This is a genomic window from Citrobacter sp. Ct235 (assembly GCF_030332305.1).
Lineage (GTDB): Bacteria > Pseudomonadota > Gammaproteobacteria > Enterobacterales > Enterobacteriaceae > Citrobacter_A > Citrobacter_A telavivensis.
Genome location: NZ_JAOWIC010000041.1, coordinates 1 through 461,373, shown reverse-complemented (window position 1 = coordinate 461,373; position 461,373 = coordinate 1). Strand labels below are relative to the sequence as shown.

The 461,373-nt window shown below is 53.9% G+C and carries 418 protein-coding genes, 2 tRNA genes, 2 other RNA genes, 2 pseudogenes and 1 other annotated feature (1 of these 425 only partly in view); of the genes and pseudogenes, 237 read left to right on the top strand and 187 right to left on the bottom strand.

Annotated elements, in window-relative coordinates; all coding sequences use genetic code 11:
- The 18 genes from mnmG to phoU form a co-directional block, all read left to right on the top strand.
- Positions 1 to 401, top strand: the 3' portion of a protein-coding gene (mnmG, locus tag OGY35_RS08930) for a tRNA uridine-5-carboxymethylaminomethyl(34) synthesis enzyme MnmG (RefSeq protein WP_152400848.1). Its footprint begins 1,489 nt before the window's first position; the window shows 401 of its 1,890 coding nt (coding positions 1,490–1,890); its start codon lies beyond the left edge, outside the window; its stop codon occupies positions 399 to 401.
- Between the two features lie 64 nt (positions 402 to 465).
- Positions 466 to 1,089, top strand: coding sequence for a 16S rRNA (guanine(527)-N(7))-methyltransferase RsmG (gene rsmG / locus OGY35_RS08925; RefSeq protein ID WP_286632049.1), 624 nt, complete (start codon positions 466 to 468; stop codon positions 1,087 to 1,089).
- A 616-nt stretch (positions 1,090 to 1,705) separates the two neighbouring features.
- Positions 1,706 to 2,086, top strand: a complete 381-nt coding sequence (gene atpI, locus OGY35_RS08920; protein ID WP_152400844.1) for a F0F1 ATP synthase subunit I — start codon at positions 1,706 to 1,708, stop codon at positions 2,084 to 2,086.
- Between the two features lie 8 nt (positions 2,087 to 2,094).
- Positions 2,095 to 2,910 (top strand): F0F1 ATP synthase subunit A, encoded by an 816-nt coding sequence (gene atpB, locus OGY35_RS08915; protein WP_152400842.1) that lies wholly within the window; start codon positions 2,095 to 2,097, stop codon positions 2,908 to 2,910.
- Positions 2,911 to 2,956: 46 nt separating this feature from the next.
- Complete coding sequence (gene atpE, locus OGY35_RS08910) at positions 2,957 to 3,196, top strand: F0F1 ATP synthase subunit C (RefSeq protein ID WP_000429386.1); 240 nt, start codon at positions 2,957 to 2,959, stop codon at positions 3,194 to 3,196.
- A 59-nt stretch (positions 3,197 to 3,255) separates the two neighbouring features.
- On the top strand, positions 3,256 to 3,726 hold the full coding sequence (gene atpF / locus OGY35_RS08905; RefSeq protein ID WP_003827022.1) for a F0F1 ATP synthase subunit B: 471 nt from the start codon (positions 3,256 to 3,258) through the stop codon (positions 3,724 to 3,726).
- Positions 3,727 to 3,740: 14 nt separating this feature from the next.
- Positions 3,741 to 4,274 carry a F0F1 ATP synthase subunit delta gene (gene atpH, locus OGY35_RS08900; protein WP_152400840.1) on the top strand — a complete coding sequence of 178 codons (534 nt, stop codon included), beginning with the start codon at positions 3,741 to 3,743 and terminating at the stop codon, positions 4,272 to 4,274.
- Between the two features lie 12 nt (positions 4,275 to 4,286).
- A complete protein-coding gene (atpA, locus tag OGY35_RS08895) occupies positions 4,287 to 5,828 on the top strand; it encodes a F0F1 ATP synthase subunit alpha (protein WP_042323559.1) in 1,542 nt (513 codons plus the stop codon).
- Positions 5,829 to 5,878: 50 nt separating this feature from the next.
- Positions 5,879 to 6,742 (top strand): F0F1 ATP synthase subunit gamma, encoded by an 864-nt coding sequence (atpG, locus tag OGY35_RS08890; RefSeq protein ID WP_005121458.1) that lies wholly within the window; start codon positions 5,879 to 5,881, stop codon positions 6,740 to 6,742.
- A gap of 26 nt (positions 6,743 to 6,768) precedes the next feature.
- Positions 6,769 to 8,151: a F0F1 ATP synthase subunit beta gene (atpD, locus tag OGY35_RS08885; protein WP_003023806.1), complete on the top strand. Its 1,383-nt coding sequence runs from the start codon at positions 6,769 to 6,771 to the stop codon at positions 8,149 to 8,151.
- Between the two features lie 20 nt (positions 8,152 to 8,171).
- Positions 8,172 to 8,591: a F0F1 ATP synthase subunit epsilon gene (locus tag OGY35_RS08880; RefSeq protein WP_003023809.1), complete on the top strand. Its 420-nt coding sequence runs from the start codon at positions 8,172 to 8,174 to the stop codon at positions 8,589 to 8,591.
- A gap of 311 nt (positions 8,592 to 8,902) precedes the next feature.
- Positions 8,903 to 10,273, top strand: coding sequence for a bifunctional UDP-N-acetylglucosamine diphosphorylase/glucosamine-1-phosphate N-acetyltransferase GlmU (gene glmU, locus OGY35_RS08875; RefSeq protein WP_286632045.1), 1,371 nt, complete (start codon positions 8,903 to 8,905; stop codon positions 10,271 to 10,273).
- Between the two features lie 228 nt (positions 10,274 to 10,501).
- Entirely contained in the window at positions 10,502 to 12,331 is a 1,830-nt protein-coding gene (gene glmS / locus OGY35_RS08870; protein ID WP_286632044.1) for a glutamine--fructose-6-phosphate transaminase (isomerizing), read from the top strand.
- Between the two features lie 318 nt (positions 12,332 to 12,649).
- On the top strand, positions 12,650 to 13,690 hold the full coding sequence (gene pstS / locus OGY35_RS08865; RefSeq protein ID WP_286632042.1) for a phosphate ABC transporter substrate-binding protein PstS: 1,041 nt from the start codon (positions 12,650 to 12,652) through the stop codon (positions 13,688 to 13,690).
- A 144-nt stretch (positions 13,691 to 13,834) separates the two neighbouring features.
- Positions 13,835 to 14,794, top strand: coding sequence for a phosphate ABC transporter permease PstC (gene pstC, locus OGY35_RS08860; protein ID WP_042323550.1), 960 nt, complete (start codon positions 13,835 to 13,837; stop codon positions 14,792 to 14,794).
- Positions 14,794 to 15,684: a phosphate ABC transporter permease PstA gene (gene pstA / locus OGY35_RS08855; protein WP_152400834.1), complete on the top strand. Its 891-nt coding sequence runs from the start codon at positions 14,794 to 14,796 to the stop codon at positions 15,682 to 15,684. The genes pstC and pstA overlap by 1 nt, the downstream gene beginning before the upstream one ends.
- 47 nt (positions 15,685 to 15,731) lie before the next feature.
- On the top strand, positions 15,732 to 16,505 hold the full coding sequence (gene pstB, locus OGY35_RS08850; RefSeq protein WP_042998747.1) for a phosphate ABC transporter ATP-binding protein PstB: 774 nt from the start codon (positions 15,732 to 15,734) through the stop codon (positions 16,503 to 16,505).
- 24 nt (positions 16,506 to 16,529) lie between these two features.
- Positions 16,530 to 17,255, top strand: coding sequence for a phosphate signaling complex protein PhoU (gene phoU / locus OGY35_RS08845; protein ID WP_042998746.1), 726 nt, complete (start codon positions 16,530 to 16,532; stop codon positions 17,253 to 17,255).
- Between the two features lie 90 nt (positions 17,256 to 17,345).
- Here the strand turns inward: phoU and yieH are convergent, their stop codons facing one another.
- Complete coding sequence (yieH, locus tag OGY35_RS08840; RefSeq protein WP_178828377.1) at positions 17,346 to 18,011, bottom strand: 6-phosphogluconate phosphatase; 666 nt, start codon at positions 18,009 to 18,011, stop codon at positions 17,346 to 17,348.
- A gap of 166 nt (positions 18,012 to 18,177) precedes the next feature.
- Here yieH and adeP point away from each other — a divergent pair, with 166 nt between their 5' ends.
- The gene (gene adeP / locus OGY35_RS08835) at positions 18,178 to 19,515 is read left to right on the top strand and encodes an adenine permease AdeP (RefSeq protein WP_152400830.1); all 1,338 of its coding nucleotides are present in this window, start codon (positions 18,178 to 18,180) and stop codon (positions 19,513 to 19,515) included.
- Between the two features lie 176 nt (positions 19,516 to 19,691).
- Here adeP and OGY35_RS08830 read toward each other — a convergent pair whose 3' ends face one another.
- Both OGY35_RS08830 and OGY35_RS08825 read right to left on the bottom strand, forming a co-directional pair.
- Entirely contained in the window at positions 19,692 to 20,258 is a 567-nt protein-coding gene (locus tag OGY35_RS08830) for an NADPH-dependent FMN reductase (protein ID WP_152400829.1), read from the bottom strand.
- A 10-nt stretch (positions 20,259 to 20,268) separates the two neighbouring features.
- Positions 20,269 to 21,018, bottom strand: coding sequence for a 4'-phosphopantetheinyl transferase family protein (locus OGY35_RS08825; protein WP_178828375.1), 750 nt, complete (start codon positions 21,016 to 21,018; stop codon positions 20,269 to 20,271).
- Positions 21,019 to 21,224: 206 nt separating this feature from the next.
- Here OGY35_RS08825 and OGY35_RS08820 point away from each other — a divergent pair, with 206 nt between their 5' ends.
- On the top strand, positions 21,225 to 21,443 hold the full coding sequence (locus OGY35_RS08820) for a hypothetical protein (RefSeq protein WP_178828373.1): 219 nt from the start codon (positions 21,225 to 21,227) through the stop codon (positions 21,441 to 21,443).
- 465 nt (positions 21,444 to 21,908) lie between these two features.
- Here the strand turns inward: OGY35_RS08820 and OGY35_RS08815 are convergent, their stop codons facing one another.
- The 11 genes from OGY35_RS08815 to OGY35_RS24560 all read right to left on the bottom strand — a co-directional run bounded on the left by OGY35_RS08815 (position 21,909) and on the right by OGY35_RS24560 (position 32,808).
- Positions 21,909 to 22,541, bottom strand: a complete 633-nt coding sequence (locus tag OGY35_RS08815) for a helix-turn-helix domain-containing protein (RefSeq protein ID WP_178828371.1) — start codon at positions 22,539 to 22,541, stop codon at positions 21,909 to 21,911.
- Between the two features lie 1,859 nt (positions 22,542 to 24,400).
- Positions 24,401 to 25,651 (bottom strand): low affinity tryptophan permease TnaB, encoded by a 1,251-nt coding sequence (gene tnaB / locus OGY35_RS08810; protein ID WP_152400827.1) that lies wholly within the window; start codon positions 25,649 to 25,651, stop codon positions 24,401 to 24,403.
- Between the two features lie 113 nt (positions 25,652 to 25,764).
- Positions 25,765 to 27,180 carry a tryptophanase gene (gene tnaA / locus OGY35_RS08805; RefSeq protein WP_178828369.1) on the bottom strand — a complete coding sequence of 472 codons (1,416 nt, stop codon included), beginning with the start codon at positions 27,178 to 27,180 and terminating at the stop codon, positions 25,765 to 25,767.
- Positions 27,181 to 27,423: 243 nt separating this feature from the next.
- Positions 27,424 to 27,498 carry a tryptophanase leader peptide gene (gene tnaC, locus OGY35_RS24440; protein ID WP_152406224.1) on the bottom strand — a complete coding sequence of 25 codons (75 nt, stop codon included), beginning with the start codon at positions 27,496 to 27,498 and terminating at the stop codon, positions 27,424 to 27,426.
- A gap of 150 nt (positions 27,499 to 27,648) precedes the next feature.
- Complete coding sequence (locus OGY35_RS08800) at positions 27,649 to 28,578, bottom strand: DUF7916 family protein (protein ID WP_286632039.1); 930 nt, start codon at positions 28,576 to 28,578, stop codon at positions 27,649 to 27,651.
- A 67-nt stretch (positions 28,579 to 28,645) separates the two neighbouring features.
- A complete protein-coding gene (gene mnmE / locus OGY35_RS08795; RefSeq protein WP_286632038.1) occupies positions 28,646 to 30,010 on the bottom strand; it encodes a tRNA uridine-5-carboxymethylaminomethyl(34) synthesis GTPase MnmE in 1,365 nt (454 codons plus the stop codon).
- A gap of 102 nt (positions 30,011 to 30,112) precedes the next feature.
- Positions 30,113 to 31,759 carry a membrane protein insertase YidC gene (gene yidC, locus OGY35_RS08790; protein WP_152400817.1) on the bottom strand — a complete coding sequence of 549 codons (1,647 nt, stop codon included), beginning with the start codon at positions 31,757 to 31,759 and terminating at the stop codon, positions 30,113 to 30,115.
- A 2-nt stretch (positions 31,760 to 31,761) separates the two neighbouring features.
- The gene (gene yidD / locus OGY35_RS08785) at positions 31,762 to 32,019 is read right to left on the bottom strand and encodes a membrane protein insertion efficiency factor YidD (RefSeq protein ID WP_001307474.1); all 258 of its coding nucleotides are present in this window, start codon (positions 32,017 to 32,019) and stop codon (positions 31,762 to 31,764) included.
- A complete protein-coding gene (gene rnpA, locus OGY35_RS08780) occupies positions 31,983 to 32,342 on the bottom strand; it encodes a ribonuclease P protein component (RefSeq protein WP_042287256.1) in 360 nt (119 codons plus the stop codon). The genes yidD and rnpA overlap by 37 nt, the downstream gene beginning before the upstream one ends.
- Positions 32,343 to 32,358: 16 nt before the next feature.
- Positions 32,359 to 32,499: a 50S ribosomal protein L34 gene (rpmH, locus tag OGY35_RS08775; RefSeq protein WP_000831330.1), complete on the bottom strand. Its 141-nt coding sequence runs from the start codon at positions 32,497 to 32,499 to the stop codon at positions 32,359 to 32,361.
- A 228-nt stretch (positions 32,500 to 32,727) separates the two neighbouring features.
- Entirely contained in the window at positions 32,728 to 32,808 is an 81-nt protein-coding gene (locus tag OGY35_RS24560) for a hypothetical protein (RefSeq protein ID WP_418656719.1), read from the bottom strand.
- Between the two features lie 298 nt (positions 32,809 to 33,106).
- Here OGY35_RS24560 and dnaA point away from each other — a divergent pair, with 298 nt between their 5' ends.
- The 10 genes from dnaA (at position 33,107) to OGY35_RS08725 (ending at position 45,371) form a co-directional block, all read left to right on the top strand.
- Positions 33,107 to 34,516, top strand: coding sequence for a chromosomal replication initiator protein DnaA (gene dnaA / locus OGY35_RS08770; protein WP_152400815.1), 1,410 nt, complete (start codon positions 33,107 to 33,109; stop codon positions 34,514 to 34,516).
- A 4-nt stretch (positions 34,517 to 34,520) separates the two neighbouring features.
- Positions 34,521 to 35,621 (top strand): DNA polymerase III subunit beta, encoded by a 1,101-nt coding sequence (gene dnaN, locus OGY35_RS08765; protein ID WP_046492409.1) that lies wholly within the window; start codon positions 34,521 to 34,523, stop codon positions 35,619 to 35,621.
- 129 nt (positions 35,622 to 35,750) lie between these two features.
- Positions 35,751 to 36,824 (top strand): DNA replication/repair protein RecF, encoded by a 1,074-nt coding sequence (gene recF / locus OGY35_RS08760; protein ID WP_152400811.1) that lies wholly within the window; start codon positions 35,751 to 35,753, stop codon positions 36,822 to 36,824.
- A gap of 28 nt (positions 36,825 to 36,852) precedes the next feature.
- Positions 36,853 to 39,267: a DNA topoisomerase (ATP-hydrolyzing) subunit B gene (gene gyrB, locus OGY35_RS08755; RefSeq protein WP_178827883.1), complete on the top strand. Its 2,415-nt coding sequence runs from the start codon at positions 36,853 to 36,855 to the stop codon at positions 39,265 to 39,267.
- Positions 39,268 to 39,480: 213 nt separating this feature from the next.
- Complete coding sequence (yidA, locus tag OGY35_RS08750) at positions 39,481 to 40,293, top strand: sugar-phosphatase (RefSeq protein ID WP_286632037.1); 813 nt, start codon at positions 39,481 to 39,483, stop codon at positions 40,291 to 40,293.
- Between the two features lie 248 nt (positions 40,294 to 40,541).
- Positions 40,542 to 41,231: a D-galactonate utilization transcriptional regulator DgoR gene (gene dgoR, locus OGY35_RS08745; RefSeq protein ID WP_042323516.1), complete on the top strand. Its 690-nt coding sequence runs from the start codon at positions 40,542 to 40,544 to the stop codon at positions 41,229 to 41,231.
- Positions 41,228 to 42,106 carry a 2-dehydro-3-deoxygalactonokinase gene (locus OGY35_RS08740; RefSeq protein WP_178827881.1) on the top strand — a complete coding sequence of 293 codons (879 nt, stop codon included), beginning with the start codon at positions 41,228 to 41,230 and terminating at the stop codon, positions 42,104 to 42,106. The genes dgoR and OGY35_RS08740 overlap by 4 nt, the downstream gene beginning before the upstream one ends.
- The gene (locus tag OGY35_RS08735) at positions 42,090 to 42,707 is read left to right on the top strand and encodes a 2-dehydro-3-deoxy-6-phosphogalactonate aldolase (protein ID WP_286632035.1); all 618 of its coding nucleotides are present in this window, start codon (positions 42,090 to 42,092) and stop codon (positions 42,705 to 42,707) included. Before OGY35_RS08740 ends, OGY35_RS08735 begins: the two co-directional genes overlap by 17 nt.
- On the top strand, positions 42,704 to 43,852 hold the full coding sequence (dgoD, locus tag OGY35_RS08730; protein WP_286632033.1) for a galactonate dehydratase: 1,149 nt from the start codon (positions 42,704 to 42,706) through the stop codon (positions 43,850 to 43,852). Before OGY35_RS08735 ends, dgoD begins: the two co-directional genes overlap by 4 nt.
- Positions 43,853 to 44,033: 181 nt before the next feature.
- The gene (locus OGY35_RS08725; protein WP_152400798.1) at positions 44,034 to 45,371 is read left to right on the top strand and encodes an MFS transporter; all 1,338 of its coding nucleotides are present in this window, start codon (positions 44,034 to 44,036) and stop codon (positions 45,369 to 45,371) included.
- On the opposite strand, the gene cbrA is transcribed toward OGY35_RS08725, so the two are convergent.
- Positions 45,368 to 46,474 carry a colicin M resistance lipid reductase CbrA gene (cbrA, locus tag OGY35_RS08720; protein WP_152400796.1) on the bottom strand — a complete coding sequence of 369 codons (1,107 nt, stop codon included), beginning with the start codon at positions 46,472 to 46,474 and terminating at the stop codon, positions 45,368 to 45,370. The two genes, OGY35_RS08725 and cbrA, sit on opposite strands and share 4 nt — an antisense overlap.
- Positions 46,475 to 46,573: 99 nt before the next feature.
- Between cbrA and OGY35_RS08715 the strand changes: the two genes are divergently transcribed.
- Positions 46,574 to 47,800 carry a YidR family protein gene (locus OGY35_RS08715; protein ID WP_286632032.1) on the top strand — a complete coding sequence of 409 codons (1,227 nt, stop codon included), beginning with the start codon at positions 46,574 to 46,576 and terminating at the stop codon, positions 47,798 to 47,800.
- On the opposite strand, the gene OGY35_RS08710 is transcribed toward OGY35_RS08715, so the two are convergent.
- Entirely contained in the window at positions 47,801 to 48,133 is a 333-nt protein-coding gene (locus OGY35_RS08710) for a YceK/YidQ family lipoprotein (protein WP_152400793.1), read from the bottom strand. It abuts the gene before it with no gap.
- A gap of 241 nt (positions 48,134 to 48,374) precedes the next feature.
- Positions 48,375 to 48,449, top strand: a sequence feature (ROSE (Repression Of Heat Shock gene Expression) occurs in the 5'-region of heat shock genes and acts as an RNA thermometer to modulate expression.).
- Between OGY35_RS08710 and ibpA the strand changes: the two genes are divergently transcribed.
- From ibpA to OGY35_RS08695, 3 genes are all read left to right on the top strand, one after another.
- Positions 48,443 to 48,856, top strand: a complete 414-nt coding sequence (gene ibpA / locus OGY35_RS08705; RefSeq protein WP_006687722.1) for a small heat shock chaperone IbpA — start codon at positions 48,443 to 48,445, stop codon at positions 48,854 to 48,856. (Overlaps the previous feature by 7 nt.)
- Positions 48,857 to 48,966: 110 nt before the next feature.
- Positions 48,967 to 49,395 (top strand): small heat shock chaperone IbpB, encoded by a 429-nt coding sequence (ibpB, locus tag OGY35_RS08700; RefSeq protein ID WP_061075832.1) that lies wholly within the window; start codon positions 48,967 to 48,969, stop codon positions 49,393 to 49,395.
- Positions 49,396 to 49,657: 262 nt separating this feature from the next.
- Entirely contained in the window at positions 49,658 to 51,319 is a 1,662-nt protein-coding gene (locus OGY35_RS08695) for a putative transporter (protein WP_152400788.1), read from the top strand.
- Positions 51,320 to 51,321: 2 nt separating this feature from the next.
- Here OGY35_RS08695 and OGY35_RS08690 read toward each other — a convergent pair whose 3' ends face one another.
- Positions 51,322 to 52,038, bottom strand: a complete 717-nt coding sequence (locus OGY35_RS08690; protein WP_152406223.1) for a GntR family transcriptional regulator — start codon at positions 52,036 to 52,038, stop codon at positions 51,322 to 51,324.
- A 222-nt stretch (positions 52,039 to 52,260) separates the two neighbouring features.
- On the opposite strand from OGY35_RS08690, the gene OGY35_RS08685 reads away from it, so the two are divergent.
- The 5 genes from OGY35_RS08685 to OGY35_RS08665 all read left to right on the top strand — a co-directional run bounded on the left by OGY35_RS08685 (position 52,261) and on the right by OGY35_RS08665 (position 56,569).
- Positions 52,261 to 53,883 carry an alpha-glucoside-specific PTS transporter subunit IIBC gene (locus OGY35_RS08685; RefSeq protein WP_152400786.1) on the top strand — a complete coding sequence of 541 codons (1,623 nt, stop codon included), beginning with the start codon at positions 52,261 to 52,263 and terminating at the stop codon, positions 53,881 to 53,883.
- Positions 53,880 to 55,202 carry a 6-phospho-alpha-glucosidase gene (locus OGY35_RS08680; RefSeq protein WP_178826130.1) on the top strand — a complete coding sequence of 441 codons (1,323 nt, stop codon included), beginning with the start codon at positions 53,880 to 53,882 and terminating at the stop codon, positions 55,200 to 55,202. The genes OGY35_RS08685 and OGY35_RS08680 overlap by 4 nt, the downstream gene beginning before the upstream one ends.
- Positions 55,203 to 55,294: 92 nt before the next feature.
- The gene (locus OGY35_RS08675; RefSeq protein ID WP_286632031.1) at positions 55,295 to 55,642 is read left to right on the top strand and encodes a YidH family protein; all 348 of its coding nucleotides are present in this window, start codon (positions 55,295 to 55,297) and stop codon (positions 55,640 to 55,642) included.
- Positions 55,632 to 55,994, top strand: coding sequence for a DUF202 domain-containing protein (locus tag OGY35_RS08670; protein ID WP_286632030.1), 363 nt, complete (start codon positions 55,632 to 55,634; stop codon positions 55,992 to 55,994). The genes OGY35_RS08675 and OGY35_RS08670 overlap by 11 nt, the downstream gene beginning before the upstream one ends.
- Before the next feature lie 14 nt (positions 55,995 to 56,008).
- Positions 56,009 to 56,569 carry a radical SAM protein gene (locus OGY35_RS08665; RefSeq protein ID WP_286632021.1) on the top strand — a complete coding sequence of 187 codons (561 nt, stop codon included), beginning with the start codon at positions 56,009 to 56,011 and terminating at the stop codon, positions 56,567 to 56,569.
- Here OGY35_RS08665 and dsdA read toward each other — a convergent pair.
- Both dsdA and dsdX read right to left on the bottom strand, forming a co-directional pair.
- Positions 56,566 to 57,888: a D-serine ammonia-lyase gene (gene dsdA / locus OGY35_RS08660; RefSeq protein WP_286632019.1), complete on the bottom strand. Its 1,323-nt coding sequence runs from the start codon at positions 57,886 to 57,888 to the stop codon at positions 56,566 to 56,568. The two genes, OGY35_RS08665 and dsdA, sit on opposite strands and share 4 nt — an antisense overlap.
- A 17-nt stretch (positions 57,889 to 57,905) precedes the next feature.
- The gene (dsdX, locus tag OGY35_RS08655; protein WP_152400774.1) at positions 57,906 to 59,243 is read right to left on the bottom strand and encodes a D-serine transporter DsdX; all 1,338 of its coding nucleotides are present in this window, start codon (positions 59,241 to 59,243) and stop codon (positions 57,906 to 57,908) included.
- Positions 59,244 to 59,473: 230 nt separating this feature from the next.
- Here dsdX and dsdC point away from each other — a divergent pair, with 230 nt between their 5' ends.
- Both dsdC and OGY35_RS08645 read left to right on the top strand, forming a co-directional pair.
- Positions 59,474 to 60,430, top strand: a complete 957-nt coding sequence (gene dsdC, locus OGY35_RS08650; RefSeq protein ID WP_152400772.1) for a DNA-binding transcriptional regulator DsdC — start codon at positions 59,474 to 59,476, stop codon at positions 60,428 to 60,430.
- Between the two features lie 56 nt (positions 60,431 to 60,486).
- The gene (locus OGY35_RS08645; RefSeq protein WP_286632018.1) at positions 60,487 to 61,536 is read left to right on the top strand and encodes a cellulase family glycosylhydrolase; all 1,050 of its coding nucleotides are present in this window, start codon (positions 60,487 to 60,489) and stop codon (positions 61,534 to 61,536) included.
- Here OGY35_RS08645 and emrD read toward each other — a convergent pair.
- From emrD to tisB, 3 genes are all read right to left on the bottom strand, one after another.
- Positions 61,463 to 62,647, bottom strand: coding sequence for a multidrug efflux MFS transporter EmrD (gene emrD / locus OGY35_RS08640; protein ID WP_042323482.1), 1,185 nt, complete (start codon positions 62,645 to 62,647; stop codon positions 61,463 to 61,465). The two genes, OGY35_RS08645 and emrD, sit on opposite strands and share 74 nt — an antisense overlap.
- Positions 62,648 to 62,826: 179 nt before the next feature.
- Entirely contained in the window at positions 62,827 to 63,660 is an 834-nt protein-coding gene (locus OGY35_RS08635; RefSeq protein ID WP_286632017.1) for an EamA family transporter, read from the bottom strand.
- Between the two features lie 117 nt (positions 63,661 to 63,777).
- Positions 63,778 to 63,867 carry a type I toxin-antitoxin system toxin TisB gene (gene tisB, locus OGY35_RS08630; protein WP_152400764.1) on the bottom strand — a complete coding sequence of 30 codons (90 nt, stop codon included), beginning with the start codon at positions 63,865 to 63,867 and terminating at the stop codon, positions 63,778 to 63,780.
- Positions 63,868 to 64,391: 524 nt separating this feature from the next.
- Between tisB and ivbL the strand changes: the two genes are divergently transcribed.
- From ivbL to ilvN, 3 genes are all read left to right on the top strand, one after another.
- On the top strand, positions 64,392 to 64,490 hold the full coding sequence (ivbL, locus tag OGY35_RS08625; RefSeq protein ID WP_125369117.1) for an ilvB operon leader peptide IvbL: 99 nt from the start codon (positions 64,392 to 64,394) through the stop codon (positions 64,488 to 64,490).
- Positions 64,491 to 64,597: 107 nt separating this feature from the next.
- Positions 64,598 to 66,292 (top strand): acetolactate synthase large subunit, encoded by a 1,695-nt coding sequence (gene ilvB / locus OGY35_RS08620; RefSeq protein WP_286632015.1) that lies wholly within the window; start codon positions 64,598 to 64,600, stop codon positions 66,290 to 66,292.
- A 3-nt stretch (positions 66,293 to 66,295) separates the two neighbouring features.
- Positions 66,296 to 66,586 (top strand): acetolactate synthase small subunit, encoded by a 291-nt coding sequence (gene ilvN, locus OGY35_RS08615; RefSeq protein ID WP_152400761.1) that lies wholly within the window; start codon positions 66,296 to 66,298, stop codon positions 66,584 to 66,586.
- A gap of 1 nt (position 66,587) precedes the next feature.
- On the opposite strand, the gene OGY35_RS08610 is transcribed toward ilvN, so the two are convergent.
- Complete coding sequence (locus OGY35_RS08610; protein ID WP_152400758.1) at positions 66,588 to 67,373, bottom strand: DeoR family transcriptional regulator; 786 nt, start codon at positions 67,371 to 67,373, stop codon at positions 66,588 to 66,590.
- Positions 67,374 to 67,699: 326 nt separating this feature from the next.
- On the opposite strand from OGY35_RS08610, the gene rbsK reads away from it, so the two are divergent.
- From rbsK to uhpT, 7 genes are all read left to right on the top strand, one after another.
- Positions 67,700 to 68,620 carry a ribokinase gene (gene rbsK, locus OGY35_RS08605; protein ID WP_178825759.1) on the top strand — a complete coding sequence of 307 codons (921 nt, stop codon included), beginning with the start codon at positions 67,700 to 67,702 and terminating at the stop codon, positions 68,618 to 68,620.
- A 27-nt stretch (positions 68,621 to 68,647) separates the two neighbouring features.
- Entirely contained in the window at positions 68,648 to 69,961 is a 1,314-nt protein-coding gene (gene fucP, locus OGY35_RS08600; RefSeq protein ID WP_152400754.1) for an L-fucose:H+ symporter permease, read from the top strand.
- Positions 69,962 to 69,972: 11 nt separating this feature from the next.
- Positions 69,973 to 70,986 carry an aldose 1-epimerase family protein gene (locus tag OGY35_RS08595; protein ID WP_178825757.1) on the top strand — a complete coding sequence of 338 codons (1,014 nt, stop codon included), beginning with the start codon at positions 69,973 to 69,975 and terminating at the stop codon, positions 70,984 to 70,986.
- Positions 70,987 to 71,139: 153 nt separating this feature from the next.
- A complete protein-coding gene (gene uhpA / locus OGY35_RS08590; protein WP_152400750.1) occupies positions 71,140 to 71,730 on the top strand; it encodes a response regulator transcription factor UhpA in 591 nt (196 codons plus the stop codon).
- On the top strand, positions 71,730 to 73,232 hold the full coding sequence (gene uhpB / locus OGY35_RS08585; protein ID WP_152400748.1) for a signal transduction histidine-protein kinase/phosphatase UhpB: 1,503 nt from the start codon (positions 71,730 to 71,732) through the stop codon (positions 73,230 to 73,232). The genes uhpA and uhpB overlap by 1 nt, the downstream gene beginning before the upstream one ends.
- A gap of 9 nt (positions 73,233 to 73,241) precedes the next feature.
- A complete protein-coding gene (locus tag OGY35_RS08580) occupies positions 73,242 to 74,570 on the top strand; it encodes an MFS transporter (protein WP_178826599.1) in 1,329 nt (442 codons plus the stop codon).
- A 142-nt stretch (positions 74,571 to 74,712) separates the two neighbouring features.
- Positions 74,713 to 76,104 (top strand): hexose-6-phosphate:phosphate antiporter UhpT, encoded by a 1,392-nt coding sequence (gene uhpT / locus OGY35_RS08575; RefSeq protein WP_152400744.1) that lies wholly within the window; start codon positions 74,713 to 74,715, stop codon positions 76,102 to 76,104.
- Positions 76,105 to 76,181: 77 nt separating this feature from the next.
- Here uhpT and adeD read toward each other — a convergent pair whose 3' ends face one another.
- Positions 76,182 to 77,948 (bottom strand): adenine deaminase, encoded by a 1,767-nt coding sequence (gene adeD, locus OGY35_RS08570; RefSeq protein WP_286632014.1) that lies wholly within the window; start codon positions 77,946 to 77,948, stop codon positions 76,182 to 76,184.
- Positions 77,949 to 78,123: 175 nt separating this feature from the next.
- On the opposite strand from adeD, the gene OGY35_RS08565 reads away from it, so the two are divergent.
- Both OGY35_RS08565 and OGY35_RS08560 read left to right on the top strand, forming a co-directional pair.
- The gene (locus OGY35_RS08565; protein ID WP_286632013.1) at positions 78,124 to 79,458 is read left to right on the top strand and encodes an NCS2 family permease; all 1,335 of its coding nucleotides are present in this window, start codon (positions 78,124 to 78,126) and stop codon (positions 79,456 to 79,458) included.
- 52 nt (positions 79,459 to 79,510) lie between these two features.
- A complete protein-coding gene (locus OGY35_RS08560) occupies positions 79,511 to 79,963 on the top strand; it encodes a DUF1198 domain-containing protein (RefSeq protein ID WP_152400736.1) in 453 nt (150 codons plus the stop codon).
- Between the two features lie 67 nt (positions 79,964 to 80,030).
- On the opposite strand, the gene OGY35_RS08555 is transcribed toward OGY35_RS08560, so the two are convergent.
- Together OGY35_RS08555 and OGY35_RS08550 are read right to left on the bottom strand one after the other, a co-directional pair.
- Positions 80,031 to 80,354 (bottom strand): helix-turn-helix domain-containing protein, encoded by a 324-nt coding sequence (locus tag OGY35_RS08555; protein WP_152400734.1) that lies wholly within the window; start codon positions 80,352 to 80,354, stop codon positions 80,031 to 80,033.
- Positions 80,338 to 80,697 carry a type II toxin-antitoxin system RelE/ParE family toxin gene (locus OGY35_RS08550; protein WP_152400732.1) on the bottom strand — a complete coding sequence of 120 codons (360 nt, stop codon included), beginning with the start codon at positions 80,695 to 80,697 and terminating at the stop codon, positions 80,338 to 80,340. Before OGY35_RS08550 ends, OGY35_RS08555 begins: the two co-directional genes overlap by 17 nt.
- A gap of 212 nt (positions 80,698 to 80,909) precedes the next feature.
- Here OGY35_RS08550 and nepI point away from each other — a divergent pair, with 212 nt between their 5' ends.
- Positions 80,910 to 82,103: a purine ribonucleoside efflux pump NepI gene (gene nepI, locus OGY35_RS08545; RefSeq protein ID WP_286632012.1), complete on the top strand. Its 1,194-nt coding sequence runs from the start codon at positions 80,910 to 80,912 to the stop codon at positions 82,101 to 82,103.
- A 157-nt stretch (positions 82,104 to 82,260) separates the two neighbouring features.
- Here nepI and OGY35_RS08540 read toward each other — a convergent pair whose 3' ends face one another.
- The 5 genes from OGY35_RS08540 to OGY35_RS08520 all read right to left on the bottom strand — a co-directional run bounded on the left by OGY35_RS08540 (position 82,261) and on the right by OGY35_RS08520 (position 87,219).
- The gene (locus OGY35_RS08540; protein ID WP_152400728.1) at positions 82,261 to 83,640 is read right to left on the bottom strand and encodes a carbohydrate porin; all 1,380 of its coding nucleotides are present in this window, start codon (positions 83,638 to 83,640) and stop codon (positions 82,261 to 82,263) included.
- Between the two features lie 202 nt (positions 83,641 to 83,842).
- Positions 83,843 to 84,145, bottom strand: a complete 303-nt coding sequence (locus OGY35_RS08535; RefSeq protein WP_046492303.1) for a PTS lactose/cellobiose transporter subunit IIA — start codon at positions 84,143 to 84,145, stop codon at positions 83,843 to 83,845.
- Between the two features lie 12 nt (positions 84,146 to 84,157).
- Positions 84,158 to 85,540, bottom strand: a complete 1,383-nt coding sequence (gene gmuD, locus OGY35_RS08530) for a 6-phospho-beta-glucosidase GmuD (protein ID WP_286632011.1) — start codon at positions 85,538 to 85,540, stop codon at positions 84,158 to 84,160.
- 20 nt (positions 85,541 to 85,560) lie between these two features.
- Positions 85,561 to 86,892, bottom strand: coding sequence for a PTS sugar transporter subunit IIC (locus OGY35_RS08525; RefSeq protein ID WP_061075858.1), 1,332 nt, complete (start codon positions 86,890 to 86,892; stop codon positions 85,561 to 85,563).
- 12 nt (positions 86,893 to 86,904) lie between these two features.
- Positions 86,905 to 87,219, bottom strand: coding sequence for a PTS sugar transporter subunit IIB (locus OGY35_RS08520; RefSeq protein ID WP_042323435.1), 315 nt, complete (start codon positions 87,217 to 87,219; stop codon positions 86,905 to 86,907).
- Between the two features lie 292 nt (positions 87,220 to 87,511).
- Between OGY35_RS08520 and OGY35_RS08515 the strand changes: the two genes are divergently transcribed.
- Positions 87,512 to 88,468, top strand: a complete 957-nt coding sequence (locus OGY35_RS08515) for a LacI family DNA-binding transcriptional regulator (RefSeq protein ID WP_152406222.1) — start codon at positions 87,512 to 87,514, stop codon at positions 88,466 to 88,468.
- 35 nt (positions 88,469 to 88,503) lie between these two features.
- On the opposite strand, the gene OGY35_RS08510 is transcribed toward OGY35_RS08515, so the two are convergent.
- Complete coding sequence (locus tag OGY35_RS08510) at positions 88,504 to 88,797, bottom strand: YicS family protein (RefSeq protein WP_152400724.1); 294 nt, start codon at positions 88,795 to 88,797, stop codon at positions 88,504 to 88,506.
- A gap of 129 nt (positions 88,798 to 88,926) precedes the next feature.
- On the opposite strand from OGY35_RS08510, the gene OGY35_RS08505 reads away from it, so the two are divergent.
- From OGY35_RS08505 to OGY35_RS08435, 15 genes are all read left to right on the top strand, one after another.
- Positions 88,927 to 89,343, top strand: coding sequence for a GNAT family N-acetyltransferase (locus OGY35_RS08505; RefSeq protein WP_286632010.1), 417 nt, complete (start codon positions 88,927 to 88,929; stop codon positions 89,341 to 89,343).
- 103 nt (positions 89,344 to 89,446) lie between these two features.
- Positions 89,447 to 92,245 (top strand): transcriptional regulator DagR, encoded by a 2,799-nt coding sequence (gene dagR, locus OGY35_RS08500; protein ID WP_286632009.1) that lies wholly within the window; start codon positions 89,447 to 89,449, stop codon positions 92,243 to 92,245.
- A 212-nt stretch (positions 92,246 to 92,457) separates the two neighbouring features.
- The gene (locus tag OGY35_RS08495; protein ID WP_152400716.1) at positions 92,458 to 92,883 is read left to right on the top strand and encodes a PTS sugar transporter subunit IIA; all 426 of its coding nucleotides are present in this window, start codon (positions 92,458 to 92,460) and stop codon (positions 92,881 to 92,883) included.
- Positions 92,884 to 92,894: 11 nt separating this feature from the next.
- Positions 92,895 to 93,380: a PTS sugar transporter subunit IIB gene (locus OGY35_RS08490; protein ID WP_042323421.1), complete on the top strand. Its 486-nt coding sequence runs from the start codon at positions 92,895 to 92,897 to the stop codon at positions 93,378 to 93,380.
- A 23-nt stretch (positions 93,381 to 93,403) separates the two neighbouring features.
- On the top strand, positions 93,404 to 94,153 hold the full coding sequence (locus OGY35_RS08485; RefSeq protein WP_042323417.1) for a PTS mannose/fructose/sorbose/N-acetylgalactosamine transporter subunit IIC: 750 nt from the start codon (positions 93,404 to 93,406) through the stop codon (positions 94,151 to 94,153).
- Positions 94,150 to 95,010 carry a PTS system mannose/fructose/sorbose family transporter subunit IID gene (locus OGY35_RS08480; RefSeq protein WP_161215577.1) on the top strand — a complete coding sequence of 287 codons (861 nt, stop codon included), beginning with the start codon at positions 94,150 to 94,152 and terminating at the stop codon, positions 95,008 to 95,010. The genes OGY35_RS08485 and OGY35_RS08480 overlap by 4 nt, the downstream gene beginning before the upstream one ends.
- A 3-nt stretch (positions 95,011 to 95,013) precedes the next feature.
- A complete protein-coding gene (gene dgaE, locus OGY35_RS08475; protein ID WP_286632005.1) occupies positions 95,014 to 96,123 on the top strand; it encodes a D-glucosaminate-6-phosphate ammonia lyase in 1,110 nt (369 codons plus the stop codon).
- A complete protein-coding gene (gene dagF, locus OGY35_RS08470; protein ID WP_286632004.1) occupies positions 96,110 to 96,853 on the top strand; it encodes a 2-dehydro-3-deoxy-phosphogluconate aldolase in 744 nt (247 codons plus the stop codon). The genes dgaE and dagF overlap by 14 nt, the downstream gene beginning before the upstream one ends.
- A gap of 168 nt (positions 96,854 to 97,021) precedes the next feature.
- Positions 97,022 to 97,840 carry a lipoprotein NlpA gene (gene nlpA / locus OGY35_RS08465; protein WP_152400710.1) on the top strand — a complete coding sequence of 273 codons (819 nt, stop codon included), beginning with the start codon at positions 97,022 to 97,024 and terminating at the stop codon, positions 97,838 to 97,840.
- An 897-nt stretch (positions 97,841 to 98,737) separates the two neighbouring features.
- Positions 98,738 to 99,295: a fimbrial protein gene (locus tag OGY35_RS08460; RefSeq protein ID WP_152400709.1), complete on the top strand. Its 558-nt coding sequence runs from the start codon at positions 98,738 to 98,740 to the stop codon at positions 99,293 to 99,295.
- Positions 99,296 to 99,346: 51 nt separating this feature from the next.
- A complete protein-coding gene (locus OGY35_RS08455) occupies positions 99,347 to 100,093 on the top strand; it encodes a fimbria/pilus periplasmic chaperone (protein ID WP_286632003.1) in 747 nt (248 codons plus the stop codon).
- Positions 100,041 to 102,626 carry a fimbria/pilus outer membrane usher protein gene (locus OGY35_RS08450; RefSeq protein ID WP_353655480.1) on the top strand — a complete coding sequence of 862 codons (2,586 nt, stop codon included), beginning with the start codon at positions 100,041 to 100,043 and terminating at the stop codon, positions 102,624 to 102,626. The genes OGY35_RS08455 and OGY35_RS08450 overlap by 53 nt, the downstream gene beginning before the upstream one ends.
- Positions 102,623 to 103,708, top strand: a complete 1,086-nt coding sequence (locus tag OGY35_RS08445; RefSeq protein WP_152400704.1) for a fimbrial protein — start codon at positions 102,623 to 102,625, stop codon at positions 103,706 to 103,708. The genes OGY35_RS08450 and OGY35_RS08445 overlap by 4 nt, the downstream gene beginning before the upstream one ends.
- 10 nt (positions 103,709 to 103,718) lie before the next feature.
- Positions 103,719 to 104,450, top strand: a complete 732-nt coding sequence (locus OGY35_RS08440; protein ID WP_187696652.1) for a fimbrial biogenesis chaperone — start codon at positions 103,719 to 103,721, stop codon at positions 104,448 to 104,450.
- Positions 104,451 to 104,466: 16 nt separating this feature from the next.
- The gene (locus OGY35_RS08435; RefSeq protein ID WP_152400700.1) at positions 104,467 to 105,102 is read left to right on the top strand and encodes a hypothetical protein; all 636 of its coding nucleotides are present in this window, start codon (positions 104,467 to 104,469) and stop codon (positions 105,100 to 105,102) included.
- A gap of 47 nt (positions 105,103 to 105,149) precedes the next feature.
- On the opposite strand, the gene OGY35_RS08430 is transcribed toward OGY35_RS08435, so the two are convergent.
- The gene (locus OGY35_RS08430) at positions 105,150 to 106,052 is read right to left on the bottom strand and encodes a carboxylate/amino acid/amine transporter (protein ID WP_286632000.1); all 903 of its coding nucleotides are present in this window, start codon (positions 106,050 to 106,052) and stop codon (positions 105,150 to 105,152) included.
- 192 nt (positions 106,053 to 106,244) lie between these two features.
- On the opposite strand from OGY35_RS08430, the gene OGY35_RS08425 reads away from it, so the two are divergent.
- Positions 106,245 to 106,760 carry an anti-virulence regulator CigR family protein gene (locus OGY35_RS08425; protein WP_152400696.1) on the top strand — a complete coding sequence of 172 codons (516 nt, stop codon included), beginning with the start codon at positions 106,245 to 106,247 and terminating at the stop codon, positions 106,758 to 106,760.
- Between the two features lie 167 nt (positions 106,761 to 106,927).
- Here the strand turns inward: OGY35_RS08425 and OGY35_RS08420 are convergent, their stop codons facing one another.
- Positions 106,928 to 107,815, bottom strand: coding sequence for a LysR substrate-binding domain-containing protein (locus tag OGY35_RS08420; protein ID WP_152400695.1), 888 nt, complete (start codon positions 107,813 to 107,815; stop codon positions 106,928 to 106,930).
- A 132-nt stretch (positions 107,816 to 107,947) separates the two neighbouring features.
- On the opposite strand from OGY35_RS08420, the gene OGY35_RS08415 reads away from it, so the two are divergent.
- The 7 genes and pseudogenes from OGY35_RS08415 to OGY35_RS08385 form a co-directional block, all read left to right on the top strand.
- Positions 107,948 to 108,958 carry an aldo/keto reductase gene (locus OGY35_RS08415; protein ID WP_152400693.1) on the top strand — a complete coding sequence of 337 codons (1,011 nt, stop codon included), beginning with the start codon at positions 107,948 to 107,950 and terminating at the stop codon, positions 108,956 to 108,958.
- A 19-nt stretch (positions 108,959 to 108,977) separates the two neighbouring features.
- Complete coding sequence (locus tag OGY35_RS08410) at positions 108,978 to 109,775, top strand: SDR family NAD(P)-dependent oxidoreductase (RefSeq protein ID WP_286631996.1); 798 nt, start codon at positions 108,978 to 108,980, stop codon at positions 109,773 to 109,775.
- A 26-nt stretch (positions 109,776 to 109,801) separates the two neighbouring features.
- The gene (locus OGY35_RS08405; protein WP_152400689.1) at positions 109,802 to 110,218 is read left to right on the top strand and encodes an SRPBCC family protein; all 417 of its coding nucleotides are present in this window, start codon (positions 109,802 to 109,804) and stop codon (positions 110,216 to 110,218) included.
- Positions 110,219 to 110,375: 157 nt separating this feature from the next.
- Positions 110,376 to 110,588, top strand: coding sequence for a YdgH/BhsA/McbA family protein (locus OGY35_RS08400; protein WP_152400687.1), 213 nt, complete (start codon positions 110,376 to 110,378; stop codon positions 110,586 to 110,588).
- 18 nt (positions 110,589 to 110,606) lie between these two features.
- Positions 110,607 to 111,704 carry an alkene reductase gene (locus OGY35_RS08395; RefSeq protein ID WP_195296004.1) on the top strand — a complete coding sequence of 366 codons (1,098 nt, stop codon included), beginning with the start codon at positions 110,607 to 110,609 and terminating at the stop codon, positions 111,702 to 111,704.
- Between the two features lie 164 nt (positions 111,705 to 111,868).
- Positions 111,869 to 112,360: a GNAT family N-acetyltransferase gene (locus OGY35_RS08390; protein ID WP_286631993.1), complete on the top strand. Its 492-nt coding sequence runs from the start codon at positions 111,869 to 111,871 to the stop codon at positions 112,358 to 112,360.
- A gap of 56 nt (positions 112,361 to 112,416) precedes the next feature.
- Positions 112,417 to 112,761, top strand: a pseudogene (locus OGY35_RS08385) (IS4 family transposase); the annotation flags it as partial.
- A gap of 57 nt (positions 112,762 to 112,818) precedes the next feature.
- Here the strand turns inward: OGY35_RS08385 and OGY35_RS08380 are convergent.
- From OGY35_RS08380 to OGY35_RS08370, 3 genes and pseudogenes are all read right to left on the bottom strand, one after another.
- Entirely contained in the window at positions 112,819 to 115,428 is a 2,610-nt protein-coding gene (locus tag OGY35_RS08380) for an autotransporter outer membrane beta-barrel domain-containing protein (protein ID WP_353655479.1), read from the bottom strand.
- Positions 115,429 to 116,311: 883 nt separating this feature from the next.
- A pseudogene (locus OGY35_RS08375) lies at positions 116,312 to 116,515 on the bottom strand (Arm DNA-binding domain-containing protein); the annotation flags it as partial.
- Positions 116,516 to 116,709: 194 nt separating this feature from the next.
- A tRNA-Sec gene (locus tag OGY35_RS08370) sits at positions 116,710 to 116,804 on the bottom strand.
- A 288-nt stretch (positions 116,805 to 117,092) separates the two neighbouring features.
- Between OGY35_RS08370 and OGY35_RS08365 the strand changes: the two genes are divergently transcribed.
- Both OGY35_RS08365 and yicI read left to right on the top strand, forming a co-directional pair.
- Positions 117,093 to 118,475, top strand: coding sequence for a glycoside-pentoside-hexuronide family transporter (locus tag OGY35_RS08365; RefSeq protein WP_286631990.1), 1,383 nt, complete (start codon positions 117,093 to 117,095; stop codon positions 118,473 to 118,475).
- An 11-nt stretch (positions 118,476 to 118,486) separates the two neighbouring features.
- Positions 118,487 to 120,805 (top strand): alpha-xylosidase, encoded by a 2,319-nt coding sequence (gene yicI, locus OGY35_RS08360; RefSeq protein ID WP_286631989.1) that lies wholly within the window; start codon positions 118,487 to 118,489, stop codon positions 120,803 to 120,805.
- On the opposite strand, the gene OGY35_RS08355 is transcribed toward yicI, so the two are convergent.
- A complete protein-coding gene (locus OGY35_RS08355) occupies positions 120,802 to 121,977 on the bottom strand; it encodes an MFS transporter (protein WP_353655478.1) in 1,176 nt (391 codons plus the stop codon). The two genes, yicI and OGY35_RS08355, sit on opposite strands and share 4 nt — an antisense overlap.
- A 97-nt stretch (positions 121,978 to 122,074) precedes the next feature.
- Here OGY35_RS08355 and OGY35_RS08350 point away from each other — a divergent pair, with 97 nt between their 5' ends.
- On the top strand, positions 122,075 to 122,833 hold the full coding sequence (locus tag OGY35_RS08350; protein WP_286631988.1) for a MurR/RpiR family transcriptional regulator: 759 nt from the start codon (positions 122,075 to 122,077) through the stop codon (positions 122,831 to 122,833).
- Here the strand turns inward: OGY35_RS08350 and OGY35_RS08345 are convergent.
- From OGY35_RS08345 to xanP, 4 genes are all read right to left on the bottom strand, one after another.
- Entirely contained in the window at positions 122,817 to 124,196 is a 1,380-nt protein-coding gene (locus OGY35_RS08345) for a family 4 glycosyl hydrolase (protein ID WP_046492246.1), read from the bottom strand. The genes OGY35_RS08350 and OGY35_RS08345 overlap by 17 nt on opposite strands.
- A gap of 12 nt (positions 124,197 to 124,208) precedes the next feature.
- Positions 124,209 to 125,771: a PTS transporter subunit EIIC gene (locus tag OGY35_RS08340; protein WP_152400671.1), complete on the bottom strand. Its 1,563-nt coding sequence runs from the start codon at positions 125,769 to 125,771 to the stop codon at positions 124,209 to 124,211.
- 195 nt (positions 125,772 to 125,966) lie between these two features.
- On the bottom strand, positions 125,967 to 127,700 hold the full coding sequence (locus tag OGY35_RS08335; protein WP_286631987.1) for an AsmA family protein: 1,734 nt from the start codon (positions 127,698 to 127,700) through the stop codon (positions 125,967 to 125,969).
- Positions 127,701 to 127,821: 121 nt separating this feature from the next.
- On the bottom strand, positions 127,822 to 129,213 hold the full coding sequence (gene xanP / locus OGY35_RS08330; protein ID WP_286631986.1) for a xanthine/proton symporter XanP: 1,392 nt from the start codon (positions 129,211 to 129,213) through the stop codon (positions 127,822 to 127,824).
- A gap of 229 nt (positions 129,214 to 129,442) precedes the next feature.
- On the opposite strand from xanP, the gene gltS reads away from it, so the two are divergent.
- Positions 129,443 to 130,648, top strand: a complete 1,206-nt coding sequence (gene gltS / locus OGY35_RS08325) for a sodium/glutamate symporter (RefSeq protein WP_042323365.1) — start codon at positions 129,443 to 129,445, stop codon at positions 130,646 to 130,648.
- 45 nt (positions 130,649 to 130,693) lie between these two features.
- Here the strand turns inward: gltS and recG are convergent, their stop codons facing one another.
- The 5 genes from recG to gmk are packed head-to-tail and all read right to left on the bottom strand — an operon-like array spanning position 130,694 to position 136,556.
- Positions 130,694 to 132,775, bottom strand: a complete 2,082-nt coding sequence (recG, locus tag OGY35_RS08320) for an ATP-dependent DNA helicase RecG (RefSeq protein WP_286631985.1) — start codon at positions 132,773 to 132,775, stop codon at positions 130,694 to 130,696.
- A gap of 3 nt (positions 132,776 to 132,778) precedes the next feature.
- Positions 132,779 to 133,468, bottom strand: a complete 690-nt coding sequence (gene trmH, locus OGY35_RS08315; protein ID WP_286631984.1) for a tRNA (guanosine(18)-2'-O)-methyltransferase TrmH — start codon at positions 133,466 to 133,468, stop codon at positions 132,779 to 132,781.
- A gap of 4 nt (positions 133,469 to 133,472) precedes the next feature.
- The gene (spoT, locus tag OGY35_RS08310; protein ID WP_042323359.1) at positions 133,473 to 135,584 is read right to left on the bottom strand and encodes a bifunctional GTP diphosphokinase/guanosine-3',5'-bis pyrophosphate 3'-pyrophosphohydrolase; all 2,112 of its coding nucleotides are present in this window, start codon (positions 135,582 to 135,584) and stop codon (positions 133,473 to 133,475) included.
- 18 nt (positions 135,585 to 135,602) lie between these two features.
- Positions 135,603 to 135,878 (bottom strand): DNA-directed RNA polymerase subunit omega, encoded by a 276-nt coding sequence (rpoZ, locus tag OGY35_RS08305; protein ID WP_000135057.1) that lies wholly within the window; start codon positions 135,876 to 135,878, stop codon positions 135,603 to 135,605.
- 54 nt (positions 135,879 to 135,932) lie between these two features.
- Positions 135,933 to 136,556, bottom strand: a complete 624-nt coding sequence (gene gmk, locus OGY35_RS08300; protein WP_152406220.1) for a guanylate kinase — start codon at positions 136,554 to 136,556, stop codon at positions 135,933 to 135,935.
- 256 nt (positions 136,557 to 136,812) lie between these two features.
- Here gmk and ligB point away from each other — a divergent pair, with 256 nt between their 5' ends.
- A complete protein-coding gene (gene ligB / locus OGY35_RS08295) occupies positions 136,813 to 138,498 on the top strand; it encodes an NAD-dependent DNA ligase LigB (protein WP_286631982.1) in 1,686 nt (561 codons plus the stop codon).
- Here the strand turns inward: ligB and OGY35_RS08290 are convergent.
- A complete protein-coding gene (locus OGY35_RS08290) occupies positions 138,495 to 139,112 on the bottom strand; it encodes a trimeric intracellular cation channel family protein (RefSeq protein ID WP_152400659.1) in 618 nt (205 codons plus the stop codon). The two genes, ligB and OGY35_RS08290, sit on opposite strands and share 4 nt — an antisense overlap.
- 255 nt (positions 139,113 to 139,367) lie before the next feature.
- Positions 139,368 to 140,231 carry a YicC/YloC family endoribonuclease gene (locus tag OGY35_RS08285; protein ID WP_046492189.1) on the bottom strand — a complete coding sequence of 288 codons (864 nt, stop codon included), beginning with the start codon at positions 140,229 to 140,231 and terminating at the stop codon, positions 139,368 to 139,370.
- Between the two features lie 125 nt (positions 140,232 to 140,356).
- Between OGY35_RS08285 and rph the strand changes: the two genes are divergently transcribed.
- The gene (gene rph, locus OGY35_RS08280; protein ID WP_042323350.1) at positions 140,357 to 141,073 is read left to right on the top strand and encodes a ribonuclease PH; all 717 of its coding nucleotides are present in this window, start codon (positions 140,357 to 140,359) and stop codon (positions 141,071 to 141,073) included.
- A gap of 78 nt (positions 141,074 to 141,151) precedes the next feature.
- On the top strand, positions 141,152 to 141,793 hold the full coding sequence (pyrE, locus tag OGY35_RS08275) for an orotate phosphoribosyltransferase (RefSeq protein WP_152400656.1): 642 nt from the start codon (positions 141,152 to 141,154) through the stop codon (positions 141,791 to 141,793).
- A gap of 39 nt (positions 141,794 to 141,832) precedes the next feature.
- On the opposite strand, the gene slmA is transcribed toward pyrE, so the two are convergent.
- From slmA to coaBC, 3 genes are all read right to left on the bottom strand, one after another.
- Positions 141,833 to 142,429 (bottom strand): nucleoid occlusion factor SlmA, encoded by a 597-nt coding sequence (gene slmA, locus OGY35_RS08270; RefSeq protein WP_046492184.1) that lies wholly within the window; start codon positions 142,427 to 142,429, stop codon positions 141,833 to 141,835.
- 108 nt (positions 142,430 to 142,537) lie between these two features.
- The gene (gene dut, locus OGY35_RS08265) at positions 142,538 to 142,996 is read right to left on the bottom strand and encodes a dUTP diphosphatase (RefSeq protein ID WP_042998633.1); all 459 of its coding nucleotides are present in this window, start codon (positions 142,994 to 142,996) and stop codon (positions 142,538 to 142,540) included.
- Positions 142,974 to 144,194 carry a bifunctional phosphopantothenoylcysteine decarboxylase/phosphopantothenate--cysteine ligase CoaBC gene (gene coaBC / locus OGY35_RS08260; protein ID WP_178823844.1) on the bottom strand — a complete coding sequence of 407 codons (1,221 nt, stop codon included), beginning with the start codon at positions 144,192 to 144,194 and terminating at the stop codon, positions 142,974 to 142,976. Before coaBC ends, dut begins: the two co-directional genes overlap by 23 nt.
- Before the next feature lie 173 nt (positions 144,195 to 144,367).
- On the opposite strand from coaBC, the gene radC reads away from it, so the two are divergent.
- The 4 genes from radC (at position 144,368) to mutM (ending at position 146,582) form a co-directional block, all read left to right on the top strand.
- On the top strand, positions 144,368 to 145,033 hold the full coding sequence (gene radC / locus OGY35_RS08255) for a RadC family protein (protein WP_152400652.1): 666 nt from the start codon (positions 144,368 to 144,370) through the stop codon (positions 145,031 to 145,033).
- Positions 145,034 to 145,249: 216 nt separating this feature from the next.
- Positions 145,250 to 145,486 carry a 50S ribosomal protein L28 gene (gene rpmB / locus OGY35_RS08250; protein WP_003024071.1) on the top strand — a complete coding sequence of 79 codons (237 nt, stop codon included), beginning with the start codon at positions 145,250 to 145,252 and terminating at the stop codon, positions 145,484 to 145,486.
- 20 nt (positions 145,487 to 145,506) lie between these two features.
- On the top strand, positions 145,507 to 145,674 hold the full coding sequence (rpmG, locus tag OGY35_RS08245; RefSeq protein WP_003024094.1) for a 50S ribosomal protein L33: 168 nt from the start codon (positions 145,507 to 145,509) through the stop codon (positions 145,672 to 145,674).
- Between the two features lie 98 nt (positions 145,675 to 145,772).
- Positions 145,773 to 146,582, top strand: coding sequence for a bifunctional DNA-formamidopyrimidine glycosylase/DNA-(apurinic or apyrimidinic site) lyase (mutM, locus tag OGY35_RS08240; RefSeq protein WP_152400650.1), 810 nt, complete (start codon positions 145,773 to 145,775; stop codon positions 146,580 to 146,582).
- Between the two features lie 25 nt (positions 146,583 to 146,607).
- Here the strand turns inward: mutM and coaD are convergent, their stop codons facing one another.
- Both coaD and waaA read right to left on the bottom strand, forming a co-directional pair.
- A complete protein-coding gene (gene coaD, locus OGY35_RS08235) occupies positions 146,608 to 147,087 on the bottom strand; it encodes a pantetheine-phosphate adenylyltransferase (RefSeq protein ID WP_046492137.1) in 480 nt (159 codons plus the stop codon).
- An 8-nt stretch (positions 147,088 to 147,095) separates the two neighbouring features.
- Positions 147,096 to 148,373, bottom strand: a complete 1,278-nt coding sequence (gene waaA / locus OGY35_RS08230; RefSeq protein WP_286631980.1) for a lipid IV(A) 3-deoxy-D-manno-octulosonic acid transferase — start codon at positions 148,371 to 148,373, stop codon at positions 147,096 to 147,098.
- A gap of 410 nt (positions 148,374 to 148,783) precedes the next feature.
- Here waaA and rfaQ point away from each other — a divergent pair, with 410 nt between their 5' ends.
- The 10 genes from rfaQ to OGY35_RS08180 all read left to right on the top strand — a co-directional run bounded on the left by rfaQ (position 148,784) and on the right by OGY35_RS08180 (position 158,786).
- Positions 148,784 to 149,854 (top strand): lipopolysaccharide core heptosyltransferase RfaQ, encoded by a 1,071-nt coding sequence (gene rfaQ, locus OGY35_RS08225; RefSeq protein WP_152400645.1) that lies wholly within the window; start codon positions 148,784 to 148,786, stop codon positions 149,852 to 149,854.
- Positions 149,851 to 150,975, top strand: a complete 1,125-nt coding sequence (locus OGY35_RS08220; RefSeq protein ID WP_286631979.1) for a glycosyltransferase family 4 protein — start codon at positions 149,851 to 149,853, stop codon at positions 150,973 to 150,975. The genes rfaQ and OGY35_RS08220 overlap by 4 nt, the downstream gene beginning before the upstream one ends.
- Positions 150,968 to 151,765 carry a lipopolysaccharide core heptose(I) kinase RfaP gene (gene rfaP, locus OGY35_RS08215; protein WP_178823665.1) on the top strand — a complete coding sequence of 266 codons (798 nt, stop codon included), beginning with the start codon at positions 150,968 to 150,970 and terminating at the stop codon, positions 151,763 to 151,765. Before OGY35_RS08220 ends, rfaP begins: the two co-directional genes overlap by 8 nt.
- Positions 151,766 to 151,788: 23 nt before the next feature.
- Positions 151,789 to 152,730, top strand: coding sequence for a glycosyltransferase family 52 (locus OGY35_RS08210; RefSeq protein ID WP_286631977.1), 942 nt, complete (start codon positions 151,789 to 151,791; stop codon positions 152,728 to 152,730).
- Positions 152,731 to 152,772: 42 nt separating this feature from the next.
- Complete coding sequence (gene waaB / locus OGY35_RS08205) at positions 152,773 to 153,870, top strand: lipopolysaccharide 1,6-galactosyltransferase (protein ID WP_286632068.1); 1,098 nt, start codon at positions 152,773 to 152,775, stop codon at positions 153,868 to 153,870.
- Positions 153,871 to 153,875: 5 nt separating this feature from the next.
- Positions 153,876 to 154,889, top strand: coding sequence for a lipopolysaccharide 3-alpha-galactosyltransferase (waaO, locus tag OGY35_RS08200; RefSeq protein ID WP_286631975.1), 1,014 nt, complete (start codon positions 153,876 to 153,878; stop codon positions 154,887 to 154,889).
- Between the two features lie 20 nt (positions 154,890 to 154,909).
- On the top strand, positions 154,910 to 155,926 hold the full coding sequence (locus OGY35_RS08195; RefSeq protein WP_286631974.1) for a glycosyltransferase family 8 protein: 1,017 nt from the start codon (positions 154,910 to 154,912) through the stop codon (positions 155,924 to 155,926).
- Between the two features lie 13 nt (positions 155,927 to 155,939).
- Positions 155,940 to 156,638, top strand: a complete 699-nt coding sequence (gene rfaY, locus OGY35_RS08190) for a lipopolysaccharide core heptose(II) kinase RfaY (RefSeq protein WP_286631972.1) — start codon at positions 155,940 to 155,942, stop codon at positions 156,636 to 156,638.
- Between the two features lie 180 nt (positions 156,639 to 156,818).
- A complete protein-coding gene (gene waaZ, locus OGY35_RS08185; RefSeq protein WP_286631971.1) occupies positions 156,819 to 157,673 on the top strand; it encodes a 3-deoxy-D-manno-oct-2-ulosonate III transferase WaaZ in 855 nt (284 codons plus the stop codon).
- A 36-nt stretch (positions 157,674 to 157,709) separates the two neighbouring features.
- Positions 157,710 to 158,786, top strand: a complete 1,077-nt coding sequence (locus tag OGY35_RS08180; RefSeq protein WP_286631970.1) for a glycosyltransferase family 9 protein — start codon at positions 157,710 to 157,712, stop codon at positions 158,784 to 158,786.
- Positions 158,787 to 158,812: 26 nt separating this feature from the next.
- Here the strand turns inward: OGY35_RS08180 and OGY35_RS08175 are convergent, their stop codons facing one another.
- The 4 genes from OGY35_RS08175 to rfaD form a co-directional block, all read right to left on the bottom strand.
- Positions 158,813 to 160,084 carry an O-antigen ligase family protein gene (locus OGY35_RS08175; RefSeq protein WP_286631968.1) on the bottom strand — a complete coding sequence of 424 codons (1,272 nt, stop codon included), beginning with the start codon at positions 160,082 to 160,084 and terminating at the stop codon, positions 158,813 to 158,815.
- A gap of 11 nt (positions 160,085 to 160,095) precedes the next feature.
- Positions 160,096 to 161,058, bottom strand: coding sequence for a lipopolysaccharide heptosyltransferase RfaC (gene rfaC, locus OGY35_RS08170; RefSeq protein WP_286631966.1), 963 nt, complete (start codon positions 161,056 to 161,058; stop codon positions 160,096 to 160,098).
- Positions 161,059 to 161,061: 3 nt separating this feature from the next.
- Entirely contained in the window at positions 161,062 to 162,108 is a 1,047-nt protein-coding gene (gene rfaF / locus OGY35_RS08165; RefSeq protein WP_152400620.1) for an ADP-heptose--LPS heptosyltransferase RfaF, read from the bottom strand.
- Between the two features lie 79 nt (positions 162,109 to 162,187).
- Positions 162,188 to 163,168, bottom strand: a complete 981-nt coding sequence (gene rfaD / locus OGY35_RS08160) for an ADP-glyceromanno-heptose 6-epimerase (RefSeq protein WP_286631965.1) — start codon at positions 163,166 to 163,168, stop codon at positions 162,188 to 162,190.
- Positions 163,169 to 163,383: 215 nt separating this feature from the next.
- Here rfaD and kbl point away from each other — a divergent pair, with 215 nt between their 5' ends.
- The 3 genes from kbl to OGY35_RS08145 all read left to right on the top strand — a co-directional run bounded on the left by kbl (position 163,384) and on the right by OGY35_RS08145 (position 166,886).
- Positions 163,384 to 164,580 carry a glycine C-acetyltransferase gene (kbl, locus tag OGY35_RS08155; protein WP_152400615.1) on the top strand — a complete coding sequence of 399 codons (1,197 nt, stop codon included), beginning with the start codon at positions 163,384 to 163,386 and terminating at the stop codon, positions 164,578 to 164,580.
- A gap of 9 nt (positions 164,581 to 164,589) precedes the next feature.
- Positions 164,590 to 165,615: an L-threonine 3-dehydrogenase gene (tdh, locus tag OGY35_RS08150; protein WP_042323301.1), complete on the top strand. Its 1,026-nt coding sequence runs from the start codon at positions 164,590 to 164,592 to the stop codon at positions 165,613 to 165,615.
- Positions 165,616 to 165,851: 236 nt separating this feature from the next.
- Positions 165,852 to 166,886, top strand: coding sequence for a glycosyltransferase (locus tag OGY35_RS08145; RefSeq protein ID WP_286631964.1), 1,035 nt, complete (start codon positions 165,852 to 165,854; stop codon positions 166,884 to 166,886).
- On the opposite strand, the gene OGY35_RS08140 is transcribed toward OGY35_RS08145, so the two are convergent.
- From OGY35_RS08140 to gpmM, 3 genes are read right to left on the bottom strand one after another with little or no spacing between them, the layout of a single operon-like run.
- Positions 166,873 to 167,832 (bottom strand): divergent polysaccharide deacetylase family protein, encoded by a 960-nt coding sequence (locus OGY35_RS08140; protein ID WP_286631963.1) that lies wholly within the window; start codon positions 167,830 to 167,832, stop codon positions 166,873 to 166,875. The two genes, OGY35_RS08145 and OGY35_RS08140, sit on opposite strands and share 14 nt — an antisense overlap.
- Before the next feature lie 3 nt (positions 167,833 to 167,835).
- Entirely contained in the window at positions 167,836 to 169,119 is a 1,284-nt protein-coding gene (gene envC / locus OGY35_RS08135) for a murein hydrolase activator EnvC (RefSeq protein WP_178827657.1), read from the bottom strand.
- 9 nt (positions 169,120 to 169,128) lie between these two features.
- On the bottom strand, positions 169,129 to 170,673 hold the full coding sequence (gene gpmM, locus OGY35_RS08130) for a 2,3-bisphosphoglycerate-independent phosphoglycerate mutase (RefSeq protein ID WP_286631962.1): 1,545 nt from the start codon (positions 170,671 to 170,673) through the stop codon (positions 169,129 to 169,131).
- 246 nt (positions 170,674 to 170,919) lie between these two features.
- Between gpmM and OGY35_RS08125 the strand changes: the two genes are divergently transcribed.
- From OGY35_RS08125 to cysE, 5 genes are all read left to right on the top strand, one after another.
- Complete coding sequence (locus tag OGY35_RS08125) at positions 170,920 to 171,351, top strand: rhodanese-like domain-containing protein (RefSeq protein ID WP_046492084.1); 432 nt, start codon at positions 170,920 to 170,922, stop codon at positions 171,349 to 171,351.
- Between the two features lie 76 nt (positions 171,352 to 171,427).
- Positions 171,428 to 171,679 carry a glutaredoxin 3 gene (gene grxC, locus OGY35_RS08120; RefSeq protein ID WP_152400605.1) on the top strand — a complete coding sequence of 84 codons (252 nt, stop codon included), beginning with the start codon at positions 171,428 to 171,430 and terminating at the stop codon, positions 171,677 to 171,679.
- 62 nt (positions 171,680 to 171,741) lie between these two features.
- Complete coding sequence (secB, locus tag OGY35_RS08115) at positions 171,742 to 172,209, top strand: protein-export chaperone SecB (RefSeq protein ID WP_042323288.1); 468 nt, start codon at positions 171,742 to 171,744, stop codon at positions 172,207 to 172,209.
- Positions 172,209 to 173,228, top strand: a complete 1,020-nt coding sequence (gpsA, locus tag OGY35_RS08110) for an NAD(P)H-dependent glycerol-3-phosphate dehydrogenase (RefSeq protein WP_286631959.1) — start codon at positions 172,209 to 172,211, stop codon at positions 173,226 to 173,228. Before secB ends, gpsA begins: the two co-directional genes overlap by 1 nt.
- A gap of 78 nt (positions 173,229 to 173,306) precedes the next feature.
- Positions 173,307 to 174,128, top strand: a complete 822-nt coding sequence (cysE, locus tag OGY35_RS08105; RefSeq protein ID WP_152400600.1) for a serine O-acetyltransferase — start codon at positions 173,307 to 173,309, stop codon at positions 174,126 to 174,128.
- 78 nt (positions 174,129 to 174,206) lie between these two features.
- On the opposite strand, the gene trmL is transcribed toward cysE, so the two are convergent.
- The 6 genes from trmL to OGY35_RS08075 all read right to left on the bottom strand — a co-directional run bounded on the left by trmL (position 174,207) and on the right by OGY35_RS08075 (position 180,493).
- The gene (trmL, locus tag OGY35_RS08100) at positions 174,207 to 174,683 is read right to left on the bottom strand and encodes a tRNA (uridine(34)/cytosine(34)/5-carboxymethylaminomethyluridine(34)-2'-O)-methyltransferase TrmL (protein WP_286631958.1); all 477 of its coding nucleotides are present in this window, start codon (positions 174,681 to 174,683) and stop codon (positions 174,207 to 174,209) included.
- Positions 174,684 to 174,729: 46 nt separating this feature from the next.
- Positions 174,730 to 176,070 carry an MFS transporter gene (locus OGY35_RS08095; protein ID WP_178824876.1) on the bottom strand — a complete coding sequence of 447 codons (1,341 nt, stop codon included), beginning with the start codon at positions 176,068 to 176,070 and terminating at the stop codon, positions 174,730 to 174,732.
- A gap of 192 nt (positions 176,071 to 176,262) precedes the next feature.
- Positions 176,263 to 177,453 (bottom strand): FMN-dependent L-lactate dehydrogenase LldD, encoded by a 1,191-nt coding sequence (lldD, locus tag OGY35_RS08090; protein ID WP_286631957.1) that lies wholly within the window; start codon positions 177,451 to 177,453, stop codon positions 176,263 to 176,265.
- Entirely contained in the window at positions 177,450 to 178,226 is a 777-nt protein-coding gene (lldR, locus tag OGY35_RS08085) for a transcriptional regulator LldR (protein ID WP_152400591.1), read from the bottom strand. Before lldR ends, lldD begins: the two co-directional genes overlap by 4 nt.
- Positions 178,223 to 179,878, bottom strand: a complete 1,656-nt coding sequence (gene lldP, locus OGY35_RS08080; protein WP_178826934.1) for an L-lactate permease — start codon at positions 179,876 to 179,878, stop codon at positions 178,223 to 178,225. Before lldP ends, lldR begins: the two co-directional genes overlap by 4 nt.
- A gap of 252 nt (positions 179,879 to 180,130) precedes the next feature.
- Positions 180,131 to 180,493, bottom strand: coding sequence for a YibL family ribosome-associated protein (locus tag OGY35_RS08075; RefSeq protein WP_152400587.1), 363 nt, complete (start codon positions 180,491 to 180,493; stop codon positions 180,131 to 180,133).
- 287 nt (positions 180,494 to 180,780) lie between these two features.
- On the opposite strand from OGY35_RS08075, the gene OGY35_RS08070 reads away from it, so the two are divergent.
- Positions 180,781 to 180,987: a hypothetical protein gene (locus OGY35_RS08070; protein WP_152400585.1), complete on the top strand. Its 207-nt coding sequence runs from the start codon at positions 180,781 to 180,783 to the stop codon at positions 180,985 to 180,987.
- A gap of 15 nt (positions 180,988 to 181,002) precedes the next feature.
- Here OGY35_RS08070 and mtlR read toward each other — a convergent pair whose 3' ends face one another.
- The 3 genes from mtlR to mtlA form a co-directional block, all read right to left on the bottom strand.
- Positions 181,003 to 181,593 (bottom strand): mannitol operon repressor MtlR, encoded by a 591-nt coding sequence (mtlR, locus tag OGY35_RS08065; RefSeq protein ID WP_152400583.1) that lies wholly within the window; start codon positions 181,591 to 181,593, stop codon positions 181,003 to 181,005.
- Positions 181,593 to 182,738 (bottom strand): mannitol-1-phosphate 5-dehydrogenase, encoded by a 1,146-nt coding sequence (mtlD, locus tag OGY35_RS08060; RefSeq protein WP_152400581.1) that lies wholly within the window; start codon positions 182,736 to 182,738, stop codon positions 181,593 to 181,595. Before mtlD ends, mtlR begins: the two co-directional genes overlap by 1 nt.
- 129 nt (positions 182,739 to 182,867) lie before the next feature.
- A complete protein-coding gene (gene mtlA / locus OGY35_RS08055; RefSeq protein WP_286631956.1) occupies positions 182,868 to 184,781 on the bottom strand; it encodes a PTS mannitol transporter subunit IICBA in 1,914 nt (637 codons plus the stop codon).
- A 532-nt stretch (positions 184,782 to 185,313) separates the two neighbouring features.
- On the opposite strand from mtlA, the gene OGY35_RS08050 reads away from it, so the two are divergent.
- The 7 genes from OGY35_RS08050 to aldB all read left to right on the top strand — a co-directional run bounded on the left by OGY35_RS08050 (position 185,314) and on the right by aldB (position 193,866).
- A complete protein-coding gene (locus OGY35_RS08050; protein ID WP_152400576.1) occupies positions 185,314 to 185,676 on the top strand; it encodes a DUF3302 domain-containing protein in 363 nt (120 codons plus the stop codon).
- A gap of 2 nt (positions 185,677 to 185,678) precedes the next feature.
- Positions 185,679 to 186,815, top strand: coding sequence for an HlyD family secretion protein (locus OGY35_RS08045; protein WP_178824761.1), 1,137 nt, complete (start codon positions 185,679 to 185,681; stop codon positions 186,813 to 186,815).
- A 72-nt stretch (positions 186,816 to 186,887) separates the two neighbouring features.
- Positions 186,888 to 187,496 (top strand): glutathione S-transferase, encoded by a 609-nt coding sequence (locus OGY35_RS08040; protein WP_152400571.1) that lies wholly within the window; start codon positions 186,888 to 186,890, stop codon positions 187,494 to 187,496.
- Positions 187,497 to 187,615: 119 nt separating this feature from the next.
- Positions 187,616 to 189,007 carry an L-seryl-tRNA(Sec) selenium transferase gene (gene selA, locus OGY35_RS08035; protein ID WP_286631955.1) on the top strand — a complete coding sequence of 464 codons (1,392 nt, stop codon included), beginning with the start codon at positions 187,616 to 187,618 and terminating at the stop codon, positions 189,005 to 189,007.
- On the top strand, positions 189,004 to 190,851 hold the full coding sequence (selB, locus tag OGY35_RS08030; RefSeq protein ID WP_286631953.1) for a selenocysteine-specific translation elongation factor: 1,848 nt from the start codon (positions 189,004 to 189,006) through the stop codon (positions 190,849 to 190,851). Before selA ends, selB begins: the two co-directional genes overlap by 4 nt.
- Before the next feature lie 185 nt (positions 190,852 to 191,036).
- On the top strand, positions 191,037 to 192,188 hold the full coding sequence (gene yiaY, locus OGY35_RS08025; RefSeq protein ID WP_286631952.1) for an L-threonine dehydrogenase: 1,152 nt from the start codon (positions 191,037 to 191,039) through the stop codon (positions 192,186 to 192,188).
- Between the two features lie 145 nt (positions 192,189 to 192,333).
- Positions 192,334 to 193,866, top strand: a complete 1,533-nt coding sequence (gene aldB / locus OGY35_RS08020) for an aldehyde dehydrogenase AldB (protein ID WP_286631951.1) — start codon at positions 192,334 to 192,336, stop codon at positions 193,864 to 193,866.
- Between the two features lie 96 nt (positions 193,867 to 193,962).
- Here the strand turns inward: aldB and OGY35_RS08015 are convergent, their stop codons facing one another.
- Together OGY35_RS08015 and OGY35_RS08010 are read right to left on the bottom strand one after the other, a co-directional pair.
- Positions 193,963 to 195,036, bottom strand: a complete 1,074-nt coding sequence (locus OGY35_RS08015; protein ID WP_286631949.1) for a type I restriction endonuclease — start codon at positions 195,034 to 195,036, stop codon at positions 193,963 to 193,965.
- A gap of 320 nt (positions 195,037 to 195,356) precedes the next feature.
- Positions 195,357 to 195,671: a hypothetical protein gene (locus OGY35_RS08010; RefSeq protein WP_152400561.1), complete on the bottom strand. Its 315-nt coding sequence runs from the start codon at positions 195,669 to 195,671 to the stop codon at positions 195,357 to 195,359.
- Positions 195,672 to 195,859: 188 nt separating this feature from the next.
- Here OGY35_RS08010 and OGY35_RS08005 point away from each other — a divergent pair, with 188 nt between their 5' ends.
- Positions 195,860 to 196,186 (top strand): DUF3302 domain-containing protein, encoded by a 327-nt coding sequence (locus OGY35_RS08005; protein ID WP_152400559.1) that lies wholly within the window; start codon positions 195,860 to 195,862, stop codon positions 196,184 to 196,186.
- A 2-nt stretch (positions 196,187 to 196,188) separates the two neighbouring features.
- Positions 196,189 to 197,325 (top strand): HlyD family secretion protein, encoded by a 1,137-nt coding sequence (locus OGY35_RS08000; protein WP_286631948.1) that lies wholly within the window; start codon positions 196,189 to 196,191, stop codon positions 197,323 to 197,325.
- Here OGY35_RS08000 and OGY35_RS07995 read toward each other — a convergent pair.
- A complete protein-coding gene (locus OGY35_RS07995; protein ID WP_286631946.1) occupies positions 197,322 to 198,296 on the bottom strand; it encodes a LysR family transcriptional regulator in 975 nt (324 codons plus the stop codon). The genes OGY35_RS08000 and OGY35_RS07995 overlap by 4 nt on opposite strands.
- Positions 198,297 to 198,418: 122 nt before the next feature.
- Between OGY35_RS07995 and OGY35_RS07990 the strand changes: the two genes are divergently transcribed.
- The 3 genes from OGY35_RS07990 (at position 198,419) to OGY35_RS07980 (ending at position 200,758) form a co-directional block, all read left to right on the top strand.
- Positions 198,419 to 199,159, top strand: coding sequence for a MipA/OmpV family protein (locus OGY35_RS07990; protein WP_152400553.1), 741 nt, complete (start codon positions 198,419 to 198,421; stop codon positions 199,157 to 199,159).
- 477 nt (positions 199,160 to 199,636) lie between these two features.
- Positions 199,637 to 200,044: a winged helix-turn-helix domain-containing protein gene (locus OGY35_RS07985; protein WP_226991609.1), complete on the top strand. Its 408-nt coding sequence runs from the start codon at positions 199,637 to 199,639 to the stop codon at positions 200,042 to 200,044.
- A 240-nt stretch (positions 200,045 to 200,284) separates the two neighbouring features.
- Complete coding sequence (locus tag OGY35_RS07980; protein ID WP_152400551.1) at positions 200,285 to 200,758, top strand: 4Fe-4S dicluster domain-containing protein; 474 nt, start codon at positions 200,285 to 200,287, stop codon at positions 200,756 to 200,758.
- 34 nt (positions 200,759 to 200,792) lie between these two features.
- Here the strand turns inward: OGY35_RS07980 and avtA are convergent, their stop codons facing one another.
- Together avtA and malS are read right to left on the bottom strand one after the other, a co-directional pair.
- The gene (avtA, locus tag OGY35_RS07975) at positions 200,793 to 202,046 is read right to left on the bottom strand and encodes a valine--pyruvate transaminase (protein WP_286631944.1); all 1,254 of its coding nucleotides are present in this window, start codon (positions 202,044 to 202,046) and stop codon (positions 200,793 to 200,795) included.
- Positions 202,047 to 202,219: 173 nt separating this feature from the next.
- Positions 202,220 to 204,250, bottom strand: coding sequence for an alpha-amylase (gene malS, locus OGY35_RS07970; protein WP_286631943.1), 2,031 nt, complete (start codon positions 204,248 to 204,250; stop codon positions 202,220 to 202,222).
- Positions 204,251 to 204,566: 316 nt separating this feature from the next.
- Between malS and OGY35_RS07965 the strand changes: the two genes are divergently transcribed.
- A complete protein-coding gene (locus OGY35_RS07965; protein WP_152400545.1) occupies positions 204,567 to 205,391 on the top strand; it encodes a protein bax in 825 nt (274 codons plus the stop codon).
- A 49-nt stretch (positions 205,392 to 205,440) separates the two neighbouring features.
- Here the strand turns inward: OGY35_RS07965 and xylR are convergent, their stop codons facing one another.
- The 4 genes from xylR to xylF all read right to left on the bottom strand — a co-directional run bounded on the left by xylR (position 205,441) and on the right by xylF (position 210,474).
- The gene (xylR, locus tag OGY35_RS07960) at positions 205,441 to 206,619 is read right to left on the bottom strand and encodes a D-xylose utilization transcriptional activator XylR (RefSeq protein ID WP_152400543.1); all 1,179 of its coding nucleotides are present in this window, start codon (positions 206,617 to 206,619) and stop codon (positions 205,441 to 205,443) included.
- Between the two features lie 83 nt (positions 206,620 to 206,702).
- Positions 206,703 to 207,884, bottom strand: a complete 1,182-nt coding sequence (xylH, locus tag OGY35_RS07955; RefSeq protein ID WP_152400541.1) for a xylose ABC transporter permease XylH — start codon at positions 207,882 to 207,884, stop codon at positions 206,703 to 206,705.
- Positions 207,862 to 209,403 carry a xylose ABC transporter ATP-binding protein gene (locus OGY35_RS07950; RefSeq protein WP_152400540.1) on the bottom strand — a complete coding sequence of 514 codons (1,542 nt, stop codon included), beginning with the start codon at positions 209,401 to 209,403 and terminating at the stop codon, positions 207,862 to 207,864. Before OGY35_RS07950 ends, xylH begins: the two co-directional genes overlap by 23 nt.
- Positions 209,404 to 209,481: 78 nt before the next feature.
- Positions 209,482 to 210,474, bottom strand: coding sequence for a D-xylose ABC transporter substrate-binding protein (gene xylF, locus OGY35_RS07945; protein WP_042998578.1), 993 nt, complete (start codon positions 210,472 to 210,474; stop codon positions 209,482 to 209,484).
- A 363-nt stretch (positions 210,475 to 210,837) separates the two neighbouring features.
- On the opposite strand from xylF, the gene xylA reads away from it, so the two are divergent.
- From xylA to yiaB, 3 genes are all read left to right on the top strand, one after another.
- On the top strand, positions 210,838 to 212,160 hold the full coding sequence (xylA, locus tag OGY35_RS07940) for a xylose isomerase (RefSeq protein WP_152400538.1): 1,323 nt from the start codon (positions 210,838 to 210,840) through the stop codon (positions 212,158 to 212,160).
- Between the two features lie 101 nt (positions 212,161 to 212,261).
- Complete coding sequence (xylB, locus tag OGY35_RS07935; protein WP_286631942.1) at positions 212,262 to 213,716, top strand: xylulokinase; 1,455 nt, start codon at positions 212,262 to 212,264, stop codon at positions 213,714 to 213,716.
- Between the two features lie 167 nt (positions 213,717 to 213,883).
- Positions 213,884 to 214,225, top strand: a complete 342-nt coding sequence (gene yiaB, locus OGY35_RS07930; RefSeq protein WP_286631941.1) for an inner membrane protein YiaB — start codon at positions 213,884 to 213,886, stop codon at positions 214,223 to 214,225.
- A gap of 114 nt (positions 214,226 to 214,339) precedes the next feature.
- Here the strand turns inward: yiaB and OGY35_RS07925 are convergent, their stop codons facing one another.
- Positions 214,340 to 215,335: an acyltransferase gene (locus OGY35_RS07925; protein ID WP_286631939.1), complete on the bottom strand. Its 996-nt coding sequence runs from the start codon at positions 215,333 to 215,335 to the stop codon at positions 214,340 to 214,342.
- Positions 215,336 to 215,512: 177 nt separating this feature from the next.
- Here OGY35_RS07925 and OGY35_RS07920 point away from each other — a divergent pair, with 177 nt between their 5' ends.
- The 3 genes from OGY35_RS07920 (at position 215,513) to glyS (ending at position 218,905) form a co-directional block, all read left to right on the top strand.
- Entirely contained in the window at positions 215,513 to 215,818 is a 306-nt protein-coding gene (locus OGY35_RS07920) for a YsaB family lipoprotein (RefSeq protein WP_286631938.1), read from the top strand.
- A 96-nt stretch (positions 215,819 to 215,914) separates the two neighbouring features.
- A complete protein-coding gene (glyQ, locus tag OGY35_RS07915) occupies positions 215,915 to 216,826 on the top strand; it encodes a glycine--tRNA ligase subunit alpha (protein WP_042323214.1) in 912 nt (303 codons plus the stop codon).
- Positions 216,827 to 216,835: 9 nt separating this feature from the next.
- The gene (gene glyS, locus OGY35_RS07910) at positions 216,836 to 218,905 is read left to right on the top strand and encodes a glycine--tRNA ligase subunit beta (protein WP_286631936.1); all 2,070 of its coding nucleotides are present in this window, start codon (positions 216,836 to 216,838) and stop codon (positions 218,903 to 218,905) included.
- A gap of 77 nt (positions 218,906 to 218,982) precedes the next feature.
- On the opposite strand, the gene cueP is transcribed toward glyS, so the two are convergent.
- The 4 genes from cueP to OGY35_RS07890 form a co-directional block, all read right to left on the bottom strand.
- On the bottom strand, positions 218,983 to 219,522 hold the full coding sequence (gene cueP / locus OGY35_RS07905; RefSeq protein WP_286631935.1) for a copper-binding periplasmic metallochaperone CueP: 540 nt from the start codon (positions 219,520 to 219,522) through the stop codon (positions 218,983 to 218,985).
- Between the two features lie 179 nt (positions 219,523 to 219,701).
- The gene (gene cspE / locus OGY35_RS07900) at positions 219,702 to 219,914 is read right to left on the bottom strand and encodes a transcription antiterminator/RNA stability regulator CspE (protein ID WP_004126446.1); all 213 of its coding nucleotides are present in this window, start codon (positions 219,912 to 219,914) and stop codon (positions 219,702 to 219,704) included.
- A gap of 272 nt (positions 219,915 to 220,186) precedes the next feature.
- Complete coding sequence (locus OGY35_RS07895; RefSeq protein ID WP_152400524.1) at positions 220,187 to 220,477, bottom strand: HTH-type transcriptional regulator; 291 nt, start codon at positions 220,475 to 220,477, stop codon at positions 220,187 to 220,189.
- Positions 220,478 to 220,743: 266 nt separating this feature from the next.
- Positions 220,744 to 222,105, bottom strand: coding sequence for an MFS transporter (locus OGY35_RS07890; RefSeq protein WP_286631933.1), 1,362 nt, complete (start codon positions 222,103 to 222,105; stop codon positions 220,744 to 220,746).
- 443 nt (positions 222,106 to 222,548) lie between these two features.
- On the opposite strand from OGY35_RS07890, the gene OGY35_RS07885 reads away from it, so the two are divergent.
- Positions 222,549 to 223,259 carry a DUF3053 domain-containing protein gene (locus tag OGY35_RS07885; protein ID WP_178823093.1) on the top strand — a complete coding sequence of 237 codons (711 nt, stop codon included), beginning with the start codon at positions 222,549 to 222,551 and terminating at the stop codon, positions 223,257 to 223,259.
- 41 nt (positions 223,260 to 223,300) lie between these two features.
- Here the strand turns inward: OGY35_RS07885 and ghrB are convergent, their stop codons facing one another.
- The 6 genes from ghrB to OGY35_RS07855 form a co-directional block, all read right to left on the bottom strand.
- Positions 223,301 to 224,275 (bottom strand): glyoxylate/hydroxypyruvate reductase GhrB, encoded by a 975-nt coding sequence (ghrB, locus tag OGY35_RS07880; RefSeq protein WP_286631932.1) that lies wholly within the window; start codon positions 224,273 to 224,275, stop codon positions 223,301 to 223,303.
- A gap of 22 nt (positions 224,276 to 224,297) precedes the next feature.
- A complete protein-coding gene (locus OGY35_RS07875) occupies positions 224,298 to 225,578 on the bottom strand; it encodes an MFS transporter (protein ID WP_152400516.1) in 1,281 nt (426 codons plus the stop codon).
- Positions 225,579 to 225,647: 69 nt separating this feature from the next.
- On the bottom strand, positions 225,648 to 226,586 hold the full coding sequence (locus OGY35_RS07870; protein WP_286631931.1) for a sugar kinase: 939 nt from the start codon (positions 226,584 to 226,586) through the stop codon (positions 225,648 to 225,650).
- Positions 226,587 to 226,589: 3 nt separating this feature from the next.
- Complete coding sequence (locus OGY35_RS07865; RefSeq protein ID WP_286631930.1) at positions 226,590 to 227,339, bottom strand: sugar phosphate isomerase/epimerase family protein; 750 nt, start codon at positions 227,337 to 227,339, stop codon at positions 226,590 to 226,592.
- Between the two features lie 100 nt (positions 227,340 to 227,439).
- Complete coding sequence (locus OGY35_RS07860; RefSeq protein WP_061075967.1) at positions 227,440 to 228,456, bottom strand: LacI family DNA-binding transcriptional regulator; 1,017 nt, start codon at positions 228,454 to 228,456, stop codon at positions 227,440 to 227,442.
- Between the two features lie 124 nt (positions 228,457 to 228,580).
- On the bottom strand, positions 228,581 to 229,243 hold the full coding sequence (locus tag OGY35_RS07855) for an OmpA family lipoprotein (RefSeq protein ID WP_286631927.1): 663 nt from the start codon (positions 229,241 to 229,243) through the stop codon (positions 228,581 to 228,583).
- Between the two features lie 153 nt (positions 229,244 to 229,396).
- Between OGY35_RS07855 and OGY35_RS07850 the strand changes: the two genes are divergently transcribed.
- The gene (locus OGY35_RS07850) at positions 229,397 to 231,721 is read left to right on the top strand and encodes a molybdopterin guanine dinucleotide-containing S/N-oxide reductase (protein ID WP_286631925.1); all 2,325 of its coding nucleotides are present in this window, start codon (positions 229,397 to 229,399) and stop codon (positions 231,719 to 231,721) included.
- Here OGY35_RS07850 and OGY35_RS07845 read toward each other — a convergent pair.
- Positions 231,690 to 232,130, bottom strand: coding sequence for an N-acetyltransferase (locus tag OGY35_RS07845; RefSeq protein WP_286631924.1), 441 nt, complete (start codon positions 232,128 to 232,130; stop codon positions 231,690 to 231,692). The genes OGY35_RS07850 and OGY35_RS07845 overlap by 32 nt on opposite strands.
- Positions 232,111 to 232,689, bottom strand: a complete 579-nt coding sequence (tag, locus tag OGY35_RS07840; RefSeq protein ID WP_152406218.1) for a DNA-3-methyladenine glycosylase I — start codon at positions 232,687 to 232,689, stop codon at positions 232,111 to 232,113. The genes OGY35_RS07845 and tag overlap by 20 nt, the downstream gene beginning before the upstream one ends.
- Positions 232,690 to 232,847: 158 nt before the next feature.
- Between tag and OGY35_RS07835 the strand changes: the two genes are divergently transcribed.
- From OGY35_RS07835 to dppF, 11 genes are all read left to right on the top strand, one after another.
- The gene (locus OGY35_RS07835; RefSeq protein ID WP_152400504.1) at positions 232,848 to 233,549 is read left to right on the top strand and encodes an autotransporter outer membrane beta-barrel domain-containing protein; all 702 of its coding nucleotides are present in this window, start codon (positions 232,848 to 232,850) and stop codon (positions 233,547 to 233,549) included.
- 230 nt (positions 233,550 to 233,779) lie between these two features.
- Entirely contained in the window at positions 233,780 to 234,982 is a 1,203-nt protein-coding gene (locus OGY35_RS07830; RefSeq protein WP_152400502.1) for an L-lactate MFS transporter, read from the top strand.
- Positions 234,983 to 235,244: 262 nt separating this feature from the next.
- Entirely contained in the window at positions 235,245 to 236,936 is a 1,692-nt protein-coding gene (eptB, locus tag OGY35_RS07825; RefSeq protein WP_286631923.1) for a kdo(2)-lipid A phosphoethanolamine 7''-transferase, read from the top strand.
- A gap of 91 nt (positions 236,937 to 237,027) precedes the next feature.
- Positions 237,028 to 237,104: transfer RNA gene (locus OGY35_RS07820), tRNA-Pro, on the top strand.
- A 32-nt stretch (positions 237,105 to 237,136) separates the two neighbouring features.
- Positions 237,137 to 237,269: non-coding RNA, RtT sRNA (locus tag OGY35_RS07815), on the top strand.
- 32 nt (positions 237,270 to 237,301) lie between these two features.
- Positions 237,302 to 237,434, top strand: a non-coding RNA gene (locus tag OGY35_RS07810) — RtT sRNA.
- Between the two features lie 697 nt (positions 237,435 to 238,131).
- Positions 238,132 to 239,739, top strand: a complete 1,608-nt coding sequence (gene dppA, locus OGY35_RS07805; protein WP_152400499.1) for a dipeptide ABC transporter periplasmic-binding protein DppA — start codon at positions 238,132 to 238,134, stop codon at positions 239,737 to 239,739.
- A gap of 158 nt (positions 239,740 to 239,897) precedes the next feature.
- Complete coding sequence (dppB, locus tag OGY35_RS07800) at positions 239,898 to 240,917, top strand: dipeptide ABC transporter permease DppB (protein ID WP_152400497.1); 1,020 nt, start codon at positions 239,898 to 239,900, stop codon at positions 240,915 to 240,917.
- Between the two features lie 9 nt (positions 240,918 to 240,926).
- Complete coding sequence (dppC, locus tag OGY35_RS07795) at positions 240,927 to 241,829, top strand: dipeptide ABC transporter permease DppC (protein WP_152400495.1); 903 nt, start codon at positions 240,927 to 240,929, stop codon at positions 241,827 to 241,829.
- Between the two features lie 10 nt (positions 241,830 to 241,839).
- A complete protein-coding gene (gene dppD, locus OGY35_RS07790) occupies positions 241,840 to 242,823 on the top strand; it encodes a dipeptide ABC transporter ATP-binding protein (RefSeq protein WP_152400493.1) in 984 nt (327 codons plus the stop codon).
- Entirely contained in the window at positions 242,820 to 243,833 is a 1,014-nt protein-coding gene (dppF, locus tag OGY35_RS07785; protein WP_152400491.1) for a dipeptide ABC transporter ATP-binding subunit DppF, read from the top strand. The genes dppD and dppF overlap by 4 nt, the downstream gene beginning before the upstream one ends.
- Before the next feature lie 55 nt (positions 243,834 to 243,888).
- On the opposite strand, the gene OGY35_RS07780 is transcribed toward dppF, so the two are convergent.
- The 4 genes from OGY35_RS07780 to bcsE form a co-directional block, all read right to left on the bottom strand.
- The gene (locus OGY35_RS07780) at positions 243,889 to 245,187 is read right to left on the bottom strand and encodes an SLC5/6 family protein (RefSeq protein WP_286631922.1); all 1,299 of its coding nucleotides are present in this window, start codon (positions 245,185 to 245,187) and stop codon (positions 243,889 to 243,891) included.
- 513 nt (positions 245,188 to 245,700) lie between these two features.
- The gene (gene bcsG / locus OGY35_RS07775) at positions 245,701 to 247,380 is read right to left on the bottom strand and encodes a cellulose biosynthesis protein BcsG (protein WP_178828166.1); all 1,680 of its coding nucleotides are present in this window, start codon (positions 247,378 to 247,380) and stop codon (positions 245,701 to 245,703) included.
- Positions 247,377 to 247,568 carry a cellulose biosynthesis protein BcsF gene (gene bcsF, locus OGY35_RS07770; RefSeq protein ID WP_042323160.1) on the bottom strand — a complete coding sequence of 64 codons (192 nt, stop codon included), beginning with the start codon at positions 247,566 to 247,568 and terminating at the stop codon, positions 247,377 to 247,379. The genes bcsG and bcsF overlap by 4 nt, the downstream gene beginning before the upstream one ends.
- On the bottom strand, positions 247,565 to 249,124 hold the full coding sequence (gene bcsE / locus OGY35_RS07765) for a cellulose biosynthesis c-di-GMP-binding protein BcsE (RefSeq protein ID WP_286631920.1): 1,560 nt from the start codon (positions 249,122 to 249,124) through the stop codon (positions 247,565 to 247,567). The genes bcsF and bcsE overlap by 4 nt, the downstream gene beginning before the upstream one ends.
- Before the next feature lie 288 nt (positions 249,125 to 249,412).
- On the opposite strand from bcsE, the gene bcsR reads away from it, so the two are divergent.
- The 9 genes from bcsR to OGY35_RS07720 all read left to right on the top strand — a co-directional run bounded on the left by bcsR (position 249,413) and on the right by OGY35_RS07720 (position 265,253).
- Complete coding sequence (gene bcsR, locus OGY35_RS07760; RefSeq protein WP_042323607.1) at positions 249,413 to 249,601, top strand: cellulose biosynthesis protein BcsR; 189 nt, start codon at positions 249,413 to 249,415, stop codon at positions 249,599 to 249,601.
- Positions 249,602 to 249,612: 11 nt separating this feature from the next.
- The gene (bcsQ, locus tag OGY35_RS07755; protein WP_286631918.1) at positions 249,613 to 250,365 is read left to right on the top strand and encodes a cellulose biosynthesis protein BcsQ; all 753 of its coding nucleotides are present in this window, start codon (positions 249,613 to 249,615) and stop codon (positions 250,363 to 250,365) included.
- Entirely contained in the window at positions 250,362 to 252,983 is a 2,622-nt protein-coding gene (gene bcsA / locus OGY35_RS07750) for a UDP-forming cellulose synthase catalytic subunit (RefSeq protein WP_178828172.1), read from the top strand. Before bcsQ ends, bcsA begins: the two co-directional genes overlap by 4 nt.
- Before the next feature lie 10 nt (positions 252,984 to 252,993).
- Positions 252,994 to 255,351: a cellulose biosynthesis cyclic di-GMP-binding regulatory protein BcsB gene (bcsB, locus tag OGY35_RS07745; RefSeq protein WP_286631916.1), complete on the top strand. Its 2,358-nt coding sequence runs from the start codon at positions 252,994 to 252,996 to the stop codon at positions 255,349 to 255,351.
- Between the two features lie 6 nt (positions 255,352 to 255,357).
- Positions 255,358 to 256,464 (top strand): cellulose synthase complex periplasmic endoglucanase BcsZ, encoded by a 1,107-nt coding sequence (bcsZ, locus tag OGY35_RS07740; protein ID WP_286631914.1) that lies wholly within the window; start codon positions 255,358 to 255,360, stop codon positions 256,462 to 256,464.
- Positions 256,446 to 259,943, top strand: coding sequence for a cellulose synthase complex outer membrane protein BcsC (gene bcsC, locus OGY35_RS07735; RefSeq protein WP_286631912.1), 3,498 nt, complete (start codon positions 256,446 to 256,448; stop codon positions 259,941 to 259,943). Before bcsZ ends, bcsC begins: the two co-directional genes overlap by 19 nt.
- Before the next feature lie 143 nt (positions 259,944 to 260,086).
- The gene (gene hmsP / locus OGY35_RS07730; protein WP_152400472.1) at positions 260,087 to 262,075 is read left to right on the top strand and encodes a biofilm formation regulator HmsP; all 1,989 of its coding nucleotides are present in this window, start codon (positions 260,087 to 260,089) and stop codon (positions 262,073 to 262,075) included.
- Positions 262,076 to 262,250: 175 nt separating this feature from the next.
- A complete protein-coding gene (dctA, locus tag OGY35_RS07725) occupies positions 262,251 to 263,537 on the top strand; it encodes a C4-dicarboxylate transporter DctC (RefSeq protein ID WP_178825113.1) in 1,287 nt (428 codons plus the stop codon).
- A 222-nt stretch (positions 263,538 to 263,759) separates the two neighbouring features.
- Positions 263,760 to 265,253 carry a M16 family metallopeptidase gene (locus OGY35_RS07720; protein ID WP_286631911.1) on the top strand — a complete coding sequence of 498 codons (1,494 nt, stop codon included), beginning with the start codon at positions 263,760 to 263,762 and terminating at the stop codon, positions 265,251 to 265,253.
- A gap of 103 nt (positions 265,254 to 265,356) precedes the next feature.
- Here the strand turns inward: OGY35_RS07720 and kdgK are convergent, their stop codons facing one another.
- On the bottom strand, positions 265,357 to 266,286 hold the full coding sequence (gene kdgK / locus OGY35_RS07715; RefSeq protein WP_286631910.1) for a 2-dehydro-3-deoxygluconokinase: 930 nt from the start codon (positions 266,284 to 266,286) through the stop codon (positions 265,357 to 265,359).
- A gap of 232 nt (positions 266,287 to 266,518) precedes the next feature.
- On the opposite strand from kdgK, the gene pdeH reads away from it, so the two are divergent.
- The gene (pdeH, locus tag OGY35_RS07710; protein ID WP_152400464.1) at positions 266,519 to 267,286 is read left to right on the top strand and encodes a cyclic-guanylate-specific phosphodiesterase; all 768 of its coding nucleotides are present in this window, start codon (positions 266,519 to 266,521) and stop codon (positions 267,284 to 267,286) included.
- Positions 267,287 to 267,363: 77 nt separating this feature from the next.
- Positions 267,364 to 269,424 (top strand): AsmA family protein, encoded by a 2,061-nt coding sequence (locus tag OGY35_RS07705; RefSeq protein WP_286631908.1) that lies wholly within the window; start codon positions 267,364 to 267,366, stop codon positions 269,422 to 269,424.
- Between the two features lie 106 nt (positions 269,425 to 269,530).
- On the opposite strand, the gene OGY35_RS07700 is transcribed toward OGY35_RS07705, so the two are convergent.
- The 3 genes from OGY35_RS07700 to OGY35_RS07690 all read right to left on the bottom strand — a co-directional run bounded on the left by OGY35_RS07700 (position 269,531) and on the right by OGY35_RS07690 (position 273,181).
- Positions 269,531 to 270,853 carry an MFS transporter gene (locus OGY35_RS07700; RefSeq protein ID WP_046491892.1) on the bottom strand — a complete coding sequence of 441 codons (1,323 nt, stop codon included), beginning with the start codon at positions 270,851 to 270,853 and terminating at the stop codon, positions 269,531 to 269,533.
- A 352-nt stretch (positions 270,854 to 271,205) separates the two neighbouring features.
- Entirely contained in the window at positions 271,206 to 272,234 is a 1,029-nt protein-coding gene (yhjD, locus tag OGY35_RS07695) for an inner membrane protein YhjD (protein WP_152400459.1), read from the bottom strand.
- Between the two features lie 47 nt (positions 272,235 to 272,281).
- Positions 272,282 to 273,181 carry a LysR family transcriptional regulator gene (locus OGY35_RS07690; protein ID WP_152400458.1) on the bottom strand — a complete coding sequence of 300 codons (900 nt, stop codon included), beginning with the start codon at positions 273,179 to 273,181 and terminating at the stop codon, positions 272,282 to 272,284.
- Between the two features lie 119 nt (positions 273,182 to 273,300).
- On the opposite strand from OGY35_RS07690, the gene OGY35_RS07685 reads away from it, so the two are divergent.
- The gene (locus tag OGY35_RS07685) at positions 273,301 to 274,059 is read left to right on the top strand and encodes an SDR family NAD(P)-dependent oxidoreductase (RefSeq protein ID WP_042323126.1); all 759 of its coding nucleotides are present in this window, start codon (positions 273,301 to 273,303) and stop codon (positions 274,057 to 274,059) included.
- A 358-nt stretch (positions 274,060 to 274,417) separates the two neighbouring features.
- Positions 274,418 to 275,017, top strand: coding sequence for a helix-turn-helix transcriptional regulator (locus tag OGY35_RS07680; RefSeq protein ID WP_152400456.1), 600 nt, complete (start codon positions 274,418 to 274,420; stop codon positions 275,015 to 275,017).
- Positions 275,018 to 275,027: 10 nt separating this feature from the next.
- On the opposite strand, the gene OGY35_RS07675 is transcribed toward OGY35_RS07680, so the two are convergent.
- Complete coding sequence (locus tag OGY35_RS07675) at positions 275,028 to 275,582, bottom strand: GNAT family N-acetyltransferase (protein ID WP_286631904.1); 555 nt, start codon at positions 275,580 to 275,582, stop codon at positions 275,028 to 275,030.
- A 152-nt stretch (positions 275,583 to 275,734) separates the two neighbouring features.
- Between OGY35_RS07675 and OGY35_RS07670 the strand changes: the two genes are divergently transcribed.
- Positions 275,735 to 277,315, top strand: coding sequence for an STY4199 family HEPN domain-containing protein (locus tag OGY35_RS07670; protein WP_286631902.1), 1,581 nt, complete (start codon positions 275,735 to 275,737; stop codon positions 277,313 to 277,315).
- 3 nt (positions 277,316 to 277,318) lie between these two features.
- On the opposite strand, the gene OGY35_RS07665 is transcribed toward OGY35_RS07670, so the two are convergent.
- A complete protein-coding gene (locus OGY35_RS07665; RefSeq protein WP_152400449.1) occupies positions 277,319 to 278,968 on the bottom strand; it encodes an alpha,alpha-trehalase in 1,650 nt (549 codons plus the stop codon).
- Between the two features lie 392 nt (positions 278,969 to 279,360).
- Between OGY35_RS07665 and OGY35_RS07660 the strand changes: the two genes are divergently transcribed.
- Entirely contained in the window at positions 279,361 to 280,572 is a 1,212-nt protein-coding gene (locus tag OGY35_RS07660; RefSeq protein ID WP_286631899.1) for a hypothetical protein, read from the top strand.
- A gap of 63 nt (positions 280,573 to 280,635) precedes the next feature.
- On the opposite strand, the gene gorA is transcribed toward OGY35_RS07660, so the two are convergent.
- Positions 280,636 to 281,988: a glutathione-disulfide reductase gene (gorA, locus tag OGY35_RS07655; protein WP_286631898.1), complete on the bottom strand. Its 1,353-nt coding sequence runs from the start codon at positions 281,986 to 281,988 to the stop codon at positions 280,636 to 280,638.
- A 71-nt stretch (positions 281,989 to 282,059) separates the two neighbouring features.
- Positions 282,060 to 282,902 carry a 23S rRNA (adenine(2030)-N(6))-methyltransferase RlmJ gene (locus tag OGY35_RS07650; RefSeq protein WP_286631896.1) on the bottom strand — a complete coding sequence of 281 codons (843 nt, stop codon included), beginning with the start codon at positions 282,900 to 282,902 and terminating at the stop codon, positions 282,060 to 282,062.
- Between the two features lie 297 nt (positions 282,903 to 283,199).
- Here OGY35_RS07650 and prlC point away from each other — a divergent pair, with 297 nt between their 5' ends.
- Together prlC and rsmJ are read left to right on the top strand one after the other, a co-directional pair.
- Positions 283,200 to 285,242 carry an oligopeptidase A gene (prlC, locus tag OGY35_RS07645; RefSeq protein WP_152400441.1) on the top strand — a complete coding sequence of 681 codons (2,043 nt, stop codon included), beginning with the start codon at positions 283,200 to 283,202 and terminating at the stop codon, positions 285,240 to 285,242.
- Positions 285,243 to 285,376: 134 nt separating this feature from the next.
- Positions 285,377 to 286,135: a 16S rRNA (guanine(1516)-N(2))-methyltransferase RsmJ gene (gene rsmJ, locus OGY35_RS07640; RefSeq protein ID WP_286631895.1), complete on the top strand. Its 759-nt coding sequence runs from the start codon at positions 285,377 to 285,379 to the stop codon at positions 286,133 to 286,135.
- A 106-nt stretch (positions 286,136 to 286,241) separates the two neighbouring features.
- Here rsmJ and OGY35_RS07635 read toward each other — a convergent pair whose 3' ends face one another.
- Positions 286,242 to 287,444, bottom strand: a complete 1,203-nt coding sequence (locus OGY35_RS07635; RefSeq protein ID WP_286631893.1) for an NAD(P)/FAD-dependent oxidoreductase — start codon at positions 287,442 to 287,444, stop codon at positions 286,242 to 286,244.
- A gap of 232 nt (positions 287,445 to 287,676) precedes the next feature.
- Here OGY35_RS07635 and OGY35_RS07630 point away from each other — a divergent pair, with 232 nt between their 5' ends.
- The gene (locus OGY35_RS07630) at positions 287,677 to 288,180 is read left to right on the top strand and encodes an RrF2 family transcriptional regulator (RefSeq protein ID WP_286631892.1); all 504 of its coding nucleotides are present in this window, start codon (positions 287,677 to 287,679) and stop codon (positions 288,178 to 288,180) included.
- A gap of 88 nt (positions 288,181 to 288,268) precedes the next feature.
- On the opposite strand, the gene dtpB is transcribed toward OGY35_RS07630, so the two are convergent.
- Positions 288,269 to 289,747, bottom strand: a complete 1,479-nt coding sequence (gene dtpB / locus OGY35_RS07625) for a dipeptide/tripeptide permease DtpB (protein WP_286631891.1) — start codon at positions 289,745 to 289,747, stop codon at positions 288,269 to 288,271.
- A gap of 264 nt (positions 289,748 to 290,011) precedes the next feature.
- Positions 290,012 to 290,446, bottom strand: coding sequence for a universal stress protein UspA (uspA, locus tag OGY35_RS07620; protein ID WP_000323571.1), 435 nt, complete (start codon positions 290,444 to 290,446; stop codon positions 290,012 to 290,014).
- 398 nt (positions 290,447 to 290,844) lie between these two features.
- On the opposite strand from uspA, the gene uspB reads away from it, so the two are divergent.
- Entirely contained in the window at positions 290,845 to 291,180 is a 336-nt protein-coding gene (uspB, locus tag OGY35_RS07615; RefSeq protein ID WP_152400433.1) for a universal stress protein UspB, read from the top strand.
- A 62-nt stretch (positions 291,181 to 291,242) separates the two neighbouring features.
- On the opposite strand, the gene pitA is transcribed toward uspB, so the two are convergent.
- Positions 291,243 to 292,742: an inorganic phosphate transporter PitA gene (pitA, locus tag OGY35_RS07610; protein WP_152400431.1), complete on the bottom strand. Its 1,500-nt coding sequence runs from the start codon at positions 292,740 to 292,742 to the stop codon at positions 291,243 to 291,245.
- A gap of 230 nt (positions 292,743 to 292,972) precedes the next feature.
- Between pitA and OGY35_RS07605 the strand changes: the two genes are divergently transcribed.
- The 4 genes from OGY35_RS07605 (at position 292,973) to OGY35_RS07590 (ending at position 299,414) form a co-directional block, all read left to right on the top strand.
- Positions 292,973 to 294,166, top strand: coding sequence for a BaiN/RdsA family NAD(P)/FAD-dependent oxidoreductase (locus OGY35_RS07605; protein ID WP_152400429.1), 1,194 nt, complete (start codon positions 292,973 to 292,975; stop codon positions 294,164 to 294,166).
- A 321-nt stretch (positions 294,167 to 294,487) separates the two neighbouring features.
- The gene (locus tag OGY35_RS07600) at positions 294,488 to 295,555 is read left to right on the top strand and encodes an HlyD family secretion protein (protein ID WP_286631888.1); all 1,068 of its coding nucleotides are present in this window, start codon (positions 294,488 to 294,490) and stop codon (positions 295,553 to 295,555) included.
- Positions 295,552 to 298,290, top strand: a complete 2,739-nt coding sequence (rbbA, locus tag OGY35_RS07595; RefSeq protein ID WP_286631886.1) for a ribosome-associated ATPase/putative transporter RbbA — start codon at positions 295,552 to 295,554, stop codon at positions 298,288 to 298,290. Before OGY35_RS07600 ends, rbbA begins: the two co-directional genes overlap by 4 nt.
- Positions 298,290 to 299,414 carry an ABC transporter permease gene (locus OGY35_RS07590; protein ID WP_195296113.1) on the top strand — a complete coding sequence of 375 codons (1,125 nt, stop codon included), beginning with the start codon at positions 298,290 to 298,292 and terminating at the stop codon, positions 299,412 to 299,414. The genes rbbA and OGY35_RS07590 overlap by 1 nt, the downstream gene beginning before the upstream one ends.
- Before the next feature lie 394 nt (positions 299,415 to 299,808).
- Here OGY35_RS07590 and nikR read toward each other — a convergent pair whose 3' ends face one another.
- The 26 genes from nikR to OGY35_RS07460 all read right to left on the bottom strand — a co-directional run bounded on the left by nikR (position 299,809) and on the right by OGY35_RS07460 (position 322,406).
- Positions 299,809 to 300,210 (bottom strand): nickel-responsive transcriptional regulator NikR, encoded by a 402-nt coding sequence (nikR, locus tag OGY35_RS07585; RefSeq protein ID WP_286631885.1) that lies wholly within the window; start codon positions 300,208 to 300,210, stop codon positions 299,809 to 299,811.
- A gap of 12 nt (positions 300,211 to 300,222) precedes the next feature.
- Complete coding sequence (gene nikE / locus OGY35_RS07580; RefSeq protein ID WP_286631884.1) at positions 300,223 to 301,023, bottom strand: nickel import ATP-binding protein NikE; 801 nt, start codon at positions 301,021 to 301,023, stop codon at positions 300,223 to 300,225.
- A complete protein-coding gene (gene nikD / locus OGY35_RS07575) occupies positions 301,020 to 301,784 on the bottom strand; it encodes a nickel import ATP-binding protein NikD (RefSeq protein WP_286631883.1) in 765 nt (254 codons plus the stop codon). Before nikD ends, nikE begins: the two co-directional genes overlap by 4 nt.
- Positions 301,784 to 302,617 (bottom strand): nickel ABC transporter permease subunit NikC, encoded by an 834-nt coding sequence (nikC, locus tag OGY35_RS07570; protein ID WP_046491674.1) that lies wholly within the window; start codon positions 302,615 to 302,617, stop codon positions 301,784 to 301,786. Before nikC ends, nikD begins: the two co-directional genes overlap by 1 nt.
- Positions 302,614 to 303,558 carry a nickel ABC transporter permease subunit NikB gene (nikB, locus tag OGY35_RS07565; protein ID WP_152400416.1) on the bottom strand — a complete coding sequence of 315 codons (945 nt, stop codon included), beginning with the start codon at positions 303,556 to 303,558 and terminating at the stop codon, positions 302,614 to 302,616. Before nikB ends, nikC begins: the two co-directional genes overlap by 4 nt.
- Complete coding sequence (gene nikA / locus OGY35_RS07560; protein ID WP_286632066.1) at positions 303,558 to 305,132, bottom strand: nickel ABC transporter substrate-binding protein; 1,575 nt, start codon at positions 305,130 to 305,132, stop codon at positions 303,558 to 303,560. Before nikA ends, nikB begins: the two co-directional genes overlap by 1 nt.
- Before the next feature lie 136 nt (positions 305,133 to 305,268).
- On the bottom strand, positions 305,269 to 305,853 hold the full coding sequence (acpT, locus tag OGY35_RS07555; protein WP_152400412.1) for a 4'-phosphopantetheinyl transferase AcpT: 585 nt from the start codon (positions 305,851 to 305,853) through the stop codon (positions 305,269 to 305,271).
- A gap of 1 nt (position 305,854) precedes the next feature.
- Complete coding sequence (locus tag OGY35_RS07550; RefSeq protein WP_286631882.1) at positions 305,855 to 307,084, bottom strand: beta-ketoacyl-ACP synthase; 1,230 nt, start codon at positions 307,082 to 307,084, stop codon at positions 305,855 to 305,857.
- Positions 307,081 to 307,812: a 3-ketoacyl-ACP reductase FabG2 gene (locus OGY35_RS07545; RefSeq protein ID WP_286631881.1), complete on the bottom strand. Its 732-nt coding sequence runs from the start codon at positions 307,810 to 307,812 to the stop codon at positions 307,081 to 307,083. Before OGY35_RS07545 ends, OGY35_RS07550 begins: the two co-directional genes overlap by 4 nt.
- Positions 307,809 to 308,285 (bottom strand): hotdog family protein, encoded by a 477-nt coding sequence (locus tag OGY35_RS07540; protein ID WP_286631880.1) that lies wholly within the window; start codon positions 308,283 to 308,285, stop codon positions 307,809 to 307,811. The genes OGY35_RS07545 and OGY35_RS07540 overlap by 4 nt, the downstream gene beginning before the upstream one ends.
- Positions 308,282 to 309,451 (bottom strand): beta-ketoacyl-[acyl-carrier-protein] synthase family protein, encoded by a 1,170-nt coding sequence (locus OGY35_RS07535; RefSeq protein WP_286631879.1) that lies wholly within the window; start codon positions 309,449 to 309,451, stop codon positions 308,282 to 308,284. Before OGY35_RS07535 ends, OGY35_RS07540 begins: the two co-directional genes overlap by 4 nt.
- 1 nt (position 309,452) lies before the next feature.
- Complete coding sequence (locus OGY35_RS07530; protein ID WP_502872698.1) at positions 309,453 to 310,112, bottom strand: DUF3261 domain-containing protein; 660 nt, start codon at positions 310,110 to 310,112, stop codon at positions 309,453 to 309,455.
- A complete protein-coding gene (locus OGY35_RS07525) occupies positions 310,109 to 312,427 on the bottom strand; it encodes an MMPL family transporter (protein ID WP_286631878.1) in 2,319 nt (772 codons plus the stop codon). The genes OGY35_RS07530 and OGY35_RS07525 overlap by 4 nt, the downstream gene beginning before the upstream one ends.
- A complete protein-coding gene (locus OGY35_RS07520; protein WP_195296123.1) occupies positions 312,396 to 313,001 on the bottom strand; it encodes a LolA family protein in 606 nt (201 codons plus the stop codon). Before OGY35_RS07520 ends, OGY35_RS07525 begins: the two co-directional genes overlap by 32 nt.
- The gene (locus tag OGY35_RS07515) at positions 312,998 to 313,420 is read right to left on the bottom strand and encodes an acyl-CoA thioesterase (protein ID WP_152400398.1); all 423 of its coding nucleotides are present in this window, start codon (positions 313,418 to 313,420) and stop codon (positions 312,998 to 313,000) included. The genes OGY35_RS07520 and OGY35_RS07515 overlap by 4 nt, the downstream gene beginning before the upstream one ends.
- 3 nt (positions 313,421 to 313,423) lie before the next feature.
- Complete coding sequence (locus tag OGY35_RS07510; protein WP_286631873.1) at positions 313,424 to 315,115, bottom strand: glycosyltransferase family 2 protein; 1,692 nt, start codon at positions 315,113 to 315,115, stop codon at positions 313,424 to 313,426.
- Positions 315,106 to 315,459: an ApeI family dehydratase gene (locus tag OGY35_RS07505; RefSeq protein WP_286631871.1), complete on the bottom strand. Its 354-nt coding sequence runs from the start codon at positions 315,457 to 315,459 to the stop codon at positions 315,106 to 315,108. The genes OGY35_RS07510 and OGY35_RS07505 overlap by 10 nt, the downstream gene beginning before the upstream one ends.
- Entirely contained in the window at positions 315,446 to 316,807 is a 1,362-nt protein-coding gene (locus tag OGY35_RS07500) for an AMP-binding protein (RefSeq protein WP_286631870.1), read from the bottom strand. The genes OGY35_RS07505 and OGY35_RS07500 overlap by 14 nt, the downstream gene beginning before the upstream one ends.
- Positions 316,804 to 317,376 (bottom strand): COG4648 family protein, encoded by a 573-nt coding sequence (locus OGY35_RS07495; RefSeq protein WP_152400391.1) that lies wholly within the window; start codon positions 317,374 to 317,376, stop codon positions 316,804 to 316,806. Before OGY35_RS07495 ends, OGY35_RS07500 begins: the two co-directional genes overlap by 4 nt.
- A gap of 6 nt (positions 317,377 to 317,382) precedes the next feature.
- Positions 317,383 to 317,634 carry an acyl carrier protein gene (locus tag OGY35_RS07490; RefSeq protein ID WP_042323056.1) on the bottom strand — a complete coding sequence of 84 codons (252 nt, stop codon included), beginning with the start codon at positions 317,632 to 317,634 and terminating at the stop codon, positions 317,383 to 317,385.
- A 12-nt stretch (positions 317,635 to 317,646) separates the two neighbouring features.
- The gene (locus OGY35_RS07485; protein ID WP_042323054.1) at positions 317,647 to 317,904 is read right to left on the bottom strand and encodes a phosphopantetheine-binding protein; all 258 of its coding nucleotides are present in this window, start codon (positions 317,902 to 317,904) and stop codon (positions 317,647 to 317,649) included.
- Positions 317,885 to 318,718, bottom strand: a complete 834-nt coding sequence (locus OGY35_RS07480; protein WP_371305785.1) for a lysophospholipid acyltransferase family protein — start codon at positions 318,716 to 318,718, stop codon at positions 317,885 to 317,887. The genes OGY35_RS07485 and OGY35_RS07480 overlap by 20 nt, the downstream gene beginning before the upstream one ends.
- Positions 318,697 to 319,419 (bottom strand): beta-ketoacyl synthase chain length factor, encoded by a 723-nt coding sequence (locus OGY35_RS07475; protein ID WP_178828429.1) that lies wholly within the window; start codon positions 319,417 to 319,419, stop codon positions 318,697 to 318,699. The genes OGY35_RS07480 and OGY35_RS07475 overlap by 22 nt, the downstream gene beginning before the upstream one ends.
- Before the next feature lie 54 nt (positions 319,420 to 319,473).
- Positions 319,474 to 320,535 carry a methyltransferase gene (locus tag OGY35_RS07470; protein ID WP_286631867.1) on the bottom strand — a complete coding sequence of 354 codons (1,062 nt, stop codon included), beginning with the start codon at positions 320,533 to 320,535 and terminating at the stop codon, positions 319,474 to 319,476.
- A 68-nt stretch (positions 320,536 to 320,603) separates the two neighbouring features.
- Entirely contained in the window at positions 320,604 to 320,981 is a 378-nt protein-coding gene (locus OGY35_RS07465) for a hypothetical protein (RefSeq protein WP_125369396.1), read from the bottom strand.
- Positions 320,982 to 321,356: 375 nt separating this feature from the next.
- Complete coding sequence (locus OGY35_RS07460) at positions 321,357 to 322,406, bottom strand: AI-2E family transporter (protein ID WP_178828424.1); 1,050 nt, start codon at positions 322,404 to 322,406, stop codon at positions 321,357 to 321,359.
- 98 nt (positions 322,407 to 322,504) lie between these two features.
- On the opposite strand from OGY35_RS07460, the gene OGY35_RS07455 reads away from it, so the two are divergent.
- Positions 322,505 to 323,755, top strand: a complete 1,251-nt coding sequence (locus tag OGY35_RS07455; RefSeq protein ID WP_152406216.1) for an MFS transporter — start codon at positions 322,505 to 322,507, stop codon at positions 323,753 to 323,755.
- Positions 323,756 to 323,758: 3 nt separating this feature from the next.
- Here OGY35_RS07455 and OGY35_RS07450 read toward each other — a convergent pair whose 3' ends face one another.
- A complete protein-coding gene (locus OGY35_RS07450; protein ID WP_044327800.1) occupies positions 323,759 to 324,316 on the bottom strand; it encodes a DcrB family lipoprotein in 558 nt (185 codons plus the stop codon).
- Positions 324,317 to 324,393: 77 nt separating this feature from the next.
- The gene (locus OGY35_RS07445) at positions 324,394 to 325,059 is read right to left on the bottom strand and encodes a 7-cyano-7-deazaguanine/7-aminomethyl-7-deazaguanine transporter (RefSeq protein WP_152400376.1); all 666 of its coding nucleotides are present in this window, start codon (positions 325,057 to 325,059) and stop codon (positions 324,394 to 324,396) included.
- 305 nt (positions 325,060 to 325,364) lie between these two features.
- Between OGY35_RS07445 and tusA the strand changes: the two genes are divergently transcribed.
- Complete coding sequence (gene tusA / locus OGY35_RS07440) at positions 325,365 to 325,610, top strand: sulfurtransferase TusA (protein ID WP_152406215.1); 246 nt, start codon at positions 325,365 to 325,367, stop codon at positions 325,608 to 325,610.
- A 285-nt stretch (positions 325,611 to 325,895) separates the two neighbouring features.
- Here tusA and zntA read toward each other — a convergent pair whose 3' ends face one another.
- Together zntA and OGY35_RS07430 are read right to left on the bottom strand one after the other, a co-directional pair.
- Positions 325,896 to 328,094 carry a Zn(II)/Cd(II)/Pb(II) translocating P-type ATPase ZntA gene (gene zntA / locus OGY35_RS07435; protein ID WP_286631864.1) on the bottom strand — a complete coding sequence of 733 codons (2,199 nt, stop codon included), beginning with the start codon at positions 328,092 to 328,094 and terminating at the stop codon, positions 325,896 to 325,898.
- Positions 328,095 to 328,170: 76 nt separating this feature from the next.
- Positions 328,171 to 328,797, bottom strand: a complete 627-nt coding sequence (locus tag OGY35_RS07430) for a lysoplasmalogenase (RefSeq protein WP_286631862.1) — start codon at positions 328,795 to 328,797, stop codon at positions 328,171 to 328,173.
- A 141-nt stretch (positions 328,798 to 328,938) separates the two neighbouring features.
- Here OGY35_RS07430 and OGY35_RS07425 point away from each other — a divergent pair, with 141 nt between their 5' ends.
- Positions 328,939 to 329,298 carry a DUF2500 domain-containing protein gene (locus OGY35_RS07425; RefSeq protein ID WP_286631861.1) on the top strand — a complete coding sequence of 120 codons (360 nt, stop codon included), beginning with the start codon at positions 328,939 to 328,941 and terminating at the stop codon, positions 329,296 to 329,298.
- 2 nt (positions 329,299 to 329,300) lie between these two features.
- Here the strand turns inward: OGY35_RS07425 and OGY35_RS07420 are convergent, their stop codons facing one another.
- The gene (locus OGY35_RS07420; RefSeq protein WP_042998484.1) at positions 329,301 to 329,570 is read right to left on the bottom strand and encodes a DUF1145 family protein; all 270 of its coding nucleotides are present in this window, start codon (positions 329,568 to 329,570) and stop codon (positions 329,301 to 329,303) included.
- On the bottom strand, positions 329,560 to 330,156 hold the full coding sequence (gene rsmD, locus OGY35_RS07415) for a 16S rRNA (guanine(966)-N(2))-methyltransferase (protein ID WP_286631860.1): 597 nt from the start codon (positions 330,154 to 330,156) through the stop codon (positions 329,560 to 329,562). The genes OGY35_RS07420 and rsmD overlap by 11 nt, the downstream gene beginning before the upstream one ends.
- Positions 330,157 to 330,406: 250 nt before the next feature.
- Here rsmD and ftsY point away from each other — a divergent pair, with 250 nt between their 5' ends.
- From ftsY to livJ, 6 genes are all read left to right on the top strand, one after another.
- Entirely contained in the window at positions 330,407 to 331,888 is a 1,482-nt protein-coding gene (ftsY, locus tag OGY35_RS07410) for a signal recognition particle-docking protein FtsY (RefSeq protein ID WP_286631859.1), read from the top strand.
- A 2-nt stretch (positions 331,889 to 331,890) separates the two neighbouring features.
- A complete protein-coding gene (ftsE, locus tag OGY35_RS07405) occupies positions 331,891 to 332,559 on the top strand; it encodes a cell division ATP-binding protein FtsE (protein ID WP_042998481.1) in 669 nt (222 codons plus the stop codon).
- Positions 332,552 to 333,610 (top strand): permease-like cell division protein FtsX, encoded by a 1,059-nt coding sequence (ftsX, locus tag OGY35_RS07400; protein ID WP_042998480.1) that lies wholly within the window; start codon positions 332,552 to 332,554, stop codon positions 333,608 to 333,610. The genes ftsE and ftsX overlap by 8 nt, the downstream gene beginning before the upstream one ends.
- 250 nt (positions 333,611 to 333,860) lie before the next feature.
- Positions 333,861 to 334,715, top strand: a complete 855-nt coding sequence (gene rpoH / locus OGY35_RS07395) for an RNA polymerase sigma factor RpoH (RefSeq protein ID WP_042323016.1) — start codon at positions 333,861 to 333,863, stop codon at positions 334,713 to 334,715.
- A 130-nt stretch (positions 334,716 to 334,845) separates the two neighbouring features.
- The gene (locus OGY35_RS07390; protein ID WP_286631855.1) at positions 334,846 to 336,111 is read left to right on the top strand and encodes a 4-aminobutyrate--2-oxoglutarate transaminase; all 1,266 of its coding nucleotides are present in this window, start codon (positions 334,846 to 334,848) and stop codon (positions 336,109 to 336,111) included.
- Positions 336,112 to 336,319: 208 nt separating this feature from the next.
- Entirely contained in the window at positions 336,320 to 337,420 is a 1,101-nt protein-coding gene (gene livJ / locus OGY35_RS07385) for a branched chain amino acid ABC transporter substrate-binding protein LivJ (protein WP_152400362.1), read from the top strand.
- A 98-nt stretch (positions 337,421 to 337,518) separates the two neighbouring features.
- Here the strand turns inward: livJ and panM are convergent, their stop codons facing one another.
- Positions 337,519 to 337,902 carry an aspartate 1-decarboxylase autocleavage activator PanM gene (gene panM / locus OGY35_RS07380; RefSeq protein ID WP_152406214.1) on the bottom strand — a complete coding sequence of 128 codons (384 nt, stop codon included), beginning with the start codon at positions 337,900 to 337,902 and terminating at the stop codon, positions 337,519 to 337,521.
- Positions 337,903 to 338,322: 420 nt separating this feature from the next.
- Between panM and livK the strand changes: the two genes are divergently transcribed.
- The 10 genes from livK (at position 338,323) to ugpQ (ending at position 348,566) form a co-directional block, all read left to right on the top strand.
- Positions 338,323 to 339,432, top strand: coding sequence for a high-affinity branched-chain amino acid ABC transporter substrate-binding protein LivK (gene livK / locus OGY35_RS07375; RefSeq protein ID WP_152400361.1), 1,110 nt, complete (start codon positions 338,323 to 338,325; stop codon positions 339,430 to 339,432).
- A gap of 170 nt (positions 339,433 to 339,602) precedes the next feature.
- Positions 339,603 to 340,529, top strand: a complete 927-nt coding sequence (gene livH, locus OGY35_RS07370) for a high-affinity branched-chain amino acid ABC transporter permease LivH (protein WP_042323006.1) — start codon at positions 339,603 to 339,605, stop codon at positions 340,527 to 340,529.
- Entirely contained in the window at positions 340,526 to 341,803 is a 1,278-nt protein-coding gene (livM, locus tag OGY35_RS07365; protein WP_152400360.1) for a branched chain amino acid ABC transporter permease LivM, read from the top strand. Before livH ends, livM begins: the two co-directional genes overlap by 4 nt.
- Positions 341,800 to 342,567: a high-affinity branched-chain amino acid ABC transporter ATP-binding protein LivG gene (livG, locus tag OGY35_RS07360; protein ID WP_042323002.1), complete on the top strand. Its 768-nt coding sequence runs from the start codon at positions 341,800 to 341,802 to the stop codon at positions 342,565 to 342,567. Before livM ends, livG begins: the two co-directional genes overlap by 4 nt.
- 1 nt (position 342,568) lies before the next feature.
- Complete coding sequence (gene livF, locus OGY35_RS07355; protein ID WP_046491597.1) at positions 342,569 to 343,282, top strand: high-affinity branched-chain amino acid ABC transporter ATP-binding protein LivF; 714 nt, start codon at positions 342,569 to 342,571, stop codon at positions 343,280 to 343,282.
- Between the two features lie 302 nt (positions 343,283 to 343,584).
- Positions 343,585 to 344,901 (top strand): sn-glycerol-3-phosphate ABC transporter substrate-binding protein UgpB, encoded by a 1,317-nt coding sequence (gene ugpB, locus OGY35_RS07350; protein ID WP_152400359.1) that lies wholly within the window; start codon positions 343,585 to 343,587, stop codon positions 344,899 to 344,901.
- A 112-nt stretch (positions 344,902 to 345,013) separates the two neighbouring features.
- Positions 345,014 to 345,901 (top strand): sn-glycerol-3-phosphate ABC transporter permease UgpA, encoded by an 888-nt coding sequence (gene ugpA / locus OGY35_RS07345; protein WP_152400358.1) that lies wholly within the window; start codon positions 345,014 to 345,016, stop codon positions 345,899 to 345,901.
- Positions 345,898 to 346,743, top strand: coding sequence for a sn-glycerol-3-phosphate ABC transporter permease UgpE (ugpE, locus tag OGY35_RS07340; RefSeq protein ID WP_286631850.1), 846 nt, complete (start codon positions 345,898 to 345,900; stop codon positions 346,741 to 346,743). Before ugpA ends, ugpE begins: the two co-directional genes overlap by 4 nt.
- A gap of 9 nt (positions 346,744 to 346,752) precedes the next feature.
- Complete coding sequence (locus tag OGY35_RS07335; protein ID WP_046491587.1) at positions 346,753 to 347,823, top strand: sn-glycerol-3-phosphate import ATP-binding protein UgpC; 1,071 nt, start codon at positions 346,753 to 346,755, stop codon at positions 347,821 to 347,823.
- A complete protein-coding gene (gene ugpQ / locus OGY35_RS07330) occupies positions 347,820 to 348,566 on the top strand; it encodes a glycerophosphodiester phosphodiesterase (protein WP_286631847.1) in 747 nt (248 codons plus the stop codon). Before OGY35_RS07335 ends, ugpQ begins: the two co-directional genes overlap by 4 nt.
- On the opposite strand, the gene OGY35_RS07325 is transcribed toward ugpQ, so the two are convergent.
- Positions 348,550 to 348,927, bottom strand: coding sequence for a DUF2756 family protein (locus OGY35_RS07325; protein ID WP_286632062.1), 378 nt, complete (start codon positions 348,925 to 348,927; stop codon positions 348,550 to 348,552). The genes ugpQ and OGY35_RS07325 overlap by 17 nt on opposite strands.
- 119 nt (positions 348,928 to 349,046) lie before the next feature.
- On the opposite strand from OGY35_RS07325, the gene ggt reads away from it, so the two are divergent.
- Positions 349,047 to 350,798: a gamma-glutamyltransferase gene (gene ggt, locus OGY35_RS07320; RefSeq protein ID WP_286631846.1), complete on the top strand. Its 1,752-nt coding sequence runs from the start codon at positions 349,047 to 349,049 to the stop codon at positions 350,796 to 350,798.
- Positions 350,799 to 350,837: 39 nt separating this feature from the next.
- Here ggt and yhhY read toward each other — a convergent pair whose 3' ends face one another.
- Positions 350,838 to 351,326 carry an N-acetyltransferase gene (yhhY, locus tag OGY35_RS07315; RefSeq protein ID WP_178825009.1) on the bottom strand — a complete coding sequence of 163 codons (489 nt, stop codon included), beginning with the start codon at positions 351,324 to 351,326 and terminating at the stop codon, positions 350,838 to 350,840.
- Between the two features lie 461 nt (positions 351,327 to 351,787).
- On the opposite strand from yhhY, the gene OGY35_RS07310 reads away from it, so the two are divergent.
- From OGY35_RS07310 to gntU, 5 genes are all read left to right on the top strand, one after another.
- On the top strand, positions 351,788 to 352,825 hold the full coding sequence (locus OGY35_RS07310; RefSeq protein ID WP_286631845.1) for an oxidoreductase: 1,038 nt from the start codon (positions 351,788 to 351,790) through the stop codon (positions 352,823 to 352,825).
- A gap of 123 nt (positions 352,826 to 352,948) precedes the next feature.
- Positions 352,949 to 353,644, top strand: a complete 696-nt coding sequence (locus tag OGY35_RS07305) for a pirin family protein (protein WP_044253806.1) — start codon at positions 352,949 to 352,951, stop codon at positions 353,642 to 353,644.
- Between the two features lie 90 nt (positions 353,645 to 353,734).
- Complete coding sequence (gene gntR / locus OGY35_RS07300; RefSeq protein ID WP_152400352.1) at positions 353,735 to 354,730, top strand: gluconate operon transcriptional repressor GntR; 996 nt, start codon at positions 353,735 to 353,737, stop codon at positions 354,728 to 354,730.
- A gap of 139 nt (positions 354,731 to 354,869) precedes the next feature.
- On the top strand, positions 354,870 to 355,397 hold the full coding sequence (gene gntK, locus OGY35_RS07295; RefSeq protein WP_042322982.1) for a gluconokinase: 528 nt from the start codon (positions 354,870 to 354,872) through the stop codon (positions 355,395 to 355,397).
- A 3-nt stretch (positions 355,398 to 355,400) separates the two neighbouring features.
- On the top strand, positions 355,401 to 356,741 hold the full coding sequence (gntU, locus tag OGY35_RS07290; protein ID WP_200040915.1) for a gluconate transporter: 1,341 nt from the start codon (positions 355,401 to 355,403) through the stop codon (positions 356,739 to 356,741).
- A gap of 93 nt (positions 356,742 to 356,834) precedes the next feature.
- On the opposite strand, the gene yhgN is transcribed toward gntU, so the two are convergent.
- Positions 356,835 to 357,428, bottom strand: coding sequence for an NAAT family transporter YhgN (yhgN, locus tag OGY35_RS07285; protein ID WP_042322978.1), 594 nt, complete (start codon positions 357,426 to 357,428; stop codon positions 356,835 to 356,837).
- Positions 357,429 to 357,619: 191 nt separating this feature from the next.
- Here yhgN and asd point away from each other — a divergent pair, with 191 nt between their 5' ends.
- From asd to OGY35_RS07250, 7 genes are all read left to right on the top strand, one after another.
- Positions 357,620 to 358,726, top strand: coding sequence for an aspartate-semialdehyde dehydrogenase (gene asd / locus OGY35_RS07280; protein WP_286631841.1), 1,107 nt, complete (start codon positions 357,620 to 357,622; stop codon positions 358,724 to 358,726).
- Between the two features lie 270 nt (positions 358,727 to 358,996).
- Complete coding sequence (gene glgB, locus OGY35_RS07275; protein WP_286631840.1) at positions 358,997 to 361,183, top strand: 1,4-alpha-glucan branching enzyme; 2,187 nt, start codon at positions 358,997 to 358,999, stop codon at positions 361,181 to 361,183.
- Complete coding sequence (gene glgX, locus OGY35_RS07270) at positions 361,180 to 363,153, top strand: glycogen debranching protein GlgX (protein WP_286631839.1); 1,974 nt, start codon at positions 361,180 to 361,182, stop codon at positions 363,151 to 363,153. Before glgB ends, glgX begins: the two co-directional genes overlap by 4 nt.
- Before the next feature lie 17 nt (positions 363,154 to 363,170).
- The gene (glgC, locus tag OGY35_RS07265) at positions 363,171 to 364,463 is read left to right on the top strand and encodes a glucose-1-phosphate adenylyltransferase (RefSeq protein WP_178827513.1); all 1,293 of its coding nucleotides are present in this window, start codon (positions 363,171 to 363,173) and stop codon (positions 364,461 to 364,463) included.
- A 2-nt stretch (positions 364,464 to 364,465) separates the two neighbouring features.
- Positions 364,466 to 365,899, top strand: a complete 1,434-nt coding sequence (gene glgA / locus OGY35_RS07260; RefSeq protein ID WP_042322968.1) for a glycogen synthase GlgA — start codon at positions 364,466 to 364,468, stop codon at positions 365,897 to 365,899.
- Positions 365,900 to 365,918: 19 nt separating this feature from the next.
- A complete protein-coding gene (gene glgP, locus OGY35_RS07255) occupies positions 365,919 to 368,366 on the top strand; it encodes a glycogen phosphorylase (protein WP_286631836.1) in 2,448 nt (815 codons plus the stop codon).
- Between the two features lie 129 nt (positions 368,367 to 368,495).
- Positions 368,496 to 369,251: an IclR family transcriptional regulator gene (locus tag OGY35_RS07250; protein WP_152400337.1), complete on the top strand. Its 756-nt coding sequence runs from the start codon at positions 368,496 to 368,498 to the stop codon at positions 369,249 to 369,251.
- A gap of 54 nt (positions 369,252 to 369,305) precedes the next feature.
- Here OGY35_RS07250 and OGY35_RS07245 read toward each other — a convergent pair whose 3' ends face one another.
- Genes OGY35_RS07245 through OGY35_RS07235 form a run of 3 tightly spaced genes read right to left on the bottom strand, consistent with a single transcriptional unit; the run spans position 369,306 to position 373,308 of the window.
- Positions 369,306 to 370,211 carry a dihydrodipicolinate synthase family protein gene (locus OGY35_RS07245; protein WP_286632060.1) on the bottom strand — a complete coding sequence of 302 codons (906 nt, stop codon included), beginning with the start codon at positions 370,209 to 370,211 and terminating at the stop codon, positions 369,306 to 369,308.
- Positions 370,212 to 370,264: 53 nt separating this feature from the next.
- Positions 370,265 to 371,980 (bottom strand): dihydroxy-acid dehydratase, encoded by a 1,716-nt coding sequence (ilvD, locus tag OGY35_RS07240; RefSeq protein ID WP_286631834.1) that lies wholly within the window; start codon positions 371,978 to 371,980, stop codon positions 370,265 to 370,267.
- Complete coding sequence (locus tag OGY35_RS07235; RefSeq protein ID WP_178825718.1) at positions 371,977 to 373,308, bottom strand: MFS transporter; 1,332 nt, start codon at positions 373,306 to 373,308, stop codon at positions 371,977 to 371,979. The genes ilvD and OGY35_RS07235 overlap by 4 nt, the downstream gene beginning before the upstream one ends.
- Positions 373,309 to 373,645: 337 nt before the next feature.
- Between OGY35_RS07235 and OGY35_RS07230 the strand changes: the two genes are divergently transcribed.
- Positions 373,646 to 374,755 carry a glycerol dehydrogenase gene (locus OGY35_RS07230; RefSeq protein WP_286631831.1) on the top strand — a complete coding sequence of 370 codons (1,110 nt, stop codon included), beginning with the start codon at positions 373,646 to 373,648 and terminating at the stop codon, positions 374,753 to 374,755.
- Between the two features lie 47 nt (positions 374,756 to 374,802).
- Here the strand turns inward: OGY35_RS07230 and glpD are convergent, their stop codons facing one another.
- Entirely contained in the window at positions 374,803 to 376,311 is a 1,509-nt protein-coding gene (gene glpD / locus OGY35_RS07225; RefSeq protein WP_286631829.1) for a glycerol-3-phosphate dehydrogenase, read from the bottom strand.
- A 221-nt stretch (positions 376,312 to 376,532) separates the two neighbouring features.
- On the opposite strand from glpD, the gene glpE reads away from it, so the two are divergent.
- Genes glpE through OGY35_RS07210 form a run of 3 tightly spaced genes read left to right on the top strand, consistent with a single transcriptional unit; the run spans position 376,533 to position 378,508 of the window.
- Positions 376,533 to 376,859, top strand: a complete 327-nt coding sequence (glpE, locus tag OGY35_RS07220; RefSeq protein ID WP_152400327.1) for a thiosulfate sulfurtransferase GlpE — start codon at positions 376,533 to 376,535, stop codon at positions 376,857 to 376,859.
- A 44-nt stretch (positions 376,860 to 376,903) separates the two neighbouring features.
- Positions 376,904 to 377,734: a rhomboid family intramembrane serine protease GlpG gene (glpG, locus tag OGY35_RS07215; RefSeq protein WP_152400325.1), complete on the top strand. Its 831-nt coding sequence runs from the start codon at positions 376,904 to 376,906 to the stop codon at positions 377,732 to 377,734.
- A 15-nt stretch (positions 377,735 to 377,749) separates the two neighbouring features.
- Positions 377,750 to 378,508 (top strand): DeoR/GlpR family transcriptional regulator, encoded by a 759-nt coding sequence (locus OGY35_RS07210; protein ID WP_042322936.1) that lies wholly within the window; start codon positions 377,750 to 377,752, stop codon positions 378,506 to 378,508.
- Positions 378,509 to 378,560: 52 nt separating this feature from the next.
- Here OGY35_RS07210 and OGY35_RS07205 read toward each other — a convergent pair whose 3' ends face one another.
- From OGY35_RS07205 to OGY35_RS07180, 6 genes are all read right to left on the bottom strand, one after another.
- Complete coding sequence (locus tag OGY35_RS07205; RefSeq protein WP_152400322.1) at positions 378,561 to 379,739, bottom strand: acetyl-CoA C-acetyltransferase; 1,179 nt, start codon at positions 379,737 to 379,739, stop codon at positions 378,561 to 378,563.
- Positions 379,736 to 380,395, bottom strand: coding sequence for a 3-oxoacid CoA-transferase subunit B (locus OGY35_RS07200; RefSeq protein ID WP_286632059.1), 660 nt, complete (start codon positions 380,393 to 380,395; stop codon positions 379,736 to 379,738). The genes OGY35_RS07205 and OGY35_RS07200 overlap by 4 nt, the downstream gene beginning before the upstream one ends.
- Positions 380,395 to 381,051 carry an acetate CoA-transferase subunit alpha gene (gene atoD, locus OGY35_RS07195; protein ID WP_152400318.1) on the bottom strand — a complete coding sequence of 219 codons (657 nt, stop codon included), beginning with the start codon at positions 381,049 to 381,051 and terminating at the stop codon, positions 380,395 to 380,397. The genes OGY35_RS07200 and atoD overlap by 1 nt, the downstream gene beginning before the upstream one ends.
- Before the next feature lie 89 nt (positions 381,052 to 381,140).
- Positions 381,141 to 381,440 carry an AtuA-related protein gene (locus OGY35_RS07190; protein ID WP_046491532.1) on the bottom strand — a complete coding sequence of 100 codons (300 nt, stop codon included), beginning with the start codon at positions 381,438 to 381,440 and terminating at the stop codon, positions 381,141 to 381,143.
- Positions 381,440 to 382,780 (bottom strand): acyclic terpene utilization AtuA family protein, encoded by a 1,341-nt coding sequence (locus tag OGY35_RS07185; protein WP_286631826.1) that lies wholly within the window; start codon positions 382,778 to 382,780, stop codon positions 381,440 to 381,442. The genes OGY35_RS07190 and OGY35_RS07185 overlap by 1 nt, the downstream gene beginning before the upstream one ends.
- Before the next feature lie 34 nt (positions 382,781 to 382,814).
- On the bottom strand, positions 382,815 to 384,119 hold the full coding sequence (locus OGY35_RS07180) for a CitMHS family transporter (RefSeq protein ID WP_286631825.1): 1,305 nt from the start codon (positions 384,117 to 384,119) through the stop codon (positions 382,815 to 382,817).
- 417 nt (positions 384,120 to 384,536) lie between these two features.
- On the opposite strand from OGY35_RS07180, the gene OGY35_RS07175 reads away from it, so the two are divergent.
- Positions 384,537 to 385,445, top strand: coding sequence for a LysR family transcriptional regulator (locus OGY35_RS07175; protein ID WP_152400312.1), 909 nt, complete (start codon positions 384,537 to 384,539; stop codon positions 385,443 to 385,445).
- 28 nt (positions 385,446 to 385,473) lie between these two features.
- Here the strand turns inward: OGY35_RS07175 and malT are convergent, their stop codons facing one another.
- Positions 385,474 to 388,179, bottom strand: coding sequence for an HTH-type transcriptional regulator MalT (gene malT, locus OGY35_RS07170; RefSeq protein WP_152400310.1), 2,706 nt, complete (start codon positions 388,177 to 388,179; stop codon positions 385,474 to 385,476).
- A gap of 597 nt (positions 388,180 to 388,776) precedes the next feature.
- On the opposite strand from malT, the gene malP reads away from it, so the two are divergent.
- Together malP and malQ are read left to right on the top strand one after the other, a co-directional pair.
- Positions 388,777 to 391,170, top strand: a complete 2,394-nt coding sequence (gene malP, locus OGY35_RS07165) for a maltodextrin phosphorylase (RefSeq protein ID WP_286631824.1) — start codon at positions 388,777 to 388,779, stop codon at positions 391,168 to 391,170.
- 9 nt (positions 391,171 to 391,179) lie between these two features.
- On the top strand, positions 391,180 to 393,264 hold the full coding sequence (malQ, locus tag OGY35_RS07160; protein ID WP_286631823.1) for a 4-alpha-glucanotransferase: 2,085 nt from the start codon (positions 391,180 to 391,182) through the stop codon (positions 393,262 to 393,264).
- Between the two features lie 131 nt (positions 393,265 to 393,395).
- Here malQ and gntT read toward each other — a convergent pair whose 3' ends face one another.
- The 3 genes from gntT to gntX form a co-directional block, all read right to left on the bottom strand.
- Positions 393,396 to 394,712 (bottom strand): gluconate transporter, encoded by a 1,317-nt coding sequence (gene gntT / locus OGY35_RS07155; protein ID WP_152400304.1) that lies wholly within the window; start codon positions 394,710 to 394,712, stop codon positions 393,396 to 393,398.
- A gap of 333 nt (positions 394,713 to 395,045) precedes the next feature.
- The gene (gene nfuA, locus OGY35_RS07150; protein WP_042998432.1) at positions 395,046 to 395,621 is read right to left on the bottom strand and encodes a Fe-S biogenesis protein NfuA; all 576 of its coding nucleotides are present in this window, start codon (positions 395,619 to 395,621) and stop codon (positions 395,046 to 395,048) included.
- A gap of 58 nt (positions 395,622 to 395,679) precedes the next feature.
- Complete coding sequence (gene gntX, locus OGY35_RS07145; protein ID WP_286631821.1) at positions 395,680 to 396,363, bottom strand: DNA utilization protein GntX; 684 nt, start codon at positions 396,361 to 396,363, stop codon at positions 395,680 to 395,682.
- 37 nt (positions 396,364 to 396,400) lie between these two features.
- Between gntX and bioH the strand changes: the two genes are divergently transcribed.
- Positions 396,401 to 397,171, top strand: a complete 771-nt coding sequence (gene bioH, locus OGY35_RS07140; RefSeq protein WP_286631819.1) for a pimeloyl-ACP methyl ester esterase BioH — start codon at positions 396,401 to 396,403, stop codon at positions 397,169 to 397,171.
- A 46-nt stretch (positions 397,172 to 397,217) separates the two neighbouring features.
- Here bioH and OGY35_RS07135 read toward each other — a convergent pair whose 3' ends face one another.
- The 6 genes from OGY35_RS07135 to greB all read right to left on the bottom strand — a co-directional run bounded on the left by OGY35_RS07135 (position 397,218) and on the right by greB (position 404,436).
- A complete protein-coding gene (locus OGY35_RS07135; protein WP_286631818.1) occupies positions 397,218 to 398,168 on the bottom strand; it encodes an Rpn family recombination-promoting nuclease/putative transposase in 951 nt (316 codons plus the stop codon).
- Positions 398,169 to 398,356: 188 nt separating this feature from the next.
- The gene (gene feoC / locus OGY35_RS07130) at positions 398,357 to 398,593 is read right to left on the bottom strand and encodes a [Fe-S]-dependent transcriptional repressor FeoC (protein WP_286631817.1); all 237 of its coding nucleotides are present in this window, start codon (positions 398,591 to 398,593) and stop codon (positions 398,357 to 398,359) included.
- A gap of 9 nt (positions 398,594 to 398,602) precedes the next feature.
- Entirely contained in the window at positions 398,603 to 400,924 is a 2,322-nt protein-coding gene (gene feoB / locus OGY35_RS07125) for a Fe(2+) transporter permease subunit FeoB (RefSeq protein ID WP_286631816.1), read from the bottom strand.
- 18 nt (positions 400,925 to 400,942) lie between these two features.
- Positions 400,943 to 401,170 (bottom strand): ferrous iron transporter A, encoded by a 228-nt coding sequence (gene feoA, locus OGY35_RS07120; RefSeq protein WP_012908346.1) that lies wholly within the window; start codon positions 401,168 to 401,170, stop codon positions 400,943 to 400,945.
- Positions 401,171 to 401,545: 375 nt separating this feature from the next.
- Positions 401,546 to 403,864: a Tex family protein gene (locus OGY35_RS07115; RefSeq protein ID WP_286631815.1), complete on the bottom strand. Its 2,319-nt coding sequence runs from the start codon at positions 403,862 to 403,864 to the stop codon at positions 401,546 to 401,548.
- A 98-nt stretch (positions 403,865 to 403,962) separates the two neighbouring features.
- Positions 403,963 to 404,436: a transcription elongation factor GreB gene (gene greB / locus OGY35_RS07110; protein ID WP_152400289.1), complete on the bottom strand. Its 474-nt coding sequence runs from the start codon at positions 404,434 to 404,436 to the stop codon at positions 403,963 to 403,965.
- Positions 404,437 to 404,662: 226 nt separating this feature from the next.
- Here greB and ompR point away from each other — a divergent pair, with 226 nt between their 5' ends.
- The gene (ompR, locus tag OGY35_RS07105; RefSeq protein WP_001157751.1) at positions 404,663 to 405,382 is read left to right on the top strand and encodes an osmolarity response regulator transcription factor OmpR; all 720 of its coding nucleotides are present in this window, start codon (positions 404,663 to 404,665) and stop codon (positions 405,380 to 405,382) included.
- Positions 405,379 to 406,731, top strand: a complete 1,353-nt coding sequence (envZ, locus tag OGY35_RS07100) for a two-component system sensor histidine kinase EnvZ (RefSeq protein ID WP_152400287.1) — start codon at positions 405,379 to 405,381, stop codon at positions 406,729 to 406,731. Before ompR ends, envZ begins: the two co-directional genes overlap by 4 nt.
- Positions 406,732 to 406,845: 114 nt before the next feature.
- On the opposite strand, the gene pckA is transcribed toward envZ, so the two are convergent.
- The 5 genes from pckA to igaA all read right to left on the bottom strand — a co-directional run bounded on the left by pckA (position 406,846) and on the right by igaA (position 413,020).
- Positions 406,846 to 408,465: a phosphoenolpyruvate carboxykinase (ATP) gene (gene pckA / locus OGY35_RS07095; protein WP_286631814.1), complete on the bottom strand. Its 1,620-nt coding sequence runs from the start codon at positions 408,463 to 408,465 to the stop codon at positions 406,846 to 406,848.
- Positions 408,466 to 408,838: 373 nt separating this feature from the next.
- Positions 408,839 to 409,717, bottom strand: coding sequence for an Hsp33 family molecular chaperone HslO (gene hslO, locus OGY35_RS07090; RefSeq protein ID WP_178825590.1), 879 nt, complete (start codon positions 409,715 to 409,717; stop codon positions 408,839 to 408,841).
- Between the two features lie 24 nt (positions 409,718 to 409,741).
- A complete protein-coding gene (gene hslR, locus OGY35_RS07085; protein ID WP_152400281.1) occupies positions 409,742 to 410,143 on the bottom strand; it encodes a ribosome-associated heat shock protein Hsp15 in 402 nt (133 codons plus the stop codon).
- Between the two features lie 10 nt (positions 410,144 to 410,153).
- Positions 410,154 to 410,822 (bottom strand): GMP/IMP nucleotidase, encoded by a 669-nt coding sequence (yrfG, locus tag OGY35_RS07080; RefSeq protein ID WP_286631813.1) that lies wholly within the window; start codon positions 410,820 to 410,822, stop codon positions 410,154 to 410,156.
- A 65-nt stretch (positions 410,823 to 410,887) separates the two neighbouring features.
- A complete protein-coding gene (igaA, locus tag OGY35_RS07075) occupies positions 410,888 to 413,020 on the bottom strand; it encodes an intracellular growth attenuator protein IgaA (RefSeq protein ID WP_286631812.1) in 2,133 nt (710 codons plus the stop codon).
- A gap of 324 nt (positions 413,021 to 413,344) precedes the next feature.
- Here igaA and nudE point away from each other — a divergent pair, with 324 nt between their 5' ends.
- Positions 413,345 to 413,905: an ADP compounds hydrolase NudE gene (nudE, locus tag OGY35_RS07070; RefSeq protein ID WP_286631811.1), complete on the top strand. Its 561-nt coding sequence runs from the start codon at positions 413,345 to 413,347 to the stop codon at positions 413,903 to 413,905.
- Positions 413,906 to 413,993: 88 nt separating this feature from the next.
- On the opposite strand, the gene mrcA is transcribed toward nudE, so the two are convergent.
- A complete protein-coding gene (gene mrcA, locus OGY35_RS07065) occupies positions 413,994 to 416,546 on the bottom strand; it encodes a peptidoglycan glycosyltransferase/peptidoglycan DD-transpeptidase MrcA (RefSeq protein ID WP_286631810.1) in 2,553 nt (850 codons plus the stop codon).
- A gap of 120 nt (positions 416,547 to 416,666) precedes the next feature.
- Between mrcA and OGY35_RS07060 the strand changes: the two genes are divergently transcribed.
- From OGY35_RS07060 to trpS, 12 genes are all read left to right on the top strand, one after another.
- Positions 416,667 to 417,446, top strand: a complete 780-nt coding sequence (locus OGY35_RS07060) for a DNA utilization protein HofM (protein ID WP_286631809.1) — start codon at positions 416,667 to 416,669, stop codon at positions 417,444 to 417,446.
- Entirely contained in the window at positions 417,446 to 417,985 is a 540-nt protein-coding gene (locus OGY35_RS07055; RefSeq protein ID WP_286631808.1) for a PilN domain-containing protein, read from the top strand. The genes OGY35_RS07060 and OGY35_RS07055 overlap by 1 nt, the downstream gene beginning before the upstream one ends.
- A complete protein-coding gene (locus OGY35_RS07050; protein WP_286631806.1) occupies positions 417,969 to 418,427 on the top strand; it encodes a HofO family protein in 459 nt (152 codons plus the stop codon). Before OGY35_RS07055 ends, OGY35_RS07050 begins: the two co-directional genes overlap by 17 nt.
- Positions 418,417 to 418,821 carry a HofP DNA utilization family protein gene (locus OGY35_RS07045; protein ID WP_286631804.1) on the top strand — a complete coding sequence of 135 codons (405 nt, stop codon included), beginning with the start codon at positions 418,417 to 418,419 and terminating at the stop codon, positions 418,819 to 418,821. The genes OGY35_RS07050 and OGY35_RS07045 overlap by 11 nt, the downstream gene beginning before the upstream one ends.
- Positions 418,733 to 419,971, top strand: coding sequence for a DNA uptake porin HofQ (gene hofQ / locus OGY35_RS07040; RefSeq protein ID WP_286631803.1), 1,239 nt, complete (start codon positions 418,733 to 418,735; stop codon positions 419,969 to 419,971). The genes OGY35_RS07045 and hofQ overlap by 89 nt, the downstream gene beginning before the upstream one ends.
- 306 nt (positions 419,972 to 420,277) lie before the next feature.
- Complete coding sequence (gene aroK / locus OGY35_RS07035; RefSeq protein WP_042322869.1) at positions 420,278 to 420,799, top strand: shikimate kinase AroK; 522 nt, start codon at positions 420,278 to 420,280, stop codon at positions 420,797 to 420,799.
- A 58-nt stretch (positions 420,800 to 420,857) separates the two neighbouring features.
- A complete protein-coding gene (aroB, locus tag OGY35_RS07030; RefSeq protein ID WP_042998412.1) occupies positions 420,858 to 421,946 on the top strand; it encodes a 3-dehydroquinate synthase in 1,089 nt (362 codons plus the stop codon).
- A 97-nt stretch (positions 421,947 to 422,043) separates the two neighbouring features.
- A complete protein-coding gene (gene damX / locus OGY35_RS07025) occupies positions 422,044 to 423,312 on the top strand; it encodes a cell division protein DamX (RefSeq protein WP_286631800.1) in 1,269 nt (422 codons plus the stop codon).
- A 66-nt stretch (positions 423,313 to 423,378) separates the two neighbouring features.
- A complete protein-coding gene (dam, locus tag OGY35_RS07020) occupies positions 423,379 to 424,215 on the top strand; it encodes an adenine-specific DNA-methyltransferase (protein WP_152400255.1) in 837 nt (278 codons plus the stop codon).
- A 17-nt stretch (positions 424,216 to 424,232) separates the two neighbouring features.
- Complete coding sequence (gene rpe, locus OGY35_RS07015; protein ID WP_152400253.1) at positions 424,233 to 424,910, top strand: ribulose-phosphate 3-epimerase; 678 nt, start codon at positions 424,233 to 424,235, stop codon at positions 424,908 to 424,910.
- Positions 424,903 to 425,661, top strand: a complete 759-nt coding sequence (gene gph / locus OGY35_RS07010; protein WP_152400251.1) for a phosphoglycolate phosphatase — start codon at positions 424,903 to 424,905, stop codon at positions 425,659 to 425,661. The genes rpe and gph overlap by 8 nt, the downstream gene beginning before the upstream one ends.
- Positions 425,654 to 426,658 (top strand): tryptophan--tRNA ligase, encoded by a 1,005-nt coding sequence (gene trpS / locus OGY35_RS07005; RefSeq protein ID WP_042322857.1) that lies wholly within the window; start codon positions 425,654 to 425,656, stop codon positions 426,656 to 426,658. The genes gph and trpS overlap by 8 nt, the downstream gene beginning before the upstream one ends.
- A 49-nt stretch (positions 426,659 to 426,707) precedes the next feature.
- Here trpS and OGY35_RS07000 read toward each other — a convergent pair whose 3' ends face one another.
- The 10 genes from OGY35_RS07000 to tsgA form a co-directional block, all read right to left on the bottom strand.
- Positions 426,708 to 427,439 (bottom strand): GntR family transcriptional regulator, encoded by a 732-nt coding sequence (locus OGY35_RS07000; protein WP_178827778.1) that lies wholly within the window; start codon positions 427,437 to 427,439, stop codon positions 426,708 to 426,710.
- Positions 427,440 to 427,536: 97 nt separating this feature from the next.
- Positions 427,537 to 428,322: a fructoselysine 6-kinase gene (gene frlD / locus OGY35_RS06995; RefSeq protein WP_286631798.1), complete on the bottom strand. Its 786-nt coding sequence runs from the start codon at positions 428,320 to 428,322 to the stop codon at positions 427,537 to 427,539.
- Positions 428,322 to 429,149 carry a fructoselysine 3-epimerase gene (frlC, locus tag OGY35_RS06990; protein WP_178827783.1) on the bottom strand — a complete coding sequence of 276 codons (828 nt, stop codon included), beginning with the start codon at positions 429,147 to 429,149 and terminating at the stop codon, positions 428,322 to 428,324. The genes frlD and frlC overlap by 1 nt, the downstream gene beginning before the upstream one ends.
- A 49-nt stretch (positions 429,150 to 429,198) precedes the next feature.
- Positions 429,199 to 430,221 carry a fructoselysine 6-phosphate deglycase gene (gene frlB / locus OGY35_RS06985; RefSeq protein WP_286631797.1) on the bottom strand — a complete coding sequence of 341 codons (1,023 nt, stop codon included), beginning with the start codon at positions 430,219 to 430,221 and terminating at the stop codon, positions 429,199 to 429,201.
- 21 nt (positions 430,222 to 430,242) lie between these two features.
- On the bottom strand, positions 430,243 to 431,580 hold the full coding sequence (gene frlA / locus OGY35_RS06980; RefSeq protein WP_286631796.1) for a fructoselysine/psicoselysine transporter FrlA: 1,338 nt from the start codon (positions 431,578 to 431,580) through the stop codon (positions 430,243 to 430,245).
- Between the two features lie 240 nt (positions 431,581 to 431,820).
- A complete protein-coding gene (cysG, locus tag OGY35_RS06975; protein WP_286631795.1) occupies positions 431,821 to 433,185 on the bottom strand; it encodes a siroheme synthase CysG in 1,365 nt (454 codons plus the stop codon).
- Positions 433,186 to 433,196: 11 nt separating this feature from the next.
- Positions 433,197 to 434,006 (bottom strand): nitrite transporter NirC, encoded by an 810-nt coding sequence (gene nirC / locus OGY35_RS06970; protein WP_152400247.1) that lies wholly within the window; start codon positions 434,004 to 434,006, stop codon positions 433,197 to 433,199.
- A gap of 174 nt (positions 434,007 to 434,180) precedes the next feature.
- Positions 434,181 to 434,510: a nitrite reductase small subunit NirD gene (nirD, locus tag OGY35_RS06965; protein WP_152400245.1), complete on the bottom strand. Its 330-nt coding sequence runs from the start codon at positions 434,508 to 434,510 to the stop codon at positions 434,181 to 434,183.
- Positions 434,507 to 437,050, bottom strand: a complete 2,544-nt coding sequence (gene nirB, locus OGY35_RS06960) for an NADPH-nitrite reductase large subunit (RefSeq protein WP_286631792.1) — start codon at positions 437,048 to 437,050, stop codon at positions 434,507 to 434,509. Before nirB ends, nirD begins: the two co-directional genes overlap by 4 nt.
- Before the next feature lie 353 nt (positions 437,051 to 437,403).
- Entirely contained in the window at positions 437,404 to 438,585 is a 1,182-nt protein-coding gene (gene tsgA / locus OGY35_RS06955) for an MFS transporter TsgA (RefSeq protein ID WP_178826625.1), read from the bottom strand.
- A 266-nt stretch (positions 438,586 to 438,851) separates the two neighbouring features.
- On the opposite strand from tsgA, the gene ppiA reads away from it, so the two are divergent.
- The 5 genes from ppiA (at position 438,852) to argD (ending at position 442,190) form a co-directional block, all read left to right on the top strand.
- Entirely contained in the window at positions 438,852 to 439,424 is a 573-nt protein-coding gene (ppiA, locus tag OGY35_RS06950) for a peptidylprolyl isomerase A (protein WP_042322832.1), read from the top strand.
- A gap of 108 nt (positions 439,425 to 439,532) precedes the next feature.
- On the top strand, positions 439,533 to 439,700 hold the full coding sequence (gene ficA / locus OGY35_RS06945) for a FicA/YhfG family antitoxin (protein WP_152400238.1): 168 nt from the start codon (positions 439,533 to 439,535) through the stop codon (positions 439,698 to 439,700).
- A complete protein-coding gene (locus OGY35_RS06940) occupies positions 439,690 to 440,292 on the top strand; it encodes a putative adenosine monophosphate-protein transferase Fic (RefSeq protein ID WP_152400236.1) in 603 nt (200 codons plus the stop codon). The genes ficA and OGY35_RS06940 overlap by 11 nt, the downstream gene beginning before the upstream one ends.
- A gap of 31 nt (positions 440,293 to 440,323) precedes the next feature.
- On the top strand, positions 440,324 to 440,887 hold the full coding sequence (pabA, locus tag OGY35_RS06935) for an aminodeoxychorismate synthase component 2 (RefSeq protein WP_178826619.1): 564 nt from the start codon (positions 440,324 to 440,326) through the stop codon (positions 440,885 to 440,887).
- An 85-nt stretch (positions 440,888 to 440,972) separates the two neighbouring features.
- A complete protein-coding gene (argD, locus tag OGY35_RS06930) occupies positions 440,973 to 442,190 on the top strand; it encodes a bifunctional acetylornithine/succinyldiaminopimelate transaminase (RefSeq protein WP_286631791.1) in 1,218 nt (405 codons plus the stop codon).
- 196 nt (positions 442,191 to 442,386) lie between these two features.
- Here argD and OGY35_RS06925 read toward each other — a convergent pair whose 3' ends face one another.
- Positions 442,387 to 444,474, bottom strand: coding sequence for a YccS/YhfK family putative transporter (locus tag OGY35_RS06925; protein WP_152400230.1), 2,088 nt, complete (start codon positions 444,472 to 444,474; stop codon positions 442,387 to 442,389).
- Positions 444,475 to 444,525: 51 nt separating this feature from the next.
- Positions 444,526 to 445,158: a cAMP-activated global transcriptional regulator CRP gene (crp, locus tag OGY35_RS06920; RefSeq protein WP_000242758.1), complete on the bottom strand. Its 633-nt coding sequence runs from the start codon at positions 445,156 to 445,158 to the stop codon at positions 444,526 to 444,528.
- Between the two features lie 307 nt (positions 445,159 to 445,465).
- Here crp and OGY35_RS06915 point away from each other — a divergent pair, with 307 nt between their 5' ends.
- Positions 445,466 to 445,870 (top strand): OsmC family protein, encoded by a 405-nt coding sequence (locus OGY35_RS06915; protein WP_152400228.1) that lies wholly within the window; start codon positions 445,466 to 445,468, stop codon positions 445,868 to 445,870.
- Positions 445,871 to 445,958: 88 nt separating this feature from the next.
- On the opposite strand, the gene OGY35_RS06910 is transcribed toward OGY35_RS06915, so the two are convergent.
- The 4 genes from OGY35_RS06910 to OGY35_RS06895 are packed head-to-tail and all read right to left on the bottom strand — an operon-like array spanning position 445,959 to position 450,027.
- On the bottom strand, positions 445,959 to 446,828 hold the full coding sequence (locus OGY35_RS06910; protein ID WP_046491247.1) for a phosphoribulokinase: 870 nt from the start codon (positions 446,826 to 446,828) through the stop codon (positions 445,959 to 445,961).
- A gap of 54 nt (positions 446,829 to 446,882) precedes the next feature.
- Entirely contained in the window at positions 446,883 to 447,101 is a 219-nt protein-coding gene (locus tag OGY35_RS06905; protein ID WP_152400224.1) for a YheU family protein, read from the bottom strand.
- Between the two features lie 2 nt (positions 447,102 to 447,103).
- Positions 447,104 to 448,120 (bottom strand): hydrolase, encoded by a 1,017-nt coding sequence (locus tag OGY35_RS06900; RefSeq protein ID WP_235922448.1) that lies wholly within the window; start codon positions 448,118 to 448,120, stop codon positions 447,104 to 447,106.
- A 5-nt stretch (positions 448,121 to 448,125) separates the two neighbouring features.
- A complete protein-coding gene (locus OGY35_RS06895) occupies positions 448,126 to 450,027 on the bottom strand; it encodes an ABC transporter ATP-binding protein (protein ID WP_286631790.1) in 1,902 nt (633 codons plus the stop codon).
- 137 nt (positions 450,028 to 450,164) lie between these two features.
- Between OGY35_RS06895 and kefG the strand changes: the two genes are divergently transcribed.
- From kefG to slyD, 4 genes are all read left to right on the top strand, one after another.
- On the top strand, positions 450,165 to 450,716 hold the full coding sequence (gene kefG, locus OGY35_RS06890) for a glutathione-regulated potassium-efflux system ancillary protein KefG (protein WP_042322810.1): 552 nt from the start codon (positions 450,165 to 450,167) through the stop codon (positions 450,714 to 450,716).
- A complete protein-coding gene (kefB, locus tag OGY35_RS06885) occupies positions 450,716 to 452,521 on the top strand; it encodes a glutathione-regulated potassium-efflux system protein KefB (RefSeq protein WP_286631789.1) in 1,806 nt (601 codons plus the stop codon). The genes kefG and kefB overlap by 1 nt, the downstream gene beginning before the upstream one ends.
- A 9-nt stretch (positions 452,522 to 452,530) precedes the next feature.
- The gene (locus OGY35_RS06880; protein WP_042998388.1) at positions 452,531 to 452,731 is read left to right on the top strand and encodes a YheV family putative zinc ribbon protein; all 201 of its coding nucleotides are present in this window, start codon (positions 452,531 to 452,533) and stop codon (positions 452,729 to 452,731) included.
- Positions 452,732 to 452,825: 94 nt separating this feature from the next.
- Positions 452,826 to 453,422 carry a peptidylprolyl isomerase gene (gene slyD / locus OGY35_RS06875; RefSeq protein ID WP_178825662.1) on the top strand — a complete coding sequence of 199 codons (597 nt, stop codon included), beginning with the start codon at positions 452,826 to 452,828 and terminating at the stop codon, positions 453,420 to 453,422.
- 135 nt (positions 453,423 to 453,557) lie between these two features.
- Here slyD and OGY35_RS06870 read toward each other — a convergent pair whose 3' ends face one another.
- Positions 453,558 to 453,776, bottom strand: coding sequence for a protein SlyX (locus OGY35_RS06870; protein WP_042322802.1), 219 nt, complete (start codon positions 453,774 to 453,776; stop codon positions 453,558 to 453,560).
- 223 nt (positions 453,777 to 453,999) lie between these two features.
- On the opposite strand from OGY35_RS06870, the gene fkpA reads away from it, so the two are divergent.
- From fkpA to tuf, 9 genes are all read left to right on the top strand, one after another.
- The gene (fkpA, locus tag OGY35_RS06865; RefSeq protein WP_152400218.1) at positions 454,000 to 454,824 is read left to right on the top strand and encodes an FKBP-type peptidyl-prolyl cis-trans isomerase; all 825 of its coding nucleotides are present in this window, start codon (positions 454,000 to 454,002) and stop codon (positions 454,822 to 454,824) included.
- A gap of 290 nt (positions 454,825 to 455,114) precedes the next feature.
- The gene (locus OGY35_RS06860) at positions 455,115 to 455,837 is read left to right on the top strand and encodes a helix-turn-helix transcriptional regulator (RefSeq protein WP_042286247.1); all 723 of its coding nucleotides are present in this window, start codon (positions 455,115 to 455,117) and stop codon (positions 455,835 to 455,837) included.
- Entirely contained in the window at positions 455,837 to 456,223 is a 387-nt protein-coding gene (gene tusD / locus OGY35_RS06855; RefSeq protein WP_286631785.1) for a sulfurtransferase complex subunit TusD, read from the top strand. Before OGY35_RS06860 ends, tusD begins: the two co-directional genes overlap by 1 nt.
- Positions 456,223 to 456,582: a sulfurtransferase complex subunit TusC gene (gene tusC / locus OGY35_RS06850; RefSeq protein WP_286631784.1), complete on the top strand. Its 360-nt coding sequence runs from the start codon at positions 456,223 to 456,225 to the stop codon at positions 456,580 to 456,582. Before tusD ends, tusC begins: the two co-directional genes overlap by 1 nt.
- 7 nt (positions 456,583 to 456,589) lie before the next feature.
- Positions 456,590 to 456,877, top strand: a complete 288-nt coding sequence (tusB, locus tag OGY35_RS06845; RefSeq protein ID WP_152400216.1) for a sulfurtransferase complex subunit TusB — start codon at positions 456,590 to 456,592, stop codon at positions 456,875 to 456,877.
- A 125-nt stretch (positions 456,878 to 457,002) separates the two neighbouring features.
- A complete protein-coding gene (rpsL, locus tag OGY35_RS06840; RefSeq protein WP_000246815.1) occupies positions 457,003 to 457,377 on the top strand; it encodes a 30S ribosomal protein S12 in 375 nt (124 codons plus the stop codon).
- Between the two features lie 96 nt (positions 457,378 to 457,473).
- The gene (gene rpsG / locus OGY35_RS06835) at positions 457,474 to 457,944 is read left to right on the top strand and encodes a 30S ribosomal protein S7 (RefSeq protein ID WP_042322792.1); all 471 of its coding nucleotides are present in this window, start codon (positions 457,474 to 457,476) and stop codon (positions 457,942 to 457,944) included.
- Between the two features lie 96 nt (positions 457,945 to 458,040).
- Entirely contained in the window at positions 458,041 to 460,155 is a 2,115-nt protein-coding gene (gene fusA / locus OGY35_RS06830) for an elongation factor G (protein ID WP_046491016.1), read from the top strand.
- A 70-nt stretch (positions 460,156 to 460,225) separates the two neighbouring features.
- A partial coding sequence (gene tuf, locus OGY35_RS06825; protein ID WP_286631783.1) for an elongation factor Tu occupies positions 460,226 to 461,373 on the top strand: 1,148 nt, incomplete at its 3' end.

Sequence of the window (461,373 nt, the reverse complement as noted above, 5' to 3'; positions counted from 1 at the left end):
CTCACCTTACCGCGCCGCTGTCTCGTGAAGCCAGTGGTGAAGATCTGCTGCGACGTCCGGAAATGACCTATGCGCAGCTTACGACCCTGACCCCGTTTGCACCCGCACTGGAAGACGTGCAGGCCGCTGAGCAGGTAGAAATCCAGGTGAAGTACGAAGGTTATATCGCACGTCAACAGGATGAGATCGAAAAACAGCTGCGCAATGAAAACACGCTGCTGCCTGCGACGCTGGATTACCGTCAGGTGTCCGGCCTGTCGAACGAAGTGATTGCCAAGCTGAACGATCACAAGCCGGTTTCGATCGGTCAGGCATCGCGTATCTCCGGCGTTACGCCTGCAGCCATCTCCATTCTGCTGGTGTGGCTGAAAAAACAGGGTATGCTGCGCCGCAGCGCTTAATGTGTTGAATATTGCCCGGTAGCGTTTCGCTTACCGGGCTAATTATGTAGAACAGGTAATCACCGTGCTCAACAAACTCTCTCGCCTGCTGGCAGACGCCGGCATTTCACTTACCGATCACCAGAAAAATCAGCTGATTGCGTATGTTGAGATGCTGCACAAATGGAACAAAGCGTACAACCTGACTTCGGTGCGGGATCCCAACGAGATGCTGGTTCGTCACATCCTCGACAGCATTATCGTTGCGCCGCATTTGCAGGGGGAGCGTTTTATTGATGTCGGTACCGGACCGGGATTGCCAGGAATACCGTTGTCCATTGTGCGTCCACAAGCGCATTTCACCCTGCTCGACAGTCTCGGTAAACGCGTGCGTTTCCTGCGTCAGGTCCAGCATGAGCTGAAACTGGATAACATCACGCCGGTACAGAGCCGGGTTGAAGAATTTCCCGCCGAACCGCCGTTTGATGGTGTGATCAGCCGGGCGTTCGCGTCACTCAATGATATGGTGAGCTGGTGTCATCACCTGCCAGACGAGAAAGGCCGTTTTTATGCGCTGAAAGGTCAGTTGCCGGAAGATGAGATTGCGTCGCTGCCTGCTGCGTTTTGCGTTGAGGCTGTCATTAAACTCCAGGTACCGCATCTGGAAGGTGAACGCCATTTGGTGGTGATTAAGCCAAACAAAATTTAATATTTATCAAAAAAAATAGAAAAAAATCGGACTTTTTGTTGTTAAAACACTGAGACATTTTTGCTGATATAAGTCGTTACACTTAACGCCACGTTCACTGTCTATTATCAACAGAGCAACGTGGCGTTTTTGGCTAAAGACAAAATTAGTCAACACTGAAAATATCAGGCTGCTAAAAATCCAGGTAGAGAATCACTCCCCGGTGTTGAATTTTTATTAAAAATGTCAATGGTTGGTTTTTGAGATGTAATCAGTCGTTTTTAAAAGAGTGAGTGATTTTAGGCTTAAATATCAGAAAGTTGAAAAGGCATCATTTGCCAAGTAAATAAATACCGTCGGGGCGAATATGCTCAATGTGTGATCTGAAGCACGCTTTAACACCAGTGTTTACGCGCCATTTGCAGTTTTGCATGATCGTTCACAGTTTGGCTAAAAGTCATAAATGTGGGCCAGGGAAAAATATTTAAACATTTATTCACCTTTTAGCTACTTATTGTTTGAAATCACGAGGGCGCACCGTATAATTTGACCGCTTTTTGATGCTTGACTCTAAGCCTTAAAGAACGTTTTATACGACACGCGGCATACCTCGAAGGGAGCAGGAGTTAAAAACGTGATGTCTGTGTCGCTCTTGAGTCGAAACGTTGCTCGTAAGCTTCTGTTCATTCAGTTTCTGGCGGTAGTAGCAAGTGGATTGCTGTTCAGCCTCAAAGACCTCTTCTGGGGCACTTCCGCAATATGCGGCGGTATGGCAGTCTTTCTGCCTAACGTGTTGTTTATGATATTTGCCTGGCGTCACCAGGCGCATACACCTGCTAAAGGCCGAGTGGCCTGGACGTTCGCCTTCGGCGAAGCCTTCAAGGTGTTAGCGATGCTGATGTTGCTGGTGGTGGCGCTGGCGGTTTTCAAGGCGGTATTTTTGCCGCTAATAGTTACGTGGGTTTTGGTGCTGGTGGTTCAGATACTGGCGCCGGCTGTAATTAACAACAAAGGGTAAAAGGCATCATGGCTTCAGAAAATATGACGCCGCAGGATTACATAGGACACCACCTGAACAACCTTCAGCTGGACCTGCGTACATTCTCGCTGGTAGATCCGTATAACCCCCCAGCCACCTTCTGGACGATCAATATTGACTCCATGTTTTTCTCGGTGGTGCTGGGTCTGTTGTTCCTGCTTATGTTCCGCAGCGTGGCCAAAAAGGCGACCAGCGGCGTACCAGGTAAGTTTCAGACCGCGATTGAGCTGGTAATCGGCTTTGTGCATGGTAGCGTGAAAGACATGTACCATGGCAAAAGCAAGCTGATTGCACCGCTGGCCCTGACTATCTTCGTCTGGGTATTCCTGATGAACCTGATGGACTTACTGCCAATCGACTTGCTGCCGTACATCGGCGAGCATATCTTCGGTCTGCCTGCACTGCGTGTGGTTCCGTCTGCTGACGTGAACATTACCCTGTCCATGGCGCTCGGCGTATTTATCCTCATTCTGTTCTACAGCATCAAAATGAAAGGCATCGGTGGCTTCACGAAAGAGTTGACGCTGCAGCCGTTCAATCACTGGGCGTTCATCCCTGTCAACTTAATCCTTGAAGGGGTAAGTCTGCTATCTAAACCGGTTTCTCTCGGTCTGCGACTGTTCGGCAACATGTATGCCGGTGAGCTGATTTTCATTCTGATTGCTGGTCTGTTGCCGTGGTGGTCACAGTGGATCCTGAATGTGCCCTGGGCCATTTTCCACATCCTGATTATTACGCTGCAAGCCTTCATCTTCATGGTTCTGACGATTGTCTATCTGTCGATGGCGTCTGAAGAGCATTAATTTACCAACACTACTACGTTTTAACTGAAACAAACTGGAGACTGTCATGGAAAACCTGAATATGGATCTGCTGTACATGGCTGCCGCTGTGATGATGGGTCTGGCGGCAATCGGTGCTGCGATCGGTATCGGCATCCTCGGGGGTAAATTCCTGGAAGGCGCAGCGCGTCAACCTGATCTGATTCCTCTGCTGCGTACTCAGTTCTTTATCGTTATGGGTCTGGTGGATGCTATCCCGATGATCGCTGTAGGTCTGGGTCTGTACGTGATGTTCGCTGTCGCGTAGTAAGCGTTGCTTGAATTAAGAGCAATATCAGAACGTTAACTAAATAGAGGCATTGTGCTGTGAATCTTAACGCAACAATCCTCGGCCAGGCCATCGCGTTTGTCCTGTTTGTTCTGTTCTGCATGAAGTATGTATGGCCGCCGTTAATGGCTGCCATCGAGAAGCGTCAAAAAGAAATTGCTGACGGTCTCGCTTCTGCTGAACGCGCACACAAGGATCTTGACCTTGCAAAGGCCAGCGCGACCGACCAGCTGAAAAAAGCGAAGGCGGAAGCTCAGGTAATCATCGAGCAGGCGAACAAACGTCGCGCTCAGATCCTGGACGAAGCCAAAACGGAAGCAGAGCAGGAACGTACTAAAATCGTGGCCCAGGCGCAGGCGGAAATTGATGCCGAGCGTAAACGTGCCCGTGAAGAGCTGCGTAAGCAAGTTGCTATCCTGGCTGTTGCTGGCGCCGAGAAGATCATCGAACGTTCCGTGGATGAAGCTGCTAACAGCGACATCGTGGATAAACTTGTCGCTGAACTGTAAGGAGGGAGGGGCTGATGTCTGAATTTATTACGGTAGCTCGCCCCTACGCCAAAGCAGCTTTTGACTTTGCCGTTGAACACCAATGTGTAGAGCGCTGGCAGGACATGCTGGCGTTTGCCGCTGAGGTGACTAAGAACGAACAAATGGCAGAGCTTCTCTCTGGCGCGCTGGCGCCGGAAACGCTCGCTAAGTCGTTTATCGCAGTTTGCGGTGAGCAACTGGACGAAAACGGTCAGAACCTGATTAAGGTGATGGCTGAAAATAACCGTCTGAACGCGCTCCCGGATGTTCTTGAGCAGTTTATTCACCTGCGTGCCGCGAGTGAGTCTATCTCTGAGGTAGAAGTCACGTCCGCGAACGAACTGAGTGAAGAACAGCTTGCGAAGATTAGTGCTGCGATGGAAAAACGTCTGTCACGCAAAGTTAAGCTGAATTGCAAAATCGATAAGTCTGTAATGGCGGGCGTAATCATCCGTGCGGGTGATATGGTCATTGATGGCAGCGTACGCGGCCGTCTTGAACGCCTTGCAGACGTCTTGCAGTCTTAAGGGGACTGGAGCATGCAACTGAATTCCACCGAAATCAGCGAACTGATCAAGCAGCGCATTGCTCAGTTCAATGTTGTGAGTGAAGCTCACAACGAAGGTACTATTGTTTCTGTAAGTGACGGTGTTATCCGCATTCACGGCCTGGCCGATTGTATGCAGGGTGAGATGATTTCCCTGCCGGGTAACCGTTACGCTATCGCACTGAACCTGGAGCGCGACTCCGTGGGTGCAGTGGTGATGGGTCCATACGCTGACCTCGCCGAAGGCATGAAGGTTAAGTGTACTGGGCGTATTCTGGAAGTTCCGGTTGGCCGTGGCCTGCTGGGTCGTGTGGTGAACACGCTGGGTTCCCCGATTGACGGTAAAGGTCCGGTTGATAACGATGGCTTCTCGCCAATCGAAGTTATCGCACCGGGCGTAATCGAACGTCAGTCCGTCGATCAGCCGGTGCAGACCGGTTATAAATCCGTTGATGCCATGATCCCAATCGGTCGTGGTCAGCGTGAGTTGATCATCGGTGACCGTCAGACCGGTAAAACCGCGATGGCAATCGATGCCATCATCAACCAGCGTGACTCCGGCATCAAATGTGTGTACGTGGCTATCGGCCAGAAAGCGTCCACTATTTCTAACGTGGTTCGTAAGCTGGAAGAACACGGTGCACTTGCCAACACCATCGTTGTGGTGGCGACCGCGTCTGAATCTGCTGCACTGCAATACCTGGCGCCGTATGCCGGTTGTGCAATGGGCGAATACTTCCGTGACCGCGGTGAAGATGCTCTGATCGTTTATGATGACCTGTCTAAACAGGCTGTTGCTTACCGTCAGGTTTCCCTGCTGCTCCGTCGTCCGCCAGGACGTGAAGCCTTCCCGGGTGACGTATTCTACCTCCACTCCCGTCTGCTGGAGCGCGCATCCCGCGTTAACGCGGAATACGTTGAGAAATTCACCAATGGTGAAGTGAAAGGTAAAACCGGCTCCCTGACCGCTCTGCCGATTATCGAAACCCAGGCGGGTGACGTTTCTGCGTTCGTTCCGACCAACGTAATTTCTATTACCGATGGTCAGATCTTCCTGGAAACCAACCTGTTCAACTCCGGTATTCGTCCGGCAGTTAACCCGGGTATCTCCGTATCTCGTGTAGGTGGCGCAGCGCAGACCAAGATCATCAAGAAACTGTCTGGTGGTATTCGTACCGCGCTGGCACAGTATCGTGAACTGGCAGCGTTTTCTCAGTTCGCTTCCGACCTGGATGAAGCTACTCGTAAGCAGCTGAGCCACGGTCAGAAAGTAACTGAACTGCTGAAGCAGAAACAGTATGCCCCAATGTCTGTTGCACAACAGGGCGTGGTGCTGTTTGCGGCTGAACGCGGTTACCTCGAAGATGTGGAACTGGCGAAAATCGGTAGCTTCGAAGCCGCTCTGCTGGCTTACGTCGACCGTGATCACGCTCCGCTGATGCAAGAGATTAACCAGTCCGGTGGCTATAACGACGAAATCGAAGGCAAGCTGAAAGCTATCCTCGATTCCTTCAAAGCAACCCAGTCCTGGTAACGTCTGGCGGCTTGTCTTAGGACAGGCCGCAAGGCATTGAGGAGAAGCTCATGGCCGGCGCAAAAGAGATACGTAGTAAGATCGCAAGCGTCCAGAACACGCAGAAGATCACTAAAGCGATGGAGATGGTCGCCGCTTCCAAAATGCGTAAATCGCAGGATCGCATGGCGGCCAGCCGTCCTTATGCAGAGACCATGCGCAAAGTGATTGGTCACCTTGCGAATGGTAATCTGGAATATAAGCACCCGTACCTGGAAGAACGCGACGTTAAACGCGTGGGCTACCTGGTGGTGTCGACTGACCGTGGTCTGTGCGGTGGCTTGAACATTAACCTGTTCAAAAAGCTGCTGGCGGATATGAAAACATGGTCCGATAAAGGCGTTCAGTGCGATATCGCAATGATCGGCTCTAAGGGCGTGTCTTTCTTTAATTCCGTTGGTGGTAACGTGGTTGCTCAGGTAACCGGTATGGGGGATAACCCTTCCCTGTCCGAACTGATCGGTCCGGTTAAAGTGATGCTGCAGGCCTACGATGAAGGTCGTCTGGACAGACTGTACGTTGTCAGCAACAAATTTATCAACACCATGTCTCAGGTTCCGACTCTCACTCAACTGCTGCCATTACCGGCATCAGAAGATGAAGAGTTAAAACAAAAAGCCTGGGATTACCTGTATGAACCCGATCCGAAACCGCTGCTGGATACCCTGCTGCGTCGTTACGTTGAGTCTCAGGTTTATCAGGGCGTGGTAGAAAACCTGGCCAGCGAGCAGGCCGCACGTATGGTGGCGATGAAAGCCGCGACCGACAATGGCGGCAGCCTGATTAAAGAGCTGCAGTTGGTATACAACAAAGCTCGTCAGGCCAGCATTACTCAGGAACTCACCGAAATCGTCGGTGGTGCATCCGCGGTATAACCAGGTTAATTCGTAGAGGATTCAAGATGGCTACTGGAAAAATTGTCCAGGTAATCGGCGCCGTGGTTGACGTCGAATTCCCTCAGGATGCCGTACCGCGCGTGTACGATGCTCTTGAGGTTATGAATGGTAAAGAGAGTCTGGTGCTGGAAGTTCAGCAGCAGCTCGGCGGCGGTATCGTACGTACCATCGCGATGGGTTCTTCCGACGGTCTGCGTCGTGGTCTGGAAGTGAAAGACCTCGAGCACCCGATCGAAGTCCCGGTAGGTAAAGCAACCCTGGGTCGTATCATGAACGTCCTGGGTCACCCGATCGACATGAAAGGCGATATCGGTGAAGAAGAGCGTTGGGCTATCCACCGCGCAGCGCCGTCCTATGAAGAGCTGTCCAGCTCTCAGGAACTGCTGGAAACCGGTATCAAAGTTATCGACTTGATGTGTCCGTTTGCGAAGGGCGGTAAAGTCGGTCTGTTCGGTGGTGCGGGTGTAGGTAAAACCGTAAACATGATGGAGCTCATCCGTAACATCGCGATCGAGCACTCCGGTTACTCTGTGTTTGCGGGCGTAGGTGAACGTACTCGTGAGGGTAACGACTTCTACCACGAAATGACCGACTCCAACGTTCTGGATAAAGTATCCCTGGTATATGGCCAGATGAACGAGCCGCCGGGAAACCGTCTGCGCGTAGCGCTGACCGGCCTGACCATGGCAGAGAAATTCCGTGACGAAGGTCGTGACGTACTGCTGTTTGTCGATAACATCTATCGTTACACCCTGGCCGGTACGGAAGTTTCCGCACTGCTGGGCCGTATGCCATCAGCGGTAGGTTACCAGCCGACCCTGGCGGAAGAGATGGGTGTTCTGCAGGAACGTATCACCTCTACCAAAACCGGTTCTATTACCTCCGTTCAGGCGGTATATGTACCTGCGGATGACTTGACTGACCCGTCACCAGCCACCACCTTTGCTCACTTAGATGCAACCGTGGTACTGAGCCGTCAGATCGCGTCTCTGGGTATCTACCCGGCCGTTGACCCGCTGGATTCCACCAGCCGTCAGCTGGATCCACTGGTGGTTGGCCAGGAACACTACGACACCGCGCGTGGCGTACAGTCCCTGCTGCAACGTTATCAGGAACTGAAAGACATCATCGCCATCCTGGGTATGGATGAACTGTCTGAAGAAGACAAACTGGTGGTAGCACGTGCGCGTAAGATCCAGCGCTTCCTGTCCCAGCCGTTCTTCGTTGCGGAAGTATTCACCGGTTCTCCGGGTAAATACGTTTCCCTGAAAGACACCATCCGTGGCTTTAAAGGCATCATGGAAGGCGAGTATGACCACCTGCCAGAGCAGGCGTTCTACATGGTTGGTTCTATCGACGAAGCCGTAGAAAAAGCCAAAAAACTTTAACGCCTTAATCGGAGGGTGATATGGCAATGACTTACCACCTGGACGTCGTCAGCGCAGAGCAACAAATGTTCTCTGGTCTGGTCGAGAAAATCCAGGTAACGGGTAGTGAAGGTGAACTGGGGATTTTCCCTGGGCATGCCCCACTGCTCACCGCCATTAAGCCTGGTATGATCCGCATCGTTAAACAGTTCGGTCATGAAGAGTTTATCTACCTGTCTGGCGGCATTCTCGAAGTGCAACCTGGCAGCGTGACCGTACTGGCTGATACCGCGATTCGCGGGCAGGATCTCGATGAAGCGAGAGCCCTGGAAGCGAAACGTAAGGCTGAAGAGCATATTAAGAGCTCTCATGGTGACGTGGATTACGCTCAGGCATCTGCGGAACTGGCCAAAGCGATCGCGAAACTGCGCGTTATCGAGTTGACCAAAAAAGCGATGTAACACCGGGTTGAAAAACAAAAACCAGTCTGATTTCAGGCTGGTTTTTTTTTGCCTGCTATTTTTGTACGGTTGCGTCATCTTTCTTTATGGATCAAAAAAAGAGCAAAAACATTAGCCTGGCGTGTTAATCACGGTATCAGGTGACTTTTCAGAAGACAAAAGCCGCAGCAATGGACGAAAATGTCTCTATCTCCGTTGGGGAAATCTCGCGATTGTGCGTTTTATCCTCTGCCCATTTCACGATGAAAAAAATGTAGTATTTTCAACGTGAAACGGTATAAATTCGTTCTCAAATTACAGTCAGGACGCGTATGTTGAATAAAGCGATGAGCGTAGTGATCCTTGCCGCAGGCAAAGGCACACGTATGTATTCCGATCTTCCAAAAGTACTGCATACCCTTGCCGGGAAATCGATGGTTCAGCATGTCATTGATGTTGCTAATGAATTAGGTTCATCACAGGTGCACCTCGTTTACGGCCACGGTGGCGAACTGCTTAAAAAAAGCCTGAAAGAAGACAACCTGAACTGGGTGTTGCAGGCGGAGCAGTTGGGCACAGGCCACGCTATGCAGCAGGCAGCGCCTTTCTTTGGCGATGATGAAGACATTTTAATGCTCTACGGCGACGTCCCGCTGATCTCGATTGAAACCTTACAGCGCCTGCGCGATGCCAAACCCCTGGGGGGGATTGGTCTGCTCACGGTTAAGCTGGACGATCCGAGCGGCTATGGTCGTATCACGCGTGAAAATGGCAAAGTGACCGGTATCGTTGAGCATAAAGATGCCAGCGATGAACAGCGTCAGATCCAGGAAATCAATACCGGGATACTGATTGCAAACGGCGCTGACATGAAGCGCTGGCTGTCTAAACTGACCAATAACAATGCACAGGGTGAATACTACATCACCGATATCATTGCGCTGGCTTATCAGGAAGGTCGTGAAATCGCGGCAGTTCATCCCGATCGTCTGAGTGAAGTTGAAGGTGTAAACAACCGTCTGCAACTTTCCCGTCTGGAACGCGTTTATCAGTCCGAGCAAGCGGAAAAACTGCTGCTGGCGGGCGTGATGCTGCGCGATCCGGCGCGTTTTGACCTGCGCGGTACGCTCGCTCACGGGCGAGATGTCGAAATTGATACTAACGTTATCATCGAAGGTCACGTCACGCTTGGCCATCGTGTGAAGATTGGGACGGGTTGCGTCATTAAAAACAGCGTCATTGGCGATGACTGTGAAATCAGTCCGTACAGCGTGGTGGAAGATGCCCATCTGGACGCGGCATGCACTATTGGGCCGTTCGCTCGTTTGCGTCCTGGTGCACAGCTGATGGAAGGTGCTCACGTGGGCAACTTCGTTGAGATGAAGAAAGCGCGTCTCGGTAAAGGCTCAAAAGCCGGTCACCTGACCTATCTGGGCGATGCGGAAATTGGCGATAACGTGAATATTGGCGCAGGTACGATCACCTGCAATTACGATGGCGCGAACAAGTTTAAAACCATCATTGGCGACGATGTGTTTGTCGGATCCGATACCCAACTGGTGGCACCGGTGACCGTGGGTAATGGGGTGACCATTGCAGCGGGGACCACCGTCACCCGCAACGTTGCGGATAATGAACTGGTCATCAGCCGAGTGCCGCAGGTGCATAAGCAGGGCTGGAAGCGTCCGGTGAAGAAAAAGTAACAACCCGGCGGGTGTGCTTCGTTTACCCGCCCTACGTTTTTGTAGGCCTGATAAGGCGTAGCCGCCATCAGGCTAACTCGGCTGAGGAGGTAAACATATACCTCCCGCCTAAAAGCAGTACCTATAAAAATAACCCCATTCTCTACAAGGCTCGGGGCGCCCGAAAAAACGGGCATACAGGTCGAAAGACAACGACAGGCATAATGCCTTGATTCGGAATAAAAAAATATGTGTGGAATTGTTGGCGCTATCGCGCAACGTGATGTAGCTGAAATCCTTCTTGAAGGTTTACGTCGTCTGGAATACCGCGGTTACGACTCTGCTGGTCTGGCCGTGGTGGACGCAGAAGGTCATATGACCCGTCTGCGTCGTCTGGGTAAAGTACAGATGCTGTCTCAGGCTGCGGAAGAACATCCGCTGCACGGCGGCACCGGTATTGCTCACACCCGTTGGGCTACGCATGGCGAACCTTCGGAAGCAAACGCGCATCCGCATGTTTCTGAACACATTGTGGTGGTGCATAACGGCATCATCGAAAACCATGAACCGCTGCGTGAAGAACTGAAAGCGCGCGGCTATACCTTCGTTTCAGAAACAGACACCGAAGTGATTGCTCACTTAGTGCACTGGGAACTGGAACAGGGCGGTACGCTGCGTGATGCCGTGCTGCGCACTATCCCGCAACTGCGCGGTGCGTACGGTACGGTTATCATGGATACCCGTCATCCGGATACGTTGCTGGCTGCGCGTTCGGGTAGTCCGCTGGTTATCGGTCTGGGTATGGGCGAGAACTTTATCGCCTCCGATCAGCTGGCGCTGCTGCCGGTAACCCGTCGCTTTATCTTCCTTGAAGAAGGCGATATTGCGGAAGTGACCCGTCGTTCTGTCGCGATTTTTGATAAAACTGGCGCGGACGTGAAACGTCAGGACATCGAATCTAATCTGCAATATGACGCAGGTGATAAAGGTATCTATCGCCACTACATGCAGAAAGAGATCTACGAACAGCCGAACGCGATTAAAAATACGCTGACCGGGCGCATTAGCCACGGCGAAGTGGATTTAAGCGAACTTGGACCGAAGGCCAACGAGCTGTTGTCTCAGGTTGAGCATATCCAGATCATCGCGTGTGGGACGTCCTATAACTCCGGGATGGTTTCTCGCTACTGGTTTGAATCGCTGGCCGGTATTCCGTGCGACGTCGAAATCGCCTCAGAATTCCGTTACCGCAAATCAGCAGTACGCCGTAACAGCCTGATGATCACCCTGTCTCAGTCTGGCGAAACGGCAGATACGCTGGCAGGTCTGCGTTTGTCGAAAGAGCTGGGCTATCTGGGCTCACTCGCCATCTGTAACGTTCCGGGCTCTTCTCTGGTGCGTGAATCGGATCTGGCGATGATGACCAATGCCGGCACGGAAATCGGCGTGGCGTCGACGAAAGCGTTTACCACTCAGTTAACCGTTCTGTTGATGCTGGTGGCGAAACTGGCGCGTCTGAAAGGTCTGGATGCGTCCATTGAGCATGACATCGTTCATGGTCTGCAGGCGCTGCCGAGCCGTATCGAGCAAATGCTTTCTCAGGACAAGCGCATTGAAGCGTTGGCTGAAGATTTCTCTGACAAACATCACGCCCTGTTCCTGGGCCGTGGCGATCAGTATCCGATCGCGCTGGAAGGCGCGTTGAAGCTGAAAGAGATCTCCTACATTCACGCAGAAGCCTATGCGGCAGGTGAGCTGAAACACGGCCCACTGGCGCTGATTGATGCCGATATGCCGGTTATCGTTGTTGCCCCGAACAACGAACTGCTGGAAAAACTGAAGTCCAACATCGAAGAAGTGCGCGCCCGTGGTGGTCAGCTGTATGTCTTCGCCGATCAGGACGCCGGTTTTGCCAGCAGCGACAATATGCACATCATTGAGATGCCGCATGTGGAAGAGGTGATTGCACCGATCTTCTACACCGTGCCGCTACAGCTGCTGGCCTATCACGTGGCGCTGATTAAAGGCACCGACGTGGATCAGCCGCGTAACCTGGCTAAATCGGTTACCGTCGAGTAAAACGTTCATGCCCTGCGAAAGCGGGGCATTTTTTTCACTTCCGCTCTGTTTTTAATCAATTCTCCTGCCGTTTTAATGTGACAAATCGTCATCTTCAGCTACTTTTTTCAGTGTCACAGAAATAAAATTTTCCTGAAAAGCTATTGTCATATTGTTAGTTAACTTTATGATAAATAGTAAAAAAATGATTTACATTTAACTGAAATTTTCATTGTCATAAAACTGTCATATTTCGTACATTTAACTGTCACCTGTTTGTCCTATTTTGCTCATCGTAGCCACTTAACAATGATTTACGAAAATCTTGCAGGAGACATTATGAAAGTTATGCGTACCACTGTCGCAACTGTTGTCGCCGCGACCTTATCTATGAGCGCTTTCTCTGCGTTAGCAGCAGCAAGTCTGACAGGTGCAGGTGCAACTTTTCCTGCGCCGGTGTATGCCAAATGGGCTGATACTTATCAGAAAGAGACCGGTAGTAAAGTCAACTACCAGGGTATCGGCTCCTCCGGTGGTGTTAAACAAATTACAGCGAATACCGTTGATTTCGGTGCCTCTGATGCGCCGCTGTCTGACGAAAAACTGAATCAGGAAGGCCTGTTCCAGTTCCCGACCGTTATTGGCGGCGTGGTACTGGCGGTGAACATCCCGGGTCTGAAGTCTGGCGAACTGGTGCTGGATGGTAAAACGCTGGGTGACATCTACCTGGGTAAAATCAAGAAGTGGGATGATGAAGCCATCACCAAACTGAACCCGGGCGTGAAATTGCCTTCTCAGAACATCGCCGTCGTGCGTCGTGCTGATGGTTCCGGTACCTCCTTCGTCTTCACCAGCTATCTGGCAAAAGTCAACGAAGAGTGGAAGACCAAAGTGGGCGCAGGCTCTACCGTTAACTGGCCGACAGGCCTCGGCGGTAAAGGTAACGACGGTATCGCCGCGTTCGTACAGCGTCTGCCAGGCTCCATCGGCTACGTTGAATACGCTTACGCTAAGCAGAACAACCTGGCGTATACCAAGCTGATTTCAGCTGATGGCAAACCGGTTAGCCCAACCGAAGAGAACTTCGCCAACGCCGCGAAAGGTGCTGACTGGAGCAAATCTTTCGCGCAGGATCTGACGAACCAGAAAGGTGACGGTGCGTGGCCAATTACTTCCACCACTTTCATCCTGGTTCACAAAGAGCAGAAGAAACCTGAGCAGGGTGCTGAAGTGCTGAAATTCTTCGACTGGGCATACAAAAATGGCGGCAAACAGGCTAATGAACTGGATTACGCCAGCCTGCCGGACAGCGTGGTTGAGCAGATCCGTGCGGCATGGAAGACCAATGTGAAAGACAGCAGCGGTAAAGCGCTGTACTAACAGAATATCTTTGACGAATTGGCGGATGGCGCTACGCTTATCCGCCCTACAGTTATGAATGTAGGCCCGCTTTGTAGGCCGGATAAGCGTAGCGCCATCCGGCTGGGGCAACTTCGTAAACGCGTTTAATGGAAAGAGTGATTTATGGCTGCAACCAAGCCTGCTTTTAACCCGCCGGGTAAAAAGGGTGACAAAATCTTCAGCGCGCTGGTAAAACTGGCTGCGCTGATTGTGCTATTGATGTTGGGTGGCATTATTGTCTCTCTGATCATCTCCTCCTGGCCCAGCATTGAGAAATTTGGTTTCTCATTCCTCTGGACGAAAGACTGGGACGCGCCAAACGACATCTACGGTGCGCTGGTACCGATCTACGGTACGCTGGTCACCTCCTTTATCGCACTGCTGATCGCCGTTCCGGTGAGCTTCGGCATTGCCCTGTTTTTGACGGAACTTGCGCCTGGCTGGCTGCGTCGCCCGCTGGGCATCGCAATTGAACTGCTGGCGGCTATCCCGAGTATCGTATACGGCATGTGGGGCCTGTTTATCTTTGCGCCGTTGTTTGCGACTTATTTCCAGGAACCGGTCGGGAATATCCTTTCCAACATTCCGTTTGTTGGCGCGCTGTTCTCCGGCCCGGCGTTTGGTATCGGTATTCTGGCGGCAGGGGTGATCCTCGCCATCATGATAATTCCCTACATTGCGGCGGTAATGCGTGATGTGTTCGAACAAACGCCGGTGATGATGAAAGAGTCTGCCTACGGTATCGGCTGCACCACCTGGGAGGTTATCTGGCGCATCGTACTGCCGTTCACCAAAAATGGGGTGATTGGCGGCATCATGCTGGGGCTGGGTCGTGCTCTGGGTGAAACGATGGCGGTCACCTTTATCATCGGTAATACCTACCAGCTCGACAGCGCGTCGCTGTATATGCCTGGTAACAGCATTACCTCGGCGCTGGCGAATGAATTTGCGGAAGCGGAATCTGGTCTGCACGTTGCGGCGTTGATGGAGCTGGGGCTGATTCTGTTTGTGATTACCTTCATCGTGCTGGCAGCGTCTAAGTTTATGATTTTGCGCCTTGCGAAGAACGAGGGGGCACGCTAATGGCTACGCTTGAAATGCAAACCACCGCAGCGCTGGCGGAATCCCGCCGCAAAATGCAGGCGCGTCGCCGGATGAAAAACCGTATCGCGCTGACGCTCTCAATGGCGACGATGGCGTTTGGCCTGTTCTGGCTCGTCTGGATCCTGATGTCCACGATTACCCGCGGTATCGACGGAATGTCGCTGGCGCTGTTCACCGAAATGACGCCGCCGCCGAACACAACGGGTGGCGGTCTGGCGAATGCCCTGGCGGGCAGTGGTTTGTTGATCCTCTGGGCGACCGTGTTTGGTACGCCGTTGGGCATCATGGCCGGGATTTATCTGGCGGAATATGGTCGTAAATCGTGGCTGGCGGAAGTGATTCGTTTCATCAACGATATTCTGCTTTCCGCCCCGTCTATTGTGGTTGGTCTGTTCGTGTACACCATCGTGGTGGCGCAGATGGAGCATTTCTCCGGCTGGGCGGGCGTAATCGCGCTGGCGCTGCTGCAGGTGCCTATCGTGATTCGAACCACCGAGAACATGTTGAAACTGGTGCCGGACAGCCTGCGTGAAGCGGCTTATGCGCTGGGGACGCCGAAGTGGAAAATGATCTCCGCGATTACGTTGAAAGCGTCTGTTTCCGGGATTATGACCGGTATCCTGCTGGCGATTGCGCGTATCGCGGGTGAAACCGCCCCGCTGCTGTTTACTGCGCTCTCCAACCAGTTCTGGAGTACCGACATGATGCAGCCGATCGCCAACCTGCCGGTCACCATCTTTAAATTTGCGATGAGCCCGTTTGCTGAATGGCAGCAGTTGGCGTGGGCCGGGGTGCTGATCATTACGCTGTGCGTACTGCTGCTGAACATTCTGGCACGCGTTATTTTCGCCAAGAGTAAACACGGTTAATTATTTGCGGCGTGGCGGATGCGACGCCGAATGAGGAATAGATTGAAATGAGTATGGTTGATACTGCTCCGGGTAAGATTCAGGTTCGTGATTTGAACTTCTACTACGGCAAATTCCATGCCCTGAAGAACATCAACCTGGATATCGCGAAGAATCAGGTGACGGCGTTTATCGGGCCCTCTGGCTGCGGTAAATCGACGCTGCTGCGTACGTTCAACAAGATGTTTGAACTGTATCCGGAACAGCGTGCGGAAGGTGAAATTCTGCTGGATGGTGACAATATCCTCACCAACACCCAGGATATCGCTCTGCTGCGTGCCAAAGTGGGGATGGTATTCCAGAAGCCGACGCCGTTCCCGATGTCTATCTACGACAACATCGCTTTTGGCGTGCGTCTGTTTGAGAAGCTGTCCCGTGCGGATATGGATGAGCGCGTGCAGTGGGCGTTGACCAAGGCCGCATTGTGGAATGAAACCAAAGATAAATTGCACCAGAGCGGGTACTCTCTCTCCGGTGGTCAGCAGCAGCGTCTGTGCATCGCGCGGGGTATCGCCATTCGCCCGGAAGTCTTGCTGCTGGATGAGCCATGTTCAGCGCTGGACCCTATCTCAACGGGTCGTATCGAAGAGCTGATTACTGAGCTGAAACAGGATTACACCGTGGTGATCGTGACCCACAACATGCAGCAGGCTGCGCGTTGTTCCGACCATACGGCGTTTATGTACCTGGGCGAGTTGATTGAGTTCAGCAACACGGACGACCTGTTCACCAAGCCCGCGAAGAAACAAACCGAAGATTACATTACTGGCCGCTACGGTTGATATGCCCGGGCATCTGGAGAAATGATGGACAATTTAAACCTTAATAAACACATTTCCGGTCAGTTCAACGCCGAACTGGAAAGCATCCGCACTCAGGTAATGACGATGGGCGGCATGGTTGAGCAGCAGCTTTCTGATGCTATTACCGCGATGCACAATCAGGACAGCGAGCTGGCGAAACGCGTTGTTGATGGCGATAAGCACGTCAACATGATGGAAGTGGCGATCGATGAAGCCTGTGTTCGCATCATCGCCAAGCGTCAGCCCACGGCGAGCGACCTGCGTCTGGTGATGGCTATCATCAAAACCATCGCCGAGCTGGAGCGTATTGGCGACGTGGCGGATAAAATTTGTCGTACTGCGCTGGAGAAATTCTCCCAGCAGCACCAGCCGCTGTTGGTGAGCCTGGAGTCACTGGGTCGTCATACCATACAGATGCTGCACGATGTGCTGGATGCGTTTGCGCGTATGGATCTGGACGAAGCGGTTCGTATCTACCGTGAAGACAAGAAAGTTGACCAGGAATACGAAGGGATCGTACGTCAACTGATGACCTATATGATGGAAGATTCGCGTACGATTCCCAGCGTGCTGACCGCGTTGTTCTGCGCACGCTCTATCGAGCGTATTGGCGACCGCTGCCAGAATATCTGCGAATACATCTTTTACTTCGTGAAGGGTCAGGATTTCCGCCACGTGGGCGGCGATGAGCTGGATAAGCTGCTGGCGGGTAAAGATCCGAAAGAGTGATTTTTTTGGCGGGTGGCGCTTCGCTTACCCGCCCTACAAAACCATGGATCCTGTAGGCCGGATAAGCGCGAACGCCATCCGGCTTTTTTATTATCGCGTAATATTCCACCCGCGCGCCTTCCACAACGCTGGCAACTGTTCCAGGCTGGTAAAGGTTGTCACTTTCGGATGATCGATCGGTTTGTTATGCGGATCGGCGCAGAAGTAGAACACTTCCATTCCGGCATCAATTCCTGACTGTGCACCCGCAGAAGAGTCGTCTACCAGAATGCAGTTCTGTGCATTGACGTTCATGGCTTTTGCCGCATGGAACATCAGCGCCGGATCGGGCTTCCAGCGTTGAATATCGTAACCGCTGTACAGCTTGTCCGGGAAATGGTGCAGCATGCCCAGTTTACCCAGCGAGTGCTGCATTTTGCTGACCGGACCGTTAGAGACCACGCACATCGGCACCGTCATGCTGTCCAGCAGTGTATTCGCACCAGGGATCACTTCCAGCTCTGAGTCGAACAGGCGTGCGACCTCGGCGCGGTAGACGGGTTCTAAGTCGGCTTTTGCCAACGTCACCCCATGTTCCTCATTTATGATATCAATGATTTCGTAGAGTTTTACGCCCTTAAAGCGTTTAAAAGTGTCTTCGAGATCGAGGGTGATACCGAATTCCTGGAACATTGCGACATACGCGCGGGAACAGATCACTTCACTGTCGACCAGCGTACCGTCACAGTCGAAAAATACCGCTTCAATTCCGGACATGCCTTTCCCTTTTCACTAGTTTAACGTTTACGTACTGCCTGATTGTGCAACGCAATCGTTGCCGTATAAGCAAATGCAATGAAAAAAACATCTCACAATCACCCCCTATTGTCGCATTTTGGTATAGGATAGCGACGAATTTTCCCTCCTTGTTTGGAAATTGATAATGAGTCAACAACACACAACCCAGACGTCTGGTCAGGGGATGCTGGAACGCGTGTTTAAACTGCGCGAACATGGCACGACGGCACGGACCGAAGTGATAGCCGGTTTTACCACCTTCCTGACGATGGTTTACATCGTTTTTGTTAACCCGCAAATTCTGGGCGTGGCAGGCATGGACACCAGCGCCGTCTTTGTGACCACCTGTCTGATTGCCGCGTTTGGCAGCATTCTGATGGGTCTGTTTGCTAATCTGCCGGTGGCGCTGGCGCCCGCGATGGGGCTGAATGCGTTCTTTGCCTTCGTTGTGGTCGGCGCGATGGGTCTGTCGTGGCAGGTCGGTATGGGGGCGATTTTCTGGGGCGCCGTCGGTCTGCTGCTGCTGACTATCTTCCGCGTGCGTTACTGGATGATTGCCAATATTCCGGTCAGTCTGCGTGTGGGTATTACCAGCGGTATCGGTTTATTCATCGGCATGATGGGTCTGAAAAACGCAGGCGTGATCGTCGCGAATCCTGAAACGCTGGTGAGCATCGGTAATCTGACCTCCCACAGCGTACTGTTGGGCGTGCTCGGTTTCTTTATCATCGCTATCCTGGCGTCACGTAACATTCACGCCGCCGTGCTGGTGTCTATCATCGTCACCACGCTGTTGGGCTGGATGCTGGGTGATGTGCACTATAACGGTATTGTCTCTGCGCCGCCGAGCGTCTCGTCGGTGATTGGGCATGTCGATCTGGCAGGCTCGTTTAACATCGGTCTGGCTGGGGTGATTTTCTCCTTCATGCTGGTTAACCTGTTTGACTCCTCCGGGACACTGATCGGCGTGACTGACAAAGCCGGTCTGGCGGATGAAAAAGGGAAATTCCCGCGCATGAAACAGGCGCTGTTTGTTGATAGCGTCTCCTCCGTGACCGGGGCATTTATCGGTACCTCTTCCGTCACCGCTTATATCGAGTCCTCTTCCGGCGTTTCTGTCGGTGGGCGCACCGGCTTGACCGCTGTGATCGTGGGTCTGCTGTTCCTGTTGGTTATCTTCCTGTCGCCGCTGGCGGGGATGGTGCCGGGCTATGCAGCTGCGGGTGCGCTGATTTACGTTGGCGTGTTAATGACCTCCAGCCTGGCGCGCGTGAAGTGGGACGACCTTACTGAATCCGTGCCGGCGTTTATCACTGCCGTGATGATGCCATTCAGCTTCTCAATTACCGAAGGGATCGCGCTGGGCTTTATCTCTTACTGCGTGATGAAAATCGGTACCGGTCGTCTGCGCGATCTGAGCCCGTGCGTAGTGGTTGTGGCGCTGTTGTTTGTGCTGAAGATTGTGTTTATCGACGCACACTAACTTCTTGCCGTTGCCGGATGACGCTGCGCTTATCCGGCCTACAAATTGCGATAGTAGGTCGGATGGTTTTACGCTTTCACGCGCTGGATGTAGTTTGTGGTGTCAGGTGGCGCTTCGCTTACCTGACCTACAGGAGAGTGTCGGCCCGGTAAGCGCTAGCGCCACCGGGCTTTTTATTAGGCTTTAACCCGCTGGATATAGTCGCCAAACGCGGTGAGCTGGCCAGTCAGATGGTCCAGGGTACTCTGATCGATCACTTCACCCGTCTGCGGGTCCACTTTGTTCTGAATCACTCCACCCATAAATTCAGGCTTGTTCATCACCATCGCATCCAGGAAGACCAGAATCTGGCGCAGATGATACTGGCAGCGTGCTCCGCCAATCGCCCCCATTGAACTGGTCTGGATAAGCACCGGTTTGCCGGAAAGCGGCTGATCGGGCAGGCGCGACAGCCAGTCGATGGCATTTTTCAGGCCACCCGGCACCGAGTAGTTATATTCAGGAGTGACGATAACCACGCCATCGGCATTGCGAATTTGTTCAGCCAGTGCTTCAACGCTTGCTGGAAAACCTTCTTCCTGTTGCACGTCGGCATCGTAAAGTGGGATATCACCGATAGACGGTAACGCACTCACTTCCATCCCCGCCGGGGCTATTTTAGGCAGCGTACGGGCAACCATACCGTTAAATGAACCTTTGCGCAGGCTTCCCAGTAACGTAACAACGTTCAACGTTTCAGACATGGTAACTCCATCAGTTATGCGTATAAGACGTCGCAGCAGATAATTGCGCGAATCGCATCAGACGACCCGTTGGCGCATTCGCACGGGTCTGGATATCAGGCAGGCTTTTCCAGCCCTGCTTACCATCAAACTCCCAAAGCTGAAGTTTATCAATGCCTGGTGTAACCGCAACCGACCATACCAGCAGGTCTTCGGCATCACAGATGGCTTCAATCTGGGTAACATGTGCACATTTCAGACGCCCGGCACCCGGTAGTAGCTGCAGCTCGCGCGGATCGTCATTGCGGACGTCCCCCGTCAGTTTCAGGACGCTCTGACGCAAGGTGATCATCTGTGCACGCGCTTCGTCCGGATCGTTTTGCTTGCTGATCCACAGATTTTCAATGCTGGAAAAGGCCGGAACCTCAACAGAATGGGGGCTGATAAATCCTCGGGTAGCGCGCTGGAGTTCCATATCCAGTCCACATTCCCCTTCGGTTGTCAGCGTCACGCCGACCATATTGCCAGCATAGGCGATGGAAAAACTCGGCAAATTTTTATCGCGAAACGCCGGCTTACCTTTGGCTTTGTATACGATTTCCGGTAACTCGAGCGTGCCATACAGCATAAACATCAGCTCGGCGAGAAGGCCTCGGGATGCCAGAAAACGGGTCTGGCGATGTGTTGGCAGTCTTCGTGCTTCATGATGGCAGGATGACGGGAGACGCATAGAAATCAGGTGTCCCTCCGTCAGGATCCCTCTGGCAAAATGGGTCGCCATTTTTCTCTCCATGATTAATGGTCGTTGATAATGACGAGAGTAACATTTACTCGGTTTATAGACAGAGTAAATCGCCAAAAAGTACGACTGAATCAGCCTCCCTTACGCGCATTTACATTTCCTGGTGCATATTGGCTGTTTTTGCGTCAGGACCGGTCGTGATACAGGGCGTTGATGTTCTCTCTTAACCAGATGAATTTCGGGCTATGGCTGCTGCGGTTGTGCCAGCGTTGGGGGAAAGGTATCAACCGTTTTTCCAGCACGCGGCATTGAATGGCAGAGATCGGGCGACAAGGGGGCTGGTGGAGTTGGTTATGGTGATGACAATAGGCGCATTTGCTAATGCCTCCGATATGACTTTGACGTCCATCAGCCACCTGGAAATGATAATGATCTTGCAGCATTTTTCTCATGGTGAGATTTAAAATCCCTGACCGTATCGTATGACAAAGTGCTCTGTCTAACATGCCACAGCGAGTTAAATCGAAAGGCCATCGGTAAATATATCGAAGTCTGGCATTATCCGGATGGGTGAAAAGAATAGCGGTTTAATGGTTCAGTTCTTTCCTACGTCACTGATGAGAGTTTCTCGGAAATCGACCTTGGGTTATCGTAGACAATCAGCGTCTTGAATTCGTTCAGGACAAACGCGACATTAATCATTCACAATGAATTCTCGCGGCGATGTTCCTTCGCGGTGGCGGAGAAAACCAACAGAGAATAAATCTCAGCGTTTGCTGGGCTGTGACGATATGCGCGATGCGTTGAATATATTGCCCTTTCGCTCTGAGGCATTTTAGGTTGAATAAATCCAGTGATATTGGATACAAAAATAATGAATGGCTAATCTCATTTCTGGCTGGAAACAAAAAACCTCATTGTATGGTGAACTATTTGTGCTGAGCCTCTATGTCAATTGCAATCAGTATGCCTTTTTTAATGGATATTAAATCGCGGTCTCTGAATTTTTTTAACTCTTCCATTACGGCACTTTTGGATACTTTTGTACGTTCACAAATATAGGAGCAAACATTTATTTTACAACGTTCAGTCTCAGGGAGATTATTTATTTGAATAAGATACAGCCATACAATTTCACTCGTTTTTCTTTCTGACATTAACCGATCTCGGTAAAGTGCAACACTTAACTGAAATGCTAATATTGTTGAAACTGCAGCCCAGTGTTCAGGCTTGTCATTTAACGCTTGTAATACATTCTCTCGTGGCACAAACCAAAGTTTACTTTTGAATCTGCGATAAGTGGCTATCTTCAACCCAGTTATGACTTCACTAAGACAAAAAACATTCGGTGCCGGAACTTGCCATATTATGTAATCATCTTCTATACTGGAAAGTTGCACGATACCTTCGGTATGAAGTATAACGCCAATTTCCGGTGTGATGATCTGATGACTCCTGAGAGGCTGTGCCCAGGGCATTAGTAATGAAATCAACTCGACTATCTCTTCTTTAGGCTTAAAGATCGGCATGTTAATTGCTGGTGTAATAAGCGTTTTTTCCATTATATCCTCCAGGAAAATCATTGATATGTTATTGTAAACGCAATCATTGCATTTATAAACCCCGGTTAAACACTATTCTCGTTTTAAAAGTAATGTCGCCGCAAGGGGGTAACAAAAATACCTTTTGCATTTGTCATCCCGACGTTGATAAGAGTGTTTAGCTGGACTTGAGTTCCTTGTATTAACAATTGGATACCAAAATTTTATACAGAACCCGTAACCGTACTATCTTCCATAATCCGCTTGTTTTGTTATCAACACCATCCGTCAGGAATAAAAAATTATGCAAAAATCAAATTAAAATTGTAAGTTATTACCTTTTTCTGAAGACTACTGAGAGTACAGGCATAATATTTAACCAAAAAAAGCTTTCTTTGTCAGAAGACCGGTTGGATGTATCTATTTTAGTGGCCTGGATAGATTTTTTCTGATTATTATCAGTTTGAAATAATTGAGGGTTAAAGTAAATGGTTTATATCACCGCTTCAGATATATAAACGTCACCACCAATAATCTCAACCGGTGTGGTTAAGGATGGAAGTGTGCACAGAAACAGCCATCAAGTGAAAGAAAATATCACTGATCCTATAATATTTTTTATACAAGCCATGTTACGTGTGAAAAATCCATGGCTGGAATAAAAATCACATCATGATTGGAAAGGATAATAGCTATATGTTCTCAATAAAAGTAGTTAACCAAACCTACTTGAATTCTGTGTAAGAGTATAGGGGTACTAGATATATACAAGATCTGCAAACAGAAAATGACGACTAAGTTTAATAATTAGTTGAGGCGATAAGATAGGGCTCTGGTTATTATCTGATGTACTGGTTTTGATTATTCAGTCGTAAATAAATAATTGCCGTCAATAAAATAGTGGTTCCATTGAAAATGGAAACGGCAAATAGATATATTAGTCAAGTCTTATAGTGATTTTTGATATGTAACCCCCAATAATCAAGTAATTCTATGCTGATATACGAACTGGGGTATTCAGAATCCTTTTCACCATAATAAGGTATGCATGGATATACCTCTGGAGCTGTTTCCTTAAAAAACTCATGGATGTCACTTTCTGAAAAGCAAGAAAAATCATATGTTTCCAGAAACCATTTTTTATAATCTAAAAAGGAGTACAAGATAATAAATTTTTTCACAATGACACCATCCAGATAATGTGGGTGAATGATTAAGGTATAATATATACTGATATGAAATTGAAAACACATTAAGTTTATCCATTTTTGGAACAAAAACAGGAGAGATTTACTTTTGCAGAGAGTAATGAGGCTTGTAATTAATTGAAGAAAAAGACATGCATGATATGTGATGACTCCTTAAATACATTATGCATCTGAAATTAATGTTTTTTTTCATTTGTACATATCCACTCATATGTTGCGGATTTTCTGTTCCAACTCTGGAGTTCCATTACTCCCCGTGTTTAACATTGCACTCTTGTAACAGAAGCTGCAGCCAAAGCATCAAATTTCGCCGCTTGCAAAGCCCATCACTTCACTTAACAACACAAAGGAAGTATTTCACCAGAGTGAGGATCACCGACATTCTGAGAGCCGTTACGGCCAGTCAGCTAAGGAAAAAGCGGTTTATTGAAGAACAGGCTTTGCCACCGAAAGCGCAGCATGAGCGGATGTGAACCGGTGTCAGAACCGGAACTGATATAGGTGATGCCGTTTAGCAATAACAGTACTTTTGCTTTCAGGCGATCGTTTGGCGTGGCGCTAAGGATACGGGGAGATACAGGAGAAGGCGAATTGCTGTTTGGACAACAGCAATTTCCTGAAAGGACATGCCGCCTTGAATGAGGCGGCATGTCAGCCTGGAGATACAGCGAGTTAACTGAATCGGGGTAAGAGGTGGAAAACGTTGCCAAACCAGCAAACAATGACTGCTACGCCGAACAGGATAACGATGGTTGGAATGATGAGGCCGCCCCAGACGGTAAACATTTTATTGGGAAATTTCTTGCGGGCTTTCAGAGCCAGTACCGCAGGGATGATCACCGCCCATATCGTTGCGCACAGCCCTGCGCCGCCGATGCCATAGATAAAACCGTTCGGGAAGATTAAGTATAAAAGCGCCGGGGGCAGGAAGGTTAACAAGACTGTTTTAAAACGACCTACCGATGAGTTATCGAATTTGAACAGATCCGCAAGATAGTCAAATAGCCCCAAAGTCACGCCAAAAAAGGAGCTGGCAACGGCCAGGTTTGAAAAAACCAGCAGACAAAATTCGATGATTCCGCTTTGTCTGGTACCGAGGAATGACTTCACTAATGAGTCAACATTACCGCCTGAGGCGATGATCTCACTGAAGCTTTCCCGTGAAATGTTACCCATGGTGCAATACAACCAGAACAGATAAATCACCAACGCCAGCAAAGAACCAAAGACAATGCTTTTTATTAATTTATCTTTTCTCTTGCCATAGCAGATGATCAGGCTGGGAATGTTTCCGTGAAAGCCAAATGATGCCAGACATACCGGTAGCGCCATAAAAATATAGGGGAAATAGGAGGCGTCGTTTTGGGCCTGGCCTGCCGTATCCCGCAATATAGAAAAATCGACCTGGAAGAAAAACGATCCAAAAACGATAATAAAAGAGATGATTTTAATTCCCAGGAACAGGGAGGTGATTCGGCTGGCTGCCAGTGAACTGATCCACAGCACGCTGGCGACAAAAATGGCGGTGCAGATCCCGACAATTCTGGGGTTAACGCGATATCCCATATTCATTGAGATCGTTTCACTAATAATGGCACCATTTGCAGATATATAGGCGTAAGTGAGAATATAGAGAACAAAGGCGACTGTAAATCCACTCACAATGTTCCATTTATTGCCAATAAGATCTTTAGTGATAGTATTAAAACTGGATCCAACGGGGTAATTTAAATTTGCCTCTAATAATAAGAGTCCAGAATGCAACATTGAAAACCAGGCGATGATTAAGATAAACGCCCCCCAAAAAAACCATGCACCTGACAAATCAACGGGGAGAGCAAACATCCCCCCGCCAATCACCGTGCCGGCTATAACCATAATTCCCCAAAAGGAGGAATGTTTAGCGTTCGAATTTTCTTCCATGATGCCTCATTAATTATAGTGAGCCTATAACATTTTAATTATACAACAATGTAAAGGAAGTGGATTTATCGCTGGGGTGGTTATTATCGTATAACCACCCATAATATTTATAATTAAACTTCTTTCAGTTTAGCGGTGAAGTGACGTAATACTTTAGGTTCATAAGTGAAGGTTAGCCCTTTAATGTTCACTGCATTTTCTTTGACATGCTCAAAGGCTTCGATAATGAAGTCCATATGAGACTGGGTATATGTTGCCCTGGGGATAGTTAAACGCAGGAGCTCAGCCGGACAAGGTAGCTGCTTACCGGTTTTAGGATCTCTGCCTAATAAGAATGACCCGATTTCAACGGCCCGAATACCGGCCACTCTATAAAGTTCGCAAGCGAGAGCCTGAGCCGGGAACTGTTCTGCCGGAATGTGCGGCAATAATTTACCCGCATCCACAAATGCCGCATGTCCGCCAGCCTGTTGGCAGGTGACACCAATCGCTTCGAGGCCATCGACCAAATATTGTACCTGTGCGATACGATAGGCCAGCCAGTCCTGATTCATGCCATCAACCAGGCCCACCGCAAGGCGCTCCATTGCCCCACCTTCCAGACCACCGTAAGTCGGGAAGCCTTCCTGTACGACGCACAGGGTTCTGCACTCGGTATAAACGTCAAAATAGGTGTCGTCTTTAATGCACAGTAAGCCGCCCATTGGCACCATTGCATCTTTTTTCGCGGACATTGCCAGCATATCGGCATATTTGTAGGTTTCGCGGGTAATTTCTTCGATGCTCCAGTCCCGGTATTCTGCTTCGCGTTTCTGGATAAAATACGCATTCTCGGCAAAACGTGCGGAGTCCATTACCACCGGAATATCATATTTTTTAGCGATATTATACATGGCTTTCAGGTTGGCTAATGAAACAGGTTGCCCACCCGCAGAGTTACTTGTGATAGTCGCCACAATATACGGTACGTTGTTTGCGCCAACTTCCTGAATGCCGCGCTCTAATCCATCGAGATCAAAATTTCCCTTAAAGTCGTAACGAACGCCGGTATCAAAAGCCTCTTTGATATACACGTTGCGTACGGTGCAGCCGTTGATTTGACTGTGTCCCTGGGTGGTGTCGAAGAAGTAGTTGGAGAATGCCACCATTTTACTTCTGTCTAACCCTTTTTCCTGCTCACGCTTTTTGATTAATACTGGAATATAAATTTGTTCTGCACCGCGCCCCTGGTGCGTTGGAATAGTATATTGATAACCGAAAATGTTTTTCACTGCTTCAGACAGCGCATAATAACTGCGACTGCCGCTGTAAGCTTCATCTCCACGCAACATTGCAGCTTGCATATTCTGTGTCACTGCGCCAGTACCACTATCGGTTAGCAGGTCAATAAAGACATCTTCACTATCCAACAGAAAAGGGTTCATCCCTGATTTAATAATTGCGTTATCCCGATGATCTCTGGTTGTACGTTTTACCGGTTCAATAACGCGAATGCGGAAGGGTTCTGGTAAATGTTTAAAGTTATCCATGACATAATCCTTTAATTTATTTGACGGTATTGAATCAATACGTCCACATACGGGCATATATATGCCCGGCACAATTCATTCCACATTTATTTCAGCCATGACTGTCTTTTCGTTTTAAAAAACGAACAGGCATACGTGGCGTTGCGATATGCAACCACAATGAGGAATTGAGCTATGTTTGAAATGTGCCAAATGAACAGACTACGAATAGCCTATGCTCTGGCAAAATAAAGGCAGGGAAACTTAAGGGTGGTGATTGACAATTTTATTGTCAACATTAAACCATTTTGAAATGATGTATGAACTTAAGATAATCATGATGAGTTATCCTCTTTAGACACAAGGCTACATTATGGGAATGAAAATATTTGTCTATGAGAGAATAATTTAACTGTGATAAAAATCACAGTTAAATTAAATTTGAATTAATTAAGGAGCATTCAATAAAATCCTAATTACAATATTACGTTAACGATTCACCGAACGCGCGATACGCGTATAGGTATGCCTGACGCCGCGAATCGCTACGCTATAGGCCAGGATATTTTCTGGTAATGCCATCCCCATATAGCCGGTATCGCCAATATGGTGGAGGTCCGCTCCTGCCATTTTACTCATCAGGGCTATCTGACGAATCGTACTGACGTCTGCGCCCTCCTGAGAGGTGCCGATTGCCGTCATTGCCAGCGCACCGTGCGCGTGCGCACACGCGATCAGCGACTCTACCTTTTGCTGGCTCATGCCGGGCACGGTTCCCGGAGCCGGTATGAGCACGATATCTGCACCCTGATCGGCAAATGCGGCGACGTCACTTTCGCTGATAATCGCGCTGCCGCTCTCACGCACGATGCCTGCACCGTGCATTTTACCGGTGATGATAATAGCCTTATCGCCAACGGCTTCACGGATCGTTTTCACGGCTTTTCCCAGAGAGTGATTGCTGACGCCGTTATTGGGATTTCCCGTCAGCACCAGAATCTTCGCCCCCATCTCGACCAGTTTGCGGGCATTCTCTGCGGTTGCGGCACGGCCTGGCTTCATCTTCCAGATGTCATCATGCGCAATGGCAAACTCAGGGTCGACGGCCTCCAGGTTGACGCCAATGATGCGACCGGTCAGGCGCTGCAGTTCATGCAACGTCTGATCCGGTGCAGTACCGGCAGGCATTCCCTGGATCAACGGTGCTTCGCTATCGAACATGTTAATCAGCAGAATGTCCGCCCCCTGCGACGCGGCAAGTTCGGCATTGGTGACGTTATTGAGCAGCGGTTGGGTAATGGCGATAGTTTCACTGACCAGAATACGCCCTTCACTGGCGCGGATTGCATACAGCAGCGCGGTTTTATCCATGCACGCGAAATCTGACGCCGTGCAGTCAAGTAAACGTTTATGTTCCATAAAAAGGGATCCTCTTATAAAACGATAACGCCCCGAATTAACCGTCGATTAATTCGGGGCTACGGGATTACTTACCGATGCAGAAGCTGGAGAAAATCCGTCCCAGCAGATCGTCGGAGGTAAACTCGCCGGTTATCTCACTTAAGCTTTGCTGTGCCAGACGTAGCTCTTCAGCCAGTAGTTCACCCGCCCACGCGCCTAACAGTTGAGCTTTGCCCTGCTGGAGATGCTCAGCGGCTTCTGCCAGCGCCTGCAGGTGACGACGACGGGCCAGGAAACCGCCTTCCATATTAGTATCGAAACCCATGCTCTGCTTGAGATGGTTACGCAGCACGTCCACGCCTTCACCGGTACGTGCCGAAAGGCGAACCAGTGAGTGACCATTCACCTCGCTGATACCCAGCGGCTCGCCGGTGATATCCGCTTTGTTACGCACCACGGTAATCGGCAGTTTTGACGGCAAACGGGCGATGAAGTCCGGCCAGATATCAGTCGGGTCAACGGCATCCGTGGTGGTACCATCCACCATGAACAGCACGCGATCCGCCTGCTCAATTTCCTGCCAGGCCCGCTCAATACCGATACGTTCGACTTCGTCGCTGGCCTCTCGCAGACCGGCGGTGTCGATAATGTGCAGTGGCATGCCGTCGATATGGATGTGTTCACGCAGCACGTCGCGCGTGGTACCGGCGATGTCGGTAACAATGGCGGCTTCACGGCCCGCCAGCGCGTTCAGAAGGCTCGATTTTCCGGCGTTAGGGCGTCCGGCAATAACCACCTTCATTCCTTCACGCAGTAGGCTCCCCTGACGCGCTTCAGCGCGGACGGCATCGAGGTCGGCAATCACGCCATTCAACTGCGCTTCGATTTTGCCATCGGACAGGAAGTCTATCTCTTCATCCGGAAAGTCGATGGCCGCTTCAACATAGATGCGCAGGTGAGTGAGTGTTTCCACCAGATGGTTAACGCGGGCGGAAAACGCCCCCTGTAACGAGTTCAACGCCGAGCGCGCGGCCTGCTCAGAGCTGGCGTCAATCAGGTCGGCAATTGCCTCCGCCTGGGCTAAGTCGAGCTTATCATTGAGAAACGCGCGTTCAGAGAACTCGCCGGGTCGGGCAATACGCAGACCCGGCAGCGTCAGAATACGTTTTAACAGCAGGTCGAGAATGACCGGCCCACCGTGTCCCTGCAACTCCAGTACGTCTTCGCCGGTAAACGAGTTAGGGCCGGGAAACCACAGGGCGATCCCCTGGTCCAGCGCGGTACCGTCGGCATCTTTAAACGGCAGATAGTCGGCGTAACGAGGTTTGGGCAGCTTGCCCAGAACGGCTTCGGCTACCTCACGCGCCTTCAGGCCGGAGATACGCAGAATACCAACACCACCGCGTCCCGGTGGGGTTGCCTGGGCGACGATAGTGTCGTTATGGCTCATGATAGTTCTCTTCGTAAATGTAAAAAAGGCGGTCTGATGACCGCCCTTTTTTTACTGTTCCTTCCGCCGGGTGGCGCTTCGCTTACCCGGCCTACAACCGAATCAGGATTTTTTCTTCTCGCGGCTATGCAGACCACGTTTTTCCAGACCACGGTAAATCAGCTGCTGCTGAATAATGGTCACCAGGTTGCTGACGATGTAGTACAGCACCAGACCTGACGGGAACCACAGGAAGAACACGGTGAAGATGACCGGCATAAAGGTCATGATCTTCTGCTGCATCGGGTCGGTCACGGTGGTCGGCGACATCTTCTGGATGAAGAACATCGTTACACCCATCAGGATCGGCAGGATGTAGTACGGGTCCTGTGCAGATAAGTCATGGATCCACAAGGCAAACGGCGCATGACGCAGTTCCACGGAGCCCATCAGCATGTAGTACAACGCCAGGAAGATAGGCATCTGGATGATCAGCGGGAAGCAGCCACCCAGTGGGTTAACCTTCTCAGCTTTGTACAGTGCCATCATCTCCTGACTCTGACGCTGTTTGTCATCGCCCAGACGCTCACGCATTGCCTGAATCTTCGGCTGCAGCATACGCATCTTCGCCATGGAGGTGTACTGCGCTTTGGTCAGCGGGTACATGATGCCACGAACGATAAAGGTGATGATGATAATGGAGAAGCCCCAGTTACCGACGAAGCTATGGATCCATTTCAGCAGTTTGAACAGCGGCTGAGAGATGAACCACAACCAACCGTAATCTACGGTCAGATCCAGGTGCGGTGCAACGGCCGCCATTTTATCCTGAATTTCCGGGCCAACCCACAGGGTGCTGGTCATCGCGCCAGACTGGCCTGGCTGAACCAGTACCGGCTGAGATTTATAGCCGATAGCGGCAATGCCGTTGCCCAGGTTCGCGGTGTAGAAGTTGTTGGTACCGTCGTTACGTGGCACCCATGCCGTTGCAAAATACTGTTGCAGCATCGCGACCCAACCGTCTTTCGCATTGACGTTCAGGTTTTCGTTATCCGCGATGGTGTCAAATTTGTATTTTTCATATTTCTCATCTGGCGTGGAGTACGCTGCGCCACGGAAAGTATGCAGTGCGAAGTTACTGCTTCCGGTGTCGCGATGAGACGGCAGATTGATGGATTGCTTCAACTGACCAAAGGTGGCGATCTCCAGCGGTTTCTCGCTGGCGTTCTGCACGCTGTAGTTTACGTTAACCGCATAGTCACCACGTTTGAGGACAAACGTTTTGGTAAAGGTATTACCCGCGGCATCCGTATAGGTCATCGGGATCTGCAGCTCGTTCTGACCATCAGCCAGTACAAAGGCGTCTTTTTCGACGTTGTACAGCGGACGTGGGCCGTTAGCCGGGTTATCCGGGCCGTCACGACCTGTCAGACCGCTCTGAGCCTGATAGATAAACTGCGGCGTAGTTTCCAGCAGTTGGAACGGTTCGCTGGAACCGAGTTCTTTCGGGTAAGCTGGCAGCAGGGCCTGTTCCACATCACCACCACGGGTGTTGATGGTCAGATCAAGCACGTCAGTCTTAACCGTAATCAGTTTCCCCTGGCCACTGGCCGGTACGCCCTGGTCGGCGGCGCTACCCGCTGCGGTGGTCGTTGTCTGCGTGGTCTGTTGGGTCTGAGGTTGAGGATTTTTATCCTGCTCCCAGGCTTGCCAGATCATGAAAGACACGAACAGCAAAGCGATGACTAAAAGATTGCGTTGCGAATCCATCGTTAGTGTTCTCTGGTATCAAATGGTCCGGGCGGGACGGGATCGTCACCACCAGGGTGTAAAGGGTGGCATTTTAATACGCGTTTCACCGTCAACCAACTGCCTTTTATCACTCCAAACCTGCGCAATGCCTCAATTCCGTAGCTTGAACACGTTGGAGTGAAACGGCAATGCGGCCCAAGCAGCGGACTGATCAGGCGTTGATAGACCCGGATTAGGGCTATCAGGACCCGCGAGCCAGGCGACAGTGGCGGCGCCATAATTTTTCCAACGCTTCCGAGAGAGCACGGTTATCGAGGTCAGCAACCCCTTTTTTCGCCACCACCACGAAGTCCATTGCTGGCAACTCGTGTTGACGCAGACGAAAGCTTTCACGCGTCAGACGTTTAATCCGATTGCGTTCATGAGCGCGTCGAACGTTTTTCTTGGCGACGGTAAGACCGATACGGGGATGCCCCAGCGAATTCAGGCGGCCGAGGATGGTGATTTGCGGCGTGCCAGCCCGTTGTGGCTGCTGGAAGACGAATGTGAAATGATTGGGAGTTAACAAACGTAACTCCCTGGGAAATGCGAGCTTAACCACTCAGGGGTTAGCTTTATTACTTGGAAACGGTCAGACGAGCGCGGCCTTTAGCACGACGACGTGCCAGAACCTGACGACCATTTTTAGTAGCCATACGAGCACGGAAGCCGTGAGAACGGTTGCGCTTCAGTACAGACGGTTGAAAAGTGCGTTTCATGGCGATTTCTACCTAAACTTGAATAAATTCATGACTTTTACGGATGCCCGAATGAGTTTCGAATGACGGACGCCGAAGTCGTGGGTGATTAAAGAGGCCGGATTGTAATAATTGTACACTCCGGAGTCAATTCTCTTTGCTTAAATCCCTGCCTTTTTCCGCACCTTTTCGCGTGAAAATCAGGCAGCGTTGACACCGTGTTACGGGCATCGCGCGACGGGGGAAAGATTATACGGCCTGATGAATAAAGCGCAAGGATCGCTCGGGATCTTTATGAGATCGTTTTAGCAGTATAGCGTCTTTACTCATTAATTTTTCCAATATGCGGGCGAAATCGTGCAGCACTTCTCCAGGATCGTTTACACTTATCCGGTCCTGTGAAGGCCTGTGGATAAATCAGGAAGAATCTGTGAGAAACAGAAGATCTCTTGCTCAGTTTACGCTATGATCCGCGGTCCCGATCGTTTCAAAGGATCCTGATCGGGTTAAAATTGCAGATAGCAATTCGCACGTCACCCTTTGCATAGGGTCTAGTCGACGTGCGTCAACAATCAATGAATGTTTCAGCCTTTGTCATTTATCGACTTTTGTTCGAGTGGAGTCCGCCGTGTCACTTTCGCTTTGGCAGCAGTGTCTTGCCCGATTGCAGGATGAGTTACCAGCCACAGAATTCAGTATGTGGATACGCCCTTTGCAGGCGGAACTGAGCGATAACACGCTGGCTTTGTATGCGCCAAACCGTTTTGTGCTCGATTGGGTAAGAGACAAGTACCTTAACAATATCAATGGGCTGCTGAATAACTTCTGCGGTGCAGATGCTCCGCAGCTGCGTTTTGAGGTCGGGACGAAACCCGTCAGTCAGACGCTGAGGACGCCCGTGCACAACAATGTTTCCGCACCGGCTCAGGTGACGCATCAGGTGCAGCCACAGCGCGCAGCGCCTGTTTCGACGCGTTCGGGCTGGGACAATGTGCCCGCGCCAGCAGAACCGACCTATCGCTCTAACGTCAACGTCAAACACACGTTTGATAATTTCGTTGAAGGTAAATCTAACCAGCTGGCACGCGCTGCGGCGCGTCAGGTGGCGGACAACCCAGGCGGCGCCTATAACCCGCTGTTCCTTTACGGCGGTACCGGTCTGGGTAAAACCCACCTGTTGCACGCGGTAGGGAACGGCATTATGGCGCGCAAGCCCAATGCCAAAGTGGTGTATATGCACTCCGAGCGCTTTGTACAGGACATGGTAAAAGCCCTGCAAAACAACGCGATCGAAGAGTTTAAACGCTATTACCGTTCCGTCGATGCCCTGCTTATCGATGACATCCAGTTCTTTGCCAATAAAGAACGATCCCAGGAAGAGTTTTTCCACACCTTTAACGCCCTTCTCGAAGGCAATCAGCAGATCATTTTGACCTCGGATCGCTATCCAAAAGAGATCAACGGTGTTGAGGATCGTCTGAAATCCCGCTTCGGCTGGGGGCTGACGGTAGCGATCGAACCGCCAGAACTGGAAACCCGTGTGGCGATCCTGATGAAAAAAGCCGACGAGAATGACATTCGTCTGCCGGGGGAAGTGGCTTTCTTTATTGCCAAGCGGCTACGCTCTAACGTGCGTGAGCTGGAAGGGGCGCTGAACCGAGTGATTGCCAACGCTAACTTTACCGGTCGGGCGATTACTATCGACTTCGTTCGCGAAGCGCTGCGCGATCTGCTGGCGTTGCAGGAAAAACTGGTCACTATCGACAATATTCAGAAGACGGTGGCGGAGTATTACAAAATCAAAATTGCGGATTTGCTGTCCAAGCGTCGTTCTCGCTCGGTAGCGCGTCCGCGTCAGATGGCCATGGCACTGGCGAAAGAACTCACTAACCACAGTCTGCCGGAAATTGGCGACGCGTTTGGTGGGCGCGACCACACTACGGTGCTTCATGCCTGCCGTAAGATTGAGCAGTTGCGTGAAGAAAGCCATGATATTAAAGAAGATTTCTCAAACTTAATCAGAACATTATCTTCGTGACGCTATGAAATTTACCGTTGAACGTGAACATTTATTAAAGCCGCTTCAGCAGGTCAGCGGCCCGCTGGGTGGTCGTCCTACACTGCCTATTCTCGGCAACCTGTTGCTGCAGGTAGCTGACGGTGCGCTTTCGCTGACGGGTACCGATCTTGAAATGGAAATGGTGGCCCGCGTTGCGTTGATTCAGCCGCATGAGCCTGGCGCAACCACTGTCCCGGCGCGGAAGTTCTTTGATATCTGCCGTGGCCTGCCGGAAGGCGCAGAAATTGCTGTCCAACTGGAAGGCGATCGCATGCTGGTGCGTTCAGGTCGCAGCCGTTTTTCGCTTTCCACGCTGCCTGCCGCCGACTTCCCGAATCTGGATGACTGGCAGAGTGAGGTAGAATTTACCCTGCCGCAGGCAACGATGAAGCGCCTGATTGAAGCAACCCAGTTCTCTATGGCGCATCAGGACGTGCGTTACTACTTAAATGGCATGCTGTTTGAGACCGAAGGCGAAGAGTTGCGTACCGTGGCGACCGATGGTCACCGCCTGGCGGTCTGCTCTATGCCTGTTGGCCAATCGCTGCCCAGCCATTCGGTGATCGTGCCGCGTAAAGGCGTGATTGAACTGATGCGTATGCTCGACGGCGGCGATAACCCGCTGCGCGTGCAGATTGGCAGCAACAATATCCGCGCGCACGTTGGCGACTTTATCTTTACGTCTAAGCTGGTGGACGGTCGCTTCCCGGATTACCGTCGCGTTCTGCCGAAAAATCCGGATAAACATCTGGAAGCCGGCTGCGATATCCTCAAGCAGGCTTTTGCCCGCGCGGCGATCCTCTCGAACGAGAAATTCCGCGGCGTGCGTCTGTATGTGAGCGAAAATCAGCTCAAAATCACCGCGAATAACCCGGAGCAGGAAGAAGCCGAAGAGATTCTGGACGTCACCTATCCGGGAACCGAAATGGAGATCGGCTTTAACGTCAGCTACGTGCTGGATGTTCTGAATGCGCTGAAGTGCGAAAACGTGCGCATCATGTTGACCGACTCTGTTTCCAGCGTACAGATTGAAGATGCGGCATCACAAAGCGCGGCTTATGTTGTTATGCCAATGCGCTTGTAGTATTTGAAAGGGGCTGGTTTACTTGCCATTTCATCTCCCGGCAGTGCTCAAAATGCTCACGTACTTCGCGTACGCTCCGCTTTTTGCGCACTGACGGCAGACGCGCCCCTTGAATGATGATGAGCTGATATGTCGCTATCCCGACTTCTAATCAAAGATTTCCGCAATATCGAAAATGCGGATCTCGCGTTATCCCCCGGCTTTAATTTCCTGGTTGGCGCTAACGGCAGCGGTAAAACCAGCGTTCTGGAAGCTATCTATACGCTCGGCCACGGTCGTGCGTTTCGCAGTTTGCAGATTGGTCGCGTCATTCGCCACGAGCAGGAGTCGTTCGTGCTTCACGGGCGGTTGCAGGGCGAAGAGCGGGAAACATCGATTGGGTTAACGAAAGATAAGCTGGGTGACAGCAAAGTGCGCATTGACGGTACCGATGGTCACAAGGTGGCGGAACTGGCGCTATTGATGCCGATGCAACTGATCACCCCCGAGGGGTTTACTTTACTCAACGGCGGCCCCAAATACAGAAGAGCATTCCTCGATTGGGGATGCTTTCACAATGAAGCCGGATTTTTCACCGCCTGGAGCAACCTTAAGCGCTTGCTCAGGCAGCGCAATGCGGCGCTGCGCCAGGTGAGTCGTTACGAGCAACTGCGTCCGTGGGATAAAGAACTGATCCCACTGGCGGAACAAATCAGCACCTGGCGCGCGGAGTACAGCGCCGGTATCGCGCAGGATATGGCGGATACCTGCCAGCAGTTTCTTCCTGAATTTTCTCTCTCCTTCTCTTTCCAGCGCGGCTGGGAGAAAGAGACGGATTATGCCGAGGTGCTGGAACGCGGTTTTGAACGCGACCGCATGTTGACCTACACCGCGCATGGCCCGCATAAAGCGGATTTCCGCATACGCGCCGACGGTGCGCCGGTGGAAGATACCTTATCGCGTGGGCAGTTAAAGCTGCTAATGTGCGCTTTACGTCTGGCGCAAGGGGAGTTCCTCACCCGTGAGAGCGGGCGGCGGTGTCTCTACCTGATAGATGATTTTGCCTCTGAACTTGATGATGCGCGTCGTGGACTGCTGGCCAGTCGATTAAAAGCGACACAATCTCAGGTCTTTGTCAGCGCAATCAGCGCTGAACACGTTCTGGACATGTCGGACAAAAATTCGAAGATGTTCACCGTGGAAAAGGGTAAAATAACGGATTAACCCAAGTTTAAATGAGCGAGAAACGTTGATGTCGAATTCTTATGACTCCTCCAGTATCAAAGTCCTGAAAGGACTGGATGCGGTGCGTAAGCGCCCGGGTATGTATATCGGCGATACGGATGACGGCACCGGTTTGCACCACATGGTATTCGAGGTGGTAGATAACGCTATCGACGAAGCGCTCGCGGGTCACTGTAAAGATATTATTGTCACCATCCATGCCGACAACTCTGTCTCCGTACAGGATGATGGACGCGGTATCCCGACCGGTATTCACCCGGAAGAGGGCGTATCGGCGGCGGAAGTGATCATGACCGTTCTGCACGCAGGCGGTAAATTCGACGATAACTCCTATAAAGTGTCCGGCGGTCTGCACGGTGTGGGTGTCTCCGTAGTGAACGCCCTGTCGCAGAAACTGGAACTGGTTATCCAGCGCGATAACAAAATCCACCGTCAGATCTACGAGCACGGCGTCCCGCAGGCACCGCTGGCGGTGACCGGCGATACCGATAAAACCGGTACGATGGTGCGTTTCTGGCCGAGCTATGAAACCTTTACTAACGTCATTGAGTTCGAATACGAGATTCTGGCGAAGCGTCTGCGCGAGCTGTCGTTCCTGAACTCTGGCGTCTCCATTCGCCTGAAAGACAAGCGCGATGGTAAAGAAGACCATTTCCATTATGAAGGCGGCATCAAGGCGTTCGTTGAGTATCTGAACAAGAACAAAACGCCGATCCACCCGAATATCTTCTATTTCTCCACCGAAAAAGACGGTATCGGCGTGGAAGTCGCGCTGCAGTGGAACGACGGTTTCCAGGAAAACATCTACTGCTTTACCAACAACATTCCTCAGCGTGACGGCGGTACGCACCTTGCTGGCTTCCGTGCGGCGATGACCCGTACCCTGAACGCCTACATGGACAAAGAAGGCTACAGCAAAAAGGCGAAAGTTAGCGCCACCGGTGATGACGCCCGTGAAGGTCTGATTGCCGTGGTGTCTGTGAAGGTACCGGATCCGAAATTCTCCTCCCAGACCAAAGATAAGCTGGTCTCCTCTGAGGTGAAAACGGCGGTAGAACAGCAGATGAACGAACTGCTGAGCGAATACCTGCTGGAAAACCCTTCCGACGCCAAAATCGTGGTCGGCAAAATTATCGATGCGGCCCGTGCCCGTGAAGCGGCTCGTCGCGCGCGTGAAATGACGCGTCGTAAAGGGGCGCTGGATCTGGCGGGTCTGCCGGGCAAGCTGGCGGACTGTCAGGAACGCGACCCGGCGCTGTCTGAATTGTACCTTGTGGAAGGGGACTCCGCGGGCGGCTCTGCAAAACAGGGGCGTAACCGTAAGAACCAGGCGATTCTGCCGCTGAAGGGTAAAATCCTCAACGTAGAGAAAGCGCGCTTCGACAAGATGCTCTCTTCCCAGGAAGTGGCGACGCTTATCACCGCGCTCGGTTGTGGTATTGGTCGTGACGAGTACAACCCGGATAAATTGCGCTATCACAGCATCATCATCATGACCGATGCGGACGTCGATGGCTCGCACATCCGTACGCTGCTGTTGACATTCTTCTATCGTCAGATGCCGGAAATTGTGGAACGCGGCCACGTGTACATTGCCCAGCCACCGCTGTACAAGGTGAAAAAAGGCAAACAGGAACAGTACATTAAAGATGATGAAGCGATGGACCAGTACCAGATCTCCATCGCGCTGGATGGCGCAACGCTGCACATCAACGCCAGCGCACCGGCACTGTCTGGTGAAGCGTTAGAAAAACTGGTTTCTGAATACAACACTACGCAGAAAATGATTGGTCGTATGGAGCGTCGCTTCCCGAAAGCGCTGCTGAAAGAGCTGGTTTATCAGCCGACGCTGACCGAAGCCAACCTGGCTGACGAGCAGACAGTGACCCGTTGGGTGAACGCGCTGATTACTGAGCTGAACGAGAAAGAACAGCACGGTAGCCAGTGGAAGTTCGATATCCAGCACAATACGGAACAGAATCTGTTTGAACCGATCGTTCGCGTGCGTACCCATGGTGTGGACACCGATTACGCGCTGGATCATGAGTTTGTGACCGGTGCGGAATACCGTCGTATTTGCACACTCGGCGAGAAACTGCGTGGCCTGATCGAAGACGACGCGTTTATTGAACGTGGCGAACGTCGTCAACCGGTTACCAGCTTCGAGCAGGCGCTGGACTGGCTGGTGAAAGAGTCACGTCGCGGCCTCGCGATCCAGCGTTATAAAGGTCTGGGCGAGATGAACCCGGATCAGCTGTGGGAAACCACCATGGATCCGGAAAGCCGCCGTATGCTGCGCGTTACCGTGAAGGATGCGATTGCTGCCGACCAGCTGTTCACCACGTTGATGGGCGACGCCGTTGAACCGCGTCGTGCCTTCATCGAAGAGAACGCCCTGAAAGCGGCAAATATCGATATTTAATCCATGCCTGTAGGCCGGATAAGGCGGTTTTACGCCGCCATCCGGCAAGATTCTGCGTTATGCCTGATGGCGCGTTGCTTATCAGGCCGACAATCTATCGTCAAAAGGGGAATCCTGATTCCCCTTCCTATCCCCTTTATCCCCGACTCTTTTACTGTTTTTTGAGCGGAATCGCGTTAGCATGAGTCAGGACTCATTTAATGCGGGGAATTCATGGCTATCAAACTCATTGCTATCGATATGGATGGCACTCTTCTGCTGCCCGATCACACCATTTCACCCGCGGTTAAACGTGCGATTGCCGCCGCCCGTGAAAAAGGGGTCAACGTGGTGCTGACCACCGGTCGTCCGTATGCTGGCGTGCACAGCTATCTGAAAGAACTGCATATGGAGCAGCCCGGCGATTACTGTATCACCTACAACGGTGCGCTGGTGCAGAAGGCTGGTGATGGCAGTACCGTTGCGCAAACTGCGCTGAGCTATGACGACTACCGCTACCTGGAAAAACTCTCCCGCGAGGTGGGTTCGCACTTTCACGCGCTGGATCGTACCACGCTGTATACTGCGAACCGCGATATCAGCTACTACACCGTGCATGAATCCTATGTCGCGACCATTCCTCTGGTGTTCTGTGAAGCGGAGAAGATGGATCCGCAAACGCAGTTCCTGAAAGTGATGATGATTGATGAACCCGCGATCCTCGATCGGGCCATCGCCCGTATTCCGGCGGAAGTGAAAGAGAAGTATACCGTGCTGAAAAGTGCGCCGTACTTCCTCGAAATCCTCGACAAACGCGTCAATAAAGGCACTGGTGTGAAATCGCTGGCGGATGCGCTGGGTATCAAACCGGAGGAGATTATGGCGATTGGCGATCAGGAAAACGACATTGCGATGATCGAGTACGCTGGTCTTGGTGTGGCTATGGATAATGCCATTCCCTCGGTGAAAGAGGTTGCTAACTTTGTCACTAAATCGAATCTGGAAGATGGCGTCGCGTATGCCATTGAGCTGCACGTCCTGAAGTAATTCCTCCCGGTTGATTTGCCATAACCCGCGTTGATCGCGGGTTTTTTTATCCCCGTCGTTTACTCCTCATAACATTTTTATTACCGATTGTCGTTTTTGTGATCTAAATTGTAGTACAACATATTTGTGTTGTACTACATTGTGCGCAAGGGAATGGCGAATGACATCACGTTAGTACTACAAAATTGAGGCGAATTTCAGCGATAACGGTAAAGTAGAGGGGACCTTCCAGAGCACAAGGACTCTCCATGACTCTCAATAAAACCGATCGCATTGTCATCACGCTGGGCAAACAGATTGTCAGCGGCAAGTACGTACCGGGTGCGGCGCTCCCTGCGGAAGCGGAGCTGTGTGAGGAGTTTGAAACCTCACGCAACATCATTCGCGAAGTGTTTCGCTCGTTGATGGCGAAGCGGCTGATAGAAATGAAACGTTATCGCGGTGCCTTTGTAACACCGCGGAATCAGTGGAATTACCTTGATACCGACGTACTGCAATGGGTACTGGAAAACGACTACGACCCGCGGTTAATCAGCGCGATGAGCGAAGTCCGAAACCTGGTGGAACCCGCGATTGCTCGCTGGGCAGCGGAACGTGCGACCTCGAGTGATTTGGCTGAAATTGAATCGGCGCTCAATGACATGATCGCCAACAACCAGGACCGGGAGGCCTTTAATGAAGCGGATATCCGCTATCACGAGGCGGTATTGCAGTCGGTACATAACCCGGTTTTACAACAGCTGAGCGTGGCGATCACCTCGCTTCAGCGAGCTGTATTTGAACGGACCTGGATGGGCGATGAAGCCAACATGCCAAAAACGCTCCAGGAACATAAGGCGCTATTCGATGCGATACGGCATCAGGATAGCAATGCGGCAGAGCAGGCGGCCCTGACCATGATCGCCAGCTCAACACGAAGGTTGAAGGAAATCACATGACATCTCGCTACATCGCTATTGACTGGGGATCGACCAATTTGCGCGCCTGGCTTTACCAGGGCGACAAATGCCTGGAAAGCAGGCATTCAGAAGCGGGCGTTACGCGTCTGAACGGCAGGTCCCCCGAAGCGGTGTTAGCAGATGTCACACAGCACTGGCGCGACAGCGCCACACCGGTGGTGATGGCAGGGATGGTGGGTAGCAACGTCGGCTGGAAGATTGCCCCGTATCTGCCGGTTCCTGCTCATTTCTCTGCCATTGGTGAGCAGTTAACCGCCGTTAGCGACAATGTCTGGATCATTCCCGGCTTGTGTGTCTCACGCGATGATAACCACAATGTGATGCGCGGCGAAGAGACACAGCTTCTGGGCGCGCGCACGCTTTCTCCTTCTTCTGTCTATGTGATGCCCGGAACGCACTGTAAATGGGTGCAGGCTGATGCGCAGCAAATCCATGATTTTCGCACCGTGATGACGGGCGAACTGCACCATTTGCTGCTGAATCATTCTCTGGTCGGCGCGGGTTTGCCAGAACAGCAAACCTCCTCCGGGGCCTTTGCTTCAGGGCTTGAGCGCGGTCTTGCCTCGCCTGCCGTTCTGCCACAACTTTTTGAAGTTCGCGCTTCGCACGTGCTGGGAACTCTCCCGCGTGAGCAGGTCAGCGAATTTCTCTCCGGCCTGTTGATTGGTGCAGAAGTCGCCAGCATGAGTGAACAATTCGCCGGGTCGCAGTCCATTACTCTCGTCGCAGGTGCAGCGCTGACGTCACGCTACCAGCAGGCGTTCCACGCCATTGGGCGTAACGTCTGTGCTGTGTCCGGCGATACGGCATTTCAGGCAGGTATAAGGAGCATCGCTCATGCAGTGGCAAACTAATCTCCCTCTCATCGCGATTTTGCGCGGTATAACCCCCGAGGAGGCGCTCGCACACGTTGGCGCGGTGATCGACGCCGGATTTGACGCGGTGGAAATTCCGCTCAACTCGCCGCAGTGGGAAAAAAGCATTCCGGCGGTCGTCGACGCGTATGGCGATAAAGCGCTGATTGGCGCAGGTACGGTCTTAAAGCCAGAGCAGGTTGATAGGCTCGCCAAAATGGGCTGCAAACTGATCGTTACGCCGAACATTCAGCCGGAAGTCATTCGTCGTGCCGTGAGTAACGGCATGACCGTCTGTCCCGGCTGCGCGACGGCCTCGGAGGCCTTTACCGCGCTGGACGCCGGTGCGCAGGCGCTGAAAATTTTCCCGTCATCGGCCTTCGGCCCAGACTACATCAAAGCGCTGAAAGCGGTATTGCCCGCCAGCGTTCCGGTCTTCGCCGTGGGCGGCGTGACGCCAGAAAACCTGGCGCAGTGGATAAACGCCGGGTGTGTGGGCGCGGGACTGGGCAGCGATCTGTATCGCGCCGGGCAGTCAGTAGCGCGCACCGCACAGCAGGCGGCGGCATTTGTTAAGGCATATCGAGAGGCAGTGAAATGAAAATAACCAAACTCACCACGTACCGTTTACCTCCGCGTTGGATGTTCCTGAAAATTGAAACCGACGAAGGCGTCGTTGGCTGGGGCGAGCCGGTGATTGAAGGCCGCGCGCGTACCGTTGAAGCGGCGGTACATGAACTGGGTGATTACCTGATTGGTCAGGACCCGGCGCGTATTAACGATTTGTGGCAGGTGATGTACCGCGCAGGCTTCTATCGCGGTGGCCCGATTATGATGAGCGCCATCGCCGGTATCGACCAGGCGCTGTGGGACATCAAAGGCAAAGTGCTGAACGCCCCTGTCTGGCAGTTGATGGGTGGCCTGGTGCGCGACAAAATCAAAGCCTACAGCTGGGTTGGCGGCGATCGTCCTGCGGAAGTGATCGACGGCATTAAGCAACTGCGCAATATCGGCTTTGACACCTTTAAGCTCAACGGCTGCGAAGAGATGGGGGTGATTGATAACTCGCGGGCGGTCGATCGTGCGGTGAATACCGTGGCGCAAATCCGTGAGGCTTTTGGCAGCGAGATTGAGTTTGGTCTGGATTTCCACGGCCGCGTCAGCGCGCCAATGGCGAAAGTGCTGATTAAAGAGCTGGAGCCCCATCGCCCGCTGTTTATTGAAGAGCCGGTACTGGCGGAACAGGCGGAGTACTACCCGAAACTGGCCGAGCAGACCCATATTCCGATCGCCGCGGGTGAACGCATGTTTTCGCGCTTCGAGTTTAAACGGGTGCTGGAAGCGGGTGGGTTGGCGATTTTGCAGCCGGACCTGTCACATGCTGGCGGTATCACGGAATGCTACAAAATTGCCGCGATGGCGGAAGCCTATGACGTGGCGCTGGCTCCGCACTGCCCGCTGGGTCCTATCGCGCTGGCAGCCTGTCTGCACGTCGACTTTGTTTCGCGCAACGCGGTGTTCCAGGAACAAAGCATGGGCATTCACTATAACAAGGGCGCGGAGCTGCTCGACTTTGTCAAAAACAAAGACGATTTCAACATGGAAGGCGGGTTCTTTAAACCGTTGATGAAGCCGGGACTTGGCGTGGATATTGATGAGGCCAAAGTCATTGAGCTGAGTAAAAATGCGCCGGACTGGCGTAATCCGCTGTGGCGTCATGAAGACGGCAGTGTAGCGGAGTGGTAAATGCGCGTCATACTTCGCGCTGGTGGTGCGTTGGCTGCGTTTTCTTATCCCGGTCACATACTTTTGTATGCTCCCGGGGATGCGAAAACTTGCCGCCTTCCCCCAGCACGAATTATTTAGCGCATTAGCGTAATTTTTTTATTTTAAAAATAAAACAAACACCCTCTGTAAATGACAGGGCATGGTGAGCGGCTTCGCTATGCCCAAAATCTGGAGACAGATTGCGATGGATATTCCAGTTACTGCTGCAAAAACAGGGCGTCGCCGTTACCTGACGCTGGTTATGATCTTTATTACCGTGGTCATCTGTTATGTCGACCGCGCCAACCTTGCGGTGGCGTCGGCGCATATTCAGGAAGAGTTTGGCATTACGAAAGCAGAAATGGGCTACGTGTTCTCAGCCTTTGCCTGGTTGTATACGCTATGCCAGATCCCGGGGGGCTGGTTCCTTGACCGCGTCGGCTCCCGTCTGACCTATTTTATCGCGATCTTCGGCTGGTCGGTGGCAACCCTCTTCCAGGGGTTCGCTACCGGGTTGATGTCGTTGATTGGTCTGCGTGCGATTACCGGGATATTCGAGGCCCCGGCATTCCCAACGAACAACCGCATGGTGACGAGCTGGTTCCCGGAACAGGAACGCGCTTCCGCCGTGGGTTTTTATACTTCAGGACAGTTTGTCGGCCTGGCGTTCCTGACACCGCTGCTGATCTGGATTCAGGAGATGCTGAGCTGGCACTGGGTGTTCATTGTCACCGGAGGGATCGGCATTATCTGGTCACTTGTCTGGTTTAAGGTGTATCAGCCGCCTCGTCTGACCAAAAGTATCACCAAAGCGGAACTGGACTATATTCGTGACGGCGGCGGCCTGGTGGATGGCGATGCGCCCGTTAAGAAAGAGGCGCGTCAGCCGCTGACCAAAGCAGACTGGAAGCTGGTGTTTCACCGTAAGCTGGTGGGCGTTTATCTGGGCCAGTTTGCCGTCACCTCTACGTTATGGTTCTTCCTGACGTGGTTCCCAAACTACCTGACGCAGGAAAAAGGCATTACCGCGCTGAAGGCGGGCTTTATGACCACCGTTCCGTTCCTGGCGGCATTCTTTGGCGTGCTGCTTTCCGGATGGCTGGCGGATAAATTGGTGAAAAAAGGCCTCTCCCTTGGCGTGGCGCGTAAAACGCCGATTATCTGCGGTCTGTTAATCTCTACCTGTATTATGGGCGCAAATTACACCAACGATCCGGTGTGGATTATGACCCTGATGGCGATAGCGTTCTTCGGCAACGGGTTTGCCTCCATCACCTGGTCGCTGGTCTCTTCGCTGGCGCCAATGCGCCTCATTGGCCTGACCGGAGGCGTGTTCAACTTTGTTGGCGGACTGGGGGGGATTACCGTTCCGCTGGTGATTGGCTACCTCGCGCAAGACTACGGATTTGGCCCTGCGCTGGTCTATATCTCTGTCGTTGCTCTGATTGGCGCACTCTCTTACATCTTGTTGGTGGGGGATGTAAAACGCGTGGGTTAATATTCCTTTGCCAGCCCACCAGACGTTGCGGTGGGCTGGTCATCCTGACTGAGCGGGATATGCGCGATACCGCTTCGCATAATCGCGTTTCGCAATATGGGCGCAGTTAAACAGCGACTCTTCAGGATCTTGCCATATAGCTTGCAGCGCAGTTTGCGGGTGGCTTTCCGGTAAGCGCGGTTCATCTCCGGCGCATCTTTTATCAGTACGGACTTGAGGATCTCCGCGCTATCCAGGGCGTAGCTTATCCCTTCCAGTGAACTGGCGCTGATAAATCCGGCCGCCTCGCCAATCAGAAACGCGTTTTCTTCGCCGCAGACGAAATCCGCCCAGCGCGACGGAAAGAGCACGGTACATTTCTCGCTTTTTACCGGTGTGCCGAAGCGGAATTGAAACGCAGTCATTCTCTCTTTCAGCGCTTCGAAGCGCGCCTGGCCATCCTTCATGGGATACGCGCCGCCAAAAATGAAATAACCGTCTTTACTGATACTCCAGGAGTAACAGTCCGTCGCGGCGTTATCGAAAATGCAGGCGTAAAACGGGACCGGATGACGTTCCGCGAACCACTGCTGGATGGCGACATATTTACGAATCTGATGGTCCGGATAAAGATAGCGACGTACCAGAGAATTTGCCCCGTCGGCACCCACCAGATAACGGGCGGTAATCTGCTGCTCCCAACCGTCGGCACGAAAAATCACGTGCCACTTCCCCTCTTCTCGCCAGATTTTTCGACACAGGCTGTCGTGGTACACCTGTACCTCATCCGGGATCAGTGATTTCATCCATAAATCAAAGGCATGACGGTTGATATTGATGTAGCTGCGCTGGTAATTGCGCGTCAACGATGCGTCGGCATCCACCGTTTTAACGCTGAAAATCTGCGGGTTGGCAATGACGTCCACCGGTAGCGTGATCCCATCGCGAATAAACGAACGCTGCGCGTCCGGTGCCAGTAAACCGCCGCAGGGCTTGGTGAACCCCTCATTGCCGCACTGCCGTTTTTTATCCAGCGCAAGCACGCGCATCCTGCCGCTCAATTTACGCGCCAGCGCTGCGCCGGCCGGGCCGAGACCGATAATCGCTACGTCGAAATGTTCCATCTCTTTGTCCGCAAAAATGAAGATGGCACTACGCTAAAGCCTGAAAGTGAAGTCCTTGTGAAGTATGATTGATGAAATTGTTCTCGACCCGAGCATCTCATGAAGCAAATCACCTTTACGCCGCGTAATCATCAGCTTACCAATACCCGGACCTGGACGCCGGACAGCCACTGGCTGGTTTTTGACGTCCGTCCGTCAGGGGCTTCTTTCACCGGCGAAACCATTGAACGGGTGAATGTTCATACCGGTGAGCTGGAGGTGATTTATCGCGCGACGCTGGGGGCGCACGTCGGCGTGGTCACCGTGCATCCGCAGACCGAGAAATATGTATTTATTCATGGGCCTGAAAACCCGGACACGACGTGGCAATACGACTTTCATCATCGTCGCGGCGTGATTGCCGAACAGGGAGAAGTGACAAATCTGGACGCGATGGATATCACTTCGCCCTACACGCCGGGTGCACTGCGCGGCGGCAGTCATGTTCACGTTTTCAGCCCGAATGGCGAGTTCGTCAGCTTTACCTACAACGACCATGTGATGCATGAACGCGATCTGGCGCTGGATTTACGTAACGTTGGCGTCGCAGTGCCTTATGGACCGGTAACGGTATCGGCGCAGCACCCAAGAGAGTACAGCGGCAGTCACTGGTGCGTGCTGGTCAGCCAGACGACGCCCGAACCCACGCCGGGCAGCGATGAGATCTCTCGCGCCTATGAAGAGGGCTGGGTGGGGAATCATGCGCTGGCGTTTATCGGCGACACGCTGTCTGAAAACGGCGAGAAAGTGCCTGAACTGTTTCTGGTAGAACTCCCGCAGGATGAGGCGGGCTGGAAAACGCCCGGAGAGGCTCCCCTGGAAGGCACCGACGCAACCCTGCCCTCTCCGCCACGCGGTGTTGTCCAGCGTCGACTGACGTTTACCCATGCACGCCGCTTCCCCGGGCTGACGACTGTCCCGCGCCACTGGGTGCGCTGTAATCCGCAGGCGACGGAGATTGCGTTTCTGATGCGCGATGACGTGGGTATTGTGCAACTGTGGTTGATTTCAACTCAGGGCGGTGAACCCCGCCAGTTGACCCATCACGCTACGGGTATTCAGTCCGCGTTCAACTGGCATCCGACAGGGAAATGGCTGGGATTTGTGCTGGATAATCGCATTGCCTGCTGCGATGCGCACACTGGAGACATTACGTTTTTAACGCAGAACCACGGTACCCCGCCCTCAGCGGATGCCGTGGTTTTCTCGCCTGATGGTCGATTTGTCGCGTGGATGGAAGAGGTAGACGGTTTCCGTCAGTTGTGGATGACAGAAACCGGGCGGTAATCAGGGGGCGGGCATTTTCGCAGGAGGGATTACGGAGTTGGTTATCTGTGTTCTCTCCTCGCTTCTTTCGACACGCGATCTGACCGAATTATCTTTGCGGAACAGATCCCACGGCAACAGGAGTGTGTCCATTACTGCAGTAAAGGGCATGTCCAGTATGGCCAGCGATTTAGTACCCCAATTGGTATCGTCATCCCCTATCATAGCGGCGCTGGCGCGGGTGCCAGGATAAGTTCCCTCTTTACCACCGGTATGTGACATTACGCTGGAGCAACCACTCAGTAAAACCATCCCACTGCACATCATCAGCGTTAACAACACATTTCTTATCATGATTTATTCATCTGTTGATCATCGGTGTTTGCCTGATGAGTTATAGCGATCCCTTGCCAGAAATAACATCCTCATCACGTCGCACTGTGGCGGCTATCGCACTTTAACCTTTAGTGCTCTCCCACCCAGTCTATGCAATAGACAGCAAACTGCAAAAAAAGTCCGCCAGGGATGCTTGAAAAGTTCGCAATCAGACCCATTTTGATGGTGTAGACAAATGAAGAACACGCCTGATGGGTGTTCTGACTACCCGGCCTGTCCATGATGGAAGGTCAATGACATTCTCGCTGATTTCAGGAGCTATTGATTATGCGTAACTTTGATTTATCCCCGCTGTACCGTTCTGCTATTGGTTTCGACCGCCTGTTTAACCTGCTGGAAAACAACCAGAGCCAGAGTAATGGCGGCTACCCTCCGTATAACGTTGAGCTGGTAGACGAAAATCATTACCGCATTGCCATTGCCGTTGCCGGTTTCGCAGAAAGTGAGCTGGAAATTACCGCACAGGACAACCTGCTGGTGGTGAAAGGCGCGCATGCGGACGAGCAAAAAGAACGGACTTACCTTTACCAGGGCATCGCGGAACGCAACTTTGAGCGTAAGTTCCAGTTAGCTGAGAACATCCATGTTCGCGGCGCGAATCTGGTCAATGGTCTGCTGTACATCGATCTCGAGCGCGTAATTCCGGAAGCGAACAAACCGCGCCGTATCGAAATCAATTAATTCTGTCGGGCCGCGCTGCGCGGCCTGTTATCCCAGGCTTGCCGACAGGGAGCCGATGCGAATCTACGGATTTGCAGATACCACTCGCTTCTTAGAAGGAGATTATGATTATGCGTAACTACGATTTATCCCCACTGCTGCGTCAATGGATCGGTTTTGACAAACTGGCCAACGCGTTACAAAACACCGGTGAAAGCCAGAGCTTCCCACCCTATAACATTGAAAAAAGTGACGATAATCACTATCGCATTACGCTTGCGCTGGCTGGTTTCCGTCAGGAAGACCTGGATATTCAGTTGGAAGGCACCCGCCTGACCGTTAAGGGCGCGCCGCAGCAGCCTGAAAAAGAGACCAAATGGTTGCATCAGGGACTGGTCACCCAGTCGTTCAGCCTGAGCTTTACCCTGGCTGAAAACATGGAGGTTTCCGGCGCGACATTTACCAACGGGTTGTTGCATATCGATTTAACCCGTAATGTCCCGGAAACCGTTGCACCGCAACGTATCGCTATCAGCGAACGCCCCGCATTAAATAGCTAATTTAACTCCTTGCCTTTGCCCCGCCAGAAATGACGGGGCTTTTTTGTGCGCGAAGACAACACCGGATTCGGGTAGTGATGCCATTGCCTGAAGAAAGCATTCAGCAACTTCAGGTTTTGATGAGGAAAAAGGGGGGGAACGCCCATCAGAAGGGCGCTTTAGCGTCGTTTCAGCATCAGAATGTGCGCCAGCCTGCATATATGCCTGAACGGTTCAGTCATAATCCACTTAAATAGAAATGTTATTCACAGGGAACAAAAAAATGAGTGATATAGCATTGACGGTCAGCGTTCTGGCGTTGGTGGCGGTTGTCGGATTATGGATCGGCAATATCAAGGTGCGGGGTGTCGGCTTTGGCATCGGCGGCGTGTTATTCGGCGGTATCATCGTCGGCCACTTCGTTGATCAGGCTGGGGTGACGCTGAGCGGTGATATGCTGCACTTCATCCAGGAATTTGGCCTGATTCTTTTTGTTTACACCATTGGGATTCAGGTTGGACCTGGGTTCTTTGCCTCGTTGCGGGTTTCTGGCCTGCGTCTCAACCTGTTTGCGATTCTGATCGTCATCATGGGTGGGCTGGTCACCGCAATCCTGCATAAAGTTTTCGCCATTCCGCTGCCGGTGGTGCTGGGGATTTTCTCCGGTGCGGTCACCAATACCCCGGCACTGGGTGCCGGACAACAAATCCTGCGCGATCTGGGCACACCAATGGAACTGGTTGACCAGATGGGGATGAGCTACGCGATGGCGTATCCATTTGGGATTTGCGGTATTTTGCTGACCATGTGGCTGATGCGAATGATATTTCGTGTGAATGTGGAAGCAGAAGCGCGGGAGCATGAATCGACGCTCACTAACGGGCATTCGTTGATTCAGACTATCAATATCCGCGTTGAGAACCCCAACCTGAACAATATGGCGATTCAGGATGTGCCTATCCTCAACAGCGATAAAATTATCTGTTCACGACTGAAGCGTGAAGAGACGCTGATGGTGCCGTCGCCGGGAACCGTGATCCAGATGGGCGACCTTTTGCACCTGGTGGGGCAACCGGGCGATCTGCACAACGCGCAACTGGTGATTGGTCAGGAGGTGGATACGTCACTGTCGACTCGGGGAACTGATTTGCGCGTCGAACGCGTCGTGGTCACCAACGAAAAAGTGCTCGGCAAACGTATCCGCGATTTGCACTTTAAAGAGCGTTACGACGTGGTGATTTCTCGACTGAACCGTGCGGGCGTTGAACTGGTCGCCAGTAGCGATGCCAGTCTGCAGTTTGGTGACATCCTCAATCTGGTGGGACGACCGACCTCGATTGATGCGGTTGCCAATGTTGTGGGTAACGCCCAGCAAAAACTGCAGCAGGTGCAGATGCTGCCGGTGTTCATCGGTATCGGTCTGGGGGTGCTGCTTGGATCCATTCCGCTCTTTGTTCCCGGCTTCCCGGTGGCGTTAAAGCTGGGCCTGGCGGGCGGGCCGCTGATTATGGCATTGATTCTGGGGCGTATTGGTAGCATTGGTAAGCTGTACTGGTTTATGCCGCCGAGCGCGAACCTGGCGTTACGTGAACTGGGAATTGTGCTGTTCCTTGCCGTGGTGGGACTGAAATCGGGTGGTGACTTTATCGATACGCTGACCCGGGGGGATGGTCTGAGCTGGGTGGGCTACGGTATTTTTATTACTGCTATACCGCTTATCACCGTCGGTTTACTGGCTCGTATTTTCGCCAAAATGAACTACCTGACGCTGTGCGGGATGTTGGCCGGTTCGATGACCGATCCGCCGGCGCTGGCATTTGCTAATAACCTGCATGCCACCAGCGGCGCGGCGGCGCTGTCGTATGCGACGGTGTATCCGTTGGTGATGTTCCTGCGCATTATCACCCCGCAGTTGCTGGCGGTGATTTTCTGGGGAATGGGCTAATCTCAGGCTGAGTCCGGGTGGACGCGCCGTAAATGGTAGTCCACCTGATACTCGCTGGCGTTTCTGAACATCACCGAATAATTCAAAAACTCTCCGCTATCGCTGTATGACAGTGACGTAATCCGTAACAGCGGTGTCTGCTCCGGCACATTCATTTGGGTTGAAAGCTGTTTATCCGCAAGTACAGGTGACAGACTTTCATAATTACCGCTGATCGTGATCCCACACTCTTTCTCAATGTAATCGAATTTTGATCCCTCAAGATGGGCAAGTGAAAGATTGCGAAAGAGTTTTACCGGCATATAACTGTCTTCCAGCATTAAGGGCTTACCCTCAACATAGCGTACGCGGCGTGAAAAATAGATGCGTTCGTTTATCTGAATGCGTAGCTGGCTGGCAATCGCCGGTGGCGCAGGCATGACTTCGAAAACCAGCACCTGACTGGTCACCTCTTTCCCCTGTCGCTTCAGTACTTCCGCCAGCCCGGTCAGGTTGGAGGTTTCATGATGGACATCTTTGCGCGCCACGTAGGTTCCGCTACCGTGACGGCGCACGACTAAACCCCACTCCACCAGCACGTCAATCGCTTTACGGATCGTCATTCGCGAGACCGCAAACTCGACGGCGAGCTTTTTTTCACCCGGCAACGGACTTCCGATGTTGTAATCAGAAGAATTTAAGCGAATTCGTAGTCGTTCTGCTATCGATTTATAGATCACCACCAGACCTCTTTTTCCCTTTAAACATCGTAGTCAAAACGCTCAGATGTCTAATTTTTATTTAAAAAGTAGACCTCATTGATGAAATTAAAACCATGAAAGCGATCACGAATCGTCGCGGCATGTCATGTCCTGAGGATCGCAACTTTCTATTCTCGTGTCAGGCCAGCAATCACTACAAAAAAGGCCTCTCCCTACTGGTTGTTATATGAGGATGTGAAAATGCTCAGTCAAATACAACGCTTTGGTGGCGCGATGTTCACCCCGGTACTGCTCTTTCCTTTTGCCGGTATTGTGGTGGGTATTGCAATCATGCTCCGTAACCCACTTTTTGTGGGGGAAGCGCTCACCGATCCCAACAGTCTTTTTGCACAAATCGTCACCATTATTGAAGAAGGCGGATGGGCGGTGTTCCGCAATATGCCGTTGATTTTCGCCGTCGGTTTGCCTATTGGTCTGGCAAAACAGGCCCAGGGACGTGCCTGCCTCGCAGTACTGGTCAGCTTCCTGACATGGAATTACTTTATCAATGCGATGGGGATGACCTGGGGCCATTTTTTTGGTGTCGATTTTAGTGTAGACCCGACAGCGGGTAGCGGTTTGACCATGATGGCCGGGATTAAAACGCTTGATACCAGCATTATTGGCGCTATTGCCATTTCAGGTATTGTCACCGCGCTCCATAACCGTTTTTTTGATAAACCACTGCCTGTATTTCTGGGGATTTTCCAGGGAACCTCATTTGTCGTCATCATTGCTTTTCTGGTGATGATTCCCTGCGCCTGGCTAACTCTACTGGGGTGGCCAAAAGTACAAATGGGCATCGAATCACTGCAGGCGTTTTTACGTTCTGCCGGAGCCCTTGGTGTATGGGTCTATATTTTCCTCGAACGCATCCTTATCCCAACTGGTTTACACCACTTTGTCTATGGTCCGTTCATTTTTGGTCCGGCAGTGGTGGAAAGCGGCATTCAGGTCTACTGGGCTCAGCATTTGCAGGAATTCAGTCAGAGTACTGAACCGCTGAAAACCCTGTTCCCGGAAGGTGGCTTTGCGCTACACGGTAATTCTAAAGTCTTTGGTTCAGTAGGGATTGCGCTGGCGCTCTACTTTACCGCCACCCCAGAAAACCGTGTAAAAGTGGCCGGTTTACTTATCCCTGCGACGCTAACAGCCATGCTGGTGGGGATTACCGAACCACTGGAATTTACCTTCCTGTTTATCTCGCCGTTACTTTTTGCCGTGCACGCGGTGCTGGCAGCCTCGATGGCGACAGTCATGTACATGTGCGGCGTGGTGGGCAACTTTGGTGGTGGTCTGTTGGATCAGTTCCTGCCACAGAACTGGATACCGATGTTCCATAACCATGCGTCAATGATGTTTATCCAGATTGCCGTTGGCATCTGTTTTACGGCCCTCTACTTCGTCATCTTTCGTGCGCTGATCCTGCGTTTCAATCTGAAAACGCCGGGTCGTGAAGAGAGCGAGATCAAACTCTACAGCAAAGCGGATTACCAGGCCGCGCGCGGTAAAACCAGCGCCGCGGCCGCTTCGGATAACCCATTGGGTCAGGCTGCCGGTTTGCTACAGGCGCTCGGTGGCGCAGCCAACATTGAAAGTATTAACAACTGTGCCACCCGGTTACGTATCGCACTGATTGACATGGCAAAAACTCAAAGTGATGACGTCTTCAAAGCGCTCGGCGCACACGGTGTTGTGCGTCGCGGTAACGGTATTCAGGTGATTGTCGGCCTGCATGTTCCTCAGGTTCGTGACCAGCTCGAAACGCTAATGAAATCTTCTTTATCAAACGAACATATCCCCATGACGGAGGCAGTATCATGAAAAAATTCTCGGTGGTAATCGCGGGCGGCGGGAGTACTTTTACGCCAGGTATCGTACTGATGTTGCTGGCAAATCAGGACAGGTTTCCCCTGCGTTCGCTGAAATTCTATGACAATGACGGGGTGCGTCAGGAGGTCATTGCCGAGGCGTGCAAAATCATTCTCAAAGAGCAGGCACCGGAGATCGCGTTTAGTTACACCACCGATCCCGAAGCCGCCTTTACCGATGTGGATTTCGTGATGGCGCACATTCGCGTAGGGAAATACCCGATGCGCGAAAAAGACGAAAAAATCCCGTTGCGTCATGGCGTATTGGGTCAGGAAACGTGTGGGCCCGGAGGGATCGCCTATGGCATGCGTTCAATCGGCGGCGTGCTGGAACTGGTGGACTATATGGAAAAATACTCGCCCAATGCCTGGATGCTGAACTACTCCAACCCGGCAGCGATTGTGGCGGAAGCGACCCGTCGCTTACGACCGAATGCCAAAATTCTCAATATCTGCGATATGCCGATCGGGATTGAAGGGCGCATGGCGCAGATTGTTGGGCTTAAAGATCGTAAACAGATGCGTGTTCGTTACTATGGTCTGAACCATTTTGGCTGGTGGACGTCGATTGAAGATCTGAACGGAAACGATCTGATGCCAAAATTACGTGAATATGTGGCGAAAAATGGCTATGTGCCGCCTTCTGACGATGTACATACCGAAGCAAGCTGGAATGACACGTTTGCCAAAGCCAAAGATGTGCAGGCGCTCGATCCGCAAACGATGCCGAACACGTACCTGAAATATTATCTCTTCCCGGACTATGTGGTGGCGCATTCCAACCCGGAACGCACCCGCGCCAACGAAGTGATGGATCACCGTGAGAAGCATGTCTTCAGCGCCTGTCGGGCGATTATCAATGCCGGTGACTCTTCAGCGGGTGAGTTGGAGATTGATGAACATGCTTCCTACATTGTCGATCTGGCGGCAGCTATCGCTTTTAATACTCAGGAGCGGATGCTACTGATTGTGCCGAACAATGGGGCAATTCATAACTTTGATGAGACGGCAATGGTAGAAATTCCATGCCTGGTGGGACATAACGGCCCGGAACCGTTAACCGTAGGCGATATTCCGCACTTCCAGAAAGGGCTTATGAGTCAGCAGGTGGCGGTTGAAAAACTGGTGGTGGATGCCTGGGAACAACGTTCTTACCAGAAGCTCTGGCAGGCGATCACCTTATCTAAAACGGTACCCAGCGCGTCTGTGGCGAAAGTCATTCTCGATGATTTAATTGAGGCAAATAAAGGCTACTGGCCGGAATTACATTAAACCTCCTGACCGGCATCGGACGATGCCGGTCTCCTCGTTCTTGTCGATTTAGGCTATTCTGGAACCTGCCTGCAGCCCGACAAGGAATATTCATGAAACTTTCTCGCCTCGGAGAATCACCGGATTACCGTTTCTCGCTGGCAAACGAGCGTACCTATCTGGCGTGGATTCGTACTGCGCTGGGTTTTCTGGCCGCAGGCGTCGGGCTTGACCAACTGGCGCCGGGCTTCGCCACGCCGGTGATCCGCGAACTGTTGGCGCTGCTGCTTTGTCTGTTCGCTGGCGGCCTGGCGATTTACGGTTATCTGCGCTGGTTACGCAATGAAAAGGCGATGCGGCTGAAGGAAGATTTACCTTATACCCGCAGTCTGCTGGTTATCAGTCTAATTTTGACAATGGTGGCGATCGTCGTGATGGCGCTGGTGCTGTATGCCGGATAGCCGTAAGGCCCGTCGCATGACCGATCCGGGGCTGCAACCGGAACGCACATCGCTGGCATGGTTTCGCACACTGCTGGGCTATGGCGCGCTGATGGCGCTGGCGGTGAAACATCACTGGCATCAGGCGGGATTCCTGTTCTGGGTCTCTATTGTGGTGCTGGCCATCGTGGGCCTCATTCTCTGGCGCTATACCCGCAAGCGTAATCTGATGGATGTCTCGCTTCTTGATTTTTCCCAATCTCGCGCGGTTCGTGACAAATTTATGATCTCCCTCGCGGTGTTATCTCTCGCAATACTGTTTGCTGTAACGCACGTTCGCCAACTTATCCTCTTGATCGGAAATTTTGCATGACAGGATGTCAGGTCATGGCCAAACCGGCCAGTTCACGTTGTAACCTGGATTGTCGTCACTGCTTCTACAATGATACCGCTTACCTGTCTGTGACGGTGAATCGTCAGAACAGCCGATGGCCTGAACTGTTGTATCAGCAACTTCGCCAGAGCGGTGCTTCTCTGCTGCAGTTTATTCCACTCATGGAGCGAGATGAACACGGCATACTGACGGTAGAATCGGTGGAGCCACAGGTGTGGGGAACATTTCTCACTGCTGTATTTGATATCTGGGTGCGTGAAGATATTGGACGTGTACATGTTCGGCTTTTTGATGTCGTGCTGAATGAGTGGTGTGGGTATTCACGCCATGAGGAAAAAATGGCAGTCAGCCCTGATTGTCAGCGCTGTACTGTATTGCGCTTTTGTCATGGTGACTGTCCAAAACATCGGGATGAGAGTGGGAAAAGCGTGCTGTGCGCAGGATACCGTGCATTTATCGATTATACCGCGCCGCACATGCGCGTGATGCGCGATCTGATCAGGCAGCATCGCTCACCGACGGAGCTGATGGCGATGCTGCGCACAGGACGTTAGTGCCCTTTCGCCAGGTATTGCGCCATTTCTGCTTCTGGCACCATGCCGCCGCCCGTTGCCCAGACCAGGTGCGTGGCATTATTGAGTTGCTCAGCGCTGATGCCCTGCATCTGCTGATAGTCAGCGGATGCGCAGACGCGCTGAGGCCCGGCCATTCCCGCCAGGGCTGACGGTTCCAGACGAATGTTCTCCTCCTGCGCCAGCCAGCCCAGCATGTCGTACATAGACCGATCGCTTAAGGTATACAACCCGTCGAGCAGACGTTCCATCGCTCTGCCGACAAAACCTGATGCACGTCCGACCGCCAGACCATCTGCTGCCGTCAGGTTATCAATACCGATGTCCTGTACGGCGATCTCATCGTGCAGCCCGGTGTACACGCCCAGCAGCATGCACGGAGAATGGGTCGGTTCAGCGAAGAAGCAGTGCACGTTATCGCCAAATGCCAGTTTCAGACCAAACGCTACCCCGCCGGGGCCACCGCCCACTCCGCACGGCAGATAAACAAACAGCGGGTGATCGGCATCCACCACGCGGCCTTGCTGTTCGAATTGCGCTTTCAGACGCTGCCCGGCAACCGCATAACCTAAAAACAGCGTGCGGGAGTTTTCATCGTCGATAAAGAAGCAGTTCGGATCGGACTGCGCAGCCTTGCGGCCTTGCTCAACCGCCACGCCATAATCTTCTTCGTACTCAACAACCGTAACGCCGTGGCTGCGCAGTTTGGCTTTTTTCCACGCACGGGCATCAGCAGACATATGCACCGTGACGTTAAAGCCAATGCGGGCGCTCATAATACCGATAGACAGCCCAAGGTTGCCGGTTGAACCCACAGCGATACTGTACTGGCTAAAGAAGGCCTTGAATTTCGGAGAAAGCAGAACGCTGTAGTCCTCTTCGGGGGTCAGCATACCGGCTTCCCGCGCCAGTTTTTCGGCGTGCGTCAGGACTTCATAAATGCCGCCGCGCGCTTTAATCGAGCCGGAAATCGGCAAATGGCTGTCTTTTTTCAGCAGGATTTCCCCGCTGATTTTCTGTCCGTACTGTTTTTCCAGACGTTGTTGCATGGCCGGAATGGCGACGACCTCAGATTCAATGATCCCCCCGGTTGCTGCGGTTTCCGGGAAGGCTTTGGCCAGATACGGTGCGAAGCGCGCCAGACGGGCGTGGGCACCCTTAACGTCTTGTTCCGTCAGCCCCACATAAGGTAAACCTTCCGCCAGAGAGGTGGTTCCCGGGTTGAACCAGGTCGTTTCTCGCAGAGCCACCAGATCCTCCACCAAAGGATACTGGGCGATAAGTTTTTGTATGTTTTCCATAGGACGTCTCTTTGCGCTTAGATGATAAAGGAAAGCAGGAATGTGCAAGCCAGTGCAATAACCGAGGCGATAAATGTCGCGGTCGTATAGTATTTGAACGTCTCATTCAGGGTAGCGCCGCAGTACTGCTTAACCAGCCAGAAGAGGGAGTCGGTAACGATCGTGCAGCCAATGGCACCAGAACCGATGGCAATGGCGATGATCTCCGGACTGACGTTGGGATACATTGGCAGCATCGGCGCGACAATCGCCGTGGCGCCCATCATCGCCACCGTGGCAGAGCCGACCGCCGCGTGCAGAATCAGCGCGACCAGCCAGGCCAGCAGGATAGGGTGCATATCCATGTTGGAGAGGATCACTGCCAGCGTGTCTGCCAGACCGCTGCTCTTGAGGATGGCGTTGAACGCGCCGCCCGCCCCGATAATCAACAGAATATTGGCGATGGAACCAAAACCGTTTTCGGTATGGGTGAGCAGTGCGCTCATGCCAATATGCTGGCGCAGACCGAGAATGTAATACGCCACAAAGACGGCGATAAACATGGCAGTGATCGGGTTGCCGATAAATTCCAGCAGGGTGTACAGCGTGCTGCCTTTGGTCATGTTCAGTTCAGCCACGGTTTTCACCAGCATCAAACCAATCGGCAGCAGGACGGTAAACAGCGTTGCACCCAGCGACGGCAGTGTGCTCTCCTCGCGTACTTTGAGGTCTGCAAACTCAGCGGGAACCGGTTTGAACGGCAGGCGATTACCGAGAAATTTCAGGAACAGCGGGCCGCCTATCAGTGAGGCCATCAGGCCAACCAGCAGGCCGTAGACGATCACCGAACCAATATCCGCACCCAGTTTATTGGCAACAAACAGCGCGGCCGGGTGCGGCGGCACGACGCAGTGAACGGCCATTAGCGCGGTACACAGTGGGATAGCCAGTTTCAGCAGGGAGGTGTTGGTTTTTTTCGCGATGGAGAACGCCAGGGGAATTAACAGCACCACGCCAACTTCAACGAACAGCGTAATCCCGCAAATCAACCCCACCAGCACCATAATGACGTCAGCGGAGAGCCAGCGGCAGCGCTGTAGCGTTAAGCCGATGCGTTCCGCCGCGCCGGAAACCTCCATCATTTTACCGAGAATGGTACCCAGACCGATGACCGCGGCGAGGAAGCCGAGCGTACCGCCGATCCCGCTTTCGATGGCATTGACCATGTCCAGCGGCCCCATGCCCATCATGGTCCCGACAAAGAAACTGGCGAGCAGCAGCGCCAGGAACGGGTGGAATTTGAATTTCACGATGGTCAGTACAATTAACACAATGCTAATTAGCAGCGTGCTCACAACCCAGATTTGAGAGTGCATATCTCACCTTGCCCTGTGATTTACCTGCCCCTATTGGACAAAAATTCGGCGTGGGCTGACAAACGATATAAATCCTCGTTCACATGAATCAGATTGAATCAAAGAGGTGATTTGCATCGAACAATCGCGCAATTTTGCGATATGGTTCACTCTCATTCATCTTTGTGCTGATTTTTTCTGCGGTTTTTTTTACACTTCGCCGGACTGAAGCTGAAGTCACCGAGGTACTCATGGAACCCCTTCGCGAAGTCAGAAACCACCTCCTGAACGGCTGGCAATTATCCAAACTGTACACATTTGAAGTGGCGGCCCGGCATCAGTCGTTTGCGATGGCCGCAGACGAGTTATCGCTGAGCCCCAGTGCCATCAGCCACCGCATTAACCAACTGGAAGAGGAGTTGGGGATCCAGCTTTTCGTGCGCTCGCACCGCAAAGTGGAACTCACCCATGAAGGTAAACGGGTGTTCTGGGCGCTGAAATCGTCGCTGGATACGCTGAACCAGGAGATCCTCGATATCAAAAATCAGGAGCTTTCCGGGACGCTGACCGTCTATTCTCGCCCGTCTATCGCGCAGTGCTGGCTGGTGCCTGCGCTGGGTGACTTTACCCGCCGCTATCCGTCGATTTCGCTCACCATATTAACGGGTAACGACAATGTGAACCTGCAGCGCGCCGGGGTCGATCTGGCGCTCTACTTTGACGATGCGCCTTCCGCCCAACTGGAGCATCACTTCTTAATGGACGAGGCGATTCTTCCCGTCTGTAGTCCGGATTATGCTCAACGCTTTGATTTAATGGGTTCTCTGGTGAATCTGCCACATTGTACGCTGTTGCACGATCGTCAGGCCTGGAGCAATGATTCAGGGACCGACGAGTGGCATAGCTGGGCGCAACATTTTGCAGTGAATCTGCCGACATCGTCGGGAATTGGCTTTGATCGTTCAGATTTAGCGGTGATTGCTGCCATGAACCATATCGGCGTGGCGATGGGACGCAGACGGCTGGTACAAAAGCGACTGGAGAGCGGTGAGCTGGTCGCGCCTTTTGGTGAGATGGCGCTGACCTGTCACCAGCATTACTACATGACGACGTTACCCGGCAGGCAATGGCCGAAAATTGAGGCCTTTATCAACTGGCTGCATGAGCAGGCGAAGTCGTTTTCGAGAAGCGAAACTGCTACACGGTAAATAAAAAAGCGTGCTAAATACGTGATATTGCGCCTGCAAAATTGCTGAGGGTCATCGTGATTAAACCACTTGTCTCGCTCTTTGTGTTTGTCAGTTTCGCCCTTGGGGCAGCACAATCGCCGCTGACGGCGGCACATTATGCGCAGCAACTTGGTGTGGGAATGGACGTCGACTGGGCGCGCACTGAACAAGGTATCCGGGAGTTCGACCCGCTGGTGGTGCGGGACTTCAAGGCGAAAGGGATCGCTCATGTGCGTATTCGGGTAAGCGGAGAACCCACGGAGGCGCGGCTTATTCATCTGCGCAAGCTGGTGGAGGCCTGCGAGCAGTATGGCGTGATCCCGATTATCGCTTTTCAGGCGGACGAGTACAAAAATGACCCCAGTGCGAGCAATGAAAAAGAGGTGATCAACTGGTGGGTCGCGGTGGCGCACTATTTTGCCCACAGCGCGCCGCTGCTGGGGTTTGATCTGATTTACGAACCGGCCGGTAAGCTGAATCATAATCTGACGTCCCTGAACCGGGTGTATGACAAAACCATTCGTACTATCCACGCCATCGACCCGCAACGGATGATTTTTGTCGCGCCTCGTCTGCGTGCTGCACCGGAAGATCTGCCCAGTCTCAGGCTGCCACCGCAGAGTCAGAGCTATGTCCTGGCGCAATGGCATATCTTCCCGTGGGGGCCGGTGAAAAATAACGGCAAATACCCCTGGACGTCGGGTACGGCTGCAGAGAAAGCGGCGATTCGCGCGCGCATCAACACTGCTGTGCACTGGCAGCAAAAAAGCGGGCATGTCAGTTGGGTTGGCGGATGGGCCACGGGAGAAACCAGCAAGAATCCTCCGTCCTCTTCACAGCTCGCTTTTGCCACGTTCATGGCATGTGAGCTGAAGAAGGCGAAAATTCCCTACGCGATCAACGCCGATACGCAGTTTTACGATGGGGAGGAAGGCGCGTGGCGGCCCGCGCTCGAGCCGCTGTTAATGGCGATGATTGCGCCGGACTGCGAAACGCCCGGCCATACGGTCATTAAATCGCCTGCCCCTGGTGTGAAAAGCGCGCCGCCAGCGGCAACCAGCACAGTAAAATCAGCAGTCCCATAAGCGTCATCAGCAGGCCGAGACTGCCCTGCCCGGTCTGCGGCAGCATAGCGGAAAGCCATGCCAGTACGCCGGAACCAATATTTTGCAGACCGCCCACCAGCGCGCCCGCTGTACCGGCGAGGAACGGAAAGGGTTCCATCGCGCCGCTGGTCGCCAGCGGGAACAGCATCCCGGCGCCGAAGAAGAACAGCGCGGCGGGGATCAGCAGCGTCCAGACGTTCATCACGCCGAACCAGCCGGGGATCCACATCATCAGCCCTGCCAGCAGACAGCTCACCACTGACTGCCACATCAGCGTAGAGAAGCGTTTATTCGGGCGACCGGCAAACCATGCACCGAAAAACGCCGCCGGGATCGGCAGGATAAACAGGATACTCACCACCATGCTGCTCAGTCCTAACACCGCGCCCATCAGCACACCGGAACAGGCTTCGAATACAGCGATACCGGCCAGTCCGCCAATCAGCATCAGCAGATAACAGTTAAAGGCGCTGTGACCAAACAAGGTTTTATAGCTGGTCATCAGCCGCGTGCGCGGTGCGCCAGTGGGACGTGTTTCCGGCATCCAGCGCGCCATGCTGAAGGTGACCCCCGCACAGAGCACGAGCAGGAAAACGTAACAGGCGCGCCAGTTCCACATCGTATCCAGCAGCCCGCCAATCAGCGGTGCCAGCAGCGGACTGACCAGGATACCCATATTCAGCATGCTGTTGGCGTGGCGCAGCTGTGTGCCTTCGTACAGATCGCGCGGCAAGGTTCGCGCCATCACCCCGCCGACACCGGTCCCCATCCCCTGCAATGCGCTGGCGGCGATCAGCACCGTCAGGCTGTGAGTCGTAATGGCGACCAGCGTGGCGAGCATAAAAATCGACATCCCGACGAGGATCACCGGACGGCGTCCGACGCGGTCGGAAAGCGGGCCATAAAACAGTTGCGATACGCCATAGGTCAGCAGATAGGCTGCCATCACGCTTTGCACGGCCCCTTCGCGAACGTTTAGCTCGCGTGCCATGTCGGCAATGGCAGGGATATAAATGGTTTGCGCCATCTGACCCACAGCCACAAGTAATACCAACATCAACAACAAATTGACGTTTCTCTGCCTTTTCATTTCGCTGAATACTTTTTAAAAAGAGAAAAAATAAGAATAAGGTGCTGCGCATTCCCATAAATGCGAGTGAAATCTACCACACTAAAAAAAGAAGGCCAGATGGCAGGCGGGAATGGAAAAGGGCTGAACGGCAGGATATGTAAACAAAAAGCGGCAACAAATGTTGCCGAGAGTGTGTTCTAGGACAAACGCAGCAGTATCGCGCCTGCCGCAATCCCGCCAGCAGCCACGAGGCGCAATCCTGCGACCCGTTCTTTCAGCAGCAGCCAGGCGATAAGCGCGCCGAACAGGATTGAGGTTTCACGCAGTGCAGCGACCACCGCCAGCGGCGCGAGGGTCATCGCCCAGAGCGCCAGTCCGTAAGAGCCCATTGTGGCAATGCCGCCAAAAATTCCCTTTTTCCAGTGCTGCGTCAGATAGCGCAATGCTTCCCGGCGACGGGCCACCATCGCCCATCCCAGCAGGCAGGAGCCGTTCAAAAAGAAGGTCCAGAGCGTGTATCCCAGCGCGGTTTCCGACAGTCTGACGCCGGTGCCGTCGACCAGCGTATACCCGGCGATAAAACAGGCGTTAATCAGGGCGAGCACAATACCCTGCTGCGAACGGGCCTGACCGTTAAAAGCCATACCGAGGATGGCGGCGCAGATCACTGCAATTCCCGTCCAGGCCAGCGTGGACAGGCTATCGCCAAGAAACAGTACGCTGATGATAGCCACCAGCAGCGGCGCCGTCCCGCGCATCAGCGGATAGGTCTGACTCATATCGGAGACGGTATAGGTTCTGGCGACCAGCACGGTGTAGACCACCTGTAATGCGGTCGAGGCGGCTAAAAACGGGATGCTGGCGGTCGAGGGTTGTGGTGCAAAGGGCAGGCACAGGAGCGCCATGATGGCGGCGGAACCGCTGACGCTAATGGCAGCGTAGAGCTTGTCGTTTCCGGCTTTCACAATGGCGTTCCAGCTGGCGTGCAGCAGCGCGGCGAACAGCAAGATGCAGAAAACGGAAAGGGTCATAGCGTAAACGTCACCAGGAAATGTCATAAAAATGTAACATATCATCACCGCGCAAGCATCAGTCGATGTAAAAGGGGAGCGGTTGCCCGCTCCCCTTTGGTGCGACTTGACTCTGAATTACTTCAGGTATTTCAGAACAGCATCAAGCAGTTGCATGGCTGCAACGATGAGTTTCAGGATAAGAATAACGATATCCACGAGGCTCATACGCGTCTCCTTTTGGCAAAGGAGCACGGTGCTGACGTACCTTTCCGCCGCCTGTTACCAGCACCTTCGTTGACATAACACAGTGTGCTCACCGGGGGGGTTAAGGCGCTGACGGCACCACCCGTTTCAGCCAGGACTTTGTTGCGCCGGTTTACGATGCGGCCCCACCTAACACATTGCGTACTGAGACATTATAGATAAACACTGTATAAATGAACAGGTATTTATGGACAATGCCGAACTTCTGATCCATACTCAAAAGCGTCAAAATCCGTGCCGAAATTGCGTGTTCTTCGCAGAACGCGTATACTTTTGCTGTTGACATAACACAGTGTGCTTTGCGACTACCAACCGCATAACGCTGAAAAAACCTCGCTCCGGCGGGGTTTTTTGTTTTGGTCGCTTTTTCCTGGTGAAACGTGATCGTCGACGCATTTTTACGCAGATGAAAATTTTTCCGTTGTCAGCTTATGAAAGCTGTGCTTGTATAAATCCTGTTAATCATTAAACAGACAAGGTCCCTAATGAACTCTTCCATGCTGACGTCGACCCTACTAAAAACTGCGCCATCTTGCGCAGCGGTCGTCGTGCGTGTGGTGGTGGTCGTCGGCAATGCGCCGTAGGGTCCGGAACAACACACGATTCCAAAACCCCGCCGGCGCAAACCGGGCGGGGTTTTTCGTTTAAGAGACCTGCCCGGAGCGTCGGCCCAGAACAAAAGGACTGGAGTATGGCAAGTTCGGGCACAACATCAACATCCCAGCGTACGCGTTTTACCGGCGCTGAATTTATCGTTCATTTTCTGGAACGTCAGGGCATTAAGATTGTCACTGGCATTCCGGGTGGATCGATTCTTCCCGTCTATGATGCCTTAAGTCAGAGCACGCAAATTCGCCATATTCTGGCGCGCCACGAGCAGGGTGCGGGGTTCATTGCGCAGGGTATGGCGCGAACCGACGGTAAACCGGCGGTGTGCATGGCCTGTAGCGGGCCGGGCGCAACCAATCTGGTGACCGCCATCGCCGATGCGCGGCTGGATTCTATCCCCATGGTGTGTATCACCGGGCAGGTTCCGGCCTCAATGATCGGCACCGACGCCTTCCAGGAAGTGGACACCTACGGCATCTCTATCCCCATCACTAAACATAACTATCTGGTCAGACATATCGATGAACTCCCGCAGGTGATGAGCGACGCATTTCGTCTCGCGCAATCCGGACGTCCTGGCCCGGTGTGGATAGACATACCTAAGGATATCCAGATGGCGGTTCTCGAGATTGATGAGATGCCAGAACCGGCACAGAAAATGGCGACGCCGGAATTCAGCGCAGAGAGCATTCGTGAAGCGGCCGAGATGATTAACGCCGCACAGCGTCCGGTGCTGTACCTCGGCGGCGGGGTGATTAATGCGCCGCAGCGGGTGCGTGAGCTGGCGGAAAAGGCGCAGTTGCCTACCACCATGACGCTGATGGCGCTGGGAATGCTGCCGAAGGCGCATCCGCTGTCGTTAGGCATGTTGGGGATGCACGGTGCGCGCAGCACTAACTTCATCCTGCAAGAGGCGGATCTGCTGGTGGTGCTGGGCGCGCGTTTTGATGACCGGGCGATTGGCAAAACCGAGCAGTTCTGCCCGAATGCCAAAATTATCCATGTCGATATTGACCGTGCGGAGCTGGGCAAAATTAAGCAGTCGCACATCGCTATTCAGGCTGATGTGGATGAGGTACTGGCCCAGTTGATTCCACAAATCGACGCAAACCCGCGCGCTGAGTGGCACCAGTTGGTCAGCGATCTGCAACGTGAATTCCCGTGCGCTATCCCGCAGGAGAGCGACCCGCTGTGCCACTACGGCCTGATCAACGCGGTAGCGGCCTGCGTGGATGATAATGCGATTATCACTACCGACGTGGGCCAGCATCAGATGTGGGCAGCGCAGGCCTATCCGCTGAACCGTCCTCGCCAGTGGCTGACTTCTGGCGGTCTGGGCACCATGGGATTTGGTCTGCCGGCAGCGATTGGCGCAGCGCTGGCGAACCCGGATAAGAAAGTGCTGTGTTTCTCCGGCGACGGCAGTCTGATGATGAACATTCAGGAGATGGCGACCGCCAGCGAAAATCAGCTGGATGTGAAAATCATTCTGATGAACAACGAAGCGCTGGGGCTGGTGCATCAGCAGCAGAGCCTGTTCTATAAGCAGGGCGTTTTTGCCGCGACGTATCCGGGGACAATCAACTTTATGCAGATTGCTGCCGGATTCGGTTTGCAAACCTGCGATCTGAATAACGAAGCTGACCCGCAGGCGGCATTGCAGGCGATCATCAGCCGACCGGGGCCGGCGCTGATCCATGTCCGCATTGATGCGGAAGAAAAAGTGTATCCAATGGTACCGCCAGGCGCGGCAAATACTGAGATGGTGGGGGAATAAACCATGCAGAAACAATCACATGAGAACGTCATTCTGGAACTCACCGTCCGCAACCACCCTGGCGTGATGACCCACGTTTGCGGGCTATTCGCCCGCCGTGCATTTAACGTCGAGGGGATCCTCTGTCTGCCGATTCAGAGCAGCGACCAGAGCCGTATCTGGCTACTGGTCAACGACGATCAGCGTCTGGAGCAGATGATTAGCCAAATCGATAAGCTGGAAGATGTGGTGAGAGTGGTGCGTAATCAGTCAGACCCCACAATGTTCAACAAAATTGCCGTGTTCTTTGAGTAACTTAATCGCCGTCTGAATCAGGGGTGATCACCTTGACGGAACCGTTCCGGCAGTGGGTGGCATAATCTGCCGGTAGCGGACGATCGCATATCAGGACATCAAAGGTGGAAAGCGGACCAATGCTGGCGGGGGCGACCTCATCGAACAGGGCGTAACGCGTCAGTAAAATTTTACGCAGTCCGCGCTCCATTGCTTTGCGCTTAGTGGCGAGGTCGTCCGGGTTAAACCAACTGACGCCGAAGTGTTCGTGTACGCCGCTGGCGGAGATAAACACTTTTCGCGGATTCAGGGAATCCAGCGGTGATGGGTTATTCGCATCGTAAAATGCGTCGCTCTTCGCCCGATACGTTCCACCACAGAGGATCGGCGTGGCGTTGGGCTTTTCATTGAGCGCGATAAAAACCTGGTGCGAGTAGCAGATCCCGGTAAAGGCGATCTCGTCCGGGATCATACCGATCACCAACGGCATCTCCGGACCATTATCAAAAAAGATCAGATCGTTTTCGCTCACCAGACCGGCCGCCAGGATAGCGACGGGTAAATCGTCGCGATGATGGGTCTTGTTGGCTGGCTGGGGGACGTTAGCTGGCGCGGTGGGTTTGCTGACCATCACGATATAGCCGCCGAGCAGCGTCAGGGGCAGCGGCTCGTCATCCTGGCTGAGATCCCGGCGAATGGTCATCACGGAAACCTCCAGCATCCGTGCGGCGTCTTTCAGATGGATGCGGTCGGTCTTCTTCAATAGTTCCATCAGACGTCGAATACGTTCTTTTTGTTTGGTTTCCATTCACCTTCTCCGCGATTCATGTTGCGAATGTTCCATGAGTAACATTTTTGTGTCTCTCGGAACATCATCTTGCTGCATTACTATACGTCTGGCTGGCGGGAATTAAAAGCGCCTTTGTTCGCGTTTTTTTGATTGTAACTGTTTTAATTTCAGTTAATTGTAACAGTTTAGATGCTGTTGACAGGTAACAGTGAATCATGAGGCGGGCAATAAATAAACAAGGAAATGATCTTCCAATCGCGATCGTAGTCACAAATGATACGGAAGTAACATGATAATGTTATTTTATTATCATTGTTATGTGATTGTTTCTTAGAGGGTGTAAAATGGATATCGCGGTTATTGGCTCCAACATGGTGGATCTCATCACTTATACCAACCAGATGCCCAAAGAAGGCGAAACCCTGGAAGCGCCGGCGTTTAAAATCGGCTGCGGTGGTAAAGGCGCAAATCAGGCCGTTGCGGCGGCGAAACTCAACTCCAAAGTGCTGATGCTGACCAAAGTCGGCGACGATATCTTTGCGGATAACACCATTCGCAATCTCGAATCCTGGGGCATCAACACCACCTATGTCGAAAAAGTCCCGTGCACCAGTAGCGGCGTGGCACCGATTTTTGTGAATGCGAACTCCAGTAACAGCATTCTTATTATTAAAGGGGCGAACAAGTTTCTCTCCCCGGAAGATATCGACCGCGCAGCGGAAGATTTAAAAAAATGTCAGCTTATTGTTCTGCAACTGGAAGTTCAACTGGAGACGGTTTACCACGCCATTGAGTTCGGCAAAAAGCATGGCATCGAAGTATTATTAAATCCCGCACCGGCATTGCGTGAATTAGATATGTCCTATGCCTGTAAATGTGATTTCTTTGTACCGAACGAAACCGAACTGGAAATATTAACCGGTATGCCAGTGGAGTCGTATGATGATATTTGCACCGCCGCCCGTTCCCTGGTGGATAAAGGGTTAAACAATATTATTGTGACCATGGGTGAAAAAGGTGCGCTTTGGATGACGCGCGATCAGGAAGTGCATGTTCCGGCGTTTCGCGTTAATGCTGTTGATACCAGTGGCGCAGGCGATGCCTTTATTGGTTGCTTTGCCCATTACTACGTTCAGAGCGGAGATGTCGAAGCCGCAATGAAGAAAGCCGTCCTTTTCGCTGCGTTTAGCGTGACCGGGAAAGGCACACAATCCTCTTATCCGAGTATCGAACAATTTAATGAATTTCTTACCCTAAACGAATAATACTTCTGCACTGTAAAAGGTAGCACTATGAACGATAAAAACATCATTCAGATGCCCGATGGGTATCTGAATAAGACCCCTCTGTTCCAGTTTATTTTGTTATCCTGTTTATTCCCGTTATGGGGATGCGCAGCCGCATTAAATGATATTCTGATTACGCAATTTAAAAGTGTATTTTCACTCAGTAACTTTGCCTCAGCATTAGTTCAGAGCGCCTTTTATGGCGGTTATTTTTTAATTGCGATCCCGGCATCTCTGGTGATTAAAAAAACCAGTTATAAAGTGGCTATATTAACCGGCCTGACGCTGTACATTGTCGGCTGTACGCTCTTTTTCCCGGCCTCGCACATGGCGACCTACACCATGTTCCTTGCCGCGATCTTCGCGATTGCGATTGGTCTGAGCTTCCTGGAAACCGCAGCGAACACCTACAGTTCGATGATCGGCCCAAAAGCCTATGCCACCTTACGCCTGAATATCAGCCAGACGTTTTATCCGATTGGCGCGGCGTCCGGCATTTTGCTGGGGAAATATCTGGTCTTTTCCGAAGGCGACAGCCTGGAAAAACAGATGGCGGGAATGAATGCCGAGCAGATCCATAACTTTAAAGTGCTGATGCTGGAAAACACCCTTGAGCCGTATAAGTACATGATTATGGTTCTGGTGGTGGTGATGGTGCTGTTTTTGTTAACCCGCTTCCCGACCTGCAAAGTGGCGCAAACCGCCAACCATAAACGCCCGTCGGCGATGGACACGTTGCGCTATCTGGCCAGCAATGCCCGTTTCCGCCGCGGTATTGTGGCGCAGTTCCTGTATGTGGGGATGCAGGTGGCCGTGTGGTCATTCACCATCCGTCTGGCGCTGGAGTTGGGCGATATCAACGAGCGTGATGCCTCTAACTTCATGGTCTATAGCTTTGCCTGCTTCTTTATCGGTAAGTTTATCGCCAACATCCTGATGACCCGCTTTAACCCGGAAAAAGTGCTGATTCTTTACTCCGTCATCGGCGCGCTGTTCCTTGCCTATGTTTCGCTGGCGCCGAGCTTTAGCGCCGTGTACGTCGCAGTGCTGGTGAGCATTCTGTTTGGTCCCTGCTGGGCGACTATTTATGCCGGCACGCTGGATACGGTGGATAACGAACATACCGAAATGGCGGGCGCGGTGATTGTGATGGCCATCGTTGGCGCCGCCGTGGTCCCGGCGATTCAGGGTTATGTGGCGGATATGTTCCACTCGCTGCAACTCTCGTTCCTTGTCTCCATGCTGTGTTTCGTTTACGTGGGGATCTACTTCTGGCGCGAAAGCAAAGTGCGCAGCCTGGCTGAAGCGACCGCTTCCTGAGGAGAACGATTATGACAACACGTATCACGCTGTGGCGGACGCTCTTTAGTGAACATCCGCAAATCCTGCTGGAGAACAGTGATTTCACGGTTACCGCCTTTCGTTATGCCAGCGGTGTGGAAGGGCTGAAGGTGCAGAACAGTCGTGGTCATCTGGTGATTCTGCCCTGGATGGGGCAGATTCTCTGGGACGCGCAGTTTGACGGCCACGATCTGACCATGCGCAACATGTTCCGCCAGCCGAAACCCGCAGCGGAAGTGGTGGCGACCTATGGCTGTTTTGCTTTCCATTCAGGACTGCTGGCCAATGGCTGCCCGTCGCCGGAAGATACTCACCCGTTACACGGTGAAATGGCCTGTGCTGCGATGGACGAGGCCTGGCTGGAACTGGACGGCGACAGCCTGCGCGTGACCGGACGCTACGAGTATGTGATGGGATTCGGTCATCATTATCAGGCGCAGCCTGCGGTGGTGATGCATAAAGCGAGCGCGCTGTTTGATATTCAGATGGCCGTCACTAACCTCGCGTCTGTCGCGATGCCGCTGCAGTACATGTGCCACATGAACTATGCATATGTGCCAGAGGCGACGTTCAGCCAGAATATTCCGGATGAGGCGCTGCGGCTTCGCGAATCGGTCCCGGCGCATGTGAAACCCACCGAACAGTGGCTGGCATTTAATCAACGGATCTTACAAGGCGAAGCGTCGCTGGCGACGCTCAATGAACCCAGCTTCTACGATCCAGAAATCGTCTTCTTTGCCGACCAGTTGGACAGGTATACGGATAAACCCGAATTCCGCATGATCGCCCCGGATGGCACCACGTTTGTTACCCGTTTCGCCAGTTCGGAACTCAACTACGTAACCCGCTGGATCCTGTATAACGGCGATCAGCAGGTCGCGGCATTTGCCCTGCCTGCCACCTGCCGTCCGGAAGGATTTCTTGCCGCCCAGCGAAACGGCACGCTGCTTGAGGTTCAACCGCAGCAAACCCGGACATTTACGGTCACCACCGGCATCGCCTGAACGCTCAAGGCTTGAACAGCAACGCGCTTATCGTTAAGGTAAGCGCTTTCGCCGGATGGCGGCGTAAACGCCTTATCCGGCCTACAGCGGTATCTGCCTGTAGGCCGGATAAGCGTAGCGTCATCAGGCCGTTGCACGCGCCAGGACAGAACCATGATCACCGTTGCCCTTATAGACGACCACCTTATCGTTCGCTCCGGCTTTGCCCAACTGCTGGGGCTGGAGGCGGATTTGCAGGTTGTTGCCGAGTTTGGCTCGGGGCGTGAGGCGCTGGCAGGATTACCGGGACGCGGCGTTCAGGTGTGCATTTGCGACATCTCAATGCCGGACATCTCCGGGCTGGAGCTATTAAGCCAGTTACCGAAAGGGATGGCGACCATCATGCTTTCTGTTCACGATAGCCCGGCGCTGGTGGAACAGGCATTGAACGCCGGGGCGCGCGGTTTTCTCTCTAAACGCTGTAGTCCGGATGAACTGATCGCGGCGGTGCATACGGTGGCAACCGGAGGTTGTTATCTGACGCCAGAAATTGCCGTCAAACTGGCGGCCGGACGTCAGGATCCGCTGACCCGACGCGAGCGCCAGGTGGCGGAAAAGCTGGCGCAGGGGATGGCGGTGAAAGAGATCGCCGCCGAGCTGGGGCTCTCGCCGAAAACGGTGCACGTCCATCGCGCTAACCTGATGGAAAAACTGGGTGTCAGCAATGACGTTGAGCTGGCGCGGCGCATGTTTGACGGCTGGTAATGAAAACCCTGTTCTCTCGGTTAATCACCGTTCTCGCCTGTTTTTTTATCTTCTCTGCCGCCTGGTTTTGTCTGTGGAGCATCAGCCTGCACCTGGTTGAGCGCCCGGAACTGGCGGTACTGTTGTTCCCGTTTGGTTTGCGTCTGGGGCTGATGCTGCAATGTCCGCGCGGCTACTGGCCGGTTTTGCTGGGCGCGGAATGGCTACTCACCTTCTGGCTGGCGCAGGAAGTGGCGTTGGCGCATCTGCCTCTTTTGATGATCGGCAGTTTGCTGACGCTGCTGCCCGTGGCGCTGATCTCCCGCTATCGCCATCAGCGCGACTGGCGGACGTTGTTGCTTCAGGGGGCGGCGTTGACGGCGGCGGCGCTGTTGCAGTCGCTGCCCTGGCTGGGACAGGGGGAAGCGGCGTGGAATGCGCTGCTGCTGACCCTGACCGGCGGATTAACGCTGGCGCCTATCTGCCTGGTGTTCTGGCACTATCTGACCAGTACCACCTGGTTGCCGCTGGGCCCGGCGCTGGTGTCGCAACCGGTGAACTGGCGCGGTCGGCACCTGATCTGGTATCTGCTGCTGTTCAGCGTCAGCCTGTGGCTCCAGTTGGGATTGCCCGCCGAGCTTTCGCGGTTTACCCCCTTCTGTCTGGCACTGCCTATTATCGCGCTGGCCTGGCACTATGGCTGGCAGGGGGCACTGATCGCAACGCTGATGAACGCCATTGCGCTAATTGCCAGCCAGACCTGGCACGATCATCCCGTAGATTTACTGCTCTCTCTGCTGGCGCAAAGCCTGACCGGGCTACTGCTTGGCGCAGGCATTCAGCGTCTGCGTGAGTTGAATCAATCACTGCAAAACGAACTGGCGCGTAATCATCGGCTGGCGGAGCGCCTGCTGGAAACCGAAGAGAGTGTGCGCCGCGACGTGGCGCGTGAGTTGCACGATGATATCGGACAGACCATCACCGCCATCCGTACCCAGGCCGGGATTGTACAGCGGCTGGCGGTGGAAAACGGCGGCGTGAAGCAGAGCGGTCAACTTATCGAACAGCTGTCGCTTGGCGTTTATGATTCCGTGCGGCGCCTGTTGGGACGCCTGCGTCCGCGCCAACTGGACGATTTAACGCTGGAACACGCTATCCGTTCGCTGATGCGGGAAATGGAGCTGGAAAGCCGCGGCATCGTCAGCCATCTCGACTGGCGAATCGACGAGACGGCGCTCAGCGAAAGTCAGCGCGTCACCCTGTTTCGCGTCTGCCAGGAAGGGCTGAACAATATTGTGAAACACGCCAATGCCAGCGCGGTGACGCTGCAGGGCTGGCAGCAGGACGAGCGGCTGATGCTGGTAATTGAGGATGACGGTAGCGGTTTGCCGCCGGGCTCCGGCCAGCAGGGGTTTGGCCTGACCGGGATGCGCGAGCGCGTGACGGCGCTCGGCGGTTCACTGACGATTTCCTGCACCCACGGTACGCGAGTTAGCGTCTCGTTGCCCCTGCGTTACGTTTAAGGAGCGGCGATGCTGACCTTCTTCAAAGCACCGGCGAATGCGCCGCAGTTAACGGACAAGCGCGAGATTGACGAACGCTACCGCTACTGGCGTCGTCATATCCTGCTGACCATCTGGCTGGGCTACGCCCTGTTCTACTTCACCCGTAAAAGTTTTAACGCTGCCGTGCCGGACATTCTCGTCAGCGGTGTATTAAGCCGTAGCGATATTGGCCTGCTGGCGACGCTGTTTTACATCACCTATGGCGTGTCGAAATTCGTTTCCGGCATCGTCAGCGATCGTTCCAACGCTCGCTATTTCATGGGGATCGGGCTGATTGCCACCGGTATCGTCAACATTCTGTTTGGTTTCTCCACCTCGCTCTGGGCGTTTGCCCTGCTGTGGGCGCTGAACGCCTTCTTCCAGGGCTGGGGCGCGCCGGTGTGCGCCCGTCTGCTGACGGCGTGGTATTCCCGTAACGAGCGCGGTGGCTGGTGGGCTATCTGGAATACCGCGCACAACGTTGGCGGCGCGCTGATCCCGATCGTCATGGCCGCTGTGGCGCTGCACTATGGCTGGCGTGCCGGGATGATGATGGCCGGAACGCTGGCGATTGTCGTCGGGTTTTTTCTCTGCTGGCGGCTGCGCGACCGTCCGCAGGCCGTGGGATTACCGCCGGTAGGCGACTGGCAGCACGATGCGCTGGAAATCGCCCAGCAGCAGGAAGGCGCAGGACTGACCCGCAAAGAGATCCTCACCAAATACGTGCTGTTCAACCCTTACATTTGGCTATTGTCGCTCTGTTATGTGCTGGTATACGTGGTGCGTGCGGCCATCAACGACTGGGGCAATCTGTATATGTCCGAGACGCTGGGCGTCGATCTGGTGGCTGCCAATATGGCGGTGACGATGTTTGAACTGGGCGGATTTATCGGCGCACTGGTGGCAGGCTGGGGGTCGGACAAACTGTTCAACGGAAACCGTGGGCCGATGAACCTGATTTTTGCCGCCGGGATTTTGCTTTCGGTCGGCTCGCTGTGGCTGATGCCGTTTGCCAGTTACGTGATGCAGGCTGCCTGTTTTTTCACTACCGGATTCTTTGTCTTTGGCCCGCAGATGCTGATCGGAATGGCGGCGGCGGAGTGCTCGCACAAAGAGGCGGCGGGCGCGGCGACCGGGTTTGTGGGGCTGTTTGCCTATCTCGGCGCCTCGCTTTCCGGTTGGCCGCTGGCACAGGTGATGGAAACCTGGCACTGGACCGGTTTCTTCGTTGTTATTGCTATCGCCGCCGGCATCTCTGCCCTGTTATTACTGCCGTTCCTCAACGCCCAGGCCCCGCGCGAGGCCAGTGAAGCGTGATGTAGCTCACTTTTTTACCGCGAGTGGGGCAAAACTAAGACATTTTCCCGGTTTCGCCTGGACGCTGTCTCAGGCGTGTCTCCCGACTGATTTTTACAATGCCTGCTATTCGCAGGTATAAAAATGAACTCGGGAGTGTCCTATGCTGGCCTTTCTAAACCAGGTGCGTAAACCCACCCTGGATCTGCCGCTCGATGTGCGGCGCAAGATGTGGTTCAAACCGTTCATGCAGTCTTATCTGGTGGTCTTTATCGGCTATCTGACCATGTACTTGATCCGCAAGAATTTTAACATCGCCCAGAATGACATGATCTCCACCTACGGGTTGAGCATGACGCAACTGGGGATGATTGGCCTGGGGTTCTCCATTACCTACGGCGTGGGTAAAACGCTGGTCTCCTATTACGCTGACGGCAAAAACACCAAGCAGTTCCTGCCGCTTATGCTGATCCTCTCCGCGATTTGTATGCTCGGCTTCAGCGCCAGCATGGGCACCGGCTCGGTGAGCCTGTTCCTGATGATCGCCTTCTATGCCCTGAGCGGTTTCTTTCAGAGTACCGGCGGGTCGTGCAGCTATTCCACTATCACAAAATGGACGCCTCGCCGTAAGCGCGGCACCTTTCTCGGCTTCTGGAATATCTCTCATAACCTGGGCGGCGCGGGCGCGGCAGGCGTGGCGCTGTTCGGTGCGAACGTCCTGTTCGACGGGCACGTGATTGGGATGTTTATCTTCCCGTCGATTATCGCCCTGATTGTCGGCTTTATCGGTCTGCGATTCGGTAGCGATTCGCCGGAATCTTACGGTCTCGGCAAAGCTGAAGAGTTATTCGGCGAAGAGATCAGCGAAGAGGATAAAGAGACTGAAGAAAATGACATGACCAAATGGCAGATCTTTGTTGAATATGTGCTGAAAAACAAAGTCATCTGGCTGCTGTGTTTCTCCAACATCTTCCTGTACGTGGTGCGTATCGGTATCGACCAGTGGTCGACGGTGTACGCTTTCCAGGAGCTGAAACTGTCCAAAGCGGTGGCGATTCAGGGCTTTACTCTGTTTGAGGTGGGCGCGCTGGTGGGGACGCTGCTGTGGGGTTGGCTCTCGGATCTGGCGAACGGTCGACGGGCGCTGGTGGCCTGTGTGGCGCTGGCACTGATCATCGCGACGCTTGGCGTCTATCAACATGCCAGCAATCAGTATGTCTATCTCGCGTCACTGTTTGCGCTCGGTTTCCTGGTGTTTGGTCCGCAACTGCTGATTGGCGTAGCGGCGGTGGGCTTTGTCCCGAAAAAAGCCATTGGCGCAGCGGATGGTATCAAAGGCACCTTTGCCTATCTGATTGGCGATAGCTTTGCCAAGCTAGGCCTGGGGATGATTGCTGACGGTACGCCCGTGTTTGGTCTGACCGGTTGGGCGGGCACCTTTGCTGCTCTGGACGCTGCCGCGATTGGCTGCATCTGCCTGATGGCCATGGTCGCGGTCATGGAAGAACGCAAAATCCGTCGGGAAAGAAAAATTCAGCAGTTAAGAACCGCTTAAGTGTGTAGTGGGTAACATGTTGCCCAGCCTGTGCGCTGGGCTTTTTTATGCCTGTTTCTGGCGACGGCGTTCTGAAATCAGTCAGCAATCTCCGGAGAGATAAAGGTAAACGTTTCACCGTCAAACAGTCCCTGGCTGGTGAGTTTTAGTGCGGGGATCACCGGTAAGGAGAGAAACGCCATCTGGATAAAAGGCTCATCAGGCAGCGTGCCACACTCGCGACCCGCCGTTTTGAGCGCATCGATTTGTCCAGCCAGCGAATCGGCGGTGTCGGTACTCATTAATCCGGCAATTGGCAGCGGCAAATGGCACTGCACCTGACCGTTACGCACGACGCAGAGCCCGCCGCCATCTTCAATCACCTGATTAACCGCCAGCGCCATTTCATCAGCGCTGCAACCGATCACCACAATATTATGGCTGTCATGGCTGACCGTTGCCGCCAGCGCGCCTTCACGCAGGCCGAATCCGCCTAATAAACCGTAGGCCGGGGGCGACTGCTGACCGTAGCGTTCAAGCACGGCGATATAGCAAATATCAGGGCGATCGAAACCCCCGGCGATGCACATGCAGGCACTGGCGCCCGTCACCAGTTCGTTAGGGATAACATCAATCACCCGATAGCGTTTGCCGGGGGTGAAATGCAGCGCAAAGTCATCGGCGCAGACGGGGTGCCGCGCAATGGTATTGCCATAGGGCGGAACGGTTTGCGCCAGCCTTGCCGGTTCCCCGGCTTTCAGGCGTTCGGCATCAATGGGTTCCCCTTTGACAAACACTTGCTGTACCGCCACGTTGCGGGCATCGCTGAGCAGGACGATATCCGCCTGTTTTCCGGGGGCCAGTAAGCCTAAATGGTGCAGGCCAAAATGGCGTGCTGCTGACCAACTGGCGATGCGGTAAGCGACGTGTAGCGGGACGTTATGGTGTAAAATCAGTCGGCGAATCAGTGCATCAATATGCCCTTCATGAGCGATTTCCCAGGGATTACGGTCGTCGGTGCAGAGCAGGCACTGTGGGCTGTTGAAGGCGTTGATGAGCGGTGCCAGCGCGTCGAGGTTGCGGGCGGCGGACCCTTCGCGGATCATCAGCGCCATCCCAAGTTGCAGTTTGCGGCGCCCCTCCTCCAGGGCGTAACTCTCGTGGCAGTTCTCTATCCCGGCGGCGATGTAGGCGTTGAGCGCCTTACCGCTCAGTCCAGGACAGTGGCCGTCCAGCGTCAGATGGCGGAAGGCATCCATTTTGTCGAGCAACGTATTTTGTCCGGCAATGACGCCAGGATAATCCATCACTTCCGCCAGTCCGGCCACCAGTGGATGATCGCGCCAGGTCAGCATCTGGTCGAGGGAGAAACGCGCGCCATTCACATCACATCCCTCCAGGGCCGGAACGCAGGAACTCACCTGAAGATACTGATTCTGCTTCGCCAGTTCGGCGCAGCGGACAAACCAGGAAAACCCCTTTTCGCCCATCACATTGACGATTTCATGCGGATCGCAAACAACGGTGGTGAGCCCGCGCGGCAGCGTTGCGGTTTCAAATGTGACCGGCGTCATCATGCTGGATTCAATGTGCAGGTGTGAGTCGATAAAGCCGGGAACGGCCGTTGCGCCGTGGGCATCGATACGCCGTAATGCCGGGGCGTCACGATACTCTGCGCCGATGCCCGCGATATGTCGTCCTTTGGTCACGATGGGCCCCGTCATTTCCCCGCCATTGATAATATCGAGAAGGATGACATTATCAATAATATAATCGGCGACGGCTTCACCGCGCGCAACCGCTAATAATTTCTGCCGTTCCTGACGGCTAATATAATGAAATTTATGACTTATGCCGTTGTTCATATTTTTCTCATTTTGATTTTATCAATTTGATTATTATTTATCATAAAGAAATGCCGGGTGATTATTTAAAGCTTATCGATTAACGGGCATTGGCATTGTGATTGCAATCACTGAATTAAATATGGGAGATGTTTTAAATGAGACCTGCTTATATCTTCATTAATGGATAAAAAAGATGAATAATGATGTCAGTGATGACGCGAGAAATGATTTAAATCATCTTTCGCGATTATTTAAACTGCGCCAGCATGGCACCGACGTGCGGACAGAAACGATTGCCGGGATGACGACTTTTTTAACGATGGTGTACATTGTGTTCGTGAACCCGCAAATACTCGGGGCCGCACAGATGGATCCCAAAGTGGTGTTTGTCACCACATGCCTGATCGCCGGCATCGGCAGTATCGCGATGGGCCTGGTCGCTAACCTTCCTGTTGCATTAGCCCCGGCGATGGGATTGAACGCGTTTTTTGCCTTTGTGGTAGTGGGGGCGATGGGGGTGAGTTGGCAAACGGGAATGGGGGCCATATTCTGGGGCGCGGTCGGACTCTTTTTACTCACGCTTTTTCGCATTCGTTACTGGATGATTTCCAATATTCCGATTAATTTACGTATCGGCATTACCAGCGGTATCGGCTTATTTATTGCGTTGATGGGGTTAAAAAATGCGGGCGTTATTGTTGCGAATAAAGACACGCTGGTGACCATTGGTGACTTAAGTTCCCACAGTGTATTACTGGGTATTTTAGGTTTCTTTATTATTACCGTGCTGTCATCGCGTCAGTTTCATGCTGCGGTGCTGGTTTCCATTGTTGTCACCTCCTGTTGTGGATTGTTTTTCGGTGATGTCCATTTTAGCGGCATCTATTCTGTGCCGCCCAGTATCAGCGGGGTGCCAGGTGAGGTGGATTTACGCGGTGCATTATCGCTTAACCTGGCCGGGATTATCTTTTCATTCATGCTCATCAATTTGTTTGATTCATCAGGAACACTAATTGGTGTGACGGATAAAGCCGGGTTAATCGGTAGCGACGGTAAGTTTCCAGGCATGAGGCGGGCGCTGTATGTCGACAGTGTAAGCTCGGTTGCCGGGGCGTTTATCGGCACCTCTTCCGTGACGGCCTACATTGAGAGCACCTCGGGCGTGGCGGTTGGCGGGCGCACTGGTCTGACGGCGGTGGTGGTGGGCGTGCTTTTCCTGCTGGTGATGTTTTTTTCTCCGCTGGTGGGTATGGTTCCCGCTTATGCAACGGCAGGGGCGCTGATTTTTGTCGGCGTGCTGATGACCTCCAGCCTCTCCCGCGTTAACTGGGATGATTTTACCGAGTCGGTGCCTGCGTTTATCACCACGGTGATGATGCCTTTTAGTTTCTCCATTACCGAGGGGATTGCGCTTGGATTTATGTCCTACTGCATTATGAAAGTGTTTACCGGACGCTGGCGGGAGTTAAACCTCTGCGTCATTACGGTCGCGGTGCTTTTCGCACTGAAAATCATTCTGGTGGATTAGTATTCGCGGGCCGTTTCCAGATATCATGAGCGCGGATAAAGCAGGAGAACTCATGGTCTGGATAATGCTGGCCACACTGGCGGTGGTGTTTGTTGTCGGGTTTCGGATCCTTACTTCCGGATCCCGGCGGGCGATTCGCCGCTTGAGCGAGCGCCTGAATATTGATGTGGTGGCGGTAGAATCGATGATCGATCAGATGGGAAAAGCGCAGGGAGAGGCATTTTTGCAGTATCTCCACCGCCCCGACGAGTCGCATCTGCAAAACGCCGCTCAGGTCCTGTTGATCTGGCAAAGTGTCATTGTGGACGGCAGCGAGCAGAATCTGTTGCAGTGGCATCGCCTGCTGCAAAAGGCCCGGCTGGCCGCGCCGATCACCGACGCGCAGGTGCGTCTGGCACTCGGTTTCTTACGTGAGGCCGATCCGGATATGCAGGACATTAATGCGTTCCAGATGCGTTACAACGCCTTTTTTCAACCCGAAGACGGCGTGCACTGGCTGCACTAAGACAATATGGATGATGAATGTCGTTAACTGAGCCGACGATATTCATCATGAATTACGCCATTCGCGGTTACGCCAGAACTTTTAATCCATGCTTCTGGACAACGCTCAGCAGTTTGAGAGACATCCCACTGGGGCGTTTCGCGCCGCTCTCCCATTTTTGCACGGTGGACACGCTGGTGTTCAGGTAATGTGCGAACACGGGTTGGCTAACGTTGAATTTCTCGCGTAGTGCTTTAATTTCAAGCGGCAGGAGAGCGTTGACCTGGCTCAGGCAGGCTTTGTCGAAATTGCGCATCGTTTCCTGAGGGATCGCCTCAACGTTATATAACCCGGATGCTGCGCTGTGGATGGCTTCGAAGGCTGGGCTTTTAAAGTTATTTTTTATAGTCATCGCAGACCTCCACCAGTTCTTTACTCTTAATCAATGCCGTAATGTTGTCATCAGTCAGACGAGCGTAATGTTTTGCTAACTCACGAAAGCCCGCCAGTTCGTTGATAGTGATATTTGTCATGTCCTGTTTGGCATACAAAAACGTGTAAAACCAGTGGTTGCCACCCCTCGCGAGGATAATCGCGCGGTCACGGTTCTGGTTCAGACGCTTTTTAAAAATGCCGCCTCCCAGATCGTCTGCCTGCCCCTGCAAAGTGGCTTCAATTGCCTGGCATAACTCATCATCTTTGATGGCATGGGATTTTGCTTCCCTGGAAAACCATTTGGTTTTGAATACACGCATCGGAGACATCCTGTAACCGTAAGTATAGCACCTGGTGGCATACTATGCGTTTCAATACGATGATAAATAAATTTTGCGGTAGATATTTCACATTTGCGAACCTTCTCGAAAGCGGCAATGCAAACGAAGAAAGTAGCCAAAACGTTAAATACGTCACATTTAAAATGTTACACTGCGTAGCTTCCCCACAAGAAATCGACGCAGATAGCAAAATGAGTGAATGTATCGAAGAGAAAACCCACGCTGACGTTGTCGCTCGCCCAAACTGGTCGGCAGTATTTGCCGTGGCGTTCTGTGTGGCTTGCCTGATCACCGTCGAGTTTTTACCCGTCAGTCTGTTGACGCCGATGGCGCAGGACCTGGGCATTTCTGAAGGCGTAGCCGGACAGTCGGTGACCGTGACCGCGTTTGTCGCCATGTTTGCCAGCCTGTTTATCACGCAGATCATTCAGGCCACTGACCGTCGCTACGTAGTGATTCTGTTCTCCGTGTTGCTGACCCTCTCCTGCCTGCTGGTCTCTTTTGCCAATTCCTTCGCGTTACTGCTGGTGGGACGCGCCTGTCTGGGACTGGCGTTGGGCGGATTCTGGGCGATGTCGGCCTCGCTGACCATGCGGCTGGTTCCGCCGCGTACGGTGCCGAAAGCGCTGTCGGTGATTTTCGGATCCGTCTCTATCGCGCTGGTTATTGCCGCGCCGCTGGGCAGTTTCCTGGGGGGGATCATCGGCTGGCGTAATGTCTTTAACGCGGCGGCGGTGATGGGCGTGCTGTGTATTGTCTGGGTGGTGAAATCGTTGCCGCCGCTGCCCGGCGAGCCTTCGCATCAGAAGCAAAACATGTTCAGCCTGCTGAATCGTCCGGGCGTGATGGCGGGGATGATTGCCATCTTTATGTCCTTTGCCGGGCAGTTTGCGTTCTTCACCTACATCCGTCCGATATATATGAATCTGGCGGGCTTTGATGTCGATGGCCTGACGCTGGTGCTGTTGAGCTTTGGTATTGCCAGTTTTGTCGGCACTTCGCTGTCGTCCTTGATTCTCAAACGCTCTGTCAAACTGGCATTAGCCGGTGCGCCGCTGGTGCTGGCGCTGAGCGCACTGGTGCTGATGCTGTGGGGCAGCGACAAGATTGTTGCGGCAAGCATTGCAATTATCTGGGGGCTGGCGTTTGCGCTGGTGCCGGTGGGATGGTCGACGTGGATCACCCGATCGCTCGCCGATCAGGCAGAAAAGGCTGGATCCGTCCAGGTCGCCGTGATCCAGCTTGCCAATACCTGTGGGGCCGCGGTGGGAGGCTATGCACTCGATAACCTTGGCCTGCTGTCGCCCCTGATGCTTTCCGGCAGCCTGATGCTGCTGACGGCGCTTCTGGTGGCAGCGAAAGTTCGCATAAAGGGTATGCAATGACCTCAACCCTCATTGAGGGTTCCTTCACGTAGGCCGGATAAGGCGTTAACGCCGCCATCCGGCATTATGCCCGGTGGCGCGTTGCTTACCGGGCCTACGTGACTGTAGGCCGGATAAGGCATTTATGCCGCCATCAGGCATAACGCGATATTGCCAATCAGAACCACGCTTCCCACATCGCGCCGACGTTGAAATCGTCCAGCGTTTCGTCATCTGTACCGTTCACACGGGCGGTGCGATCGTTATCCACTTTGCCGCCGGTGACATAGAAGCGCAGCATTGGACGGAATTCCGGCCCCATCGCGATCGACATGTTCTGCGACAGCGTCAGCTTCCAGCCTTTGTTATCGCCGCCGTTGTCATAATCGACACGCTGATAGCCCGCTTCCAGCCAGGTGGAGTGCACGTCGTTCCAGAAGTACATGGGACGTACAATGGCACCGTAGTTCTTACGATTTTCACTCTGGTCAGCACTGTTATCGTAGTCATGGAATGCCAGCAGGTATTCAACCTGCGCCTGCTGCGTAAACTTGTGGCTTCCTTCGAAGCTGGCGTAAATCGCGGTCAGGTCGTCGGTTTTGTTGTAGACGCTGTTGTCGGAGTTATCAGAGTAACGGGCGATCACTTTGTTGACGCCGCTGTCATTGGTATGACTCACCACAAACGCGCCCTGCCAGGCCTTCAGGCGATCGTCGGTGTCGACGGCTTTCGAGTCAAAGCCGTAGTTGGCGTAGATTTCCAGATCCAACGGACCGAGTTTCATGCCGTGAATTTTTGAGGTAACGGCGTAGTTCCCTTTATCACCCGTGCCGGAACCGCCGGTACAGGTAATGCGTGACGGGTTGGCTTCATCTTCCATCACTTCCGGGCTGCACGATTCAACGGCAGCTACGGTGGCAACGTCAAACTGAATGCCGCCAATATCGAAGTTCTTCACCCCGGCACCCTGGCCGTCGTGGTTCATCCAGAAGTAGTCGTTGATCCCCTGTTGCGGACGCTGGTGGAAGTCGCGACCGGCCCAGATATAGGCGTTCGGGTTGGATTCCAGGACGTTGGTGACTCCCGCGTAAGCTTTTTTGAGGTTCACCTCGTCGCCCCAGTGGTCGATCATCACGTTGATATCCCAGATCGCGCCGTTGTCGCCTTTGAACGCTTTGGAGAGCTGGAATTCACCGCCGTTGCCTTCGTTACCCAGACGACCAATGGCGGATGCACCGTTATAGGAACCATCAACGCCCACGTATTTCTGATCGCCACTCTGGAACTGCGCGCCATAACGCGCATAGCCACTGAATTTCACACCGAACGGAATGGCCATGTCGGGTGACTGTGCGGCGCTTTGCGGCTCGTTAATGACATCGGTTTTTTTCGCCACAGCAGCGTCCATTTTCGCCTGACGTTCCGCAAGGGCTTTATCTACGGCTTTGGCGACGATGGCGTCGATTTGTTCCTGAGTAAATTCCTGTGCGAGTACAGAAATCGGGCAAAGCGCGGCCACGACCGCCATGGCTAATGGAAGTTTTTTTATCATGTTCATGGTTATCTCATTTACGTTTTATCCTTCAGTTTGCATTAAGTATTCTGAATAGATGTGCGCATTAATTTATTTTAAGATAATAACCATCCCGCCTCGGTGTAATTCGCTATCACCAAAACAAGTTGATCTGTTATTTATAGATAGAGGTACAGATAGTATTTATTTAATCGTAGTGACGTCTCCGTTTATTATTTAATTTACATTAGCGTTGATAGAGATGAATAATTTCTTCTGACAGTTCGCGGGCTAACAGCGACGTCATTAAGTGATCCTGCGCATGCACCATAATTAACGTCATGGGTTGCCGGGCTTCCCCGGCATCCTGTTCGATCAATTTGGTTTGCATGTGGTGAGCCTGACGAGCGTAGCCGTCAGCCTCCCGAAGCAGGCTTTTCGCCTCGTCAATGTTGCCTGCACGCGCGGCGTGCAGCGCCTCGAAGCACAGACTACGGGACTGTCCGGCATTGACGATAATGTCCATTACTGCTTCTTCTAATGCAATCATTGTCTGTATCTCTTAATCGAATCCGTTGTGTTCGGCGGTATTAGCGAACCACTCGCCGCTCTTTTTCACCGTACGTTTTTGCGTGTCTAAATCTAACTGTACAAAGCCATAGCGGTTTTTATATCCGTTGAGCCATGACCAGTTATCAATAAACGTCCACATATGGTAGCCAAGACACTGACAGCCCTCGCTGATCCCTTTATGTAGCCATTTAAGGTGTTCAGAAACAAACTCAATACGGTAGTTGTCGTTAATTTGCCCATCCTGAATAAAACGCTGTTCGTTTTCTACGCCCATTCCGTTCTCAGAAATAAAGCAGCGCGGGTTGCCGTAATTATCACGCAGGTTCGTAATAATATCGTAAATACCCGGCTCATAAATTTCCCACCCGCGATAAGGGTTCATTTTGCGGCCTGGCATTTCGTAGTAATCAAACAACCACTCCGGCATAAAGGGCGCATTCAGATTGACTGCGGTATCACGGCATTTCACCCGACGCGGCTGGTAGTAGTTAATCCCCAGCAGGTCGATTTTGCCATCGGCAATCAGCTGTGCGTCACCCGGTTGACAGGCTGGCAACTGATCGTACTCTTTCAGCAATGCCACCCGATCCGCCGGATATTCCCCTTTCAGCACCGGATCGAGGAAGCTGCGGTTAAACAGCAGATCCGCATAGTGTGCGGCTTTCACATCCGCCGGATGCGGTGAGCGCGGATAGGAAGGCGTCAGGTTAAGCACCACGCCAATTTCGCCATCGTTGTTGCCCGCGCGATAAGCGCGAACCGCTGTCGAGTGCGCCAGCACGGTGTGATACGCCACGGTCGCTGCGCGCCTGAAATCCACTACGTTCGGGTAATGGAAGTCATACAGATAGCCGCCTTCCACCGGCACAATCGGCTCGTTGAAGGTGAACCAGTGCTTAACGCGGTTGCCGAACAATTTGAAACACGTCTGCGCGTAGCGGCCAAAGGCCTCCACGACGTCACGGTTTTCCCAGCCGCCCTTCTCCTGCATCACCATCGGCATGTCGAAGTGAAACAGCGTGATAAACGGCGTGATGCCCTGCGCCAGCAGTTCGTCAATGACGTTGTTATAGAACGCCACCGCCTCAGGATTCACCTCGCCCGTACCATCAGGAATCAGACGTGACCAGCTTAACGAGGTGCGGAAGCTGTTATGTTTTAACTGCTTCAACAGCGCGATGTCCTGTTTCCAGTGCTGATAAAACGTCGAGGTGTTCGCCGGGCCAACCCCCTGATGGAAACGACCTGGCTGGCGGTCGAACCACACATCCCATGTGGTCTGGCTTTTGCCGCCGTTCAGGCTATCCCCTTCGGTTTGCAGCGCTGAGCAGGCACTGCCCCACCAGAAGTTTTCAGGAAAACGGTATCTCATTGTTCTGACTCCTTGATTCATTATGAGTTGCTACGGGCAGCGTTCGCCACGGAGACGGCGTCCTGGGCTTTTTGCTCTTCTGTTTTCATCAGAGAGCGTTCGTAAGCGCGCAGGAACGGGAGGTAAATCAGCGCCGACATCACCATGCAGATCAGGCACATCACCACCGGACTAAAGGCCCAGTTTGCCGCCCACGATGCGCCAATCGGTGCGGGCGTGGTCCACGGCGTCAGTGACACTACCTGATCCAGCCAGCCCAGACGGGTCGCAGCGTATGCCAGTACGGCGTTGATCATGGGCACGAAGACGAACGGGATAAACAGCATCGGGTTCATGATGATCGGCGCACCGAACAGAATAGGCTCATTAATGTTAAAGAAGCTAGGGACGATCCCCATTTTGCCGATCGTCCGCAGATGGGTAACGCGACTGCGCAGCAGCAGGAAGGCCAACGGTAAAGTAGAGCCCACGCCGCCGATCAGCAGGTAGTGATCCCAGAAACCTTGCAGATAAACGTGTGGCAGGGCGACACCCGCCGCGAGAGCAGCCTGGTTTGCCGACAGGTTTGCCATCCAGAACGGGTTCATAATGCCCGTGACGATCAGCGAGCCGTGAATACCGGCAAACCAGAAAATCTGGCACATCAGAACCGAAAGCAGGATCGCCGGCAGGGAGTCAGACGCTGAAACCAGCGGTGCCAGCAGATGCATAATCGCCTGCGGAATAATCATTCCGGTCTGCGCTTCAATAAACAGGTTCAGCGGATGCAGCGTCGCAATGACCACCAGAACCGGAATGAGGATCTCAAACGAACGGGCGACGCCGGTTGGAACCTCTTTCGGCAGACGGATTGTGATGTTGTGCTGCTTCAGCCAGGCATAGACGCGCGTGGAGTAGATGGCGGTGATCAGTGCGGTAAAGATCCCCTGACCGGAAAGATATTGCGTGGAGATTTTACCGTCGGCATACGGTGCGGCGACCAGTAAAAAGGCCATAAACGCCAGCAGGCCGGACATAATCGGATCGAGATTAAACTGACGGCCCAGACTGGCGCCAATGCCCACGGAGATGAAGAACGTCATAACGCCCATACTGAGGTTAAACGGCAGCATCAGTTGTTCACGATATGTGGCGGAAAAATCGAGCCAGCCACGGGCAAAGCTGTTGGTGGTTTCGGCAGAGAACGGCGGAAAAATAAACACCAGCATGAACGAGCCGATGATCATAAACGGCAGCGCCGCGGTAAAACCATCACGAATCGCAATCACGTATTTCTGCTGGCCCAGTTTACCGGCAAGAGGCGTGATGGATTGTTCTATGACAGCAACCATTGACTGATATAACGAACTCATAATGACACCTTTCTAATGTGCCGCTTCAATCAGCGACAGAGCAAAATCCAGCACCTTGTCACCGCGTTGCATTCCGTAATCCTGCATATCAATGGCTTTTACGGGGATGTTTTGGGTGGCAGCCTTCTCTGAGAGCGTGTTAAGCATGTATTTTACCTGGGGGCCAAGTAACACCACCTGGTAGTTTGGAAACTGAATGTCAAATTCGGAAACGCCATATGCATCAATTTGTACTGGCAGCTTCCGCTCTTCTGCGGCTTCGACCATTTTACGAACCAGCAGACTGGTGGACATCCCTGCAGAGCAACACAACATAATCCTGAACATTATTAACCATCCTCAAAATGTAAAAACTTATTGCGAGTCTGATTTGATATCATACGGAAACCGGTTTCCATACGAAGCAAACGGAACTGTGATAACCGTCAAGATCTTATTCTTATAAGGCTAATTATTTGGATTTGGCTCACGGTTTCGTCGCTATTTCACGCTTTTTGAGTGGAAACGGAAAATCGGTTTCCATGAAAAAAGGAAAACGCTATACTGCTGGTGGCGAATATTTAAGCCAATGTTAAATTCAGGATTGAAGGAGCCAGGCAGGCTCTGTCAGGGGAGAATGATGTCTACTATCAACGATGTATCGCGTTTGGCTGGCGTGTCTAAAGCCACGGTGTCGCGCGTGTTGAGCGGATCGCGTGGTGTGAAGGAAGCCAGTCGTCTTGCCGTGTTAAAGGCGGTGGATGAGCTGAACTATCGTCCGAATGTGATTGCCCAGTCGCTGCTCAGTCAGTCCACCGGCTGCATAGGCGTGATTTGCGCGCAGGACAACATCAACCAGACGACTGGCTACCTTTACGCGCTGGAAAAGCACCTGAGTCAGCATCAGAAACATTTGTTGCTTCGTTTCGCCAATACCAAAGCGGAGGTGATGAGCGCCCTCGATGAGTTAAGCTGCGGCTTGTGTGACGATGTGCTGATTATTGGTGCGCGTTTTCCGCTGCATATCACGCAGGAGAACGTCATTCTGGTGGACTGTCTGGAGGCAGGCGACGACGTGACCAGCATTCAGTTTGACCACACCTTTGCCACCGAAACGGCCTGTAACTATCTGATTAGCCAAAATCGTCGGCAGATAGCCCTCATCCATCCTGAAGGCATGGGGTTCTGCGAACAGGTGCTGCTCGGTTACAAACATGCGCTGGAGAAGAACTTCCTGCCGTTTAATCGCAACCTGGTCTTTATGGAAGCGACCTCTTCCTCGGTAGCGTTACAGGAGCTGTTAAATAACGCTTCCACGCTTAACTTTAACGCGCTGCTGGTGGCGGATGAGCAGCAGGCTCAGCGGGTGATCCCGCAATTGCAGGCGTTTAATAAGTCGGTTCCGGAAGACATTATGATCTTTAGCCTCGCCGGCTCGCTGCATCTGCCGGGGATCCCGACCATCCCGGCAATCGAATACTCTATGGATGCGATGGCGGCGCGGATTGTCAGTTGGCTGAACGAAAAAACGCAAAGTATGTTGGGATCGTATGTGCTGCGCGGCGACTTAATCATCCCGGATGTGCGTCAGCGGTAAAGTTTATCATCGGGCGTGAAGCGCGGGCTTCACGCTTACATGTCCGGGCATTCCACCTTGCCGAGCGCTTCCCAGTAGTTGTTCTGATTATTCCTTTCCATCGCCAACGCCGCCTCGCGGATGTGCTGCTGATTGTCTTTATTCGCCATGATCGTTTTTTCCCACGCCTCGTCAGAAGGTGAACCTTGTGGCGTACAGATTTTGCGTAGGTCCTTGAGTATCGTATTTTTTTCGTGCGCGGATTGCAGTGCGCCGTAAGGCGAGTCGGCCTGTGCCAGCGTGGGCAGCAAGAAAAGGGCGGCAATGATCGATAAAACGGCTCGTTTCATGATAATAATCCTTGTAGTCGATGCGCATCATTTCAAGAGTAAGTGTAGACGGTGTACGACTCCCTCAGCAGCCCGTGCTACTGTCGGAAAACGATTCAGCCAAAAGTTGTAGTTTTTCAGGAGGATAGAGTGCAGATACAGATTACAGATACCGTTACCGAAGACGATCAAAACGCGCTGCTTGCTGGACTGCGTGCCTACAATTTCCAGTTTCTGAAAACGAGGAATTTTGGCGATCTGGCGGTTTACTGGCGTGACGAGCAGCAGGAAATTCGCGGTGGATTGATTGGCAAAATCAAAGGGGAATGGCTGAGCATTGATTTTTTATGGATGCATGAGTCCCTGCGCAAAGGCGGTTACGGCAGTCAACTGATCCAGGCTGCAGAGCACGCCGCTCGCGAGAGAGGTTGTCTCCATGCGCTGGTCGATACCCTGAGTTTTCAGGCGCTGCCGTTCTATCAGAAGAACGGTTATCAACTGAAATTGACCCTCGATGACTTCCCGGAAAAAGGGGCCGCCCGGCATTATTTATCGAAAACATTTTGATGACCGGACGGGTTCACCATGACGTCTGGACGTCGATTCACTTTCTTGCATAGCAGAATAGTGTATGTTCTGAACAATCATTTAATTCTTAAGCGGTAAAGAGATGAGACGGATTGAGATCGTACTGGGAGAGCTTGAAAGGCTGACGCGTGGGCTGGATCGTGCCGATTTGGCGCAGGAAACGGCGTTCACGGCGGAGGCGATTGGCTTTAACCTGGGGCTGGCGCGCAACTCGGTCAGTAAAGATCTCAATCAGCTGTGGAACGATGGTCTGGCGATAAAAAGCCGGGGACGTCCGGTGTTCTTCCTGCACAGACAGACGCTGGAGACGTTGCTGGGGCGCAAGCTGGAGAGTAGCGAGCGCGAAGTGCGCTCGGTGGCCGACCTGCTTCCGCAAGCGGAAAATACGGGCGGTGACGATCCTTTCACCGGTCTGATTGGCTACGATCGCAGCCTGCGTGACGCCGTAGAAAAAGGCCGTGCCGCCGTGCTCTATCCGCAGGGCCTGCATGTGTTGCTGACCGGGCCGTCCGGCGTAGGGAAAACCTTTTTTGCCGAACTGATGCACCGCTTTGCCTGCGAGCAAGCCGCCGGTTCCCCGCCGCCGCTGGTCTATTTTAACTGCGCCGAGTACGCCCATAACCCGGAACTGCTCTCTTCGCACCTGTTTGGTCATCGTCAGGGGGCCTTCACCGGTGCGAGCGAGAATAAACCCGGTCTGGTCGAGCAGGCGGACGGCGGTTATTTGCTGCTCGATGAAGTGCATCGCCTGCCCTACGAAGGACAGGAGAAACTATTTTCTATTCTCGATAAGGGCGAGTACCGTCCGCTGGGATCCAGCGCCACGGCGCGTCCAATCTCGGTTCGTCTGATTTGCGCGACCACGGAACCGGTGAGTTCATCGCTGTTGCGCACCTTCCAACGACGAATTCAGGTGAGCATCGACTTGCCGGGGATTCGTCAGCGATCGATTGAGGAACAGGTGGAGCTGATCGTCGGTTTTTTGCAGCGTGAAAGTCGCAAAATCGAGCGTACGGTCAGCATCGACAAAACGCTGTTGCTCTGGCTGTTGAACAAACCGCTGGAGGGCAACATTGGTCAGTTGAAGAGCGATATCCAGTTCCTGTGCGCCCAGGCGTGGGCATCGGGGATGACGGAACATAACGACACGCTGCAGCTGGATAAACGGCTGGCGGAGATACCGTTCCATGCCACGCCGGAACAACGTCTGCTGGTCGATGCGCTGTTTGAAGGAAAAGAGCGGCTGAACATTGATGCGCGTACGCTGCCGGCGCTGAAAACCTCACTGGCGACCGGGGCGGAAATCGAAGAGAGCGATCTCTTTTACAGCTTCCTGACCCGTGAATATGTCAATCTGCGCAACAGTAATGTCCCGCCGGCGGAAACGCTGGCTATCCTGAAAAACAAGCTCAGTTCAATCTTCGAATATGGCCTCTACAGCCGCGATAGCGTGGCGCATCCGCCGCGCTATGGCGATCAAATTGAAGAACGCGTGACGCTACTGATCGGCTGCGTGGAGCAGGTGCTGGGCTTTACGCTGCCGGAAAATCTGGTGAATCCGCTGCGCAAGCACTTCCTGGCGCTGATTGGCTATGTCCAGCGCGGGCTGATTCCGCAGCTCTACTCTTCCAGCCTGATCCTCGACCGCTGCAAGGATGAATACGATAACGCCACGATGTTGTGCCGGAAAATCAATGAACTGCTGCATATTCAGTGCCCGGCGACGGAAGTGGTCTGGCTGTGTCTGTTCCTGAAAGAGTGCCGTCACTACCGCCAGCGCATTGATGCCAGCCCGGACTGCGGCGTGATCCTCGTCGCGCACGGCGCAACCACCGCGACCAGCATGGCGCAGTACGTCAACCGCGTACTGGAACGCGATCTGTTCAGCGCGGTCGACATGCCGTTTGAGCAGTCGGTGCATGACACGCTGGAAACGCTAACCCAGATTATTCAGACCCAACGCTATCAGCGGCTGATTCTGATGGTCGATATTGGTTCATTGGTGCATTTCGGCAGTACGATCAGCAAGTTATTTCAGATAGACGTGCTGTTAATGCCCAACATCACGCTGACCAGCCTGCTGGAGATCGGGCTGGATTTAAGCTACGAAACCAGCGACCTGCCCCAGCTTGCGGCGCTCATGCAGAGCAAAAACATCCCCTGTCAGCTGTGTACACCGCAGCAGGAAAACGGCGGCAAAGTGCTGGTTATCTCCTGCATTACCGGTATGGGTACGGCGGAAAAAATTAAAAAAGTGCTTGAGGAGAGCTTTGGCGAACTGATGTCGCAGGACACGCGAATGGTTATTCTCGATTACAACGACGTGCGCAGCCTCGAACGCGTCCAGCAGGCGCTGAACGCCAATGAGCGACTGGCGGGAATTGTCGGTACTTTCCAGCCGGGGCTGCCGGATATTCCGTTTATCTCGTTGGAAGAACTGTTCTCAGAGCAGGGGCCAGAACTGGTGTTAAGTCTGCTGACGCCGGATCTCTCCAGCGCCGAACGCCGTCTGGAGATGGAGCGCAGTGCCATGCGCTTTATCAGCGCGCTGACCATGGAGAGCATTATTAACCATATTTCGGTGCTCAATCCGCAGCGCATTCTCAAGGAGATGGAGGGCGTGCTTAACCACCTGACGACCACGCTTTCCCTGAAACCGAGTCGCCAGGTGACACTACGCTTCCTGATCCACTGCTGTTGCATGGTTGAGCGTATCGTGATCAACCGTAAACCGTTACAGATGGCGCTGGAAAACAAACCGAATCTCGATCCCCGCGCGTTTAGTGTCATTAAATCTGCGTTTCTGCCCATTGAAGAGGCCTATGCCATCCGTTTATCGGATGCGGAATATTTTTATATCTACGAACTGCTTTATAGCTGATCCCTTAACGGGCGAGGCGTTGCGCCCTGCCCGCTCTCTTTTCCCCCTCGCGTGACACAAATACTGGCACAACCCTTGCTCTTACTTTGATGAGTTTTGCCGGATGGCGGCATAAATGCCTTATCCGGCCTACAAAAGCATTATCCGTAGGCCTGATAAGCGAAGCGCCATCAGGCATTGCAAATCTCATGTAATCGCGCCAGGAGGCCATTTTGACTACCACTCAACCGTTGCCCGAAATTCTGCTGCTCACGCATGGTGGCTGGGGACAACAGCTCTGTAACAGCCTGCGTATGGTGATGGGCGAAATTAAAGGCGTGACGGAAATTGCACTGATGCCCGTCGATACGCTGGGCGAGTTTTATCAGCGTGTCGAGGACGTGGTGAAAACCATGCCGGACGGCTCGCTTATTCTGACCGATTTTGTTGGCGGTACGACGTCCAATGTGGCAGCGCGGCTGAGCGCGGATTATCCGGTGGCGGTCGTTTCCGGGTTGAACGCGTCGCTACTGCTGGAAGCGCTGGACAGACGTGAACACGGTTCGCTGACCCTCTGCGTCAGTGAACTGGTGGAAGCCGGACGCAGCAGTTGCCTGGACGTTGTCGCTCATGTCCGTCAATTACAACAATCACAATAAGGAAAATCATCATGGCAAACATCGTGTTATGTCGTATCGATAGCCGACTGATCCACGGACAGGTGGTGACGAAGTGGGTCGGACAGTCCCAGGCTAACCGCATCGCAGTGGTCAGTGACGAACTGGACGCCGATCCGTTTATGAAAAACATCTACCTGATGGCCGCGCCGCCGAACATCAAAGTGGATTGCTACAGCAACCAGAGCTTTGCGGCTTCCTGGAAAGAGAACCAACTGGGCGACGGCAATGTGCTGGTGCTGTTCCCCTCCCTGGCGGCGATTCAACAGGCCGTACAACAGGGGTTTGATGTCACGACCATTCAGGTTGGCGGCCTGGGCGGCGGGCCAAACCGTAAAGCCGTGTTCCAGAACATTACGCTCGATGAAAAAGACGTTGGCATTCTTAACGACCTGAAAAGTCGTGGGATTCAGGTGTTCTTCCAGACTATCCCGGAAGATAAACCGCAGTCGCTGGACGATATCCTGAAAAAATTCTAATTCTCTGATAATGGGATAACACTATGGATACCTTAGTTTTTGCAAGCCTCATGGGGTTGTATTACTGGTTTGCCCGCTTACGCCTTGGCTACACCTTCTCTGCCATGCTGCTTCAGCCGGTGGTGGTGGCCGTCTTTGTCGGGCTGCTGCTTGGCAACATGCAGACGGCGATGATTATCGGCGCGGGGATGCAGCTCGTTTATCTCGGCGTGACCTCAACGCCTGGCGGTAACGTGCCGTCAGATCCGGCGCTGGCAGCCTGTATCTCGATTCCTATCGCGGTGAAAGCCGGGATGGACCCAAACCTGGCGATTGCGCTGGCGATCCCCTTCGGTGTGATCGGCGTTTTCCTCGACCAGTTGCGTCGTACGCTGAACGCGGCCTGGGTACATATGGCCGATAAGCACGCGGAAACGGCGAATATGTCGGGCATCATGCGCTGTGCGTTCCTCTACCCGGCATTGCTCGGACTGGCGCTGCGTTTCCCGGTGGTGTTTGCCGCGAACTACTTCGGTCAGGACGTGGTGGAAAGTTTCCTCAAACTGATGCCGCACTGGCTGACCCACTCCTTTGAAATCATGGGCGGGATCCTGCCGGCGTTGGGCTTCGCCATCACCATTATGGTGATCGGTAAAAAGAGCCTGCTGCCGTGGTTTATCGGCGGATTCTTCGCGGTGCTGTACCTCAAGGTGGACATCATGGCGATGGCGATCTTCGGTACCTGTGTGGCCTTCCTGATTAAAGGTCTGGCGAAAAATGAAGGAGCAGCATGATGAGCAGCGACGTAATGCAGCATGAACTGGTTGAGCGCGCACGGACAACCGGGGCGTTGACCAAAGCGGATATCACCAAAGCGTGGTTTATCTACTGGCTGGGCGCGGAGGTATCCAACTCCTATGAACGTCTGCAGAGCCTGATTTTCTGCGCCTCGATGACGCCGATCATCAAAAAGCTCTACCCACAAAAAGAGGAGCAGGTGGAGGCGCTAAAACGTCACCTGAACTTCTTCAACTCTGAGCAAACTTTTGGCGCGGTGATCCAGGGGATTTCCATTGCCATGGAAGAGCAGAAAACGCGCGGCGAGCCGATCAGCGATGCCTCAATTACCGGGATTAAAACCGGTCTGATGGGCCCGCTGGCTGGGATGGGCGACTCCATTGTTTGGGCCGCCGTCATGCCGCTGCTCATTGCGATTTTCATCCCTTTCGCCGCCAATGGCAGCGCATTTGGCGGTATTGCACCGCTGATCCTCTATCCGGCAATCACGCTGGCGATAAGTTACGGCCTGATCCACAAGGGCTACACCCTGGGACGTGATTCTATCGTTGGATTACTGCAAGGGGGGCGAATCAAAGAACTGATCTACGGCGCGAACGTGCTGGGGTTAATCATGATGGGCGCGCTGTCGGCAAGCTACGTCAAGATCACTACGCCGTTGAAAATCAGCGCGCTGAAGGGTTCTGAAGTGGTGGTGCAGCAGATCCTCGACTCCATCGCGCCAGGCCTGCTGCCGCTGGCGGCGGTGTTTGCCATCTATATCTTTCTGGTGAAGAAAGGGCCGCGATACACCACCATTCTGTTGTCGATTGTGGCGCTTAGCGTGGTTTGTTCGCTGCTGGGAGTGTTGTAAGTCATGACACAGAATATCTATCAACAGCTGGGACTAAAACAGGTGATTAACGCCTGCGGCAAGATGACGATTCTTGGCGTCTCCAGCGTCGCGCCCCAGGTGATGCAGGCCACTGCGCGGGCGGCCTCCGCCTTTGTCGAAATCGATGAGCTGGTGGACCGTACCGGTGAGCTGGTTTCCCGCTTTACCGGCGCGCAGGACAGCTATGTGACCTCCTGCGCGTCGGCGGGGATCGCCATTGCCGTTGCCGCCGCTATTACCCGTGGCGACCCGCTCAGGGTGGCGCTCATGCCAGACAGCAGCGGCATGGCCAACGAAGTGGTGATGCTGCGCGGTCATAACGTGGATTATGGCGCTCCCATCACCAGCGCCATTCGTCTGGGCGGCGGGCGCGTCGTGGAGGTCGGGGCGAGCAATCTCGCCGCGCGTTGGCAACTGGAGAGTGCGATTACCGACGAGACCGCCGCGCTGTTGTATGTGAAATCGCACCACTGTGTACAGAAGGGCATGCTCAGCATTGACGACTTTGTACAGGTTGCGCAGATCCATAACCTACCGTTGATTGTCGATGCCGCCGCCGAGGAGGATTTACACGCCTGGGTGGCGAGTGGGGCGGATATGGTTGTCTACAGCGGGGCAAAAGCCTTCAATGCGCCCACCTCCGGGTTTATCACCGGCAAGAAACCGTGGATTGCCGCCTGTAAAGCGCAGCATCACGGCATCGCCAGAGCGATGAAGATCGGCAAAGAGAACATGGTCGGACTGGTGTATGCACTGGAAAATTATCATCAGGGGCAGACTGTGGTGACCGCCGAACAGTTGCAACCGACGGCAGAGGCGATTTCGGCAATCCGTGGGCTGACCGCCGATATTGAGCAAGACGAAGCCGGGCGCGCTATCTGGCGTATTCGTGTACGGGTCGACGCGCAGGCGCTCGGTCTGGACGCGCGTGAAGTCGAAGCTCAACTTCGGGGAGGCGATATCGCTATCTACGCCCGTCGCTATAACCTCCATCAGGGCGTCTTTAGCCTCGACCCACGTACGGTCGCCGAAGGGGAAATGGCACTCATTGTGGCGCGACTCAAGGAGATTGCAGAACATGCAGCAGATTAATTTTTATCGCCAACGTGTGGCGATTAACGTGCTGGCGAAAGATATCGCCAACGCCCGGGAAATCTATGACGCCGCCGAGGGACATGCGGTGATTGGCATCCTGTCCGCGCAGTTTTCGTCAGTTGACGAAGGCGTCCAGGAGGTCAAACGTTGGATGGCCGAAGTCCCCTCGGTTTCAGTGGGCCTGGGGGCAGGCGATCCGGCACAGTATTACAAAGCAGCGATGATTGCATCAAAGGTCCATCCGGCGCACGTCAACCAGACCTTCACCGGCAGTGGTTTTGCGGCGGGGGCGTTGGCGGCGACAGGCGGAGAACAAACGCACATTAACGCGCTGGTCAGCCCGACGGGGACGCCTGGTGAGGTACTGATCTCCACCGGCGTCAGTAGCGGTCAGGGAACGCCAGCGCGCGTCTCCTGCGATGCTGCAATCCGTATGATGCAAGATATGGGCGCGCACGCGGCGAAGTTCTTCCCAATGGGGGGCGAAAAGTCTCTTCCTGAGCTGTATGTGCTGGCAACCACTGCGGCACGTAACGGCATGACGCTGATCGAACCGACGGGTGGCATTGATGTGGAAAACTTTGGCGTCATACTGCAAACCTGCCTGGAGGCAGGCGTGCCGCGCGTAATGCCGCATTTATACACATCGATTATCGACCCACAAACGGGCAACACCCGACCTGAAGATATCGTCCGGTTAATGGAGATCGTGAAAGCGTTGGTCTGAACCGAATGGCGCTGCGTGTGGTTGGCGCAGCGCCATCAGGATTTTTGAATATTCCCTCTTTATGCTTTTTTCTTCTTATTGATGCCTTTTCGTTTTTTAAACCGCAGCAGCCTTCCCGCTATAGTCATTTCATTACTCATCAGGCGGTTATTTCAAAAGGATAAAAACGTGAAATTGACGATACCTCATTTACGGACAGGGGCGGCGGTACTGTTGGCGGGATTGTTGTTGGTCGGTTGCGACCAGCAGAGCAGTGATGCAAAGCACATCAAAGTCGGCGTGATTAACGGCGCCGAGCAGGATGTGGCGGAAGTCGCCAAAAAAGTGGCGAAAGAGAAGTACGGTCTCGACGTCGAACTGGTCGGTTTCAGCGGCTCACTGTTGCCGAACGATGCCACCAACCACGGCGAACTGGATGCCAACGTCTTCCAGCATCGCCCGTTCCTTGAGCAGGATAATCAGGCGCATAACTATAAGCTTGTGGCGGTGGGGAATACCTTTGTCTTCCCGATGGCCGGCTACTCGAAAAAAATAAAAACGGTCGATCAATTGGCGGACGGCGCAACGGTGGCGATTCCTAACGATCCCACCAACCTCGGACGGGCGCTGTTGCTGCTGCAAAAAGAGCAGTTGATTACCCTGAAAGAAGGAAAAGGATTGCTGCCGACGGCGCTGGACATCACCGCCAACCCGCGTCATTTACAGATTATGGAGCTGGAAGGGGCGCAACTGCCGCGCGTACTGGACGACCCGAAAGTTGACGTGGCAATTATCAGCACCACTTATATTCAGCAAACCGGGCTTTCTCCGGTTCACGACAGCGTGTTTATCGAAGATAAAAATTCGCCGTATGTGAACATCCTGGTGGCGCGAGAAGACAATAAAGATGCGGAAAATGTGAAGGAATTTCTGGCGTCTTATCAGTCACCTGAAGTCGCAAAAGCGGCAGAAACGATCTTTAACGGCGGTGCGGTTCCGGGGTGGTGATCGGTAACGCATTCAGATAACTGAATTTTATCGCCAGAAGCGCTCTTCTGGCGATACTGTACAACGCTACCTTTATCGCTGAACGAGCATTAAGATTATCCCTTCTTTTCCTTGTGTTCAGATTTTTCAATGAACAATGTACTTCCATTCTTTTTTGTACTCAAAAACCCCGCTTCTAATAGTCATTTGTCCTTTTTTGTAAGGTTATGATGAGTAATCTGTAGATTTATATTCTGAGAAAAAGTATGTGACTAAAAGAAAAGATCGTTACGGGAAAATTCCTGGAATTGGCGGGTTTTGCAACACCAGGTTAACGATGGTTACGTTTTTTATTAAAATAAGATTTTTCTTACAATAAAATAAAAGAATGTTTCATTCATAATTAATTATTAATTATTAACACATTACGTAAAGTACCCGAGTCGGTTTGTCAGGATTATTCTCTTAATCGTGAAAAATGGTTTTTCTGGCTAAAAATTCGACTGCAAATGTATCTTTTTTGTTTAAATTGTTTTTGTTTTTTGTTTTAAGTGTGATCGTGAGGCGTTTAATTTAGCTGTGTTTTGGTTTGTGTATTGATCTAGATCAATTTAATCGATTTATAAAATTTTATCTTTTTTTAACCAATGCTGTCTTATAAAAACCTAATTATCGATATATTTATAAGGGTGAATAGCGTAGATAGAAGGCAGCACTTTATTTTCCGATAAGCATTTGGATTGATTGGTTTTGGTTGAAAAATCCTAATATTGCGGATGAAAGTTTTGCGTATATCATGTCAATGGAACCGAAAGGTGTTATTCAGTGCCCGTATTCATGATGGGGCGAGAATCGTTTTATCTTAATAACACATTCAATGGGCTGTTCATTTATATCAACCACAACAGGGAATTAATTATGCGTAAATATAATTTTGCGTTGTCCGCATTAGCAATGGTTTTCACTTCTGCATTTACTGCTTCAGCATTTGCCGTTGATGGTACTATTACAATTAACGGACAAATTACTGATACCACTTGTACTATTTCTGTCGATGGCGGCAGTAATGATGCAACGGTAATACTGCCAACCGTCTCTTCGTCTACCCTCGCAACAACAGGGGCAACCGCCGGTGCGACGCCGTTTACGATCTCACTGAGCAGCTGTTCAGGTACGGCGTTGAATAATGCCAGCACCTATTTTGAACCCGGTACCTATGTTGATAGCACAACCGGCCGTCTGAATATTGATACTGGCGCCTCTGATGCCGCGACTTTCGTTCAGGTTCAATTATTAAATGCCGATCGTAATCCTATTGTGGCAGGGGCTTCAGTGGCTGCCGGTCAGAATGATATCCCGGTTGATATCTCGTCTGGCAGCGGTTCACTGAATTACTTTGCACAATATTATGCGACAGGCACAGCGACTGCGGGTTCCGTAACGACTCAGGTCGATTACACCATGGTATACGAGTAACAGAAACAGGAGTAAGGGGACATCCTTTACTCCTGATTATGAGGTAACGAGATGTTAAAGATATTATCTTCCGGCATGGTTTTATTATTTTCGATGTTCTCAATGAACGTCATGGCTGACGTTGTTATTAATGGAACACGCATTGTCTTTAATGCAAAAGACAAGGAGTCGACGGTACAGCTAAAAAACCGGGGGAGTAATCCTTATCTTTTACAAATATGGATGGACGATGGTAACCCACGGGCGAAACCGGGAGAAATCAACGTTCCATTTCTCATTACGCCTCCTGTCGTTCGTATTGACCCGACTAAAGGGCAAGCGGTGCGAATTATGGCGACAAACCCAGCATTACCGCAGGACAGGGAGTCTGTTTTTTGGTTTAACATGCTGGAGATTCCGCCAAAAGCACAGGCCGCAACGTCGGGGAATACCCGTATGCAGTTGGCATTTCGTACCCGTATAAAATTATTCTATCGTCCGGATAATCTGCAGCCAACACCATTGCAGTCATATAAAGAACTAAAACTATCCCTACAAGGGAACAATATAAAAGTTGTCAACGATTCTCCTTATTACATCACCTTTAACAAGATTGAGATTCGTAAGACAAAAGAGTCCGAAGTCCTGGCATCTGTAGAGAAATTTCCCCAAAGGATGGTAAATCCTAAAAGTGAAATAGTATTCCCCCTCGCGAATAGAAAGTCAGCAAGGTTAAGTGATGCTTCATTTTTTTACAGTGTAATAAATGATTATGGTGGAGAAACAACAAATGAGCATAAATTACAAAATAGCCCATAATGCTATTTCTTGTTCTCTGAGACTAACCCGCGTTGCTCAATTCATTATCTTTTCTTTTGTTTCTGTTCAGGTTGCCTTTGCTGACACCGATGATGTGCAGTTTAATAGTGATTTTTTGCGCTCAGCGATTGATGTGAGTAATTATTCACGGGGGAATCCGGTCCCTCAGGGGCAATATCATGTTGATCTTTATGTGAATGATAAGTGGAAAGGGCGCGGCGACGTTAAATTTGAAAATGATAAAAGTAATCCCCTTGTCGCCAGACCTTGTTTTACACTAAAGCTGGTATCCATGCTGGGTATCGATATTGATAAAATTGAACCAGAAATGCGTCAGTTGCTCAAAACTGATGACAGTTGCGTGCGTATTAATGATATTTCTCCCGATTTAACAGCCTATTACGATGTGACATCGCAGCGTATTAATGTGCAGGCGCCTCAGATATGGCAACTTCGCCAGGTTCGCGGCTATGTGAATCCTGAATTATGGGATAACGGTATCCCTGCGGCAACGCTGCAATATGATTACAACGCATGGCATGCCGATATGTCCGGATCTGATGCCATCTCTTCCCAGTATTTAGGTTTGATGGGGGGACTCAATTGGGATGCGTGGCGCTTACGCTATCGTGGCATTTTTAACTGGAACAATGATAAGGGCTGGCAATATGACTCAACCAGCACTTACCTTGAGCGCGGCATTATCCCGTTACGCAGTAAGCTGGTGATGGGCGATTCCACCACCGATGGTCAGGTTTTTGACAGCGTCGGTTTTCGCGGCGTGATGCTGACTTCTGACGATCGTATGTATGAGGATTCACAGCGTGGATATGCGCCAGTCATTACTGGCGTTGCAAACACTAACGCCCTGGTCAGCGTCAGTCAGCGAGGCGTACGCATTTATCAATCGACGGTACCGCCCGGCGCATTCCGTATTGACGATCTGTACCCCAACGGCACAGGGGGCGATCTGCTGGTCACCGTTAAAGAGGCGGACGGAAGCGAGCACAGTTTTACCGTAACCTACGCTTCCATCGCTGAATTGCTGCGTCCGGGAACCAGTCGCTATTCGCTGATGGCTGGGCGCTATCGGAATTCCTCTGTTAATGAAAAACCGCAGATTGCGATGGGGACATTTCGTCACGGTTTCACCAACCTGTTGACCACTTACACGGGGGCCATTGGCGGGGAAGATTATCAGTCTGTCGCCGGTGGCATCGCGCTCAATACCCCTGTCGGTGCCTTTTCTGCTGATATCACGCATGCCCGAACGACGTTTGCGGATGACAGCAAACGTGAAGGCCAAAGCATCCGTTTTTCATTTGCCAAGATCTTACCTGTCGTGGATACCAATATCACGCTGGCGAGCTACCGCTATTCCAGTTCGGGTTATTACGATATTGATGACGCAATGCTGATGCGTGACTTAGAGAGAACGAATAAAGGCGCCTATTCCAGCAGCATTAACCGTAAAAATCGGCTACAACTCAGCGCGACGCAAACTATTTCAGATACGCTTGGGAGTATTAACATCAGCGCCAGTACCCAGGATTACTGGAATAAAAGCGGGCGCGACACCGAATATCAATTGGGCTACACCAATGCCTTTAAGTGGTTCAATTTTAACCTTAATGCCAGTCGTACCCGCGATTTAGTCAAAGATAAATGGGACAACAAAATTGCGATTGGTATCTCTTTACCCCTCGGGAATAGTGCGCGCTCAGCTTATCTCAGCTCCACCTATGTACAAGAGAGCGGGCATCGGGGACTGCAAAACTCAATCGCCGGAACGTCCGGAGAAAACCGCCAGTATAACTGGAGCGCGTTCGCTAATCAGGATCATTACGACCATAGCAGCAGTAAAACCACTGGCGGGGCCAGTGGAAACTGGACCTCCCCCTGGACCACCCTGGGAGGCAACTTCTCTGCGGGTCAGGGTTATCAGCAATATGGTATGAACCTTTCTGGCGGCGCTATCGCCTGGCAAAACGGTATTGTGCTGACGCCTATTATGGGTGACACCATGGCTGTCATCGAAGCAGAGCATGCCGGGGGCGCGAAGGTTACGAATAACAGCAGCCTCAGCCTTAACCGTAGCGGAAATGCCGCTGTGCCTTATCTCTCCCCGTATCGCCAGAACACCATCGAACTCGATCCTAAAGGGTTATCGAATGATGTCTCCCTGGACGTCACCAGTCAGAACAGCGTACCTACCGCGGGTGCGGTGGTACTGATGAAGTACGCGACGGATAAGGGATATTCGGTTCTTTTCACCCTTCAACATGCCGGTGAGTCTCTGCCGTTTGGCGCAGATGTCGTGGATGAGCGCGGCAATACTGTCGGTTATATCGCCCAGGGAGGGCAAAGTTTTGCTCGTGTTAAGAATCTGTCGGGCACACTGCGTGTGAAATGGGGAAGTGCTGTGGGTCAGCAATGCCAGTTCAGCTATCGCTTATCAGAGCAGAAAAGTGCGAATACCGCCGACTTACGTCGCGCTGATGCGGTATGCCAGTCATTAAGGAGTGAAAAATGAAATCTATCGTAACGGGAGTGGTGCTCTCTTTTTTGACACTGGTAGCGATGTGCGGCGTGGCGCGTGCCGACGGGACATGGGTGAATTGTGATCGTACCAATGGCTACTACCAGTACTTTGACTCTACGACCATACAGGTGGGTAAAGACGCTGCCGTAGGGGATTTACTGGGAACATGGGTAACCTCTTACAACCCAACAGCCTGGACCTGCTCTCATCGAACCAGCTATCAGAGTTATGCGGTACCGATGGCCGTACAGGGATACCCTCCCTATACCATTTGGGGCACCACACAGGTTGATGGACAAAGTTACAACGTCTATAACACCGCGGTAAAAGCGGGATTGGGCTATATCGCCCGCTGGCGCTATACGGTTAAAGGGCAAACCAGTGACTGGTATCCACTCACCGTCGCCAACGGCGTTTATCAGACGCCAACGCAGTTATTCACGGTGACGGACGATGGCAGTTCATGGAAGCTTGGCGTCGATGTCCAGATTCGCTTTGTTAAAACCTCCACGTCGTTGACTGCGGGCAGCACCTCCGTTTTTGACCCGATGTATATGCGTCATTACCAGACTTATGGGGGCAGTACTTCCGTCGGAAGCGGAACCTATATGATTGCTGATTTTCTGGCGGGTGGTCTGGTGATTTCGACAACGGGGGGAACCTGTACGACATCGGATGTCACGGTTAATTTACCCCCAGTCAGTCGGACGGATTTTAGCGGAGTAGGTTATACCGCGGCACGTACAGATTTTAATCTGAATTTCACGAAGTGTCCGGCGGGATTATCGAGTATCAGTTATTTATTTACACCGACTACGGCCATTATTAATAACGCCAATGGTGTTTTTGCTTTGGCGAGTACGTCAACAGCCAGTGGCGTTGGGATTCAGTTACTGAACGATCAGGATATTCCTCTGTCATTTAACACGGCGTATCTCCTGACTGATTACGATCCGACTCAGAATAATGCAAATTATACTGTGCCGCTACGGGCGGGGTTATATCAGACGGAAGCGAACGTGTCTTCAGGCGTTGTTAAAGGTGCGGTTACCTTCACCCTGGTTTATAAATAAAGGAGAGGGCGTGAAGAAACGACTTAAGCATGTTTTGAATCACTTCCTGATATTACTTTTGCTACCATCATCGGCAATGGCGGCAACCTACATTAATTACACGCGAGTGATCGTTAATGAGAAAGACCGTGAGTCTACCTTTACGGTTTACAATGAAGGTTTGAGGCCGGTCTTATTACAGTTGTGGACGGAAAAAGAGTCGCTTTTAGAGCGTCCAGAGGACATTAAAACGCCGTTTATCATTTTACCGCCAATTTTCAGGCTTGAAGGCAACACCTCTCGCGCGGTGCGTATTCAGTTCGTCGGCGATCGGCAGACGCTGCCTGAAGACAGAGAGTCTCTATTCTGGCTGAATACGCTTGAAGTCCCGCCAGTTGCCGATAGCAAGAGCGGTTCCGGCGCGCTGCAGGTCGCTTTTCGTACCCGGGTAAAGTTATTCTGGCGACCGCTGTCACTGGCGGCAAACACGCTGGAAGAGAGTGTGAAGAAAATACAGATAACCGCCTCAGATTGTGGGGGGAATCGTTGTCTATTAGTAAAGAATAATTCGCCTTTGCATGTGACATTAATGGGTCTTACGCTCAACGACGGTACAGAAATAAAACAGTTACCTGATGATGGTCTCCTCGCACCGTTGTCGACAAAAACGGTTATTTTACCTAAAGGCGCAACGGGAAACCGTACTGTCGAAACATTTTCATGGATTGATGATTATGGTGTGGTCAATACCTATAAAAACTAATGCGAAGGATACTGCTATGCTTAATTTTAATTCCTCATCCTTACGGTATAAGTTTATTTATCTGACAAAAAACATCTATGATGGTATTGCCATTCACACGCTTTTTGCAGATGCGTTACATGAGTCTGGTTTGAAAACGGAACTCAATGAAGATATTCCATTTCACCTGATAGATAAGTACATTAACTTTATCCCTTTTTCATTGCGTTTTAATGTAACTTATAAGCAGCGCGATCGCGTACTTGAAAATGACATCACGCTGTCGGCAAAAGGAGAAGAGATAAAGCGAATGAGTTTTAATCATATCCTTTTTTTTGTGGATATGTATAAACCCGAACATACCTCTTTTCTGTCGTTCGAAGGGCTGCAAGATCTCAACGCGATCAGGGAGCGTATAGATGCTTTTATGGTGCATTGTGATGCCGTGATCAGTGGTAATAAAAAATGCCGCTCAAGAAGTTTTTTGTTCACGCTGCGCGAACAGCAAATTGTCTTTCATTTGTTGCAGGGAATGTCTGTTAAAGAAATTGCGCTTGAACTTGAGGTGAGCGACAAGCTTGTCTATCGGGAACGATGGGCGCTGACGCGTAAACTGATTGACCAAAAAAACTGCAGACTATACAAAAGGTTAATAAACATAAAAACGACATGATGAAAGTCGCAGAGTGGACGGTGCTTTCGTGCGTCCACTCTTTTTTGTTACACCGTTCTGGCGCGGCGGCGGGAATCCATCGAGATCAACACCACGGAGGACAGGATCAGCAGCGTGCCCAGCCAGTCCGGCAGGGTGAAGGTAATGCCCAACAACAGCAGCGACAGCAGGGCGCTACTCAGCGGTTCGGCACAGCTTAAAATACTCGCTTTCGGCCCACCAATCATCTGCGCACCCTTCAGATACAGGCTGAACGTCAGCGACGTGCCAATCACCACCAGGTAGAAAAACGCCAGGATCAGGCTGCCATTGACCACAAAATCTGTGCCCTCTCCGGCGTAAAACGGCAGCAGAATCATCCCACCGATTAACATACTCCAGCCGACAATCGGCAAGGTGCCGTAGCGCGCAATCAGCGCTGACGGGTAAGTCGTATAAAATGCGGCGGCAAACGCTGAGGCAATCCCCCAGAACAGCGCAGCGGGCGAAACTGACAGTGAGGTGGGGTTGCCGTGCGTCACCAGTAAAAAGGTGCCGATGAGCGAAGTGAGGATGGCGGTCAGCACCAGCGCGCCGGGACGGGCTTTACGCACCAGCGCGAACCACGCAACGATGATCGTTGGCGACAGAAATTGCAGCACCGTGGCGGTCGCGGCGTTGGATTTTTCGATGGTTAGCAGGAAGGTGAGTTGCACCGTCAACGCGCCAACGACAGAAAAAATCAACAGGCTCAGAGCGTCTTTGCGATCTTTGAAAATGGAAAATATTTTGTCGCCGTGCACCACGGAGAGCATCAGCAGAATTAAGCCGGCAAATATCAGGCGCGTCATGGTCAGAAATGGCGACGACATCTGGCTTTGCTCCATGATGTACTGCGCGCAGACCCCTGAACTTCCCCATAAAACGGCGGCAATCAGGACATTCAGCATCCCTCTTCTGGTGGACCCCATGCTTTCCTCGGCTTTGTTTTTTCGACGTTATTTGCAGGCATGATAACAGATAAGACAGAAGCGTTTCCCTCGCCATAACAGGTTGTTTATTCACGGCCTGCATGCAAATCCGAATCCAGGAGTTTTTGACATTGCGCGGTGGATGGCGGCGTTCTATTGTCAAAATGAAACTTCAGCAGGAAGGAACACATCATGGGTAAGCGTCGTGGTTTAACGGCTGTGCTGGCCACTCTGGTTTCTCTCTCCCTGTTTGCCGCGCCAGTGATGGCAAATCCGGGAAATGGTAACGGAAACGGTCATGGCGGCGGCCAGGGCAACAGCAGTGGTAATCAGGGAAATAAGGGCAACCAGGGAAATAACGGGCAAAAAGGAAATTCGGCCCAGAAAAACAACGGTTCTTCCGATCATCGTAAAAATTATGGCAAACCCGATCACGTCGAGTCCGACATTAGTTTTGCGACAGCGCGTCATCTGGCGGTGAATTATGGTCTGACGGGTTATAAATCTTTGCCGCCGGGAATAGCAAAAAACCTGGCACGAGGAAAACCGCTTCCTCCGGGGATCGCGAAAAAAACGGTTCCGGCATCGATGCTGGGAGAACTCCCTTACTATCCGGGCTATGAATGGAAAATCATAGGGGATAATCTGGTCCTGATTGCGCTGAGTACCGCGGTGGTCACCGCGATTATTAATGGGGTGTTTGATTAACCTATTAAAAAGCCGGGGATCGTTCCCCGGTTTTTACATCAGAACGCGACGTTAACGTCAACCATCACAGAGGTTTCGCTGTCGCCTTTACCTTTAACGCGTAACGTGCGCGCCGTTCGTTTCTTTATGAGAATCCGCTTTCGTCTATGGCAAAAGCGGATTCTTTTTTATTCGCCGCGTAGGATCTGGCGGAAATGGGATACCAGCGGGCGTTGATTAGCTTTATGCCAGGCGGCCCATAATTGCGTGGAATAATTCATCCACGGCAATTCGCGTAATACCACGCCTTCCGGCGCATTGTGACGCAGGCTATGTTGAATTAATGCCAGACCTAATCCTGCAGCGACCAGACCTAATGCTGTCAGCGGTTCGCCGGCTTCTAAACGAATATCAGGATTAAACCCGGCTTTTACGCAGGCGGCGACAAAATGATCGCGAGAATGCGCATCGTCGTTATGAATCACCGCAATCCACTGCTGATCGCCAAGTTGCGACGCGACAAGGTTTTCCTCCTGTGCCAGAGGATGGTTTTGCGGTAAGGCCAACAGCATACGATCGTTCAGAACCTGAATGTATTCCAGGTCCTGTTCATAGTCTGCGGGCGGCGTATCGACCAGAGAAAAATCGAGGCTGCGCTGGCGCAAGCCTTCAATCTGGGTAGCCGGTGGCTGGCTGTAAAGCGCGATATGCACATCCGGGCGCGAGACACGTAACGTACGCAACGCCGTAGAAAGCACGCCGGAATGCATAGCGTTTTCAATATAGCCAATACACAAGCCTCCATCTTCACCGCGTCCCAGACGTTTACCCAGTGATTCCAGACGATTGGCATGCGTCAGCAATGAACGCGTTTCGGCGAGGAATGTCTGCCCATCGGCAGTCAGTCGGATGCGTTGTTGATTGCGCTCAAACAGCATCAGTCCCAGGCGTTCTTCCAGTTGCGCAATCTGGCGGCTGAGCGGCGATTGCGAGATATGCAGTCGCTCAGCAGCACGTCCTACGTGCTCTTCTTCTGCGACCACTACGAAGTACTTCAGTTGGCGTAAATCAATCATATTAGACCTCAAAGGACTTAAGTTAGACGAATTATGTCCTATCAAGTCACAACATTGCAAGGTATTGTGAGCTTCGTCACAGGGCGATAGCAAAAAACGCCCGAACTAAACCCGAATACTTGAGGACATCTTATGAGCATTAAAAATTTACTTCCCGGCAAAATCGGCTTAGGCGGCGCGCCGCTCGGCAACATGTTCCGTGCCATTCCGGAAGAAGAGGCCCACGCCACCGTGAGCGAAGCCTGGAACCTGGGCGTGCGTTACTTTGATACCGCGCCGCTGTACGGCTCTGGCCTTTCTGAAATTCGTATGGGCGAAGCGCTGTCTCAGTATCCGCGCGATGAATATGTTTTGAGCAGTAAAGTCGGCCGCATCATGCTGGACGAAATGGAAGATCCCGCCAAACGTGATTTTGGTGAGAAAGGCGGTCTTTTCGAACACGGCCTGAAGAACAAAATTCTGAATGACTACTCTGCCGACGCCACCCTGCGCTCGATTGAAGACAGCCTGAAACGCCTGAAAACGGACCATCTGGATATCGTCTGGATCCACGATCCGGCGCAGGATTTCTACGGTGACAGCTGGCTGGAGCAGTTCAATATTGCCCGTACGGGTGCGTTCCGTGCGCTGACGCGTTTGCGTGATGAGGGAGTGATCAAAGCATGGGGACTGGGCGTGAACCGCGTCGAACCTTGTGAACTGACGCTGGCGCTTGATGAGCCGAAGCCGGATGCGTTCCTGCTGGCAGGTCGTTATTCCCTGTTGGATCACGAACGTGCACTGCAACGTCTGATGCCGGAAGCACTGGAACATAACGTTGATATCGTCGTCGGCGGCCCTTACAGCTCCGGCGTACTTGCCGGTGGTGAGCACTTTGAATATCAGAAAGCCTCCCCGGCCATTAAGCAGAAAGTGGCGCAAATTCACGCCATCGCCGCGCGTTTTAACGTCGATGTTAAAGCAGCAGCACTGCAGTTCGCGCTGGCAAACCCTGCCGTTGCGGCGGTTATTCCTGGCTCCAGCCGTCCTGGCCGTATGGCGGAAGATCTGGCTGCGCTGAATGCAACCGTTCCGGCTGAATTCTGGGCGGAAATGCGCCGTCAGGCTCTGGTTGCGGAAAACGCGCCGCTGCCGACCCGTTAATCAACCGAGTGAGAAAAATATGAAACTGGATCTGACAGGTAAGGTCGCTGTTGTCAGCGGCTCGACCTCCGGTATTGGGCAGGGTATTGCTGCCGGACTGGCAAAAGCAGGTGCAACGGTGGTTGTCGTCGGTCGCAAACAGCACGGCGTCGATGACGCAATGGCCGCGATTACGGCGCAACACCCTGCGGCGTCGCTGCGCGGCGTGGTGGCCGATCTCAGCACCGAACATGGCGTAAATGCGCTGATCGCCGCCGTTCCGACGGCGGATGTGCTGGTCAATAATCTGGGGATTTTCAACGATAAAGATTTCTTTAGCGTTCCGGATGACGAGTGGCTGCACTTCTACAACGTCAACGTTATCTCCGGTGTGCGCCTGGCGCGTCATTATGCGCCAGCCATGACGGAACAGGGCTGGGGGCGAATTATCTTTGTTTCGTCCGAATCGGGCGTAGCTATCCCCGGCGACATGATCAACTACGGCGTCACGAAAGCCGCGAATCTGGCGGTGTCCCATGGTCTGGCGAAGCGACTCGCCGGAACCGGTGTGACCGTTAACGCCATTCTGCCGGGGCCGACTTTTACTGATGGCCTGCAGGAGATGCTGGCGGACGCCGCCGCGCAGTCGGGACGTAGCCCGCGTGAACAAGCCGACGAGTTTGTCAGAACGGCGCGCCCGAGCTCCATCATCCAGCGTGCGGCGGATGTGGAAGAAGTGGCGAATCTTGCGGTGTATCTCGCGTCACCGCTCTCCTCGGCAACGACAGGGGCAGCCCTGCGCGTCGATGGCGGCGTCGTCGACACCCTGACAATGTAACCCTATAAATTTAAGAGAAAAATATCATGGCTAAGACAAGTGTATCGATTGAAATTCCGGCTTCTGCCGACGCCGTATGGCAACTGATGGGCGGCTTTGACGCGTTGCCGGACTGGCTGCCGTTCATCCCGAAAAGCGTGGTGACAGAAGGGGGGCGCGTGCGTTCGCTGACAACTTCCGACGGCGGTACCGTGATTGAGCGTCTGGAAGCGTTTGATAATCGTCAGCGCAGCTACACCTACTCCATTATTCAGGCGCCGTTCCCGGTGGTGAATTACCTCTCAACCATCACGGTTCATGAGACCGCCGACAGCCAGGTTTCCCGCGTGGAATGGTCCGGCGAATTCACGCCAGTGAACGTATCTGACGAAGAGGCACGGGCGCTATTTACGGGCATCTACAGTGATGGTCTCAAGGCGCTGAAGGACAACTTCGTTTCCTGATACGACCTGCAGGCGTCGGAGAATCTGACGCCTTATTATTAACTAAAACGCAATAGTCTATTGCCATTTGTATCATTTATGTCATCAGGCTATAGGCGTATTCTTCTTCTATCGCGTTAATCAACGCCAAATTATCACTTTATTCTGGGATATAAACATGAAAACTATTTTCGCTATTTTTACGGCTTCTCTGCTCTCTGCTGCGGCGTTTAACGCCTCTGCGCAAAGCGTGACGGCAACGGGCACCACGCTGGATTCCGCTGAAGCGGTCATCGCGCAAAAAGCCAAAGAGATGAACGCCTCTGAATACAAAATTACCAGTGCGCGCATGGGTAACACCGTCACCATGAGTGCAGAACTGTATAAATAATCGCGAGAGGAACCCATTATGTTATTCGATCACTATGCGCTGAATGCCTTGCCGTTAAAAAACCGGATTGTTATGCCGCCGATGACGCGTTCTCGCGCCGGGGCAGGCGACGTCGCGACTGACATGATGGCGGACTATTACGCACAGCGTGCCAGCGCAGGGCTCATCATTAGCGAAGGCACGCAAATCAGCCAACAGGGTCAGGGCTATGCCTGGACGCCGGGCATCTATTCTGAAGCGCAAATTGCCGGCTGGAAAAAAGTCACCGACGCCGTGCACAAGGCGGGCGGTAAAATCTTCGCTCAGTTGTGGCACGTCGGTCGTGTTTCACACACCGTTTTGCAGCCTGGCGGCGCGGCACCGGTCTCTTCTTCTGCCATTCAGGCGCCAGGGGTGAAAGTGTTTGTCGATGTTGAAGGGCGTGGCCCGGAAAATGGCGTCGGCGAGATGGTGCAGCATGACATGCCGCGTGCCCTGACGCGGGAAGAGATCCCGGCTATCGTCAATGACTATGCCCAGGCGGCGCGCAATGCTATCGCTGCGGGGTTCGACGGTATTGAACTGCACGGGGCGAACGGCTATCTGATCAACCAGTTCATTGACTCGCAGGCCAACCTGCGTGATGACGACTACGGCGGCTCGCTGCAAAATCGTCTGCGCTTTATGCGAGAGGTGGTGACGGCGGTCTCTGCGGCGATTGGTAAAGAGCGTGTGGGCATTCGTCTCGCACCGCTGACCACGCTGATGGGGTCAAAAGATGATACGCCGGAAGCGACCTACCTGGCGGCGGCCAGCGTGCTGAATGAGCTGGGCATTGCCTATATTCATATCGCAGAAGCGGACTGGGAAGATGCGCCGGTCATGCCTGCCGCGTTTAAAGAAGCGCTGCGCATTATCTTCCACGGCACGCTGATTTATTCCGGTAAATACACCAAAGCGCGTGCTGAAGAGGCGCTGGCGAACGGCTGGGCCGATCTGATCGGTTTTGGTCGCCCGTTTATTGCCAACCCGGATCTGCCGCATCGTCTGAAAAATGACTTGCCGCTGAATGCGCCCATTAAAGAGACGTTCTTCGGCGGCGGGAAAGAAGGGTATCTGGATTACCCGGTTCTCTGATTCCATGACGCAGCGCGTCGATCTGCTCGCGCATCCACAAAAGGCCCGGTGAATAACACAACGCCGGGCATCCCCTTCTTTCTTCATGTGAATACAATCAGCGTAAACCGTATTGTCAACAGGTATGATGAGGCTCTCCAGTTGATTCAGTAAAAGGGAAACGCATGTCCACTCCGCTATTCCGTCAGGCCACGCCCGCCGATATTGACCGCTGTTATGAGATTGAAACGCTCGCCTACGAAGGCGATGAAGCGGCAACCCGGGAAAAGATTGCCACCCGTATCCAGCGCTATCCGCAGGGATTTATGTGCATGGAACTGAACGGTGAGGTGGCTGGCTTTATCAATGCCGGATGCGCCTGGGTGGTGGTGATGTCTGATGAAGAATTTAAGGAACTGGTGGGGCACGATCCGGATGCGCCCAATGCGGTGATTATGTCGGTGGTGGTACACCCGGATTTTCAGGGGAAAGGCTACTCGTCACTGATGATGCGTGAGTTTGTAACGCGGATGAAAGCGATGCACAAAAAAACGATTCACCTGATGTGCAAAGACCGTCATGTCGATCTCTATGCCCACTTTGGCTATCGCTACGTCAAACCGTCAGAATCCGATCACGGTGGGATGGCGTGGCACGAGATGGTGATGACGTTGTAAGTGAGGCGATGAGAACCGTGCAAAACACGAATGCAGAAGGAGTTTTAGGCTTTCTGAAGCAGGGCATGATGGACAATCTCTGGACGTTACGCAGCAAGTTGCCAGAACTGGTGCGACAGGAGTTATGGGGTGTACTGCTGACTTACAACCTGGTGAGATACCAGATGGTAAGAATGGCGTTCGAACTGAAAGGTGATTATCTGCCTTACCAACTGAGCTTTAGCGGGACAATAAGTGAAATAACCTGGCTACTGATAACGTTGCCATGGGCTTCACCGGGTAAGGTGCCGGGTGAGTTAATAACGTTGTATGAGCAAGCAAAGTGGCTGGTATTACCGGGAAGAAGGGAGCGAAGTTACCCCAGGGAATTGAGAGTAAAAGCCCAGAAATATCCGGCATAAAAAAATGCTGATCACCTTAAGTGACCAGCATTAGGGAAATTCCCGGCTTTCTTAGTATCAGAATGCGACTTTGACGCCCAGCATCGCGGAGGTATCGCTGTAACCCTTATCCCCCACCTGTTGCGCCACGTTGCCCCACAGGGTGACATTCTTATTCAACTGACCTTCAACACCTGCTTTTACTTCGCCGATATTCTTCGTGCCAGCGTAGTCCACGCTTTCGCCATTCAGCGTTGCGCCAAAGTCCTTGCTGTTACGGATCCAGTTCACTTCCACAAACGGCTGGAAGTTACGGCCGGTGTTGTCATCGAGCGAGTGATGACCTTTGCCGAACAGACGGATGCCGAGGCGGGTCTGCAGGTTGCCATCCCCTTTGCCTTCGACACGCGTGCCGTTGGTTTCTTTATGGGAATCGGCTTTGACGCCCATCCAGGTTGCCTGGGCCTTCGGCTGGATATACACCGCCGACCGTTCGCTCAGATCGCTCAGTTTCCAGGTATAGCCCGCTTCTACAGAACCGGTAAAACCTTTGGATTTGTATTTCTCCGCGGCAACGTCTTCACCTGAGACGGTGTTGTCAAACCAGTTGTACAGCGCCCACGTATCCACATACGCGCCTTCCTGAGTTTCGTTGTTTTGCAGCCAGGTGCCATACATCCCGACGCTGTAACCGTCGATGGATGAATCCGCGCGATAACCCGTTTTGTTGCTGTTGCTGCGGCTTTTCTGGTTGGCGTAACCCGCCATCACGCCGACATGGTAGCGATCCTGATTGTCGGTGCTCCACTGGGCAATGTCGCTGCCCAGTTGCATGACATAGCGATTGCTCTGAATGGCGAGCTGGCCGCTGTTGTCATGAGCGCGCGTGTGACCGCCGCTGTTGCGCAACCACAAGCTGGTGACAGACTCTTCGCCCGTGATGGCGTCGGTGTAATGCGTTTCGCCCAGACGGTCCTGCAGACGATGGTTAAACATCGTATTCGCGGCGTACAGGTTAGCGCCGTACAGGCCCGCTTCCGGGCGGACCAGCGCTTCCGGTTTTGTTGCCGGGGCTTCTGGTGAGGCTGGCGCAGGCGTTGGATCGACGGGGTCAACCGGTTCTGGCGACAGGGCACTGGTCAGATACCAGTTGTTGGCATTCTGCCCGTTGCCGCGCAGCAGGTTATAGTCATACGCACCGGCAACGATACGACCGGACTGCTTAAATTCACCGTCAGAGGCGCCCTCCACGCTAATCAACTCGATACCGTTGGTGGTCAGCGCGCCGTTACCCCCCGCGTTTTTCACCTGGACGGTCGTCGAACCGCTGGTGTTGCCGTTGATGGTCAGATGGTCCGTTTCAGAAGCGTCATTACCCAGCGCGGTGTTCATCACGATATGACCGTTTTCACCGTGGTAGTCGCCATTCAGCGTTAGCGTCTTAAAGGCAGGTGTGGCACGGGTGGATCGGCTTGCGGCGCCGTCTTCATGCAGGAAGTTCAGCGTCGCGTCTTTCAGCGTCAGGTTGGTGACTTTTGAATTTCCGGTCATATCCCAGCGCGTATTGCCACCGTTCAGCGTCATGTTGATGACGCCGATGTTCGAATACGATATCGTTCGCCAGATTTCAGAATCCCCATAAAGATACGAATTATCCGTCGTGGCGATATCAATGACGGAATACGGATCGGCAGAGATTTTGCCCCACGCGACCAGCTTGACGCCATCGATCGTCGCGGAGTTATAAATCGAATACAGAGTGCCGGTGGTCGTATCGTATGCCTTCTGGCTACCCAGTGTGACGTCGCCGAGGAAGTGTGTTTTTTTGCTGACGCGGTCGAGCAAATAGACGTTTTCGCCGCCTTCTGTATCGACGGTTAATTTGCCGATGATGCTGTTATTTGCTGAATTAGAGACCCCTGAAATGCGGGATTTTTCTCCCCCTTTCAGGTAGATGTTCGCTTCATGGATCGTGGTGATCGATTTATCGTCGCTGGTATTTGTACCAAAATGAAGGCCGTAAAGGTTATTGTTGCTGGACGCATTAATATTCAGCTTATTAACTTCCGTTTCGGCGTTCGCATAAATCGTGAAAAAGCCGGAAACTGCATTATGCACCGCCGGGTTATAGGCGATGTTGCTCTGCATTTTGATGTTAACTTCATTCATGAAAACATGCTTGCGGGCGCCATTTGCGTCGTTTGTATCCGCAAGGTTTACCCCATAGAGCGCACCCTGGGTTGAGGTTTCAAGGTCAACATTTGTTGTCCCGGTAATATTAACCGAGGCTTCATTATTCCATAGCCAAAGGCCGGATGCTTCATTAATACCAATAGTGTCCGGACCATTAGAACGGTAGGTCACATTGATATTTTCGGCATCCATTGACGCATGGCCCTGAAGATAGATCCCTTCGGCGCGGGCCATAGGAAACAGCATGTTTTCTTTGGTCGTATTAAGATTAATATTCGTGGTGCCTTTCAGCACCAGATGGTTCGAGCCATGTGCGCCGATCCCGTCGAAGGCGGCGCCTGTGCTGTTGACCGTCAGATTCTTTGCCGTAAATTGACCGTCGCCATTCAGGTCAATCACATCTTCATTACCAATCGCGTGGATCTGATCAGAGGTAAAGTTCACAACGGAACCATCGCCTAAATCCAGCTTTCCAGCGTTCTGGCTGATTGCCACATCCGGTGAAATTCCGGCCTGGCCATTAACGGTTGTTTTGCCATTTACGATTACGTCAGCATTTGGAGAATAAACGCTAATGCGTGACCAGACCGAATCATTATTAATGGTGACCTTTTGTTCAGGGGATGCGGGAGTTATATAAAGCAAGTCATCCGCCGCACAGGCGGACCCGGAGGCCAGTATTGCACTCATAATAAGTGCAATTTTTCTCGGTTTTAATTCCCTGTGATAATAGAAAGACAGCATAAGCGTACCTTTTAAATCCGTATATTAGTGCGTGGTTTGTGATAAAGTTTAATAAGAGTGTTTCTATTGCTGTGTTTTATTTCAATAATGAAATGGAAAAATAGTAAAATCTTTTTAACTCATTAAGCAGTAACCACCCGTCCTGGGAATATAATCAACACGCTAAGGTTGTACTTTATTATTTGGTTTCTGTTGTGATTATTTTAGTAACCGTTCGGATCAAATCATAATGAAATAGTCTTAAATTTTTCTTGCTATTAAATTCTTTTATATAATGAATTTAAGATATAAAAATCTTAAATTATTTATTTTTTTGGATTAAAAATCTGAATATGGGTGGGGCGAGTGGCAGGAATCCGCTTTCGCCAGGCGCAAAAGCGGAATTTTTGTTTTTATTCACCACGCAGAATCTGGCGGAAATGGGATAAGGGACGAACTTCGGCGAGGTTAAAATCTAAATTATTTGAGACATTGACTGAGCGCTGCGCGACTCTCAGTAAAAGTGCCCCCCCCCCCGCGGCGGCCAGTTTATTTGTGTTGAGCCGCACATCTCGTGCGTCAGGGGCTTCGGACGAAATCAACAGCTCCGGCAGGCGCGCTTCCTGACCCAGTTCGGTAAGGATATGCCGGGCGATCTCATAGCGGCTGGCGTTATTCCGGGCGCCAGTGTGGTACAGGCCATAGACAGCATCTTTTCTTTACCGGCGAAGCGGTACTTCATACGCCAGTATTTGGAACCATTAGCGTTAATCAGCAGATACATACCGCCGCCATCAGCCAGCTTATAGGGTTTTTCTTTTGGCTTCGCGGTTTTCACTTTAACATCGATTAGCGCCATGACATCCTCCGGCTTTTGATGAATCCATCCTCTTGGGAGATTTCCGCCAGTAACCAGCCTGATACCCCCAATGCACCCCCAAAAACAACTTGATGTGGGTTGAAGTCGGGTGACCTCAGGATACAAGGACAGCCTGATATATAAGGGATTACAAAGGAGATTATTGACTTCGGGAGAGTTCAGTAGATGCAAACTGGCGGAAGATCACAGGAGTCGAACCTGCCCGGGACCGCTGGCGGCCCCAACTGGATTTGAAGTCCAGCCGCCTCACCGGAGACGACGATCTTCCGCGCCTGCATTGCTACATGGAGGCGGGGCGCATTATAGCTACTTCCTGACGTTTCCACACCCCCTCACTCACTTTTTTAACTTCCCTTTCTCCTTACCATGATCGGTTTCATATAAATCCTCATAAATTCCGCTAGTTACATTTCCTCACATCTTCTGGCGCAACCGCGATCACAGAAAACAAGAATCGTAATTTGATAACGAGATATCGGAATATTCGCAGCCAACGGGATGGTTTACAAAAACGGTAACCGGTACCAGTGCGCATGGGAGCGCCAAAGGATGTGTTATGACTATTCATGTTTTGTCTGTTAAGGAGAAGATTGGCTACGGTATGGGTGACGCGGCCAGTCATATTATTTTCGATAACGTCATGCTGTATATGATGTTTTTTTATACCGATATTTTCGGTATCCCTGCCGGTTTTGTCGGCACCATGTTTTTACTGGCGCGCGCGCTGGACGCTATTTCAGACCCGTGCATGGGACTGCTGGCGGACCGAACGCGCTCTCGTTGGGGAAAATTCCGTCCGTGGATACTGTTTGGCGCCCTGCCGTTTGGTGTGGTTTGCGTTCTGGCATACAGCACGCCGGACCTCAGCCTGAACGGTAAGATGATTTACGCCGCTGTCACCTATACGCTGTTGACGCTGCTTTATACCGTGGTGAATATCCCGTATTGCGCGTTGGGTGGGGTGATTACCAGCGACCCGACGCAGCGTATTTCCCTACAGTCCTGGCGCTTTGTGTTGGCGACGGCGGGCGGAATGCTCTCGACCGTGCTGATGATGCCACTGGTGAATCTCATTAACAGCGAGAACAAAGCGGTGGGTTTCCAGGGCGGGATCGCGGTGTTGTCCGTGGTGGCGTTTCTGATGCTGGCATTCTGCTTCTTCACGACTAAGGAGCGTGTGGAAGCGCCGCCGAGCACCACCTCGATGCGTGAAGATCTGCGCGATATCTGGCAAAACGACCAGTGGCGGATAGTGGGGCTCCTGACCATCCTCAATATCCTCGCCGTCTGCGTGCGCGGTGGTGCGATGATGTATTACGTCACCTGGATCATGGGAACGCCGGAGGTGTTTGTCGCCTTCCTTACTACCTACTGCGTCGGTAACCTGATTGGCTCCGCGCTGGCAAAACCCCTCACCGACTGGAAATGCAAGGTCAGTATCTTCTGGTGGACCAATGCGGCGCTGGCCGTGGTTAGCCTCGCGATGTTCTTCGTCCCGATGCAGGCCGACATCACCATGTTCGTCTTCATCTTCGCGATCGGCGTGTTGCACCAACTGGTGACGCCGATCCAATGGGTGATGATGTCCGATACCGTCGATTATGGCGAATGGTGCAACGGTAAACGTCTGACCGGCATCAGTTTTGCGGGCACTCTGTTCGTACTCAAGCTGGGACTGGCGCTCGGTGGCGCGCTTATTGGCTGGATGCTGGCGGGCGGCGGTTACGACGCGTCGGCGAAAACCCAGAACAGTGCCACCCTCAGCATCATTATTGCGCTGTTTACGATCGTCCCGGCCATCTGTTACCTGCTGAGCGCCGTGATTGCCAAACGCTATTACACCCTGAAAACGCCCTACCTGAGAAATATTCTTGACCAACTGGCACAAGGTGCGCGCCGCAATCAGCACGAATTTACGCATAACGAATTTCAGAACTAAAGGAACAGAGTATGAAGATTAGCGACGGGAACTGGCTGATTCAGCCGGGCCTTAATTTGACTCATCCGATCCAGGTGTTTGATGTAGAACAGCACGGTAACGAACTGGTGGTTTATGCCGCACCGCGCGACGTACGTGAACGCACCTGGCAACTGGATACCCCGCTGTTTACGTTGCGTTTCTTTTCGCCGCAGGAAGGGGTTGTGGGCGTACGCATGGAACACTTTCAGGGGGCGCTGGATAACGGTCCGCATTACCCGCTCAATGTTTTGCAGGACGTGAAGGTCGACATCCAGAACACGGCTGACGTTGCTGAATTGAAAAGCGGTAACTTAAGCGTACGCGTTACCAAAGGTGAGTTCTGGTCGCTGGATTTCCTGCGTAACGGCGTGCGCATCACTGGCAGTCAGTTGAAGAACAACGGCTATGTGCAGGACACCGACACGCAGCGAAACTACATGTTCGAGCGCCTGGATCTGGGCGTCGGCGAGACGGTTTACGGTCTGGGCGAGCGCTTTACCGCACTGGTGCGTAATGGCCAGACGATAGAAACCTGGAACCGCGACGGCGGCACCAGCACTGAGCAGTCTTACAAAAACATCCCGTTTTACATGACTAACCGTGGCTACGGCGTACTGGTCAACCATCCACAGTGCGTCTCGTTTGAAATCGGCTCGGAGAAGGTGTCGAAAGTGCAGTTCAGCGTCGAAGGCGAATATCTCGAATACTTCGTGATCGACGGCCCGACGCCGAAAGAAGTGCTGAACCGCTATACCCGCTTCACGGGGCGTCCGGCGCTGCCGCCTGCCTGGTCGTTTGGCCTGTGGCTGACCACCTCGTTCACCACCAACTACGACGAGGCGACGGTAAACAGCTTCATTGATGGCATGGCAACGCGCAATCTGCCGCTGCACGTCTTCCACTTCGATTGCTTCTGGATGAAGGCCTTCCAGTGGTGTGATTTCGAATGGGATCCGGTGACCTTCCCGGACCCGGAAGGGATGATTCGTCGGCTGAAGGAGAAAGGGCTGAAGGTCTGCGTTTGGATCAACCCGTACATTGGACAGAAATCACCGATTTTCAATGAACTCAAAGAGAAAGGCTATCTGCTGAAGCGTCCGGATGGTTCTCTGTGGCAGTGGGATAAATGGCAGCCGGGGCTGGCGATTTATGACTTCACCAATCCGCAGGCCTGTGAATGGTATGCCAGCAAACTGAAAGGTCTGGTGGATATCGGCGTTGACTGTTTCAAGACCGACTTCGGCGAGCGTATCCCGACCGATGTGCAATGGTTTGATGGTTCCGATCCGCAGAAAATGCACAACCATTATGCGTATATCTACAACGAGCTGGTATGGAACGTACTGAAAGAGACCGTGGGTGAAGAAGAGGCGGTTCTGTTTGCCCGATCCGCTTCCGTGGGTGCCCAACAATTCCCGGTGCACTGGGGCGGCGACTGTTACGCCAACTATGAGTCAATGGCGGAAAGCCTGCGCGGCGGCTTGTCTATCGGCTTGTCCGGGTTTGGCTTCTGGAGCCATGATATCGGCGGCTTCGAGAATACCGCGCCGGCACACGTCTATAAACGCTGGTGTGCGTTTGGTCTGCTCTCCAGCCACAGTCGCTTGCACGGCAGTAAATCCTATCGTGTGCCCTGGGCGTATGACGATGAATCCTGCGATGTGGTGCGCTACTTCACCGAGCAGAAGTGCCGCATGATGCCGTATCTGTACCGGGAGGCGGTTCGTGCGCACGAACGGGGCACGCCGATGATGCGCGCCATGATGCTGGAGTTCCCGGACGATCCGGCATGCGATTATCTCGACCGTCAGTATATGCTGGGTGATTCTGTGATGGTGGCACCGGTGTTCTCGCAAGCCGGTGATGTGCAGTTTTACCTGCCGGAAGGACGTTGGACGCACCTGTGGCGCAACGACGAAGTGCAGGGTAGTCGCTGGCACAAACAGCAGCATGACTTCCTGAGTCTGCCAGTGTACGTGCGTGACAACACTCTGCTGGCGCTGGGCAGCAATAATCAAAAGCCGGATTACGCGTGGAACGACGGCACCGCCTTTCAGTTGTTCTCTCTCGACGAGGGACGCGAAGCCGTTTGTGAAGTCCTTGCGGCGGACGGTTCGGTTGTCTTTACGCTGACCGCTAAGCGCAATGGCAACACCCTCACAGTGACGGGGAATGGCGATGCGCACAGCTGGACGCTGTGCCTGCGTAACATTGCGCAAATTAGCGGTATTCGCGGTGGTTCACATCGGGGCAGCGAACCGGGCGTGGTGGTAACACCGCAGAGTCATGAGATCGTCATTACGCTTTAAGCGGATGTAGCGAGGGGGCGGAGATTCAGCCGCCCCCATAGCGCCAGCAGCAGATACAGCACGACCGGTAGTAAAAAGCTGAACCGGAGATTGAGTCCGTCAATGCAGACCGCCTGCAATAAGGGAATGACCGCGCCGCCAATCCCGGCCATCACCATGGCTGCGGCAGAAATGTTGGCAATTGCCGGATTTTTGTTGATGGTATGCCCGAAGATAATCGGATACAGAATCGAGTTTCCTAAGCCGGTCAGGATAAGCAGGTAACCGCCGGTGATATCGTTCAGCCATATCGCCATGATAACCGCCGTTGCGCAGGCCAGCGTCGCCACCAGAAACGGCGTGTAATTGCCGGTTTTGTCGGCGAGCAGACCATAAAGAAAACGCCCCGCCAGCGCACCTCCCCAGTAAAAAGAAACCAGCGACATCGCGGCCGTGGTGCTCCAGCCGCCGATGGTGATGAGATATTTCACCAGGCTGGTCGCAAGGCTCACTTCGACGCCAACATAAACAAAAATCGCCGCCACGCTGAATAACAGTTCTCTGTTCTTCCAGGCATTATGCGTCCCCGACACGGCTTTTTCCGGGCGCGCCACATCCGGCAGGCGGATCCAGAAAACACCCGCAATCAGCGCCAGCGAAAAGAGGGCGAGGCAAAGCCAGAGCGCGCTGATGGGCTCTTCGCGCGCCAGGATATCAACCGGGGAAAACGCCAGCAGCAGTGCAACCAGCATGGGGGCAAGGGTAGTGCCCAGTGAATTAACGGCAGAGGCCAGGCACAGATTGCCGATCCGTTTGTGCGGCGGGCTGAGCAACGTCAGATAAGGGTTAGCGACGACCTGCATCGCCGCCACGCCAGTCGCCACCACAAACATCGCCAGCAGTGACAGGGCAAAGGAATCCAGTTGCAGTGCCAGGGCGAACATCAGACATCCCGCAACCGACAACGTTAGCGACAGCAGCAGTACCTTACGGTATCCCTGGCGTTCAATCAGCATTGAGCAGGGCAGGCAGGTCAGAAAAGGGGCAACGTAAAAAATAACGGTAATGAAAATAGACTGCGACCATGACAGATGAAAATACTGATAGAAAAATATGATCAACACGCTGTTAATTGCCGTGATATTTCCCCACAAGAAAAACATCATTGCGAGTAATGCTAGATTTTTATTCATTTCTTTTTTTAATATGAAATTGTGATGAAGTGACCTGTTGCACAGACCGATTGTTTTAAAAAGTGATAAATTTATTTTGCACTCACAGGAGCTTAAAATGGAACTGGAAAATGTATTTCGTGATGTAAAATTAAGTAAGACAGAAGTCACCGTCCTGCGCTTTATTCAGAATAATCCAGAGCAATGCATTCGTGAGGGTATTCGCACAGTCGCGGAGCACTGTTACAGCAACCCGTCCTCGCTGGTTCGACTGGCGAAAAAACTCAAGTTTAGCGGTTGGCTGGAGTTGGTGTACTTCATTAAGTTTAATATCACAATGCCAAAACTTGATGTGACAAATGATATTAACTTTATGAATATCCAGCCTGCCGAAAACCTGTCGCAGCTATTAAATCGACTGCAACACGACCGTATTCTTATTCATGGTAGCGGCTTCTCTCAACTGATTGCTCAATATATTTATAATAAATTCCTGGTGATTGGCGTGAATGCCAGTCTGGCACTTTGGCCGGACTATGAAATACTTGAACAAAAAACGGCTGCAAAATTCGACTCTATCTGGCTGGTGTCTAAATCCGGTCGCAGCAGTTCGGCATTAAACTGGGTCAACGCGCTGGAAGGAAAAAATACCGACCTGGTCTGCTTTACCGGTGACTATCAAAGCCCGCTGGCCCAGGCGGCGGACACCGCCGTCATCATCCACGATCCACAAAAGTTTGATGATGATATCTACTGGAGCAATCCTTTCTTTGGTTACTGCATCCTGGGATTCGAACATCTGCTGAAGCTCTGGTTTTTGCAAAATCCGGGCGGGGCGTCAGTCGACGCCCCGGGGACGATCATTTCCAGTCGCTAAACTGCGCTTCGTCGAGATACTCGCTAACCAGCTGTTTGGCCAGCGACCAGGAGCCAATCAGCGGGTGCGCCATTAATGCGCGGATAGCCAGACTCTTATCTTTGCGCATGATGGCGTCCACTGCCAGACGTTCGTACTCTTTAACGCAGGAGATCATGTTTTTCTGGGCGTCCGGTACGTGGATTGGCGTAACGGGTTTCAGCCCCTCTTTGCTCAGGTCACAGCTGATCTCAATAACATCATCAGGACGTAAGAAATCCAGCGTGCCGTTATTTTGTAACGAGACAACAATGCGCTTGCTGGTGGAACTGTTCACGGCTTCAAGAATATCCAGCGCCACCCCTGCGTAACCGCCACTATCCGGCTCTTCAATAAACTGTTGCAGCGTTAACGGTGTGCGAGTATTGAATTTTTCCTGATGCGACTCGTTCTGCATATAGCTATTTTCGCGGCGCAGATAGTGTTTCATCCAGATATCAAATGCGGCTTCCGGGTTTGCCTGCGCATCCACGTTCTGGAGTTCCTCGCGCATTTCCTTGTTGATCCGTGCAATGGCTTCACCGCGGGTTTCCGGCGCATCCTGAATCGCTTTCAGTGCTACTTCGCGATAGTAGTAGTAGTAGAGATATTCATTCAGCAACTGCTTGTCGCAAAGCTGAACCAGCACCGGTGAGAAGTACTGCATCGCCGTTTTACTGTACAGTTCCGGGTTGCTCACCAGTTTGTCGGTCACGTCCTCCCCTTTCACAGTGAAGTGGGTAAACCAGGAGAAGTGGTTCAGACCATAGCATTCCACTTTCAAATCCGCTTCGTCGCAGTTGAGGATGGCGGGCAGTTCGCGAATCAGCTCCGAGGGCGCATCGCAAATGCCATAAACCCGACGTTTAAACCCGGACTTAATGATGGCTTCGGTAACCAGCCCGGAAGGGTTGGTAAAGTTGAACAGAATGGCATCGGGGGCGGCATGCTCTTCAATCAGGCGGCAGTAATTGAGAATGGCGGGAATTGAGCGCATCGCCATCGCAAAACCGCCCGCTCCGGTGGTCTCCTGACCCAATGTGTTATGGTTCAGCGCAATACGTTCATCGCGCACGCGGCTTTCATCGCCGCCGACACGCAGCGTGGTGATGACATAATTGCTGTTCTTTAATGCGGATACCGGATCCGTCGTCAGGCTGAAACGAATATCAGGTCGAATCGTGGCAAAAACATAACGGGCGATTTCGCCGAAAATTTTCAGGTTCTCTTCTGCATTATCGAGGAATACCACTTCTTGTAAACCAATACGATGTGCATTATAGGCCAGAGATTTTGCCAGGAACGCGGAACGAACACCGCCTCCACCTAATACAGTTAATTTCATAACAACTCCTGATTAATTATTTGCCAGCCAGTTATCTACCCGGGATCGAACCTGTCCAACCCTCACACCGTAAATAACCTGAACTTCATTTTGATTACGCACTACGCCATTGGCGCCGGTCGTTTTTAACAGGGCTTCATCAATTTTGTCGGGATGATGGAGCGCGACGCGTAATCGGGTAAAACAGTTATCAACAGAAATAATGTTCTCTTTGCCACCTAAGCCTTTAATGATCTCATCGGTGACGGCCTGACCTGCGTTGGCCTTTTTATTGCGGTAATCTTCTTTGCTGTAGAGCTTCACTTCGCCGTCATCTTCGCGACCCGGGGTTTTCAGGTTCAGTTTGATAACCAGGGTGCGGAAAATCACGTAGTACGCAGCGAACTGCCCGATACCGATCAGGACGTATAACGGCCAGCGGGTGAGGGCTGCCGGCAGCGGCAGGTTATAAATCAGAAACTCAATGAGTCCGGACGCGCCCCACGGGCGAACCGTCAGCAGATCGCAAATCGCCTGAGAAGCGGCGGTCAGCGTGGCGTGAATCAGCCATAACAGCGGTGAAATAAACAGGAACGTAAATTCAATCGGTTCGGTAATTCCGGTCAGAATAGAGGTAATAATCGCGGGCAACAGAATTGCCTTCGCCATCATTTTCTTCTCCGGTGTGGCGGTGTGGTAGAACGCCAGCGCCGCGCCGGAAAGGCCAAAGATCGTCGTCATCCCCTGCTGGGAAAAGCGTAGCGCTTCGTTCATCACCGGGGTGAGATCCGGATGGCGCATATAGGCCAGGAAGATAGCCTGCGTCCCGGAGACGACTTGCCCGTCAACGTTCAGGGTTCCGCCAATCTGGGTTAACTGGAACGGTGACCAGACAAAGTGGTGCAGCCCTGTTGGAATCAGGAATTTTTCAAAGAAACCGTACACGAAGACGCCTGCTACCCCGGCATTTTTCATGAAACTGGTTAACGCGGCGATGCCGTGCGTTATGAATGGCCAGAACCAGGTAAACGCAATGGCGTAAAAGAGGATCACCGGCGTCATGGCGATTAAGGTCAGTTTCGCCCCGCCATACATCGAGAGTGCGCCTGGCAGTTCTATTTCAGAGACTTTATTGTGTACCCAGGCAATGGTGCAGCCGAGAATAATCCCTAAAAAGATCCCCATATCGACAACGACAAAACCTAAAATTTGCGTTTGTCCGGTGCCATAATATTCGCCATTGACCTTTTCAGCGATGCCGTGAGTATATTCCAGCCAGGAGTGGTTAGCGCCCAAAAACATAATAAAGCACATGACGGCAACCAGTGCGACTTCGGTTTTTTTATCTTTCGCCAGGCCATAGCTGATGCCGACACAGAAAAGCAGTCCCAGGTTGCCAAATAATGGCCAGAAGGTATCACCAAGGAGTTGGCCTATTTGATGTAAAAAGCTGGTTTCGGATATAAGAGTCGGGTTAGTTAATATTGAGCTTAAGGCCAGAATTAAGCCAATAACAGGTAAGAACAAGACCGCCCCGATCATTGCTCTGGAGAATCTTTGCATATCCGCCAGAATACGTTGACGTATTACAGACATGGCTATTCCTTTATTTTATATAGAGTGTTTGTAATTATTAAATAAGACTTCCAACCTCATCGTTATAACAACTCTCTGGGGGGATGAAAACCTGTTGCGGGAAATAGGCACAAATAGCCGATAAATGAGTACCTGTTTCGTTTTCATGCGAAAAACGCCCCCGGTTCGAGAACATCCGGGGGCGAGGTGGGGAGATTACGGCGTAACGGGGGCGGAGGCTGTTGGCGCGGGTTCGGTCGACGTCACTTCACCCGCAGAGACGACGCCAGCCTGCATGGTTTGCGTGACCTGCTGTTTATCCGCATTCACGGCGTGCAACTGCCCATTCACCGTGGGTTTGAGGGGCGCGTTAGCCTGCACTGTACCGTTGGCGGTCAGTTGAATATTGCCGTCACCGGCGATCGGCAGTGTCGGCCATCCCCACGGTTGCAGAACGTTCACCGGGACACCGCGTCCATTCAGGCTGACCTGCGTCTGGCGTGGTGGCAACTGCGACACGCTGGCGGTTGCTTCCAGAATCCCTCTCTCCGTAAAGGCGCTCAGTTCGCTGATGTTCACCGTGTTGGCGTTGGCGGCCAAAGACAAGGAAGGACGGCGCACGTCGACGCGGTTGAAGGTGGCGGCAGCGGCATTAAGGGTTGCATTTCCGCTCCAGACGCCCCATTGCTGGTTTTGCACCAGCCCCAGATTCACGCCATAGCCATCCAGCGCGGTCAACTGCCACGGGAACGTCGGATCGATATCAATCACCAGGTTGCGGCTGGCATTAAATTTCTTCAGCGTCAGGCTGTTCAGCCATGCCGGTAGCGGCTGCATCCAGCGCTGTTTCCAGTTTTCCGGCAGGGTGTACTCTATGCCCGCGATGGCCGCGTCATCGAGGATCAGGGCTTTACCCTCGCGCAGCCAGTTGCCGGAGGTTCTGACCATACCGCCCTCCCAGCGGGTGGTGAACTGGCGCAGTGCGATACCTTGCGGTGAAAATTCGGCATTCAGAATGGGATCGAACAGGTGCAATGAGCCAAAAATGAACTCGCTGGCATTCATCGACAGTTTGCCTTCCTGCGTTTGCCAGTCGTCTTTGCTGAAGGTCAGATTGCGCAAGCTAAGGTCAAGGTCGGTGACCGCCCAGTCCGGGCCCTGAAGACGCGCGTCGGTGACCTCAAGGCGATTAATCTGTAGCGACGGAATGGTATTAAGCGGCGCGAAAAAGTCTGCCAACGATTTATCGCTTTGCAGTCGGATATCGTTCAGACGCAGATTCTCAACCATCCAACTGCCGTCGGCATGGCGTTTCGCCACGCCGGTTAAGGCACCGCGCGCGATATCTGCACCGATATTGCTTAATGTCACCTGTTCGTTATCGATACTGCCTTCAATCAGGACGTTGGCAGCAGGCACGTCATTCAGCGTCAGAGAGCCGGCGCTGAGCTGGATTTGCGCTTTGCTGCCGAGCACTTTACCGGCTTCAGGCAGCCAGGGGATGATGCCGCCATTCACTCGTTGGGCGCTCAGATCCCACTCGCTGCCAGGGCTGTTAAACGCCATATCCTGCAACTGCAGGCGATCGGCCTGGAGGGGGAGCGGTGCCGTCTGAGGAGAAATATTCAGGGTGCCATTTTGTAGCAGGATCGTATCGACATGTCGTGGATGCGTCAGTTGGCGAGTGCTCAGGCCAATATCGACCGTTTTTGCCACAAGCGTGGCGGGTTGCCCGTCGCGGCCAAAGGTGACGTTTTTCAGCAGGATATGCGAAGGAGAAGAAAAACGATGGTCCATCGCCTCAAAGGACAGTCGATAGTCGCTGTGCTCAGATATCCAGGAACTGGTGTGTTCTGCGCCCCAGCGTGTTTGCAGCAGGAAATAGAGGCCGAGAATCACCACCAGAAGGGCGATCAGCACGTAGAGAATCAGCTTTCCAATAAATTTCATGGTCTTCCATCCTGCGAAGTGCACATAGTTGAGTTATGCACGATTTACGCGCAATCCTCAAGGCAGGAATCGTGAAAGAGTATGATAGCGACGGTGAAGTTGAATCACCGTCGCAAAGCGTTTACTGCTTTTCAGGTGGGAAAATCAGGTTCAGTACAATAGCGGTGATTCCGCCCGCAGCGATTCCGGAAGAGAGCAGATTTTTCACCCAGTCAGGTGCGAACTGCAGTATCAGCGGCTGCTGAGAGACACCAAGACCGACTGCCAGCGACAGCGCAATAATCAGGATCGCGCGGCGGTTCAGCGGTTCACGGGAAACAATACGTACGCCAGATGCCGCGATAGTACCGAACATGACAAGCGTAGCCCCGCCGAGTACCGGCTCAGGAATATGTTGCACAAAGCCGCTCACCGCCGGGAACAGGCCGAGTACGATCAGCATCAGCGCAACCACGAAGCCAACGTAGCGACTGGCCACGCCGGTCAACTGAATGACCCCGTTATTCTGTCCGAAACAGGAGTTCGGGAAGGTGTTAAAGACCGCAGAGACGAATGAGTTCAGACCGTTCGCCAAAACACCCCCCTTCAGACGTTTCATGTACAGCGGGCCAGAAACGGGCTGCTCGGAAACGTCGGACGTTGCGGTGATATCGCCGATGGTCTCCAGAGAAGTGATCATAAACACCAGCATCAGCGGCAGCAGCAGATTCCAGTCAATGCCCAGACCGTAGTACAACGGTGTCGGCACCATGATCAGTTCCTGGGAGGCTGGCGCGCTGTTTTCTGGCAGCATGCCCATAAACCACGCCAGTGCATAACCTGCGACCATGGCGATAACCAGTGAAGCCACGCGCAGGTACGGATTACGCTGACGGTTGAGCAGAATAATCAACAGTAGCACAACGCCTGCCAGCATCAGATTTTTGGGGGCCCCGAAGGTGTTGTCGCTCATCGCGGCATAGCCGCCGCCGATGGACGTCAGACCAACCTGAATCAGCGACAGGCCGATGATCATCACCACCACGCCCGAGACCAGCGGAGTGATAATACGACGCGCAAGATGCAGGATGCGGGAGAGCACCATTTCTGTGCAACTGGCCAGCATCAGGGTACCAAACAGCGCCGCCATCATGGTGGGGACATCTGCGCCACCGGTTTTCAGTGCCGTACCGCCCATAATCAGCGGTGCCACGAAGTTAAAACTGGTGCCCTGAATCGATAACAACCCTGAACCTACCGGACCCCACGCTTTAATCTGAATAATGGAGGCCACGCCGGAGGCGAACAGCGACATACTGATAATGTGTTGCGTATCCTGAGCCGGTAACCCCAGCGCCTGACAGATGAGCAGCGCCGGCGTAATCACCGCAACGAACATCGCCAGCAGATGCTGACAGGCGGCAAACAGGGTTTGTGGAAGCGGCGGGCGATCCTCAAGACGATAAATCAGTTCGCTGTTTTGAGTCTGCGCAACCGGTTGCGCATTTTCGGACTCGAGGGTGTTAACAGACATCAGTGATAATCCCGTGGTGACAAAGCGGGCATTTTATCTGAGCAGAGGGTAAAAGCAAACGTTTGCGAATGGGTATTCTTAATATTTAAAATAGATAAAATAACATTTTTATATAACTTACCGCGCTTTTCTGCTTAAAATCCATGCCGAATTGCCATTAAAAGCTAAAAATATCATCAGGAATAAGACATCGTGCGTAACTGATTCAGACGTACTCAAGGAGCTTTGTATGTTTCAACTCGATACCTTATCAACCCTCGTTGCCGCAACGCTGACGTTGCTGCTGGGGCGTAAACTGGTTCAGTCCGTCTCCTTTCTCAAGAAATACACGATTCCAGAACCCGTTGCCGGCGGGTTGCTGGTGGCGCTGGCCCTGTTGGTGCTGAAAAAGAGCATGGGTTGGGAAGTGAACTTCGATATGACCTTGCGCGATCCGCTGATGCTGGCATTTTTCGCAACCATCGGTTTAAACGCCAACATCGCCAGCCTGCGGGCAGGTGGTCGCGTAGTGGGAATTTTCCTGATCGTGGTGGTGGGGTTGCTGCTGATGCAAAACGCCATCGGCATCGGGATGGCCAGCCTGCTGGGACTTGATCCATTGATGGGGCTGATTGCCGGCTCGATCACGCTGTCTGGTGGACACGGTACCGGCGCGGCCTGGAGTAAGTTGTTTATCGAACGCTACGGCTTTGCTAACGCGACCGAAGTGGCGATGGCGTGCGCGACCTTTGGTTTGATCCTCGGGGGGCTGATTGGCGGGCCTGTTGCGCGTTACCTGGTCAAACACTCGACGACACCGGACGGCATGCCTGACGATCAGGCGGTGCCTACCGCGTTTGAAAAACCGGACGTCGGGCGCATGATCACCTCTCTGGTACTGATCGAAACCATTGCGCTTATCGCTATCTGTCTGACCGTAGGTCGGATTGTTGCGCAACTATTGGTGGGAACGGTGTTTGAGCTGCCGACGTTTGTCTGCGTGCTGTTTGTCGGCGTGATTGTCAGCAACGGTTTGGCCGCGGTGGGATTTTATCGTGTCTTTGAGCGTGCGGTGTCTGTCCTCGGGAACGTCAGTCTGTCGCTGTTTCTGGCCATGGCGCTGATGAGCCTGAAGCTGTGGGAACTGGCATCACTGGCCTTGCCGATGCTGGCGATCCTGGTCGTGCAGTCCATCTTTATGGCGCTGTATGCGATAGTGGTGACCTGGCGGATGATGGGCAAAAACTACGATGCAGCCGTGCTGGCAGCGGGACATTGCGGGTTTGGTCTGGGGGCGACACCAACGGCAATTGCCAACATGCAGGCGATTACCGAGCGGTTCGGGCCTTCACATATGGCCTTTCTGGTGGTGCCAATGGTCGGTGCGTTTTTCATCGACATCGTCAATGCGCTGGTGATCAAACTGTATCTGCTGCTGCCCATTTTTGCGCAATAGAGAGAGGGCGCGGTGGGGATAAACTGCCGCGCTTGCGCATTGCCGTCAGGCGTTAGAGTAGCGCTCTGTTTCTGGCATCCAGCGTTCGATCAGCGCCTTTGCCTCTTGCGGGTAACGTTCATGAATGTGGCGCGCAATGCGCTGAACTTCCGGAATAATGGCCTGATCGCGCAGTAAATCTGCCACCTTAAATTCCGCATTCCCCGTCTGCCGCGTACCCAGCAATTCACCCGGTCCGCGAATCTCGAGATCTTTTTGCGCAATCACAAAGCCATCGCTACTGTCGCGCAGCACCTGCAGGCGTTTCTGCGCCGTTTTCGATAGTGGCGACTTGTAGAGCAGCACGCAGTGTGAAGCCACTGCACCACGGCCGACGCGCCCACGCAGCTGGTGTAACTGCGCCAAACCGAGACGTTCCGGATTTTCGATAATCATCAGACTGGCGTTAGGGACATCCACACCCACTTCGATAACCGTCGTGGCGACCAGCAGATGCAGCTCGCCCTGCTTAAACGCCGCCATTACCGCCTGCTTCTCGGCAGGTTTCATGCGTCCGTGGACCAGGCCGACGTTCAGTTCTGGCAGTGCGAGTTTCAACTCTTCCCACGTGGCTTCTGCGGCCTGGGCTTCTAACAGATCGGATTCTTCAATCAGCGTGCAGACCCAGTAGGCCTGGCGACCTTCCTGCGTACAGGCGTTGCGCACCCGGTCAATAATATCGCTGCGGCGGGTATCCGGAATGGCCACCGTTGTGACGGGGGTACGTCCGGGCGGCAGTTCGTCAATGACGGAGGTATCGAGATCCGCGTAGGCGGTCATCGCCAGCGTCCGTGGAATAGGCGTCGCGGTCATGATCAACTGGTGCGGATGGAAACCCTGCTGCTGGCCTTTCTCCCACAGTGCGAGACGCTGATGCACGCCAAAACGGTGCTGTTCATCGATGATGACCAGCGCAAGGCCGTTGAACTGCACCTGTTCCTGGAAGATCGCGTGCGTCCCCACCACCATTTGTACCTGTCCGCTGGCGATAGCATCTTGTTGCGCCAGACGAGCTTTCCCTTTTTGTTTGCCCGCCAGCCAGCCGACTTCAACGCCAAGCGGGGCAAACCAGTTGCGGAAGTTGTGGGCATGCTGTTCCGCCAGTAGCTCGGTCGGAGCCATCAGCGCGACCTGTTTACCATGCACAATCGCCCGCAGGGCTGCAAGCGCGGCAACCAGCGTTTTACCGGAGCCGACATCGCCCTGCACCAGACGCATCATCGGGATATCGAGCGCCATATCGTGCTCGATTTCCGCCACCACGCGGGCCTGCGCACCGGTTGGCTTAAAAGGCAGCGAGGCTAACAGTTGGTTTTTCAGCTTATCGTTGGTGCTTAGCGGTTGGGCATGGAAGCGCTGCGCGCCCGCACGAAGCGCCAGCATGCTCAGGTTATGCGCCAGTAACTCTTCCAGGATCAGACGACGCTGTGCCGGATGTTGGCCGGTCTCAAGATCGCTTAACTGTAGCGTCGGCGGTGGGCGATGTAGCGTGCGAAGCGCTTCGGGCAGGCTGAGCATGCCCTGTAATAATTCCGGCGGCAGGAGTTCAGCGATGGCACAGGTATCCAGCAGATCCAGCGCCTGATCGGTGAGCTTACGCAGTGTCGCCTGCTTGATACCTTCGGTGGTGGGATAAACCGGGGTGAGTGTCTCCTGCAACTCTGGCGTACTGAGATCGCCCTGCACCCGGTATTCCGGGTGGATCATCTCCGCGCCGTACTTCCCGCGTTTCGCTTCGCCATAAGCCAGTACGCGCCGTCCGGTAGCAAGGCTGTTTTTCATCGCCGCGCTAAAGTTGAAAAAGCGCATCGTCAGAATGCCGGAACCGTCGCTGATCTGACAGGTCATCATCCGTCGACCCCCGAAGGTGATATTGCAGTTCAGCACTTCCCCTTCAACGGTGGCGTAAACACCCGGCAGCAGTTCACCAATGGGATAGAGCTGGGTACGGTCTTCATAACGCAGAGGAAGGTGTAACAGCAGGTCCTGCACGGTATGCAGACCAATTTTCGCCAGTTTGCTGCTTTGCGCTGCGCCAACGCCCGTTAGTGAACTGAGCGGGACAGCATCTAACAGGTGGCCACTCATGATTTACTTCGCCGCCTGCATGGTGGACCACCAGACGTCATCGGCTTCAATTTGGCCCTGCTGATTGACATGCGGATAGGGCAGCCCCTTGCGTTTGGCGACTTTTGCCAGCACCGGGTAGCCGCCCTCAAACAACAGGCGCTGCTGTTCGTCTTCCGGCAACATGCTGTTTTCGCGAAGGTACATTCCGGCGTTCTGCCGTTGGCGCTGTGCTTCGTAAAGAATCAACGCAGAGGCGACGGAAACGTTAAGCGACTGAACCATGCCGATCATGGGGATGATGATATCCTGATCCGCCAAATCCAGTGCTTCCTGCGTAATACCGGTTTTCTCCTGACCCATCAGAATACAGGTCGGACGCGTGTAATCTATTTCGCGGAAATCGATAGCATTATCAGAGAGGTGCGTTGCCAGAACCTGCATGCCCCGGCCTTTAAGATGGGTGACCGCGTCGCCAATCGTGCGGTGGGTTTTCACCTGCACCCAACTGTTGCTTCCTGCCGCCGCCGAGGCCATGGTACGCATACGACTACCCGGCCAGACGGCGTGAACTTCGTGGACGCCAACGGCATCTGCGGTACGAATGATCGCAGAAACGTTATGAGGTTTGTGAACCTGCTCCATGCAGACAGTCAGGTCCGGCTGGCGCCTGGCGAGCATTTCGCAAATGCGGGCATAACGCTGTGCATTCATTTGGTTAATTTCGGTTACGGGTGACTTTTATCACGTCTGGCATCACGCGGATTTTGCGCATGATGTTCGCCAGGTGCACGCGATCGCGCGCGGTTAGGCGAATAAAGGCGCTGTAGACGCGACCATCTTTCTCTTCGGTATTCAGACTCTGAATATTAGAGGTCGTGGTGTTGATCGCCGCCGTCAGGTTAGCCAGTGCACCCTGATGGTTAAACATATCCACTTTGATTTCGGTGATGAATTCCTGCTCCGTCTCTTTGTCCCATTCCACCGCCATAAACTTCTCTGGCTCTTTCTGGTAACCACGGATGTTACGGCAGGATTCATGGTGAATGACCAGACCTTTACCCGGACTGACGTGGGCAATGATCGGATCGCCCGGAATCGGACGACAGCACTTGGCAAAGGTAATCAGCACACCATCTGCGCCTTTGATGGGCAAATGACCGTGGCCCGGCGCCGCGGACTGGATTGCAGAGGCATCACCCTGTTGCAGGTTTTTCGCCACCACCACGCTCATGGCATTGCCGAGGCCAATTTCTGCCAGCAGGTCATCAAGCGTCGCGAGTTTCATCCGCTCAAGTTCACGCTGAATGCTTTCTTGTGGGATCTCGGCAAGCTTACGACTGCCACCCAACGCATGGTTGAGCAGGCGGCGTCCCAGACTGACGGAATCATCGCGTTTGAGGTTTTTCAGCAACTGGCGGATCTTGGCGCGGGCTTTTGAACTGACGACAAAGTTAAGCCACGCGGCGTTCGGGCGTGCACCCGGCGCGGTAATGATTTCGACCGTCTGACCGCTGGTCAGCGGCTGTGACAGTGGGTAGGGCTGTCTGTCGACGCGCGCGCCCACACAGGCATGGCCAATATCGGTATGCACCGCATAAGCAAAGTCGACGGGTGTTGCACCGGCAGGCAGTTCGACAATGCGCCCTTCCGGTGTGAAAACGTAAATCTCATCCGGGAAAAGATCGGATTTCACGCTCTCGATAAATTCAAACGAGCTACCGGCGCTTTGCTGCAGTTCCAACAGGCTTTGCATCCAGCGCTGGGCACGAATCTGCGCGGTAGTGCTGGTTTCACCGTGCTCTTTATAAGCCCAGTGCGCCGCGACCCCCATTTCCGCCATCTGGTCCATATCCTCTGTACGGATCTGGACTTCAACCGGGACGCCGTGCGGGCCGATCATCGACGTGTGCAAAGACTGATAGCCGTTCGCTTTTGGAATCGCGATATAGTCTTTTACCCGTCCAGGACGCGGCTTATAGAGGCTGTGCATCTGACCGAGCACGCGATAACAGGTGTCGGCGTCATGAACGATAACGCGAAACGCGTAGATATCCATGATTGAGTGAAAACGCTGCTCTTTAAGCACCATCTTGCAATAGATGGAATAGAGGTGCTTCTCACGACCACTCACACGGCACGGAATACCCGCTTCCTGCAGACGCCCTTCGATTTCAGAGAGGATTTTTTGGATCATCTCTTTACGGTTGCCACGTGCGGCTTTAACCACCTCTTTAATCACGCGATAGCGGTTCGGGTACAGCGCCTCAAAACCCAGTTCTTCGAGCTCGGTTTTAATGTGATGAATACCTAAACGATGCGCCAGCGGACTATAAATTTCGAGGGTTTCACGAGCGATGCGGCGACGTTTGTCCGGGCGTAATGAGCCCAGCGTACGCATATTGTGAGTGCGGTCGGCGAGTTTGATGAGAATGACGCGGATATCCTGCACCATCGCCATAATCATCTTGCGAAAGTTTTCGGCCTGCGCCTCTTTCTTATCGCGGAACTTAAGTTTATCAAGCTTCGATACCCCCTCTACCAGTTCAGCAACGCTTTTACCAAAAAGCTGTTCCATGTCCTGGTAGGTGGCGGGAGTATCTTCGATCACGTCATGCAGCAGTGCAGCCATCAGCGTTTCATAGTCGAGTTTCATTTCGGCCAGAATGCAGGCTACGGCAACAGGGTGCGTGATATAAGGTTCACCGCTTGAACGTGTCTGGCCCTCGTGAGCGTCACGTGCAACGAGATACGCCTGCCGAAGACGTTTGATCTGGTCTTCCGGCAGGTAGTGTTGAATCAGTTGATTCAGGCTTTCAAACAGATACAAGGGCGACCCGCTTTGTGATTAACGACGACCTTCAGCAATTGCGGTTACGGCTTGTATTTCAGCGGCTTCCTGCTCTTGCTGTTCCTGGCGCTCACGTACGTCGAGGATCTGGTTATTGATCAGACCTTCTTCGATTTCGCGCAGCGCGATTACGGTAGTTTTATCGTTTTCTTCCGGTACGAGCGGATCCTTTCCGCCTACCTGCATCTGACGAGCGCGACGCGCGGCGACCAGTACCAGGTCAAAACGGTTACCAATTTTCTCTACAGCGTCCTGAACAGTTACGCGTGCCATACTTAAAATGCTCCACAGGTGAAGAAATGACTGGGCATGATACTGAAAGTGGGTTCAGTCTGCCAACAGTTTGCTGATTAAAGCGTCATGACGCTGCTTTTGGCGGCTCATGCGCAGACGTTCGGCGCGAATAATGGTCTTCAAATCGCTCAGGGCGGTGTTGAAGTCATCATTCACAATAAGATAATCATATTCGGCGTAATGGCTCATTTCTGCAACAGCTTGCGCCATACGTTTTGCAATCACCTCTTCGCTATCTTGCCCACGACCCCGCAAGCGGCGATCCAGTTCAAGTTTAGACGGCGGCAGAATAAAGATACTGCGTGCATGCGGCATCTTCTTGCGAATTTGTTGCGCGCCCTGCCAGTCGATATCCAAAAAGACATCTACCCCGGAGGCCAGTACTTGCTCGATGGCTTCACGCGAGGTGCCGTAGTAATTGCCAAAAACTTCTGCGTGTTCCAGAAACGCGTCGTTACCAATCATGGTTCTGAATTCATCATGATTCACAAAGAAATAATGTTCGCCGTGAACCTCACCCGGGCGCGGAGCGCGCGTGGTGTGCGAAACAGAAACCTGGGTGTCATACAACGGTTGGGTTTTTAACAAAGCCTGAATCAGGCTGGATTTACCCGCGCCACTGGGGGCAGAAACAATATAAAGCGTGCCTTGAGCCATGAGTATCTTACGTATGTGATTATCGAAAATGAACCTACATACGGGCTTATTATACACGTCGCCGCTACGCGACGTAGCCTTTGTCACACTTTTTGCGCCAGATTATTGCTTTTTGCGCGCCAGTTTCCTGATTTACGCAACATTCGCTGCAAATGAGAGGAATCACTGGAAGCCTGTACGCAATCTTAACTTTTGTCACTCGGCGTAGGTCACGCAACGCGCTATATCTGCCTGGCAACGTACAACGGAGGTGGCGATGAAAACAGGGACAGCGATATTGATGGGGTTGTGGTTGTGGCACTCGCAGGTTCTGGCGATATGCCCGGTATGGTCGGCGGCCAGAGCCCACGAGGAGATCTCGCGTTTGCAACAGCAAATTACACAGTGGGATGACGCCTACTGGAAAGAGGGCGTTAGCGCGGTTGAGGATGGCGTCTACGATCAGCTGCATGCGCAACTGCTCCAGTGGCAGCATTGCTTTGCTGACGACGACCCGCCCAGCCTGACGTTGCCCTCGCCAGGCGGTACGATCCCCCATCCTGTCGCCCATACCGGAGTGCAAAAGCTGGCAGACAAGCGAGCAATGCAGCAATGGATGCGCGAGCACAACGATTTGTGGGTACAGCCGAAGGTTGATGGCGTGGCGGTTACGCTGAAATATCAGCAGGGCAAACTGACCCAGGCGATCAGCCGTGGCGATGGCCTGAAAGGCGAAGACTGGACGCAAAAAGTACAACAGATTCCTGCTGTGCCGCAAACTGTGGTGGGTGCGCTGGCAAATAGCGTGTTGCAGGGCGAGATCTTTCTGCAACAGGAAGGGCATATCCAGCAAAAAATGGGCGGAATGAATGCCCGTTCGAAGGTCGCGGGTCTGCTGATGCGCAAGGGCAACGCCAGTGACTTATCATCACTGGGGATTTTTATCTGGGCATGGCCTGATGGCCCGCAGACAATGTCCGAAAGAGTAAACCAGTTGAGTGCGGCGGGGTTTACGCTCGCGAAAAAATACACGCTGCCGGCAGACAATGTTGAGTCAGTGGAACGGGCGCGTACGCACTGGTGGACGTCCGCTTTGCCCTTTGTCACCGATGGGGTCGTTGTGCGGATGAGCAAAGAGCCGGCGTCCCGCCAGTGGTTACCGGGACAAGGGAGTTGGCTGGTCGCCTGGAAATACCCGCCCGTTGCGCAGGTGGCTGAGGTCACAGCGATTCAGTTTACGGTCGGCAAAAGCGGAAAAATCGCCGTTGTGGCGACACTCGCTCCCGTCATGCTGGACGATAAGCGGGTACAGCGGGTGAATATCGGTTCCGTAACCCGCTGGGAAGAGTGGGATATTGCTCCAGGCGATCGGATCCTGGTGAGTCTTGCCGGACAGGGGATCCCCCGTATTGACGATGTCGTCTGGCGGAGTTCGGAACGGACTAAACCGATGCCGCCTGAAAGTCGCTTCAACGCATTGACCTGTTTTTTTGCTTCCGCATCGTGTCAGGAGCAGTTTATCTCCCGCCTCGTCTGGGCGGGCTCTGGTGCTGTTTTAAAGTTAGACGGTGTGGGTGAGGCAGGCTGGCGGGCGCTTCATCAACAGCATCACTTTGAGCATATCTTTTCGTGGCTGGCTTTAACTCAGGAGCAGATTCAGCACACGCCGGGCTTTGCGAAAGCGAAGAGTGAGCAGGTGTGGCATCAGTTTAATCTGGTGAGAAAACAGCCGTTTATTCGCTGGATACTGGCGCTGGGCATCCCGTTACCCCAGACGGCGCTCAATGCCAGCGGCGATCGTTCGTGGCTGCAGTTGTCAGAGCGAACGGAATCGTACTGGCAACAACTTCCGGCAGTCGGCCCGCGTCGCGCACGTCAGGTGATGGCATGGCTGGACAACGCGGAAGTTAAGCAACTGAGCCACTGGTTGGCGGCCCAGCACATTGAGAGCTTTGTCCCTTAGTGGCTTTCGTGGCGGTAGTAAAACACGGGCAAACCCAGCTTAAGGCGCAGCGCCAGGAGTCGGGCGACAAAGCCAAACATCAGGGTTGAGATAACCACGATATCCTGATTGGAAACATAGTGTTGCAGGATGATGTAAAGCACGGCAGAGGCGAATGAGACGCCGGCGTACAACTCTTTCTGGAAAACGAGCGGAATACGCTTACAGAACATATCGCGCAACACTCCACCGAAGACGCCGGTGGTAACCGCCGCTACGACGGCAATGATCGGCCCATGCCCCATATCCAGGGCCACCTGGGCGCCAATGATGGAAAAGACGACCAGGCCTAAGGCATCCAGTACCAGGAACACCTTGCGCAGATAGGGCATGACGGGAGCCACAATAGTCGTTAAGACCGCCGCCGTGGCGACAATAATTACGTATTCGGGATGTTTAACCCAACCCAGAGGATAGTGCCCGAGCAGAATATCGCGGACAGAGCCGCCGCCGATGGCCGTCGCGGTGGCAATGATGATAACGCCGAATGTATCCATCCGACGGCGACCCGCCGCCAGCGCACCGGTCATGGCTTCGGCAGTGATTCCTATCAGGTACAAAACATGTAACAGCATGACTCCCCCCAGTATTTAGGGGACAAAGAGTAACGACTTGCACTCATCGTCACGATTGAGATTTTCTAAGGCGAGTGATTTTTAATAATGTCAGGTAATGTGAAATTACTGTTTTGATGAAGTAGTATGGGATGTGAGGATTTTTTCGTCAGTAAAATGGATAAGAAAAACTAACCTGAAAATGTGTGAGAGCCAGCGAGACTTGCGAAAAAACGTAGCACCGCCATCGACTGACGGGCTACGCGGAAAGACACTTTACTCGATATTCTGGATCTGCTCGCGCATTTGCTCGATCAGGACTTTCAGTTCAATCGCGGAATTGGTCACTTCGGCATTGATGGATTTAGACGCCAGCGTATTCGACTCGCGGTTGAATTCCTGCATCATGAAGTCCAGACGGCGACCCACCGCCTCTTTTTTCTTCAGGATGTTGTAGGTTTCTTTGACGTGGGCTTCCAGGCGATCCAGTTCTTCTGCCACATCGATGCGCTGTGCCATCAGGACCAGTTCTTGCTCCAGACGGTTATTCTCCAACTGGACCTGAGCGTCCTCGAGCTTAGCGACCAGACGTTCACGCTGCCATTGCAGAATTTCTGGCATATGGGCGCGAACTTTAATGACTTCAGCGCTGACACCTTCCAGACGTTGTTCGATCAGCGCTTTCAGAGCCTGACCTTCCGTTTCGCGGGCAACGATGAAATCGTCAAGCGTACCGTCCAGTGCGGTCAGGATTTCAGCCGCAATGGCATCAAGATCCTGTTCCTGTGCCGCCATGACGCCAGGCCAGCGAAGGATATCGACTGGATTGATTTCTCCTTCATCGCTCTGCATTTTGACCCAGTTGGCCGCGTTCACGAGTTGTTTTGCGAGCTTTTCATTCAGGATGAGCTCGCCCTGCGCGCTCGCATCGGGCTCAAAGCGCAGCATGCACTCGACTTTACCGCGCGTCAGGCGCGTACGGATGCGTTCACGAACAACAGGTTCAAGGCTACGGAACTGTTCCGGCAGACGAAAGTAAGTTTCCAGATAACGCTGGTTTACCGAGCGCATTTCCCAGGTGGCGCTACCCCATTCACCCTTGATTTCACGCCGGGCGTAGGCTGTCATACTGCGGATCATAGACGTTCCTGTTTTTAAAGGAGAGATGGGGGGATTATAGCCATCCCGGCCTTGTCAGGATAGGAATAACAGCCGGAAGTCCGTATAATGCGCAGCCACATTCGTTTCAAGCCGGAGATCTCAATATGCGTCCAGCAGGCCGTAGCGCTAATCAGGTGCGTCCCGTAACCCTGACCCGTAACTATACAAAACATGCTGAAGGCTCGGTGCTGGTCGAATTTGGCGATACCAAAGTGCTGTGCACAGCCTCGATTGAAGAAGGCGTACCGCGTTTTCTGAAAGGTCAGGGCCAGGGCTGGATCACCGCTGAATATGGCATGTTGCCGCGTGCAACGCATACCCGTAACGCGCGCGAAGCAGCAAAGGGCAAGCAGGGCGGTCGTACGATGGAGATTCAACGTCTGATCGCCCGTGCGCTGCGTGCTGCGGTCGATCTCAAAACGTTGGGTGAATTTACCATCACTTTGGACTGCGACGTGATCCAGGCCGATGGCGGTACGCGTACCGCCTCCATTACCGGAGCCTGCGTTGCGCTGGCGGATGCGCTGAACAAGCTGGTGGCAAGCGGTAAGCTGAAAACCAACCCAATGAAAGGGATGGTTGCGGCAGTATCTGTGGGGATCGTCAACGGCGAAGCGCTCTGCGATCTGGAGTATGTTGAAGACTCGGCGGCGGAAACCGACATGAACGTGGTGATGACCGAAGACGGGCGCATCATTGAAGTGCAGGGGACGGCAGAAGGCGAGCCGTTCAGCCATGAAGAACTTCTCACCTTGTTGGCACTGGCCCGAGGGGGAATCGAATCCATTGTCACGACGCAGAAGGCGGCGTTAGAAAATTGATTTTAAGGCGACCAATGAGTCGCCTTTTTTTTGTCCGTAGATTTTGTCAATGATGAAAGTGAAATGAGGAGCGAATCCATGAAACCCTATCAACGCCAGTTTATTGAGTTTGCGCTTAACAAACAGGTACTCAAGTTTGGCGAATTCACGCTGAAATCCGGGCGCAAGAGCCCCTATTTCTTCAACGCCGGGCTGTTTAATACTGGGCGCGATTTGGCACTGTTAGGTCGTTTTTACGCCGAAGCGTTGGTGGATTCTGGCATTGAGTTTGATCTGCTTTTTGGCCCGGCTTACAAAGGTATTCCGATTGCAACCACCACGGCGGTCGCGCTGGCGGAGCATCACGACAAAGACCTGCCGTACTGCTTTAACCGCAAAGAAGCTAAAGATCATGGCGAAGGTGGCAATCTGGTTGGCAGCGCACTGCAGGGCCGCGTGATGCTGGTGGATGACGTGATCACTGCCGGTACGGCAATCCGGGAATCGATGGAAATCATCCAGGCCAATGGCGCGACGCTGGCTGGCGTGCTGATCTCTTTGGATCGTCAGGAGCGGGGGCGTGGCGAGATTTCCGCCATTCAGGAAGTCGAGCGCGATTATGGCTGTAAGGTGATTTCTATCATCACCCTGAAAGACCTGATTGCCTATCTGGAAGAGAAGCCGGAAATGGCAAAACATCTGGCGGCGGTGCGGGCGTATCGGGAAGCGTTTGGCGTTTAACCAGAATGGCCGGATAACGCGCGCGCTATCCGGCAAGCATTACTGCAGTTGTGAGGCGAGCAGTGGCCAGCGGGCATCAAAATCATCCGTTGGACGGTATTTGAATTCACTACGCACGAAGCGCGACAGCATACCTTCGCAGAAGGCAAGTAACTGGCTTGCCAGCAACGTTTCATCCGTCACGTATCCTTCACCTTCGCGCATCCGCTTTTCCCGCAGCACCTGGCGCAGTTGTGCTTCAATGCGTTCGAACAGTTGATTGATACGCCCTTGCAGACGATCCTGTTCAAACATCAGCGCATGCCCGGTCAGGATACGCGTCAGGCCGGGATTGCGCTCACCGAAACCCAGGATCAATAACACGATCAGACGCAGACGCGCGTGGGTATCTTTTTCATCTTTCAGAATCAAATTGATACGGGTGATCAGGCTGTCTTCGATAAACTCAATCAGGCTATCGAACATGCGTGTCTTGCTGGGAAAGTGGCGGTACAACGCCGCTTCGGAAACGCCGACAGAAGCCGCCAGTTTTGCCGTTGTGATGCGCTGGCTTCCATCGCTGGATTCCAGCATCAGCGCCAGAGACTGAAGTATTTCTTCGCGACGATTCCTTTTCGCAGTTTGTTTTTCTGCCATGTTACAAAATACCCCTGAAAATAAGCACTTGCAGGCGAGCATCCACACTATGACCGCAAACACAGGGCTTGCGGTGATGTTATGACGTTATCGGGATGCGTAACTTTCTTACTTACGACCGGAATGGCCGAAACCGCCTTCACCACGGTGAGTGGCATCAAACTCTTCCACCAGGTTAAATTCGGCCTGCACAACCGGCACAAAGACCATCTGTGCGATGCGTTCACCCGGCTCAATGGTGAAACTGTCCTGACCGCGGTTCCAGACGGACACCATCAGTTGCCCCTGATAGTCAGAGTCAATCAACCCCACCAGGTTGCCCAGCACGATACCATGCTTATGGCCCAGACCCGAACGCGGCAGGATGACGGCAGCCAGAGACGGATCGGCGATATGAATAGCCAGCCCGGTTGGCAGCAGCGTGGTTGCGCCCGGCGCCAGTTCTACGGCGTCATCAAGACAGGCCCGCAGGTCAAGTCCGGCGGAACCGGAGGTGGCATACGTCGGCAGCGGGAATTGCTTGCCAACACGCGGATCCAGAATCTTAACGTCGATTTTTTTCATCATAAAGGGTCACGATCTCGTCGAGTAATAATTGGCCAAGGAGTGCTTTGCGCGCAAGCGGTAAGACTTTATCTCCATCCTGCCAGAAAAGGTGTAGAGCGTTGCTGTCGCTATTAAATCCTTGAGTTGAGAGTGAAACATCGTTTGCACAGATCAAATCAAGATTTTTGCGGTTACGTTTTTGCCGGGCGTATTCTTCCACATTATTCGTTTCCGCGGCAAACCCAACGACATAGGGACGATGGTCTTTACGTGCGGCAACCCCGGCGATGATATCCGGGTTTTTGACCATTTTTATTGTTAATTCATCACCCTGCGTTGCCTGTTTCTTAATTTTTTCCGGTGCGACAACGGCGGCGCGATAGTCTGCTACCGCAGCACAGCCGATAAAAATATGTTGCTGTTGTACGGCGGATTGCACTGCTGCTTCCATCTCCAGAGCGGTCATCACATCGACACGCTGTACAAAAGGCGGCGTGGGTAACGACACGGGGCCGGTGACCAGCGTAACGTTCGCCCCACGACGGGCGGCCGCAGCGGCGATGGCAAACCCCATCTTACCTGAGCTGTGGTTGGAAATGTAACGCACCGGGTCGAGCGGTTCACGCGTCGGGCCCGCGGTAATCATGATATTGAGATGTTGCAGATCGTTGACAGGGGAGAAATGCGCCGCGGCCATATCGACAATCGTTAAGGGATCCAGCATGCGACCCGGACCCACGTCACCGCATGCCTGGCTGCCGCTGTCCGGCCCCCAGATGAGCAACCCACGGGAAGTCAGAACGTCCAGATTGTGCTGAGTCGCCGCAGCCCGATACATCTGCTGGTTCATCGCCGGTAAAACGGCAATGGGCGCAGGTGTCGCCAGACAAATCGTGGACACCAGATCGTTTGCCATGCCGGCTGCGACACGCGCGATAAGGTCTGCGGTGGCAGGGGCGAGAATCACCAGGTCGGCCCATTTCCCCAACTCAATATGGCCCATCGCGGCTTCTGCCGCGGGATCCAGCAGACTGTCGGAAACGGGATACCCGGAAACCGCCTGTAAGCTGAGTGGGGTAATAAAGGCTTTAGCCGCCTCGGTCATTGCCACACGGACATCGGCACCGCGTTCGCGCAGACGACGCACCAGTTCAGGGGTTTTGTAGGCAGCAATGCCGCCGCTGACGCCGAGAACGATTTTTTTACCGGCCAGGCTCATCATGATCTTTCCTGTTGGATTACACCAGAAGGCGGATATTTTATCACAATCCGTAAACTGTCGTGCGTTCACCCATGAATCACTTTGCGAGGCGCTACGCAGGAGTGGAAATTGTACGTCGATTCCCCCTCATGGCTATGCCACCATTCGTGCTGGCATAAGGAGGTGTGGGGATGGAAACTGCTGAGTATGTATTGCCAAGGGAAAAACTGTTGGCACTTGGGGTAGATACGCTGACGGATGATGAACTGCTGGCGCTCTTTTTGCGGACTGGAACGCCCGGAAAAGATGTCTTTACGCTGGCAAAAGAGATCCTGGAACATTTTGGCTCTCTCTATAGCTTGTTGACGGCGGACTACTCGCAGTTCAGTACGGTGACAGGGATTGGCGTGGCAAAATACGCGCAGCTTAAAGGCATTGCGGAGCTGGCCCGTCGCTTTTATGAAGTACAAATAAAAGGCTCGAACCCGTTACTCAGCCCGTTGTTAACACGGGATTTTTTGCAGAGTCAATTTGCGGGGGAAGGGCGAGAAGTTTTTATGGTGGTTTTTCTCGATTCCCAACACAAGGTCATTAAACATAGCCGCCTTTTTTCTGGCACCCTCACCCATGTTGAGATTCATCCGCGTGAAATAATTCGTGAAGCGATAAAAATCAATGCATCTGCGGTGATCCTTGCACATAATCATCCGTCGGGGTGTGCAGAGCCGAGTAAAGCGGATAAACTTATCACCGAGCGTGTCGTAAAATGCTGTCAGTTCATGGATATCCGTGTGCTTGATCACCTTGTCATTGGACGCGGAGAGTACGTTTCGTTTGCGGAGCGTGGTTGGATTTGACGCACTTTGCGCGATCCATCGGGATCTTTGTCTGTTCGGGACTTGAGCACATCGCTGACTCAGCGTATACTACGCCACCTTTGAGAATCTCGGGTTTGGCATTTGGGCCTGGCAATCGAGTGTTCGCTTAGAACCGCGATGACCGGGCTGTAAAGCCTGACGAGGCGCCGATACCCCATACGAAGCTCGAGCTAATTTGATTTTTGGAGAATAGACATGTCCCGAGTCTGCCAAGTTACTGGCAAGCGTCCGGTGACCGGTAACAACCGTTCCCACGCACTGAACGCGACTAAACGCCGTTTTCTGCCTAACCTGCACTCTCACCGTTTCTGGGTTGAGAGCGAAAAGCGTTTTGTCACCCTGCGTGTATCTGCTAAAGGTATGCGTGTAATTGATAAGAAAGGCATCGAAACAGTTCTGTCTGAACTGCGTGCCCGTGGCGAAAAGTACTAAGTACTAAGAGGAAATAAATCATGGCTAAAGGTATTCGTGAGAAGATCAAGCTGGTTTCTTCTGCTGGTACTGGTCACTTCTATACCACCACGAAGAACAAACGTACTAAGCCGGAAAAACTGGAACTGAAAAAGTTCGATCCAGTTGTCCGTCAGCACGTTCTCTACAAAGAAGCGAAAATTAAGTAATTTCCGCTTTGCTGTAATGAAAAACCTCGCCTCGGCGGGGTTTTTTGTTTTCTGGCCATCCCCATATTAGTGAGACCTGATACACAGCCGGAGACGTTATGCCTGAATTACCTGAAGTCGAAACCAGCCGCCGCGGTATTGAGCCGCACCTGGTCGGGGCAACCATTCTGCATGCCAATGTGCGTAATGGACGTCTGCGTTGGCCGGTGTCAGAAGAGATCTACCGTCTGAGCGACAAACCGGTGCTCAGCGTTCAGCGTCGTGCGAAATATCTTCTGCTGGAACTGCCCGATGGCTGGATAATCATCCATCTGGGGATGTCGGGCAGTTTGCGTATCCTTCCTGAAGAACTTCCGGCAGAAAAACACGACCACGTCGATTTAGTGATGAGTAATGGTAAAGTCCTGCGCTACACCGATCCCCGTCGCTTTGGCGCCTGGCTGTGGACGAAAGCGCTGGAAGGGCACAACGTGCTGGCGCATCTCGGCCCTGAACCGTTGAGCGACGATTTCAACGGTGAATACCTGCAACAGAAGTGTGCGAAGAAGAAAACGGCGATTAAACCCTGGTTGATGGATAACAAACTGGTGGTGGGAGTTGGGAACATCTATGCCAGTGAATCCCTGTTTGCTGCCGGCATTCATCCTGACCGTCTGGCGTCGTCGCTGTCGCAGGCCGAATATGAGCTGCTGGCGCGCGTGATTAAGGCCGTTTTGCTGCGCTCAATAGAGCAGGGCGGGACGACATTGAAAGATTTTCTGCAAAGCGACGGTAAACCAGGCTATTTTGCTCAGGAGTTACAGGTCTATGGCCGCAAAGGCGAACCGTGCAGGGTGTGTGGAACGCCGATCGTGGCATCGAAACACGCACAGCGCGCGACGTACTATTGCCGTCAGTGCCAGAAGTAAGGTGAAGCGTCCCGGCCCAGGGACGCTATTTGAGCTTAGCCAGCAGCGCCTGATGAATATTCTCTGGCAGGAAGTGGGTGACGTCACCCTGATGGCGGGCCACTTCTTTCACCAGTGACGACGAGATGAAGGACCACTCTTTAGAAGGCATCAGAAAGACGCTTTCCAGTTCCGGCATCAAATGACGATTCATATGGGCCAGTTGCATTTCGTATTCAAAATCCGCAACGGCGCGCAATCCACGAATCAGGATATTGGCCTGCTGCTCACGCGCAAAATTTGCCATCAGATCGCTAAAGCCCAGGACTTCAACGCCGGGCAGATGGGCTGTAGCCTGCTGAGCCAGCGCAACGCGCTCTTCAAGGGTGAACATTGGTTTTTTACCGGGACTTGCCGCAATTGCCAGAATGACATGGTCAAACATCTGCGTAGCACGCGTGATGATATCGATATGGCCGTTCGTCAACGGATCAAAAGTGCCTGGATAAATCGCCCGTTTTTGCATAACAGCCCTCAATGCGTTTTCGGTGGCAGATAAGGTTCCAGCAGTTGCAGTAGGCGCTGTAGTGCGCCCTGGTTTTGATAGAGAACTTCAACTGCGTGACGACCATAGAAATTACGATAATCGGCATCGGTCAGTAAAGAGGAAACCTCTTTAGCGAGGCTTGTGGCGTCCGTGACCGTAATCAAACCGCTGGCCTGCTCCAGACGGGCGCAGATATCTTTGAAGTTGAACGTGTGAGGCCCCATCAGCACGGGAATTGCGTGGGCCGCGGCTTCCAGCGGATTGTGTCCGCCACGCTCAACCAGAGATCCCCCGACAAACGCCAGATCTGCAATTCCGTAAAGTAGCATCAGTTCACCCATCGTATCACCCACAACGACCTGTGTACTGGCTGAAGGAACTTCACCGGAGGAACGTGTTGTATAGCTTAGTCCGGCTTCACGTACGAGGTTAATCGCATCCGGGAAACGTTCCGGATGACGCGGGACCAGAATCAATAGCAGGTTGGGGAACTGGTGTAGCAATGCCTGATGCGCGGCGATCACAATACTCTCTTCGCCATCATGGGTACTGGTTGCGATCCATACCGGGCGATGCGGCGCCCACTGGCGACGTAACGTAACCGCCTTCGCAGCGAGCTGTGGCGTCACGGAGATATCGAACTTCAGACTGCCGGTGACGGTCACCTGGTTGTTCTTCGCGCCCAGCGTCACAAAGCGCTGACCATCCTCTTCATTTTGCGCCGCAATTAGCGTAATACGACGGAGGATTCGGCGGATAAATTTCCCCAGTTTCGCGTAACCGTCAGCGGAGCGAGCAGAAAGACGCGCATTGGCGATGACCAGCGGAATATGGCGTTTATGCAGCGCGGCAATCAGGTTCGGCCACAGCTCCGTTTCCATGATCAGTACCAGCTTAGGATCGACCTGGTTCAGGAAGCGTCCCAGCGCATCAGGTAAATCATAAGGCAGATAGACGTGCTGAACATCGCTACCGAAGGCGGACTGGACACGCTCGGAGCCGGTCGGCGTCATCGTGGTGACCGTGATCGGCAGGTCGGGATAGCGATGCCGCAGGGCGCGAACCAAAGGAATGGCTGCCAGCGTTTCGCCGACAGAGACGGAATGGAGCATAATTCCGCCCGGTTTCAGGGGGCGGCGATAAAAACCGTAGCGTTCACCCCAGCGTTTACGGTAGGCCGGGGCTTTACGTCCGCGCACCCAAAGCCGTATCCAGATCAAAGGCTGAATAAGGTAGAGAAGGGCGGTGTAAAGCAATTCGAGCATAGTAAATAGCTGGCTTATGGATGTGCTGGGGATTCTATGTATTTAGACAGGGCTTTACCATTACTTTTCCCGTTTTTGACTTAAATAGCTTTAAGTTCGACTAATTCCGGCAGCCTGGCCCAGATTTTTTGCATTTTTATGCCATTTATTGATTTTTGCCGCCTTGCCGTTGTTTGCAGAGTCAATCAGTGACGTAAAAAGCGATGATTAGTTTAATATCAATTTGATTTAAAAAAGAAAAAACTCCTATTTGTGGTTAATTTATTCGAGTCGGATCGCAGCGAAAGAAGTGATACACTAGCGCGTAAAAGTCGGTGCAATATCAGTGATCGGGTAGCTGTTGAGCCTGGGGCGGTAGCGTGCTGTTTTCTGCTTAACTTTATCGGACAATCACAACAAAAGAGTCGCGTGTGGAAAAGCCTTTTCGAAAAATTCTGGTCATCAAGATGCGTTTCCACGGGGATATGCTATTAACCACTCCCGTCATCAGTACGCTGAAGCAGAACTATCCTGACGCCAAAATCGATATGCTTCTTTACCAGGATACGATGCCTATTTTGTCGGAAAACCCCGAGATTAATGCTCTCTATGGCATCAGTAATAAGGGAACGGGGGCGGCAGAGAAAATTAAAAATACGCTTTCGCTGATTAAGACTTTACGCAACAACCAATATGATCTGGTCATCAATCTGACCGATCAGTGGATTGTGGCGCTGATTGTCCGTTTTTTACGTGCAAGAGTAAAAATATCCCAGGATTTCGCCAACCGGCAGTCTGCATTCTGGAAACAGAGTTTTACCCATCTCGTTCCCTACGCCGGTGAACACGTCGTCGAACGCACGCTGTCAGCGCTCAAACCACTGGAGCTGGAACATGTTGTTACCGAAACGACCATGAGCTATCGGCCTGAGCACTGGGAAAATATGCGTCGACAGTTGCATCAACTCGGCGTGAATCGTCAGTATGTGGTGATTCAACCCACGGCAAGGCAGTTATTTAAGTGCTGGGATAATGACAAATTTTCCCGCGTTATTGATGCTCTTGAGCGTCGCGGCTACCAGGTGGTGCTGACATCAGGTCCTTCTGCAGACGATTTAGCCTGCGTGGAAGAGATTGCGCAGGGATGTGAAACCAAACCGGTCACCGGACTGGCGGGTAAAACCCGATTCCCGGAATTAGGTGCGCTGATTGATCATGCCGCGCTTTTCATTGGCGTCGATTCAGCGCCCGGACATATTGCTGCAGCGGTCAAAACGCCGGTGATATGTCTGTTTGGTGCGACCGATCACGTCTTCTGGCGTCCCTGGACCGACAATATTATTCAGTTTTGGGCAGGGGACTATCAGGCCATGCCTAAACGATCTGAACTGGACCGTGACAAAAAATATATGTCCGTTATTCCTGCTGAGGATGTGATTGCAGCAACGGAAAAAATGTTGCCGCAGAACGCGCAAATTATCGAAATGGATGCGCCGGTATGATCGTGGCTTTTTGTTTGTATAAGTATTTTCCGTTCGGCGGATTACAACGTGACTTTATGCGCATTGCGCAGACCGTAGCCGCACGCGGTCATCAGGTCCGTATTTATACCCAATCCTGGGACGGAGAATGTCCGGATGTTTTTAAACTCATTCGCGTACCGGTTAAATCGCGAACCAACCATGGGCGCAATGCGGAATATTACGCCTGGGTGCAGGCACATTTGCGTGAACATCCTGTTGATCGGGTCGTGGGTTTTAACAAAATGCCTGGTCTGGATGTCTATTTTGCCGCTGATGTTTGTTACGCCGAAAAGGTTGCACAGGAAAAAGGCTTTTTCTACCGCCTGACCTCTCGTTATCGCCATTATGCGGCGTTTGAACGGGCAACGTTTGAGCAGGGTAAGTCAACGCAGTTATTAATGCTGACGGATACACAGATTGCTGATTTTCAGAAGCACTATCAAACCGAAGCGGAGCGTTTTCATATTCTCCCTCCGGGTATTTACCCGGACAGAAAATACAGTGCGCAAATCCCGAATGCCCGCGAAATAGTTCGCCAGAAGAACGGTATTACGGAGCAGCAAAACTTATTGTTGCAGGTCGGTTCTGATTTTACCCGCAAAGGGGTGGATCGCTCGATTGAAGCACTTGCTTCACTGCCGGCGGCGCTGCGGCATAATACGCTTCTGTATATTGTCGGCCAGGATAAACCGCGAAAATTTGAAGCGCTGGCGGAAAAACGCGGTGTGCGTAGCAATGTGCATTTTTTCTCAGGGCGCAATGATGTCGCGGAGTTGATGGCCGCAGCCGATTTATTGCTGCACCCGGCCTATCAGGAAGCGGCAGGAATTGTTCTGCTGGAGGCCATTACCGCAGGTCTGCCGGTGTTGACCTCTGCCGTCTGTGGCTATGCGCATTATATTGCGCAGGCTAACTGTGGCGACGTTATTGAAGAGCCCTGGCGGCAGGATGCGTTGAACGACATTTTACGTAAAGCGTTGACCCAGCCGTCATTGCGCGCCGCGTGGGCAGAAAACGCACGGCATTTCGCGGATACGCAAGATTTGTACAGTCTGCCGGAAAAGGCGGCGGACATTATTACAGGTGGTCTGGATGGTTGAATTGAAAGAACCGTTAGCCACATTATGGCGCGGTAAGGATGCGTTTGAGGAAGTCAAAACGCTGCAGGGTGAAGTCTTCAGGGAACTGGAAACCCGTCGTACGCTGCGATTTGAACTGGCGGGGAAAAGCTATTTCCTTAAATGGCATCGGGGGACTTCTCTCAAGGAAATCGTCAAAAATCTTCTCTCACTGCGGATGCCGGTTTTGGGTGCCGACAGAGAGTGGAACGCTATTCATCGCCTTCAGAATTTGGGGGTGGATACCATGTATGGCGTTGGGTTTGGTGAGAAGGGGCTCAATCCTCTGACCAAAACCTCGTTCATTATTACCGAAGATCTCACTCCGACCATCAGTCTGGAAGACTATTGTGCGGATTGGGCAACGAATCCACCGGACGTCAACGTGAAGTGGATGCTTATTGACCGCGTGGCCACGATGGTACGCAAGATGCACGCAGGCGGAATCAATCACCGTGATTGTTATATCTGCCACTTCCTACTGCATCTGCCTTTTTCAGGCAATAAAGAAGACTTAAAGATTTCGGTTATTGATCTACACAGGGCACAGATTCGTACGAAAGTTCCTCGTCGCTGGCGTGATAAAGATCTGATTGGTCTTTATTTTTCGTCGCTAAACATTGGGTTGACGCAGCGGGATATCTGGCGGTTTATGCGGGTTTATTTTTCGGCTCCCTTACGTGATATATTCCGTAATGAAGCAGACCTGTTAATCCAGGCTGAAGCAAAAGCAGAGCGAATAAAAGAACGAACACTGAGGAAAAAATTATAATTATTTAGGACGAAAGATGCTAAATGTTTCTCTTCATATGCATGACTAATTTGCAGTTGCTTATTGCAAAGGCTATTATTGAAAAGGAGCGGCTGGATAATGTTGAACTATTGTTTATTGGTGACGCCGGGAATATAAAGAATGTTTGCTATTTAAATAAAATCAAACCATTGTGTCAGCATGTTAGTCTCGAAGCCAATGCAAAAAAGACATCAACTTTCAAAACATTAAAAAGGACATTGTATGCAAAGAAAATCATGATGTCATATAAGAAAACATATGACGTCGTTTTTTTTGCGAATTTTCATGTTCCACTTATTCACCATATACTATCGATGGTTTCCTTTAATGAACTAAGAACATTCGATGATGGGACGAATAATATAAATAAAAAAAGCGTGATGTATCGAGACTCTTCAGTCTCTTTCACGTCAAAGCATTTTCGAAGACTTATGGGCAGGAAGTATCATAAGGAGGATATCCTTAAACTCGACAGAATACATTATACTTTATTTCCAGAAAAACCTAATATAATAGAAAAAAAAGAAGCGATTACATTAATTTGCTACAATAGTGAAAATTCTGGAACAAATACGGTTAAAAAAGTATTGTTGGGTACCGTCTATTCAGATGCGATTGATAATAAACACGGAGTGGTATCTTTAATACAAAAAGTGCAGAGTTTTATCGATTCCAGAAAAATAGATTACTACATTCCTCACCCGCGAGAATTATTATACCAATTTAACAACGTGGAAAATATTAACTCTGAATTAATAGCGGAAGATATTATATTAGGCTTTTTAATGCAGGGTTTTAGACTTGAGTTATATGGATTTAATACTACAGCGCAAATTAATTTAAGTAACATATCTTTCATTGAAAACTATAATTTGAAAAGTCCTTTATTAAAGGAATGCTTCAATCACCATCTTGGATTTAACTTTAGCGATGTAGAATTATAATAACGATGGCAAAAAGAGAGATCGTAATCATATATGAATGAAATGCCCGTTGAAACTGGGTTAAAAATCGCATTTATTGGTGAGGCTGTTTCCGGCTTTGGCGGAATGGAAACGGTTATCCGGGATGTTATCAATAACTTTCAGACCGAACCTTCTGCAATCCAGTGCGAAATGTTTTTCTTTTGTCGGAATGACAAAATGGATAAGGCATGGTTAAGCGATATTAACTATTCATGCTCGTTCTCCACTATCCGTCTGGGGTTTTTGCGTCGGGCAAAGCATATCCATACGTTTAGTCGCTGGTTAAAGAAAACAGAACCCGATGTTGTTATCTGTATTGATGTGCTGTCCTGCCTGTTTGCCAGTAAAGCGCGGAAGAAATCAGGCCACAATTTCACGATATTCTCCTGGCCGCATTTTTCGCTGGATCATAAAAAACATGCCGAATGTGTTAGCTCGGCTGATTATCATCTGGCAATCAGTAGCGGTATTAAACAACAGATGATTGCGCGGGGTATTGATCAAAAGAACATTACCGTTGTTTATAACCCCGTATCCAGAAAATCAGAGATTATTCCACAACCAGAAGAAGGCCAGCCCGCCGTCTTTCTGTATGTTGGAAGGATGAAGTTTGAGGGGCAAAAAAGAATTAAGGACCTGCTGGATGGATTATCCCATGCGGAAGGCGAATGGCGGTTGCATGTGGTTGGTGACGGCTCAGATTTTGAAAAATGTCAGGCCTATGGGCGAGAACTGGGGATTGACAATCGTATTACCTGGCATGGCTGGCAGGTCTCTCCCTGGGATGTTGTGCAAAACAAGATAAAGAACGTCACGGCACTGTTGCTGACATCGTCATTCGAAGGCTTCCCGATGACTCTGCTGGAAGCCATGTCGTATGGTATCCCGTGCATCAGTTCAGACTGTATGTCTGGTCCCCGGGATATGATCAAACCAGGAATCAATGGCGATTTGTATCCGCCGAGCGATCTCAAACAGTTTATCCGCCTACTCAACCAAATCCTCTCTGGTCAGATGAAGTATGATAGTAATCTGATCCCTGAGACGATAGATAACTTCTATAATGAAGTCTATTTCCAACATTTAAGAAGTGCGATATTTTCCAAAATCAATAAGTGATCACTATGACTCAAAAATATTTTGAAGAAAAAGTCATTCAGAAGACTTTAGATTATAACTATGCAGAACATAGTGATGTTGATAAGTTTAATATTGCCTATGGCATTGATAAGAACTTCCTTTTTGGTTGTGGTGTTTCCATCGCGTCGATACTGATTGCCAACCCCAATACGCCGTTTGCTTTTCATGTATTTACAGATTCATTTAGCAATGAAGAACAGGCTCGATTTAATGCGCTCGCAAAGCAATATGCCACCCAAATCGTGGTGTATCTCATTGACTGCGAGCAATTGAAATCGTTACCGAGTACTAAAAACTGGTCTTACGCAACGTACTTCCGATTTATTATCGCTGACCACTTCGCGGGAAAAATGGATAAGGTACTGTATCTGGATGCAGATATTGCCTGTCAGGGAAGTGTACAAGAGTTGATTGACCTCGAGTTTGCTGAGCATGAAATTGCGGCCGTGGTTGCGGAGGGTGAGTCAGAGTGGTGGACTAAGCGCTCAATCAGTCTGGCAACACCGGGACTGGTTTCTGGCTACTTTAATGCGGGTTTTTTGCTGATTAACCTCCCCGTCTGGACCGCTGAGGATATTTCTCGCAAGGCTATTGAGATGCTACGCGATCCGGATGTGGTACAGCGCATTACTCACCTGGATCAGGATGTGCTGAATATGTTGCTTGTTGGCAAGGCGCGTTTTGTCGGTAAAAAATTTAACGCCCAATTCAGCATCAATTACGAGTTAAAGCATGACGTGGTCAATCCCGTGGATGTAAACACGGTATTCATTCATTATATTGGGCCGACTAAGCCCTGGCATCAATGGGGTAACTACCCTATTGCGCAGAGCTTTTTGAATGCGAAAAAATTGTCACCCTGGTGTGATGTTGAATTGCTGAAACCTAAAAATAGTCATCAGTTACGTTATGCGGCAAAGCATATGTTTAATCAGAAGCAGTACTTTGCTGGCCTGATTGATTATGCACTTTATTTTAAAAGCAAAATTGTTAAATAAAAATAATTATAGGTGACGCAGTGGACTCTTTTCCGGAAATAGAGATAGCAGAATATAAAGTTTTTGATGAGCGCTATGATAATAATGCTAACACATTAAATATCTCTTATGGAATCGATGAGAACTATCTTGATGGTGTCGGGGTGTCTATTACCTCGGTGTTAATTCATAATGATATTAATGTTGATTTTCATATCATCTGTGACAAATATACAAAAAGTTTCGTTGATAAGATTGAGGCACTGGCGCAAGAACATAAGATTAAAATTTCATTATATCTTATCAATGTCAAATGCCTTGAGATATTGCCGAAAACGCAGGTCTGGTCAAGAGCTATGTACTTCCGGCTTTTCGCTTTTGATTATCTGTATCATAAACTGGATAAATTATTGTATCTTGATGCAGATGTCATCTGCAAAGGTCCTCTGGATCTTCTTCTGACCCTTGACCTTAATGATAATGTCGCCGCAGTAGTAAAAGACGTTGACTCTATTCAGTCCAGGGTAAATGAAAGACTCCCCTCGTTTAATCTTCAGGGACGATATTTTAATTCCGGTGTTGTTTTTATAAACCTCCGGGAATGGGCTAAAAATCGATTAACTGAAAAAGCATTATCCCTGCTAACGGGTAAAGACGGGAGTGCAACATTTTTTAAATATCCCGATCAGGATGTCCTGAATATATTGCTGCGTGATAAAGTTTATTTTTTACCTCGTGAATATAATACAATTTATACCATTAAAAGCGAGTTAAGCGATAAAACGCATGAGAAGTATTTAGATATAATCCATGCTGATACTAAGTTGATTCACTTTACAGGTGCGACGAAGCCCTGGCATGCCTGGGCAAGTTACCCTTCTGTAATTTATTATACCAATGCTTTCATTAAGTCACCGTGGAAAGATGTTCCTGCCAAAGATGCGCGAACGCTGGTTGAATATAAAAAAAGATATAAACACCTTTTGGTCCAAAAACATTATCTGCGTGGAATGATTGCGGGGGCTGCATACCTCTATCGTAAATTTTTAGCAAAATGATACCTTCATACTTATGATCACTGAAACAAAAATTAAAAACTATACTGTATTCGTAAAACAAGGTGGTGAAAAATACATTGACATTTTCAATGATTTTTTAACACATAATCTTAAGGTACTAAAAGTCTTTCGTAGTATTGAGGATACCAAGGTCGTGTTAATCGATACTGACCATGGGAAATATATTCTGAAAGTATTTCACCCTAAAGTTAAAAATACTGAGCGATTTTTTAAATCACTGGTAAAAGGGGATTACTACGAAAAGCTTTTTTATCAGACCGATCGCGTTCGACAGGAAGGTTTTGACGCGTTAAATGACTTTTATCTGCTTGCCGAAGTGAAGACCCTGCGCTATGTGCATACTTACATAATGATTATTGAGTATATCGAGGGTGTTGAACTGGTTGACCTGCCCGTCATTTCTGCTGATGTGAAAGAGAAGATAAAACAGTCCATTCAAGGGTTACATCAGCATGGTATGGTCTCAGGCGATCCACATAAAGGTAACTTCATATTACAAAATGAAGAGATAAGGATCATTGATCTGTCCGGGAAAAGACCTTCACGACAGCGAATGGCAAAAGATCGTATTGATTTAGAACGTCACTATGGTATTGAAAATAACAAAAAAGACCTCGGTTTTTATCTCCTGGTGTATAAGAAAAAGTGGCGGAACTTTCTGCGCCGTCTAAAAGGTAAAAGTGTGCGCTAAGTTTCAATGTGAATATTTAGAACGTTGCATTTGGTCGTTCTAAATGCAAGAATGGATTTGTATGTTTTGTGAGCAAATTTGTTCATTCTATTTTGTTCATCCTCGCTAAAGATAAACCATGAACACTTTCCTCAAAGATTCATCGTGATTTAAGTTGCATGACAAGCCTACAGGTTTCATATGAGTAATGTTAAGTTTATAACTCGAGCAGGTGTTCAGCAACTTATTGCCAGCAGAACATCTGATAACGCGATCATTTTCTTATCGGGACCCACCTCCCGAGGGACTCCGCTTTCTCTTTTGCAGAACAATGATGTCATTACCGTTAACGGCGCAGCGGAATACTTGCTCAGTAATAGTATTACTCCCTTCATTTATGTCTTAACAGATGCGCGTTTTTTGCTACAAAGACGCCATGATTTTTATCAATTCAGTCGGGCGAGCAAATTCACTGTCGTGAATATGGATGTTTATGAAGCCGCTACGGAAGATGATAAGAAATATATGCGTGCTCATTGTTTTATTTTACGTGCATTTTATAAGCGTGAAAAAGGCGGTTTGTTCAAGAAGCTGAAACTGGAAATGCTTTCAAAATGGAATAAAAAGTTACTGATTCGAGTGCCCGTTTCTAAACGTAAAAGACTGGTTGGATTTAGTAAGGATATCAGCTTAGGTTACTGCTCATGCCATACCGTGGCGTATACGGCGATGCAGATTGCGTATTCATTAGGTTATGACAACACGATCTGCTCCGGGTTAGATATCACCGGGAGTTGCGCGCGTTTTTATGATGAAAGCCGTAACCCGATGCCTTCTGAATTGAGCAAGGATTTAGTCAAAATTCTGCCGTTTTTCCAGTTTATGTGTGAGAATGTTGATGACTTTAGTATCTACAATCTGTCTGACGATACCGCAATTAGCTACGATATTATTCCTTATATCAAGGCAACGGACGTCGCAACCTTGTCATCCAAACTGCGCTTCATGAACAACGCGCACGATCTTCACGATCGTGCCGATTCTTATGTCAGTTAGTGTTAACCTTTTATTTATTGTAGTGTGGTAACTCGCATGGGTTTAGGTGCTTTTCATAAGAAAAAAAGATACTGCATTAATAAACTTAAGATTAATTTTTTGTCTTTTTTCCTCACCCGGAAAAAGAATAATAAAATTAATGCAGATAATATTCAGACCTGCTTGCTAATCCATGATAACAACAAGTTAGGCGATTTGATTGTTTTGAGTTCGCTGTATCGCGAACTGTCTAATCGTGGTGTCAAACTGTCAATTTTAACCACCGCAGCGGGAAAAGCATTTCTTTCCGGTAATAGCAGAATACATCAATTTTATATTAAAAAAGCAAATGCCATCAGTGATGTACTGGCATTACGTAAACAACTTTCCGGCGAGTCTTTCGACATCGTACTTGACCCTTTTGAAACCATGCCCTCCTTTGGCCATAGTGTGTTGTTGTCTGGTGTCAGACGTTCGTACATCCTGGGTTTTGATAAGTGGTATAAACGTTACTACACCGTTTATCATCCGCATGATGAGATGTTAACGGCACATATGTGTACGCGGGCAGGTGAGATACTGCGTCATTTTTATGACGATGAGCGTAATGAATTTGATGTCAGTTATGATTTACCCCTGCCGGAGTCGGTTGAAAAAGACGTTCAGAATTTTGTCGGCGACTCAAAAATAGTTATTATTAATGCGTTGGGCGCAAAAAAAATCTGTCGATTATCCGATGAGCAGATTAGTACGATTTATTCGCATCTCTGCGAACATTACCCGGAATACAGGGTTATCTTTACCGGCCTGGCCGAAGATATTCGGTCTATTCCACTACCGGGTATTGAATCACTCCCCTTTAAGGAATTCATTTATACCGTCGCCCTGACAAAATTCAGTCAGTACGTGATCTCAGTAGATACCGCACTGGTCCATATTGCATCGGCATATGAAATTCCCACGCTCGCACTTTATCCGAATGCGCGACAAGAGACCTACCCCTCACATCTTATCTGGGCACCGAATAACTGCAATGCCTTACAGGTGATCTCTCCGACGTATACGGTGAAGGATATTAGCCCGGAGGTTCTGGCTGAATCGGTAGAGAATTTGCTGTCAACGCGTCAGAAGTGAGGGAATAGCCACTTCTGACGGTCAACTTATTGTGGCGAAATATCGCCGTGCTGGCGGTTTTTCTTGAGGAAGAGCATTAAAACGATCGCGGTTATTAAGATGATGGGCACACTGCGAGACCAGAGAATAACATCACTGAGTCCAGTCCCGACGATCGCTAACGTTAGCGCAAAGAGTCCCAGCGAACGGTGGTAATAGACCGTAAAGAACAACGCGACATAGAATAACAGCGTCGACAGTACCCCAGCGATCCCTTTCAGTGAAGCGGCTTCGATAAACTCGTTGTGTAAGTGGACATTCGAAAACTCCAGCGCGCCTTGCAGATATTTATTTTCATTTGCGAGTTCGGTCATCCGCTGAGCCCGTGTATCGGCCGATCTTGCCGCAAGCGGAGCCTCTTTAAAGATGTCGAAGCCAATTTCATACATCGCCAGTCGCGCGCCCAGGGAACTCTTGCTATTGCCCTGGCTATAGCGCGTCAGATCCGAGACGCCTTCGTGGTAGCGGTTATAAATCGGCTTGCTAAACAGGGCAACCAGCACAACCAGCGCGATGAAAAAGCCAATCACTGAAAAGAAGAGTTTTTTCGGCGACTTGATATACCCGGCAACCAACGACAGCGCACATATCACCGGGAAGATCAGCAGCGCGGAGCGCGTCTGGGTGAGCGCCAGGGCGTAGAATATAGCGATGGCATTCAGTAAGAATAATATCGGGTGATTCCGTTGGGTGTAAAGAATCGATATACCGCTGACAATGCCGACAAACATAATAGAGTAGGCTGCGCCCGTGGCCGAACCAATGCCGAAATCAAGACGAATTATGCCGGTGGTGGCTTTGATATAATACGCATATCCCGCGATAAAAAATGACAGTGAATACAGGATATAAAGCGGTAATTCTTTCTTAAAGCGAATTCTGGACGTCAGTGCCAGCAGGGTAAGAAAAGCGCCAAAAAGAAAGATCTTCGCGGTGTTCAGGTAACTGTGGTACGTCGCGCGAAAGGGAGAATTATCAACCTTAAAGGCAGAATACCAGGCGACGTCCAGCGCGCCGATGATAAAAATAGCGAGCGGCAGCAACCAGTACTGTACTGAATAGCTTTCAGGTTTACCGCGCAACAGTAGCGCCAACAGACCCAGTATCGCGGTGACATTATAGAGCTTCATGCTCAGCGTATTATCAAACAGTGCAACAATCAGCGTGATGGTGCAGAGCAAATAGGTTGTTATTTCCAGCGCTGAAGATGTCTTCGTGGCGTAGTGACGCCACGGACTTATAAGACTCAAGGTTGGCATTCATTTACCTTTTATAATAATGATGTGAGCTCGTCGCGGACGGAATCAGCGCTTAGCATTGCTAATTGATTTCCTGGCGCGCGACATGCCACCTGGTTCTTCCCGTAACCACCAATGAGTCCCGGATCCGTAGGACCGTACAACGTGATATTGGGTCGATCGAGTGCAGCGGTCAGATGGCTTAACCCCGTATCGACTGAAACGACAAATTTTGCCCCAGCCAGCACTCGAGCGACACCTTCCAGCGTCATTCGCGGTAATACCTCAACGTGAGCGAATCCTTCCGATAACCTCTTCGCCCGTGCTTCTTCATGAGGCGCACCCCAGGGCAATTTAATGCTTATCCCACTGTCAGCCAACAGACTGATTAACGTTCGCCAGTTCGACTCCGGCCAGTGTTTATCATCGCGCGTAGTGGCATGCAAAAATACCGCATAGGGCTGTTCATCCGTATTTCCGAAGGTAAGGAAATGCTGCGCGATGGCGTAATCGCCCTGCGACATCGGTTTCTGATAGCCCAGGCTTTTTGCGAACAGTTCACGCGTACGCTCTACGGCATGCTGTTGTCTGGCGATGTGATGGCGGCGATTATAGAACAGACTGGCCAGCGGTTCACGCGCGGTTTGCCAGTCCATGCCGTGTTTTGTTCCATGCGCCAGACGCGTGACCAGCGCCGCGCTTTTCACCAACCCCTGAGCGTCGATGATCGCGTCATAGCGTTCGGCCTGTACGGCGTCACGAAAGGCTTTGCGCTCCGCTTTAATCGGTGCGGAAAACCAGGCTTTACGCCAGCGGCGAATCGCCACGGGAATGACGCGGTTCACCGCAGCATGCCAGGACGGTATCTGCGCAAATCCTTCTTCAACCACCCAGTCAAACTGAATATCCGGGATGGCCTGTTGTGCATCCGTGAGTGCCGGTAGCGTATGTAGCACATCACCCATTGAGGATGTTTTGACGATCAGAACCCGCATTCGTCAGGCTTCCTCTTGCAGTAACAGGCTGTTGAGTTCTTCCAGTACGCGCGCAGGCGTAATGTCGATCAGGCTCTGATGATAGCCCTCGGCGGCATCGCCTTTACGCACTTTGTGATAGCCCGTAATCAGGCGAATCACGCGTGCTTTATGTGACAGTGGAGGGGTGAAATCCGGGCTGCTTGGTCCATAGAGGGCGACCAGCGGACGGTTCAGCGCCGCGGCGACGTGCATCAGGCCGGAATCATTGGTGACAACGGCCTTACACGCGCCAATCAATATGACCGCCTGCTCCAGTTGTGTTTCACCTGCCAGATTACGGCACCAGGCCTGCTGTTCGTCACTTAACGTTGCCTGAATTTCGTTTCCGGCCTCATGATCTTTCGCCGAGCCAAACAGCACAATCTGATAGCCTTCATCAATGAGCTGTTTTGCCAGCTCTGCATAGTGGTAGTGCGGCCAGCGTTTTGCCGGACCGAACTCTGCACCGGGGCAAAAGCCGATCATTGGACGTTCGTCAGAAAGCGAAAACGCGCTGCAGGTTAACGACTTCTCGCCTTCGCTCACCTGCAGTTGCGGCCATAGCAGCGGCTGCGGCAGATCTTTTGCCGTGCGCATCACGCCTTTGTCGTAGGCCAGCGCGACATAGCGTTCGACCATTAAGGGCCATGCGTCTTTATCCAGTACGCGCGCGTCGTTAAGCAGGCCGTAGCGCATTTCGCCGCGCCAACCCGTACGATGAGGGATACCGGCAAAGAAAGGAATCAGTGCGGATTTAAACGAATTGGGCAGTACATACGCACGGTCGTAGCGTTTTTCACGCAGGCTGTGACCGAGTTTGCGACGTTCGCCCAGTTCCAGCGCCCCATGTCCAAGCGGCATTGGAATCGCCTCGTTGACTTCCGGCATCCGCGATAACAGCGGACGGCACCATGCCGGTGCCATCACGTCGATTACCGCCTGGGGATAGCGCGCCTTGAGCGTGCGATAGAGACTTTGCGACATCATCATGTCGCCCACCCATGACGGGCCTACCACCAAAATCTTCATTCACTTCATCCTTCAAGCTGTCTCTGCGTTGGCTGCCTGCGTTCACTCCGGTCACTTACTCTTGTAAGCTCCCGGAGATTTACTTAGTTGCCGCCTTGATACCGCTCGAATGATTTTGTGAATTTGTAGCGTTGTCGCGGTTCAGCCAGACCATATATTCCGTTACGCCTTCGGCAACGGTCTTGAAGGGCTTATCGTAGCCCGCAGCGCGCAGGTTGGTCAGATCGGCCTGAGTAAATGCCTGGTAACGACCTTTCAGTTTTTCCGGGAATGGAATGTACTCAAGCTCGCTTTTCTTATGGTACGCCAGTGCAGCATCGGCTACGGCCTGGAAGGATTCTGCACGGCCAGTGCCCAGGTTAAAGATGCCGGAGACGCCATTTTCCCAGAACCACAGATTAACGTCAGCTACGTCGCCGACATACACGAAGTCGCGCTTGAAGTTTTCACTACCTTCGAACAGCTTCGGCGTTTCACCCTTGTTGAGCTGCGTATTGAGATGGAAAGCCACGCTTGCCATGCTGCCTTTATGGCCTTCACGCGGTCCGTAGACGTTGAAGTAACGGAAACCCACGATCTGTGAATTGGCCTCTGGCAGGATCTGACGCACGTACTCGTCAAACAGGAACTTTGAGTAGCCGTAGACGTTCAGTGGCTTCTCATATTCGCGGGATTCAATGAAGTCAGAAGTACGACCGCCATAGGTGGCCGCAGAAGAGGCATACAGGAACGGAATTTCGCGCTCCAGGCAGTAGTGTAGCAGCTCTTTGGAGTACTGATAGTTGTTATCCATCATGTACTTACCGTCCCACTCGGTGGTGGAAGAGCAGGCACCTTCGTGGAAAATCGCTTCGATCTCGCCGAACTCTTCACCCGCCATAATCTGGATTAAGAAATCTTCTTTATCCATGTAGTCGGCAATGTTCAGATCCACCAGGTTAACAAATTTGGTGCCGTCTTTCAGGTTGTCCACCACCAGAATATCGGTGATGCCTTTATCATTCAGGGACTTAACGATGTTGCTGCCGATAAAGCCCGCGCCGCCGGTAACGATGATCATAACTGTAACCTATGAATTATGGAGTCAGAGACTATCTCAGACACGAATATCTCTTATCATATCACTACATAGCGTTGGCTTCAGCCATTCACCGAATGGTCGTGTGGGTACGCGTGATTTATCCTGCATTTTAAAGAAGTGATAATGCGTCATCTCGTATCAGCGACCAGGGTTAGGTAAGATGTGCTGAAATTTGCCCAGTCTGGAGAATCGCAATGCGTGGGGATTTTTACAAACAGTTAACTAACGATCTGCAAACCGCCCGTGCGGAAGGATTGTTTAAAGAAGAGCGCATTATCACATCTGCTCAGCAGGCAGATATCACTGTGGCGGATGGTAGCCACGTCATTAACTTCTGCGCCAACAACTACCTGGGGCTGGCGAACCATCCGGAGCTGATTGCCGCGGCGAAAGCCGGTATGGACTCTCACGGATTTGGGATGGCGTCGGTGCGCTTTATCTGTGGCACTCAGGACAGCCATAAACAGCTGGAACAAAAACTGGCTGCATTCCTCGGCATGGAAGATGCCATTCTTTACTCCTCCTGTTTCGATGCCAATGGCGGTCTGTTCGAAACGCTGCTGGGTGCTGAAGATGCGATTATCTCTGACGCGCTGAACCATGCCTCTATCATTGACGGCGTGCGACTGTGTAAAGCGAAGCGCTTGCGTTATGCCAACAACGATATGCAGGAACTGGAAGCCCGTCTGCAAGAGGCGCGCGATGCCGGGGCTCGTCATGTGCTGATTGCCACCGACGGCGTGTTCTCAATGGATGGCGTGATAGCCAACCTGAAGGGCGTGTGCGATCTGGCAGATAAATACAACGCGCTGGTGATGGTCGATGACTCCCATGCGGTAGGGTTTGTTGGTGAGAACGGCCGCGGTTCCCACGAATATTGCGATGTGATGGGTCGTGTGGACATTATCACCGGGACGCTGGGTAAAGCGCTTGGCGGGGCTTCTGGTGGCTATACTGCCGCGCGCAAAGAGGTCGTTGAGTGGCTGCGTCAGCGCTCTCGCCCCTATCTGTTCTCCAACTCGCTGGCCCCGGCGATTGTCGCTGCTTCCATCAAAGTGCTGGAGATGGTCGAGTCTGGCGGCGAATTGCGCGATCGCCTGTGGGCAAACGCGCGCCAGTTCCGCGAGCAAATGTCTGCCGCCGGGTTCACCCTGGCCGGTGCCGATCACGCGATTATCCCGGTAATGCTGGGCGACGCGGTGATTGCACAAGAATTTGCCCGCGAGCTGCAAAAAGAGGGTATTTACGTCACAGGATTCTTCTATCCGGTTGTTCCGAAAGGTCAGGCGCGCATTCGTACTCAGATGTCTGCGGCGCACACCCCGGAACAAATCACCCGCGCGGTGGAAGCCTTCACCCGCATTGGTAAACAACTGGGCGTTATTGCCTGAGGATGTGAGATGAAAGCGTTATCCAAACTGAAAGCGGAAGAGGGTATCTGGATGACCGACGTTCCGGAACCGGAAGTTGGCCACAACGATCTGCTGATTAAAATCCGTAAAACAGCCATCTGCGGCACTGACGTTCACATCTATAACTGGGATGAGTGGTCGCAAAAAACCATCCCGGTTCCTATGGTTGTCGGCCATGAGTACGTTGGCGAAGTGGTCGGTATCGGTCAGGAAGTGAAAGGCTTTAAGATCGGCGACCGCGTATCTGGCGAAGGTCACATCACCTGCGGACACTGCCGTAACTGTCGTGGCGGACGTACCCACCTGTGTCGTAATACCACGGGCGTGGGCGTGAACCGTCCGGGCTGTTTCGCAGAGTATCTGGTGATCCCGGCATTCAACGCGTTCAAAATTCCGGACAATATCTCGGATGATCTGGCCTCCATCTTTGACCCGTTTGGCAATGCGGTGCACACGGCGCTGTCGTTCGATCTGGTCGGCGAAGACGTGCTGGTGTCGGGTGCCGGTCCGATTGGCATCATGGCGGCTGCGGTTGCGAAGCATGTGGGCGCACGCAACGTGGTGATCACCGACGTTAACGAGTACCGTCTTGAACTGGCGCGTAAGATGGGTATCACCCGTGCGGTTAACGTGTCAAAAGAGAGCCTGAGCGAGGTGATGGAAGAACTGGGCATGACCGAAGGGTTTGACGTCGGCCTGGAGATGTCCGGTGCGCCGCCAGCCTTCCGCGCGATGCTGGACACCATGAACCACGGTGGCCGGATTGCCATGCTGGGCATTCCTCCCTCAGACATGTCTATCGACTGGACGAAAGTGATCTTTAAAGGGCTGTTCATTAAAGGCATTTACGGTCGCGAGATGTTCGAAACCTGGTACAAAATGGCTGCGCTGATACAGTCTGGCCTGGATCTGTCACCCATTATCACCCATCGCTTCTCGATTGATGAGTTCCAGAAAGGCTTTGATGCAATGCGCTCAGGCCAGTCCGGGAAAGTCATTCTCAGTTGGAATTAATCAGAAAAGGCCGGAATGTCCGGCCTTATTTCCTGAGGAATATCTGGAAAGCTGTAAAGAATTGTCATTGTCATAAATAATTCGTAATCATGCCGTAGTCTTATATTGCTGTTTACCTGATGACTCTACGCTGAAGTCTCCTGGAGCCTTTACAAATATTATTTTCAGCCTTAATCGTTTCTTAATACAAAGGCTGTAAAAAGGCAGGTAACTTCAAAGGTATTCGGTAATTTATTATGATGAACAGTACAAACAGACTCAGTGTTATTATCCCGTTATATAATGCGGGTAATGATTTTAAAGCCTGCATGGAATCTCTCATCGCGCAAACGTGGACTGCCCTGGAAATTATTATTGTTAATGATGGGTCAACGGATAATTCTGTTGATATAGCAAAGTATTACGCCGAAAACTATCCCCATGTACGACTGCTGCACCAGGCGAACGCCGGGGCTTCGGTTGCCCGCAACCGGGGGATGGACGTTGCCACCGGCAAGTATATCGCGTTTGTCGATGCGGATGACCTCGTCTATCCGCACATGTACGAAACGCTGATGACGATGGCGCTGGAAGACGATCTGGATGTTGCGCAGTGCAACGCCGACTGGAGCGAGCGGGATACCGGCGTGACCTGGCAATCCATTCCAACCGACCGTATTCGCTCAACCGGCGTATTAACCGGTCCGGACTGGTTGCGTATGGCGCTCTCTTCCCGCCGCTGGACTCACGTGGTGTGGATGGGCGTTTACCGTCGGGATGTGATTGAAAAGAATAACATCCGCTTTATTCCCGGATTACATCATCAGGATATTGTGTGGACCACGGAGTTTATGTTTAACGCGCTGCGTGCCCGTTATACCGAAGAATCTTTGTATAAATATTTTCTGCATAATAATTCTGTCAGCCGACTGAAACGTCAGGGTAATAAAAATCTGAACTATCAGCGGCATTACATTAAGATTACCCGCTTATTAGAGAAACTGAACCGGAATTATGCTGACCGGATTACGATCTATCCTGAATTTCATCAACAAATAACGTATGAAGCATTGCGTGTTTGTCATTCTGTGCGCAAAGAGCCGGATACGTTGACGCGTCAGCGAATGATTGCCGAGATTTTTACCTCGGGGATGTATAAACGTATGGTGATGAACGTACGTAGCGCTAAAGTCGCGTATCAGACGTTACTGTGGTCAGTACGATTGTACCAATGGCGCGACAAAACGCGTTCGCACCATCGTACCGCGCGTAAAGCGCTTAACCTGGGTTAGCGGTGTTGTCGCGGGGCGATTTTCCCCAACCCTGCCACTGATTCTGGAACCAGTTCACCAGCGTACTCTGGCTGATGCTTTCGCTTAACACGCTGAAGAATCGACTGGTGTAGACCGGTTCTAACGGTTTCTTCGGTTTACACAACTTCACGCCACGGAACGGATTTCGCGGGGCATCATTGGTTTTCGGCGGTGTCAGATTCGGCGTGGAGGTATCCACCTGCGGCTCATTGAGCAGGCTGCTCGGGCGCACAAGGGTGATGTCGGCTGGCAGGTTATACACCATTTGCTGTAACACACGCACCGTCGACGGATGAGGATGGCCTATTGCGATGGCAGAACCATTGCGGCGAGCCAGATCAATCGCGCGGGTAAACTGGCGGCGAATGTCTCCTTCGTTTTGCGTGTCATCGAGAAACACTTTCCGCTTAATCACCTTCACGCCGGTCCCGGATGCGGCACGCATCGCCTGACTGTTGCCGATGGTCATGCTGTCGAGAAAATAGAGATCGTAGCGTTCCAGCGCCTGCATCACTTTCTGCATACCAAACAGGCTGGAGGTCATTGCGCTGCCCATGTGGTTGTTGAGCCCCACCGCGTAAGGCACTTTACCAACCGCCTCGTGGATGATTCGTTCAATTTCGTCGCTGCTCATCTCCGGGCGCAGCGTGTCCTTCTCCAGCGGCTGTTTACTCAGCGGCGCCATCGGCAGATGGATCAGCACTTCATGACCGCTGTTGTGCGCTTTGGTCGCCATTTCGCGCGCATGAGGCGCATTCGGCAAAACGGCAACGGAGATCGGGGCCGGCATCGCCAGAACCTGATTTTCGTAATGCGGACGATAGCCAAAATCGTCAATGACGATGGCGAGTTTGCCAGCAAAAACAGGGGATGCGAATGCCAGCAGGCTGGCGAATGAAAGAACGGTACGGCGAAATTGAGGCAAAACTTATCTTCCCAACCACGGTTGTGGATTGACGGCCTGACCCTGGCGACGAATTTCGAAATAGAGCGACGGTCGGCCCTGACCACCGCTGCTACCCACCAGCGCAATTGGCTGACCGGCGCGAACCTGCGTACCGACGCTGACCAGCGCGCTCTGGTTGTAGCCATAAAGACTCATATCGCCCTTGCCGTGTTCAACGACGACAACCAACCCATACCCCTGCAGCCAGTCCGCCAGAATGACACGACCATCGGCAATGGCTTTCACTTCGGTGCCTTCAGACGCACCGATAACCATCCCTTTCCAACGTAGCTCACCTTGTAGCTGTTCGCCATAGCGATGCAGCGTGGGACCACGAACCGGCCAGAATGCCTGACCGCGTGGCGAACCCAGTCCGCCGGTACGCGACATCAGCGATTTCTCACTGTCAGTGGGCTTGTAAGTGGTGCCTTTGCGGGTAGCCTCTTTCTGGCGATTACGTACCGCTTCCGCCTCGCGTGCTTCGCGTTCGGCGCGTGCTTTGGCGGCCGCCTCGGCTCGGGCAATGCTATTGCGCAAACGGGATTCGTTGGCGCGCAGTTCACTGAGCTGTTGCTGACCCTGCTGAATAGAGGACTCCAGCCCGGCAAGGGTTTTCTTACGTTCGTTACGCGCCTGCTCAAGCTTCGCCTGCTGGGCGCGCTGTTCATACAGTAGGGTCTGTTGCTGACTCTGCTTCTCTTCCAGTTCAGCACGCTGGGCGGCGACCGCTTCGCGAGTCTGCTTCAGCTCGTTGATCGTCTCCTGGCGCGCCTGGTTCAGATAACCGAAGTAGGCCTGCAAACGTTGGCCGCGCTGACTCTCTTCACCGCTGAGGATAAGCTGAATGCCGGTGTGTTCACCCTGGCGAAACGCCGCGTCCAGTTGCGCGGCAAGGCTGCGCTCCTGATTGGCTTTCTGCCGTTCCAGCTTCGCGATAGACGCATTCATTTCATCGATTTGCTTGTTCAGTTGCGCGAGGGTGTTTTGCGTTTCACGTAACTGGCGTGCGGCGGCAGAGATGGCCTCTTCCTGCGCCTTCAGTTGCGCAAGCAGGCCTGAACGCTGCTGCTGTTGTTGACGTACCGCACGTTCTTTGGCGGCGATATCCGCCTGAATGGATTTAAGCTGATCGCGGTCATCCGCGTGGGCGGAAAAGGCGCACAACAATACGCCAGCGCTCACCACGCTGGCGTAAATCAGGGGCCTGACTGAAAACCGTCTTGGTTTCATGGCCCCATTTTTGCTATTTATCGTCTTTCCCCTCATGGGGACGGATTATTCCACGATGAACAGCGGCTTACCAGTCATCTCTTGCGGGATTTCCATGCCCATCAGTGTCAACATGGTTGGGGCGATATCGGAAAGTTTGCCGCCTTCCACCGCTTTCACATTTTTGTTGCCGACATAAATCAGCGGTACCGGCAGGTTAGTGTGCGCGGTGTGCGCCTGACCGGTTGCCGGATCGCGCATCTGCTCGGCGTTGCCGTGGTCAGCGGTGATCAGCAGTTGACCGCCAACGGACTCAACCGCTTTCGTCACCTGCTCAACACAGTGATCCAGCGCTTCAACCGCTTTAACCGCCGCTTCCATCACACCCGTGTGACCGACCATGTCGCCGTTCGGGTAGTTACAGATAATGGTGTCGTATTTTCCGCTCTCGATAGCCGCAACCAGTTTTTCGGTTAACTCTGCAGAGCTCATTTCCGGCTGCAGATCGTAAGTCGCCACTTTCGGTGAGTTGATCAGGATGCGGTCTTCACCGGTGAACGGTTCCTCGACGCCGCCGTTGAAGAAGAAGGTAACGTGGGCGTATTTTTCGGTTTCGGAGATACGCAACTGCGTTTTATCGTTCTTCGCCATCCACTCGCCAAACGTGTTTGCCAGCGAAGCCGGTGGATAAGCAACGGCCGTTTTGATGTCGGCTGCGTATTCGGTCAGCATGACGAAATTCAGGTTAACCACTTTCTTACGTGCGAAGCCGTCGAAGTCAGCGTTAACAAAGGCACGGGTGATTTCACGCGCGCGGTCAGCACGGAAGTTCATGAAAATCAGGGTATCACCGTCTTCCATGGCGGCGTCAGCCTGACCTTCCGCGCGGATCACGGTCGCTTTCACGAACTCATCGTTTTCATCGCGGGCGTAGGCAGCCTGCAAACCTTCAACGGCGGTATTGGCCTGGAATTCACCTTGTGCCAGCGTCATCAGGTCATACGCTTTTTCCACGCGATCCCAACGGTTGTCACGGTCCATGGCGTAGTAACGACCCACGATGGAGGCAACGCGACCTTTGCCCAGCTCGGCAAATTTCTCTTCAAATTTTCTCAGGGAGGACTCTGCGCTGCGCGGCGGCGTATCGCGACCGTCGAGGAAAGCGTGCAGATAGATTTTTTCTGCGCCACGTTCTGCTGCCAGTTCAACCATCGCCATGATGTGATCTTCGTGGCTGTGGACGCCGCCAGCAGAGAGCAGGCCCATAATGTGCACGGCTTTACCGGCATTTTTCGCCTGGTCAACAGCCGCGGTCAGCGTTGGATTAGCAAAGAAAGTACGTTCTTTAATTTCAACGTCCAGACGGGTCAGGTCCTGATACACGATGCGGCCCGCGCCCAGGTTCACGTGACCAACTTCGGAGTTACCCATCTGACGATCGGGCAGGCCGACTTCCAGGCCGGAAGCATCGATCAGGGTATGCGGGCGTTTTGCCCACAGCGCGTCCATTACCGGGGTTTTGGCATTAAAAATGGCGTTGTCCTGGCTCTCTTCACGGTAGCCATAGCCATCCAGAATCACCAGTACCATGGGTTTTTTAGAAACCGACATTGCGAAACCTCACACTCAAGAGACAAAATAATTGCGTAATTTTACTACAGCTGAATCGATAAAATAGCCTCAGAAGATCAAAGAATGGGGCAGGGCAGTTCCTGGATGGCATGGATTTGCGCTTTTTTTTCCGTAGTGCCCCGCAAAAATGCAATCCATTGCACGCGCTGGCTGTATTTGCGCCAACGCGCAGGTATACTCCTGTCCTGGTTTTTTTAATCACTGAGTCGGGAGTTGTTACCCCCCATGCAAGAAATTATGCAATTTGTTAGTCGCCATCCCATACTGAGTATCGCCTGGATTGCGTTACTGGTGGCGGTTTTGTTCACCACGTTTAAAGGCCTGACGTCGAAAGTAAAGGTTATCACTCGCGGTGAAGCCACGCGTCTTATCAACAAAGAAGACGCCGTTATCGTGGATTTACGTCAGCGTGATGATTTCCGCAAAGGCCATATCGCGGGTTCAATTAACCTGCTGCCAAGCGAAATCAAAGCGAACAACGTGGGCGAGCTGGAAAAGCACAAAGACAAACCGGTTATCGTGGTCGATGGTTCCGGCATGCAGTGCCAGGAAGCGGCAAACGCGCTGCTCAAAGCGGGCTTTGAGAAAGTGTCTGTGCTGAAAGAAGGCGTTGCGGGCTGGAGTGGCGAGAACCTGCCGCTGGTTCGCGGTAAGTAATTTACCCGTCGTCTTTCACGGGGCAGGGCTGCCTGCAATATGAAATCCCCAGGGTAAAATAAAATTGGAGATAAGTATGGCCAACATCGAGATCTACACCAAAGCAACCTGCCCGTTTTGCCATCGTGCGAAAGCGTTGTTGAGCAGCAAGGGTGTGAGCTTCCAGGAACTTCCGATCGACGGCGATGCCGTAAAGCGTGAAGAGATGATCAAGCGCAGTGGTCGTACGACGGTTCCGCAGATTTTTATTGATGCACAGCACATTGGTGGCTGTGACGACTTGTATGCGTTGGATGCGCGTGGTGGACTTGATCCCCTGCTGAGCTAACGCTGGGCCATGTTATTGGCATCAAGCGGTATTTAAGGACAACACTAAAGGGTTTTCTACACATGTCAGAACAAAACAACACCGAAATGGCTTTCCAGATCCAGCGTATTTACACCAAAGATGTCTCTTTTGAAGCGCCAAATGCGCCGCATGTTTTCCAGAAAGATTGGCAGCCAGAGGTTAAACTTGATCTGGATACGGCATCTACCCAACTGGCAGACGACGTATACGAAGTGGTGCTGCGTGTTACCGTAACGGCTTCCCTGGGTGAAGAAACGGCGTTCCTGTGCGAAGTTCAGCAAGGCGGTATCTTCTCTATCAGCGGAATCGAAGGCACCCAGATGGCGCATTGCCTGGGCGCATACTGCCCGAACATCCTGTTCCCGTATGCCCGCGAATGCATCACCAGCCTGGTTTCACGTGGTACATTCCCGCAACTGAACCTTGCGCCGGTTAACTTTGATGCGCTGTTCATGAACTATTTACAGCAGCAGTCTGGCGAAGGTACTGAAGAACATCAGGATGCCTGATGAACCAAAGTAATGCTTCAATGACTGTGATCGGTGCCGGCTCGTACGGCACCGCTCTTGCCATCACTCTGGCAAGAAATGGCCACCAGGTTGTCCTGTGGGGCCACGATCCTAAACATATCGCGACCCTTGAGCACGATCGCTGCAATGTCGCGTTCCTCCCGGATGTGCCTTTTCCCGATACGCTGCGCCTAGAAAGTGACTTAGCCACTGCGCTGGCGGCCAGTCGCGATATTCTGGTGGTAGTGCCAAGCCATGTCTTTGGCGACGTGCTACGCCAGATTAAACCACTGCTGCGTCCTGACGCGCGTCTGGTATGGGCGACCAAAGGGCTGGAAGCGGAAACGGGACGCCTGTTGCAGGACGTTGCCCGTGAAGCGCTGGGCGATCAAATCCCGCTGGCGGTAATTTCCGGCCCGACGTTCGCAAAAGAACTGGCGGCAGGAATGCCGACGGCTATCTCTCTGGCCTCTACTGACGACACCTTTGCTGACGATTTGCAGCAACTGCTGCACTGTGGCAAGAGCTTCCGTGTTTACAGCAACCCGGATTTCATCGGCGTCCAGTTGGGTGGCGCGGTGAAGAACGTGATTGCGATTGGCGCGGGAATGTCTGATGGCATTGGTTTTGGTGCTAATGCTCGTACCGCACTGATTACTCGCGGTTTGGCGGAAATGTCACGTCTGGGCACGGCGCTGGGTGCCGATCCGGCAACCTTTATGGGGATGGCCGGATTAGGCGATCTGGTGCTGACCTGTACCGACAACCAGTCGCGAAACCGTCGTTTTGGCATGATGCTCGGTCAGGGCATGGATGTACAAGGCGCGCAGGACAAGATTGGACAGGTGGTTGAAGGCTACCGCAATACGAAAGAAGTTCGCGAGTTGGCGCACCGTTTTGGTGTCGAAATGCCAATAACCGAGGAAATTTATCAAGTATTATATTGCGGAAAAAACGCGCGCGAGGCAGCATTGACGTTATTAGGTCGTGCACGCAAGGATGAGCGTAGCAGCCACTAGTCTCAAGGATCCGTTTTTAAAAACGACCCGGCCCGCGAAGAACGGGCCGGTCGTTAGCCTCATTACCTGGAGCCCGCAATGCCGTGTGAAGAACTGGATATCGTCTGGAAAAATATAAAAGCCGAAGCCCGCGCTCTGGCAGACTGTGAGCCTATGCTGGCCAGTTTTTACCACGCAACGCTACTCAAGCATGAGAATCTGGGCAGTGCGCTGAGCTACATGCTGGCGAACAAACTGGCATCGCCCATTATGCCCGCTATTGCAATTCGTGAAGTGGTCGAAGAAGCGTACGCGGCAGACCCGGAAATGATCGCCTCGGCAGCCTGTGATATTCAGGCAGTGCGCACGCGTGACCCGGCGGTCGATAAATACTCCACCCCGCTTTTGTACCTGAAAGGTTTTCATGCCTTGCAGGCCTACCGCATTGGTCACTGGTTATGGAATGAAGGCCGTCGCGCACTGGCAATCTTCCTGCAAAACCAGGTCTCCGTGACGTTCCAGGTGGATATTCACCCGGCGGCGAAAATTGGCCGTGGGATCATGCTCGACCATGCCACCGGCATCGTGGTCGGTGAGACGGCGGTGATCGAAGATGACGTGTCGATCCTGCAATCGGTCACCCTCGGCGGTACTGGTAAAACCAGCGGCGATCGCCATCCTAAAATTCGTGAAGGTGTGATGATTGGCGCGGGGGCGAAGATCCTCGGCAATATCGAAGTCGGGCGTGGGGCGAAAATTGGTGCTGGTTCTGTGGTGTTACAGCCCGTTCCGCCGCACACCACCGCCGCTGGCGTTCCGGCGCGCATCGTCGGCAAGCCAGACAGCGATAAGCCGTCAATGGATATGGATCAGCACTTCAACGGGATCCACCATACTTTCGAATACGGCGACGGTATCTGACCTCATGCCCGGTGGCGCTGTGCTTACCGGGCCTATAAAACCGTAGGTCGGATAAGGCGACAGCCGCCATCCGACAATTCAAAGTGTGCGCAATACGGCGCCAGGATATCCCAACTGGCGCCACGCCTCATACACCACCACCGACACCGCATTTGACAGGTTCATACTGCGACTGTCCGGCATCATCGGAATACGGATTTTTTGTTCAGCGGGCAAAGCATCGAGAATGCTGGCTGGCAGGCCGTGCGTTTCCGGACCAAACATCAGGTAATCGCCATCCTGATAGCTCACCGCGCTGTGCGCCGGCGTTCCTTTCGTGGTGAGGGCAAACAGGCGCTGCGGATTTTCTGCGCCGACAAAGGCGTCATAATCGTGGTGGCGCTGGACGGCAGCGAACTCGTGATAATCCAGACCGGCGCGGCGCAGGCGCTTGTCGTCCCAGGTAAAGCCCATCGGCTCAATGATATGCAGACGAAAACCGGTATTGGCGCAAAGGCGAATAATATTGCCCGTGTTCGGCGGGATTTCTGGTTCAAATAAAACGATGTTAAGCATACTGCCCCCTTAATAACGGGGGGCAGAATAGCAGAAAGGGCAGGTACTATGCGACGGTCAGACGGTGCGGTTTATAGCGTTGCAGCTTATAAATCGTCGCGGCAGCAGCGACCAGCGCCGGAAGACTGAGGAACATCAGTATGCTGTCAGCCTGCCATTGCAGGGATAGCAACTGGGCGCTCATCATGGTCCCGGCAACACCGCCAAAGCGGCCCACGCCCTGCATCCAGGCAATGCCCGTCGCGCGGCAGTGGGTAGGATAAAACGTGGCGGCCAGCGTCTGGAGTCCAGATTGCGCGCCGTTCATGGTAATTCCCATCAGGAAGATTAATGCCCCGAACAGGACGATGTGGTTGTTTTCAAACCCAAGCGCGAGGGCAAACAGCATCGTCAGGACAAAACCGAGAGAGACCACTTTGTGTGCTTCCCAACGATCCATCAGCCACCCGGCCAGCAGGATCCCCACCGTACCGCCGAACGTGAACAGCGACGTCAACCAGGCGGATTCCGCCAGTGGATAACCCATTCCCAGCATCAATGTTGGCATCCAGCTGAGCAGCACATAATAGATAACCAGCCCCATAAAGTAGGTCATCCAGAGCATCAGCGTGCCCGGTAACCACGGCATGCTGAAGAGTTGCGCCACGCTCCCTTTTTGGGTCGCGACGCGCTCTTCATCCAGATAAAACTGGGTAACCTGCTCCAGATTCCCCGACATAAAACGTTGGGCAATACGTTTGACGTGTGAAACCTCTTTACCACGGTGAACGAGATACTTCACCGATTCTGGCAGAAACAGTACCAACAGCACGGTGAGCACCAGCGGTGCGATCGCACCGGCAAGCAGTACGCTGTGCCAGCCATAGTTAGGAATGAGCCAGGAGGAGATCACGCCACCTCCTGCTGCGCCAAGAGGAAAGCCACAGTACATGGTGTTAATGGCCATTGAGCGGCAGCGCTTAGGCGCAAATTCTGAAACCAGAGTGATGGCGTTAGGCATTGCTGCACCCAGCCCGAGCCCGGTGAGAAACCGCCAGAACGTTAACATATTCAGCGTCTGGGCATACGCCGTTCCCAGACTGGCGAGACCAAAGAACAGGCAGGAAAAGACCAGTACGCGCTTACGACCCATACGATCCGAAATCGGCCCGGCCAGCAGTGCGCCAAATGAGAGCCCCAACAGTGCAGCACTTAATACCGGCCCAAGATCCTGTTTTCTGATGCCCCAGTCGGCTGAGAGCGTGGGGGCAATATAGCCCATCGCCGCCGTATCGAAGCCGTCAATGGCCAGAATGAGGAAACCCAGGACAATAATGACCCAGTGAAAGCGCGAAAAAGGACTGTCATCTATCGCCTGCTGGATATTCACTTTTCCGGTATAAACCATGTCGCCCTCGCCCGTTATGATTGTCGATGTTGTGTTGTTCTTGTATTAGCTTGTCTATACATTTGACAGCGGAATAAAAACTTGTCAAATATATTGGTCATAACTGTTAACTAATCGTTAATTTTGCATAAAAAAGGATCGGGCTGAAAAACAGACCGACCCTTTAGCGGCAGAGGTTATGCGAGGTCAGGATCAGGCGGCATCGCCACGGGAAAGCGGAGCCAGCGCGGCGGGTAGACTCTTGCCCAGCTCCTGCACCAGAGAATCACGGCTGATTTCGTTAATGGATTTCGCGCCGGTCAGCGTCATAGCAACCTTCATCTCTTTCTCGATCAGATTCAGCAGATTGGCCACACCGGCCTGACCCGCTGTCGCCAGCGCGTACAGATATGCACGGCCCAACAATACGGTATCAGCGCCCAGCGCAATCATGCGCACCACGTCAAGCCCGTTGCGGATGCCGCTGTCCGCCAGAATGGCGATGTCACCTTTCACCGCGTCGGCAATGGCGGGCAGGGCGCGCGCAGAAGAGAGTACGCCGTCCAACTGACGACCTCCGTGGTTAGAGACCACAATCCCATCGGCACCAAAACGAACCGCGTCGCGGGCGTCTTCCGGATCGAGGATCCCTTTGATCACCATCGGCCCGTCCCAGAATTCCCGGATCCACTCAAGGTCCTTCCATGAAATGGACGGATCAAAGTTGTTTGCCAGCCAGCCGATGTAATCTTCCAGCCCGGTCGGTTTGCCGAGGTAAGTGGAGATATTGCCGAGATCGTGCGGACGACCGTTCAGGCCGACGTCCCAGGCCCACTGCGGATGGGTAACCGCCTGCCAGTAGCGGCGCAGTGCGGCGTTCGGGCCGCTCATTCCGGAGTGGGCATCACGATAGCGTGCGCCCGGTGTTGGCATATCGACCGTGAAGACCAGCGTTGAGCAGCCCGCCGCTTTTGCGCGTTCCAGCGCGTTACGCATGAACCCACGGTCACGCAGAACATACAACTGGAACCACATCGGACGGTTAATGGTCGGCGCGACTTCTTCAATCGGGCACACGGAGACGGTGGAAAGGGTAAACGGGATCCCTTTCGCATCGGCTGCCGCAGCGGCCTGCACTTCGCCGCGACGGGCATACATGCCGCACAAGCCGACCGGTGCCAGCGCCACCGGCATCGACAGTTTTTCGTTAAACAGCGTGGTTTCCAGGCTTAAATCAGACATGTTCTTCAGCACGCGCTGGCGTAGCGCCACGTCCGATAAGTCTTCCACATTACGACGCAGAGTATGTTCCGCATACGCTCCGCCATCGATGTAGTGGAACAGGAACGGGGGCAGAATGCGCTGGGCTGCGGCGCGATAATCGCTGGCGGCTGAAATAATCATGCTTTGTTCTCCCTGGAATTTTCATTGTGGTCACCGGGCAGGCGGGTAATTCGCGCCTGGCGGGCCTGGTCTTCATCGAATTGTTTAATGGTGGTATGGACGAAACTGAGGTGTGCCATCATCGCCTTACGCGCGCCGTCGGCGTCGCCCGCGAGAATGGCATCTAATACGGCCTGATGTTGCTCCGTCAGCCGGGAAAAGACGGGCGGAACAAGATACATGCGCTGTCGGCTCTGCTTCACCGATGAATGCAGCACGTCGAAGAACCCGCGCATCGTCTGTAACAGCACCACGTTGTGCGAGGCTTCGGCGATAGCCAGATGAAAACGGACGTCGGCCTGTGAGGCAAGATCCGGGTCTTCGCTGAGCGTGGCGTCAAAGCAGAGTTTGATTTTCTCTTTGTCGGCGGCGGTAGCGCGCATCGCCGCATGCCAGGCCGTGCTGGCTTCGATGGCGTGCCGGGCCTCGAGGATATCGAAACTGTAATCCGGGTCGTCGGCCATCAGGGTTTTCAGCGGCTGAACGATGTTTTGTTCAGACCACTCTTCATGCTGCCAGCGGACAAACGTGCCGCCGCCGCGACGGCTGAGCAGCACGCCTTCACTGACGAGCTTCGCCAGCGCTTCGCGCAGCGAGTTGCGCGAGACGCCAAGCTGTATCGCCAGCTGGCGCTCGGCGGGCAGTTTCATGCCCGCTTCCAACTGTTGTTCTTCAATCAGCGCCCGCACACGAGAGGCAATCTCGTCCGACAGGCGTCTGGGCATCACTATCATGGAATCATCCAGGTTAAGACGTAAGCCTGAAGCGTGGTGATCACGCCCACCATGCAGGTGAAAATCAGGCTGTGTTTGACGGTAAAACGGAACAGATCCGACTCTTTGCCGACCAGTCCGACCGCCGCACAGGCGATGGCGATAGACTGCGGCGAAATCATCTTGCCGGTGACGCCACCGGTGGTATTTGCCGCCACCATCAGTACATCGGACACGCCGATTTGCTGTGCGGCGGTGGCCTGCAGGGCGGCAAACAGCGCGTTAGAAGAGGTATCTGAACCGGTCAGGAACACCCCCAGCCAGCCGAGGAACGGCGAGAAGAAGGTAAAGGCGCTGCCCGTGTGCGCCAGCGCTAACGCCAGCGTCGAGGAAAGCCCGGAATAGTTGGAGATAAACGCAAAGGCCAGCACCATCCCGATGGAGTAGATGGGCAGCGCCAGTTCCTTCAGCGTGCTGCCGAATGTCTGAATGGCGGTGGAAGGCTTCATCTTCAGCCAGACGATGGACAGCAGCGCAGCGAACAGGATTGCGGTGCCGGTCGCGGAGAACCAGTCAAATTTATACACGGCCGCGTAGGCGGTGGCTTCGTGGACCACCGGCGGCATGCGGGCAATCAGTTTGTCGAGGAACGGGACCGGTATGTTAATCACCCAGTCGTACAGCGCGCCACCGGGGGCGAACAGGGCTTTAAACGGCGGAACACTCCAGAGGGTCACGGTGGCCGTCAGGAACAGGAACGGCGACCAGGCGCGAACGACCTGTCCGGCGGTATAGTTCGTACGTGCCAGCGTCTGATCGACCTGCGATGCGCCCATGTCGCCAAAGCGGAAGATGCGAACCGGCTGCCAGCGTTTCAGGAACAAGGTCAGACAGACCAGCGATACCAGCGAGGAGATGATGTCCGGCAGTTCCGGACCGATAAAGTTTGAACTGAGGTACTGGGCGATAGCAAACGAACCGCCCGCCACCATGACGGCAGGCCACGTCTCTTTCACGCCGCGCCAGCCGTCCATAATCGCCATGATCCAGAACAGCACGATAATCGTCAGGAACGGTAACTGACGACCGACCATCTGGCCGATTTCAAAGCTGTCCAGCCCGGTAACCTGACCGGCGACCAGAATCGGGATCCCCATTGCGCCAAACGCCACGGGTGCGGTATTGACAATCAGGCACAGTCCGGCGGCATACAACGGGTTAAACCCAAGGCCCACCAGCAGTGCGGCGGTGATGGCGACCGGCGCACCAAATCCTGCCGCCCCTTCGAGGAATGCGCCAAAGCAGAACCCGACAATCAGCATCTGCAAACGTTGGTCAGGGGAGATCGACAATATCGATGAGCGGATGATGTCGAACTGCCCGGTTTTCACCGAGATTTTGTAGACAAACACGGCGGCAATGATGATCCAGGCAATGGGCCACAGACCGTAGAAGAAACCGTACACCACCGAGGCCAGCGCGCGATCGACCGGCATTTTGTAGAACAGCAACGCTACGGCCAGCGCAATAACTACCGTCCACGAGGCGGCAACATAGCCTTTCAGCTTGAGCTTAATCAGTGCGAAAAAGAAGAACAGAATCGGGAGCGATGCGACCAGACTGGAAAGCCAGATGTTACCAGCCGGATCGTAGTTTTGTTGCCAGAGATTCATTGCAGGTCTCCTGAGGGCCACACGCACAATGCAATGAGTCTGTGCTCATCTCGTCGTCACATTATGTGTAAAAGTGGTCCTGCCAATATTGTTGTGTAGGGATAATGACAACGAATGGTTAATCAAATGTTATTTATTGGCAACTGTAGTGTAGGTTCAAATTAATGAATTGTGAACCAGTGGTCGTAACAACTGGGGATTGGTAGGGCCAATTGGAGGGACCGGACAGCGGACGCGCTGCCCGGTAGAAAATCAGAACTCGGTCTTTGCGAAGCCGGTCATCTCTTTCAGGCCCATTTCGCGACCTAAAGCGGTCATCGGGTGAACCACCACCAGACCCCGCACGCTTTTCTTCAGCTTGCCCATATCGGCCTGCTCTTTTTTGGTGATCGCACGGCGGTACGGCAGGTCCATCAGTTTCTGCGCTTCTTTGCTCAGTTTCTGACTATGAACATCACGCAGGCGGGCGATTTCCGCTTCCAGCGTGGCTTTCTCTTTTTCCAGCTCAGCGTATTTATCGGCAGCGTCAACCAGTGACAGATCGGCTTGCTGGTGGCGGATGGCGTCAAGGCGATCGCTCAGACGTTTGATTTCGTTTTTTTCGACTTCTTTCATGGGATGGCTTCTGATAGAAATAAGGTGAATAGCCTATAGTATGCGCGCAGAGCGGGTTTATTCACAACTAATGGGATAAGAATAATCAAATGCCGCGAGTATTCATTTGCTAACTATTTTTCTAATGGACTGATTAATTAAGAATTTTAGACGATAACAGGATCATGTAAGAGATAATTTGCCGCCAATGGATTAAGCACGTTTTCCTTAATGTCATGACGCGGACGATCCTACACTAAAATTGACCGTTGCGTTGAAGCACAGCGGGAACGTATGGAGGATGTAACATGGCGAAAATAGGTGAGAATGTTCCGCTTCTGATTGATAAAGCTGTGGATTTTATGGCCTCAAGTCAGGCGTTTAAAGAGTATCTGAATAAAATGCCTGAGCGTGACGACGTTCCGAGCGAAGTGCCTGCAGAAAATGCGCAGATGTACCTGCAACGGCTGAAATATTACCGGCGCCTGTATCAGCCAGTGCAGGAAAAAGAGTAGCAGGCAGGAAGAGGCTTACTTCTGGAAGGCTTTTTTTAAGCTGATTTTAGAAATCAGCTCAGTCAGGGAGAGAACCATCGTCGAGCGCACCGCTTGCTGGTAGCGCTGGATTTGCATCGCATACAAGCTGGGGTCGGCGGCATCAAACTGTGGCGGCGGCGGCAACGCGACGACGCAATGGAGTTCTGCGAACGGTCCGAGAATTTCATCATCCGTAAAGGCATACTCATTGCCGTCATGATTCATCTCTTCACGCATCGCCATCAGCAGTTCTGCATCTTCATACTCAGGACGACTCAGTACGCCCAGACCGTAGATCAGTTTCAGACGCACAGACAGATCGCCCAGCGGTCCGTCGCCGTCGAGTAACGGTTCTACAGCGTACTTCACTGCGTAGTCATCTTTGCGAAACACCTGAAGCACCAGAATATTTACCGCCTCGGTAAGTAACTCCACGGCGGTGATCAGGAAGCTCCGTACGGTTTTGCCAGCATTCAGACGCTCAAGCACACGATTTTCAAAGGCCTGGGTTTGTTCCATTATTGCCTGCATATCTGACAATCTATTAATCAGGCGCAGGGGCTCCTGCGCCAGTTCCAGCAGCATTACTTTGCGTTATATGCGCTAACGGCCTCGGCAACGACATCACTGTTGATATCCAGTCCGGAAATCTGCGCAAGTGCAGCCTGTGGGCCTTTATCGGCGATCAGCGCGGCCAGTTCCTGCGCCTGCGGATCGTCTTCGCTACGGAAGTGCATCGCGGCAGCGATCCCTTTGACCAGGTTAGCGTGCGGCAGATGGTATTCCAGCGTACCCAGCAGCGGCTTGATCAAACGGTCGCCCGCGCTCAGTTTACGCAGCGGTTGGCGGCCAACGCGCTCAACGTCATCTTTCAGATACGGGTTTTCAAAACGACCGAGGATTTTCTGAATGTATGCCGCATGTTTCTCGGCATCAAAACCGTAGCGTTTGATCAGCACCGCGCCGCTCTCTTCCATCGCCCCTTTGACCACTGCGCGGATTTTCTCGTCGAGAATCGCGTCACGGATGGTCTGATGACCGGTCAATTTTCCGAGGTACGCGGTTATAGCATGCCCGGTGTTCAGCGTGAAGAGTTTACGTTCGACAAATGCCATCAGGTTATCAGTTAATTCCATTCCCGGGATGTTCGGCAACTCGCCTTTGAACTGGGTCTGGTCGACGATCCACTCGCTAAAGGTTTCGACGGTCACTTCCAGCGGATCGTGGGTGGCAGAGGCCGAAGGCGGCACGATGCGGTCAACGGCGGAATCCACGAAACCAACATGGGCGTCAACCCAGGCTTTGTCGTCTTCTGCCAGTGCGTTCATCACATGGCCTTTCAGTTGGGTGGTGCCCCGTACCATGTTTTCACAGGCGATGATATTCAGCGGGGTGGTGATCCCTTGCGCTTTGCGTTTGACCAGGCCTTTGGCGATGGCCGGGGCGATGCGCTCCAGCACGACCGGGCCCACGGCGGTGGTGACCAGGTCAACCTGCGCGATCAGCTCAACAACCTCATCGCCAATGCTGCTTACTGCGTTGACGCCGCTTACGGTATCCACCTGCTCATTTTCACCCACGACATGAACCTGATAGCTATGACGGGCATTCAGGGCGTCGAGCACGACCTGATTTACATCAGCGAATGTCAGTTGTATCCCCGCGTCCGCCAGCAGTTTGCCGATAAAGCCACGACCGATATTACCTGCGCCAAAATGTAATGCTTTCATAGTATTAACCTTCATTAATGTTTTTACCCGAGAGGGCTGGGGTGAGGGAGGAGGCCCTCACCCAAACCCTCTCCACAAGGGAGAGGATTTTGTAGGCCCGATAAGCGTAGCGCCATCGGGCTACGGGGTTTACTTACGACCCGCCAGCAGCGCCAGCACTTCATCCACGCTGGTGGTGTTCGCCAGGCGTTCGATGACAGATTCGTCATCCAGCGCGTTAGTCAGGCTGGTAATGACCTGAATGTGCTCGTTGTTACGGGCAGCGATACCAATCACCAGACGGGCGATGTCGTCTTCTTCTTCACCGAAGCGAACGCCTTGCGGGTACTGGCAGAACACGACGCCGGTTTTCAGTACGCGGTCTTTCGCTTCCACCGTGCCGTGCGGAACGGCGATAGACTCACCCAGATAGGTTGGGGTCAGTTTTTCACGTTCCAACATCGCATCGACATATTCTGGCTCAACATAGCCGCCTTTCACCAGTTGCTCACCGGCGAAGCGAATCGCTTCTTCTTTGGTCGTCGCGGTGCGACCGAGGAAGATGTTCTCTGCGCTCAGTTTGAACAGGTTGTTATCCCCTTCATCGAAGCTGTCTTTCAGGCTATCACGGACTTTTACTTCGTTGTCAGTGTGGCGCTGAGCGGCAACCAGACGCTCGGTCAGGCTGGTGTACAGGCCGCTGTCGAGGAAGTTAGTCAGCGAAATATGCTGCGCCTGCGGGACCTGACGCATCGCACGTTCGGTCAGATCGCGGTGGGTGATGACCAGGTCAACATCCGGCGGCAGGTTGTTAATTGCGCTGTTGGTGACAGAGATCTGGCTCAGACCTGCATCCTGCACTTTCTTACGCAGTACGCCGGCACCCATTGCGCTGGAACCCATACCGGCATCACAGGCTACGATGATTTTACGGACGTGGCTCAGGTCGTTGGTGACATCGCCAGCAGACAGCGGAGTACCGCCTTTGGATTCTGATTTCATGTCCTGCATACGACGAGTTGCGGCTTCAATATCGTCATCTTCTTTCACTTTGCTGGTTTTCAGCAGAATGGCAGAGATAACAAAGGAGACCGCCATTGCCGCACAGATTGCCGCGATGTTAGCGAAGTAAGCCCCTTTTGGCGTCATCGCCAGCACGGCCAGGATAGAACCAGGAGACGCCGGAGAAACCAGACCACCGTTCAGGATAGTCAGCGTGAACACGCCAGTCATACCACCGAGGATAACGGCGAGGATCAGACGCGGGTTCATCAGCACATACGGGAAGTAAATTTCGTGGATACCCCCCAGGAAGTGAATGATTGCCGCACCGCCCGCAGACTGTTTAGCACTACCGCGACCAAAGAACATGTACGCCAGCAGAACCCCCATCCCCGGACCCGGGTTGGCTTCAATCAGGAAGAAGATGGATTTACCCATCTCATGGGACTGCTGAATACCCAGCGGCGAGAAGATACCGTGGTTAATGGCGTTGTTCAGGAACAGGATTTTCGCGGGTTCAACGAAGATAGACGCCAGCGGCAGCATGTCATGGACAACCATGAAGTTAACGCCCGCTGCCAGTATTTTTGACAGAACTTCAACCGCCGGTCCAATGCCGAGGAATGCCAGAATGGCGAGGATCATACCGATGATGCCAGCGGAGAAGTTATTCACCAGCATCTCAAAACCGGATTTGATCTTACCGTCTACCCAGCTATCGAAATGTTTGATTGCCCAGCCGCCCAGCGGACCGGCGATCATCGCACCGAGGAACATCGGCATGTCTGCGCCGACGATAACGCCCATGGTGGTGATTGCACCCACCACGCCGCCACGGTCGCCGCCCACCAGTCTACCGCCGGTGAAACCTATCAGCAGCGGCAGGAGATAAGTGATCATTGGACCGACCAGCTTCGCCAGCGTTTCGTTTGGCAACCACCCTGTCGGAATAAATAGTGCGGTGATAATACCCCACGCGATAAACGCGCCGATATTTGGCATCACCATATTGCTGAGGAATCGACCAAAGCTTTGCACCTTGATCTTAATATCGGATGACATAAAAACACCCCTTCTTATGTGTTTGCTGACGCGCAGGCTGGAAGCCCGAGGTTTTGTTAATGTAGCGGCAGAGGTAGCCGGACCCTGTAGATACTGCGAAATCTGGCACTGAATCGGTAAACTGTCCAGTCAGAGACCTTTGTTGTGATTTGTGTCACACAAATATAGGGGGTGGGGAGGTAATTGATGTGATGTGCATCACAAAATATCTGTGTAGAAAAACAACAAACCTCGGTTTTAACCCATTATTGACATTAATTTGTGATGAGTTTCACGTTTTGTCTTTGGCGATTTGTTGAATGTTTGTGATCTTAATCACAAGAAATTTTCGTCCGGCTTTGTTCCGATGTGATCCTGAGCAGATTCTTCTCGCCGTCAGATCGTCGGATGTCATTAAGTAACCATTCAGCGTGAAAAATAGTCTTTGGCGTGATGGCGAAAATGCAGAACTCGAATTATGTTCAAATCATCAGCCAGTTTGCTTTCGGCTGCCTGCAATTAATATTCTGATTAGCGTGAAGCCGGGGCAGATATGTTTCTAAATTATTTCGCGTTGGGTGTGCTGATCTTTGTCTTTCTGGTGATTTTTTACGGCGTTATTGCCATCCATGATATCCCCTATTTAATTGCGAAGAAACGTAACCACCCGCATGCCGATGCTATTCATACTGCAGGTTGGGTGAGCCTGTTTACGCTCCATGTGATCTGGCCGTTTTTGTGGATTTGGGCAACTCTTTATCAGCCAGAACGCGGTTGGGGCATGCAGTCACACGCTACGCCTGCAGGGCAGGAGACCGATCCGGAGATTGCGGCGTTATCCGCACGTATTACACAACTCGAAAAAAAGCTGGCCGGGGTTAAAACGGCTGATGAGACGACGTTTCCGGAGATCTGACCATGGATCTATTGATTGTATTAACCTATGTGGCACTGGCGTGGGCGGTCTTCAAACTCTTTCGCATTCCGGTGAATCAATGGACTCTGGCAACGGCAGCATTAGGCGGCGTATTTCTGGTAAGCGGTCTGATCCTGTTAATGAACTATAACCACCCGTACACTTTTACTGCGCAAAAAGCCGTTATTTCCATTCCCATTACGCCGCAGGTTACCGGGATTGTCAGCGAGGTTACCGATAAAAATAACCAACTGATTAAAAAGGGGGAAGTGCTGTTTAAACTTGACCCCGTTCGCTATCAGGCGCGCGTGGACAGGCTACAGGCCGATCTGGTCACCGCAACGCACAATATCCAGACGCTGAAAGCTCAACTGACCGAAGCGCAGGCCAATACGACGCGCGTTTCTGCCGAGCGCGATCGATTGTATAAAGATTATCAGCGTTACCTGAAAGGCAGTCAGGCACGGGTTAACCCCTTCTCGGAAAGCGATATTGATACGGCGCGGCAAAACTTTCTGGCGCAGGATGCGCTGGTAAAAGGTTCCGTTGCTGAGCAGGCGCAAATCCAAAGCCAACTGGACAGCATGGTCAACGGTGAACAGTCGCAAATTGTCAGCCTGCGGGCGCAGTTGGCAGAGGCTAAATACAACCTTGATCAGACCATTATTCGTGCTCCCAGCAACGGTTACGTTACCCAGGTGCTGATCCGACCCGGTACTTACGCCGCTGCGCTGCCATTGCGTCCGGTGATGGTCTTTATCCCTGAACAAAAACGGCAAATTGTCGCTCAGTTCCGGCAAAATTCACTGCTTCGCCTTGAACCGGGCGATGACGCGGAGGTGGTGTTTAACGCGCTGCCCGGGCAGGTTTTTCACGGTAAGTTGACCAGCATATTGCCCGTGGTGCCGGGCGGTTCGTATCAGGCTCAGGGCGCACTACAGTCCCTGACGGTGGTACCCGGGACCGATGGCGTCCTGGCGACGATTGAACTGGATCCAAATACCGATGTGGATGCGTTGCCCGACGGTATCTACGCACAGGTGGCGGTCTATTCCGACCATTTCGCCCATGTTTCGGTGATGCGTAAAGTGTTGCTGCGTATGACCAGTTGGATGCACTACCTTTATTTGGATCATTGAGAACTCTGTCACCTGCCTTTTCCCGCTGCGTGAGCCATACTCATTGTTTTGTGTTGGCGAAAAGGACCGAGCATGAAACTCATTGGTAGCTACACCAGCCCGTTTGTACGTAAGATTTCGATCCTGCTGCTGGAAAAAGGCATCACTTTCGAATTTGTTAATGAACTGCCCTACAATGCGGAAAACGGTGTAGCGCAGTACAACCCGCTAGGAAAAGTCCCGGCGCTGGTGACTGACGATGGAGAGTACTGGTTCGATTCGCCGATTATCGCGGAATACATTGAACTGCTGAATATTGCGCCAGCGATGCTGCCTCGCGAACCGCTGGCCTCGCTGAAAGTCCGACAACTTGAGTCGCTGGCCGATGGGATAATGGACGCCGGTCTGGTGTCGGTACGAGAACAGGCGCGTCCTGCCGCGCAGCAATCGGAAACCGAACTGTTGCGCCAGCGCGAGAAAATCAACCGCAGTCTGGATGCGCTGGAAGGGTACCTGGTGGACGGGACGATTAAACCTGACACGGTCAATCTGGCGACTATCGCGATTGCCTGCGCGGTGGGCTATCTCAATTTCCGCCGCGTCTCGCCGGGCTGGTGTGTGAGCAGGCCCCATCTGGTTAAGCTGGTGGAGACGCTGTTCCAGCGTGAAAGTTTTGCCCGAACTGAACCGCCAAAGGCTTAAGCCTATTCGCCAAAGGCTTGATACGTATTATGTCCGTCTGAGCAATCTCACGTTACAATCCCCTCTATGTCGATATCCCTCTCCGTTGTGGAGAGGGCCACCAACAGCCAGGCCTATTCATGACGATCGAAACGCGTTCGCTCTACAGTCAACTCCCCGCCATTGATCGCTTATTGCGTGAAAGTGAATTTCTTACCCTCCGAGAGACTCACGGGCATACCCGTGTCGTTGATCTGCTCCGCCAACTGCTTGATGAAGCGAGAGAGGTGATTCGCGATACGCAAGCGTTGCCTGCATGGTGCGAAGACTGGGCGCAGGAAGTGAACGTCCGGCTGGAAAAAGAGGCCGAGAGTGCGCTGCGTCCGGTTATCAACCTGACGGGCACGGTGTTGCATACTAATCTGGGGCGCGCCTTACAGGCCGAAGAGGCCGTCGCGGCTGTCGCGCAGGCCATGCGCTCGGCGGTAACGCTGGAGTATGACCTGGACGGCGCGGGACGCGGGCACCGCGACCGCGCGCTGGCAGAATTGCTGTGCCGCATCACCGGTGCGGAAGATGCCTGTATTGTGAATAACAACGCGGCGGCGGTGCTGCTGATGCTGGCCGCCTCCGCTGCCGGTAAAGAGGTGGTGGTCTCACGCGGTGAGCTGGTGGAGATTGGCGGCGCGTTTCGTATCCCGGATGTGATGCGTCAGGCGGGTTGCACACTGCATGAAGTCGGTACCACCAACCGGACGCATGCTGACGACTATCGTCAGGCGGTGAATGAAAACACCGCGCTGCTGATGAAGGTGCATACCAGTAATTACAGCATTGAAGGCTTCACCCACACTGTTGATGAATCGGAACTGGCGCAAATCGGCCAGACGCTGGATATTCCGGTCGTGGCCGATCTCGGCAGCGGTTCATTGGTCGATTTGAGCCAGTACGGTCTGCCGAAAGAGCCGATGCCGCAGCAGCTGATCGCCGCAGGCGTCAGCCTGGTGAGTTTCTCGGGCGATAAGCTGTTGGGCGGTCCACAGGCTGGGATCATCGTCGGTAAGAAAGAGATGATTGCACGATTGCAGAGCCATCCGCTTAAACGCGCGCTGCGGGCGGATAAAATGACCCTTGCGGCACTGGAAGCGACGTTGCGTCTGTATCTGCACCCGGAAGCGCTGGCCGAGAAGCTGCCGACGCTGCGCCTGTTAACCCGAAGCAAAGACGCGATTCTGGCTCAGGCGGAGCGGCTTCTGGCCCCGTTAACCGCGCACTACGACGCCGAGTTTGCGGTGAAGGTACTGCCCTGCCTGTCGCAAATCGGCAGTGGCTCTTTGCCGGTTGATAGACTCCCCAGCGCGGCATTAACTTTTACACCACATGACGGTCGCGGAAGCCGTCTTGAAGCCCTGGCGACCCGCTGGCGTGAGCTGCCGGTTCCGGTCATCGGCCGGATTTACGAAGGTCGCCTGTGGCTGGATTTACGCTGTCTTGAAGATGAGACCCGGTTTATGGAGATGTTGTTGAAATGATTATTGCGACCGCCGGACATGTTGACCATGGGAAAACGACGCTGCTGCTGGCCATTACCGGCGTGAATGCCGACCGCCTGCCGGAAGAGAAAAAGCGCGGAATGACTATCGATCTGGGCTATGCCTACTGGCCGCAGCCGGACGGGCGCGTGCTGGGGTTTATCGATGTCCCCGGTCACGAGAAATTTCTCTCAAACATGCTGGCGGGCGTGGGCGGTATCGATCATGCGTTGCTGGTCGTCGCCTGCGACGATGGCGTGATGGCGCAAACGCGTGAACACCTGGCGATTCTACAACTGACCGGGAGTCCAACGCTGACGGTGGCGTTGACCAAAGCCGATCGTGTGGATGACGCGCGGGTGCAGGAGGTTCAGCAGCAGGTGCAGGATGTCCTGCGCGAGTATGGCTTTGCACAGGCGATGTTATTTGTGACGGCCGCCAATGAAGGCCGCGGGATTGACGCGTTGCGCGAACATTTGCTGCAACTGCCCGCCCGTGAACACGCCAGGGATCAGACGTTCCGACTGGCTATCGACCGCGCCTTTACCGTAAAAGGCGCCGGGTTGGTGGTGACCGGTACCGCGTTGAGCGGCGAAGTGAACGTCGGGGATACGTTGTGGCTGACCGGCGTGAATACGTCTATGCGTGTGCGCGGACTTCACGCGCAAAACCAGGCGAGCGAGCATGCCCATGCCGGGCAGCGCATCGCGTTGAATATCGCTGGCGATGCCGAAAAAGAACAGCTTAACCGGGGTGACTGGTTGCTTTCAGACGCCCCACCTGAACCGTTTACGCGGGTGATTGTGGCGCTGGAAAGTCACGTTCCACTCACGCAGTGGCAGCCGCTACACATTCACCATGCGGCCAGCCATGTGACCGGGCGCGTATCGCTGCTGGAAGATAAGCTGGCGGAGCTGGTATTTGATACACCGCTGCTGCTGGCTGATAACGACCGCCTGGTGCTGCGCGATATCTCCGCGCGCGCGACGCTTGCCGGGGCGCGGGTGGTCACACTCAATCCGCCACGTCGCGGTAAACGTAAACCGGAATATCTGCAATGGCTGGCAACGCTGGCGGCGGCGAAAGATGACGGTGCCGCACTGGCTGTGCATCTGCAACGCGGGGCGGTAAATTTGCCCGACTTTGCGTGGGCACGCCAGTTGAATGGCGACGGCATGCGCTCACTCATTCACCAGCATGGTTTTATTCAGGCGGGTTACAGCCTGCTGAATGCGGAGATCGCCGCGCGCTGGCAGCGCAAAATTCTCGACACGCTGGCGACTTATCATGAACAGCATCGCGATGAGCCAGGTCCGGGGCGTGAACGCCTGCGCCGCATGGCGCTGCCGATGGAAGATGAAGCGCTGGTGCTGTTGCTGATTGAGCAAATGCGCGACAGCGGTGATATTCACAGCCACCACGGCTGGCTGCATCTGCCGGATCACAAGACTGGCTTTACTGACGAACAGCAGGCTACCTGGCTTAAGACCGCGCCGTTATTTGGCGACGAACCCTGGTGGGTCCGCGATCTCGCCCGCGAAACCGCCACCGATGAGCAAACAATGCGTCTGGTGTTGCGTCAGGCAGCACAGCAGGGGATGATTACGGCGATCGTAAAAGATCGTTACTACCGTAACGATCGCATTGTGGCTTTCGCCAGCATGATCCGCGAACTGGATCTGGAGAAAGGCTCAACCTGCGCAGCCGATTTTCGCGATCGGTTGGGCGTAGGGCGAAAACTGGCGATTCAAATTCTGGAATACTTCGACCGGATTGGCTTTACTCGTCGCCGTGGAAACGATCATCTATTACGTGATGCGTTATTATTTCCGGAAAAGGGATAATACAATTTATTTAAAATAAGAATGAATTGATACAATAAATAGTTTGAAACGAAAAGAGCACATTAATTTGTAGCCTAATGTGCTCTTTTATTTTTTCATTAAATAAATGACTGCTGCGATCATATTTTATCCCGAGATTCGTTCGTATGCTGCAATTCCTTCTGAAACTATTAAGGATTGAGCATATGGCCGCTTCAACATTTTATATTCCTTCCGTGAATATAATAGGGGCTGATTCATTAAAAGATGCAATGAATACAATGACGGAATATGGCTTTCGTCGGACGTTAATTGTCACGGACAGCGTGCTGATGCAGCTAGGCATGGCGGGTCATATTCAAAAGGCATTGCAGGAACATGATATTTTCAGCGTCATTTTTGATGGCACACATCCTAATCCGACGACAATAAACGTCGCCGACGGCCTGAGGATCCTGAAAGAAAATGACTGCGATAGCGTTATTTCGTTGGGTGGCGGTTCCCCACATGATTGTGCCAAAGGAATTGCGCTGGTGGCCGCGAATGGGGGAGATATCCGCGATTATGAAGGTGTTGATCGCTCGGCAAAACCGCAGTTGCCGATGATTGCGATTAACACCACGGCAGGAACTGCGTCTGAAATGACGCGGTTCTGCATTATCACTGACGTCGATCGTCACATCAAAATGGCGATAGTGGATAAACACGTCACGCCGTTGCTGTCGGTGAATGACTCTTTGCTGATGGTCGGCATGCCGAAATCGTTGACGGCGGCGACCGGCATGGATGCACTGACCCATGCGATCGAAGCGTATGTCTCTGTGGCCGCCACGCCGATCACCGATGCCTGTGCGCTGAAAGCGGTGACCATGATTTCTGACAATCTGAGCATCGCGGTGGAATCGGGTGGCAATGTACATGCGCGCGAAGCGATGGCTTATGCGCAGTTCCTGGCGGGAATGGCTTTCAATAATGCGTCATTAGGCTATGTCCACGCGATGGCGCACCAGTTAGGCGGTTTCTATGACCTGCCGCACGGCGTGTGTAATGCCGTTTTGCTGCCACACGTTCAGGTGTTCAACAGTCAGGTAGTCGCCGCGCGTCTGCGTGACTGTGCGGCAGCAATGGGCGTGCATGTCGCGGGGATGACCGACGCCGAAGGCGCTCAAGCCTGTATCGATGCGATCCGCGCGCTGGCGCGGCAGGTCAATATCCCGGCAGGCCTGCGTGACCTGGGGGTGAAAGAAGAGGATATTCCGGTGCTGGCGACCAATGCGCTGAAAGATGCCTGCGGTCTGACCAACCCAATCCAGGCTACACACGACGAGATCATGGCTATCTATCGTGCGGCGATGTAATTCGTTTATCTGATTATCTGGCTTGCCGATCGGACTGGATTTGCAGGCCGGATAACGTGACCACAGTCGTAAAGCTATCACGACCTGGCGAGAAAATCGCCAGCGCCGACTACCCTTGTTATACCCCTGTAGCAAGGAGACGATCATGACCAATAATCCCCCCCGTATTCAACCCGGCGAGTATGGTTTTCCCCTGAAGTTAAAGGCCCGTTACGACAACTTTATCGGTGGCGGCTGGGTTGCCCCGAGTGATGGCGAGTATTACCAGAACCTGACGCCCGTTACCGGGCAACTGCTATGCGAAGTGGCTTCTTCCGGTAAAAGGGACATTGACCTGGCGCTTGACGCGGCTCACAAGGTGAAAGACAAGTGGGCGCATACTTCTGTTCAGGATCGGGCGGCGATTCTGTTCAAAATTGCTGACCGCATGGAGCAGAATCTCGAACTGCTGGCGACGGCGGAGACCTGGGATAACGGTAAACCGATCCGTGAAACCAGCGCAGCGGATGTCCCGCTGGCGATCGACCACTTCCGCTATTTCGCCTCCTGTATTCGTGCCCAGGAGGGTGGGATCAGCGAAGTGGATAGCGATACGGTGGCTTATCACTTCCACGAACCGCTCGGTGTGGTTGGGCAAATTATCCCGTGGAACTTCCCCTTATTGATGGCGAGCTGGAAGATGGCGCCCGCGCTGGCGGCAGGTAACTGCGTGGTGCTCAAGCCCGCGCGCCTGACGCCGCTGTCCGTTTTACTGTTGATGGAAGTGATTGGCGATCTCCTTCCCCCCGGCGTGGTGAACGTGGTGAACGGCGCTGGCGGTGAGATTGGTGAGTATCTGGCGACCTCGAAACGCATTGCCAAAGTGGCATTCACCGGCTCAACGGAAGTCGGGCAACAGATCATGCAGTATGCCACGCAGAATATCATCCCGGTCACCCTGGAGTTGGGCGGGAAATCGCCAAACATCTTCTTCGCCGACGTGATGGACGAAGAAGATGCCTTCTTCGATAAAGCGCTGGAAGGCTTTGCGCTCTTTGCCTTTAACCAGGGCGAGGTCTGCACCTGCCCGAGTCGCGCACTGGTACAGGAATCCATCTATGAACGCTTTATGGAGCGCGCCATTCGCCGCGTAGAAAGCATCCGCAGCGGTAACCCGCTGGATAGCGTGACGCAAATGGGGGCGCAGGTCTCTCATGGACAGATGGAAACCATCCTGAATTACATTGATATCGGCAAGAAAGAGGGGGCGGATGTCCTGACTGGCGGACGACGTAAGCAGCTTGAAGGTGAGCTGAAGGACGGCTATTACCTCGAACCGACGATCCTGTTTGGTAAGAACAATATGCGCGTGTTCCAGGAGGAGATCTTTGGCCCGGTACTGGCGGTCACAACGTTCAAAACAATGGACGAGGCGCTGGAGTTAGCCAACGATACCCAGTACGGTCTTGGCGCGGGCGTCTGGAGCCGTAATGGTAATCTGGCGTATAAAATGGGACGCGGCATTCAGGCAGGACGCGTGTGGACCAACTGCTACCATGCTTATCCGGCCCACGCGGCCTTTGGCGGCTATAAGCAGTCTGGGATCGGACGCGAAACCCACAAAATGATGCTGGAACACTATCAGCAGACGAAATGCTTGCTGGTGAGTTATTCCGATAAACCGCTGGGACTTTTTTAACTGACGGCGTTATGCCCGATGACGCTTTGCTTGTCGGGCCTACGATAATATCGTGACTCGTAGGCCTGATAAGTTACTTTTCGGAGAATTTCCGGGCTAATTATATAATGCAGCGGTTGCCTTAAGTTCATCACTAAACGTGTAAATATCATCCAGCGTTTCGATTGGATGGCGTGTTTCGTTCTTTTCTAAATCGAACAATCCAATATATTTCTGATTTCGATTGAAGTGTAACCGGCAAATGGGTTTTCGGTTATTGTCGTCAATCAATATGCCAAAGTAGCTTTTTGTATCTCGGTGCACAATTCTTGGAGCATCGATAACTGCTCTGGTTATTGCTTTAACTATATGAAACCCCTCAAGTTCATCTGCTGTTGTTTGAATGTCGACTTCATCTTTAGTGATGATTTCCATCTCAGGTTCTGGCGATTCTACTACTGGAGGAACATTACCACCCATTGCTGATTTTAGCCGCTCATTGATTTGAGAGTTTATATACTGGCTGGCGGCTTTTTGTGTTAGTACTGTAAAGGTATCTTTAACTTTTTGCGTCAAAATGCCGTCATGAATTCTTGATGCAAAAAATTTAACAAAATCTTCTTCAGGATTGTTAAGCTGTGTATGAAGAATTTTTTTAATCATGCTGACATATTTTAATTCACCGGCAGAGTTAATGATAGATTCCAGGTCAAAGGCTGATTTTGTTAGTTTCTTTATTTCCGGAATAACAAGTTCATCTAAATCAAGAAGATTGACTTCTAAAAATGGTTTTTCATCCATTTTATTAGGTGCATCTAAATCAGTAAAAAATTTATACTCTTGTCCGTTAGTTAAAATAGATATTCTGGCATTAGTTACATGAAAATAACGGAAAAGTTGGGAGGCATGATTTATATTGAGAGGCTCACCTATTTTTTTACACTCAATCAATATTTGAACTTCGCCATTTTTCAGTATGGCATAGTCTATTTTTTCACCTTTTTTTGTACCAATGTCGCAAACGAATTCAGGAATAACTTCCGTAGGATCAAAGACATCGTAGCCTAGCACATTATTGATGAAGGGCATGACGAAAGCATTTTTCGTGGCTTCCTCCGTCTCAATAGCACCTGATTGTTGCTTTATTTTTGAGGCTAATGAGTTTAACTTTTCCATAAATTCTATAGTCATAATATCCTCATGGTACATTGCTATTATATTGGTAACGAATCACTACGTTGATACCTGACAACCGTAAATTTATTCACACTAAACTCATGATAACGGTTGATAAACAAGTAAAAACACTAAAGCTATAATGCACAAAGTAGCAATTTTCCGTACATGAGATTCGTCACGTAATCGAAAAATAGCGCTACTTTTAATGTAGGATTAGTTTTGATGAGACTCTCAAGGATTAAGTTTGCCTAAAAGTCGACTTCATACAGTGTTGGGTGATAGGAAATTGAACGGGTAGCAGCAGGCTGGAGTGTTGCTACCCTACATGACGATTAATCCATCACCTTCACCTGTAACGGACGGAAACGGCTGTAAACCCACAGTCCCAGGCACGCAATCGACCCGATGAAAACGGTAAACAGTACCGTGATAAACACGCCGCTGAACAGCGCGGCAGGAATAGCCAGCAAACCGTGTACGGGTTGATCGTTCCATTTCACCAGGTCGAAGCCAAAGAGACTCAGAACACCGCAAACAAAACTGAAAGATATCATTGGGATACCAAGACCAATGAGTAATAACCGGTAGATGATGGCAGCGTTGATGCGCTTGAGGCTAACGGTGGATGAAGCTTCCGCGTTGTTCATTTTTGTTCCTGTCGTATTAGTGTTAAAACATAATAAACTGCGACTTGCCTAAAAAACAATACACTAAAAAATATACAGTATATAAAAAACCATATGTCGATATATAAATATGAGAATTGCATGGCATCTGGTCATTCCACTATCATTCTTAAACCCTTTTATTTTTGACTATATCCTCTGGGGGGAATATGTTTCTTGATTATTTTGCACTTGGGGTGCTTATTTTTGTATTTCTGGTTGTTTTCTACGGAATTATTATTTTGCATGATATTCCTTATTTAATTGCAAAAAAACGCAATCATCCTCATGCCGATGCCATTCATGTCGCAGGGTGGGTGAGTTTGTTTACATTACACGTTATCTGGCCTTTCTTGTGGATTTGGGCCACGCTATATCGTCCGGAGCGCGGGTGGGGAATGCAAAGCACTGAGCCTGGCGTTGTGCAACTCCAGGAACGTATTGCCGGACTGGAAAAACAACTGGCTGACCTGAAATCCTCCACTGCCGGGTATTAATTATGGATTTACTGATTATCCTGACCTATGTGGCTTTCGCATGGGCGATTTTTAAGATCTTCAAAATTCCCGCCAATAAATGGACGATCCCGACAGCGGCGCTGGGTGGGATATTTATTGTCAGCGGCTTAATCTTATTAATGAATTATAACCACCCCTATACGTTTAACGCGCAAAAAGCGGTGGTGTCTATTCCTGTTGTTCCGCAGGTCACCGGCATGGTGATTGAAGTGACGGACAAGAAAAATACGCTGATTAAAAAAGGTGAGGTGTTGTTCAGGCTTGATCCCACGCGCTATCAGGCCCGGGTGGATCGTCTGTTGGCGGATATTGTGACGGCGCAGCATAAGCAGCATGCGTTGGGTGCTGAACTGGATGAAATGGCCGCTAATACGCAGCAGGCAAAAGCCACGCGGGACAAGTTTGCGAAAGAGTATCAACGCTATGCACAGGGGAGTCAGGCGAAGGTGAATCCGTTTTCTGAGAGAGATATTGATGTTGCGCGGCAGAACTATCTGGCGCAAGAAGCCTCGGTGAAATCGTCAGCGGCGGAGCAACAGCAGATTCAAAGCCAGTTAGACAGCCAGGTGTTGGGTGAGCATTCGCAAATTGCCAGTCTGAAAGCGCAGCTGGCCGAGGCGGAATATAACCTTGCACAGACCATCGTCCGCGCGCCGAGTGATGGCTATGTGACTCAGGTGCTGATTCGCCCGGGAACCTATGCAGCCTCGTTGCCCCTGCGCCCGGTGATGGTATTTATTCCTGCTCAGAAGCGGCAAATTGTCGCGCAATTCCGCCAGAACTCGCTGTTGCGACTGGCGCCAGGCGATGAAGCGGAAGTGGTGTTTAATGCCTTACCGGGCAAAGTATTCAGCGGTAAGTTGGCTGCGATAAGCCCCGTGGTGCCGGGCGGGACGTACCAGGCTGGCGGGACGTTGCAGTCGCTGAATACGGTGCCGGGATCGGAAGGCGTCATTGCGACGATTGAGTTGAACGAACATGCTGATTTAAGCACATTACCGGATGGGATCTATGCGCAGGTAGCAGTCTACTCCGACCATTTCAGCCATGTCTCTGTCATGCGTAAAGTACTGTTACGTATGACCAGTTGGGTACATTACCTCTATCTCGACCATTAATTGTCGTTGACGGATGCTTGCTCGGGCCGCAACAAGTGTGCTTGAGCAAGTTGGTTGCGTATTTCACGCAGCATTTCATCAAGCACATACTGCACTCGCCAGGGCTGGTACTCCCGCTTTCGGAAGATTGCAACCAGGTCCAGCCACCACTCATTTTGTGCAGGAAAGCAAGGTACCAGCGTACCGGCCTGGAGATCGCCTTGTACGCTTTTATCAGGGGCAAAGACAATGCCCAGATGATTACGCGCCAGTTCCAGCGCCGACTGGGTGTTGTCACAAACGTAATTTCCCGTGACGCGATAATCACGAATCTCTTTACTCCCGGTGACGTTAAACCGCCAGATATTAGCGTCATCAATCATCATAGAATCAATCAGAATACAGGAATGATGCTCAAGATCGTCAGGTTGATGAATAGGATGCATCTCAAGATAAGTGGGGCTGGCGAAAGCGGTTACTGCATATTTGGTGATAAAGCTGGCAACCAGCGATTCGTCCTTGGGATGGGCATAGGTAATTAACACATCACAGTCATCAGGGAATTCAACGCCTTCAAAAAAGGCTTTCCGCTCAAGATTACACGTTTTCAGCGACAAAGTGATGTCGCCAATATCGTTGATTTGCGCAATGACGTGTTTAGACAAGTAAGCGATGATGCCTGTCGGCGCGTACACTGTTACCCGTCCCCGCTTTTCGTGCTTATAATCAGCAATGAAATGGTTAAGCTGCTCGTTTCTGTCGAGCATGTCATTAATGTAGGGCAGGAGCGCCACGCCAAAAGGCGTCAAGGTGAGTTGCCGGGTCGTCCTGTCAAAGACCTTAAGACCGATTTTTGATTCAAAATCAGCAAGATACTTGCTGACATTGGCCTGTGCGATGCCAAGCACGGTAGCAGCATGGCTGATGTTTTCACTGGCAGCTATTACCGAAATGATCTTTAACTCCCGGTGCTTGAGTTGTAATTTATTCATCGCAGCAGCTCAATATATATAAGTTTTTATATATTACTATATAAATATGGGCCTTGCACCGAAGAATTTGTAAGCATTATTATTTCCGACGATTTGTGGCTTATTTTAAATGGAATGTCGGCATGTTAATTAAACGCAATATAGTAGCACTATTTGCTTTCTCCTTTATCGCCAGTGCATCAGCTTCAGAATTATCCATCGGTGCGGGTGCGGTATATAATGAATCTCCTTATCGTGGGTATAATGAAAATACCCATGCCATTCCCCTCATTAGCTATGAAGGTGAATCATTCTATGTCCGGCAGACCGCTCTGGGCTACATTTTGTCTAAGAGTGAACAAAATGAATTTAGCGTGACCGCCTCCTGGATGCCGTTGGAATTTGATCCTTCTGATAACGACGACCACGCCATGAAAAAGCTCGACAAGCGCGACAGCACAATAATGGCGGGCGCGGCATGGTATCACCATGAAAGTTGGGGCAGCGTGAAGGTCTCTGCCGCCGCCGATGTCCTGGATAACAGCAACGGCTGGATGGGGGAATTATCGCTGTTCCGCAAAATTCCTGTCGGCCAACTTTCTCTGATCCCATCCGTCGGCGTTTTCTACTACGATGAAAATTTTAACAATTACTATTATGGTGTTTCAGGTAGCGAATCCCGCCACAGCGGCTTAGACCGTTATTCCGCGCAGGACAGTTGGGTTCCTTACGTCAGTCTGACCGCGAAATACCCCGTCACCGACAATATTGTTCTGATGGCGAGCGCGGCTTACAGCGTGCTGCCGGATGAAATTAAAGACAGCCCGATGATCGATCGTGACGATAGCTTCACCTTCCTGTCAGGTGTGAGCTGGCGCTTCTAAAGACGTGAGAAGACTTGCCGGATGGTGGCCATTACCCCGGCCTGGGATTGTGTAAATTCGAGGTCCGCTGCCATTCGGCATATTTCTACCGCTATTCTGATAAGAGAACTACACTGTAATGGTAATTGTCCCGGAACTGCCTGTTGCCGGGAGTCACTCCCCTCTCCATGAAGCATAGTTGACCCATACAGCATATTAAACTGTAGTTTGTGATAAATATGCCCGTTTAACTTGCGCCGTCGAATATTCACACTGAAATAGAGTGATGCTCTGATAATTTGTTTTTAGATATTATTTAACAGTGTCTGGATTTATCCTTCAGCTATTCATTCTGCACTTTACCAATAGCGAGATTAAAATGATCGCTTCAGGTATCTATTGAAATTAACTCTATTTTTTTTAAACTTGCGTAAGACAATATCTACAAGGACTTACACATGTTTAGCTATCGATAGTTCAGTAAAACGTGAGTATGTAATGATGGAATACCAGTTACATGGATTTATGATAGGTCGGGAAATATTTTTTGACATCAATGAGTCGAGAATTTTCAGGCTTCCGGTAAATAAAATGGACAGTGTAATTGCATTTGGTGGCGTATTTTTTAACCACACGATGTTACGCTTGTTTGTTTATCTTTTACTGAACGCCCGGACCCATTATGTTTCAAAAGATGAGTTACTCGTCAACGTCTGGGAAAAAAATGAATTAAGTGCTTCGACACAGCGTTTGTCTACGATGGTAAAAAATCTCAACAACAAATTATATTTGCTGGGATTACCCCAGCATTCCATCGTCAGCGTAAAAGGAAGCGGATACATACTGGCACTGGATAATATTCAACCGCTCTACAGTGTGGTAGATGAGGCAGATTATCAAATATAGGTATCACTCAATCGAGTGCCAGCTTATTCCGTAGCGTGATGTCGCCTGCGGATTATTACCCCTGGACGTCAACGCCCAGGGTTTTTTTTATATGTCAGGCAGAAAACGAGTCGCAAACATAAGGCGAATCCCCTGAACGTTTCAGGCATCTGACAAAATTCGACCATTTCCCTTGTTTGATCAAGGCAGCCGCGTCATTCTCTCTGGCACTCTGTGGTTTTACGGCGGAGGGAGGGAGCAATGAACCGGTTTATCATGGCGGATGCGGCAAAGTGTATTGGCTGTCGTACCTGCGAAGTCGCATGCGTGGTCTCGCATCAGGAGAATCAGGACTGTGCCGCGGTGTCAGCAGGACATTTTGTCTCACGCATCCGGGTTATTAAGGAAAATACGTTCACCACCGCCGTTGCCTGCCACCAGTGTGAAGATGCGCCGTGTGCCAATGTCTGCCCGACCCAGGCCATTCGTCGCGATCGTGGACATATTTTTGTTGAACAGGCGCACTGTATTGGCTGCAAAAGTTGCATGCTGGCTTGCCCGTTCGGCGCAATGAACGTCGTCGCGCAAACCTCGCGCGTACAGGCAGTGAAATGCGATCTCTGTTGGCATCGTGATACGGGACCTGCCTGCGTGGAGGCTTGCCCGACGGGGGCATTGAATTGTCTGGATGCGGCGAGCGTGCAACGTCAGCGTTTACACGCTCAGCCTTTATAAGCGCGTCACCCGGCCTGGTTGGGCCGGGACAGCGTTACTGATTTTCCGCCCAGGCGCGTTCTACCTCTTCAGCCAGAATTTTTACCCCAGCTTCAATTTTCTCCGGATCGGGAACATAGTTCATACGCATACACTGGTGCGTGTGCGGCCAGGGCTTATCGAGCCCCGGGAAGAAGTAATGTCCCGGTACCATCAGCACACCACGTGCTTTCAGGCGCTGGTAGAGCAGTTCGGTGGTGATGGGCAGGTCCTGGAACCACAACCAGAGGAAAATCGCCCCTTCAGGTTTGTGAATTAAGCACCGATTTTCAGGTAAATAGCGGCGGATGATCGCAATAGTCTGCTGAACGCGCTGTAAGTAAAACGGCTTGATAACCGTTTCTGACAGTCTCATCAGGTCGTTGCGCTTAATCATCTCGCACATCATCGCCGGTCCAATCCCGCCGGGCGCGAGGCTGATGATGCCGTTCATATTGGCGATAGCCGTGATGATTTTTTCATTGGCGATGATGATGCCGCAGCGTGAGCCAGGCAGGCCTAGCTTGGAGAGGCTCATGCACAGCACAATGTTGGGATTCCACAGCGGACGCGCTTCGCTAAAAATAATACTCGGGAACGGTACGCCATAGGCATTATCAATCACCAACGGAATACCGTGCTGGTTGGCAAGCGTGTCGAGTTTTATCAGCTCTTCATCTGTGATGACGTTACCCGTCGGATTGGTTGGTCGGGAGACGCAGATCATCCCGCTCTCTTCGCCAATGCGCAGATGTTCAAAGTCAACGTGATACTTGAACTGGCCCTCTGGCAGCAGTTCAATATTCGGTCGCGCCGAAACGAACAGATCCTCCTCCAGCCCGGAATCCGCATAGCCGATGTATTCCGGCGCAAGAGGGAATAGTACCTTTTTGGTGGTCCCATCGGCGCGACGGCCAGCAAAAAGATTAAACAAGTAGAAAAATGCACTCTGACTGCCGTTTGTTAGTGCAATATTCTGCGGTTCGATATCCCAACCCAGATTCTCACGGAGTAGCGAAGCGAGCGCGGTCAGCAGCTCGGTTTTCCCCTGCGGACCGTCATAATTGCAAAGCGCATCAGTGAGTTTGCCGTTTTCCAGCATCTCAGTCAGGAGCGTATGGAAGTAATCCTGCATCGCCGGGATTTGTGCCGGATTTCCGCCGCCCAGCATGATTGCGCCAGGGGTGCGTAAACCGTCATTGAGGTCCTCCATCAGGCGGGTAATGCCTGAATGGCGGGTGAATTTGTCGCCAAAAAGTGAAAATGTCATAACGGATGGTCTGTCAAACGCTGAGTCGAAGTGGGTTACCTTAACGCTAGCACTGGCAGGGTGCAAATCGAGCTGAAATGCGTGTTTTGGCGTTTTGCGCTTATAATTTTCATAAAGGTGGCGTTTTGTTCTGTGGCGTCTGAGGGGTTTCAACCCTCAGACGCCGGTTCACGTTAGCGCTGACCCGCCCAGATGACCATTACGGTGTCGTCGCCGTGCTGGCGCACGAAACCGTACCCTTGTTTGAGTGAGAGCGTGGTTTGTCGGCCTGCGCCGATGGCCGGATGTCGGGCTCTGAACTGACCGAGGCGCTGCCAGTGGGTGACATTGTCGGCTAATTTACCGCTGACATCCTGCCAGTTCATATCTGAACGCGTGCCCTGTAACGGATCGGAACCCGTAGGACCGAAAGGCCGTAAGGATTCATCACCATAGAATATTTGAACGGCACCGGGGGCTAACAACAGCAACTCAGCCGCTTTATCACCACCTTCGCGGAACAGGCGAGTATCGTGCGAAGAGAGGTAGCTCAGCACATTAAAACCCTGTAATTTTTCCGCCATCTGTTGCCAGGTGAGATCCATACCAGACAGGCAATCGACTGTTTTTGCAGCCTGCTCCTGATAGTCAAAGTTGATCATGGCGTCAAAGCCGTGGCGATAGTAATCGCTTTGCATCACGCCGTGGCCCCAGGCCTCGCCGGTCATCCAGAACGGCTTATCATCGAGCGCTTTGTCCGGGTTGGCTTTTTTCCACTCCACCAGCGCCGCGCTGGCCTGCGTTTTTAGCTGTTGCCAGGCCGGAAGTTCGACGTGTTTCGCGGTGTCGACGCGAAATCCATCGACACCGTAATCGCGCACCCATTGGCTCAGCCAGTGGGTCAGATAATCCCGGGGCGTGTAGCCTTCAATGGCTTTTGCGCGTGTATCGGTTTTGTGTTGATAAAACACCGGCAGGCCGGAGGGGATCGTCGACTCGGTCTTCAGATCCGGCAGAAAAGCCAGCGACATCGTGAGATCGTCAAAGCCAGGGTTGTCGTAATCGCCAATATCAGTACGGATCCACGCTTTCCCCCACCATTTTTCCCAGGCGGCCTTATCGCTAAAGTTGATGTAATCATTGAAGCTGTGCCAGCTTTGTCCGGCAGCGGGTTTCCAGTCTGTCCAGCGATCGCCGAGCGTTTTTTTCAGCTCATCGCCAGAAAGATAGAGCGCGCCGAACTGATATTCCTGCATATCTGCAAGCGTCGCGTAGCCGGTATGGTTCATCACCACATCAAAGAGAATGCGGATCCCACGCTGATGTGCGCCGTCAATCAACGCGCGCAGATCGTCCTCACTGCCCATGTTGGCATCAAGGGTGGTCCAGTCCTGGGTGTAATAACCGTGATAGGCATAGTGCGGGAAATCGCCTTTTGTGCCGCCGCCCACCCAGCCATGGATTTGTTCGAACGGCGCGCTTATCCACAACGCATTCACGCCCAACTGTTGCAGATAATCCAGTTTGCGGGTCAGACCGCGCAAATCGCCGCCGTGAAACGTGCCGATTTCCTCCATGCCGTCTTTATGGCGACCGTAACTCTGGTCATTCGAGGGATCGCCGTTCTCGAAACGGTCGGTCAGCACAAAATAGACCGTGGCGTTGTGCCAGTCGAACGGAGCAGACGCATCGGTCTCAGCCCGTTCCAGCAGTAACAGACCGTTACTGGCCGGAGCGGGTTGCAGGGTTATTCGTCCGTTTTTAACCATGGCGGTCTGTCCGCTGTAAAAATCGCGCACCACGCTGCCTTCCGGGAAGGTCTGTGCGACCTCTAACGTCAGTGGCGAACCCTCCCACGTCGGACACTGGCGCACCACATCTGCTGTCGGTTCGGCCTCGCGCGGCACCGTAATCATCAATGTTGGCGTGCCAGAGCGGGTATCGATTTCCAGCGTGTAACTGCCGTCTTTGAACAGGCGCCACTGCGGCGGGGCGCCTTCGCACGGGATCAGCGAAAGCATCTGATTGAGTTTTATCGCGTTAGCCGGCTGCCAGCACTGTTGGTCAAAATTTAGCGTTAATGAGCGTGTACCCTTTGTCAGCTCAGCGTGGCTGGCAAACTTACCGGTTCCCTCGGCGGTAAAGGCGGGGAAGCCCTGAGACGTCCATGTTGCGGCGCTCGCGATACCTGGCAGCAGCGCGAGGGCAATGGCGGCAAGTTTCATGATGCGGTCCTTTTTGCGGCGATTTTAATCAGTTTGCCTGAGAACCCGCTGACGAAACTCATCCTTCAACCGCATTCAATCAGGATGAGGGGTACGGATGAGTGATTTAGGGCAAAAAATAGCCTTGATTTGCGATAACCACCACAAATCTTTCGAATTAGTCCCTCGCGGGATAGTTTATGCGTGACACGGTTTCGGAATTGGCCTATTCATTAGGGTGCTCTTGATCGCTATTTTTGATATGATTTGAGATTCGAATCTCAAAATTGTGAAAAATAAAAGGTGTTGGAATGATTCAATCCGACCAGGAGACCTAATGATATTGACTCCCATGCGACGATATGGGGCAATGATTCTTATGTTACTCACCATGGTATTTTCGGGTGAGGTGCTGGCAAAGACGCACACAACAACATCGAGTCAGAAGTCCCACGTAACCAAGACAAGTCATAAACAGGTAAGCAGTAAACAAGAGTATTCTCGCAATAGTGCAAAGAGCAGTTCACTTCCTGATTTGCGAAAATACCCTTCCGGAACACCAAGAAAAAAAGCGTTTCTCCGGACCGTTATGCCTTATATTACCAGTCAAAATGCTGCGATCACGGCCGATCGTAACTGGCTGATCTCAAAGCAGTATCAGAACCGTTGGTCACCGACCGAGCGTGCGCGTATGAAAGACATCGCGAAGCGCTACAAGGTGAAATGGTCTGGCAATACGCGGAGCATTCCGTGGAATACGTTGCTGGAACGCGTAGACATTATCCCGACCAGTATGGTGGCGACGATGGCTGCGGCAGAAAGCGGTTGGGGTACCTCTAAGCTTGCGCGTAGCAATAACAACCTGTTCGGCATGAAGTGTGCGAAAGGGAGTTGTAACAATGCGCCAGGTAAAGTGAAAGGTTACTCTCAGTTCGATTCCGTCAAAGAGTCGGTCAACGCCTATGTGATCAACCTGAACACGCATCCGGCTTACGCCTCTTTCCGTAAATCGCGCGCACAGCTGCGTAAAGCGGATCAGGAAGTGACGGCGACGGCGATGATTCATAAGCTGAAGGGTTATTCAACGAAGGGACAGAGTTACAACAACTATCTGTTCGCGATGTACCAGGATAACCAGCGATTAATCGCAGCTCATATGTAATCCCGAACGCCTTCTGCAAAGAAGGCGTTTTTGTTTCTACCTTACCGCATCACACCAACACTTCACTGTTCAGATCGCGATACTCTTTCGGCGTAGTGTCGTACTCTTTCTTAAAGACAGAATAGAAATATTGCAGTGAAGGATAGCCGCACATCTGCGAGATTTCGTTGATCGACAGCGTCGTGGAAATCAACAGGCTGCGCGCTTTCTCCAGCTTTTCCGCGTGAATCACCGCGTGAATGGTCTCCCCCACTTCTTCTTTAAACCGCTTCTCCAGATTAGAACGTGAAATTCCGACCGCATCCAGAACCTGATCCACTTTAATGCCTTTGCAGGCGTGGTTACGGATATAGTGCATCGCCTGAATGACGGCGGGATCGGAGAGGGAACGATAGTCTGTCGAACGGCGCTCAACAACGCGTACCGGAGGGACCAGAATGCGCTGAAGCGGCAGTTCCTCATTTGCCAGCAGGCGATGCAGCAGCTTTGCCGCCTGATAGCCCATTTGCCTCGCGCCCTGAGCCACCGACGACAGCGCAACCCGTGACAGATAGCGGGTTAGTTCTTCATTATCAATGCCAATGACGCACAGCTTTTCGGGTACCGGAATATGCAGGTGTTCGCAGACCTGAAGCACATGACGAGCGCGGGCGTCGGTGACCGCTATAATGCCCGTCTGCGGCGGCAGGGTTTGCAGCCAGTCTGCCAGCCGATTCTGTGCGTGTTGCCAGAGTTCCGGCGCGGTTTCCAGTCCCTGATACACCACGCCACGATACTTTTCCTCCGCCACCAACTGGCGGAAGGCATGCTCGCGTTCAGCAGCCCAACGCTTTCCGCTGGAGGCGGGCAGGCCGTAAAAGGCAAAACGGTTGACGCCTTTTTCTTTCAGGTGCAGAAAGGCGCTTTCAACGAGGGCATGGTTATCGGTGGCAATGTAGTGGACGGGGGGATAATTTTCCGCCAGATGATAGGAGCCTCCGACACCGATGATGGGCACATGGACATCAACTAACAATCGCGCGATCTCGTCGTCGTCATAGTCAGCAATAACGCCGTCACCTAACCACTCTTTGATGTTATCAATACGGGCGCGGAAGTCCTCCTCTATGAAGATGTCCCATTCGGATTGCGAGGCTTGTAGATATTCACCGACCCCTTCCACAACCTGACGGTCGTAGGCTTTGTTGGCATTAAATAACAGGGTAATACGGTGACGTTTATCAAACATGTTTCTGTCTCTGCTCAATCTTTCATAAACGACAATGCCGGACAGGTGTGACCGGCATGAAAATAGCCCTATTTTTCTGCAGTTCAGGCGCGGCGTTTTGTCGCCGAATCCATCCACACTGCCAGCAACAGAATTGCGCCCTTCACGATGTACTGCCAGAACGTTGGGACATCCATCATACTCATTCCGTTGTCCAGAGAAGCCATAATAAATGCGCCCATGACTGCGCCTGCGACGCTGCCGACACCGCCAGCCAGGCTTGTTCCGCCAATGACGCAGGCGGCAATGGCATCCAGTTCAGCGATATTTCCCGCTGATGGCGACCCGGCACCGAGACGCGAACTGAGGATAAGCCCGGCAATCGCCACCATCAGACCGTTGATGGCAAATACCGCCAGCTTGGTCCGCGCGACGTTAATGCCGGAAAGCCGGGCGGCCTCCAGATTGCCACCGATGGCATAAATACGTCGGCCAAATGCGGTTCGCGTGGCCATAAACATCCCGGCGAGCAGCAAAAACACCAGCAGCAGAACAGGCGTCGGCACGCCGCGATAATCATTCAGTAGCCAGATGGCACCTAACACAATGATGGCGGTCAACGCCTGGCGACCCACGACGCTGGTTGATGCCGGGGCGCCGAGCCCCAGGGACTGCCGACGCATGCGTCCACGCCACTGCCAGCCGATAAACGCCATCAAACCGATCGCGCCGAGGGTGAAGCCCAACCCATTGGATAAGTAGCTTTGCCCAATTTGCGACATAGCAGAACTGGTCGGCGATACGGTTGTACCATTGGTGATGCCGATCAGGATACCGCGAAACGCCAGCATCCCGGCCAGAGTCACAATAAACGACGGGACTTTGCGGTAGGCGACCCACCAGCCATTCCAGGCGCCGAGCAGTAACCCCAGCGCCAGCGTTACAATAATGGTAAACGGCAGCGGCCAGCCCAGCCAGACGTCACAGATAGCCGCGACGCCCCCCAGCAGCCCCATCATGGAACCGACAGAGAGATCGATTTCCGCTGAGATGATGACGAACACCATGCCGACCGCCAGGATCCCCGTAATCGCGGTCTGGCGGAGCAGGTTGGAGACGTTACGTGCGCTGAGATACGCACCGTCCGTTGTCCAGGTAAAGAACAGCATGATCACAATGATGGCCGCGATCATCACGAACACCTGGAGATTTAGCGATTTAACCCCGGGAAAAACGCCCGTCAGTGGGGCGGTGAGTTTGACTTCAGACGGATTGTTTTTCGACATGATGTTCGCTCCTCAAAGCGGCTTCCATCACCTGCTCTTGCGTCAGGTTATGATTGACCAGGTTGGCTTTCAGTTTTCCTTCGTGCATCACCAGAATGCGGTCGCTGAGCCCCAGAACTTCGGGCAGTTCCGACGAGATGACGATAACGGCGATGCCCTGCTGAACGAGCTGGTTAATGAGCTTGTAGATTTCATATTTCGCGCCGATGTCGATACCCCGGGTGGGCTCATCAAGGATGAGAATTTGCGGGTTGAGCAACAGGCAGCGCGCCAGAATCGCTTTTTGTTGATTCCCGCCGCTCAGACGTCCGATCGCCAGCTCAGGAGAGGAGGTTTTGACTTTCAGACGTTGCAGGGATTCGAGGATGCATTTGTGTTCGGCTGCATCGTCTAGCTGGCTCACCTTGCCGGTAAACTGATCGAGCGCGGCGAGAGTAATGTTTTTCCCCACCGCCATGACCGGCACAATGCCATCGCGCTTACGGTCCTCCGGGACCATGGCGATCCCGTGGGCGATGGCTTGCTGACAGTTGCGGATATTGACGGACTGGCCGTCAATCACGACTTCACCTTCCCAGCGTCCGGGCCATACGCCAAACAGACACTGAACAAGTTCTGTGCGTCCTGCGCCCACCAGACCGGCGATCCCCAGAATTTCACCGCGCTTAAGCGAGAAGGAGACGTCATTCACGCGGCGAATATGGCGATTGACGGGATGCCAGGCAGTGAGATGATCAACGCGTAAAATCTCTTCACCCATGGTGTGAGGTTCGCTGGGGTAGAGTGCGGTGAGCTCGCGACCAACCATCATGGTGATGATATCGTCTTCGCTCATGCCAGCCGCGTCGCGGGTGCCAATATGCTTGCCATCACGGATCACGCAGATCGTGTCGGAAATGGCCTTCACTTCGTTCAGCTTGTGTGAAATGTAGATGCAGGCGATATCGTGCTGTTGCAGATCGCGGATGATCTCCAGCAGCACGGTCGTTTCCTGCTCGGTGAGTGACGCTGTCGGCTCGTCCAGAATCAGCAGGCGCACCTGTTTATTCAGCGCTTTCGCAATTTCAACCAACTGTTGCTGACCAAGTCCCAGATCGCCTACCCGGGTATCGGGAGAAATAGCCAGGCTGACCTGATTGAGCAATTTTTGGCAGCGCAGGGTCATCATGTCGTAATCAAGCACGCCATGACGGCTTATTTCGCTGCCGAGGAAAATATTCTCCAGCACGGTTAAGTGTTTAACCAGTGCTAACTCCTGATGGATGATGGCAATCCCTTTGCGTTCGGTATCACGAATATGGTTGGCCTGTAGCGTTTCTCCGGCAAATGTAATTTCACCTTCGTAACTACCATGGGGATAAATACCGCACAGCACCTTCATCAGCGTCGATTTACCCGAGCCATTCTCGCCGCATAATGAAATAATTTCACCGGCATTCAGTCTGAGGCTGACGTTATCAATCGCCTTGACGACACCGAAGGTTTTGGTGATGTTCTTCATTTCAAGTAGACAGGACATAGCGACTCCGCAGTAGCCAATGAGAGATCCCGGCGTGATGGGAAATGCGCGCCCTCAGCGGTTGCCGGGGCGCTGCGCTTACAGTTCGCTCTGCTTATGGAATCCGTCTTTAATCACGGTCTCATTGATGTTGTTTTTGTTAACGTCAATCGGCGTCAGTAAGCGGGAAGGGACATCTTTCAGACCGTTATTTAACGTAGCGTCGGCTTTAGGTTGCTGTCCGTTGCCCAGTTCTACGGCGATTTCGGCGGCGGTATTGGCCAGCAGCGTAATCGGCTTATAGACGGTCATGGTTTGTGTTCCTGCGACAATGCGTTTGATACCCGCAAGGTCGGCGTCTTGACCTGAAATCGCCACTTTCCCTGAAAGCCCCTGCGCACTGAGCGCCTGAACCGCCCCGCCTGCCGTTGCGTCATTGGAGGCGACAACCGCGTCAATGTTGTTATTGTTCGCGGTTAAGGCGTTTTCCATTATTTTCAGCGCATTTTCCGGCAGCCAACCGTCAACCCACTGATCGCCCACCACCTTTATTTTTCCGGAATCGATATACGGTTTTAAGACTTTCATCTGCCCGGCACGGAAGAGTTTGGCATTATTATCGACCGGCGAACCGCCCATCAGAAAATAATTTCCCTGAGGGACGCGCTCAACTAATGCCTGAGCCTGTAACTCACCCACTTTTTCGTTATCAAATGAAATATAGAAATCAATGTCAGCGTCATTGATCATGCGGTCATAAGCTAAAACTTTAATACCTTCCTGTTTCGCCTCTTTAACCACGTTACTTAATACTTGTCCGTTATAAGGAATAATAACGAGGACATCCACCCCTCGGTTGATCATATTTTCAATCTGCGACATCTGGGTTTCTTCATTCCCGTTCGCGGATTGCACAAAGACTTTAGCGCCAAGCGATTCGGCTTTGCTGACGAAAATATCGCGATCTTTCTGCCAGCGCTCGAGGCGCAGGTCATCAATCGCCATGCCGATTTTAATTTCTTTGGCATGTCCCGCCACGCTGGTAAGCAAAAGGGAGGTGCAGACAGTGAGTAAGAGATTCTTCATCTTCATAATCGTGATGCCTTTTGTTAGAGGGAGCAACAATAAAAGTAACAATCACAGCATAAGACGTTGCAGAATTTAGCAATTCATACGGGGAAGACAATTACAGATTTTTATCTTGCGGTTACGAAATTTGGTTTATTTCCTGAATTATGACCAGGATCTTACTTTTTACCGTGGGGACTGGATGTTGCATTTATGCCAGCAGAGTACCCATTTTTTGCAAATGGATATTTTTATTTTGCGAGGTGGCGCACACTTGTGAATTCTCTCAATAGCAGTGTGAAATAACATAATTGAGCAACGGGAATAGAGTGACCAATATTACGGCATGACCTATCACCGCCGTATTTCCTGATTATGGAGTTCATTATGCAGGCATATTTTGACCAACTCGATCGCGTTCGTTATGAAGGTTCCCAATCCACTAATCCGTTAGCATTCCGTCATTACAATCCTGATGAGATCGTTCTGGGCAAACGGATGGAAGATCATCTGCGTTTTGCGGCCTGCTATTGGCACACCTTCTGCTGGAACGGGGCTGATATGTTTGGTGTTGGGGCGTTTAATCGTCCGTGGCAGCAACCGGGCGATGCGCTGGCGCTGGCGAAGCGTAAAGCTGATGTCGCGTTTGAGTTCTTCCACAAGCTGCATGTTCCGTTCTACTGCTTCCACGATGTTGATGTTTCGCCGGAAGGCGCGTCGCTAAAAGAGTACAAAAATAACTTTGCTCAAATGGTGGATGTGCTGGCTGAGAAGCAAGAACAGAGCGGCGTGAAGCTGCTATGGGGCACGGCAAACTGTTTCACCAACCCACGTTATGGCGCCGGGGCGGCCACGAACCCGGATCCGGAAGTCTTCAGTTGGGCGGCCACTCAGGTGGTGACAGCGATGGATGCCACGCACAAACTGGGCGGTGAAAACTACGTGCTGTGGGGGGGACGTGAAGGATACGAAACCTTGCTCAATACCGACCTGCGTCAGGAGCGTGAGCAAATTGGCCGTTTCATGCAGATGGTGGTTGAGCACAAACACAAAACGGGATTCCAGGGCACGCTGTTGATCGAGCCGAAACCACAGGAACCGACCAAGCATCAGTATGACTACGATGCGTCGACCGTTTACGGCTTCCTCAAGCAGTTCGGTCTGGAAAAAGAGATCAAACTGAATATCGAGGCTAACCACGCGACGCTGGCGGGCCACTCATTCCACCACGAAATCGCGACGGCAATTGCGCTGGGTCTGTTCGGCTCTGTGGATGCTAACCGGGGGGACGCACAGCTGGGCTGGGATACTGACCAGTTCCCGAACAGCGTAGAAGAGAACGCGCTGGTGATGTATGAAATTCTCAAAGCTGGCGGTTTCACCACCGGTGGTCTGAATTTTGACGCCAAAGTGCGCCGTCAGAGTACAGATAAGTACGATCTGTTTTATGGCCACATCGGCGCGATGGACACGATGGCACTGTCGCTGAAAATCGCGGCACGCATGATTGAGGGTGGCGAACTGGATAAGCGCGTCGCGAAGCGTTATGCCGGCTGGAGTAGCGAACTGGGTCAGCAGATCCTGAAAGGACAGATGTCGCTAAGCGAACTGGCGCATTATGCTGAACAGCACAACCTGGCACCGGTACATCAGAGCGGCCATCAGGAGCAGTTGGAAAACCTGGTGAATCATTACCTGTTCGATAAGTAATCGACGTCACCGGGTGACGCAGTGCTTTCCCGGTCGGTTGTTTTTTACAGGCCCGGTGAGCATTGTGTCACCGGGCATTTTCAGTTTAAGGAACCCACTTTATGTATATCGGGATCGATCTTGGCACCTCGGGCGTGAAAGCGATTTTGCTCAATGAGCAAGGCGAGGTGGTCGCATCGCAAACGGAAAAACTCACTGTCTCCCGTCCTCATCCGCTCTGGTCGGAACAAGATCCCGAACAGTGGTGGCTGGCGACGGACCGCGCCCTGAAGGCGCTGGGCAAACAGCATTCATTAAGCAAAGTAAAAGCGCTGGGGATTGCCGGGCAGATGCACGGCGCGACGTTGCTCGACAGCCAGCAGCAGGTACTGCGACCGGCCATTCTGTGGAATGACGGACGCTGTGGCGAGGAGTGCGCGTTGCTGGAGTCAATGGTGCCGCAGTCGCGGGCTATCACCGGTAACCTGATGATGCCTGGATTCACAGCACCGAAGCTGCTGTGGGTACAGCGTCACGAGCCTGCGGTTTTCCGCCAGGTAGCGAAAGTGCTGCTGCCAAAAGACTATCTGCGTTTACGCATGACGGGTGAGTTTGCCAGCGACATGTCTGATGCCGCGGGAACGATGTGGCTGGATGTGGAAAAACGTGACTGGAGTGACGTGATGTTGAATGCCTGTGGCCTGACTCGTGACCATATGCCTGCGCTATTCGAAGGGAGTGAGATTACCGGCAGGTTGCTGCCTGATGTCGCAATGGCGTGGGATATGCCTGCGGTTTCTGTTGTTGCGGGTGGTGGCGACAATGCCGCAGGTGCGGTGGGCGTGGGAATGTTCAACGCCGATCAGGCCATGCTGTCTCTGGGGACGTCCGGCGTCTATTTTGCCGTTAGCGACGGTTTCCTGAGCAAGCCCGAAAGCGCGGTACACAGTTTTTGCCATGCGTTGCCTGAGCGCTGGCATCTGATGTCGGTGATGTTAAGTGCGGCCTCCTGTCTGGACTGGGCGGCGACGTTAACCGGTCTGGTGACGGTGCCGGCGCTGATTGATGCGGCGCAGCAGGCTGATGATGCCGCAGACCCCATCTGGTTTCTGCCGTACCTTTCAGGTGAGCGCACGCCGCATAACAATCCTCAGGCGAAAGGCGTTTTCTTTGGTCTGACCCATCAGCATGGGCCTGCTGAACTGGCGCGCGCGGTGCTGGAAGGGGTCGGCTATGCGTTGGCTGACGGGATGGACGTGGTACATGCCTGTGGCGTTAAGCCGCGTAGCATCACGCTGATCGGCGGTGGTGCACGCAGCGCGTACTGGCGGCAGATGCTGGCGGATATCAGCGGTCTGCAACTGGATTATCGCACCGGTGGCGATGTGGGGCCGGCGCTGGGAGCCGCCCGTCTGGCGCAAATAGCGATGAGCCCGGAGAGATCGTTAGTGGAACTGCTGCCACAACTCTCGCTTGAGCAGACGCACATGCCCGATGCGCAACGTCATAGCGTTTATCAACAGCGCCGCGCAATCTTCCGTCGTCTTTATCAGCAATTACTTCCACTCATGTCCTGAGCCTGAATCCCTCCTGGTCGCAGGAGGGATTTATCTAATCGATAAGAAAATCAAAATAATAGATTAATCGCATGAATGAATTCTGAATTCTCCTGCTGACAATATTTTTCGTTGTTGTCTTTACGGGGTTGTCCCTACTCTGATTCCCTATTGGATAAGGGGATTCAGTGAACAGCTCAACGTTGATTTCATGGTTGTTGCTCATTTCAGGCACATCGACTTACGTTATCGGCTTATGGATGGCATGTCCGTCACTGAGCGGAAAGGGCTATTTTCTCAGTATCCTGGTGACCGCAATGTTTGTTACGTACGTTTATCTGCGTGAGGCAATGCGCGAGCAACTCGACGACCGCTTAGTCTCCACATGTCAAATGGTGGCGCTGATTACGCTTGGCTTATTTCTGGTTGGGATCATCAATGCGCCGCTTTCGCTGAGTGAACGGGCCGTCTATCTCGTGGCGCTGTGCGTGGGTTTGCAGGGATTCGTACGCGTGGTTCGGGTTAAATAAAAGGAGATCACATTGCTGTGGTGCTGTCTGGTCTGCTATCTGCTTCGCCGCCTGAAACGGCGTTCGGCCTAATTTCCCCCCAATGCCCGGTTCAAAAGACCGGGCATTTCAACGTCAACTGACCAGTCTGCGCGTATCGAATCGTTGTAACAGCATTGAAAGCAGTAAACTGCCTGCGAGGGTGGCGCTAAAGATCCACAGTATATCCAGCGGTGGCCAGCGTTTGATGTCCAGTCCGCCAGTGCGTAACGCATGAATAATGAGCGCATGAAAACCATAAATGCCGAGCGAATGGCGGGAGATCAATCCCAGGCCAGGGACGGTTTGCGTGTTCAGCGTGTTTTTGACCAGAGTAAGCAGTGCGACGGCGCAGATAAAAACCATCGGCCCGCAATAGAGATACCAGGTATCGGCAAAATTACCGCGCCACTGCAATTCATGCAGCGTCCCACGAGATATGACCCACACCGCAACCACGAAAAGCCCCGCGCTTAGCCAGGAAAGCGCACTTTTTTGCGTCTCCATCATGCCAATGGCGCGCCCCAGCATTCCGTACAGAATGTAGTAAAAGGTATCGCCGTTGATATACAAATTAATGGGGAGCCACTCGAACCCGCCCACTTTTTGCGACACGGTGTTTGGGTTGGCGAGGATGCCAATGACCACCATCAGCACCAGCAGCATTTTGCCGCTGACGTTTTTTACCTGAATCAGCGGTGAGACCAGGTAGATTACGGCAATCGCGAAGAAAAACCACAGGTGATAAAACACCGGCTTTTGCAGCAGGTTTTTTAAGGCGAGTCCGGCGTTAATCGAGGTAAATAGCGTGATGTAGAGCAGGGCGACGGCGCTGTAGAACAGCAGGCACAGCGCGATGCGTAAAAAATGGCGCGATTGCGCGCTGCGCTCGCCAAAAAAGAGATAGCCCGAAATCATAAAAAACAGCGGTACGCTGACGCGGGATGCCGAATTCAGTATGTTGGCAAGATCCCAGTTAACGGAACTGACGCTCTGTGCATTTGTAATGTACCAGGTTGTGGTGTGAATCATCACCACCATCAGACAGGCGATCCCTCGCAGGTTATCAATCCAGAAAATTTTGGGCTGCATCAGTTCCTCTGTTTTCGTTTCAAAAATGCTCTGACTCACATTTTGTCAGCCTGTCTCGCTGGATTAATCTGAGTTTTTACACTAAAGCTTGTGATGGTCCGATGAGATTCGCAAAATGCGTCTGCCACACCGAACGTAATAATAATAAGACTGATCAGTAAATTAGGCGGTAATAAAATGATGATGAAATCTTTCTTTCCAGCAATGGTGATGCTTCTGCTGGTAGGATGTACAACCTCTCAACAACCGCCGATGCAAAAGGCGCAGAAAGCGAAAGTCAGCCCCACGCGCACGCTGGATATGGAAGCGTTGTGCAAGGATCAGGCTGCGCGGCGCTATAACACCGGCACGCAGAAAATTGATGTCACGGGCTTTGAACAATTTCAGGGGAGTTATGAGATGCGCGGTGCTACCTTCCGTAAAGAGAGTTTTGTCTGCTCTTTTGACGCGGATGGGCAGTTTTTACATCTTTCCATGCGCTGAGCCCTGCCTTTTTCCCGTTTCGTACTGTATATCTTGCAGTCAGCGGGTATACTGATCCCTTCCTTTTAAAACCACACGTATCCAGCACGAAATACTATGCAAAAGTTTGATACCAAGACCTTCCAGGGCCTGATCCTGACATTACAGGATTACTGGGCTCGTCAGGGCTGCACCATTGTTCAACCTTTGGACATGGAAGTGGGCGCAGGTACCTCGCACCCGATGACCAGCCTGCGCGCGTTGGGGCCAGAACCGATGGCAACCGCGTATGTGCAACCTTCTCGTCGTCCCACTGATGGACGCTACGGCGAAAACCCAAACCGTTTACAGCACTACTATCAGTTCCAGGTGGTGATTAAGCCCTCTCCGGACAACATCCAGGAGCTGTATCTCGGGTCGCTGAAAGAGCTGGGCATGGACCCCACCATTCACGACATTCGGTTCGTGGAAGATAACTGGGAAAACCCAACGCTGGGTGCCTGGGGTCTGGGCTGGGAAGTGTGGCTGAACGGGATGGAAGTGACGCAGTTCACTTACTTCCAGCAGGTTGGCGGACTGGAATGTAAGCCGATCACCGGTGAAATCACCTATGGTCTGGAACGTCTGGCGATGTACATTCAGGGCGTAGACAGCGTTTACGACCTGGTCTGGAGCGACGGCCCGTTGGGTAAAACCACTTACGGCGACGTGTTCCATCAGAACGAAGTGGAGCAATCCACCTACAACTTTGAATACGCGGATGTGGACTTCCTGTTCACCTGCTTTGAGCAGTACGAGAAAGAAGCGCAGCAACTGCTGGCGCTGGAAACCCCACTGCCGCTGCCTGCCTACGAGCGTATTCTGAAGGCCGCCCATAGCTTCAACCTGCTGGATGCGCGTAAGGCCATCTCCGTCACTGAACGTCAGCGCTACATTCTGCGCATTCGTACCCTGACCAAAGCGGTGGCAGAAGCTTACTACGCGTCCCGTGAAGCCCTCGGCTTCCCGATGTGCAATAAAGACAAATAAGAGGCGGCCATGTCTGAGAAAACTTTCCTGGTGGAAATCGGCACTGAAGAGCTGCCACCAAAAGCCCTGCGCAGCCTGGCGGAATCTTTTGCTGCGAATGTGACTGCGGAGCTGGACAACGCCGGCATCGCGCACGGTCAAGTCGAATGGTTTGCGGCGCCGCGTCGTCTGGCGCTGAAAATCGCTAATCTGGCAGAATCCCAGCCCGATCGCGAAGTTGAAAAACGCGGTCCGGCGATTGCCCAGGCATTTGATGCCGAAGGCAAACCGAGCAAAGCAGCAGAAGGCTGGGCTCGGGGGTGTGGCATTACCGTTGATCAGGCCGAGCGCCTGACGACTGATAAAGGCGAATGGCTGCTGTATCGTGCGCTCGTGAAAGGCGAAAGCGCCGAAGCACTGCTGCCGAACATGGTAGCCACGTCGCTGGCGAAACTGCCGATCCCGAAACTGATGCGCTGGGGAGCGAGCGACGTGCACTTCGTGCGTCCGGTACACACCGTCACCCTGCTGCTGGGCGACAAAGTCATTCCGGCAACCATTTTGGGTATCCAGTCCGATCGCGTCATTCGCGGCCATCGCTTTATGGGCGAGCCGGAATTTACCATCGACAATGCCGACCAGTATCCGCAGATCCTGCTGGAGCGCGGTAAGGTCATTGCCGACTACGAACAGCGTAAAGCCAAAATCAAAGCGGATGCGGAAGACGCGGCGCGCACCATTGGCGGGAATGCCGATCTGAGCGAAAGTCTGCTGGAAGAAGTGACTTCGCTGGTGGAATGGCCCGTCGTACTGACGGCGAAATTCGAAGAGAAATTCCTCGCGGTACCTTCTGAAGCGCTGGTGTACACCATGAAAGGTGACCAGAAGTACTTCCCGGTCTACGCCAACGACGGCAAACTGCTGCCGAACTTTATCTTCGTTGCGAATATCGAATCGAAAGATCCACAGCAAATCATCTTCGGTAACGAGAAGGTGGTGCGCCCGCGTCTGGCGGATGCCGAGTTCTTCTTTAATACCGACCGTAAAAAACGTCTGGAAGACAATCTGCCGCGTCTGCAAACCGTGCTGTTCCAACAGCAACTGGGTACGTTGCGCGACAAGACCGATCGTATTCAGGCGCTGGCGGGCTGGATTGCTGGTCAGATTGGCGCAGACGTTAACCATGCTACCCGTGCGGGCCTGCTGTCGAAGTGTGACCTGATGACCAACATGGTCTTCGAGTTCACCGACACCCAGGGCGTGATGGGCATGCACTACGCCCGTCACGATGGTGAAGCGGAAGATGTCGCTGTTGCTCTGAATGAACAGTATCAGCCGCGCTTTGCCGGTGATGACCTGCCGTCTAACCCGGTTGCCTGCGCACTGGCGATTGCGGACAAGATGGATACCCTGGCGGGTATTTTCGGTATCGGTCAGCACCCGAAAGGGGATAAAGATCCGTTCGCCCTGCGTCGTGCTGCACTGGGTGTGCTGCGCATTATCGTTGAGAAGAACCTGAACCTCGACCTGCAGACGCTGACCGAAGAAGCGGTGCGTCTGTACGGTGACAAGCTGACCAACGCTAACGTCGTTGATGACGTCATCGACTTCATGCTCGGCCGCTTCCGCGCCTGGTATCAGGATGAAGGCTACACGGTGGATACCATCCAGGCGGTACTGGCGCGTCGTCCGACTCGCCCGGCAGATTTCGATGCGCGTATGAAGGCGGTCTCCCACTTCCGCACTCTGGAAGCGGCCTCTGCGCTGGCGGCTGCCAACAAGCGTGTTTCCAACATTCTGGCGAAGTCTGATGAGACGCTGAACGAGCGTGTTAACGCCGCGACGCTGAAAGAGCCGGAAGAGATCGCGCTGGCGATGCAGGTTGTCGTGCTGCGTGACAAGCTTGAACCGTACTTTACCGAAGGCCGTTACCAGGACGCGCTGGTGGAACTGGCTGAACTGCGTGAGCCGGTTGATTTATTCTTCGAAAAAGTGATGGTGAACGTCGAGGATAAAGAGCTGCGCGTTAACCGTCTCTCGATGCTTGAAAAACTGCGCGAGCTGTTCCTGCGCGTAGCGGATATTTCGCTGCTGCAATAAGCGTGGCGCCAGCAATAAAAACCTGCCTCCGGGCAGGTTTTTTTATGGGTACAGTTTGGACAGGGCCGTCAGCGCACTTACTGCAGCCGCAGTTCTGTCAGACAGGTCTGGCTGTCATCCTTCGTGGCAATCGCGTGTGACGCCGTTTTGCCGTTGTAGCTCACTTCTATTGTCCCTTCGATGTGGCGCGGCAACCAGACGCCGATAAACCCGTTCTGATAGCTTTTGATGGGTTTCTGAATCAACACATCGCCTTTCTTATCCGTCACTTTAACGTTGAACGTGGTATCCGGCATTTCACCCTGACAGCCGGAAAGGCTGTGGTTAAAGCACGGGTGCGTCTGTTGTTGGTAAGGCGCAAAGGAGAGATAAAACTTTTCGCCCAGCGGCAGGGTATACATCTGCCCATCAGAGGCGAGTTTTAACTCGGTACTGGTGATGGAAGCCGAATACGGTAGCGGACGGGACTGCGGCGTTTGATCGATGGTATCCACGATCTGTTCGACTGACTTACCGGCAAGACCATGTTCGGCAAGGAACGCGGCTTCTGGTGATGCAGCAAATGCGGTGCTGCTGGCGAGTAAACCTAACGTAAGGAACAAAGGGAGTCTGGACATAGTGTCAATTCCATGTGTAAAACAAGGTTTTTACTATAAAGCTTACCCTTAGGGAAAGGTCAAAGCCTGGACAGGTAAAGTAATGCAAAGAAGGGGAATGGGGATGGCAAAAGGTGAAAGAGAGATAAAAAAAATCCCCGCCGTCTGGCAGGGATCTTGAATTCTGAGCTTATGTAAGCTTACAGGCTGGTTACGTTACCAGCTGCCGGGCCTTTAGCGCCGCTTTCGATGGTGAAGGAAACTTTCTGACCTTCATCCAGAGATTTGTAGCCTTCGTTCTGGATAGCAGAGAAGTGTACGAACACGTCTTTAGAGCCATCGTCAGGAGTGATGAAGCCGAAACCTTTGTCAGCGTTGAACCATTTTACGATACCAGTCATTTTACCGGACATAGTGTATTACCTTTTAAAAAATAAGTGTGCCTTTCGGCGATATGGCGTGCTCTACAGATTTTTTAAGCGTTAAGGAAATGCGCACTACGAGGGGTATCAACGATAACTCTTGAAGGGGACTACCTTACTAAACTGCTTTAATGGTCTGTACGTCAAACCGTGGGACGCATTAACTCATGTAACGCCAGTTGATGCAACTGTTATTTTGCTCCTGGTGGGTTAAGTGGTCAGAAAACGGCCCTGTATCAGGACCGTTCATTAATCATTGTCGACTACTCCATCAACTGCTTACTCAATGCCGGGTTAGCCTGTATCAGGCGCATCAGCTTCAATTCCGTACTGGAGGGTTTAACGCGTTTTGATTCCCACTCCTGTACCAGTGCAACCGTTACGCCTAACGCTCTGGCGAAATCATCTGTTTTAAGTCCACTCCCTCGTCGTAGCTGTTCAACTTCGCTAAAGGGGCTTGGCTTATTTGTCAGGGTGATTCTTGATGATTCTTCTTTAAAAACAATTTGTTCCAGGCTGCTCAGCAGCTCAAACATAGGATCTTTAGATTCCATTGAGAACTCCTCTAAATCACACTGCGGGATCGTGAATTTCATCGAAGCCAGTTAAGAATAGTCGCAAAAGAGAAAGTATGGAGGGCGTCACATTTTCAGGGGAGAGAAAGACTCGTTTCAGCGACGAGGGGAAGGCGGATGAGTAGCCTGCTAAAGATCTGATAACGGGCGCTATATCACGCGTGACAGAGAGAATTGTAAAGATTACGAAAATCTGACTATTTCCTGGCAGGTTGTTACCTGCCAGGAAGGGGACATCAGGCTTTTTACGCGGCGTGAGTCGGCGATTCTGCCAGTGTTGAGGAAGTAGAGAGCTGGCGTTTACCTGCCCAGTATTTCACCATCAAGGCAAATGCGGAAACCAGTGCCGGAATCGCAAGGAATGTGAAGATGGTTTCAAACGCGAGCTGTGCCTGCATCAGGAAGGCACCGCTAAACGCACCGAGAATGCCACCAAAACGGCCCAGACCTAACATCCATGCCACGCCGGTCGCACGGCCCTGCGTGGGGTAAAAACCTGCCGCCAGCGCGGGCATGGACGATTGTGCGCCATTCATGATCGTCCCGGCGATAAAGACCATCACTCCCATGAGCACCAGGCTGCTGGTGGAGAACCCTACCAGGCAGACGAACACCCCGGTCAGCAACCAACCGACCGCGACCACTTTGTTCGGGTTGAATTTGTCCATCAGCGCACCCAGCACCAGGACGCCAATCCCGCCGCCCAGCGGGAACAGGGCGGTTATGATGGACGCCTGACTCAGCGTGGCCCCCGTTTCACGGATCAGCAGCGGCAGCCAACTGGTCAGCAGATAGAAGATCAGCAATCCCATAAAGTAGGTCAGACACAGCATCACCGTGCCCAGCGCGTAACGCGGCGAGAAGATGACGCCCAGTGCCGATTTCTCTTTAATCTGGCCGGTTTCACGCAGGACAAAGTGCGTTGCTTCCGGCAGCGGGGCGATACGGCGCAGAATAGTGCCTATCTGCTGTTGTGATTTGTTCTTTACGACCAGATAACGGGCGGATTCTGGCAGCAGGAAGATCAGCACCACCGCCAGCGCCAACGGCATTACGCCGCCGAGGATCAGCACGCTTTGCCAGCCGTAATGCGGAATCAGCCAGGCGGAGATAAACCCGCCCATCGACGACCCAATCGGGAATCCGACGAACATCAGATTCACCAGCAGCGCACGGCGGCGTTCAGGCGCATATTCACTCATCAGGGTTGCGGCATTGGGCATCGCCGCCCCCAGGCCCAGACCGGTTAAAAAGCGCAGTGCCGTCAGTTGGTTCAGCGTGCCGGCAAAGGCGGTGAGCAGGCTGAAGCCGCCAAACACCAGAATCGACATGATCAGGACTTTTTTGCGACCGATACGATCGGCCAGTGGACCCGCAGTGAGCGCCCCCACGGCGAGACCGACCAGCGCCGCGCTCATGACCGGGCCGAGTGCGGATTTTTCAACCCCCCACTCCTGAACGAGATCGGAGGCGATGAACCCAATAATCGCGGTATCGAACCCGTCCATCGCGACGGTCACAAAACACAGCACGAGGATCATCCACTGGTATTTTGAAAAGGGATGCTCGTTAATAAACGCTTGAATATCAGTTGTTCTGTTTGTCATGCGGTCATTCCTGCGAAAGCCACGCGGGGGACAGAGGGCGTTTTTATTTTCTCCACCGCTAGCGTTTGGATTAATTGTGCGATTATCGAACGTTTATTCGGTAATCGTTCAACTAATCAAAACATCGAAGTCCTTGTTCGGCAATCATCCTGCCGTGGTAAACGTGCGATAATCGTACGAATTGCCCCTGCTCTGGCTTTGCTAACGATGAAACTCTATTAAAATCATAGGACTACTTCATGGCAATACCCCCACGGCAGAGACGGTAAATGTGATGCAATTAACAATAAAGCAACAAATCAACGATCGGCGTTCCGCCATGCGAATTTCCGCCACAAGATTACGCGTAAGGGGTATCCTGCGAGCCTGACCTGGACTATCCTTGTAAGCCGTAAGGCACGCGTGTTGCGTTGTGCGCATTTTTGGGTGAAAGGAGTATTAAAATGGCGACAGGTAAGTCCTGCTCTCGCTGGTTTGCGCCTCTTGCGGCGTTATTAATGGTAGTTAGCCTGAGTGGGTGTTTTGATAAAGAAGGCGATCAGCGTAAGGCATTTGTCGATTTTCTACAGAATACGGTGATGCGTAGCGGCGAGCGTCTACCCACCCTGACTGCCGATCAGAAAAAACAGTTCGGCCCGTTTGTTTCTGATTACGCCATTCTGTATGGCTACTCGCAGCAGGTGAATCAGGCGATGGATTCCGCGTTGCGTCCGGTCGTTGATAGCGTTAACGCCATCCGTGTGCCACAGGATTATGTGACACAACGTGGGCCGCTACGTGACCTGAACGGTTCTCTCGGCGTACTGGGCCAGCAACTGCAAAATGCGAAACTACAGGCGGATGCGGCGCATGGCGCACTGAAACAGACCGATGACCTGAAGCCGGTGTTTGACCAGGTGTATAAGAAAGTGGTGACGACGCCAGCAGACGCGTTACAGCCGCTGATCCCGGCCGCGCAGATCTTCACTCAGCAGTTGGTCCAGGTGGGTGACTTTATCGCGCAGCAGGATACGCAGGTTAGCTTTGTGGCGAATGGTATTCAGTTCCCGACGTCGCAACAGGCAAGTCAGTACAACACATTGATTGGGCCGTTGGCCTCGCAGCATCAGGCATTTAATCAGGCCTGGACTGCGGCGGTAAACGCCATCCAGTGATGAAGTTGCCGGGCAGGCGATAGCGCCTCCCGGCCGTTTTGTTATCCTGCTACCTGCGGGTTCACGCAGTTCTTCTCGACCTTCCCTTGCAGTGCATCAATCAGGTTATCTACCGCGCAGGCCGCCATGTTATAGCGCGTTTCATGCGTAGCCGAACCAATGTGCGGCACCGCCACGACGTTGTTCAGCGACAGCAGCGGCGAGTCAACCGGCAGTGGCTCCTGTTCAAACACATCCAGTCCAGCAGCATGGATCTCGCCCTTTTGCAGCGCGGCAATCAGCGCATTTTCATCGACGACCGGACTGCGCCCGGCGTTGATGAAGATGGCAGAGGACTTCATTTTGGCGAACTGTTCTGCCCCAAACAGATGATGGGTCTCGTCGGTCAGCGGCAGGATCAGGCAGACAAAGTCCGATTCCTGCAGCAGCGTATCGAGGTCGCAGTAGCGGGCGTTGAAGCGTTCTTCCGCTTCCTGATGGTGACGGCGGGCGTTGTAGAGAATCGGCATGTTGAAGCCGAAGTGGGCGCGCTGCGCCAGCGCAAGGCCAATGCGTCCCATACCGACAATACCCAGCGTTTTGTGGTGCACATCGATACCAAACCAGTCGGGACCAATGCTGGAGGTCCATTCGCCGACCTTCACACGCTCGGCCACTTCCACGACACGGCGAGCGGTCGACAGCACCAGCGCCATGATTGTATCGGCGACGGTCTCCGTCAGCACGGTGGGCGTGTGCATCAGCAGCACCTTGCGTGCGTTCAGCGCATCCACATCGAAGTTGTCATACCCCACGGAGATCGTTGAGGTCGCGCGGAGCTTAGGCATTTTCTCCAGCAGCGCGGTATCGACGGTTTGGCTGGAGCCCAGCAGACCTTCGGCACTGGCAAAGGCTTGCGCGTGTTGTTCAACCGTCTGCGGACTCAGGTTCGGCACCTGCGTGACGGTGAAATGTTCTTCCAGGCGATGCAGTAAATCGTCGGGTAACGCTTTGTAGAGAATAATGGACGGCTTCATACGACTCTCCATGAGGTAAAGTTTACGCGTGGCGTGCGCCAACCGGTACTTGCTGATTATTCGCGGGTTTGACGACTAAAGTTAGCCATACTGAGGCGAAAAGCGCCACCCCCATAAAAATGTACGAGGCGGATGGACTGCCGGTCGCGCCGTTGAGGTAACCAACAAACCAGGAGCCGAGGAACGATCCGAGCGCGCCCATACTGTTGATTAGCGCCATCGCGCCGCCGGCAACGTTGCGTGGCAACATCTCCGGAATAATGGCGAAAAACGGGCCATATGGGGCGTACATCGCCGCGCCGGCAATCACCAGCAGGGTATAAGAAGCCCAGAAGTTATTCGTGCCAACGGCCCAGGAACCGATAAAGGCGAACGCAGCAATCAGCAGCAGGGGCCAGACGAACAGCTTACGATTCTGTAGTTTATCCGAGGCCCAGGAGGCAACAATCATCGCCACGGTGGCCGCCAGATACGGTACGGAAGAGAGCCAGCCCACTTCGACCATCCCCAGATTCGCGCCGCCTTCGCGGATGATTGACGGCAACCACAGCACGAAGCCGTAGACGCCAATACTCCAGGTGAAGTACTGCATGCAAAGCAGGATAACGTTGCGGGAGCGGAATGCTTCGCTGTAGTTGCGTACCGCCTTAATGCCCTGCTGCTCTTGTTCGAGTTGCGTTTGCAGCGCCGTTTTTTCTGACTCGGTCAGCCAGCCGACCTGCGCCGGTTTATCTTTCACCAGCACCCACCAGCAAAAGGCCCACAGGATGGCGGGAACCCCTTCGATGATGAACATTTCGCGCCAGCCGAGCGCCTGGATCAGGTAACCGGACACCACCGACATCCACAGGACCGTTACCGGGTTACCGAGGATCAGGAAGGTATTCGCCCGCGAACGCTCCGATTTTGTAAACCAGTTACTGATGTAAATCAGCATCGCTGGCATAACGGCGGCTTCTACCACCCCGAGAATAAAGCGAATAGCGGCGAGTGCCGGGATATTGCTGACCATCCCGGTTAGCGATGCGCAACCCCCCCATAAAATCAGGCAGACAAAGATCAGTTTGCGCACGCTCCGGCGTTCGGCATACACCGCGCCGGGGATCTGAAAGAAGAAATAGCCAAGAAAGAACAGGGCACCGAGCAGGGATGAGATCCCTTTGGTGATGCCGAGATCTTCGTTAATGCCCGCAGCGGAGGCGAAGCTGAAGTTTGCACGGTCAAGATACGCCAGGCTATACGTGATAAACACGATAGGCATGATGTACCACCAGCGTTTTGCTGCATTTGTTGAGTTTGCCATAATCAACCTCTGTTGTTTCTGCCGCCGCTGTCTGTAGGGTACAGGGGGCCGTTATCATTACGTAACGCGTTATTCGCCTAACGTTTCACGTGTGGGTAAGCCTTCGCTGTCGCCCTGTACCTGAATGGCCAGCGCGCCAATTTTGTTGCCGCGTGTGACGGCCTGATGCAGCGTCCGGCCTTCCAGCAGGGCGCTGATGACGCCGACCGCAAAGCCATCGCCGGCACCGACCGTATCGACCACGTTGTTTACTTTTACCGGAGCGACACTGCCTTTTTCGCCGTCGGCGGTTTTATACCAGGCACCGTCTGCGCCCGTTTTCAGCACCACGGCTTTCACGCCGTGGCGGAGATAGAAATCCGCAATCCCTTCCGGCGTCTGTTGTCCGGTTAAAATCATCCCTTCTTTAAGACCGGGTAACACCCAGTCGGCCTGGAAGGCGAGACGGTTCAGTTTCTCAATCATCTCCGCTTCACTTTTCCACAGCACCGGACGCAGGTTGGGGTCAAAAGAGAGCGTCTTACCCTGCGCTTTCATGGTGCGCGCCGTGTGTGCCAGCAGTTCATAAGCGCTGGCGGAAAGTGCTGCTGCGACACCGCTCAGATGCAGATGGCGGGCCGCGGAGAAGTACGCGTCGTTGTAATCCGCCACGGAAAGGTGGCTGGCTGCGGAGCCTTTGCGGAAATACTCCACAATGGGATCGGTTCCATTTTCAACTTTAGATTTCAGCTGAAAGCCTGTCGCGTAGCGCTCATCCAGCGTCACGCCTTGCGCATCAATACCCTCTTTTTTCAGCGAGTTGAGAACAAAACGACCAAAGCTGTCATTACCTACGCGGCTCACCCAGCCCACCTTCATACCCAGTCGCGCCAGGCCTGTGGCAACGTTCAGTTCGGCACCGGCGACGCGCTTGATAAACGGCTCGACCTCGGCCAGATCGCCGGTCTGTGTCGCAACAAACATCGCCATCGCTTCGCCGATGGTGATGACATCCAGTGAATGCTTCATGCCTTACTCCTTACGTAACAAATCGACGTAGCGGCGAGTGACCGCAGTCAGGTCGGCCCCTTCCAGTGGAAATTCAATGCCGCGTGGAACGTCGGTGGGCAATTGGTTGAGCAGCCCGAGCCAGCGAGGCTCGGCGTCGTCCGGGGGAATCGCGCGATAGCTGTCATGGTGCGCGGTGGCGGCTTTGACGTGAACATAACCGACTGACGCGGCCAGTTGACGAGCGGCCTCTTCCGGCGAATCGCCCACCCACAGCCAGTTGCCCATATCAAACGTCAGTTGTACCGGCAGCGCATGTTGCTGACAGGCGGCGTTAAAACGTTGCATCGGAGCCAGTCGTCCGCAGGCGGTCTGGTCATTTTCGACCACCAGAGCCATACCGCTGCTTTCCAGCCAGTCGCGCAGGGTGTCAAACTGATCTGCGTGGACGAAATGGCCCAGAGAAACCTTCAGCCACAGCGCGCGCAGCGTTTGCGCTTCCTGAAGCAGAGACGGCAGTTGCGAATTAAGGCGGCCATCTTCCATGAACAGCGGTTGTGGTGCGGAATAGCAGGCCAGCAGATCGACGCGTTCGATGGCTGCAGCCAGTGTGGTCAGGGCGCTGAGTTCAGCGTCAGTAAACAGTTCGCGGCGAATCTCGACGCCGTCTGCGCCTGCACCGGCAATGACCGGCAGCATCGCGGTTTGTCCGCCGGCAGCGCGGACGGTGTCGTAGCCATAGGCGGCGGTGACCACCATAATTTTTCTCTGCATGGGAACTCCAGAACTAACGCTATTGTGATTACGCTAGATGGAACCGGTTCCAAAGAAAAGCATCCTGTGTCGAAATTATGATCACCATCACGAAGGAATATTAGCGGGCGGTGGAACCGCGAACGATCAGTTCGCCGGAAAAAACCTGTTCATGGATGGCATCGCTACCGCCTTCGATCCGGCGTACCACCTGTTCGACGGCGGCATAACCAATCTGCCATGTGGGCTGTTTCATGGTCGTAATCCCGACGCCTGCCAGTTCGGCCCATTCCAGCTCATCAAACCCCAGCAGGCCAATATCGCTGCCCCAGTTGAGGCCAATGCGTTTCAGCGAGCGGGCGACCTGAAGGGTGAGCGCGCCGTTAGCGGAGATCACCGCCTTACGCATCCCGCGATGCTGCTGGTGGAACTGACGTAAGGTGTTATCGAGCTGCGTATTCTCGCTGAGTGGGACTTCGGCGTTTTCGGCGACAACGCCCGGATAGCGCGCCAGCGTTGCCCGAAAAGCGCTCAGTCGTTCACGGCGGGTATTGACCATGCCCAGCGGTTCGCTGAGAAACAGCAGGGCCTCAAAGCCTTGTTCAATCAGGTGCTCGGTGGCCGTGGTGGCGGCCTGGGTGTTGTCCAGTCCGACGACGTCGCAGGCGAAGTCAGGGATTTTGCGATCGATAAGTACCATCGGCAACGCAGACTGTTGCAGGCGATTCAGCCCCTCTTCGCGCATCCCCACGGCGTTGACCACGATGCCTTCTACCTGATAACTGCGCAGCAGATCGAGATAGTGCAGTTCCTGGTTCACCTCGTTATTGGTGTTACAGACCAGCGGCGTAAAGCCTTTCTCGCGACAGGCGGCTTCGATACCGCTTAAGACGTGGACGGAATAGGGGTTGGTGATATCGGCAATGATCAGGCCAATCAGGCGGGTACGACCTCGTTTCAGGCCGCGAGCCATCAGGCTGGGGCGATAGTCGAGATCGGCAATGGCTTTTTCAATACGCGCCAACAGAGCATCAGAGAGCAGGTGTTTTTCGCCGTTGAGATAACGTGAAATACTGGTTTTACCGGTTTTTGCCGCTTTCGCGACATCGCTGATGGTAGGGCGTGTTGATTTGCTCATCGCTGATTTCCTTGCCTTGGGTGAGCATACCTTAGCGCGAAAATGCCCGGTGGCGCTACGCTTACCGGGCACACTGTTGGGTTTTGTCGGCCGGGTAAGGCAACGTCGCTACCCGGCAGGAAACTTATTGCACAGGACTTAAGGTAATTTCGACACGACGGTTCTGGGCTTTCCCTTCCGCCGTGCTGTTGCTGGCGATCGGATTTGCCGGGCCCAGGCCGCGGGTGCGGATGCGGTTGGCGGCAACACCCTGAGCGATGAGCGAGCTGGCCACGCTGTCCGCACGCTGTTGCGACAGACGCATATTCAGGTCCTGGCCGCCGGTGCTATCGGTATAGCCGATCACATTGACGGCCGTTTTTTCGTACTCTTTCAGCACCATCGCCACGCCGGTCAGCGTGTTCGCGCCCGCCGGTTTCAGGGTCGCGCTGCTGCTGTCGAAGGTGACGTTATTTGGCATGTTCAGGATGATGTTATCGCCACTTCGCGTCACGCTCACGCCGGTTCCCTGCATTTTATCGCGCAGTTTTGCTTCCTGTACGTCCATGTAATAACCGACGCCGCCACCGAGCGCTGCACCCGCCGCTGCGCCAATCAGTGCGCCTTTACCGCGATCTTTCTTCGAGGAGGAGAGGGCGCCGATACCCGCGCCGACCAACGAACCAATGCCCGCGCCAATACCGGATTTACCCGCTTCGCGTTCACCGGTGTAAGGGTTGGTTGTGCAGCCAGAAACCGCCAGGGCGCCACTCACAATAGCGGCAATGACTAAAACACGTTTCTTCATCTTAATTCCTTAATGACATTCTTATTTTTACCACAGCGACCGTGGCGGTTGATTATGACGTGTGAAGATGAAGAAAATTCCAGGGATCTCTCTGAAATTTGTAAGTAACATTGAACGCCGTAATACATCAGCCCATCTGCAGGAGTGCCTGACTTGACGACGCACAATCCGGTGTTAACCGCCGCCCACTGGGGACCCATTCTTGTCGAAACGGACGGAGAAAGGGTGCTCTCCTCCCGGGGCGCGCTGTCCACCTCGCATCCGAATTCACTGCAAAGCGCGGTCCGCGATCAGGTGCACAGTAAAACCCGGGTGCGTTATCCGATGGTGCGTAAAGGGTTTCTTGCATCGCCTGCACAGCCGCAGGGCGTGCGCGGACAGGATGAGTTTGTGCGCGTGAGTTGGGACGATGCGCTGGCGCTGATTCATGCGCAGCATATGCGGATCCGCGACACCTGGGGCCCCTCGTCTATTTTTGCCGGTTCTTACGGCTGGCGTTCCAACGGCGTCCTGCACAAATCGGCGACGCTGTTACAACGCTATATGGCGCTGGCGGGCGGCTACACCGGGCATCTGGGCGACTATTCTACTGGCGCGGCACAGGCCATCATGCCTTACGTGGTAGGCGGCAGCGAGGTGTACCAGCAGCAGACCAGCTGGCCGGTGATTCTGGAACACAGCGATGTGGTGGTATTGTGGAGTGCCAACCCCCTGAATACACTTAAGATTGCCTGGAACGCGTCGGATGAACAGGGGATACCTTACTTTGACGCGCTGCGCGAAAGCGGAAAACGACTGATCTGTATTGATCCCATGCGATCGGAAAGTGTCGATTTCTTCGGCGACAAGATGGAATGGATTGCGCCGCACATGGGTACCGACGTGGCGCTGATGCTCGGCATCGCGCATACGCTGGTGGAAAATGGCTGGCATGACGAGGCGTTTCTTGCCCGCTGCACCACGGGTTATACGGTCTTCTCAGACTATCTGCTGGGCGTAAGCGACGGGATCGCTAAAACGGCCGAGTGGGCGGCCGCGATTTGCGGCGTTCCGGCAGCCAAAATCCGTGAACTGGCGGAATTGTTCCATAAAAATACCACTATGCTGATGGCTGGTTGGGGCATGCAGCGTCAGCAGTTTGGCGAACAAAAGCACTGGATGATTGTCACCCTGGCCGCCATGCTGGGACATATAGGTACGCCCGGCGGCGGTTTTGGCTTTTCTTATCACTTTGCCAACGGCGGTAACCCGACTCGCCGTTCTGCTGTGCTGGCGTCAATGCAGGGCAGTCTGCAAGGGGGTACCGATGCGGTGGAGAAAATCCCGGTGGCGCGCATTGTTGAAGCGCTGGAAAACCCCGGTGCGCCGTATCAGCACAACGGTATGAACCGTCACTTCCCGGATATCCGCTTCATCTGGTGGGCGGGCGGGGCGAATTTTACCCATCATCAGGACACGAACCGACTGATCCGCGCCTGGCAAAAACCGGAGCTGGTGGTCATCTCGGAATGCTTCTGGACCGCTGCCGCAAAGCATGCCGATATCGTGCTGCCGGCGACAACCTCCTTTGAACGTAATGATCTCACCATGACCGGGGATTACAGCAACCAGCATCTGGTGCCGATGAAGCAGGTTGTACCGCCGCAGGGAGAAGCGCGTAATGATTTTGACGTCTTTGCCGAACTGAGCGAGCGCTGGGAAGCGGGCGGTTATCAACGCTTTACCGAAGGGAAGAGCGAGCTGGAATGGCTGGAAACGTTCTACACCATTGCCGGACAGCGTGGTGCCAGCCAGCAGGTGACGCTGCCGCCGTTTGCCGAATTCTGGGCCGCTAACCAACTGATTGAAATGCCGGATAATCCGGCCAACGCACAGTTCATCCGTTTTGCTGATTTTCGTCGTGACCCGGACACGCATCCGCTGAAAACTGACAGCGGCAAGATCGAGATATACTCGCAGCGGATTGCCGGTTATGGCTATGCGGACTGTCCCGGACATCCGATGTGGCTGGAGCCGGATGAGTGGCACGGCAATGCCGAACCTGAGCAGTTACAGATCGTGTCGGCGCACCCGGCGCATCGGCTGCACAGCCAGCTTAACTACAGTCACCTGCGCGAACGGTACGCCGTCGCGAACCGCGAGCCAGTGACGATTCACCCGCAGGATGCGCAGGCGCGCGGCATTCGCGAGGGCGATACGGTGCGTATCTGGAATCACCGTGGTCAGATCCTTGCGGGTGCAGTGGTCACCGACGGTATCAAACCCGGCGTGATCTGCATTCATGAAGGGGCATGGCCGGATCTCGACCCTGCGGCCGGAGGCATCTGTAAAAATGGCGCGGTGAATGTGCTGACCAAAGACCTGCCCAGTTCGCGTCTGGGGAACGGCTGTGCAGGCAATACCGCGCTGGCGTGGATGGAGAAATACAGCGGACCCTCGCTCGCGCTTACTGCGTTTGATCCGCCCGCCAGCCCATAATCCAGGTGGGATGCTGGGTATCCTCCTGCCATGCGCTGTCTTCAATACGAAAACCCAGCGCATGGTAGAAATTTACCGCGTTCTGGTTTTTCTGATATACCTCGAGGCTCAGCACGCTATAACGCTGCTGAACATGCTGCACCAGCGCTTTACCAATCCCACTGCGTAACCTATCCGGGGCGACAAACAGCGCCCCTAAAAAGCGTTGTTCCATCACGCTGACAAACCCTTTCAACGCCCCTTCTTCCTCCCAGACCCAGGTTCTGGCGGCGGGCAGGTAGACATCACGCACAACCTCTTCACTCTCGTGCCAGTAACGTTCAGGGATAAAAGGATGCGCATAGATGGTGCTTTCCAGCCATAGCGCCAGCAGCGGCGTCATGTCATCACTATGAAACTCGCGAATCATTTTTATCTCCTGGATGACAGAAACAGCCAGTGATGTGGTCGTTGACCAGTCCGCAGGCCTGCATGAAGGAGTAGCAAATGGTCGTACCGACGAATTTAAATCCCCGTTTTTTTAACGCTTTTGACAAGGCGTCCGAGGCGGGAGTGGAGGTTGGGATCTCACCCAACGTCGCGGCGCGGGTGATTTGCGGCTGATTTTCCACGAATGACCAGACGAAATCGGCAAACGGTTCGCCGTTTTGCGCCATCGCCAGGTACGCCCGGGCATTACCGATGATGGCCTGAATTTTCCCCCGATGGCGGATAATCCCGGCATCAAGCAGCAATCTTTCCACATCGTCTTCCTGCATGGCTGCCACGCGTTCGGGATCGAACTGGTGGAAATTAGTGCGATAATTTTCGCGTTTCTTGAGGACGGTAATCCACGAAAGACCGGCCTGCTGACCTTCCAGGCAGATCATTTCGAACAGTTTTTTACCGTCGTGCTCGGGTACACCCCACTCGTTATCATGGTAGGCAATGTAAAGCGGGTCCTGACTGACCCAACCGCAACGTTCCATACTTTCCCTCGCTCTTTGACTTGCCATAAAAATATCGTTCCGGACGCCTTGACGCGCCAGCGAAAAAGACAATATTTAATACAGGGCTTTCGCCTGTCATCCTTAAATTACAATGACAATAATATCGCCGATTTCGGCTCTCTTCTGGAGTCGCATTGATGATGATAAAAAAATGCAGTGGTCGCCGGGAAATTATTCTCCTGGCGAGCGTCGTGGTCTGTTCGCTTTACATCAACACAGCCCGCGCCTGGCAGCAAGAATATATCGTTGATAACACGCCTGGATATACGACTGAACGCTATACATGGGACAGCGATCACCAACCGCGCTATGACGACATTCTGGCTGAACGTATCCGGACGACACAAAGTGTGCCGGGGCTGGCCGTTAATCTTGAGCAGGCTTCGCCGGTGGAGGCAACCAGCGGCATGAGCATGGGCTGGAATTTTCCTGTCTCTGGCGACGTAACCACCGGGCCAGTCGCGGCGTTGCATTACGATGGCACCACTTCCTCTATTTATAACGAATTTGGCGACAGTGTGACCAGCCAATCATTCGATCCGCTATGGCATGCCAGCGTCAGTACGCTGGGCTGGCGGGTTAATTCGCAATTTGGCGATCTGCGGCCGTGGGCGCAAATCAGCTACAACCAGCAGTTTGGCGACAATGTCTGGAAGGCGCAGTCGGGACTCAGTCGAATGACGGCGACCACTCAGGACAGTAACTGGCTGGACGTGACCGTTGGTGCCGATATGCTACTTAATCAGCATATGGCGGCCTATGCCGCACTCTCGCAGGCGGAAAACACCACCAACAGTACCGACTACCTCTACACGATGGGGGTGAGTGCCAGATTTTAACCTGTCATTTACAATTTAAACCCAGTGATAACAGTGTCTGTGTCGATAGTACGCACTAACTGACGGGGAAAAAATTCATTCAATAAATATTTGTCTCGTCATTCATTCCGCATTCCAGGCATTTCATTCCGTTCTGATGGCACTTCATGCCGTTTTCTCCCTGCATAAAATGCATTTCGTTATGGTTGACGGCAGAGAATTTTCCCTTTTGCTTATGCAGGAAGACTGCCATGAAAACCGCATCGTATCAGCGCACCCGTTGGTTGACCCTTATCGGTACCATCATTACGCAATTTGCCTTAGGTTCTGTGTATACCTGGAGCCTGTTTAATGGCGTGCTTTCCGAAAAGTTGGGTGAGCCCGTTAGCCAGGTGGCCTTTTCTTTCGGCCTGTTGAGCTTAGGCCTGGCAATATCCTCTTCTGTCGCCGGGAAGTTGCAGGAACGATTTGGCGTGAAACGCGTCACCATGGCGTCCGGTATACTGCTCGGGCTGGGCTTCTTCCTGACTGCACACTCCAGTAACCTGACGATGCTGTGGCTGAGCGCGGGCGTGCTGGTGGGTCTGGCGGATGGCGCGGGCTATCTGTTAACGCTGTCTAACTGCGTGAAGTGGTTTCCGGAGCGTAAAGGACTGATCTCCGCCTTTGCCATTGGTTCTTATGGTCTCGGAAGCCTGGGTTTCAAATTCATCGACAGCCAACTTCTGGCGACCGTCGGTCTGGAAAATACCTTTGTGATTTGGGGGGCGATTGTGCTGGTGATGATCGTCTTCGGCTCGACGCTGATGAAAGATGCACCCAATCAGGAAGTCAAAACACAAAATGGCGTGGTGGAAAATGACTACACCCTGGCGCAGTCCATGCGTAAACCGCAGTACTGGATGCTGGCGGTGATGTTCCTGACGGCGTGCATGAGCGGGCTATATGTGATTGGCGTGGCGAAAGATATCGCTCAGGGGCTGGCGCATATGGACGTGGCTTCGGCGGCCAATGCGGTGACAGTGATTTCTATTGCTAACCTGTCTGGTCGTCTGGTGCTGGGTATCCTGTCCGACAAAATTGCCCGTATCCGTGTGATCACCATTGGTCAGGTGGTCTCTCTGGTGGGAATGGCCGCTCTGCTGTTTGCGCCGCTGAATGCGCTGACCTTTTTTACCGCCATTGCCTGTATCGCCTTTAACTTTGGTGGGACTATCACCGTCTTCCCGTCACTGGTCAGCGAATTTTTCGGTCTGAACAACCTGGCGAAAAACTACGGGGTGATTTACCTCGGCTTCGGGATTGGCAGCATCTGCGGTTCGATTATCGCGTCACTGTTCGGTGGATTCTACGTGACCTTCTGCGTCATTTTCGCTCTGCTGATTCTCTCGCTGGCGCTCTCCACCACCATTCGTCAGCCAACGCGCGAGGTGCTGGAAATAGCGCACGCCTGATAGCCGAAAAGAGTTTTTCCAGGCCAGCCGACGTGCTGGCCTTTTTTGTTATGTTTGCCGTGAATGGTTCGCTTTCAAACTTGATTTTTTGTAAATATCTCTTTCGATCACATTCTCTGTTGCCACTTTCTTTGCTGCATGTGGTCTACTTAGCCGCGTGTGTCGATTTTGATATTTGACTACCTTCGCAATTTCACCTGCCCGGCGGATGTCGCCGTTGCGCAGGCGGTGTTAATCCCCTCGATTTCCAGGGCTTGCTTGCATGAGATACATTACGTCGATGTCGCAGCAAAAGCTGAGTTTTTTGCTCGCGATCTATATCGGTCTGTTTATGAATGGCGCGGTTTACCTCCGTCGGTTTGACGGTTACGCGCAAGACTTTACCTTCTGGAATGGAATCTCCGCGGTTGTCGAACTGGCTGGCACAGTGCTGGCAACATTCTTCTTTTTAAGACTCCTGTCACTGTCTGGCAGGGCAGTATGGCGTGTTCTGGCTTCGCTGCTGGTGCTGATTTCAGCCGGCGCAAGTTATTACATGACCTTTATGAACGTGATGATCGGTTACGGTATCGTGGCCTCAGTCATGACCACGGATATCGACCTCTCTAAAGAAGTGGTCGGCTGGACGTTCGTCCTCTGGCTGGTGGCGGTGAGTATTATCCCGCTGATACTTATCTGGTTTAACCGCTCGACGGATACCCTCTGGCGTCAACTCTGTACGCCAAAAGTGCGCTGGCGCAGCGCGCTGATCGTGCTGATGGCGGGGCTGCTGGTCTGGGTGCCGATTCGTCTTCTGGAGATGCATCAGAAGCGCGCCGATCGTATTGCTGGCGTGGATATGCCGAGCTACGGCGGCGTTCTGGCGAACTCCTATCTGCCGTCAAACTGGCTGTCTGCTCTGGGGCTGTATGCCTGGGCGCAGGTGGATGAATCGTCTGATAACAAATCGCTCATCAACCCGGCGAAGAAATTCACTTATGCTCCGACGCAGAACCTGGATGACACCTACGTGATTTTCATTATTGGTGAAACCACGCGCTGGGATCATATGGGGATGTTGGGTTATGAACGCGACACCACGCCGAAGCTCGCTAAAGAGAAGAACCTGGTGATGTATCGGGGCTATTCCTGTGATACCGCGACGAAACTGTCGCTGCGCTGCATGTTCGTTCGTCAGGGTGGGGCCGAGGACAACCCCCAGCGTACGCTGAAAGAACAGAACGTCTTTGCGGTGCTCAAGCAGTTAGGCTTCAGCTCCGATCTCTACGCGATGCAGAGTGAGATGTGGTTCTACAGCAACACGATGGCTGACAACATTGCCTATCGCGAACAGATTGCCGCTGAGCCGCGTAACCGGGGGAAAGCCGTGGATGATATGCTGCTGGTCAATGAGATTGATCGTTCGCTGCAGGAACACCCGCAGGGTAAGCATCTGATTGTGCTGCATACCAAGGGCTCTCACTATAACTACACCCAGCGTTATCCCCGCGAGTTCGCCCAATGGAAGCCGGAATGCTACGCTATCGATCGTAAGTGTCCGAAAGAGCTGATGATTAATTCGTACGATAACTCGATTGCCTACGTCGATCATTTTATCGATACGGTGATTGATCAGGTACGCGATAAGAAAGCGATTGTGTTCTACGCTGCCGATCACGGTGAGTCGATCAACGAGCGGGAGCACCTGCACGGTACGCCGCGCAAGATGGCACCACCGGAGCAGTTCCGCGTGCCGATGATGGTCTGGATGTCTGATAAATATCTGGAGAACCCGTCCAACGCACAGGCGTTCGAGCATCTGAAGAAGGAAGCGGAAATGAAGGTGCCGCGCCGTCATGTGGAGCTGTACGACACCATCATGGGCTGTCTCGGCTATACCTCGCCGAATGGCGGTATTAATGAGAACAACAACTGGTGTCATATCCCTGACGGGCAGAAAAGCGTCGCTCAGTAAAAGGGCTGACGACTTTCTCGCCGATCAAATGGCATTTTGCGACGAAGGGATTGACGAGGGCGCACCTGCGCAGTAAGATGCGCCCCGCATTCGGTGATTGGCGCAGCCTGGTAGCGCACTTCGTTCGGGACGAAGGGGTCGGAGGTTCGAATCCTCTATCACCGACCAAATTCAAAACCCTGCTCAGCGAGCAGGGTTTTTTGCATTCAGAGCCCGAGAGGATGAGAATCTCCGGGGGCAGAGGTTCGACTCGAGCGGAGCGAGAGAACGTTGCGTCAGCAACGGCCCGCAGGGCGAGCCACGACGTGGCGAGTCATCCTCTATCACCGACCAAATTCAAAACCCTGCTCAGCGAGCAGGGTTTTTTGCATTCAGAGCCCGAGAGGATGAGAACCTCCGGGGGCAGAGGTTCGACTCGAGCGGAGCGAGAGAACGTTGCGCCAGCAACGGCCCGCAGGGCGAGCCACGACGTGGCGAGTCATCCTCTATCACCGACCAAATTCAAAACCCTGCTCAGCGAGCAGGGTTTTTTGCATTTGTAGGCCTGATAAGCGAAGCGCCATCAGGCAATTCGTTGCATCATTTCTGGTAGTGTCGGATGGTGAGGCCGGCACCTTACCCAGACTACGGGCGACCTTCATTTCTGCTACAAAAAATGAGCACCACTTCTCACTATTCATTAACGATTTTGTGACATATTCCATTGTCTTTTTTTATCTATGCATGGATCTTTTTTTGCGTTACTTATGGCTGGCGCTAGCATTTTCCGCTGTGCGTTTTAACGTTCGTGGGATTTATCGCTCAGATATGCACCATTTTGTCAGAAATTTTTTTTATTCTGCACAATTGTTAATCACCAAATGTTGAGAAATATTAAGGTATTTATTCTGGCATTCAGGGCGTAGCATAAATTTCTCTGCTGAAAATACCCACCTGAAGTTTTTTTAATCTTTGTTTGCTAATTCTCACCGTTGTTGTAAATCATGGTTACCTGTATTGACGTTTTCACATTCTGTTGACAGATTGTAGGGCATGAGGGGCATTTCATGGAGAATCCGCGCTGCTACTCAGTCGTTTATGTGAACGGAATCCCCACCTCTTAACGCCGACCCAGCCGGTTAAAAAACAAAAAAGGCCAGGCGGTGCAAACCCATTGCAAAGGGTAAAACAACAACATCACATTTGGAGCAGAAGAATGAGTATTTCCTTGAAGAAGTCAGGGATGCTGAAGCTTGGTCTGAGCCTTGTAGCTATGACTGTCGCAGCAAGTGTACAGGCTAAAACTCTGGTTTATTGTTCAGAAGGTTCTCCTGAAGGGTTCAACCCGCAGCTGTTTACCTCTGGCACAACCTATGACGCCAGCTCAGTACCTATCTATAACCGTCTGGTCGAATTCAAAACCGGGACGACGGAAGTGATTCCGGGCCTCGCTGAGAAGTGGGAAATCAGTGAAGACGGTAAAACCTATACCTTCCACCTGCGCCAGGGCGTGAAGTGGCAGGACAATAAAGAGTTCAAACCGACGCGTGATTTCAACGCCGATGACGTGGTGTTCTCTTTTGATCGTCAGAAAAACGCGCAAAACCCGTACCACAAAGTATCCGGTGGCAGCTATGAATACTTTGAAGGCATGGGCCTGCAGGACCTGATCAGTGAAGTGAAGAAAGTGGACGACAAAACCGTTCAGTTCGTGCTGACGCGTCCGGAAGCCCCGTTCCTCGCCGATCTGGCGATGGACTTCGCCTCTATTCTTTCTAAAGAATATGCCGATAACATGATGAAAGCCGGCTCGCCGGAAAAAGTAGACCTGAACCCAATCGGTACCGGTCCGTTCCAGTTGCAGCAGTACCAGAAAGACTCCCGTATTCTCTACAAAGCGTTCGAAGGTTACTGGGGCACCAAGCCGCAGATCGACCGTCTGGTCTTCTCCATCACGCCTGACGCTTCCGTGCGTTACGCCAAACTGCAGAAGAACGAGTGCCAGGTGATGCCGTACCCGAACCCGGCTGACATCGCCCGCATGAAGCAGGACAAAAACATCAACCTGATGGAACAAGCGGGTCTGAACGTTGGTTACCTCTCTTTCAATACCGAGAAAAAACCGTTCGATGACGTAAAAGTGCGTCAGGCGTTGACCTACGCGGTGAACAAAGACGCGATCATCAAAGCCGTTTATCAGGGTGCTGGCGTGGCCGCGAAGAACCTGATCCCGCCAACCATGTGGGGCTATAACGACGACATTAAAGACTACTCCTACGATCCTGAGAAAGCGAAAGCTCTGCTGAAAGAAGCCGGTCAGGATAAAGGCTTTACCGTTGAGCTGTGGGCAATGCCAGTACAGCGTCCGTACAACCCGAACGCTCGCCGTATGGCCGAGATGGTTCAGGCCGACTGGGCGAAGATTGGCGTTCAGGCCAAGATTGTGACCTACGAGTGGGGCGAGTATCTGAAACGCGCCAAAGCGGGTGAGCATCAGGCGGTCATGATGGGCTGGACCGGCGACAATGGGGATCCGGATAACTTCTTCGCGACCCTGTTCAGCTGCGCTGCGGCGAAAGACGGTTCCAACTACTCTCGCTGGTGCTACAAGCCGTTTGAAGACTTGATTCAACCGGCGCGTGCGACCGACGACCACAACAAACGTATTGAGCTCTACAAACAGGCTCAGGTGGTGATGCATGACCAGGCTCCGGCGCTGATCGTGGCTCACTCCACCGTGTACGAGCCAGTGCGTAAAGAAGTCAAAGGCTATGTGGTTGATCCATTAGGCAAACACCACTTCGAAAACGTCTCAGTCGAATAATAAAAGCAACGCCGGCGAGCGCTACGCACCGTTAAGTCGGTTCGCGGTGCGCTCCCGGCAGTAATGCTTTATCCCCTTCTCACTGAGGAGGGGATAAGATTTGTGAGCAATACAGACTCACGGTTCCAGGCCGTGTGTCATGAGAGAGAATCCGGGTTATGTTGCAGTTCATTCTCCGACGTTTGGGACTCGTCATCCCCACGTTTATCGGTATCACCCTTCTCACCTTTGCTTTTGTCCATATGATCCCCGGCGATCCGGTGATGATCATGGCAGGTGAGCGTGGTATCTCCCCTGAGCGTCATGCTCAACTGTTGGCTGAACTCGGTCTCGATAAGCCGATGTGGCAGCAGTACCTCCATTACATCTGGGGGGTTATGCATGGTGATTTAGGTATTTCACTGAAAAGCCGTTTACCGGTGTGGGACGAGTTCGTGCCTCGTTTTAAAGCGACGCTGGAACTGGGTGTCTGCGCCATGATTTTTGCCACCGCCGTGGGGATTCCCGTGGGCGTCCTGGCTGCCGTTAAGCGCGGTTCCATTTTCGATCATACCGCTGTTGGCCTGGCGCTGACCGGTTACTCCATGCCTATCTTCTGGTGGGGCATGATGCTTATCATGCTGGTCTCTGTACAGCTCAACCTGACCCCCGTCTCTGGACGCGTCAGCGATATGGTGTTCCTTGATGATTCTAACCCGCTGACCGGCTTTATGCTGATAGATACGGCGATCTGGGGTGAAGAGGGCAACTTCGTTGATGCCGTGGCGCATATGATCCTGCCGGCAATGGTGCTCGGCACCATCCCTCTGGCGGTGATCGTGCGTATGACCCGTTCGTCGATGCTGGAAGTGCTGGGCGAAGATTACATCCGTACCGCGCGCGCCAAAGGGTTGACGCGTATGCGCGTCATCATCATTCACGCGCTGCGTAACGCAATGCTGCCGGTGGTGACCGTGATTGGTCTGCAGGTGGGAACGCTGCTGGCGGGTGCCATTCTGACCGAAACCATTTTCTCCTGGCCTGGCCTTGGGCGCTGGCTGATTGATGCGCTGCAACGTCGCGATTATCCGGTTGTACAGGGTGGGGTGTTACTGGTGGCGACGATGATTATTCTCGTCAACCTGCTGGTCGACCTGTTGTACGGCGTGGTGAACCCGCGTATTCGTCATAAGAAGTAAGGGGCCATCATGTCACAGGTTACTGAAAATAAAGTTGTTGCTGCACCGGTGCCGATGACGCCGATGCAGGAGTTCTGGCACTATTTTAAACGCAACAAGGGCGCGGTAGTGGGACTGGTGTACGTCGCGATCATGATCCTGATTGCGGTATTCGCCAACTTCCTGGCACCGTATAACCCGGCTGACCAGTTCCGTGATGTCCTGCTGGCACCGCCTGCCTGGCAGGAAGGCGGCAGCCTGGCGCATCTGTTGGGAACCGACGACGTGGGTCGCGACGTCCTGTCGCGCCTGATGTACGGCGCGCGCCTGTCGCTGCTGGTGGGCTGCCTGGTGGTCGTGCTGTCGCTGGTGATGGGCGTGGTGTTGGGTCTGGTTGCCGGGTACTTTGGCGGCATCGTTGATAACATCATTATGCGTATCGTCGACATCATGCTGGCGCTGCCGAGCCTGCTGCTCGCGCTGGTGCTGGTGGCGGTATTCGGTCCTTCAATTGGTAACGCCGCGCTGGCGCTGACGTTCGTCGCGTTGCCGCACTATGTGCGACTGACGCGCGCCGCCGTGCTGGTGGAGGTCAACCGCGACTACGTGACCGCTTCCCGCGTGGCGGGTGCCGGTGCGATGCGCCAGATGTTTATCAACATCTTCCCGAACTGCCTTGCGCCGTTGATCGTTCAGGCGTCGCTCGGCTTCTCTAACGCCATTCTCGATATGGCCGCGCTTGGCTTCCTGGGCATGGGTGCGCAACCGCCAACACCGGAGTGGGGCACTATGCTCGCGGATGTGTTGCAGTTTGCGCAAAGCGCCTGGTGGGTCGTGACCTTCCCGGGTCTGGCGATCCTGCTGACGGTGCTGGCATTTAACCTGATGGGTGACGGTCTGCGTGACGCGCTCGATCCCAAACTGAAGCAGTAAGAGGTTCGAGATGGCGTTATTAAATGTAGATAAATTATCGGTGCATTTCGGTGATGTTGGCTCCGAATTCCGCGCCGTAGACCGCATCAGCTACAGTGTGAATCAGGGTGAAGTGGTCGGTATTGTCGGTGAGTCAGGCTCAGGGAAATCGGTCAGTTCACTGGCGATTATGGGGCTGATTGATTATCCGGGCCGCGTGATGGCGGAGAACCTGCTGTTCAACGGTCAGGACCTCAAGCGTATCTCTGAGAAAGAGCGACGTAACCTGGTGGGTGCCGAAGTGGCGATGATTTTCCAGGACCCGATGACCAGCCTGAACCCGTGCTACACCGTCGGTTTCCAGATTATGGAAGCGATCAAGGTGCATCAGGGCGGCAACAAGAAAACCCGTCGTCAGCGGGCAATTGACTTGCTGAACCAGGTGGGGATCCCCGATCCGGCCTCGCGCCTGGACGTGTATCCGCATCAGCTTTCCGGTGGGATGAGCCAGCGCGTGATGATCGCGATGGCGATTGCCTGTCGGCCGAAACTGTTGATTGCCGATGAGCCGACGACGGCGCTGGACGTGACCATCCAGGCGCAAATCATCGAACTGCTGCTGGAACTGCAGCAGAAAGAGAACATGGCGCTGGTGCTCATTACCCATGACCTGGCGCTGGTGGCGGAAGCCGCGCATAAAATCATTGTGATGTACGCCGGTCAGGTGGTGGAAACGGGGGCGGCGCACGATATTTTCCGCGCACCGCGTCACCCTTATACCCAGGCACTGTTGCGTGCACTGCCGGAGTTCGCTCAGGATAAAGCGCGACTTGCCTCGCTGCCAGGCGTGGTGCCGGGGAAATATGACCGCCCGATGGGCTGTCTGCTGAACCCACGTTGCCCCTATGCGACGGACAAATGCCGCAGTGAAGAACCTGAACTGGCCCAGTTGGATGGCGGTCGCCAGTCGAAATGTCATTACCCACTCGATGATGCCGGGAGGCCCACACTATGAGTACGCATGAGGCCACCTCGCAACAGCTGTTGTTGCAGGCAATCGACCTGAAAAAATACTACCCGGTGAAGAAGGGGATTTTCTCCCCGGAACGCCTGGTGAAAGCGCTCGACGGCGTATCCTTTACCCTTGAACGCGGCAAAACGCTGGCGGTGGTGGGCGAGTCCGGCTGTGGGAAATCCACGCTTGGCCGTCTGCTGACGATGATTGAAACGCCGACGGGCGGTGAACTGTATTACCAGGGGCAGGATCTGCTTAAGCACGATCCGCATGCGCAGAAACTGCGTCGGCAGAAAATCCAGATTGTGTTCCAGAACCCGTACGGTTCGCTGAACCCGCGTAAGAAAGTGGGACAGATTCTGGAAGAACCCCTACTGATCAACACCTCACTCAGCAAAGAGCAGCGTCGTGAAAAAGCGCTGGCGATGATGGCGAAAGTGGGGCTGAAAACCGAGCACTACGACCGCTATCCGCATATGTTCTCCGGCGGTCAGCGCCAGCGTATTGCCATCGCCCGTGGGCTGATGCTGGATCCGGATGTGGTGATTGCCGATGAACCGGTCTCCGCGCTCGATGTTTCTGTCCGTGCGCAGGTGCTGAACCTGATGATGGATTTGCAGCAGGAACTGGGGCTGTCCTACGTCTTCATCTCTCACGACCTGTCGGTTGTTGAGCACATTGCTGATGAGGTGATGGTGATGTACTTAGGTCGTTGCGTGGAGAAAGGGACGAAGGACCAGATCTTCAACAACCCGCGCCATCCGTACACCCAGGCGCTGCTCTCCGCCACGCCGCGTTTGAATCCAGACGAGCGCCGCGAGCGCATCAAGCTGACCGGTGAGCTACCCAGCCCGCTGAATCCGCCGCCGGGCTGTGCCTTCAACGCCCGCTGCCGTCGCCGCTTCGGACCCTGCACCCAGTTGCAGCCGCAGTTAAAAGACTACAGCGGTCAACTGGTCGCCTGTTTCGCGGTTGATCAGGATGAAAATGCGCAGAAACCCGTAGCGTAAATTCGTCACTTCTCCAGGCCCGAGGATGCGGTTACGCCCTCGGGCTTTTTTAATTCTATTCAATCAGTTTCAGCAGTGGCGACAGGCACAACAGGATCCCGTAGAGCAAAATCAGCCAGGTTTTCAGACCGCGCAGCTTTTCCAGTGGAGCGACCTTATAAATCAGGAAGAACGGGATGAGGCAGGAGACGATGCCGTACAGCGGGCTGCCCAACTGGAAGAACACCAGCACTGAGACGCGAAACGAAACCCAGACAACCAGCGTAGTGACGATAAACACGCAGATCCCCAGCGTAATCACGCGCGAAGGAATTTTCCCGACGTTAACGACGCGACCCAGCACATTCAAAATAATGCCCTTCATTGCCTCGTGGAATCCCAGGTAGATCCCAAAGAACGCGGTCAGGACGGCAAAGATATTCAGCACCGTCGAGGTGATGTGAATAATCGGGCCAGGTATGACCTGCGCGGCTAACGCCAGTGCGGAAATGTTTTGCTCAAAGGCGGAGACCGCCTCCTCGTGAGTGATAGAGAAGGTGAACGAGAAGGAGAAAAACAGGATCACCGCAATGAGCGTGATGTAGCTGATACGGTGAGTGCGAATCGCCATGCGGGTTGCCAGTACTCTGTCCGCTTCACGCTTGCGATAGGCAATATTCATCGGGTTGAGAACCTGAATGAAGACCGCCGAAAAGAAGCAGAAGGGGATCGTGAGCAACACGTCGCGAAAGAACACCGTCGCCTGCGGGAAAGCGGTGATATTGCTCAGGTTCCAGTGGGGTATCATCGCCAGCCCAAACACCACGATGATACCGACTTTCACCACCACCATCGGGCCGGAGATTTTGAAAAGCAACTTCTCACCGCCGGAGGCGATCGCCACCAGAGCCGCAAAAATCGCCACTTTATAGACCAACGACTGTGAAAGGTCGGCGTCAGTCAGGCCAAAGGTGCGGATATACGATGCGCTGTCGAACACCACGGAAAGCGAGTAGATAAATATGCCGTGGATGATCATCAGGAAGTAAATCACGCCAAGGAAGACACCCCAGTTTTTCCCCAGGTAATGGCTGATGACATCGGTATAGTCATGACAGGTTTCGCTCTCGGAGAGCGTTTTCAGATAGATATCCTGTACGATCCAGGTGGCAGGATAGGCAATCAGAGAGGCGGTAATAAAAACCCAGATGCCTTTCAGCCCAATCTGCACCGGCATTAATACCGTTCCTGCGCCAATCGCCATGCCAATGCACAGCAGCACCCAGCCAAAATCGTAGCGGGTAAACGGTAAAGTCTGCGATGCCGGTTTGCCGGATGCGCGGTGATCGCAAAGTGGTGATGTGTCGTGCTGCATGGAGTCCCCTGCCAAAAATAGCCGTCACGGCTTGATGACCGCGAGGGGACGCAATTCTACAGAAGAGTGTGGGTCTCTGCCAGTTGACTGATTGCGAGGCGTCACGCAAAGCGAAAGCGTGTCGGATGTCGGGCAAGGCGGGTTATCGTAGAATCTGCTCCAAGCCGGGTGACCCGGTGAGGCGCAACGTTGCGGGGGCTTGATCCCTGGCGGCAATGACGCTAGATGTAGAAAACCCCCGCACATTGCTCGGTAAACCAGGCAACACAACGGGGGCATCCCTATCTCTAGACAAGTTAAGGATAGCCGCGAACGGTTGCCATTGCAAATAGCGGCGATATGACGCTAAGCACCTGACTCATTAGGCTATTTTATTTGTCATTTTGGCCCCGGGCAGTGCTCAGAATCCTCACGTACTACGTGTACGCTCCGGTTCTTGCGCGCTGGCCGTGACCAAACTGCCTGCATCAATTACGCCTACTGAGCCAGGCGTATGTGATGCCTTCCCGTTCGTTACTGCGGATACGGCACCCAATCGCCACCGTTCAGACGGACGTACGGTTTGTCCTGATACTGGATAACGATCGCGTTGGCGTTTTCCGAGACCGCCGCCGTCTGCGGCAGGTTGCTGGTGAGTTTCGTCCAGTCCACGCTGTCTTCGGTGAAGATCTTACCGTCAAGCACGCGCACCACCAGGTCAGAAATCGCCAGGTAGCTGCTTGGCTGGTTAATGACAATCGGCGCACCCTGATGTGGCGCTTTCATGCCGAAGAATTTCACTCCTGCCGGGACGTTCGTAATCGACGGGCTTGGGATATCACGCAGACCAGAGACCTGCATCCTGTCGCCTTTTAAGGCTCCGCCGTGTTCTGGGACGACCACAACCATCACCTTACGCCCTGATTTCTCCAGCTCAGTGAAGAACGCGTCCAGTTCATCAAAGAATTTCTGTGCGCGGGCTTTGTAATCCGCCGTTTTGCTTACGCCCGGATAGTGGTTACCGTCGTGGAGCGGCAGGGTGTTGTAGAAGGTGGCGCTGCGAGAATCCTTATCTTTCTCCGTGGTCTCCATCCAGCGTTGCAGCACGGCGGTGTCGTCATAAACCGGAGAACCATCAAAGCCCAACAGCGGCGCGGGTAAGCCCTTCTGATCCATCAGCTCAGCCTGCATCCCGCCGTTTTCACGGACCTCTTTCAGGAAGCCGCCGAACTCGCCGTTATGCCCCATCATCAGATGCTGCGTGAAACCCAGTTTTGACAGGTTATCAAACAGATAACATTCGTTGCCTGCTGGCTGATACAGATTGGTGTGCGAGGGCTGTCCACAACTGGCGCGTAACAGACGAATCGCCGCCGGGCCGCTATACGAGGTGGCAGAATTGAAGTGCTTAAACTGAATATCAAAATGCGACCACAGCGGGTGCGACATCAACCCTGCGGCTTCAATATCGGACCAGGAGAGCGAGCAGATGTTGATGACCAGCAGTTCAAACGGCTGCGCATCCGCAGGAAGCGCTGACGGGAAAGGCGTTTTGCGCTTGGCTTCCGCATTGTAGAATGTGTTCAACCATGCGTTGAGATTCGCTGAGGTCGGCGGCGCGGTCTGTGCCGGGATATCACCGACGACCGGCGTTCCTCCGGCGGTCGCGACCGTTTCTGCCGCCGTACCGCCCGTGGTGGTCACCGTGGTCGTCGGTTGACCTGCCGGCCACAGAGAGAAACTGGGGCCTGCCAGCGTCAGGACGTTCAGCCAGACCAGAATCGCCACCACAAAAACGGTAACCCGAATCCATTGTGACAAAAACAGCCACGCGACCAGCAGGACAAACACGGCGCCTATCATCTGCCAGTTGATAAAGCGGGTGGCAAGATCCAGTAAATAGTCCGCGCTAAAACCGGCCACCTGCGAGCCCTGGCTCATAATACTTTCCGGACCAGGCAGCCAGGTGTCGTGCCAGAACAGACCAAAGCCGATCGGAATGGCTATCCAGTGACGAATGCGATGCAGGCTGTAACGCGGAATAGGTATCAGCAGGAAGGCCATAAAGACCAGGTTCAGCAGCGGGTGAAAATTAAGATAGCCCGCCCAGAGCAGGCCGAATTTCACCAGGAAATAGAAGTTCCAGCCAGAAAGGCCGCGCCAGTATTGCCAGAGTGGTGAAGGCAGTGATGCGTTTTGCGTTTGTTGAGTCATTTTTTCGTTGCCCTGGAAATCACCGTGCGGCGCAATGTTCCGGCCGGTTTAACATAACGAGGTTTCGCAAATAACAGCCGGGTCGTATTACTGATCCGCCGAAGTGAATGGCGTGCCAGATACCCCAGCGGGAAGAAAATCAGCGCACAAACAACAATGATCTGCAGGATATCGCTGATGGTCATCATGATGAGCGCTCCGTTTCATCGTCCAGTAAGCGTAGCGGGTGTGGAATGCGGCGCCACGTCTTGCCGTCATGCTCGGCATTGAGGACCGGCTTCACGTTCTGGGTCAGCGGCAGCGGTTGTCCCCACTGCTCTGGCGCCAGTAAACGCATCTGCACCAGTTCAGCGCTGATGAGATTATCTTCAAACCAGACCATGCGGTTAGAAAAGAGATCGCCGGTCGGGAGCGGAAAGATATGATTGAGCGCGGTATCGAGATCGTTCACGCGACAAAACGACAAGAACAGCACCAGGCGGTTGCCGCCAATGGTGACAATATCGCCGGTACGGTGCGGGCGGCACATCGTTAAGGCTTGCTCAACGCGGATACCCGGAACGGGCCGCAACGCTACCATCACCCCTTTCCCGTCGGCAGGCAGCAGGGTGTTGCTCATCATGTTGTTCACCGCTTCACAGAACACATCCCACTTCTGAAAACCGCGCAGTTTCATCGGCTGGGTCATCGACAGTAGCGTCGTGATGTCTTCCGGCACGTAGCGGCTAAATTGCTGGCCCTGAACGCTTTCAATCAGCGTCAGACAACGTGAGAGCGGGGCATTCCACGGAATCACCATATTGGCACCGCAGCCTAACAGCAGGCGTTCATCGGTGGCGCGAAGGCTGGCGATGTTTTCCCGCACGAGGATTTTCAGCGCGCTTCCCCGCTGGCGACGCAGGGTATGAATGCTACGCGCCATGGGTTCAATCTGGCTGTTTTGCTGAAGCGAGAAGATCAGCGTTGCCGCCTGGGCCGTACGCGCCTCATTGAATAAAGCTTCATTATTATCGAATAATTTCCAGTGTTCGGAGAGCGGCGGTGCCCCCTCCAGCACGGCGACATTACTCAGGATCTGTTTTTCATCGCTACGGGGTTGGATTTCAGCCTCTTCTTTCTGTGCCAGTTCCCACTGACCGTCATGATGGCGGATGGTGAGTTGCTGACGAGCGCTGACGCCTTTTTCGTTGCACCAGAAGGCAATATCAAACAAATGCTGATCGCCCTGATAACGCATGCTGGCGAGACCGTAAAGCGATCGGTATTCCCCCATTAAAAGAGAGAATTGTTTATCGTTATTATTCCCGGGGTTAAGCACCACTACAGAACAGTGATGGAGACGCGTCCATTTATTCATTTTGTCCAGCCACAGACGCAAACGTTCAACTGGAATATTTTGCCAGCCGTTATTTGCGCAAATAAGAATGAATAAGTAATGCGTCGGATCCAGAGAACAGAGTAAATCTCGGGTCATAAAGTATAGACCCTTCTCAGAATTTGGCATAGAAAATAACTGAATTTTTTCCGGGCCGTGAGATTCATCTAATTTGAATATTTTTCCAGGATCGCTGCCCATAGAAATGGCCGCGACTTTTGCAGTCCCGGTCTGAAAAGCAATCGTTTGATTCGCCAGACTGATAGCATCTTCAACGCGATCAGTGTTAATCCACCAGACTCCACCGGCTGGCATATGGCGTAGTTCATCCCATAATGATGAGATGCCAATTGAAAATACAGGGTCCACAGCGTTCCTCGGGTCGCTATTTTATCTGTTTATCAGTTTACTAGCGAAAGCCCAGAAATAAACCTAACATTGAAATTAAAACGTATCAGATTTAGCATGTGAATCAATTTGGCGAGCAAGAAGCCTTGTAACATCGGCCTTTCCGATTCCATGACGCGTATTTTCACGAAAAAACAACTCAGAAAATGAGCAACTTTTAGCCTTATCGAATTTCGATGGGGACAAAGCGGAATGCAAACAGAAAAAATGTTTGAAGCATGGCGAGTCTATTCAAAGGGATAAAACAAAATGTCTGACAACGAACCCGGCACGCAAACTGATTCAACATTGGGCTATACCTTTCAAAACGATTTCCTGGCATTAAGCCAGGCTTTTTCATTGCCAGAATTTGATTACACCGATATTTCCCAGCGTGAACAGCTTGCCGCCGCGATTAAACGTTGGCCGCTGTTGGCTGAATTTGCGCAACAACAATAAGGGAGCCGTGAATGGCCATTCTGGGACTCCAGGGCATACGAGGCGGGGTAGGCACGACGTCGATCGCTGCTGCGCTGGCCTGGTCATTGCAATTATTAGGGGAAAACGTACTGGTTATTGATACCAGCCCCGATAATTTGTTGCGCCTGTCATTCAACGTTGATTTCAGTCATCGCGACGGCTGGGCCAGAGCAATGCTCGATGGTCGTGACTGGCAGGACGGTGGGATGCGCTACACCTCGCAACTTGATTTGCTGCCGTTTGGTCAACTGACGGCTCAGGAACGTGAATATCCCGACCGCTGGCTGGAACAGCTGGGCGGTATCGCGGCCGGTATTCGTGCTCTGAAAGAGAGTGGACGATACTCGTGGATTTTACTGGATCTGCCTCCGGGGTGCGCGCCGTTGACCCGGCAACTGGTCAATGAGTGCGACCACACGCTGACGATTGTCAAAGCTGACACCAACTGCCATGTTCGTTTGCATCAGCAGTCGCTGCCGGCGGGCGCGCATATTCTGATCAATGACTTACGCGTTGGCAGTCAGTTGCAGGACGATCTCTACCAGGTCTGGCTACAGAGTCAGCGTCGTCTACTGCCAATGGTGATTCACCGCGATGAAGCCGTGGCGGAGTGCATGGCGACAAAACAGCCGCTGGGTGAATACCGCAGCGACTCGCTGGCTGCAGAAGAAGTGTTGACGCTGGCAAACTGGTGTTTATTACATTACTCAGGCCATAAAACCCCTGTCGGGAGCGCATCATGAGTGTCCTGTCCCGGTGGTTGCTTATCCCGCCGGTCAGCGCCCGTTTAAGCGAGCGCTATCAGGGTTATCGTCGTCATGGCGCGTCGCCTTTTAGCGCGGCGCTGGGCTGTCTGTGGGTGATTCTCGCGTGGGTCTTTATCCCGCTGGAGCATCCACGCTGGCAGCGGATCCGTGCCGAACGTAAGGCGCTCTATCCCCATATTAACGCCGCGCGCCCGCGCCCTTTAGATCCTGCTCGTTACGCCATTCAGACCTTCTGGCTGATGGCGGCCTCGCCACGTCAGGAGACGACACCACCCCGCTGGCAGACCTTTTCCCGCCTGCAAGGTTTCGTCGGGCGTTACCACCAGTGGATGGACGCGCTACCGGGACGCGTGACGCAGAACACCACGCATCTGGATAAACAAAAAGAACTCGGCCATCTGAGCCCTGGCGCGCGTCGCTTTATCATCGGGATTATCGTCACCTTCTCGCTGATTCTGGCGCTGATTTGTGTGACTCAACCGTTTAACCCGCTGGCGCAATTTATCTTCCTGATGCTGTTGTGGGGCGTTGCGCTGATCGTGCGCCGCATGCCGGGGCGCTTCTCCGCGCTGATGCTGATTGTGCTGTCGCTGACGGTATCGTGCCGTTATATCTGGTGGCGCTATACCTCTACGCTGAACTGGGATGACCCGGTGAGTCTGGTCTGCGGGCTGATCCTGTTGTTTGCCGAAACCTATGCGTGGATTGTGCTGGTATTGGGCTACTTCCAGGTCGTCTGGCCGCTGAACCGCCAGCCGGTGCCGCTGCCAAAAGACATGTCGCTGTGGCCGACGGTCGATATCTTTGTGCCGACCTACAACGAAGACCTTCACGTGGTGAAAAACACCATTTACGCGTCGCTGGGTATCGACTGGCCGAAAGATAAGCTCAATATCTGGATCCTCGACGATGGCGGACGTGAAGAGTTCCGCCAGTTCGCCCAGACCGTAGGGGTAAAATATATTGCCCGTACCACCCATGAACACGCCAAAGCCGGGAACATTAACAACGCGTTGAAATATGCCAAAGGCGAGTTTGTCTCGATCTTTGACTGCGACCACGTGCCGACGCGTTCATTCCTGCAAATGACGATGGGCTGGTTCCTGAAAGACAAGAATCTGGCGATGATGCAGACGCCGCACCACTTCTTCTCGCCGGATCCGTTTGAACGTAACCTCGGACGTTTTCGCAAAACGCCAAACGAAGGCACGCTGTTTTACGGTCTGGTGCAGGACGGTAATGACATGTGGGATGCCACCTTCTTCTGCGGCTCCTGTGCGGTAATTCGCCGTAAACCGCTGGATGAAATTGGCGGCATTGCCGTTGAAACCGTGACTGAGGATGCGCATACGTCGCTGCGTCTGCACCGTCGCGGTTATACCTCCGCGTACATGCGTATTCCGCAGGCGGCGGGGCTGGCAACCGAAAGTTTATCTGCCCACATCGGTCAGCGTATTCGCTGGGCGCGCGGGATGGTACAAATTTTCCGTCTCGATAACCCGTTGACCGGCAAGGGGCTGAAGTTCGCCCAGCGATTATGTTACGTCAACGCCATGTTCCACTTCCTGTCAGGCGTTCCACGGCTGATCTTCCTGACCGCCCCGCTGGCGTTCCTGCTGCTGCATGCCTATATCATCTATGCGCCAGCGCTGATGATTGCGCTGTTCGTACTGCCGCACATGGTCCATGCCAGCCTGACCAACTCGAAAATTCAGGGTAAGTACCGCCACTCTTTCTGGAGTGAGATTTACGAAACGGTGTTGGCCTGGTATATCGCGCCGCCGACGCTGGTGGCGCTGATCAACCCGCACAAAGGGAAGTTTAACGTCACCGCGAAGGGCGGACTGGTGGAAGAAGAGTATGTCGACTGGGTGATTTCCCGTCCGTACATCTACCTCGTGCTGATTAACCTGTTCGGCGTGGCGGTGGGCGTCTGGCGTTACTTCTACGGGCCGGAAAATGAAATGCTGACCGTTATCGTCAGCCTGGTGTGGGTGTTCTACAACTTGATTATCCTCGGCGGCGCGGTTGCGGTGTCGGTAGAAAGTAAACAGGTTCGCCGTTCACACCGTGTCGAAATTTCCATGCCAGCGGCGATTGCCCGTGAAGACGGACACCTGTTCTCGTGCACCGTGCATGATTTCTCCGACGGCGGTCTGGGGATCAAGATCAACGGTCAGGCCCAGGTGCTGGAAGGGCAGAAGGTGAATTTACTGCTCAAACGCGGCCAGCAGGAGTATGTCTTCCCGACGCAGGTCGCGCGCGTTTGGGGTGAACAGGTGGGGCTACAGCTGATGCCGCTGACCACCAAACAGCATATCGATTTTGTGCAGTGTACGTTTGCTCGTGCCGATACATGGGCGCTCTGGCAGGACAGCTATCCGGAAGATAAACCGCTGGAAAGCCTGTTGGATATTCTGAAGCTGGGTTTCCGTGGCTATCGCCATCTTGCGGAGTTCTCCCCGTCTTCTGTCAAAATAATTTTCCGGTCTCTGACTTCTCTGGTTTCCTGGGTTGTGTCGTTCATTCCACGCCGTCCTGAGCAGGACGAGGTGGCGGTGCAACAGCCGGATCAGGTTATGGCTCAACAATGATGATAACGCGATGAAAAGAAAACTTTCCTGGATTTGTGCAGTGGCAATGGGGATGAGCGCAATCCCTTCTTTCATGACGAATGCGACGCCTGCAACGCAACCACTGATAAATGCTGAGCCAACCGTGGCCCCGGCTGCGGCCGAACCTGCACAGGCAGATGCAAATCAGCCGGTGGGGCAGGTGATGCCGGGTGTACCGGGAGCCGATGCGCCGATTGTGGCGCAGAATGGCCCTTCCCGGGACGTGAAACTAACGTTTGCGCAGATAGCGCCGCCGCCGGGCAGCATGGTGCTGCGTGGCGTGAACCCAAACGGCAGTATTGAGTTTGGCATGCGTAGCGATGAGGTCGTCTCCAGAGCCGTACTGAACCTGGAGTACACGCCGTCACCTTCACTGCTACCGGTACAGTCGCAGCTCAAGGTCTACCTGAATGATGAGCTGATGGGCGTGCTGCCGGTCACCCAGGAACAGTTGGGTAAAAAGACGCTGGCCCAAATGCCGATCAACCCGCTGTTTATCACCGATTTTAACCGCGTGCGGTTGGAGTTTGTCGGTCACTACCAGCAGGTTTGTGAAAACCCAGCCAGCAGTACGCTGTGGCTGGACGTCGGTCGCAGCAGCATGCTGGACCTCACTTACCAGACGCTGGAAGTGCAAAACGATCTCTCGCACTTCCCGGTACCGTTCTTCGATCCGCGTGACAGCCGTGCGGTGACGCTGCCGATGGTCTTTGCCGGAGCACCAGATAGTACCTTGCAACAGGCGGCGTCGATCGTGTCTTCCTGGTTTGGCTCCCGGGCGGGCTGGCGGGGTCAGCACTTCCCGGTGTTGTACAACGCGCTGCCGGATCGTAATGCCATCGTCTTTGCCACTAACGACAAACGACCTGATTTCCTGCGTGAACATCCGCCGGTGAAAGCGCCGGTTATCGAAATGATCGGCCATCCGGATAACCCGTATGTGAAACTGCTGGTGGTATTTGGTCGTGACGATAACGATCTGCTGCAGGCGGCGAAAGGCATTGCCCAGGGCAATATCCTCTTCCGTGGTAGCAGCGTGGAGGTGAACGACGTGAAGCCGCTGTTGGCGCGTAAACCATACGATGCGCCAAACTGGGTCCGTACCGATCGCCCGGTGACCTTCGGCGAACTGAAAACCTATGAAGAGCAGTTGCAGTCCACCGGGATGGAACCTGCCGCCATCAACGTCTCTCTGAACCTGCCGCCGGATCTCTATTTGCTGCGCAGTACCGGTATTGATATGAACCTCAATTACCGTTACACCACGCCGCCGACCAAAGACAGCTCGCGCATGGACATCAGCCTGAACAACCAGTTCCTGCAAGCCTTTAGTCTGACCAGCAATGAGAAGAGCAACCGTCTGCTGCTGCGTCTGCCGGTGCTGCAAGGGCTGCTGGACGGGAAAACGGATGTCGCCATCCCGGCGCTGAAGCTGGGCGCGATGAACCAGTTGCGGTTTGACTTCGAGTACATGAACCCGATGCCGGGCGGCTCGATTGAAAACTGTATTACCTTCCAGCCGGTGCCGAACCACGTGGTGATTGGCGACGACTCCACCATCGACTTCTCGAAGTACTACCACTTCATTGCGATGCCGGATCTGCGTGCGTTTGCGAACGCAGGCTTCCCGTTCAGCCGTATGGCGGACTTGTCCGAAACCATCACCGTGATGCCGAAAAACCCGAACGAAGCGCAGATGGAAACCCTGCTCGACGCGACCGGGACCATCGGCGCGCAAACCGGCTTCCCGGCGATTAACCTGACCATCACCGATGACAGCAGCAAGATTCAGGGCAAAGAGGCAGACATCCTGATTATCGGGTCGATCCCGGACAAACTGAAAGACGACAAGCGTATTGACCTGTTAGTTCAGGCGGCGGAGAGCTGGGTGAAAACCCCGATGCGCCAGACGACGTTCCCGAGCATCATGCCGGATGAAGCCGATCGCAAAGCGGATGCGCAGGCGACGGTGACGTCAAGTGGACCGATGGCTGCGGTCGTCGGCTTCCAGTCACCGTTCAGCGATCAGCGTAGCGTAGTGGCGCTGCTGGCAGACAGCCCGCGCGGCTATGAATTGCTGAATCAGGCCATCAATGACAGCGGTAAACGGGCGGCAATGTTTGGTTCCGTCTCTGTGATCCGCGAATCTGGCGTGAGCAGTTTACGCGTCGGCGATATCTACTACGTGGGTCACCTGCCGTGGTTTGAACGTCTGTGGTACGCGCTGGCCAACCATCCGGTGCTGTTAGCGGTACTGGCGGCCATCAGCGTGGTGTTACTGGCCTGGGTGCTGTGGCGTCTGCTGCGCATCATCAGTCGCCGCCGTCTCGATCCGGATCATGAGTGATAAATAATGAACGCGTTGCGTAGTGGGATAGTCATGGTGTTAATGCTGGCCGCGCTGAGTGTACAGGCGGCCTGTACCTGGCCTGCATGGGAGCAATTTAAAAAGGATTACATCAGTCAGGAAGGGCGGGTGATTGATCCCAGTGATGCACGCAAAATTACCACCTCGGAAGGGCAAAGTTATGCGATGTTCTTTGCCCTCGCCGCCAACGATCGCCGGGCCTTTGATGCGTTACTTGACTGGACGCAGAATAACCTCGCGCAAGGGTCGTTACAGGAGCATCTGCCCGCCTGGCTGTGGGGACAAAAAGATCCTTCCACCTGGGCGGTGCTGGATAGCAACTCCGCTTCTGATGGCGATATCTGGATCGCGTGGTCGCTGCTGGAGGCGGGACGCTTGTGGAAAGAGCCGCGCTACACCGATATCGGCAAAGCCCTGCTGAAGCGGATTGCCAGCGAAGAAGTGGTAACGGTGCCGGGGCTGGGCTCCATGCTGTTACCCGGCAAGATTGGTTTTGCCGAAGCCAACACCTGGCGCTTCAACCCGAGCTATCTGCCGCCGCAGCTGGCGCAGTATTTCGCCCGCTTCGGCGCGCCGTGGTCCACCCTGCGCGAAACCAACCAGCGACTGCTGTTAGAAACCGCGCCGAAAGGCTTCTCGCCGGATTGGGTCCGTTACGAGAAAAACAAAGGCTGGCAACTGAAGCCAGAGAAAACGCTGGTCAGCAGTTACGACGCGATTCGCGTCTACCTGTGGGCGGGCATGATGCATGACGGCGACCCGCAGAAAGCGCGGCTGCTGGCAAAATTCAAACCGATGGCAACCCTGACAACTAAAAACGGTCTCCCTCCGGAGAAAGTGGACGTCGCCAGCGGCAAAGCGCAGGGCAATGGCCCGGTGGGCTTTTCTGCGGCCTTACTGCCTTTCCTGCAAAACCGCGACGCACAAGCGGTGCAGCGACAGCGCGTGACGGACCATTTCCCTGGCAGCGATGCCTACTATAGCTACGTGCTAACCCTCTTCGGACAAGGGTGGGATCAGCATCGTTATCGCTTCACCGCTAAAGGTGAGCTACTACCTGACTGGGGCCAGGAATGCGCAAGTTCAAATTAAGTTTACTCGGGGTCTCACTCGGCATTGCCCTGATGCCCTTTGCCGACGCGGCGCCGTCGGCGCAACAGCAGTTGCTGGAGCAGGTGCGGTTAGGCGAAGCCACGCACCGTGAAGATCTGGTGCGTCAGTCGCTCTATCGCCTCGAACTGATTGACCCGAATAATCCGGACGTGGTCGCTGCCCGTTTTCGCTACATGCTGCGTCAGGGCGATAACGACGGCGCGCAGAAGCAGCTTGAAAGACTTTCTCAGTTAGCGCCGAGTTCTAACGCCTATCAATCTTCCCGTACGACCATGCTGTTAGCGACGCCAGAAGGGCGCCAGTCTTTGCAGCAGGCGCGTCTACAGGCGACGACCGGGCATGCTGAGGAAGCGGTTGCCGCCTACGATAAGCTGTTCAAAGGCAGCCCGCCGGAAGGCGACCTGGAAGTGGAATACTGGAGCGCGGTGGCAAAAATTCCTGCCCGCCGCAATCAGGCGATCAATCAGTTGAAGGCAATTAACGCCCGCAGTCCAGGCAATAACACGCTGCAAAATACGCTGGCGCAGTTGCTGTTTGATAACGATCGTCCAGCGGAAGGCTTTGTGATTCTGGAGCAGATGGCGAAATCCAACTCCGGGCGGAATGCCGCAGCCAATATCTGGTACACCCAGATCAAGGATATGCCGGTCAGCGACGCCAGCGTGAAGGCGCTGCAAAAATACCTCATGGTATTCAGTGAAGGGGACAGCGTGGCCGCTGCGCGCAGTAAGCTTAGCGAACAGCAAAAACAGCTCTCCGATCCTACATTCCGCGCGCGTGCGCAGGGTCTGGCGGCAGTTGAAGCCGGACAGGGCGGACGGGCGGTCTCTGAACTGCAACAGGCGGTGAAAGCGAACCAAAGCGACAGCGAGGTCGTGGGCGCGCTGGGGCAGGCCTATTCTCAGCGTGGCGATCGCGCCAGCGCCGTTGCGCAGTTTAAGAAAGCACTGGCGATGGATCCGCAAAGCGGGAGCCGCAGCAAGTGGGAAAGCCTGTTGAAAGTGAACAGCTACTGGCTGGCGATTCAGCAGGGCGACGCCGCGCTGAAAGCCGACAATGTTGACCAGGCTGAACGCCTCTATCAGCAGGCCAGAAACATCGACAATACCGACAGCTATGCGGTTCTGGGACTGGGCGATGCGGCAATGGCGCGGAAAGATTATCCGGCTGCCGAACGCTACTATCAGCAGACGCTGCGCATGGACAGCGGCAACACCAATGCCGTACGCGGTCTGGCAAACCTTTATCGCGCGCAGTCGCCGGAGAAAGCCTCCGCGTTTATCGCCACGCTCTCTGCCAGTCAGCGTCGCAGCATTGATGACATTGAACGCGGTCTGGAAAACGATCGCCTGGCGCAGCAGGCTGAAACGCTGGAGAACCAGGGCAACTGGGCGCAGGCGGCGGAACTGCAACGCCGTCGACTGGCGCTGGATCCGGGCAGCGTCTGGATAACCTATCGTCTGTCACGCGATCTGTGGCAGGCCGGGCAGCGCAGCCAGGCTGACGCACAGATGAGTGCGCTGGCGCGCCAGAAACCCAACGACCCGGAACAGGTTTACGCGTACGGACTGTACCTGTCCGGCAATAATCAGGATCGGGCGGCGCTGGCGCATATCAACAGCCTGCCGCGCAGTCAGTGGAACAGCAACATTCAGGAACTGGCAGAACGGTTGCAGAGCAACCAAGTGCTGGAAACGGCTAACCGCCTGCGCGACAGCGGCCGGGAAGCCGAGGCCGAAGCGCTGTTACGTCAACAGCCCGCGTCGACCCGTCTCGACTTAACGCTGGCCGACTGGGCGCAGCAGCGCGGGGAATACAATGCGGCGCGAGGTGCTTACGACGCCGTGCTGGCGCGCGAACCGGACAACGTCGATGCGATGCTGGGTCTGACAGAAGTGTACATCGCCCAGGGCGACAAGCCCGCCGCGCGAGCGCAACTGGCAAAACTGCCCGCAACGCAGACCCCGTCGATCAACATGCAGCGGCGGATTGCGCTGGCGCAGATGCAGCTTGGCGATACCGCTGCCGCAACGCAGACCTTCAACACTCTGATTCCGCAGGCCAAAGCGCAGCCGCCGTCAATGGAAAGCGCGATGGTGCTGCGTGACGCCGCGAATTTCCAGGCGCAGAGCGGCGAGCCGCAGCAGGCGCTTGATACCTATAAAGACGCGATGGTGGCGTCCGGCATCACGCCAACGCGTCCGCAGGATAACGACACCTTTACTCGTCTGACCCGTAACGATGAGAAAGATGACTGGCTGAAGCGCGGCGTGCGCAGCGACGCGGCGGATTTATATCGCCAGCAGGATCTGAACGTCACGCTGGAGCATGACTACTGGGGATCGAGCGGCACCGGCGGCTATTCCGATCTGAAAGCGCATACCACCATGCTGCATGTGGATGCGCCATATTCGGACGGTCGCATGTTCTTCCGTACCGATCTGGTCAATATGAATGCAGGCAGCTTCTCAACCGATGCGAATGGCCGCTACGACAATAACTGGGGCACCTGTACGCTGGAAGACTGTAGCGGCAGCCGCAGCCAGTCGGATACGGGGGCGAGCGTCGCCGTCGGCTGGAAGAATGACACCTGGAGCTGGGATATCGGCACCACGCCGATGGGCTTCAATGTCGTCGATGTTGTCGGCGGCGTCAGTTACAGCAATGACATCGGGCCGTTGGGTTATACCCTGAACGCGCATCGTCGCCCCATTTCCAGTTCTCTGCTGGCCTTTGGCGGACAAAAGGATGCGCAGAGCCACAACGGCGACAGCAACGACATTAATACGGGCAAAAAATGGGGCGGCGTTCGCGCTGACGGCGGCGGGATTAGTCTCAGCTACGACAAAGGTGAAGCCAACGGCGTCTGGGCCTCTCTTGGTGCCGATCAGTTGACCGGGAAGAACGTTGAGGATAACTGGCGCGTCCGCTGGATGACCGGTTACTACTACAAAATCATCAACGAGAACAACCGTCGCGTGACCGTGGGCCTGAACAATATGATCTGGCACTACGACAAAGATCTGAGCGGTTATTCACTGGGCCACGGCGGTTACTACAGTCCGCAGGAATACCTGTCCTTCGCCGTGCCGGTGATGTGGCGTCAGCGGACGGAAAACTGGTCCTGGGAATTGGGCGGTTCGGTGTCCTGGTCGCATTCGCGCACCAAAACGATGCCACGTTATCCGTTGCTGAATTTGATTCCATCGGATTACCGTCAGGAAGCCAGCGAACAAACCAACGGTGGCGGTAGCAGCCAGGGCTTTGGTTATACCGCGCGGGCGCTGATCGAGCGTCGGGTGACCTCTAACTGGTTTATCGGGACTGCCGTGGATATTCAACAGGCTAAAGACTACGCGCCAAGCCATTTTCTGCTGTACGTTCGCTATTCCGCCGCAGGATGGCAGGGTGATATGGATTTACCGCCGCAGCCGCTGGTGCCTTACGCGGACTGGTAAGGGTTATGATCGCAGGCCGGATAAGCGCTGTGCTATCCGGCAGTCAATAATCAGAAAAGTCCTTTTCCGACACAGCCTCTCTCAATGTCGCTGCGATCGGGTATACTCGGGCGGCAATCTGGGATATCCGGGGGGAGACAATATTGCGCGTCAGTCGCTCGTTAACAATTAAGCAGATGGCAATGGTGGCTGCCGTTGTCATGGTGTTTGTATTTTTGTTTTGCACCGTTTTGCTGTTTCATCTGGTACAGCAGAACCGCTATAACACGGCGACGCAACTGGAAAGTATTGCCCGTTCTGTACGTGAACCTCTCTCTTCCTCAATTTTAAAAGCCGATATTCCCGGAGCCGAAGCGATTCTCGCCAGTATCAAACCGGCCGGGGTGGTGCAACGGGCCGATGTGGTGCTGCCGAATCAGTTTCAGGCGCTGCGCATGAGCTTTATCCCTGAACGGCCCGTGCCGGTGATGGTGACCCGGCTCTTCGAACTGCCGGTGCAGATCTCGCTTCCCGTCTATTCGCTTGAGCGTCCTGCGAATCCACAGCCGCTGGCGTATCTGGTGCTCCAGGCCGACTCCTTCCGCATGTATAAGTTTGTGATGAGTACGCTGTCTACGTTAGTGACCATTTACTTACTTTTGTCGCTGATGCTGACGGTGGCCATTAGCTGGTGTGTGAATCGCCTGATTTTGCACCCGCTGCGCAAAATTGCCCGCGAGCTGAATAACATTCCGCAGCAGGATTTGATTGGACATCAGCTGGCGTTGCCGCGTCTGCATCATGACGATGAGATTGGCCTGTTGGTGCGCAGTTACAACCTCAATCAGCAGCTGGTCCAGCGCCACAGCGAAGAGCAGACGGACAACGCGATGCGTTTTCCGGTCTCCGAACTGCCGAACAAAGCGTTCCTGATGGGGCTGCTTGAACAGGTAGTGGCGCGTCAGCAAACCACGGCGCTGATGATTGTCACCTGTGAAACGCTGCGCGACACGGCGGGCGTGCTGAAAGAGGCGCAGCGGGAAATCCTGCTACTGACGCTGGTGGAGAAGCTAAAATCGGTGCTGTCGCCGAGAATGGTGCTCGCACAGATTAGCGGTTACGATTTTGCCATTATCGCCCACGGCGTCAAAGAGCCGTGGCACGCGATTACTCTAGGTCAGCAAGTACTCACTATCATTAATGAACGACTGCCAGTGCAGGGGATCCAACTGCGTCCGAGCTGCTGCATTGGCGTGGCGATGTATTATGGCGATCTCAGCGCCGAACAGCTCTACGGACGCGCGGTCTCGGCGGCGTTTACCGCCCGACACAAGGGCAAAAACCAGATTCAGTTCTTCGACCCTGAGCAGATGGAAGCGGCCCAGAAACGGCTAACCGAAGAGAGTGATATTCTTACCGCTCTGGACAACCACCGATTTGCCCTGTGGTTACAGCCTCAGGTGGAGATGAGCAGCGGCAAGGTGGTGAGTGCCGAAGCGTTGCTGCGCATGCAACAGCCGGACGGAAGCTGGGAATTGCCGGAAGGGATGATTGAACGTATTGAATCCTGCGGCCTGATGGTCACCGTGGGCCACTGGGTGCTGGAGGAGTCCTGCCGCCAGCTCGCGGCCTGGCAGGAGCGGGGGATCACGCTACCGCTATCGGTCAATCTGTCGGCGCTCCAGTTGATGCACCCGAATATGGTGCCAGATATGCTGGAACTGTTAAACCGTTACCGTATCCAGCCGGGCATGCTCATTCTGGAAGTGACAGAGAGTCGGCGGATCGACGACCCGAATGCCGCCGTGGCGATACTGCGTCCGTTGCGTAACGCAGGCGTGCGTATCGCGCTGGACGATTTCGGCATGGGCTACGCGGGGCTGCGCCAGCTCCAGCATATGAAATCCCTGCCAATCGATGTGCTGAAAATCGACAAAATGTTTGTCGATGGTCTGCCAGAAGATAACAGCATGATCTCGGCCATTATCCTGTTGGCGCGTAGCCTGAATCTGCAGATGGTGGCGGAAGGCGTCGAGACCGAAGCCCAGCGTGAATGGCTGGCGCAGGCGGGCGTTGAAATCGCTCAGGGCTTCCTTTATGCCCGTGCTGTACCCGCAGAAACCTTCGAAGAACGTTACCTGAAGCACAATTGACGTGATTACAATACTTTAAAAAGGTCCGGCTTGTGCGAGCCAGCTCAAGGTTTTTAACATTTTTGTTTCAATTATGATCCTTGTGCATTTCTGCCATGTTGTCTGGGTGTTATTTTAAGGCCGCAGGTTAACCAAAACCTTACAAGACCTGTGGTTTTTACTTCAAGGACACCTTATGAAAATCTCTCTGTTTAAAAGCCTCTACTTTCAGGTCCTGACAGCAATAGCCATTGGTATTCTCCTTGGCCATTACTACCCTGAAATTGGCGCACAAATGAAACCGCTTGGCGACGCGTTCGTTAAGCTGATTAAGATGATCATCGCCCCTGTCATCTTCTGTACTGTCGTGACCGGCATTGCAGGTATGGAAAGCATGAAGGCAGTGGGCCGTACAGGTGCGGTTGCGCTCCTTTACTTTGAGATTGTCAGTACGATTGCGTTGATAATTGGTCTTATCATCGTCAACGTCGTACAACCCGGTGCCGGAATGAACGTCGACCCGGCAAGCCTTGATGCGCAAGCGGTCGCGGTCTATGCCGCTCAGGCGAAAGACCAGGGCATTGTTGCCTTCCTGATGGATGTGATACCGGGCAGCGTCATTGGCGCCTTTGCCAGCGGCAACATCCTGCAGGTTCTGCTGTTTGCGGTATTGTTTGGTTTTGCCCTGCATCGTCTGGGCAGCAAAGGTCAGTTGATTTTCAACGTGATTGAAAGCTTCTCGCAGGTCATTTTCGGCATCATCAATATGATCATGCGCCTGGCGCCAATCGGGGCGTTCGGGGCGATGGCCTTTACGATTGGGAAATATGGTGTCGGTACGCTGGTGCAGTTGGGGCAGTTGATTATCTGCTTTTACATCACCTGTATCGTGTTTGTGGTGGTGGTTCTGGGTTCAATTGCCCGCGCCACAGGCTTCAGCATCTTTAAATTTATCCGTTATATCCGTGAAGAACTGCTTATTGTGCTGGGTACGTCCTCTTCCGAGTCCGCGCTGCCGCGTATGCTCGACAAGATGGAGAAACTCGGCTGTCGCAAGTCGGTCGTGGGGCTGGTTATTCCCACCGGGTATTCGTTTAACCTTGATGGGACATCGATATATCTGACGATGGCGGCGGTGTTTATCGCCCAGGCCACCAACAGTCATATGGATATCTTCCATCAGATTACGTTGCTGGTGGTTCTGCTGCTCTCCTCTAAAGGGGCGGCGGGCGTCACCGGAAGTGGCTTTATCGTGCTGGCGGCGACCATCTCTGCGGTTGGTCATCTGCCGATTGCCGGTCTGGCGCTTATCCTGGGTATCGACCGCTTTATGTCTGAAGCTCGTGCGCTGACCAACCTGGTCGGTAACGGTGTGGCAACGGTGGTTGTGGCGAAGTGGGTGAAGGAACTGGACCACAAGAAGCTTGACGATGTGCTGAATAATCGTGCACCTGAAGGCAAAACGCACGAAATATCCTCTTAATCTCGACACTTATGACCGCAGTCCCTTGTGGGGCTGCGGCCTCCTGCGCATAATTGACCCCTGGGCCCGAATCCTTCAACATGGAGGTATCGGGTTTATTTCACTTCTTCCGTGACATTTTCATGTTCTTGCGGTCTAACACGAAGTGTTTTTAACGTCATATTCAGGCAAACCCAACAGGGGTTGTCTTTTTATTACCAGGATTGTTGATCAGGGGTTCACATGCAGGGCACAAAAATTCGACTTATAGCGGGCGGTTTGCTGATGATGGCCACTGCTGGCTATGTGCAGGCAGATGCGCTCCAGCCAGACCCGGCATGGCAACAGGGGACGCTGGCAAATGGTTTACAGTGGCAAGTGTTAGCCACCCCGCAGCGCCCCAGCGACCGTATCGAGGTCCGTCTGCTGGTAAATACCGGTTCGCTCACCGAAAGTACTCAACAGAGCGGTTTCAGTCATCTTATTCCCCGTATTGCGTTAACCCAGAGTGGCGGCCTTGATGCCGCACAGGTGCGTTCACTGTGGCAGCAGGGATTTGACCCTAAGCGTCCGATGCCGCCCGTGACGGTCTCTTACGATTCCACGCAGTACAATCTTAGCCTGCCCAATAACCGTAACGATCTGCTGAAAGAGTCGCTGAACTATCTGGCGAATACAATGGGCAAACTGACTATCACCCCTGAGGTCGTGAATCACGCGCTGAGCACGGAAGACATGGTCACCACGCTGCCCGTCGATACCAAAGAGGGCTGGTGGCGCTATCGTCTGAAAGGGTCAGCGCTGCTGGGCCACGATCCTGCCGAGCCGGTGAAAATGCCGGTGGATGCGGCGAAAGTTCATGATTTCTACCAGAAATGGTACACCCCGGATGCGATGACGCTGATTATCGTCGGTAACGTCGATGCGCGTTCGGTGGCCGAGCAAATCAACAAAACGTTTGGTGAACTGAAAGGTAAACGCGAAACGCCTGCGCCAGTGCCGACGCTTTCACCGCTGCGTGCGGAAGCGGTAAGCATCATGACCGACGCAGTGCGCCAGGATCGTCTCTCCGTGATGTGGGATACGCCATGGCAGCCGATTCGTGAGTCCGCTGCGCTGCTGCGCTACTGGCGCGCGGATTTAGCGCGTGAAGCGCTGTTCTGGCACATTCAGCAGGCGTTGAGCAAAAACAACGCGAAAGACATCGGCCTCGGCTTTGACTGTCGCGTGTTGTTCCAGCGCGCCCAGTGTGCTGTCAACATTGAATCGCCAAACGACAAGGTTACCGCCAATCTGAGCACGGTGGCGCGTGAACTGGCGAAAGTGCGTGATAACGGCCTGCCGGAAGAAGAATTCAACGCGCTGGTAGCGCAAAAGAATCTGGAATTGCAGAAGCTGTTCGCGACCTACGCCCGTACCGATACCGATATTCTGATCGGTCAACGTCTGCGTTCGCTGCAAAATCAGGTCGTGGATATCGCGCCCGAGCAGTATCAGCGTTTGCGTCAGGATTTCCTGAACAGCCTGACCGTTGAAATGTTGAATCAGGATCTGCGTCAGCAGTTATCACAGGATATGGCGCTGATTCTGCTGCAGCCGAAAGGTGAGCCGGAATTCAACATGAAGGCGTTACAGGCGACGTGGGAACAGATTATGACCCCGGTTGCGGCAGCGGCGACGCCAGTTGAGACGGATGAAGTGCATCCTGAAGTGACAGATATTCCGGCGGCGCAGTAGTGAAATCACAGAATTGCTGAATGTTGCTCGTTTATCAGGCCTACGGAGACGATTTCTGTAGGCCTGATAAGGCGTTTACGCCGCCATCAGGCGCTGGTCGATTTTACTGTGGCATGGCGTCGCGTGGGATAATCGCCCCGCGATGCTGAATGACGGTGCTGGCTGTCAGGTGACCCCGTTTGGCGGCTTCGGCGGCATCGCCACCGGTTAAACGAACGGCCAGATACCCGGCGCTGAACGAGTCGCCAGCGGCAGTGGTATCGATCACTTTCTCTTTTGGCAGTTTCACCGCAGGAACGTCGATCGGTTCTTGACCGTCGACAGACACCAGGCAAGAATCTGCACCCCGTTTCACGACCACTTCCTGCACTCCCGCGGCATGCGTACGTGCGATCACCTCTTCAACCGGCTTCACGCCCCAGAGCGCATCTTCGTCGTCCAGCGTCAGGAAGGCGATATCGGTGCATTCCAGCATCTTCTGATAAACCTGCTGAGTCTCTTCTTTGCTGGCCCACAGGCGCGGACGGTAGTTGTTGTCGAAAATGACTTTCCCGCCGTTGGCGCGGCATTCGCGCAGCAGCGACAGCAGTTTGTCACGGCTCGATGGGCTCAGGATCGCGAGACTGATACCGCTCAGGTAGAGATAGTCAAAGGTCGCCAGCGCTTCGCAAATGGCCGCTGACTGCTCGCTCTCCAGCCAGAATTTCGCCGCCGCTTCGTTACGCCAGTAATAGAACGTCCGCTCGCCGGTGCTGTCGGTCTCGATGTAGTAGAGGCCCGGCAGACGGTTTTCCATGCGCTGCGTCAGTGAGGTATCCACGTTTTCACCGTGCCATGACTCCAGCATCTGCTGGCTGAAACTGTCCGTGCCCAGTGCCGTGACGTAGTGTACGGAGAGTGCCGCAGCATCAACCTGACGGGCAATGTAAACGGAGGTATTCAATGTATCGCCACCGAATCCGCGCTGAACATCTGCGCCTTTCTGTGACAGCTCAATCATGCATTCGCCAATCACGGCAATCTTTTTGGACATAGTCGTGAACCTGCTTAGAAAAAGTTAGCGTTAGTGTGCGCTGTGGGTGTTGGGTGGTCAATCATATTAAAACAACGTTCCAAAATTTTTTTTGAGCCAGTCCGTATTCTGCGTTGATTTTTACAAACGCGTTTTCAATTTTGCGCGTGACCGAACATAAAGTTCTCCGCCTGAAGGCCGATAACCTTTGACGAGTCGGGGCAGTAACACACTTAATCACGGGACATCTGAGATGATAAACCAGGTTATCCAGCAGCTAAGCAATTCCGAGGCGAGCGTTGAAAGCTTGCAGGATCGGCGCTTTTGGCTGCAGTGCGAGCGTGCTTACACTCACCAGCCGATTTACCAGACCAACGGACGCCTGTTAGCGGTTGAACTGCTGACGGTGGTGACGCATCCGGACAATCCGACCCAACGTATCGCTCCCGATCGCTATTTTGCCGGGGTGGCGGTGCGCCATCGCGTTGATATCGTCAAAGAACAACTTCAGTTGCTGGAGCAAAAGGCTGACTTTTTCCAGCGTCATGAATTACTGGCCTCCGTGAATGTCGATGGTCCAACGCTGCTCACCATGCGCCAGCAGCCCAACATTGTGCAGATGATTGAACGAATGCCGTGGCTGCGTTTTGAACTGGTAGAACATATTCATCTGCCAAAAGAATCCTCCTTCGCCAGCATGTGCGAGTTTGGCCCGCTGTGGCTGGATGATTTCGGGACCGGGATGGCTAACTTCTCTGCCCTGAACGAGGTCCGCTATGACTACATCAAAATCGCGCGCGAACTGTTCGTGATGCTTCGCCAGACGCCTGAGGGGCGCAATCTCTTTACCATGCTGCTGCAACTGATGAACCGCTATTGCCGCGGCGTGATCGTTGAAGGAGTGGAAACGCTGGAAGAGTGGCGCGATGTACAACGTTCGCCTGCCTTTGCCGCACAAGGCTATTTTCTGTCGCGCCCGGTCCCATTTTCCCATCTCGATGAGGTCATTCTGTCACTGTAAAAACCGGCGGTTTCCGCTAACTCCGTCTGGCTGGACTATCTTTAGGACAGGCAAGGGAAGACGTGAGGACGCTAACTATGACCAAAGCCGGAAAAATAACGACAGTAATAACAGGGACTTTCTTGTTGTTGATCGTTGTCGTTATCGTACTGATAGCGACATTTGACTGGAACCGTCTCAAACCGACCATCAACCAGAAAGTCTCTACCGAACTTAACCGACCGTTCGCCATTCGTGGTGATTTGGGTGTCGTCTGGGAGCGCCAAAAGCAGGAGACCGGCTGGCGCAGTTGGGTGCCGTGGCCGCACGTGCATGCTGAAGATATTATCCTCGGCAATCCCCCCGATATTCCCGAGGTGACGATGGTGCACCTTCCCCGCGTCGAAGCGACGCTCGCGCCGCTGGCGCTGTTAAGCAAAACCGTCTGGCTGCCGTGGATCAAACTGGTGAAACCCGATGCGCGGCTGATTCGCCTGTCTGAGAAGAACAATAACTGGACATTTGACCTGGCAGGCGCAGAAAACAAAGACGCCAATGCCAAACCTTCTGCCTGGTCTTTCCGGCTGGACACGATTCTCTTCGATCAGGGGCGGATCGCCATTGACGATAAGGTCAGCAAAGCGGATATCGAGATCCTGGTCGATCCGCTGGGCAAGCCGTTGCCGTTCAGTGAAGTCACGGGAAGCAAAGCAAAAGGCGATAATGTGAAGGTTGAAGATTACGTGTTTGGCCTGAAGGCACAGGGGCGATACAACGGCGAACCGCTTACTGGAACGGGAAAGATGGGCGGTATGCTGGCGCTGCGTAGTGAAGGCGCCGCGTTTCCAGTGCAGGCTGATTTACGCTCCGGCAATACCCGAGTGGCGCTGGTGGGCGTGGTTAAGGACCCAATGAAGATGGGCGGCGTCGATCTGCAACTGAAATTCTCCGGGGATTCACTGGGCGAGCTGTACGATCTGACGGGGGTGCTGCTGCCGGATACGCCGCCGTTCGAAACGGACGGTCGGCTGGTGGCGAAAATCGATACCAACGCCTCGTCGGTGTTTGACTACCGGGAGTTCAATGGGCGAATCGGCGACAGCGATATTCATGGCTCGCTGACCTATACGACGGGGAAACCGCGTCCGAAACTGGAAGGTGACGTGGAATCACGCCAGCTCAGGCTGGCGGATCTGGGGCCGCTGATCGGCGTTGATTCCGGTAAAGGCGCGGAGAAAGCGCAGCGCTCAGAACAGAAAAAGGGGGAAAAGAGCATACAGCCAGCGGACAAAGTGCTGCCCTATGACCGCTTCGAAACGGACAAATGGAACGTGATGGACGCCGACGTGCGCTTCAAAGGGCAGCGTATTGAACATGGCAGCAGTCTGCCGATCCGCGATCTCTCAACCCACATCATTCTGCAGAATGCCGACCTGCGCCTGCAACCGCTGAAGTTTGGTCTGGCGGGTGGCAGCATCAGTTCAACGATTCATCTGGAAGGCGACAAAAAGCCGATGCAGGGGCGTGCAGATATTCAGGCGCGGCGCTTAAAACTGAAAGAACTGATGCCGAACGTCGAACTGATGCAGAAAACGCTGGGTGAAATGAACGGTGACGCCGAACTTCGCGGCAGCGGGAACTCCGTGGCGGCGCTGCTGGGCAACAGCAATGGCAACCTGAAACTGCTGATGAACGACGGGTTGATCAGCCGCAACCTGATGGAGATCGTTGGCCTGAACGTCGGGAACTACATTGTCGGGCAGATCTTTGGCGATGACGAAGTGCGGGTCAACTGTGCGGCGGCGAATCTCGATATTGTGAACGGCGTGGCGCGTCCGCAAATTTTCGCATTCGACACCGAAAATGCGTTGATCAACGTCACCGGGACGGCGAGCTTTGCCTCAGAACAGCTGGATTTGACCATCGACCCGGAAAGCAAAGGTATTCGCATCATTACCTTGCGTTCACCGCTGTATGTACGCGGAACGTTTAAGGATCCGCAGGCGGGGGTAAAAGCCGGGCCGCTGATTGCTCGTGGCGCGGTGGCTGCGGCGCTGGCGACGTTAGTGACGCCCGCCGCCGCGCTGCTGGCGCTGATTTCACCCTCGGAAGGGGATGCCAATCAGTGCCGGATGATTTTATCGCAGATGAAGAAATGATGGTGTGGTCTGCGTTGTGCCGGGTGGCGCTTGCGCTTACCCGGCCTACGGAAGTGGTCGTGTTTGTAGGCCGGGTAAGGCGTAGCCGCCACCCGGCATGTAAAGATTACAGCGACTGGTGACGCGTCTCATGGGTTAACAGCAGCGCGATCAGCGTTAACGCCGCCATAGACGCGAGATAGGTCCCCACGGCCGCCAGCCCATAGTTGGACTGTAGCCATGCGGCGATATACGGCGCAACGGACGCGCCCAGAATCGAAGAGACGTTATAGGAGAACGATGCGCCGGTGTAGCGCACTTCGGTCGGGAACAGTTCAGGCAGCAGTGCGCCCATCGGCCCAAACGTCAACCCCATCAGACTCAGCCCCAGCAGCAGGAAGGCGAAGACCAGCGCCGGATTGCCGGATCCCAGCAGCGGTTTAAAGGCGAACAGCGCGAACAGGATAATCATCGTGGTGATGATGACCATGCTCTTGCGACGACCAAAGGCGTCAGCGAGCAGGCCAGCGACCGGCACCATCACGCCAAAGCCAATGACCGCCATCATCAGCATCCACAACACTTCATTACGCGGCAGGCCCAGACCGACCGGCGCAGCGGCGGTACTGAACGTCATCGAATACACGGTCATGATATAAAACAGCGTATAGGTCGCCAGCATGATGAACGTGCCAAGGATCGTCACGCGAACGTGTTTGGTCAGCAGGGTTCCGAGCGGGATTTTCACCTGCTTTTTCGCGGCAGCCACTTTGGCGAAGACCGGTGTCTCATGCAGCGACACGCGGACATACAGACCGATAATCACCAGCACCGCCGAGAAGATAAACGGCACGCGCCAGCCCCAGTTCATGAACTGCTCATCGGTCAGCAGCCAGGAGAGCAGCAGGAAGGTGCCGTTGGCAAAGAAGAAGCCAATGGGGGCGCCCAGCTGCGGGAACGAACCGTACAGCGCACGCTTACGCGGCGGGGCGTTTTCCGTCGCCAGCAGCGCCGCACCGCCCCATTCTCCGCCCAGTCCCAGCCCCTGACCAAAACGTGCCAGCGCCAGCAGCAGCGGGGCGAAGATGCCAATGGTGGCGTAGCCAGGCAGCAGGCCGATGATCACCGTCGAGATCCCCATTGTCAGCAAAGACGCCACCAGCGTCACTTTACGCCCTACCCGGTCGCCAAAGTGGCCGAAGAGCGCGGAACCAATCGGGCGCGCGACAAAGGCGATAGCGAACGTGGCGAGCGACTGTAGCGTTGCCGCCGTCGGGTCGCCCTGCGGGAAGAAGATGTGCGGGAAGACAATCACGGCGGCGGTCGCATAGATGTAGAAGTCGAAGAACTCAATGGCAGTGCCAATGAGCGAGGCGACGACAACTTTATTGCGCGAATTGACCGGGGTATGTTCCTGCTCGTTATCGAGTGTGGTGGCGGTTGCTTGCATAGTATTTTCTTATTTTTGGCGAACGAACGGCCATATTACGCACAGCAAAAGCGACATTTCAATCTGTAACAACCGCTCAACATGGTTAAAAATCAGGCAAAAAGCGGATAATGTTTATGCCTGCGATTTCTCGTCCATGAAATGCTTCACACAATTTTAAAATTAGTGGATAAAACTGGTTTTTGGTTAAATAAAAGTTAAGAGCTGGATTTAAATGCTGAATGAGTGAGGCGATGCGGAAGTAAGTGCCTGACCATATTGCCGGATGACGGCGCAAGCGCCTGATCCGGCCTACGATTTGCGATGTTTTGTCGGCCGGATAAGCGCAGCGCCATCCGGCAGAGGGTGAGAATCAACGGTGCGTTTTGCCCGGCATCCGGGGATCGTCCTTGTACTCGGCGGTCGCAATCCACGCCGCGCAGAACAGCGTCAGGCGCGCGAAAAAGTAGAAGAACGCCATCAGCCCCAGTACAGAACCAAACGCCGCGCCGGAGGGCGATTTCACCAGCGCCGGCAGGGTCCAGGTCATGATGATTTTAATGACTTCAAAGCCAATCGCCGCAATCAGCGTGCCGCGAATCAACGCTTTTTTACGTGGGCGATGACGCGGTAATCGCCAGAAAATCCAGAAGAACAGCAGATAGTTAGCGAAAATAGAGATCGCCAGGCCAATCAGCCGCCAGGTGGGCTTCAGCCACTCTATGCTGTCGAGGTAGAGGGCAGAGATAATCATCTGCTGCGCTGAACCGGCGACCGAGGTGATCGACAGCGTCACAATCAGCGCAATCAACAGGCCAATCAGCGAGATAAAATCACGCAGGTATTTGATCCAGATTTTCTCCTGATCCTGTGGCGTGCGTTCCCAGACGTCCCGCGACTGGGCGCGTATCGCCTCGCGCAGGTTACCCATCCAGTTAATCCCGGAGTAGAGGGCAATCCCTAATCCGACCAGGCCGACGGTGGTACGCTGCTGGACAGCCGTATTGATGGTGCTTTTCAGCGTAGCGGCAAGCGTCGGGTCGCTGACGTTCATCAGGATTTTATTGAAGATGTCCTGCAACAGCGTGGGATGTGAGGCGAGAATAAAACCCGCGGCGGCAAACGACACCATCAGGATGGGGATCATCGACAAAAACGAGAAGTAGGTGATGGCCGCGCCGAACTGATTCCCTAACCGATCGTTAAAGCGTTCTGCCGCGCGGAGCAGGTGCGCAATCACCGGGATGCGCTGAATTTTTTCGACGGTGGTGGTCACCGTTTTCAGCTTCTCGCTGGCGGCGTTTTTCATCTCGTGCTTTGCGGCCCCGGCTGTGTCGACTTTGCGTACCGGGTCGTGTTCAAGTTCCTCAGTGGGGCGTTTTACGTCGTTATCCTGCATCATCAGGTCAGGCGTCCTTCTTTTGTTAATTCTCTGGACAGTATAGCGTCTCAGTCCACGTAGTCCTTCATCACGCCGGTCAGCCACTCCATAAACAGGTGCACGCGGCGTGAAAGATTACGCCGGTGTGGGTAGAGCAGCGATACCGGCATCGGCGAGGCGCGGTATTGTGGGAGCACCTCAACGAGCGTACCGCTGCGTAACGCCTCACGAACCCCGACACGAGGAACCTGAATAATTCCCAGCCCTGCCAGACAGGCGGCGTGATAGGTTTCGGTGCTGTTTACCGTCAGGGTACCGCCGGTTTTTATCCACTGCGTCCCGCTGCTGGTAGCGATTTCAAAACCCGGCGGTCGTGTCCCCAGGTTTAGCGAGTAGTGCACCACCGCGTGGGAAGCGAGATCCTCCAGGCTTTCCGGATAGCCAAAACGCGCCAGGTACTGCGGGCTGGCGCAGTTGATCACGGTAAGCTTGCCCAGCGGGCGTGCGATCAGACCGGAATCCTTTAGCGTGCCGACCCGCACCACGCAGTCAAAACCTTCGCGGATCAAATCCACCAGCCGATCGCTGCTGCTGAGCTCCAGCTCGATTCCCGGATACTGCTGTAAAAAGGCGGGCAGTCGAGGGATCACCAGATTTCGTGCGACGCCAACCGGCATATCGACCCGTAATTTGCCGCTGATACTGGTGGGATCGTGCTGAAACAGACCATCCAGTTCATCCAGATTGCTCAACAAGTCTTTCGCCCGCTCGTAGTAGACCATGCCGTCTTGCGTCAGTTGTACCCGCCGCGTGGTGCGGTGCAAAAGCTGAGTCCCCAGATGGTTCTCCAGCGCCTGAATCTGGCGCGATACGCTACCTTTAGGGAGTCCCAGGGTGTCGGCAGCCCGAGAAAAACTCTCCAGCTCCGCAACACGAATGAATAACTGCATTGCATGAATTTTATCCATTCTATGACCCTATTGTTGTTCCGGATGAAACAGTTATGCGCAATTAGCGACATTTATTGTTTTTCTATCACCTAATAAGCTTTATCTCAATCAACACAACAGATGAAATGAGGTTTCTTATGACGCAACGTATCGCATTGGTGACCGGCGGGAGCCGCGGACTGGGTAAAAACGCCGCGCTTAAGCTGGCGGACAAAGGAACGGATATTCTCTTTACCTATCACAGTCAACAGCAGGCAGCGCTGGATGTCGTCGCTGAAATTGAGCAAAAGGGCAGGAAAGCGGCGGCAATTCAACTGAATGTCGGTGATACGGCTGGCTTTGTCGCTTTCGCCGCCGAGGTGAAAACGCAGTTGCAAACCCGCTGGAATCGACAGACGTTTGATTATTTAGTGAACAATGCCGGAATCGGCTTATATGCGCCCTTTGCCGACACGTCAGAAGAGATGTTTGACGAACTGATGCGCATCCATTTTAAAGGCCCGTTTTTCCTGACGCAGCACCTGCTGCCGCTGATCAACGAAGGCGGGCGTATTCTTAATGTTTCAACCGGGCTGGCGCGTTTTGCGTTGCCGGGGTACGCCGCCTACGCATCCATGAAGGGGGCGATGGAAGTGCTGACACGTTACCAGGCGAAAGAACTTGGTGCGCGTGGGATCTCGGTCAACGCCATCGCGCCCGGCGCGATTGAAACCGACTTTGGCGGTGGACGCCTGCGGGATAATAAAGAGCTGAATGCGTACGTGGCGTCGCAAACGGCCCTGGGCCGCGCCGGTCTTCCCGATGATATTGGCGATGCGATCGCCGCGTTACTCAGCGACGAGCTGGCCTGGATGACGGCGCAGCGTATCGAAGTTTCGGGAGGGATGTTCCTGTAAGCCGAATTCAGCGAGCCGTTGTGCTCGCTGAATGAACATGAAATGCGAATTTTAATTCTGTTACATAATTCCGCGCAGGAGACAATTTCTTTTCTCATGCGCGTTCGTTATTCTTTCCGTGATTTAATATTCAATTAATTTAAGCAGCGGTGAGGCATAAGGAATGTCTTATTTTATTGCCTGCTTTCTATACCTGAATGTAATTCTCATGTTTCAGCTGTAAAAATTTATTTTTTTACTTTTCTCCCGTCCCGATATCTGTAGAATGACCCTCCGCCAAATGGCGAATGTTTATTTTACCCGTCGGGTAATACCCTTCCCCTTCTTAATATTATTATCGGAAACGGTGGAGAGAGTAATGCAAATCATCATGTTTGACAGGCAGTCAATATTTATTCATGGAATGAAAATCAGTTTACAACAGCGAATTCCAGGAGTGAGTATTCAGGGTGTCAGTCAGGCCGATGAACTCTGGTACAAACTGGAAGAGAACCCGGAAGCCCTGCTTATGCTGGACGGCGATCTTGACGGCGAATTCTGCCGTTGGCTTCTGCAAAAAACGGTGCAACAGTTTCCACTCGTCAAAATCTTAATTATCGCGACAGACTGTGGTAAAAAAGGGTTGCAGGAACTGGCGCAATATAACGTTTTGGCCATTATTCCACGCGATTCTGAGCCGGAAAAATTTGCGCTGGCGATCAATAGCGTCGCGATGGGGATGATGTTTTTACCCGGCGAATGGTTAACGATGCCGCCCACAGAATGCCGCGATATTAATGCGCTAAGCGCTCGTCAACGAGAGATTCTCGCGATGCTGGCGTCAGGTGAGTCAAATAAGGAAATTGGCCGTGCGCTAAATATTAGTACCGGAACGGTGAAGGCGCATCTTGAATCACTCTATCGCCGACTGGATGTTAAAAATCGCACCCAGGCGGCCATGCTGTTGGTTCAGTCGTAATAATCTGTAGTTATATTACGACCGGAGATCCTGCGGTCGTAATATATTCCTGTTTTAATAACCCCAGCAGCCAGTCATTCTGCCAGCGCTGTTGCAGCCAGTAGCTCTCCCTGAGCGTGCCTTCCAGTACAAATCCCACTTTTTCCAGCACATGCCTGGAAGCCTGATTACCTTCAGTGACGCAGGCGGTCAGACGGCGCAGGCCACCGCGGGTAAATGCGTAATCACAGACGGCCCGTAACGATTCTGTCCCGTATCCCTTTCCCTGCGCGTCAGGCGCCAACAAAAAGCCAACCTCGGCACACGCTTCTGCGCGATGAATGTAGCCCGTCACACCGAGGGGATTGTGGGTTTCGTTATCGCACAGGATCAGACACAGCCAGTGCGGGTCACCCGGATGCCATGCCGGTAAGCGAGAATCGAACGCTTCCCGAATCTCGCCCTCGCTTCGCGCGTCTGCCACATGGCGCATCACATTCCTATCTTGCTGGAGTGCGAGAAAAAAAGGCCAGTCGGCAGGGACGATAGGGCGGCAGGTCAGACGGGCTGTTTTCAGTATGGGCACGGGCTCTCTCCTGAGATATTTCTCAATGTTCACGTAGCGGTCACTGTAATAATTATTGAACTTGTTATATCTATAAAAACTAATAATTAAAACAAAGAACTAAAACAAAATTAATGACCTCCGCATGGGGGCACTTTTGGCGAAGGAAGAGAATGACAATTAGCGTTTTGACGACACGCACGACCTTTGAGCACTGCCTGGGGATTATCCGCCAGGCCTCGGTGGAGATCCTGCTGCTGCTGGGGGTGCATGCCTCCGACGGTAAAGATCCGCGCTGGTTTCTGGAACATCTGGATCAGGCCCGGCTGAATCTGGGCGGCTGGAGCCAGGTCGCCAGGCGTTTGCACCTTAACGACGCTCAGTTGAGCCAGTTCACGCTGCAACTGCGCCATCTTCAACAGTGCGTACCGCAATATGACAGCGGGCAGGAGGTCAGTGAAAACCAACTGATTGCCGCCCTGCGCGTGGTCAGGTCGCTGGAACAACTGCGCCATCATCAGTCGTTACTTAATTTTAAAACAGAGATTGAAGAGGCGGACCACAGTCAGCAAGTGCGCGCAGAGCGGCAGTTACGCGCGATTGAACTGACCCTGACCGCGCTGATCTCGCAGATGTGGCCGGATAAAACGCAGCTCAATAATTACCTTAAAGACAACTTTGGCGCGGATAAGCTCAGGCGCTGGATTAAGCTGGGCGAACGCCAGGATCCGCTGAATGGCATGCGTTTTGGTGAGCTGGCGCTGATGATTGTCGATAAGAAGATTTTTACCCGCCACTATTCCGGAATCTTTAACGATGCCTCAGTGCTGACCCTGTTTGTCGAACCGCGTCTGACGCTGCGGGTGTTTCTCGATGACTGTCGGCAGGCTCGTAACACGGTGCTGGCCGGAGAGCCGCTGTCATCAGCACAGTTGACGCTACTCTCCTGTCAGTTTCAGCATATTGTCCGTCCCGTCCAGCGTGCCTATGAACAGGGACGCGCCCGCATTAACCCGGCAACGTTGATGATTGTGGAAGAGGGGCAACTGGCACAGTTTTGGGAGGACGCGCGGAAAAAGGACCGTCAGGCCGGGGGTGACACAGAGGAAATTGGCGAATCTGTTGAACCGCCGCGTAAGCGCTCGCTGCGTACGGCAGAAGAACGTGAGCAGCTGATCACGGGCGTGCTCTGGGGCGCGGTGGGGCTCATGGTGATCGCCATCCTGGGCGGCGGTGCGTGGTTAGTGAGTTCGCAGCCGCCCGCGCCCTCGCCGAACATCAAGATCACTCAGGCGGAACCTAAGCGCGAATTGCCTTCCGCACGCGAAATGGTGACGCAGATGGGCATCACCTGGGATGTGTTTAACATGCGTGCGGCGATAGACAGGAATGACAGCCGGGTCACCGCGCTCTTTTTGCAGGGCGGCATGAACTGGCAGGTCTCGTGGACCGAAGCGGCGTTTGCCCGCAACAATACGGATGTCCTTGAGTTGCTGTTGCGTTATCCCTCACAGATGGATGAAAACAAACCCTGTCGCCGGTTTATCAACACGGTTGGTCACGCGATGTCTGGCGGTGCGCCGTTGACGAGTCAACACAAAGCCTATTTGCGGCGCTTTTGCACGGTGCCTGCGGTGGTATCGCGACAGCAGCATGATACCGAGCAGGCAGAGCGACGTTATCGCGCCGATCCCAGCGCGGATAACAAGAAGTGGCTGAAAATCCAGAGCGCCGTTTATGAGGTGATCCGTTAGCCATTACGGCTCCCCATACAACCCGATTAAGCGGCGCGCGACGCCGTTGGTCCAGCCAAAGCCATCCTGCAATGGATATTCCCCGCCGCCGCCTTCGCGCGGGGTGCCGCTGGCGATGTGGTATTTCTCAATGAGCTTATGGTGCTGCTGATAAAAGTGATTCACCGTCTGGAGCCAGCTATGGGCGATTTCATCTCCCAACGCATCATCGCCGTACATCTTAAAGCCCTGAATCGCCATCCACTGTAGCGGTGCCCAGCCGTTGGGTTTATCCCACTGTTCGCCCGTTTCGTATTCGGAGGCCATAATACCGCCGGGGGTCAACAGACGGGTACGCACGGTATCTCCCAGCCGATCGGCCTGTTCATGGGTCGCCATCCCGACGTAGAGCGGAACGATGCTGGCGGCAGAAAACAGCGCCATTTGCTCACGCCGCCAGTCATAGTCGCGGTAGCAGCCATTTTCCTCATCCCACAAATAGCGATTGATGGCAGCCCGCCGGTTGCTCGCCTTCTGGCGGAACTGCGCTTCAACGTCGCGCTCCCCTTTCAGCGCCGAGATATTGGCAATAGCGCTCTCCAGTTTGAACAGGAACGCGTTGAGATCGATAGGGATAAACTGTGTAGTGCGAATGCTTGCCAGTCGTCCGGCGTCGCGCAGCCAGCGGGAGGAATAATCCCAGCCGGATGCCGCGCCCGCACGCAGATCGCGATACACCTCGTTCGGTGGACGTCCTGAGTGTTTGGCGGTTTCCACATCCTCCAGCCATGACTCATCGCGCGGCGTGTCGCGGTCATCCCAATAGCGGTTGAGCAGGGAACCGTCCGGCATCCTGACGACATGACGATAGGCCTGATTGAGCACCAGCGACTCTGCGCCGTCCATCCAGAAGGCATACTCCATCTTCAGATGGTCGAGGTAGCGCCGCGCGCCGCGTACGCCGTCCTCCTCGAACAGCTCGACCATCAGCGCAAACACCGGCGGCTGCGAGCGGCTGAGATAATAGGTGCGGTTGCCGTTCGGAATGTGACCGTAGTTTTCAATCATCCATGCGAAGTTATCCGCCATACACTTCAGCAGGTCTTCTCGACCGCTTTCCGCGAGGCCCAGCATGGTGAAATAGGAGTCCCAGTAGTAGGTTTCGCTGAATCGACCACCCGGTACGATATAGGACTGCGGCAGTGCCAGCAGCGATGACCACGGAATGTGATCCTGCGGTTCACGGGTTAGCACCGGCCACAGCTGGTCGATATGCTCTTTCAGGGAATTTTCGGGATTGGAGACATATTCGGTACCGTACTCTTCCGGTAACCAGAAATGATTTTCAACAAAGCGTCGCAGGTCGAAGTCCCGATGACGGCGGACTTTACGGTAGCGAATCAGGATATCGAGCGGATCCATTTTTGGCGCACAGTCAGGAAAGGTTTTGCTGTCGGCAAAAATCTTTGAGCACTGAACGTGCTCGAAGAGTTCCAGATAACGGTCGGCTGGCGTCAGCGCGTCAGAGGCGGGAAGCCCCTCGATCATCTCAGGTTCCGGCTCTGCCTCGATCATCTCATCCAGCTTTAACTCGCACGGATCCGTTTCGTAGAAAAGATCGACGTCGATCGTAAATTCCTCTGACGGGGCGTGTTGCAGTTTCTGGTTGATCATAATGAGAAAGGCCTCCGGATTGCGTCGTAAAAGATACGGGTGTTGCCCGGCTGTCTTTTAAGCGTAGACATTCGCTTCGATGTGCGGGGGGCAAAGCGTGCGGTAGATCACGTTTATATAGCATCCATAAATGAACACTTTTGTATATCCGACTGATTTATAAATGATTAATGGATGACGGAAAAGTTGGAAAGAAAAACAAAATTAGGAACATTCGTTCAGCCCTCAGTCTGGTATGAGATATAGCACAGCAATGGGGAGTATTATCTATCGATACTTTTAGTTAACTAACACGATTATCATTATTTTGCATTTTCTATGGATAATCTGTCTAAACAGTGTCTGCTATTATCGATGATATTCATGGGACGTTTGAATAATGGGAAAATGGAATGAATAGAGAACTGGAAATCCTTATCGATCAGAATACATGGCCTAAAAAAAATAAACTACCACACTTTCCAAAAAGTTTTCATAACGGTTCTATTATTGATAATATCAATATTCCTTCCATGCTTTTAATGATAGGTTATTTAACGACGCCGACTTCATCGACAGGTGTCTCTTTAAGTGAATTTTGGGCGTGGATAAGATATCTTTCAGCTGTTACCAACGATAAAGATATGCGTCTGACGGATAGTTTCTACGCTCTTGATGCCCACCAAAAAACAATACTGAGTGATGACTTTGGTATGGGCGTTCCTATGCTTTGGTTAATGTCTTCTCTTTCACTCAATCAGATTGTGGATGGTAATTATTTTATACAAAAAATAGCCGCATCCGTTAATGCAAAATCCGTAAAAACAGGTAAGCGCGGACCTAATAAGACCCCTGATTTTGTAGCCAAAGATTATTATGGCGACTGGCATGTTATCGAATGTAAAGGTACTCAATCAGGACCCGAATACAGCGATAAGCAACTGGGGATAAAAGGGAAGAAAGGTACGGGTGGGATAGTACAAAAGAAATCGATTATTTTCCCGACAGGGCATACCGGACAAAGACTAGCCTGTGGCTTGAGTATCGGTATTGAGAACCGTAGCTCAAGCCTTCTGAAAATCGTGGATCCGGAACCCGACGAACCCTTTGAGGTCGATGAACAGAATTTGATCTATGCCGAGGATGCCATTACTCGTGGCGTGTTATCCAAATATCTGCGTTTGTCCGGGCTGGAAATCACAGCTGAACGTATTGCGGCCCCTTTGGGACGTACGCCAGATATTACACGCTATAAAAGTCGAACGGCTGAAAGGCATCGTGTGGAATGGGTTAGAGAACGGGAACAGCGATCTTATTTTGAGCTTCGCCAGTTTCTGGATACACGAAAAATAGAAAAATATTTTAACGGTCGAGAGCGCGTTATTGAACTACCCAGGCCTGTGGTCGTAGACGATAAAATAATCTCTAAAGTCATTATCAGACAAGAGATAAATAATGAAGCAATAGAAGATCTTTTAATACGTCAATATAATGATGGGCCTATTGTCGAGTCTTTTGCTTATCGACTTGCGACTGCACGAAGAAATCGTATTATGTCGACAGAATTTGCATCTCGACTGAATTTTGGTGAAATTTTTCAATCGGAAATTATCTTATCCAGATAAGACGCGATACATGCCTTATTGAACAAGACTTATCCGGATGGATAAGTCTTGTTATTTTAACGATTAACGCATGGTCACGAACTCTTCCGCTGCCGTCGGGTGAATGGCGACGGTGTTGTCAAAGTCTTTCTTGGTGGCGCCCATTTTCAGCGCCACCGCAAAGCCCTGCAACATTTCGTCCATGCCAAAGCCGATGCCGTGGATACCGACGATTTTCTCTTCCGGGCCAACGCAGACTAACTTCATACGGCACGGCTGACGGTGCGAGGTCACCGCGGTATACATTGCGGTAAATGAGGATTTATACACTTTCACCTGGTCGTCGCCATACTGCTCGCGCGCCTGCAGTTCAGTCAGACCCACGGTGCCAATCGGCGGGTGGCTGAAGACCACGGTCGGGATGTTGCTGTAGTCCAGATGTTCGTCCGGCTTGTTGTTAAACAGACGCTCGGAAAGACGACGGCCTGCCGCAACGGCAACCGGAGTCAGCTCGACGGCACCGGTGTTATCACCGACGGCATAAATTCCATCCACGCTGGTGTTCTGGTATTTATCGACAACGATATACCCTTTTTCGTTGGTTTTTACCCCAGTCGCGGCCAGGTTGAAGTTATCGGTGGCCGGTTCGCGACCAATCGCCCAAATCAGGCAATCGACCGTTTCGCTGCGACCGTCTTCCAGTTCGAGCGTCAGGCTACCGTCGGCATTTTTTACCACCGCTTTCGGGATCGCGTGGGTATGGAGCGCCGGCCCTTCGGCATTCATCACTTCGACCAGGGTTTCGGTGATCATCGGATCAAAGCTGCGCAGCGGCGCGTGTTTACGCACGAACAGATGGGTTTTGGCCCCCAGACCGTTAATCACGCCCGCCAGTTCCACGGCGATATAACCGGCACCGACAACGGCAACGCGCTCAGGCAGGGCTGGCAGTTCAAAGAAACCGTCGGAGTCGATACCGTATTCCACGCCCGGAATATTCGGGTGGCTCGGACGACCGCCGGTGGCAATCAGGATATGGTCAGCGGTAATGGTCTCACCGTTGACTTCGATCGTTTTGGCATCGACGAAGCGGGCAAAGCCTTTGATCACATCAACGTTATTCTTACCCAGCACGTTGTCATACGAGGTGTGAATGCGGTCGATATAGGCGGTACGGCTGGCAATCAGCGTATCCCAGTTGAATTTATTGATCGTGGTGTCAAACCCGTAGTCCGGGCCGTACAGGTGGATCGCTTCACGGATTTGTGCAGCATGCCACATCACTTTTTTGGGGACGCAACCAACGTTGACGCAGGTGCCGCCCAGTTCTTTGGCTTCAATCAGCGCACACTTCTGGCCGTACATGGCTGCACGGTTAATCGAGGCGATACCGCCGCTACCACCGCCGATGGCGATGTAGTCATAATGCTTGCTCATGAGTCTTATCCTTCCATTCTGATTGCCGCGATTGTATACCTGAAATCACCAGGTTTCACCGATGACTGCGATTACTCAGGCACGATCCAATTTACCGAGGTATGCCCGGTACCTGCTGGCACCAGCTTGCTGTGTAGCCAGGGCAGCACGGTGTTCATTTGCGCTTCCAGTTTCCATGGCGGGTTGATCACAATCATGCCGGAGGCGGTCATGCCGCGCTGGTCGCTGTCCGGGCGCACCGCCAGCTCAATTTGCAGGATTTTACGGATACCGGTCGCTTCCAGGTCATGCACCATGCGCTTGATTTGCTGACGCAATACGACCGGATACCACAGGACATATGTCCCGGTGGCAAAACGTTTATAGCCTTCGTTGATCCCGGCGACGACGGCCTGATAGTCCGATTTAATTTCGTAAGGTGGGTCGATGAGGATCAAGCCGCGACGGGAAACCGGCGGTAGCTTCGCCTTCAACTGCTGATAACCATCGGCACGGGCCACGCGGGCACGCTCATCTTTCTGGAATTCTCCTCGCAGCAGCGGGAAGTCGCTCGGGTGTAACTCAGTCAGGTGCAGACTGTCCTGCGCGCGTAGCAGCTGACGGGCAATAAGCGGAGAACCCGGGTAGTAACGCAGCTGTCCGCTGCGGTTAAAGTGTTTGACCACGCCAATGTATGGCTCCAGCTCGGCAGGCAGATCGTCCTGCTGCCAGACGCGAGCGATGCCTTCCAGGTATTCACCGGTACGTTCAGCCTGCTCGCTGCTTAGCTGATAACGGCCCGCGCCTGCATGGGTGTCCAGATAGAGAAACGGTTTATCTTTCTCTTTAAGCGACTCGATGATCAGGCTCTGAACCGTGTGTTTAAGGACGTCGGCGTGGTTGCCAGCGTGGAAGCTGTGGCGATAACTGAGCATGGGTAAACGTGTTCCAGGTTATAAACGTAGGCCCGAGCAGCGTCACGCTTTCGGGCGAAAAAAAGCATATCGCCACAGTATACAGAAAAGTCACCGCTGCCGCGAAAGCGCAACGCCTGGCATTGAAATTCACTACACTTAACCCCATGCTACATACATTACATGGCGGATGGCGACGCTAACGCGTCTTATCCGACTTACGGGTCCCTGCCTTTGTAGGTCGGGTAAGGCGTAGCCGCCACCCGACAACAACGCGCATACGCGTTTGTTTCCCCCTTTTTAACCAGGACTGTGCATATGACGAATCCATTACTGACTCCCTTCGAACTGCCGCCGTTTTCCGCGATCAAGCCTGAGCATGTTGTTCCCGCCGTCACCAAAGCGCTGAACGACTGCCGTGAGAATGTGGAACGTGTGGTCGCGCAGGGCGCACCGTATTCCTGGGAAAATCTTTGCCAGCCGCTTGCGGAAGTCGATGACGTCCTGGGGCGTATTTTTTCTCCGGTCAGCCATCTGAATTCAGTGAAAAACAGCCCGGAACTGCGCGAAGCCTATGAGCAAACCCTGCCGCTGTTGTCGGAATACAGCACCTGGGTTGGTCAGCATGAAGGTCTGTATAAGGCGTACCGCGACCTGCGTGATGGCGACCATTACGCCACACTCAATACCGCGCAGAAAAAAGCCGTTGATAATGCGCTGCGTGATTTTGAACTCTCCGGGATTGGCCTGCCGAAAGAAAAACAGCAGCGTTACGGAGAGATCGCCACCCGCTTGTCTGAGCTTGGCAACCTGTACAGCAACAACGTGCTCGACGCCACCATGGGCTGGACGAAGCTGATTACTGACGAAGCAGAGCTAGCCGGGATGCCGGAAAGCGCGCTGGCGGCGGCGAAAGCGCAGGCTGAAGCGAAAGAGCAGGAAGGGTATCTGCTGACGCTGGATATCCCGAGCTATCTGCCGGTGATGACCTACTGCGACAATCCGGCATTGCGTGAGGAGATGTACCGCGCCTATGTGACCCGCGCCTCCGATCAGGGGCCGAACGCCGGTAAATGGGATAACAGCCCGGTGATGGAAGAGATCCTCACCCTGCGTCATGAACTGGCGCAACTGCTGGGCTTTGAAAGCTACGCCTTTAAATCGCTCGCCACTAAAATGGCGGAAAACCCGCAGCAGGTGCTGGGGTTCTTAACCGATCTGGCAAAACGCGCGCGTCCGCAGGGCGAGAAAGAGCTGGCGCAACTGCGTGCTTTCGCAAAAGCAGAGTTTGGCGTTGATGAGCTGAACCCGTGGGATATCGCGTACTACAGCGAAAAACAGAAACAGCACCTTTACAGCATCAGCGACGAACAGTTGCGTCCGTACTTCCCGGAAAACAAAGCGGTGAACGGCCTGTTTGAAGTGGTGAAGCGCATATATGGCATCACCGCGAAAGAGCGTCACGATGTGGATGTCTGGCATCCGGACGTGCGGTTCTTCGAACTGTATGACGAAAACAACGAACTGCGCGGCAGTTTCTATCTTGACCTGTACGCCCGTGAAAACAAACGCGGCGGGGCGTGGATGGACGACTGCGTCGGTCAGATGCGCAAAGCGGACGGTTCTCTGCAAAAACCGGTCGCCTACCTGACCTGTAACTTTAACCGCCCGGTCAACGGCAAACCGGCGCTGTTTACCCATGACGAAGTGATCACCCTGTTCCACGAGTTTGGTCACGGCCTGCACCACATGTTGACCCGTATCGAAACCGCAGGGGTTTCCGGGATCAACGGCGTGCCGTGGGATGCGGTCGAACTGCCGAGCCAGTTTATGGAAAACTGGTGCTGGGAGCCGGACGCGCTGGCGTTTATCTCCGGTCATTACGAGACAGGCGAACCGCTGCCGAAAGAACTGCTGGATAAAATGCTGGCGGCGAAGAACTACCAGGCGGCGCTGTTCATCCTGCGTCAGCTGGAGTTCGGTCTGTTTGACTTCCGTCTGCATGCGGAATTTGACCCGCAGCAAGGGGCAAAAATCCTTGAAACGCTGGCGGAGATTAAAAAACAGGTCGCCGTGGTGCCGGGACCATCATGGGGCCGCTTCCCGCATGCCTTCAGCCATATTTTCGCCGGCGGCTACGCGGCGGGATATTACAGCTATCTGTGGGCTGACGTGCTGGCTGCGGATGCCTTCTCCCGCTTCGAAGACGAGGGGATTTTCAACCGCGATACCGGTCAGTCGTTCCTCGACAATATCCTGACGCGCGGCGGCTCCGAAGAACCCATGGAGCTGTTCAAACGCTTCCGTGGCCGCGAACCGCAGCTCGACGCAATGCTGGAGCATTACGGGATCAAAGGTTAGTTCACCCGTCATACTTCAAGCCGCCTCTTCGGCAACTGCACTCATTCACCCTGGTCGTGTACTGTTTGTACGCTCCCAGGGATTTATTCCCTTGTTGCCTCGATGCAACTCGAATTATTTAGGGTAAAGCGGAAGTGAAAATCTGCTTAATTGATGAAACGGGCGCCGGAGACGGCGCCTTATCTGTTCTGGCTGCCCGCTGGGGGCTGGAGCACGATGAAGACAATCTGATGGCGCTGGTGCTGACTGCGGAACATCTGGAGTTGCGTAAACGTGATGAACCGAAGCTCGGCGGCATTTTCGTCGATTTTGTCGGCGGGGCGATGGCGCACCGGCGCAAATTTGGCGGCGGTCGCGGCGAGGCGGTCGCCAAAGCGGTCGGCATCAAAGGCGATTATTTGCCGGATGTGGTGGATGCCACGGCAGGGCTGGGACGTGATGCCTTTGTCCTTGCCTGCGTCGGCTGTCATGTGCGGATGCTGGAACGTAACCCAGTAGTGGCGGCGTTGCTCGACGACGGACTGGCGCGCGGCTATGCCGATGCGGAAATTGGCCCGTGGTTGCAGGCGCGTTTGCAGTTGATTCATGCTTCCAGCCTGACGGCGCTGACCGATATCACACCGCGTCCGCAGGTGGTTTATCTCGATCCTATGTTTCCCCATAAGCAGAAAAGCGCGCTGGTGAAGAAAGAGATGCGGGTATTTCAGTCGCTGGTGGGACCGGATCTGGACGCTGACGGCCTGCTCGAACCTGCGTGTCAACTCGCGACTAAACGCGTGGTGGTGAAACGTCCGGACTATGCGCCGCCGCTGGCGGATGTCGCCACGCCGAATGCGGTGGTGACCAAAGGGCACCGGTTTGATATTTATGCCGGCACGCCTTTGGCGGATTAACAGATTGCCTGATGGCGCTGCGCTTATCAGGCCTACGACTTAGCGTAGTTTGTCGTTTGTCTTTTGTAGGCCGGATAAGGCGTGAGCCGCCATCCGGCAATACGGATTACACAAACGGTGCCAGAGGATCGGCAATCTCAAACGCGACGGCTTTATCGGCCTTCGGCGGGTAGATAAGCTCACGAGTAATCGACAGCTTCAGTTTCTTGGCCTCGGCACGCGTCAGTTTTACCTGCTGATCCCATCCTTCGGTATAGACCGCTCCCCAGGCCCCCAAATCCAGACAGGTGACGTAGTTTTCCTGACGATACGGCAGGGGGGCGACGTCCAGCAGGCTGGCTGCGGCATTGTTCCCGGCAAATTTACCCAACAGGATCGCATGCTGGCAGGTCATTAATGCGTGATTGCCCTTATCGTCAGTGGCGGCGTAAGCCACATCGCCGGTGGCATAAATATCGTCATAACCCACCACTTGCAGGTTAGCGTTGACGTGCAGACGACCCTGACGGTCGCGCGGGGCATCAATTTGTGTCGTCAGATCGTTAGCCTGGACACCCACGGTCCAGATGACGGTCTGTGAAGCGATAGTTCGTCCGTCCTTCAGCGTAACGCCTGAGGCATTCACGCTTTCCACGTCGGCGTTTACCTGCCATTCCACACCCAGTTCAGCCGAGGCTTCGACAATGACGTTACGCAATGCGTTGCTGTAGCGTGAACCTGGCTGGGGCCCGCGTTCTACTACGACTACTCTGGTCTTAGCTTCAGCACCAAAAATGTCGCGCAGACGGCCCGGCAGCTCCAGCGCCATTTCAATGCCGGTAAAACCGCCCCCGCAGACGACCACGGTATTACGCGCTTCACTCTCGGGTTGGCTTGCCAGACTCTGCAAATGCTTTTCAAGTACAGCGGCACTTTCCAGCTGATCCAAATCGAAGGCGTGGGCTTGCGCACCGGCCACCTGCGAGCGGTTTACGTGACTGCCACTGGCGAGGACTAAGCGGTCATAGCGCTGCAAACGCGTTTCACCGCTGGCATCCGTCCAGCTCACTTCTTTTGATGCGGGAAGGATCTGGCTGACCGTCCCACGCAGAAAGTTAACGCCGGTGACATCGAACAGCGGCTGGAGCGGGGCAACGAGTGTTTCAACCGCATTTTCATAAAAACGCGGACGAACGCGCAGCTCGGGCTGCGGAGCAATGACGGTGATATCAATGTTTGGGTTGGCCTCTTTCTCAAGCAGCCGGGCCGCGCTAAGTGCTGCCCACATCCCTGAGAAACCTGCACCGACGATCAGAATCTGTTTACGCATGATGGTTTTATCCGGTAGTCATGATGGTTAATTTACTCGGATTTTATTTGTCGTAGTTAAAAGATGCAATGTGATTTCATTCTTTACGGGGAGGTAGTGACGTAAAATGCATTTATCATATTGAAAATTAATGAATTAAATATTTTATCTCAATGGGTTTCTTCTTCTCATCTGGAATGATGATGATGAAAAAGCTACAATAACTCAGAATTATTTTGGCTGAGATAAGAGCATGGCATTCTGCAGTTCCGGGGTTGAGTACGGCATTCATAGCCTGATGTGTATGGTGGATAGCAAAGGGGACGCCCGCGATATGAGCGTGCGCGAAATTGCCGATCTGCAAAGCGTGCCCTACGACTATCTGGCCAAAATATTTACCCGTTTGTCGAAGGCGGGACTGGTGCGTAGCATCGAGGGGAAAGGCGGCGGTTTTCAGCTTGCCAGACCTGCCGAGCACATTACGGTGCTGGATGTGGTTAACGCTATCGACGGTGACAAGCGCATCTTTGAATGTCGTGAGATTCGCCAGCGACTCGCGGTCTTTGAGGAACAACCGCCCGCGTGGGCCTGTGAAGGGATCTGTGGCGTACGCTCGGTGATGGATATGGCGCAGCAGCGTATGGAAGAGGCATTAGGACAGCATACGATTCTGGACCTGGCGCGCAAAATGTATCGCAAAGCACCCGAGACCTTTGTGGTCGAAGTACAGGAATGGATCAACGTACGCAAAGGATGAACGAAATCAGGCCGGATAGGGCGTTTACGCTACCATCCGGCACCGGTTTGACTGCCCGATAGCGTAACGCCATCGGGCCTGCGAAGGGTTATGATGATTGATGGCTATCCGGCATATTAATCATCCGGTTCAGCCACGGCACCATCAGCGCCATCACAACCGTGACCGCCAGCGTCACTAATCCGATTTTACTGAACACGCCGGTATAGACAGGCAGTGTCTGCAACGGGTCGGTGATGTTCTCCGGTACGGCGGTAAAGGTGGCGACATAGCCCCCCAGCAGAAACGCGGCGGCCTGCGTCAGGAACCACATCCCGAGGATAAAGCCCATCAGATGCTGCGGCACCAGCGCCGCCACCATTGCCAGTCCCAGCGCGCTAATCAGCAGCTCGCCCAGACTCTGGAACAGATAGACCAGCACGATAAACCACGGCGACGTCAGTCCCTGCGCATCGGCAAACCACATCCCTGCGGCGGCGGCGGTCAGAAAGCCCAGCGAGCACAGGAACATCCCGAGGGTAAACTTCATCGGCATCGTCAGGTCTTTACCTTTGCTGCCCAGACGCGTGTAGATAGCCGCCAGCACCGGACTGGCAACCACCACCCAGAACGGGTTGAGCGCCTGGAAACTCACCGGGTTAAGGGTGAAACCGAGGATCTCATGGTGAACGTTGTTGATGGCAAAGAAGTTCAGCGAAGTGGGCATCTGCGCATACAGAATGTAAAACAGTACCGCTTCAAGCATCAGGATAAACGCCACAAACATCTTGTTGCGACCGGTTTTATCCAGTTTGAAGGCCTGGCGGAAGAAGATAATCGTCACCACAAGCGACAACACAATCAGCACCAGGTTGGCGATTTTCACGTTGTGCATCAGCCAGGCGCAGAGGAAGACCATCGCCACGGTGCCAATCAGGACGTACAACAGATTGCGGAAGCTCATCGGCAGATGGTCTGGCTCGGAACCGATATCTTTCACCATACCGCGGCAAGCGAAATAGACCAGCAGCGCGACAATCAGTCCCGCCCCGCACAGGTTGTAGGTGACGGCGTAGCCAAACTTATCCGCGATCACCGGCGCCAGCGACAGCGACAGCAGCGAACCGATGTTAATCGACATGTAGAACAGGGTGAAGGCGCCATCCAGACGCGGATCTTTTGGCGGATAGCATTTGGAGAGCAGGCTTGCCGGGTTCGCCTTAAACAGGCCGTTGCCGACGGCAATCGTCCCAAGCGCGATAAAAATGAGATCCGGTTTGAGCAACGACATTCCCGTCATAAAGTAGCCGAGTGCCAGTACAACCGCGCCCAGCACCAGCGTACGTTTGGTGCCGAGCAGGTGGTCGCCAACGTAACCCCCAATTGAGATCAGACCGTACACCAGTGCGGCGAAGGCGCCGAAGGTGATAAACGCCTGTTCCTGCGAGAATCCGAGTTGCTTAACAAAGAAAACCGCCAGGATACCCTGAACGCCGTAATAGCCAAATCGTTCCCATAACTCGACAAAAAAGATCATGAAGAACGGGCGGGGTTGCTGCAGCAAACCCGTAGGTGCAGATGTATTCATATTGCTTCGCCTTTCAATGCCATCCCGAAAAGTATGAACGCGTAATACAAAACGCGCCGAAAAAGTCTGACTCTGTTATAGACTGCGGCAATTAGCCGGTGGTGTAGAGTATTATACAGATTGATTTCGTTCTAATCAGTTGATCACACTAATTGTGATTAATAAGGTGGGAGGTTGTACTGATCGTTTTCGGGAATGACAGAAACAAAAACGCCCGCAAAGGCGGGCGCTCTGACATGGCCGGGGAATCCGGCTGGACGTGTTTTACTCTTCTTCGTCGCGCAGTGGAACAATCAGCATGTCGACGTGAACGGTGTTGATCAACTGACGTGCGGAGGACATCAGTTTGCTCCAGAAGTCCTGGTGGTGACCACAAACAACCAGGTCCATGTCGTATTTCTTGATAGCGTCTACCAGCACCTGACCCAGATCGCCGCTGCCGCTCAGGGTTTCGGTGATCGGATAGCCTGCGTTAGTGGACAGTTCGGTCAGCGCGTGGTGGGTTTCTTCAGAAATGCGTTTTTGCATATCGCCCAGATTGACGTCAATCAGGCCGGTATAAAGGTCAGAGTAGTTTACATCAACGTGGATCAGGGAAACCTTTGCGTTGTACGGACGTGCCATAGAGACCGCTTTTTCGACCAGAACTTTGCTTTCCGGTGAAAGATCAACCGCGATGAGAATGTGTTTGTAAGCCATAGTATTACTCCTTCCATAAAGTTGTCGATGACCAGCCAGCTAGCGATTTTTCTACCTTTTCATCACTCGCGTCCTGCGAACTGTGCGGTATGTCTACGCGGGGCTAGCTCAGCCGCGATGGATTGTAGAGACTATCCTTACATTATAGCGACCTGGATAATCCGTCAATCCGCCTTGCTTACCAGATAGTTAAACAAAAAATTTAGATAATTGCATTGATAGTGATTAACCTTCTGGCAAAAAAATTAACTGATCTCCTACACTATTTAGAGAGCCGCTCAAATGATAAGCTCAAAATGAGCGGTTTTTAGTCGTACTTTTTCATTGACTGTCTGGCAGGTTTCGGGGAGCGGTAGTCCCGGAGCGGAGCTCCGTGGGCGGGTCGCCGGGGAGGTCGTATGATAAGCACCGTTGCATTATTCTGGGCGTTATGTGTTGTTTGCATTGTGAATATGGCGCGCTATTTCTCGTCTTTACGCGCGCTGCTCGTGGTACTTCGTGGTTGCGATCCTTTGCTCTATCAATATGTAGATGGGGGCGGCTTTTTCACCTCGCACGGCCAACCCAATAAGCAGGTACGCCTGGTGTGGTATATCTACGCCCAGCGCTACCGCGATCACCATGATGATGAATTCATCCGCCGTTGTGAGCGGGTACGTCGTCAGTTCATTTTGACCAGCGCGCTGTGCGGGCTCGTGGTGATCAGTCTTATTGCTTTGATGATTTGGCACTGAGCATAAAAAAGCGGGCCAGTTTCCTGACCCGCTTGCTTCGGTAACTTCTTTTCTCTTTTCGCTTAGATAAGCTTCAGCGAGATCCAGTACAGCGTACCGGACAGCAGGATCGCGGCGGGTAATGTGAATACCCACGCCATCAGAATGCTGGTCACCGTTTTACGTTGCAGACCCCCACCGTCGACAACCATCGTCCCCGCCACGGAGGAGGAGAGAACGTGGGTGGTGGATACCGGCATCCCGGTGTAGCTGGCGAGACCAATAGAGACGGCTGCTGTCATCTGTGCAGACATTCCCTGAGCATAGGTCATGCCTTTCTTACCAATCTTCTCACCGATGGTGGTTGCCACACGGCGCCAGCCGATCATGGTACCAATACCCAGCGCCAGTGCGACCGCCATAATTATCCAGATAGGCGCATACTCAATGGTGCTCAGCATATCGGTTTTCAGTTTCTTCAGCAGGCGCTGGTCGTCAGCGCTCACGCCCGGCAGCTTCGTTACTTTATCGGTCGTATCGGAGATGCACAGCATGATGCGACGCAGTTGGCCGCGCTGCTCAACGCTCAGCTTGTCATAGCTTTCCACGTTGTTCGACAACATCGCCTTCGCGCGATCCAGCGCGTTAATGGTGTTTGCCGGATGGCAGTGGAATTCCGTCGGCTGCGTTGCGGCCGGTTCCGGAGACGGAATCAGCTGATCGACGCCCGTCACTTTCTTCAGCAGATCGGGATGCTGCTGGAAGTAGATTTCGACGTTATTGATGGCATCACGGGTACGGGTGATTTCGTAACCCGAAGCGTTCATGTTCACCACGAAGCCTGCCGGTGCCACACCAATCAGAACCAGCATAACCAGACCAATGCCTTTCTGACCGTCGTTCGCACCATGCGAGAAGGCGACGCCGATAGCCGAGAGAATCAGGGCAATACGTGTCCAGAACGGCGGCTTTTTCTTACCGTCTTTCTTTTCACGTTCCGCTGGGGTGAGGTGAATACGGGCGCGTTTTTTGGTTCCGCTCCAGTAGCGACGCAGAATGAAAATCAGGCCGCCTGCGACCACCAGACCAACGATGGGCGAGACGATCAGCGAGGCAAAAATGCCCATGACTTTCGGGATGTTGAGCGCGTCCACCACTGAGGTGCCGGTCATCAGCGCATTGGTTAAACCGATGCCGATAATCGCGCCAATCAGCGTGTGAGAGCTGGATGCGGGTAAACCAAAGTACCAGGTACCCAGGTTCCAGATGATGGCGGCGAGCAGCATGGAGAACACCATCGCAAGTCCATGCGAAGATCCCATGTTGAGCAGGAGATCGGTCGGTAACATATGCACGATGGCATAGGCTACGCTGAGACCGCCCAGCAGCACACCAAAGAAGTTGAACACGGCAGCCATGACCACCGCAAGCTGCGAGCGCATCGCACGGGTGTAGATCACGGTTGCAACTGCGTTGGCTGTATCATGGAAGCCGTTAATTGCTTCGTAGAACAGCACAAAAGCCAGAGCAAGCAATAATAAAAGCCCGGTATGTAAATCCAGGCCAGCAAACAAATGTAGCATAGGACGTTACGCCATCTTGAGGACATGAACGCGGCGCATTATCAGTGACTTTAGCGGCGCGGGCAAAGTGAAATATAGACTTTTTTTGATTTAACGTCTGAATACAATAGTGCCTATAAAGAATTATCTTATATATTTCATGCAAATACTTCTTCCTGAGGATTTTCTCGCTGGTGCGACCACTGAGATAACTTTACAATTCACGCCCTGAATTCAGAGAGGAACGTAAAGTGGAAAGGTTTGATGCCATTATTATAGGCGCTGGCGCGGCAGGTATGTTCTGTGCAGCACAGGCAGGACAGGCTGGCAGTCGGGTGCTGCTCATTGATAATGGTAAGAAGCCTGGCCGCAAGATCCTCATGTCCGGTGGGGGTCGCTGCAACTTTACGAACCTTTATGTTGAGCCGGCGGCCTATTTGAGTCAGAACCCGCATTTTTGCAAGTCTGCGCTGGCGCGATATACCCAGTGGGATTTTATCGATCTCGTCGGTAAGCACGGTATCGCCTGGCATGAAAAAACGCTCGGGCAGCTTTTTTGCGATGATTCCGCCCAGCAAATCGTCGATATGCTGGTGGCGGAATGCGAAAAAGGCAATGTGACCCTGCGCTTACGTTGTGAAGTTCTGAGCGTTGCGCAGGATGATGACGGTTTTACGCTGGAGCTGAACGGGGCCACCGTCGGCGCGAAAAAGCTGGTGATTGCTTCCGGCGGGCTGTCGATGCCGGGTCTGGGCGCGACGCCGTTTGGCTATAAAATTGCCGAGCAGTTTGGCCTGAAGGTTTTGCCCACCCGCGCCGGGCTGGTGCCGTTTACCCTGCACAAGCCGCTGCTGGAGCAGCTTCAGGTGCTCTCTGGCGTTTCCGTCCCGTCGGTTATCACCGCGCAGGACGGCACCGTCTTTCGCGAAAATCTGCTGTTTACCCATCGTGGCCTTTCAGGCCCGGCGGTTTTACAGATTTCCAGCTTCTGGCAGCCTGGCGAATTTGTCAGCATCAATTTACTGCCGGATGTCAGCCTGAATGATGTTCTTGACGAACAGCGTAGCGCTCATCCGAATCAAAGCCTGAAGAATACGCTGGCGATGCTGCTGCCGAAGCGTCTGGTGGAGTGTCTGCAACAGCTCGGTCAGATCCCTGATGTCTCGCTTAAACAGCTCAACGTTCGTGACCAGCAGACGCTGATTGACACATTGACCGACTGGCGGGTACAGCCGAACGGCACCGAAGGGTATCGCACGGCGGAAGTGACGCTCGGTGGGGTAGACACCCACGAACTGTCGTCACGGACCATGGAAGCGCGCAAGGTACCGGGTCTCTACTTTATCGGCGAAGTGATGGACGTCACCGGTTGGCTGGGGGGGTACAACTTCCAGTGGGCGTGGTCCAGCGCCTGGGCCTGTGCGCAGGATTTGGCTGGGGCGTGAATTATTCACCTCGTATATCATTACAAACCATAAGCGAATAGACATCATCCATAATGATGCTAGTATTTCATTGATACTAGCTATGAGTATGCGTGTTTCATTTACGGCCAGGAACGCTGATGATGACAACATTACTACCCGATTTTCGCACCTCTCTGTCATTCACTTTCCTTCACGGCGAGCGTCGTTATGACGCCTGTACGCCGCCTGGTCACCCTCACTTTTTCCTTCTTATCCCGGAGGGAAGATACCGCTGAACGCCCGTTCAGTGGGGTTTTGTGACACGCATTGTTTGATAACAGGGATTATGGCGGGTCGATTATGGACAACATTAAGCGTCATCTGACGTGGTGGGTTTTGGGCGTATTGGTGGTGGTTGCTACCGGTGTGTGGTGGGTACTACGGCCCGCAGGCGTACCGGAAGGTTTTGCTGCCAGCAACGGTAGGATCGAGGCGACGGAAGTCGATATCGCGACCAAAATCGCCGGGCGTATTGATGCCATTCTGGTGAACGAAGGGCAGTTTGTTCGCCAGGGCGAGGTGTTGGCGAAGATGGATACCCGCGTGTTGCAGGAGCAACGGCTGGAAGCCATTGCGCAAATCAAAGAGGCCGAAAGCGCCGTGGCGGCTGCGCGGGCGCTGCTTGAACAGCGCCAGAGCGAAACTCGCGCCGCCCAGTCGGTGGTGAAACAGCGCGAAGCCGAACTGGATTCCGTCTCCAAACGTCACGTCCGTTCCCGCTCGCTCTCCCAGCGTGGCGCGGTATCGGCGCAACAACTGGATGACGATCGCGCCGCCGCCGAAAGCGCACGCGCGGCACTGGAATCGGCAAAGGCGCAGGTCAGTGCGACGAAAGCGGCAATTGAAGCCGCGCGCACCAGCATTATTCAGGCACAAACCCGTGTCGACGCGGCGCAGGCGACCGAACGACGAATTGTCGCGGACATCGAAGACAGCGAGCTTAAAGCTCCGCGTGATGGCCGGGTTCAGTACCGCGTGGCGGAACCCGGTGAAGTGCTGGCAGCGGGCGGTCGGGTGCTGAATATGGTCGATCTCAGCGATGTTTACATGACGTTCTTTTTGCCTACCGAACAGGCGGGTCTGTTGAAGATTGGCGGCGAAGCGCGTCTGGTGCTTGATGCCGCGCCGGATCTGCGCATTCCTGCCACCATCAGTTTCGTCGCCAGCGTCGCGCAGTTCACGCCGAAAACCGTCGAAACCAGCGATGAGCGTCTGAAGCTGATGTTTCGCGTCAAGGCGCGCATCCCGCCGGAATTACTCCAGCAGCATCTGGAATATGTCAAAACCGGATTGCCAGGTATGGCGTGGGTGCGGCTGAACGAACAGACTCCCTGGCCTGATTCGCTGGCGGTGAGGTTGCCGCAATGACCCCTCTGGCGCGGGTTCCCGTTCCTCCCGTGGTGCACCTTGACGGCGTGAGTCAGCATTACGGGACCACGGTGGCGCTGAATAACATCACGCTGGATATCCCTGCGCGCTGCATGGTGGGCTTAATCGGTCCCGACGGCGTGGGAAAATCAAGCCTGCTGTCGCTTATCTCCGGCGCAAGGGTGATTGAGCAAGGCAACGTCATGGTTCTGGGCGGCGATATGCGCGATCCGAAGCACCGCCGTGACGTCTGTCCGCGCATTGCCTGGATGCCGCAGGGACTGGGGAAAAACCTTTACCACACGCTGTCGGTATACGAAAACGTCGATTTCTTCGCTCGCCTGTTTGGGCATGACAAAGCCGAGCGCGAAGCGCGGATTACGGAACTACTGAACAGCACGGGCCTGGCTCCGTTTCGCGATCGTCCGGCGGGGAAACTCTCGGGCGGTATGAAACAAAAGCTGGGGCTGTGCTGTGCGCTGATCCATGACCCGGAGTTATTGATTCTGGATGAACCGACCACCGGCGTCGATCCCCTGTCCCGTGCCCAGTTCTGGGATCTGATCGACAGCATCCGCCAGCGGCAAACCAACATGAGCGTGCTGGTGGCGACGGCGTATATGGAAGAGGCCGAGCGCTTCGACTGGCTGGTGGCGATGAACGCGGGTGAGGTACTGGCGACCGGTAGCGCGCAGGAACTGCGCGATAAAACCGCCAGCGAGACGCTGGAGCAGGCGTTTATCGGCCTGTTACCAGAGGCGCAGCGCCAGGCGTATCAGCCGGTGGTGATTCCGCCGTATCACGCGGAACAGGAAGAGATCGCCATTGAGGCGAAAGACCTGACCATGCGCTTCGGTAATTTCGTCGCTGTCGATCACGTCAACTTTCGCATACCGCGTGGGGAGATCTTTGGCTTCCTCGGTTCCAACGGCTGCGGTAAATCGACCACCATGAAGATGCTGACCGGACTGTTACCTGCCAGTGAAGGCGAGGCCTGGCTGTTTGGTCAACCGGTCGACCCGAAAGATATCGATACCCGTCGCCGGGTGGGCTACATGTCGCAGGCGTTTTCGCTGTACAGCGAACTGACGGTTCGACAGAACCTGGAACTCCACGCGCGACTGTTTCACATCCCGGAAGCGGAGATTCCTCAGCGCGTTCAGGAGATGAGCGAACGTTTTATGCTGGAGGAGGTTGAGGATACGTTACCCGAGTCGCTCCCGCTCGGTATTCGCCAGCGACTGTCGCTGGCGGTGGCGGTGATCCATCGCCCGGAAATGCTGATCCTCGACGAACCGACTTCCGGCGTCGACCCGGTGGCCAGGGATATGTTCTGGCAACTGATGGTCGATTTGTCGCGCCGGGACAAAGTCACCATTTTCATCTCCACTCACTTTATGAACGAAGCCGAGCGCTGCGACCGTATGTCGCTGATGCACGCCGGAAAAGTGCTTGCCAGCGGTACGCCGCAGGAACTGGTGGAACGGCGCGGAGCCGCCAGTCTGGAAGCGGCGTTTATCTCCTGGCTACAGGAGGCGGCGGGTTCAGCGCCAGAAGCCCTGGTGCCGGTGGAAACAAAACATAAAGAGGTGACGCCGCCACGTCAGGGATTCAGCCTGCGGCGACTGTTCAGCTACAGCCGTCGCGAAGCGCTGGAACTGCGTCGTGACCCGGTGCGTTCAACGCTGGCACTGCTGGGAACGGTGATTCTGATGCTGATTATGGGCTACGGCATCAGCATGGACGTCGAAAATCTGCGCTTTGCCGTACTCGATCGCGATCAAACCGTCAGCAGCCAGGCATGGTCATTAAATCTGGCGGGCTCACGTTACTTCATTGAACAGCCGCCGCTGACCAGCTATGACGATCTCGACCGGCGGATGCGTTCCGGCGAGGTGGCGGTAGCCATCGAAATCCCGCCTAACTTTGGCCGCGATATTGCGCGCGGGACGTCGGTGGCGATTGGCGTCTGGGTGGATGGCGCCATGCCCAGCCGCGCTGAGACGGTGAAAGGCTACGTGCAGGCGATGCATCAGAGTTGGCTACAGGAGGTGGCGAGCCGCCAGCCGACGCCGGTGGGGCAGAGCGGACTCATGACGATTGAAACCCGCTATCGCTATAACCCGGATGTGAAGAGCCTGCCGGCGATTGTTCCGGCGGTGATCCCGCTGCTGCTGATGATGATTCCGTCGATGCTGAGTGCGTTAAGCGTGGTACGGGAAAAAGAGCTGGGGTCGATCATTAACCTGTACGTGACGCCTACCACCCGCAGCGAGTTCCTGCTCGGTAAACAGTTGCCGTATATCGCGCTGGGGATGCTCAATTTCCTGTTGCTCTGCGCCCTGTCGGTGTTTGTTTTTGGCGTGCCGCACAAAGGCAGTTTCCTCACGCTCAGTCTGGCGGCGCTGCTGTATGTCATCATCGCCACCGGGATAGGGCTGCTGATCTCCACGTTTATGAAGAGTCAGATTGCGGCAATTTTTGGCACCTCCATCATCACCCTGATTCCGGCGACGCAGTTCTCCGGGATGATCGATCCGGTGGCCTCGCTGGAAGGGCCGGGGCGGTGGATCGGCGAGATCTACCCCACCAGCCATTTCCTGACGATCGCCCGGGGGACGTTCTCGAAAGCATTGGATCTCACCGATCTCTGGCCGCTGTTTGTGCCGCTGCTGGTCGCCATTCCGGTGGTGATGGGGTTGAGCGTGCTGTTGCTGAAAAAACAGGAGGGGTGATGCGCCGATTACGCAATATTTATAATTTAGGCATCAAGGAGTTACGTAGCCTGCTGGGCGATAAGGCGATGCTGACGCTGATCGTGTTTGCTTTTACCGTCTCAGTGTATTCCTCCGCCACTGTACTGCCGGGGTCGCTGCATCTCGCGCCAATTGCCATTGCCGATATGGACCAGTCGCAGCTCTCGAATCGTATCGTCAACAGCTTCTACCGCCCGTGGTTTTTACCGCCGGAGATGATCACCGCTGACGAAATGGACGCCGGGCTGGATGCAGGCCGCTATACCTTTGCAGTCAACATTCCGCCCAACTTTCAGCGGGACGTGCTGGCCGGAAGGCAGCCGGATATTCAGGTGAACGTTGACGCCACGCGCATGAGTCAGGCGTTCACCGGCAACAGTTACATCCAGAATATCATCAACGGCGAAGTGAACAGTTTTGTCGCCCGCTATCGGGATAACAGCGAGCCGCTGGTTTCGCTGGAGACCCGAATGCGCTTTAACCCGAACCTCGATCCGGCATGGTTTGGCGGGGTGATGGCGATCATCAATAACATCACCATGCTGGCGATTGTGCTGACCGGATCGGCGCTGATCCGCGAGCGTGAGCACGGCACGGTGGAACACCTGCTGGTGATGCCGGTAACGCCGTTTGAGATCATGATGGCGAAGGTCTGGTCGATGGGGCTGGTGGTGCTGGTGGTCTCGGGGTTGTCGCTAATGCTGATGGTGAAAGGCGTGCTCGGCGTGCCGATTGAAGGGTCTATTCCGCTGTTCATGCTGGGTGTGGCACTGAGCCTGTTCGCCACCACCTCGATCGGCATTTTTATGGGTACGCTGGCGCGCTCCATGCCACAACTGGGGCTGCTGATGATTCTGGTGCTGCTGCCGCTGCAAATGCTTTCCGGCGGCTCCACGCCGCGCGAAAGTATGCCGCAGGCGGTGCAGGACATCATGCTGACCATGCCAACCACGCACTTTGTCAGCCTCGCCCAGGCGATACTCTATCGCGGTGCCGGGTTCAGCATCGTCTGGCCGCAGTTTCTGACGTTACTCGCCATCGGCGGCGCATTCTTCCTGATAGCGCTACTGCGTTTTCGAAAGACGATTGGCACGATGGCGTAATGTTGAGGCTCGCAGCGAACAGTAGGCCTGATAAGCGTAGCGCCATCAGGCATAGTTTGCCGGATGGCGGCTGCGCCTTATCCGGCCTACGGGAGTGCAAATGCAGGCCGGGCAAGCGAAGTAATGTTGAGGCTCGCAGCGAACGGTAGGCCTGATAAGCGTAGCGCCATCAGGCATAGTTTGCCGGATGACGGCGATGCCTTATCCGGCCTACGGGAGCGTAAATGCAGGCCGGGCAAGCGAAGTAATGTTGAGGCTCGCAGCGAACGGTAGGCCTGATAAGCGTAGCGCCATCAGGCCTAGTTTGCCGGATGACGGCTGCGCCTTATCCGGCCTACGGGAGCACAAAATGCAGGCCGGGCAAGCGAAGCGCCCCCGGCAGCATCGTTGACGGTTACTCTTCCTTCGGCAGGCACTGCAAATGGCCGTGGCGCACGCCGCGCTGGGCAATGACATCATCGGCAAAATGCTGAACATCGCCCATATCGCCTTTCAGGACGGCAATCTCCAGACAGTCGTCATGATTGATATGGACATGCAGTGTGGCAACCGACAAATCATGGTGATGGTGCTGGGTAGACACGATGCGGCTGGCTAAGTCACGCTTCTCATGTTCATACACATAGGAGAGCACCGCAAAACCCTGGGTGCCGTGCTCCTGGGTGGTTTCCTGCGCCAGCGCGCTGCGCAGAATGTCACGAATTGCTTCGGAGCGGTTGTTGTAACCACGACGCTGGCTCAGGCTGTCCAGCGTTTCCAGTAAATCGTCATCAAGCGTGATGGTGACTCGTTGCATCAGATATCAACCTTACGAAATGGCGCGACGGCGCACGGGGAATGCGGGGAGTACCGCCTTTTGTAGCACACGACCGGCCTCGGAGGAAAAGGTTAATGCCTCTCCTACGATCCTGGTTTCAACGATCTGCCCGTCCTCCATCACCATCACGCGATGACAAAAACGCTCCACCAGCCGCAGATCGTGGGTGATAAACAGACAGGCGGTGCCAAACTGCTGCTGCAGTTTCTTGAGCAGACGGATGACCCCCGCCTGCAATACCAGATCGAGATTCGATACCGCTTCATCGAGAATCAACAGTTTCGGCTCCACCACCAGCGCGCGAGCCAGACAGACGCGCTGGAGCTGACCGCCGCTGAGCTGTGGCGGACGTTTATCCAGCAGGTTTTCATCCAGATCCACCGCGTGGAGCATCTCACGAACCCGCGCCAGCTGCCCGGCTTTGGACAGCGAGAGTAAATGACGCATCGGCTCACGCAGGATCTCGCAGACGGTTTTACGCGGATTCACCGCGCTGATGGAATCCTGAAAGACCATCTGGATATCGCGGCGAAACGCTTTTTGTCTGGACCGGTTCAGTTTTGCCAGCGGTTCACCGCGCCAGTTCACGCTCCCCTGGCTGGGCGATTCCAGCCCGACCAGCAGACGTGCCAGCGTACTTTTCCCGCAGCCGCTGCGCCCCAACAGGGCAACGGTTTCGCCGCTTTTCAGGTTCAGGGAGATCTCTTTGAGTACCTGCTGATGCTGATGTTTTCCCCCCAGGCTGGCGTGGGCGTAGTGATGAGAGAGATCAGTGACGCTGAGTAAAGTCATGAGGCTAACTCCATACCGTACAGGGCGAGATGCGCCGACACCAGACCGCGGGTGATGGCGTGTTTGGGGGCCCTGAACAGGGCTTCCACCTCGCCCTGTTCGACGATGTTTCCGTTATCCATCACCGCCACGTCGTCGGCCAGTCGTGCGATCACGCCCATGTCATGCGTCACTAGCAGCATACCCGGTGCCCGGTTCTGCATAATGTTCTCCAGCAGATCGAGGATGCGCGCCTGCGCCACCACATCCAGATCGGTGGTTGGCTCATCGGCGACGATAAACGGCGCATCGGACAGCACCGCCATCGCGATCATCATGCGTTGTAGCATGCCGCCGCTCATCTCGAACGGATAGAGCTTCAGTACGCGCTCGGCGTGCTCCAGACCAACGGCTTCCAGTGCGCGGATAAGCGTGGTGTCGTCTGCCGGTTTACCCAACGCCTGGCAGGTTTCCCGCGCGTGGGTCGCCATCGTATGCAGCGGATTAAACGCGCTGCGCGGGTTTTGCATAATGGTGGCGATGGTGAACCCGCGCAGGGAGCAAGGGGGCACCGGCTTACCGTCAGCAAGAAGCGTTCCGCTTGTCTGGCGAACGCCCGCGGGTAAAATCCCGAGCGCCGCCGCGCAGGTCAGCGATTTTCCGCTACCGCTGCCACCCACCAGCGCCAGCACGCGTCCGCGTTTGAGCGATAACGACACGCCGTGCACCAGCGGGCGATCGGCCTGTAAGGCGATGTTTTGCAGTTCAATTTGCTGTGGCATCAGTGGGCGTGCTCCGTGACAAGGTGAGGATCCAGGTGATCGCGCAGGGCATCACCCACCATGTTGAAGGCCATCACGGTGATAAACAGCGCCAGCCCCGGCCAGAACATTTGCAGCGGCTGGGTCCAGATATACTGGCGGGCGTCGTTAATCATCACCCCCCATTCCGCCGTGGGCGCCGTCACGCCAAGGCCAAGGAAAGACATCCCGGCAACGTGCAGCATCATGTGACCAATATCCAGGGTTGCCAGCACCAGCAACGAGGGGATCACCGCCCCGGCCAGATGATCGATAAACACCCGGATATGACCCGCGCCGGAAAGCCGCGAGGCGAGAACAAACTCGCGCTGGCGCAGGGAGATGACCAGGCTGCGCACCATCCGCGCATACCACGCCCAGTGCGACAGAGCGATGGCGATAATCACGTTGGTGAGTCCCGTACCTAACACGCCGACCATAAAGAACGACAGGATGGAGGTCGGGAAGGTCATAAACATATCGGCGACGCGCATAGTGGCCTGATCGACGCGTCCGCCCAACAGTCCGGCGCTACCGCCAACGATAAGCCCCAGCGCCAGCACCAGCAGCAGACAGGCCATCACTGAACCCAGCGACACGCGGGTGGCGGCCAGCAGGCGAGAGAAAATATCGCGTCCCAGATGATCGGTTCCCAGCCAGTGCTGGCTGTCCGGTGCCAGCAGACGCGACGGTAAATCGATCGCCTGCGGATCATACGGCAGCCACCACTGGCTGGTTAGCGCAATCACCGCCAGCAGGGCGATGACGACCATGGCCAGACGAACCGACCAGCGTGAAGAGAAGAAAAAGTTCACGAGTGCGCTCCTTCATGACGACGAATACGCGGGTCCAGCGCGGCGTTCAGCAGATCAACAATCAGGTTACAGACCACGAAAACCACCACCATCATCAGTGTAAAGCACTGAATTACCGGGTAGTCGCGGTTAAATATGGCCGAGACGGCATAGCGACCAACGCCCGGCCAGGCAAAGATGTTCTCGATAATCATCGTCCCGCCAATCAGTTCGCCGATGTGCATCCCGACTGCGGTCACCACCGGCAGCGAGGCGTTACGCAGAATGTGGCGGCGTTCGGTTTGTTTATCGTTCAGCCCGCGCAGGCGCGCCCAGGTGACGTGGCGCTGCCCGGAGACTTCCAGCATGCTGGCGCGCAACAGTCGCGCATTAATCGCCAGAGACATGAAGGCTATCGACACCGCCGGTAAAATGAGGTGCTGCCAGTCGCCGTAGCCCATCGCGGGCAGCCACTGCAGCCAGACCGAAAAGAACATCACCAGCAGGAAGGCGAGCCAGAAGTTAGGCATCGACACGCCGAGAAAGGCTATCAGTCGCACGACGAAATCCGGCAGACGGTCGCGGTGACGCGCCGCCCAGATGCCGAGCGGTACAGAGGTCAGCAGGATCAGCACCAGCGCCGCGCCGGCCAGTTCCAGCGTCGCGGGCAGGAAGTTCAGCATGTCATCCAGCACCGGGCGCTGGGTGGCGAACGAAATACCAAAGTCCAGATGCAGCGCTTTCCATAGCCAGGTGCCGTACTGCACGACCAGCGGCTGATCGAGCCCCAGCATCACACGGGTTGAGGCCACCATTTCCGGCGTGGGCGGCAGATTCGACAGGCGCAGATAGTCAAGCGCCGGGTCGCCGGTGCCCAGGCGCAACATCAGGAAGATGATCACCGAGGCGGCGAAAATCATCGGAATCAGCAGCAGGATGCGCCGCAGGACATAACGCAACATCAGGGTTTCACCGGTTTAATCTGTTCAAACGGAATTTCAGAGGCGATAGGCGCGTACGGAATCGTGCCCAGTTCAGGTCTGGCGACCACCATCATCGAGACATAGCTGATGGGCAGATAGACCGCGTCGTTGTGCAGGCGGGTCAGAATATCTTTATACAGCGCCTGACGCTGCGTTTCGTCGGTCGTTTCCAGCACTTCGCTAATCTCTTTATCAATCAGCGGTTTGTCGGTTAAACCCTGCTGTGCCTGGTAATCCGCATGGGACGGCACGCGCATCGAACTCATAAAGGCGTGCGGGTCATACGGCGCGCCCCAGGTGCGATTGAAGATCATGCCGAAGCGACCATCGCGCTGGCGGGCGTAAATGCTGCTCTCTTCTTCGCCGATAAGCGCGACATCGACGCCAACCTGACGCATATCGGCCTGGATAATTTCCGCCATCGACTTACTTAGCGCATCGGTACCAATAAATGACAGCTCAATGCGCAGCGGCTGGCCGTTTTTCTCACGAATCGCTTTGCCTGCGGGTAGCCGCCAGCCGGCTTTTTCCAGCCGATCTTTCGCCTGTTGCGGGTCGTACTGACGTGGTTTCAGGCCAACGTTGGCATAAGGGACCGTCGGGGCGAACAGCGTATCGGCGACCTGCTGCGTGCCGTACAGCGCGTTGTCGATCAACGATTTCTTGTTCACTGCATAGTTCAGCGCTTCGCGCACCGCCAGCTCATTGGTCGGCGCTTTGGCTGAGTTGAGCGCCAGCATCACCGTTTCAATCGGCTGAGAAAGCTGGGTGCGGTAGTTCGGGTTTTGACTAAAACGGGCGAAGGTATCGAGCGGCAACAGTCCTTCGTTGCCGTACAGCAGATCGATATCGCCAGTTTCAAACGCCACGGCGCGGGTGGTGGGGTCCGGAATCACTTTGACGGTAATCTTTTGAATCTGCGGCTTTTCCCCCCAGTAGCGATCGTTGCGGACCAGAACATCGTACTGATTGAGCTTTGACTCTTGCAGCACCCACGGACCGGTGCCAATGGGGGCTTTAATGCCGCGCATCGTTTCGTTGTCTTTAAATTGTGACGGCGCAATAAAGCGGAAAGGACGCGGCAGCGCCAGTTCCTGCAAAAAGGGGTAATAGGCACTTTTCAGGGTGATTTGTAGCTGGTTTTTGTCGAGCGCGCTGACGTCGACAATCTGATTAACCAGTTCCAGCCAGGCGTGGCGCTGACGGTTGTCGAGCACCACGCGAAAGTTTTCCGCCGCGGCATGCGCGTCGAACGCTTCGCCGTTCGAGAAAGTCACATCATCACGCAGGGTGAAGGTCCAGGTCTTGCCATCTGCTGAGTGGGTCCAGCTTTTCGCCAGCCACGGAATGACCGACCCGTCCGCCTGATACTTCACCAGTGGTTCATAGACCATGCTCTGGGCGAACATCTGGTTAGGGGTATACAGATGGGGGTTAAGCGGCCCAACGTTGACCGGCCAGGCGGTAGTGATTTCATCAGTGGCAGCGGCGTGCGTGAGGAATGACGCACAGGCCAGCAGCGCAAAAAGTGTGCGGCGTAGTCTGGACAAAATGGTGATCCCGAATGATGTAGAGGTACGACTTAATGAGTATGACGATTCTAAAGAATCATCATACTTTTGACGTGTTCTGGATCAAGAGAAGGGCGGTCAAACGCGTGAATTATACGAAAATCGTATGTTTGCGATGTCAGACCGTTTCCAGCCACTGCACCGCGTCTGCGGTCAACGTAAAGGGCGTGGGGGTGCAGACGGCGAGGCTCAGGTTGTCGAACTGGCAATGGCTCAGCGAAAGCCCGGAGTCGAAGGTGCTGTCGACGCTGACGATTTGCCACGCGCTGCCGCCGCGCTGTTTCACGATCGCCTCTTTTTGCGTCCAGATACGCCAGAACGCGGCGAGTTGCCGATCCGGATGTTCCGCTTCCACTTCGGCATGTTCCCTGAGGCTGAAGACCGCATTTGCCAGCGAGCGCCAGTTGGCGCGCGGGCGGATCACTTCGAGATCGCAACCTACTTCGCCCTCGTCGCTCAGCAGCAGGGCGATGTCATCACCGCTGTGGCTCAGATTGAACCATAGCGACGTCTCCGGTGAAAAAGCGGGTTTCCCCTGTTCGCCGTAAACAATCTCCGGCAGCGGCGAGAGGGCATGGGAAAGCAGAACGCGACCCGCCAGCCAGCGCGCGCGTCGAGGACCCTTCGGCGCCAGATTGGATAGCGCAGACGGTAAGGGGCCTGCGCTGAGTGTCGAAACTTTTCCCAGTACGATCCGATACATGTCAGGACCAACGTTTGATGATGATGGACGTATTGATGCCGCCAAACGCAAAATTGTTGCTCTGTAGGAATTCACAATCAATCTTACGGGCTTCACCCATAATGTAATCCAGCGCGCCGCAGTTGGCGTCGGGCTGTTTTAAGTTTAGCGTAGGCGCAAACCAGCCTTCACGCATCATTTGTAAGCTCATCCAGGCTTCCAGCGCGCCACAGGCACCAAGGGTATGCCCAAAATAACTTTTCAGCGAGGAGATTGGCACATTATCGCCATAAATTGCGGCGGTTGCCTGACTTTCCGCAATATCGCCACGATCGGTTGCCGTACCGTGCGCGGAAATATAACCCATATCCAGCGCGCTTAACCCCGCCATTTTCAGCGACTGCTCCATGCAAATCTGCATGGTTTCCCGCTGTGGCTGGGTGATATGCGCGGCGTCGCAGTTGGTGGCAAAGCCGATGATTTCGCCGTAAATCGTCGCGCCGCGCGCTTTGGCGTGCTCAAGTTCTTCAAGGATCAGCGTCCCGGCGCCTTCGCCAATCACTAGCCCATCGCGCTGTTCATCGAACGGCGACGGTGTAGTTTTGGGTTGTTCGTTACGCTGGCTGGTGGCGAATAGGGTATCAAAGACCGCGGCTTCTGACGGACACAGTTCTTCCGCGCCGCCTGCCACCATCACGGTTTGATAACCGTGGCGAATCGCTTCCCATGCATAGCCAATGGCCTGGCTGCCGGACGTACAGGCGCTGGACGTTGGGATCACGCGCCCGCGCAGGCCGAAAAACAGTCCGGTGTTGACGGCGGTGGTGTGCGGCATCATCTGCACATAGGTGGTGCCGGTGATGTTATTGGTGTGCTTTTCGGTCAGCATGGTGGCAAATTCGCTCACCGGGCCGGTGCTGCCGGTGGATGAACCATACGCGATACCGGTCTCCCCGTTGGTGAGTACCTCATCGCCGAGCAGCCCTGCCTGTTCGAGCGCCAGTTCGGTGGCGCGGGTAGACATCAACGACACGCGACCCATCGCGCGAATACGCTTACGGGTGTAATGCTCCGGCAGCGTAAAGTCATCGATCGGCGCACCCAGTAGGGTATGCAGCCCGTCATAAACCTGCCATTCCGGCATTTTGCGCACGGCGTTTTCATAGGCCCGCAGTCTGGCGGAAACGTCCTGCCAGTTTTCCCCAAAGGCGGTGACGCCACCCATACCCGTAATCACCACGCGACGCGTCATAACATCCCTCCATTGATGGAAATCACCTGACGGGTGACGTAGCCCGCCACGTCCGACATCAAATAGCTGGCAAGCCCGGCGACTTCGTCCGCCTGACCCATGCGTTTCATCGGGATCATCGCCATCGCCTCTTTCAGCGCGGTCTCTTCCATTTCGATCATGCCAGTGTCGATAAGCCCCGGCGCGATGCAGTTGACGGTAATTTTGCGTTTCGCGAGTTCCATCGCCAGCGCTTTAGTGGCACCGATAATCCCGGCTTTGGCGGCACTGTAGTTCACCTGCCCACGATTGCCCATCACGCCGGACACCGACGACAGGGTGATGATTCGACCGCCCTGACGCGCACCGATCATCGGCATGATGCACGGCTGAATGACGTTATAAAAACTGTCGAGGTTGGTATGGATAACCGTGTCCCAGTCGCTGTCGCTCAGCGCCGGGAAGGCGGCATCGCGGGTCACGCCTGCATTGCTGATCACGCCGTACCACGCGCCATGTTCCTCGATATCCTGCTCCAGCACCTCGCGACACTGCTCGCGGTTCGCCACGTCAAAACTGAGCAGACGCCCTGCGCCACCGACGGCGAGAATGGCATCCAGCGTATCCTGCGCGCCCTGTGCATCACGGTGATAGTGGACGCCGACCACAAAGCCGTCCGCAGCCAACTGGCGGGCGATAGCGCGACCGATCCCCTTGCTGGCGCCGGTAACCAAAACTGAACGACTCATGCGGACGCTCCTTGTTGAAATAGAGAGTGAAGTTCTTCTGCCGACGGCTGGAAGGTATTGACGCGGCCTGTCGCCAGCGTCTCCAGGTCGGCGGTAATTGCGCATTCAAAGCTGCCGAAACGTTCGTCCTGCATCAGCAACTTGACGGTAATCGTTAATGTTCGTCCTGCGGGCAGAACGCCTGCCGCGCAAATCAATTCGCGCGCGCCGAGCACCATCCCGAGCGAAATCGCCCCCTGACCCTGCTGGTGGCGGTGCCAGCCGGACCAGACGCCGACGGTCTGCGCCATCAGCTCCAGTGCGAACCAGCCGGGCAAATTCCCCTGCGGGTCAAGAAATGGCGCCAGAATACCGCTGCTCGTCACAGTGACGCGACAGACGGCGGTGTCTTCGCGCACGCTGACAACGTTGTCCAGCAGCAGCATGGGGGCGTCGTGCGGCAGGTATTCGCCGGGCGATAAATAGTGGCTCATGACATTCTCCCGAGCAGAATACTGGCGTTATTGCCGCCAAAGGCGAACGAATTTGACAAGATAAACGGGCGTTCAAGCGGTTGCGGTTGCTCGATGATGCCGCAGGGCGGCAGCGTCGGATCGCGCGGCGACAGGCTGAAATCCTGCGCAGGCAGCGGTAAGTCACGCTGCAGAATCAACATGCTGAGCGCCGCTTCGGTTACCCCCGCCGCGCCCAGCGTGTGGCCGGTCAGGTGTTTGGTTGAGCTGCACGGGACACGCTCTCCAAACAGCGCGTTGACCACCTTTGATTCAATCTGGTCGTTAAGCGGCGTGGCGGTGCCATGCAGATTGATGTATCCCACCTGTTCAGGCGTGATACCCGCATCGTCCAGCGCCTGCTGGATGGCGCGAATGGCGCCTTCGCCTTCCGGATGCGGTGCAGAAATATGGTGCGCGTCGCTGGATTCTCCCACGCCGAGCAGCGCGATGGGCTGCGGCTCGCGGGTCAGCAGCATCAGCGCCGCGCCTTCGCCAATGGTAATACCGCTGCGGTCGCGACCAAATGGCAGACAGCGCGTGGGCGAGAGCGATTCCAGACTATGGAAGCCGTTGATCGGCATCCGACTCAGGGTATCTGCGCCGCCGACGATGGCGACGTCTGCCAGACCCGACTCAATCAAGCGGCGTCCGCTGATAATCGCGCGGGCGCTGGAGGAGCAGGCGGTGGAAAGGGTGAATGCCGGACTGTCCAGCCTTAGCCAGTGGCTGAGAAAGCGCGACGGGTCGCCCAGCTCCTGTTGCGGATACTGCCAGTGACGGCTCTCTTCACCGTTCAGCGTCAGATTAACGTGCCTGTCGCCTTCGTCCAGACCGGAAGTGCTGGTACCGAGCACCACCGCAACGCGACTGTGACCATAGCGCGCAATGGCCTCATCAACCTGCGGTTGGATCTGCCCGAGCGCGGCCAGCAGCAGTTGATTGTTGCGCGAACGGTGGGCGCTAAAGTCGTCGGGAATGGCGGGCAGTTCGCCGTCCACGCCAGCGAGCACCGCGTGAGGATGCCCCTGTAACCAGCCGGCGCGCGGGCGCATACCGGGCGCCACGCCGCGCGACAGGTTGGCGGCAATCTCATCGGTATCGTTGCCCAGCGCGTTAATCATGCCCACCGCAGAAATGTAAATCATATCAGTCACCCAGGTATTGAATGGTGATGTGGTATTTAAAGACATGCTGTTCGATGCTGATAGGCTCGCGCTTGCCTTTGCGGTTCAGGTAGGTGATTTCTGTCACCAGCTTGCCACGGGCATTGCGCAGTTCACGCGTGTCGCCGCTGTCCGTCAGCGTCCAGCCTTTCGGCAACTGCGGCTGCCAGGCGCTAATTGGCCAGTGGCTGAGCATGACGTCTGCCAGCACCTGACTGGCGGGCGGCAGTTGTGGAACCACGATGGACTGCTCGGTGTGCAGCCCTTTGTCATCGTAGGTCACGAGGAACAGACGAATGCCGACCGACGACAGCCCCGCCAGCGCGATCTTTTTGTCATCAGCATTCAGCATCACCAGCAGCGACTGCGTTTTGCCGTTAAAGCTGCCGGTGAGCAATTGCTGAGCGTTCACTGACGGAGAAATGCCCGGCGCAGGCAGCGTCACCCGCGTGCCCGGCTCCAGCCATGCCTGCGGTCGGCCTTCTTGCGCCTTCTGCGAATGGCTGCAGCCGGTGAGGAGCAGCGCGAAGAGGCACAGTGCTAATTGCCCGATGGCGCTACGCTTATCGGGCCTACGCCAACTTGTTGACCAGGTAGGCCGGATAAGGCGCAGCCGGCATCCGGCAAAAATACGTTTCATCATTTTCGTTTTTTCTCTTTTTTCGTCGGCATCGCCAGAGGGGAAAGCAGGAACGCGGTGAAAATGCCGCTAACCAGCACAATGCCAAAACTGCTGATCGCCTGGGTGGCGCTAAAGACCAGCATGCCGAGCGTCAGCAGCGTGGTCATCATTGCCAGCGAGATGGCTAACAGGGAGGTCAACGGCGTTCCGCGCGGATTACTGAAAAACAGCGTGTAGTTAATACCGATTCCCAGCACCAGTACCAGCGCCAGTAGCGAGAACAGATTGACCGCATGACCGCTCAATGACAGTACCGCCAGGCCACAGCCCAAAGACAGTACCGACGGCACGAGGCTAACGACGCCTCTGCGCCAGCCCAACCGGGCGATCGCGCCGCAGGCAATCACCGCCAGCGCGACAAACAGCAGGCCGGTCAGCACGTTACGGTACAGCGCAAACAGTGCGTCAAAGGTACTTTTGCGATCCACCCATGCGACGCCTGGGTATTTCTCGCTGAGCGCGTTGAGCGCGGCGCTTTGTTTGACGCCGTCTACCGGCACCAGTACACCGCTTTCGCCGTCGGCCAGGCTCAGCCACAGCAGTCGCCAGCCTTCGCTGGCCGGGCTGGCAAGCCAGGCATCGACGGTGACGGGCATAGGGGTGAGATCGGGGTTGACCGTCGTCAGTCCGGCGTTGTTCAGGGCGTGAGTGACGGCGGGCGCGGCGTTTCTCAGCAAAATGAGATCCTGCTGCTGACGGGGCAGTGAATTCAGCGGGATCGTGCGATAGCCGCTGAGCAGCCCCTCTTTTTTCGCCTGTACCAACGCCGGGACAAAGGCCTCCAGCCGTTCCAGTGTCTGCTGCGCGGAGTCGCCGTACACCACAAACCACTTCTGATCGACGCTCTGTCCGGTCAGCGCGGTAATGGTTTTTTCCTGTGCCAGAATGTGCTGCGGCAGCGCCTGCAACTGCGAGATATCGTCGTCCACCCGCAGGGTCGCCAGCCCGGCCAGCGCGAAAAGCGCGAGTGCCACTGGCAGACCCACGGAGAGTTTTTTATTACGTCGCCAGGCGGCAAGCCAGCGCAGCATCAACACCATCGCCGGAACCGGGCGCACCGGTAGTCCACGGCACAGCCACGGGTGCCAGAAAATGACTGTCAGGCAGGAGGCGCTCAGCCCCACGGCCGCAAACACCGCCATCTGGCGAATGCCGGGGAAGGGGGCGAGCATCATAATCAGGTACGCCGCGACGGTGGTCAGCAGCGCCAGCAACAGCGCGTTACGCACTTTCGCCAGGCTTTCCCAGGGCGAGGTTTCAGCGCCGTGTACCATCCGTTCGGTCAGGTAGTACAGCGTGTAGTCGGCGGAGATGCCAATGATGCTCATGCTCATCACCAGCGTCATCAGATGCAGTTCACCGAAGGTAAGCAGCGTGACGACGGTTCCCGCCAGCGCGCCCACGGCAATCGACAGCAGACACAGCAGCAGCGGACGCAGCGAACGGAACACCGCGACAATCAGTAGCAGCACGCCCAGCACCGTCGCCACACCGAGCGTGGAAACATCCTGCTTTGCCTGCTGGCTGGCGTAATCGCTGTAGAATACTGTTCCTCGCGACAGCAACTGCGCCTGCGGATAGCGCGCCTTCAGCTCCCCTTCAAGCGTGCCGAGCGTGGTCACCAGATGATGCGTCTGTTGCATATCGAACGATGAACCGGCCAGTTCGCCATGCAGCAGATACCAGTAGTTTCCCTGGCTGTCCTGGGCGACTAACCAGCCGTCCATCAGCCGCAGACGCTGACCGTTTTCGGCCATCGCCAGCTGTGAGCCGCGCATGAGCATCAGCGGGTCGTTTTGCAGTTCTTTACCGCTGACGCCGGAAAACGCGGAATAGAGCTGAGAAAGAATCCATTGCGCCTGCGCCTCGCCGCCGTTTTGCAAACGGGCACGGGTCTGCGGGTCGATCAGGCCGTTGCGATGCTGCCAGAAGAACGCGCCCCACGCCTGTTGGCTGTCGGCATCCATCGGGCCTTTCACCTCTGCCAATGCCTGTGACTGTTGCAGCATCGCCAGCCAGTCGCGGGCGATCGTCGGATCGGCCTTTTTGCCGGGACTGACCAGCCAGACCAGTTGACGGTCAAGACGCTGCATAAAGCCGTCATTCAGGCTCGGGGGAATCGCCCCCAGCGCCTGTTTTGGCAGCATCGCCAGTACGCTGCTATTGAGCCGCGCCTGAGGCAGCAACATCAGCAACACGCCCAGCATCATAATGCAGGCGATTCCCCATAACAGCGCGGGGCGTTTACTGTGCGGCAAAGCGTTGGCGTTCGTCATCGGTCAGTTGCGCAGGCGTCAGTTGGTGTTGAGAAAGTGCGATATCGGTGCGGTCGCCCTGTTTGTCGTTCAGCTCAATGCGTTCCAGATACGTTTTCCCTGCCAAATCGATAGTGGCGAAGATCTTATCCAGCGGCGTGGTGATCGGCGTCAGGCGCAGGGTCCAGCGGCCTTCTCCGCGATCGGCAAACTCCACGCGGAAGTTTTGCTCCAGCACCTTGCGGTCGGCCTGAAACAGCCCACGCAGCAGGTGGTTAAACTGGAACATCTGCGGGTTGTTGTCGGCGGTGATGGTTTGTGGCGGCTGACCGTTGATGGCCTGTACCATTCGCGTATCGTCCAGCAGCAGTTGCATCGGGAACGGCCGGGTCTGATCCCACAACAGTCCCTGGTCGCGGGCGATCAACATCGTTCCCGCGGATCGCAACGGCTGCGGCAGATCCTTAATCGTCCGGGTTTGATCGAAATGTGCGCGGATCACCGGCTGTTCGGTAAAGCGCTGTTGCAACTCGTCAAGCGTCAGGGCGCTGACGAACGGGCTAATGAGCAGCGCCAGCAGCGGCAGAAACCTCATGGCATCACCCCCATGCGTTCAAACAGTATGTCCGGGCAGACGAAGCACATCTCGCGGCTTTTCTCTTCCACTGCGACCTGAATGGTGTACCCCGTGGTCGCGCGTTTCCCGCTTTCGGCGTCGAAAATTTCATAGCCAATGCGCAGGCGGTTTTCGAACTCTTCCAGGCGTGCGCGTACGCGAATGCGCTGCTCAAAGGTCAACGGATTGCGGTATTTGACGCGGGTATCCACCACCGGCCACAGGTAGCCGGAGGCTTTCATCTGGCGATAGCCGTAGTCGAACTGGTTAAGCAGCGCTTCGCGGGCGATCTCGAAGTAACGGAAATAGTTGCCGTGCCACGCCACGCCCATCATATCGACGTCGTGAAACGGAATGGTCAGCTCGACTTCAGCCGTAAAGCGGGGATCGTTCAGCACCCTTTACTCCTTGTTTTTGGGTTCCGGCAACTGCCAGAAATCGAAAAAGTTAAACCAGTCGAGCGGCGACTGTAGCGCGTAGTGCTCAAGGCGTTCGGCATAGCGGTCGATGGTCTGCTGTAGCGCCTGTTGGCGGTCGGCGCGCGGCAATACCAGCGGGTCGGCGAATGGCTCGCAGTGAATGCACAGCTTCTCCTGCTGGCGTAGAGCAAAGAGGAGATCCACCGGGCAGCGCAAAATCGAGGCGAGGATAAACGGCCCCTGTGGGAACGGGGCGGCTTGCCCCATAAAACGGCTCCAGCAGACGCGCCATTCGCCGCCGCGCTGCGGATTCACCGCGATGCGGTCGCCGACGATGGCAATCCATTCTCCGCGCTCCAGCTTCTCTTTGAGCGCAATGGCGGTGTCCGGGCCGATGTCGGTCACCGGCATCAGGTTGAGTCCAGCCTGCGGCGCCGTCTCTTCCATAATCTGCTTAAAGCGCCGGGCGTTATCGCTGAATACCAGCGCGTTGATGGTTTTGCTGCCCTGCAACTGCGCCAGCGCGCGGCAGGCTTCAACATCGCCCAGGTGCGAGGCCAGCAGCAGTTTACCGCGGGGATCGCTGACGTTCAGCGCCTCTTCTGCCCCAGGCGCAAATACCACGTCGCGGCCAAAATGCAGCTCACCGCGCCAACTGGCGATTTTATCGAGCATCGCGTTGCCGAAGCGCAGGAAGTGTTGATAGCTGGAGAGGTTAGCCGGCACGGGTCTCTGGTGCGCGGTCAACTGCGCACGCACGCGGGCGATCCAGTTCTGTGACGCGCGGCGCGCGGGGGCTGCGGTCAGCCAGTACACGCCGACAACAGGCCAGAGCAGCAGCGTGAACGCCCTACGCCCCAGCAGACGCCATACCCACAGCATCAGGCGCATTCCCCATAGCCCTTTCACTTCCTGCTGCCGCGCCCAGTGCGGTGACGCTCGACGCAACAGCAGCGACGGGATGCGGGGCAACATGCCGAAGAACAGGCGCGTGTGCATCAGTGAAATACGACAGTTATCTTTGAAGGCATCGAAATGCGACAGCCCGTCCGGCGGATACGTCACGCGGGTCGGGACAAAATAGCTGGGGGTGCCCTGCCACCAGAGACGCACCATCACTTCGGTGTCGAAATCCATCCGCTTGCCGAGCGTGACCCGTTGCGCCAGTTGGCGCGTGGGGCTGACCGGGTAGACGCGAAAGCCGCACATGCTGTCTTTCAGTTGCAGCGAAAGGGTTTCAATCCACACCCAGACGTGGGTTATCCAGCGTCCGTACAGGCGCGAACGGGGAATGGAATCATCGTAAATCGGCTGTCCGGAGATCAGCGCGGCGGGGTGCGCCTGTGCCAGTTCCAGCAGCTTTGGAATGTCTTCAATCGCATGTTGACCGTCGGCGTCGACCTGGACGGCATGGGTAAATCCGGCCTCTGCGGCCGCCTCTAATCCGCGGATCACCGCCGCGCCCTTGCCGGCGTTTTCCGCCAGACGAATTAAGGTCAGGTTTGCGGTGCCTGCGGCGAGCCTGTCCAGTTCCTGCTGCGTGGCCGCGTCGCTGCCGTCGTCCACCACAATACACGGCAGATTAAACGGCTGCAGGCGTGCCAGCACGCGCGACATCATGGCGCCGTGGTTATAGCAGGGGATCAGCACGCAGGGGGACAAGGTCAACGACATAGCCGGATCTTCCCGCTGCTGGCGGTATGGCGCGCGTCGCCATCGTGGCGCTGATAGCTGAACGTCAGGAGCTGACGTGCTTCCTGCCAGCTCAGGGTTAACGTGACGGTGTTTTCCGGCAGCAGCGGTGCCTGGAACTTCGCGTTCTGAATGCTGTGAAAACGCCAGCCGGGGGCGAGCAGGGTGGTGGCATAGTGCATCACCCAGTCCATCTGCGCGACGCCCGGCAGCAGCGGCTGCACGGCAAAATGGCCGCTGAACCAGAAAAGGGAAGGATCAAGATGCAGGACGACCTCAATCTGTTGGGGCTGTGCCTGATGGCGCTCAATTTCATGGGGTATCATGAAACAACTCCTGTAATTGCGCATAGACACGCTTATTCATACTGTTGACCGGGATTTCGTCGATGACCCGCCAGTAACGCGGTACGGCGACCGGCTCCAGCCACGGCAGCAGCGCCCGTCGCCACGTCAGCTCCTGGGTTTTTCCGCCGCTGTTCTGCCAGCGCTGGCGCGCCTCGTCATTCAGGACCAGCAGTACGCCCACCCCCTGGCGGCCGCCACGCGCGATCGGCAGGGCGGCGACGTCGCGGATGCCCTCCAGCTCCAGCAGGCGTTGCTCAACTTCGCTGAGCGAAATGCGTTTCTCTTCAATTTTGACCACTCGCCCACGGCGTCCCATCAGGCGAAACTGGCCGTTTGGCTCAAACTGCAGGATATCGTCAAGCAGCAGACCGTTAGCGTCGGCGATCAGCGGAGAGAAGACGCGAAATGCTTCATCTTCTGCGGTAAATGACACGCCGGGGAAGGGCAGCCAGGTGACATTCTCTTGTTGACGATAGCGCCAGGCCAGAATGCCGGTCTCGGTGCTGCCGTAGATCTCATCCGGCCAGACGTTCAGCCAGGCGGCGGTCTGCGTCACGTCCTGCCACGGCAACATGCCGCCTGCCGAGAGGATCATGTCCACCGACGGCGCAGGAAGCTGGTGGTCGAGGCGTTTTAAAAACGCCGGACTGCTGATAAACACATAGCGATGTTCGTGGCCCAGCGCGGCCAGTTGTTCCGCATAGTAAAGCATGGCCGCATGCAGCGGCAGGCCCAGCGCCATCGGCAGGAAAATGCGGAACGTCAGACCGTACAGATGCTGTGGCACAACCGAGGCCACTATCCGGCAGCCTGCCAGGCGGTCGGCAAAGCGCGCTGCCAACAGTTCGGCTTCATGGTCCAGACGGTCAACGGGTTTAACGATACGTTTCGGCTGCCCGGTCGAGCCCGAGGTAAACAGCTCGATAAACGCATCGTGGCGCAGGGGCGGGAAGATGAACGCCTCGTCGCTGAGCGTCATGGCTGAGCTGACAACCCACAGCGGCCCCTGCCAGCCGAGCGTTTTATCGCTCAGCACACCGTCAAACAACGCCCGCTGCTCGTCCAGCAAAGAGACGCGGTTATGCCCTGGAATCACGGGCGTTTTCCCCGCATGCAGGGTGGCCAGCAGCGCAACGATAAACAGATAGCTGTTTTCAAAACAGAGTGCCCAGCGACTGCCTTCCTGCTGTTGCAGGTGCGCCATCAACCGTGCGACATCGTGGCGCAAGTGACCGAGCGTCCAGTGGCGTTCGTCCAGCCAGGCGATGGGCGTGTTCGCCGGACGAGGGGAGGTGAGCCATTCGGCAAGCGTCAGGGTCTGCTTCATTGCAAATCTCGATTAATCATCCGACGGCGTATCAGCCATTCGCTGCCCATGAGCAGGCCCATCAGCAGGTAGGCAATCATGCCATTCCACGCGGTCCACATCGCCATATCGCCATGGAGAGCGGTAAACAGCGCCACGCCGCCATTGAAGATAAAAAAGGCGCACCAGATCTGCGTCACCCGGCGGGTGTAACGCACCGCCGCATCCGGGAGTTGGGGATCGCGCAATCGTGCCAGTCGTTCCACTATGGGCATGGAAGACCAGAGCGAACCACCAAAAACAGCGAGCATGACGGCGTTCACCACAACCGGATAAAACAGCAGAAGCTGATGGGTTTTAAGCAGGTAACTGGCGATGCACAGCGTGATACCCACCGCCGCCACCACCTGGGTGACCACGCGCAGCGGTCCCGCCTGTCGCCGGGTCTGGCGAAAGCGTAAGAACAGCAGCAGCGCCATCAGCGGCAGTAACCACTGCAGGCTGTGATGCGCCAGGCCAAACCAAATCAGGAAAGGCCAGGCGAGTAACAGCACGCCTGTCAGCACAGGCAATGTGCGAACGCCCGACACGGCGAATCAGGCTTCTTTAAGCAGGCGTTCTACCGCGTCAACGACATCCTGCACGGTGCGTACGGCTTTGAACTCTTCCGGTTTGATCTTCTTACCGGTCTTCTTTTGCAGATGGACGATCATGTCGACCGCATCGATGCTGTCCAGCTCCAGATCTTCGTACAGACGCGCCTCAGGTTTAATGTCCTGTGGATCTATCTCAAACAGCTTAACCAGCAGCGCAGAGACTTCGTCATAGATGGCGTGTTGATCGGTCATAGCGGACTCTCCTCAGGCACGTTGCGCATTAATGAACGATGCCAGCGTGGCGACGGAGAAGAAGTGCTGACGCATCTCTTCGCTTTCCGCAGAAAGCACCACGCCGTACTGATTTTTTACCGCCAGTCCCAGTTCCAGGGCATCAATTGAGTCCAGTCCCAGGCCGTCGCCAAACAGCGCCGCCTCGGTTTCAATGTCGTCTGTCGACAGTTCGTCCAGATTCAATGTGGTTATGATGAGATTTTTAATTTCAAGATAAAGCGCTTGCATCATTAATTCCTGAGAGAGGTAACGTACCTGGTTGTAATTGAAGCAAAAGATGCCGGTTTAGCTGTCTTGCCGCCAGCGCCGGTTCTTGTAAATTTGCGTCGTAAAAGTGGTCGAGCTTCACCCGCTCGCGTACCTCGACGGTAAACAGCGGTTTAGTTGGCGGCACCTGATACCATTTGCTTTCTTTATCCAGCATGCGCTGGCTGCAATGGATGGTCACTACGCGAATATCGCTGCCGCAGCGCACGGCGATATTCGCCGCGCCGCGTTGCAGCGTCATGGCTTCGCCCGGACGGGTGCGGGTGCCTTCGGGGAAAATCAAAATCGTATCGCCCTGCGCCAGTCGTTGCTGACTGGCCGGTAACAGGGCGTCCGCCTGGCTGTTCACCAGATAATCCGCGGCGCGCACCACGCCGCTGAGAAATGGGTTCTTCAGCAGCGCGCTTTTCACCAGACAATCTGTTTCGGGCATCACCGACGCCAGCAGGACATAATCGATCAGGGTGGGGTGATTCGCGACCACCAGACATCCGCGTTCCTGACGCAAAATATCCACCCCTTTCATCTGATAATCCAGCACGCCCAGCACGCGGGTCACCGTTAAAAAGAGACGGAAACTGGCGGCGATACTGCGCCGGGCAATGCGGCGGCGGCGGGCGTTGTCCCATACGAAAACTAACAAAACGTTAAACCAGACGACCGAAAGCAGCAGTCCGCCGAGTCCGAAGAGGGCGAAGCAGAAGCCGGTCATGGCGATCCGCCAGAGTCGGTTCAACGAGGAGATGACCCCTTTCATGTCCGACTCCAGTGCCACTGCACGCGCTCGCCGGGGAGGGTAAACGCCTCGGCATTCAGTAAATAGTGCTGTAAAAACAGCAGGCTTTGCGGGAGCGCGGTTTCAGCGCCTGCCTGAACCGGTTCGCTCTCACACACCCAGTCGTTACCTGCTTCGCAGACCAGTGCGGTGGCGTACGGCCAGGTTGGCATATTTTCCGGGAGTCGCGGGTGGTAGAACTCGGGAAGAAAACCGTCGAAGTCGACCATCAACACGCGCTGATAACCCGCCTGTAGCAGGCAGATGACTTCACATAACCCCTGCTGGAAGGTATCGCGCCCGGCGGAAAGCGATGACGAGACGATGGGGTGTTTGGCCGCGATAGTCAGGTTGCCCACCGCTGAATTGTGTACTGACAACGCGAAATCGGTCGGTGAGAGCGCCTGTTCGGTCGCCAGCGCATGCAGAATGCGGTAGTTACGTTCAAGTTCACCGTGCCGACTGGTGTACAGCACCGCATCGATATCGTGGCGGCGCAGCATCGCCAGCCCGCACTCGACGGCCAGTTTACTGCCGGAGCTAAGACGACGGGCGGTCATCATTGGCAGTTCACGCAGCTTTCCCTGTGCCGCCGCCGGATCGATGGCGTGCGGATGCCGTGACCATTGCAACCACTGTATTGATTCGCCCAGACCTGGCGCCATCGCCCGCCAGTCGGTAATGTTTAGTGAGAATTTCATCAACGCGCGTCCGCGGTATACCGGTGATTCCAGTAGCGTTCTGATGCTACTTTGTTATTTTTTCTTCTGACATATCAGTAAAGTATGTCCAACGCCTAAATTATCGTGGCGTGCTTCCACCTGGAACCCTGCCTTGTCCAGATAGCCATAAAATTTCTCTGCGCTGTAGAAACGGCTGTTGCCGTTCGCCATGCAGGTAAAGTAAAGCGAAGACGCATTCAGACTGAATGAGGCGGCTTCAAAGCGCTGCGCATCCCAGAACAGCTCCATAATGCACAGCCTTGCACCGGGCTTCATCACACGGGCAACCTTGCTGAGCATGGCGACAATTTGCTCCGGTGAAAAACAGTCAAGAAATTGACTCATCCACCAGATATCGGCCTCTGTGGGTAAAGGCGCATCGCCAAGCATATCCACCGCATGAAAATCGATGCGATCAGATAATCCTGCATTTTCGATATTTTCGCGGGCAAGTGCAATTTGTTGTGGCAAATCTAATAGCGTCACCGCGATATTTTCGTCGAACTGGCTACAGCGTATTGCCCATTTACCCGTATTTCCGCCTACATCGTACAGGGTTGCAGGACAACTGGCGAATACATGCGGTAATGCTGCATCAAACGCACCGTCAGAATAGTAATGATCGAAGGCGAACCAGCTTTCACGCGCGGACGGTGGTAATTGTGACAATGCCGGGTAAATGGTTGGCCAGTCGCCAAATACTTTTAACCCGGACGGTTTTCCTTCTTTCAGCGCATTTTCTAAAAAGAATAATCCCTGATAACAGACGTCGTGGGTGAAATCCATATTCACGCGAGTCATGGTGTCATGCAAAAGGAAATGTCCGATTTTCGCCAGATAATAGCGTCCCGCTTGATGGGTGATGATGCGTCCGCTTAATCCCATATCCAGCAGAACGCTGACCGCATATTCGTTGACGTTACTGTTTTCGGCGATCTCTTCAAGCGTTGCACCCTGTTTACCCTGGCGGTCAAGATAAGCCAGCACATCTGCATTTCGCAGGCAAAGCGCGGTTTGAAACAGCATGGGGGCGAAGGCGATACGCTGCGCTTCAGTGATCGCATCCAGTGCGCTGAGGGAGTCCTGTTCGTACATGGCGAGTACAACCTGTTAAGAAAACGAAAAAGGTTATCGGGCCGCGCGCGGCCCGACTTCAGGCGTCATTACAGATTTGCACCCGCAGACAGGTTCAACTGAATGTCTTTATCCAGGTTACGTACCCAGCGGTTGTAGTTTTTATGAATTTTACCGCCAGAAGCCTGCAGATTGAGGCTGCTGTCGTACTTGATATCGTAGCTGGAGGCGGTGTAGGTAATGCGCACTTCCGCAACGTGGTCGCGAGACTGCTGACGCGCTTTGATCACTCCCGGACCCGCTTCAGTCATGATCCATTTACGCTGAATGCCGGCTTTCAGAATCGCATTTTTTACCTGATCCTGGGTGTGGCCTGCGGTAACCGAAGAGTGAACCTGATCGATGGGGGCAGTACGCGCACAACCCGCCAGCGCACCAACAACCGCAATCGCCGCAAACCACTTAATGTATTGTTTCATGAAAACTCCCTATCAAAATCACTATTTATATTAACGTTGAATGCATTTCTGAATTTAGTTTTAGTTACAATAATACCGACTATTATTAATGTTAACTTTGACGGACGGCCGTGAAATTCTTGTAATTAATGAGTGAACGCAGAAGGTAATTTATCTTCCGGGTTATCATGGCGTTAGTCAGTTAATTCTCACTTAAATTCCATTGTCGATATCATTTAATTTGAATTAAATGCACTGTGGGAGACCTGGATCTCATTTTGCAAAGGAAACCGCGCGCTTATTGAAATACTCAGATAACAAAAGCGCGCCTTATAGTACTTTCATCTGTAAGTGAATGAAACTACCCTGGTTGGTAGGGCAGATTTATCCCGGTAATCTATTTTTCGGTCTCCCCGGGCCCAGTAATATGGCCAGTTTGCTGCCGCCTGTCGTGGTTTCCATCCAGATTTTACACACGCTGGTCAGAGGGACGGAGAGCAACATTCCCACCGGGCCGAGCAGCCAGCCCCAGACCAGTAAGGAAAGGAACACCACCAGCGTCGACATGCCCAAGCGATGCCCCATCATGCGTGGTTCAACCATGTTGCCTAATACCATATGGACCACCAGGAACAGCGCCCCCACCAGCACGCACTCATAAATGCCGTTGAAAAGCAGCGCCTGAACCATCGGTGGAACGGCGGAAATCACCGAGCCAATGTTTGGTACATAGTTCAGCAGGAACGCCAGCACCCCCCACATCAGGGCAAACTGAATGTGCATCAATTCCAGTCCCAGCCAGACAATGACGCCGGTCCACAGGCTGAGCAGCGTTTTTAACGCCAGATAGTGCGAAACCCCCTTCAGCGCCCGGTGCAGTCCGGCAATGTGGATTTGCGGGTTATGCAGCGCAAAACGCATTTTGTAAGGCACATGGCGGACTTCAAACAGCATAAATACGACGGTCATTACCAACAAAATGACGCTGGCCATCGCGCCCGACAACCCGGTCATCAGCGTGGTGGTGAAGGTGACAATTTTGTCGGAGTCGATTCGCTGTAACATCCGTTCCGGGGACATGTGTAGATTTAAAAATGGAATCATCTCCTGTACATACAAGACCTTGCGCGTCAGTTCTTTGTTGTACTTCGGCAGCATGGCAATAAATTCGTTAACCGAGGCGGCCAGCACGCCGATCAGCGCGGTGAGCACAAACAGCATCACAACCACCACAATCGTAATTGCCACCGGGCGTTTCACGCCCCGGCGAATAAACCAGGTGACCAGCGGATTGAGGACAATGGCAAAAAAGAGTGCCAGCAAGAGCTGCACAATGATATCTGCGGCGGCGTGGATCCCGGCGAGAATGACGACCAGCGCGGCCAGTTTGAGCAGAATATGTAAACCCGTTTTATCGGGCTGAGGGGTTGTCATGGTGGCTTCCTGTTATTGATTTTCATTAAGTGTAGCGGCTGGCCTGCTGCCGATATTCCTAATCTGGCTGCTGATTTTCCCGGCGTGGCATGATAGAAATGAAACATTGTTGTAAAAACGTGGTGGTCCCCATGCCCGAACCCGTCGCTGAACCGGCGCTTAATGGATTGCGCCTCAATCTGCGCATTGTTTCTGTTGTGATGTTTAACTGCGCCAGCTACCTGACCATCGGCCTGCCGCTCGCGGTGCTGCCTGGCTATGTCCATGATGTGATGGGCTTTAGCGCCTTCTGGGCGGGACTGGTCATCAGCCTGCAATACTTCGCGACCTTGCTCAGTCGCCCTCATGCCGGACGCTACGCGGATTTACTCGGTCCGAAAAAGATTGTGGTTTTTGGTCTGTGCGGCTGTTTTCTCAGCGGCGCGGGCTATTTTCTGGCGGGAAGCGTCAGCAGTTGGCCAGTCGCCAGTTTACTGCTGCTGTGTCTGGGCCGCGTCATTCTGGGGATTGGACAGAGCTTCGCCGGAACCGGCTCGACGCTGTGGGGAATAGGCGTGGTGGGGTCGCTACATATCGGACGGGTGATCTCCTGGAACGGTATTGTGACCTACGGGGCGATGGCGGTCGGCGCACCGCTCGGCGTGCTGTTTTATAACTGGAGCGGACTACAGGGATTAGCGCTGATTATCATGGGGATCGCGCTGCTGGCGGTTCTGTTGGCGATTCCGCGCCCGGCGGTGAAAGCGAGCAAAGGAAAGCCACTTCCCTTTCGTGCGGTGCTCGGACGCGTCTGGCTATACGGGATGGCGCTGGCGCTGGCCTCGGCGGGTTTTGGGGTGATCGCCACCTTTATCACCCTGTTCTATGACGCCAAAGGCTGGGACGGCGCGGCGTTTGCGCTCACCCTGTTTAGCTGTGCTTTTATCGGTACGCGTCTGCTGTTTCCTAACGGTATCAACCGCCTGGGCGGTCTGAACGTGGCGATGATCTGCTTTGGCGTTGAGATTGTCGGACTGCTGTTGGTGGGCGTGGCGATGATGCCGTGGATGGCAAAAATCGGCGTGCTGCTGGCAGGAATGGGTTTCTCGCTGGTCTTCCCGGCGCTTGGCGTGGTGGCGGTAAAAGCCGTGCCGCAGCAGAATCAGGGCTCGGCGCTGGCAACCTATACGGTGTTTATGGATCTGTCGCTGGGGGTGACGGGGCCATTGGCCGGGCTGGTGATGAGCTGGGCTGGCGTGCCGGTGATTTACCTGGCGGCGGCGGGTCTGGTGGCGATTGCGCTACTGTTAACCTGGCGGTTAAAAAAACGGCCTCCGCAGGAATCGCCAGAGGCCGTTTCATCATCCTGACGGTTACTGAATAACCAGCGTATTGATGATGTTTTCCGCAGCCGTTTGCGCTTTCTGCTGGTCGTCAGCCGGCAGCGTAATTTGCAGGGTCAGCAGTTGGTTATCCACTTTACCCAGCACGACGGATGAGTAAGCGGTCTGGCCTTTCGCCGAGATAATGCTGTCTAACTGTTGCAGCGTGTGGCCTTTCAGCTCGATGGATTTGTTGGTCACCACCTGCAGTTGTGGGTCGCGGCTGCGCTGCTGATCTTCCAGACGTTTTGCCAGCACAGACAGCTCTTCGTTAGTGTTATCACCAACGATGACAATGACCGCTTTCTGGCCGGTCGCGTCAGAGTAAACGTGCATATTATTGGCCTGCGTACCCAGCTTGCCGCTCTGGTCAGTCATATCCGCCGGCAGGGAGAAACTCAGTTTGCCATCCAGCAGAGAAACCGGTTGACCGGTTGCGTTGCTTTCTGCCGCCGTGCCCTCTGCCGGCGCTTTCGTATCACTATTATCACAGGCCGCCAGCCCCATAACCAGCAGGCCAATACCGACATATTTAACCAGATTACGCATTGACTTCTTCCTTTCGATAAACGGCCATAACGGCTCATCCGTTCATCTTATCACAACCCGGAAAAGGAACCTTTAGCTCAACTTGCCTGCATCGCCGGGATTTCAGATTTATCTGCCAGTTTTTTCAGCAACATATTCAGCAATACGCCATACATCGGCAGGAAGAAAAGGATGCTGATCAGCACTTTAAAACAGTAATCGACGATGGCGATTTCCATCCAGTGCTCGGCCATAAAGGCATCCGGGCTGCGCCAGAACGCAATAAAGAAGAAGGCGAGGGTGTCGCTGACGTTGCCAAACAGCGTCGAGGCCGTCGGTGCCAGCCACCAGCGGCGGTTTTGACGCAGGCGGTTAAAGACGTGCACATCGAGAATCTGTCCCAGCGCGTAGGCCATAAAACTGGCGACCGCGATACGGGCGACAAACAGATTGAAGTGCATCAGCGCCCCAAATCCCTGCCATGAACCCATATAGAACAGCGACGAAATCACATAGGAGATCAGCAGCGCCGGCATCATCACCGCAAAGATAATTCGACGGGCCAGCGGCGCGCCAAAAATCCGCACGGTCAGGTCGGTTGCGAGGAAAATAAAGGGAAAGCTAAACGCGCCCCAGGTGGTGTGGAAACCAAAAATGGAGACCGGAAGCTGGACCAGATAGTTGCTGGAGGTGATCACCAGCAAATGGAATAGCGATAGCCAGAACAACGCTTTCATGCGTTGTGATTGTGTAAATGCGTTCATATTGTACCTTTTTGATGGTTATTGGGGTGAGGGAACCCAATTCGTGCTACACGCTATTTTACTGCCATTTTGCTTTCGGGCAGTGCTCGCGCGCCGCACGTACTCCGTGTACGCGTCGGGCGCTGTGCGCTGGCCTTCAAATAAACTGGCTGCGCCAATAACGCGTCTTCGTTTTTTTAAGCCGCCGCATGATACTGCTTTGCGGCGGTAATGCAATGGCTATTTTTCACGCAATCGTTAACCTGATTGGCTTACTTCGGAACTGAGCGTAAACTACAGCCGTTTTTTTAGTGAATGAGACCATGATGAGCGATCTGTTTTCTTCTGCCGACCATACCCTTGATGCCCAGGGGCTCCGCTGTCCGGAGCCGGTGATGATGGTGCGTAAAACCGTACGCAACATGCAGACCGGCGAAACGCTGCTGATTGTGGCGGACGATCCGGCGACCACCCGTGATATTCCCGGTTTTTGTACCTTTATGGAGCACGAGCTGGTGGCAAAAGAGACCGACTCTCTGCCGTATCGCTATCTGGTGCGTAAAGGCCAGTAAGCGACGCCGGATGGCGCTAACGCTTATCCGGCCTACAAAGGATAATGCACCGCACACGGCTCGTAAGCCGGATGGCGCTAACGCTTATCCGGCTTACAAAGGATAATGCACCGCGCACGGTTCGTAAGCCGGATGGCGCTAACGCTTATCCGGCCTACAAAGGATAATGCACCGCGCACGGCTCTTAGGCCGGATGGCGCTAACGCTTATCCGGCCTACAAAGATAATACACCGCACACGGCTCGTAGGCCGGATAAGGCAACGCCGCCATCCGGCAAAAACACGTTATCCTTTACGTAACAATCTAAGGGCGTTGGCAGTGACCAGCACCGTTGCCCCGGTATCCGCCAGCACCGCCAGCCACAGTCCGGTTATTCCGAGCAGCGTGGTGACAAGAAATATCCCTTTCAGCCCCAGCGCAATGGTGATGTTCTGACGAATATTGGCGTGGGTCGCGCGTGCCAGTTGGATCATCTGCACCAGCCCCGTGAGGCGGTTATGCGTCAGTGCTGCGTCCGCGGTTTCCAGCGCCACGTCGGTGCCGCTCCCCATCGCGATACCAATGGCGGCGGCCTTCATTGCCGGCGCATCGTTAATGCCATCACCCACCATCGCCAGCGGTGACTGCTGATTCAGCGCGGTGACCGCCTTCACTTTATCTTCCGGCAGCAATCCTGCGTTAAATGCCAGACCCAGTTCGCCGGCAATGGCTGCCGCCGCGCGCGGGTTATCGCCGGTCAGGATCACACCCTTCACGCCCAGCGCGTTAAGTTCGCTGATGGCGGTGCGGGCATCGTCGCGCAGCGTATCCTGCAAGGCGATTACCCCGATTACACGTTCGTTGCGCAGAACCAGAACGACGGTCTGTCCGGCGCTTTCGAGTTGGTTAATCTCTCCGTCAAAGGCGTCGGCAGGACGTTTCCCGGCGGCGCAAATCAGAACGCTTTCGCCATTCACCTGCGCTTCAATCCCTGATCCCACCAGCGCCCGTTGCCCTTCGGCGGGCGGGATTGTTAGCCCTGTGGTTTGCGCTTCGCGAACAATGGCCTGTGCCAGCGGGTGCGTTGCGCCCTGTTCGACGGCCGCCGCCAGCGTCAGCAGTTCAGACTCGCTGACACCAGTCGCCGGGTGAATCGCCGTCACGCGCGGTTTCCCCACGGTCAGCGTCCCGGTTTTATCAAAGGCGACCTGCGTGATACGGCCTAATTGTTCCAGCGCCGCGCCGCCTTTAATCAATGCCCCGCGACGGGCCGCCGCCGCCAGGCCGGAAGTGATAGCCGCTGGTGTGGAGATCACCAGCGCACACGGACAGCCGATCAGCAGCAGCGTTAACCCTTTATAAATCCACTCCTGCCAGGCGCCGGCGAACAACAGCGGCGGGACGAGCGTCACCAGCAGGGCAATGGCCATAATCGCTGGCGTATAAATCCGGCTGAAGCGGTCGATAAAACGCTCGATTGGCGCGCGGCGTTCCTCGGCCTCTTCGATTAACTTCAGGATCCGGTCAATCGCGCTGGCACCCGGTTCGCAGACGACTTCCAGCGTGACGAGACGGTCCACGCTGGTGGCTCCTGCCGGTACTTTTTCGCCGGTGGCGCGTTCTACCGGGATCGATTCGCCCGTCAGCGCACTCTCATCAAAACTGGCAAAACCGGAGATCAGTTTACCGTCGGCAGGCAAACGTCCCCCGGCGGCGACTTCAATGATGTCGCCCGGTTGCAGGGTGTTGATTGCCACCTCTTCTCGCACGCCGTCGCGCAAACGCATCGCGGTTTCTGGCTTCAGCGCCATCAGCGCGCTGACCCCTTTGCGGGCGCGACTGGCAGCCCAGCCTTCGAGTCGTTCGCCAATCAGGAACAACAGCAATACCATTGCCGCTTCTGCCGTGGCACCGATGAACAGCGCCCCGATAGCCGCGACGCTCATCAGCGTTTCAATGGCAAACCAACTGCCGGTTTTAATCAGGCGCAGCGCCTGGCGGGCAATCGGGAACAGGCCGACCAGCGTCGTGGCGATAAACGCCAGTTGACCGAACGGGTGGTTAAACTGCTCCAGTCCCCAACTGAGCGCCATCATGACGGTAAGCGTCAGCAGCGGCAGGTTCTCTTTAAAGCGGGATTCGGGGACGTCTTCCTTCGCCTGTTCATCGCGCAGGGTGTAACCCGCTTTCTGCACCGCGTTCTCGATTTGCTGACGGAGATCGCCGTTGCTGTCGACGACCAGTTTCTCGGTAGCAAACAGCACCTGGACCTGGTTGACGCCGCTGACCTGGCGCACGGCGTTTTCCACTTTGCGGGCGCAGGCGGCGCAGTCCATCCCGGACACTTTCCAGCTGTAGCGAGTGCCTTTTACCGTTTCAACAACCGATTCAGGGGGCGAGCACGCGCCTTCGCAGCAGCAGTCATCGGTCTTCTGCGGCGTTGGCGCAGGCTTGAAAGATGAAAATGGTGGGGCTTTTTTGCCATCGTGAGCAGGTATCGACATGGCATCCTCCGGTTGATGATAATTTTCTCATTAACCGGAGGATACACTCTGGAGTCGACTCCAGAGTCAAGCATTATTAGAGATAAAGCGAACGGACGATCAGGAAGTGCCCTGCAAAGTAGCAGGCGGCGGCGATGGCGTTGTCTGCGCGGAAACGACAGCGGTAGTGACTGCCCAGCCAGACGATGTTGCCAATAAACAGCAGCGACGCGCCCAAAAACGCCGACAGCGCAGGCGCGGTGGGACGGAAGAACCACAGTTCGCCGGCCAGCCAGACCATGACCAGCGTCATGGCGATAAAGGTACATACCGGCCAGCGCAACTCTTCAAGACGTGTCCAGATCACCGCAATCAGCAGTGCGCCCAGCACCATCAGCACCAGCGGCAGCGGCCAGAAGAAAGAGAGCGTCATCTGGCTGGCAAAATAGATGGTATACAGCAGGTGCGAAAGGAAAAACGCGCCAATCGCGTAGAGCAGCCGCTGACGCGGCAATAATGTCAGCGCATCGCCAACCAGTGAAGCGCAAAGACCGGCCAGTACCAGATAGCTCACGGCGTTGAACATCGGCGCTTGCCAGGCCAGTAACAGCAGGAGTAATAAGGTGACGGGTTTAAAGACCCAGCGTTGCCAGGTGGGTCCACGGTAGGAGGCATCCACAAATAACCATGCGGAAAGGCAGACAGCGATAAACGACCAAAGCATCTTAGTTCCTTGAATTCGTTATTTTTTCGTAAGCGGTATGCTCACAACCCTGGTGTTCAGTGTAGAGGCCGCGACCACCTGATGACAACACCATAACGGGCAAGGTATGCTTATTTCCGCATTTTCTGATGGGTTATCAATATGAGTAAGCCGCCACTTTTCTTCATTATTATCATTGCGTTAATTATTGTTGCCGCCTCATTTCGCTTTATGCAGCAGCGGCGGGAAAAAGCCGATAACGATGCGGCACCGCTTCGGCAGGCGCAGATGGTGGTCAGCAATAAGCGTGAAAAGCCCATCAACGACCGACGTTCCCGACAGCAGCAGGTCACGCCAGCGGGAACCAGCATGCGCTATGAGGTCAGCTTTAAGCCGCAGAACGGGGGACTGGAAAAGACATTCCGCCTTGACGCGACGCAGTACCATGCGCTGACGGTGGGGGAGAAAGGGACGCTGAGCTACAAGGGATCGCGCTTCGTCGATTTTGTCGCTCAGCCGTAGCATTACTTTTTGACGTTAAACTTTTTCTGCCAGACCAGCAGTTCAAACACGCCAAACAGGAAAATACGCACCTTCTCGCCGGTGGTCATTTGTGGCCCATCTTTGGGCAGGGTGGACTTCAGCAGCGCCAGTTGCATGCCGTGCATCAGCACCATGAACACGAGGGCGACGTTAACGAAGATGTTGAGCGGGCGCGGGAAGGGTTGCACCAGGTTTAACAATAAGAATGCCCACACGCCGAGCATCAGTAGTCGACCAAGATTAATCAGCATCGCTTTCTCCTTGTGCTTCGCGTTGATACAAACGGTACGCTACCTGCCCGGCGATTTTTTCCCGGTACAGCGACCAGTTCGTCGGCACAGGCGGCAGACCGTTTTCCACTTCGCTTTCCACGTAAATCCAGGCAACATCTGCCAGCCAGCCGTGATTTTCCAGCAGGCTTAAGGTCTCTTCCAGTAACCCTTTACGAAACGGCGGGTCGACAAACACCACGTTGTGCGGGGTGCCCGACTGCGCCAGGAATGTCAGGGTATTGGTATTCACGACTTTTGCATTCCCTGCTTTCAGCGTAGCCAGGTTCTTTTGTAATTGCTGAGAGACCGCGCGATCCATCTCCAGCAGCGTCGCACTGGCGGCATAGCGTGACAACGCTTCCAGCCCCAGCGCGCCGCTTCCGGCGAAACAGTCCAGACAATGGGCCTCTACCATTACCGGTGCCAGCCAGTTAAACAGCGTCTCACGCACGCGGTCGGTTGTCGGACGTAGACCGGGGCTGTCGGGGACCGGGAGTTTGCGGCCGCGCCATTGCCCGCCAATAATGCGGATTTGGCCGCTGCCAGAGTGATTCGGTTTTTTCATTTCTGTTGCTCAAACCGCCGCTTGCAGATGATTCCAGGCGGTGATGTGGATTAAGTAAAGTGATAGACTATTTCATCATTTTTTTAGCTTCCATGTATATATGCATAAAATCATTCAGGATGCATCGAGGCGGCAAGCGATAAAATCCCCTGGAGCATAGAAGACGATGTGACTGGGGTTTTTGAGCGCAGCCAACAAAGAGGCAGCCTGAAAGATGAAATGCATAGGGCCGCGAGGGGTGTAATCGCAAATGGCAAAACAGAAAAAACGTGGCTTCTTTTCCTGGCTGGGCTTTGGTGAAAAAGAGCAGGAACAAGAACAAAAAACCGAAGAGCAGCAGGGTGTTGACGCGCAATTACCGTCCGACGCACCCGTTGAAACGGCGGCTGATGTAGAAGCGCAAGCGCCGGTTCACAGCAAAGAAGAAACAGAAGCCTTTGCTGAAGAAGTGGTTGAGGTGACTGAACAAGTTCAGGAAATCGAAACGTTCCAGTCTGCTGAACCCGAGCCCGCCGTCGCTGAAGCGCGCGTTGAGCCGCAGATTGCCGTCGAACACGAAGAGCTGCCGCTGCCGGAAGAGGTGAACGCCGAAAAGGAAACCTCAGCGCAAGAGTGGCAGGCGGAAGCGGAAACCGTTGAGATTGTTGACGCGGTGGAAGAAGAGGCGCAAAACGAGCCGGAACTGACCGACGAAGAGCTGGAAGCACAGGCGCTGGCGGCGCAAGCCGCGGAAGACGCGTTGATAGTCGTGCCGGTGGCGGAAGACGACGCGCCGGTCGACGAGATCGCTCAGGAGCAGGAAAAACCGACCAAAGAAGGTTTTTTCGCGCGCCTGAAACGCAGCTTACTGAAAACCAAAGAAAATCTCGGTTCCGGATTTATCAGCCTGTTCCGTGGTAAAAAAATCGACGATGATCTGTTTGAAGAACTGGAAGAGCAACTGCTGATTGCCGATGTGGGCGTGGAAACCACGCGTAAAATCATCACCAATCTGACAGAAGGCGCCAGCCGCAAACAGCTTAAAGATGCCGAGGCGCTGTACGGTCTGCTGAAAGACGAGATGGGCGACATTCTGGCGAAAGTCGATGAGCCGCTGAACGTTGAGGGCAAAACGCCGTTTGTTATTCTGATGGTCGGCGTGAACGGCGTGGGGAAAACCACCACGATTGGTAAGCTGGCGCGTCAGTTTGAGCAACAGGGTAAATCGGTGATGCTGGCAGCGGGCGATACGTTCCGCGCTGCGGCGGTTGAGCAATTGCAGGTCTGGGGCCAGCGTAACAATATTCCGGTGATCGCCCAGCACACTGGCGCGGACTCCGCCTCCGTTATCTTCGACGCTATTCAGGCAGCGAAGGCGCGCCACATTGATGTGCTGATTGCCGATACCGCAGGTCGCCTGCAAAACAAATCGCATCTGATGGAAGAACTGAAAAAAATCGTTCGCGTGATGAAGAAACTGGACGAAGACGCACCGCATGAAGTTATGCTGACGCTTGACGCCAGCACCGGGCAGAATGCGATAAGCCAGGCCAAACTGTTTCATGAAGCGGTGGGTCTGACCGGTATTACCCTGACCAAGCTGGACGGTACGGCGAAAGGTGGGGTTATCTTCTCGGTGGCCGATCAGTTTGGCATCCCTATCCGCTATATTGGTGTGGGCGAACGTATCGAGGATTTACGTCCGTTTAAGGCGGACGATTTTATAGAGGCACTTTTTGCCCGAGAGGATTAACAATGATTCGCTTTGAACATGTCAGCAAGGCCTATCTCGGTGGGAGACAAGCGCTGCAGGGAGTGACATTCCATATGCAGCCAGGCGAGATGGCGTTTCTGACCGGCCATTCCGGCGCGGGGAAAAGTACCCTACTGAAGCTTATCTGTGGGATTGAGCGGCCGAGCGCCGGGAAAATTCTCTTCAGTGGGCATGACATCACGCGACTGAAAAACCGTGAAGTGCCGTTTTTGCGTCGTCAGATCGGCATGATTTTCCAGGATCACCACCTGTTGATGGACAGAACGGTTTTCGACAACGTGGCGATACCGCTGATTATCGCCGGAGCCAGCGGGGATGATATTCGTCGTCGCGTGTCGGCGGCGCTGGACAAGGTCGGACTGCTGGACAAAGCGAAGAACTTCCCGATTCAACTCTCCGGCGGTGAACAGCAGCGTGTCGGTATCGCCCGTGCGGTGGTGAACAAGCCAGCAGTACTGCTGGCGGATGAACCGACGGGTAACCTGGACGACGCGCTGTCGGAAGGGATCCTGCGTCTGTTCGAAGAGTTTAACCGCGTTGGGGTGACGGTACTGATGGCGACGCACGACATTGGGCTCATTTCCCGTCGTTCGTACCGCATGCTCACCCTGAGCGATGGTCATTTGCATGGAGGCGAAGCTCGTGAATAAGCGCGACGCTATCAACCAAATCAAACAGTTCGGTGGACGGCTGGACCGTTTCCGTCGTTCCGGCGGCTCTTCCGGCGACGGTGGGCGTAACGCGCCGAAGCGGGCGAAACCGTCGCCAAAGCCGAACTCGCGTAAAACCAACGTTTTTAACGAGCAGGTGCGCTATGCGTTCCAGGGCGCGTTACAGGATCTGAAAAGCAAACCGCTGGCGACGTTTCTGACGGTGATGGTGATTGCTATCTCCCTGACCCTGCCGAGCGTCTGCTACATGGTCTACAAAAACGTTAACCAGGCGGCGACGCAGTATTATCCGTCTCCGCAGATAACCGTTTATCTGCAAAAAACGCTGGATGATGATGCGGCGGCAGGCGTTGTCGCCCAACTGCAGGCCGAGCAGGGCGTGGAAAAGGTGAATTATCTTTCCCGTGAAGATGCCCTCGGCGAATTCCGCAACTGGTCCGGTTTCGGCGGCGCGCTGGATATGCTGGAAGAGAACCCATTACCTGCGGTGGCGGTGGTGATCCCGAAGCTCGACTTTCAGAGCACCGATTCGCTGAACACATTGCGTGACCGGGTCTCCCGCATCAACGGGATTGATGAAGTGCGGATGGACGACAGCTGGTTTGCCCGTCTGGCGGCGCTGACCGGACTGGTCGGGCGCGTGTCGGCGATGATTGGCGTGCTGATGGTTGCCGCTGTCTTCCTCGTCATTGGTAACAGCGTGCGGCTAAGCATTTTTGCCCGCCGCGATACCATTAACGTGCAAAAACTGATTGGCGCAACGGATGGATTTATCCTGCGTCCGTTCCTCTACGGCGGCGCATTGCTCGGTTTTTCCGGCGCATTTCTTTCACTGATTTTGTCAGAAATTTTGGTGTTGCGACTGTCGTCGGCAGTCACGGAAGTGGCGCAGGTTTTCGGAACGAAGTTTGATCTCAATGGCTTATCGTTCGATGAGTGCCTGTTACTGCTGCTGGTTTGCTCGATGATTGGCTGGGTGGCGGCGTGGCTTGCGACGGTTCAACATTTACGTCACTTTACTCCCGATTAATAAAAGCGTGGTATAATCTTTCCCTGCAATGGGTTTCCGTTCGCAGGGAAAGAGTTGCTGTCGCCTCTTCCCCGCTTTTCATCTTCATGTCACAATTTGTGCGTAATTTATACACAATGTTGCATTGAACTTGTGGATAAAATCACGGTCTGATAAAAGAGTGAATGCTAATCTCGTTGCTCATTAACGCTGGCACGGTTGTTGCTGTCTATCGCTGTGGTGTCAGACGATAAAACTTGAGAGGATTTGAATGACCAAAGAAATGCAAAATTTAGCTTTAGCCCCTGTTGGTAACCTGGAGTCTTACATCCGGGCTGCGAACGCGTGGCCGATGTTGTCGGCTGACGAGGAACGGGCACTGGCTGAAAAGCTGCATTACCAGGGCGATCTGGAAGCAGCTAAGACGCTGATCCTGTCTCACCTGCGCTTTGTTGTTCATGTTGCTCGTAACTATGCGGGCTATGGCCTGCCGCAGGCGGATCTGATTCAGGAAGGTAATATCGGCCTGATGAAAGCCGTGCGCCGTTTCAACCCGGAAGTGGGTGTGCGCCTGGTTTCCTTCGCCGTGCACTGGATCAAAGCTGAGATCCACGAATACGTCCTGCGTAACTGGCGTATCGTGAAAGTAGCGACCACCAAAGCACAGCGTAAGCTGTTCTTTAACCTGCGCAAAACCAAGCAGCGTCTGGGCTGGTTTAATCAGGATGAAGTGGAAATGGTTGCGCGTGAGCTGGGGGTTTCCAGCAAAGACGTCCGCGAGATGGAATCTCGTATGGCGGCACAGGACATGACGTTTGATATGTCCACGGACGACGAATCCGACAGCCAGCCGATGGCGCCGGTGCTGTATCTGCAGGATAAAACCTCTAACTTTGCCGATGGTATTGAAGAGGATAACTGGGAAGATCAGGCCGCCAACAAATTGACCCACGCGATGGAAGGTCTCGACGAGCGTAGCCAGGATATTATCCGCGCCCGCTGGCTGGACGAAGATAACAAGTCCACGCTGCAGGAACTGGCCGATCGCTACGGCGTTTCCGCAGAACGTGTGCGTCAGCTTGAAAAGAACGCCATGAAAAAACTTCGCGCCGCTATCGAAGCGTAACGCCCGCGAAGTCCCCGCTAAAACCCTGGATAACTGTCCGGGGTTTTTGTTTTTTTAGCGCCTGCTCTGGCGAATTTCTCCCCCCTGGCAAACACTTACCGATGGGTTGTGCGCATCTTAGGGGATGAAAATGAAAAATAACGAACTGAATGAACGGCGTTTGCAGGCGACGCCGCGCGGGATCGGCGTGATGTGCGGCTTTTACGCCGAGAGAGCGGAAAACGCAACGTTGTGGGATGTGGAAGGCCGTGAGGTGATCGACTTTGCCGCCGGCATTGCGGTGCTGAATACCGGGCACCGGCACCCCAAAGTCATCGCCGCGATTGAAAAACAGCTCCAGTCCTTTACTCATACCGCTTACCAGATTGTTCCTTACGAAAGCTATGTCCGGCTTGCTGAACGTATCAACACACGCGTTCCCATTCAGGGGCCGGTGAAAACGGCGTTCTTCTCTACCGGTGCAGAGGCGGTGGAAAACGCGGTGAAGATTGCCCGCGCGTATACCAAACGCCCAGGGCTAATTACCTTCAGCGGCGCATTTCATGGGCGGACCTTCATGACGATGGCGCTGACCGGTAAGGTTGCGCCCTACAAAATCGGTTTTGGGCCGTTTCCGGGTTCGGTTTATCACGCCCAGTACCCTAATGCGTTGCACGGCGTGAGTACTGCCGATGCGCTGCAAAGTCTGGAGCGCATTTTCAAAGCGGATATCGCGCCGGATCAGGTCGCCGCCATCATCCTTGAACCGGTTCAGGGCGAAGGGGGCTTTAATGTTGCGCCAACGGATTTCATGCAGGCGCTGCGGGCGTTGTGCGATACCCACGGTATCTTGTTGATCGCCGATGAGGTGCAGACCGGCTTTGCTCGTACCGGCAAGCTGTTTGCGATGGAGCATCATGGCGTACAGCCCGATCTGATGACAATGGCGAAAAGCCTGGCGGGCGGGATGCCGCTCTCTGCGGTGGCTGGCCGTGCCGGGGTGATGGATGCGCCTGCGCCTGGCGGTCTGGGAGGGACGTATGCCGGGAATCCACTGGCCGTTGCGGCAGCACACGCGGTGCTGGATGTAATTGATGAAGAACAGCTCTGCGCCCGCGCTGCCACATTGGGCGCGACGCTGGTCGACGCGTTGAATCAGGCGAAAGTGGACTGTCCGTTTATTGCCGACATTCGTGCTCAGGGGTCGATGGTGGCGGTGGAATTTAACGACCCGCACACCGGGAAGCCCTCCCCGGAATTCACCCGCCAGGTGCAGGACCGCGCCTTGCAGGAAGGACTTCTGTTGCTGAGTTGTGGCGTGTATGGCAACGTTATTCGTTTTCTCTATCCGCTTACCATCCCTGAGGCGCAATTTCGTCAGGCGCTCGGCATTATCACCCACTCGCTGACACGATAAACCTGTGCCGTCCCTCACCGGGCGGCACGACGTTATGTCGTTCACTTATTATTTGAATATGAAATTAGCTATTCCAAAATTATAAAAATGGGGTATGTTTTAGCAGAGTGTGCTGAAAATGCGCGAACGGTACACCTATAAATGAAATAAAGCGCTACACAACAACATCACAATAGTCGTAATAACCATAAGAATGGGGAAGGTCAGGATGAATATGAAGGGTAAAGCGTTACTGGCAGGATGTATCGCGTTGGCATTCAGCACAATGGCTCAGGCCGATATTAAAGTCGCTGTTGTGGGTGCGATGTCCGGTCCGGTAGCCCAGTACGGCGATCAGGAGTTTACTGGTGCGGAACAAGCGGTTGCAGACATTAATGCCAAAGGTGGCATCAAAGGCGAAAAACTGCAGATCGTAAAATATGATGATGCCTGTGACCCGAAACAAGCGGTCGCAGTAGCAAACAAAGTGATCAATGACGGCATCAAATACGTTATCGGCCACCTGTGCTCCTCTTCCACTCAGCCTGCGTCTGATATCTATGAAGACGAAGGTATTCTGATGATCACCCCGGCGGCAACGGCACCGGAACTGACCGCGCGTGGCTATAAACTGGTACTGCGCACCACGGGCCTGGACTCAGACCAGGGCCCGACCGCCGCGAAATACATTCTGGAGAAAGTGAAGCCGCAGCGCATCGCGATCGTTCACGACAAACAACAGTACGGTGAAGGTCTGGCGCGTGCCGTGCAGGAGAACCTGAAGAAGGGTAATGCCAACGTGGTGTTCTTTGACGGTATCACGGCCGGTGAGAAAGACTTTTCTACGCTGGTGGCGCGTCTGAAGAAAGAGAATATCGACTTTGTCTACTACGGCGGTTATCACCCGGAAATGGGCCAGATCCTGCGTCAGGCTCGTGCTGCTGGCCTGAAAACGCAGTTCATGGGTCCGGAAGGGGTTGCTAACGTTTCCCTGTCTAATATCGCCGGTGAATCGGCTGAAGGTCTGCTGGTGACCAAACCGAAGAACTACGATCAGGTTCCCGCGAACAAACCTATCGTTGATGCGATCAAGGCGAAGAAACAGGATCCGAGCGGTGCGTTCGTGTGGACCACCTACGCTGCGCTGCAATCTTTGCAGGCGGGCCTGAACCAGTCAGCCGATCCGGCTGAAATCGCCACCTGGCTGAAAGCGAACTCAGTGGAAACCGTGATGGGACCGCTGTCGTGGGATGAGAAGGGCGATCTGAAAGGCTTTGAATTCGGCGTCTTCGACTGGCACGCCAACGGCACGGCGACCGACGCGAAGTAATTGAATGCCGGATGGCGCTGGCGCTTATCCGGCCTACCGTCCTGGGAAAATACGCTAGCGAATGTAGGCCGGGTAAGCATTAGTGCCTCCCGGCTTTTTTAACGCTTTTCCCAGCCGTTCTGCTGCGCGGTAAAGCCCAGTACTTGCATAAACGCTGCCATGATCCCCCGGTCTTCCACGCCGACATCCGCCATCCACCAGGATGAGACGTCCGGATTATCCTGGATCACCTCTTCCACCAGATATCTCCCCACTCCCCGACGCCGCGTGACGTCACGGATGCGCAGCGAATCCAGCGCGCCCTGAGTGCCGCTCAGGGTGACCCTTACGGCACCTAACAATCGCTCATTAAATCGCGCTGCGTAGATCCGGTGTGTTTCATCTACGCTTAAAGAGGCGGCGGAATACTCCGGCCAGATTTTGCCCAGGTCGATCAGGTCCTGATCGCTAAAGTGTTCTAAACGAATGATGGTCAGCTTCATCGACAGCATGTCCAAATCACAAAAGATAATGCCAGTGTACCGAAATAATTCATCAGGACGCTTTCTCTTTTTTAAATCATTTGGCAGGGGATTAATTTTGTGACGGTCAGAACCTCAGTTTGAAACATCAGAGAATGAAAAACAGGCAGAATAATACCCTGGAAGGCAGTGTTTTATTCGGCTCATTGTCCCGTTATTTTATGCTGGCAAGCGTGCTTTTTTTTGTTTATCTATGGTGAAAAGCAGAATATTATCTGTTCTTAATAGACTGAAAAATAGAGATTTTAATCTGTATTTGCGGAAAATACTGCGCTAAACCATTAATCAGACTAGTAAAAATAGTGTAGTACAAATAAAGCACAGTCTGCTTTTTAACCATATAAATACAAAATAAGTACATCACGAATGGGGATTCAGTAAATGAAACGGAATGCGAAAACGATCGTCGCAGGGGTGATTGCACTGGCGATGTCGCAGGCGGCGATGGCAGAGGAGATTAAAGTTGCCGTTGTGGGCGCGATGTCAGGTCCGGTAGCCCAGTGGGGCGACATGGAATTTAACGGCGCACGTCAGGCCATTAAAGACATCAATGCGAAAGGCGGCATCAAAGGCGACAAACTGGTGGGCGTGGAATATGACGATGCCTGCGATCCTAAACAGGCCGTGGCAGTGGCGAACAAAATCGTCAATGACGGCATTCAGTATGTGATTGGTCACCTCTGCTCTTCTTCCACTCAGCCGGCGTCGGATATCTATGAAGACGAAGGCATTCTGATGATCTCGCCTGGTGCGACTAACCCGGAACTGACGCAGCGTGGCTACGCGCACATCATGCGTACCGCCGGGCTGGACTCTTCTCAGGGACCGACCGCGGCAAAGTATATTCTTGAGCAGGTAAAACCGCAGCGTATCGCCATTCTGCACGACAAACAGCAGTACGGTGAAGGGCTGGCGCGTTCCGTTCAGGACTCGCTGAAAGCGGCAAACGCCAATATCGTCTTCTTTGATGGTATTACCGCAGGCGAGAAAGATTTCTCCGCGCTGCTTGCGCGCCTGAAAAAAGAGAACATCGACTTTGTGTATTACGGCGGCTACTACCCGGAAATGGGGCAGATGCTGCGCCAGGCGCGATCCGTCGGGCTGAAAACCACGTTCATGGGGCCGGAAGGCGTGGGCAATGCGTCGCTGTCGAACATCGCCGGTGAAGCGGCTGAGGGCATGCTGGTTACCATGCCAAAACGCTATGACCAGGATCCGGCCAACAAAGCGATTGTTGATGCGCTGAAAGCCGATAAAAAAGATCCTACCGGTCCGTATGTATGGATCACCTACGCCGCTGTGCAGTCACTGGCAACGGCATTGGATCGTTCCGGCAGCAAAGCGCCGTTGGATCTGGTGAAAGATTTGAAAGCAAACGGTGCTGATACCGTGATTGGGCCGCTGAAATGGGATGAAAAAGGCGATCTGAAGGGATTTGAATTTGGTGTCTTCCAGTGGCATGCGGACGGCTCGTCCACCGCCGCCAAATAAGGCAACCACTCGTCATACTTCGAGCCGCAGATGCGTTGGCTTCGTTCACCCACCCCGGTCACGTACTTGTGTACGCATCCCGGGGATGGGCAAACTTGCCGCCTTCCTGCAACTCGAATTATTTAGAGTGGGTTCAGTATCCCGGTTTGTCGGGTTGAAAAGGTTATTTTATGTCCGAGCAGTTCCTTTATTTCTTGCAGCAGATGTTTAACGGCGTCACGCTGGGAAGCACCTACGCGCTGATCGCTATCGGTTACACCATGGTGTACGGCATTATCGGCATGATCAACTTCGCCCATGGCGAGGTGTACATGATCAGTAGCTATGTCTCTTTTATGATTATCGCGGCACTGATGATGATGGGGATTGATACCAGTTGGTTACTGGTGGCAGCCGGATTCATTGGGGCGATTATCATTGCCAGCGCCTACGGCTGGAGCATCGAGCGGGTGGCTTATCGGCCCGTCCGCAGTTCCAAGCGTCTGATTGCGCTTATCTCCGCCATTGGGATGTCCATCTTCCTGCAAAACTACGTCAGCCTGACGGAAGGTTCGCGAGACGTGGCGCTACCCAGCCTGTTCAACGGGCAATGGGTGGTGGGTGCCAGCGAAAACTTCTCTGCTTCGATCACGACCATGCAGCTGGTTATCTGGATTGTGACCTTCCTGGCGATGCTGGCGCTGACCATTTTTATCCGTTACTCCCGCATGGGACGCGCCTGTCGCGCCTGCGCAGAAGACCTGAAAATGGCCAGCCTGCTCGGGATTAACACTGACCGCGTGATTGCGCTGACCTTTGTGATTGGCGCGGCGATGGCGGCGGTGGCTGGCGTACTGCTCGGACAATTCTACGGGGTGATCAACCCTTATATTGGCTTTATGGCCGGGATGAAAGCCTTCACCGCTGCGGTTCTCGGCGGGATCGGCAGCATCCCTGGCGCGATGATCGGCGGCCTGATTCTGGGCGTCGCGGAAGCACTTTCTTCTGCTTATCTGAGTACGGAATACAAAGACGTGGTGTCGTTCGCTCTGTTGATTCTGGTACTGCTGGTGATGCCGACCGGGATTCTGGGTCGTCCGGAGGTAGAGAAAGTATGAAACCGATGCATTTTGCGATGGCGCTGCTCTCTGCCGCGATGTTCTTCGTTCTGGCGGGCGTCTTTATGGGCGTTCAGTTGCAACTGGATGGCACCAAACTGGTGGTGGATACCGCTACCGACATCCGCTGGCAGTGGGTGTTTATCGGTACTGCCGTGGTCTTTTTCTTCCAGATGCTGCGTCCGATCTTCCAGAAGAGCCTGAAGAGCGTCTCCGGGCCGAAGTTTATTCTGCCAGCCATTGATGGCTCAACCGTAAAGCAGAAGTTGTTCCTGATTGCGCTGCTGGTGATTGCCGTGGCGTGGCCGTTTATGGTTTCACGCGGCACGGTGGATATCGCCACGCTGACCATGATTTACATCATCCTCGGTCTGGGGCTGAACGTCGTCGTGGGGCTCTCCGGCCTGCTGGTACTGGGCTACGGCGGCTTCTACGCGATTGGCGCGTACACCTTCGCGCTGTTGAATCACTATTACGGTCTCGGCTTCTGGACCTGCCTGCCGCTGGCAGGGCTGGTTTCGGCGGCGGCGGGTTTTCTGCTGGGCTTCCCGGTGCTGCGCCTGCGCGGCGATTATCTGGCCATTGTGACCCTGGGCTTCGGTGAGATAGTCCGTATCTTGCTGCTCAACAATACTGAGATCACCGGTGGTCCGAACGGCATCAGCCAGATCCCGAAACCGACGCTGTTCGGCCTCGAGTTCAGCCGGAGCGCGCGTGAAGGCGGCTGGGATACCTTCAGCAACTTCTTTAACGTGAAATACGATCCGTCCGATCGCGTGATTTTCCTCTATCTGGTCGCACTGTTGCTGGTGGTGCTGAGCCTGTTTGTGATTAACCGTCTGCTGCGCATGCCGCTGGGACGGGCGTGGGAAGCGCTGCGTGAAGATGAGATCGCCTGCCGCTCGTTAGGCTTAAGCCCAACGCGCATCAAACTGACCGCTTTTACCATCAGCGCCGCGTTTGCCGGTTTCGCTGGCACGCTGTTCGCAGCGCGTCAGGGTTTTGTCAGCCCCGAGTCGTTCACCTTTGCCGAGTCGGCGTTTGTGCTGGCGATCGTGGTACTCGGCGGAATGGGTTCACAGTTTGCGGTGATCCTTGCGGCTATCCTGCTGGTGGTTTCCCGCGAGCTGATGCGTGACTTCAATGAATACAGCATGTTGATGCTGGGTGGTTTGATGGTACTGATGATGATCTGGCGTCCGCAGGGCTTGCTGCCGATGACCCGTCCACAGTTGAAACTGAAAAACGGGGAAGCGAAAGGAGAGCAGGCATGAGTCAGCCATTATTATCGGTTAACGGCCTGATGATGCGCTTCGGCGGTCTGCTGGCGGTGAACAACGTTGAACTGGAACTGCATCCACAGGAAATTGTGTCGCTGATCGGGCCGAACGGCGCCGGTAAGACCACGGTGTTTAACTGCCTGACCGGTTTTTATAAGCCGACGGGCGGCACCATTAAGCTTCGCGATCAGCACCTTGAAGGGCTGCCGGGTCAACAAATTGCCCGTATGGGCGTAGTGCGAACCTTCCAGCACGTACGTCTGTTTCGTGAAATGACGGTGATTGAAAACCTGCTGGTGGCACAGCATCAGCAACTGAAAAGCGGCGTGTTTTCCGGCCTGCTGAAAACCCCGGCGTTTCGTCGGGCGCAGAGCGAAGCGCTGGATCGCGCGGCCACCTGGCTTGAGCGTATTGGTCTGCTGGAACACGCGAACCGTCAGGCCAGCAACCTGGCCTATGGCGACCAGCGTCGTCTGGAGATCGCCCGCTGTATGGTGACACAGCCAGAGATTCTGATGCTGGATGAACCGGCTGCGGGTCTTAATCCGAAAGAGACCAAAGAGCTGGACGAGCTGATTGCCGAGCTGCGCAACCATCACAACACCACCATCCTGCTCATTGAGCACGATATGAAACTGGTGATGGGGATTTCCGACCGTATTTACGTGGTGAACCAGGGCACGCCGCTGGCGAACGGGACGCCGGAACAGATTCGTAATAACCCGGACGTGATCCGTGCATACCTTGGTGAGGCATAAGATGGAAAAAGTCATGTTGTCCTTTGACAAAGTCAGTGCCCACTACGGCAAAATTCAGGCGCTGCACGAGGTGAGCCTGCACATCAATCAGGGGGAGATTGTGACCCTGATTGGTGCCAACGGCGCCGGGAAAACGACGTTGCTTGGTACGCTGTGCGGCGATCCGCGCGCGACCAGCGGTCGGATTGTGTTTGATGATAAAGACATCACCGACTGGCAAACGGCAAAAATCATGCGTGAAGCGGTAGCGATTGTTCCGGAAGGGCGTCGCGTGTTTTCCCGCATGACGGTGGAAGAGAATCTGGCGATGGGCGGCTTCTTTGCCGAGCGCGACCAGTTCCAGGAGCGCATCAAGTGGGTATACGAACTGTTCCCGCGTTTGCATGAACGTCGTATTCAGCGTGCGGGTACGATGTCCGGCGGTGAACAGCAGATGCTGGCGATTGGTCGTGCACTGATGAGCGAGCCGCGTCTGCTGCTGCTTGACGAGCCTTCTCTGGGACTGGCGCCGATTATCATCCAGCAGATCTTCGACACCATCGAACAACTGCGCGAGCAGGGAATGACCATCTTCCTCGTTGAGCAGAACGCTAACCAGGCGCTGAAGCTGGCCGATCGCGGCTACGTGCTGGAGAACGGTCATGTCGTTCTCGAGGATACCGGCGACGCGCTTCTGGCCAACGAAGCGGTTCGCAGCGCCTATTTAGGCGGTTAAACGGTCTGTGATGCCTGATGACGACGCATTGCGTCTTATCAGTCCTACAAGATCAAGCCGTTTATATTGCCCGGTGGTGCATACGCTTACCGGACCCACAGGATCGACCAGGCCGGGTAAGGCGAAGCCGCCACCCGGCTTTTTTCTGTTTTCTTGCCACTGAAACGTCATTCACCTGAAGCCTGACTGTCACCGCTTCGTCATCTAACGGTTATCTTTCTGTCATTCGCGCATGTCATGTTACCTCGCGAGCATAAAACGCGTGATTTCGCGCATCCGGCACAATAAGAGAGATGATGACAATGACATCGTTACGACACACAGCTTTGGGTCTGGCGGTTGGTCTGGCTTTTGCGACGAACGCAATGGCCGTTACCACCATTCCATTCTGGCATTCCATGGAAGGGGAGTTGGGTAAAGAAGTTGACTCCCTGGCGCAACGTTTCAACGACACCCACCCGGATTACAAGATTGTGCCGGTGTACAAAGGTAACTACGAACAGAGCCTGAGCGCCGGCATCGCCGCGTTCCGTACCGGAAATGCGCCAGCGCTGCTACAGGTTTATGAAGTCGGCACCGCGACGATGATGGCCTCGAAAGCCATCAAGCCGGTCTATGAAGTGTTCAAGGACGCAGGGATTAACTTCGACGAATCGCAGTTTGTACCGACCGTTTCTGGCTACTACACCGATTCGAAAACCGGGCATCTGTTGTCTCAGCCGTTTAACAGTTCCACCCCGGTGCTGTACTACAACAAAGACGCTTTCAAGAAAGCCGGTTTAGATCCGGAGCAACCGCCGAAAACCTGGCAGGATCTGGCTGACTACACCGCGAAGCTGAAAGCCGCAGGGATGAAGTGTGGCTACGCCAGCGGCTGGCAGGGCTGGATCCAGATTGAAAACTTCAGCGCCTGGCACGGTCTGCCGGTGGCGACTAAAAATAACGGTTTCGACGGCACTGATGCGGTGCTGGAGTTCAATAAGCCGGAGCAGGTGAAACACATCGCGCTGCTGGAAGCACTGAACAAGAAGGGCGATTTCAGCTACTTCGGACGTAAAGACGAGTCCACCGAGAAGTTCTATAACGGCGATTGCGCTATCACAACTGCCTCTTCCGGATCGCTTGCTGATATCCGCCACTACGCCAAATTCAACTATGGCGTAGGCATGATGCCTTACGATGCGGACGCCAAAGGCGCGCCGCAGAACGCCATCATCGGCGGCGCGAGCCTGTGGGTGATGCAGGGCAAAGACAACGATACCTACAAAGGCGTTGCCGAGTTCCTCGACTTCCTGGCAAAACCGGAAAATGCGGCCGAATGGCATCAGAAGACCGGCTATCTGCCGATCACCAAAGCCGCTTACGATCTGACCCGCGAGCAGGGCTTCTATGACAAGAACCCCGGTGCGGATATTGCGACGCGTCAGATGCTGAACAAGCCGCCATTACCGTTCACCAAAGGGCTGCGTCTGGGTAACATGCCGCAGATCCGCACCATCGTTGATGAAGAGCTGGAAGGCGTGTGGACCGGCAAGAAAACTCCGCAGCAGGCGCTGGATGCCGCCGTCGAGCGTGGTAATCAACTGCTGCGCCGCTTTGAGCAGTCTACGAAGTCTTAATGTTTTTGCCGGATGGCGATGCGCTTATCCGACCTACGAAATGCACTATGTCGTCTTTGTAGGCCGGGTAAGGCGTAGCCGCCACCCGGCGCCGTTCAGGAATCAACCCCTTATGTCCTCATCCCGTCCGGTGTTCCGCTCGCGTTGGCTGCCCTATTTGCTGGTCGCACCACAACTGGCGATCACCGTCATTTTCTTTATCTGGCCTGCGGGTGAAGCGCTGTGGTACTCACTACAAAGCGTCGATCCGTTTGGGCTTTCCAGCCAGTTTGTCGGGCTGGATAATTTCGTCACGCTGTTTCATGACAGCTACTACCTCGACTCCTTCTGGACGACAATCAAATTCAGCGCGCTGGTGACCTTCAGCGGCCTGCTGGTATCGTTATTTTTCGCCGCGCTGGTGGATTACGTGGTGCGCGGCAGTCGTCTGTATCAGACGCTGATGCTGCTGCCCTATGCCGTGGCGCCTGCGGTGGCCGCCGTATTGTGGATCTTCCTGTTTAATCCTGGCCGCGGGCTTATTACCCATTTCCTTGAGCAGTTTGGCTATGACTGGAACCACGCGCAGAACAGCGGACAGGCGATGTTTCTGGTGGTTTTTGCGTCTGTCTGGAAGCAGATTAGTTACAACTTCCTTTTCTTCTTCGCCGCGCTGCAATCGATCCCGCGCTCGCTGGTTGAAGCCGCCGCGATCGATGGCGCCGGGCCGATCCGTCGCTTTTTCAAACTGGCGTTACCGCTGATCGCGCCGGTGAGTTTCTTCCTGTTGGTGGTCAATCTGGTCTACGCCTTCTTCGATACGTTCCCGGTTATTGATGCCGCGACCGCAGGCGGTCCGGTGCAGGCCACCACCACGCTGATTTATAAGATCTACCGCGAAGGGTTTGCCGGGCTGGATCTCTCTGCGTCCGCCGCGCAGTCGGTGGTGCTGATGTTCCTCGTCATCATTCTGACGGTGGTGCAGTTCCGCTACGTAGAAAGTAAGGTGCGTTACCAATGATTGAAAACCGTCGCGGGCTGACGATATTCAGCCACACCATGCTGATACTGGGGATTGCGGTGATTTTGTTCCCGCTGTACGTCGCGTTTGTCGCGGCGACGCTGGACAACAACGCGGTGTTTGAAACGCCGATGACGCTTATCCCCGGTACGCATCTGCTGGAAAACATGAAAAACATCTGGGTCAACGGCGTCGGTGTGAACAGCGCGCCGTTCTGGCTGATGATGCTCAACAGCTTCATCATGGCGTTTGGCATTACGGTGGGGAAAATCGCGGTCTCGATGCTTTCCGCCTTTGCCATCGTCTGGTTTCGTTTTCCGCTGCGTAACCTGTTCTTCTGGATGATTTTTATCACCCTGATGCTGCCGGTTGAAGTGCGCATCTTCCCGACGGTGGAAGTGATCGCCAACCTGAAAATGCTCGACAGTTACGCCGGGCTGACGCTGCCGCTGATGGCCTCGGCAACCGCCACCTTTTTGTTCCGCCAGTTCTTTATGACCCTGCCGGATGAACTGATTGAAGCGGCGCGTATTGACGGTGCCTCGCCGATGCGTTTTTTCCGCGACATCGTGCTGCCGCTGTCGAAAACCAATCTGGCGGCGTTGTTCGTCATCACCTTTATCTACGGCTGGAACCAGTATCTGTGGCCGTTGCTGATTATTACTGACGTCAATCTGGGGACTGCCGTGGCGGGGATCAAAGGCATGATTGCCACCGGCGAAGGCACCACCTTGTGGAATCAGGTGATGGCGGCAATGCTGCTGACCCTCATCCCGCCGGTCATTATCGTTTTAGCCATGCAGCGGGCGTTTGTGCGTGGTTTAGTGGACAGTGAGAAGTAGGATACCGCGATGGCAGGTTTAAAATTACAGGCAGTAACCAAAAGCTGGGATGGTAAAACCCAGGTGATTCAACCGCTGACGCTGGACGTGGCGGACGGTGAATTTATTGTGATGGTCGGCCCATCCGGCTGCGGGAAATCAACGCTTCTGCGGATGGTGGCCGGACTGGAGCGTGTCACCAGCGGTGATATCTGGATCGACCGTCAGCGCGTGACCGAAATGGAGCCAAAAGATCGCGGGATCGCGATGGTTTTCCAGAACTACGCGCTCTATCCGCACATGAGCGTGGAGGAGAACATGGCGTGGGGGCTGAAAATCCGGGGGATGGGCAAGGGGCATATTGAGCAGCGAGTGAAAGAGGCGGCGCGTATTCTCGAACTGGACGGCCTGCTCAAACGTCGTCCGCGCGAACTCTCCGGTGGCCAGCGTCAGCGTGTGGCGATGGGGCGCGCCATTGTGCGCGATCCCGCCGTGTTCCTGTTTGATGAGCCGCTGTCGAACCTGGATGCCAAACTGCGCGTGCAGATGCGTCTGGAACTCCAGCATCTGCACCGTCGCCTGAAAACCACCTCGCTGTACGTGACCCACGATCAGGTCGAAGCGATGACGCTCGCCCAGCGTGTAATGGTGATGAACAAAGGCATTGCCGAGCAGATTGGCACGCCGGTGGAGGTCTACGAAAAACCGGCCAGCCGCTTTGTCGCGAGCTTTATTGGCAGTCCGGCGATGAACCTGCTGGAAGGGCGTATCAGCCATGCGGGTACGCATTTCGAACTGGAGAGCGGCATGGCGCTACCGGTGAACTGGTTTTATCGCGGCTATGCCGGGCGTAAAATGACGCTGGGTATCCGCCCGGAACATATTGCGCTAAGCTCCCAGGCGGAAGGCGGCGTGCCGCTGGTGATGGACACGCTGGAGATGCTGGGCGCGGACAACCTGGCGCACGGTCGCTGGGGCGATCAAAAGCTGGTGGTGCGTCTGGCCCATCAGGAGCGCCCAAAGGCAGGCAGCACGCTGTGGCTGCATCTGCCGGAAAATCATTTGCACCTTTTTGACGGTGAAACAGGACAACGTGTATGAGTAACTGGCCGTATCCCCGCATCGTCGCCCATCGCGGCGGCGGTAAACTGGCACCGGAAAACACGCTGGCGGCGATCGACGTTGGCACGCGCTACGGGCACACCATGATCGAGTTCGACGCGAAGCTGTCTAAGGATGGGGAAATATTCCTGCTGCACGATGACAACCTTGAACGCACCAGCAACGGCTGGGGCGTGGCGGGGGAGCTCAGCTGGCAGGATTTGCTGCGGGTGGATGCCGGCGGCTGGTACAGTGGCGAATTTAGAGGCGAACCGCTCCCACTACTCTCGCAGGTGGCAGAGCGCTGTCGCCTGCATGGCCTGATGGCCAATATCGAAATTAAACCGACCACCGGAACCGGGCCACAGACGGGGAAAGCGATTGCCCTCGCCGCGCGTACGCTGTGGCAGGGGATGACCGCACCGCTGCTGTCGTCATTTGACATCGATGCGCTGGAGGCCGCGCAGGCCGCCGCGGTGGAGTTACCTCGAGGTTTGTTGCTTGACGAGTGGCGTGATGACTGGCGCGAACTGACCGCTCGCCTGGCCTGCGTGTCGATTCACCTGAATCACACCCTGCTGGATGAAACGCGGGTTAAGCAGCTTAAAACGGCGGGGTTACATATTCTGGTGTATACCGTCAACAAACCCCAGCGCGCGGCGGAACTGCTGCGCTGGGGCGTGGACTGCATCTGTACCGATGCGATTGACGTGATTGGCCCGGACTTTACTGCTGCGGGTTAAGCATATCGCCATTCTGACGCGGCGGTAGCATGTGCTGCTGGCCGCTCCCCTGTCGTGTACCGCCACTCAACATTCCGCCGTTGGTATTCGGTAACGGCTGTTCGCGTACCTGACCCTGCTGGATCCGCTGCTGATTGTTGTTCATTTGCGTTTGCAGGTTTTGCTGCTGGAGTTGCGTCTGCGATTTTAACTGCTGATTTAACATCCCTTTCTGTTGGATCTGCTGTGTTTGCATCTGCGTTTGCATCCGCTGCTGGCTGGGGATCTGATAACCCGGCTGGTTCGGATTGTTCAGGGTGTTAATCGGCTGCGCGAGACAGGCAAATGGCAGTAGCGCTGCCAAAATTAAGCATCGTTTCATCATCTTTCCTCCTCTGAGGTCTCTCTTAAGTTTACCCCTTTCCTGGCGAAACGATGATCATTTCAGAGTTATGCACCAGGCTTAGTGGGGGGCTGACCCCGCATCTTTGGAGAATAACGATGACGAAACCGACGTTTTTACGCCGGGTAGCCCTTGCTGCTCTGCTCTCAGGAAGCTGTTTCAGCGTGCTCGCTGCTCCCCCTCCTCCGCCTCCGCCTCCGGTGTCGTATGGCGTGGAAGAGGATGTGTTCCATCCCGTTCGCGCGAAACAGGGGATGGTGGCCTCGGTGGATGCGATGGCAACAAAGGTGGGGGTGGATATTCTCAAACAGGGCGGTAACGCTGTGGATGCCGCGGTTGCCGTGGGATATGCGCTGGCGGTGACGCATCCGCAGGCCGGGAATCTGGGCGGCGGTGGTTTTATGCTGCTGCGGACCATAGACGGTAAGACCACGGCGATCGATTTTCGCGAAATGGCACCGGCTAACGCTACACGCGATATGTTCCTTGACGATCAGGGCAATCCGGACAGTAAAAAATCGCTGACCTCCCATCTGGCTTCCGGCACGCCGGGCACAGTGGCTGGGTTCTCACTGGCGCTGGAAAAATATGGCACCCTGCCGCTCAACAAAGTGGTGCGTCCGGCGATCAAGCTGGCTGAAGAGGGTTTTGTGGTTAACGATGCGCTGGCGGACGATCTGAAAACCTACGGTAGTGAAGTGTTGCCGAATCACGAGAACAGCAAAGCTATCTTCTGGAAGGATGGCGAACCGCTGAAAAAGGGCGACAAGCTGGTGCAGAAAAACCTGGCAAAAAGTCTGGAGCTGATTGCGGAAAAGGGGCCGGAGGCTTTCTATAAAGGGGCGATTGCCGACCAGATTGCGCAGGAGATGCAGAAAAACGGCGGGTTGATGACTAAAGAAGATTTGGCGGGCTACCAGGCGGTAGAGCGCACGCCGATCGGCGGCGACTATCGCGGGTATCAGGTCTTCTCAATGCCGCCCCCGTCCTCTGGCGGGATCCACATCGTGCAGATCCTGAATATCCTTGAAAATTTCGACATGAAGAAATACGGCTTTGGCAGTGCGGACGCCATGCAGGTGATGGCGGAAGCGGAGAAACAGGCCTACGCCGATCGTTCGGAATACCTGGGCGACCCGGATTTTGTGAACGTGCCGTGGCAAGCGCTGACCAACAAAGATTACGCCAAATCGATTGCTGAACGGATTGATATCAACAAGGCGAAACCTTCCAGTGAAATTCGCCCTGGTAAGCTTGCGCCTTATGAGAGTAACCAGACGACTCACTTCTCGGTGGTGGATAAAGACGGTAACGCCGTGGCGGTGACGTATACCCTCAACACCACCTTCGGGACCGGCATTGTGGCGGGTAACACCGGCATTCTGATGAATAACGAGATGGATGACTTTTCGGCCAAACCGGGCGTACCTAACGTCTATGGTCTGGTGGGGGGCGATGCCAATGCCGTTGGACCGAAGAAACGTCCGCTGTCGTCGATGTCGCCCACCATCGTGGTGAAAGACGGTAAAACCTGGCTGGTCACCGGCAGCCCTGGCGGGAGTCGTATTATCACGACCGTGCTGCAAATGGTGGTCAATAGCATCGATTTCGGGATGAACGTGGCGGAAGCCACCAATGCGCCGCGTTTCCATCATCAATGGTTGCCGGATGAGCTGCGTGTGGAGAAAGGCTTTAGCCCGGACACCCTCAAACTGCTTGAGCAAAAAGGGCAGAAGGTCGCGCTGAAAGAGGCGATGGGCAGCACGCAGAGCATCATGGTCGGGCCGGACGGCACGCTGTACGGTGCATCTGACCCACGCACCGTGGACGATTTAACCGCAGGGTATTGATTTTGTTGCCCGGTAAGCGTAGCGCCACCGGGCAATTTGTCACTTCATCCGCGCCATAAAATATGCATCGACATACTCGCCGTTACGCAGGCCGTACTTTTTGCCGGTGCCTTCAATTTCGAAACCGTATTTTTTATACACCGCCACGGCGGGCGCATTATCGACAAACACCGTTAATTCAATGCGTTCGACGCGCAGCCAGTTGTCGCACATATCGATCATGGTACGCATTAATGCGCTGGCGACCCCGTGGTTTTGCCATTGTGTATCGACACAAATACCAAAATCGGCGACATGACTCCGGCGCGGACGCTGAGCGACGGCAATGCACAGGTGTCCGACGACGCGGTCATCAATACAGGCGACAAGTTGTTTGATGCCGGGCTGTTCGGCGAGTCGTGTCTGCCACATCTCGCTGGAAGGATGAGGAACCTGTAGCGTGTTGTAATACACCTCCGGCTGGGCATGGATCTGACGAATCGCGTCGTAATCTTTGGTCTCAGCGTGGCGTATCACGATCTCACTCATTCCCGCTCTCCTTCATCGTTAATTGTGCCTTTACAGTCGCTGAGATTAAAAATGTCGTCAACCGCATTTTTTTGTAAAAATTACTGGACAACTGCGAATGAGAATGATTATTATTGCTCTGCGTTCAGGAAGACCCTTGCGGAGAAACCTGAAAGCACGACATTGCTCACATTGCTTCCAGTATTATTTTAGCCAGCCGGGTGCTGGCTTTTTTTTTGGGATTTTTTTCAGCCTGGCTTACTTGTCATTTTGTCCCCGGGAAGTGCTCGAGCTCCTCACGTACATTAAGTACGCTCCGGTTGCTGTGCGCAGGCCGTGAATTATCTGCCTGCGCCACTCACGCCCGAGGCGCGAGCAATCCGTTTCCAGGTGCGCCAGCGCGCCCTCAAGGACTTCCCGCATTTAGTCTCCCTCCGCTTTGCGCTATGGTGTAGGTCATCACCTTCTGAAAGGACAGCATCATGACCTTACATTGCGCATTTATCGGGTTCGGCAAGAGCGCGACTCGCTACCATCTTCCGTACGTTCTCAACCGTAAAGACACCTGGCATGTGGCCCATATTTTTCGCCGTCACGCGAAGCCGGAAGAGCAGGCACCCATCTACTCACACATCCATTTCACCAGCGATCTTGATGAAGTGTTCAACGACCCTGAGGTGAAACTGGTCGTCATCTGTACCCACGCGGACAGCCATTTTGACTACACGAAACGGGCGCTGGAAGCCGGAAAGAACGTACTGGTTGAGAAGCCATTCACCCCGACGATGGTTGAAGCGAAGGTGCTGTTTGAACTGGCGCAAAACAAAGGGCTGACGGTGACGCCGTATCAGAACCGTCGCTTTGATTCCTGTTTCCTGACCGCCAAAAAAGCGATTGAAAGCGGTAAGCTTGGTGAGATTGTGGAAGTGGAAAGCCACTTCGATTACTACCGTCCGGTTGTGGAAACCCACCCCGGTTTGCCGCAGGATGGCGCGTTCTATGGCCTGGGCGTACACACCCTGGATCAGATAATCTCGTTGTTTGGTCGCCCGGACCATGTGGCCTACGACATCCGCAGCCTGCGCAATAAGGCCAATCCGGATGACACCTTTGAAGCGCAGCTGTTTTACGGCGATGTAAAGGCGATTGTCAAAACCAGCCATCTGGTGAAAATCGACTATCCGAAGTTTATCGTTCACGGCACCAAAGGTTCGTTTATCAAATACGGTATTGATCAGCAGGAAACCAGCCTGAAGGCCAACATCATGCCGGGTGAACCGGGCTTTGCGGCGGATGATTCCGTTGGCGTGCTGGAGTACGTCAACGATGAAGGCGTGACGGTGAAAGAAGAGATCAAACCGGAAACGGGCGACTATGGTCGTGTCTACGACGCGCTGTATGCCACTCTCACCACCGGCGTGCCAAATTACGTCAAGGAATCTGAAGTTCTTACCAATCTTGAAATTCTCGAACGGGCATTTGAACAGGCCTCTCCTGCCACCATCAGCCTCGCCCGATAAGCCGGATTGGCTCCTCCTGAGTTGTTCATAATTTTTGAACAGAGGAGTCAATTTTCACCCTCTATGATTGATGGTGGATTCGGTCCACACTTACTCCATCGAAAACATCTGGGGGTGAACACAATGATCTACTTACGCAAAGCAAACGACCGTGGCCACGCGAATCATGGCTGGCTGGATTCCTGGCATACCTTCTCTTTTGCGGATTACTACGATCCAAACTTTATGGGCTTCTCGGCACTGCGCGTGATTAACGACGACGTGATCGACGCTGGTCAGGGGTTCGGTACTCACCCACATAAAGACATGGAAATCCTGACCTACGTGCTGGAAGGCGCAGTAGAACACCAGGACAGCATGGGCAATAAAGAGCAGGTTCCGGCGGGTGAATTCCAGATTATGAGCGCGGGGACCGGGATCCGTCACTCTGAGTACAACCCGAGCAAAACGGATCGTCTGCGTCTGTATCAGATCTGGATCATTCCGGAAAAAACCGGCATCACGCCGCGTTATGAGCAGCGCCGCTTCGACGCCGCGCAGGGCAAACAGCTGGTGCTGTCGCCGGACGCTCGCGACGGCTCGTTGAAAGTGTACCAGGATATGGAGCTGTACCGCTGGGCGCTGGTGAAAGGCGAGCAGTCAGTACATCAGATTGCCGCTGAACGTCGCGTCTGGATCCAGGTGGTAAAAGGTGAGGTGAGCATTAACGGCACTAAAGCCACTACCAGCGACGGTCTGGCGATTTGGGATGAGCAGGCTCTGTCAATTCATGCTGACAGCGATAGCGAAATCCTGCTGTTTGATCTGCCTCCTGTATAAATAATTACGCAACCTTCCCTTTAAACGGGGAAGGTTGTGCTTTGTCCGTGATAAACTGAGCAAATCTCTCACTTATGATTTCTCAGGACGATGAAGAAGAAAAGACCCGTACTTCAGGATGTAGCCGACCGCGTTGGCGTGACCAAAATGACGGTCAGCCGCTTTTTGCGTAATCCGGAGCAAGTTTCCGTCGCCCTGCGGGGCAAGATCGCTGCTGCACTTGATGAACTGGGTTATATTCCCAATCGCGCACCTGATATCCTCTCCAACGCCACCAGCCGGGCCATTGGCGTTTTACTGCCCTCGTTAACCAACCAGGTTTTTGCCGAAGTTTTACGCGGCATTGAGGCCGTGACGGACGCGCATGGCTATCAAACCATGCTAGCGCACTACGGTTATAAGCCGGAGATGGAACAGGAGCGTCTGGAATCGATGCTCTCGTGGAACATTGATGGTCTGATCCTGACTGAACGTACCCATACGCCGCGCACGTTGAAAATGATCGAAGTGGCCGGAATTCCGGTGGTTGAACTGATGGACAGTCAGTCACCTTGCCTCGATATCGCTGTCGGTTTTGACAACTTTGAAGCCGCGCGTCAGATGACCGCCGCGATTATTACACGCGGGCATCGCCACATCGCTTATCTGGGAGCACGTCTCGACGAACGTACTATCATCAAACAGAAGGGTTATGAGCAGGCGATGCTGGATGCGGGTCTGGTACCCTACAGTGTGATGGTGGAGCAGTCTTCTTCTTACTCCTCGGGTATTGAGCTTATCCGTCAGGCGCGTCGTGAGTATCCACAACTGGACGGTATCTTCTGTACCAACGATGACCTGGCGGTGGGCGCAGCTTTTGAATGTCAGCGTTTAGGGCTGAAGATCCCGGACGACATGGCAATTGCGGGTTTCCACGGCCATGATATCGGCCAGGTGATGGAGCCGCGTCTGGCCAGCGTGCTGACGCCGCGCGAGCGAATGGGCAGCATTGGCGCAGAACGTCTGCTGGCGCGCATCCGCGGGGAGAGCGTCACGCCAAAAATGTTAGATTTAGGTTTCACCTTGTCACCGGGTGGATCTATTTAAGCCAACAAGTTTGAAGTAGCTCACACTTATTCACTTCTCGCACGTTTGGATATTGCTTCTGTTTTAGTCAGGCTGGACAATGTTACCGATAACAGTTACCCGTAACAATTCCTGATTCTTGTACTGTGGGGGCACCACTTTGAGCACGACTAACCATGATCACCACATTTACGTTCTGATGGGCGTATCGGGCAGTGGCAAATCCGCTGTCGCCAGCGAAGTAGCGCATCAACTGCATGCCGCGTTTCTTGATGGCGATTTTCTCCATCCGCGTCGCAACATTGAGAAAATGGCGTCTGGTGAACCACTCAATGATGACGACCGTAAGCCGTGGCTGCAGGCGCTGAATGATGCGGCGTTTGCGATGCAGCGTACCAACAAGGTTTCGCTGATCGTCTGTTCCGCGCTGAAAAAACACTACCGTGACCTGCTGCGTGACGGTAACCCGAACCTCTCTTTCATCTACCTGAAAGGCGATTTCGACGTGATCGAAAGCCGTCTGAAGGCGCGTAAAGGCCATTTCTTCAAAACCCAGATGCTGGTGACGCAGTTTGAAACGCTGCAAGAGCCGGGTGCTGACGAAAACGATGTACTGGTGGTGGATATCGATCAGCCACTGGAAGGTGTTGTTGCCAGCACCATTGAGGTCATTAATAAAAGGCAGTAAGTTTTGAGTACATTAACGCTTGTTTTAACGGCAGTAGGCTCTGTTCTGCTGCTGTTGTTTTTAGTGATGAAGGCGCGTATGCACGCCTTCGTTGCTTTGATGGTGGTGTCTATTGGTGCAGGTCTCTTTTCCGGTATGCCGCTCGATAAAATCGCGGCGACAATGGAAAAAGGGATGGGAGGTACGCTGGGTTTCCTGGCGATTGTGGTCGCTCTGGGAGCAATGTTCGGCAAGATTTTGCATGAAACGGGCGCGGTCGATCAGATTGCGGTCAAGATGTTGAAATCCTTCGGCCACAGTCGCGCACACTATGCGATTGGGCTGGCGGGGCTGATTTGCGCGCTGCCGCTGTTCTTTGAAGTGGCGATTGTACTGTTGATTAGCGTCGCGTTTTCGATGGCGCGTCACACCGGTACGAACCTGGTGAAGCTGGTGATTCCGCTGTTTGCGGGCGTGGCGGCTGCCGCCGCATTTCTGCTGCCAGGGCCGGCGCCGATGCTGCTCGCCTCTCAGATGCACGCCGACTTCGGTTGGATGATTCTGATTGGCCTGTGCGCCGCGATTCCTGGGATGATCATCGCCGGGCCGCTGTGGGGCAACTTTATCAGCCGCTACGTTGAGCTGAATATTCCTGACGATATTACCGAACCGCACCTGGGCGAGGGCAAAATGCCGTCCTTCGGCTTTAGCCTGTCGCTGATCCTGCTGCCGCTGGTGCTGGTGGGGCTGAAAACCATCGCCGCACGCTTTGTGCCGGTCGGTTCTACGGCTTACCAGTGGTTCGAATTTGTCGGTCACCCGTTCACCGCAATTCTGGTGGCTTGTCTGGTGGCGATTTACGGCCTGGCGATGCGTCAGGGGATGCCGAAAGATAAGGTGATGGAGATCTGCGGTCACGCGCTGCAACCGGCGGGGATCATCCTGCTGGTGATTGGTGCAGGCGGCGTCTTCAAGCAGGTGCTGGTGGATTCCGGCGTGGGCCCGGCATTGGGCGAAGCGCTGACCGGGATGGGTTTACCGATTGCCATTACCTGCTTCGTGCTGGCGGCGGCGGTGCGTATCATTCAGGGCTCCGCGACCGTGGCCTGCTTAACGGCGGTGGGTCTGGTGATGCCGGTGATTGAACAACTGAACTTCTCTGGTGCGCAGATGGCGGCGCTGTCTATCTGCATCGCGGGCGGTTCGATCGTGGTCAGTCATGTGAACGACGCCGGTTTCTGGCTGTTCGGGAAATTCACCGGTGCGACAGAAGCACAAACGCTGAAGACCTGGACGATGATGGAAACCATCCTCGGGACCGTCGGCGCCATTATTGGGATGATTGCGTTTCAACTGTTGAGCTGATGTTTGTCGGGTGGCGCTTGCGCTTACCCGACCTACAAAAACCGCAAATACCAGGCCCGGTAAGCATAAAAGCGACCGGGCTTTTTTACGCTTTTATCCCTTCATCCACATCCGAATACCGTCCAGGAACATCTGGGTCGCCATCATCACCAGAATCAATCCCATCAGGCGCTCCAGCGCGTTCACCCCTTTCTCACCCAGCAGACGCAGAAACAGCGACGACTGCAGCAGGATCGCAAAGGTCCCGCCCCAGGCCAACAGCAGGGCAATCACCAGATGTCCCATCTGATTCGGATACTGATGTGATAACAGCATCAGCGTGGCCAAAATGGTTGGACCGGCCACTAACGGGATCGCCAGCGGGACAATAAAGGGCTCTTCACCTGCCGGAAGTCCGGCACTGTTTCCGGTGGCGCTGGGGAAAATCATCTTGATGGCGATCAGAAACAGGATAATGCCCCCGGATATTGAAACCGTTTCGGCTCGCAAATTAAGAAATGCGAGAATTTTCTCGCCCGCAAAAAGAAAGATCAGCATCAGCAACAGCGCAATGAAAAGCTCGCGCACCATTATCGCCCGACGCCGTTTCGGCTCGGTATGTTTCAGTACGGACATGAAAATGGGCAAGTTACCGAGCGGATCCATAATCAGGATCAATAAAACGGCTGCAGAAATGATTTCATTCATAACTCAAATTCCCTGATAATTGCCCTGGACTTTCTGCTCGCTTAAGCAGCGGGATAAGTCGCATTACTGATGGCATCGCTATCATTGATTAAATTCACTTGCGACTTTGGCTGCTTTTTGTATGGTGAAGGATGAGCCAGTAGGACACTGGTCAGCATACACAGCACACATCTTTGCAGGAAAAAAACGCTATGAAAAATGTTGGTTTTATCGGCTGGCGCGGTATGGTCGGCTCTGTTCTCATGCAACGCATGGTTGAAGAGCGCGACTTCGACGCCATTCGCCCTGTTTTCTTTTCAACTTCCCAGCTTGGGCAGGCAGCGCCGACGTTCGGCGGCACCTCGACCGGCACACTTCAGGACGCTTTCGATCTGGACGCGCTGAAAGCGCTCGATATCATCGTGACCTGTCAGGGCGGCGATTATACCAACGAAATCTATCCAAAGCTTCGTGAAAGCGGATGGCAGGGTTACTGGATTGACGCCGCCTCTTCATTGCGCATGAAAGATGACGCGATCATCATTCTCGACCCGGTAAACCAGGATGTCATCACCAACGGCCTGAACAAAGGGATTAAAACCTTTGTTGGCGGTAACTGTACCGTCAGCCTGATGCTGATGTCGCTGGGCGGCCTGTTTGCTCACGACCTGGTGGACTGGGTGTCGGTTGCGACCTACCAGGCGGCCTCCGGCGGCGGCGCGCGCCATATGCGCGAACTGCTCAACCAGATGGGCCAGTTGCATAGCTACGTGGCTGACGAACTGGCAACCCCTTCTTCCGCCATCCTCGATATCGAACGCAAAGTCACCCAACTGACCCGTAGCGGTGAACTGCCGGTGGATAACTTTGGCGTCCCGCTGGCGGGCAGTCTGATTCCGTGGATCGACAAACAGCTTGATAACGGCCAGAGCCGCGAAGAGTGGAAAGGTCAGGCGGAAACCAACAAGATCCTCGACACCGCGTCAGTCATCCCGGTAGATGGCCTGTGCGTGCGCGTCGGCGCGCTGCGCTGCCACAGTCAGGCGTTCACCATTAAGCTGAAAAAAGATGTTTCCATTCCGACCGTGGAAGAACTGCTGGCGGCTCACAATCCGTGGGCGAAAGTGGTGCCAAACGATCGGGATATCACTATGCGTGAGTTAACCCCAGCGGCCGTTACCGGTACGTTGACCACGCCGGTTGGCCGTCTGCGTAAGCTGAACATGGGACCGGAGTTCCTGTCAGCCTTTACGGTGGGCGACCAACTGCTATGGGGGGCAGCAGAGCCGTTGCGCCGCATGTTACGGCATCTGGCGTAACCGCGTTTGTTTATATTCAAGGGGTGCTGAGTCACCCCTTTTTATGCGTAAAAAAGGAGTAAACGCAGATGTATTATCTTTATGCAGGAGTTAATTAAAGTGTTGGCTATTCTTTAAGGGTGTCCTGATCGCAGTATCAGGGCTTTACCTGAAGGTAGGACGGGGCAGAGAGGATGCACAATTGTGCTGCGCCGTTCAGGTCAAAAAAAGTGTCACTGGCTGATGTCGAAAATCAGTTGGAGGAGTGACACCAAAAACAGGATGAAAACCATGTCCGATCGAATCGATAGAGACGTGATTAATGCGCTAATTGCAGGCCATTTTGCGGATCCTTTTTCCGTACTCGGTATGCACCAGACCTCTGCCGGACTTGAAGTCCGCGCACTTTTACCTGACGCCACTGAAGTGTGGGTGATTGAACCTAAAACCGGACGCAAAGTCGGCAAACTGGACTGCCTCGACTCACGCGGTTTTTTCAGCGGTGTATTACCTCGCCGTAAAAATCCTTTTCGCTACCAACTCGCTGTTGTCTGGCATGGCCAGCAAAATCTGATTGATGATCCCTACCGTTTTGGCCCCCTGATTCAGGATATGGATGCCTGGCTGCTGTCTGAAGGCACCCATTTGCGTCCGTATGAAACCCTGGGGGCGCACGCGGACACGATGGATGGCGTCACGGGCACCCGTTTCTCCGTCTGGGCGCCGAACGCGCGTCGCGTTTCCGTGGTTGGGCAATTTAACTTCTGGGATGGTCGCCGTCACCCGATGCGTCTGCGCAAAGAAAGCGGCATCTGGGAACTGTTCATCCCCGGCGCGCAGCATGGTCAGCTCTACAAATATGAGATGATTGACGCCAACGGCAACCTGCGGGTTAAGGCCGACCCTTACGCCTTTGAAGCGCAGATGCGTCCGGAAACGGCCTCGCTCATTTGCGGTCTGCCCGAAAAAGTGGAACAAACCGAGGCGCGTAAAAAAGCCAACCAGTTCGACGCGCCAATCTCCATCTATGAAGTGCATCTGGGCTCGTGGCGTCGACATACCGACAATAATTTCTGGCTGAGCTACCGCGAACTCGCCGATCAGCTCATCCCGTACGTGAAATGGATGGGGTTCACCCATATCGAGCTGATGCCGGTGAACGAGCATCCGTTTGACGGCAGTTGGGGCTACCAGCCTACCGGTCTTTATGCGCCAACGCGTCGTTTCGGCACGCGCGATGATTTCCGTTATTTCGTGAACGCCGCGCATCAGGCGGGTCTGAACGTGATCCTGGACTGGGTGCCGGGCCACTTCCCGTCAGATGATTTTGCGCTGGCCGAATTTGATGGCACCAAACTGTACGAACATAGCGACCCGCGCGAAGGGTATCACCAGGACTGGAATACGCTTATCTACAACTATGGTCGTCGTGAGGTCAGTAACTATCTGGTGGGTAACGCCCTGTACTGGATTGAACGCTTTGGTATTGACGCCCTGCGCGTGGATGCCGTGGCGTCGATGATCTATCGCGATTACAGTCGCAAAGAGGGCGAGTGGATCCCCAACGAATTTGGCGGCCGCGAAAACCTGGAAGCGATTGAATTTCTGCGCAACACCAACCGCATTCTCGGTGAGCAGGTACCGGGAGCGGTGAGCATGGCGGAAGAGTCGACGGATTTCGCCGGCGTCTCTCGTCCTCAGGATATGGGCGGCCTGGGCTTCTGGTACAAGTGGAACCTCGGCTGGATGCACGACACCCTCGATTACATGAAGCTGGATCCGATTCATCGTCAGTATCATCAGGATAAGCTGACTTTCGGCATGCTCTACAACTACACCGAAAACTTTGTTCTGCCGCTGTCGCATGACGAAGTGGTACACGGTAAGAAATCGATCCTTGACCGTATGCCGGGCGACGCGTGGCAAAAATTTGCCAACCTGCGCGCCTATTACGGTTGGATGTGGGCCTTCCCGGGCAAGAAATTGCTGTTTATGGGCAACGAATTTGCTCAGGGACGCGAGTGGAACCATGATGCCAGCCTCGACTGGCACCTGCTTGAGGGCGGCGACAACTGGCACCACGGTGTACAGCGGTTGGTACGCGACCTCAACCAGACCTACCGTTACCACAAAGCGTTGCATGAACTCGACTTTGATTCCTACGGCTTTGAATGGCTGGTGGTAGATGACAACGAACGTTCGGTACTGGCGTTTGTCCGCCGCGACAAGGTCGGGAATGAAATTATCGTCGTCAGTAACTTCACGCCGGTGCCGCGTCACGGTTATCGCTTTGGCGTCAATCAGCCGGGTAAATGGCGCGAAATTCTCAATACCGATTCAATGCACTATCACGGCAGCAATGCCGGGAACGGCGGAGCGGTACATACCGATGAGATTTCCAGCCACGGACGCCCGCAATCGCTGAGTCTGACCCTGCCGCCGCTGTCGACAATCTGGCTGGTGCGGGAGGCGGAATGACGCAACTGGTTGCCGGCAACGCCACACCGCATGGCGCAACGTATGACGGACATGGCGTGAATTTCACGCTCTTTTCCGCGCATGCTGAGCGCGTTGAACTGTGTGTGTTTGACGCGTCAGGCAATGAGCAGCGCTACGACCTGCCAGCGCGCACCGGGGATGTCTGGCACGGTTATCTGGCTGGCGCCCGTCCCGGTCTGCGCTATGGCTACCGCGTGCATGGCCCGTGGCAGCCCGCGCAGGGGCACTGGTTTAATCCGGCGAAGCTGCTGATTGATCCCTGCGCGCGTCGCGTAGAGGGCGACCTGAAAGATGACCCGCTGATGCATGCGGGTTATGACCAGCCGGATCATCGCGATAACGCCACCATTGCGCCGAAGTGCGTGGTGACAGCCGATCGCTATGACTGGGAAGACGATGCCCCACCGCGCACGCCGTGGGGCAACACCGTGGTCTATGAAGCGCACGTCAAAGGATTAACCTGTCTGCATCCGCAGATCCCGCCGGAGATTCGCGGTACGTATAAAGCGCTCGGTCATCCGGTGATGATCAACTACCTGAAGCATTTGGGTATTACCGCGCTGGAACTGCTGCCCGTGGCGCATTTCGCCAGTGAACCGCGTTTACAACGGTTGGGGCTGTCGAACTACTGGGGCTACAACCCCGTTGCGCTGTTTGCACTGCATCCGAGCTATGCCTGCTCGCCAGAGACGGCGCTGGACGAATTCCGCGATGCCGTTAAGGCGCTGCACAACGCGGGTATTGAGGTCATCCTCGACATTGTGCTCAATCACAGTGCTGAGCTGGATCTGGACGGACCGCTCATCTCCCTGCGCGGAATCGACAACCGTAGCTATTATTGGATCAGAGAGGATGGCGATTATCACAACTGGACCGGTTGCGGTAACACGCTCAATCTCAGCCATCCTGGCGTGGTGGAGTATGCCCTTGAATGTCTGCGTTACTGGGTCGAAACCTGCCACGTTGATGGTTTTCGATTTGACCTGGCATCGGTGATGGGGCGCACGCCGGCGTTTCGCCAGGATGCGCCGTTGTTTACCGCCATCAAACAGTGCCCGGTACTGTCCGCCGTTAAGCTTATCGCTGAACCGTGGGATATCGGGGCTGGCGGGTATCAGGTGGGGAATTTCCCCGCGCCGTTCGCTGAGTGGAACGATCATTTTCGCGATGCGTCACGCCGTTTCTGGCTACAGCGCAATCTGTCGCTTGGTGAGTTTGCCGGGCGCTTTGCGGCCTCCAGCGACGTGTTTAAGCGGGATGGGCGCAAACCTTCTGCTTCCATCAATCTGGTCACCGCGCATGACGGTTTTACGCTCAGAGACTGCGTTTGCTTCAATCAGAAACACAATGAGGCAAACGGAGAGGAAAATCGGGACGGAACCGACAATAACCATAGCAATAATCATGGTAAAGAAGGATTAGGCGGCACTCTGGAGGTCGTCGAACGTCGACGCGACAGCATTCATGCGTTGCTGACGACGCTTTTACTTTCTCAGGGAACGCCAATGTTGCTGGCCGGTGATGAACATGGACACAGTCAGCATGGCAACAACAACGCCTACTGTCAGGACAATGCGTTGACCTGGCTGGACTGGTCGCAGGCGAGCGGGGGATTAATCGATTTTACCGCCGCATTGATAAAACTGCGCCAGCAAATCCCGGCGCTGGTGGGAGACCATTGGTGGGAAGAGGGAGATGGCAACGTGCGCTGGCTTAACCGCCACGCGCAACCATTGAGTGCGGATGAGTGGCAAAACGGGCCAATGCAGATGCAAATCCTGCTGTCGGACCGTTTTCTTATTGCTATCAATGCCGCGCTTGATACCGCTGAAATTGTTTTACCTGAAGGGGAATGGCGTGCTGTTCCCCCCTTTGCCGGAGTGGATAATCCGGTAATTACGGCTGTCTGGCCGGGACCTGCGCACGGACTGTGTGTGTTCCAGAGATGATCAAAAAGGAGTTAGTCATGGTGAGTTTAGAGAAGAATGACCGTTTAATGTTGGCGCGCCAGTTGCCGTTGAAATCTGTTGCCCTGATTCTGGCTGGAGGACGTGGCACCCGTCTGAAAGATTTAACCAACAAGCGCGCAAAGCCGGCCGTTCACTTTGGTGGTAAGTTTCGTATTATCGATTTTGCGTTATCCAACTGTATTAACTCCGGGATCCGCCGTATTGGCGTCATCACACAATATCAGTCTCATACTCTGGTACAGCATATTCAGCGTGGTTGGTCATTCTTCAGCGAGGAGATGAATGAATTCGTCGATTTGCTGCCTGCCCAGCAGAGAATGCAGGGCGAAAACTGGTATCGCGGCACGGCAGATGCGGTGACGCAAAACCTCGATATCATCCGTCGTTATAAGGCGGAATATGTGGTGATCCTGGCGGGTGACCATATCTATAAGCAAGACTATTCGCGCATGCTGATCGACCACGTAGAGAAAGGCGCGCGCTGCACCGTGGCCTGTATGCCGGTGCCGATCGAAGAGGCCAGCGCGTTCGGCGTAATGGCGGTCGATGAAAACGAGAAGATCATTGAATTCGTGGAGAAACCGGCCAACCCGCCCGCAATGCCAGGCGATGCCACGAAATCCCTCGCCAGTATGGGGATCTACATTTTTGATGCCGATTACCTCTATGAGTTGCTGGAAAAGGACGACGGCGACGACGGCTCCAGCCATGACTTCGGCAAAGATATCATTCCGACCGTCACCAAAGCTGGCATGGCTTATGCACATCCCTTCCCGTTGTCCTGCGTCCAGTCGGATCCTGAGTCCGAGCCGTACTGGCGTGATGTCGGAACGCTGGAAGCGTACTGGAAAGCGAACCTCGATCTGGCATCCGTGACCCCAGAACTGGATATGTACGATCAGAACTGGCCGATTCGCACCCACATGGAATCGCTTCCGCCGGCAAAATTTGTGCAGGACCGCTCGGGCAGCCACGGCATGACGCTGAACTCGCTGGTTTCTGGCGGCTGTATTATTTCCGGTTCAGTGGTCGTGCAGTCCGTTCTGTTCCCGCGCGTGCGGGTGAATTCATTCTGTAATATTGATTCGGCAGTGTTGTTACCTGAAGTCTGGGTCGGCCGCTCATGTCGCCTGCGTCGCTGTATTATCGATCGCGCCTGCGTTATCCCTGAAGGCATGGTGATTGGTGAAAATGCGGAAGAAGATGCCCGTCGCTTCTATCGTTCCGAGGAAGGCATTGTGCTGGTGACGCGCGAAATGCTGCGCAAACTGCAGGTCAAACAGGAGTGAGAATGCAGGTTTTACATGTATGTTCGGAAATGTTTCCCCTGTTGAAGACAGGGGGTCTGGCAGATGTGATTGGCGCGTTGCCGGCAGCGCAAATCGCGGATGGTGTGGATGCCCGCGTTCTGCTGCCCGCGTTCCCCGACATTCGTCGGGGCATCACGGATGCGCAAGTGGTCAGTCGCCGCGACACCTTCGCGGGCAGGATTAGCCTGCTGTTTGGTCATTACAACGGCGTGGGCATTTACCTGATTGATGCCCCGCATCTCTACGATCGTCCGGGGAGTCCGTATCACGATACGAACCTGTTTGCCTACACCGATAACGTGCTGCGTTTTGCACTGTTGGGATGGGTTGGATGTGAAATGGCCTGTGGGCTTGATCCATTCTGGCGCCCGGATGTGGTGCACGCGCACGACTGGCATGCCGGCCTGGCGCCTGCGTATCTGGCCGCGCGTGGACGTCCGGCGAAATCGGTATTTACCGTGCACAACCTGGCGTATCAGGGCATGTTTTATGCACAGCATATGAATGACATCCAACTGCCATGGTCGTTCTTTAACATGCATGGCCTGGAGTTTAACGGTCAGATTTCATTCCTGAAGGCCGGCCTGTACTACGCCGACCATATTACGGCGGTTAGCCCGACCTACGCGCGGGAGATTACCGAGCCGCAGTTTGCCTACGGTATGGAAGGACTGCTGCAGCAGCGCCATCGTGAAGGGCGTCTTTCCGGCGTTCTGAACGGGGTTGACGAGAAAATCTGGAGTCCGGAGACGGATCTCTTGCTGGCGTCGCGCTATACGCGTGATTCACTGGAAGAGAAGGCGGAAAACAAACGCCAGTTGCAGATAGCGATGGGACTGAAGGTGAATGACAAGGTTCCGTTGTTTGCCGTCGTCAGCCGACTGACCAGCCAGAAGGGGCTGGATCTGGTGCTGGAGGCGCTGCCGGGACTTCTGGAGCAGGGCGGACAACTGGCGCTGCTGGGGGCGGGCGATCCGGTGCTGCAGGAAGGTTTCCTTGCTGCCGCTGCGGAGTATCCTGGTCAGGTTGGCGTACAGATTGGCTATCACGAAGCGTTTTCGCACCGCATTATGGGCGGCGCGGACGTTATTCTGGTGCCGAGTCGCTTTGAGCCGTGCGGCTTAACGCAACTCTACGGACTGAAGTACGGCACGCTGCCGCTGGTACGGCGTACCGGTGGACTGGCTGACACGGTGTCCGACAGTTCGCTGGAAAACCTTGCCGATGGCATCGCCAGCGGGTTTGTGTTTGAGGACAGCAACGCCTGGTCTCTGCTGCGGGCCATCCGGCGCGCATTCGTGCTGTGGTCTCGACCTTCGCTCTGGCGGTTTGTGCAACGGCAAGCGATGGCGATGGATTTTAGCTGGCAAGTCGCGGCGAAGTCATACCGCGAGCTTTACTATCGCTTGAAATAGATATTCAGGAATCATCATTATGAATGCTCCATTTACCTATGCATCGCCGACTCTGAGCGTAGAAGCGCTTAAGCACTCTATTGCTTACAAGCTGATGTTCACGATTGGTAAAGACCCGGTTATTGCCAATAAACATGAATGGCTGAACGCGACGCTGTTTGCGGTGCGCGATCGTCTTGTGGAGCGCTGGCTGCGTTCTAACCGTGCCCAACTGTCACAGGAAACGCGCCAGGTTTATTACCTGTCGATGGAGTTCCTGATTGGGCGTACCCTTTCCAATGCGCTGTTATCCTTAGGGATTTATGACGATGTCCAGGGCGCACTGGAAGCGATGGGGTTAGATCTTGAAGAGCTCATCGATGAAGAAAACGATCCGGGTCTCGGTAACGGTGGCCTCGGGCGACTGGCGGCCTGTTTCCTCGATTCGCTGGCAACCTTAGGGCTGCCGGGGCGCGGCTACGGCATCCGCTACGACTACGGGATGTTTAAGCAGAACATTGTCGATGGACGACAGAAAGAGTCTCCCGATTACTGGCTGGAATACGGCAACCCGTGGGAATTTAAACGCCATAACACGCGGTACAAAGTCCGCTTTGGCGGGCGTATTCAGCAGGAAGGCAAGAAAACGCGCTGGCTTGAAACCGAAGAGATCCTCGCGGTTGCGTACGATCAGATTATCCCCGGTTATGATACAGACGCTACCAACACGTTGCGTCTGTGGAATGCGCAGGCCAGTAGCGAAATCAACCTCGGTAAATTCAACCAGGGGGATTACTTCGCCGCAGTGGAAGATAAAAACCACTCTGAGAACGTGTCGCGCGTACTGTATCCGGATGACTCCACCTACTCCGGGCGCGAACTGCGTCTGCGTCAGGAGTATTTCCTGGTCTCCTCTACGATACAGGATATCCTGAGCCGTCACTATCAGCTGCACAAAACCTACGACAACCTCGCGGATAAGATTGCCATTCACCTGAATGATACACACCCGGTGCTGTCAATTCCGGAACTGATGCGACTGTTGATCGATGAGCATCAGTTCTCCTGGGACGACGCGTTTGAAGTGTGCTGTCAGGTCTTTTCCTACACCAACCACACGCTGATGAGCGAAGCGCTGGAAACCTGGCCGGTGGATATGCTGGGTAAAATCCTGCCGCGCCACCTGCAGATCATCTTTGAAATTAACGACTACTTCCTGAAAACGTTGCAGGAGCAGTATCCGAACGATACTGGTCTGCTGGGACGGGCGTCGATTATTGACGAGTCCAACGGTCGTCGCGTGCGTATGGCGTGGCTGGCGGTCGTGGTGAGTCATAAGGTGAACGGTGTTTCCGAATTGCACTCTAACCTGATGGTTCAGTCGCTGTTCGCGGATTTTGCGACCATCTTCCCGACCCGTTTCTGCAACGTGACGAATGGTGTGACGCCGCGCCGCTGGCTGGCGCTGGCGAACCCGCCGCTTTCCGGGGTTCTGGACGAGAACATTGGCCGTACATGGCGTACCGATCTGAGCCAACTGCATGAACTCGAACAGCACTGCGATTTCCCGCTGGTCAATCATGCGGTACGTCAGGCGAAGCTGGAAAACAAAAAGCGGCTGGCAAACTATATTGCGCAGCAACTCAACGTGGTGGTGAATCCGAAATCGCTGTTTGATGTCCAGATCAAGCGCATTCATGAGTACAAGCGTCAGTTAATGAATGTGCTGCATGTGATTACGCGCTACAACCGCATTAAGGCCAACCCTGATGCGCAGTGGGTGCCGCGGGTGAATATTTTTGCCGGTAAGGCCGCATCGGCCTATTACATGGCGAAGCACATCATTCACCTGATTAATGACGTTGCGAAGGTCATCAATAACGATCCGCAGATTGGCGATAAGCTGAAGATCGTGTTTATCCCCAACTACAGCGTGAGCCTGGCGCAGTTGATCATTCCGGCGGCGGATTTGTCCGAGCAGATTTCACTGGCGGGGACGGAAGCCTCCGGCACCAGCAACATGAAGTTTGCGCTGAACGGCGCATTGACTATCGGTACGCTGGACGGGGCGAACGTGGAGATGCTGGAACACGTTGGCGAAGAGAACATCTTTATCTTTGGTAACACGGCGGAAGAGGTCGAAGAACTGCGCAGGCAGGGCTATAAGCCGCGTGAGTATTACGAAAAAGATGAGGAACTGCATCAGGTGCTGACGCAAATCGGCAGCGGCATGTTCAGTCCACAAGAGCCTGGACGCTATCGTGATTTGGTGGACTCGCTGATCAACTTTGGTGACCACTATCAGGTGCTGGCGGACTACCGCAGCTATGTTGATTGTCAGGACAAGGTGGACGAGTTGTATGGTCGCCCGGAAGAGTGGACCGCCAAAGCGATGCTCAATATCGCCAACATGGGCTATTTCTCCTCTGACAGGACCATCAAGGAGTATGCTGACACCATCTGGCATATTGATCCGGTGCGGTTGTAAGTTGTCACGTTAACAAAAGGAGCCCCCGGGCTCCTTTTTTGTGCGCGGTGATGGCGCATTGATATGGAATAATAACCGTCTGCTGGTGTATAGTGTCCGAGGAATTAATTATAATTAATTGATAAATTTATGAAAAAAATCACAACATCGATTCCCGCCCTCGACAAAATTATGCGCGTCTTCGCTTATCTGATGGAATGTGATGGCGCAACGTTCACGCAGATTCATCAGAATTCAGGGATCGCAAAAAGTAGCACCTCCTCTTTACTGACGGGCATGGTTGCGCATGGCTTATTGCGTCAGGAAAAAGACAAATACTATTTGGGGTTACGTCTCTACGAATTAGGGAATAAAGCCGCACAACAGTACGATATTAAAAAAATAGCGTTGCCGGTGCTGGAAGAAATTCGCGATGCGACAGGCTTAACCTGTCATCTTGGCGTGCTTGAGGGCGACTCCCCCATTTATCTTCTCAAGCTCGAAAGCCCACAGGCGATTGTGATACGCAGTTGGGAAGGTAAGCGCCTTTCGCTGCATAGTTCCGGTCTGGGGAAAGTGCTGATTGCCTGGCTTAATTCGGAAGACCTGGATGAACTGCTGCCGCCCGATCAGGTTCTGACGCGCTATACCGAAACGACGATTACCGATGTGAATATCCTGAAGCAGGAATTAGCCGGGATCCGTCAGCGTGGCTGGGGCTATGATAACGAAGAAGATTCTTTGGGCGTGCGTTGCATCGCTGTGCCCATATTTAATGCCGAAGGAAAGGTAGTGGCGGCATTGAGCGTATCCGGTGTGGCGTTCCAGATCCCGGATGAAAAACGAGAAGCGCTTGCCACACAAATGATGGATGCCAGTCGTCGCCTGTCGTCGATGCTGCGCTAGTCTTTTCGCCGGGATGGGGAAAGAAAAGGCGGGCGTTAAGCCCGCTGATCAGGGTTACAATCCGGCGCGCTGTAAAACCTTTTTCAGGCTGGCGATGTGGGCCTCATTTGCCGGCTGCACTGGCGGCATGACCTCTACCGGGATATCAATGCCGCTGAGCTGAATGGCTTTTTTGATAATTCCGAAGAAAGGGGTATCCAGACTGTAAATGGTTGATAACGCGGAGAGTCTGCGTTGCAGGTGGAACAGGGTCTCATACTCTTTTTCGCACCAGGCGCGATAAATTCCACAGGTTAATTGTGGAGCAAAGTTAGCCGTCGCCGGGATCCCGCCATTTCCCCCCATAATCAACGTGTCCATCATATATTCATCGTAACCAGAGAAAATAACAAACTCAGGGCGAACCGGTCGTACGGTATTGATGATTTCGCGAATATGACTAATGTTATCCACCGTATCTTTTATGCCAATGATATTGGGAATGTCATGCGCTAGTCGGGTAATTAAATCAATACTGAGATCCTGGCCGGTGAGCGCCGGAAAGTTATAGAGAATAACCGGCGTTTTGATGCTTTCTGCAACGGTTTTGAAATGATGATAAATATAATCATCGGTCAGCCTGGCATAATAAGGATTGAGGACCAGGACGGCATCCACTTCCAGACGGTCGGCATGCAGACCGTAATCAATAACGTCTTGCGTGCAGGTACTGCTGATCCCTAACAGCACGGGAATTCGATGATTGATATGTTTAACACAAAACTCGGCGGCTTCCAGACGCTGCTCTTTTGTCATGTGGCAGAACTCACCGCCGCTGCCAAGCAATAATACACCGTTTACCTGGTTCGCAATAAGGTGGTCGAGTAAGGTTGCCATCCCTTTTTTATCTAGCTCTCCCTGCGCATTAACAATGGTGGGAACTGGCGGAAAGACACCGTTGAATTTTTCTGTTTGCATAATGAGTTTATCCTTAAAAGCAGGTGGGCTGGCAATCATGCCGCCCACCAGGGACGTTATTTAATCCAGGCTCCCGCCATTAATGAGGTTGCGTTGGTCGTAAATTGCTTAAAGACGCCGCGTCGGTTTGAATAATCCGGTTTCGTCCAGTTTTCCTGACGGCGTTCAAGACAGTGCTGAATTTCTTCTTCCGTTTTGTACTCTCCGTGAATGCCAACAATGTTGAGCTTGCGTCCTTTGACGTCCATTTCGATGAGGTCACCGTCTTCGACAAGTGCAATGGGACCGCCATCGGCCGCTTCCGGAGAAACATGGCCGACGCAAGGACCGCTGGTTGCGCCGGAGAAACGACCATCGGTAATCAGGGCGACTTTGCCATCAAGACGTTTGTCATAAACAATCGCGTCTGTGGTCATGAGCATTTCCGGTGCTCCCGAACCTTTAGCCCCTTCATAACGAATAAAAATGACATCACCCGGTTCGATGTGGTTATGAATAATGGCTTGCTGGGCATCCTCTTCCGAATTGAAGACGCGTGCGGGGCCGATATGGTGGTGCATATCTGGCGCACAGGCGGCGTATTTGATAACCGCGCCTTCCGGCGCGATATTGCCTTTTAGCACGGCAATCGACCCTTTCTTGGTCGCGTTTTCCGGTTTACGGATCACCTCTTCCGGGCTGACCCGATAATTACTCAGATAGCCGTGGTTGCGGGTAAAGAAACCGGACTGATGGAGCATCTCCAGGTTTTCACCCAGCGTCCGGCCTGTCACCGTCAGGACATCCAGATCCAGATAGTCGCGTAGATACCATTGCACCATCGGTACGCCGCCCGCGAACCACATCATTTCTGTGACGTACTGGCCGCTGGGTTGAATATTGGTGAGGTAAGGGATCTCATTGTTTATCTGGTCAAACAGTTCAGGTTTCAGCTCCCAACCCAGTTCATGGGCGATTGCCGGGAGATGGATCATGGCGTTGGTACTCCCGCCGATGGCGGCATGGACCTTAATGGCGTTTTCAAAGGCGGCAGGGGTGAGAATCTTATGCGTCGTGATATTTTTCTCTGCCAGGTATAACGCCTGATGACCGGCGCTCCGTGCGATGCGACGAATCTCCGCCAGCGTGGAGGGCAGTAACGCGCTTCCCGGTAGGGCAAGGCCCAGCGCTTCAGACATGCACTGCATCGTGCTGGCGGTGCCCATAAACTGGCAGGCACCTGCCGTTGGGCAACCGCACTGCTGCATGGCCTCTACCTGCTGAATGCCTATCTCGCCTTTCTTGAGTTTGGCGGTAATCCCTCCGAGATCGGACGTACTCATATTCGGCGCCGGACGCATTGAGCCGCCGGGAATATGTAGCATCGGTAGATTCAGGCGCGCCGCGGCGATCAAATGCGCCGGGATCGATTTATCACAGCTAGAAATCAGGATACCGGCATCGTAAGGCACGACGGAGGCATGGATTTCGACCATGTTCGCGATAGCCTCGCGGGAGGCTAAAATATAGTTCATCCCATCATGACCCTGGCCCCAGCCATCACAAATATCGGTCACGTGATGACGAACGGCACGACCGCCGCTTTCGTGAATGCCTAAAACGGCTTCATCGCCCAGATGATTAAGATGAAAGCTACCGGGATGACTTTCGCCATAGCAGTCATCCACCAGAACCTGCAGTTTATTGACATCTTCTTTGGTGTAATTCATCCCCAGACGCAGGGCGTCCAGTTGTGACCACAGGTCACGGGCGTGTTGGCATTTCTGACTCATTTGGCGATTCCTTCTTGTTTGAGCGACGTCTCAGGCGCCGATGCATGATGAGGATTGCTACTGCCTGCTGGACGGGCGGTAACCGACGGTAGGCTGAACAGCAGCGCGACAGCGATGAGGAGTGCGGCTACCAGCACCGTCATCCCCGCCGTTTGGGAGAACGTGACGGTTAACAAGCCCACCAGATAAGGGCCAATAAAGCCGCCGATGTTGCCTAATGCGTTGATGGTGCCGCGTACGCCGCCCAGCACGTTGGGGGCGAAGAGTAATGGCGGCAATGTCCAGAACGGTCCCGCATAGGCCTGCAGGAAGAAGCCGCAGATGACCATCATGCCGTACGCCAGCCAGACGTTATCTTTCAATAGCAGGGAGAGCGCGAGGCAGGCGGCAAAGCCCAGCAATGGGATTGCCGTGTAGAGGCGGCGATTCATGGTTTTGTCACACCATTTGGCAATGTAGTACTGGCCGACGATGCACAAAATGTACGGTGCCGCAGTCAGTAAGCCGACGATAGTCATTCCGCTGCCGGTCAGGTGTTTAATCAGGTTTGGCATCCAGAGGGCGAAGCCGTAGAAACCAACCTGCACGAAGAAATAGATGCCGATCAGCTTCCATAAGTTAATGCTGCTCAGGACATTGCGGATACTGCTTGCCTCGCCCCCGATCGTCAGCGCGCGATCGGCCTGCAATTTCTGTTCGATCCAGGCGCGCTCTTTAGGATCCAGCCATTTGGCCTGATGAGGATGGTCAGAGACCAACGGCAGCCAGACGAACAGCAGACCGAGTGAGAGTAACCCCTCGATGACGAACATTTCTCGCCAGCCATAGGTTTCGATAAGCCAACCGGAAAGCGGTCCGGTGATGATCGACGCCACGGCAAGGTTCATCTGGAAATAGGCAATCGCCCTTGCGCGTTCTTCATTGGGGAACCAGTGACCAATCAACGCCAGGATGGCGGGATAGACCGCACCCTCAGCGACGCCAAGGATAAAGCGGATAATCAGCAACTGGGTAGGGGTCTGGACGAAGCCGGTCAGCAGCGCGAAGCCGCCCCATGCGACGATAGTCCAGGCGATCAATTTCTTGGCGCTTAATCGTTCCGCGATTTGACCGCCGGGGATTTGCAAAAAGATATAACCAATAAAGAAAATGCCAGCGACCAGACCGGCAAACGAAGCGGTCATTCCCAGGTCTTCTTCCATTCCCCCCGCAATCCCAATCGCGATGTTCGTCCTGTCCATGTAAGCCACGATATAAACGAGGATGGTGGCTGGAATGATGTGTAGCCAGCGTCCTCGCGTAGTCGGTTTATCGAGTTCAATGCTCATTAGCGCATCCCTTAATAGTAGAGGTAATTTGTTCTGTATATAGAACTATTGTTCTGTATACAAATACTATGAGGGGATAAATTTTGAGCGTCAATTCCATATTGTCAACAAGGTTATGTTTTGTGATTTGCTTCATATCCTGTTGCAAAAACCGCAGAAACGCGTTCCCTTGCTAAAAACAGGCCAGTTTTCCGGGGAAGCATCAAAACTGTGTCACTCTTCACAGGATGAAGCTTTCTACTGATTTGTCGGTTGTGTGCGTCAGAGAACTTGCAATAAATTCCATATAAAGAATCAACGTTCCGTATATTGAACTTTAATGGTAAGGAGAATTTGAATGGTCACAACGGCAATATTTCCGTCTCGCTATGTTCAGGGAAAGGGCGCATTGACAACGCATCTGCCTCAGGAGCTTGCCTCTTTAGGGCATAAAGCGCTTATTTTACAAGACCCTGTGGTTTACGAGAGATATCAGGATACGCTCGCGTCGGCACTTCACGGCGTGGTTGATTTTGAAATTGAGGTTTTCAATAGCGAATGCAGCGATGAAGAGATCGCCAGAATTTCTGCGCGTGCGCAGCAAGTCGGGGCGGATGTTATTGTGGGTATGGGCGGGGGTAAAACATTAGACACCGCCAAAGCGACAGGGGCAAGTTTGCGTCTTCCTATTGCCGTCGTTCCCACGCTTGCCTCAACGGATGCCCCCTGCAGCTCATTAGTCGTCATCTATACACAGGAAGGTCAATTCAAACGCTATCTGATGATCCCCCGTAATCCCACGTTGGTGTTGGTGGACAGCGCCATTATCGCCGCCGCGCCGGTGCGTTTCTTAATCTCCGGAATGGGGGATGCGTTGGCGACCTGGTTTGAAGCCGAGGACTGTCGAATAAAAGGGGCCGGGAATATGACATCCCGTCCAGGCCCTATGACGGCTTTTGAGCTGGCCCGCTTCTGTTACAACACGCTGATGCGCTATGGTCGTTCGGCAAAGCTGGCCTGTGAGCAGCACCAGGTTACGCCAGCGCTGGAACATGTGATTGAAGCCAATACGCTGTTATCCGGGCTCGGTTTTGAAAGTGGAGGACTGGCGGCAGCGCATGCTATTCATAATGGTTTAACCGTACTTCCCGCAACACATCAGTACTGGCACGGTGAAAAAGTGGCCTTTGGTACGCTGGCAATGCTGGTGTTAACCGACAGGGCTCCTGAACTTGTCGAAGAGGTCTATCAGTTCTGTGAGGACGTGGGGCTACCGACAACGCTGGCAGATATTGGTCTGGCTGACGTCAACGATAAAGAGCTACTGGCAGTGGCACAGGCAGCCTGTCAGGTGGGAGAAACGATGCATAATGAACCCTGCGAAATTACGCCTGAAGCGGTACTTGCTGCATTACGAACGGCAGATGCGCTTGGACAAGCGCGGAAGCGGAAAATGAAGTCACTCTGAAAGTAATAAAACGCCCGGTAGCGCGTGTCTATCGGGCGTAATGTCATTTAAGACGCCAGTGAAAGCTGATGTTTCTCGACGTACTCCGCCAGCCACTGGGTCATGCGGGACTGCTGTTCGGCGTTGAGCCACATGCCTTCTTTCGTACGGCGCCACAGCGCATCATCCGCGCGGCGAACCCATTCGTGGTCCACCAGATATTTCAGTTCTGCTTCGTAGAATTCATGACCGAAGTCTTCGCCCAGGTCTGCGACCGTTGTCGCTTCACCGAGGATCCACTCCGTGTTGCTGCCGTAGGTACGCGAGTAGTGGCGCGCCAGTGATTCCGTCAGGAACGGATAGCGACGGCGCAGTTTTGCCGCGTAGTCTTCGCGATCGCCACCGATTTCACCGCCTGGCAGCACGCAGTCTTTGGTCCATGCCGGGCCAATGCCCTGATAGTACGACGACAGTTTCTCCATCGCGTGCTCGGCGAGCTTACGGTAGGTGGTCAGCTTACCGCCGAAGACGGAAAGCAGCGGCGCTTTGCCGTTTTCATCATGAATATCCAGCGTGTAGTCACGGGTGATGGCCTGCGGCGAATCCGACTCGTCGTCGCACAGCGGACGCACGCCGGAATAGGTCCAGACGATATCGTCGCGACCGAGCGGTTTCTTAAAGTGTGCGTTGTACACTTTGAGCAGGTAATTGATTTCACTTTCGTCAATTTTCACCGCTTTCGGGTCGCCGTTATATTCAACGTCAGTGGTGCCGATGATCGAGAATTCATCCATCCACGGAATGACAAACACAATGCGCTTATCTTCGTTTTGCAGGATATAAGCCTGTTTCTGGGTGTGGACGCGCGGCACCACAATGTGGCTGCCTTTGATCAGGCGAATACCATACGGTGAAGGCAGATGCATGCCTTCGTCGAAAAATTCTTTCACCCACGGACCGGTGGCATTGACCAGTCCCCGTGCCTGCCAGGTGAATTTCTTACCGGTATCGATATCTTCGGCTTCGACTACCCACAGACCGTTTTCGCGACGCGCAGAGGTTGCCCGAGTGCGGGTTAACACTTCCCCACCTTTACGCACCACCATCTGAGCATTGGCCAGCACCAGACGCGCATCGTCTACCCAGCAGTCAGAATATTCGAAACCGCGCACGATTTCGGGTTTCAGTACGGACTCTGCGCCAAAACGCAAACCGGAAGAACCCGGCAAGCTGGTGCGTTTGCCCAGATGATCGTACATAAACAGACCAATGCGAATCATCCATGCCGGACGCAGGTGCGGACGATGCGGCAGACGAAAGCGCATCGGGAAGGCGATGTGCGGCGCCATTTTCAGCAGCACTTCGCGCTCAGCCAGCGCTTCGCTCACCAGCCGAAATTCGTAGTGTTCCAGGTAGCGCAGGCCACCGTGGATGAGTTTAGAACTGGCAGAGGAGGTTGCGCACGCAAGATCCTGCGCTTCCAGCATCAGCACGGATAAACCGCGTCCAGCGGCATCTGCCGCGATACCGGCACCGTTGATGCCTCCCCCTATCACAATCAGATCTTTGGTTTCCATGCTGCCCTCGTGCACTTTCGTTATAGCTCATAAATGTTCGTTATCGAGCATAATAGCAAAGAAACGCGCCATTGGTAACATCGAATAAACAATTTACAGTGATACATATAACATTATGGCGTTTCACTCCCGTGGGGACGTAAACTAGGGGGCAACATGCCGAAAACGTCTCACCTGCACTATTACCTGCACTATTACCTGCACTATAAAGAAGAGAATGTATGGAACAGTTTGAATGTATTAATGTTGAAGAAGCGCACCAGAAGCTGCATCGGGGCGCGGCGGTACTGGTGGATATCCGCGATCCGCAAAGTTTTGCAATGGGCCATACTCCCCAGGCATTTCATCTGACGAACGACACGCTGGGTTCATTTATGCGCGATCATGATTTCGATACGGTGGTCATGGTTATGTGCTACCACGGCAACAGCAGCAAAGGCGCGGCGCAATATTTGCTCCAGCAGGGCTATGACGCGGTCTACAGCATAGATGGTGGATTTGACGCCTGGCATCGTCATTTTCCCGCAGAGGTGGCATACGGCTCGTAAGCCTTTATACTGTCCTCTTTTGTACGGATTAAGCGACAGCAACAATGTTGATGATTACCTCTTTTGCTAACCCCCGCGTGGCGCAGGCCTTTGTTGATTACATGGCGACGCAGGGCGTTATCCTGACCATTCAACAACATCATCAAAGCGATGTCTGGCTGGCGGATGAAACGCAGGCCGAACGTGTGCATGCGGAGCTGGCGCGTTTTCTGGAGAATCCCGGCGATCCGCGTTATCTCGCGGCCAGCTGGCAGTCCGGTCATACCGGCAGTGGACTTCATTACCGCCGTTTCCCGTTTTTAGCCACACTGCGTGAGCGGGCGGGTCCGGTCACCTGGCTGATAATGGCAGCCTGCATTCTGGTGTTTATCGTCATGAACATCGTTGGCGATCAAACCGTGATGATGTGGCTGGCCTGGCCGTTCGACCCGTCATTACAGTTTGATGTCTGGCGCTACTTCACGCACGCCTTCATGCACTTTTCACTGATGCACATTCTCTTCAACCTGCTGTGGTGGTGGTATCTTGGCGGTGCGGTTGAAAAACGTTTAGGCAGCGGCAAACTGATTGTGATTACGGTCATCAGCGCCTTGCTGAGCGGATATGTACAGCACAAGTTTAGCGGCCCGTGGTTCGGCGGGCTTTCCGGTGTCGTCTACGCGCTGATGGGCTACGTCTGGCTGCGCGGTGAGCGCGATCCGCAAAGCGGGATCTATCTGCAACGCGGGTTGATTATTTTCGCGCTGATTTGGATCGTCGCCGGATGGTTTGATTTGTTTGGGATGTCGATGGCCAATGGCGCACATATCGCCGGGCTGGCAGTTGGGTTGGCAATGGCGTTCGCGGATACTTTAAATGCGCGAAAACGAACATAGTTCCAGGGAATAACAATGAAACAAACACAACGACATGATGCAATCATTGAGCTGGTAAAAAAACAGGGATACGTCAGTACGGAAGAGTTGGTGGAGCATTTCTCCGTCAGCCCACAAACCATTCGCCGGGATCTCAACGACCTGGCCGATCAAAACATGATTCTGCGCCACCACGGCGGCGCGGCGCTGCCGTCCAGTTCAGTCAACACGCCGTGGCACGATCGTAAAGCTACGCAGACGGCGGAAAAAGAGCGCATTGCGCGCAAAGTCGCTACGCAGATCCCCAACGGTTCAACGCTGTTTATTGATATCGGGACAACGCCGGAGGCCGTGGCGCACGCGCTGCTCAACCACAGTAATTTGCGTATCGTGACCAACAACCTCAACGTCGCGAACACGCTGATGGTAAAAGAGGACTTTCGCATTATTCTCGCGGGCGGCGAGCTTCGCAGCCGTGACGGCGGCATTATTGGCGAAGCGACGCTCGACTTTATTTCCCAGTTCCGCCTGGATTTTGGCATTCTGGGGATAAGCGGCATCGACAGCGACGGCTCGCTGCTGGAGTTCGACTATCATGAGGTGCGCACCAAGCGTGCGATTATCGAGAATTCCCGCCACGTCATGCTGGTGGTGGATCATTCGAAGTTTGGCCGTAATGCGATGGTGAACATGGGCAGCATCAACCTGGTGGATGCAGTGTATACCGACATTCTGCCGCCGGCGGGTGTGCTCCAGGTGATTACCGAGAACCATATTCAACTTGAACTGTGCTAGACGTGCTGGCTGAAACCGTCCCCGGCGTGCCGGGGACGTGCGGATGACGCGCTTACAGGCGCTCAACAATCACGGCAATCCCCTGACCCCCGCCGATGCACAGCGTTGCCAGCCCGGTGGATTTATTGCGCTGCTGCAGCGCGTGAACCAGCGTCACCAGAATCCGTGCGCCGCTTGCGCCAATAGGATGTCCCAGCGCGATCGCGCCGCCGTTGACGTTCACTTTCTCTTCCGGGAAGTCGAGTTCGCGGGCAACCGCCAGATACTGTGCGGCAAAGGCTTCGTTGGCTTCGATTAAATCCAGATCGCTGACCGTCATTTTGGCTTTTTCCAGCGCCCGTTTTGTCGCTGGTATTGGGCCGAGTCCCATCATACTGGCGTCAACCCCGGCCGAAGCCCAACTCTTCAGGCGCGCTAACGGTGTAATCCCACGCGCACGCGCAGCGCGTTCGGACATCAGGACCAGTGTCGCCGCCGCGTCATTGATACCGGAGGCATTGCCTGCGGTGACGGTTCCCGTACTTTCAAAGGCCGGACGTAGTTTCGCCAGCGAACCGGCATCGGTTTCCGGGCGTGGAAACTCATCGGTATCAAACAGACAGACCTCTTTTTTACGCTTCAGGGTTACCGGCACGATCTCCTGCCTGAAATAGCCGGCGTTGATCGCGGCTATCGCTTTTTGCTGCGATGCCAGCGCTACCTGGTCCTGCTCTTCGCGGCTTAAGCGATAGCGTTTGGCAATATTTTCCGCCGTGATCCCCATGTGGTAATCATTGAAGGCGCACCAGAGCCCGTCGTGGATCATTACGTCTGTCAGTTCACCGTTGCCCATACGATACCCCTGGCGCGCGCGGGCCAACAGGTAGGGGGCGGCGCTCATGTTTTCCATCCCGCCGACAATACAGGTCTGATTATCGCCACTCAAAATGGACTGCGCGCCCAGCACGACGGTTTTCAGGCCAGAGCCGCAGACTTTATTGACCGTGAATGACGGCACGCTCTCCGCTAAACCCGCATGATGCGTCACCTGGTGGGCCGGGTTTTGCCCTAATCCGGCCTGTAACACGTTGCCGAGGATCACCTCGTCAATGTTGATATCTGACGGAAGGTCCAGCAGGTTCGCCCGCACGCTGGTCGCGCCCAGCATCACCGCCGGGACGTCTGCCAGGCTGCCGGCAAATTTACCAATAGGGGTGCGTTTCGCACTCACAATAACAATGGAGTCGTTCATGCCAGAGCCTCCACGGGCTGCAGTGTTTTCAGGTGTGCACAAACACGGAAGTGTGCTTCCGTACACGCACGAAGTTCATCAAGCGTGAGGGTGTCGCTGATTTCGTCGAGGATCATTTCGCCGTTCACAAAGCTGAATACGGCGAGTTCGGTGATGACTTTGCTGACTTTGCCAACCGCCGTTAAGGGGTAACTGCAACGGTGTAGCAGCTTTGGCTCGCCATTTTTAGCGCAGTGCTCCATCGCAATGATGACTTTTTTTGCACCTGCCACGAGGTCCATTGCCCCACCCATGCCTGGCACCATTTTTCCGGGCACCATCCAGTTGGCGAGATTTCCGCGTTCATCGACCTGCAAACCGCCGAGCACGCAGACATCAACATGTCCCCCGCGAATAAGAGCGAAAGAGAAGCAACTGTCGAACATTGCCGCACCTGGGATCATGCCGCACGGCTGACCGCCTGCATTGACGAGACAGGCATTCACTTCGTCCAGAGGGCCGAGGCCAAGAAAACCATTTTCCGACTGCAACGTGACCTGAATATCCTCGGCCAGGTAGTTCGCGACCTGCGTCGGCAGGCCAATGCCCAGATTAACGACGTCGCCGTCGTGTAACTCTTGCGCCACGCGGCGGGCAATACGTTCTTTTGCGTTCATCACTGGGCCTCCATGAACAGATGATCCACCAGCGCACCGGGGGTGATGACGTGCACAGGAGGAATACTTCCCAACGCGCCGATGTCGCGGGTTTCGGCCACGACCACATCGGCGGCCAGGGCCATCACCGGGTTGAAGTTGCGGGCAGTCAGGTCATAGGTGAGATTGCCGGCTTCATCGGCATGACTGGCAAGAAGAATGGCGAGATCGGCGCGCAGAGGTTGCTCCAGCAGCCATTTCTCACCATTGACCAGCAGCGTTTGTTTATTTTCTTCCACCACGGTGCCCAGTCCGGTTTGCGTGAGGAATCCCCCCAGTCCGGCGCCGCCCGCGCGGATCTGTTCGGCGAGCGTTCCTTGTGGCACTAACTGAACATCGAGTTCACCGGAAATCATTTTTTTACCGGTTTCCGGGTTGGTACCAATATGTGAGGCGATCACTTTTTTGACCTGGCCGTTAGAAATCAGAGGACCAATACCTTTATCGACAAATGCGGTGTCATTGCCGATAAGCGTTAATTCTTTCACCCCGGAACGCATAATTTCTGCCACCAGATATTCCGGCGTCCCGACGCCCATGAAGCCGCCAAACATAATGCTCATGCCGTCGTGTAATAATTCGCGGAATTTATCCGCCGTTATTCTTTTGTTTTGCATAATGGTGTACTTGCTGTTTTGAGGACAGGGATCCTCTGGCGGGATAATGAAATCCCGCCGAAGAGTGAGGATGTTGGTGTCCGAAAAAATTAAATGGGCATATCCAGTAACGCAGAGCTTAGCCCTTTGCCGTGCATATCCAGCGCCAGTGAACGAGTGACGCCACCTCCCAGCGCTTTATGCATCACGAAATTTAGCGCGCCGAGTTCCGGTAATTCATAACGAATCACTTCGCCCTGTACGATATCGCCAAACCAGGCTTTGACTTTTTCGGCGGTGACCTGTTCTGCCAGCGTGGCATAATCTTCCGGGCGCCAGGCAATTAATGAAATATTGGAAATATTTCCTTTATCTCCGGTACGGGAATGAGCGATTTCACGTAATTTCATTATTTATTCTCCAGTACGGTAACGTGGTGTTGAACGCATTGACGCGGAATAAGAGTGGAATCCATCGCCAGGATTTCTTTTACGGATTTCATGACGCCGCCGCCGCCCGCAGGACCATTGGTATAGAGCGTTTCCACTTCGTTACCGACGGTAACCGCCTGCGCGCGGGTGGTGCAGCGGGCAGCAACGCGGGCGCGCACTTCATAAGGATCGCTGTACTGACCGCGCGTTTCACCATGCAGCGCATTGACGCCAATGAGGTCATAACGCGTTTCTTCGGCATTGACGTGGCAAATGGCAAAGCGCTCACGCACGATATCGAGAGCGAGACGGCCGCGATTTACCGCGCCCGGACCGGCGTAGGAAATTTCACCTTCACCGATAAAGCCATCCTGATAACCGACGGAAACCTTCAGCGTTTCGGTGCGTGGCGCGCCCGTCGCGCCGGTAACCCGCACGGCATCCGGACCGCACTGGCTGAAACGCACATGGCTAAAGTCAGCGACCACGTCAGGGGTGAGATAACGATCCGGCCGGTGGATTTCGTACAGCAGTTGCTCTTTGCAGGTGTCTTCGGTGACCAGTCCGCCGGAACCGGCCACTTTGGTAATGGTGGCGTTGCCATCTTCACTGACTTCAGCCAGCGGGAAACCGAGATATGCCAGACGAGGGACATCCTTCACTCCCGGATCGGCATAATATCCGCCGGTGATTTGTCCGGCGCATTCCAGAAGATGACCGATACAGGTTCCCATACCCAGATGCTGCCAGTCATCAGCGGCCCAGTTGAACTCATGCATCATCGGCGCAAGAAAAAGAGAAGGGTCCGCGACGCGTCCGGCAATCACTACATCCGCATCGGAATCAAGCGCTTCCAGTAACCCCGCCGCACCTAAATACGCGTTTGCGGAAAGTAAGTTTTTTTCAAAGCGAGAGACGGGGACGCCGGCTTCATCCAGCGTCAGGTCCATCGACTGAATAAGTGACAACACCTCATCGCCAGTGACCACCGCGACTTTAAGGCCATGCAGACCCAACTCCTGGGCTATCTTCAGCACTGCTTTTCCGGCGGCGACCGGGTTGGCGGAACCCATGTTAGAGATGATCCGCACGCTTTTAGCGTGACAGGTCGGTAACACCGCGCGCATCCGCGCGTCGAGCAGTTCGTTATAGCCTTTATTCGGATCCTGTTGCTTCTGTTTTTGTCCAATGGCGATGGTACGCTCTGCCAGACATTCAAACACCAGATAATCCAGTTCCCCTTTTTCGGCCAGTTCAACCGCAGGTTCAATGCGATCGCCTGCGTAGCCTGCTCCGGAACCAATTCGAATTGTTTTCATTCTATTTCCTTAATTCGTCACAAGAAATGTGCTGTTAAATCGGGAAGACACCGGTGAGGGCAGCGGCAAAGGTCATAATGACGCTGGCTGCCCACAGGACCGGGATGGAGAATTTTTGGTGATCCGCGAGGTCGACACCGGCAAGGCTGACCAACAGGAAGGTCGCGGGGGTCAGCGGGCTGACCGGGAAGCCGGTGGTCATCTGACCCAGCACCGATGCCTGAGCGACCTGAATGGCGGGGATACCCATGATGTCCACGGTATGCGCGACGACAGGCATAATGCCGAAGTAGTAAGAGTCGGGATCGAAAATCAGCGACAGCGGCATCGAGATAAGGCCGACGATGAACGGAATATGGGACGCCAGCGCCGCAGGCATAAACTCCACCGCCGCGTGAGACATCGCTTTAAGCATGCCCGCGCCGCCCATGATCCCGGTAAATGCCCCTGCTGCGAACAGGATGCTGGCCATCATCAGCGCGGCTTTGGCGTGGGCGTTGATCCGTTCTTTCTGCATTTCAACATTCGGATAGTTGATCATCAGCGCCAGCGTCAGGGCGATCATGAAGGCGACGGTGGGGGAGATTCGGGTGAAGACCATCGTGCCGATCACGGCGATAACCAGCGCGATGTTGACCCAGAAAAGATGCGGGCGACGCAGAACTTTTTCCTGCTCGGTCAGTTCCTTATGATGCGAGAAATCGCCTGCGGCAGCGGCAAAGTGGGCTGCGCCAAGACGTTTCTCTTCGCGCTTACCCCAATACCAGCCCATCACGACCATAAAACCCAGGCCCGCGAGCTGCGCCGGAATGAGCGGGATAAAGAGGTCATGGGTGGTGACGTTCAACGCGGCAGAGGCGCGAATCATTGGGCCGGTCCAGGGTAAAAAGTTGACCCCGGCGCTGAGCGCAACAATTCCAAGCAGGATCCGTTTGTCCATGCCGAGGCGATTGAACAGCGGCAGCATGGTGGGGACCGTAATTAAAAAGGTTACCGCGCCATTGCCGTCAAGGTGGGCGATAAGCGCCAGAAGACCCGTTCCGATGATGATTTTAACCGGGTTGGTCCCTACAAAGCGCAAAATGCCGCGCACGATAGGGTCAAACATCCCGGCATCCGTCACGACGCCAAAAAAAGCGATCGCAAAGACAAACATCGCCGCCATCGGGGCCAGTTTTGTGATGCCTTCGACCACATATTTTGCCGTATCCGTTCCGCAGCCTGCAGCCAGCGCGCCAATCACCGGAATGACGATCAGGGCAACCAGAGGTGACATCCTTTTAGACATGATAAAAAATAATAAGGTGGCTATGGTAAGCACACCTATTAGCGCCAGCATGTGTTTCTCCTTAATATTTTTATAAATTTATCTGCTTCGGAATGTATGAAAGTAAATACAATGTTAACTATGTGCAGAGGGTTATATGTTTTATCAGTGCATTAATTTTTATCACAGTGTGCCAGGTGGTACTAATTTGTAAATCCGATGGAGTCATTTGACGCAAGGCTTAATGCTATTATTTGAAATAAAAATAACGCTATAGCAATTTTGTTTGGATATAAAAATAACCTTATAAACAGAGGGTTATTTAGGGTGTTGAGTTTGTTATGCTTAAACGACTTTAGTGGGGGTGAACTCGTTTATCGAAATTAAAATGTGGTTAATGTGGGGTGGGTCATAAAAAGAAATTAACTGCCTTTTATTCATTTTAAAAACCGATAAAATAATTAATGATTCCGATGGCAGGAGTGTGAAATGAATCTTTCGATTAAGCAACTCAGGGCTTTTTTAATATTAAGTGAGGCTGATAGTTTTACTCAGGCGGCCCGGCGGTTTAACCTTTCTCAGCCCGCGTTTAGTACCCTGATTGCATCACTGGAAGAGGAAATTGGCTACCGGCTATTCGACAGAGATACGCGGCGAGTATTGTTGAATGCGGATGGCATTCATTTTCTCGATCTGGCGCGCAATATTGTTCAGAGCCACGACGATGCCGTGGGTGAAATCAAAGACCGGGTGGCGGGAAACAGCAACGATATCACCCTCGCGGTGTTGCCTTCGCTGGCGGTGGAGTGGCTACCTGAAATCCTGGTGAAATACAGTAAGAAGGTGCCACAAAGTAATGTGAAACTGATCGACACCCAGTGGGATCGCTGTCTGAAGGCATTGCTGGATGGTCAGGCGGACATGGCATTAACCGCCGGGCAACCCTCGCTGACCACGTTCGATTCGACGCTATTGTTCTCGGATAAATTTTATCTGCTCTGTCATCGCGAACATCCTCTGGCACAACAATCTTCGGTATCGCTCAGTCAGGTCTGCGATTATCCCTTTATTGCTTTCAGCGTTGGGACCAGTATTCGGCAGTACACCGATAAGCTCTGTGAAAATCTGGCCATGAGTTTTGATTATCAACTGGAAGTTCGACAGCTCACTACGATGATGGGCCTGATTGCTGCCAATTACGGGATCAGTATTACGACCGGCTTAACCCTGTTCCAGTTCAACCATAAAGATATCGTGATTTTGCCGTTTGAAGATCTGGCGCTGGAACGGGCAATTTATCTGGTGACCCCGAAGGGACGGCATCCTGCACCTGGCGTCACGGCGTTTGCGGAATTCATTACCTGCCAGGCGCATCAGTTCGCGTCAGAACATATGTGAGGTTAACGCCAGCGAAAAACCGGTGACGCTACACCCCATAACCCATCATTTTCAGCAGTCGCTGTGCGTGTTGTACCGCATCCTGACGGTGCGCCACGCCGAGTTTCTGATACAGATTACGGATATGCGTCTTGATAGTGGTTGCCGCCACCGCCAGTTCGCCAGCGATTTGCTCGTTGCTGTAGCCAGAATAAATCAGCCCCAGGACCTGCCATTCACGCTGCGTCAGCGGACTGGTGCGGATAAGCTCCGGCACTTCCGGATGATTCAGCAGGCGCTCCACAAAGCCTTCGTCAAAGTGGGCGTACTTGTGGCGGTGATGCTGGTTGATTTCACGCAGAATGCGCTGCGCGCGGTGCTGGTCCAGTTCCGGCAATGTATTCAGTTGAATAAGCTGGCGTAACTGTTGCGCCATCGACTCACCTTCAATCACGAAATGGCTGATGAATCCGGTGCGATTGGCTAATTGCAGGGCATCAAGCAGTACGCGCTGAGCGTCATTTTTGCGTCCGGCCTGCCAGTACAACTGGTTAAGCAGCAGCAGGTTACGGTTCAGGTCGCTCATCAGACGCAGGCTGCGCGCGTTTTCATTCAGCTCTTCCAGGACTATCTCGGCGGGTTCAAATTCGCCCAGCAAAATTTGCGCTCTGGCGATGTTGCGCCACTGGCCTTGCAGGAAGTGGTTGTTGGCAAACTCCGGTTTCGGTGTCTGGCGCAGCCAGTTGGCGGCCGACTTTTTATCGCCGGTCATTTGCCAGTAGATCACCCGAACCTTGTCGGCGTTTGAGATCCAGTCGCTATGGTAGTGACCGTTGCCAAGCAGATTCTCAAGACGGTTAAGATGGCTGCGGGCATTGTCCAGATCGCCACGGGCCAGCGAGCACTGCACCAGCAGCGCCAGGCACTGTAGCTGCTGCTGCGGCTGAAAGGCGGAGAGCACTTCGATGCCACTGCGCGCAGAGGCTTCCGATTCGTCCAGTCGCGCCCACGCCCACAGCAGTTGGGCACGAATGCGCACCAGGAACTCGTGCATGGGCAACTGTTCCAGATGCTGATCTTTAATCAACTGGAACGCTTTCTCCTGAGTTTCCCAGGCGGCCTGCAAAAATCCCTGGGCAAAGAGAATTTCACTTTGCTGGATCAAACTCCAGAGCGCGTAGTGCCAGACATCATGATGACGCGCCATCTGTTCGGTCTGCTGCATCAGCGTTAAAGAACGAGAGAGATCGCCCTTACAGTGCAGCACTTCGCCGTGTACCGAGGTCGCCACAATACGGCTGTAGTACAAGGCGATGGGCAGCTCATCCAGCGCTTGTTTTGCCAGATGCTCGGCCTCATCAGGATTACCGTCGTTGATCGCCACCTGAGCGCGGAGCGCGTTAAATTCGGCGTGCAGCGTGCTGTCCATCACCCCCTGAATCTCTTGTTCAGCACGGGCCAGCAGGGTGTTCACTTCGCTGTAGCGATGCTGGCTCTGCATCAGCCAGGCCTGAAGCAACACCAGACGCGGATTTTCCAGCAGGCTTTCCCACGGCAGCGCTTTTAACGACTCTTCCAGCAGTGCCAGTTCGCTGTGGTTAAACAATCCCCACGCGTGGTTAAGCAAGATATCACGCAGCATATGCGCATCGCCCGCCGCCAGCGCGTGGTGGATGGCTTCACTGGGGAAGCCCTGCGCCATCCAGCTCTCCGCGGCGGCGCGATGGATATCTGGTAACTCTGTCGCCAGTTCCCACTGGCAGCGCTGACGCAAGAAGCTGCCAAACAGCGGGTGGTAGCTAAACCATTCGCCGGTGTCATCCATCCGTTGCAGGAAAAGCCCCTGGCGCTCAATCTCTTCCAGTCGCATCTGACCGTTCTCTTCACCGGTCACACGAACGATCAGCGCGTCGTTCATTGAGCGTAACACCGCGCTTTTCAACAGAAAGAGACGGGTGCTGACATCGACGCTGTCCAGCACTTCATCGACCAGATAATCCGAGAGATGGCTGGCGTTAATGCCTGCCAGACGGCGTGCCGACTGGTGCGCAGAGTGGTTGTTCTGCCGCGCAGAGAGGGCGATGAGCTGTAATGCCGTCGCCCAGCCCGCCACATCGTCACACATCCGACTGCTTTCGGCGGCTTCGATGGGGGAGGATAAACGGCGGTCAAAAAACTGTTTTGCTTCCTGGTGATTAAAGGCCAGTTGCTGACTGCCTATCTCCAGAAGCTGATCGCGCACGCGCAGGTTGGCAATCCCCAACTGCGGCAAGTTACGCGACAGCACCACCAGCGTGAGATTTTCAGGCTGGTGGCGCAGGAAGAAGCGCATGGATTCATGAATCACCGGGTTAGTGATCAGGTGGTAATCGTCGATGACCAGATACAGCGGGCGATGCCACTCCGCCAGCTCAATAAAGAGCTGCGCGAAAAGCGAGGTCAGACTGACATACTGACGTTTTTGCACCATCACTTCGCTGGTGGTGCAATGACCGTTGGTGGCCTGCTGTACCGCGGCAATCAGATAGCTGGCAAAACGCTCCTGCTGGTTGTCTCCCTCATCCAGCGAGTACCAGCCGAGCTCACTTTTCCCGGCAGCCCATTGTGAAATGAGCGTGGTCTTCCCATAACCTGCAGGACTTGTTACCAGAGCCAGCCTGAAATTGTTCGCGCCGGAAAGTTTAGCCAACAGGCGCTCACGAACCACCGTATGGTCGAGTCGAACCGGACGACTGAGTTTAGACGGAATCAACATAGTTAGCACTTCACTGTGGAAAATGGGGGACTGCGATTTTTTTTGCGCTTCGTAATTAATAGATATAAGGTCGGCCAGAAAACACCTTATTGCAAGTTAAGAGGTCTTTTTGTGTTTCTGAATTTGCACTCTGTCACAAATCTTTATAACTATGACAGAAACCGCTTTCAATCGCGCGCAAGGCGCAAACAGTCTGGGTTGGAGGGGAGATTCTACGGTGTGAAATAGGGTCATTTTATCCCTACGCTCTTTGCCTTTTTTAGCGAAAGTGGCCCTATAACGCGACAGGAATTTAATATCAGTACGATTATTCCGACAGCCTTTTGATATTTCAGGTTAGAAACTATTTCTCCATTAACATATACCTGATGAGTGCTTTCTGAAATTTGCCGTCGCCCGGCGTTGACCTTATCTTTAGTGCGGCGAAATCGTCACCAATCCTCATTCCGTACGCTACCTTTAAGTGGCGGCGATCACACTTTTTCGCTCATCCCCACTACTCCTCCCTGCCTAATCAAGAGTGGGATGAGGAAGGTCAACATTGAGCCTGGCAAACTAGCGATAACGTTGTTTTTTACCAAAGGACCCGGAATTCCTATGTCACAGCCTACCTTCAATCAAGAGCAATTTCAGGCTGCCCTGACGCGTCAGTGGCAGCATTTCGGTTTACTGTCAGCTCACGAGATGACGACCCGTCAATGGTGGCACGCCGTCAGTGGTGCACTGGCGGAACTCCTCAGTGCGCAACCTGTGGCGAAACCGGCGAAAAACCAGCGCCATGTGAACTACATCTCTATGGAGTTCCTGATTGGCCGTCTGACGGGGAATAACCTGCTTAATTTGGGTTGGTATCAGGCGGTGAGCGACGCGCTGAAAGCGCACGACATCAACCTGACCGATCTGCTGGAAGAGGAGACTGACCCGGCGTTGGGCAACGGGGGATTGGGTCGTCTCGCCGCCTGCTTCCTGGACTCGATGGCGACGGTGGGTCAATCTGCCACCGGTTACGGTCTGAACTATCAGTACGGCCTGTTCCGTCAGTCGTTTGCCGATGGTCAGCAAATGGAAGCGCCGGATGACTGGCATCGCGGCAGCTATCCGTGGTTCCGTCATAACGAGCAGCTTGATGTGCAGGTCGGCATTGGCGGCAAGGTGACAAAAGACGGTCGCTGGGAACCCGGCTTTGTGATTACCGGGCAGGCGTGGGATCTGCCGGTATTGGGCTACCGTAACGGCGTGGCGCAACCGCTGCGTCTGTGGCAGGCCACTCATGCGCATCCGTTTAACCTGACTAAATTTAATGACGGCGATTTCCTGCGTGCGGAACAGCAGGGGATCGATGCCGATAAACTGACCAAAGTGCTTTACCCGAACGACAACCACACGGCAGGTAAGAAGCTGCGTCTGATGCAGCAATACTTCCAGTGCGCCTGTTCGGTGGCCGATATTCTGCGTCGCCATCATCTGGCGGGCCGCAAGCTGCATGAACTGGCGGATTACGAAGTCATTCAACTGAACGATACTCACCCGACGATTGCAATTCCGGAACTGCTGCGTGTGCTGCTTGACGAACACCAGATGAGCTGGGATGACGCCTGGGCAATCACCAGCAAAACCTTCGCCTATACCAACCACACCCTGATGCCAGAAGCGCTGGAGTGCTGGGATGAGAAACTGGTGAAAGCGCTGCTGCCGCGCCACATGCAGATCATCAAAGAGATTAACGATCGCTTTAAGAAGCGGGTCGATAAAACCTGGCCTGGCGACGAACAGGTTTGGGCGAAGCTGGCGGTGGTCCACGACAAACAGGTGCGCATGGCGAACATGTGCGTGGTCAGCGGCTTTGCGGTCAATGGCGTTGCTGCGCTGCACTCCGATCTGGTGGTGAAGGATCTGTTCCCGGAATATCACAAGCTGTGGCCGAACAAGTTCCATAACGTGACCAACGGCATCACGCCGCGTCGCTGGATCAAGCAGTGCAACCCGGAACTGGCCGCATTGTTTGATAAAACGCTGAAGAAAGAGTGGGCGAACGATCTCGACCAGTTGATCAACCTGGAGAAATACGCCGACGATGCCAAGTTCCGCAAGACCTGGCGTGATATCAAGCAGGCGAATAAGGTGCGTCTGGCTGAGTTTGTGAAGGTCCGCACCGGGATTGAGATTAACCCGCAGGCGATTTTCGACATTCAGATTAAACGTCTGCACGAGTACAAGCGTCAGCACCTGAACCTGCTGCATATCCTGGCGCTGTATAAAGAGATCCGCGAAAACCCGCAGGCAGACCGCGTGCCGCGCGTCTTCCTGTTTGGCGCGAAGGCGGCTCCGGGTTACTACCTGGCGAAAAACATCATTTTTGCCATTAACAAGGTGGCAGAAACCATCAACAACGACCCGAAAGTCGGCGACAAGCTGAAAGTGGTGTTCCTGCCGGATTACTGCGTGTCGGCGGCAGAAATGCTGATTCCGGCGGCGGATATCTCCGAGCAGATCTCCACGGCGGGGAAAGAGGCTTCCGGTACCGGAAACATGAAGCTGGCGCTCAACGGCGCGCTAACGGTCGGTACGCTGGACGGCGCGAACGTGGAAATCGCCGAGAAAGTGGGTGACGAGAATATCTTTATCTTTGGTCATACCGTGGAAGAGGTGAAGGCGCTGAAAGCCAAAGTTTACGATCCGCTGAAATGGCGCAAGAAGGATAAAGTGCTCGATGCCGTGCTGAAAGAACTGGAAAGCGGGAAATTCAGCGGCGGTGATAAGCACGCCTTTGACCAGATGCTGCACAGTATAGGCAAACAGGGTGGCGATCCGTATCTGGTGATGGCGGACTTTGCGGCCTATGTCGAGGCGCAGAAACAGGTGGATGTGTTGTATCGTGACCAGGAGGCCTGGACGCGTGCGGCGATCCTGAACTCCGCGCGCTGCGGTATGTTCAGCTCGGATCGCTCCATTCGCGATTATCAGACCCGAATCTGGCAGGCGAAACGCTAAGGAAGCGCGATGGATAACAAACGTCTGGACAATGCCGCGCTGGCGGCCGGGATCAGTCCCAATTATATCAATGCCCACGGCAAACCGCAGTCAATTGGTGCCGAAACCAAGCGACGTTTGTTGGATGCTATGCACCGTACCGCCGCCACAAAAGTGGCGGTGACGCCGGTGCCGAATGTGATGGTCTACACCGCAGGCAAAAAGATGCCGCTGGCGGTGGAAGGACACGGTGAATTCAACTGGCTGTTGACCACCGAAGAGGGGGATCAGTTTAAGGGGCATGCCACTGGCGGTAAATCCTTTACTCTGCCGACAAAGCTGCCGCTGGGCTATCACACGCTGACCCTGACGCAGGATGAGCAGCGCCACCATTGCCGCGTCATTGTGGCGCCAAAACGCTGCTATGAGCCGCAGGCGCTGCTGAATGGCCAGAAACTCTGGGGGGCCTGTGTTCAGCTATATACGCTGCGTTCAGAGCGTAACTGGGGGATTGGCGACTTTGGCGATCTGAAGTCGATGCTGGCGGATGTGGCGAAGCGTGGGGGGGCGTTTATCGGCCTCAACCCGATCCACGCGCTCTATCCGGCAAACCCGGAGAGCGCCAGTCCGTACAGCCCGTCCTCGCGCCGCTGGCTGAACGTCATTTACATCGACGTGAATGCTGTAGACGATTTTCGCCTGAGCAAAGAGGCGCAGGCCTGGTGGCAGAAACCCGCCACGCAGCAAGCGTTGCAACAGGCGCGGGACGCTGAATGGGTTGATTATTCCACCGTCACCGCGCTGAAAATGACGGCGCTGCGCATGGCGTGGAAAGGATTTGCCGCGCGCGACGATGAGCAGATGGCGGCGTTCCGGGCGTTCGTGGCTCAGGAAGGCGATAGCCTGTACTGGCAGGCGGCGTTTGATGCGCTGCATGCTCATCAGGTGAAAGAGGACGAACTGCGCTGGGGCTGGCCGGTCTGGCCGAAGGTTTATCAGTCGATTGATTCGCCGGAGGTGAAAAAATTCTGTCACGCGCATCGTGATGAGGTGGATTTCTGGCTCTGGCTGCAGTGGTTGGCTTACACTCAGTTTGCCGCCTGCTGGGAGACCAGTCAGGGCTTTAAGATGCCGATTGGCCTATATCGCGATCTGGCGGTGGGCGTGGCGGAAGGTGGCTCGGAAACCTGGTGCGATCGTGAGCTGTATTGCCTGAAAGCCTCCGTTGGCGCGCCGCCGGATATCCTCGGCCCGCTTGGTCAGAACTGGGGGCTGCCGCCGATGGATCCGCATATCATCACGGCGCGCGCCTATGAGCCGTTTATCGAACTCCTGCGGGCGAATATGCAAAACTGCGGCGCGCTGCGTATCGACCACGTCATGTCGATGCTGCGCCTGTGGTGGATCCCCTACGGTGAAACCGCCGACCACGGTGCCTATGTTCACTATCCGGTTGACGACCTGCTGTCGATTCTGGCGCTGGAAAGTCAGCGTCATCACTGCATGGTGATTGGTGAAGATCTGGGTACCGTTCCGGTGGAGATTGTTGGCAAGCTGCGAACCTGCGGCGTGTACTCTTACAAAGTGCTCTATTTCGAGAACGACCATGAGAAGAACTACCGTGCGCCGAAAGCGTATCCGGAACAATCAATGGCTGTCGCGACGACGCATGATCTTCCTACGCTCAAAGGCTATTGGGACAGCGGCGACCTGACGCTCGGTAAAGCGCTGGGGCTCTACCCTGATGACGTGGTGCTGCGCGGACTGTATCAGGACCGTGAGCGGGCGAAGCAGGGGCTATTAGATGCGCTGCATAAGTACGGCTGTTTGCCAAAACGGGTCGGACATAAGGCCTCGCTGATGGCGATGACGCCGACGCTCAATCGGGGTATGCAGCGTTATATTGCCGACAGTAATAGCGCGTTATTAGGGTTGCAGCCGGAAGACTGGCTGGATATGGCGGAGCCGGTCAATATTCCGGGGACCAGTTCGCAGTACAAAAACTGGCGTCGTAAGCTTTCCGCCACGCTTGAAGCGATGTTTGCCGATGAACGGGTGAACAAGCTGATTAAGGATCTGGATAAGCGGCGAAAAGCGGCTGCGAAGAAGAAATGAAAAAGCCGGGGATTTCCCCGGCTTTTTTATGGTGACAACATGTAGGCCTGATAAGTGCAGCGTCATCAGGCCATTCTGGTGAATATTGCCGGATGGCGGCTTTGCCTTATCCGGCCTACAAGGCGTTTCGGTTAAACCACCGTTCCCAGTAGCAGACACCCAATCAGGCCGCAGACAGAGATAATGGTTTCCAGCATCGACCAGGACTTGATGGTCTCGCCGATCGTCAGGTTAAAGTACTCTTTGAACAGCCAGAAGCCTGGATCGTTCACGTGAGAGAAGATGACGCTACCGGAACCAACGGCGATAACCATCAGCTCAGGGCTGACGCCGGTAGTGGCGATCAGCGGTGCGACAATCCCACCCGCGGTAATGGCGGCAACGGTAGCCGAACCCAGCGCGATACGCAAAACAGCAGCGATAGACCACGCCATCAGCAGCGGGGAGATATTGGTTTCGTTCATCATGGACGCAATGTATTTATCCACGCCGCTGTCGACCAGTACCTGCTTGAACGCGCCGCCACCGCCGATGATCAACAGCATCATCGCGATAATTTTGATGGAAGAGATCAGCGTATCGTTAATCTGATCCATCGAACGACCGCGGTTCAGACCGAAGGTGAACATCGCGATCAGCACCGCAATCAGGGTTGCCATCACCGGGTCACCGAAGAACTCGGCAACGGGCAGGAAGGCGTGGCCTTTCGGCAGGATCATCTCTGCAATGGCGCGCATCGCCATCAGCACCACGGGAACCAGTGAAGTCCAGACGCTGACGCCAAAGCTCGGCATCTCTTCTTCAGTGAAGGTTTTCGCGCTGTACAGACCTTCCGGAATAGGTTTATCAATGCCTTTCAGGCAGCGGGCAAAGACCGGACCCGCCAGAATTACGGTCGGGATCGCCAGAATCGTACCGAACAGCAGGGTTTTACCCATATCCGCATGGAAAATGGTGGCGATAGCGGTTGGACCCGGGTGCGGCGGCAGAAAACCGTGCGTCACGGAGAGCGCTGCAGCCATCGGTACACCGACATACAGCAGCGGAATGTTGGCGGCAGCCGCAATGGTAAAGACCAGCGGCAGCATCAACACGAAGCCCACTTCATAGAACAGTGCAAAACCGACGGTGAACCCCGTTAATACTACGGCCCACTGAATGTGTTTCTTACCAAATTTTGCAATCAGCGTGGTGGCGATACGTTGCGCACCCCCGCAGTCTGCCAGCATTTTGCCCAGCATGGCGCCAAAACCCATAATCAGGGCAAGACTCCCCAGGGTGCCGCCAACGCCAGCTTTGATGGAGCCAATGACTTTATCCAGCGGCATTCCTTGCATCAATCCAACAGCAAGCGCCACCAGGACGAGAGCGATGAAACCGTTCATTTTGAAGCGGATCATCAGGAGTAATAACAAGATTACACCGATAGCAACGATGACTAATGGCATGATTTACCTGGCCTTTCAATTTGTTATGGGTAACGTCAATGTTTTGACGACAAACTACGTTTGTCCCAACCGGGAACAGCGACGTAACAGCACCTCGACGGATTACCCTTAAAACTGTCTAGTTTAGTCGGATGTTAAGTGTGTGTTTGGTGCCCATATGAATGATACGGGTAACATATGGTGATTGAGAATCACCCCGACAGGCAAAATTTAAATTATGCGAGGCAGGTCAAATTATCGGAGAGGATGTTGCAGAATATGTTGAGAGGGCGCGCGAGATTGCATATTGCCCGATGGCGCCTGCGCTTATCGGGCAATACACGAGCAGAGAACTTAGTAGTAAGAGTGTTCGCCGCGCTGGTGTTCGGTCAGGTCGCGAACGCCTTTCAGCTCCGGGAACTCGTTCAGCAACTGCTTCTCGATCCCTTCTTTCAGGGTCACGTCGACCATGGAACAGCCGTTACAGCCGCCGCCAAACTGCAGAATCGCATAGCCTTCGTCGGTTATCTCCATCAGAGAAACACGACCGCCGTGACCGGCAAGCTGCGGGTTAATCTGCGATTGCAGCATATATTCCACGCGTTCCATCAGCGGCGCATCGTCAGCCACTTTACGCATTTTCGCGTTCGGCGCTTTCAGCGTCAGTTGAGAGCCCAACTGATCGGTCACAAAATCGATCTCAGCGTCTTCCAGATAGGGCGCACTCAGTTCATCAACATAAGCGGTCAGCAGGTCAAATTTCAGGGCGGTGTCGGTTGCTTCCACGGCGTCCGGCGGACAATAAGAAACACCACATTCAGCGTTAGGCGTACCGGGATTAATCACAAATACACGGATTTGTGTCCCTTCTTCCTGATTTGCCAGCAGTTTGGCAAAGTGCGCTTGTGCAGCATCGGAAATACGGATCATAGTAATGGCCTAATAGTTGACTATTTTAGTTGGTTATAATACGCCCATCATCGAGGCTCTACAAGGTTCGACACAGGCACCATACCTGGACTGTCGCCGCGCCGTTGCGTAAAAGCAGCTGCGCGATCTCCGCGACGGTACTCCCGGTCGTGATGACATCATCCACAACGACCATATGGAGTCCCTTCACCGGCAATTCAAGGCGAAAGGCATTTTTCAGGTTACGCTTGCGCAATCTGGCGCTGAGATGGTGCTGAGTGGCGGTGGGGCGAATGCGCGTGACGCTCCGACTGTCCCAGGGACAGCCTAACCAACGAGACAGCGACTGACACAACAGATCGCTTTGATTAAATCCTCTGCGCCAGTGGCGGCGTTGCCAGAGGGGGACGCTGATCAGCCTGTCCGGCAGGGGCAGCCTGGTCATACGGCGCGCCTGTAACACCTCCAGCAACAGAACGCGTGACAACGAGGGGGCAATGTCGTTGCGTCGGGAGAACTTAAGCTGATGGATAAGTGTACTGAGCGGCGGGGTGTAGTCGCTGACGGTAATCAGTCGCTGCCAGGGCGGTGGTTTTTGCAGACAGCGTCCACAGGGAAGCGTGGGATGCACGGAGGGGAGTCCGCATCGTGGGCAGAGCGGTTCATGCCGACGCACCGCGCGTTCACAGACGGAACAGATCCCCCAACGACTGAGCGCCAGCGGCATTCGGCATAGCCAGCATAATCCCGGTACTGTTAGCATAGGTTCATCCTTGTTGGCGAAAAGAGAACAGTAACTGATGAATGACATCTGGTGGCAGACCCGTGGTGAGGGAAATTGTCATCTTGTGCTGCTGCACGGATGGGGACTTAACGCCGAAGTGTGGCATTGCATTAGCGAGGAACTGAGCTCGCATTTCACGCTTCATCTGGTCGATTTACCAGGTTTTGGCCGCAGCCAGGGGTTTGGGGCCATGACGCTTGGAGAGATGGCAGAGCGTGTGTTGGATCAGGCACCAGAGAAAGCTATCTGGCTTGGCTGGAGTCTTGGTGGATTGGTGGCAAGCCAGGTGGCATTAACCCATCCCGAGCGCGTTCAGGCACTGGTGACCGTAGCGTCCTCACCCTGTTTCAGCGCACGTGACGCGTGGCCGGGGATCAAACCCGATGTCCTGGCGGGATTCCAGCAACAGCTCAGCGAAGACTTTCAGCGGACGGTGGAGCGTTTTCTGGCATTACAAACGATGGGGACGGAAACAGCGCGTCAGGATGCCCGCGCGCTGAAAAAAACCGTACTGGCGCTGCCAATGCCGCCAGTGGCTGTACTGAACGGGGGGCTGGAGATCCTCAAGACGGTTGATCTGCGCGAGTCGATGACATCGCTGACAGTGCCGTTCCTGCGTTTGTACGGCTATCTGGACGGACTTGTTCCCCGCAAGGTCGTACCACTGCTTGATGCGCTGTGGCCAGAGAGCGAGTCGCTGATTTTTGCAAAGGCGGCGCATGCCCCGTTTATTTCGCATCCTGATGCGTTTTGTCAGGCGCTGGTGGCGCTGAAACAAAAGTTATAACGCAATGAAAAACGCCCGGAAAGTGAACCCCTTGCCGGGCGTGCGATTAATGGTTCTGCGTGATCAAGTCATCGGCGGTAAGCCCGGTGATTCTGAGAATGGTCTGGCGGTCGATGCCATCAGTCAGCATGGTGGTAGCGATGCGCAGTGCTTCCTCGCGTTTACCCTGCTGCAAGCCCTTTTCCAGGCCTTCTTGTAATCCATTGATATGACCCTCCTGAAGACCATTACAATGTCCTTCCTGGCGTAATCTCTCGGCGATAGTCATCAAGCTCTCCTTGTGTTCGGGTAATCGTTCGGCCATGCCATGTATAAAATCGCGAAAGCGATCGGTGTCACCCGCCTGCAGCAGATAATTAAACAGGGCTTTCAGTTGGTTGTCATTAGCGTGCCCCGTAATAAGCAGCGTCGCCAGTTTTTCCACTAATCCCATTAAATCCCGCTTACGGATATGCTTTTGCACCAGTTCCAGTAGTGCCACACGACGATGTTGCATAATCTCGTCATCAGGAACGACGGTAATATCCACCAGTGGTAACGCTGCGCCATACAGTCGTCGTGCGGCTTCCGGGTCATCAAATTCGTCCAGCCAGCAGAGTGAAAAGGGGTAGGGGCTGACCGTACCGTGATAAAACAGCATAGGTATCACCAGGGGGAGCGTCTGGTGGCCGGCATCCAGATGTCGTTGCATCGCCGCAATGGCGTAGCGCATGAGACGGAATGCCATATGCGGATCGGTGGTGCTCTGATGTTCAATGACGACGTAGATATACCCCTCTCCTTCGCGGGTTTTTAGTGACCACAGCACATCGCAATAGTACGCGCGCAACTCTTCCTCAATAAAACTCGCCGGTTCCAGTTTCAGCGTCTGCAGGTCGCAAAGCGCACGCAAGGAGGCAGGAAGGTGGAGTTGAAGAAAATCCTGCGCGGTCGCCGGGTGGCTCAAAAATGTTTTGAATATCGCATCGTGCGGTGTCGCGCTGGAGGCCGTATTCATGGCGATCCCTCACCGGAATAAAAGATGGCGTGACTCTATCTGGCAGGAAGGGAGAAAGCATCTCCCAGTTGTTAACGATGCGAAGAAGGCAGGAGGAAATCGTTGTCTTGCTGAACGTGATTTAGTGTTGTGGAACCCGGCACGCAAAATGCCGGATGGCGACGTTCACCGCGCCATCCGGCATAAACTTAACGCAGCGCCCACCATTCGCGCAGGCAGGCTTTGCCTTCCGGGCAACTTTTGCAGCTTCCGGAGAGACAGCCGTCAGGCTCTTCCTGAATCCGCATCGCTTTACCCATCGTCTCCAGTTGCTTGAGCATGGCGTCGATCATCGGCTGCGGCGTATGCAATGTATGGCTGATTTGCGCTGCCTCCATGCGTCCCCGTAAGGCCAGTAAATCGCGAACCTGAATTAGCGAAGCCATTGCGACACCCTAGTGGCAATCGCCGGTGGTCGCGCTGGCGCAGCAGTCGCTGGCATTTTTCCGCGTTGCCAACAGATTGACATTCACCCGGCTCCGCGCCCGACGAAGCAGACCCAGGACCACAACGTTAAACAGGATCACGGCCAGGATGCAGACCAGACTGTAGCGCGGGTGCTCGCTGTAGCTGGCAACCTGATAGAACACGGTTGACAGCGAGTAGGCGATGTTCAGGCCCCACAGAATGGAGAAACCCATCCAGCCACGGCTGGATTCACGGGCTATTGCCCCCATTACCGAGATACACGGAACGTACAGCAGGACGAAAATCAGGTAGCTATAGGCCGCTGCCGCGCTGCCAAATTTCGCATCCATTACGCCCATTGCGCCGGTCGCCATTTCGCCGTCGCCTTTGCTGGCTTCGATAGGGTTCGCCAGCACGCTCAGGCTAAAGGTATCTTTCAGACTCTGCCAGGTTTCATCCAGCGCGCTCAGCAGTTCATTACCCAGATTAAATTCAGCCGGATTAAACGCCTCATCCTGAATATTTTCTGCGGTATAGAGCGTATTGAGCGTACCGACCACCACTTCTTTTGCCATTGCGCCCGTGAACAGCCCGACCGTTGCCTGCCAGTTGTCTTCGTGAACGCCAATCGGCTTGAAGATGGGCGTGATGACGCGGCTAACGGAGGCCAGCGCTGAATCGTTGATGTTATCGACAATCTTGCCGCTCAGCGAGAAGCTGTTAAACGCGCTCAGGAAGATGCTGACGATGACGATCACTTTACCCGCGCGCAGCACAAATCCTTTCAGGCGCTGCCAGGTCTGGATAATCAGACTCTTGATATGCGGGACGTGATAAACCGGAAGCTCCATGACAAACGGAGAGGCTTCGCCACGCATGATGGTGTGTTTGAGCATCAGACCGGTGAGTACCGCCATCACAATGCCCAGCACGTATAGCGAGAATACCGCCAGCGCGCCATTTTGCCCGAAGAAAGCCGCAGCAAACACGGCGAAAATCGCCAGTCGCGCACCACAGGACATAAACGGTGCCATCATGATTGTCATCAGACGCTCGCGTGGCGCATCCAGGGTGCGGGCTCCCATCACCGACGGTACGTTGCAGCCAAAGCCGACAATCAGCGGGACGAACGATTTACCCGGCAGCCCCAACGCCTGCATCAGACGGTCCATCACAAACGCCGCCCGCGCCATGTAGCCGGAGTCTTCGAGGAACGAGAGGAACAGGTACATCATGCCGATCTGCGGGACCAGCGGCAGAACGGTATTAATCCCGCCGCCAAGCCCTTGTGCGAGGAAGATGGTCAGCCAGTCCGGGAAGTGAAGGGTATAGCCGATCCACTGAATGCCGTGAATAAAGATCGCCACAGAGCCGGCATCAAAAATCGGGGCTAACGCGCCGCCAATGTTAATGGCGAGCAGGAACATCAGGTACATCACAAACAGGAAGATCGGCAGACCCAGAAAACGGTTGAGGATGATTTTGTCCACTGCCGTCGTAAAGCGGCTGGGCTCTGCCGTCAGGGTGTTGCTCACCACGTCGCAGATCGCCGCAATGCATTGGTAACGCGCATCGGCGATGTGCAGCGCCGGGTCGTCCATCTCATCGCTCAGATGCGCCAGAGAAATCTCCAGTTGCGCCGCAGCGTCACCGGCGTATGCCCGGCTGTAGATATCCCCTTCCAGCATTTGCAGACCGAGCCAGCGACGCTGTTGTGCTGGCATCTCTTTTGCCATTGCGTTCGCCAGTTTATCGGCCTCACGCAACAGCGGTCGGGCGTAATGTACCAGTTCGACGTTTTCATTTTCACTGTGGCGGTCAATCGCCAGCTTCAGCGCTTCGATACCGCGTCCGCGAGTGGAAACCAGCGGGACCACCGGGCAGCCAAGACGGGCTGAAAGGGCGTCGATATCAATCCGGATTTGTTGTTTTTCCGCGATGTCGAGCATGTTGAGTGCGACAATGCAGGGAATGCCCAACTCAAGCAGTTGCAGCGTCAGATAAAGGTTACGCTCAAGGTTTGAGGCATCCACCACGTTAATTAACAGGTCAGCATCGCCGCTCAGAATGTAGTGGCAGGCAATCTGTTCATCCAGAGAGGTTTGCGAAGAGATGGTGGTGAGCGAATACGTGCCGGGCAGATCGACCAGCGTGACCTGATGATCCGTGGTTGAGAATTGTCCCTCTTTACGTTCCACGGTGACCCCGGCCCAGTTGCCTACGCGTTGTCGGGCGCCGGTCAGTTGGTTAAACAGAGTCGTCTTACCGGAATTTGGATTACCAATTAAACCAATGGTTAATTTTTTCATCGTTATAGACTCACTGTATTAACAGGAAACCGCTTCCACTTCTAATAATGCCAGGTCTTTTTTACGCAATACCAGGCTGACGCGACGCGTTTCAATATGAACGGGATCGCCTAAGGGGGCGACGCGGACCACGTTAAATGAGGAACCCGGAAGCATGCCGAGGGAAAGCAGTTTCTGACGGTATGCAGGACTTATTTCACGGGCAAAGCCGGTAATTTTCCACGCAGTATCTGGAGTAAATTGCATAAGAACCTACTTGTTTCTTGCTAACTGGATGTTTACCTCATGGGGCAAAGTGGTGCGGCATGAGACCAGATGATTAGCCAACGAAGGAAAGACTAAATATTCTACAATACAATGATAATGAGAATGGTTTTTATCTTCAACCGATTAAATGTGACGGAATGTTGGTTTGAATAATAATCTGCGCCATTTTTGATATGGCTCAAAAATAATAACCGCCAGGTGAAATGATTTGAATTCTTAATAAATTAACGTTGTTAATGTTTAATTAAGGTTTCATCTGTTAATGAGGTGAAAAATAGAGTGAGGTGGTGAGAGGGAACCGTGTAAATATGCCGGATACGGTGTTGCCACCGCCATCCGGCGCACAATTCAGACTTAACGTTTCTTACCCATTGCTGCCGCCAGCGCATCCATCATCGCGCTGTTGCCTGCGGGTTGCGCTTCACGACCACGCGGTTTTGCCGCTTTCGCTGCCGGACGGTCGTTTCCGCTGCCGCTGCGACGGGCATTGGTTTCACCCGGCTGTTCGTCCAGGCGCATCGTCAGGGCAATACGCTTGCGCTGCAGGTCAACTTCCAGCACTTTCACCTTCACAATATCGCCTGCTTTCACTACGGTGTGCGGATCGTCGACGAACTTGTTCGACAGCGATGAGATGTGGACCAGACCATCCTGGTGAACGCCGATATCCACAAACGCGCCAAAGTTGGTGACGTTGGTGACTGCGCCTTCGAGAATCATCCCCGGCTGCAGATCGTTCATGGTTTCCACTCCATCGGCAAACTGCGCGGTTTTGAATTCCGGACGCGGATCGCGTCCCGGTTTCTCCAGCTCTTTGATGATGTCGCTGACGGTCGGGACGCCAAACTTGTCGTCAGTAAAATCGACGGCTTTCAGATTGCGCAGTTCGCTGCTGTTGCCCATCAGGTCTTTCAGGGCCTGTTGAGTTGCCGCCAGAATACGCTCCACGACCGGATACGCTTCCGGGTGAACCGTGGAAGCATCCAGCGGATTATCACCGTGGTTAATGCGCAAGAAGCCCGCACACTGTTCGAAGGCTTTCGGCCCCAGACGGCTGACTTTCAGCAGTTGCCTACGATTCTGGAACTGACCGTTCTCATCGCGCCAGGCCACAATATTCTGTGCCATCATGCGGGTCAGACCGGCTACGCGGGTTAACAGCGGAACCGATGCCGTGTTCAGGTCGACGCCGACGGCGTTTACACAGTCTTCCACCACCGCATCCAGCTTACGGGCTAGCTGCGTCTGGCTGACATCATGCTGATACTGACCAACCCCGATCGATTTCGGATCGATTTTCACCAGCTCGGCGAGTGGATCCTGCAGGCGACGCGCAATGGAAACCGCGCCGCGCAGCGAGACGTCGAGGTCCGGGAACTCCAGGGCTGCCAGTTCAGACGCGGAATAGACTGACGCCCCGGCTTCGCTGACGATCACTTTCTGCGCCGTCACTTTCGGGAACTGTTTCTGTACGTCGAGGAAGAAGCGTTCGGTTTCGCGCGAGGCGGTGCCGTTACCAATCGCCACCAGTTCCACGTTGTATTTTTCGCATAACGCCGCTACCACCACGGCCGCTTTCGCCGCCTGACCGGTGTGGGGATAGATGGTATCGGTGGCGACCAGCTTACCGGTGCCATCCACCACCGCGACCTTCACACCGGTTCGCAGACCCGGATCGAGGCCCATGGTGGCGCGCAGACCCGCCGGTGCCGCCATCAGCAGGTCGTGCAGATTACGGGCGAATACGTTGATCGCTTCGTCTTCCGCACGTTCGCGGACGGTTCCCATCAGCTCAGTTTCGAGGTGCATTAACACCTTGATGCGCCACGTCCAGCTCACCACGCCTTTACGCCAGCTGTCTGCCGGCGCGTTGTTCAGACGCAGGCCGAGGTGATCCATAATGATCTGTTCGCAGTGGCTCTCTTTCGGCGGCTCATCAAACTGCGGATCGGCATTCAGCGAAAGCTGCAACACGCCTTCATTACGACCGCGGAACATCGCCAGCGCGCGGTGAGAAGGCACGGATGCGATCGGCTCGTGATGATCGAAGTAGTCGCGGAATTTCGCGCCTTCTTCTTCTTTGCCGCCGATCACGCTGGCAACCAGATGGGCATTTTTCCACAGATAGTCACGTACCTTCGCCAGCAACGCGGCGTCTTCGGCAAAGCGCTCCATCAGGATATAGCGCGCGCCATCGAGCGCGGCTTTGCTGTCAGCGACACCTTTTCCGGCATCGATATACTTCGCCGCTTCGGTTTCCGGATCGTGTGAGGGGGCGTTCCACAGCAGGTCGGCCAGCGGTTCCAGACCGGCTTCAATCGCTATCTGCCCACGGGTGCGGCGTTTGGGTTTATACGGGAGATAAAGGTCTTCGAGTTCGGTCTTACTTAACGTGCCGTTGATGGCGTTGGCCAGCTCATCGGTCAGTTTGCCTTGCTCGGAAATGGACTTGAGAATGGCCTGACGGCGTTCTTCCAGTTCACGCAAATAGCCCAGTCGGGTCTCCAGATTACGCAGTTGCGTATCGTCCAGGCCGCCGGTGATTTCCTTACGGTAACGTGCGATAAACGGCACGGTGTTCCCTTCGTCAAGCAGGCGAACGGCTGCGGAGACCTGGTCGGCCCGGGCCTGAATTTCACCCGCAATAATGCGGCAGAAAGAATCATTCATCATGGATTGGCTTCATCTACTGAGTAAAAAATCAGGGAACAGTTATACGGATTGACGGGCAAAAACGCCAGCCATAGAGCGGGGCTTCGGATTGTTCCTGCTCATTTTACGTATTCGATCGCATTCACATACCAGCTCGCTTCCCCACCAGGCGTGTTGACCACCGCGAGATCGCCGACCTCTTTTTTCAGTAGCGCGCGCGCCATAGGCGAATCGATGGAGATGTAATCTTTGCGACCGAAAATTTCATCGTAGCCGACAATCCGGAATCGGCGGATGTCGCCATCGTCATTTTCGATCTCGACCCATGCGCCGAAAAACACTTTGCCTTCCTGCTGCGGGGAGTAATCGACAATCTTCAAATTCTCCATGCATTTGGTCAGATAGCGGACGCGCCTGTCGATCTCACGTAGCCGCTTTTTATTATACTGGTAGTCAGCATTCTCGCTGCGGTCACCCAGACTTGCCGCCCAGGTCACCTTCTTAGTGACTTCCGGGCGTTCTTCACGCCAGAGGTAATTGAGCTCGCTTTTGAGTTTTTCGTACCCTTCCCGGGTGATCAGAGGCGTTTTCATCTTATTGATTACCTTTAAGTCTGTGACGATGCGCACAATTCGTATTACGTCACCCTGCTAACAGAATAAATAATGTGCTGCGCGTTTCATTGTATACTTAAGCTGCTGTTAAATATGCTTTGTAACAATTTAGCCTGGAATTCATACCAGAATTTGCTGGTGGCGAACGTAAGCTTTTTTAAGAATACATACCTTCAATTGTTGCGAACCTTTGGGAGTACAAACAATGCAAGAGAACTATAAAATTCTGGTGGTCGATGACGACATGCGCCTGCGCGCGCTGCTGGAGCGTTATCTGACCGAGCAGGGCTTCCAGGTTCGAAGCGTCGCTAACGCCGAGCAAATGGATCGTCTGCTAACCCGTGAATCTTTCCACCTTATGGTACTGGATCTGATGCTGCCGGGTGAAGATGGGCTGTCTATTTGCCGCCGTCTGCGCAGCCAGAGTAACCCGATGCCGATCATCATGGTCACGGCGAAAGGGGAAGAAGTTGACCGCATTGTCGGCCTGGAAATCGGCGCTGATGACTATATCCCGAAACCGTTTAACCCACGCGAACTGCTGGCGCGTATTCGCGCGGTGCTGCGTCGTCAGGCGAACGAACTGCCGGGCGCACCTTCTCAGGAAGAGGCCGTCATTGCTTTTGGTAAGTTCAAACTGAACCTGGGTACTCGCGAAATGTTCCGCGAAGACGAGCCGATGCCGCTCACCAGCGGTGAGTTTGCCGTGCTGAAAGCGCTGGTAAGCCACCCACGTGAGCCGCTGTCCCGTGACAAGCTGATGAACCTGGCGCGTGGCCGCGAATATTCCGCGATGGAACGTTCCATCGACGTACAGATTTCCCGTCTGCGCCGTATGGTCGAAGAAGATCCCGCGCATCCGCGTTACATTCAGACCGTATGGGGTCTGGGCTACGTCTTCGTACCGGACGGTTCTAAAGCATGAGGCGAATGCGCTTCTCGCCACGAAGTTCATTTGCCCGCACGCTGTTGCTCATCGTCACTTTGCTGTTTGTCAGCCTGGTGACGACCTATCTGGTGGTGCTGAACTTTGCGATTCTGCCGAGTCTCCAGCAGTTTAATAAGGTCCTGGCCTACGAAGTGCGTATGCTGATGACCGATAAACTGCAACTGGAGGACGGCACGCAACTGGTGGTGCCTCCCGCTTTTCGTCGGGAAATTTACCGTGAACTGGGGATTTCTCTCTATTCCAACGAAGCCGCTGAAGAGGCAGGACTGCGTTGGGCGCAACACTATGAATTCTTAAGCCATCAGATGGCGCAGCAGTTGGGCGGCCCGACGGAAGTGCGCGTAGAGGTCAACAAAAGCTCGCCGGTTGTCTGGCTGAAAACCTGGCTGTCACCCAATATCTGGGTACGCGTTCCGTTAACGGAAATTCATCAGGGCGACTTCTCCCCGCTGTTCCGCTATACGCTGGCTATCATGCTTCTGGCGATAGGGGGGGCGTGGCTGTTTATTCGTATACAAAACCGACCCCTTGTGGATCTTGAACATGCTGCCCTACAGGTAGGGAAAGGCATTATTCCGCCACCGTTGCGTGAATATGGCGCGTCCGAGGTACGCTCGGTGACCCGTGCCTTCAACCATATGGCGGCCGGAGTGAAGCAGCTAGCGGATGACCGAACGCTGCTGATGGCGGGGGTCAGTCACGATCTCCGCACGCCGCTGACGCGTATTCGTCTGGCGACGGAGATGATGGGCGAACAGGATGGTTATCTGGCGGAGTCCATCAACAAAGATATTGAAGAGTGCAACGCGATCATTGAGCAGTTCATCGACTATCTGCGTACCGGACAGGAGATGCCGATGGAGATGGCCGATCTCAACGCTGTGCTGGGTGAAGTGGTGGCGGCAGAAAGCGGCTATGAACGTGAAATTGATACGGCGCTACAGCCGGGCAGCATTCAGGTGAAAATGCACCCGCTGTCCATCAAGCGTGCGGTAGCCAACATGGTGGTTAACGCGGCGCGTTATGGCAACGGGTGGATCAAAGTCAGCAGCGGGACAGAACCTCATCGGGCCTGGTTCCAGGTGGAAGATGACGGCCCCGGCATTAAGCCTGAACAGCGTAAACACCTGTTCCAGCCGTTTGTGCGCGGCGACAGCGCGCGCAGCACCAGCGGTACCGGTTTAGGGCTGGCGATTGTGCAGCGTATCATTGATAACCATAACGGCATGCTGGAAATTGGTACCAGTGAGCGGGGCGGGCTCTCCATTCGCGCCTGGCTACCCGTTCCGGTGATCCGCGTCCAGGGGACGACAAAAGAGGCGTAAAAAAGGGAGGCGAAATGCCTCCCTTTGTTTTTCATCATCGCCTGATGGCGCTGCGCTTATCAGGCCTACGTTTGTGTTGTGCCAGGCCTTATGCCGCCATCCGGCTCATTCGACTTACAGCTTCGGTCCGGCGCTTACCAGCGCTTCACCTGCTGGCGTATCCGTGTATTTCTCGAAGTTCTCGATGAACAGTTTCGCCAGGGCGGTGGCTTTTTCCTGCCACTGTTCAGGAGAGCCGTAGGTGTTACGCGGGTCGAGGATATGGGTATCCACACCCGGCAACTCGGTCGGGATCGCCAGATCAAACATCGGCAGGTTGAAGGTTTCCGCATCGTCCAGAGAACCGTTCAGGATGGCATCGATAATGGCGCGGGTATCTTTGATGGAGATACGTTTGCCCGTACCGTTCCAGCCGGTGTTGACCAGATAAGCCTGTGCGCCTGCGGCCTGCATGCGTTTCACCAGGACTTCAGCATACTGCGTTGGGTGCAGCGACAGGAATGCCGCGCCAAAGCAGGCGGAGAAGGTTGGCGTCGGCTCGGTGACACCGCGCTCAGTACCGGCCAGTTTGGCCGTGAAGCCAGACAGGAAGTGGTACTGCGTCTGGTTGGCCGTCAGGCGAGAAACCGGCGGCAGCACGCCAAAGGCATCAGCGGTCAGGAAGATCACCTTCGTGGCATGACCGGCTTTGGAAATCGGCTTAACGATGTTTTCGATGTGGTAGATCGGATAGGAAACGCGGGTGTTCTCGGTTTTCGAACCGTCGTCAAAATCGATAGTCCCATCGTCGCGAACGGTGACGTTTTCTAACAGCGCATCACGGCGGATAGCGTTGTAGATTTCCGGTTCCGCTTCTTTCGACAACTTGATCGTTTTAGCGTAGCAGCCGCCTTCAAAGTTGAACACGCCGTCGTCGTCCCAACCGTGCTCGTCATCGCCGATCAGACGACGTTTCGGGTCGGTGGAGAGGGTGGTTTTTCCGGTGCCGGAAAGACCGAAGAATACGGCAACATCGCCTTTCTCGCCCACGTTGGCGGAACAGTGCATCGATGCAATGCCCTTCAACGGCAGCAGATAGTTCATCACCGAGAACATGCCTTTCTTCATTTCGCCGCCGTACCAGGTACCACCAATCAACTGGATACGTTCGGTCAGGTTGAAGGCGACAAAGTTCTCAGAGTTCAGACCCTGCTCTTTCCACTGTGGGTTTGTGCATTTCGCGCCGTTCATCACGATAAAGTCAGGTTCAAAACCTTCCTGTTCGTCATCGCTCGGGCGAATAAACATGTTCTTCACGAAATGAGCCTGCCACGCCACTTCAGTAATGAAGCGGACAGAAAGGCGGGTGTCGGCGTTTGCGCCACAGAAAGCATCAACGATAAACAGACGCTTACCGGAAAGTTGTTTGGTCACTAACCCTTTCAGGTGCTGCCAGGTTTCCTGGGACAGCGGTTTGTTGTCGTTCTTGCCTTTTCCTTTGTCGGACCACCACAGCGTGTCACGCGTGGTGTCATCACGAACAATGTACTTATCCTTCGGCGAACGTCCGGTGAAAATACCGGTATCAACTGCAACGGCGCCCAGGTTCGTCAACACACCGCGCTCGTAACCTTCCAGGCTTGGGTCTAGCTCTTCCTGGTAAAGGGTTTCATAGCTTGGGTTGTAAACGATATCCTGAACGTCGCTGATACCATAAGCCTTGAGATCTTGCGGGGTTAATCGTTTCACGCGCATATCACTGCTCCTTAGCCAATATGTATTACCTGAAATAATAAGGTTTTTGTTGGGGTGTTAACCGCGACAAGGCTCATAGATTTACTTATCTGGACAAAATCACGATTGACTGAAAACGCTGTGACTCCAGTCACGAAGCGGGGCTTATTATGGCAGGAATGACTTTTTAGTTGTGTAAAATGTTCTTAAAAGGTTAAAAAATAGTATTTTTCACGGAGATGTTGTGAGTGTAATCGCATTCATGTGGAAAATTAACAAAACGCTTACATGTAGAATATCGATTCACCACGAAAGAAAATTTTAGCAAAAAGTGCGGAATATAGTGCGGACGGTCGGAGACGCATCGCGTCGTCCGACCGGTTCAGGATATCGATCAGTGAACCTGCGGATCGGCAGGGGAGGCGTTATTGCGGATCTCGGCAATATCCATGGCGTTGAACAGGTAGTGGCTCCCGCAGTAGTCGCAATGCATATCGATTTCGCCTTCTTCCGCCAGAATGCTGTCTACCTCTTCGTCCGGCAGCGTTTTTAGCGCGCCGGCACAGCGCTCGCGTGAGCAGGTGCATTTGAACTCAACGTTCTGCGGATCGTAAAGGGTGACCTCTTCTTCGTGATAAAGACGCCACAGCACCTCGTTGGCCGGCAGGGTCAGCAACTCTTCAGACTTGATGGTTTCGGTCAGCGTAGCCAGATGAGTAAAGTCATCCGCCTGCGCATCCTGCGCCGGCATTACCTGCAGCAGCATCCCGCCCGCAGCGGCTTTCCCGTCGACTTCGCCAGTGCGAATAAACAGACGGGTCGGCAACTGCTCAGAGCGCATGAAGTAATCTTCCAGACATGCCGCCAGCGTATCGCCTTCCAGCCCGACAACGCCCTGATAACGTTCGCCCTCTTCCGGCGTAATGGTAATCACCAGATAACCATTACCGACCAGGGTTTTCAGGTCTGCATCTTCCGGGATATCGCCCTGGACGCGCGCTACGCCGCGCATCTGCTGATTGTTGTTGCCGTTGATCACCGCAAGGCTCAACGGGCCATCGCCCTGGAGCTGAACGGTAATGTCACCGGCGAACTTCAGCGTTGCCGTGAGCAGGCTGGTGGCGACCAGCAACTCAGCCAGCACAGTTTTCACTGGCTGCGGATACGTATGGTTTTCGAGGATCTGTTGCAGGGTTTCCGATACGGTTACCAGTTCGCCACGCACGGCAAAGTTTTCAAACAGATAGCGGTGTAATTGGTCATGTTGCGGCATAATCATCTCTCTTGCGGGTGACAGTTACTCACTGTCGCCGTGTTTAAATCGTAACAGGTCGCGGCGTTCTTTTTTGTCCGGTCGCCTGTCCGGGTGCGGCATGGTCAGGGCGTTAAGCTTACGTGCCAGCGCCATTTTTTCGCGTTTTGCTACGCTTTCCGCCGTCTCTTCATACAGAGTGACGGCTTCGCTGGCCGGGCGACGCTGCTCGGCGATCGCTTTGATCACCACCGTTCGCTCGTCATTGCCCTGACGCAGCGTTAGCGTGGCGTTCAGTTCGACGATCTTGCTCGGCTTACTGCGCTGTCCGTTGTAGTGAACTTTCCCGCCGTCCACCATTTCGCGGGCCAGCGCGCGGGTTTTATAAAACCGCGCAGCCCACAGCCATTTATCCAGTCTGACCTCAACAGAGGGCTTTTCTTTCATGGCGTCTCCTTCACATCAGTGAGGGGATCAGTCGACGGTAGTCATTCAGTGACGGATGGCGCGCATACTGTTTTTCCGCAACGCCAGAGTCGGGGTTAGTCACGCCGAGGCAATAACGAATACCAAACTTCGCGGCAGCGTCGAGAATGGGTTCGCTATCGTCAATAAACAGCGTTTTTTCTGCACGCATTCCCGTCTCTTCCGCCACGGCGCGCCATAACCGCTGATCCTCTTTGGGATATCCAAATGTGTGGGTAGAAAGTAATAAATCAAGGTGTGAAGCCAGACCGGTATGCTCCAGCTTCACGGCCAGATTATGCGGATGCGCGTTAGTCAACAAAATCCGCCGTTTACCGCAGGCTTTCAGCGCATCTAAAAAGGGGACTGTATCATCACGCAACACGGCACGTGGCCCCATTGCGGTGGTCATCGCGCAGATATCCAGGCCCAGACGGTCGCTCCAGTAATCAAGACAGTACCAGTTTAGCGTATGCTGCACGGCATGATATTCCTGACGGATGCGTTCCTGCGCTTCCTGTGGCGAGATCCCGTTCTGTGCCCCATAGGTTTCAGGCACCAGTTTTTGCCAGAAGTAGTTATCAAACGCCAGGTCGAGCAGCGTGCCGTCCATGTCTAACAGAACGGTATCCACGTTCTGCCAGGCAATATCAATATGCATGGGAACTCTCCAGAATAAAACGCGATGCGGCACAGGGTAGCACACCCGGTGCCGCAGACATGTTATCAGATGAGGCTTTCCGGAGAGCTGATGAGCTTCGGATTCAGGCAGCTTTCATAGTACTGCTGAATCTCCATCAGGCGGGTGCGATGGCGCTGATAGCGGCGGAATGCCTGTACGCCATTATAGAGTGCGCAGGCCAGCATCGTCAGCATCAGCAGCGTGGTGCCGAGGTAGCGCCATAAACCGGAACGATCGGGAATGCGATGTAGGCCGATATGCTGCGTGCCATTGGCGTCAGTATAAATATTGGTGACAATCCCTTCGGCGCTAAACGGCGTGTTCATCAGCATTTGCGCCAGTCGCTGGAAGGCACTCCACTGCTCCTGCGCCGGGTAGTCATACAGCGATACGGTCGGCCAGGGTTGATCGACCAGATCGCTGCCTTCATCGCTGACGATCAGGAATCCGCCGGGGGCGGGGCTGTTCAACGACTGGGCGGCGCGGGCCGTTTCGCGGGTAATAAAGGGCGCGGTCGAGGTGGTGACCAGGTTGTCGAGCGATTCTGCGCTGACAGGACGCAACAGAACGTTAACGCCGTCCAGTTTGCCTGCGTTGGCTCGTTTCACCAGCGCGCTCCAGTCTTTGCTGTTTCCCAGGTTGACCAGCGCATTTTTGAGGCGCACGCATTCATCTTCTGCTGCGCACAAATCAGCGGTTTTCAGGACGATATCGCCAAAGTCATCTAACAACACCATGCCTGACTTCTGAATGGCTGAACGCAAGGCCGCACTGACGCGGGAGTCATCTTCCGGCTTTGGATGCAACTGACGGTTAACGGCCTGCGAGAGCGCGGTGGCTTTGTTCACCAGATCGGATTCCGGCAACGGCAGCGCGGGGGCGTCATTCCAGATGATTTGCGAGCAGTCAAACGGCATAAACGGTGAGTTGGTTTGTGCGCTCCAGGTGCCCTGCGCATGAATATTACACATGCCAGTACCGCGAAGGTTCAGGGTGTCGCCGACGCGCACACCTGATTGTTCGAGCTGTTTTACGCTGGTCGCTTCAATAGTCTGCGCACCCTTCATCCATGACAGCGTGAACTTAATCGGCATATCGAGCGGGATCCAGAACAGCAGCATGACAAGCACCAGCAGTGAACCACCGGCGATAATCGTGCTGCGCACCCAGTGTTGCAGCGGGAAGTTTCTCACCTCGTCATGCAGGGATAAAAACCGCCCCTGCCGCACGACGTGGCGATCGAGATAAATATCAATATCCGTTTGCTGACCGAGATCCTGCGCAATGTAAGGCTGCCAGTGAGTGGGATAAACCAGGTCGATAATCCCCAGCGAGATATTGTTTATCTGCTCCTGGTCATTTTCGCCAAACAGTCCCCAGCGGCGCGGCGTTCCACGCAGACAGTGAATTTCGCGCAGCGCCGTTTTCGACGGCGGAGCGAATAGGCCCCACAATCCTGCCGCCAGCAACAGTACGGCTCCGCCCACCATCCACGGCACAAAGACGTCCGGCGTGACCAGACAGAAAAAGAACAACAGGAAGGCGGCGACTATCAGCAGCGCTTCGCGAAAACCGGCCGGGCGGCTGAGTGCGTACTCTTCATGCGTCTCCTGACGAATATTCAGCAGTTCAATCTGCTCGCTCTCTTCACCGCGAATCGACGCCTGTGTGGACGTGGTGGGCTGCAGCGCATAACCGCGCGCTTCCTGCATATACTCTTGCAGGGAGTGACCATTCAGCGAGATAACCAGCGGTAGCGAGTCGGTGTGGATCAGTTCAACGTTGTTTTCATCGTTAATGTACTGTTCCCAGAAAGGCGGCAGGTGAACCTCAACGGAATCGAGGTAGTAGCGCCATTTATTGGGATCGTCCGTAGTGATGCCGTAGCGGGTGATCGAGTGGGTCAGAATGATGACGCTATTGCTTTCAGCATTCAGCGTCAGGGAAACAGGCGCTGCGCTGGCACCCGTTGGACCGGGTACCCGCTGGATTTGGCTCAGGCTATCAAGATAATTTTCAACGGCACTGCGTTCTTCAGGCGCGAGCTTGCGCGTCGCCGCCTCTGAGAAGGCGTTCGTCCACGGCAGTTTTCGCCGCCTGGCCCGGACGTTAAGTCGCCACCAGGCCAGCAATGCGCAGGCCAGCAACGCCGCTAAAAAAATCAGAATGGTGCTCATGCTTTCCCCATCTTACTTAATCTGTCAGGCGTGGTCAGTCGCACCCTGTCACAATAAACGTGATTCCGTGGTTGGCTATCGGCAAGCATGGAGTTGAACTTGAGCATTTTTCAGCGCATCCCAGTGAGTGCTGATGATAGCAAAATCTGCAAAAACGGAATATCAGCAAATTCCTGGACCTATTTCAACCTATTGACTTTTAATTTGAAACAGGAATTATATTTTTATTAGGTTACATAAATGTAAATAACTGGCAATTCACATTGCCGAAACCGTGTTGCGTACCGCACAATAACAACAGATTTCACGGCATAGATTCTCACGATGAGCAAATCATTACAAAAACCCACCATTCTGAACGTCGAAACGGTTGCGCAGTCGCGGCTATTTAGCGTTGAAAGCGTGGACCTCGAATTCAGCAACGGTGTGCGTCGCGTTTATGAACGAATGCGTCCTTCTACCCGTGAAGCAGTAATGATTGTCCCGATTGTAGACGATCATATGATCCTGATTCGTGAATACGCAGTGGGGACGGAGTCCTATGAGCTGGGCTTTTCCAAAGGGTTGATTGACCCCGGTGAAAGCGTGTTTGAAGCGGCGAACCGGGAACTGAAAGAAGAGGTCGGTTTTGGGGCAAACGATCTGACCTTTTTGAAAAAACTCAGCATGGCGCCATCTTACTTCTCCAGCAAGATGAACATCGTGGTGGCGGAAGACCTTTATCCCGAGTCGCTGGAAGGCGATGAGCCAGAGCCGCTGCCACAGGTGCGCTGGCCGCTGGCGCATATGATGGATCTGTTGGAAGACCCCGATTTCACCGAAGCGCGAAACGTGAGCGCATTATTCCTCGTGCGCGAATGGTTGAAAGGGCAGGGGCGGTTGTAGGGCAAATAGCGGTGTAGGCAGGATAAGGCGTAGCCGTCATCCGGCGATAATACCAGCAGTAAAAAAGGCGCCTTAGCGCCTTTTTTATTTAGAACAACTCGTGTGTCTCACCACCGTCAGTGATGGTCGTCCCCACCTCATGCACCGCCTGCTGTGTCGGCTGCGTGCCTTCGATGAAATATTCTGCACGGCTGTTACCGCCGTTCGCCAGTTGCCCGGTACTGCGATCGATATTGACCGTGACGATACCTGGTGGTGGCGTCAGCGGCTCTTCAGGAACCCCTTCCAGCACCGCTTTCATGTAGGCATCCCATGCGGGTTGTGCACTCTTCGCGCCACCTTCGTAACCGGAGATCTGATCTTTGATCGCGCCAGAGGCGGTGGTGCGTCCCAGATCACGGCGGTGATCGTCAAATCCAATCCACACGGAGGTGACCACCCCCGGACCGTAGCCGGAGAACCAGGCGTCTTTCGAGCTGTTGGTCGTCCCGGTTTTACCGCCGATATCGTGTCGATTCAGATCGCGGCCCGCACGCCAACCCGTGCCCATCCAGCCAGGTTCGCCGAAGATGTTGGTGTTCAACGCACTCTTAATCAGGAAGGCCAGCGGCGTGTTGATCACATGCGGCGCATACTCTTGCGCCCCGGTCTGCGCCACTAACGCCTGATTTGCCTGCTCCAGCTTGGGCATTGGCACGGCGGCGTTTTGCTGTTCACCAGAGATAGCGACATCTTCCACATTGCTGTTTTCCAGCACGTTGGATTTTTGCGTATCACCGTAAATCACCGGAATATCGCATTCCGGACAAGCAATTTTCGGCTTCGCTTCGAAAATCACACCGTTCTGGTCCGTTTCAATCTTGCTGATGAAATACGGGTCGACCAGGAAGCCGCCGTTCGACATCACCGCATAACCGCGCGCCACCTGCAGCGGGGTAAAGGATGCAGAGCCCAGCGCCAGGGATTCGGTATGTACAATGTTTTGTGCCGGGAAGCCGAATCGTTGCAGATATTCCGCCGCATAGTCCACGCCCATTGCTCGCATGGCGCGTACCATCACCACGTTTTTCGATTCACCCAGCCCCTGACGTAAACGAATCGGGCCTGCGTACTGCGGTGGTGAGTTCTTCGGACGCCAGTCGGAACCGGCACCGGCATCCCAGCGGGAGATAGGCACGTCGTTCAACATACTCGCCAGCGTCAGACCTTTATCCATCGCGGCGGTGTAGAGGAACGGCTTAATGTTAGAGCCGACCTGACGCAGTGCCTGGGTGGCTCGGTTGAACTTGCTCTGGTTAAAGTCAAAGCCACCGACCAGCGCCAGCACGGCCCCGTTTTTCGGATTGATAGAGACCAGCGCGGAGTTCACATCCGGAACCTGCGCCAGCCACCAGGCTTCGCCCATCTTCCGCACCCAGATCTGCTGACCAGTCTGCACCGCGTCGGTTACTTTACGTGGCGTCGGCCCCTGCTGGGTATCCGAGCGATAAGGACGCGCCCAACGAATGCCATCCATCCGCAGAGAGACCGAGGTGCCATCTGCCAGAGTCGCCGTCGCTTCCTGCGGGTTTGCACTGGTGATCACCGCAGGCAGCAGCGGCCCGTAGGTTGGCAGCGCTTTCAGCGTGTCGGTGATTTTCTTACTGTCCCACGCGGTTTCACCTACTTTCCACAGTACGTTGGCCGGGCCGCGATAGCCGTGGCGCATGTCGTAGTCCAGTACGTTATTGCGTACCGCCTGTTGCGCGGCCTGCTGTACCTTGCGGGTAATGGTGGTGTAAATGCGATAACCGTCTTCATAGGCGTTTTCGCCGTAACGGCTGTACATCTCCTGGCGCACCATTTCTGACAGATACGGAGCGGAGAAGGCGATTTCTGGCGCATGATAGTTGGCGTCGATCGGCTCATTACGTGCCTGATCGTACTGCGCCTGGGTGATGTACCCTTCGCTCAGCATACGCGATAGCACCACGTTGCGGCGCGCGGTCGCGCGGTCCATCGAATAGAGCGGGTTAAAGGTGGAAGGCGCTTTCGGCAGACCGGCAATCACGGCGATTTCACCCAGATCAAGCTGGTCGACGGATTTACCGAAATAGACCTGCGCCGCCGCACCGACGCCATAGGCGCGGTAACCGAGATAGATCTTGTTCAGATAGAGTTCGAGGATCTCATCTTTGCTCAGCAGTTGCTCAATGCGGATCGCCAGGAACACTTCCTTAATCTTACGCATCAGCGTGCGTTCGGGGCTAAGGAAGAAGTTTCTTGCAAGCTGCTGGGTGATGGTACTCGCCCCCTGAGAGGCGTGGCCGGAGAACAGCGCGACGCTGGCCGCACGGAAAATCCCCACCGGGTCAACGCCGTGGTGCTCATAGAAGCGACTGTCTTCTGTGGCGATAAAGGCTTTGACCATTTCCGGCGGGATCTGACTGAGCGTCACCGGAATGCGACGTTTCTCACCATATTGCGCGATGAGCTCGCCATCTGCGCTGTAAACCTGCATCGGGATCTGCAAACGCACATCTTTAAGCGTCGCGACGTCAGGTAACTGTGGCTCAATATAGCGATAGAGGCCATAAATCGAGCCTGCTCCCAGCAGGATGCAACATACTGCAAGGATCAATAAATACTTTACGAACTTCACCGGAGATTTCCCATTTAGTTTCATTTGGGCAGTTTATAAACAACCGCGCGGTAGTATAAAGGCAAGCCAGACGCATTGATATACCCGCGAGAGCGACGGGTGATAAGGAGATCATCAGCAATGGCTTTCAGATTCTGGCAAGTCGGCCTGCACATTCAGCCACATGAAGCCCTGGCGGTTGCCGTCGTTCGCGGCGCGTCGGGCTGGTATCTACAGCGCTGGTGGCGTCTGCCGCTGGCGCAACAGACGATCAACGACGGACATTTTCACGACGCCGAACAGCTTGTGGCGGTGTTACAACCGTGGAGTCGCGAACTGCCGCAGCGCCATCATATTCACCTCTCTTTTCCCGCAGATCGGACGCGGCAAAAGCGTTTTCCCCGTCCGTCAATGTCACTTCGCGAGCGCGAACAAACCGCCTGGCTGACAGGGTCGATGGCGCGTGAACTGGATATGGAATCGGCTGCACTGCGATTTGATTATAGTGAAGATGCGCTCGTCCCGGCCTATACGGTCACCGCCGCTCAGGACAAAGAGATTTCAGGCTTGTTGACGCTGGCGAAAACGCTCGGCGTGAATGTCACCGCGATCACGCCGGATGCTTGCGCATTGCAGCGTCTGCTGCCTTTTCTTTCCCCGGAACAGTCCTGCCTGGCATGGCGTGATGACACGCAGTGGTTGTGGGCGACGCGCGACGCCTGGGGACGAAAATCGCTGACAGAAATAACCCATATTTGCGACCTGGCCGCTGCGCTTTCCCTCCAGCCCGAAGAGGTGGCGCTCTGCGCAAAAGAGGGATTTGACCCCTGGCAGGCGGTTTCAATCCGTCAACCTCCCGTGCCCGTGGAAGGTCATGCTTTCGCCGTCGCGCTGGGGCTGGCGTTAGGGGGAATGCGCTGATGCAATCCCCTGTCAATTTTTTGCCCTGGCGACAACAGCGGCGTAGTGCCTGTCTGCGTTTGTGGGGTGGGCTGTTCAGTGCATCAGCAGCGATTGTGCTGGCGTTAATGCTGAGCGGATACGCCGTTCGCAGCATGAGTGGGCGAGTGAATGTGGTCTTACTGCGGGCAGAGCAGCAGCTTGCAGCAGCTCTGGCGACAGTGAAACCCCGACTGGAGGCGCGTCAACGTCAGGCACAGCAGGTCATTCAACGAGACAGATTGCGGGAGCAGACCCGTCGCTGGCAGTCGGCGCTGGAAAACCTTGCGTTGAGCATACCCGCGCAGGCCTGGCTGACCAACATGGACTACCAGCAAAGCACGCTGACGCTCAGCGGAAAAGCACTGACCTTTTCTGCGCTCAGCGCGCTGGAAACCGCTCTGCGCGACTCGCCGTTGTTTGAGATAAACCACACCGGCGCCACCCAGCGTGATGCGCAGGGATACTGGCAGTTTCAGTACCGGCTGAAATGGAGAGAAGCGCATGATCGTCCTCTTTGACGTCTGGTGTGCCTTTTCTCCTCGCATCCGCGTTGTCTGCTGGGCAAGTTGGGTGGCTGTGCTAAGTGCGCTCGCTATGTTTTTTCTGCACTTTCCGGGAAGGGGGGACGATGATGCGCTTAACCTGCAACGGGCGGCGAACCACCAGATAAAGCCAACGTTGTACCACCTCTCCGGCGTACTGACAGAGTCGCAGGTTTCATCGACATCGCAAACGTCGCCATTTTCACCCCTCTCGCTTCAGGTGCCGAATGTGCAGTTGCTGCACTGGCAGCCGTCGGCGCAAGGGGGGGAACTTGCGGTGAAGGCTCCGTGGGAGGCGGTGGTGTCATTATTTGGTTATCTGGCGACGCGAGGGATGTCCGTGAGTGGATTCTCGCTGAAGGCAGAAAACGACGAACGGGTGCTGACGCTCACTCTGGAGTCTTTTCATGAAGGGTAGGGACGGGCTGCTGGTGGCCCTTTCATTGCTAATGCTGACCGGCATGCGCGATCCGTTCCGCCAACCAGACGATCGTTGTCATGGGGCAGAGCTGGCCCAATGGCGGTATCAGGGGATGGTGAGCCGGGGTGAGCGCAACATTGGCCTGCTGCAGGACGGCCTGCACCGCTGGCGGCGTGTCGAACCCCATGAAGTTCTGGATAACGGCTGGACAATCGTGCAACTCACCGCTCTGACGCTAACCGTGAGTACTGGTAAAGAGTGTGACCCGCCACAGTGGCAGTGGCAAAGACAAGGAGAGGTTAATGAAGCAATGGATACTGGTGGTGTTGGTCGTCGTCCTGCAGCCGGTTCTGACCGGAAAAACTCAGAACGTGACGCTGGTGGTGGATGACGTTCCCGTCACGCAGGTACTTCAGGCGCTGGCTGAACAGGAACGGAAAAATCTTGTGGTATCGCCGGATGTCAGCGGCGTGGTGTCGCTGCATCTGACGGACGTCCCGTGGAAACTGGCGCTCCAGACGGTGGTGAAGAGCGCCGGACTGGTGTTACGTCAGGAAGGACCGATTTTGCATGTGCATTCTGAAAGCTGGCAGAGCGAAGAAGCGGTGCGGCAGGAGGCGGAGATGGCGAGACGCCAGGCGAGTTTACCGCTGGAGAATCGGCACATTGCACTGCATTACGCCGATGCCACTGAACTGGCGAAAGCGGGAGGAAAACTGCTGAGTGCCAAAGGCAGTCTCACGGTAGATACGCGCACCAACCGACTGCTGGTCAGGGACAACCCGCCGACGCTGGCACTGGTGGAACAGTGGGTGGCGCAAATGGATCTGCCAATAGAACAGGTCGAGCTGGCGGCGCATATCGTGACCATTAATGAAAAAAGCCTGCGTGAACTGGGGGTGAAATGGACGCTGGCAGAAGCCACGAAGACTGGAGCCGTGGGACAAGTGACGACGATAGCCAGCGATCTCTCTGTCGCAAATGCTACCACTCGCATCGGATTTAATATTGGTCGTATTAATGGTCGGCTGCTGGATCTGGAACTGTCCGCGCTGGAGCAACAGCAGCAGCTCGATATTATCGCCAGTCCGCGTCTGCTGGCTTCCCATCTACAGCCTGCCAGCATCAAACAGGGGAGTGAGATCCCCTATCAGGTTTCCAGCGGCGAAAGCGGCGCAACGTCGGTTGAATTTAAAGAGGCCGTTCTCGGGATGGAAGTCACCCCTACGGTCTTACCGAAGGGGCGGATCCGCCTGAAGTTGCGCATCAGCCAGAATATGCCGGGGCAGGTGCTGCAACAGGCTGACGGTGAAGTGCTGGCTATCGATAAGCAGGAAATTGAAACGCAGGTCGAGGTGAAAAGCGGAGAGACGCTGGCGCTGGGCGGCATTTTTTCAAACAAGAATAAAACCGGTAAAGACAGTATTCCGTTGCTGGGTGACATTCCCTGGTTTGGACAACTCTTTCGTCATGACGGGAAAGAAAATGAACGTCGCGAGCTGGTGGTATTTATTACGCCCAGATTGGTCTCGACAGAATGATTTATGCATGAAACACCGTTGTTTTTGCACTTAACTCGTTTCAGGGATTTGACGTACGCAGCTATTTAGCATACAAGGAGTACCGATTTGAGAGTCGGTACTTCTCATCGCCGTCCGGCAATGCCGACTCGGATTGCCTACAATCTGGTTTGATGATTTATTCAGTTGCCAAACCTGCTTGAGTATTGAGATAATTTTCAGTCTGACTCTCGCAATATCTTATGAGGTTTCAGTTCATGTCCTGCTGCGCTCAGTGTCTGCGACGCGGGTTTATCATTAACGAATAGTCTTAGTAGTACCGAAAAAATGGCAGAGAAACGCAATATCTTTCTGGTTGGGCCTATGGGTGCCGGAAAAAGCACTATTGGGCGCCAGTTAGCTCAACAACTCAATATGGAATTTTACGATTCTGATCAAGAGATTGAGAAACGAACCGGAGCTGATGTGGGCTGGGTCTTCGACGTAGAAGGTGAAGACGGCTTCCGCGATCGTGAAGAGAAAGTCATCAACGAATTGACGGAAAAACAGGGTATTGTGCTGGCTACCGGCGGTGGCTCTGTAAAATCGCGTGAAACCCGTAATCGTCTTTCCGCACGTGGCGTCGTGGTTTATCTCGAAACGACCATCGAAAAACAACTTGCGCGTACACAGCGCGATAAAAAACGTCCGCTGTTGCAGGTTGAAGCGCCGCCTCGTGAAGTTCTGGAAGCGTTGGCCGACGAACGCAATCCGCTGTATGAAGAGATTGCCGACGTAACCATTCGTACCGATGATCAGAGCGCCAAAGTCGTTGCAAACCAGATTATTCATATGCTGGAAAGCAACTGATTCTGGCTTAATACACACTCGGTAAGCGGGTATAAGTCATTAAGGTGGATGTCGCGTCATGGAGAGGATTACCGTCACTCTCGGGGAACGTAGTTACCCTATCACCATCGCGGCTGGTTTGTTTAACGAACCAGCTTCATTCTTACCGCTGAAATCGGGCGATCAGGTTATGTTGGTCACCAACGAAACCCTGGCTCCCCTTTATCTTGATAAGATTCGCAGCGTACTTGAACAAGCGGGGGTGAACGTTGATAGCGTCATCCTGCCTGACGGCGAGCAGTACAAGAGCCTGACGGTGCTGGATACGGTATTCACCGCCTTACTGCAAAAACCACACGGTCGTGATACGACGCTGGTCGCACTTGGCGGCGGTGTCATTGGCGACCTGACCGGTTTTGCCGCAGCCAGCTATCAGCGCGGTGTTCGCTTCATCCAGGTCCCGACGACGCTTCTGTCGCAGGTCGACTCCTCCGTTGGCGGTAAAACCGCTGTAAACCATCCCCTCGGCAAAAACATGATTGGCGCGTTTTATCAGCCGGCCTCCGTGGTGGTGGATCTCGACTGTCTGAAAACGCTGCCTGCTCGCGAACTGGCGTCCGGTCTGGCGGAAGTGATCAAGTACGGCATTATTCTTGATGGCGAATTCTTTAGCTGGCTGGAAGAGAATCTGGATGCGCTATTGCGTCTGGACGGACCGGCAATGGCCTGGTGTATTCGTCGTTGTTGTGAGCTGAAAGCCGAAGTTGTCGCCGCAGACGAGCGCGAAACCGGCTTACGTGCTTTACTGAATCTTGGGCATACATACGGTCATGCCATTGAAGCTGAAATGGGTTATGGCAATTGGTTACATGGTGAGGCGGTCGCAGCAGGTATGGTAATGGCTGCGCGCACGTCGGAACGTCTGGGGCAGTTTGCGCCAGAAGATACGCAGCGCATCATCACGTTACTCAAACGTGCCGGTTTGCCGGTTCACGGACCACGCGAGATGTCCGCGCAGGCTTATCTGCCGCATATGTTGCGTGATAAAAAAGTGTTAGCGGGAGAAATGCGCTTAGTCCTTCCGCTGGCAATAGGGAAAAGTGAAGTACGCGGCGGTGTGTCGCACGAAGTCGTTCTTAACGCTATTGCTGATTGCCAGCAGGCGTAACAACAAGAAAGGTCGGACTGATACGGCTCACGTATCGGCCATTTAGATTCAGGTTAGTTGCAACGTCGTAAGCATTAGCCTTTGAGTGGGGTGTTAAATGGATGAATTCAAACCAGAAGACGAGCTGAAACCCGATCCCAGCGATCGTCGTACTGGTCGTTCTCGTCAATCTTCAGAACGCGGTGAACCGCAGATCAACTTTGATGATGTTGATCTGGATGCTGACGATCGCCGTCCTGCACGCGGGCGTAAAGAACGCCTTGATGAGCAAGAGAGGGAAGAAGATTACGATTCCGATGATGAAGCGTTCGTGGATGAAGAGCGCGTAGAGCGTCGTCCACGTAAGCGTAAAAAAGCCGCCGGTAAACCTGCTTCCCGTCAGTACATGATGATGGGCGTGGGCGTGCTGGTTCTGCTGCTGTTGATCATCGGTATTGGCTCCGCGCTGAAAGCGCCTTCCACCCCGTCTTCAAACGCACAAACGGCGTCTGGCGAGAAGAGTATCGATCTCTCCGGCAATGCCGCTGACCAGGCAAACGGTGCCCAACCGGCTCCGGGAAGTACCTCCGCTGAACAGACTGCGGGCAACACGCCGCAGGATGTTTCTCTGCCGCCAATATCCTCCACGCCGACACAGGGACAAGCGCCTGCGACCGCAGAAGGCCAGCAGCGTGTAGAAGTGCAAGGCGATCTGAATAATGCGCTGACGCAACCGCAGGGTCAGGAACAGGTGAATAATGTGGTGGTGAACTCCACACTGCCTACTGAACCGGCGACCGTTGCGCCAGTGCGTAATGGTAATGCGTCGAGCCAGACGGCTGCGGCTCCTGGCAGCGAGCGCCCGGCCACCACGCGTCAGGAACGTAAGCAGGTTGTGATTGAGCCGAAGAAACCGCAGACAACCGCGAAAGCGACGCCAGCGGAACCGAAGCCGACGACCCAGCCTAAACGAGCGGAACCCGTAGCGCCTGCTGCCACCGCAGCACCGAAAGCGACGGCCAACGCCGCACCGGCACAGACGGCAGCGCCTGTACAGACCGCGCCAGTAGCAACAAGTAGCGCGGCGGGAGGCAAAAGCGCCGGTAACGTCGGATCGCTGAAGTCAGCACCGTCCAGCCATTACACCCTGCAGCTCAGTAGCTCTTCTAACTACGACAACCTGAACGGTTGGGCGAAGAAAGAGAATCTGAAAAACTATGTGGTGTATCAGACGACGCGTAACGGTCAACCGTGGTATGTTCTGGTGTCTGGCGTGTACGCCTCGAAAGAAGATGCCAAACGCGCGGTTTCCACGCTGCCAGCCGATGTGCAGGCAAAAAATCCGTGGGCCAAACCGTTGCATCAGGTACAGGCCGATCTGAAATAATGTTAAAGCGCAGGATGCTGTCGGAGCTTTCTCCACAGCCGGAGAAGGTGTAATTAGTTAGTCAGCATGAAAAAAAATCGCGCTTTTCTGAAGTGGGCAGGGGGGAAATACCCCCTGCTTGATGACATCAAACGGCATTTACCTCAGGGTGAATGCCTGGTCGAACCCTTTGTGGGTGCAGGGTCGGTGTTTCTTAACACCGACTTTTCTCGTTATATTCTTGCCGACATCAACAGCGATCTCATCAGTCTCTATAAGATCGTGAAGACCCGTACCGACGAGTACGTGCAGGCTTCCCGTGAGCTGTTTAGCCCAGAGACCAATCAGGCTGAGGTTTACTACCAGTTCCGTGAAGAGTTCAACGCCAGTCAGGATCTTTTCCGTCGTGCGGTCTTGTTCCTGTATTTGAACCGATATGGATACAACGGTCTGTGCCGGTATAATCTGCGTGGCGAATTTAACGTGCCGTTTGGACGTTACAAAAAGCCTTACTTCCCGGAAGCTGAGTTGTATCACTTTGCGGAAAAAGCGCAGAATGCGGAGTTCCATTGCCTCTCATATGATGAGTGTATGGATCGTGCGGATTCAAACTCGGTTGTCTATTGCGATCCGCCCTACGCCCCGCTGTCAGCGACGGCGAATTTCACCGCGTATCATACCAACAGCTTCAGCCCGAAAGAGCAGGCCCATCTGGCGAAGATGGCCGAAAAGCTGGTCAGTAAGCGGATCCCAGTGTTAATTTCGAACCATGACACCCCGGATACGCGCGAATGGTACAAAGCGGCGGAACATTTTCAGGTCAAAGTGCGGCGCAGTATAAGCAGCAACGGCGGCACACGTAAAAAGGTGGACGAACTGCTGGCTCTGTACAAACCAGGAGTCGTTTCACCCGCGAATAAATAATTCTCAAGGAGAAGCGGATGAAACAGTATTTGATTGCCCCCTCAATCCTGTCGGCTGATTTTGCTCGCCTGGGTGAGGACACCGCGAAAGCACTGGCTGCCGGTGGCGACGTCGTGCATTTTGACGTCATGGACAACCACTATGTACCGAATCTGACCATGGGGCCGATGGTCCTGAAATCCCTGCGTAAATACGGTATTACGGCGCCCATCGATGTGCATCTGATGGTGAAACCGGTCGACCGAATCATCCCGGATTTCGCCGCCGCAGGCGCCAGCATCATCACCTTTCACCCGGAAGCCTCCGAACACGTTGACCGCTCGCTGCAACTGATTAAAGAGCACGGCTGTAAAGCCGGGCTGGTTTTTAATCCGGCGACGCCGTTGAGCTATCTGGACTACGTGATGGACAAGCTGGATGTGATCCTGCTGATGTCCGTCAACCCGGGCTTTGGCGGTCAGTCTTTCATTGCGCAAACGCTGGACAAACTGCGCGAAGTCCGTCGTCGCATTGACGCGTCGGGTTACGACATTCGCCTCGAAGTGGATGGCGGCGTGAAAGCGAGCAACATCGGTGAAATCGCCGCAGCCGGGGCTGACATGTTTGTCGCCGGTTCCGCTGTCTTCGATCAGCCAGACTACAAAAAAGTCATTGATGACATGCGCAGCGAACTGGCAAAGGTAAGTCATGGATAAATTGCAGGATATTCGGGGCGTCGCCTTCGACCTCGACGGTACGTTGGTGGATAGCGCGCCGGGATTGAGCGCCGCAGTGGACATGGCGCTGTATGCGCTTGAGCTGCCGGTTGCCGGTGAAGAGCGCGTCATTACCTGGATTGGTAACGGTGCTGATGTATTGATGGAGCGTGCGTTAACCTGGTCTCGTCAGGAACGCGCGACATTGCGTAAGACGATGGGCAAACCGCCGGTCGATGATGATATTCCCGCCGAGGAGCAGGTCCGTATTCTGCGTAAGCTGTTTGACCGCTACTACGGGGATGTTGCTGAAGAGGGGACGTTCCTGTTCCCTGATGTCGCCGATACGCTGGGCGCGCTGCACGCCAAAGGGCTGCCGCTCGGTCTGGTGACTAACAAGCCGACACCGTTTGTTGCGCCATTGCTCGATGCGCTGGATATTGGCAAATATTTCAGCGTGGTCATCGGCGGTGACGACGTCCAGAACAAAAAACCTCATCCGGATCCACTGCTGTTGGTGGCAAGTAAGCTCGGCATTGCGCCAGAGCAATTGCTCTTCGTTGGGGATTCGCGTAATGATATTCAGGCGGCAAAAGCCGCTGGCTGCCCGTCCGTAGGCCTCACCTACGGCTACAACTACGGCGAACCGATCGCGCTGAGCCAGCCAGACATCATGTACGACCGCATTAGTGAATTACTGCCCGCTCTCGGGCTTCCGCATAGCGAAAATCAGGAATCGAAAAATGACTAAGCCCATCGTTTTTAGTGGCGCACAGCCCTCAGGTGAATTGACCATTGGCAACTACATGGGTGCACTGCGTCAGTGGGTGAACATGCAGGATGACTACCATTGCATCTATTGCATCGTTGACCAGCATGCCATCACCGTTCGTCAGGATGCCCAGCAACTGCGTAAAGCGACGCTGGATACGCTGGCGCTCTATCTTGCGTGCGGTATCGATCCTGAAAAAAGCACCATTTTCGTTCAGTCCCACGTGCCTGAACATGCGCAACTGAGCTGGGCGCTGAACTGCTACACCTACTTTGGCGAACTGAGCCGTATGACCCAGTTCAAAGATAAGTCAGCGCGTTACGCTGAGAACATCAACGCCGGTCTGTTTGACTATCCGGTACTGATGGCGGCAGATATCCTGCTGTATCAGACCAACCTGGTGCCGGTGGGTGAAGACCAGAAACAGCATCTGGAACTGAGCCGCGATATCGCCCAGCGTTTCAACGCGCTGTATGGTGAGATCTTCAAAGTTCCTGAACCGTTTATTCCTAAGTCAGGTGCCCGCGTGATGTCTCTGCTGGAGCCGACGAAAAAGATGTCCAAGTCGGACGATAACCGCAACAACGTGATTGGCCTGCTGGAAGATCCGAAATCGGTGGTTAAAAAACTTAAGCGAGCCATGACTGACTCGGAAGAGCCGCCGGTTGTGCGTTATGACGTTAAAGAGAAACCCGGCGTGTCTAACCTGCTGGATATTCTCTCTGCCGTGACCGGCAAGAGCATTCCTGAGCTGGAACAGAGCTTCGAAGGCAAAATGTACGGTCATCTGAAAGGTGAAGTCGCCGATGCGGTTTCCGGCATGCTGACCGAGCTGCAGGAGCGTTATCATCGTTTCCGCAACGACGAAGCCTTCCTGCAGCAGGTGATGAAAGACGGTGCGGAAAAAGCCAGCGCGCGCGCATCAGCTACGCTGAAAGCGGTCTACGAAGCGATTGGTTTTGTCGCTAAGCCGTAAGAAATGGTAGAAACAAAAAGAGGGCTACGGTCCTCTTTTTTATTGCGTATTAATGACGCTGATTATCAATCGTCAGCGTCACGCGATTGGCACGGCAGAAAAGCTCAGAGGCATGAACAGGTTTGTCATTTTGATCAAAGGCTATCTTACTGATACGAAACAACGGTTCGCCCAGTTCACACCTGAGCCATTTCGCCTGGGCTCGGGTGGCGGCAAAGATATCGATTGTTTTTTTATCATTCAGCACTCGCGTATCGAAACGCTCCTGAAATAATTGATAAGTAGAAGCCCCTTCCGTATAAAGCGTATCAAAATCAGGGTAACGAGAGAGCGGGATCCAGGAGCTATCGATAAAGAGCGGTTCTTTATCGAGATACATAACGCGGCTCAGATGGAAGACATCGCTATTACCTGGAATATTGAGCTTCTCACAAAATGGTGAGGCGTTAATCCGCTCCTGTTCGATAACTTTCTCTTTGGTCGGTTTGCCTTGTGAAACGCCAAAATCAGTAAAACCACTGACGGTGAGCAGGGCGTTTTCGACTTTCTGGCTCTGCACAAACGTGCCTTTCCCCTGCCAGCGGATCAATACGCCGTCGGCGACCAGATCGCTGATGGCCTTACGGATAGTGATGCGACTGACGTTGTATTGCGTACAGAGCTCGCTTTCCGTGGGTATCTGTTGACCCGGCTGATAGATTCCCTGCGCAATATTGTCCAGCAGTTGCTGGCGTACTGTTGCGTAGAGAAGTTGATGTGAGTAGCGATCCGTGGCTGACATAATCGACCCTGAAAAAGAGAGTAATAGGCGGATTATAGAGTCGTTTCTTTGTAAGTAACAGGGTGTTGGCGTGAAGTGACTCACGCCAACACCGTGGTTACCAGGCACCGTGATACTGGATTGTTTGAGCCGCGTTGGCTGTACCTTGCTTCATCGCGTCAGGTAATGACTGGCCTGACGCCCGGGCGCAGAGAAAACCGGCGATAAAAGAGTCGCCAGCGCCCATCGTATCGACGACGGTAACCTGCTCCGGGGTTTGACGCCAGAACTGCCTGCCATCCCAGGCGATACTGCCGTTTTCCCCAAGCGTAACGATCACCGCACCAGCGCCTTGCTCCACAATCGTTTTCATACGCAGGCAAAGTGCGTCGTCCTCAACCTGGGCGGAAGCAAAAGCAAAGTCGAGATATGGCGGTAGTGTTTGCCATAGCGGACTATCCCACTTGTCGGAAAAGTCGAATGCCATTGTCTTCCCGTTTGCATACAGGCGAGGAAAGGCGTCTTCAGCATGCCCCCAGATAGCCGAGTGGATAATGTCGTAATCGCCAAGCCAGCGATAATCCTCTTCACTGAGCGCAAAGTCGGCCATTACCCCTTCGGTGTAGTCGCCAAACACCCGATCGTTCCCGTTCAGTGTTACCTGCGTTTGCGCAGTCAGGCCTGGCTTTGTGTGTACATGGCTGATATCGATTCCCTTGCGGGCCAGATCGCACCTGAGCGTATTACCGTAGTCATCTTCGCCAACCCAGGTGATGCATCCGGGCTGCATACCGTAGCGTGTGGAGTAAACGGCGACATTGACCGCGTTGCCGCCAGAGAAAGCCTTATTCAGCTGTGGGTAAATATCGACACAGTTATCGCCAATGGTCGCCAGTTTTTTCATTATACGTCCTCCGGTAACAGCGCGCGAAAGCGCTCCAGCGCCTGACGTGCATAAAGCCGTGGCTCGTTCATGTACATGGTCACCAACTCGACGGTGCAATAGCCGTTATAACCCCTGTCGATGATATCGCGCATCAGCTCACGCAGCGGCATCTTGCCATCGCCGGGAATGTAGTGGGTATCGCTCGCCCCGTCACTGTCGACAATGTGCAGATGACGCAATTTCTTGCCCAGTTTGTCGAAATAGCTCATCACCGGTTCGGCCTGAACATAAGGCGCGCAGATGTCGATCATACTGAACAGTCGCGGTGAAGGAACCAGCGCCAGCGTTCGTAGAACATCGTTGGCGTTACAAACCACGTTCGATTCATACGGGGTGAGAGGCTCCAGAATTAAATCCATCCCGATGTTTTCGGCGTACTCACAAAGCTCACTCAGATTTTCGGCAAGACGCGCCCAGATGTCGTTCGGCGTGGCGAGGTAGCCCGCGTGAGCCGCAGAGATAAGCGTATAGCCCGCGTTCATCTCTTTTGCCATGTCCATCGCCAGTTTTATCATATCCAGGCTTTCCCGACGCATACGCTCGTCGCCTATCATCATGTTATACGGGTAGCCGTTGGTTTCCGGCGTATAGCCGATGATGGGCATTTGATAGGATTCGGCGAGCGCTTTGATTTGGCGGATGCCGCCTGCTTTTAGATCGGGTGCAAAAGCATGCGGACGTCCCCCCCACAGTTCAATGCCGTCGTAACCAAGTTCGCGTGCGTCCCGAAATGCGTGCTCAACTGGCAACCGCTGGTGGCCGCAGGTAAACATACCTGTTTTCATCATATTGCTCCTTGGGAAACCCGGCTTTTGGCCGGGCCAGGTTGAGGGATTAATATTCCACGATGCCGCCGTAGTAACGGCGTTCATCCGGGTTGTGATCTTTGTAAATAGAGAGGTAGTAGCAGAGCCATTCCATTGGTACGAACATCAGGAACGGTGCGAGCCACGGGTGTAAGCCTTGAGCGATATCGGCGTAATCAATCACGATGACGTTATCGGTACGCTGCTTCACAAAGCTGATTGCCCGCTCGGTAGTGTGACGGCTTTCGTCGCTACCCAGCAGGAACAGGAAGGGGATACCGGGTTCGACAATCTCCAGCGGGCCGTGACGAAATTCGCCGCTTTCGATAACTGAACCATGCGTCCAGGTAAACTCCATCAGCGTGACGATGCCTTCTTTGTAGCCCAGCGGGCGCAGAGGACCCGCTGAAACGGTGTAAATCATTGGCCACTGGCTGGCTTGTTCACCCAACTGGCGCCCTTTTTCTTCCCAGTTACGCACCAGATAGCCTAGTGCTTCAGGTAATTTGCGCAGATCGTTTTTAATTTTGCCGATCTCTGGTACAGGAGAAAGACGGGTAATCATCTCCAGCACCACGCTGTAGCACAGCAGGAGATGTATTTCCCAGATGCAGTCGGCCTGATAATCGACGACAAACTCGGCGGCCGCCGTGATTGGGCTGTCCGGGCGTTTCGTGAACGCTACAGTGAGCGCACCGCAGGCGCGGCCCAGCTCCAGCGCTTTAATGACTTCGTCGGTTTTACCGTAGTCGGAGACGCCGATAACGGCGCAACGATCGTCGAGACGGTAAGGTGTGTTATCACAAAATTCCCAGCCGGAGAGGGCGTACACCTGAAGATCGGAAAAACGATCCGCCAGGTGTTTCGCGGTTTGTGCGGCATTCAGCGGTGAGCCGCAGGCCACAAAGTAAATGCGATCAATATGGCGACTCACCATTTCGCCCACAATGGCATGAACACGCGGGACATCCTGAGACAGGACCTTTTCCACCTCCTGAACCATATTTTCGGTGACCAGGAAGTCCACAGTGCTTTTATCAATATCCAACATTTCAATAATCTCCAGATAATATTACGACAAGGTCGCCAACTGGCGGTTGCGCCTTTCCCAGAAGGCATAAGCGGGCAGGCCAGTAGCAATAACAATAACGGCGCAGATAAGCCCTGGAATCGGGGCCCAGACAAAGGTGGATGCAACCAGGATCAGGCTCGACGCGATGGCAAGAAAGGTCATCAGACCGAATGCCGGAGTACGCCACAGGGGCTTGTAGTCTTCCCGTTTACGGCACCAGATGATCGAGCTAAAAGTGAGCGTGTTTTTGAAGCACATCACCAGGGTGAAGTAGCCCAGCAGGCTGGTCAAATCGGAGACAAAGATGAAGAAGATCCCCAGCGCAGCTTGCAGCACGATAGAGACATCCGGGGTGTTGTACTTCGGATGAACATGACCGAAACATTTGAAAAAAAGCTTATCTTTTGCCATCGCATACTCAAGGCGCGGTTGATACATCACACAGCTTGAGAGCGAACCGAGGATCACGATCATCGCGGTGATCGCCACGAAAATACCGGCGGTACTGCCCAGCGCCGGGATCCACGTCAGCGCATCAGAGATGGGGGTTCCTGAGGCGGCGAGTTTATCGAACGGCATCAGGCCAGAAATCACCAGCGCCAACAGGCTGTAGAGCACCAGAACAAGTAAGCATGAGCCAATCAGTGCGCGCGGCATCGTTTTGCCTGGGTTTTTAATCTCGCCGGTCATATAGCAAATAGAGGCCATGCCAGTGTATGACCAACTGGTAGCGGAAATGCCGGCAAGAAGCGCCATAAACCCGCCCGTAGCGCTGACCACCGTTGTGGTGGGGGCTGAGAAATTGTCGGCTTTAAACCAGAAGATCCCCAGACCAATAACGATGGTGAACGGAATGATCTTGGCGATGGTAATCAACGTCTGGAATGCGGCACCGCCTTCAACGGAGCGTAGGTGCAGCAGCATGAACATGACGATCAGCGCCGACGCGATAAACTTGCCCATCAGTGGATCAATCGGCATCAGGAACCCGAGGTTGCTAACGACCGCAAGCGCCATGATCGAGAGTGAAGGGGCATCATTTGCCCAGAAGCTTGCCCAGCCGGAAAGGAATGCCAGAGGGCGGCTTCCCGCGTTTTTAAGATAAACATAATCTGCGCCGTTTTCCGGGTACGCGGTCGATAACTCCGCATAGACGCACATTTGTGGGATAACAATCAAACCGCCGATAACAAAGGCGAGCACGGTCAACCATGGCGTGCCTGCCGCTTTTGCTACTTCACCTACTGAAACGAAAATACCGGAGCCGACGGTTGTCCCAACGGCAATAGCGAGCACGGCCCAGAAGCCTAGCTTGCGTTGAAGTTCCTGGCTTTCCATATCAATACCTTTATTAGAATGTTGTAGGGTCAAAAAGGGTCGCCTGCGAGCATCTACAGCAAATGAAGTTTCGCTATATGATGACTCATAACCAATATAACAACATATGATGAATTGTATTGTAGAGAAAGATCACAAAATAGCCATCGTATGTGGCGTGAGTGAAGGGTTTTAGATTAACTAATTGTATTTATAGATAAAAAAAGGACCGCCAGAGCGATCCTTTTTTAACGCTTAACGTCAGAACCAATTCAGCTTATCTCGCAGCCCGACCACCCGGCCAACAATGATCAGCGCCGGACTTGCCACCTTCGTTGCCAGTTCACCCAGTTGCGACAGTTCGCCGTTCACGACCCGTTGTTTCACCGAGGTGCCGTTCTCAACCAGTGCAACCGGCATATCGGCCTGCATACCAAATTCGATCAGTTTTTGCTGGATAGTGGCGGCCTGATTCAGCCCCATGTAGAACACCAGCGTCTGTTTCTCTGCCGCCAGGTTTTCCCAGTCCAGTTCGCCGCCGGTTTTCAGGTGTCCGGTAACCAGACGAACGCTCTGGGCGTAGTCCCGGTGGGTCAGCGGAATACCGGAGTAGGCGGAACAGCCGGAAGCTGCCGTAATCCCCGGTACCACGGAGAATGGAATACCAGCGTGACACAGCGTTTCCAGCTCTTCACCACCACGACCAAAGATAAAGGGATCACCGCCTTTCAGACGAACGACGCGTTTGCCCTGTTGTGCTTCCCGCAGCAGAATTTGGTTAATTTCTTCCTGCGGAACACAGTGATAGCCCGCGCGTTTACCCACAAATACGCGGTCGGCGTCGCGACGCACAAGGTTCATGATATCGTCAGAAACCAGGCGGTCATAGACCACCACATCGGCCTGCTGGATCTGCTGCAGTCCTTTCAGCGTCAGAAGACCGGCATCACCAGGACCTGCGCCCACCAGCACGACTTCACCGCGATGATCCAACGGCTCGCGGAGCATCTGCTCAGTGGTTTCTTCCACCGCTTTGTGGTCGGCATTCGCCAGCGACTGCGCCAGTCTGTCGTTAACAAACAGCTTTTCCCAGAAGCGGCGACGTTCGCCCATCGTGGCAAACTGTTTTTTCACCCGGGAACGAAGTTGCCCGGCGAACTGCGCGACCTGGCCCAAATGTTGAGGTAATACGGATTCCAGCTTTTCACGCAGCAGACGGGCCAACACCGGTGAGGTGCCGCCGGAGGAGACCGCTACCATCAGCGGCGAGCGGTCGATAATCGATGGCATGATGAAACTGGCAGCCTTTGGTGCATCCACGACGTTACAGAAGATGCGACGGGATTGTGCGGCATCGCTGACGCGCTGATTCACTGCGTCATCATCGGTCGCGGCAATCGCCAGCCAGCACGGGTCGAGAAGGGTTTCATCAAACGGCCCTTCCACCAGCGTTAACATGTTTTCATTTGCCCATACGGTGAACTGCGGAATAAATGTCAGCGCATTAACCGTTAAACGAGCGCCCGCTTCCAGCAGTAACCGTGCTTTGCGTTCTGCGACATCACCACCGCCGACAATAAGACAGTCACGGTCACGTAGTTGACAAAATATAGGCAAATGATCCACGACATTACCCCTTAATTATTGGCAGCAGCCTCAGTTTGGTTGATTTTTGCCGGAGCAGGTCGCTCCGATTTCGGCGTAGCATACCAATAACCTAATCCCATGAACACGACACCGGACAAAGTATTGCCGAGTGTTACCCACAACAGATTATGACCAATCCCTGCCAGGGTATAGGCTTCGCTGTGGTGACCGAACCAGGAGAGGGCAAACAGCGTCATGTTGGCAACCGAGTGTTCATAGCCGGACGCGATAAACGCCAGCAGACACCACCAGATAGCGATAAATTTCGCGGCGCCTTCAGTACGGATTGCCATCCAGATTGCCAGACAAACCAGCCAGTTACACAGCGCGCCTTTGAAGAAAAGTACGGTTGCCGGTGCCGTGGTTTTCGCCAGCGCGACCGAATGTACGATGCTGGTATCGACCGGCAGCAGGCTGCCGCCGCCCCAACTGTACAGCAGCGCGACGAACACGGAGCCGACCAGGTTACCCAACCAGGTCTGCGGCAAAATTGCCCACATTTGCCCCTGGCTGATGGTGCCCGCTTTGACGCCAAGCGTCAGGAACATCGTGTGACCGGTAAACAGTTCGGAACCGGCAATAATCACCAGCGTTAAGGCGATCCCAAAAGTTGCGCCCATCACCAGCGGACGCACGGACGGGTCGAGTAAATTTCCAAGGGTGAAAATCAGGATGATACCCAGGCCAACGTAAGCTCCAGCCATCGCTGAGCTGACCCAAAAGCCGAGCGGATTATTTGCCGACAGGCGTGCGATGCGCGCAGCGTTAGCCGCACATTTGTTAATCGTATCTGTGAACATGATTATCCTTGAAATGAAAAAATAAAAACGTAACCGTAGGCCGGATAAGGCATTTATGCCGCCATCCGGCAATGCGCTTTTGCAATTTGCCGGATGGCGCTACGCTTATCAGTCCTGTGAAAAAAAGGTCTACCCATTACGTCAAAAAAGGGAGGCGTTGCGCCTCCCTATAATTCATTCGCTGCGCAACTGCACAATGCCGTCTTTCACCCGCGCCTCGTAGCACGCCACGGAATGACTTTCATCCTCCATGCACAGGCCGTCGCTCAGGCGGAAGCGCTGTTTTTTCAACGGGCTGGCGACCCACAATTCACCCTGATGTTCCGCAATCAGCCCACGGGACAGTACGCTGGACTCAAAGAACGGGTCGATGTTGCTGATCGCAAACACCTGGTCGCTGTGATATGGACGAAAGATGGCGACCTGTTCCTCACCTAACAACGCGCAGACGCCGGTTGCTGGCAGGATGTCATCAATGTGGCATATGTTTGTCCACTGGCTCATGCGTTTTCCTCCACCAGAGTAACCGGAATGCGTTCGTACGGTGTGGCCGGACGATGCTGTTCACGTTCAGGTACCACCTGGACGTTCGGATCGCGTTTATCACTGTTGATGAAGTGTCTGAAACGCGTCTGGGCAGACGGCGTGTTGACGGTTTCCGTCCACTCACAGACCACGGCTTCGCGCAGACGGGCCATCTCTTCTTCCAGATGGGCGTTCAGACCCAGCTTGTCGTCGATGATGACGGATCTCAGATACTCGATACCACCTTCCAGATTGTCTAACCACGGCGCGGTACGGGTCAGTTTGTCCGCCGTACGGATGTAGAACATCATGAAACGGTCGAGATAGTTGAGCAGGGTTTCACTGTCGATATCCGCCGCCAACAGATCGGCATGACGAGGTTTCATCCCGCCGTTACCGCAGACGTACAGGTTCCAGCCTTTTTCGGTCGCGATAATCCCCACGTCTTTCCCCTGCGCTTCCGCACATTCACGGGTACAGCCGGAGACGCCGAACTTCATTTTGTGTGGGGTACGAATACCTTTGTAGCGGTTTTCCAGCTCAACGCCGAAGCCCACGCTGTCGCCTACGCCGTAACGGCACCAGGTGCTGCCCACGCAGGTTTTTGCCATTCGCAGCGCTTTGGCATAGGCATGACCGGTTTCAAAACCCGCTTCAATCAGTTGACGCCAGATTTCCGGCAGATCGTCTTTCTGCGCGCCGAACAGGCCGATACGTTGAGAACCGGTGATTTTGGTGTACAGGTTAAATTCACGGGCGATACGACCCACGGCGACCAGGCCTTCCGGGGTGATTTCACCACCGGCAGAGCGTGGGATGACGGAGTAGGTCCCGTCTTTCTGGATATTTGCCAGGAAGTTGTCGTTGGTATCCTGTAGCGGCGTGTGCTGCGGTTTCAGGATGTACTCATTCCAGCAGGAGGCCAGCAGAGAACCCACGGTCGGTTTACACACTTCGCAGCCGTAACCTTTACCGTGTTTCGCCAGCAGTTCCTCGAAGGTTTTGATGCCTTCCACGCGAATCAGATGGAACAGTTCCTGACGTGAGTACGCAAAGTGCTCACACAGGTTGTTATTCACTTCAATACCCTGTTTCGCCAGTTCGGCGTTCAGCACCTGGGTGACCAGCGGGATACAGCCGCCGCAGCCGGTACCGGCTTTGGTTTCGGCCTTCAGCGCGGCAACGGTGTGGCAACCTTTGTTGATGGCGGCGACCAGCATGCCCTTGGTGACGTCGAAACAGGAGCAAATCTGCGCGCTGTCCGGTAGTTTATCCACGCCGATGGACGGTTTACCGCTGCCGGCATGGGCGGGCAGGATCAGCGAGTCCGGGTTTTCCGGCAGTTCGATGGCGTTCAGCACCAGTTGCAGTAGGTTGCCGTAATCGCTGGTATCCCCTACCAGTACAGCGCCAAGCAGCGTTTTGTTATCAGAGCTTACGATAAGGCGTTTGTAGACCTCTTTGCTTTCGTCGAGGTAAACGTAGCTACGGGCACCCGGCGTGCGGCCATGCGCGTCGCCAATACCGCCGACATCAACGCCCAGCAGTTTCAGCTTAGCGCTCAGATCCGCGCCTTCGAAGGCGTTTTCGTTTTCGAGGATATGGTCAACGGCGACCTGCGCCATTTTGTAGCCCGGTGCGACCAGACCGTACACCCGGTTATTCCAGCTGGCACATTCACCGATAGCGTAGATATCCGGGTCGGACGTCTGGCAGGCATCGTTGATCACGATCCCGCCGCGTGGTGCGACCTCAAGACCACACTGCGTCGCCAGCTTGTCGCGTGGGCGAATGCCGGTGGAGAAGACGATGAAATCCACTTCCAGCTCGCTACCGTCGGCAAAACGCATGGTTTTACGCGCTTCGGTGCCTTCCTGAACGATCTCCTGGGTGTTTTTGCTGGTGTGCACACGCACGCCCATGCTTTCAATCTTGCGACGCAGCTGTTCGCCGCCCATATGGTCAAGCTGTTCAGCCATCAACATCGGGGCGAATTCAATCACGTGCGTTTCCACACCGAGGTTTTTCAGCGCGCCTGCCGCTTCCAGACCTAACAGACCACCGCCGACGACTGCACCGCGACGGCTTCGACGGGCACAGGATTCAATCGCGTTGAGGTCTTCAATGGTGCGATAAACAAAGCAGTCCTGGGTTTCGGAACCTTTAATCGGCGGGATCCACGGATAGGAACCGGTCGCCATGACGAGCTTGTCGTAGTAAACCGTACGACCTGCGCTGGAGTGAATAACCTTTTCCTGGCGATTGATGGTAATGGCGCGTTCGCCGACCAGCACGTTAACGCCGTGCTTCTCGTAAAATCCTTCGCGGACCAGAGACAGTTCTTCGGCGGTGTGATGTGAGAAGTAGGATGAAAGGTGCACACGGTCGTATGCCTTGCGGGGTTCTTCGCAGAAAACAGTAATATCGAACAGGCTGGCATCGGATTTATCAAGAAGGTCCTCAATAAAGCGATGGCCGACCATACCATTACCGATAATAGCGAGTCTGACTTTGCTCATTTTTGCCTCGATTTCTTTTCTATTACTGCTTACCTTAACGATTCAGCAACCCCACTTATTGATGCAAATCAAATTCACCTTTATATACTCCTTAAGGGGTATATTGCTGATTTGTCAGCATTTTCTTAAGTTGTGGAAATATCAGACTTTTCGCGATTGTATGAATAACATACAAATTGAGGGGCTTTTAGCGTCGGAGGACTACCACTAGAGATTGGGTGGCCTACGCCGTTCGGGGAAGGGGAGACAAACGATAAAATGCCGGATGGCGGCTGCGCCTAATCCGGCCGGCAAAAACGATCGCCCTGCGTAGGCCGGATAAGACGCAACGCGTTGTTATCCGGCTAATCACATTACTGTGCTGCTGGTGTCCCATGCTGGCGATGACGAGTGACAAAGCCGAGGATGAAGCACATAACGAAGACAATGGCGTACAGGCCATTCGCGGTAAGCAGGGCAGCCTGAGGGCCGCTGTGCGCCACGATAGGACCGGTGACGACAAACGTCAGCATGGTGCCGATGGTGCCGCAGGTCAGTACGAAGTTAACCAGTTTTGGCGAAGCCACTTTGGTCTGCTGCGAACCCAGGGTGATGATGGTGGTATAGATGGCGCTCGAGAAGAAGCCCAGTGCCAGAATACACCACGGCATATGCTCAGGCGTACCGGTGATGAACAGGTACATCAGCACGGTAGCCAGGGCGGCCAGCACCGTCAGAATGCGCTGCAAATCGAAAAAACGCAGAATGAAGCTGAAGGCCCACATCCCGAACATGTACGACATCCAGAAATTGCTGACCAGTGTGCCGGCGTCGTTCAGACTCATTCCCAGCCCTTTTGCGTACTCAGGTACCCAGGAGATGAAGCCCAACTGGCCCAGGATGTAACACAGCGCCGCAATGGACAGGAACAAGACGCCGATGCCCCATTTTTCTTTCACTGCCGGCGTGTCGCTCTGTGGCGCGTGTTTGCCCAGCGGCGGGAATTCGCAGCCAAAGGTCAGAAGGAAAATAACGACATAGACCAGTCCGATACAGGCGTACACCCAATACCATTCGATGCTGCGCGCCAGCAGGAACGCGGCAACCATTGGGAAGATCATCCCAGCCATGCTGAAAAAGGAGTCGGTAAACAGCAGACGAGAGCCGCGCTGACGGCCTTCATACATCTGTGTAATCAGGAACGTACCAATCGACATCGTGATCCCGCTGACCAGCCCCAGTACAAACATCGCAGCGGAGAACAGGGCCAGGCTATGGCTGAACATCAGTCCTGCTACGGCCAGCACCATCAGGATGAAGCCGAAACGCAGCTGCGTTTTCAACGGGATGATTTCCATCAGCCAGGCATTGAGGAAAATGGAGATCAAAATACCGGCGTTCAGGAAGGTGAAAGTGTTACTCATACTGGAAACCGGCAGATGGAAATACTCTGCGATGTTTCCCATCACCATCCCGGTGACAATCACCAACGCACCGGTGAGGGCGTAGGAGAGAAAGCTAATCCATGTGAGCTTGATACGATTGCTGTTAGTCATGACTGGCCTGTAAATGGAAGTAAAGCGCGTTGACAGCGCTGTGGGCGGGCAGATTTTAGGCGTTTTAGTGATGTATTTAAATGTTTATTGGCAACTTCTGGCTGTGTTGCAATTTTTAGTGTGATAAACATCACAATTCTTGGCCGGCCCATCAAAGTTACAGATGTTTCTGGTACGTAAAATTAGGTAAAGGGATGGCCTTGTCCCTGAAGGCTCTTTAGAATCGAACCACTGGCTTTTGTTACCGCTCTCCTAAAGGAAATCTCATGCTCAAATCGACCCTGGCGGCTGTTGCAGCTGTTTTCGCCCTTTCTGCTCTCTCTCCCGCGGCGTTGGCAGCAAAAGGGGATCCGCACGTTTTGCTGACAACCTCTGCAGGTAATATTGAACTGGAACTGAATAGCCAAAAAGCGCCTGTTTCAGTGCAAAACTTTGTCGATTATGTGAACAACGGTTTCTATAACAACACCACGTTTCACCGCGTGATTCCGGGCTTCATGGTCCAGGGCGGTGGCTTCACTGAACAGATGCAGCAGAAGAAACCCAATCCTCCGATTAAAAACGAAGCCGACAACGGCCTGCGCAACACGCGCGGCACCATCGCGATGGCGCGTACTGCCGATAAAGACAGCGCGACCAGCCAGTTCTTTATCAACGTAGCGGATAACGCCTTCCTCGATCACGGCCAGCGTGACTTCGGTTATGCCGTATTTGGTAAAGTTGTGAAAGGGATGGACGTGGCTGATAAGATCTCCCAGGTTCCGACCCATGATGTCGGCCCTTACCAGAATGTGCCGTCAAAACCGGTTGTTATCCTGTCCGCAAAAGTTCTGCCGTAATCCTTTCCCGCGCGGGCATTGCTGGCCCGCGTCGTTTCATCCTCCCTGCGTAACCGCGTTTTGCTGCTTATACTTGTGGCAAACACGGATCAATCAGGGAGGCGTAAAGTGAAAAAACTCACCGACAGGCAAAAATCCCGGCTCTGGGAACAGCAGCGAAACGTGAATTTTCAGGCCAGTCGCCGTCTTGAGGGCGTCGAACATCCGCTAATCACGCTTAATGCCGCAGAGGCGCTGACGCGTCTGGAAGAACTCCGGAGGCACTATGAGCGCTAAAATCGGCGACGACCGCGATCCGTATCTCTACCCCGGACTGAACGTGATGCGTAACCGTCTGGGGATCCACCAGGTCGAACGTCTGGAACAGGCCGCTTACGAACTCACCGCGCTGCGTGCGGCGACCATCGAACTGGGACCGGCGAAGCGCGGGTTACCTCACCTGTGTGCGATTCATCGTCAGCTTTACCAGGACGTTTTCGACTGGGCAGGCCACCTGCGTGAAGTGGATATCTATCAGGGAGATACCCGTTTCTGCCACTTCGCCTACATCGAAAAAGAGGGCAATGCCCTGATGCAGGATCTGGAAGAAGAGGGCTACCTGATGGGACTGCCGGAAGAGAAATTCGTCAATCGTCTTGCGCATTATTACTGTGAGATCAACGTGCTGCATCCGTTTCGTCTCGGCAGCGGCATGGCGCAGCGGATTTTCTTCGAACAACTGGCTATTCATGCCGGTTATCTTCTTCACTGGGGGGATGTTTCGGTGGCGGAGTGGAATCGGGCGAATCAGGAAGGGGCGATGGGCGACCTTAGTGCTTTACAGGCGATATTTCGTAAAGGGGTAAGCGAAGCCGAGGAAACTGAGTAGAATAGCGCGGTTTTCCTGGACCGGAGCCGCCATGATCCTGCTTATCGATAACTACGATTCTTTCACCTGGAACCTCTACCAGTATTTTTGCGAGCTGGGCGCTGACGTGCGGGTTAAGCGTAATGACGAGTTGACGCTGTCGCAGATCGATGCGCTGAATCCGCAAAAAATCGTCATCTCGCCCGGCCCCTGTACCCCGGATGATGCCGGAATTTCGCTGGACGTGATTCGCCACTATGCCGGTCGTTTGCCGATACTGGGTGTTTGTCTGGGGCATCAGGCGATGGCGCAGGCATTTGGCGCGACAATCGTGCGCGCCGCAAAAGTGATGCACGGAAAAACGTCGCCCATCCGCCATACGGGACAGGGCGTGTTTCAGGGGCTAACTAACCCCCTTACCGTCACCCGTTACCATTCGCTTCTCATCGATCCCGCCACGCTTCCCGACTGCTTTGAGGTGACCGCCTGGAGCGAAACGCAGGAGATTATGGGGATCCGCCATACGACGTGGGATCTGGAGGGCGTGCAGTTTCATCCGGAAAGTATTCTCAGCGAACAGGGTCATCAGCTGCTGGCCAATTTCCTCAGTCGGTGATTTGTGGTTGCTATCTGATGATTTTTTATGCATATTTTGTGATTATATTTTCACATTCATTTTTGCGTAACTGGATGGTCATGAGATGGCAACTGAACAAACGGCAGTAACCCGGGCAACTTTTGATGAAGTCATTCTGCCAATTTATGCACCGGCAGAATTTATTCCGGTAAAAGGGAAAGGCAGCCGGGTCTGGGATCAGCAGGGCAAGGACTACGTTGATTTCGCGGGCGGGATTGCGGTGACTGCGCTGGGGCACTGCCATCCGGCGCTGGTGGAGGCCCTGAAAACCCAGGGCGAAACGCTCTGGCATACCAGTAACGTTTTCACCAACGAACCCGCACTGCGTCTGGGGCGAAAAATCATCGACGCCACCTTTGCCGAGCGCGTGCTGTTCATGAACTCCGGGACAGAAGCCAACGAAACGGCGTTCAAGCTGGCGCGTCATTACGCCTGTGTGCGCCATAGCCCGTTCAAAACCAAAATCATTGCCTTTCATAATGCGTTCCACGGCCGCTCGTTGTTTACCGTTACCGTGGGTGGACAGCCGAAGTATTCTGATGGCTTCGGTCCAAAACCGGCGGATATCGTCCACGTTCCGTTTAACGATCTCCACGCCGTGAAGGCGGTGATGGATGACCATACCTGCGCTGTCGTGGTTGAACCTGTACAGGGTGAGGGCGGCGTTCTGGCCGCAACGCCGGCGTTCCTGCAAGGTCTGCGTGACCTCTGCAGTCAGCATCAGGCGCTGCTGGTGTTTGATGAAGTGCAATGCGGAATGGGGCGCACCGGCGACCTCTTTGCCTATATGCACTACGGCGTGACGCCGGATATTCTTACCAGTGCGAAAGCCCTGGGCGGCGGCTTCCCGGTGAGTGCGGTATTGACGACTCAGGAGATCGCCTCAGCGTTTCACGTCGGCTCTCATGGATCAACCTACGGCGGCAACCCGCTAGCCTGCGCGGTAGCAGAGGCGGCGTTCGACATCATCAACACCCCGGATGTGCTGGGCGGCGTGGTGGCGAAACGGCAGAAATTTGTTCAACATCTGCAACAGATTGATGAGCAGTACCACGTGTTTAGCGACATTCGCGGCATGGGCCTGTTGATTGGTGCCGAGTTGCAACCGCAGTACAAAGGACGCGCGCGCGATTTCCTCTATGCGGCGGCGGATGCCGGCGTAATGGTGTTGAATGCGGGGCCGGACGTGATGCGCTTTGCGCCATCGCTGGTGGTGGAAGAGGCGGATATCGACGAAGGGATGCTGCGTTTTGCCGACGCTGTCGCAAAAATTGTCGGTTAACAGTTTGCCTGATGGCACTGCGCTTGTCAGGCTTGTTGTCGATAACACGCTCCATGTAGGCCGGATAAGGCGTTACGCCGCCATCCGGTAATCAGTTAACTCTCTGCCTGATGGCGCTGCGCTTATCAGGCTTGTTGTCGATAACGCGCTCCATGTAGGCCGGATAAGGCGTTACGCCGCCATCCGGCAATCAGTGTTAACCCCGCATATCCCGCAAGCGGCGGCTGAGCCAGATTCCGTGGTGCGGCCGCTGACGCCATGCCACTGACGAGATGGTATGCATAGTGTTCAGGTGGCCGATAACACGCTGCAGATGCTGTTCCAGGGTACTTAACGGTCCGTGGGAAAGCATCTCTGGCGCTTCCAGAATATTCACATCCCCTGAGCTGCCAGGCCCGTCATACTCCAGTCGCTGCTGACAGCGTTGCAGCGCAATTTCACACGATTGCAGGTATCGTTGCGCCAGATCCGGCGTGAGCATCGTATGCTCGCGCGCCAGCGTGGTCATCGCATTGATGTGTTCGACGATAAACTGGCTGTGCGTTACCCACAGCTTCATATCTTCCAGATAATGGGTGTTGAAGCCGGGTTCCTGCATCGCCTGATTGAGCGAGTTGAACAACGTGTTGTGTGCCTGGTTGACCCGCATACGTTGCCAGGCGAGCGGCGTCGGTTGCGGATCGTTGCTTAGAATCAGGCGAATGGCCTCCTGATCGGCCTCCAGCGCGTCATGGGCGTTTTTACGCAACAGACCGCTCTGCCATTGCGGCCACAGCCAGACGGTACCCCCAAATGCAATCAGGCAGCCTATGACCGTATCGACAAATCGCGGGATAATGAACTGCTCGCCGTCCAGCGTCAGGAGTTGCAAGGTATACACCGCGGTGATGGTAAATCCTACCGTCGCCCAACCGTAGTTTTTCCGGATGGTCAGATAGCTGACCAGGGTGATTGCCAGCATCAGTGCCAGCGTATACCCCTCAGGAATATGAAAGTGCAGCGTCACGCCTGCGATAATCAGCCCCACCAGCGTTCCCGCCGAACGGTGCAGAATACGCACGCGGGTGGCACCGTAACCATTTTGCGTCACAAACAGAACGGTCATCAGGATCCAGTAAGGTTTCGGCAGATGTAACGCGGACCCCATCAGACTGGCAATGCTGAGCATTACGCTGATACGCCCGGCGTTACGCAGCGCCGGAGATTTCAACGAGAGGTAGTTTTTCAGCGCCGGCAGCAGCGGTAACCGACGCTGTTTATCGGCCATCAGATCGCGGGCGTAGAGTGGGCGCTGAGTGCGAAGCACGCGGGCGATACGGCTGAAATGCCAGTAACAGAACTGCCCGACGGGGTTATCCGGATGCTGATTAGCAATTTTTTCCAGCGCGCCAATCTGCTTTTGCATGGTGAACCGCGTCGGCAGTCGGTGATAGAGAATGTCATCCGCCAGTACGCGCAGGCGAGCGGCGACCGTTTGCGCATTCCAGCGAATCACCTGTTCCGCATGGCTGCGTTCGACCAGCTTTTGCACTTCTTCCGGCTGATGCAGACTGACGGAGATATGCTCCTGCAGATCCAGTGCTTCCTGAAAGGCGCGCAGCATCCGCTTGTAGTCATTGTTGCGGTGCGCCGACAGCATGTGCATCTGCTGATAGCACTGGGTGATGAGGTCGACCGCTTTCTGCTGGCGCATCAGCAGTGGCGGCAGGGCTTTTTCCGGATCAGTATGCTGGGTCAGCATACTGTATTTGGCTTCGCAGTAATCCGCCAGTTCACGGTATAACAGGCTCAGCGACTCGCGAAGCGGCTGTTCGCGCCAGAGCCAAAACCAGAACCAGTTAAACAATCCGTACCATAGCGTGCCCAGTGCGTAGATCAGCAGAGGCTCCCAGACCGGCATGTTCCCTGCGAGGCTCAGTGTGAAAATCGCTGCAATCAACGAGGCTGGAAGCAGGCGGGCGTGAAGGGAGCTCAATTCCGCAGTGACGCCGAGCGTGAGCGTCAGTCCGGTCAGGATCAGGGGTAACGGTATCGCCTGCGCCAGCAGCAGTTGCATGATCAGGCTACAGCCGGCAAACAGCGACGCCCCGATAATCAGGCGTTTGAAAAAGCGTTTGTGCGGAGTATCAAGCCCGGCAATGTTGCAGCAGGCGGGAACGAGAGAGAAGAGCAGGCCAAGATGTAACTGCCCAATGAGCAGGCCGACGGCCACGGGCAAACAGAGCACCAGCGTTTGACGTAGTGCATAGTTGATTTCTGGGTGATAAATCAGTCTGCGCCACATTGGCAAAACAAAAATGACGCGCTACCTGGTAGCGCGTCATTTCCGATGAGATTAACGAGTGCCGTAAACGACGATCGTTTTACCGTGAGCGGAGATCAGGTTCTGATCTTCCAGCATCTTCAGAATACGACCAACGGTTTCGCGAGAGCAGCCAACGATCTGGCCAATCTCCTGGCGAGTGATTTTGATCTGCATACCGTCCGGGTGAGTCATCGCATCAGGCTGTTTCGCCAGATTCAGCAGCGTCTGGGCGATACGACCGGTCACATCGAGGAAGGCCAGGTTACCGACTTTCTCCGAAGTGACTTGCAGGCGGCGAGCCATTTGGGAAGACAGGCGCATCAGAATATCTGGGTTCACCTGGATCAACTGGCGGAATTTCTTGTAGGAAATTTCAGCCACTTCACACGCTGTTTTCGCTCGAACCCATGCGCTACGTTCCTGGCCTTCTTCAAACAGGCCCAGTTCGCCAATGAAATCACCCTGATTCAGATAAGAAAGGATCATTTCTTTCCCTTCCTCATCTTTAATCAACACTGCCACTGAGCCTTTAACGATGTAGTACAACGTTTCTGCTTTTTCACCCTGGTGAATCAGCGTGCTCTTGGACGGGTACTTATGAATGTGGCAATGAGACAAGAACCATTCAAGTGTCGGGTCTGTTTGCGGTTTGCCAAGCACCATGCGCGATTATCCTCTGTTATAAGCTGTCTCCAGAGCCAAAAAAATCCGCTGTCTCTGGGGTTGCAAAAATGTGCTTCCCTCGTCCTGGGAAGAGGCCGTCAAAAACGAACTGCAGCCTTTAATGTGAAGTCCTCTGCATACATGTAGTACATCAATGTATTACTGTAGCATCCTGACTGTTTTAGCATAGCTTTAGCCGTGTGTCTCCTGGTGTCTCGCTTCAGCATGACGGAGGTCGCCTTCCGTTGCGAGAATTGTTATGTACGCGTAATCTGTCAGGAAAATTGACGCACTGGAGTTAAAAAATATGCAAGCGCGTGTTAAATGGGTTGAAGGGTTAACCTTCCTGGGTGAGTCGGCTTCCGGTCACCAGATTTTGATGGACGGTAACTCCGGTGATAAAGCGCCGAGCCCGATGGAAATGGTGTTGATGGCGGCAGGGGGGTGCAGCGCGATTGACGTGGTTTCTATCCTGCAAAAAGGTCGTCAGGATGTGACGAACTGCGAAGTGAAACTGACTTCAGAACGTCGCGAAGAGGCACCCCGCCTGTTCACCCACATCAATCTGCATTTTATTGTCACGGGTCACGACCTGAAGGATGCCGCCGTTTCGCGTGCGGTCGATCTGTCGGCAGAGAAGTATTGCTCCGTGGCGTTAATGCTGGAAAAAGCGGTCAATATTACCCATTCGTATGAAGTGATTGCTGCCTGATGATCCTTGCCTGATGGCACTGCACTTATCAGGCCTACGACAGGAGTAGGCCGGATAACGCAACGCCGCCATCCGGCAAAATCTTACCTTACTCGATTTTTTTCCCTTCCATCAGTCGCTGTACCAACGGCAACATAATCAGCTCCATGGCCAGCCCCATTTTGCCGCCAGGCACTACCAATGTATTGATGTGAGAAATAAATGAACCTTGCAGCATTGCCAGCAGCCAGGGGAAATCGATCCCTTCCAGATTGCGGAAATGAATCACCACAAAGCTCTCATCTAGCGATGGAATACCTTTGGCTGCAAACGGGTTTGACGTGTCCACGGTGGGGACGCGCTGAAAGTTAATGTGGGTGCGGGAGAACTGCGGCGTAATGTAGTTGATGTAGTCGTCCATAGAACGCACCACGGAATCCATCACCGCTTCACGAGAATGGCCCCGCTCGCTGGTATCACGGATCAGTTTCTGGATCCACTCCAGGTTAACGATGGGGACAACGCCGACCAGCAGGTCAACATGGCTTGCGACCTCATGCTGCGGTGTGACGACACCGCCGTGCAGGCCTTCATAGAACAGCACGTCTGTAGGTTCCGGCAGGGGTTGCCACGGGGTGAAGGTCCCTGGTACCTGGTTCCACGGGACCGCTTCATCGTAGGTATGCAGATATTTGCGCGACTGGCCTTTGCCCGTCTGACCGTACTCAACAAACGTCTGTTCCAGCAGACCGAAGTCATTGGCGTCGGGGCCAAAATAGCTGATGTGGCGTCCGGCGTCGCGCGCTTTGCGGATCGCCATATCCATTTCCGGGCGGGTATAGCGATGAAAACTGTCGCCTTCCACCTCGGCGGCACGCAGGTTGAGCTGCGCAAAAATTTTACGAAACGCGAGGCTGGTGGTGGTGGTCCCCGCGCCGCTGGATCCTGTTACCGCTATCACCGGATGTTTGGCAGACATGTTAACTCCATCAATAAATTGATTTTTTATTATAGTCGGCCGATAGCGTGCAGGTTATTCGCGAAATGGTTTGTGCGGCATGATGTTGACGGTTTCGTGCAACTCGGACCACACCAGTATCGCTTCTCCACACTGCAACTGGCGTTTAACGTCGGCGACTTTTTGCTCAAGGGTACGTTCATGTTCACCATAATCGGTGCCTTCGCGCAACACAAAGCTTTCGATCAGATTGTCCAGCGTCTCGGGGGAAAGGTCTTGCCAGGGGATCTGCATAATTATGCCTCCAGGTACGGTGTCAGCCAGTCAGGAATGCGCGACTCGAGCCACATTTCTGGCCGACGCAATGTCCCGCCGATAAACCCGACGTGACCGCCGTGTTCCGTTAACTGATATTCCACCTGCGGCGGTAAATCTTCCGCTTTGGGGATCACATGACTGTCCATAAACGGGTCGTCTTTCGCGTGGATGATCAGCGTCGGAATGGCGATGTCACTGAGCAAGGGCATTGCGCTACACTGACGATAGTAGTCGATAGCATCGGCGAAACCGTGAATTTTGGCGGTGATGAGATCGTCAAACTCACGGATACGGCGCAAGGATTTCAACTGCGCCAGGCTTACCGGTAGCGAACCGGGATAGGCCGCCAGCTTGCGTGACGCGTTAGCCTTCAGCAGGTTGAGCAGATAGCGCTGATAAACACGGGAAAAGCCTTTATCCATATGGTAGCTGCAGGCTTCCAGCACAAAGGGCGCTGAGACAATGACCGCCGCGTCGAGCGGGATGTTTTTTCCCTCTTTTGCCAGCAGACACGCCAGCACGTTTCCGCCAAGCGAATAGCCCACGGCGGCCGTTGGCGCATTGCCAAATTCCCGCTGCAACCAGCCTAAGAACCAGGTCCCGTCTTCGGTTTCGCCCGAGTGATAAATGCGATTCAGACGATTGGGCTCGCCGCTGCAGCCGCGAAAATGCATCACCACGCCAAGCCAGCCACGATTCTTTGCCGCTTCAATCAGGCCATGCGCGTACGGACTGTTCAGACTGCCTTCCAGACCATGAAACACCACCAGGCGCGGCTTGTGCTTCGCCTGATGCGGATCTTCACTCCATGCCAGATCAACAAAGTCGCCGTCGGGTAATTCCAGACGCTGCCAGTGGGCGTCGAAATTCACTTTTCGCCGGATCAAACGCGGCAGCATGGTCTGCAAATGACAGTTACTGATACCGCGCATCGGGCGAAATTCGTCACTGCTGCCGTTCGGCATTTCAGGATCGTGAAGGATTACGTGTGTCATCGCCGTTACTCGCTCAGCATCTGCTCGAGTTGCTCCTGGGCGTCCAGCCAGGCCATTTCGCACTCTTCCAGTCCGGCTTTGGCGCTGGCCTGCTGTTGCAGACATTCCGTCAGCTCGGCTTTGCGGCCCTGGTCGTAAAGTTCGCTGTCGCCCAGCTTCTCTTCCGCCTGCGCCAACTGCGCGTTCAGTTTCTCCATCTCTTTTTCCAGACGGGCTATCTCCTTACGCAGCGGCTGGGTTTGCGTGCGCAGTTCGGCTTCACGACGCTTCTGATCTTTACGCGCCTGCGCGCTGTTGACGTTCTCTTTTGGGGCGTCGTCAGCCTGGTTTTCCTGCTTCTGCACGTCGCTCAGCCACTGCTGATAATCTTCCAGATCGCCATCGAACGGCTCGACCTTGCGGTCATGCACCAGATACAGATCGTCGGTCGTGGAGCGCAGCAAATGGCGGTCGTGCGAGACCACCACCAGTGCGCCTTCAAATTCAATCAACGCTTCGGTTAACGCCTGACGCATGTCGAGATCAAGGTGGTTGGTCGGTTCATCGAGCAGTAGCAGGTTCGGCCGCTGCCAGACGATCAGCGCCAGCACCAGTCGTGCCTTTTCGCCACCGGAGAAACGGCGTGTCTCTTCGCTGACTTTATCTCCCTGGAAGCCGAAACCGCCCAGATAATCGCGTAGCTTCTGTTCCAGCTCTTGTGGCACCAGTCGCACCAGATGCTGCAACGGCGACTCATCCGCGCGCAAATACTCGAGCTGGTGTTGAGCGAAGTAACCGAGCTTGATGCCCTTCGCCAGCCCGATTTCACCGCTGACGGGAGTCAGTTCACCTGCCAGCAGTTTGATGAGCGTGGATTTACCCGCGCCGTTACGTCCCAGCAGGCCAATGCGCGAACCCGGCACCAGGTTCAGTTTGATCGAGTCCAGGATAATGCGTTCACCATAACCGGCGCTCACTTTCTCCATTTTCAGCAGCGGGTTCGGCAGGCTCTCCGGCGCGCGGAAGCTGAAATGGAACGGGTTGTCGACATGCGCCGGGGCAATCAGCTCCATGCGTTCCAGCATCTTGATACGGCTCTGCGCCTGCTTCGCTTTCGTGGCTTTGGCGCGGAAGCGATCAATGTAGCTTTGCAGATGCGCCACGCGCTCCTGTTGGCTTTCGTACATCGCCTGCTGCTGGGCCAGACGCGTTGCACGTTGAATTTCAAACGCGCTGTAGTTGCCGGTGTACTCGAACAGGGTTTGTTGTTCGATATGAATGATTTTATCCACCACCGGATCGAGGAAGTCGCGGTCGTGGGAGATCAGAATCAGAGTGCCCTGATAGCTCTTCAGCCATTTTTCCAGCCAGATAACTGCATCCAGATCGAGGTGGTTGGTCGGTTCATCGAGCAGGAGGAGATCGGAGCGACAAATTAACGCCTGGGCCAGGTTGAGACGCATACGCCAGCCGCCGGAAAAGTCGCTCACCGGACGTTCCAGTTGTTCATTAGAGAAGCCGAGACCATGCAACAGGCTGGCCGCGCGGGAACGCACGGTCCAGGCGTCGATGGCATCCAGCTTGCCGTGGACGGTGGCAATGGCGTGTCCATCGTTACGTTCGTTGGCGTCGTGCAACTGCGCTTCCAGTTGACGGTATTCGCGGTCGCCGTCAATGACATATTCCAGCGCGGGCTGGGGCAGTGCCGGTGTTTCCTGATTTACCCATGCCAGTTGCCAGCTTCCGGGGAAGGTAAAACCGCCGGCATCTGCGATGATTTCATTTTTCAGCAATGCCAGCAGGGTAGATTTCCCGCAGCCGTTCTTACCCACCAGACCGACTTTCTGGCCCGGATTGATGGTGGCAGTGGCATTGTCCAGTAAGACGCGCACGCCGCGACGAATTTGTAACGAGGAGAAAACAATCATAAGGTGCCGTATGTTCAGACTATGTTAATTTATCATTATGATAATGTAAGGTGTGGGCCATTTTCCGCACCGGGCCGCAATGGTAGCCCAAAACGACGACTATACACAAAAACAGAAACAAAACCGGGAGGGGGATGATGTCTCAGCCAGCAAAGGTCTTGCTGCTGTATGCCCATCCGGAATCTCAGGACTCGGTGGCAAATCGGGTACTGCTTAAGCCGGCCACGCAGCTCAGCAACGTTACGGTGCACGATCTCTACGCGCACTATCCTGATTTTTTTATCGATATCCCGCATGAGCAGGCGTTACTGCGTGAGCATGACGTGATCGTGTTTCAGCATCCGCTGTACACCTATAGCTGTCCGGCACTGCTCAAAGAGTGGCTGGATCGCGTGTTGAGCCGTGGCTTTGCCAGCGGCCCCGGGGGAAATCAGCTTGCGGGAAAGTACTGGCGCAGCGTCATCACCACCGGTGAACCGGAGAGCGCCTATCGCTATGACGCGCTGAATCGCTATCCAATGAGCGATGTATTGCGGCCATTCGAACTGACGGCAGGAATGTGCCGAATGCACTGGCTGAGTCCCATTATTATCTACTGGGCCAGACGACAAAGCGCGCAGGAGCTGGAAAGCCATGCAAAAGCGTATGGCGACTGGCTTGCTCATCCCGTTCCTGTGGGAGGCCGCTGATGGAAGGTTCCGATTTATTGACCGCGGGAGTGCTGTTTCTCTTCGCGGCGGTGGCTGCGGTGCCTCTGGCATCGCGGCTGGGTATTGGCGCCGTGTTGGGCTATTTGCTGGCGGGGATTGCCATTGGTCCGTGGGGACTGGGGTTCATCAGCGACGTGGATGAAATCCTCCACTTCTCCGAGCTGGGCGTTGTGTTTCTGATGTTTATCATCGGACTGGAGCTGAATCCGTCGAAACTCTGGCAGCTTCGACGTTCTATCTTTGGCGTCGGAGCGGCGCAGGTTTTGCTCAGCGCGGCGCTGTTGGCCGGATTGCTGATGTTGACTGATTTCTCATGGCAGGCGGCGGTCGTCGGCGGGATTGGCCTCGCGATGTCGTCAACTGCGATGGCGCTGCAACTGATGCGCGAAAAAGGGATGAACCGCAGCGAATCCGGGCAGTTGGGCTTTTCGGTTTTACTGTTCCAGGATCTGGCTGTGATCCCGGCATTAGCGCTGGTGCCGCTGTTAGCCGGGTCGGCGGATGAACACTTTGACTGGATGAAGATCGGCATGAAGGTGCTGGCGTTTGCCGGCATGCTGATTGGCGGACGCTATTTGCTGCGCCCGGTATTCCGGTTTATTGCGGCGTCCGGTGTGCGCGAAGTGTTTACCGCCGCCACGCTGCTGCTGGTGCTGGGATCGGCACTGTTTATGGATGCGCTGGGGCTGTCGATGGCGCTCGGCACGTTTATCGCGGGGGTGCTGCTAGCGGAAAGCGAATACCGGCATGAGCTGGAAACCGCGATCGATCCGTTCAAGGGACTGCTGCTGGGCCTCTTCTTCATTTCGGTCGGGATGTCGCTCAATCTGGGCGTGCTGTACACCCATCTGTTGTGGGTCGTGGCAAGCGTGGTGGTGCTGGTGGCGGTCAAAACGCTGGTCCTTTATCTGCTGGCGCGACTGTACGGTCTGCGCAGTTCTGAAAGAATGCAGTTTGCTGGCGTATTGAGTCAGGGGGGAGAGTTTGCCTTTGTGCTGTTCTCGAGCGCGTCATCGCAGCGGCTGTTTCAGGGCGACCAGATGGCGCTTCTGCTGGTGACCGTCACGCTGTCGATGATGACCACGCCGATGCTGATGAAGCTTATCGACAAATGGCTTTCCCGCCAGCTTAACGGTCCGGATGAAGAAGATGAAATGCCGTGGGTCGAGGATGACAAGCCGCAGGTCATCGTGGTGGGCTTTGGTCGTTTTGGTCAGGTCATCGGTCGTTTGCTGATGGCAAATAAGATGCGCATTACCGTGCTGGAGCGGGACATCAGTGCGGTGAATCTGATGCGCAAATACGGCTATAAGGTTTATTACGGTGATGCGACGCAGGTGGACCTGCTGCGTTCTGCCGGTGCCGAGGCGGCGGAATCCATCGTCATTACCTGTAATGAGCCGGAAGATACGATGAAGCTGGTGGAGATCTGCCAACAGCATTTTCCGCATTTGCATATTCTTGCGCGAGCGCGCGGACGTGTCGAAGCACATGAGTTATTACAGGCGGGGGTCGTGCAGTTTTCCCGTGAGACCTTCTCCAGTGCACTGGAGCTGGGGCGCAAAACGCTGGTGTCGTTGGGAATGCATCCCCATCAGGCGCAGCGGGCGCAACTGCATTTCCGCCGGCTGGATATGCGGATGCTGAGGGAGCTCATCCCGATGCATACCGATACGCTACAAATCTCTCGCGCCAGAGAAGCCAGACGCGAGCTGGAGGAGATTTTCCAGCGCGAGATGCAACAAGAGCGACGCCAACTGGATGGCTGGGATGAATTCGAATAGAGGATAAGTATGGCAATCCGTAAACGTTTTATTGCAGGGGCGAAATGCCCTTCCTGCCAGGCGCAGGATTCTCTGGCGATGTGGCGCGAGAATAATATCGATATTGTTGAATGTGTTAAGTGCGGGCATCAGATGCGGGAAGCGGATAAAGAAGTCCGCGATCACGTGCGCAAAGAAGAGCAAGTGATCGGGATCTTTCATCCAGACTAGCGATATGGCCCGAGATTTTTTAAGCTAAGGGGTACACAGGTGCAGATTTCCGCTACAATCTGCGCCAGCAATTTTCCCACGCTCAGGAGATATCATGAAAGTAGCAAAAGACCTGGTGGTCAGCCTGGCCTATCAGGTACGTACAGAAGACGGTGTGTTGGTTGATGAGTCTCCGGTGAGTGCGCCGCTGGACTACCTGCATGGTCACGGTTCCCTGATCTCTGGCCTGGAAACAGCGCTGGAAGGTCACGATGTTGGCGACAAATTTGATGTTGCTGTAGGCGCGAACGACGCTTACGGTCAGTACGACGAAAACCTGGTGCAGCGCGTTCCTAAAGACGTCTTCATGGGCGTTGATGAACTGCAGGTTGGCATGCGTTTCCTGGCTGAAACTGACCAGGGTCCGGTACCGGTAGAAATTACCGAAGTGGAAGACGACCACGTTGTGGTTGATGGCAACCACATGCTTGCAGGTCAGAATCTGAAGTTCAACGTTGAAGTTGTGGCGATCCGCGAAGCGACCGAAGAAGAGCTGGCTCATGGCCACGTTCACGGTGCGCACGGTCACGACCATGAGCACGATCACGACGGCTGCTGCGGCGGTCACGGCCATGACCACGGTCACGAGCACGGCGGCGAAGGCTGCTGCGGTGGTGGCGGTAAAGGCAACGGCGGCTGCGGTTGCCACTAAAAGGTCATAATGCCTGATGGCGCTACGCTTATCAGGCCTACGGGTTCATTGGTATGAGTAGGCCGGATAAGGCGCTTGCGCCGCCATCCGGCAATGAGCCACAAAAAAGCGGGATAAACCCGCTTTTTTTATGTCTCAATAATGAGGCGGCGGCGTCTCTTCGGCCTGAGAGGCGATATTGGAAGGCTGGCTCGCCTTGAGTTTCTCCGTCAGCAGTCGCAGATGATCGCGCAATTTGGCCATTTCCATCTCGTGAGCGGTTACCGTTACGTTGAGCTCTTCAATGGTGATTTCCTGAAAAGCCAGCCGACTTTCCAGCTCGGCCAGTCGGGTTTCCATCGTTGTATCCTGCATGATTCACCTCATCGATTGTCTCTGGTCGCGGCGGATTCTACTTAACTTTATCCGAATACACAGCCCTGATTCCTTCTCATCGAAACTAATTTAAACAAAAAGAGTCTCAAAAGAAGCGATTATCAGGTATGTCTGTATGTTGATTTGTTCAACAACGCTTTATAGTACGCTTCTCACATAAAAGTTAACCATGGGGTGAGATGCCCCGGCCCTGGAGATATGGATGAAATCACTGTTTAAAGTCACTCTGCTGGCGACCACGATGGCCGTTGCTCTGCACGCCCCGATCACCTTCGCAGCCGAAGCCGCAAAACCGGCCGCCGCTGCTGACAGCAAAGCCGCGTTCAAAAATGACGACCAGAAATCGGCTTATGCACTGGGCGCATCGCTGGGCCGCTATATGGAAAACTCCCTGAAAGAGCAGGAAAAACTGGGCATCAAACTGGACAAAGACCAACTGATCGCCGGCGTTCAGGATGCGTTTGCTGATAAGAGCAAACTGTCTGACCAGGAAATCGAACAGACTCTGCAAGCATTTGAAGCACGCGTGAAAGCCTCCGCTCAGGCGAAGATGGAAAAAGACGCGGCTGACAACGAAACCAAAGGCAAAGAGTTCCGCACCAAGTTTGCGAAAGAGAAAGATGTGAAGACCTCTTCAACGGGCCTGCTCTACAAAGTGGAGAAAGCCGGTACGGGCGAAGCGCCGAAAGACAGCGACACTGTGGTGGTGAACTACAAAGGGACGCTGATCGACGGTAAAGAGTTCGATAACTCCTATACCCGTGGCGAGCCGCTCTCTTTCCGTCTGGACGGTGTGATTCCTGGCTGGACTGAAGGTCTGAAGAACATTAAGAAAGGCGGGAAGATCAAGATGGTCATCCCACCAGAGCTGGCTTACGGTAAAACCGGCGTTCCGGGGATCCCAGCTAACTCCACGCTGGTATTCGACGTAGAACTGCTGGATATCAAGCCGGCACCGAAGGCGGATGACAAGCCAGAAGCAGCAGCAGAAGCTGATGCAAAAGCAGCAGATGCCGCTAAAAAATAAAAATTGAGAACCGCCGCCGAACAGAGCGGCGGTTTTTTTATGCAGGCCGGATACATACACAAAATCATTCAAGTTGCATCAAGGCGGTCAGGGAGTGAATCCCCTGGCGCGTACATCAGTACGTGACTGGGGCGAACGAGCGAAACCAACGCTGAGGCAGTCTGAAGGATGACGTGTATAATTAATAGTGGAAAGTGGAAGCCCCTCTGTATTAATTTAACCATCCACAAAATTAATGAGCCTGCCCTGAAAACATAACGACAGGCTCCTGAAAAGGAGTGTTTTTTTTCATGTCCAGGTCGCTTTTAACCAACGAAACCAGTGAGCTCGACTTACTGGATCAACGTCCTTTCGATCAAACCGACTTTGATATTCTGAAATCCTACGAAGCGGTGGTGGACGGGTTAGCGATGCTCATTGGTTCTCACTGTGAAATCGTATTGCACTCTTTGCAGGATTTGAAATGTTCCGCTATTCGCATTGCCAATGGTGAACACACGGGACGTAAAATCGGTTCACCGATTACTGACCTTGCGTTACGAATGCTGCACGATATGACCGGTGCAGATAGCAGCGTTTCCAAATGCTATTTTACCCGTGCGAAAAGCGGCGTTCTGATGAAGTCAGTGACGATTGCCATTCGCAATCGCGAGCATCGCGTGATTGGTCTGCTGTGCATCAACATGAACCTTGATGTCCCGTTCTCGCAGATCATGAATACCTTTATTCCGCCGGAGACCCCGGAAGTCGGATCGTCTGTTAACTTCGCCTCTTCTGTAGAAGATCTGGTGACGCAGACGCTGGAGTTCACCATTGAAGAGGTGAACGCCGATCGTAATGTCTCCAATAATGCCAAGAACCGCCAGATCGTTCTGAATCTGTATGAGAAAGGCATCTTCGATATTAAGGACGCGATCAACCAGGTTGCCGATCGTCTGAATATCTCCAAGCACACCGTGTACCTCTATATTCGCCAGTTCAAGAGTGGTGACTTCCAGGGGCAAGATAAGTAATGCGTTTTGCCATTGTGGTTACCGGTCCGGCATATGGTACCCAGCAGGCGAGCAGCGCACTGCAGTTTGCTCAGGCGCTGATTGAAGAAGGCCATACGTTAAGCAGCGTCTTTTTCTATCGGGAAGGCGTGTATAACGCCAACCAACTGACCTCTCCGGCCAGTGATGAATTTGATCTGGTCCGGGCCTGGCAACAAATGAATACACAGCATGGCGTTGAACTGAACATCTGTGTGGCGGCGGCACTGCGTCGCGGTGTGGTCGATGAAACTGAAGCGGGCAGGCTGGGGCTGGCGTCTGCCAATCTGCAGCCGGGTTTTATCCTCAGCGGACTGGGCGCGCTGGCACAAGCCTCACTTACCTGCGATCGCGTGGTACAGTTCTGATGAAACGTATTGCCTTTGTCTTTTCCACCATGCCGCACGGGAGTGCATCGGGTCGCGAAGGGCTGGACGCGCTGTTGGCCACCTCGGCATTAACCGAAGAGATCGGCGTCTTCTTTATTGGTGATGGCGTCTTTCAGATCCTGCAGGGACAAAAACCGGATGTCATTCTGGCCCGCGACTATATTGCGACCTTCAAACTTCTGGGACTGTACGATATCGAACAGTGCTGGTTATGTGCCGCCTCGCTGCGCGAGAGGGGACTCGGGGAAGGCGTAAGTTTTGTCGTTGATGCGACACCGCTGGAGCCAGACGCGCTGCGTCGCGAACTGGGCAACTATGATGTCATCCTGAGGTTTTGAGGTTCTCATGCTGCATACTTTACACCGCTCCGCGTGGCACTCTGATTTCTCTGCTATTCAGCGCCTGATCGCAGAAGGCGATGAACTTTTATTGCTCCAGGATGGCGTCGTCGCCGCAGTAGAAGGCAGCCGCTTCCTTGAAAGCCTGCAAAATACCCCCATAACTGTTTACGCACTGAAAGAAGACATTGAAGCTCGCGGTTTGGGTGGTCAAATTTCAGACAGTGTCGTCAGGGTTGACTATACTGACTTCGTCAGACTTACGGTTAAGCACGCCAGCCAGATGGCCTGGTGATTGTGTGATCGCTGTATATTTCTTGACACCTTTTCGACACCGCCCTAAAATTCGGCGTCCTCATATTGTATGAGGTCGTTTTATTACGTGTTTACGAAGCAAAAGCTAAAACCAGGAGCTATTTAATGGCAACAGTTAACCAGCTGGTACGCAAACCACGCGCTCGCAAAGTTGCAAAAAGCAACGTGCCTGCGCTGGAAGCATGCCCGCAAAAACGTGGTGTATGTACTCGTGTATATACTACCACTCCTAAAAAACCGAACTCCGCACTGCGTAAAGTATGCCGTGTTCGTCTGACTAACGGTTTCGAAGTGACTTCCTACATCGGTGGTGAAGGTCACAACCTGCAGGAGCACTCCGTGATCCTGATCCGTGGCGGTCGTGTTAAAGACCTCCCGGGTGTTCGTTACCACACCGTACGCGGTGCGCTTGACTGCTCTGGCGTTAAAGACCGTAAGCAAGCTCGCTCCAAGTATGGCGTGAAGCGTCCTAAGGCTTAATGGTTCTCCGTTAAGTAAGGCCAAACGTTTTAACTTAAATGTCAAACTAAACTCGTAGAGTTTTGGACAATCCTGAATTAACAACGGAGTATTTCCATGCCACGTCGTCGCGTCATTGGTCAGCGTAAAATTCTGCCGGATCCGAAGTTCGGATCAGAACTGCTGGCTAAATTTGTAAATATCCTGATGGTAGATGGTAAAAAATCTACTGCCGAAACAATCGTATACAGCGCGCTGGAGACCCTGGCTCAGCGCTCTGGTAAATCTGAACTGGAAGCTTTCGAAGTCGCTCTCGAAAACGTGCGCCCGACTGTCGAAGTTAAGTCTCGCCGCGTTGGTGGTTCTACTTATCAGGTACCAGTTGAAGTCCGTCCGGTTCGTCGTAATGCCCTGGCAATGCGTTGGATCGTTGAAGCTGCTCGTAAACGCGGTGATAAATCCATGGCTCTGCGCCTGGCGAACGAACTTTCTGATGCTGCAGACAACAAAGGTACTGCAGTTAAGAAACGTGAAGACGTTCACCGTATGGCAGAAGCCAACAAGGCGTTCGCACACTACCGTTGGTAATCCCTTCGGAGTTTTAGTCACCAAGCGGGCGCTTCCAGTAAGCAGCCCGCTTTGGGCTACTTAAATTGAACGCCTAAAAGATAAACGAGGAATCAAATGGCTCGTACAACACCCATCGCACGTTACCGTAACATCGGTATCAGTGCGCACATCGACGCCGGTAAAACCACTACTACCGAACGTATTCTGTTCTACACCGGTGTAAACCATAAAATCGGTGAAGTTCATGACGGCGCGGCCACCATGGACTGGATGGAGCAGGAGCAGGAACGTGGTATTACTATCACTTCCGCAGCGACTACTGCATTCTGGTCTGGTATGGCTAAGCAGTATGAACCGCATCGTGTAAACATCATCGACACCCCGGGGCACGTTGACTTCACAATCGAAGTAGAACGTTCCATGCGTGTTCTTGATGGTGCGGTAATGGTTTACTGCGCAGTTGGTGGTGTTCAGCCGCAGTCTGAAACCGTATGGCGTCAGGCAAACAAATATAAAGTTCCGCGCATTGCGTTCGTTAACAAAATGGACCGTATGGGTGCGAACTTCCTGAAAGTTGTTGGTCAGATCAAAACCCGTCTGGGCGCGAACCCTGTTCCGCTGCAGCTGGCAATTGGCGCTGAAGAAGCGTTCACCGGTGTTGTTGACCTGGTGAAAATGAAAGCCATCAACTGGAACGAAGCAGATGCAGGCGTTACCTTCACTTATGAAGATATCCCGGCTGACATGCAGGAACTGGCTGAAGAATGGCACCAGAACCTGATCGAGTCCGCTGCGGAAGCTTCTGAAGAGCTGATGGAGAAATACCTGGGTGGTGAAGAACTGACTGAAGAAGAGATCAAAAAAGCTCTGCGTCAGCGCGTTCTGAACAACGAAATCATCCTGGTAACCTGTGGTTCTGCATTTAAGAACAAAGGTGTTCAGGCGATGCTGGATGCGGTAATTGATTACCTGCCATCCCCGGTTGACGTACCTGCGATCAACGGTATCCTGGACGACGGTAAAGATACGCCTGCTGAGCGTCACGCTAGCGACGAAGAGCCTTTCTCTGCACTGGCATTCAAAATCGCTACCGACCCGTTCGTGGGTAACCTGACCTTCTTCCGTGTGTACTCCGGTGTGGTTAACTCTGGTGATACCGTACTGAACTCCGTGAAATCTGCACGTGAGCGTTTCGGCCGTATCGTTCAGATGCACGCTAACAAACGTGAAGAGATCAAAGAAGTTCGCGCGGGCGACATCGCTGCTGCGATCGGTCTGAAAGACGTAACCACTGGTGACACCCTGTGTGACCCGGATGCGCCGATCATTCTGGAGCGTATGGAATTCCCTGAGCCGGTAATTTCTATCGCCGTAGAACCGAAAACCAAAGCTGACCAGGAAAAAATGGGTCTGGCTCTGGGTCGTCTGGCTAAAGAAGACCCGTCATTCCGCGTATGGACTGACGAAGAATCTAACCAGACCATTATCGCCGGTATGGGTGAACTGCACCTCGACATCATCGTTGACCGTATGAAGCGTGAATTCAACGTTGAAGCGAACGTCGGTAAACCTCAGGTTGCTTACCGCGAAGCGATTCGTGCGAAAGTTACCGATATCGAAGGTAAACACGCCAAGCAGTCTGGTGGTCGCGGTCAGTATGGTCATGTTGTTATCGACATGTACCCACTGGAGCCGGGTTCTAACCCGAAAGGCTACGAGTTCGTCAACGACATTAAAGGTGGTGTAATCCCTGGCGAATACATCCCGGCCGTTGATAAAGGTATCCAGGAGCAGCTGAAAGCCGGCCCGCTGGCAGGTTACCCGGTTGTTGATATGGGTGTTCGTCTGCACTTCGGTTCTTACCATGACGTTGACTCCTCTGAACTGGCGTTTAAACTGGCTGCGTCTATTGCCTTTAAAGAAGGCTTTAAGAAAGCTAAACCAGTTCTGCTTGAGCCAATCATGAAGGTTGAGGTAGAAACGCCGGAAGAAAACACCGGTGATGTTATCGGTGACTTGAGCCGTCGTCGCGGTATGCTGCGCGGTCAGGAATCCGAAGTCACTGGCGTTAAGATCCACGCTGAAGTTCCGCTGTCTGAAATGTTCGGATATGCAACTCAGCTGCGTTCTCTGACCAAAGGTCGCGCATCGTACACTATGGAATTCCTGAAGTATGATGATGCACCGAACAACGTTGCTCAGGCCGTAATCGAAGCCCGTGGTAAATAATCCACAGGATTAAAACCTAAGTCCCGTGCTCTCTCCACAAGGGGAGAGCGCTATAGTAAGGAATATAGCCGTGTCTAAAGAAAAATTTGAACGTACAAAACCGCACGTTAACGTCGGCACCATCGGCCACGTTGACCACGGTAAAACTACCCTGACCGCTGCCATCACTACCGTACTGGCTAAAACCTACGGCGGTGCTGCTCGCGCATTCGATCAGATCGATAACGCGCCGGAAGAAAAAGCTCGTGGTATCACCATCAACACCTCTCACGTTGAATATGACACCCCGACTCGCCACTACGCGCACGTAGACTGCCCGGGCCACGCCGACTATGTTAAAAACATGATCACCGGTGCTGCGCAGATGGACGGCGCGATCCTGGTTGTTGCTGCGACTGACGGCCCGATGCCGCAGACTCGTGAGCACATCCTGCTGGGTCGTCAGGTAGGCGTTCCGTACATCATCGTGTTCCTGAACAAATGCGACATGGTTGATGACGAAGAACTGCTGGAACTGGTAGAGATGGAAGTTCGTGAACTGCTGTCTCAGTACGATTTCCCGGGCGACGACACGCCGATCGTTCGTGGTTCTGCTCTGAAAGCGCTGGAAGGCGAAGCAGAGTGGGAAGCGAAAATCATCGAACTGGCTGGCTTCCTGGATTCTTACATCCCGGAACCAGAGCGTGCGATTGACAAGCCGTTCCTGCTGCCGATCGAAGACGTATTCTCCATCTCCGGTCGTGGTACCGTTGTTACCGGTCGTGTAGAGCGCGGTATCATCAAAGTTGGCGAAGAAGTTGAAATCGTTGGTATCAAAGAGACTGCCAAGTCTACCTGTACTGGCGTTGAAATGTTCCGCAAACTGCTGGACGAAGGCCGTGCGGGTGAGAACGTAGGTGTTCTGCTGCGTGGTATCAAACGTGAAGAAATCGAACGTGGTCAGGTACTGGCTAAGCCGGGTACCATCAAGCCGCACACAATGTTCGAATCCGAAGTGTACATTCTGTCCAAAGACGAAGGCGGCCGTCATACTCCGTTCTTCAAAGGCTACCGTCCGCAGTTCTACTTCCGTACAACTGACGTGACTGGCACCATCGAACTGCCGGAAGGCGTAGAGATGGTAATGCCGGGCGACAACATCAAAATGGTTGTTACCCTGATCCACCCGATCGCGATGGACGACGGTCTGCGTTTCGCAATCCGTGAAGGCGGCCGTAC

What these genes read in the sequence shown, in the direction of transcription:
- atpI (WP_152400844.1), top strand. Translation starts at nt 1,706, where the DNA reads ATGTCTGTGTCGCTCTTGAGTCGAAACGTTGCTCGTAAGCTTCTGTTC.
- atpB (WP_152400842.1), top strand. Translation starts at nt 2,095, where the DNA reads ATGGCTTCAGAAAATATGACGCCGCAGGATTACATAGGACACCACCTG.
- atpE (WP_000429386.1), top strand. Translation starts at nt 2,957, where the DNA reads ATGGAAAACCTGAATATGGATCTGCTGTACATGGCTGCCGCTGTGATG.
- atpH (WP_152400840.1), top strand. Translation starts at nt 3,741, where the DNA reads ATGTCTGAATTTATTACGGTAGCTCGCCCCTACGCCAAAGCAGCTTTT.
- atpA (WP_042323559.1), top strand. Translation starts at nt 4,287, where the DNA reads ATGCAACTGAATTCCACCGAAATCAGCGAACTGATCAAGCAGCGCATT.
- atpG (WP_005121458.1), top strand. Translation starts at nt 5,879, where the DNA reads ATGGCCGGCGCAAAAGAGATACGTAGTAAGATCGCAAGCGTCCAGAAC.
- atpD (WP_003023806.1), top strand. Translation starts at nt 6,769, where the DNA reads ATGGCTACTGGAAAAATTGTCCAGGTAATCGGCGCCGTGGTTGACGTC.
- OGY35_RS08880 (WP_003023809.1), top strand. Translation starts at nt 8,172, where the DNA reads ATGGCAATGACTTACCACCTGGACGTCGTCAGCGCAGAGCAACAAATG.
- glmU (WP_286632045.1), top strand. Translation starts at nt 8,903, where the DNA reads ATGTTGAATAAAGCGATGAGCGTAGTGATCCTTGCCGCAGGCAAAGGC.
- glmS (WP_286632044.1), top strand. Translation starts at nt 10,502, where the DNA reads ATGTGTGGAATTGTTGGCGCTATCGCGCAACGTGATGTAGCTGAAATC.
- pstS (WP_286632042.1), top strand. Translation starts at nt 12,650, where the DNA reads ATGAAAGTTATGCGTACCACTGTCGCAACTGTTGTCGCCGCGACCTTA.
- pstC (WP_042323550.1), top strand. Translation starts at nt 13,835, where the DNA reads ATGGCTGCAACCAAGCCTGCTTTTAACCCGCCGGGTAAAAAGGGTGAC.
- pstA (WP_152400834.1), top strand. Translation starts at nt 14,794, where the DNA reads ATGGCTACGCTTGAAATGCAAACCACCGCAGCGCTGGCGGAATCCCGC.
- pstB (WP_042998747.1), top strand. Translation starts at nt 15,732, where the DNA reads ATGAGTATGGTTGATACTGCTCCGGGTAAGATTCAGGTTCGTGATTTG.
- phoU (WP_042998746.1), top strand. Translation starts at nt 16,530, where the DNA reads ATGGACAATTTAAACCTTAATAAACACATTTCCGGTCAGTTCAACGCC.
- yieH (WP_178828377.1), bottom strand. Translation starts at nt 18,011, where the DNA reads ATGTCCGGAATTGAAGCGGTATTTTTCGACTGTGACGGTACGCTGGTC.
- adeP (WP_152400830.1), top strand. Translation starts at nt 18,178, where the DNA reads ATGAGTCAACAACACACAACCCAGACGTCTGGTCAGGGGATGCTGGAA.
- OGY35_RS08830 (WP_152400829.1), bottom strand. Translation starts at nt 20,258, where the DNA reads ATGTCTGAAACGTTGAACGTTGTTACGTTACTGGGAAGCCTGCGCAAA.
- OGY35_RS08825 (WP_178828375.1), bottom strand. Translation starts at nt 21,018, where the DNA reads ATGGCGACCCATTTTGCCAGAGGGATCCTGACGGAGGGACACCTGATT.
- OGY35_RS08820 (WP_178828373.1), top strand. Translation starts at nt 21,225, where the DNA reads ATGGCTGCTGCGGTTGTGCCAGCGTTGGGGGAAAGGTATCAACCGTTT.
- OGY35_RS08815 (WP_178828371.1), bottom strand. Translation starts at nt 22,541, where the DNA reads ATGGAAAAAACGCTTATTACACCAGCAATTAACATGCCGATCTTTAAG.
- tnaB (WP_152400827.1), bottom strand. Translation starts at nt 25,651, where the DNA reads ATGGAAGAAAATTCGAACGCTAAACATTCCTCCTTTTGGGGAATTATG.
- tnaA (WP_178828369.1), bottom strand. Translation starts at nt 27,180, where the DNA reads ATGGATAACTTTAAACATTTACCAGAACCCTTCCGCATTCGCGTTATT.
- OGY35_RS08800 (WP_286632039.1), bottom strand. Translation starts at nt 28,578, where the DNA reads ATGGAACATAAACGTTTACTTGACTGCACGGCGTCAGATTTCGCGTGC.
- mnmE (WP_286632038.1), bottom strand. Translation starts at nt 30,010, where the DNA reads ATGAGCCATAACGACACTATCGTCGCCCAGGCAACCCCACCGGGACGC.
- yidC (WP_152400817.1), bottom strand. Translation starts at nt 31,759, where the DNA reads ATGGATTCGCAACGCAATCTTTTAGTCATCGCTTTGCTGTTCGTGTCT.
- yidD (WP_001307474.1), bottom strand. Translation starts at nt 32,019, where the DNA reads ATGGCGCCGCCACTGTCGCCTGGCTCGCGGGTCCTGATAGCCCTAATC.
- rpmH (WP_000831330.1), bottom strand. Translation starts at nt 32,499, where the DNA reads ATGAAACGCACTTTTCAACCGTCTGTACTGAAGCGCAACCGTTCTCAC.
- OGY35_RS24560 (WP_418656719.1), bottom strand. Translation starts at nt 32,808, where the DNA reads ATGAGTAAAGACGCTATACTGCTAAAACGATCTCATAAAGATCCCGAG.
- dnaN (WP_046492409.1), top strand. Translation starts at nt 34,521, where the DNA reads ATGAAATTTACCGTTGAACGTGAACATTTATTAAAGCCGCTTCAGCAG.
- recF (WP_152400811.1), top strand. Translation starts at nt 35,751, where the DNA reads ATGTCGCTATCCCGACTTCTAATCAAAGATTTCCGCAATATCGAAAAT.
- gyrB (WP_178827883.1), top strand. Translation starts at nt 36,853, where the DNA reads ATGTCGAATTCTTATGACTCCTCCAGTATCAAAGTCCTGAAAGGACTG.
- yidA (WP_286632037.1), top strand. Translation starts at nt 39,481, where the DNA reads ATGGCTATCAAACTCATTGCTATCGATATGGATGGCACTCTTCTGCTG.
- dgoR (WP_042323516.1), top strand. Translation starts at nt 40,542, where the DNA reads ATGACTCTCAATAAAACCGATCGCATTGTCATCACGCTGGGCAAACAG.
- OGY35_RS08740 (WP_178827881.1), top strand. Translation starts at nt 41,228, where the DNA reads ATGACATCTCGCTACATCGCTATTGACTGGGGATCGACCAATTTGCGC.
- OGY35_RS08735 (WP_286632035.1), top strand. Translation starts at nt 42,090, where the DNA reads ATGCAGTGGCAAACTAATCTCCCTCTCATCGCGATTTTGCGCGGTATA.
- dgoD (WP_286632033.1), top strand. Translation starts at nt 42,704, where the DNA reads ATGAAAATAACCAAACTCACCACGTACCGTTTACCTCCGCGTTGGATG.
- OGY35_RS08725 (WP_152400798.1), top strand. Translation starts at nt 44,034, where the DNA reads ATGGTGAGCGGCTTCGCTATGCCCAAAATCTGGAGACAGATTGCGATG.
- cbrA (WP_152400796.1), bottom strand. Translation starts at nt 46,474, where the DNA reads ATGGAACATTTCGACGTAGCGATTATCGGTCTCGGCCCGGCCGGCGCA.
- OGY35_RS08715 (WP_286632032.1), top strand. Translation starts at nt 46,574, where the DNA reads ATGAAGCAAATCACCTTTACGCCGCGTAATCATCAGCTTACCAATACC.
- OGY35_RS08710 (WP_152400793.1), bottom strand. Translation starts at nt 48,133, where the DNA reads ATGATAAGAAATGTGTTGTTAACGCTGATGATGTGCAGTGGGATGGTT.
- ibpA (WP_006687722.1), top strand. Translation starts at nt 48,443, where the DNA reads ATGCGTAACTTTGATTTATCCCCGCTGTACCGTTCTGCTATTGGTTTC.
- ibpB (WP_061075832.1), top strand. Translation starts at nt 48,967, where the DNA reads ATGCGTAACTACGATTTATCCCCACTGCTGCGTCAATGGATCGGTTTT.
- OGY35_RS08695 (WP_152400788.1), top strand. Translation starts at nt 49,658, where the DNA reads ATGAGTGATATAGCATTGACGGTCAGCGTTCTGGCGTTGGTGGCGGTT.
- OGY35_RS08685 (WP_152400786.1), top strand. Translation starts at nt 52,261, where the DNA reads ATGCTCAGTCAAATACAACGCTTTGGTGGCGCGATGTTCACCCCGGTA.
- OGY35_RS08680 (WP_178826130.1), top strand. Translation starts at nt 53,880, where the DNA reads ATGAAAAAATTCTCGGTGGTAATCGCGGGCGGCGGGAGTACTTTTACG.
- OGY35_RS08675 (WP_286632031.1), top strand. Translation starts at nt 55,295, where the DNA reads ATGAAACTTTCTCGCCTCGGAGAATCACCGGATTACCGTTTCTCGCTG.
- OGY35_RS08670 (WP_286632030.1), top strand. Translation starts at nt 55,632, where the DNA reads ATGCCGGATAGCCGTAAGGCCCGTCGCATGACCGATCCGGGGCTGCAA.
- OGY35_RS08665 (WP_286632021.1), top strand. Translation starts at nt 56,009, where the DNA reads ATGGCCAAACCGGCCAGTTCACGTTGTAACCTGGATTGTCGTCACTGC.
- dsdA (WP_286632019.1), bottom strand. Translation starts at nt 57,888, where the DNA reads ATGGAAAACATACAAAAACTTATCGCCCAGTATCCTTTGGTGGAGGAT.
- dsdX (WP_152400774.1), bottom strand. Translation starts at nt 59,243, where the DNA reads ATGCACTCTCAAATCTGGGTTGTGAGCACGCTGCTAATTAGCATTGTG.
- dsdC (WP_152400772.1), top strand. Translation starts at nt 59,474, where the DNA reads ATGGAACCCCTTCGCGAAGTCAGAAACCACCTCCTGAACGGCTGGCAA.
- emrD (WP_042323482.1), bottom strand. Translation starts at nt 62,647, where the DNA reads ATGAAAAGGCAGAGAAACGTCAATTTGTTGTTGATGTTGGTATTACTT.
- OGY35_RS08635 (WP_286632017.1), bottom strand. Translation starts at nt 63,660, where the DNA reads ATGACCCTTTCCGTTTTCTGCATCTTGCTGTTCGCCGCGCTGCTGCAC.
- tisB (WP_152400764.1), bottom strand. Translation starts at nt 63,867, where the DNA reads ATGAGCCTCGTGGATATCGTTATTCTTATCCTGAAACTCATCGTTGCA.
- ivbL (WP_125369117.1), top strand. Translation starts at nt 64,392, where the DNA reads ATGAACTCTTCCATGCTGACGTCGACCCTACTAAAAACTGCGCCATCT.
- ilvB (WP_286632015.1), top strand. Translation starts at nt 64,598, where the DNA reads ATGGCAAGTTCGGGCACAACATCAACATCCCAGCGTACGCGTTTTACC.
- ilvN (WP_152400761.1), top strand. Translation starts at nt 66,296, where the DNA reads ATGCAGAAACAATCACATGAGAACGTCATTCTGGAACTCACCGTCCGC.
- OGY35_RS08610 (WP_152400758.1), bottom strand. Translation starts at nt 67,373, where the DNA reads ATGGAAACCAAACAAAAAGAACGTATTCGACGTCTGATGGAACTATTG.
- rbsK (WP_178825759.1), top strand. Translation starts at nt 67,700, where the DNA reads ATGGATATCGCGGTTATTGGCTCCAACATGGTGGATCTCATCACTTAT.
- fucP (WP_152400754.1), top strand. Translation starts at nt 68,648, where the DNA reads ATGAACGATAAAAACATCATTCAGATGCCCGATGGGTATCTGAATAAG.
- OGY35_RS08595 (WP_178825757.1), top strand. Translation starts at nt 69,973, where the DNA reads ATGACAACACGTATCACGCTGTGGCGGACGCTCTTTAGTGAACATCCG.
- uhpA (WP_152400750.1), top strand. Translation starts at nt 71,140, where the DNA reads ATGATCACCGTTGCCCTTATAGACGACCACCTTATCGTTCGCTCCGGC.
- uhpB (WP_152400748.1), top strand. Translation starts at nt 71,730, where the DNA reads ATGAAAACCCTGTTCTCTCGGTTAATCACCGTTCTCGCCTGTTTTTTT.
- OGY35_RS08580 (WP_178826599.1), top strand. Translation starts at nt 73,242, where the DNA reads ATGCTGACCTTCTTCAAAGCACCGGCGAATGCGCCGCAGTTAACGGAC.
- uhpT (WP_152400744.1), top strand. Translation starts at nt 74,713, where the DNA reads ATGCTGGCCTTTCTAAACCAGGTGCGTAAACCCACCCTGGATCTGCCG.
- adeD (WP_286632014.1), bottom strand. Translation starts at nt 77,948, where the DNA reads ATGAACAACGGCATAAGTCATAAATTTCATTATATTAGCCGTCAGGAA.
- OGY35_RS08565 (WP_286632013.1), top strand. Translation starts at nt 78,124, where the DNA reads ATGAATAATGATGTCAGTGATGACGCGAGAAATGATTTAAATCATCTT.
- OGY35_RS08560 (WP_152400736.1), top strand. Translation starts at nt 79,511, where the DNA reads ATGGTCTGGATAATGCTGGCCACACTGGCGGTGGTGTTTGTTGTCGGG.
- OGY35_RS08555 (WP_152400734.1), bottom strand. Translation starts at nt 80,354, where the DNA reads ATGACTATAAAAAATAACTTTAAAAGCCCAGCCTTCGAAGCCATCCAC.
- OGY35_RS08550 (WP_152400732.1), bottom strand. Translation starts at nt 80,697, where the DNA reads ATGCGTGTATTCAAAACCAAATGGTTTTCCAGGGAAGCAAAATCCCAT.
- nepI (WP_286632012.1), top strand. Translation starts at nt 80,910, where the DNA reads ATGAGTGAATGTATCGAAGAGAAAACCCACGCTGACGTTGTCGCTCGC.
- OGY35_RS08540 (WP_152400728.1), bottom strand. Translation starts at nt 83,640, where the DNA reads ATGAACATGATAAAAAAACTTCCATTAGCCATGGCGGTCGTGGCCGCG.
- OGY35_RS08535 (WP_046492303.1), bottom strand. Translation starts at nt 84,145, where the DNA reads ATGATTGCATTAGAAGAAGCAGTAATGGACATTATCGTCAATGCCGGA.
- gmuD (WP_286632011.1), bottom strand. Translation starts at nt 85,540, where the DNA reads ATGAGATACCGTTTTCCTGAAAACTTCTGGTGGGGCAGTGCCTGCTCA.
- OGY35_RS08525 (WP_061075858.1), bottom strand. Translation starts at nt 86,892, where the DNA reads ATGAGTTCGTTATATCAGTCAATGGTTGCTGTCATAGAACAATCCATC.
- OGY35_RS08520 (WP_042323435.1), bottom strand. Translation starts at nt 87,219, where the DNA reads ATGTTCAGGATTATGTTGTGTTGCTCTGCAGGGATGTCCACCAGTCTG.
- OGY35_RS08515 (WP_152406222.1), top strand. Translation starts at nt 87,512, where the DNA reads ATGTCTACTATCAACGATGTATCGCGTTTGGCTGGCGTGTCTAAAGCC.
- OGY35_RS08510 (WP_152400724.1), bottom strand. Translation starts at nt 88,797, where the DNA reads ATGAAACGAGCCGTTTTATCGATCATTGCCGCCCTTTTCTTGCTGCCC.
- dagR (WP_286632009.1), top strand. Translation starts at nt 89,447, where the DNA reads ATGAGACGGATTGAGATCGTACTGGGAGAGCTTGAAAGGCTGACGCGT.
- OGY35_RS08490 (WP_042323421.1), top strand. Translation starts at nt 92,895, where the DNA reads ATGGCAAACATCGTGTTATGTCGTATCGATAGCCGACTGATCCACGGA.
- OGY35_RS08485 (WP_042323417.1), top strand. Translation starts at nt 93,404, where the DNA reads ATGGATACCTTAGTTTTTGCAAGCCTCATGGGGTTGTATTACTGGTTT.
- OGY35_RS08480 (WP_161215577.1), top strand. Translation starts at nt 94,150, where the DNA reads ATGATGAGCAGCGACGTAATGCAGCATGAACTGGTTGAGCGCGCACGG.
- dgaE (WP_286632005.1), top strand. Translation starts at nt 95,014, where the DNA reads ATGACACAGAATATCTATCAACAGCTGGGACTAAAACAGGTGATTAAC.
- dagF (WP_286632004.1), top strand. Translation starts at nt 96,110, where the DNA reads ATGCAGCAGATTAATTTTTATCGCCAACGTGTGGCGATTAACGTGCTG.
- OGY35_RS08460 (WP_152400709.1), top strand. Translation starts at nt 98,738, where the DNA reads ATGCGTAAATATAATTTTGCGTTGTCCGCATTAGCAATGGTTTTCACT.
- OGY35_RS08455 (WP_286632003.1), top strand. Translation starts at nt 99,347, where the DNA reads ATGTTAAAGATATTATCTTCCGGCATGGTTTTATTATTTTCGATGTTC.
- OGY35_RS08450 (WP_353655480.1), top strand. Translation starts at nt 100,041, where the DNA reads ATGATTATGGTGGAGAAACAACAAATGAGCATAAATTACAAAATAGCC.
- OGY35_RS08445 (WP_152400704.1), top strand. Translation starts at nt 102,623, where the DNA reads ATGAAATCTATCGTAACGGGAGTGGTGCTCTCTTTTTTGACACTGGTA.
- OGY35_RS08435 (WP_152400700.1), top strand. Translation starts at nt 104,467, where the DNA reads ATGCTTAATTTTAATTCCTCATCCTTACGGTATAAGTTTATTTATCTG.
- OGY35_RS08430 (WP_286632000.1), bottom strand. Translation starts at nt 106,052, where the DNA reads ATGGGGTCCACCAGAAGAGGGATGCTGAATGTCCTGATTGCCGCCGTT.
- OGY35_RS08425 (WP_152400696.1), top strand. Translation starts at nt 106,245, where the DNA reads ATGGGTAAGCGTCGTGGTTTAACGGCTGTGCTGGCCACTCTGGTTTCT.
- OGY35_RS08420 (WP_152400695.1), bottom strand. Translation starts at nt 107,815, where the DNA reads ATGATTGATTTACGCCAACTGAAGTACTTCGTAGTGGTCGCAGAAGAA.
- OGY35_RS08415 (WP_152400693.1), top strand. Translation starts at nt 107,948, where the DNA reads ATGAGCATTAAAAATTTACTTCCCGGCAAAATCGGCTTAGGCGGCGCG.
- OGY35_RS08410 (WP_286631996.1), top strand. Translation starts at nt 108,978, where the DNA reads ATGAAACTGGATCTGACAGGTAAGGTCGCTGTTGTCAGCGGCTCGACC.
- OGY35_RS08405 (WP_152400689.1), top strand. Translation starts at nt 109,802, where the DNA reads ATGGCTAAGACAAGTGTATCGATTGAAATTCCGGCTTCTGCCGACGCC.
- OGY35_RS08400 (WP_152400687.1), top strand. Translation starts at nt 110,376, where the DNA reads ATGAAAACTATTTTCGCTATTTTTACGGCTTCTCTGCTCTCTGCTGCG.
- OGY35_RS08395 (WP_195296004.1), top strand. Translation starts at nt 110,607, where the DNA reads ATGTTATTCGATCACTATGCGCTGAATGCCTTGCCGTTAAAAAACCGG.
- OGY35_RS08390 (WP_286631993.1), top strand. Translation starts at nt 111,869, where the DNA reads ATGTCCACTCCGCTATTCCGTCAGGCCACGCCCGCCGATATTGACCGC.
- OGY35_RS08365 (WP_286631990.1), top strand. Translation starts at nt 117,093, where the DNA reads ATGACTATTCATGTTTTGTCTGTTAAGGAGAAGATTGGCTACGGTATG.
- yicI (WP_286631989.1), top strand. Translation starts at nt 118,487, where the DNA reads ATGAAGATTAGCGACGGGAACTGGCTGATTCAGCCGGGCCTTAATTTG.
- OGY35_RS08355 (WP_353655478.1), bottom strand. Translation starts at nt 121,977, where the DNA reads ATGAATAAAAATCTAGCATTACTCGCAATGATGTTTTTCTTGTGGGGA.
- OGY35_RS08350 (WP_286631988.1), top strand. Translation starts at nt 122,075, where the DNA reads ATGGAACTGGAAAATGTATTTCGTGATGTAAAATTAAGTAAGACAGAA.
- OGY35_RS08345 (WP_046492246.1), bottom strand. Translation starts at nt 124,196, where the DNA reads ATGAAATTAACTGTATTAGGTGGAGGCGGTGTTCGTTCCGCGTTCCTG.
- OGY35_RS08340 (WP_152400671.1), bottom strand. Translation starts at nt 125,771, where the DNA reads ATGTCTGTAATACGTCAACGTATTCTGGCGGATATGCAAAGATTCTCC.
- OGY35_RS08335 (WP_286631987.1), bottom strand. Translation starts at nt 127,700, where the DNA reads ATGAAATTTATTGGAAAGCTGATTCTCTACGTGCTGATCGCCCTTCTG.
- xanP (WP_286631986.1), bottom strand. Translation starts at nt 129,213, where the DNA reads ATGTCTGTTAACACCCTCGAGTCCGAAAATGCGCAACCGGTTGCGCAG.
- gltS (WP_042323365.1), top strand. Translation starts at nt 129,443, where the DNA reads ATGTTTCAACTCGATACCTTATCAACCCTCGTTGCCGCAACGCTGACG.
- recG (WP_286631985.1), bottom strand. Translation starts at nt 132,775, where the DNA reads ATGAGTGGCCACCTGTTAGATGCTGTCCCGCTCAGTTCACTAACGGGC.
- trmH (WP_286631984.1), bottom strand. Translation starts at nt 133,468, where the DNA reads ATGAATGCACAGCGTTATGCCCGCATTTGCGAAATGCTCGCCAGGCGC.
- rpoZ (WP_000135057.1), bottom strand. Translation starts at nt 135,878, where the DNA reads ATGGCACGCGTAACTGTTCAGGACGCTGTAGAGAAAATTGGTAACCGT.
- gmk (WP_152406220.1), bottom strand. Translation starts at nt 136,556, where the DNA reads ATGGCTCAAGGCACGCTTTATATTGTTTCTGCCCCCAGTGGCGCGGGT.
- ligB (WP_286631982.1), top strand. Translation starts at nt 136,813, where the DNA reads ATGAAAACAGGGACAGCGATATTGATGGGGTTGTGGTTGTGGCACTCG.
- OGY35_RS08290 (WP_152400659.1), bottom strand. Translation starts at nt 139,112, where the DNA reads ATGCTGTTACATGTTTTGTACCTGATAGGAATCACTGCCGAAGCCATG.
- OGY35_RS08285 (WP_046492189.1), bottom strand. Translation starts at nt 140,231, where the DNA reads ATGATCCGCAGTATGACAGCCTACGCCCGGCGTGAAATCAAGGGTGAA.
- rph (WP_042323350.1), top strand. Translation starts at nt 140,357, where the DNA reads ATGCGTCCAGCAGGCCGTAGCGCTAATCAGGTGCGTCCCGTAACCCTG.
- pyrE (WP_152400656.1), top strand. Translation starts at nt 141,152, where the DNA reads ATGAAACCCTATCAACGCCAGTTTATTGAGTTTGCGCTTAACAAACAG.
- slmA (WP_046492184.1), bottom strand. Translation starts at nt 142,429, where the DNA reads ATGGCAGAAAAACAAACTGCGAAAAGGAATCGTCGCGAAGAAATACTT.
- dut (WP_042998633.1), bottom strand. Translation starts at nt 142,996, where the DNA reads ATGATGAAAAAAATCGACGTTAAGATTCTGGATCCGCGTGTTGGCAAG.
- coaBC (WP_178823844.1), bottom strand. Translation starts at nt 144,194, where the DNA reads ATGAGCCTGGCCGGTAAAAAAATCGTTCTCGGCGTCAGCGGCGGCATT.
- radC (WP_152400652.1), top strand. Translation starts at nt 144,368, where the DNA reads ATGGAAACTGCTGAGTATGTATTGCCAAGGGAAAAACTGTTGGCACTT.
- rpmB (WP_003024071.1), top strand. Translation starts at nt 145,250, where the DNA reads ATGTCCCGAGTCTGCCAAGTTACTGGCAAGCGTCCGGTGACCGGTAAC.
- rpmG (WP_003024094.1), top strand. Translation starts at nt 145,507, where the DNA reads ATGGCTAAAGGTATTCGTGAGAAGATCAAGCTGGTTTCTTCTGCTGGT.
- mutM (WP_152400650.1), top strand. Translation starts at nt 145,773, where the DNA reads ATGCCTGAATTACCTGAAGTCGAAACCAGCCGCCGCGGTATTGAGCCG.
- coaD (WP_046492137.1), bottom strand. Translation starts at nt 147,087, where the DNA reads ATGCAAAAACGGGCGATTTATCCAGGCACTTTTGATCCGTTGACGAAC.
- waaA (WP_286631980.1), bottom strand. Translation starts at nt 148,373, where the DNA reads ATGCTCGAATTGCTTTACACCGCCCTTCTCTACCTTATTCAGCCTTTG.
- OGY35_RS08220 (WP_286631979.1), top strand. Translation starts at nt 149,851, where the DNA reads ATGATCGTGGCTTTTTGTTTGTATAAGTATTTTCCGTTCGGCGGATTA.
- rfaP (WP_178823665.1), top strand. Translation starts at nt 150,968, where the DNA reads ATGGTTGAATTGAAAGAACCGTTAGCCACATTATGGCGCGGTAAGGAT.
- OGY35_RS08210 (WP_286631977.1), top strand. Translation starts at nt 151,789, where the DNA reads ATGTTTCTCTTCATATGCATGACTAATTTGCAGTTGCTTATTGCAAAG.
- waaB (WP_286632068.1), top strand. Translation starts at nt 152,773, where the DNA reads ATGCCCGTTGAAACTGGGTTAAAAATCGCATTTATTGGTGAGGCTGTT.
- waaO (WP_286631975.1), top strand. Translation starts at nt 153,876, where the DNA reads ATGACTCAAAAATATTTTGAAGAAAAAGTCATTCAGAAGACTTTAGAT.
- rfaY (WP_286631972.1), top strand. Translation starts at nt 155,940, where the DNA reads ATGATCACTGAAACAAAAATTAAAAACTATACTGTATTCGTAAAACAA.
- waaZ (WP_286631971.1), top strand. Translation starts at nt 156,819, where the DNA reads ATGAGTAATGTTAAGTTTATAACTCGAGCAGGTGTTCAGCAACTTATT.
- OGY35_RS08180 (WP_286631970.1), top strand. Translation starts at nt 157,710, where the DNA reads ATGGGTTTAGGTGCTTTTCATAAGAAAAAAAGATACTGCATTAATAAA.
- OGY35_RS08175 (WP_286631968.1), bottom strand. Translation starts at nt 160,084, where the DNA reads ATGCCAACCTTGAGTCTTATAAGTCCGTGGCGTCACTACGCCACGAAG.
- rfaC (WP_286631966.1), bottom strand. Translation starts at nt 161,058, where the DNA reads ATGCGGGTTCTGATCGTCAAAACATCCTCAATGGGTGATGTGCTACAT.
- rfaF (WP_152400620.1), bottom strand. Translation starts at nt 162,108, where the DNA reads ATGAAGATTTTGGTGGTAGGCCCGTCATGGGTGGGCGACATGATGATG.
- rfaD (WP_286631965.1), bottom strand. Translation starts at nt 163,168, where the DNA reads ATGATCATCGTTACCGGCGGCGCGGGCTTTATCGGCAGCAACATCGTT.
- kbl (WP_152400615.1), top strand. Translation starts at nt 163,384, where the DNA reads ATGCGTGGGGATTTTTACAAACAGTTAACTAACGATCTGCAAACCGCC.
- tdh (WP_042323301.1), top strand. Translation starts at nt 164,590, where the DNA reads ATGAAAGCGTTATCCAAACTGAAAGCGGAAGAGGGTATCTGGATGACC.
- OGY35_RS08145 (WP_286631964.1), top strand. Translation starts at nt 165,852, where the DNA reads ATGATGAACAGTACAAACAGACTCAGTGTTATTATCCCGTTATATAAT.
- envC (WP_178827657.1), bottom strand. Translation starts at nt 169,119, where the DNA reads ATGAGGGGAAAGACGATAAATAGCAAAAATGGGGCCATGAAACCAAGA.
- gpmM (WP_286631962.1), bottom strand. Translation starts at nt 170,673, where the DNA reads ATGTCGGTTTCTAAAAAACCCATGGTACTGGTGATTCTGGATGGCTAT.
- OGY35_RS08125 (WP_046492084.1), top strand. Translation starts at nt 170,920, where the DNA reads ATGCAAGAAATTATGCAATTTGTTAGTCGCCATCCCATACTGAGTATC.
- grxC (WP_152400605.1), top strand. Translation starts at nt 171,428, where the DNA reads ATGGCCAACATCGAGATCTACACCAAAGCAACCTGCCCGTTTTGCCAT.
- secB (WP_042323288.1), top strand. Translation starts at nt 171,742, where the DNA reads ATGTCAGAACAAAACAACACCGAAATGGCTTTCCAGATCCAGCGTATT.
- gpsA (WP_286631959.1), top strand. Translation starts at nt 172,209, where the DNA reads ATGAACCAAAGTAATGCTTCAATGACTGTGATCGGTGCCGGCTCGTAC.
- cysE (WP_152400600.1), top strand. Translation starts at nt 173,307, where the DNA reads ATGCCGTGTGAAGAACTGGATATCGTCTGGAAAAATATAAAAGCCGAA.
- trmL (WP_286631958.1), bottom strand. Translation starts at nt 174,683, where the DNA reads ATGCTTAACATCGTTTTATTTGAACCAGAAATCCCGCCGAACACGGGC.
- OGY35_RS08095 (WP_178824876.1), bottom strand. Translation starts at nt 176,070, where the DNA reads ATGGTTTATACCGGAAAAGTGAATATCCAGCAGGCGATAGATGACAGT.
- lldD (WP_286631957.1), bottom strand. Translation starts at nt 177,453, where the DNA reads ATGATTATTTCAGCCGCCAGCGATTATCGCGCCGCAGCCCAGCGCATT.
- lldR (WP_152400591.1), bottom strand. Translation starts at nt 178,226, where the DNA reads ATGATAGTGATGCCCAGACGCCTGTCGGACGAGATTGCCTCTCGTGTG.
- lldP (WP_178826934.1), bottom strand. Translation starts at nt 179,878, where the DNA reads ATGAATCTCTGGCAACAAAACTACGATCCGGCTGGTAACATCTGGCTT.
- OGY35_RS08075 (WP_152400587.1), bottom strand. Translation starts at nt 180,493, where the DNA reads ATGAAAGAAGTCGAAAAAAACGAAATCAAACGTCTGAGCGATCGCCTT.
- OGY35_RS08070 (WP_152400585.1), top strand. Translation starts at nt 180,781, where the DNA reads ATGGCGAAAATAGGTGAGAATGTTCCGCTTCTGATTGATAAAGCTGTG.
- mtlR (WP_152400583.1), bottom strand. Translation starts at nt 181,593, where the DNA reads ATGCTGCTGGAACTGGCGCAGGAGCCCCTGCGCCTGATTAATAGATTG.
- mtlD (WP_152400581.1), bottom strand. Translation starts at nt 182,738, where the DNA reads ATGAAAGCATTACATTTTGGCGCAGGTAATATCGGTCGTGGCTTTATC.
- mtlA (WP_286631956.1), bottom strand. Translation starts at nt 184,781, where the DNA reads ATGTCATCCGATATTAAGATCAAGGTGCAAAGCTTTGGTCGATTCCTC.
- OGY35_RS08050 (WP_152400576.1), top strand. Translation starts at nt 185,314, where the DNA reads ATGTTTCTAAATTATTTCGCGTTGGGTGTGCTGATCTTTGTCTTTCTG.
- OGY35_RS08045 (WP_178824761.1), top strand. Translation starts at nt 185,679, where the DNA reads ATGGATCTATTGATTGTATTAACCTATGTGGCACTGGCGTGGGCGGTC.
- OGY35_RS08040 (WP_152400571.1), top strand. Translation starts at nt 186,888, where the DNA reads ATGAAACTCATTGGTAGCTACACCAGCCCGTTTGTACGTAAGATTTCG.
- selA (WP_286631955.1), top strand. Translation starts at nt 187,616, where the DNA reads ATGACGATCGAAACGCGTTCGCTCTACAGTCAACTCCCCGCCATTGAT.
- selB (WP_286631953.1), top strand. Translation starts at nt 189,004, where the DNA reads ATGATTATTGCGACCGCCGGACATGTTGACCATGGGAAAACGACGCTG.
- yiaY (WP_286631952.1), top strand. Translation starts at nt 191,037, where the DNA reads ATGGCCGCTTCAACATTTTATATTCCTTCCGTGAATATAATAGGGGCT.
- aldB (WP_286631951.1), top strand. Translation starts at nt 192,334, where the DNA reads ATGACCAATAATCCCCCCCGTATTCAACCCGGCGAGTATGGTTTTCCC.
- OGY35_RS08015 (WP_286631949.1), bottom strand. Translation starts at nt 195,036, where the DNA reads ATGACTATAGAATTTATGGAAAAGTTAAACTCATTAGCCTCAAAAATA.
- OGY35_RS08010 (WP_152400561.1), bottom strand. Translation starts at nt 195,671, where the DNA reads ATGAACAACGCGGAAGCTTCATCCACCGTTAGCCTCAAGCGCATCAAC.
- OGY35_RS08005 (WP_152400559.1), top strand. Translation starts at nt 195,860, where the DNA reads ATGTTTCTTGATTATTTTGCACTTGGGGTGCTTATTTTTGTATTTCTG.
- OGY35_RS08000 (WP_286631948.1), top strand. Translation starts at nt 196,189, where the DNA reads ATGGATTTACTGATTATCCTGACCTATGTGGCTTTCGCATGGGCGATT.
- OGY35_RS07995 (WP_286631946.1), bottom strand. Translation starts at nt 198,296, where the DNA reads ATGAATAAATTACAACTCAAGCACCGGGAGTTAAAGATCATTTCGGTA.
- OGY35_RS07990 (WP_152400553.1), top strand. Translation starts at nt 198,419, where the DNA reads ATGTTAATTAAACGCAATATAGTAGCACTATTTGCTTTCTCCTTTATC.
- OGY35_RS07985 (WP_226991609.1), top strand. Translation starts at nt 199,637, where the DNA reads ATGATGGAATACCAGTTACATGGATTTATGATAGGTCGGGAAATATTT.
- OGY35_RS07980 (WP_152400551.1), top strand. Translation starts at nt 200,285, where the DNA reads ATGAACCGGTTTATCATGGCGGATGCGGCAAAGTGTATTGGCTGTCGT.
- avtA (WP_286631944.1), bottom strand. Translation starts at nt 202,046, where the DNA reads ATGACATTTTCACTTTTTGGCGACAAATTCACCCGCCATTCAGGCATT.
- malS (WP_286631943.1), bottom strand. Translation starts at nt 204,250, where the DNA reads ATGAAACTTGCCGCCATTGCCCTCGCGCTGCTGCCAGGTATCGCGAGC.
- OGY35_RS07965 (WP_152400545.1), top strand. Translation starts at nt 204,567, where the DNA reads ATGATATTGACTCCCATGCGACGATATGGGGCAATGATTCTTATGTTA.
- xylR (WP_152400543.1), bottom strand. Translation starts at nt 206,619, where the DNA reads ATGTTTGATAAACGTCACCGTATTACCCTGTTATTTAATGCCAACAAA.
- xylH (WP_152400541.1), bottom strand. Translation starts at nt 207,884, where the DNA reads ATGTCGAAAAACAATCCGTCTGAAGTCAAACTCACCGCCCCACTGACG.
- OGY35_RS07950 (WP_152400540.1), bottom strand. Translation starts at nt 209,403, where the DNA reads ATGTCCTGTCTACTTGAAATGAAGAACATCACCAAAACCTTCGGTGTC.
- xylF (WP_042998578.1), bottom strand. Translation starts at nt 210,474, where the DNA reads ATGAAGATGAAGAATCTCTTACTCACTGTCTGCACCTCCCTTTTGCTT.
- xylA (WP_152400538.1), top strand. Translation starts at nt 210,838, where the DNA reads ATGCAGGCATATTTTGACCAACTCGATCGCGTTCGTTATGAAGGTTCC.
- xylB (WP_286631942.1), top strand. Translation starts at nt 212,262, where the DNA reads ATGTATATCGGGATCGATCTTGGCACCTCGGGCGTGAAAGCGATTTTG.
- OGY35_RS07925 (WP_286631939.1), bottom strand. Translation starts at nt 215,335, where the DNA reads ATGCAGCCCAAAATTTTCTGGATTGATAACCTGCGAGGGATCGCCTGT.
- OGY35_RS07920 (WP_286631938.1), top strand. Translation starts at nt 215,513, where the DNA reads ATGATGATGAAATCTTTCTTTCCAGCAATGGTGATGCTTCTGCTGGTA.
- glyQ (WP_042323214.1), top strand. Translation starts at nt 215,915, where the DNA reads ATGCAAAAGTTTGATACCAAGACCTTCCAGGGCCTGATCCTGACATTA.
- glyS (WP_286631936.1), top strand. Translation starts at nt 216,836, where the DNA reads ATGTCTGAGAAAACTTTCCTGGTGGAAATCGGCACTGAAGAGCTGCCA.
- cueP (WP_286631935.1), bottom strand. Translation starts at nt 219,522, where the DNA reads ATGTCCAGACTCCCTTTGTTCCTTACGTTAGGTTTACTCGCCAGCAGC.
- cspE (WP_004126446.1), bottom strand. Translation starts at nt 219,914, where the DNA reads ATGTCCGGTAAAATGACTGGTATCGTAAAATGGTTCAACGCTGACAAA.
- OGY35_RS07895 (WP_152400524.1), bottom strand. Translation starts at nt 220,477, where the DNA reads ATGGAATCTAAAGATCCTATGTTTGAGCTGCTGAGCAGCCTGGAACAA.
- OGY35_RS07890 (WP_286631933.1), bottom strand. Translation starts at nt 222,105, where the DNA reads ATGACAAACAGAACAACTGATATTCAAGCGTTTATTAACGAGCATCCC.
- OGY35_RS07885 (WP_178823093.1), top strand. Translation starts at nt 222,549, where the DNA reads ATGGCGACAGGTAAGTCCTGCTCTCGCTGGTTTGCGCCTCTTGCGGCG.
- ghrB (WP_286631932.1), bottom strand. Translation starts at nt 224,275, where the DNA reads ATGAAGCCGTCCATTATTCTCTACAAAGCGTTACCCGACGATTTACTG.
- OGY35_RS07875 (WP_152400516.1), bottom strand. Translation starts at nt 225,578, where the DNA reads ATGGCAAACTCAACAAATGCAGCAAAACGCTGGTGGTACATCATGCCT.
- OGY35_RS07870 (WP_286631931.1), bottom strand. Translation starts at nt 226,586, where the DNA reads ATGAAGCATTCACTGGATGTCATCACCATCGGCGAAGCGATGGCGATG.
- OGY35_RS07865 (WP_286631930.1), bottom strand. Translation starts at nt 227,339, where the DNA reads ATGCAGAGAAAAATTATGGTGGTCACCGCCGCCTATGGCTACGACACC.
- OGY35_RS07860 (WP_061075967.1), bottom strand. Translation starts at nt 228,456, where the DNA reads ATGAGCAAATCAACACGCCCTACCATCAGCGATGTCGCGAAAGCGGCA.
- OGY35_RS07855 (WP_286631927.1), bottom strand. Translation starts at nt 229,243, where the DNA reads ATGAAGAAACGTGTTTTAGTCATTGCCGCTATTGTGAGTGGCGCCCTG.
- OGY35_RS07845 (WP_286631924.1), bottom strand. Translation starts at nt 232,130, where the DNA reads ATGATTCGCGAGTTTCATAGTGATGACATGACGCCGCTGCTGGCGCTA.
- tag (WP_152406218.1), bottom strand. Translation starts at nt 232,689, where the DNA reads ATGGAACGTTGCGGTTGGGTCAGTCAGGACCCGCTTTACATTGCCTAC.
- OGY35_RS07835 (WP_152400504.1), top strand. Translation starts at nt 232,848, where the DNA reads ATGATGATAAAAAAATGCAGTGGTCGCCGGGAAATTATTCTCCTGGCG.
- OGY35_RS07830 (WP_152400502.1), top strand. Translation starts at nt 233,780, where the DNA reads ATGAAAACCGCATCGTATCAGCGCACCCGTTGGTTGACCCTTATCGGT.
- eptB (WP_286631923.1), top strand. Translation starts at nt 235,245, where the DNA reads ATGAGATACATTACGTCGATGTCGCAGCAAAAGCTGAGTTTTTTGCTC.
- dppA (WP_152400499.1), top strand. Translation starts at nt 238,132, where the DNA reads ATGAGTATTTCCTTGAAGAAGTCAGGGATGCTGAAGCTTGGTCTGAGC.
- dppB (WP_152400497.1), top strand. Translation starts at nt 239,898, where the DNA reads ATGTTGCAGTTCATTCTCCGACGTTTGGGACTCGTCATCCCCACGTTT.
- dppC (WP_152400495.1), top strand. Translation starts at nt 240,927, where the DNA reads ATGTCACAGGTTACTGAAAATAAAGTTGTTGCTGCACCGGTGCCGATG.
- dppD (WP_152400493.1), top strand. Translation starts at nt 241,840, where the DNA reads ATGGCGTTATTAAATGTAGATAAATTATCGGTGCATTTCGGTGATGTT.
- dppF (WP_152400491.1), top strand. Translation starts at nt 242,820, where the DNA reads ATGAGTACGCATGAGGCCACCTCGCAACAGCTGTTGTTGCAGGCAATC.
- OGY35_RS07780 (WP_286631922.1), bottom strand. Translation starts at nt 245,187, where the DNA reads ATGCAGCACGACACATCACCACTTTGCGATCACCGCGCATCCGGCAAA.
- bcsG (WP_178828166.1), bottom strand. Translation starts at nt 247,380, where the DNA reads ATGACTCAACAAACGCAAAACGCATCACTGCCTTCACCACTCTGGCAA.
- bcsF (WP_042323160.1), bottom strand. Translation starts at nt 247,568, where the DNA reads ATGATGACCATCAGCGATATCCTGCAGATCATTGTTGTTTGTGCGCTG.
- bcsR (WP_042323607.1), top strand. Translation starts at nt 249,413, where the DNA reads ATGTCTGACAACGAACCCGGCACGCAAACTGATTCAACATTGGGCTAT.
- bcsQ (WP_286631918.1), top strand. Translation starts at nt 249,613, where the DNA reads ATGGCCATTCTGGGACTCCAGGGCATACGAGGCGGGGTAGGCACGACG.
- bcsA (WP_178828172.1), top strand. Translation starts at nt 250,362, where the DNA reads ATGAGTGTCCTGTCCCGGTGGTTGCTTATCCCGCCGGTCAGCGCCCGT.
- bcsB (WP_286631916.1), top strand. Translation starts at nt 252,994, where the DNA reads ATGAAAAGAAAACTTTCCTGGATTTGTGCAGTGGCAATGGGGATGAGC.
- bcsZ (WP_286631914.1), top strand. Translation starts at nt 255,358, where the DNA reads ATGAACGCGTTGCGTAGTGGGATAGTCATGGTGTTAATGCTGGCCGCG.
- bcsC (WP_286631912.1), top strand. Translation starts at nt 256,446, where the DNA reads ATGCGCAAGTTCAAATTAAGTTTACTCGGGGTCTCACTCGGCATTGCC.
- dctA (WP_178825113.1), top strand. Translation starts at nt 262,251, where the DNA reads ATGAAAATCTCTCTGTTTAAAAGCCTCTACTTTCAGGTCCTGACAGCA.
- OGY35_RS07720 (WP_286631911.1), top strand. Translation starts at nt 263,760, where the DNA reads ATGCAGGGCACAAAAATTCGACTTATAGCGGGCGGTTTGCTGATGATG.
- kdgK (WP_286631910.1), bottom strand. Translation starts at nt 266,286, where the DNA reads ATGTCCAAAAAGATTGCCGTGATTGGCGAATGCATGATTGAGCTGTCA.
- pdeH (WP_152400464.1), top strand. Translation starts at nt 266,519, where the DNA reads ATGATAAACCAGGTTATCCAGCAGCTAAGCAATTCCGAGGCGAGCGTT.
- OGY35_RS07705 (WP_286631908.1), top strand. Translation starts at nt 267,364, where the DNA reads ATGACCAAAGCCGGAAAAATAACGACAGTAATAACAGGGACTTTCTTG.
- OGY35_RS07700 (WP_046491892.1), bottom strand. Translation starts at nt 270,853, where the DNA reads ATGCAAGCAACCGCCACCACACTCGATAACGAGCAGGAACATACCCCG.
- yhjD (WP_152400459.1), bottom strand. Translation starts at nt 272,234, where the DNA reads ATGATGCAGGATAACGACGTAAAACGCCCCACTGAGGAACTTGAACAC.
- OGY35_RS07690 (WP_152400458.1), bottom strand. Translation starts at nt 273,181, where the DNA reads ATGGATAAAATTCATGCAATGCAGTTATTCATTCGTGTTGCGGAGCTG.
- OGY35_RS07685 (WP_042323126.1), top strand. Translation starts at nt 273,301, where the DNA reads ATGACGCAACGTATCGCATTGGTGACCGGCGGGAGCCGCGGACTGGGT.
- OGY35_RS07680 (WP_152400456.1), top strand. Translation starts at nt 274,418, where the DNA reads ATGCAAATCATCATGTTTGACAGGCAGTCAATATTTATTCATGGAATG.
- OGY35_RS07670 (WP_286631902.1), top strand. Translation starts at nt 275,735, where the DNA reads ATGACAATTAGCGTTTTGACGACACGCACGACCTTTGAGCACTGCCTG.
- OGY35_RS07665 (WP_152400449.1), bottom strand. Translation starts at nt 278,968, where the DNA reads ATGATCAACCAGAAACTGCAACACGCCCCGTCAGAGGAATTTACGATC.
- OGY35_RS07660 (WP_286631899.1), top strand. Translation starts at nt 279,361, where the DNA reads ATGAATAGAGAACTGGAAATCCTTATCGATCAGAATACATGGCCTAAA.
- gorA (WP_286631898.1), bottom strand. Translation starts at nt 281,988, where the DNA reads ATGAGCAAGCATTATGACTACATCGCCATCGGCGGTGGTAGCGGCGGT.
- OGY35_RS07650 (WP_286631896.1), bottom strand. Translation starts at nt 282,902, where the DNA reads ATGCTCAGTTATCGCCACAGCTTCCACGCTGGCAACCACGCCGACGTC.
- prlC (WP_152400441.1), top strand. Translation starts at nt 283,200, where the DNA reads ATGACGAATCCATTACTGACTCCCTTCGAACTGCCGCCGTTTTCCGCG.
- OGY35_RS07635 (WP_286631893.1), bottom strand. Translation starts at nt 287,444, where the DNA reads ATGCGTAAACAGATTCTGATCGTCGGTGCAGGTTTCTCAGGGATGTGG.
- OGY35_RS07630 (WP_286631892.1), top strand. Translation starts at nt 287,677, where the DNA reads ATGGCATTCTGCAGTTCCGGGGTTGAGTACGGCATTCATAGCCTGATG.
- dtpB (WP_286631891.1), bottom strand. Translation starts at nt 289,747, where the DNA reads ATGAATACATCTGCACCTACGGGTTTGCTGCAGCAACCCCGCCCGTTC.
- uspA (WP_000323571.1), bottom strand. Translation starts at nt 290,446, where the DNA reads ATGGCTTACAAACACATTCTCATCGCGGTTGATCTTTCACCGGAAAGC.
- uspB (WP_152400433.1), top strand. Translation starts at nt 290,845, where the DNA reads ATGATAAGCACCGTTGCATTATTCTGGGCGTTATGTGTTGTTTGCATT.
- pitA (WP_152400431.1), bottom strand. Translation starts at nt 292,742, where the DNA reads ATGCTACATTTGTTTGCTGGCCTGGATTTACATACCGGGCTTTTATTA.
- OGY35_RS07600 (WP_286631888.1), top strand. Translation starts at nt 294,488, where the DNA reads ATGGACAACATTAAGCGTCATCTGACGTGGTGGGTTTTGGGCGTATTG.
- rbbA (WP_286631886.1), top strand. Translation starts at nt 295,552, where the DNA reads ATGACCCCTCTGGCGCGGGTTCCCGTTCCTCCCGTGGTGCACCTTGAC.
- OGY35_RS07590 (WP_195296113.1), top strand. Translation starts at nt 298,290, where the DNA reads ATGCGCCGATTACGCAATATTTATAATTTAGGCATCAAGGAGTTACGT.
- nikR (WP_286631885.1), bottom strand. Translation starts at nt 300,210, where the DNA reads ATGCAACGAGTCACCATCACGCTTGATGACGATTTACTGGAAACGCTG.
- nikE (WP_286631884.1), bottom strand. Translation starts at nt 301,023, where the DNA reads ATGACTTTACTCAGCGTCACTGATCTCTCTCATCACTACGCCCACGCC.
- nikD (WP_286631883.1), bottom strand. Translation starts at nt 301,784, where the DNA reads ATGCCACAGCAAATTGAACTGCAAAACATCGCCTTACAGGCCGATCGC.
- nikB (WP_152400416.1), bottom strand. Translation starts at nt 303,558, where the DNA reads ATGTTGCGTTATGTCCTGCGGCGCATCCTGCTGCTGATTCCGATGATT.
- acpT (WP_152400412.1), bottom strand. Translation starts at nt 305,853, where the DNA reads ATGTATCGGATCGTACTGGGAAAAGTTTCGACACTCAGCGCAGGCCCC.
- OGY35_RS07550 (WP_286631882.1), bottom strand. Translation starts at nt 307,084, where the DNA reads ATGACGCGTCGCGTGGTGATTACGGGTATGGGTGGCGTCACCGCCTTT.
- OGY35_RS07545 (WP_286631881.1), bottom strand. Translation starts at nt 307,812, where the DNA reads ATGAGTCGTTCAGTTTTGGTTACCGGCGCCAGCAAGGGGATCGGTCGC.
- OGY35_RS07540 (WP_286631880.1), bottom strand. Translation starts at nt 308,285, where the DNA reads ATGAGCCACTATTTATCGCCCGGCGAATACCTGCCGCACGACGCCCCC.
- OGY35_RS07535 (WP_286631879.1), bottom strand. Translation starts at nt 309,451, where the DNA reads ATGATTTACATTTCTGCGGTGGGCATGATTAACGCGCTGGGCAACGAT.
- OGY35_RS07530 (WP_502872698.1), bottom strand. Translation starts at nt 310,112, where the DNA reads ATGATGAAACGTATTTTTGCCGGATGCCGGCTGCGCCTTATCCGGCCT.
- OGY35_RS07525 (WP_286631878.1), bottom strand. Translation starts at nt 312,427, where the DNA reads ATGACGAACGCCAACGCTTTGCCGCACAGTAAACGCCCCGCGCTGTTA.
- OGY35_RS07520 (WP_195296123.1), bottom strand. Translation starts at nt 313,001, where the DNA reads ATGAGGTTTCTGCCGCTGCTGGCGCTGCTCATTAGCCCGTTCGTCAGC.
- OGY35_RS07510 (WP_286631873.1), bottom strand. Translation starts at nt 315,115, where the DNA reads ATGTCGTTGACCTTGTCCCCCTGCGTGCTGATCCCCTGCTATAACCAC.
- OGY35_RS07505 (WP_286631871.1), bottom strand. Translation starts at nt 315,459, where the DNA reads ATGATACCCCATGAAATTGAGCGCCATCAGGCACAGCCCCAACAGATT.
- OGY35_RS07500 (WP_286631870.1), bottom strand. Translation starts at nt 316,807, where the DNA reads ATGAAGCAGACCCTGACGCTTGCCGAATGGCTCACCTCCCCTCGTCCG.
- OGY35_RS07490 (WP_042323056.1), bottom strand. Translation starts at nt 317,634, where the DNA reads ATGACCGATCAACACGCCATCTATGACGAAGTCTCTGCGCTGCTGGTT.
- OGY35_RS07485 (WP_042323054.1), bottom strand. Translation starts at nt 317,904, where the DNA reads ATGCAAGCGCTTTATCTTGAAATTAAAAATCTCATCATAACCACATTG.
- OGY35_RS07475 (WP_178828429.1), bottom strand. Translation starts at nt 319,419, where the DNA reads ATGAAATTCTCACTAAACATTACCGACTGGCGGGCGATGGCGCCAGGT.
- OGY35_RS07470 (WP_286631867.1), bottom strand. Translation starts at nt 320,535, where the DNA reads ATGTACGAACAGGACTCCCTCAGCGCACTGGATGCGATCACTGAAGCG.
- OGY35_RS07460 (WP_178828424.1), bottom strand. Translation starts at nt 322,406, where the DNA reads ATGACAACCCCTCAGCCCGATAAAACGGGTTTACATATTCTGCTCAAA.
- OGY35_RS07455 (WP_152406216.1), top strand. Translation starts at nt 322,505, where the DNA reads ATGAAACATTGTTGTAAAAACGTGGTGGTCCCCATGCCCGAACCCGTC.
- OGY35_RS07450 (WP_044327800.1), bottom strand. Translation starts at nt 324,316, where the DNA reads ATGCGTAATCTGGTTAAATATGTCGGTATTGGCCTGCTGGTTATGGGG.
- OGY35_RS07445 (WP_152400376.1), bottom strand. Translation starts at nt 325,059, where the DNA reads ATGAACGCATTTACACAATCACAACGCATGAAAGCGTTGTTCTGGCTA.
- tusA (WP_152406215.1), top strand. Translation starts at nt 325,365, where the DNA reads ATGAGCGATCTGTTTTCTTCTGCCGACCATACCCTTGATGCCCAGGGG.
- zntA (WP_286631864.1), bottom strand. Translation starts at nt 328,094, where the DNA reads ATGTCGATACCTGCTCACGATGGCAAAAAAGCCCCACCATTTTCATCT.
- OGY35_RS07430 (WP_286631862.1), bottom strand. Translation starts at nt 328,797, where the DNA reads ATGCTTTGGTCGTTTATCGCTGTCTGCCTTTCCGCATGGTTATTTGTG.
- OGY35_RS07425 (WP_286631861.1), top strand. Translation starts at nt 328,939, where the DNA reads ATGAGTAAGCCGCCACTTTTCTTCATTATTATCATTGCGTTAATTATT.
- OGY35_RS07420 (WP_042998484.1), bottom strand. Translation starts at nt 329,570, where the DNA reads ATGCTGATTAATCTTGGTCGACTACTGATGCTCGGCGTGTGGGCATTC.
- rsmD (WP_286631860.1), bottom strand. Translation starts at nt 330,156, where the DNA reads ATGAAAAAACCGAATCACTCTGGCAGCGGCCAAATCCGCATTATTGGC.
- ftsY (WP_286631859.1), top strand. Translation starts at nt 330,407, where the DNA reads ATGGCAAAACAGAAAAAACGTGGCTTCTTTTCCTGGCTGGGCTTTGGT.
- ftsE (WP_042998481.1), top strand. Translation starts at nt 331,891, where the DNA reads ATGATTCGCTTTGAACATGTCAGCAAGGCCTATCTCGGTGGGAGACAA.
- rpoH (WP_042323016.1), top strand. Translation starts at nt 333,861, where the DNA reads ATGACCAAAGAAATGCAAAATTTAGCTTTAGCCCCTGTTGGTAACCTG.
- OGY35_RS07390 (WP_286631855.1), top strand. Translation starts at nt 334,846, where the DNA reads ATGAAAAATAACGAACTGAATGAACGGCGTTTGCAGGCGACGCCGCGC.
- livJ (WP_152400362.1), top strand. Translation starts at nt 336,320, where the DNA reads ATGAATATGAAGGGTAAAGCGTTACTGGCAGGATGTATCGCGTTGGCA.
- panM (WP_152406214.1), bottom strand. Translation starts at nt 337,902, where the DNA reads ATGAAGCTGACCATCATTCGTTTAGAACACTTTAGCGATCAGGACCTG.
- livK (WP_152400361.1), top strand. Translation starts at nt 338,323, where the DNA reads ATGAAACGGAATGCGAAAACGATCGTCGCAGGGGTGATTGCACTGGCG.
- livH (WP_042323006.1), top strand. Translation starts at nt 339,603, where the DNA reads ATGTCCGAGCAGTTCCTTTATTTCTTGCAGCAGATGTTTAACGGCGTC.
- livM (WP_152400360.1), top strand. Translation starts at nt 340,526, where the DNA reads ATGAAACCGATGCATTTTGCGATGGCGCTGCTCTCTGCCGCGATGTTC.
- livG (WP_042323002.1), top strand. Translation starts at nt 341,800, where the DNA reads ATGAGTCAGCCATTATTATCGGTTAACGGCCTGATGATGCGCTTCGGC.
- livF (WP_046491597.1), top strand. Translation starts at nt 342,569, where the DNA reads ATGGAAAAAGTCATGTTGTCCTTTGACAAAGTCAGTGCCCACTACGGC.
- ugpB (WP_152400359.1), top strand. Translation starts at nt 343,585, where the DNA reads ATGACATCGTTACGACACACAGCTTTGGGTCTGGCGGTTGGTCTGGCT.
- ugpA (WP_152400358.1), top strand. Translation starts at nt 345,014, where the DNA reads ATGTCCTCATCCCGTCCGGTGTTCCGCTCGCGTTGGCTGCCCTATTTG.
- ugpE (WP_286631850.1), top strand. Translation starts at nt 345,898, where the DNA reads ATGATTGAAAACCGTCGCGGGCTGACGATATTCAGCCACACCATGCTG.
- OGY35_RS07335 (WP_046491587.1), top strand. Translation starts at nt 346,753, where the DNA reads ATGGCAGGTTTAAAATTACAGGCAGTAACCAAAAGCTGGGATGGTAAA.
- ugpQ (WP_286631847.1), top strand. Translation starts at nt 347,820, where the DNA reads ATGAGTAACTGGCCGTATCCCCGCATCGTCGCCCATCGCGGCGGCGGT.
- OGY35_RS07325 (WP_286632062.1), bottom strand. Translation starts at nt 348,927, where the DNA reads ATGAAACGATGCTTAATTTTGGCAGCGCTACTGCCATTTGCCTGTCTC.
- ggt (WP_286631846.1), top strand. Translation starts at nt 349,047, where the DNA reads ATGACGAAACCGACGTTTTTACGCCGGGTAGCCCTTGCTGCTCTGCTC.
- yhhY (WP_178825009.1), bottom strand. Translation starts at nt 351,326, where the DNA reads ATGAGTGAGATCGTGATACGCCACGCTGAGACCAAAGATTACGACGCG.
- OGY35_RS07310 (WP_286631845.1), top strand. Translation starts at nt 351,788, where the DNA reads ATGACCTTACATTGCGCATTTATCGGGTTCGGCAAGAGCGCGACTCGC.
- OGY35_RS07305 (WP_044253806.1), top strand. Translation starts at nt 352,949, where the DNA reads ATGATCTACTTACGCAAAGCAAACGACCGTGGCCACGCGAATCATGGC.
- gntR (WP_152400352.1), top strand. Translation starts at nt 353,735, where the DNA reads ATGAAGAAGAAAAGACCCGTACTTCAGGATGTAGCCGACCGCGTTGGC.
- yhgN (WP_042322978.1), bottom strand. Translation starts at nt 357,428, where the DNA reads ATGAATGAAATCATTTCTGCAGCCGTTTTATTGATCCTGATTATGGAT.
- asd (WP_286631841.1), top strand. Translation starts at nt 357,620, where the DNA reads ATGAAAAATGTTGGTTTTATCGGCTGGCGCGGTATGGTCGGCTCTGTT.
- glgB (WP_286631840.1), top strand. Translation starts at nt 358,997, where the DNA reads ATGTCCGATCGAATCGATAGAGACGTGATTAATGCGCTAATTGCAGGC.
- glgX (WP_286631839.1), top strand. Translation starts at nt 361,180, where the DNA reads ATGACGCAACTGGTTGCCGGCAACGCCACACCGCATGGCGCAACGTAT.
- glgC (WP_178827513.1), top strand. Translation starts at nt 363,171, where the DNA reads ATGGTGAGTTTAGAGAAGAATGACCGTTTAATGTTGGCGCGCCAGTTG.
- glgA (WP_042322968.1), top strand. Translation starts at nt 364,466, where the DNA reads ATGCAGGTTTTACATGTATGTTCGGAAATGTTTCCCCTGTTGAAGACA.
- glgP (WP_286631836.1), top strand. Translation starts at nt 365,919, where the DNA reads ATGAATGCTCCATTTACCTATGCATCGCCGACTCTGAGCGTAGAAGCG.
- OGY35_RS07250 (WP_152400337.1), top strand. Translation starts at nt 368,496, where the DNA reads ATGAAAAAAATCACAACATCGATTCCCGCCCTCGACAAAATTATGCGC.
- ilvD (WP_286631834.1), bottom strand. Translation starts at nt 371,980, where the DNA reads ATGAGTCAGAAATGCCAACACGCCCGTGACCTGTGGTCACAACTGGAC.
- OGY35_RS07235 (WP_178825718.1), bottom strand. Translation starts at nt 373,308, where the DNA reads ATGAGCATTGAACTCGATAAACCGACTACGCGAGGACGCTGGCTACAC.
- OGY35_RS07230 (WP_286631831.1), top strand. Translation starts at nt 373,646, where the DNA reads ATGGTCACAACGGCAATATTTCCGTCTCGCTATGTTCAGGGAAAGGGC.
- glpD (WP_286631829.1), bottom strand. Translation starts at nt 376,311, where the DNA reads ATGGAAACCAAAGATCTGATTGTGATAGGGGGAGGCATCAACGGTGCC.
- glpE (WP_152400327.1), top strand. Translation starts at nt 376,533, where the DNA reads ATGGAACAGTTTGAATGTATTAATGTTGAAGAAGCGCACCAGAAGCTG.
- glpG (WP_152400325.1), top strand. Translation starts at nt 376,904, where the DNA reads ATGTTGATGATTACCTCTTTTGCTAACCCCCGCGTGGCGCAGGCCTTT.
- OGY35_RS07210 (WP_042322936.1), top strand. Translation starts at nt 377,750, where the DNA reads ATGAAACAAACACAACGACATGATGCAATCATTGAGCTGGTAAAAAAA.
- OGY35_RS07205 (WP_152400322.1), bottom strand. Translation starts at nt 379,739, where the DNA reads ATGAACGACTCCATTGTTATTGTGAGTGCGAAACGCACCCCTATTGGT.
- OGY35_RS07200 (WP_286632059.1), bottom strand. Translation starts at nt 380,395, where the DNA reads ATGAACGCAAAAGAACGTATTGCCCGCCGCGTGGCGCAAGAGTTACAC.
- atoD (WP_152400318.1), bottom strand. Translation starts at nt 381,051, where the DNA reads ATGCAAAACAAAAGAATAACGGCGGATAAATTCCGCGAATTATTACAC.
- OGY35_RS07190 (WP_046491532.1), bottom strand. Translation starts at nt 381,440, where the DNA reads ATGAAATTACGTGAAATCGCTCATTCCCGTACCGGAGATAAAGGAAAT.
- OGY35_RS07185 (WP_286631826.1), bottom strand. Translation starts at nt 382,780, where the DNA reads ATGAAAACAATTCGAATTGGTTCCGGAGCAGGCTACGCAGGCGATCGC.
- OGY35_RS07180 (WP_286631825.1), bottom strand. Translation starts at nt 384,119, where the DNA reads ATGCTGGCGCTAATAGGTGTGCTTACCATAGCCACCTTATTATTTTTT.
- OGY35_RS07175 (WP_152400312.1), top strand. Translation starts at nt 384,537, where the DNA reads ATGAATCTTTCGATTAAGCAACTCAGGGCTTTTTTAATATTAAGTGAG.
- malT (WP_152400310.1), bottom strand. Translation starts at nt 388,179, where the DNA reads ATGTTGATTCCGTCTAAACTCAGTCGTCCGGTTCGACTCGACCATACG.
- malP (WP_286631824.1), top strand. Translation starts at nt 388,777, where the DNA reads ATGTCACAGCCTACCTTCAATCAAGAGCAATTTCAGGCTGCCCTGACG.
- malQ (WP_286631823.1), top strand. Translation starts at nt 391,180, where the DNA reads ATGGATAACAAACGTCTGGACAATGCCGCGCTGGCGGCCGGGATCAGT.
- gntT (WP_152400304.1), bottom strand. Translation starts at nt 394,712, where the DNA reads ATGCCATTAGTCATCGTTGCTATCGGTGTAATCTTGTTATTACTCCTG.
- nfuA (WP_042998432.1), bottom strand. Translation starts at nt 395,621, where the DNA reads ATGATCCGTATTTCCGATGCTGCACAAGCGCACTTTGCCAAACTGCTG.
- gntX (WP_286631821.1), bottom strand. Translation starts at nt 396,363, where the DNA reads ATGCTAACAGTACCGGGATTATGCTGGCTATGCCGAATGCCGCTGGCG.
- bioH (WP_286631819.1), top strand. Translation starts at nt 396,401, where the DNA reads ATGAATGACATCTGGTGGCAGACCCGTGGTGAGGGAAATTGTCATCTT.
- OGY35_RS07135 (WP_286631818.1), bottom strand. Translation starts at nt 398,168, where the DNA reads ATGAATACGGCCTCCAGCGCGACACCGCACGATGCGATATTCAAAACA.
- feoC (WP_286631817.1), bottom strand. Translation starts at nt 398,593, where the DNA reads ATGGCTTCGCTAATTCAGGTTCGCGATTTACTGGCCTTACGGGGACGC.
- feoB (WP_286631816.1), bottom strand. Translation starts at nt 400,924, where the DNA reads ATGAAAAAATTAACCATTGGTTTAATTGGTAATCCAAATTCCGGTAAG.
- feoA (WP_012908346.1), bottom strand. Translation starts at nt 401,170, where the DNA reads ATGCAATTTACTCCAGATACTGCGTGGAAAATTACCGGCTTTGCCCGT.
- OGY35_RS07115 (WP_286631815.1), bottom strand. Translation starts at nt 403,864, where the DNA reads ATGATGAATGATTCTTTCTGCCGCATTATTGCGGGTGAAATTCAGGCC.
- greB (WP_152400289.1), bottom strand. Translation starts at nt 404,436, where the DNA reads ATGAAAACGCCTCTGATCACCCGGGAAGGGTACGAAAAACTCAAAAGC.
- ompR (WP_001157751.1), top strand. Translation starts at nt 404,663, where the DNA reads ATGCAAGAGAACTATAAAATTCTGGTGGTCGATGACGACATGCGCCTG.
- envZ (WP_152400287.1), top strand. Translation starts at nt 405,379, where the DNA reads ATGAGGCGAATGCGCTTCTCGCCACGAAGTTCATTTGCCCGCACGCTG.
- pckA (WP_286631814.1), bottom strand. Translation starts at nt 408,465, where the DNA reads ATGCGCGTGAAACGATTAACCCCGCAAGATCTCAAGGCTTATGGTATC.
- hslO (WP_178825590.1), bottom strand. Translation starts at nt 409,717, where the DNA reads ATGCCGCAACATGACCAATTACACCGCTATCTGTTTGAAAACTTTGCC.
- hslR (WP_152400281.1), bottom strand. Translation starts at nt 410,143, where the DNA reads ATGAAAGAAAAGCCCTCTGTTGAGGTCAGACTGGATAAATGGCTGTGG.
- yrfG (WP_286631813.1), bottom strand. Translation starts at nt 410,822, where the DNA reads ATGCATATTGATATTGCCTGGCAGAACGTGGATACCGTTCTGTTAGAC.
- igaA (WP_286631812.1), bottom strand. Translation starts at nt 413,020, where the DNA reads ATGAGCACCATTCTGATTTTTTTAGCGGCGTTGCTGGCCTGCGCATTG.
- nudE (WP_286631811.1), top strand. Translation starts at nt 413,345, where the DNA reads ATGAGCAAATCATTACAAAAACCCACCATTCTGAACGTCGAAACGGTT.
- OGY35_RS07060 (WP_286631809.1), top strand. Translation starts at nt 416,667, where the DNA reads ATGGCTTTCAGATTCTGGCAAGTCGGCCTGCACATTCAGCCACATGAA.
- OGY35_RS07055 (WP_286631808.1), top strand. Translation starts at nt 417,446, where the DNA reads ATGCAATCCCCTGTCAATTTTTTGCCCTGGCGACAACAGCGGCGTAGT.
- OGY35_RS07050 (WP_286631806.1), top strand. Translation starts at nt 417,969, where the DNA reads ATGATCGTCCTCTTTGACGTCTGGTGTGCCTTTTCTCCTCGCATCCGC.
- OGY35_RS07045 (WP_286631804.1), top strand. Translation starts at nt 418,417, where the DNA reads ATGAAGGGTAGGGACGGGCTGCTGGTGGCCCTTTCATTGCTAATGCTG.
- hofQ (WP_286631803.1), top strand. Translation starts at nt 418,733, where the DNA reads ATGAAGCAATGGATACTGGTGGTGTTGGTCGTCGTCCTGCAGCCGGTT.
- aroK (WP_042322869.1), top strand. Translation starts at nt 420,278, where the DNA reads ATGGCAGAGAAACGCAATATCTTTCTGGTTGGGCCTATGGGTGCCGGA.
- aroB (WP_042998412.1), top strand. Translation starts at nt 420,858, where the DNA reads ATGGAGAGGATTACCGTCACTCTCGGGGAACGTAGTTACCCTATCACC.
- damX (WP_286631800.1), top strand. Translation starts at nt 422,044, where the DNA reads ATGGATGAATTCAAACCAGAAGACGAGCTGAAACCCGATCCCAGCGAT.
- dam (WP_152400255.1), top strand. Translation starts at nt 423,379, where the DNA reads ATGAAAAAAAATCGCGCTTTTCTGAAGTGGGCAGGGGGGAAATACCCC.
- rpe (WP_152400253.1), top strand. Translation starts at nt 424,233, where the DNA reads ATGAAACAGTATTTGATTGCCCCCTCAATCCTGTCGGCTGATTTTGCT.
- gph (WP_152400251.1), top strand. Translation starts at nt 424,903, where the DNA reads ATGGATAAATTGCAGGATATTCGGGGCGTCGCCTTCGACCTCGACGGT.
- trpS (WP_042322857.1), top strand. Translation starts at nt 425,654, where the DNA reads ATGACTAAGCCCATCGTTTTTAGTGGCGCACAGCCCTCAGGTGAATTG.
- OGY35_RS07000 (WP_178827778.1), bottom strand. Translation starts at nt 427,439, where the DNA reads ATGTCAGCCACGGATCGCTACTCACATCAACTTCTCTACGCAACAGTA.
- frlD (WP_286631798.1), bottom strand. Translation starts at nt 428,322, where the DNA reads ATGAAAAAACTGGCGACCATTGGCGATAACTGTGTCGATATTTACCCA.
- frlC (WP_178827783.1), bottom strand. Translation starts at nt 429,149, where the DNA reads ATGAAAACAGGTATGTTTACCTGCGGCCACCAGCGGTTGCCAGTTGAG.
- frlB (WP_286631797.1), bottom strand. Translation starts at nt 430,221, where the DNA reads ATGTTGGATATTGATAAAAGCACTGTGGACTTCCTGGTCACCGAAAAT.
- frlA (WP_286631796.1), bottom strand. Translation starts at nt 431,580, where the DNA reads ATGGAAAGCCAGGAACTTCAACGCAAGCTAGGCTTCTGGGCCGTGCTC.
- nirC (WP_152400247.1), bottom strand. Translation starts at nt 434,006, where the DNA reads ATGTTCACAGATACGATTAACAAATGTGCGGCTAACGCTGCGCGCATC.
- nirD (WP_152400245.1), bottom strand. Translation starts at nt 434,510, where the DNA reads ATGAGCCAGTGGACAAACATATGCCACATTGATGACATCCTGCCAGCA.
- nirB (WP_286631792.1), bottom strand. Translation starts at nt 437,050, where the DNA reads ATGAGCAAAGTCAGACTCGCTATTATCGGTAATGGTATGGTCGGCCAT.
- tsgA (WP_178826625.1), bottom strand. Translation starts at nt 438,585, where the DNA reads ATGACTAACAGCAATCGTATCAAGCTCACATGGATTAGCTTTCTCTCC.
- ppiA (WP_042322832.1), top strand. Translation starts at nt 438,852, where the DNA reads ATGCTCAAATCGACCCTGGCGGCTGTTGCAGCTGTTTTCGCCCTTTCT.
- OGY35_RS06940 (WP_152400236.1), top strand. Translation starts at nt 439,690, where the DNA reads ATGAGCGCTAAAATCGGCGACGACCGCGATCCGTATCTCTACCCCGGA.
- pabA (WP_178826619.1), top strand. Translation starts at nt 440,324, where the DNA reads ATGATCCTGCTTATCGATAACTACGATTCTTTCACCTGGAACCTCTAC.
- argD (WP_286631791.1), top strand. Translation starts at nt 440,973, where the DNA reads ATGGCAACTGAACAAACGGCAGTAACCCGGGCAACTTTTGATGAAGTC.
- OGY35_RS06925 (WP_152400230.1), bottom strand. Translation starts at nt 444,474, where the DNA reads ATGTGGCGCAGACTGATTTATCACCCAGAAATCAACTATGCACTACGT.
- crp (WP_000242758.1), bottom strand. Translation starts at nt 445,158, where the DNA reads ATGGTGCTTGGCAAACCGCAAACAGACCCGACACTTGAATGGTTCTTG.
- OGY35_RS06915 (WP_152400228.1), top strand. Translation starts at nt 445,466, where the DNA reads ATGCAAGCGCGTGTTAAATGGGTTGAAGGGTTAACCTTCCTGGGTGAG.
- OGY35_RS06910 (WP_046491247.1), bottom strand. Translation starts at nt 446,828, where the DNA reads ATGTCTGCCAAACATCCGGTGATAGCGGTAACAGGATCCAGCGGCGCG.
- OGY35_RS06905 (WP_152400224.1), bottom strand. Translation starts at nt 447,101, where the DNA reads ATGCAGATCCCCTGGCAAGACCTTTCCCCCGAGACGCTGGACAATCTG.
- OGY35_RS06900 (WP_235922448.1), bottom strand. Translation starts at nt 448,120, where the DNA reads ATGACACACGTAATCCTTCACGATCCTGAAATGCCGAACGGCAGCAGT.
- OGY35_RS06895 (WP_286631790.1), bottom strand. Translation starts at nt 450,027, where the DNA reads ATGATTGTTTTCTCCTCGTTACAAATTCGTCGCGGCGTGCGCGTCTTA.
- kefG (WP_042322810.1), top strand. Translation starts at nt 450,165, where the DNA reads ATGTCTCAGCCAGCAAAGGTCTTGCTGCTGTATGCCCATCCGGAATCT.
- kefB (WP_286631789.1), top strand. Translation starts at nt 450,716, where the DNA reads ATGGAAGGTTCCGATTTATTGACCGCGGGAGTGCTGTTTCTCTTCGCG.
- OGY35_RS06880 (WP_042998388.1), top strand. Translation starts at nt 452,531, where the DNA reads ATGGCAATCCGTAAACGTTTTATTGCAGGGGCGAAATGCCCTTCCTGC.
- slyD (WP_178825662.1), top strand. Translation starts at nt 452,826, where the DNA reads ATGAAAGTAGCAAAAGACCTGGTGGTCAGCCTGGCCTATCAGGTACGT.
- OGY35_RS06870 (WP_042322802.1), bottom strand. Translation starts at nt 453,776, where the DNA reads ATGCAGGATACAACGATGGAAACCCGACTGGCCGAGCTGGAAAGTCGG.
- fkpA (WP_152400218.1), top strand. Translation starts at nt 454,000, where the DNA reads ATGAAATCACTGTTTAAAGTCACTCTGCTGGCGACCACGATGGCCGTT.
- OGY35_RS06860 (WP_042286247.1), top strand. Translation starts at nt 455,115, where the DNA reads ATGTCCAGGTCGCTTTTAACCAACGAAACCAGTGAGCTCGACTTACTG.
- tusD (WP_286631785.1), top strand. Translation starts at nt 455,837, where the DNA reads ATGCGTTTTGCCATTGTGGTTACCGGTCCGGCATATGGTACCCAGCAG.
- tusC (WP_286631784.1), top strand. Translation starts at nt 456,223, where the DNA reads ATGAAACGTATTGCCTTTGTCTTTTCCACCATGCCGCACGGGAGTGCA.
- tusB (WP_152400216.1), top strand. Translation starts at nt 456,590, where the DNA reads ATGCTGCATACTTTACACCGCTCCGCGTGGCACTCTGATTTCTCTGCT.
- rpsL (WP_000246815.1), top strand. Translation starts at nt 457,003, where the DNA reads ATGGCAACAGTTAACCAGCTGGTACGCAAACCACGCGCTCGCAAAGTT.
- rpsG (WP_042322792.1), top strand. Translation starts at nt 457,474, where the DNA reads ATGCCACGTCGTCGCGTCATTGGTCAGCGTAAAATTCTGCCGGATCCG.
- fusA (WP_046491016.1), top strand. Translation starts at nt 458,041, where the DNA reads ATGGCTCGTACAACACCCATCGCACGTTACCGTAACATCGGTATCAGT.